Source organism: Paraburkholderia sp. IMGN_8 (assembly GCF_038050405.1).
In the GTDB taxonomy this organism is placed as follows: domain Bacteria; phylum Pseudomonadota; class Gammaproteobacteria; order Burkholderiales; family Burkholderiaceae; genus Paraburkholderia.
In genome coordinates, this window is the sequence record NZ_CP150901.1 from 343,900 (window position 1) to 805,272 (window position 461,373).

Here is a 461,373-nt window from a genome sequence, read left to right on the forward strand (position 1 = left end):
CTGTACACCGTGCCCACCTTTGCCAATCCGACCGGCGCGACCTTGTCGCTGGAACGGCGTTCGGCGTTACTGAAGCTGGCGGCACGCTACCGCTTCCTGATCGTTGAAGACGATCCCTATGGCGACCTGCGTTTCAGCGGCACGGCGTTGCCGTCGCTGCTCGCGCTCTCCGAACAGGTGCCGGGCTCGCGCGACTGGGTGGTGCATTTTTCGAGTTTGTCGAAGATCGTCGCGCCCGGTTTGCGGGTCGGCTGGATGGTCGCGCATGCGGAAATCCTGCGCCGCTGCGTGGTCGCGAAGCAGACCGTCGATCTGTGCAGTTCGCCGTGGACCCAGGCGATCGCCGCTGAATACCTCGCGAGCGGCGCGCTGGAGCGTCATCTGCCACGGATCATCGACGCATACGCCGTGAAATGCCGCACGCTGTGCGACGCGCTCGACACGCACCTGCCGGGCGGCATCGCGTTTCATCGTCCGGATGGCGGCATGTTCGTGTGGGCGCGACTGGCGGGCGGGCAGGATGCGTCCGATTATCTGCGCGCCTGTATCGAGCGCGACGTCATGTTCGTGCCGGGTGTCGCTTTCTATAAAGACAATATCGATGCAGCGGCGCTGCGGCTGTCATTCGCGGCGCCTGGCGTGGCTGATATTGAAACCGGCGCGCAACGAATGAAGCAGGCGCTCGAACTCTTTTGACGGCGGCTAACACGTAACCACTGTAAAGCAGTAACGGAAATACTGGAAATAGCCCGGCGCACGATATCGTGCAGCCGGGCTTTTTTTATGTGTGTGGTTAATTGCACCGATTTAGCATAAGCGCGCTAATCGGTTAATACGTGGTGGCTAATTGGTTAATCCGATGCGTACACAATTCCGCCATCAAACTCCTGAAATATTGCCGACTGTTAAATGCAGATCGCCGCTGGTTTTTAACAAAAAATCTCAGGTATCATCGCTGCCTTCGGCGAATGATCTCTGCGAGTTAATCCCCGCGGCCATCATCGTTAATACCGTCGCATCGAACCAGAAAAAATCAGATGAAGATGTCGCGTAAAAAGATTGCAATCCTGGTAGTCGGTCTTCTGGTCGTGGCCGGCGTGATCATTCAGGCGGTCTGGCGTCCGTTTGCTCATCGCAAGGCCGCCGAAACCGGCGAAGTCGTGCTCGATATTCATCACCCGGATGCGGTGATCGACAGCGAAGCGCTCTCGCGTTTGCCGCGCGACATACTGAGCGTGCCGCTGCTGCACGACGTACTGACGCAAGACTTCGTCGACTATTACGAGTCGAACAACACGCGGCTCTCCGCCGAGGGCGCGCTGCGGCGTCTTGCATTCGAACATCAACTCGACTGGCGCGACGAACTGATCCGCCGCGTGTTCGACGAGCCCGCGCATGTGCTGCTGTGGCGCTCGCCGGATGGGCGCCTCGGCTACTGGGCGATGTCGATGCGCCGTAACGGGCTGGCCAAGCTGCTGCAAGGCTTCGGCAACGTTGCCGCGAGCGATGCGCAGTTGAGTCAGGTCGCCAGGCTGTCCGGCGACGTGCCGGTCTACGCATTGAAGCTGGCGGTCGGCCGCACGATATTGTTCGCAACGAAAGACGATCGCCTCGTCGTGCTGTCCGCCCCCGGTGTGCTGCTCGACGCGAAGGGCGGCCTGCTGAGCGAGCGGGCCGACGCGGTGTCGGACATGCTGTCCTCAGGCCGCGACGATGCGGCGCGCGCCTATCAGCTGGACGCGCCGGGCGATGCACCGAAGGGGCATCGGTTGGTGGTGTCGGCCAATTACCTTTCGTTTGGTTATCAGGCGTTTTTCTCCGGTATCGACGCGTTGCGATTCGACTTTTCGCCGAACGGCAAAGCGGCGGCGAGCTGGCAAACCGCCGCGCTGATCGAGCCGGGCAAGTTGCCGCAGCAGTGGAATAGTGCTGACTTGTGGCGCGCGTTGCCGGCCAATCCGGCGGCATGCGCGAGCTTGCCGGCGGACTGGAAGGAAGCGTCGGGTCTGTTGGCCAAGGTGGCCGACGCGGGCGCGGCAGGCGCCGCTGCGATCGGCGATCAGCTCTCCGGCCCGGCAGCCGTCTGCTGGTATGCGAAGTCCACGCTGGTCGCGCCGGTGTTCGTTGCTCGCGTGAAGACGCAGGACGCGGCGGGCATCGCCGCGCTGAAGATCGCGCTCGGCAAGACCTTCGGCAATGTGATCGGCGCGTATGAGGCGAGGGCCGCCAAATCCGGCCACGCTGACGAAGACTATCGCCGCTTGCCGGTCGCGACGCACGAGCAGGGCGCCGATGTCACCGTGTGGCAACGTCCGGTTAGCGCGCGTGCGGGCACGGCGTTGTCGAGCAAGGCGGCGTTCGCATCGCAACTGTCGGCGGAACGGTATTTCCCGGTGACGCTCGCGCTGGCGCACGGTTATCTGATCTTCTCTCCTGATGCGCGTCTGGTCGACGATACGCTCGCCGTGCTCGGCAAGCGCTATCCAGCGCTCGCCGATACGCTCGCGCCGCAACGGCTGCCGCGCACGATTCTGACGCTGACGCCTTCGTCCGCCGCTGCGCTGATCGAGCGCGAAGCGGGCGCGGCGTTGCCGGCCGATCAGGAGTCGGTGTTCCGCAACGCGTCGCGTACTCACCTCGTGCCGAAACTGCATGCGCTCGCGCACTATCCGCCGGTTTCGTTGACGCTGCCGCAAGAGTTGCCGGGTTCGACGGGCTGGGTGCCGGTCGAGTGGTGGTTCGATCGTGCGAAGGCGGGCGCCGGTCCGGATGCCGGTGCGGCGGCGGGTGCGATAGATTCGCCAGCAGATCAGCCCGGCACCGAGGGCGACTAAGTGCGCCACCTTCACGTCCCCGACGTGGCGTTCGCGACGGATGCGCGCGTAGCGGCGCACGCGCCTGAGCGCGGACCCGCAGCGCATGCAATCGCCCACACGTACGACACGCGTGCCGTCGCGCGACGCACGTGGCTCGCACGCGCAGCCTCGGCGCTCGTCATGGCCAGCCTCGCGCCGTACGCAAACGCGCTGACCAGCACCACCGCATCGCCCGATCCCGACGCGCTTTCACCGCAGCAATCGGCAGCATTTCGCGCGTGGTTCGTGCGCATCGTCGATCAGCAGATGCGGCGCGGCCCGACGCCGCGCTGGACGCAACGCGATTGCGCGGGCCTCGTGCGCTTCGCCGTCGGCGAGACCCTCAAGCCGCACGACAGCAAATGGCTGCGTGCCAACGGTATGACCAGTCTTGCGGACACCAGCAGCATGCCGCCCGAACTGCAGCTATCCGCATCGCAGCGCACGCTCTCGAATCGCTGGACTCAACTCGACGGTTCCACCGGCGCGTACGCGTCGGCAATCGCGCTGATTCAACGCAATAGCCGTTTTGTTTCGAAGGACGTCAACCTGGCACTGCCCGGCGACCTGCTGTTCTTCGACCAGGGCGACGACCAGCATCTGATGATCTGGCTGGATCGCTACATCGCTTATCACACAGGCACCGTTACGCCGACCGATACCGGACTGCGCGCCGTGGCCGTCTCCGACCTGATGCAATGGAAAGATTCCCGCTGGCAGCCGCTCGACGGCAATCCGAATTTCGTTGGCGTGTTTCGTTTGGACTTTTTGACACCATGACCCGAATGATTTCCGTCACCACTTCGAGCGGTTGGCTCGGCAACGCGCGCCGTCGCGCGGCCTTCACTGTGGCGGCGCTGCTCGCGGCCATGACGCTGGCTATCGCGCCGGCTTATGCCGACGACGCCGCGGCGAAGGACGGCGATGCCTCGGGCACCTCGGCCGATAGCAACATCGCCGCGAACCCCACGCTGCAAGCGGCGCCGTCGAGCAATTTCGCTTCGCAGAAGGTCGATGGCCAGCCGTTCTTCCTGCTCTCGGACGCGAGCTTCGGCAGCGATCAGCTGGCGCAGGTGCGGTTGGAGGCGCCCGGCCGCGAATTCAAGGACGCGTTGCAGGCGTACGGCGGTGCGGACATCGTCGTGTATCGCGTGCCGAAGCCGCTGGACTTCCTGAAGGCGCAGAAGAATCTGCATCGGTTGAACGTTGCGCCGAATTATCAGGGCGAAGGACTCGCGAACACGCTGGCTTACCTGTGGGACCGCTGGTTCACCGAAGCACGCCGTGCCTGGCAGCGCGTGCTGTCGTTCGCGACGCGCAGCAAGGCGACCGAAGCCGCGCCGCAATTCAAGCTCGGCGAACAAACCGGCAAGCAGACGCAATTCCAGCAAAACTCGCAGTTCGCGCCGCTCAAGGGCTACGACCTGGTCGCGCGCTTTCGCTATCCGATCTGGGATGCGAAGGTGATCCAGCCGCCGAAGGGCGTGAATCTCGAAGGCAGCAGCAGTAACTTTATCGAAGCGAGTTCGGGCAACGTGATGATTCCGGTCGGCAAGCTGCCGCCGGGGCTGTATATCGTCGAGGCGGTGATCGGCAACTATCGTGCGCACACGCTGCTGTTCGTGTCGGACACGGTCGCGGTCGTGAAGGCGGCGTCGAGCGGGATGCTCGTGTGGACCACGAGGCGCGATAACGGCAAGCCGGTGGCGAACACCGAAGTCAACTGGACCGACGGCGTCGGCGTGTTGCAAAGCGGCATCACCGGCAGCGACGGCGCGCTGATGTTGCAACACGTGAGCCCCGAGCGCAGCTACGTGCTCGGCACCGATCCGCAAGGCGGCGTGTTCGTGTCGGAGAATTTCTATTACGACAGCGAGATCTACAACACGAAGATCTACGCGGTGACCGACCGTCCGATGTATCGTCCGGGCGATGCGGTGCATGTGAAGTTCATCGGCCGCACGTTCCAGAACGCGACGCAATCGTCCTCACCGGCCGACGCCGATATCAAGCTCGACGTGCTCGATCCGAACGGCGCGCCAGTTGCTAACAGCAAGGTGCATTTCGCGTCCGACACCGGCGCGGACACTTCGTTTACGCTCCCTGCCGATGCCACCGCCGGCGGCTATACGCTGCGCTTCGACTACAACGGCGATGTATACGGCAGCGCATTTCGCGTCGCCGAATATGTGAAGCCGCATTTCGACGTCAACCTGTCGATGGACAAAGCCGACTATGCGACGGGCGAGCAACTGAAGGGCAAGATCCAGTTGCGCTATCCGGATGGCAAGCCGGTGCGCGACAGCAAAGTCTCCGTCACGCTGCGCGCGCAGAAAGTCACGATCGTCGATGGCGAACTGCGTTATGCGGGGCTGTTCCCGGTCAAGCTCGAACAGCAGGAACTGACGACGGATAGCGATGGCAACGCGAGCCTCACGCTGCCGGCCGCCAAAGAGCCGAGCCGTTATGCGTTGACGCTGTTCGCGCAGGACGGTGCGGCCTACAAGGTGCGCGTAACGCGTGAAGTACTGATCGCGCGTGGCGCTACGCCTTATCGTTTGTCGGCGGCGAAGTCGTTCTCGCAACCGAAGGAAACGGTCAACTTCGATCTGCAAGCGCTCGGTACGCTCGACCCTGCGTCACGCGCGCCGGCCAAGTGGGAGTGGACGCGACTCGAATCGCAAACGCATCGCGAAGGTGCTTTGAAGGGCGCAACAGCCGGCGGCAAGCTGTCGTTCCCGGTGCAGTTCGACGAACCGGGTTCGTACATGCTGTCGGTCAAGGACGACACGGGCAATCTGCTTGCCGCCGCGAGCCATTGGGTCGCGGGCGACGGCGTGAAGGCGATTCCGGGCAGCGTCGAGATCGTGTTCGATCGCGACAGGTACAAGATCGGCGACACCGCCGAAGCGCTGATCACCTTCCCGATGCCGGTCGACGATGCATTGCTGACCCTGGAGCGCGACAACGTCGAACGCCGTGCCTTGCTGACGGCAGGCGGCGACTGGCTGCAACTGCAACGCGTCGCGCCGTCGCAATGGAAAGCGCGTATCAAGGTGGGCGAAGCATTCGCGCCGAACATGACGTTCTCGGTGCTGTACGTGCATGCCGGCGAATACGTGTTCCAGAATGCGGGCATCGTGGTCGCGCAGCCGCAGATCGAACTGAATGTGAAGAGCGACAAGCCGGTGTACGGTCCGGGCGATACTGTCACGCTGAACTTCGACAGCACGTTGAACGGCAAGCCGGAAGCAGCGAATCTGACGGTCAGCGTGGTCGATGAAATGGTCTACGTGTTGCAGCCGGAAATCGCACCGAACATCGTCGACTTTTTCTATCACCCGCGGCGTAACAACGTGCGGACTTCGTCGAGCCTGTCGTTCATCACGTACGACCTCGCGCGCTCGCCGTTGAAGGGCGCGCCGGGCGGCCCGCAACGCGCCAATTACAACGAACGCGGCGTGAAGGTGCTGGAACGGCCACGCCGCGACGATCAGGACACAGCCGCGTGGGAAGGCAATCTGAAGACCGACGCGAACGGTCACGCGACAATGACCTTCAGGATGCCGGACTCGCTGGCGCGCTGGCGAGTCACCGTGCGCGCGGCGGCGCCCGATGGCATGGTCGGTCAGCGCACTGCGTATGTGCGTTCGGACAAGGCGCTGTATCTGAAGTGGAGCGGGCCGTCGCATTTCCGAGTCAACGATCAGCCGGCCATCGACATGATCGCCTTCAATCAGACCGACGCGGACATGGACGCCGAGTGGGTGGTCGACGGCGGCGGTTTGTCGTTGAATCAGAAGGTCGCGCTCAAGCGCGGCGCGAACTATCTGCGTCTGCCGACCGGCGCGCTGAAGGCCGGCGTGGTCAACGCGACGTTGCGTCGTGCGGGTAAGGACGTCGATCGTTTGCAGACCACGATCCATCTCGATGCGAGCGGCTGGCTCGATCTGCATCAGAATACCGTCGCACTCGACGGTTCGAACAAGCCGCTCAATCTGCCGCAAGATGCGCAGGACGTCAGCGTGCGTTTCATCGGCAGTGCGGCGAGCGAATTCGCGCGCGTTGCCGACGATCTGATCAATTATCCGTACGGTTGCGCCGAGCAGACGTCGAGCCGCCTGATTCCGCTCGCGCTCGCACACGATGCAATCGGCCGCGGCGACAACGTCAGTTCGACGCAAGGGCTCGAAGCGCTGCTGCGCAATCAGCGGCAACGTCTGGCGATGCTTGCGGGCGTCGGCGGCACGTTCGGCTGGTGGGGCGATACGACCGGCGGCAGTGCGTTGATCACCGCCTACGCGTATTACGCGGATTGGCTTGCGAGCCGCAGCCTCGGGATTTCGCTGCCGGCTGACAACTGGCAGCATGCGATGGACGTCTATCGCGATGCGGGCGCGAAAGAGCCGCTGCTGCATCGCGCGCTGGCGCTGTGGTTTATGCAGCAGATGGGCCTGCCGGTCGCGACGCCGGTGTCGGGTGTCGCAGGCGACTTGCTGAGCGATGCGGTGGCATCGGCCAATGCAACGGCGCGTACGGGCACGTACGGCGCGTCGGACAGCATCGTGTTCGCGCAAGCCGATTCGCCGCGCGGCAAGCAGATGGCGACGCTGCTGGTCGCCAATATGGCGCGCAGCGCGAGCGCTCAATTGCCGGATGGTTTCGATGCGGCAGCCGGCGCTGCGCGTACCGCGTTGGTCAACGACCCCGCGCCGCTCGTGCAAAGCCTGCTGTATATGGCGGGTGGCGACGGCGGCGCGGCGGTCGATGCGTCGGCATTGTTCGCGAAAAGCAGCGCCGACTATCCGACGCTCGATCGCGCATTGACCCTGCTGTGGGTGCGCAAGGCGCTCGGCGGCGACACGGCGCCGGCATCGCTGCCGTCGCTGCAAGGCGCGGGCTGGACGCGCGCCGCGACGCCGACCGGCGCGCCGCTCTGGAAGTGGACCGGCGCCGCGCGCCCCGGAGGAAGTCCCCTTGGGGGATTGCCGGCTTCGCTCGATGCCGGTGTTGCCCGCACCGACGTGAACGCGCTGGTCTCGTTCCGCAGTCATACCAGCGAGGACAGCCGGCTGAACATCACGGTGGAGCGCCGTTTCTACAAGCTGGAGCCGCTCGAAGTGAAAGCCGATCCGAAGAAGGGCGGCGCCGAAAGCCAACTGGGCCGCTCGGCGTTCACCGCGCGTCGCGTGAAGCAGGGCGATGCGATCGACAGCAATGCGCTGTACGTCGACGAAGTCACGCTCACGCCGCGCTCGGGCAACGCCTACCATTACGGTCTGCTCGATGTGCCGCTGCCGCCGGGCGGCAATGTCGAGGCGACCAGCTGGGGCGTCTCGATCGACGGTTTGCCAGGTGAGAAGGAGGGCGCCAGCGGTCCGCAACCGTTCCAGCGCGCGGCATCGTATGAGATGGGTGAACTGGCTTATCACCAGCCGGTGCCTTTGCTCGATCGGCCGGTGACGCTGCGGCAACTGGTGCGCTTCGCGTTGCCGGGCACGTTTGCGTTGCCGCCCGCGCGCTACTTCCGCATGTATCAGCCGGACGCGAAGGCGTTCGAAGGCGGCAAGAGCGATCGCGTGACGACCATGCGGATCCAGTAAGCGAGACCGCCATGTTCCCTGTTCTCCGGCGCACGCGCGATCGTCTGGCAGCCACGCTGCGGATTGCGCTCGCCGCGAGCGTAGGCTGTGTGTCGATCGGCGCGGCGGCGCAGGGCGCCCAGGCGCCGGCTGCATCATCTGCGCAGACAGTGAGCTTTGCGTGGCTGCGCGACGGTCAGGCACAACTCTGGCAGGTCAATGCCGATGGCGCGCTCGACGGCAGTTCGCCGCGGTCCGCGCAGCCGTTGCCCGCATCATTGGAGACGCCGCTCGGCAGCGTGTGGAAGCTGTTTGTCTACGGTTATCTCGTGGACCGCAACATCGCCACGCCGGATTACACCTGCAGCGGCGGCGATCCTGAAGAGGTGTACTGCTGTATGACGGGCGGCCACGTCGACCGCGAGCATGCGTTGGTGCAATCGTGTGGCCGTTTCTTTGAGCCCGCGCGTCTGCAACTCGATTCCGCCGACTGGCGCAGATATTGGACGGCCGCGCATGCGCCCGTCTGGCTGCGCGACCTTCACGCGGTGACACCCACGCGCCGCGTGCCTGTCACCGACCTGCTCGCCGCCTTGCAGGCGATGCCCGCACGGCCACGCGAAGCGGCGGCGAGCACGTTAGTGTCCGTTCTGACTAGCGGGCGCGGCGAGGGCACCGTGTCGCTCTACGGCAGCGTGCTGCGAGCGAAGACGTGGACGATGCCGGACCCGGCGCGGCCCGGCGCATCGATCGGCGGCGCGGCAGGCTGGCTTGCCGACGGCACGCCGGTATGGCTCGGCGGTCCCGGCGGCAGCGCGCGCGTGCTGGCAGCTGCCGCGCCGCGTATCGCGCCGCTGCTCACGCAAGTCGCCGTGCCGGACGACACCGCCTGCGTACTGGTCGATTTCTTCCGCCGCTATCCGATTCGCCAGGTGCTTGGCGACAAGGGCCCGGCAGCGGTGCCGGATGGCCCGCTGCGCGGCAACTTCCGGATCGGCTTCGCCAATGGCAACTGGGCACGTGTGGAAAGCCATGGCGAACTCATGCTCGATCGCGACGGCGCAGGTGCGCTGCAAGTGATCGGCCGCTTCGGACTGAACGACTATGTCGCGCGGGTGGTCGAGCGCGAAGGCGACACGAGCCAGCCGGAAGCAGCCAAGGCTTTGGCCGTGGCGGCGCGCACGTATGTCGTGCAGCACGGCGAGCACGATCACGGGTGCTTCCGGATCGACGACAGCAGCAACACGCAGCGCGTTCTGCCGCGCGCGCCGACCGCCGCGGCGCGCCGTGCGGCCGATCTGACCGACGCGCTGGTGCTGACCGGTGTGCCGGTTCAGTATCACCACGACAAGGCCGCGCCGGGCCAGATGAGCTGGCTGGCCGCGAAGGCTTCCGCGCAAACCGGCCTCGCCTTCGACGCAATCCTCGCGCGCACCTGGCCGCAAGCGACACTGACTTCGTTCGAGAGCCCTTTGGCCGGCGATTGCATCGCAGTGGCCGGCGCGCAGGAATGGCTGCAACGCAACGCGCCGTTGTGGGCGCGGCGCATGAACGGCGCCGCGGGCTACGAGACGCCGGATCTGCCGGCCGTGTGCGCGGTGCGCGAAGGGCGGCCGTATGCGGATGCGCAGCGCAATCGCGTGTACGTGTACCGGCTGCAAACCGAAGAGGACCGCATCGCGCTCGCGCATGAGTACATTCACCTCGCGTTTCAGCATCATCCGCGCGGCCTCGATGAGGCGTTTGTAGAACGCACCGCGCGCACGCTGATCCGCACTGACAATTCGATCCAATGAAACACGCCTCGGGTTCGCCTTCATCTTTGTTCTGTATGCCGCTTCCTGTGCGTGCCGTTCGCGCTCGTGCGGCGCTTGGGAGTGCGTTGCCTCTGGCCGCGGCTGCGTTGATGGCGTGCACGGCGACGAACGTGCGGGCCGCCGGTGCGGATGGCGCGGTAGCCGATCTGACCGGCGCCTTCGGCGGCTGGCGCCATAGCGGGTTGACCAACGAAGGCGAGCACTTCGTCGCGGCGTATCCGCGGCCGCCGGTCGATCGCGGCGCGCAGCGCTATCGCACGTTGATCGAAGGCCGCCTGAAACACGTCGACAAACATGCGCGCAAGCCACCGACGCTCGTCGTCAACGGCAATCCAACGCCGCTCTATACCGACGATGAAGGCGCGTTCGCACGCCCATGGGCTTTCGGCGCGGGCTCGAACAGCATCGAGCTGATCACCGCCGACGGCAAACAGCGCCAGCGCATGCAGTTCTACGAGGCTGACCGAAGCAAGCCGCAGGCGAAGCTGCGCGCGATCGTCACGTGGGATGATCCGAAGGCGCAAGTCGATCTGCACGTGATAACGCCGGGTGGTTTGCACGCTTTCTTCGCCAATCCGACGCTGGAAGACGGCAGCGGGTTCGACGTCGATTCAGTGGATGGCGCCGGGCCGGGGATTTTTTCGTCGGCGGCGCCTGAGCACGGCACGTGGCTGTTCTTTCTGAATTACTGGGGCAACTTCGATTCGACCGGCTACAACTTCGACGCCGCCGCGCACGAGCGCGACGTGATTACCGCGACGCTGACGCTGGTGTTCAATGAAAATACGCCGAACGAACGGCGCGAAACGATGGTCGTGCCGCTGCGCAAGATCGGCGACCTGATGCTCGTGAAGAGCGAGCGACTCTGAAGGCGGGATGGGAGCAGTGACGATGAAGGTCAAGACGACGCGGCGGGTGAAGGCTGGCTGGATGTTGCTCGCCGTCGCCTGTTTGCAGGCCGCGCTGCACGTACAGTCGGCGCAGGCGAGCGATATCGACTTCGCCGCGCCGTTGAACGGCTGGCGCAACACCAGCGGCGACAGCGAGCGTTATACGCAGGACGTGCATTACCCGGCGGTGTCCGTATCGACGCCGGAAGGCCAGTCGAAATTCGCGCTGATCGAAGGACAGATCCGCCACGCGCCGAAGAAAAAGGGCACCACGGTGGGCACGCTGGTGGTCGACGGTACGCCGCTGCCGCAGCGTGTGGAGGAGGACGGCAAGTTTTCGCGCCCGTACGCGTTTCCTGCGGGCAGTAACGGCGTTGAATTGCGGGCGCCGGACGGCACTCGGAAGCGCGTGCAGTTCTATGATGCTTATAGCGGCAAGACCCAGCCGAAATTGCGGATTGTGCTCGCTTGGGACACCGACGGCACCGACCTCGATTTGCACGTTGTATCGCCCGATGGCGTGCACACGTGGTACGGAGATCGGGTCGCGCCGAATGGCGGCGCGCTCGATGTGGATGTGACCACCGGGTACGGGCCGGAGATTTATTCGTCGGCTGCGCCGTTGCATGGCACTTATCTGGTTTATGTGAACTACTACGGTAACGGGAATAGCGGCGCCGATATCACCGTCGCGCAGGTCACTATCATCACGAATGAAAATACGCCGAATGAAAAGAGCGAGACGATTCGGGCGCCAATGAGGAAGCCTGGCGAGCTGACGCTCGTGAAGACGTTTGTCATTCCATAAGGTGTTGTCGCTCCGCTGGATTTGATCGACAGACTCACCGCGATTTCGACCTGCAGACTCGCTGCGAGCAGAGGGCGGAATCTGAATGCGGTCAATCACTTGCGTGACTCGTGCGCAGGATATCCACAGGCTTGCGAACAGTTTCTGTGGACAAATCCACAATGGAGATTTTGGTTTTTTTGCCTTTGGCGGCGGCATTTTTCTGTGCGCCTACGGCGTTGGCCTTTCCTTGATTTGTTAGTGGTCTATTAGCGTCGCCCCTGTGCGGGGCAGGCACTTACTTTCTTTGCCGCCGCAAAGAAAGTAAGCAAAGAAAGCGGCTTCACACCGCTAGCTCCTAAGCGGGTCCCCTGGCTTGGAGCTCAGGATTACCCACATCTGTGCCGGGATAGCGCTTGTAAACAGCTTGAGGTGGTGTTAACTTGAGGCACCGCCACAGGAACCAGACGCAATTGCCTTCGACCGAGAATCAGGATGACCAGGACGACTGGGCCGACATCGAATTCGGTGCGGCAAATCTGGGCGATGCCCGTTTGACGAATCGGCTCGTTGCACTGGCACGCCGGCTTGCCAGCACACCGGACTGCTCGTTTCCACGCTCCATGGATGCCGCCGAACTCAAGGCGGCCTATCGCTTCTTCGATAACGACCAGGTCGATACGGACGGTGTGCTTGCACCTCACGTAGACCAGACGCTCAAGCGCATGACCCAGGTGCCAGTCGTGCTCGCGGTGCAGGACACAACCGAATTCAACCTGACGCATCTGGGCGCGACCGAAGGCCTGGGCTACGGCACGGGCAACCAGTCGCGCGGCTTCATGCTGCACAGCCTGCTGGCCGTGACACCGGAAGGCCTGCCGCTCGGCGTGCTGGGCATGAAGACGTGGGTGCGCGATGACGCAGATCTGGGCCGCAGGCGTCAACGCTCAAAGCGCGACTTCAATGACAAGGAAAGCGTTAAATGGGTTGAGGGTCTGAACCATCTGGCAGCCCTTAAGACCCGATGTCCCGATACGCGCATGGTGGGCGTGGGCGACCGCGAAAGCGACGTCTATGAAGTGTTCGTGGCCGAGCGGGGTGGCAACGCCTTCGCTAGGCGAAGTCGTACTGTGGATCGCCAAACTCGGCGGTTATCTGAACCGTAAGCATGATCACCCGCCCGGGCCCACCGTCATGTGGCGAGGGTTCCTGGTCCTTCACGAAATCACCGAGATGTACCGGATCTTTAGCCAGGACGGGTGATTCACATCACGAGATGTGGGTAATCCTGAGGGCTTGGAGGAGGCAGTGGAGCATCTGGAATCGGTGCTCTCGCACACTCCGCGCCGGTGACAAGGCAGTCATACTTCCGGCGGCGCTGCGCGCGCCGTGGCGGTACTTCACAAAACCGACGGGCTTGTTGGACGCTTCCGGCGCCTGCGGTTGTTCAGGCGTAGTGGCTTGCCTTTGCTGCGCTAGCGGCACTAGCGGCTGCGTTTCGTTCGGCACTTTTTCGGTGCCCGCGGCGGCTTGCACTCACGCCCCTGATGCCTCGCCGAGGCGCTAGCTCCTCACCCGGAGTGGGGATCGCCCTCGTACTCGCACACTCGGACGCCTCGCCGAGGCGCAGCCGACGGCCCCCACTGAACCAGAGCGAAGCCTCTGGTTTCCTTGGCAGCCCGTTCCATCGAGCACGCAGTGCAAGGCGGGAAAAATGACGCCGGAGGCGCACACGCCCCATCGGTGTTGAGAAGTACCGCCACGGCGCGCGCAGCGCCGCCGGAAGTATGACTGCCTTGTCACCAGCGCGGAATGTGCGAGAACACTGATTCCAGATGCTCCACTACCTCCTCCAAGCCAGGGGACCCGCTTAAGGGTTAGCGGTGTGAAGCCGCTTTCTTTGCTTACTTTCTTTGCGGCGGCAAAGAAAGTAAGTGCCTGCCCCGCACAGGGGCGAAGCTAATAGACCACTAAGAAATCAAGGAAAGGCCACCACCGCAGGCGCACAGACATAAAGCGCCGCGAAGGCAAAAAAACCAGGCAAAGTCCAACGCCGTAGACACCCGAACGCCGTAGGCAAAAAAAACCAACCACTCATCCAATTTTCAAATACCGCAGCAGCGAAAACCCATGCAGCCAGAAATGCTCGCCGACAAACCAGGCGGCAACCCACGAAGCAGCGACAACAATCAAATCGCAGTGCCCGCTATTCCACAAATTCAACGAATGACGCCCGGCAACCCACGGCACGCCGAGCGGATTCGGCCAATCAGCGAGCAAATGCATCAACCCACCGCAGGCAAACCCAAAAGCCGGCGCAGCATAAACCGAATGCCCGAGCCAGTGATAAGAAAAAGCCAGCAGCGCCAGCCAGCCAACCCCCCAATGCGTCAGCGTGCGATGCGTAATCCACAGCCGCCGTGCCCGCGACCACCAGGCCACTTCGAGCCAGTCCGGCGCCGTGCTCCCCGCCACACCGGCAACGAAACTCAACAGCACGCCGATATGAAACGACCCGCCGCCGCCCGCGCGCGCAACGATAGCCGCCGCGATAACGCCGGCCGCAAAACCAGTCGCGTGATGTGCTTTATTGGATGCCATCGAAGCTCGCGACGCAACGCGCCGCATGAAAGACAAAGGGCGGCTATGTTCGCAGATGCACGCGTAAAAAAATAGCCGAAGCGCGACTTCAAAAAAACACGCGCCGGCGCGAGCGGTGCACGACGAACAGCGCTACAAAACAGCGCGGCAAAAAACTCAGGTCGCGCAACGCGCAATATCGAAGCGCATTTCCGCTTCCGGTGGATCGTCCGGTGCATTCGCCGGGCGCATCACCTTGATGACCGAGCCGGCGTTCAACGGCGTCAGCGTGACGAAATATGAGTTGTTCGAATCCGAGCCGACCGCGATTTCAGTCGCGCCGCCGGCACGCGACATGCGCACGCGCGACAGGCGGTCCTGGAGGCAACCGGCGATATCGGCGGGAGCGCGCTGCGAAGACACATACATCATCGGCTGGGATGCATCGCGGGCGGGGCCGCCGGAAGAACCGCAGGCGGCGAGTAGAACAACGGGAGCAAGCAGGAGGCGTTTTTTCATGGTCCGATCGTCGGCGTCCCCGGTCGTGCACGGGAACTTGGGGCGCGGGCGAAGCGCGACGAGATTCACTGTAACGCCATGCTTCGCGACGAAGCCGCCGTTCAGCCACAACGACGTCGCAGCGAGGAAGGCAGCCGCGCCCAGTATACCCACCACGCGCTTGCGCTGCAGCTACCACTACGTGTCGAAACGTAACGTGTCGACACGTAGGCTCCATGAAAAAACCCGCACGTGATCGTGTCACGCGCGGGTTGGGCTGCAAACCGGATCGGTACATCCGGCCTGCACGTACCACCTGAAGAACTTAGAAACGGTGACGCAGGCCGACAGCCGCAGCAACCTGGTTGCCGGTCGATGACGGCGCGAGCGTGTTGATCGCCGCGACGTTCGAGCCGAAGTTGCCGAGTTGGCCCGATGCGTGCTGGTACACGCCTTCCAGGTATACGTCGGTACGCTTGCTCAGCGAGTAGTCGCCCTGCAGCGACACCGTGTGCCACTTCGGATCACCCGAGCCGTTCGAACCCGACATCTTGCCGTCGGTGAACGTGTACGAAGCTGCGAGGCTCAGGGCCGGTGTCAATGCATAGCGGCCGTTCAGCTCGTAGTTGTCCAGGTGCAGGTTCGTGCCCGCCACGCCAGGCAGCGTCGTGCCGCCGACGTCCACGCCGGTGATGCCGTCCAGCTGTGTATGCGTGTACACGAAGCCAGCGGTTGCCGGGCCATACGAGTAGTTGACGCCAGCGCCGAACGTGCGTTGCAGGTTGGCCGCGACAGCCGCGGTGCCGTCGCCTTGCGACACGGCGCCGCTCAGGTTGGAGCTGCCAGACTTGTTCAGTTGCAGGTAAGCAGCAGCAACGCTCAACGGGCCGTTGTCATACGAAGCACCGGCGCTCCATGCGCGGTTGTTCGAGAACTGGCCGGCCGAGTTGCTGAAGCCGTACAGGCCGCCGAACTTGAGGCCGGCGTAATTCGCGCTCGTGTACTTCACGGCGTTCTTGATCGAGAACGAGTTGTCGAGATTGTCGTTATCGAACGGGTGAGCGGCCAGATTGTTGCCGTAGCCCGCGCCCGCTTCCGACAGCGGCGCGAGGAAGTCGACCACGGAGTCATACTGACGGCCGAGCGTCAGCGCGCCGTACTGGTCGCTCTTCAAACCGACGAAAGCCTGACGATTGAACATCGTGCTGCTTTCCGAGTACTGGCCGTTGTTCAGATTGAAACCATTTTCCAACGTGAAGATCGCATGCAGACCGCCACCGAGGTCTTCACTGCCGCGCAGGCCGAAGTAGGTGTTCGACACCGAACCGCTGCCTTGCTGCCAGTTGCTGTGGCCGCCCTGGTTGTTCGAGTAGACGAGACCGGCGTCCAGCGTGCCGTACAACGTGACGCTGCTTTGCGCGTGAGCGGTAACGGCAAACGCGCCCATGATGCCCGCGACGATGAGGGTTTTTTTCATGTTTGGTAACTCCGAGACAGTGCATTAGAGAATCGCATTTCTGTGCTCACTGCCTATCCCCCGGCAGCCTGGCGATCCGCTGCGAAGTGTATTCCTGCTATTCATATCTTTAAGCGCATATGGCGCAACAATGAATTGGTGGATGCGGAATAGCGAATTTGAATTGTGTAAGTGCGAGTAAATAAAGAAGAAATATGTTTTAACAGACTTTCGCGAGTGGCTTGTCAATCTTTCTGGTGTTGCTCGATCGCGACGGCCTTGCTGTGCTTTGCCCTGCATGGATTGGGGTGTAATATTTCGCAATGCACGATTCCTCCGCTTTTCTGCAATGCACTCTTCCAATTCGTGTGGTCTTTCTCTGCGGCATCCGGTTCTACAATTCACTTCGCCCTTTGACCAAGGGTGTCTTTTTCATCTTTCTATACGCGGCTTTCGAGCCGCGTTTTTTTCGTCTTTTTATAATTGATTTATAATTTCCAGCAAAGAGGTGAAATAGATTATTTCGATTAACGGTGTTCTCTTCTGGACTTGTCCGTTCGTCATAGCGCCGCGTTCGGCGCGTGCGGGGCGGGTAGAATCGCGTGCTTGAGATGTGCTTGAGCCCCGCGACCGTGAGTGAACCTGCAATGACCGATACACCCCTTCCTTCGTCCGACACCGCTGCCGATTCCACGACGGAAGGCTCGTCTGAAATGCCCGAAACCCAGCACGAAGCGCGTCTGTGGCGCGACGATGGCTGGACCGCGCGCGTCATCAAGAACGAGGACGACGACGGCTGGGCCGTCGAAATGATCAAGGACGGCGAGCCGGAACCGGCGCTCGTCGGCCCGTGGACCATGGGCCGCAACAAGAAGGATCCGAAGCCGCTCGACACGTCGGCGTTCAACACGCTCGTGAAAACCGCGTCGGAAGTGCTGCGCCGCCATGAGCAGCAATTGCGCGCGCAGTTACATAAAGAGGTGCGAGTGGCCAGCGCCAACGGCGAAGACGAACTCGACATCACGCTGGATATCGTCCCCGATGAAGACGAGCCGTACGCGCTGCTGACCGCGCTCGACGCCTTCGGCGAACAGCTCGCGCAAGTGCAGGTCGCGCCGAACTTCAAGCTCAGCAAGGCGAGCGCCGCTGCGTGGGTCGAAAACGAGTTTCGCCGGCCGGGCTAATCCGGCGCATCGGTGGGGTACCTGACGGCGGATCCGGTGGGGATCAAGTTGTAGCAGGATAGTGGCGCGGTGCGTGCGGCATAGGTTCGCGGAGCACTCGCCAGAAACAGGTGAGGCCCCACGTGGGGGCCTCATCACTTCGTGGGTGCGCTTGTGTTGTGAATCCTCGCCGGCTTTACAGCCAACCGCCGCTCCTCAACTCCGCTTGCAGAAAATCGCCGTCACGAGCGGCGCCACGCGATGCACGATCGCCGTGCTGCCGGCCCCGGCAATCGCGCTCTGCACCTTGGACTCGCCGCCAAACACCACCACGCCGTAAGCGGATTGGGCTACCGGTTCGCCATCTCCGACGCGAAACATCGGGTCGTCTTTCTCGTAGCCGACCACCGCGAACACGCGAAAGCCGAACGCGGTCAGCTCGGCGCCCTGGGCTGGCGAGAATGCGTTGATCGAATTGCTCTCCACCCGCATCGGCTTCGGATCGATCATCTGCTGCTGGGCGAGGTCGGCGATGAACTGGTGGCCGCTCTCATTGCACGTCAATGGTGCGTCGAGTGCGGCGGCATGGCCGGTGAGCGGCAGCGCCGCAGCAGACAGCGCAAGGAGTACAGAAGAAAAGAAGCGTTTCATAAGCGTGAATGGCGACCCGTATTCGATGTGGTGTGTTCGCAACGGGCGGCTATTGGTCGAGACCCGGAGGACGTTGCGCATCGAAAAATCCGGTGTTACAGGCGCAACTGGACTCGCACTTTATCTCGATTCGGCAAATCTTGCTTTGCCGCTGCCACATTGCGGTAACGAATGGGTCTCCGGGAAACGTGTAGGGAGAAAGCAAGCTTTCAAAATCCCGTATATATTTCCGGATTATGAATTCGCAACAGAAAACTCCTATGAGCGTTCCGCCGCCCAGAACATGGGACGCGCGGCTTGCTCGCCGGCTCGTGACCCCGCTCGTGGACACGTGGGTCACACCGAATCACCTCACCACGCTACGCTTGCTGATCGGCGTTGCCGGTACGCTGTGCCTGGCTCATGGCGGCTTTGCGTGGGCCAATGCGGGTGCTTTCCTGATCGTGCTGTCGAACTTCGTCGATCATACGGACGGCGAACTCGCGCGCATCGGCGGCAAGTCGAGCCGGATCGGTCATTTTTACGACCTCGCGTGCGATGCCATCGTGACGGTAATGTTGTTCGTCGGCATGGGCATGGGCATGGGTGTCGGGGTAGCGCACTCCGGCGCGCTGGCAGTAGCGCCGGGTCTGCTGGGCGCCGTTGCCGGCGTCGCGGTCGCGTTGATTTTCTTCCTGCGCATGCGCATCGAGGAAATGGCGGGCAAAGCGGGCACCAGGCAGGCATCGGTCGGCGGTTTCGAAACCGAAGACGTGCTGTATCTGCTGCCAATTGTCACACTGACAAGTGCCGTGACGCCATTTATCGTGGCAGCGTCGATCGGCGCGCCGCTCTTTGCGATCTGGGTGGTTGTCGACTTCTGGCGCACCACGCGCCGGGCCGCTCGTCTGGCGGCGACTGCCACCGGCGCGTCTGAAGCTTCTAAAACCAGTCAAGTGTGGGCTAGCGAATGAGTACGCACGCCGAAGAAGACGTGATCTCGCCAATTTCTTTAGAACGTTCGCCAGGCTCGTCTCCGAGCATCACCGCACCCGATGCCGACCGTGCGGTCGCAAGCCGCACGCGCACGTTCGACAATCCGCGTCTGCGCAAGGATTTCGCCGATCAGGACGCGTTCCTGTATCTGGAAGACTTCCTCGCGCCTGAAGTCACCGTCCAGCTCGTCCAGAGCGCCCGCAGGCTTCTCGACGAGGTGAACCGCAACTATCTGCCGGGTCACAAGCAGGGCGGGAGCGTGAGCCGTCATACCATCGACCGCCTCGCGCCGTTCATCGCCGAGCTATACCGTTCGAAAGAGTTGATCGGCTGGCTCGAGCAACTGAACGGCGATAAGCTGCAAGTGTCGCCCGCGGACGATCCGCACGCATACGCGCTGTACTACTACACCCGCGCCGGCGATCACATCGGCTGGCACTACGACACGTCGTACTATGACGGCCGCCGCTACACGCTGCTGCTCGGCGTGATCGACGAATCGTCGTGCCGGCTCGACTACGAATTGCATACGCGCAATCCGGATGTGCCGGATCAGCCGGGCTCAGTGCAGATCCCGCCGGGCGGTCTGGTGTTCTTCGACGGCGACAAATTGCGTCATCGGGTCACGCCGGCCGGCGCAAATGAAATGCGCGTGTCGCTGACTTTCGAATACGTCACCGACCCGAACATGCGGCCGTGGCGCCGTTTCATCTCGAACATGAAGGACGCGATCGCGTACTTCGGTTTCCGTCAGGTTTTCCGTCAGATGGCCAGACGCGGCAAGGACCACGCATGACGCGCGTGGCCCTGATTCTGCTGTCGGTCGGGACGGCGCTTTTTGTCGGCTTGCTCGCATGGCAGGGTTTCGGTTCCGTCGCCTCGACGCTGCTCGCAGCGGGCTGGGGTCTCGCGCTTGTCGCGGCGTTCCATCTCGTTCCGCTGGTGCTCGACGCCGGCGCTATCGCGTTCCTGTTCCAGCGCCATCGCGACGACGTGCATCACGATCTGACGCTGCGCGACGCGCTGTTCGCGCGCTGGATCGGCGAATCGGTCAATAGCCTGTTGCCGGCCGGCCAGATCGGCGGTCCGGTCGTGATGGTGCGGCAACTCTCGCAGCGCGGCATGCGCATGCGCGATGCGGCGGCCGCGATCACCGTCAGCACGACCGCACAGGCGCTCGCGCAAATCGTTTTCGCACTGCTAGGGCTGCTGCTGTTCGGCGCCTACGCCGCGCACGGCGCGCTGCACGATCTGCGAACCGCGACGCTGATCGCCACCGGCGTGCTGGCCGCGCTGATCGCGGGCTTCTACTACGCGCAGCGGCGCGGCTTGTTCGGCCGTTTGCTGGGCGTCGTCTCGAAGATGTTCGGCAAGCGCGACTGGTCAGCGCTCATGACGCGCGCCGAGGCCGTCGACGCCGCCGTGCAGGCGATCTACCGCGAACGCCGCAGCGTCGCGATCAGTTTCGCGCTGAGCCTGCTGGGCTGGATCGTCGGCACGGTCGAGGTGTGGCTCGCACTGCGCTTTCTCGGCCATCCGGTCGACTGGGTCGATGCGTTGCTGCTGGAAAGCCTCGGGCAGGCGATCCGCGGCGCGGCGTTCATGATCCCGGGCTCGCTTGGCGTGCAGGAGGGCGGTTATCTGCTGCTCGCGCCGCTGGTCGGTTTGCCGCCGGATGCGGCGCTGGCTTTGTCGCTGGCCAAGCGCGCCCGCGAAATCCTGCTAGGCCTGCCGGGTCTGCTGGTTTTGCACTTCAACGAACGAAGCTGGCAACGGCGACGCGCCACGACGCGCGTGCCGGCTGTCGATTAATCCGTATTTTTTCAAAGGACCGCGCATGCGTGCCATCATCCTCGCAGCGGGCCTCGGCCTGCGTCTCCAGCAACCGCCGCAAGCGCAGTTCCCGAAGTGCCTGCTGCAGTTCGACGGCATGAGCCTGCTCGAACGGCATCTGCAAATGCTTGAAACGGCCGGCGTGACGGATGTCGTGCTGGCGCTCGGTTTCCAGCCGGAGTCGGTGCAAGCGGAACTGCAGCGGATCAACTGGCCGCATCGGGTGGAAACCGTGTTGAATCCGCGTTTCGACCTGGGCAGCGTGCTGACCGTGCATACGGTGGCCGAGGCGTTGACGCGCGGCGGCGACGTGCTGCTGATGGACGCCGACGTGCTGTACGACGAGCGCATTCTCAGCGCACTGGTGGCGGGCGAGACGGTTAACCGTCTGTTGATCGACCGTGATTTCGAAGCCGGCGACGAACCCGTCAAGCTGTGCCTGAAGGACGGCGTGCCCGTCGAATTGCGCAAGCAGCTCGCGGTCAATCTCGAGTACGACACGATCGGCGAATCGGTGGGGTTCTTCCGCTTCCGCGAAGAAACTGCCCGGCGCTTTGCGCAGATCGTTGCCGGTTATGTCGATAGCGGCCGGGCCAACATGCCGCACGAAGAAGCCGTGCGCGACTTGTTGCTGGAGCGCAGCCAGGTGTTCGATACGGCTGACGTGACCGGCGCGCCGTGGATCGAAATCGACTTCCCGAACGACGTCGCACGTGCGGGCACCGAGATTTTGCCGCAGCTCCAACCGCTGGTCAGCGCGTCGCGCTAAGGCTCGTTCCTGAATCATTGCCGCTGTAAGGCACGCTGTCATGCATCGTGATGCCGGCTGTATGCCGGCTCACGAGCGCGTCTGAAGTTCCTGCTTTTCGCTCCCTGAACACGCCGCTCAACAACATCTGTTGTCGATGCGATGCGATAATCGCGGCTTTACGCCGACGGCTTTGCCCTCCGTCGTCATGCCAATGCCTCTCGCTTTAGGCACTTTCATTGTTCCGTTGATCGTCGCGTGTGCGATGTTCATGGAAAACGTGGACGGCACGGTCATCGTGACGTCGCTGCCGGTTCTGGCGCGCGATCTCGGCCAGGATCCCATCACCCTCAAGCTCGCCGTGACGGCTTATGTCATCGGCCTCGGCGTCTTCATTCCAATCTGCGGCTGGGTCGCGGACCGCTTCGGTTCCCGCACGGTGTTTCGCACGGCAATCGGCATCTTCATGGCTGGCTCGCTGATGTGCGCGGCTTCCACGTCGCTCGGCACCTTCGTGGTTGCCCGCTTCGTGCAGGGCATCGGCGGCGCGATGATGGTGCCGGTCGGGCGCATCATCATTTTCCGCTCGGTGCCGAAGTCGGACTTCATTCGCGCGGTCAACTATCTGACGGTGCCCGCGCTGCTCGGGCCGGTGGTCGGACCGCCACTCGGCGGCTTCATCACGACGTATCTGCACTGGCGTCTGATCTTCTTCGTCAACATTCCGATTGGCCTGCTCGGCATCTGGCTCGCGAACAAGCACATCGCGAACGTGCGCGAAGCGCATCCTGGGCGGCTCGACTGGACCGGTTTCGTGCTGTCCGCGAGCGGGGCGTCGCTGTTCATGCTGGGCTTGTCGCTGGTGGGCGGCGAGCTGGTGTCGAACGCGGTTTCGATTTGCATGTGCGTGCTCGGCCTGGTGCTGCTGCTGATTTACGCGTTGTATGCGAGCCGTGTCGAATTGCCGGTGCTCGATTTGCGGCTGCTGCGCATTCCAAGTTTTCACGCGAGCGTGGTGGGCGGTTCGCTGTTTCGTATCGGCCTCGGGGCGGTGCCGTTTCTGTTGCCGCTTGCGTTGCAGGAAGGGCTGGGCATGACTGCGTTCAAGTCCGGGTCGATCACTTGCGCGTCCGCGTTCGGCTCGATCTTCATGAAGGCGGCCGCGTCGCGCATTCTTGGCCGCTTCGGTTTCCGCACGGTGCTGATGTTCAACGCGGGCTGCGCTGGGCTCGCCATTGCGGTCTACGGACTGTTCTTTCCCGGTACGCCGCATTGGCTGATCTGGTGTGTCGTGCTGTTCGGCGGCTTCTTTCCGTCGTTGCAGTTCACGTCGTTGAACACCTTGGCGTATGCGGATATTCCGAGCCGCGATGTCGGCCGCGCGACGAGTGTCGCGAGCGTGATCCAGCAGATTTCGTTGGGGCTCGGCGTGACGATTGCAGGCCTCGTGCTGCAAATCTCACATAACGTACAGGGTCATTCGACCATCGTCTTCTCCGACTTCTGGCCTGCGTTCCTCGTGGTCGGCCTGTTCTCGTTCATGTCGATTCCGGTGACTGCGCGGTTGCCGCAAGGCGCCGGCGATGAAATCGCTCGCGGCAACCGGGGCCGTGCCTGAACGCTCAGCGTGCTGCACCGCTCATGCCGCTGCTGAGCGCTCCGGCCTGACCTTTCCGTGCGTCTCTTTTTGTGTGCCGCAGCATGCGCACTACGGATATTGCGGCTTCGCAAAGGGACGGTTCGCATGTTATAAGCCCAAGACAGCTTTTTATTTGTCGTATGAAAGAGTCGTCATGGGGGATATTCAATGAGGTTGTTCCGCAACGCCAAGTCGTCCGCCAGCGGGTTCGCGCTGGTTGCACTCGTCTCCGTTTCCACCGGTTTTCTCGAGGCCACGCCCGCAGTCGCGAAGCCGCCCGCGAAAACTCAACCGGCCGTTCTCACAGCTTCCGCCATTGCGGTCGCCGACAAATACAGTGCCGACGCTGCTGAGCAGATCTTCAAGGAAGGCGGCAATGCCGTCGATGCGGCGGTCGCGATTGCCTTCACGCTTGCCGTGACGTATCCGGAAGCGGGCAATATCGGCGGCGGCGGTTTCATGACGCTGTATGTCGACGGTAAGCCGTACTTCCTCGATTATCGTGAGCGAGCGCCGCTGGCGGCCACCAAGAACATGTACCTCGACGACAAGGGCGAAGTCATCAAGGGGATGAGCCTGTTCGGCTATCGCGCGGTCGGCGTGCCGGGCACCGTCGACGGAATGTGGCAGGCGCAACGCCGCTTCGGCAAGCTCAAATGGAAGCAGGTGCTCGCGCCGGCGATTCACTATGCACGCGACGGCTTTGAAGTCAGCCAGCAACTGCAGGATCGTCGCGACGAGGCGGCGAAAGACTTCGCCGGCAAGACCAATTTCGACACCTACTTCGGCAATCTGAAGCAGGGCGTCAACTTCAAGCAGCCCGATCTCGCCGCGGTGCTGACGCGCATTTCGGATCAAGGCGCGAAAGACTTCTACAGCGGCAAGACGGCTGATCTGATCGCGGCTTCCATGCGCGGTCACGGTCTGATTACGAAGGCCGATCTGCAGCAGTACAAGGCGGTGTGGCGCCAGCCGATCCAGGCCGACTGGAACGGTTATCGCGTCTACACCGCACCGCCGCCGAGCTCGGGCGGTATCGGTCTCGTGCAACTGCTGAAGATGAAGGCCGACATTGCACCCGACTTCAAGGACGTCACGCTCAATTCTCCGCAATACGTGCATCTGATCGCGGAAATCGAAAAGCGCGTGTTCGCCGATCGCGCGCAGTATCTCGGCGATCCTGACTTCTACAAGGTGCCGATCGCGCAACTGACCGACGACGCGTACATCGCCAAGCGTGCCGGCGAAGTCAATCTGAACGCGCCTTCGGACACGAAGACCATTCAGGCGGGCCTCGGCACGTCGATGCCGGAGAAAGCGGAAACCACGCACTTCTCGGTGGTCGACAAATGGGGTAACGCGGTGTCGAACACGTACACGATCAATGGCTACTTCGGCTCGGGCGTGGTGGCGGACCGTACCGGCATCGTGCTGAACGACGAGATGGACGACTTCTCCGCGAAGCCGGGCGTTGCCAATATGTTCGGCGTGGTGGGTAGCGACGCGAATTCGATCGAACCGAAGAAGCGTCCGTTGTCGTCGATGAGCCCGACCATCCTGACCAAGGACGGCAAGGTGTCGCTCGTGATCGGCACGCCGGGCGGCTCGCGCATCTTCACGTCGATCTTCCAGGTGATCAACAACATTTACGACTTCAACATGCCGTTGGCTGAAGCGGTCGGCGCGATGCGTTTCCATCATCAGCTGTTGCCGCCGAATACGATCTTCTGGGAGCCGTACAAGCCGATCGACGGTGAACTCGCCAAGCAGATCGAAGCCAAGGGCTACACGCTGAAGGGGCAGGATTTCAGCGGCGATATCCAGGCGATCAAAGTCAACGGCGATACGCCGGAAGCCGCTGCCGATCCGCGTGGCCGTGGCGTGACGCGGGTGATCCAGTAAACGACTGATTTAAGCCGGACGGTGCGTCGTGGCGACGTGCCGCGTTTAACAAAAAAGCCTCGCGCTGATTTCGCGCGAGGCTTTTTTATTGCGGCGGAAGCGGTGAATCAGCTGGTCTGCTCGACCGGCGTCAACGTCAATTCGAGCCGCTGCGCACCGCGCAAAACCGTTATGTCGACGGGCTTGTCGATACGCGAGGAATCGAGCGTGCGTTGCAGGCTATCGACGTCTTGCACCGCGAGCGCGTCGATCGCGACGATCGTATCGTCGGTGCGCAGGCCGCCGAGCGCGGCCGGGCTGCCTTTGACGATTTCCATCACCTGCACGCCGCTCCCGGACGTCAAGCCGAAGTAGCGCTGAGTGCGGCGCGACAGTGGCTTCGTCGTCCCCGCCACGCCGATGTACGCGCGCCGCACGCGCCCGTGCGCAAAGATCTGCATGATGACCCACTTGGCGGTGTCGATCGCGGTGGCGAAGCAGATCGCCTGCGCGCCGGGGATGATCGCGGTGTTCACGCCGATGACCTGGCCCGCCGAATTGATCAGCGGACCGCCCGAATTGCCCGGATTGAGCGCGGCATCGGTCTGGATCACGTCGTAGATCATGCGGCCCGAGATCGACCGCAGCGAGCGGCCGAGCGCCGACACCACGCCGGTGGTGACGGTTTGCGCGAGCCCGAGCGGATTACCGACCGCGATCGCAATCTGTCCGACCTTGAGCCTCGACGATTCGCCGAGTTCGACGTGCGGCAAGGGCTCGGGCGAGCCGATGCGCAGCACGGCCAGATCGCTGTCCGGGTCGTCGCCGACCAGATCGGCATCGAATTTCGCGCCGTCGGCGAGCGTGACGCCGATGTGCGTGGCGCCATGCACGACGTGGCTGTTGGTGAGCAGGTAGCCGTCGGGCGTGAACAGGAAGCCGGAGCCGGTGCCGCCGCGCGCGTTGCGGCGACCCGCTTCGCCGGGCAGTTGGCGTTCGACGGAAATGAAGGCGACGGCCTGCCGGACGCGTTCCAGTGCGCTGATGACGGTGCGGGAATAGGCGTCGAGCAGAGCGTCGTCGGATAACGGATTGAGTGTTGGTGGCCCGGGGGCGTCGGACGCGGCGCGCGACAGGTCATCGATGAAGCTAGGGTGGCTTCCCATGGCGATGCTCCGGATGATCGGGAATGGAGATGCAGGGCGTCGCGTGGGTTTTCAAGAGCGGCGCAACCCTCGGTGCGCAGACGCTGCCTGTGAGACACTTTCCCGTGCCAGCCTGCGCCGCCGCGCCTGCGGGAATCTCGGCGCCCGGTGCGTCATGGGTTTGCCATGCCAAGGAGACAGCCATAATGAACTCGCCCGCCACCACGGTCGCAGCGACTGCAGCGACCGTGAAGCCGGAACCGCACATCGAATCGCTCAGCGCCATCACCCTCGCCACCGGCGATATGCCGCGCGCAGTGCGGTTTTATGAAGCGCTCGGTTTCCCGATGAAATTCGGCGGTCCGCAGGAAGCGTTTACGTCGTTTGCGTTCGGCGGGTCGTATCTGAATCTGATCGTCGATGCGCGTGCGCCGGTCAACTGGTGGGGCCGCGTCATCATCTATGTCTCGGATGTCGACGCGCTCTACCGGAAAGCGCTGGCGGCAGGGCTGAAGCCGTCGCTCGAACCGTCCGATGCGCCGTGGGGCGAGCGATATTTTCACATTACCGATCCGGACGGTCACGAGCTGAGCTTCGCGAGGCCGCTGCGCTAGCGCCGGATGGGCGCACAAACTGGCTATCATGGTTGTCAGCAAGGCGTGCAGGCCGCCGGTGCGCGCGGATCGTGCAAACCCGATGCGAACGTGATGCAAACGTCCTGCAAGCGCGCGGTCGCCCGCCCAGTAACACGACTGACACCTCGCGCTTCGATAATCGACGCATTTGTGCGCGCTGCGCTCGCGCCGCGCGCCTACCCATTTCCGTTGACATAAGCGCTATGGGACCAGAGTAAGCGCTAAAGCGCCAACTCTGGTCGACACAGGAGAACCGCGATGAAAGAGCTGGATTCGAGACCCGAGGCCGAATTGTTGGCAGAGCGGCAGCGCCGTTTCGAGGAAGACCTCATCGATGCATACGACGAGGAGCTCGAAATGGAGGTCGACGACCGCATTCTCGACGGCGCGGACGGCTTCACGCCCGAGCATCGCGAGGCGCGCAAGATGTACTTCCGCGAGTTGTTCCGGCTGCAGGGCGAGCTCGTCAAGCTGCAGGACTGGATCGTGCAGACCGGTCATCGGCTCGTGGTGATTTTCGAAGGACGCGATGCGGCCGGCAAGGGCGGCGCGATCAAACGCATCACACAGCGGCTCAACCCGCGCGTGTGCCGCGTTGCAGCACTGCCAGCGCCGAATAACCGCGAACGTACGCAGTGGTATTTCCAGCGCTACGTCTCGCATCTGCCGGCAGGCGGCGAAATGGTGCTGTTCGATCGCAGCTGGTACAACCGCGCAGGCGTCGAGCGCGTGATGAATTTTTGCAGCGACGAAGAGTACGAGGAATTTTTCCGCTCGGTGCCGGAATTCGAAAAGATGCTCGTGAGAAGCGGTGTGCAGATACTCAAATACTGGTTTTCGATCACCGACGAAGAGCAGGAAATCCGCTTTCAGAACCGCATCCACGATCCGCTCAAGCAGTGGAAACTGAGCCCGATGGATCTGGAAAGCCGGCGCCGTTGGGAAGCCTATACGCAGGCCAAGGAAGTCATGCTGCAACGCTCGCACATTCCCGAAGCGCCGTGGTGGATCGTGCAGGCGGTCGACAAGAAGCGTGCACGGCTGAACTGCATTCATCATCTGCTGAGCCAGGTGCCGTATCACGAGATCGAGCACCCGACTATCGAGCTGCCGGCACGGGTGTACAACGACGAATACAGCCGCCAGCCGGTGCCGCAATCGATGATCGTGCCGGAAGTGTATTGATTGCCGGAGCGGCGAAAACGGAAAAAGCTCCTGCGCGCCAATTTTGTAGGGGCGCGTCACGACTTCGAGCAGGTGGCCGTCGGGATCGTCGAAATACACGCCGCGGCCACCGTTGTACGGATAAGTTTCGCCCGCACCGTCGCTGATCAGGAACGCGTAATGCTGCATGGCGATTTCGCCATCGCGTCCGAGGGTCGAGCGCCTGACCGGCACCGGCGGCTTAGAACACCATGCGGAACAACCAGTACAAGCCCGCGGCCAGGGCGATAGAAACCGGCAGCGTCAGCACCCACGCGAGGATCAGGCTGCGCACGGTGGCCCACTGCAAGCCGGAGCCGTTGGCCGCCATGGTTCCGGCCACGCCCGACGACAGCACGTGCGTTGTCGAAACCGGCAAGCCGTACACATCGGCCGCGCCGATCGTCAGCATGGCCACCAGTTCAGCCGATGCCCCCTGGCCATAGGTCAGATGCTGCTTGCCGATTTTCTCGCCGACCGTTACGACGATGCGTTTCCAGCCCACCATCGTGCCCAGACCAAGCGCGATTGCGACCGCAACCTTGACCCACGTCGGGATGAACTTCGTGGCGTGATCGGTTTGGACCTTGAAGTTCTTGACGGCCTTGGCGTCGTCCGCGGAGAAGGCGGGTTGTTTGGCCTTGTCCATCAGACGGATCGCTTCGGATGCGACATACATATTGTTGCGCACGTTATCGACGATGCTTTGCGGCACGGCCGCCATCGATCCCGATGCGCCGACTTGCTGGCCAATCAGACCGACCAGTTGCTGCAAGGCCGGCAACGTCGCGGGCGTCAATTGGCGGGTGCGTACATAGGCTTCCACATCGGCGCGCGGATTCGCGGAAGGCGCCGCGCCGTTGGTGTACTTGCCGAGCGTCGCCGAGACTTGCTGCGAGACCGCGAGGAAGGTCTGCGTTTCGGCTGGCGTAACCGCCTTGTTCAACGCGTACGCCGTCGGCACCGTGCCGATCAGGATCAGCATGATGAGGCCCATGCCTTTCTGGCCGTCGTTCGAACCGTGCGCGAATGAAACGCCCGTGCAGGTCAGAATCAGCAGGCAGCGAATCCAGAACGGTGGGGGTTCCTTGCCCTTCGGCTCGGTATACAAGGCCGGAATGCGCACCACAGCCTTCAGGATCAGCAGCAGCAAACCGGACGCCAGAAAGCCGACCAGCGGCGAAAACAGCAACGACTTGCCGACGCCGAGCGCCTGGTTCCAATCGACGCCGCTGGTGCCGGACGCGCCATGCACCAGTTGATTCATCAGGCCCACGCCGATAATCGAGCCGATTAGCGTATGCGAGCTCGACGACGGCAGTCCGAAATACCAGGTGCCGAGATTCCAGATGATCGCGGCGATCAGCAGCGCGAAGACCATCGCAAAGCCGGCGCTGCTGCCCACTTGCAAGATCAACTCGACAGGCAGCAGTTGCAGGATGCCGAACGCCACCGCACCGGTTGAAGTCAGCACGCCGAGGAAATTCCATGCGCCTGACCAGACCACCGCAATGTTGGGTGCGAGCGAGTGTGTGTAAATCACAGTGGCGACTGCATTCGCGGTGTCATGAAAGCCGTTGACGAACTCGAAACCGAGTGCGATCAGGAGTGCGATGGCGAGCAGGAAATAAGGCAGAACGGAGACTTCGTGAACCGACTGCAAGTCGTCCAGCAAATGCGTGGCGCAATAAATGGCACCCACAGCGATCACAACCAGGAAAATGATGAGGCCGAGATTGCGCCCCTTTCCACTTGCAGCGTCCTGTTGCGGGTACGAAAGTTCCGGCATGGCCTGTGCCCTCAAAGTTTGTCGCGGAGCGTTCGATCCTGAGCGGGCCGTGTGTCGAAATGATGACACCAGGTGCGACGCCTATGCGGGACGGGGCATGGAGGGAAGTTGGCGGAGATTTTCCGCGCACTGTGGAGATGCTTGGCCAGAGACGTGGCGGCTTTTAACGCTTAGTGGTCCGAAAAACACCGGCTGCTCAGCCGGAAAGGTTTCTCTTATCGAACGGCCACTAACTCCTCAAAAATCGTTCCTGGCGACGCCTTGTCGCTGAGTTCTGCGTATTGCGTGCATACCCACCGGCCCCTTTTTTTACTACGCTGCCAAGAGGGTGTTTTGAAGGATGTTCGATAAAACGCGCAAGCCGGAAGGTCGAAAAAAGCGTCGACAAACGCGCCGCGGATAACCAGCCGGCCGGCGAACAGCTCTCCGCGGAGGCGGCGTTCGCGTCGTATGCGGCGCCGCTGGTCGCTCACGCCATCGAATACGCAGCCGCAGTGCGCGAGGAAGCGTCGCCTGAAGCGCAGCACCAACTGCGCGTGTCTCACGCAAAGCGCTCCAATTACACATCGTTTCATGACGTCAGAAAGGCCGGGAAAAAACTGCGCTATCTGCTCGAATTTTTCGGGCTGGTTCTGCACGGGGGCCACAAACGTACTCTTAAACTGCTTAAGCAGATTCAGAAACGTTTCGGTACGCTGAACGATGTTGTCGCGAGCGAGATGTTGCTGCGTGACAACGCAGCCTTGCTGGCTGGCTCGGGCGATACCGATGCGGTGCTTCATTGGTTCGAGAGGGAACGCAAGCGCCGGCTGCGGCCGGCTGCGGGGCTGCTGCGCAAGTTGTGAGGCAACGGGTTGGCGCCGCGCGCGCTTGAGCAAAAGGGCTGGAAGAACAATATCTCGCGATGCGCCCGGACCTGATTCGCCAGGCGATTCATTTGCGAAGGAGGCGATGTGCACGTGCCACGTCAAACGCTTTCGCTGCATCGAAGGTTGCGCAAGGTATTGCGCGGCTATGGAGGCTGCGTGTCGCGTTACGTGGGTAACTCCCCGTTTTTCACCGGCGTGGCCGGTACGCTCGTCGCCGTATCGATGGCGCAGGACTCGCCGTCGTGAGCGGCGGCGCCGGATTCGATGGCCCGGCGTTGCTGCGTCGCGTGTTCAGGCGCTTTCGTTGCGCCGTGGAGCGAGTCCGCGCAGCGTGACTGCGCCGCGCGTGTCGCCGGGTAGCTTCGCGACGCGTGTGCCGGTCGTCGGATCGCCAACGGGCGATAGCGGCTCGACGGGAAAGCCGCGCCGTTGCCACGCGTCCAGGCCGCCTTTTAGTGCGCGAATCCGCGTGTAGCCGTTGCGGCGCATCCGTTCCGTGACGTCGACGGCGGTCGCGCTGTCCGGGCAGATGCAGTAAATGACGGTGTCATAGACGAGCAGCGCGCCGTCGATTTGTTCGGGCGAGTGCGGATCGAGCGCCAGCGCGCCGGGGATGCGGCACGGCGCTTCATGCGTCGGCGCCTCCGGACGCGCATCCAGGACCATGGGCGGTGCGATGCGGCGCCATCCGGCGGGTGTTGCTTCCAAATCTGCATCGGGTGTGGCGGGTACGAACCGCCGACGCTCGCGGCGCCGTTGCAGCAGACGAAACGCAAGGTACGCCAACGCTGCTGCCAGCAGGATATCGATGACCGTGCCGTCGCGTGCTCTGACGAACGCCAGCAGCATATGCAACTGCCGTTCTGCCGCGGCGCCGCCGAGTAGCCAGAAGGTGGCCCACGCCGTCACTCCGGCGATGTCCCACGCTGCGTAGATGCGTGCATCGACTGCTGTCGTGCCCATCAACGGCGGGGTGATGAGCCCGAGCCCGGGGACGAACTTCGAGATCGACACGAGCGGAACGCCGAAGCGCTCGAATAGCGAGCGTGCTTTGCCGAGCTTCGAATCGATGGCGGGCGACAGCCGGCTAAGCGCGAAGATCAATTTGCGGCCGTAGATGCGGCCCGCCGTGAACCATGCGCCATCGCCGATGAGCGCACCGAGGACGGCGGCGACGAAGACTGGCCAGAAAGGCAGCGAGCCGGCGGCGATCGCCGAGCCCGCGAACAATAGCATTGGGACCGCGGGGATCGGCACGCCGAGGCGTGTCAACAGGACGTTCAGGAATACGACTGCGGCGCCCCAGGTTGAAACCGCCGAAGACGGAAACTCTACCAATTCGGATGCTCCTATTGGTTGGGGATTTTGGTTTTACCGTGGTGCGTGTGTTCCCGTTAGACGGCTTTGTTGATGAGAATACGCGAAGAAAGGGAGGTTGATTCTTTTTGCCCTTCCGGTGGTTGTTGTCTGTGTGCCGTAGGCACACAGACACCTTGGCAAGCGGCCGGACCGTGTCGACAATCACTGTCGACACGGTCGGTGTGAGATATGGGTGTGAAATGCGGCTCGCGAATGAGATTCGTGGCCTGCGCTTGCCGTGCATGGCGCACGACAAACGCAATTGCCTGCTTAGCGGTCGAGGAACGACTTCAGGCGATCGGCGCGGCTCGGATGCATCAGCTTACGCATTGCCTTGCTTTCGATCTGGCGAATCCGCTCGCGCGTGACGTCGAACTGTTTGCCGACTTCTTCGAGCGTATGGTCCGATTTCGTGTTGATGCCGTAGCGCATGCGCAGCACCTTCGCTTCGCGCGGCGACAGCGAGTCGAGCGCGTCGTCGATCGCGGCACGCAAGTCGGCCTGCATCGCCGCGTCGGCCGGCGAGGATGCCGCCGAATCTTCGATCATGTCGCCGAGCGTAGCGTCACCGTCGTCACCCACCGGCGTCTCCATCGAAACCGGCTGCTTGGCAATCTTCAGAATGCCGCGCACTTTCTCTTCCGACAGTTCCATGCGTTCAGCCAGCACGGAAGGATGCGCTTCCTGACCGGTCTGCTGCAAAATCTCGCGCGAAATGCGGTTGAGCTTGTTGATCGTTTCGATCATGTGCACCGGCACGCGAATCGTGCGCGCCTGATCGGCGAGCGAACGCGTCACGGCCTGGCGAACCCACCACGTCGCATACGTCGAAAACTTCCAGCCGCGCCGATATTCAAACTTGTCGACCGCCTTCATCAAACCGATGTTGCCTTCCTGGATCAAGTCGAGGAAGAGCATGCCGCGATTCACGTACTTCTTCGCGATCGAGATCACGAGGCGCAGATTCGCCTCGATCATCTCGCTCTTGGCTTTGCGCATCTTCGATTCAGCCGCGACCATCTGACGATTGATCTCTTTCAGATGCTTGAGCGGCAGCGAAACCGTTGCTTCGATGTCGATCAGTTTTTGCTGTTCCGACTGAATGGCCGGCAGATTGCGCTCGAGTGCTGCACCGAACGACGACGACCCGCGCGCTGCGCGCTCTGTCCAGCCGAGGTCGGCTTCGTGACCCTTGAACGATTCGATGAACTGCTCGCGCGGCATGCCGCTCTTCGTCACGACGATTTGCAGAATGCGGCGCTCGATTTCGCGCACCTGCGCGACCTGGTGCTGCACGTCGCCGCACAGTCGGTCGATGGTGCGCGCAGTGAAGCGAATCTTTGCGAGGTTCTGCTGAATCTCCTCGCGGGCACGCAGATAAGCTTTCGAGGTGACATCGCCACGCGTGTGCGACGCGTTCATCTGGTCATACAGGATGCCAACCCGCGTGAAGATCTCGAGGCAATCGCTAGTCAGTTGCTTCAGACGCGCTTCGTCCGCCGCCGAGGAATCGGCCGGGGCAATGTCGTCGTCGCTATCGCTGTCTTCGTCATCGCTGGTTTCAGTGTCGACGTCGGCCACTGCGTCCGCGCTCGTGTCTACTTCCGCTGCCGCCGTATCTTCATTCAAACCGTCGACCAGTTCGTCGATGCGAAGCTCGCCGTCCACGACCTGTTGGGCGCTGGCCAGAATTGCGGAGATCGCGAGCGGGCAAGCGGCGATCGCCTGCACCATTTCGTGCAGGCCGTCTTCGATGCGCTTTGCAATCGCGATCTCGCCCGCACGGGTCAGCAGCTCGGTCGCGCCCATCTCGCGCATGTACATGCGCACCGGATCGGTCGTACGGCCGAATTCGGAGTCGACCGTCGACAACGCGACTTCGGTTTCCTCGTCTGCCTGATCGTCCGACACCACGGCGGGGGTGTTCGAGTTCAGCAGCAGGGTTTCCGCATCAGGGGCCTGCTCGTAGACCTGCACGCCCATGTCGTTGAAGGCGCTGACGATGCTGTCGATCGCCGCGGTTTGCGCGAAGTTGTCGGGCAGGTGATCGTTGATCTGAGCGTGGGTCAGGTAGCCTTGCTCCTTGCCCAACTGGATCAGCGCGCGCATCTGCCGCTGGCGTTCTTCGGCTTGTTGCGGCGGCAACTCGGCCGCGACGGGGATCGCCTTGCCCGCGCTCTTGCCTTTGCCGGTACGGCCTGCAGGTGCCTTGGCGGCGTATCCGCCCGTTTCGTGTTGCGAATCTTCGCGATCAAAAGGGTTCACGTATTCTCCTCTAGAGGCTTCGCTATGAGACGCAAGACGCGACCGTCAGGCGTTTCGAGCATGGCTCAACATCACCTGAGTGACTCAACGCGGTTGTTTGGCTGTGCTCTGGGGAGCAAAAAAGATGAGCCCGCGCGAAGCGGGCCGATAGAAATGCGCGAAATTCGCGCGGCTCGCATTATATACGAGCTTGCGCCATTGCGCGCATTGTGAGCACATCAATTCGTGCACGCGCCTATGGTGGACTCGTTTGCGGTCTGTGCAAGTGTCGGGCAGGTGCTTGTCTGAGGGCCGCATCATCAGTACGTCACGTGCAAGGACTGGTCCCTCACTATAGATGAACTCGTTCGTCCTCACAGGATGCGATCGCTGTAGACAGTCCTGCTATATGTAGGGGACGCAACTTTTAGCGTCGATTCGCACTTACCCAAAAGAAAATTCACAAAAGGGGGTTGACGACATGTCGGTCATTCTCCATAATCTCGTTTCTCTGCTGCTGATGCAGCGACGCAGAACGAAGCGGTGCCGGGTGGTTGTGAGGTTGACGACGCGCGGTGGCGGTTTGGTGGTGAATGCGCACTCGATCTTTAAAAATTAACAGCCGATAAGTGTGGGCGCTTGATGCGCGACGCGCTGATGGATTCTTCGGGGTCTGTCGACAAGCGAAAGTATCAAGTCTCACACTAGTATCAAGGAAAGGTTTTCCTGCTGGGGTGGATTCACGCCGGCAGGAGGATCATTCGTCAGTACGTTGAGTGAGCGACCGGTTGGTAAAACAACCGAAAAACAGTAACAGGTTTGAACTGAAGAGTTTGATCCTGGCTCAGATTGAACGCTGGCGGCATGCCTTACACATGCAAGTCGAACGGCAGCACGGGAGCAATCCTGGTGGCGAGTGGCGAACGGGTGAGTAATACATCGGAACGTGTCCTGTAGTGGGGGATAGCCCGGCGAAAGCCGGATTAATACCGCATACGCTCTACGGAGGAAAGGGGGGGATCTTCGGACCTCCCGCTACAGGGGCGGCCGATGGCAGATTAGCTAGTTGGTGGGGTAAAGGCCTACCAAGGCGACGATCTGTAGCTGGTCTGAGAGGACGACCAGCCACACTGGGACTGAGACACGGCCCAGACTCCTACGGGAGGCAGCAGTGGGGAATTTTGGACAATGGGCGCAAGCCTGATCCAGCAATGCCGCGTGTGTGAAGAAGGCCTTCGGGTTGTAAAGCACTTTTGTCCGGAAAGAAAACCTCTGGGTTAATACCCCGGGGGGATGACGGTACCGGAAGAATAAGCACCGGCTAACTACGTGCCAGCAGCCGCGGTAATACGTAGGGTGCAAGCGTTAATCGGAATTACTGGGCGTAAAGCGTGCGCAGGCGGTCCGCTAAGACAGATGTGAAATCCCCGGGCTTAACCTGGGAACTGCATTTGTGACTGGCGGGCTAGAGTATGGCAGAGGGGGGTAGAATTCCACGTGTAGCAGTGAAATGCGTAGAGATGTGGAGGAATACCGATGGCGAAGGCAGCCCCCTGGGCCAATACTGACGCTCATGCACGAAAGCGTGGGGAGCAAACAGGATTAGATACCCTGGTAGTCCACGCCCTAAACGATGTCAACTAGTTGTCGGGTCTTCATTGACTTGGTAACGTAGCTAACGCGTGAAGTTGACCGCCTGGGGAGTACGGTCGCAAGATTAAAACTCAAAGGAATTGACGGGGACCCGCACAAGCGGTGGATGATGTGGATTAATTCGATGCAACGCGAAAAACCTTACCTACCCTTGACATGTATGGAATCCTGCCGAGAGGTGGGAGTGCCCGAAAGGGAGCCATAACACAGGTGCTGCATGGCTGTCGTCAGCTCGTGTCGTGAGATGTTGGGTTAAGTCCCGCAACGAGCGCAACCCTTGTCCCTAGTTGCTACGCAAGAGCACTCCAGGGAGACTGCCGGTGACAAACCGGAGGAAGGTGGGGATGACGTCAAGTCCTCATGGCCCTTATGGGTAGGGCTTCACACGTCATACAATGGTCGGAACAGAGGGTCGCCAACCCGTGAGGGGGAGCCAATCCCAGAAAACCGATCGTAGTCCGGATCGCACTCTGCAACTCGAGTGCGTGAAGCTGGAATCGCTAGTAATCGCGGATCAGCATGCCGCGGTGAATACGTTCCCGGGTCTTGTACACACCGCCCGTCACACCATGGGAGTGGGTTTTACCAGAAGTGGCTAGTCTAACCGCAAGGAGGACGGTCACCACGGTAGGATTCATGACTGGGGTGAAGTCGTAACAAGGTAGCCGTATCGGAAGGTGCGGCTGGATCACCTCCTTTCTCGAGCTAACGTGTCAAACGTTGAGCGCTCACGCTTATCGGCTGTGAAAAAGACAGACTCAGGGGTCTGTAGCTCAGTCGGTTAGAGCACCGTCTTGATAAGGCGGGGGTCGATGGTTCGAATCCATCCAGACCCACCACTGTTTCTGCGGTGGCTGCGCTAATCGCTAAAACCCCTGGGGTATCAGGTACAGATAGCGATGTCTGTGTATGACTGGGGGATTAGCTCAGCTGGGAGAGCACCTGCTTTGCAAGCAGGGGGTCGTCGGTTCGATCCCGTCATCCTCCACCAATCCTCAATGCCTAGCGTTCGGTGCTAACCGAGCTTTATGCATTGGCGATTGAGCCAGTCAGAGTGATATGAAGCAGAGCTTTATATCGGCTGTCGTTCTTTAACAATCAGGAAGAAGTAGTAAAGAGATTCACGAAAGCATACTTAGAGATGGGTGTGTGAGTAGGTGAATCAGGGTTGTGATTGTATCAATGTATGAAAAGGTAATCGAAAGATTGCTTTGGAATACGGCGCAACACGAATACTCAACCTGTAACGATGTGATGAAGTCATGCGCAAGCGTGGCAGAGACACACCCGTTATAGGGTCAAGCGAACAAGTGCATGTGGTGGATGCCTTGGCGATCACAGGCGATGAAGGACGCGGTAGCCTGCGAAAAGCGGTGGGGAGCTGGCAAACGAGCTTTGATCCACCGATATCCGAATGGGGAAACCCACTCCGTATGGAGTATCCGTAGCTGAATACATAGGCTATGCGAAGCGAACGCGGTGAACTGAAACATCTAAGTAACCGCAGGAAAAGAAATCAACCGAGATTCCCAGAGTAGTGGCGAGCGAAATGGGACCAGCCTGTACTCTTTATCTTCATTGTTAGTCGAAGGCTCTGGAAAGTGCCGCCATAGCAGGTGATAGCCCTGTAGACGAAAACAGCGAGGAAGAACTGGGTGTACGACAAGTAGGGCGGGACACGTGAAATCCTGTCTGAAGATGGGGGGACCATCCTCCAAGGCTAAATACTCGTGATCGACCGATAGTGAACCAGTACCGTGAGGGAAAGGCGAAAAGAACCCCGGGAGGGGAGTGAAACAGATCCTGAAACCGCATGCATACAAACAGTCGGAGCCTCGCAAGGGGTGACGGCGTACCTTTTGTATAATGGGTCAGCGACTTACATTCAGTGGCAAGCTTAACCGATTAGGGCAGGCGTAGCGAAAGCGAGTCCGAACAGGGCGTTCAGTCGCTGGGTGTAGACCCGAAACCAGGTGATCTATCCATGGCCAGGATGAAGGTGCGGTAACACGTACTGGAGGTCCGAACCCACTAACGTTGAAAAGTTAGGGGATGAGCTGTGGATAGGGGTGAAAGGCTAAACAAACCTGGAAATAGCTGGTTCTCTCCGAAAACTATTTAGGTAGTGCCTCGTGTATCACCTTCGGGGGTAGAGCACTGTCATGGTTGTGGGGTCCATTGCGGATTACTACGCCATAGCAAACTCCGAATACCGAAGAGTGCAATCACGGGAGACAGACATCGGGTGCTAACGTCCGGTGTCAAGAGGGAAACAACCCAGACCGCCAGCTAAGGTCCCCAAATATTGCTAAGTGGGAAACGAAGTGGGAAGGCTAAAACAGTCAGGAGGTTGGCTTAGAAGCAGCCATCCTTTAAAGAAAGCGTAATAGCTCACTGATCGAGTCGTCCTGCGCGGAAGATGTAACGGGGCTAAGCAATATACCGAAGCTGCGGATGCACAGTAATGTGCATGGTAGGAGAGCGTTCCGTAAGCCTGCGAAGGTGCATTGAAAAGTGCGCTGGAGGTATCGGAAGTGCGAATGCTGACATGAGTAGCGATAAAGGGGGTGAAAGGCCCCCTCGCCGTAAGCCCAAGGTTTCCTACGCAACGTTCATCGGCGTAGGGTGAGTCGGCCCCTAAGGCGAGGCAGAAATGCGTAGCTGATGGGAAGCAGGTTAATATTCCTGCACCATTGTTAAATGCGATGGGGGGACGGATCGCGGAAGGTTGTCCGGGTGTTGGAAGTCCCGGTTCCTGTGTTGGAGAAGGCGCTTTGGCAAATCCGGGCGCGCAATTCAAGGGCATGGGACGAGTGATCCAGGTCACGAAGCAACTGGAAGTGGTTCCAAGAAAAGCCTCTAAGCTTCAGTTTAACAAGACCGTACCGCAAACCGACACAGGTGGGCGAGATGAGTATTCTAAGGCGCTTGAGAGAACTCGGGAGAAGGAACTCGGCAAATTGGTACCGTAACTTCGGGATAAGGTACGCCCCTGTAGCTTGACTGGCCTGCGCCAGAAGGGCGAAGGGGTTGCAATAAACTGGTGGCTGCGACTGTTTAATAAAAACACAGCACTCTGCAAACACGAAAGTGGACGTATAGGGTGTGACGCCTGCCCGGTGCCGGAAGATTAAATGATGGGGTGCAAGCTCTTGATTGAAGTCCCGGTAAACGGCGGCCGTAACTATAACGGTCCTAAGGTAGCGAAATTCCTTGTCGGGTAAGTTCCGACCTGCACGAATGGCGTAACGATGGCCACACTGTCTCCTCCCGAGACTCAGCGAAGTTGAAGTGTTTGTGATGATGCAATCTCCCCGCGGCTAGACGGAAAGACCCCATGAACCTTTACTGTAGCTTTGCATTGGACTTTGAACCGGTCTGTGTAGGATAGGTGGGAGGCTGTGAAGCGTGGACGCCAGTCTGCGTGGAGCCGTCCTTGAAATACCACCCTGGTTTGTTTGAGGTTCTAACCTTGGCCCGTGATCCGGGTCGGGGACAGTGCATGGTAGGCAGTTTGACTGGGGCGGTCTCCTCCCAAAGTGTAACGGAGGAGTACGAAGGTACGCTAGGTACGGTCGGAAATCGTGCTGATAGTGCAATGGCATAAGCGTGCTTAACTGCGAGACCGACAAGTCGAGCAGGTGCGAAAGCAGGTCATAGTGATCCGGTGGTTCTGTATGGAAGGGCCATCGCTCAACGGATAAAAGGTACTCTGGGGATAACAGGCTGATACCGCCCAAGAGTTCATATCGACGGCGGTGTTTGGCACCTCGATGTCGGCTCATCTCATCCTGGGGCTGTAGCCGGTCCCAAGGGTATGGCTGTTCGCCATTTAAAGAGGTACGTGAGCTGGGTTTAAAACGTCGTGAGACAGTTTGGTCCCTATCTGCCGTGGGCGCTGGATATTTGAAGGGGGCTGCTCCTAGTACGAGAGGACCGGAGTGGACGAACCTCTGGTGTACCGGTTGTCACGCCAGTGGCATCGCCGGGTAGCTATGTTCGGAAGAGATAACCGCTGAAAGCATCTAAGCGGGAAACTCGCCTTAAGATGAGATATCCCCGGGGCTTCGAGCCCCTTGAAGGGTCGTTCAAGACCAGGACGTTGATAGGTCAGGTGTGGAAGCGCAGTAATGCGTTAAGCTAACTGATACTAATTGCCCGTAAGGCTTGATCCTATAACAGGTGTGTGTCGGCAGCCGTTAGTGCTTTGGCACTTATGGATGCCCCACCCTGCGCCACGCGCAGGGTCTCCAGAACACACAGGTTGAGATCAGTGTTGTGCCGGAAACAACACAGCCCAACGCATTACCGAGAGACATCCTCTCAGCTACTTCTTCCAGATTGGCGGTATTGCCCCAGGGCAGTACGGCAACAAGTCATGCCTGATGACCATAGCGAGTCGGTCCCACCCCTTCCCATCCCGAACAGGACCGTGAAACGACTCCACGCCGATGATAGTGCGGATTCCCGTGTGAAAGTAGGTAATCGTCAGGCTCCCCTGCAGCACCAGAAACCCCACCCCGAAAAGGTGGGGTTTCTGCGTTTACGGCGAAAAAAACCATCAGCTCGTGGCCGTCAAACCGGTCAACCCGCTCGCCCCAGGTAACCCCCGCATCGGTAGCGCGGCAGGAAAGCATACATACATCGTCGCCTTACATCTCTTTCACGTAAATTAAGCCCGTCTCCGTACCGGCATCTGGTGCGACATACCCGCGGTAAAGCGATCGAGCCGTTCACTGGCATCGGTGATCGCCCAAAGCGGCGCACGGTGCAGTTGCTGGTCATAATTCGTCGCGATTGCTGCGAACAGTTCGAATGCTGCGCTATCCAGTCGCCACTCGCCAGTCTCGCGGCCGATATCGAAAACCGCCGACACCGCACGCTCGGCCGCCCCGAGTTGCTCGCTGGTCGCGGAGCCGAAGCCAGATTCAGCCAGAAAACCGGTTAGCAGCATGACTTGCGTGAGCGTCTGCGCATCGGTCACGCCGCCGACGCCGCGCCGCAACGCGTCGAGCGCCAGATGGACACGCAGCGCGAGCTCATCGGCGGTCTGCCGGGCGATCGGCAACAGCATCACCTTTGCATGCCGCGCACGCGCAGCACCGGTGTGACGGGAAAACGGAATAGCTTGTGCCATGAAGGTCCACTGTTTGTGCCTTTGCAGATGCAATAACGGCGCGCGCGGTAAAAGGTTGAGCCCTTCGGCGTACGTCGCCCGGCGATAGCTCGATTCTCCTGCCCAACTGCCCTCTCGCCCCGCCCCAGCTCAAACAGACGCCCGCGTTTCGTCAATCCACATGCTCGACAACCTTCGCTTTGCGCACGGCTTGGCGCGGCGTTTCGTTAGCAAGCCCTCTGAACCATCGGTGTCCTGCATCGTTGTGATACCGGGCTCTGCCAGAGCTGCTGGATAGTCAAATCGGGTAATTTGACTATCAGCGGAAACACGTCGGCGTTCGCGAGCCGCGCCAACAGATCCGTGTGCGTACGTGGTTACTCCTCACCCGTCTCATCCACTGGCGCAACGCTGCGCGCTCGCACACGCCGGCGAATCTCCGAATCGAGGATCAGCCGGCCGCGCAGTTTTCCCTTCATCCGCTTCACATAGCGTGGCGCTTCAGTCATGTGAACGACCATCAACTCACGCACTTTCTCCACATCGCGTTCTCGTGCCGCTTTCGTGATTGCCTTGTGGATCTTCACGTTGGCCTGACCGAAACGCTCGTGTTCTGCTTGCGGCGTATCGTTACGAAACTCGATCAGTTGCCGGATCATCTCGTTGATCAACTCGCAACTGAAGCGCAGGAACGGGTTCGGATTCGCCGCAGCGAGGATGTCGTGGAAATTTACGTCCTCCTGACGTTGCCGCATGATGTGCTGCTCACCATGCGCCGAAGCCGGCCGGTCGCAACACGCAATGCTCGCTTCGAGAGCGTTAAAATCCTGTTCCGTCAGATGCGGCACCGCGCCCGCAGTGCGGACGCGCTCGGTTTTTCGTCGATGGACGTCATCAGCGGTGCAGGTCATGATGCCGTTTATCTCGCGCGAGTCGCGCCGGCGGCGATGATTTTCGTGCCGTGCAAAGACGGGATCAGTCACAACGAAATCGAGGATGCGCGTGCCGACCATCTGGAAGCCGGTTGCAACGTGTTGCTGAGAGCAATGCTGAATGCCGCGCAAACGGCAGGGAGCGCAAAGGTATGAAAATCCTGATCGCAAGGATGAACCACGAGACCAACACGTTCTCGCCGGTCGATACGCCGCTCACAGCATTCGGACGCAACGGCCCGAGATACGGCGAAGACGCGTTCAAAGAGAACAAGGGCATGCAGACGGCAATGGCTGCGTTCATCGACGCAGCCGAGCGTGAGAAAGCGGAAATCGTGACGCCGATTTCCGCATCGGCGAATCCGAGCGGTCCGGTCGCCGCCGCCGCATACGACACGATCTGCAACGCGATCGTTGTTGCAGCCACGGGCTGCGACGCAGTAATGCTCGATCTGCACGGTGCGATGGTCGCGGAGAATTCGAACGACGGCGAGGGCGATCTTCTCGAGCGCGTGCGCGCCGCGTTGCCCAACGCACCGATCGCAGTCGCGCTCGATCTGCACGGCAACGTCACGCAGAAAATGATCGACAACGCCGATGTGATCGTCAGCTTCAAGACCTATCCGCACGTCGATATGTATGAAACCGGCGCGCATGCGGCGTGTCTGATGTTCGATCTGGTTCATGGCAAGGCGAAGCCGGTGATCGCATGGCGTCAGCCGCCGCTGCTCACGCATACGCTGCGCAGTGCGACAGCCGAAGGCGCGATGAAACGCGCCGTCGACGCCGCGCGTGCGGCCGAGGCCGATGGCATGCTCGCGGTGTCGGTGCTGTCCGGTTTCTCGCTCGCCGATATCGAGGCGCCGTGCATCAGTGTCGTCGTCGTGGGAAATGGTGATCGCGCGAAGGCGGAAGCGGTGGCCGAGCGCATCGCGCGGCAGATCTGGAACGAACGCGAAGATTTCGTTTACCGCAGCGCACCGCTCGCGGAGTCGGTCGCGCAGGCGGCAGCGCTCGCGCGGGGGGCGGACAAGCCGGTGTTGATGCTCGATCACGGCGACAACTGCATGTCGGGCGGCACGTGCGACACGATGGACCTGCTCGAGGAAGCGCTGAAGCAGAATCTCGAAGGCGTCGTAAGTGGACCGTTGTGCGACCCGCAAGCGGTCGCGGCACTGATGGCGGCGGGTGTCGGCAGCACGGTGACGGTGACGATCGGCAACAAGGTCTCCGGCAAAGCGGTGACGCCAAAGCTGCCGGTCGCCGTGACCGGCGTAGTGCGCGCGCTGACCGACGGCGAATACGTGATCAGCGGTCCGACCTACACAGGCCAGCGCGCATTCATGGGACGCGCGGCGGTGCTCGACACCGGCACGGTGAAACTCGTGATGACCGAACGTACGCACGAACCGTGGGATCTCGGTGTGTTCGAGAGCGTCGGTATCGATCCGCGCCGCGCGCGTTTTCTCTTGCTCAAGTCGCGTATGTATTGCCGGCCGGTTTTCGTGCCGATCGCCGCGGCGCTGGTGGAGTGCGATAGCCGCGGCGTGACGAGTTCAGACTTCGGACTCTTCGCGTTCGAGCATGTGAAGCGGCCGGTCTATCCGTTGGATGCGCGGACCGAATGGTCGCAACCGCGTTGAACAAGACACACGTCAGCGAGTAAGAACGAAGGCTTGTGCTGCGCGTGCAGAGTCTCTATAATTCGCGCCTCTAAAGGCTCGTAGCTCAGTTGGTTAGAGCACCACCTTGACATGGTGGGGGTCGTTGGTTCGAATCCAATCGAGCCTACCAACGCATATGTGACGTAGACGGAAGCAGCCCAGCTTTCGTCTACTGTCATGTTCTCGCATCGCACCGGCGCACGTCTTCATCGCGCGGCCGTCTTGTCTGGTTTCCCCTCTGCCGTCATTTCGTCCCAGCACGTCTCGCTTGCATAAGCACGGTCGTCACGTCGCTTTACGTTGCGTTATGCCAATGCGCTGTACAGTCAAGCTTCCATCTATCGACTAACGACGGGAGACGAGACAATGGACCTGAATCTGCGCGGCAAGGTGGCGGTCTTGACGGGAGCGAGCATCGGCATTGGACTGGCGGTCGCGGAGGCATTCGCTGCGGAAGGCGCCAACCTGCTGCTCGCCGCGCGCACCGAGGACCGGCTGGCGAAAGCCGCGGCCGGTATTGCCCAGACCTTCGGCGTGCAGGCGCTACCGGTTGCCTGCGATGTCGCCACCGTCGAGGGCGTCGACACGCTCGTGGCGGCGGCACGCACGCATTTCGGTGGCGCGGACATCCTCTTCAACAACGCGGGCACGGGCAGCAACGAGACCATCATGGACGCGCCCGACGCCAAATGGCAGGCCTACTGGGATTTGCACGTGATGGCCGCCGTGCGTCTCGCGCGCGGTCTCGTGCCGTTGATGAAAGCGCGCGGCGGTGGGGCGATTCTGAACAACGCGTCGATTTGCGCAACGCAGCCGCTGGGTTACGAGCCGATCTACAACGTTACGAAAGCGGCCCTGATGATGTTGTCGAAGAATCTGGCCAATGAACTCATCAAGGACAACATCCGCGTCAACACGATCAACCCGGGCCTTGTGCTGACGCCCGACTGGATCAAAACGGCGAAGGAATTGACGCAAGGCTCGGGCGGCGATTGGGAGGGGCACCTGCAACAGGTCGCCGACGAGCACGCGCCGATCCGCCGCTTCGCCACGCCGGCCGAACTCGCGAGCTTCATTGTGTTTCTATGTTCGGAGCGCGCGAGTTACAGCGTCGGTTCGACCTATTTTGTCGATGGCGGCATGCTGAAGACTGTGTGAATGGGACGGGCGAGCCTGCGCTTACAAACAGCACTCGCCGTCGAAATACGCATTGCGCCAGCGCGTGATCGTCACCCGTTCGAAGAGATCGACCAGTGAAAACGGATCGCCGGCAATGAAGCGCTCGGCTTCTTCACGCGTTTCCAGATCGACGATGTAGACGCCACCGCCCGCGCCGCTGTCGTCTTCGTTCAGCTTCGCGCCGCAGGCTAGCAGCAGTGCCTTGTTCTTTTCCAGAAATGCCAGATGCGCGTCGCGCTCGCGCGTGCGGACGTCGGCGTGACCGGGTTTGTCGAACGTTTCGATGATGTAGGGCATGCGTGTTCCTGTTCAGTTCGGTGCGGTGATAGTCGAACCGCCCCGCTATGTGCACCACAACATAGCGGGGCGGCGACGCAAAACTAGCCGGCTGTCTTAAGCAGTCTGCTGACCGATTTCGTGATTGGCGAGTATTTCGAGCGCGCGCACCATCGCGGAGTGGTCCCATGCCTTGCCGCCGTGCGCGACGCATGCGTTAAAGAGCGCCTGGCAGGTGGCGGTGTTGGGCAAGGAAACGCCGAGCGCTTGCGCCGTGGAGAGCGCGAGATTCAGATCCTTCTGGTGGAGTTCGATCCGGAACCCCGGGTCGAACGTGCGTTTCGTCATCCGCTCGCCGTGCACTTCGAGGATGCGCGAGGATGCAAAACCACCCATCAGCGCTTCGCGCACGCGCGCCGGATCGACACCTGCCTTGGAGGCGAGCAGCAGGGCCTCGCCGACCGCCTCGATCGTCGCCGCGACGATGACCTGGTTGGCCACTTTACACACCTGTCCGGCGCCGACATCGCCGATCAGCGTGACGTTCTTGCCCATCATGTCGAACAGCGGCTTGACGTTGTCGAAGGCAGTTGTCGTGCCGCCGACCATGATCGTCAACGAACCGGCTTTTGCACCGACCTCGCCGCCTGAAACCGGCGCGTCCAGATACTCCGCGCCGCGTTCGCGCACACGTGCGGCGAAGTCCCGGGTGGCCATCGGCGAAATCGAACTCATGTCGACGACGGTCTGCCCCGCGTGCAACGCGCCGGCGAGTCCCTGTTCGCCGAACAGAACACGCTCGACGTCCGGCGTGTCGGGCACCATGATGAAGATCACGTCGGCTTGCTCTGCAACCGCTGCCGGGCTATCGCATGCAATTGCGCCTGCCTGCTTGAGATCATCCGGTATGCCGCTGCGCGTAAACGCGGCGAGAGTGACGCCGTTCTTAAGGAGGTTGGCGGCCATGGGCTTGCCCATAATGCCGAGTCCGATAAAGCCTGCTTTTTGCATGATGTTCTCCGGGGATGTCATGGCGGCGTTGGTAGTCGGCCCGCTCATTTCTGCATGAAGTGTTTTTGAACCGCCTGCGCCGCGCCTTTCAGCAGTCCCATGTCCGCGCAGACCGCGACTACGCGGCAGCCCATCGAGATATAGCGCTCCGCATCCGCCTGAACGGGCGCGAGGATTCCGCTTGCCTTGCCGGCGGCCTGCGCACGTTCGAACACGCGCGCGATCGCCTGTTGCACGTCGGGATGGCTGGCATTGCCGATGTGGCCGTAAGCGGCGGCGAGATCGGATGGTCCGACGAAAACGGCATCGACTCCGTCGACGGCAAGGATCTCGTCGATCGCCTCGACCGCTTTGCGGCTTTCAATCTGGACGATGACGCAGACGTTGTCGTTAGCGATGTCGAAGTAGTTCGGCACGCTCGCGTAGCGATTGCCCCGTTGGCTCACCGAGACGCCGCGAATTCCCTGCGGTGGGTAGCGGGTCGCCGAGACGGCGCGGGCCGCGTCCTCGGCGCTGTCGACAAACGGCACGAGGAAGTTCGAAAAACCGCTGTCGAGCAGTCGCTTGATGAAGACGCTGTCATTGGCAGGCGGCCGGACGACGGGCGCGCTCGGGCTGTCCTTGAGCGCCATCAGTTGGGGGATCAAAGTCAGCACGTCGTTTGGCGCATGCTCGGCATCTAGCAGCAACCAGTCGAAGCCGATGATGCCGAGCAGTTCAGTGGTGATCGGACTCGCTAGCGAGGCCCAGCAACCAATCAGGGTTTCGCCGCCGCAGACTGCGCGGCGAAAGGTATTGGGTAAGGGCTGATACGGCGTTGCGGCTGTCATGGCTGTGTTCCTCAAACTGCGATTGATGGGGACAAGCACCGACGTCTGTTGCGATTATATGTTATAGGTCGTCGTACGTCTTTATCAAGATTAGCACTCTGCGGGATTTGCGCGGCAGGCGCGTAAACCCGAATCTACTCAAAGTGCGCGCGAGACAGGTTGCGGCGTGTGTTGCTTATGTTATAGGATGACAGATATCAAGCGCAGTCATCCAAGGAAGCGAAATGTCTATCACCGGCGAAATGCTGATTGGCCGCAAGGCGGTACGTGGCGACGAAAAACCTTTGCGTGCGTTCAATCCCACCACGGGCGCCGAGATCGCCGAGCCGGTCTTCGGTTCGGGCACGGTAGCGAATGTGGATCTCGCCTGCGACCTCGCGCAGAAAGCGTTCGACCCTTACCGGCAACTGCCGCTCACGGTGCGCGCCGAGTTTCTCGAGCGCATCGCCGACGGCATCACGGCGCTCGGTGACACATTGATCCAGCGCGCGCACGAAGAGTCCGGTTTGCCGAAGGCGCGTCTCGAAGGCGAGCGTGGTCGTACGACCGGGCAACTCAAGCTGTTTGCGCAAGTCGTACGGGCGGGGCAATGGCTCGCTGCAACGCTCGATTCGCCGTTGCCGGAGCGCAAGCCACTACCGCGCTCGGACCTGCGTATGCAAAAGATTCCGCTGGGCCCGGTCGCAGTGTTCGGGGCCAGCAATTTTCCGCTCGCGTGTTCGGTGGCGGGTGGCGATACGGCCGCGGCACTTGCCGCCGGTTGCCCGGTGGTGGTGAAGGCGCATCGGGCTCACCTCGGCACGTCGGAGATGGTCGGCCGTGTGATTCAGCGCGTCGCGCTGGAAATGAGCTTGCCGGAGGGCGTCTTCTCGATGATCGTCGGCGCCGGCAATTCGGTCGGCGAAGCGCTGGTCGCGCATCCGGCGATCAAGGCGGTGGGCTTTACGGGTTCGCGCGCCGGTGGCACCTCCTTGATGCGCGTTGCAGCCGCTCGTGCCGAGCCGATTCCGGTCTACGCCGAAATGAGCAGCATCAATCCGGTTTTCCTTCTGCCGAACGCACTTTCCTCGCGTGGCGAGAGTATCGCGCGTGGCTTTGTCGATTCGCTCGTGCTTGGCGCAGGACAGTTCTGTACCAACCCGGGCCTCGCGATTGCCGTCGACAGCGATGCGCTTAAAGGCTTCGTTGCAACGGCGTCCGACGCACTGAATGCCAAGCCTGCGCAAACCATGCTCACCGCCGGCATTCATGCCGCCTATGAAGAGGGTGAAGGCAAGCTGGCGGCTACCATGGGCGTCGAGGCGGTTGCGCGCGGCATTGACACTACGGGCCCGACGCAAGCGCGCGCCGCACTGTTCGTGGCCGACGCTCAAACGTTCCTCGAGACGCCCGAGCTGGAAGACGAAGTCTTCGGCCCCGCGTCGACCATCGTGCGCTGTAAGGACGAACAGGACATGCTGGCGGTGGCCGAGCATTTTGCCGGCCAGCTCACCGCCACGGTGCAGATGGACAGCGGCGATCTGTCGACGGCGAAAAAGCTGGTCCCGATCCTCGAGCGCAAAGCCGGGCGGATTCTGGTCAACGGTTTCCCGACGGGTGTCGAGGTTTCGCACGCGATGGTGCATGGCGGTCCGTTCCCGGCCACATCCGATAGCCGTGCCACGTCGGTCGGTACGACATCCATCGAACGCTTCCTGCGTCCGGTGTGTTATCAGGATTTCCCGGCCGACCTGTTGCCCGAGCCGTTGGCAGACAGCAATCCGCTGGACTTGTGGCGTCGCCGCGATGGCGAGATGACGCGCAGCTAAGCAGCGAGTTGGATAAAAAAATGGCCGGGGATTCCGGCCATTTTTCTTGAGCGGCGACAGTTCGAATCAGCTGTTCGCTTCAGCCGCTTCGTTGGCGCGCCTCAGCCGCTCGCGGCTATTGGACAGGTGCATGCGCATCGCCGCGCGTGCGCCTTCCGCATCGTGTCGTGTGATTGCCTCGAGGATGCTTTCGTGTTCGAGGTTCACGAGCGACAGGTAAGAGTCCGGGTCCGCATGCGCGATTCCCGCCGAGTCGAGCCGGTTACGCGGAATGAGCGCGCTGCCCATCTGCGTGAGGATGTCGACGAAATACCGGTTACCGGTTGCGCGAGCCACGGAGATATGGAACTGGAGGTCGGCATCGACGCTGTCGCGCCCATTGCGGCGGGTCGCCTCAATGGCGTCGAGTGCGGCGCGCATGCGTGCGAGGTCATCTGGTTTGGCGCGTTGCGCTGCCAGACCCGCGCATTCCGTTTCGAGGCTGATGCGCAGTTCGAGTATCGACAGGACGTCGCGCAAGGTGGTGGCCGGCACCATGTCGATACCCAGTTTTTCGCGCGGCGGTTCCAGCACGAAACTGCCGATGCCGTGCCGCGTCTCGATGATCTTGCCCGCCTGCAAGCGCGAAATGGCCTCGCGGATGACGGTGCGGCTCACGCTCAGCGTGACCATCAACTGCGATTCCGTCGGTAGTTTGTCGCCTGGCTTCAAGGCGTTGGACGCAATCTGTTCGGTCACGTAGCTGACGACAAACTCGGCGAGATTACGAGCGCGTCGCGGCGGTGCTGCGGAAGCCATTGGTGTAGCCATCGAAAACGCCCCTCAAATCAAATAGTTGCAGACACTCTCTGCGTTTCATTATAGCGTTGTCTGACGACTGATTATACAAGCGCGCGATCATTTTCGACGCCGGCGCCTGGCATCGCACGCGCCGGCTGCGTGCTACTGCCGGCGCAACTCGACCCGTTTGATGTCTTTCACGATCACGAGGTAACTGAACACGGTGAGCAATGCATTCACACCCACGAAAACCAGCGCGCCATTGAACGATCCGGTCTTCGCGACGAGATAGCCGATCACGATGGGCGTCACGATGCCGGCAACGTTGCCGAACATGTTGAAGATGGCGCCCGAAAGACCGAGGGCTTCTTTGGGCGACGTATCGGCGACGACAGCCCAGCCGAGCGCTCCGAGCCCTTTGCCGAAGAATGCGAGTGACATGAGCGCGACGACGAGCCAGTCGGCGGTCACGTAGTTGCAGCCGATGATGCTCACCGACAGCAGCATGCCGCCGACAATCGGCGCCTTGCGCGCGATCGTGAGCGAATGGCCGCGCCGGATCAGCGCGTCGGACAGGATGCCGCCTAGTACGCCGCCGGAGAATCCGCAGATGGCGGGCAGCGATGCCACAAGGCCTGCCTGCAGAATCGTCATGCCGCGAGCCTGCACGAGGTAGATCGGAAACCAGGTCAGGAAGAAGTAGGTCAGCACGTTGATGCAGTACTGGGCGAGATAGACACCGAGCAGCATGCGATTGGTCAGCAACTGACGTACGAGAAACCAGCCCCCGGCATTGGCGGCGTCGGCGGGTTGCGCCCTCTTGTGTCCATTGACCACGCCGCCGCCCTGTTCGATGTGGTCCAGTTCGGCGCGCGAGACGCGTGGGTGGTCGGCGGGATTTTTCATCACCTTCAGCCAGGTGAGGGCAAGTATGAACCCGGCCACACCCATCACGATGTAGACCTGATGCCAGCCGAATGCGTGAGTGAGCCAGGCCATCAGCGGCGTGAAAATAACCGCTGCGAAGTATTGGGCCGAATTGAAAATGGCTGATGCCGTTCCGCGTTCGGTCGTCGGGAACCAGCTGGCGACGACCTTGGCATTGGCGGGAAACGCCGGCGATTCGGCGGCGCCCATGGCGAAGCGCAGCACGAACAGCGCCGTGACAGCGGCGGCGGCACTTCCCAGCAAACCGATCGAGCTTTGCAGCAGCGTAAACAACGACCACAGGAAAATGCTCGCTGCGTAGACGCGCCGCGCGCCGAACCGGTCGAGCAGCAAGCCGGCCGGCAGTTGCGACAGAACGTACGCCCAACTGAACGCGGAGAAGATGTATCCCATCCTGATCGCGTCGAAGCCGAACTCGGCGCGCATCGCGGAGCCGGTCACGGAGAGCGTTGCGCGGTCCGCGTAATTGAACGTCGTGATGATAAAGACCAGCAGTAGAACCGTGTAGCGGACTCTGGTGCGCTTCGCGGCGCGGGCGGGACTCGCCGTGCGGCTCATTTCCATGATCATCTCCTGATTCTTATGCAAGGGAGAAGGCTCCCAGGCTCTGTGGCGCAGTCGGCTGCGACGGTTCTTGCCGCTCAACCTGATCGGCCGGCGCTTTAAAAGACGCCCGGCGACGTTGCCGTCCCGGGCGCTATGTGCGGTGCCATATACACGGCCAGGCTCACACGGCAGCAGGGCGCTTACTGCGCGCCGAGTTTTTTGATAAGTGCGGCGAGCTGGCTCATTTCTTCGTCGGTCAGATCGGTCAGCGGGGCGCGCACCGGGCCCGCGCTATGGCCGACCAGCTTTGCGCCGGCCTTCACGATGCTGACCGCGTAGCCTGCGCGACGATTGCGGATCGCCAGATACGGCAGGAAGAATTCGTCGATCAGCTTGCCCACCGTGGCGTGATCGTCCGTGGCGATTGCGCGGTAGAAGTCCATCGCTGTCTTCGGGATGAAGTTGAATACCGCCGACGAATACACCGGCACGCCCAGCGCCTTGTAAGCCGCGGCATAGACTTCCGCGGTCGGCAGGCCGCCGAGATAGGAGAAGCGGTCGCCGAGGCGGCGGCGGATCGACACCATGTTCTCGATCTCGCCTACGCCGTCCTTGAAGCCGATCAGGTTGGGACAGCGTTCGGCCAGGCCCTCGAGCATGTCGGCGTTAAGCTTGGAATTCGCGCGGTTGTAGATGATCACGCCCATGTTCGGCACGGACTTGCACACCTCTTCGGCGTGCGCGGCGATGCCCTCCTGGCAGGCCTCGGTCAGGTAGTGCGGCATCAGCAGGATGCCGTTCGCGCCGTGACGCTCGGCTTCCTGCGCGTAGGCAATCGCCACGCGCGTCGGACCGCCCGCACCGGCGAGGATCGGCACCTTGCCCTTGCAGACTTCGGTTGCTGTGCGCACAACGTTCGAATAGTCGTTGTGTGTCAGCGAAAAGAATTCGCCCGTGCCGCCCGCGACGAACAGCGCCGAGGCGCCGTAAGGGGCGAGCCATTCGAGGCGCTCGGCGTAGGTGTCGGCGCGAAAGTCGCCCTGTTCGTCGAAGTCGGTAACGGGGAAAGAGAGAAGGCCTTCCGAAACGATCTGCTTCAGTTCCTGCGGTGTTGTCATGATGAGTATCCTGGGCGTTAAGTCTTAGAAATGGAGATTTCTTATATGTCATCGTACAACAAGAAATCGGCTAACTCAACGATGATTTCGCAGCATAATGCGGGATATAGGGTAAATACGGAACATCCATGCAAGCTTTCATGTTGTAGGATGACGTATGAATTTGGCATGGCAGGCGTGAAATCGCCATAAGGATCGATGCAATGGAACATTCCCCGCTCTACATTCGCGTTCATCCCAACGACAACGTCGCGATCGTCGTCAACGACGGCGGCCTGGGTGAGGGCGCAGTATTTCCCGATGGGCTGGTGCTGTGCGAACGTGTGCCGCAAGGGCACAAAGTGGCGCTTGCCGATCTCTCGGAAGGCGACGAAGTCATTCGCTATAACGTGGTGATCGGCTACGCGCTCAAGTCTTTGCCGAAGGGAAGCTGGATCAACGAACATGTGATCCGGATGCCGAGTCCCCCTGGGCTCGAAGATCTGCCGATCGCGACCATCAAGGCGCCGGACATGCCGCCGCTCGAGGGTTTCACGTTCGAGGGCTACCGCAATGCTGACGGCTCGGTCGGCTCGCGCAACATTCTGGCGATTACGACCACGGTGCAATGCGTGGCCGACGTGGTAGCGCACGCAGTGACGCGGATCAAGGCTGAGTTGTTGCCGAAGTACCCCAATGTCGACGATGTCGTCGGCCTCGGCCACACCTATGGTTGTGGCGTCGCAATCGACGCGCCTGACGCGATGGTGCCGATCCGCACCGTGCGCAACATCAGTCTGAACCCGAATTTCGGCGGCGAAGTGATGATGGTCAGCCTTGGCTGCGAGAAATTGCAGCCGGAACGTTTGATGCCGCCTGGCACGATCCCCATTGCTGCAGCCGCCAATGTCGCCGACATTGGCGACGTTGAGGCCGACCTGAATGGCGACGTCGTCGTGCTTCAGGACGAAGCACACGTCGGCTTCCAGTCGATGATCGAGTCGATCATGAGAATGGCCGAAGGGCATCTGAAGCGGCTGAACAATCACCGTCGCGAGACCTGCCGGGCCTCCGACCTCGTGATCGGCGTGCAGTGCGGCGGCAGCGACGCATTCTCCGGGTTGACCGCGAATCCCGCGGTGGGCTTCGCGACGGACTTGCTGGTGCGCGCCGGTGCGACGGTGATGTTCTCCGAAGTCACCGAAGTGCGTGACGGTGTCGATCAACTGACCGCGCGCGCGGCCAATGCGGATGTCGCCGCGGCCATCATCCGCGAGATGCAGTGGTACGACGATTACCTGAAGCGCGGCGGTGCCGATCGCAGCGCCAACACGACGCCGGGCAACAAGAAGGGCGGCTTGTCGAACATCGTTGAAAAAGCGATGGGCTCGATCATCAAGTCGGGTAACTCGGCCATTTCGGGCGTGCTGTCGCCGGGCGAAAAGGTCCGGCAAAAGGGCCTGATTTACGCGGCAACGCCGGCGAGCGATTTCATTTGCGGCACACTGCAAGTCGCCGCGGGGATCAACCTGCACGTGTTCACGACGGGCCGCGGCACGCCCTACAGTCTCGCTGAAGTACCCGTCATCAAGGTGGCGACGCGCTCGGATCTCGCCCGCCGCTGGCACGACCTGATGGATATCAACGCCGGCACCATCGCAACCGGCGATGCAACCATCGAAGACGTGGGTTGGGAGCTGTTCCGCCTGATGCTCGACGTGGCGAGCGGCCGCAAGCAAACCTGCGCGGAGAAACTCAAGCTTCACAACGCGTTGACGTTGTTCAATCCGGCACCGGTGACCTGATTGCCGTATCGGTGTACGCGCAGCTGGCATTGGCCACTTGAAGCGCGTACGGAATCAAACATGCAGGCTGTGCCGGTAGCCAGGCAGCCAGCAAAAAGTAATCACGAAACAGACAGAGACATGACCGACTCGACCCTTGAACGCCCCGTGACATCAAAGCCCTTCCGGCGTCTTCTGCTAACCGGCGCTGCCGGAAATCTGGGGCAGCAGTTGCGCGGCGCGCTCGCCGCGTGGGCCGACATTGTGCGTGTGACCGACATCGCGCCGCTTGGCGATGTGGCCGCGCATGAAGAAGCATCGATCGTCGACCTCGCAGACGAACAGGCCGTTCACGCGCTGCTGGAAGGCGTCGACGCAGTCGTTCATCTTGGCGGCATATCCGTCGAGGCGCCGTTCGAAGATCTGCTCGAAGCGAACATACGTGGTCTGTACAACCTCTATTCGGCCGCGCAGAAGCAGGGCGTGAAGCGCATCGTGTATGCCAGTTCGAACCACGCGGTGGGTTTTCATCCGGTGACGTCGGTGGTCGATATCGACGCGCCGCTGCGCCCCGACAGCCTGTATGGCGTGACCAAGTGCTTCGGCGAATCGCTGTCGCGCTATTACTTCGACCGCTTCGGTCTCGAGACGGTATGTCTGCGGATCGGCTCGTCGTTCGAGCAGCCGAAAAATCCCCGCATGCTCGTGACCTATCTGAGCTATCGCGACCTGATCGAACTGGTGCGCTGCTCGCTGTTCACCAACCGGGTGGGGCACGCGATCGTCTATGGCGTGTCGGACAACCGGACCAAGTGGGTCGATAACACCAAGGCAGCGTTCCTCGGCTTTCGTCCGCAGGACAGTTCGGTCGAGTTCGAGCATCTCTTTCCGGCCAGTGCGCCCACAACGGACCTGGATGACCCGACGCAGCGTTTTCAGGGCGGCCCGTTCGTGCTTGCTGGCCCGATGGAACCGAAACGGTGAGCGCGATGGAAAACGCGCGAGTTGAGAGGGTCGAGGCAGCAGGGCTGTCGCCGGCATTGGTCGGCGAGAGCCCGGTGTGGCGCGCGGCGGAACAGGCGCTGTACTGGGTGGATATCCCGGCGCAGAAGATCGTGCGGTTGCGTCTCGACACGGGTGAGCGGTCCGAATGGGTATTGCCGGAGAAGGTGGCGTGTCTCGCGTTCGATCATCGCGGTACGGTGCTGGCCGGCTGCGAGACAGGGCTCTTTGCGATCAGGTTGATTGAAGGCGTAGCCGGCGGTGAGCCGGTCGCGGTGACGGGAAGCAAGCTTGCCGCACCGGTCTTTCCGTTTGCCGGCATGCGCTTTAACGACGGCCGTTGTGATCGCCAAGGGCGCTTCTGGTCCGGCACGATGGTGCAGGACATGGCGGCGGCCAACCCTGCCGGTGCGCTGTATCGTTTCGATGCGCGCGGGGTGCTGTCGGCGCCAGTCGTCGACGCGCTGATCGTGCAGAACGGTCTTGCGTGGTCTCCCGAGGGCGCGACGATGTACCTGTCCGACTCGCACACTTCGCGCCGGCTGATCTGGGCCTTTGATTACGACATCGAAGCGGGCGAGCCGCGTAACCGGCGCGTGTTTGCTGATCTGAATCACCACGCCGGCCGTCCCGACGGCGCAGCGGTGGATGCCGACGGTTGCTACTGGATTTGCGCGAACGACGCCGGCCTGTTGTTGCGCTTCACGCCGCAAGGCAAGCTGGACCGGCAGATTGTCGTGCCGGCCGCGAAACCGTCGATGTGCGCATTCGGTGGCCGCGATCTGGATACGCTGTTCGTGACGTCGATCCGTCCCGCTGCGGGCGCGACCGAGCACGACGGGCATCTGTTTGCGGTTCGTCCTGGCGTGACCGGAATGATCGAGCCCGAATACGCAGGCGAACTATAAAACGGTGAGTGAACAGCGCGTCGGGCGTTGCCGCATTAAAGTATTCGCGGCAGGCCAGGTCGGATATCAAGAAAACTCAAATTGGCCCGGCGCGATTTTCGAATTTCTTTTAGATCGCTATTCCGAGCGCTTTTAGCGTCGCATTCTCAATAAATGGAATTGCCGACCGGCAGGCAGGGTTGATTTGTTTGCTCGGGCAATCTCGCGACGCCTTTCTCGACGGTCGTTCAAGCCTTCCGTTTCGCCGAATAACTAATAATTCATCGCTTGTCGTACAACTTAACGGAAGCCGGCGCCACCGTGTGGTCTCGATTGGATCTACGAAAAATAGCGTGTCCAGCACATCTTGGCGGGCTCGACGATTGACGCAACGCGCTTGTTGCCTCATGAAGCATGCCGCACAGTTCGTCTTGCAGAACGCTTACCGTGCGGGTAAATACCGTCTGTACAACGACAACCTGGTTTTATAGACTTCATACGTCGTCGTACAACAAGCCGGTTTAGCGCTTCTTATCTCGAAAGTATTTGGACTGCCGGGCAGGTGGGGTGGTGCACGTGTGCCTGCGATGTCGAACACGTCAACACGGCAAAGACCTCGTCACCCGAGAGGGTGGCGATCGTATGGCTGATAAAACAAAAAGCGGATTTTTCTGAGACCGAAATACGCGTTAAAAACCATCCCGCAGCATACGCAATCGATCGGATGGTCTATTTTTCAAGGAATGTCACAATGAAAAAGAAGTTTGCCTCTTCCCATGTTCCGATGATCATCGCGGCCTCTGTGCTGGCATTCAGCACCGGCGCGGCACAAGCGCGGGATTTCGCGTGGCGGATGTGCACGGCGACACGTATCCGACCAACATGGCCGTGAAGTACATGGGCGAAGAGATCAACAAGGCTACCGGTGGTAAAGATTCGGTGAAGGTCTTCGGCAACAGCTCGCTGGGTTCCGAAAACGACACGATCGATCAGGTGCGCATTGGCGCACTGGACATGGCCCGCTGCAATGGTGCTGCGTTCAACGAGATCGTTCCCGAGTCGATGATTCCGTCGCTCCCCTTCCTGTTTCGCGACATCGACCATTTCCGCAAGGTGATGTACGGCCCGGAAGGGCAGAAGATTCTCGACGCCTTCAAGGCGAAGGGCATGATCGCGCTGACGTTCTACGAGAGCGGCGCGCGTTCGATCTACACCAAAAGAGCCATCCACTCGCCTGCCGACATGAAGGGTCTCAAGGTGCGCGTTCAGCCGTCTGATCTGATGGTCGATGAGATCAAGGCGATGGGCGGCACGCCGACGCCGATGCCGTTCGCCGAGGTTTATACGGGGTTGAAGACGGGGCTGGTCGATGCCGCGGAAAACAATCTCCCGTCTTACGAAGAGACCAAGCACTTCGAAGTCGCCCCCGTATATTCCGAGACCCAGCATTCGATGACGCCGGAAGTGCTGGTGTTCTCCAAAAAGGTCTGGGATACGTTGACGCCTCAGGAGCAGGACGTCATCAAAAAAGCCGCGGCTGACTCCGTGCCTTACTACGTCAAGCTGTGGACTGCTCGCGAAAGTGACGCGAGCAAGACGGTCACCAAGGGCGGTGCGACGATCCTCGCGTCGTCGCAGATAGATCGTGCTGCTTTCGTCAAGGTCATGCAGCCGGTATGGGCCAAGTACGAAAAGACGCCGCAGATGAAGCAGCTTGTCGACGAAATCCAGGCGGTCAAATAAGGTTCGGAAATCAGACGGGGGGAAAGCCGGCAGATCATTCCGCCGGCTTTTCCACGCGCGGTTTCATGAATCGGTGACGTCGAACAGGATTCCTGAGGATTAAAGATAAATCCATTGTGTGCAAGGATGGGGTCAATGAGATTCATGAAACGCCCAAACGATTTTCTCGTCCGCGTGCTGGTTATCGTCGCGTCGGTAAGCCTGGCCGCGCTATGCCTGCTTGTCATCTACAGCGTCGTGATGCGCTATGTCTTCAGCGATGCACCGGATTTCGTCGAACCCATTGCCTTGCTGTTGGTGATCGTCATCGCCATGTTCGGCGCCGCGCTCAAAGTTCGCGAGAGTGGCCATATCGGGCTCGACTCACTTGTCAAGAAATTGCCACCGAAAGGTCAGATAATCGCGGAGGCATTCCAGCAAATTTGCCTGATCGCATTGTCCGTGGCGATTTTCCTGGGCTGTTTGCAGATGGCGGAAACCACGATGGAAGACCGGATCCCGATTCTGGGCTTGCCCGAAGCCCTGCGGTACTTGATTCCGGTCATTGCCAGCGGCTGTATCGCTCTGTTCTCGTTCGAGCACCTGCTGGCGCTTTTCGCACAGAAACAAAAATAGACCATCATGGAACTTGCCATCCTCTCCGTTAGCTTCCTCGTTTTCCTCGTTTTCGGGGTTCCTGTTTCTTTCGCGTTGGGACTGTCGTGTGTTCTGACCTATCTGTATGAAGGCCTGCCGGCTGCCACGGCGATGCAGTCGATGATTTCGGGCATGAACGCGTTTTCGTTCCTCGCCGTCCCGTTCTTCATTTTCTCCGGCGAGTTGATGCTGCATGGTGGCATCGCCGATCGCATCCTGCGTTTCGCGCAGGCCACGGTGGGGCACTTCCGCGGTGGCCTCGGCATGGCCAATGTAGTCGCGTGCACGCTGTTCGGCGGCGTGTCCGGTTCGCCTACCGCGGATACGTCGGCGATGGGCGGCGTGGTGATTCCGTTGATGAAACGCGAAGGCTATAGCGCGGCCTATGCGGTCAATGTCACCACGCACTCGTCGCTGGCCGGCGCGCTGATGCCGACGTCGACGAACATGATCATTTATGCGTTCGCCGCCCAAGGGATCACGGGAACCCTGAATGGGCACCAGATGAGCGGCGTCTCGATCGGCGATCTACTGTTCTCCGGCCTGCTGCCGGTGCTGTGGGTGATGGGTTTCGTACTGATTGCCGCTTACTGGCAAGCGGTTCGCTACGGCTATCCGCGACGCCCCGACGGCTCGACCGAATTGCAACGGTTTCCGGGCTGGTTCGCGGTGGCCCGCACGTTCCTCGGCGCATTGCCCGGCCTGATGGTGATCGCGATCATCCTCGTCTGCGTGGCCAGAGGTATTGCGACCGCGACGGAGGCGGCGGCGATTGCCGTGGCTTACTCGCTGGTATTGACCATCATCGTTTATCGCACGATGACGCTGAAAAAGCTGTTCGTCGCGCTCTCCAAGGCGGCTAAAACCACCGGCGTGGTGCTGCTGCTGATCGGCGTCTCGAATATGCTGCGCTACCAGATGGCGTATCTGGAGATTCCCGACGCCATCGAACGTCTGCTCGATGGCGCAACGACCATCCCCTGGCTGATGCTGTTGTACATCAACATCATTCAGATTTTTCTCGGCACGTTTGTCGACATGGCGGCGCACATCCTGATCACCACGCCATTGTTCCTGCCGATGGCGATGCATAGCGGCGTAGGCCCCGTGCAGTTCGGCATCATGATCCTGCTGAACTGTGCGTTGGGGCTCGTTCATCCGCCCATCGGGTCGGTGCAGTTTATTGGGTGTGCAATTGGCAATGTGTCGATTGGGGAAACTACCAAGGTGGCTTGGCCTTATTACCTGGCTATCTTCAGCGCGATCAACATCGTGACCTATGTTCCGATGTTTTCGACGTGGTTGCCTAGCCTGATCAATGGACATCCGGTGTTTTGATGCGCGGATCTGGAATCCGCGATGTCGAGACAACGCCAGAGATCAACAATAAGTTTTTTAAAGAGGAGCAGAAATGAAAAAGGCATTGGCAACGTCCGCCCTAGGGTTGGTCGCCCTCGGCGCGCACGCTCAGAGCAGCGTGACGCTGTACGGGATCGTTGACGCGGGCATTGGCTACCAGAGCAGCCAGACGTCGCTCGGTTCGACCTCGGGCGGCCGCTCGGTCGTCAAGATGGTCAACGGCATCTGGGCCGGCAGCCGCTTCGGCCTGAAGGGCGGCGAGGACCTGGGCGGCGGCACGAAAGCGATTTTCCAGTTGGAAGAGGGCTTTAACAGCGCAACCGGCGCACAGGCCGTCTCCGGGCTGGCGTTCAACCGTCAAGCGTACGTCGGTGTGGCCAATACCACGTACGGTACGCTGACGGCAGGCCGCCAGTACACGTCGTACTACACGCTGCTGTCGCCGTATAGCCCGACCACGTGGCTGACCGGCGCCTACGGCGCACACCCGGGCGATATCGATTCGCTCGATACGCTGTACCGCGTGAACAACTCGCTGGTGTACACGTCCCCGAGCCTGCATGGACTGACCGTGAGCGGATCGTATGCGCTTGGCGGCGTGGCGGGCAGTACGAATGCCGGTTCGACGTGGAGCGCGGCAGTGCAGTACCTGAACGGTCCGTTCGGTATCGCGGCAGGCTTCCAGCGCATCAATAACTCGACGCCGGGCGGCGGCGCGTGGGGCGCGGACTCCACCGCGTCGAATGCGGGCGCGCAGCCGGGTGTGTCGGGGATTAACAACGGCTACCAGACCGCGCAGGCGCAACAACGCGTCGCGGTGACGGGTGGTTATGCATTCTCTTCGCAATGGGACGTCTCGTTCTCGTATTCGAACGTGCAATACATCCCGGGCATCAACTCGAAGTTCCATAACGAGGCGATTTTCAACACCGCCGGCGCAGTGCTGCACTTCAAGCCGCTCACGGTGCTGGATCTCGCCGCGGGCTATAGCTACACGCGCGCAACGCAGGCGAACGGCATCTCGAGCTCGGCTCGGTATCAGCAGTTCAATCTCTCGCAGTACTACAGTCTCTCCAAGCGTACCGGCCTGTATGCGCTGGAGGCCTATCAACGTGCGAGCGGCCAGACCCTGGGAACGAACGGTGCGAGCATCATCAACGCAACGGCGGATATCGGCGATGGCCAGAACAGCGCGCCGTCGTCGTCACGCAGTCAGTTTGCTGCGGGCGTAGGTATCATTCACCGGTTCTAACCGGGTAGTGTGGTGGCGGCGTCTATTGACGCCGCCAAGCTGGCGATACGTTTCACATAGGCGTCGCTGATCAGCACCCACCTGATTTGACCGGCGGGGTCACGTTCAGGCGAACCGCTACCTGCGGTTACATTAGGGGCGGAATAGATCAAAACCGGCCAGCACGACGACCCCGCTTACGACGATCATCGACACCGAGTGCTGCCCGAAGTAAAGAATGGCCGCGGCCGACCAGGTCGCGATAGAGAATCCTGCGATGTGTTTCATGAGGTGAACCCCAAGGCTATCGCCAATAATCCACTCACGATCCCGCAAGCCACTACCGCTAAAGCCACCACCGTCAACACGCGCCTGGGAAACGAACGCCCGAGCATGGCCATAGACGGCACGCTGATCAAAGGCAGCGTCATGAGCAATGCGCCAGCCGGGCCGGCCGCCATGCCGAAGGCAAGCATTGCCTGAATGATCGGTACTTCGCCCGCGGTCGGAATCACAAACAATGTCCCTGCGATGGCGAGCCCGACGATCCACAGCAGACTGTTATCGATGTCCGGTCCGATGTGCGGAAAGAGCCACGTCCGCGCCGCGCCCAGAATCAACACCAGCACGATGTATTCAGGAATCAGCCGGATTGTCATTCTTCCGAGGATTCTCACCCAGCGTGTGAAAGCGGTACCGGGATCGTCGTTCGCAACGAGTTGCGCCATGGCTTCGCGCGATGCCTGGGCCTCCTTCGGCGTGACCATTTTGTTCACGAGGTAGCCGAGGCCGAACACCATCACGAGGCCCAGCGCCAGCCGCAAGCCCATCCATTGCCAGCCGAGCACGAAGCCCATGAAGATCAGCGTGGCCGGATTGAGCGCCGTATTGCCAAGCCAGAATGCGATCGCAGCGCCCGGTGCGGCCTGACGGGCGCGCAAGCCCGCTACAACCGGTGCCGCGCAGCACGTGCACATCATGCCGGGCAGGGACATCAGCCCGCCGTTGACCACGCTGCTGAAATCGGTCCGGCCGAGCGCACGCGCAACCCACTGCGGCGGAATCAGCGCCTGCACGGCCGAGCCCAGCAGAAGCCCCAGCACCATCGCCTGCCAGATCGCCTTGCCGTAGGCCAGCGCGTAATCGATGGCTGCCTGCCATGATGCCGCCGGCGCGCTCGAAGACGTTCCCATCAGGATCGACTTGCCGATGGAGTGCTGGCTCGCGGCGACGAAAGCGCGGTTGTAGTAAGGGAACCACTTCACATAGAAGAGGCCGATCACAGCGATCAACAGGAACACGATCCAGCCGAGCGCGACACGGGGTTGCCGAAGTGTTGTTTGCATAGGGGCGTTCACTATAGATTTGAATCAGATCGAGGCGAGTGTGCTGCTGTCCAGCCGGGCAAGGAGTGCCTTTGCCTGTTCAACGACATCGGCGTCATTGGGCCGAAAATTCATTTGCATCGCGTGCGGCAGTTGCACGAAATGTTCGTGGCTGCTGCGCGCGTACGCCGGATCGTAATGCCGTTCGATCAACTCGCTAGCGAGTTCGGCGCGCCTGTTTTCGTCGACGAGCTGTTGCCAGCTTGTCACACGCTCACGGCTGTGCAGCCCAATCAGTTTTTGAAGCTGTCTTTTCAGCGATTCGGGATTGTCGAACAGATGCGCATAGTCGTGCAGCAGAAACGCCGCACGATCTTCGCGGTTCGACAACACTTCGATGCATGCACCCTGATGAAACGTCTCAAGGAGCGCGAGCGGCAACGTAATTGAACCGATCCGCCGGCTCTCCGATTCGACGAACACCGGCCGCTCGGGATCGAACGCGCGCAGCGCAGTCACCAGCAGCGTATCGAAGCGCTTTTGCGAAGGCTGTGGGACGCCCGCCAGGGCGCCGAGCAGGGACCCACGGTGCGAAGCCAGCGCTTCGAGGTCCAGCGTTTGAGCGCCAGCCCGGCTCAACGCGTCGAGCAGCCGGGTCTTGCCACTGCCGGTCGGGCCCACCAGCGCGATATATTTGAACGTCTTCGGCAATGAGCTGAGCGTGTCGAGCGTCGCCCGACGATAGGCCTTATAGCCGCCGTCGAGCTGCCGCGCCTGCCAGCCGATCATATTGAGCACCGTTGTGACCGAACCGGAGCGTTTGCCGCCGCGCCAGCAATAGATCAGCGGGCGCCACTGACGCGGTCGGTCCGCAAAGGTTGTCTCCAGATGTCGCGCGATGTTGCGCGCCACCAGCGCCGCGCCCACCCGCGAGGCTTCGAAAGGCGACACTTGTTTATACATGGTGCCGATCAGCACACGCTCTTCGTTGCTCAGCACAGGCGCGTTCAGCGCGCCTGGAATGTGGTCTTCAGCAAATTCAAGCGGCGTGCGCACATCGATGATTTCATCGAAATCACCTGATTTATCGAGGCTGACGAGAAGATTTTTCAAGGGGGATACGGTCGAAGCAGGCCGGCGGGCGGAGTGAAATTATCGCACGCGGCGTCATTGCCGCCTGCGAACCGCGTAGGAGCACGGCCGGACCGCATCGCGCAGCGCCCATCACAGGCGCTTGCTCAGATCACTTCGACGCGGTTTGCGCCGTCGACCATCTCGCCGATGACACACGCTTGACTGAATCCATCGGCGCGGAAAATAGCGAGAACGTCGTCGACCGCTTCAGGCGCGCACGAAACCAGCAGGCCGCCGGAGGTTTGCGGATCGGTGAGCAGGGTGCGGGCCGTCGGCGGCAATGACGATGTCAAGGCTATATCGTCTCCGTACGCGGCCCAGTTGCGCCCCGAAGCGCCGGTGAAAATCCCGGCCTCTGCAAACCCGACCACGTCCGGCAGCCAGGGTAAATCTGCATAGCGCACGCGCGCGGTCAGATTCGATCCGCGGGCCAGCTCCAGCGTGTGGCCCAGCAGGCCAAAACCGGTGATGTCGGTGAGGGCATGGACGCCGTCTAGCGTTGCCAGCTCGGCGCCTGGCCGGTTGAGTTTGGTCGTGGCCGCGATCATGGCGGCGTAGCCGTTTGAATCGAGCCGGTCTTTTTTCAACGCGGCCGACAGGACGCCCACACCCAGCGGCTTGCCGAGAATCAGCACATCGCCCGCCTGAGCAGCTGCGTTGCGTTTGACGCGCTGGGGATGAACCACGCCGAGCGCAACCAGGCCATAGATGGGTTCCACCGAATCGATGGAATGGCCGCCCGCGAGCGGAATGCCGGCTTCGGCGCACACGGATTCACCGCCTTTCAGCACGGCCGCGATCACGTCGTGGGGCAAGACGTTGATCGGCATGCCGACGATCGCCAGCGCCATGATGGGCTTGCCGCCCATGGCGTAAACGTCGGACAGGGCATTAGTCGCGGCGATACGGCCGAAATCGAACGGGTCGTCGACGATCGGCATGAAAAAGTCGGTCGTCGCGACGATCGCCTGCTCGTCGTTGAGCTTGTAGACGGCGGCGTCGTCGGCGGTATCGTTGCCGACCAGCAAGTCGGGGAAGAAGGGCAGTGGCGCGCTGCGCTTGAGCAGGTCGGCGAGCAGGCCGGGGGCGATCTTGCAGCCGCACCCTCCGCCATGCGAAAGGCTGGTCAGGCGCGGGGAATGGGTCGCGTTTGCGGTGGTATCGGTCATTGGTGCGGATTTCGGGCGTGGTATGACCACATTATGATGGTTGTTTCGACCCGGCGCAGGAATGGCGGACATACGCCGCTGGGTCGTTGTGGACGCAATCACTTTCACAAAGCCCCGGCTCCCGCTCGCGCAGCGTTCGGCCGGCATGCGGCGGGTCGAGCCCTTACGGTGTTATTGCTGCCCGCCCTCGCCAGCCTTGCGCCGCCGCGTCGCAGCAATGCAGCAAAACAGCAATTCAGAAAAATACAGCAATACAGTAATGCGGCAATGCGGCTTCAAATGCCCGCGAGCTTCGCTGCAGGACTTGATATGGGACTCTATAATCAATCTCAGTACCCTAAAAAAGCCGAGGCCATCAATGCCCCACATGTCCCGGCGACAGTTCCTGAAGGTCTCCACCACCACGCTCGCCGGATCGAGTTTAGCCCTGATGGGCTTCTCACCGGCACCCGCGTTGGCAGAAGTCCGTCAATACAAACTGTCGCGCACCACTGAAACCCGCAATACTTGCCCGTACTGTTCGGTCGGTTGCGGCATCCTGATGTATGGACTCGGCGACAACGCCAAGAACGCCAAGTCCAGCATAATCCACATCGAGGGCGATCCCGATCATCCGGTGAATCGCGGCACGTTGTGCCCAAAAGGCGCAAGCCTCATCGACTTCATTCACAGCCCGAGCCGCCTGAAGTATCCGGAATATCGCGCGGCCGGCTCGAACGAATGGAAGCGGATTTCGTGGGACGACGCGCTCGATCGTATCGCCAAACTGATGAAAGAAGACCGCGACGCCAATTTCGTCGAGACGACGGAAGACGGCAAGAAGGTCAACCGCTGGCTGACCACCGGCATGCTCGCCGCATCGGCCGGTAGCAACGAAGTCGGCTATCTGACGCACAAGACTGTCCGTAGTCTTGGCATGCTCGCATTCGACAATCAGGCGCGTGTCTGACATGGTCCGACGGTGGCAGGTCTTGCCCCGACGTTTGGCCGTGGAGCGATGACGAACCATTGGGTCGACATCAAGAACGCGGACGTGATTCTGGTGATGGGCGGCAATGCGGCCGAGGCGCACCCGTGCGGTTTCAAGTGGGTCACGGAAGCGAAGGCGCATCGCAAGGCAAGGTTGATCGTGGTCGATCCGCGCTTTACGCGTACGGCATCGGTTGCGGATTATTACGCGCAGATCCGGACCGGCTCGGACATCGTCTTCCTGGGCGGGGTGATCAACTATCTGCTCACCAACGACAAGATCCAGCACGAGTACGTGAAGAACTACACGGACATGCCGTTCATCGTTCGTGAAGACTTCTCGTTCACGGACGGTCTGTATTCCGGCTACAACGCCGACAAGCGCAGCTATGACAAGAGCTCGTGGGACTACGAACGCGGTGACGACGGCTTCGCGAAGGTCGATCTCACGCTTGAACACCCGCGCTGCGTCTATCAGTTGATGAAGCAGCACTACTCGCGCTATACGCCCGAGCAGGTTGAAAAGATCTGCGGCACGCCTGAGGACAAGTTCCTGAAGGTCTGCGAGATGCTCGCATCGACGGCCGTCCCTGGACGCGCCGGCACAATCCTGTACGCGCTCGGCTGGACGCACCACTCGGTTGGCTCGCAGATCATCCGCACCGGCGCGATGGTGCAGTTGCTGCTCGGCAATATCGGCATTGCGGGCGGCGGCATGAATGCGCTGCGCGGTCACTCGAACATCCAGGGCTTGACCGACCTCGGCTTGATGTCGAACCTGCTGCCGGGCTATATGACCTTGCCGCTCGAGGCAGAGCAGGACTTCGACGCCTTCATCAAGAAGCGCGCGAGCCAGCCGCTGCGGCCGAACCAGCTCAGCTACTGGCGCAACTACCGCGCTTTCCATGTCAGCTTCATGAAGTCATGGTGGGGCGATAACGCGACCGCCGAGAACAACTTCGGTTTCGACTATCTGCCGAAGCTCGACAAATCGTACGACATGCTGCAGGTCTTCGAGCTGATGAACCAGGGCAAGATGACCGGCTACATCGCGCAGGGCTTCAACCCGCTTGCCGCGGCGCCGAACAAGGCGAAGATCGGCGCGAGTCTGGCCAAGCTGAAGTGGCTCGTCATCATGGATCCGCTCGCCACCGAAACGTCCGAGTTCTGGAAGAATTTCGGCGAGTTCAACGACGTCGATTCATCGTCGATCCAGACGGAGGTCTTCCGTCTGCCGACCACGTGTTTCGCGGAAGAGCGCGGTTCGCTGGTCAGTTCGAGCCGGGTGCTGCAGTGGCACTGGCAGGGCGCGAACGGCCCGGGCGAATCGAAGAGCGATCTGGAAATCATGTCGGGGCTGTGGCTGCGCATCCGCAAGGCTTATAAGGAGAACGGCGGCAAGTATCCCGATCCGATTCTCAACATGAGCTGGCCTTACGCGGACCCGGAAAGCCCGACGCCTGAAGAAATCGCCATGGAGTTCAACGGCAAGGCGCTCGCCGACGTGACCGATGCTGTCGATAAATCCAAAGTGCTCGCCAAGAAGGGCGAGCAGTTGTCGGGCTTCGCGCAATTACGAGACGACGGCAGCACGGCGAGCGGTTGCTGGATCTTCTGCGGATCGTGGACTCAGGCGGGCAACCAGATGGGCCGGCGCGACAACTCCGATCCGACCGGCATCGGCAACACGCTGAACTGGGCGTGGGCATGGCCCGCGAATCGGCGGATCCTGTACAACCGCGCTTCGTGCGACGTCAGCGGCAAGCCGTTCGATCCCACCCGCAAGCTGATCGCATGGAACGGCACGACGTGGACGGGGGCGGACATTGCCGACTTCAAGGCCGACGAACCGCCGGAAAATGGCATGAATCCGTTCATCATGAATCCGGAGGGTGTGGCGCGCTTCTTCTCGCGCGACGGTCTGGTGGAAGGACCGTTTCCCGAGCACTACGAACCGTTTGAAACGCCGCTCGGCTACAACCCGCTGCATCCGGACAACAAGGCGGTCGTCAGCAATCCGGCGGCGCGCGTGTTTCCGGACGATCGCGCCGCGTTCGGCACGCACGAGAACTTCCCGCATACGGCGACCACCTATCGTCTGACCGAACATTTCCACTACTGGACCAAGCACGCGCGCCTGAACGCGATCGTGCAGCCGCAGCAGTTCGTGGAAATCGGCGAGGATCTGGCGAAGGACATCGGCGTGGTCGCGGGGGATCGCATCAAGGTGTCGTCCAATCGCGGGCACATCGTGGCCGTCGCGCTGGTGACCAAGCGCATCAAACCGCTGATGATCGAGGGGAAAAAAGTCCAGACAGTCGGGTTGCCGTTGCATTGGGGCTTCAAGGGACTCACGAAGCCGGGCTATCTCGTCAATACGCTGACGCCTTCCGTAGGCGACGGGAATTCGCAGACACCGGAATTCAAGTCGTTCCTCGTCAAGGTCGAAAAGGCTTAAGGAGCTGAGATGGCACTGCAATCACTGGATATCAAACGCCTCTCAGCCACGACCTTGCCGGAGCCGCAAGTCCGCGAGCCGGTCACGGGGACAGTCGCCAAGCTCATCGATGTGTCGAAGTGCATCGGCTGCAAGGCGTGTCAGACGGCCTGCATGGAATGGAACGATCTCCGCGATGAAGTCGGCGACACGATCGGTATTTACGACAACCCGCGCGATCTGAGCGAGCATTCGTGGACCGTCATGCGCTTCTCGGAGTACGAGAATACGGAAGGCGATCTCGAATGGCTGATCCGCAAGGACGGCTGTATGCATTGCGAGGATCCGGGCTGTCTGAAGGCCTGTCCTTCGCCGGGCGCGATCGTGCAGTACACCAACGGCATCGTGGATTTTCACGAGGAAAACTGCATCGGCTGCGGCTATTGCGTGACCGGTTGCCCGTTCAACGTGCCGCGCATTTCGAAGAAGGACAACCGCGCGTACAAGTGCACGCTGTGTTCGGACCGTGTGGCTGTCGGTCAGGAACCGGCGTGCGTGAAGACCTGCCCGACCGGCGCGATCATGTTCGGCACCAAGGAAGACATGAAGCAGCAAGCGGAGGATCGGATTGTCGATCTGAAGGAACGGGGTTTCCAGAACGCGGGCCTGTACGACCCCGCCGGGGTGGGCGGCACGCATGTGATGTACGTGCTGCATCACGCCGATAAAGCTAACCTCTATCACGGCTTGCCACAGAATCCGAAGATCAGTCCGATGGTTACGCTCTGGAAGGGGCTCGCGAAACCGCTGGCGCTGGCAGGCATCGCGTTCGCGGCCGTGGCGGGTTTCTTTCACTACACCCGCGTGGGTCCGAACGAGGTGACGGAGGCGGAAGAAGCCGAAGCGCAGCACGAAGCCGACGAAGCGCGCCGTTCCCGGGAGTTGTCTGATGAAACACACTGACCTGAAAGACGTGAAGGGCAACAGCCTGATCGTGCGCTACACGCCGAATGAGCGTACGAATCACTGGATCACCGCCATCACGTTCATTTTGCTGGCGCTCTCCGGACTCGCCATGTTTCATCCGGCGATGTCCTGGCTTTACGCGATCTTCGGTGGCGGGCAATGGACGCGGATCTTGCATCCGTTCGTCGGCTGCGTGATGTTCATCTCGTTCCTGATTCTTGCGCTGCGCTTCTGGCATCACAATTATCTCGACAAGGCCGACATCCAGTGGATGAAGCAGATCGACGACGTACTCAACAATCGCGAGGAAAAACGCCCGGCGATCGGAAAGTACAATGCCGGTCAAAAGCTGCTATTTTTCACAATGGTGGTCTGTTTGCTGCTGTTGCTGGCAAGCGGCATTGTGACCTGGCGGCGGTATTTCTCGATCTATTTTCCGATCGATATCATCCGCCTCGCGGCGGTTGTGCACGCGGCAGCTGCGTTCGTGCTGATTGTGGGCATCGTTGTGCATATTTACGCGGCCTTGTGGGTCAAGGGATCGATCGGCGCGATGACACGCGGTACCGTGACGTATGGCTGGGCGAGAAAGCATCATCCGAACTGGTTCAAGGAGATGATCGGCAAGTAGCGCTGCGCGACTCTTTTTGCCGCGCTGCACCCGGGCCGCCGTCTTTGTTCGATGAACTGCGGCGGCTCTTCAGTTTTCAGAGGTCGATACTTTGGTTCAACGCATTCTTGAAGCCGGCGATATCGAGTCGCTCGATCACTCGGCCATTCCTCGCATTCGTACGCCGGAGCGCCTGGCGGTATTTTCGGCTCGCGCCGCGCGGCTGCGCCAACTTGCGGCGCTCAGCAATCCGATCGCCGGCTACTTGCGGCTGATGGCCGCGCTTGCCGACGCGCAGCAAGCAGTCATGACAGGCTTCAAGGCAAAGCCGCCCAGCGCTGAATTGATCGCGAGCGCGCAACAGCATTCGATGCCGCTGATACCGGCGCTGTCCGGCGTGCGCGATCCGGCGTGGCACGAGGTTCTGATTCAGTTGCTCGACAAGCTGCAAGCCGCCGGCCTGCTCACGCCGCCGCTCGAAGCGCTCATCGCGAAGCTCAGAACGCTCGATGCCGCCACGCTCGAATCCCAGGCCGACGCGATCTTCGCGCAGCGTTTCGCTGAAGTCGATCCGGCGAGTGCGCCGTTCATCATGGCCGCGCTCCAGGTGGTCTGGACCGACCTCGCTGCCGATATCGACAAACGCGACGTCCCGTACCTCGAAACGCTCGGCCTGTGTCCCGTTTGCGGCTCTCATCCGGTGGCGAGCACCGTTCGGATAGGCGGCGTTCACGACAACTACCGCTACCTGCAATGCGGCCTGTGTGCCACCGAGTGGCATATGGTCCGGTCGAAATGTTCGAATTGCGACTCGACCAAGGGCATTGCGTATCACACGCTCGGATCGCCGGACGCCGATGCCGCCACGAAAGAAGCCGAATCCAGCAAAGCGGCTTTGAAGGCGGAATCGTGTGACGAATGCCATACTTACCGGAAGATTGGTTATCAGTCGAAGGACTACGATTTCGATCCGTTCGCGGACGATCTCGCCAGCCTCACGCTGGACTTGCTGATGGGAGAGGAAGGTTACAGGCGGGCGTCGCCGCACCCGTGGCTCTGGCCGGAACAGACCGACACCGCTACTGACCCTTCCAGCGAGTCCGATTAAAAGAGGATTGTCTCGTGAGCGATGTGACGAGCGCTGAATTGCAGGCGCTAATGGGACGTGTGCCATCGGTGGAGAAGGTGATGGCGTCGGCTGAGTTTGCGCCGCTCGTGGTTGAGTTCGGCCGCACGCAGGTTTTGAACGCGTTGCGTCACGCGCTCGACGGCTGGCGCGCTAGCGTGCAGTCGGGCGAAGCGTCCAGGGCGAACGTACGTGCGCTCGATGCGGCGCAACTCGCGGCATCGGTCGAGGCGGCGCTGCGCAAGCACAACCAGGCCCGCTTGCGCAGCGTCTTCAATCTGACCGGCACGGTGTTGCATACCAATCTCGGCCGCGCGTTGCTGCCTGACGAAGCGGTGCGCGCCGTCGTGAAGGCGCTTACGCAACCCGCCAACCTCGAGTTCGATCTTGCGACAGGCAAGCGCGGCGATCGCGACGATCTGATCGACGAACTCATCTGCGAACTGACCGGCGCGGAAGCGGCGACCGTGGTCAACAACAACGCCGCGGCTGTGTTGCTCACGCTGTCAGCGCTCGCGTCGAAGAAAGAAGTGATCGTGTCGCGTGGCGAGCTGGTTGAAATCGGCGGCGCGTTTCGCATTCCCGACATCATGAGCCGCGCGGGCGCGAAGCTGCGCGAAGTCGGTACGACGAATCGCACGCATCTCAAGGACTACGAGGAAGCAATCGGCCCGCGCACCGCGCTGCTGATGAAAGTCCACACGAGCAACTACGCGATCAGCGGCTTCACCAAAGAGGTCGGTGTCGGTGAAATTGCGCCGCTCGCCCATTCGCGAGATCTTGCCGTTGCCGTGGATCTCGGCAGCGGCACGCTGGTCGATCTGACGCAATGGGGCTTGCCGCGCGAGACCACGGTACGGGAAACCATCGAAGCCGGCGCCGACCTCGTTACGTTCAGCGGCGACAAATTGCTCGGCGGCCCGCAAGCCGGTTTGATCGTCGGCCGACGCGACCTGATCGCGCGAATCAAGAAGCATCCTCTCAAACGTGCGCTGCGGGTCGGCAAACTAACGCTTGCAGCGTTGGAGCCGGTGCTGCAACTCTATCGGGCGCCGGAGCATCTCGCCGGGCGGCTGACGACGCTGCGCTTGCTCACGCGTCCCGCCGACGACATTCGACTCGCCGCGCAACGGGTGCAGCCCGCGTTGCAGCGTGCGATTGGCGAGCGTTATGCGGTCGCGGCGGAGCCGATGTTCAGCCAGATCGGCAGCGGCGCGTTGCCTGTAGACGTGCTGGCGAGCTATGGCCTTGTCGTCAGGATGGCTGATGGAAAGCGCGGCGGCCGTCAGTTGCTCGCGCTGGAGAAGGTGCTGTGCGACATGGCGCGACCCATCATCGGCCGTATCGCGGACGACGCGTTGCGCCTCGATCTGCGTTGTCTCGAAGCCGCCGATGAAGCGCAACTGCTCGAGCAACTGCTTGAGCAACCGAAGGGCGCGCGCGCATGATCGTCGGTACGGCGGGGCATATCGATCACGGCAAGACAAGTCTGGTAAAAGCGCTATCCGGCGTCGATACCGACCGGCTGAAGGAAGAAAAGGCACGCGGCATTTCGATCGAACTGGGCTATGCCTACGTGCCGCTAGAGAACGGCGACGTGCTCGGCCTGATTGACGTTCCGGGTCACGAAAAACTCGTCCACACGATGACCGCCGGTGCGAGCGGTATCGATTTCGCGCTGCTCGTGATCGCCGCCGACGACGGCGTGATGCCGCAAACGCGCGAACATCTGGCCATTGTGCAACTGCTCGGCATCAAGCGTGGCGCGATAGCGTTGACAAAGGTCGATTGCGTGGACGCGCAGCGGTTGCAGGAGGTGCGTCAGGAAATTGCGTCGTTTCTGCGCGGTAGCGTGCTGCAGGACGCGCCTGTCTTCGACACCTGCGCGATGCGTGCCGATGATCCCGGCGTCGCTTCGTTGAAGGCGCATCTGCTCGCTGCAGCCGTGGACTGGCGGATGAAACGCGACGATGGCCTGTTCCGTCTCGCCGTTGACCGGGTCTTCACGCTCGCAGGGCAAGGGACGATTGTGACGGGGACTGTGGTGGCGGGGCGCGTCAATGTCGGCGATACGATGCTGCTCGCGCCGAAAAATCAGCCTGTGCGTGTACGCAGTATTCATTCGCAGAATCGTCAGGCCACAGCCGGGCGAGCAGGGGAGCGCTGCGCGCTGAATCTTGCGGGCATCGACAAGAGCGCGATCGATCGCGGCGACTGGATCGTCGATCCGCGTCTGTCGCAGGCGTCGGAACGTATCGACGTGAGGTTGACGCTGCTTGCCGATGCGCCGCTCACGCTGGAGCATTGGGCGCCGTTGCACGTGCATCTGGGCACGCAGCATCAGGTCGCGCATGTCGCGCTGCTCGACAGTGCGACGCTTGCTGCCGGTCAGCGCGGGCGTGTGCAACTCGTGTTCGAACGCCCGGTATGCGCGCTTCCCGGCGACCGCTTCGTCGTGAGGAATGCGCAGGCTAATCGCACCATCGGCGGCGGTCATGTGCTCGATCCGTTTGCGCCGGCGCGCAAGCGTCGTTCCGCTGAACGTCTCGCATGGCTCGATGCGATGCAGACCATGCTGGAGACTGGAACGCTCGACGCCATGCTCGCTCGCGCGCCTCATGGCCTGTCACGCTCTTTGCTGGAGCGTTTGACGGGCATGCCGGCCGCGGCGCTTAAGTTGCCGCTCGACACACGCGTGGTCGAGCATCCCGGCGACGACGCGTTGCTCGTCGCAAACGCCGCATGGCAATCGCTGGCTGCGCGATTGACTGCGGCGCTGAAGCAATACCACGAACGCGTGCCTGACGAATCAGGTCCGGATGTATCGCGCCTGCGGCGGATTGCGGCACCTCTCGTTGACGAGGCGGTGTGGCGCGCGCTGGTCGATGATGCCGAGGCGCACGGCGAGATCGTCAGACGCGGGCCCTGGTTGCATCTCCCGGACCACGCGGTGACGCTCGACGACGCCGATCGCGCGCTCGCGGCGGTGCTGCTGCCGGCTGTGAAAGAAGGGCGCTTCGATCCTCCCTGGGTCCGCGATCTGGCGAGCGCGCATGGCGTATCAGAGGACCGCGTGCGTCAGTTGATGCGCAAGCTTGCGCGGCAGGGAGAGATTTATCAGGTCGTGCGCGACCTCTTTTACCATTCTGACGCGATTCGCGAACTGGCCTCGATTGCGGCCGCCGAAGCGCATAAGAACGCAGGTACAGTGGCTGCTGCGCCGTTTCGCGATGTCACCGGTCTTGGACGAAAGCGTGCGATTCAGCTCTTAGAGTTTTTCGACCGGGTTGGTTATACTCGCTTCCACCGTGGCCTGCATCTGATGCGCACGGATAGTCGTTGGCTCGATCTGCTCTGATTCGCAACGAATGATTTGATCATCGTAGGAAGGCATCCGTATCCGGTGGTGCGGCTGGGCTTCAAACCCAGTTGAGGGCGTCAGCCGCTCTCAGGTCGGTTCGACTCCGGCTGCCTTCCGCCCGGCAAGGCTTCCAGGGCATTCCAATATCTTTGTAGAGTTCATCAATTAACGTCGTAAACGACACGAATTGGTTGTTTTGCACGGGACGTCTTTCCAAACTTGGACTGATTTTGAAGCCGAGTCTCGGTCATCAAGCTCAGCGCCCGGGCGAAGTGCCGTCTCCTCTAGATGAAGCGCCCGCCTGTGGAACCTAGTACGTTCAAGGTAGCCGACTCCCCTCCCGGTACGCTGATACATCCGTGCTATAACTTTCTGCGCAGTCGGATAGATACTCTCAAGGCGTAGTTCTTGGAACGATTGCCGGAAGGCATCAAAGCGGGCTTCTTCGCGTTGAATCTTTTCTCTGCGCATGGTCTCCCTTCCTCTTTTCACTAGCCTTCGTGCAATATCCGGCGCCAGCTTGCGCAAAAACTTTTCGTCCACGTCGAGAAGCCGCGCAGCCTGACGGAGATTTTGCGCCGATCCTGATTCGAAAATCCTACCCAGCTCCGCGAGCAGTCTTTCGGAGGTTTTAGTTGCCGCCCCCCAACGCTGCCTTACTATTAATGGTCTGGCGACAGAAGCTGGATCTACTTTTCTCAGGATTACCTTGTTTCCAAGGAGGATGTCGGATACACAGCAGCCGCAGCAGTTCGCGATCAGTAACAGTCGAGGAAGACTCGGGTAAGCGGCGAAAATTGGCGCCGCGCGGAACGGTTCGGAGATCGAAGATGCGCTGAAAGCGTACGAGCGTGATCGCATTCCACGCACCAGCCGCGTCCAGCTCGGCGCGCGCGCACGAGGCACGACGCTGCATCTGCGTTCACCGTGGGCGCGCGTGAAGCGCAACCTGGGTTTCAGGCTGGAGGGGCTGCGTAACCCTGAAACGACCATGCATCGCGCGGAATGGATTTACGGGTATGACGCCACGCAGCGATAGCGCGGGCTCGCGCTGGTTCGATTATCCGCGGCTGCGGGGCGTGGGCCGCGCATCCTTGGTCCGTGATTGCGGCGTTGCGTTCTCGGGCTCTTCGAGTCCCGGGAGCACCAGCTCTTCCATCAACGCCAGTACGCGCAAGCAAAAGGCATTTCCGGCGGCGCGCTCTTCCTCGGAAAAATGCGCCATCGCCGGTGCGATCGACGATTCGTCCGCGAGCTTCACGATTGCCTTCTCGACGAGGTCGAGGCCTTTCCTGGTCAGGTGCACGATGAACCCGCCGCCGTGGCTTGGATCAGCCTGCCGTTCCACCATGCCGAGACTGGCCAGTCGGTCGATCTTCTTGGTGATCGCGCCCGAGGTCACGAGCAGCGCCCGATACAGGTCGGTTGGGCGCTTCGCGTACGGATGGCCGCTGCGGCGCAGCGCGAGCAGCACGCGCATGTCGGACCCGCTGATCCCGCCAAGGCGCTGGCACATTTTATCGAAGGCCTGTTCGACCAGCGTGCCGAGACGCATGAAGTAGATCGCGAGCAGGAAGTTCGACAGATCGAGATCGCTACGTTCGAGTTGCCACTGCAAGGAGATGAACTCGATGTGGCTGCTGCCGGGACGATTTGGCTTCTTGCCGGATTCCCCCGGAGCCGCTGGCGCCTTCTTGCTGACTCGGGGACGCGCGGGTTGCTTGGTGGCGGCAGTGCTCATCTTGTTGACTTCCTTGCGATTCATGCGATCTCGGCCGATTGTAGCGGGTGGGCCGCCCATAGGTAGCGGGCGGGCCGCCAACTATTGTACGTAATTCCCCGACGCGCACGCGCCGGGCGGCGCCGGCGCGAACCGCCTCGGGGTATCGGCGAGTCGAACGATCGCGATGGCACCGCGCGTGGCGCCGGTGCTTGATCGGCCTGGTCAGGCTGCCCGCACCGCGGCGCTCAGCATATCGGCCACCTGACGCTGGGCCAGTGCGGCGGCGCGGACCTCACCCCGCATGCCATAAAACGTGTGCAGCATGCCCGAGTACCGCACGCTGGTCGCCGGCACACCCGCTTCGGCCAGTTTTTGCGCGTAGGCTTCACCGTCGTCGCACAGAACGTCGCACTCGGCGGTGATCACGAGGGCCGGCGGCAGGCGCGAATGGTCGTCGGCGAGAAACGGCGAGAGTTTCCACGTCGTCGGCGACACGCCGTGATCGAGCGCATACGTGCGAAACGCGTACGCGACGTCGGCCGTGCGTTGCATGAAGCCTTCCGCGTAAGCTGACATCGATGTGCGTTGCTGTCGGGCGTCCGTTGCGGGATAGACGAGCGCCTGCGCGAGGATGCGCGGTGCCGCGTGCTCGCGCGCCAGCAGGCACACGACGGCGGCGAGATTGCCGCCGGCCGATTCGCCGAACACCGTCAGGCGCGACGACGGAAGCCCATGCTCATGACCGTGCTCGGCGGCCCAGCGGGTCGCCGCCCACACGTCTTCCAGCGCGGCGGGGAACGGATGCTCGGGGGCGAGCCGGTAGTCGACGCTGATCACGGCCAGCCCGGAATCGTTGGCCAGATGCCGGCACACCGCGTCGAAGCTGTCGAGATTGCCCATCAGCCAGCCGCCGCCGTGAATGGCCATCGTCACGCCGGTGGCGCCTGCGGGATGATAGACGCGCACCGGGATGTCGCCGCCAGGGCCTGGAACGGCGAGATCGAACACCTTGTCGATATGAGGGCCGGGCGCCCGGGCGGCCGTGCGCGCGGCGATACCGGCGCGCGCTTCGGCGGGGCTCACCTCTGCCATGCTCGGCCGCGCCGCGGCCGCCGCGGCAAGCGCGCGAAGCGCCGGGTGGATCTGACTTTGAGAGGAAGAAGACATCGTGTATCTCAAGGAGTCGGGGTTGCCGAGGGGGCGAACGTGATGCGCGGAATCGCGGCCAGCACGCTGAGGCCGCCATCGACGGTGACGATTTCGCCGGCCATATGGGCGCTCAGGTCGGAAGCGAGGAACAGCAGGTGGCCCGCGATTTCCGCCGCGGTGGCAGCCCGTCCAAGCGGGATCGCGCTGCCGACTCGCGTCCACGTCTCTTCGTCCAGACGCTGGTTCAGCCGCGGCGTGCGGACAAAACCCGGCGACACTGCGTTGATGCGCACGTTGTACGGCGCATACTCGGCGCCCGCGGCGCGCACGAGGTGATGCAGCGCCGCCTTCGACGCCGCATAGGCGACCTCGTTCGGTATCGCGCGATCGCCGGCAAGCGAGCCGACGAACGCGAAGGTGCCGCCGCCGTCGGCCTTCATCATCTCGCCACCAATCTGAATCGCAAGGTACGCATGGCGCACGACGATGTCGAATTGCTTGTCCCACGACGCATCGTCGACGGCGGCCAGCGGCTTGATGCCCGCGACGCCGATAATGTCGACCACGCCGTGGATGCGCCCGAAGTGCTTGCGCGCCGTGTCGAACACGCGCTGCATGTCCTCGCGGGAGGTGGCGTCCGCCACGCACGGGATCCCGTCCACGGCTTGGGCGATGTTGTGGGCGAGCTGCTCGTCGCGGTCGACGCAGAGCACGCGAGCGCCGGCTTGTGCGAGCGCATGGACCGTTTGCTCGCCGATGCCTTGACCAGCGCCGAGTACCACGAAACCCCGGCCGTCGAGGCGCAACAGAGACAGGTAGTCCGGCGTGTTGCTGGGAGTTTGATTGATCGTCATGAGTCGTCTCCTTAGGCTTCGATTGCCTGGCGATGCGCCGGCAGCAGATCCTGCCAGGCCGCCCCTTCCTCGAGTTCCCGGTCGCAGGCGCTCACGCCGCGCAGATCGAGACCGAGCGCCGGCGGCTGCTGGTTCTCCATGACGCGTTTGATCGATTCCAGCAGCACGCGGCGCACACGCACGACGGCCTGGTCCGCGGGCACCAGATGCTCGCGCGAACGATCGTAGAGGGGGCCTTGGGACAGCCCGATCGTCGCGTCCTCCACCTCGACGCCGCGCAGTCCGGTCCAGTTCTCCTTCATCAACTCGCGGTTCTGGCCGAACGAATCCGCCCAGCTGGCCGTGAAAGTGCAATTCTTGCGGTCATAGTACTTGGGGTCGTTCAGACCGAGCAACTCGACGATTTTCTCTTCGGTCACCGGCACGTCGCCGTGGACGACGATGTAGGTGCTCGTGTGCGTATCGTCTTCGGGCACCTCGAGGACCGTGAACTGGAACGCCGGGGCAGGGATGATGCGGCCGTACGGCACGATGAACGGGACCACGCGGGCGTTGCGGACTTTCGCGTCGGTCGTCTTGCGCAGCGCGACGTAGTGGAAGCCGAACGCCGTATCCTCGATTTTCAGCGCCGGTTCCAGGTCGTTGGAGGCCAGCGCGGCGGGATTGATCACGTCGGGGTTGGGCGTGAACTCGTTCTCTTTCCAGCCGGGGCGTGCCATGTTGGTGTGCAGCACGCCGACGTGCGAGCTGTCCTCGCCGCCTTCGACCAGTTGCAGATAGTTGCACGAGACGTTGATGCGCAGCACGACGCGGTGGTTCGGTTCCGCGTCCATGAACGCGTAACGCGAGAACGCCGGCAGCAGTTCCTTCGGCCCGACGTACGCCCATACGATGCCGCCGGCCTCGCGCGCGGGAAACGACGGCGCCTTCATCCGTGCGGCGTACTTGGGATCCGCATGGTTCGGCGTTTCCATCACGTCGCCCGACGCGCTGAACTTCCAGCCGTGATACAGACAGCGAATGCCGCCTTCCTCGACGCGGCCAAGCGCGAGCGACGCGCCGCGGTGCATGCACAGCTCCTCCAAAAAGCCGACGTTGCCGTCGGTATCCCGGAACGCGACATAGTTCTCGCCGAGCAGACGAACGCGCAACGGCGCGCAGTCTGGATGCGGCAATTGCGCGGAGGTGCACACCGGGTGCCAGAAACGTCGCATCAACGCGCCGCCCGGCGTACCTGGGCCGACGCGGCAAATCATTTCGTTATCTTTATGGGTCAACATATCGGAACTCCTGTCTCAAGCGGGGTTATCAGTTGCGCGGGTTGCGGGCGCCGGCGGACGAAACGATCCGATGGTGCGGAACCAGCTGTCGCCAGTCTTCGCCCAGGCCAATCTCGCCGGAGATGCCGATTGCACGGCCCGCGTCCGCTTGCAGCGCCGGAATGTCCTGCTGATCCCGTTCGGCGCGGGCATAGGCGAGCAGGGTGCGATGCAGGCGGCTGATCGCGAGGTCTGCGCTCGACAGCAGTTCCTGCGACCGGTCGCGGATCGGGCCGCTCGAAATGCTGCATGCGGCGTCTTCCTGCGTGATGCTGTCGAACCCGGTGAAGTGGCCGTCGCGTTGCAGCCGGCGATCCTGGCGGTAGCCGTTGACGAACGCCATGGCCGCCGGCGAGTCGCACGTGTCGAGCGTCATGCCGTATTTGCGCAGCGTCGGCTCGTCGAGGCCGACGAAGGTGAGCTGTGCGCTGCGCAGCGGCTCTTCGCCGACGGGCTTTTCGGCATCCCACCACACGTGAAAGAAGTAGCAGCGCTCGTCGTTGATCGGGACCGCGGCGAGCCACACGTCGCCGTTCGCGTTGGCGATGAAGCACGGCGCGATGAACGACGTGACGCGAGCCATGCGGCTCTCGCCGGTCTGGCGGATCGCCACGTAATGAAAGCCGAAGTCCGTCTCGTCCGCCTCGATCGTCGGAGCGGCATCGAATTGCATGTGCGTGATCTTTCCTGCGTAGTCCAGATCGGAGTTATTGGTCTGGGACAGCGCGGAGCTGTGAAGAACGGTCAGATGCGACGAGTCGACGAGCCCTTCGATCACCTGGACGAAGTTGCAGTTGACGATCGCGCACACGTTGATGCGATGGGAATCCGGCAGGTCCATGAATGGCCGGTGCGGGAACGGGGGCTCCTTGCCCTGCGGGCCCAGATAGGTCCAAATCAGGCCACCCGCCTCGCGCACCGGGTAGGTACGCCCCTTGATGCGGTCCTTGAATTTCGGGTCGGCGACGTTCGGCGTCTCGAGCACGGTCCCGTCCACCGCGAATTTCCAGCCGTGGTAGATGCAGCGCAGGCCGTCGCCGTCTGCGCGTGCCAGCTGCATCGACGCGCCCCGATGCAGGCAGCCCTCGTCGTAGAGCCCGGGACGGCCTTGCTGGTCGCGCCAGACCACGAAGCGCTGCCCGAGCAGTTCGATCGTTTTCGGATCGCCGTCCGGCTGCGGCATGTCCGACGACTGGATCACGGGCAGCCAGAAGCGGCGCATCGCATTGCCCATCGCGGTGCCCGCACCGGTACGGCACATCAGTTCATTGTCCTGCTTGGTCAACATATGAATCCCCTGGTTGCGGATGTCGGCGGAGAGTGAATGGTGGCGTCAGAGGTCGAGCACCAAACGCGACGTCTTCGCGCGCGAACAGCACGGCATGAAGCAATCGTTGCGCGTGCGCTCGTCCTCGGTCAGGTAAAGGTCACGATGGTCGGGCACACCTGCCAGCACCCTGGTCATGCAGGTGCCGCAGACCCCCTGTTCGCACGACAGCGGCAGGTCGAATCCGGCATCCAGAAGCGCATGCGCGACGCTTTGATCGGCCGCCACCTCGATGACTTCGCCGCTGCTGCGAATTTCGATTTCTAACGGACCGTCTTCGTCCGACGGCTCGACCGGCGGGCCCGCGAAATATTCGCGGTGCAGATGTGCTTCATCCCAGCCGAGTTCGCGCGCGGTTTGCAGGATGTGATCCATGAAGCCCGTCGGCCCGCAGACGTACAGGTGCTTGTCGGCCGACGGCGCGCCGATCGCGGCTCGCGCGTTCAACTGCTGCTCGGACGGGCCGTCGTCGGTGTGCACGTGCACCTGTGCATCGTCTCCGAGCGACATCTGCTGCGCACGCTCGACCAGCGCCATGCGCGACAGGGAACGGCCGCAGTAGTGCATCTCGAACGGGCGGCTCTCGCGCGCCAACTGCTGGGCCATGCAGATGATCGGCGTGATGCCGATGCCGCCCGCGAACAGGATCGACCGTTCAGTACCGCTGTGCAGTGCAAAGTGATTGCGCGGGACGCTGATGGTGAGCGTATCGCCCGCATTCACGCTGTCGTGAAGCGCCACGGATCCGCCGCGGGACTGGCGGTCGCGCAGCACACCGATGCGGTAGCACGGGCGTTTTGTCGGCAGGTCGTACAGCGAATATTGGCGTACCAGTCCGCCGGGGAGATGCACGTCGATATGCGCGCCGGCTTCGAAGGTGGGCAAAGGCGTATCCGACAAGGGCTTGAATTCATAGCCGACGATATCGTCGGCCAGCCACGTCCTGACGGAGACGCTGACTTGCAACGTGGCGCTGATAGAGGTCTTTGACGTTTCCATGGTGACATCATGATGAAAGAGGAGCGTGTCAGGCGGCACTGTGCAGACGACGCCGAATGACGACCGGAGCTGCACCCAGTTGCCGCTGAATGAGCCAGCGTGCGAGACCCTGGTCCATGACGCGTACGTGTTCGGGAAACCAGTCAACCAGCGCGCGGGCAAACGAGCGAACGACCTGGGGCCGGCCTTCGGCCAGCGCGATGCGCACCTCGTCGAGCGACTTGAGCACGGCCGCATGCTCGTCGATATGGCAGCCGGCCGAACCATAGGCTGTCTCGCGCATCGAGTCGTCCTCCTCGCCGAAGTGGCGGCGTGCGTGCTCGGCAAAGCCTTCGAGCGCGGCCGCGAGGTTGTCGTCCGTCGTCGTGAGCAACGTGTCGACGCATTCGACGAACTCGCGATGCGTGTCGTCCATCGACAGATGTCCGAGCGCGTAGTCGTCGTCCCAGACAAAAGTTTGTTCCGATGTATTCATTTCCGGCACAGGTCCGATCAGTAAAACACGGTGAATCAATGTCTTCCTAGGAAGATATATAACGAATCAATCGGTGTCGAGGTAGGGAAAACTCTGATCGAATAAAAGTGTGAAGAATGGGTCTATATAGTGCGAAAAGCATGATTAACCTTGAATTTACTGATGTTGGCATGCGAAAAATAAGTTGCACTCAGGGAAACTCCGAAGTTTGAATTCAATTGACGTGGAAGATGATTGTTGTATCTTCCACGGAAGATTCTAATCATTAACACTATCGGAGGAGATCTGTGAGTCCAACGTCGAGGTTGTCCGGACGCGCGTTCCCGTTGCGCAAGGCGGTTTTTTGGGGACTCGCGTCGCTTGCGGCATGCGCATCGGGCGCATTGCACGCACAGAGCTCCGTCACCCTGTACGGGATCATCGATACGGGCGTCGAGTGGGTAAATAACGTGGGCGCTAAAAAGTCCAGCGTCGTGCGCATGCCGACGCTCACGGGATCCATACCGTCGAGGTGGGGGCTGCGCGGCAAAGAGGACCTGGGAGGCGGGCTCAGCGCCGTCTTCGTCTTGGAGTCAGGTTTCGCCCCGTCTCAGGGCACGCTGAACCAGAGTGGCCGTCTGTTCGGCAGACAGGCCTATGTCGGGCTTTCGTCGGGGCAGTGGGGGACGCTGACCCTCGGCCGGCAATATTCGCAGATCTATTGGGCTATGCCGGGCGACACGATGGGGCCGAACGTTTATGCGGCCGCCGATCTGGACCCCTACCTGGCCCAGCCGCGACTCGACAATGCGATCGCGTATTCGTTCACGACATCCGGTCTGACCGTGGGCGCGACGTATTCGCTCGGACGTGACGCAGTGGCTCCGGCGGAGGCCGGAGGGTGCGCCGGCCAGTCGCCAACGGACTGGCGAGCCTGCAAGTCGATGTCTGCAATGGTGAAGTATGACGCGGCGACATGGGGCGTCGCGGCGGCCTTCGATCGCAACTACGGCGGCGGAGGCACCCGCTCGCCGCTGCCCAGCAGCTCGCAAACCGACACGCGCGCCGTCATCGACGGCTACGTCAAGTTCGGTCCCTCGACGATCGGTGCGGGATTCCTCCATCGGATCAATCACGGAGTGCAGACGCCAACTCTTTCCGACGCGGTCAGTAACTACTGGTGGCTTGGCGGAACCTATGTCCCCCTTCCACAAGTTGTCCTTGATGCCCAGTTCGGCCATATATCGGTGAACGGTGGGAGTTCCGCGGGAGCCTCCTTAATTGCAGCGCGCGCGACGTACTTGTTGTCCAAACGCAGTTCCGTATACATCACCGCAGGGCATGTGTTCAACCAGCGCAATGCAGCGTTCACGATTGACGGTGGCGTGATTCCGCCCGCCTCGTCGCCATTGCCCGGCGTGGATCAAACCGGTGTCATGGTGGGTATGCGCCATCAATTCTGAACGGGTAACGATCGCTCGCCTGGCGGGCGCTGTGTTTGGAACGACACCGAGTCCGAGCAATGAACCCTTCCACCCACGTCACACACAAAAGGAAAACCTAAATGAAATCCGTCCGTTTCGAGCGTCATGATTCCGTTGGCCACATCGTGTTGGGGAACCCGCCGCTCAATCTCATCGCCACCGAGTTCTCCGAACGCCTGAGCGAGGCCATCCAGGAGGCCAGCGAATCGGAAATCCGCGCCCTCCTCATCCGGGCAGAAGGCCCGAACTTCAGCCAGGGGGGCGACATCCTCGACTTCATCGACAAGGAATTCAACGCCTGGCGCACGTTCATCAGCGATATGCATCATTCATATCGCAAGATCGAGGCGCTGCAGATTCCGACCGTTTGTGCTGTGCGCGGCCGGGCTTGGGGCGGCGCGTTCGAACTCACCCTCGCGTGTGACTTCATCGTGGCTGCGGATAACGCATCGTTCTGCTGCATCGAGCCGTCAGTCGGCACCGCACCCGTCTGCGGAGGCGTGCAACGGATCGCGGAACGTGCGGGACCGGCGCTCGCGGCACGCTACGTCATGCTAAGCGAGGAGATGTCAGGCACCACCGCTGGCGAGTTGGGTATCGCCGCGTTCGTGGTCCCGGAAGCCGATGTGGAAAGAACTGCATTGGATCTGGCGATACGGCTTTCCCACGGCCCCACGCGCTCGTATGGGGCCATTCGTGCGCTGCTGAAAGCCTGGTCGGCGGGCGGCGTGCCGGGCGCGGACCAGGTTGTGCTCGATCTCACGATGCCCCTGCACAATACGGAAGACGCGCGGCGCGGACGCACGGCGCGCGTCGAGGCAATGAAGCGGGGCGTGGAACCTGAACCCGTTACCTTCTTCGGCCGCTGAGCCGAGGCCGAATTGCCGATAGAGTGCAAGCTTTGAGCAACCGCCCCTCGTATGACGGGGCACTGTCAGGTTGATGGGGAGGCGGCGGTAGAATGAAGTGATGAAGAAAACGAAATCGCTTTATCACGGTCACCGCTTCCCTGCCGTCGTCATCAGCTGCGCGGTTCGGTGGTATTTCCGGTTTAGCCTGAGCCTCCGCGACGTCGAGGAGTTGTTGCTCGAGCGTGATGTCGTGGTCACGTACGAAACGATCCGTTGCTGGTGCGACAAATTCGGCGCTGAATTCGCCCGGTGCGCCAAAGCGGCGCGGCCCAGGCCGGGCAGCATATGGCATCTGGACGAGATGTTCGTGACGCTGCGCGGCGAGCCGTATCTGTTGTGGCGAGCGGTCGACGAGCACGGTGCTGAGCTCGATGTGCTGATGCAAAAGCGGCGCGATAAGGCCGCGGCAAAGCGCTTCTTCCGGCGGGTGCTGCGTTCAAACCCGGTGCCGCGCAAGATCGTGACCGACCAGCTGCGCAGCTATCCTGCGGCGAAGGCTGACATTCTTGAGCTCGCTCATGTGAAGCACGTTTTCGTCAAGGCGGCTGCACGTGTGAACAACCGTGCCGAGAACAGCCACCAGCCGACCCGCAGGCGCGAACGCCAGAAGTGCGGCTTTCGCGATGCGCGTCGCACGCAAGCGTTTCTCTCATGCTTTGGCCCGATCCGGCAGCACTTCGCGCTGCCCAGACATCAGATGAACGCGGCATGTCATCGCGCCGTACTCCAGGAACGCTTCGTCACATGGCATGATTGGACCGTCACTGTCGCATCTCAGAAAGTTATCTAATAAGGATAACTACGCTTTAGCCAAACAGGTAGTCTACAGCCGTCAACTTGACAAAGCCCGCGAAAGACATCGTCTCATCATTACACGCCTGACGAAACGATTCTCCCTCCGACGCGCATCTGTTCTATCAAGCGAAGAGCTACTGCTATTGAATGGAGGTACGGTTATCCGGCGACGGCTATGAGGAGTGTGCACGATGAGGTCCGTCCAGTATGTTTGTGCGTCGAGCAGCAGGAAAATCGATGGAAGGCTCGACGAGAACACAGCCTGGTTCGAATTCCGTCAGATTGCCCATCTGTTCGGCATGAATCTCGAACAGGCAGCTAAGTTACTCCGGCAAGCGTGCGCGACCGGCGACATTGAGCCTGCAAAAGACGTCAGGTCGTCCGACCGCTGCAAATGCCTGTTGAGTCACCGGGCAGTCGTCGCGGTCGGATACCAGGTCAACTACGGTCGGGCGACAGCCTTCCGTCACTGGTGCGCCTCGGGCCTGACTGTCCTGTTCCGTTAAATCTCCTTCTTACTGACAGTTCGATAAATCCCGTTGAACACGTACTCAGTCGCACGGCTGAGATGCGTGGGCTGTGACCGTCAGCACTAGGCAGCGCTTCTATTCGCAGCCGTCGTCGCGTGTCGACGGGAGCGATTGTTGCGGTTTCACGCACATCGCCGATGTTGGAGCAGTGACATTCGCCCCTGCATAGGTTGCCGCGGACTGACGTCAAACAGGTTACTAGCCGTGGTTATCGACCCAGGCGCGTGCCCAGCCTAGTCCCGCGCGCTGAGCCTCTTCTTCCGTATCAAAAATACCGAGTACCCCGGAGGCTTCAACCATCTTTGTGTCGCGGGTGATGGTCCCGCTGCCTGCGTATCGCTCAGGCGAAAGGATGTCCTCCTGCTGAAGTATGGCGTGACCGAAAATGCGGTATCCCTTGTAGCTTCTCGATTCCATCAGCGCACGACCTCAACATGCGAGTCGTGCGCATCAACGCGCAGCACGTTCCCCTCGGGCGTTATCAGACGGGGGGGCCGATACGTCAGGAGTAACGCGTCGCGTACCCGCGCCTCATCAGACTGAGTGACGCCTGATGCGAAGCGCGGGTGCAGTTCACTGTCCGGTTTTCGCCGGACTCATGGCGTCATCGGGCGACATCGGGTGCATATCGGTTTCGTGCGCGTCCATTTTTTTCGTTGCGTGTCCCGGCATCGCATCCAGCGGACTCGTGACGGGGTCCCCGTGGTACGTCTTTCCTGCCGTTGCTGCACCGTGGGCATTGCCCGCACCGATTCCGCCCTGTCCATTTCCTCCACCTTGTGCGAACGCCGTACTACACACAACGACTGAAATAGCAGCGGTACAACCAAGCATGAGATTTAGCGTTAGCTTGCGCATGACGTTTCTCCTGGCGAGCTCGGCAGGAATTGGGGTCGCTGCGAGCTTACGTAAGCCGCTGATGACAGCCTGGCTGCGCAGCGGCAGAGCGCAGCCAGCTGATTGGGCCGGTAGTTGCCGGTCTTGCGTGACATCCGGACTCACGCATGTGGTTTAGTCATGGTTGGGTGCTGAAAATGACAGAGGCGGCACCGGGTGTGTGCTCCTGGTCTTGCCGAAGTTGCGTTCGTTTACATCGCCTGACTGCCTACAGTCACAGTCCCGCCGACGACAAAGGCGTTGGATATTGCCATCGACTACGCTGCAGCCGAAAAAATCATCTTGCGTTTCATAACGGGTCTCATGAAAACGCAGCGCACAATTGCCCTTCCCTAACCGCATATACGGGAGACACGGGCTATTGGATTCAAATTGGGACATGCCGGCGAAAATAACGGGAGCCCGGATGTTCTGCGGTATCGGAGCCCGTTGGGGAGGCCATTGCACGACCACCGGTGCCGATTCCGCGTTTGTCAGGTTCAAAGGGACGTTGTGAAGTCCGTCAACTACCTCTACGAGGTTGATGATGCACCGGCGTGGCCCAGGCAGCCCGCGTTACAGGCTTTATACCCTTCGGTTCAGCATGATTTGAACGGGAATCCTGGTGACAAGGCCGTTCTGGTGGCAACCAATGACGGTTGGATGGACAAGCGGCTGTTCAAAAGCAAAGGCGGTTGAGACAACTATTAATTGACAGCTTAAGACGGCCGAACTGTCGCCAGTCGCGTGCCGGCGAACGGGTCCCGACTCCAATCAATTGTCGGACGTCCACGGCTGGTCGACGTTGACGACTTCTCAACAGCAAAGTGCGCCAGTGATTGCCCGGCGCTCGTGGCTTGCCTCAGCCACTGGGGCATATCGCCCTTGCCATCCCAAGTGTCGCCGAAGGCACTGCGGTATCGTGCCGCCTTTTGGCGCGCCCTTTCTTCGGCAATTGCCGCCGCGACGTCGCCCACCTTGATGCCAACCTTAGCCATCTTGCGGCGTAGGTATGCAATCATACTTTGGCGCTTTTGCTCATCCATATTGGTTTTCCCCTTCGAAATTCCACCCTCGTAGTGGTCTCGTGTCGTCTCGCCGACACGCCCCGCCACCAGATGATTCGGACATGGCAAGTATCCTGTTGAGAGAGGCTCGCGTCGATGTGCGATTCCTGAAAACAGTGTTGCTGCCAGGCTGACATTCTCTCTTCGTCGGTTTCAAACATCAGTTGTGTGGGCTGCGCGATGTACGCGTTAATCGTTGTCATCAGGAAGTCCTCGTTAAGCTTGGTTTCTTTGATGCCGGTTCTGATGCCGGTAGATAGCAAATACCGCGGTGGACGACATTTCGCCGGCCTGGGTTGCCCCGGCGACACGTGATGACCGGTCAATCCATAATCGTGGGAACATGAAACGAAACGCCCCCAATCCAGGAGGGGCAGTGCAACGCAACACCACGGCAGATAGTCCTAAACTGATGCCATGCCCTCCGCCCCTGACCGGACACCGCCACCGCTGTCCCGCTACCGGAAAAAACGTGATTTTCACGTCACACCTGAGCCCGCGCCATCGGCAGGTGACTCGTCAACTGACGAGCAGGGCCGGGTCTTTGTTGTGCAAAAACATTGGTCCGGCCGGCTGCACTACGACTTTCGGCTCGAACTCGACGGAGTCTTGCTGTCGTGGGCCGTTCCAAAGGGACCAAGCTACGACCCCAAGGAAAAACGATTAGCGATTCACGTGGAGGACCATCCGCTCGAGTATGCGAGCTTTGAAGGCACTATCCCGCCCAAGCAGTACGGCGCCGGCACCGTTCTCGTGTGGGACCGTGGAACCTGGAACCCGGTCGGCGACCGGTGCGAGGGGATGAAAGCCGGCAAACTCGTTTTCACGCTCCACGGCGAAAAGCTCGCTGGCATGTGGGAGCTGGTGCGAATTGCAAAGCCGGAAGATAGGCAGGACCCCTGGATGCTGTTCAAGAAACGTGACGCGTGGGCGCAACCGCTTGCACAGTACGATGTAATCAAGGTGCTCCCTGACAGCGTCATCGCGAAACCCTTGGGACTCGCCGAGGAGCGCGAACCCAAAACCTCCCAACTGTCGCCGGACGCTGATTCGAAAATCGACCTCACTTACGCCACGCCGGCCCCCATGCCGGAGCAAATCAAGCCGCAACTCGCCACTTTGGCAACATCCCTGCCGACAGGGGGCGACTGGATAGTCGAGACCAAGTTTGACGGCTACCGAATACTCGCGCGTTTCGACAAGGGGCGCGTGCGACTTTTCACCAGTGGCGGACATGACTGGACGAAAGAACTGAAGAATCTCGCTGTGGAGGTCGAAAAACTCGACCTCGCGAGTGCGTGGCTCGACGGCGAAATCGTTGTGCTCAAGGACGGAATCCCTGACTTCAATGCGTTGCAGAGTGCTATCGACGAAAGTGTCGGCGAAAGCCTCGTCTACTTTGTGTTCGACCTGATTTACCTGGACGGGCAGGACCTGCGCAAGGTGCCGTTGTGGTCCCGGCGTGCGCGGCTCGCGCAGCTCATCGAAAATGCGGGCGAGCGAATACGCTATAGCGAGGATTTTGCCGCGCCGCCGGCAGAGATATTCAAAGCAGCCGGAGAATTGGGGCTTGAAGGTCTCGTGTTCAAACGACGCGACGCGCCGTACGTTTCCGGAAGAACGCAGACATGGTTCAAGGCCAAATGCAGGCTGCGCCAGGAGTTCGTGATTTGCGGCTTTACGAGTCGCAGCGGTGCGTCCGCGGAGGTCGGTAGCTTGCTGCTGGGATACTACGATGCAGGTAGGCTTTGCGATGGTGGCAGCGTAGGCACCGGGTGGGATGCCAAGACTGCCCGAGACCTGTGGACCCGCTTGACCCCGCTTGAAGTGCCCTCTGCGCCGTTTGATGTCAACTTGCCCAAAAGGCGGCGGTGGTCTAGACGCGCGCCGGGCAGCGAGCATTGGGTGCAGCCGGTGCTGGTCGTGGAGGTTGCCTTCGCCGAGTGGACCCCTGACGGTCATGTGCGACAGGCTTCCTTCAAAGGGTTGCGCTTCGACAAGTCTCCTGGCGACATCACCCGCGAAGCCGCCACGACGGTAGCGTCCATGCCTGCGCCACAAATCAAGGTCACCCACCCGGACAGAGTGATTGACCCAACGACCGGCATCACCAAGCTTGACCTGGTCCGCTATTACGCGAGTGTCGCGCAGTGGTTGCTGCCCCACTTGAAGGACCGTCCGTTGGCGATGCTGCGCGCGCCCGCCGGCATCAACGAGGAAATGTTCTTCCAGAAGCATGCGGAGGCGACGAGGATGCCGGGTCTGAAGGAGCACGACCCGAATCTGTGGCCTGGGCACCGGACCTTGCTGACAGTCGACACGCTTGATGCGCTCCTGTCGGCGGCACAGATGAATGTTGTCGAGTTCCACACCTGGAACTCGACGGTGCAAAGGCTCGATAGGCCCGACCGGGTCATCTTCGACCTGGACCCTGGCGAAGAACTGAAGTGGGGGCAGATGCAGGAAGCAGCGCTCCTGGTGCACACGCTCCTATCCGAGCTGGGGCTCAAGGCGTGGCTCAAGACGAGCGGCGGCAAAGGGTTACACATCGCTGTGCCCCTGATGCCCAAGCAGGATTACGACGCCGTGAAGGGGTTCTCGCGCGCATTTGTCCGACATCTCGCCAAGACCATTCCCGAGCGATTTTCGGCAACACCGGGGCCTTCCCATCGCGTCGGCAAGGTATTTGTCGACTACCTGCGAAATGGAATGGGCCAGACAACTGTCGCAGCCTTTTCCTCCCGCGCTCGGCCGGGCATGGGGGTCTCGATGCCGGTGTCGTGGGACCAGCTTTCCGCCATGAAGAGTGGAGCGCAGTGGACCGTGCTGACGGCGCGCGAGTACCTGAGCTTCCAGACCCAAGACCCGTGGGCGGATTACTGGTCAACGAGGCAGGCGTTGGCATCAGCTATGAAGCGTCTACAATGATTCGACTGGTGGCCAGCGTAGGAATGCGCGACGTTCCGAATGCCAGCTGGAAACCCGAAGCCCCGATGGGGGCACATGCATTGATTGGCCGGCTAGCTGAAACCGGCCTTCCGCGAGGAGAAGTCCATGCCCGCTCGTTCCATCGCCTCGTTATCCCTGTCCTTTGGACTCGTTTCCATCCCAGTCAAGCTTTATCCTGCGACGGAAAGTGCCTCCGATGTCAAATTCAACCTGCTTGCTCCCGATGGCTCCCGCCTGAAACAGCAGTACATCTCGGAGTCGACAGGCGCGGTTGTCGAGCGCTCTTCGATGAAGAAGGGCTACGAGTTTGAGAAGGACAAATACGTCGTATTCACCGGTGACGAACTCAAGGCGCTCGAAGAAGCCGCTACTCATGTAGTCGAGATACTGGCTTTCATACCAGAGAAAGCGGTTGACCCGGTCTACTACGAGAAGGCGTACTACATTGCACCTGACAAACGAGGCGGAAAGCCGTACAGCCTGCTCCAGCAGGCGCTGGCCGAGAGCGGTCGATGCGCACTAGCCAAGTGGGCTTTCAAGGGCAAGACACGAATCGTTCAGGTGCGGCCGAACGAAGACGGGCTGGTTTTTCAACAGTTGCTCTTTGCGGACGAGGTGCGGTCACTGAAGGACTTGAACGTCGAACATGTTCAAGTGTCGGCTGCTGAACTCAAGCTGGCGTTGCAAATCATCGCGCAGGGTGCTGAGGATAGCTACGACCCTTCCGCCTACGAGGACGAAGAGAAAAAGCGCATCCTTGCGGCCATCGACAGAAAGATTGAAGGCAAGGAAGTCGTCTCGGCCGAGTCGGAAGAGGTGGCGTCAAGCGGCGAGGTTATTGACCTCATGGAGGCCTTGCGTGCCAGTCTTAAGGGGGGCGCAAAGGCGAAAGCCACGGCCGCGCCCAAGCGCGAGAGCGCAGAGCCCGTCGCGGAAAGTGCCGCAGTGCCGAAAGTTCGGAAGCCTGCGGCTCGTGCTCCCAAGGCGTCCACCGAGACCACGGCAAAGGTCCGAGCTCGCAAGTGACGCGACAAAGCACCGCGCACGAAATTACGCTAACCAAGCTGCAGGCAATGCTGGGCGTGTCCCGGCGCGTTGTCTCCGGTCTGGTTGCGGCGGGGTTCGTGACACCGTCGCGCGGGCCGCGCAACGAACTCCGATTCACCTTCCAGCATGTCGTTCTGCTGCGAACCGCATTGCAGTTACGCTCCGCGAAAATACCTCCGCGCAAGATTGTCCAAGCCCTCTCGCGACTGCGGGATGAGCTGCCGGACGAATTGCCACTCTCAGGTATTCGCGTCTCAGCGGTCGGAAACGAGGTCGTCGTGAAAACCGGGCCATCGCAGTGGGACGCTGCCACGGGGCAGCTCCTGCTTGACTTTGAGGTTGCGGAAATAAAGGGAAATGTCGTTGTCCTCGACACATCACCATGGCGGAAGGATGCTGCTATCCAAGCCGAGGAATGGTACGACCTTGGCGAGCAGTTTAGGAAGTCAGATGTAAAAGGCGCGGAGCGGGCATACCGGCAAGCAATAGAGTTCTCGCCCGAACCGTTCTACGCCGCCTATGTTGACTTGGGCGCTTTACTGTGTGAGGACGAGAAGCGTTGTGAGGACGCGCTGCGTGTGTTCGACGACGCGCTGGCCCATTTTCCAGAAGACGCGGTGCTGCATTTCAACCGAGCGGTCGCGCTCGAGGGGGTTGGTCGATTCGACGAAGCTGAGCGCAGTTACGAACGGTGTCTCGAACTTAACCCCGCCTACGCTGACGCACATCACAACTTGGCGATACTTCTTGAGACGCGTGGCGACAAGCAAGGCCTGGTGCGCCATCTGAGTGCTTATCGTCGGCTGACGACTTGAATGGCGAGTCGTCGCCACGAACATTCTTGTGCGCCTAGGGCGGAATTCGCAACAGCCGGCAAACAAAATGATGGGGACCAGCACCCAGGTCGCACCGCGTCGGACGCTGACTCAGGTGCCGTGCCAGCATGCCATGAATCGTCGTATGAATTTGGACGCACATCTGGAGAACACTCGCAAAAACAACAATTCCAGGCGGGCCTTCGCAGCACGACTGGACATGACCATCAAGCGCGCAAAGGTTACTTCCAGTCGGGTGGCCCGGTCTCTCGGCGTACCGGAAGGTGACGTGAGCCTTTGGCGCGCCGGAGTCACCGTTCCGAAGAGCACGGATTGCGAGCGCCTGTCTGAACTTCTCGACGTAGACGTCGCCTGGCTATGCGCAGGTCAGGCGTAGGCAACAGCGTGTCATGGCAGTTCTCGTCGGACGCGAGTTCGCAAGTGGTTCGGTTTGTCGCTACCCATCGGTGCGTCGGTCGGGTCGCGTGCCGGACCCCCTGCCGTCGACCGGCATCACGGTCGAAATGGCATGTTTGAAAACAAGTTGCACGCCTGGACCAGACTCCAACAGAACTGCAAACTGGTCAAAGCCGGCCAGTTGACCACTCAGTCTGATGCCGTTCACGAGGAACACGTTTACGGTGGTCTGGTCCTTTACGAGCGTCTGCAGAAAGTCGTCTTGTACGCACGGGTGTGTAGTCACGTTCTGAGGTCAATCCGATAGTTCCTTCGATTGTACCGGCGATACCTGAAGCCGCGAGCCAGTCCCCGAGGTGGTGCGTTACAGCGACTCAACGGCTTGGAGTCGTGCTTGCGCAATCTCGCCGGGGTGGTGGCAATGGTATGCGTCGAACAGCTGTGAGCATAGCTGGGCAAGCGAAGCAAGGTCTACGGCCTGGTCTGCATGCTCGACTTCGCGCGCGTTGAGTACGTCATCGAGAACCGGAGCGAGACGGCGCAGTCGCACAAACGTGCTGGCGTCTAGTTTCATGTTGAACCTCCTGTGGCCAGACTGTGCAGTTCACCGAGTCGGCCAGCACCAAGGCGATGCTCACCCTCCGTATGCCTGGCTCGTTAAAAATGTCGTTTGCATGCAACGAGTTTCATGATGTCTCTACCCGGAAGGGGTGGCAATGCAGGACCGGCATAGGTCGGCACCCCCAGTCCACAAGGCAATGTCCTTATATTGACCTTTTAAACTGACCGTGTGCTGACCGGCAGATTACGATTCTGTCATCTGCGCCTCCACGGTCACTCCTCGATGCGACGCGCGGCTACCCGCATCGCTGCGAAAACGTGAATGGTTAGCAAGTGGGCGGTGGAACACCTGTGCTGGTCCAGCGGCCCCGAGTTGTAGCGTACTTCACGGATTGGGCTGCTCCCCGGGCAGCTCAGCACCATGCGCACGAATCGCTGCAATCAACTCTGCGGCAGTAATCTCGTAGCGTATTTCGCGATGAATGCCGGGCTTCCGTTGGTCAACGTCGATGAGCAGGACGGCCTTGCCGTCAGCCGCTGCTTCCAGGCGCAAGACGCGCACGTCTTGGCCGGTCGTGTCGTCTCGCTCAGTCATCAGAATCATCGTGCCTGTCGCACCGTTGATACGCATGAAGCATCTCCCATTGCTTGCATTTCATCGAGGTTCGATTGCCCGGCCGAACATTCGTCGCGGCGTCGGCTGCACCCACCGGCCAAGTTGAGCTACGACGCTGCCTGCTGCGAGACGACGCAAGCAGCGGATGAACCGCTGACGAGCTGCATGCTATAGATGCGTCGCTGTCGGATTTTCGCCTAACGTGCGGGATATGAGGATGTCAAACGCTTCGCGCGCGTCTTTCAGTTCTTGCATCGCGACTTCGAACGCCACGAGCTCCAGCGTCGACGGCTGTCCGTCTCCATCCGAAGCAAAGCGCGGTTTGAGAGCGGTCAGCGCAGCTTGCACTGCGCGAGCCGCATTCACCACTCGTTCCAGCGCAAGTGCTTCATCAGTTGGCTTCCTCACTGTGGGCATATGGCTCCATGTGACAAAGCAGCGCTACCCAAGGCGCGATTCCGGCCGCGTGTACCTCCAGCGCCGAGAAAACGCATACCTGATAAACACCCGGTAGTATAAGCACCGCTGTGGCTGGGCGCGGCCGCTCGGTCCGGGCGGAGCGAGCGGCGACGTCTAACGCAATCAAATGGCACTTGTGTAAGCACGTATTGTTAGCTCCCGGTCTCGGGCGGAAACACGCGCCAGGTACCGTCGTCGTGCTGGAAGAAAAAAAGCGCAACCGGGCCTTCAGGTCGCAGTGCCTCAACGCATACATAACGCCGCCGATTAGAGCCTGTGCGACCGAATCGGGTTACCCGAACCGGCGTCGCCGAAGTTGGCGTCAGCCATTTTTCAACCAGCAAACGCAAAGACTTTGCCGACGTGTTCATCCGCGTCTCCTTCAAGCTCGTTCCCGTTGATTTGGCCGTGCCCTGTTGCACTCGATACGACGCCGCTTCGGCCACAAGTCGTTTGGTTACTTCGTGTGATTGGTACTGGACGCAATCCGCCGATGCAACGGTGGCTACGCGCGCAACTTTGCCGGTGAATTTCCAACTCAGGAACCTGGCCTCATGACGGCGTCCGAGGCGCAGTGGACCTCGGGCCTCAAAAGGCCACTCGAAAAAAAAGCGAGCAAGGGGCTCGCTTGAAGAATTTGACGGCCGTGTCCGACGTCAAAACACTACTACTTCCCATCGGCTTCGACTGGTACAACGGCCTGTCGAGTCCGCTTGGCCGGGGTGGCAGACGCAGCGCTAACATTGCTTTCGGCAATCTCCACCGCTTGCTGCGCGGCTTTCCTGGCAGCTTCATACGTTGTGCTGGCCGCTTCGCTGGCCGTCGTGATGAATTTCTTCCATGCTGCCATGGCGGTTTCGCTTCCAGCCGGTGCGTTCTTCGCGAGCTTGTCGACGAACTCTTGCGTCTCGCGATAGTACTGCTGGACCTGCGCTTCAGCCGCCGCCGCGAGTTCACCTTGCGTGCCGGAGATGATTTCGTACACGCTACGGCCGTATGACTGCACTTTGTCTGTCACGGACTGCGTATAGCTGGCCTGCAGAGCGAACAAGTCCTGCGGGTCTTTGGCCGAAAGCGCCTTGGCCGTGATTTCCTGATTTTCGGTGAGCGTCGATTTGACCACTTGCAGGTTCAGCTCAACCAGCTTTTCGATGCCCTCGAAAGCTTTGGTCAGGAGACCAAATATCGTTTCGAAACCAACCTTCTGCGCGGCGACCAGTTGTTCAGGGGCAAGACTGCTCATCACTAACTCCATAGGGGGTTGAAGTGGCGAATCTCCGGAACACCGGTGAACGGAATCACGAGCGACGCGCCAGAGAGTAGGAACTTTGGTGCGATGCAGCGGAATCCATTCTAGGTCTGAGTGTGCGAATGTCAATCGTTTGCTGCGTTGCGGCGATACGTGGCCTGTGCCAGAGACGCTGAATGCCCCGCTGGTGTTGACGCACGGCGCGGCTCCAGGGAAAACCCGGCCAACGCCTAGGGCTTGCTGGGAGGTCATACATGAACTTTTACTTGGGTGTGTGCAACGCCGCAAAAAAAGTTTCAGTCAGCCGGCCGAAGCCGTTGTGGAGCGTTGTCGAACTCGATGCGCAAAGTCGTTGCTTCGGTGCGCGTAGGCGTGTCCGCCCGGTGGGACGCCATCGTCAACGGTTCAGTCGAACGCTGGCGCACGCGTTGAAAAATGTTCGCGCTTTGCTGATGAGGCAACGGCGAATCTTCCAGTACCCCCGTCCCAGCTTAAACAAGAGGCTGGCCCGTGCGAGAAACGCTATCGACCGCGCCGGGCGGTCCATTTGGAGAAGTCCGGGCAGGCTCTGGCTTTCACCATGTCGTGTAATGATGGCTTTACATCGTCTGTGCGACGGGACACAGTTGCCGACCGAGAAAAGCGAAGCACGGGCCGAATACGGTGCAACGACTTCTGCGAATTGTTTTTTGTTTGACACCAACACGCACGCGGAGGAATAGTTGTGCTAACAACTAACACACGACTTCAGTGCCTTGCAGGTCGACGCGTGCTTGATGCAAACTCCCACCGCCTTTAACGCATACTGCTTCAACTACGCGGTAGTTCAACTCCCGATGCTTTAACTGCCTGCTGCTTCGACTACAACTGCTTGAATTGCTATCAATGGTACGGTTCAAACGACACCGCGGGAGAAGTCAGAAGACCGCGTACATGGGCTCAACGAGTCGCTCCATGGAAACAGGTCTAAAGGTACAGATGGAAATCTGATTGAGCGAAACGAGGGGCATTCTGCAGTTTAGCGAATTGCGGGAGGTTAGGTATCGCGCCGAAGGTAGTGATGCTCTCCGGGCTGAGCGTCGTCGGAAATGGACGATGCCCGGCGAACCGGGCATCGTATGCTGCAGTGACGCAGATTTTCTCTCAGACCGGCGTGATGTTTGCGGCCTGCTTACCTTTCGGGCCCATCTTCACGTCGAAGCTGACCTTCTGGTTTTCCTGCAATGACTTGAATCCCGCCGCCCTGATTTCCGAGAAGTGGGCGAACAAGTCCGCACCGCCATCGTCCGGCGTGATAAAGCCGAAGCCTTTCGCGTCGTTGAACCACTTTACTGTGCCTGTTTCCATCATTCAATCCAACAAAGTGTAAAGAGCGCACCGAATTCCGTAAGCCTGAATCTTGTACACATTGCAACAGCGGAAGTTACTGCCCGGCGCTCAACCACAGTGTTGAAACCGCTATCCAAGACTCCGACACCGAATTTGTAGCCGATTGCGGAGTACGGGTCAATTCGGACGACGGTCTCAAATGTGAGGTGCAACACCTTGTCTCGTATAAAGTGTCGCGATGCAAGAAAAGGCGCACTATCAGCACGCCCGATGATTCAGGACTGCGTTCCCGTTGTTTGCTAAGCCGTGTGGGGTTTGTCCAGACGAAGTATGTTACTGCGGCTCGAGAGCGTCGAGTCGCGCTTGCGCAATCTCGCCCGGGTGTTCGCAATGGTACGCGTCGAACAACTGTGAGCACAGCTCAGCAAGTGAAGCGAGGTCCACGGCCTGGTCTGCGTGCTCGACCTCTCCTGCGTTGAGTACGTCATCGAGAACCGGAGCGAGACGGCGCAGTCGCACAAACATGGCGGCGTCTAGTTTCATGTGGGACCTCCTGTGGCCAGACGGCGGAGCACACCCTGAGTCGACCAGCCCCAAAGCGATGTTTCTCCTTCATTTGCCTGGCTCGTTGAATATGCCGGTTGTCGCTGCAACGAATTTCACGATGCCTTTTACCAGAATGCGGGCACACGATGCAGGACCGGCATGGGCCGGCACCGCGCTAGTCCGCAAGACCGTGTCCCAATCCTACGCTCTATCAGCTTTCCTGGCGCTAACACGCCGGTGACGGTTCCTGCTGCCTGGCGCGCCGATGTGAACTGGCCTCAGCCAACGCCCTCGCACGCACACTTCTAGTGCAGCCAAGAGCCTGTTTCGGGACCGGGCAGGAGGTAGATTTCCGCCGACGAGCGGCGCGTCTCGTCGCGACAGATGTCTTTCGGCGGGGCCGGCTCAGCGGCGGCTTCCTCCGCCGCCAGGCGCATCGTGTTGCGGGTGGCAACCGCCCGGAGCGTCCTGCATTCATGGGCACGCTTGCTATCGGACAGCAACCGTACGAGATGTCGCGTGGCGGTTCGCATCTCTTCCTCCTGCCGCAGCGCACAACAGACTTGAGAAACTACTTGAACCTTAGACTGTGAAGGGCTGCCTCGCAAGGAGATGGACGATTTCACCGCACACGTTCATGAAAATAGCAACGCCACGGCAACACCCATGCCCGGACGGGGGCAACCCAGCGGCAGAGGTCACATTTTGGCTTCATCGAGATGTGGCCGACCCATCAGGCAAAGGCGAGCCGGATTCGTCGCCTGTCCGAAAACGAACGTGGGTCGGTTCGCCGCAATCCCGCATGAACAAAACAGACTGATGCCGGCCTCGGCCGTGAAAGCCGCTTGAATGTTGCAGTGCACACATACATAATTGTTAAATCGGGGCGAGAGGGTATACGCTTAAGCACCTTCCCTGCGAGAAGCTCATGGACGTGCCTACTCTCCTGGACTGCAACGGATTGCTGGCGGTATGGCGTCGCCTGACTGCGAGGGCGGAATTTGGTCAGCGGGAACCGTACGAGTTGGACGAGCGCGGTAAGGTGGTGATGAATTCGCTCCCGTCGGCAAGGCGCCAGATAGTGCTCACTGATATTTTCTGTCATGTGACCGAGCAGATTGGCCATCTTGCTGTCATGTCGGTACCCGTCGCCACTCCCTCCTTTGGCATCAGGGTCCCGGACGTCGTATGGATGCCATGCGACAAGTGGGAAGGTTTCGACCGCGACGACCCCGTGCCTTTCGTGCCCGACCTTTGTGTTGAGGTGCTTCTCGATAGCGACAGAACGCAGGACATAGACCGAAGGGTTAAAAGCTATCTGGAAGGCGGTGCCGCCGAGGTCATTGTTGTCGGCCAGCGCGGGCAGGTTGAATTCTGGGGAGCCACGGGCCGGCGACAAGCTTCAATGTTCGGGATAACGCTATCGCTTGACCGCATGTATTTCGAAGAAGGCGATGTGTCCTCCATTCCCAGCGTTCGTTGTTGAGAACGTATCATTCGCATGAGGTCCACACAGGGCGAACGTCACCAGCATTTCAACACGGCGACTCGTTCGCTTGAATACTAGCGTAACCATCGTTCGACAAAGCCGCAGAGCGGGCTTGAAATTGGCTGCCGGTGGAACCAGCGAACGGGCTGCTTGGGTACTCGCGGAATCGATGCCGCTCAGTTGCCGGGGCTAAGCCGCTTCGTCACTTCCTGCTGCGCCAGGCCACTGCAGCGACGCCAACGCGCCAACGTATCGCCTACCGCGCAGTCTCTGTGGGTAGCGGCGAAAGCCTCCCGCTGTCATCCCCATTTCATTCGGCTCACCATGCGCTCTACGTTCATCAAATGGCTGTTCATTGTCTGCCTGCTCGGCAGCGGGACGTTCTACTCGATAGGGATACTGATGCTATTCCCTTTCGTCGGAAGGTCCGGTCGCTACTGGCTTGCGGCGCAGTGGTGTCGTGCGATGGTTGCCGCGATGCGCTGGCTACCCGGCGTCACATGCTCGGTGGAGGGGCTCGAGCAGCTTCCGGCAGGGCCATCAATAATCTTGTGCCGTCATGAATCCACGTGGGAGACGCTGGCATTCCTCGCACTGTTTCCACGACGCATCAGCTTTGTGTTCAAGGAAGACCTTCTGCGTATTCCGTTCTTCGGATGGGTGCTGCGTGGCCTCGACATGGTCAGCCTGAATCGTGGTTCGCCGCGCCAGGCCCATCTGGCAGTGACACAGGAGTGTGCCGAGCGGCTGGCAAAGGGCGACGTCGTAGTCATATTCCCGGAAGGCACCCGCGTGCCGCACGGGGCACCATTGAAACTGACGTCGGGTGGCATTCGTCTGGCATGCGCGACCGGCGCTCCGGTCGTCCCTGTCGTCCACAACGCCGGAAAAGTTTGGCCCGCGAAGGGATGGCCTGACAGGGTGGGGCACATCCGGGTGGTCGTCGGTCCCGCATTTTCACCCCAAGGCACCTCACAACAGGAATTGAGCCGGGCAGTCCACGACTGGATGAAAGCTGAGTTGCTGAGGCTCTGATGGCCTCCGCGCCAGGTGGCTTCCCCATATGCCGTTGTCAGCTTGGAGACCTTCGCTAATGCGTAGGTCTCCCGTTACCCAGCACCAAAAAATGAACTGATGGGCTCGGCGTGAAAAATGCCTTGGGCATTGGCGGCCCGCGAGCCGTTCGTGCAACACGGAAGACTGCGGCGACTACGAGCTGCAAGCGTCACGACTTCGACCTCGGCTCGGGCCAAGGCCAACCTCTCTTCTCGTTGCGCACATCCGCCTCCACGGGCGGCACGGCCGTGACCGGTGCCTCGACCGGACTCGCCTCATCTGTGGCATCGTGCGACGGTTCAGCCAGAGCGCCCTTTTTAATATTCGAAAGCCCGGTCCCAAACCACTTCACTTTGTTCTGGACGTGGCTGATATACGCGTTCCAGCCGTCAGGGTTACCGTCAAAAAGGTTGTGCTGAACCGTTGACGCCAGTGCGTCCCGGTTGAGCTCCGCCTCTAGCAGCTCCCTTGGCCACAGGAAGAACGCGCTGGTGACGCGTTTGGTGAATTCGGCCACCGTCATTTTTGGCGCAATCGCCCGGAGGAACTCAAAGTCCTGCAATGAATCCTCCTCATGCGCAAGCTGCACCACCAGTGCGCCCGGGCGACTCGTCTTGGCTAAACAGTTCAAAGCGTCAAGAATGTCGCCAAGGTGAAGCAGCAGTTCTCGTCTATCAAACCGGTCGTCCATTGCAGTGTGTCCGTTCATTTTGTCCCTGGCTGGAAACGCCCTGTTTCGGCGCAACGCCTCGTCCAGTCGCCTCATATTCCGGCGCATCTTCGTCGAACAGGTCGACGTATTCTGATTGCAAGATAGCAGCAGCGCTGTCAGCTACCGGCGAGCCGGCGTCGCTGTTCGGGGCGCCGTCCACGCGCCTGAACGCCTCAAACTTGTTGAGTCACGGTCGGTGCGTAATCACTAAGCACGGTATTCGCTCAATGCAACGATGTTTGGCATTCGTCGCTTCTCAATACATCGGCTGCAGGAAGTAGAAATGCGAACCTAAGTTCGCATTTGTCGATACAGAAGGTCTGTGGGAGACGAAGCAGTCTTATTGAACGGCGGATACGGTCGACACGAACTGCTTTGCGGCCTTGTTGGCCGATTCATAGGTGGCATTAGCTGCGGAGAAGGCCGAGTTCCATGCTGCAACGGCCGATTCACTTCCTGCAGGGGCATTCTTCGTGAGGTTTTCGACGAACCCTTGCGCATCTCGTTGGAATTGCTGGACCTGCGTTGTCGCGGCGGCCGAGAATCCGCTCTGAACTCCGGACACGATTTCGTGAACTTGGCGGCCGTACGCTGCCACCTTTTCCGCAACAGGCCGAGACAGGCTTGCTGGCAGCGCGAACAGTTCACTCGGGTTGCTGACTGAAAGTGCCTTGGTCAGGATTTCCTGGTTTTCGGCGAGAGTCGCTTTGCCAATCTGCAAATTTAACACAACCAGCTTTTCGAAGCCTTCAAAGGCCTTGTTCGTCAGGCCGAAAAGCGTTTCGAGGCCGGCTTGCTGGGCGGCAACCAGTTGTTGGGGGGTAAGAGTGCTCATCACTGCTCCGAAGGGGTAAGGCGGCAAGTGCGAGGGGCTCTGAGTGAAAACAAAATCCACGCGCCGCGAGGGCCGAAGGCCAATTGCTGCAATGCAACAAAACTCATTGTACGGGGGAATACCTGGAAGTCAATCAGTTTCGCCACGACATCGACGTGGCAAGTTTGCGGTTGTACCTGGTACCGGCACAACTGGTGCCAGTCAAAGAGCTCGTCCGCGGTCTGATTGCCGCCTCTGCCGACGATGCGGCTTTGTCATGGCCGAGCGCGTCGGCGGCTCCCTTGCCGGCTTCGAGCCGCTCATGAACGAAACGGCGCCGCAGCTCGGAATGAAACATACCCACTACTCGACGCCGTCGGGCGTTACGACTCCGGGAAATTACTCGACCGCTCACGACCTTTCCCCGTTGGCCTTGCGTCTCACCAAGGACTTCCCGGAGTACTACGCCTTCTCATCGGAGCAGCATTTCGCATTCGGCAAGTTCGAGAAGCGAAACAAGAACTGGCTGCTTGGAAAGGACCCTTCGGTCGATGGCATGAAGACGGGCCATACCCAAGCGGCCGGCTACTGCATCGTCGCAACCGCGAAGAGAAAACAGGCGTCTCCCCACGTGACAAGACGAGTCTTTGCTGTGCTGCTGGGTGCACCAACGGCTAGTGACCGGATAACGGGTGCCGGTAGCCTGTTGAACTACGCGTTCTCAGAATACAAGGACTATCCAATCAACGACGGCACCGGACCGCACGTGGTCACCCGCATGTCTGAGCCGAGCCTCGCGCAGTTGAACGGAACCTGAAGGCGTGAATACCTGGAGCGTGTCGGTCCTTCCCTGCTCGATGACATCCGCGTCCTATCGCGTTACCGAGGAAGCGGCCCAGCGTAGAATCTCTCGGTCTCGCAGGCGCTAAGACTTGTCACAGGACCAGATATGGAAATCAAGTGGATTGAAGACTTCATCGCGCTTGCCCGATATCAAAGCTTTTCACGGGCAGCGGAATTTCGGAATGTGACACAGTCTGGTTTTAGCCGGCGAATCCAGTCGCTTGAGCAATGGGTGGGCGCTGACCTCATCGACCGGAGCAGTTTTCCCCCGACGCTAACGCCAGCAGGGCGACTGTTCCAGGAAGCAGCGGAAGACATTCTCGAAAAGCTTTTCGATACGCGGGCCATCATCCGCACCGAGCAACGAATGGCCGGCAAAGGCCTGCAGATTGCGGCCGGCCACACAATCGCGCTGAGCTTTCTGCCTGCATGGTTGAAGACTCTCACCGCACATTTTGGCGAGGTACGCGCTCGGGTTATTCCGACCAACGTGCACGATTCGATTCTGATGCTCGTCAACGGTAACTGCGAACTGATGTTTGCGTATCACCATCCAGAGTTGCCGCTGCATCTGGACTCGGCGCGATACCAGCATCTAACCGTAGGCGTCGACACGTTCATGCCTGTGTGCCGCCCCAATGAACGCTCAGCCCCTGCGTTCCGGTTGCCGGGAACGGCGAACCGTCCGCTCCCACTCATCTCCTATACGGAAACCAGCTATTTCGGCCGCTGCCTCGCGCTACTTCTTGGGCAAGCAACTGCTGCCCCAGTGCTGCAGCTTCATTACGAGTCGGACATGGCGGAAGTGCTGAAGAAGCTCGTGATGGAAGGCGAAGGGGTCGCATGGCTGCCCAAAAGTTCCATCATTAGTGAACTCGAGTCTGGCGAACTGGTCCCCGCTGGGCGCTCCGAATGGCATCTCGAGGTCGAGCTACGCGTGTACCGCGATGCCTCGAATCGTAGCGAGTTTCTGGAAAAGCTCTGGGGGCATATTCGCGCGGCTTCGCAGCCCTCCTGATAGGGTTTTCACGGGTTATGCCAAACTCGCATAGGCACATGCAGTAATAGCATCGACGTATTTTTGAGGTTCCTTAACATCCGTCCATACACAAAAACCGGCTGATTCAGCGACGTTTTTGCCATTCATGCGCACGGCGGTACAGTCGACCGCCGTCCGCCATTCCTGGACGGATTCAAATGAAGAATCGCCTCACACTCTATATTTTTGTCGGCATGCTGCTCGGCGTGGTCGTCGGCTACATCTGTCATCGGTCTGTTGCGGATGCGGCAGAAGCGAAGGCCATCGCCGGCTACTTCTCAATCATCACGGATATCTTTCTTCGTCTCGTGAAGATGATTATCGCGCCGCTGGTCTTTGCGACGTTGGTGTCCGGCCTTGCCGGCATGGCGGGGACAAGCGACGTGCGCCGAATCGGGTTCAGGTCAGTGGGATGGTTCCTTTGCGCGTCTTTGCTGTCCCTCGCCCTCGGTCTTGTCCTGGCGAACCTATTTCAACCAGGCGCAGGGCTACATATGGTGCAGACCAGCGCTGACGTGACGACAGGTTTGAATACCGCCGGCCTGAACTTCAAAGACTTCGTGACCCATGCGTTTCCGACCAGCATCATTGACGCGATGGCCCGAAACGATATCCTGCAAATCCTCGTTTTCTCCGTGCTGTTCGGCGTCGTACTGAGCGTCATCAAGACCGACCCGCGTGTGGCACCTCTGGTCGCTGGCGTAGATGCTCTCGTCCCAGCCATGCTGAAGCTGACAGACTATGTGATGCGTCTCGCGCCGATTGGTGTGTTCGGTGCGCTGGCCTCGGCGATTACTGTACATGGCCTGGATGTGCTGACCACGTACGGCAAACTCATCGGCAGCTTCTATGTGGGTCTCGTGCTTCTTTGGACGCTTCTCATCCTTGTTGGCTATTTCTTTCTCGGGAAGCAGATTTGGACGCTGCTGAAGGCAATTCGCGAACCCGCGATGCTCGCGTTTTCGACAGCGAGTAGCGAGGCGGCTTACCCCCGCTTGACCGAAAAGCTTGAAGAGTTCGGGGTCGACAAAAAGGTTGTTGGGTTCACCTTGCCGCTTGGATACGCGTTCAATCTGGACGGCTCGATGATGTACCAGGCATTCGCTGCGATTTTCATCGCACAGGCTTTCGGCATCGACATGCCGCTGGGCGCACAAATCATGATGTTGCTCGTACTCATGGTTAGCAGCAAGGGGATGGCAGGTGTCGCCCGAGGCTCGGTGGTCGTGGTTGCTGCTGTTGCACCGATGTTCCATCTGCCGCCATCCGGAGTCGTGCTCATCCTCGCCATCGACCAGGTTCTCGACATGGGGCGAACCGCCACAAACGTGATTGGCAACAGCATCGCAACGGCCGTCATCGCGAAGTGGGAGGCCAAGCGCTCAGCCAAGCATGCGAAACGCGCCAGCGACGTTGCCTTCGTTCAACTGCAAGGCGAGACGAAATGAAAGAAGTGAAGGAAAAGAACGTGCGCAAGTTCGGGGTTGTGGGCGGCTTGGGGCCTCTGGCGAGCGCGGACGTATTCTTCAAGCTCGTTAAATCGACTCCCGCAACCAGCGACGCGGAGCACTTCAACGTGGTATTCGAGCAGCATCCTTTCGGCAACTCGGGTACTGGGACTGAGGCTACGACGCAACGGAAGCTGTATATCTTCGACCTGATTAGCCGCTTCGAAAAGCAGGGTGTGACGACGGTTGTGCTTCCTTGCTTCCTCAGTCACACGTTTATCGATGAGCTGAAGGCAAATTCGCCGCTTCAGATTGTCGACATGGTTGAGGCTGTTCGCAGCCACGTTCAGCGGAAATTTCCTGCCGTGCGTCGAATCGGCGTCCTTGCGTCCGACTACACGCGTCGGAAAGGGCTGTTCGAGAAGTATTTTTCGGCGCCTGAATTTGAGATTGTTTATCCCACCCTGAGAGACAACCTCGACCTCGTCACGGAGGCCGTCTATGGGCCTAAGGGCGTAAAGAGCGGAAACTTGAGTGGCCGACCGGTGGAGCTTTTGCGCGAGGCGTGTGAGGACCTCATCTCACAGGGCGTCAACATCATTGTCCCGGCTCTGACCGAAATCGCTCTGGTAGCCGAGGAGATTGGTCCGCTGCAGGTGCCGCTAGTCGATTCGAATCTGGCATATGCACAATACGTCGTATCGGGCCAGTATTCTTCGCCCGAAACGCTGTTCAAGGTCGGTGTGGTCGGCGGGGTAGGACCAGCGGCAACCGTCGATTTCATCCACAAGATAGTGCGCAACACACCCGCTAAACGGGACCAGGACCACATCAAACTGTTGGTCGAGCAGAACCCGCAGATACCGGACCGCACAGAAAGCCTGATTGGCGACGGACCTGACCCGACCATCTCCCTTTACGCGACATGCAAAAAGCTCGAATCGGGAGACGCGGACATCATTGCTATTCCATGTAACACCGCTCACGCGTTCGTCGAGCGTATTCAGCCGTATCTCAGCATACCTATCGTGAACATGCTGACGGTTACTGTCCGCTACCTCCGCGAGACCTTTCCCTCACTGCGTTCCGTCGGCGTGCTGGCGACCTCGGGTACGGTCGAAAGCGGTGTCTACGAAAAGGCGCTCACCTCACAAGGGTTACAGGAGGTCGTTCCGGGCCCGACTTTGCAGGCACGAGTTATGGACGCAATTTACGGCAAGGAAGGCGCGAAAGCAGGGTTCACGACCGGGCAGTGCCAGTCCGATATCGCTGCTGCGATTGACGGACTTATTTCCCAAGGCGTAGAAGTTGTCATCCTTGGCTGCACCGAGCTGCCGCTGCTACTTCCGCAGGCGGATTTCGTCGGGTCGAGTGGCACGTCCGTCCGCCTGGTGGACCCCACAGACGTACTTGCCCGGCAGTGTGTTGCGTACGCAACTGCGGCAGCGGAATCGCAACGCGGCTAAGCGCCCGACCAAATCATTCATCCCCCGACCCCGTGACGTACATGCGCGTCGGGTGTCGAACATCGCCCGTATTTTTTCTATCAAGGAAGCTATGCCCACGGCCATCGAACGCATCGAACACGACCTCCTCGGCGACCTCGCCGTACCTGCGGCAGCCTACTATGGCGTCCACACGCTGCGCGCACTGGAGAATTTCCCCATCACAGGAATTCCTATCTCGGCTTATCCGAATCTCATCAACGCGCTTGCGAATGTTAAAGAGGCGGCTGCGCTAGCGAATCACGACCTTGGGCTTCTCAACGAGCTCAAGATGGCGGCTATTGTGCAAGCCTGCAGGCAGGTCCGTTCCGGTGTCGCACACGAGCACTTTGTCGTAGACGTCATTCAGGGCGGTGCCGGCACCTCAACCAACATGAACGCAAATGAGGTCATTGCCAATCTTGCTCTTGAGCACCTCGGGCACGAACGAGGCGAGTACCACATCCTTCATCCCAATGAGGACGTCAACCTCGGGCAAAGCACGAACGATGTATACCCGACTGCATTGAAAATCGCGACGCACGCGGGAATCATGCAACTGGTAGACGCAATGGCCGTGCTCCGAGCATCGTTCGAACGCAAGGCCGAAGAGTTCAAGGACGACCTGAAGATTGGGCGAACTCAACTGCAGGATGCAGTTCCCATGACGTTGGGACAGGAGTTCAGCACGTTTGCTGTCATGCTCGGCGAAGACGAGGAGCGTCTCAGGGAAGCATCAAAGTTGATTTGTGAGATTAACCTGGGCGCAACAGCCATTGGAACGGGCATCAACACGCATCCCGAGTATGCACAACTCGTATGCCGACACCTGAGCGACGTAACCGGTATTCCGTTGACTACGTCTCCAAACCTGGTCGAAGCGACGCAGGATGTCGGGTCATTTGTGCAACTGTCTGGCGTGTTGAAGCGCGTTGCGGTGAAGCTTTCGAAGACGTGCAACGACCTCCGACTCCTTTCAAGCGGCCCCCGCGCAGGTCTTGGGGAAATCAATCTGCCACCGGTTCAGGCCGGCTCCAGCATCATGCCGGGCAAGGTCAACCCAGTCATACCCGAGGTCGTCAATCAGATAGCGTTTGAGGTCATCGGTAATGACGTGACCGTCAGCTTTGCCGCAGAGGCCGGGCAGCTTCAACTCAACGCGTTCGAGCCAATCATCGCGCACAGCCTCTTCAAGAGTGTCGCCCATCTGCGGGCAGGATGTTTGACGCTGGCGTCCAGATGTGTCGACGGAATCACAGCCAATCGGGATCGGCTGCGCTCAATCGTCGAAAATTCGATTGGAATCGTGACAGCGCTTAACCCATACATTGGGTATGCGCATGCGACGGAGGTTGCACAGGAAGCCCTTGCATCCGGTCGAAGCGTGGCGGAGATAGTGATTAGCAAAGGGCTATTGAGTCAATCTCAGCTCAACGAGATTTTGCAGCCCGCCATGCTGACCCAGCCAAGGAAAGCCGCGTCGGCTGCTTAAAGAATAGTCAACCGGGGCGCGTGGCTCGTTCCGGTCATCGACTTTAAGAATTCCGACCGGGGCGCTGCTGGGAGCAAGTCTCACGGGGCCTTTGTACGCTTCGTCATATTGTCCGCCGGTAACATGCCCGGCAAGGCCTCGACAAAAAAATCTGCTTGCTATGCAGCCCCAGCCTGCACGTCGTACTGTGCAAAGTCGCGCACACCGGCTGCCAGCAGGACTTCGTCGTCGAGGAAGAAGTTTCCCGAACACTCTTTTGATGGGCGCGTAAGGATACCGGTACGCGCCCGTCGCCTTGTCGAAGGCGTCGTTGACTGTCTTGGCCGCAAAGTCGAAGTATTTGGTCTGGACGTGGATGCCATCGGCGACGCGGTCGGCGCCGTTTTTCGCGTTGTCGGTGCCAACCTGGTTGACCGTTACGCCGCGCAGCTTTTCATTGAGCGCATTGGCGTCTTCGGCGGCGAACCCGGTGCCCCCTTTTGTGCCGAACTTGTTGAGCTGGGTCGACTCCAGATAGTCAGAAACTTGGCCGGTCGAGGCATAGTTGTAGAGATTGTCCTCGATGCCGTTGTCTGCCGCCGCACTCTCTTGCAGCCTTTCGTTTTCGTTTTGCCCCATGTTCCCCGTCCGTCAGTTTTTCTTTGTTACGGTCGACGGTGATTATAGCTGGCGAAGAAATTGATGGCGCTCTTCCGATTTAAGTGGGTGACATTTTTGACAAAGAACTGATAGGTAGTCTATGTCCAAGGTTCTCACGATAAATCCGCTCTCGTGAACATCGTGGCTTTCCACATAAGTGAGATGGAACGCTTCCATATCCACGGGCGCACGACACTTTGCGCAGAGCTCAAGGAGGCCGATTCCCGGGTGGCGAATTGGTACACATTCGTTAGTCATCGCTATGTGACAAGGGGCGGTAGCGCAGGCTTGACTGCAGTAGCATTCGAGACCGTAGCAATCTGCTATTTCGACAGAGGGTAGTTCCCGTCGTAATCAACGCGGCCCACTCTCTCGAGATAGAGAACCCCGAGGCATGGAATGTCCGCTTGCACGTGAAGCACTCGTACTCGTCATCGTCGATTTGAGCTGAGTTCACTACGGCGATACCGGTGCAACACCTGCTGAGATATCGAAACTTTCCTGGTGATAGCGCACCGGGTCGTGACCGCCTTCGCGGAGCAGATCCCTTACCGCACCCATGTAGCCGGCCGGACCGCAAGTGAACACCTCGCGGTCTGTGTAATCCGGAAGCCATTCCGACAGGAGCTCGAGGTTCAATCGGCCCGTCGCGCCGGCCCAATCCTCCTCATTGCCAATTCCCTCGCATACGAAGAAGAGGCGAAGCCGAGGAGAGAGTTTTGCGAGTTTTTGCAGTTCCTCGCGAAACACGATATCGGCAGGCGTTCTTGCACTGTGCACGAACGCGATATCACGGTCGAGCCCGAGATCGATGCTCGCGCGTGTCATCGACATCAACGGTGTCACGCCCGACCCCGCTGACAGATACAACGACTTCGGAGCAGGAGCAGCGGTAGGGGTGAACGTGCCGGACGGACCATACGCTTTCAACTGACTTCCTGGCTTCATGTTGTTATGAAGCCAGTTGGACATGATCCCTCCCGGAACCCGTTTTACCGTAATGGAAAGCAGATAAGGACGTGTGGGCGGAGAGGAAATCGTGTAGCAACGTTCGACCGGTCGTCCTTGCACATTCGCCGATACCGTCATGAATTGGCCGGGCTCGAAACGCACAGGCAGACCATCACTCGTGCGAAACGCGAAGCTCCTGACGTCGTGCGTCTCGTCGACGACGCGGCAGCACGTCAGCGTCTGCTGCTCGCTACTCGGCCACGGCCTGCCGCTACTCTCCCACGTGTCGGGGTTAGACAGCCTGTCGGCGGCCTCAGATGCAGCACAGAGTCTTTCAACAGAGTTCATAGCCGTGGTTCTGCTCAGATGCCGTATTCGGTCAATCGGGCTGCATACCAGCGCGAAAACTGGTCCACGTAGGTTTCCGTGAAAGGCGAGAACAAGCCTGGCGAGTATGCCGGGTCCTGAGTGCCTTCGTGCGTAATCTCCACGAGGTGTTTATCCTGCATGTTTGTTGCAACCCATACTTCGGTCAGATCCGAAATCTTGTAATCCACGCCCTCAACGGCATCTGCGTGAACAAGCCACTTCGAGCGCACCAACGTCTTGTCTGGCGCGAGAGGAATGATGTAGCTGATCACCGCATGGTCGCTCATGACATGCGTCCACGAATTGTGTGTCCAGAGGTGCGTATCGCCGAGATCGCGCCGCTGGAGATTTCCAAACAACCTGGTGCTGGCGACCTTGGTGCTGATGGTCTGCGATTCACCGTTACCGGCGATGACGAGTTGCTGGGTTCTGAACTGGGTGACCGCATCTTCGTCCAGCCACTCGACACTGGCGCTGGTAAATCCGTCTTGCTCCCAGCTTGCCTGACATGCCGCGTTGCGCGCCTTGTACTCTTCCAGCGCGCGAAGCGATTCTTCGCTGAGATTCTCAGGACAGAAGCCGAAGTCTTCCGGCAGGAAAGATGCCGTCAATTCCGGATGCGTGGCCTGGCAGTGGTAGCACTCGCGATTGTTTTCCATCACGAGCTTCCAGTTGCCGTTTTCGATGATTTCCTGCTCGAAGGCGATCCTGGTGTTCTTCAGGTTGTACGGCGCAAAACGTGGCGCCATCGTTTCTTCCAGCTTCGCGATGTCCTCCGGCGGGTTCTCACCGAGGCAGACGAAAATGTGCGTTCCGACAATCCTCGTGTGCACCGGAATCAGGCTCCGGCAGGTCGGGTCGAAGTCCTTGCCCATGTGGGTAGCGTGGCGGAGGCTTCCGTCGAGGTCATACGTCCACTGATGGTAAGGACATACCAGCATGCCGACCGTCGACTTCCCAACCTCTTTCAGACGTGCGCCGCGATGGCGGCAGACGTTCCGGTAAGTGCGGACATTCTCATCGTCGTCGCGCACGATGATGACGGACGCCTTGCCGATATCAACGGTCGAAACATCGCCGGGTTCGGGCACATCTGCCGTGACGCCGACCAGGATCCAGTGCTTGTGGAAAAAGACCTCGACGTCCGTTTCGAAAACATCCTGGCGGCCAAAGAGCTCACCGGGCATGCCGTGACCGGGTTGACGGCTTCGGATCAATTCACCATGGGTTTTGCATCGCACTTCGGACATCGTCTTTCTCCAACGTTCAAGGTATGTCGGGACTTCGATTGTTCCCGCTATGACTTGAGTATTGGATTGACCAAAAAGAGCGTCAATGCGCTTTATTTTCGGTCTGGCATTACTTTAAATTATGCGTGAGCCTGCTTCCCCCGACGGGCATGGGCGGCCCTCGCAGGCGCTTCAATTCTCGATGGAATCCTGCCGAAGCCAGTCGATGAGACCGTCAATTTCCGGGGCAATGGTGCGCCCGTGCGGCACCACGATGTAATACGAATCGCTCACTTTGAGCGAGGCGGACGGCAGCCTGACGAGTTCGCCAGTCTCGAGAAGGTCGTGGACCAATCTTCCCCAACCAAGCGCGATGCCCTGACCGTAGCGTGCGGCCTCGATCGCGTCCGTATAAAGACTACAGCGCAGCGCAAAGTTCAATCGCACCGGCCTCACGCCCAAAGCGTGAAACCACTCATCCCATCCCATCCAGCCTTCCGAGGTGGAATCCGACTCGATGAGGGCGGCGTGAGCGACGTCCTGCAGCGATTCTGGCGCGCCTCGCGATTCCACCCAATTCGGCGAGCAGACAGGAAAGACCTCTTCGTCAAAAAGGAAGGTTGCCGTGCCATCTCCCCATCGTCCGTTTCCGAATCGTACGGCGACGTCAATTTCTTTGGGTCGGAGGTCAGCGGTGAACATCTGCGTGGAGATGCGAAGCTGAAGATTCGGCTGAGCCTTCTTGAGGGACCCCAGCCGGGGCAGGAGGCGAAAATGTGAGAATGCAGACGTTGCCGCAAGCACCAGTTCCTGTTGGACCGGGCCGCTGGCTAGCCGGTCGAACACGCCTGCAATTTTCTGCATCGACTCGGCGACGATAAGATACAGGGCCTCACCTTCCTCAGTGAGTTTGATTGAACGATGCAGACGGTCGAAGAGCCGAGTCCCGAGCGTTTCCTCAAGAAATTTGACCTGCCGGCTTACCGCGGCCTGGGTTACCCCTAGCTCATCGGCTGCCAGAGTGAAGCTCCCGTGCCGCGCGACCGCCTCGAACTCGACGAGCGCTGTCAGCGAAGGGATAAGTCGCCGGTATCCCTTAGTCCGTGCGGTTGCCGGTTTCATTTCGCCCCTCCAGTCAAAATACGGCAGCGGTGTCTGAATATTTTCGACAAAGGCATGACGGGCGGCTTTAACAGTTTCTGCTCAGCATGCCGCTCAGCGCTTATGGTCAACACACTTCCCGTGACTCAGGGGCGCGTGGCGTGTGGTTGAGAAACTATCGTCGACCCGGTATGAGCGACGACCAGTACCGTACAGCCCTCTTGCGAGAAGGTGCTATGCCGCGATCCGGCCGGGTAGCACACCGTCTGTCCCGGCAGAAAATCCGTGCCGTCGTCATCCGTGAACACCCCGTCGAGAACAAGAATCAGCTCGGTCGAGTCGTGTTGGTGCTCGAACGACCGCGCCCCTGGTTGCAGACGCATCCAGTAGCTGCTCCAGGCACCGTTCTCATCATCGGCAACAGGAATCCACAGAAAGCCAGGAAGCACTGTTTCGCCGATTTTCATAGGCTGCCAGTCGCGCTCATCAATGGAATAACAGCGTCGCCCATTCTTGACGTTCAATCCAAAAAGAACCATTTCATCGTGCGCGTGCCCGGTAGTCATGATCTGCGGTATCCAGTGTCGGTTAAAGGGGAAGTCCTGCCTGTCGTGCCTCGGCCGCTCGCTGTTCGGGAAGCCGGGCCGCTTGCATGCTATGTTCATGGTCCAGTTGGCCACGCGCTACCCGGCGACCAGCGTTGGTGCGTCGGTCTGCGGTCGAGCCACGCGATAGGCGTTCGGCGATTCGCCAAATTCTTTTCGGAACTCACGGCCAAGATGCGAAGCGTCGGAGAAGCCGCAGGACGTCGCAATATCGGCCACCGTTCGATCAGAACTCGTCAGCAGCCAGGACGCCGTCCGTATCCGAATCTGTCGCCCGTACGCGTGCGGCGACTTTCCCGTTTCTGTGGCAAACAGCCGCTCAATCTGTCGGACGGACATCTCGAGACGTCGGGCAAGTTCTCCCAGGCTCAATGGCTGACCAATGTGCTGTTCCATCAACAGGATCGCTCGCCTTACCTTGGGGTGTGTTGCGGGTTCAAGTCCCGGAGGGTGCGGCTGCGGAGCATTGCCTTTCTGGGCGTCATCTACAAGCATGATACGCAGCGCCTTCTGCACGACTGTGGCCTCGACATGTCGCAGCAGTATAGCCGCCGCCACATCAATCGAGGCCCGCCCGCCTGAACACGTAATCCGGCGTCTGTCGATGACGAACAGCCGGTCCGCAACAAGGTTGCGTTCGTCAACGCCTGGAAAGCGCTCGACGAAATCCCAGTAGTGGAACCAGCTCACGCATATGCGATATCCGTCCATCACTTCGGCCCGCATCAAGGCGAATATCCCTGTGCAAATGCCGACCAAAGTGGCGGACGTTTTCGCTGCGTCACGAATGAACTGGAGCGTGGCTTTGCTGGCGGACGGCCCCGAGTGCAGCAACCCACCGACGATCACGACGTAATCGAAGGTCCTGGCTTCCTCAAAGGCTGTCCATGGCGTGACCTGGATCCCACAGCTTGCCCTGACGGGAGTGAAAGATTCGCCGACGATGGTCCACGAACAGCGAACAGGCCTGCTCATGTCACCTTCGTCGCTTGCCAGCCTGAGAAGGTCGACGAAACCGGAAAATGCGGTCAATGTGAAATTGGGCAACAGCACGATTCCAAAGCGGAGTGGCCGGGCGGTTCCGGGATGAATGGGGTCGCTAAACATGGGACTGCCTGCATTAACGCTCTAGACGTGCTCTAGAAGCCGGCCAGTAGAATCGTCTTTCGACGGGCCTGCTCATGCTGCTCGAACGGGTGTCAGCAAAAGCTACCTGGTAGTCTCCGCTTCGACGCCTCGCCATTCGCGCATCATCGCGCCGACTTCCTCACCAAGCCATTCACGGAACTGCAGAGACTCCGGTCGAAGCTTCGCGTTCTTGTGCGTGATCAGGTAATGGTGACGGTCGTGGAACTCGAGAGCGTCCTGCACCGGCCGAATCAGGCGGCCCTGTTCCACCTGACGATGGACAAGATGATGCCAGCCGAGCAGGGTGCCTTCGCCCGCTTCGGCCTGTGCGACAAGGAGTCGATAGTCGTTACTCTCGAAGTGTTCGTTTTCGGTGAGCCTGTCGGAGCCATCACCTTGCTGAAACCAGTTTCGCCACACGCGCCAGTCGACATGTTCACACACCTGGGCTCGTCCCAGCAGCGAGAGGTTCAACGTGGGCTGCGATAGCAGGTCGAGCGGCTTCAACGACTGTCCGCGAAAATGTTGCTCGAAGAACGGCTGACTACAGACGGGATACACCACGTCGTGGAAGAGAGGCTCGACTTCGTACTCCGGTTCGCGCGGCGGATTCTTGGTAATGATGACGTCAGGTTGCATGAGCTCGTCCAGCTCCATGAAATGCTCGGTCACCATCACGACCAATCTGATATCCGGAAACCTTTTGCGGAACGCGGGCAGCCTTAACGACAGCCACAGAGCCGAGAACGTATGCGAGACGCAAATAGTCAGCGCGCGCTTGTCGGAGCGACGCACCGCCTCGGCCGCTTCCGCGATATTCATGATCGACAGATACGACGCGTTGTACAGAATGCGGCCCGCATCTGTGAGCGCAATGTGCCGCCCGGTGCGCTCAAACAGGGCCACATCGAGTGAATCTTCAAGCTCCTTGATTTGCCTGCTGATTGCGGCCTGGGTTACGCAAAGCACTTCCGCCGCCTGCGTGAAGCTTTCGTAGCGCGCCGCGGTGACGAAGCATCGCAGCGCCCGTAACGACGGCATCTGGGCGAGGAGTCTGTCAGCGAATAAATGCTTCTGTTGCATCGTTGTCACCTTTTCACGCGCAAGCGCGCGGTTCTATCCGAGGACTGCGGATCTACGCCGCCCTATTTGCTTCGGTGCAAGGCGGCTACCCCGTCATGAGACAGGGGCATCTCAACCGGAATAGTTTGCGAGTCTCCTTGCTCGCTGGCAAGAGAGGTCAACCCGGGGGGCAGCGGCTCCCCCTGCGGTGTTTTATGTGGCGTTATACGCGACCTTGAATCCTCATCAAAACCCGGTCGAGGGCGTCGGCGAAATGTGCATACGTTCCGCGTTTCGAGAGCTCGTTGTGAACCTGTTCGTTGATGCCACCTGGCGTCATGCAGTGCTCGATCAGCTCCGTAAGCGATTTCCCGCTTCTGGTCGTGTCGTGCGCGAGGCCAATAGAGTAGCCTGACAGAAATGAGCGGGCGGCATCGTAATCCAGCCCTTGGCGGACCAGCCATGACGCCTGGGCTTCCAGCACTGCATAGAAGCTCGCCATCGTCGCGGTTACGGCCGACAGTGCGTCGAATTTGGCCTCGTTGCCGACTTCAACCGCCTGACCCAGCGCCGCGAACAAGGATGTCGCAACGCGGTCGGCGGGGCAGATTGCCGTGCTTCCTTTGCCCTCGGCAACTGCCGGCAACGGTGTCGCGCGAACGACCTTGCTCTGCGCACGGACAAGCCTGCGCACTTCCTCGATTGAAATTCCGGCGATGAAGCTGATGACATGATGGCGCGAATCAAAATGCAGTTCACTCAACACGCTGGTAGCGATTTGCGGCACGACTGCAAGACAGACAACGTCGGACGTCTCCAGCACTTCATGATTGCTTGCGCATACCTGCACTCGCTTATCAAGAGCGGCAAGCGCCGCGGCAGTTTCCGCGTTGCGGGGCGACAGGGAAATGCGGTCAAACGGAAAGTCAAACCGAAGCAGTCCGGTAACGACTGCCTGCGTAATGGTGCCGGTCCCGATGAATCCAAGTCGCATTTGGTCTCACATAGCGTTGAAGCGCGGCAGCGTCAAACGCAGCCGCGCCCGGAAAGTCAACAACCCGGCGTGACAAGCCGGGCTCCCGATCGAGTCGAATTGTTTCAGTCGAGCTTCAGCCAGGTGGTCTTCAGTTCGCAATACTGGTCGTGCGCGTAGACCGATTTATCACGGCCACCGAAGCCCGATTGCTTGAATCCGCCGAAGGGGGTCGACAGGTCGCCCTCGCCAAAACAGTTCACCGTCACCGTACCTGCCCTGATCCGAGCGGCAATCTTGTGAGCGTTGTTGACGTTGTCGGTCCATAGCGATGCAGCCAGTCCATAACAGGTGTCGTTGGCAATCTGGACAGCCTCGTCGACGTCGGCGTATTCGATAAAGCAGACGACCGGGCCAAAGACTTCCTCGCGGGCGATGCTCATCTGCGGCGTGACGTTGTCGAAGATGGTCGGCTCGACAAACCACCCGCCGGTTTCAGTGCGCGTGGCTTTGCCGCCGCACACGAGGCGCGCTCCTTCCGCCTTCGCTTTCTCGATATGGGCGAGTACTTTTTGAAAATGCTTCTCTTCAATCAGAGAACCGAGCTTGACGTCGGGGTTGAGCGGGTCGCCAGTTTTCCATCCTTCCAGAACGGCCAGGACCTTTTCGAGCAACTCGGCTTTTGTAGTCGAAGGAACCAGAATACGGGAGCCCGCGCTGCAGTTCTCGCCCATGTTCCAGAATGCAGCAGCGACTGCCTGCTCCGCGACGGCATCCAGGTTCGCAACGTCGGGCAGAACCACTTGAGGATTCTTGCCGCCGCATTCCAGCACGACTCGCTTCAGGTTCGTGTCTGCCGAGTAATGAAGGAACCGCTTGCCGGTTTCCGTGGAGCCGGTGAAAGCAACCAGGTCGACATCCGCATGGCGGCCCAAGGCCTGGCCCGCGCTTTCACCAAAGCCGGTCACGACGCTGAGGACACCCGCGGGCACGCCGGCTTCCGTTGCGAGGTCGGCGATGCGCAGTGTGGAGAGCGACGTCTGCTCCGCTGGTTTGACAATGACGCTGTTGCCCACCGACAGCGCCGGGCCGATTTTCCAGGCAAGCATGAGCGCGGGGAAGTTCCACGGCAGCACCGCGCCCACGACGCCAATCGGTTCACGCGTAATCATGCTCACGACGCTCGCGCCCGACGGCGACAGCGCGTCGTACCGCTTGTCGGTCACTTCCGCGTGCCAGCGGATACAGGCTGCGGATTCGGGGATGTCCAGTCCCATGCATTCGCTGATCGGCTTACCCGCCTCGAGCGCTTCGAGAAGCGCCAGTTCCTCGGCGTTTTCCTCGATCAGTTGCGCGAACCGCAGAAGTACCGACTTTCGCTGCGCCGGCGCTGCCTTCCACCACACGCCGGACTCGAACGCATCTCTCGCCGCCACGACCGCGCGGTCGACGTCTTTCGTACCGCACTTTGCGATATCGGCCAGTACTTTTCCCGTCGAAGGGTTGAGCGTCTGGAACGTCTCCTTCGACGCAGCCGGACACCGTAGCCCCGCGATAAACGCTCTTCCATCGAGTGAGAGGGCTTCAGCTTTCTGCTGCCATTCCTGATAAGTCGTCATGTCCTGTTCTCACAAATTTAAAGTTCGGTCCCCGCCGAAATTTCCTTCATCCAGATAGCCGCTGAAACCGCTATGTCCGCAATCGGCCGGACCGGCAGCGAGCGCGGATGCGGCTGATTCAAAAGCTGGCGAATGAGTTCATTGGACTGGCCGAGTGCATATTCGGCGATGAGCTTGCCGGATGCCGACCCTCTGCTCAGACCGAGGCCATTGCATCCGATCGCCTGAAAGACGCCATCGTCTCTGCGCCCAAACAGCGCGCCATTGTTCGCGGACAGACACAACGGACCACCCCACGTGTATTCCAGCTCGACGTCTTTCAGCATCGGAAAGCGCCGGTTGAACGACCGTTGATGCATACTCTTTGCCTTCGCCAGGTCGGCTTGTGAAAGTTCGAGGCTGGGTCGAAAGGCGAAGTGGTTGCGAACGCAGATGCGGTCCGTAATCAGACGGCGAACGGTCGAGCCCATCGGGTCGGCGGGAATCAGTGCCCATGACCGCGCACCGCCGAGCCTCTGGACTTCCTCCTTGTTCATTACCCGTGTCATGGACGCGAACGTATAGACAGGCAGCAGACCATTCGGATGCCCGCCGAAAGTCGCCGCATACGCGTTGGTGCATAGAATCACGCGCTTCGCCACGATCTTGCCGCTGTCGAAGCTCAGGACCTTCCCCTGGCGCTGGTCTTCTATTCCCTTTACCGCGCTAAGTTCGAAGATCTTCACATTCTCCGGCAACGTCGCCGCGAGACCGCGCATAAGCGCGGCGGGTTGCGCCGTACTGCAACCCGGCGTAAAGAGCGCGCCTTGATAGAAATTCGTTCCGGTCACTCTTGCAATTGCTGCCTCGTCCAGCCACTCAAAGGCTTCGTCGATGCGCGCAAGTCCTTCCGCAAAGTGGGTCAGTGCGGCGTGGCCCCTTCTGTTCACCGAAGCGTGAAACTTGCCGTCGTCCCGCCAGTCGCAATCGATGTTGTACTGCTTGACCGCTGAGCGCACATAGTCGATGCCGTGGCGTTGAAACCGAACATCGGCCTTGTCGGCTTCCACACTGCGCGAGTAGCTTTCACTGCTTATGTCGTGTGGCAAATCGACGAAGAATCCGGAATTTCGTCCCGCTGTAGTGCGCCCGATACGGTCCGCTTCGACCAGCGCTATCGTGGCATCAGGCGCAAGCTCCGCCAGACGCCGCGCAGCACACAGCCCCGTAATACCACCGCCGACAACGACCCAGTCATATCGATGCTCGGAAGACACCGTATTGGCAGGCGAGGGCGGTGGCAGACTTTCCCACCAGCCGTTCACACCGTCTGGAGCCGGGAACCGCGCGAATTCCAGTTTCGAGGTCATGCATTTACTGCGCGCTGCGCGACATAGGTTGAACGAGTTGGCCAAACGTGTTGCGCTCGTCTTCGGTCAGCGTGCCGAGCGGCGCGCGGGCAACACCGACAGGCATGCCGGCCAGCTCACATCCGTAGCGAACGTATTGAATGAATTTTCCGCTGCGCTCCAGCAGTTCGAGTATTGGCAGCAGTTGCGCCATCAGCTTGCGGCCAGTTGCGAAGTCGCCTTGCTTGACGCATGCGTCGAAGAGCGCGGTGTGCGCTTCGGGCAGAAAGTTGGAAGCACCCGCAACCCAGCTCTTCGCGCCCCATACGAAGAACTCGAGCGCCTGATCGTCCATACCGCAGCTTAGTACCAGGTTGTCACGGAAATGCGTGGCGAGGTGATGCAGATGCGAAATGTCGCCGGTGCTTTCCTTCATCGCGATGAAGTTCGGCCGCTCGAGCAGCCTGGCCAGCACGCCATCGCTGATGTCCGTGCCGGTGCGAGCCGGGAAGTTGTACAGCATGATGGGCATGTCGAGGCTATCGTCCACCTTCAACATGTGGTTCAGCAGCTCTTCCTGCGTCGGCTGGGCGTAGTACGGAGCGGCGAGCAACAACGCGGACAGGCCGGCGCGCTTCGCTTCCTGACCCAGGCGAATGACTTCTTTCGTCGTGGTGGCATTAATGCCGGCAGTCAGATACGTCTTGCCGCCTGCCGCTTCGGCGACGGTGTTGAACGTCTGCACCCGTTCTTCGAAACTCAGCGCATAGTATTCGCCCGTCGTCCCGCCGACCCCAAGGCCCGAAACGCGGCTCGCGAGATTGGCGGCATGCTTGCCGAGAAGATCATGGTCAATTTCGCCGTCCGGCTTGAACGGCGTGACCAGTGGTGTGTGTACTCCCTCGAAGCTCATTTTGAATTCTCTCTTGAATAAAGGTGCAAAGCGCTGCCGGGATAGCCGGCAAGAATCGTTGGCGAATCGCTGGCGGATTACACGAGTGCCTCAGCATGTGAGTAAATCGGAAACTGGTTGCACAGATCTCTTACGCGGCTGCGGACCGCACGTTCGACCTGCTCATCGCCGTTGGGCTCCCGTTCGAGCGCCGACAGGACCTCCAGAATCATCTGGCCGACCTGCTCGAACTGGTCGGTATCGAAGCCTCGCGTTGTTCCAGCGGGCGTGCCGAGGCGGATTCCTGAGGTAACTGTCGGGCTTTCCGTATCGAACGGAATACCGTTCTTGTTGCAGGTGATGCCCGCACGCTCCAGCGCCTTTTCAGCCTGAGTGCCGGTTAGCCGCTTGCTGCGCAAATCGGCCAGCAACAGATGGTTGTCGGTCCCGCCAGTGACCAGGCTCAGTCCGCCCGACGTCAGGACGTTGCCGAGCGCCTGGGCGTTATGTAGAACCCGGTCGATATATGCCGTGAACTCCGGACGAAGCGCCTCGCCAAATGCGACCGCTTTCCCCGCGATGACGTGCATGAGCGGGCCACCTTGCAGGCCCGGGAATACGGCCGAATTGATTTTCTTGGCAATGTCGCCGTTGTTGGTGAGGATGAATCCGCCTCGTGGCCCACGAAGCGTCTTGTGGGTCGTGGACGTCACGACATCTGCAAACCGGACAGGGTTCTCGTGTTTACCTGTCGCGACAATCCCCGCGATGTGCGCCATGTCGACCATCAACAATGCACCCACGCTATCGGCAACTTCGCGGAATGCGGCAAAGTCCAGAGCACGTGGATAGGCCGAATAGCCCGCGATGATGAGCTTGGGGCAATGGTCCTCGGCAAGCCGACGCACTTGCTCGTAGTCGATGCGATACGTTTCGGGACTCACGCCGTACTGGACCGCGTTGAACCATTTGCCGGAAAGCGCGGGACGCGCGCCATGCGTCAGATGTCCGCCGGCATCGAGCGACATGCCCATCACCGTGTCGCCCGGTTTGACCAGCGCGAGCATCACTGCGCCATTCGCCTGGGCACCCGAATGAGGTTGCACGTTCGCGTATTCGGCATCGAACAGCGCTTTCACGCGGTCAATGGCAAGCGCTTCAATCCTGTCCACGTGCTCACAGCCGCCGTAATACCGCTTTGACGGATACCCTTCCGCGTATTTGTTGGTCAGCACGGTGCCTTGCGCTTCCATCACCGCGGCCGAGACAATGTTCTCGGAAGCGATCAGTTCAATCTGGGTTTGCTGGCGACGCAACTCCAACGCAATCTCTGATGCGATGACGGGGTCACGGCTCTGGAGAGTTTCGGCAAAAAAACGTGAGTTCTCGTTCACGTGGTCACTCCGGAATTAAATCGTGTGAGACATGTCATGCAACGCCGTGAGCGGCAATTACTCCTCCGCCCACGGCGAGAACAACGTGATTTATTGCTGCAACCAGACCTTCAGCTTTTCCGGATGCGCGTCGACGAATTTCTTCGCTGCCGTCGCATAGTCGTTCGTGGCGTTGCCCTCGAACTCGATGGCCTCGACGTCAGCGAGAGTCAGCTTGAAATGCTTGAAGAAAACGTCCGCCTGCGGAAACTTGGTGGCGAACTGTTTGGATGCGAAGGCGTGAACCTGCTCCTCGCCACCCAGCGTACCCTTGGGGTCCTTGAGATAACGCATCTGCCACTTCTGGAAGAGCCAGTGCGGGCTCCAGACCGTGGCCACAATCCATTGCTTCGACTGATAAGCTCGCTGCACGCCTGCGAGCATGCCTGCTTCGCTCGACGATTGCAGGTTGTAGCCGTTCAGGTCGTATGCCTTGATGGTCTTTTCGGACGCCTGCATCAGACCGCCGCCGGGCTCGATACCCTGGACGGTGCCGTTCAGCTTGCTTTTGACGTCCGGTTTTTCCAGGTCGGAAATCGACGAGAGCTGGGACTCGGGTATGTATGCCGGCACTGCCCAACCGTTCTTGCCGCCGGTATAGATGACGCTGACGTCGTCCATATCGTTCTTGTACTTCGCGTAATACGTTGCATGAGTCACCGGCAGCCAGCCACCCACCATGATGTCGAGGTCGCCGCGGGCCACGCCCTGGTACTGGATGCCGATATCGGCCTGAACAAACTGCACCGGCTGCTTGAGGCTCGTCTCCAGAGCGTATTTGGCCACATTGGCCACGGCCAGAACGTCGGCCCAGTTGGTGACCGCCATCTTGACAGGTTCGGCCGCGACCGCCGACCCCACACAGGCAACCATCGTAACGACCGCCGACACCGCCAGTTTCGCAACAAGCGACTTCAACACATTGCTGTTCATACAGTACTCCTACGTGATAATGAAATTTTCTTGAAAATTTGACGGCCGCTGCAATAGCGTGTCTGGTCTCCGAACTCCCTACTACCTACTGCCTGTGGCGATCGCACCGCATTCGCGATGCGATACTGCCGGTCAGGTACGCGCCGCGGCGTTTGTGCCGGCCTTTGCCGTTCCCGCGCCGGGCGTGACTCGTTTGGCCTTCTTTGCCTTCTTCGCCTTCACGCCAAAACTTTCCGTCAGGCGGTCGAGTACGATGGCAAGCAACACGACGCCGAGTCCACCTTCGAAGCCGATCCCGATGTCGAGACGCTGAATGCCGCTCAGCACGTACTCGCCCAGTCCGCCAGCGCCGATCATCGACGCCACCACAACCATCGAAAGCGCCATCATGATGGTCTGATTCACGCCGGCCATGATTGACGGCAGCGCATTCGGCAGCTGGATTTTCCAGAGAAGCTGCATGTCCGTACTGCCGAAGGCGCGGCCTGCTTCCAGCAATTCCTCGCGCACCTGCCGGATACCCAGAGTCGTGAGGCGCACGACTGGCGGCATGGAAAACACGATGGTGGCAATCACCGCCGGGACGCGTCCCAAGCCGAACAGGATGACCGCAGGGATCAGATAGACGAAGGCGGGCATCGTCTGCATGAAATCGAGCAGCGAGCGCAGAATCATTTCCACCCGTTTGTTGCGAGCGCCCCAGATGCCGAGTGGCACGCCCACTACCAGGCTGAAGAAGGTCGCTGCGATAACGAGTGCCAGGGTCGAGACAGTTTGAGCCCACAGACCCATGTATTGAATGGCGAGAAGTGCAAGGCCGACGAAGACCGAAAACACGATACCGCGTCGCCACAGCGCAAATGCCACGAGGATGACGAGCATCGCAACAAACGGAATCGCGGCCAGGCCGTCCTGCAACAGTTTGATTACTGCACCCAGTGAGGCAGAGAAAGCGTCGAAGCCGCCCCGGAAATGCTGAAAGAGAAAGTTGACGCCGTCTTCTGCAAATTTCCCGATGACTGACGAGTTCATGCTGCTCTCCGTTCCATAACCTGCTTGAGTATCGTCCGGCAGGACACCACGCCCGCGAGCTTTCCGGCCGCGTCGGTGACGGGCACGTCGTGATCCTGGCTCAACGCAACGGCGGCCAGTTGATGCAAGTCCGCATCCAGCGAAACCGCATTCACATCCGGGAGCAGGGCGTCGCGTACGGGGCGCGTACCGGTCTTATGCAGAGAGGCTGGCGTGACGCAGCCCTGATATCGGCCTGATTCGTCGCAGACATAGCCACATTCGACGCCGCTATCGATGAGCGGATTGAGGTAACGTTCCGAGGATGTGCCGACGTCGCAGGAAATGAGACCCCGGTCGATCTTTGTCATCAGGCTGGAGGCCTTGAGGAACCGGGAAACGTCGACGTTGCGGAAGAAATCCCGTACGTACGCGTCCGCGGGCGACTGGATAAGCTCCGCAGGCGTGCCGACCTGAATCAGGCAGCCATCCTTCATGATGCCGATCCGGCCGCCAATCTTGATGGCTTCTTCGATGTCGTGTGAAATGAAGACGATTGTCCGCTGCTCTTCTTTCTGAAGCCGCAGAAGTTCGCATTGCATTTCGAACCGGATCAGCGGGTCCAGCGCCGAGAAAGCTTCGTCCATCAGAAGCACGGCGGGATTAACGGCAAGCGCACGTGCGAGGCCTACCCGCTGCTGCATGCCGCCGGATAGCTCGCTGGGAAGCAGCTTTTCGTACGAGCCGAGACCGACTCGCGTGAGCGCGGTACGCGCGATTTCGTAGCGCTGCGCCTTCTTGATGCCGGTAACTTCCAGTCCGTACGCGATGTTGTCGAGGACCGTGCGGTTCGGCAGAAGCGCGAATGACTGGAACACCATCGCCATCTTCTTGCGGCGCACATCACGTAATTCCAACGTAGACATGGGCGCAATGTCGCGGCCTTCGAGAATGACTTGGCCGGACGTCGGCTCGATCAGCCGGTTGAGCAGTCGAACCAGCGTTGACTTGCCGGAACCCGAGAGGCCCATGACAACAAAGATCTCGCCCGCCTTAACGCTGAGGCTGACGTCGTTGACTGCCACCATGTTGCCGGTCTGCTCGAAAATCTCGTTGCGGCCAAGACCTTGCTTTATCAGCTCCGCGGCACGCTCGGGCTTGGGCCCGAAGATTTTCGACAGATTTTTAACCGTAAGAATGCCGGTTCCGGAAACCGCGACACGTTCGGCTGCCGCTGCAACGTCTTTCGCTTCCATTGTGCCCGGGCTCAACATAACTCCCGGCGCAAATGTCAGGTTAGGGTTCATTCTGTCTTCCCAACTGGCGAGTTCAAGAAATCAAGCCCGCGACCTCGTCTTTCAGACTCACCCCACACTTGGGGCCAGGATCGCGTCTGACTGAACATCCCCGGCAAGCTTCAGCACGCAACGGGATACCGCTGTCGAATATGAAAGCTGCAAGGCAGCCGGGCGAACAGCAAAAGATGATTCGTCGCATAAAAGAAGAAATATGTCGACCGAGTGCTGCCCGCCTCCGCTTGATGCATGAGGTGCAGCGTATCAAGCCAATTTGATCGATCCAGCTACATTTTCTGCCAGCTTTTCCCTACTTTTGGTAATGCAAGGCCGAGTGTGTCGTGGTGGACGAAGAGGCGCTTCAGCCAGAAGTTCCGCGCAACGTCAGCTTCATCAGGGGTTTATAGAAAAAAGCGGAGTTTCAGCCAGGTCTTTGAATATTTAACGAGGAACCCTGTTATAGGGAATGTCCTAGGCTCAGTGAAATGCTTCGCATAACCAAAAGTAGGGCAAAGCATGCAGAGAACGTAGCTGGATATGACAATTTGGCTTGATATGCTCCGATCCGCATATGACCGGGTGCGCCTTGACGTTGTCATGACCGGTCGGAGGCTAAGCCGATACGTCCTGCACCTGACTGCGTGAGTCTTGCACGTCCAGGCGCGAGCAACAACGTCTTTTCGCACCAGCGCTTGCGCATTCTTGACACCAATCTTTGGCGTTTGTACCCAGGCCTGATATTCGGAGACCTTTTGACCTGGGTAAAAGATGCGCAACAACCATTTGACGGAAGAAGTGTCTTTGGCGGAGCAATGCCGGATCAACAACTTCGAAGTCAACGCGAAGTACCAGTTCACTCCGGCGTTCTATGTCGGGGCCGAATACAGCTACACGCGAACAAGCTTCAATGCGACGAGCGGATCGCTGCACCCGAACTACCAGTCGGTCGGCCTGATGGCTGACTACAACCTGTCGAAGCGCACGGACATCTATGCTCAGGGTGTGTATCAGCACGTGGGCGGTGACAAGACCGGTACGGTTCTCGACTCCGCCTATGTTCCGGGCGCCGCCGACTTGTCGTCGACAAACTCGCAATTCGTCTTGCGGGTCGCACTGCGCCACAAGTTCTGAGCGGGATGACCAGTCCCTGCTATTAGCGGTCCAGCAATGAAGGGACGGTGCACTCGTGTCGAACGGCACGAGTGCACCTGGGCAGGACCGGTACCGGGATTGCAGCGCATCCGGGATTCGGGCGGCGGCGCGGCTGTGATGAGGTCGATGCCGGAGTCCTTATACGCCCGGCTCAACCACAACCGCTCAGCAAGTCACTCACTCGGTGCTGATAGTCGTCACAGGCTTCCATTTGGCGCCTTTCACCTGATAGAGCGTCGACGTCGGGTGTTTCAGGTCACCGTACGAATCGAATTCAATCTTTCCTGTGATGCCGTCGTACTGCATAGTTCGCAACGCGGCCATGAATACCTCAGGTTTTGCGGAATTTGTCTGTTTCATTGCGTTGATAGCCACCCACGCACAGTCATAGGCGAATGGCGCGTAAGTCAGTGTATCCACGCCAAATCTCTTTTTGAATTTTTCCGCGAACGCCTTGCCTTGAGGAAGGGACTCGACAGGCCGTCCGTACTCCCACGCCATTGCGCCCTCGGCAGCACTGCCCGCAACGCCGAGGAAGATGCTGTCGGCAATACCCCCGCTTCCTACGAACTGCGTCTTCATGCCGAGTTGGCTCATCCGCTTGGTCAGGAGCGCGGCCTGGTTATCAAGGCCGGCAAAGTACAGCAGGTCCGCGTTCGCCGCCTTGATATTAGTGAGCTGCGCATTGAATTCGACGGCCTTGTCGTTGGTGTATTCCGAGGCGACGATATGGCCGCCGGCGACGACGACAGCCTTCTTGAATTCCTCCACGGCTCCCTGGCCGAATGCCGTGCGGTCGTCCATCACTGCAATGCGCTGCGCCTTGGTGACCATTACCGCGTACTTTCCTGCATTGCCGGAGTTCTGTGCGTCGGTGGCGATAATACGAAAGACGTTCTTCAGCCCTTGCCTGGTTATGGCCGGGTTCGTGGCAGCGGGGTCTATCAACGGAATGCCAGCCTTGGCAAATATCGGCGACGAGGGCAACGCGACTCCAGAGTTGTAGTAGCCCACCACGGCTACCACTCCGTCGTCGACGAGTTTCTGGGCTACTTGCACACCAATTCGCGGGTCGCCCTGATCATCGACGGAGTCCAGCTCGAAGCGCACCTCCTGCCCGCCCAGCTTCGTATGCTGGGCGTTGGCTTCTTCGAGAGCGAGGCGAACACCGTTCTCGATGTCCTTTCCGTTGGCGGCTCCGGCGCCGGTCAGCGGAGCCGACACACCGATCTTGACGACCTGCTGTGCAAACGATTGGCTGCTTGCAAGCGACATGGCGACGGCAGCCAGCCCGGCGGCAAAATATTTTCTTGAAGTGTTGAGCATCGGTTCACTCCCAGATGTGACAAGAATCGGCGCGAGCAAGCAAGCACGCGCTGACAAAGCGATTCGATTGGTTATGTTTGGTGCATCCTGCAGCCAGGCAGCGTGCCCTGAATGCGCGACGTTCTCGCTCAAATCCATGACAGGCGAATTGGCATTGCAGCGTAGCAAGCCAAATTGACCCTTCCAGCTACATTTCTGCGTACTTTCCCATACCTTTGGTAATGCAAGGCGCTCGTGTGGTGCCCGCCGAAAAAATCATCGAAGATGGGATGCTCGCGACGCCAGTAATGGCGCGGATTTGCGGCCGCAATGAGGGCGATAGCGGGACATCCCAAAGCCTCCGCCCACTGATCTGTGAGGCTGGCTTTATAGGGAATGTCCCAAGGTTTGTTGTTATTCGACTAGGTAATTCGAATATCCCCGGTACAGCCGGCACGGGCGGTTGCCGTGCGCAGCCGTGACTTCGAGTACCGCTTCGCGGGATTGGATGCACATTGAATCGCAGCGTCTGCGCTGTCGCGCGTCGTCTTATCCCAGACCGTAAGCGCGAGTTTTGCCACGCCTAGCTTATCAGGTCGGCCGGTGTGAGCCGCGCGTGCGCATTACGTCGGCACCGCGGCTGGTTGTACGCGTATCGACGGCGTCTGCGCCAACGCGATAGGGCAGGTCGTACGTCTCGCGGCTCGCTGCGCGCAGTGCGTCGATCATCAGGGCCGCGGCGGGGGAGAGCAGTTTCTCCGCCGGGGTGATGAGCCCAAAGTCGTCCATCCTGCAGTCCATCGGCAGAGGCAGGATCTCCACCATGCCGTGCGCCGCGTAATAACGCGCAACATCTTCAGCGAGCACGGCGATCATGTCGCTCTTCTCGAGCGCCCGCGTAATGAAGAGCAGCGCCGCCGTCTCCACGACGTTCGAGGGCGGAGCGAGGCTTGCACGCTGGAACATGAGCTCGAAGCGATGCCGCAGCACGCTGCCGGCCGGTGGCACGACCCACGCGCCGCGCTGGACATCGGACAGCGCAACTGGCTCCCCGGTCAGCAACGGATGGCCTTGCCGAACCACTGCGCAGACGGGCTCGCCGGCCAGCGGTTCGTAGCGCAACTGGCGCTTGTCGTGCTCCGCCGACAGACGTCCGATCACCACGTCGAGCTTATCTTGCGCCAGCCGCTCGAGCAGCACGTTACTGGTGTCGATTTCGACCGAGACACGCATGTTCGCATACACGCGCTTGACTGCCGCGACAGCCGCCGGAAGCACGCGCACACCCGGCGAGGTGATGGCACCCACCGCAACGTGCCCCAGACGCCCGGCCTTCAATGCGGCCAGTTCGTCCTGTGCTTGTTCGAGACTGCCGAGCACGACGCGCGCATGGCGGATCAACGCATCGCCATAGAGAGTTGGCCGCACGCCACGCGGCATGCGCTCAAATAGAACTGCTCCGAGCATCTCCTCCAACTCGCGCAACAGTTTCGAGGCGGCGGGCTGGGTCATGTTCAAGGCCGCCGCCGCCCGGTGGATGTTGCCTTCTTCGGCCAGCGCAACCACGAGGAGTAACTGGCGGGTTTTCAGGCGGGTACGGACGTACCACGGGTTCGTATCCAGCATGATTTAGGTATTTACACTGATATATGAATGGATATGTGAAGCGTCTAAATCTTCATTGGTAGGTTATCAGTTTGGTCCTTAAACTGCACGCAAATCTAGCCCACCCAAAGACGGACGATGTCGGCAACCAAACCCAAACTGCGCTCCCAACTGTGGTTCGGCACCACGGACAAAAACGGCTTCATGTACCGGAGCTGGATGAAGAATCAGGGCATTCCCGATCACGAATTCGACGGCCGGCCGATCATCGGCATCTGCAACACCTGGTCGGAGCTCACGCCCTGCAATGCGCATTTCCGCAAGCTCGCGGAGCACGTGAAGCGCGGCGTTTACGAGGCGGGCGGCTTCCCGGTCGAGTTTCCGGTGTTCTCGAACGGCGAATCGAACCTGCGTCCTTCGGCGATGCTCACGCGCAATCTCGCCTCGATGGATGTGGAAGAGGCGATTCGCGGCAACCCCATCGACGCCGTCGTGCTGCTGTGCGGCTGCGACAAGACCACGCCCGCGCTGCTTATGGGCGCGGCGAGCTGCGACGTGCCCGCCATCGTGGTGAGCGGCGGCCCAATGCTCAACGGCAAGCTCGAAGGAAAGGACATCGGCTCGGGCACGGCCGTGTGGAAGCTGCACGAGTCGCTCAAGGCGGGCGAGATCGACCTGCATCATTTCCTCTCGGCCGAAGCGGGCATGTCGCGCTCGGCGGGCACCTGCAACACCATGGGCACGGCCTCGACGATGGCGTGCATGGCCGAGGCGCTCGGCGTCTCGCTGCCGCACAACGCCGCGATTCCCGCCGTCGATGCGCGCCGCTACGTGCTCGCGCACATGTCGGGCGTCCGCATCGTGGAGATGGCGCTCGAGGACCTCACGCTCTCCAAGGTGCTCACGCGCGAAGCGTTCGAGAACGCGATCCGCACCAATGCCGCGATCGGTGGCTCGACCAATGCGGTGATCCACCTGAAGGCGATTGCGGGGCGCATCGGCGTGCCGCTCGAGCTCGAGGACTGGATGCGCATCGGCCGCAATACGCCGACCATCGTCGACCTGCAGCCCTCGGGCCGCTTCCTGATGGAAGAGTTCTATTACGCGGGCGGTCTGCCGGCAGTGCTGCGGCGTCTGGGCGAAGCGAACCTGCTGCCGCATCCCAATGCGCTCACGGTCAACGGCAAGTCGATCTGGGACAACATGCGCGAAGCGCCGAACTACAACGACGAAGTAATCCGGCCACTGGACAAGCCGCTGATCGAAGACGGCGGCATCTGCATCCTGCGCGGCAATCTGGCGCCGCGCGGCGCGGTGCTGAAACCGTCGGCGGCGACACCCGAGCTGCTCAAGCATCGCGGCCGCGCCGTGGTGTTCGAGAACTTCGATCACTACAAGGCGACCATCGGCGACGAATCGCTCGACGTCGACAAGGACTCGATCCTCGTGATGAAGAACTGCGGCCCGCGCGGCTATCCGGGCATGGCCGAGGTCGGCAACATGGGCCTGCCGCCCAAGCTGCTGCGCCAGGGCGTGAAGGACATGGTGCGCATTTCGGACGCGCGCATGAGCGGCACGGCCTACGGCACGGTGGTGCTGCACGTAGCGCCGGAAGCGGCGGCGGGCGGCCCGCTCGCGGCGGTGCGCAACGGCGACTGGATCGAGCTCGATTGCGAGGCGGGCCGGTTGCATCTCGACATCAGCGACGAGGAACTGCTGCGGCGTCTCTCCGACGTCGATCCGGTGGCCGCGCCGGGCGTGGCGGAGCAGCAGGGCAAGGGCGGCTATGCGCGTCTCTATGTCGATCACGTGCTGCAGGCCGACGAAGGTTGTGACCTCGATTTCCTCGTGGGCAAGCGCGGCGCCGCCGTGCCGCGCCACTCGCACTGATTGGGAGCACGAAGCATGACAACGCAATTGACGGGCGAACTGCTGATCGCGGGCGCGGCGAGGCGCGGCGCGGGTGCGCCGTTCCAGGCGCTCGACGCCGCGACGAACGAGCCCATCGCGCAGCCGGTTTTCCATAGCGCCTTGACTGCCGATGTCGATGCGGCGTGCGAACTCGCGGACGAAGCGTTCGACCACTATCGCGCACTGCCCGCCGAAAAGCGCGCGCAATTCCTCGACGACTGCGCGGCGCGCATCGAAGCGTTGGGCGAGCCACTGATCGAACGCGCGATGGCCGAAAGCGGCCTGCCGCGTGCGCGCCTCGAAGGCGAGCGCGCGCGCACCGCGAATCAGCTGCGCATGTTCGCGGCGCTCGTTCGCTCCGGTGACGCACTCGACGCGCGCATCGAGCCCGCGCTGCCCGAGCGCCAGCCGCCGCGCACCGATCTGCGCTTCTGGCGCATCGGTGTGGGCCCCGTCGCGGTGTTCGGCGCGAGCAATTTCCCGCTGGCGTTTTCGGTGGCGGGCGGCGATACGGCCTCGGCGCTGGCGGCGGGCTGTCCCGTCGTCGTGAAGGCGCATCCGGCGCATCCGGGCACATCCGAGCTCGTCGGGCGCGCAATCCAGGAGGCCGTCGCGGCGGCCGGGTTGCCCGCGGGCGTCTTTGCACTTCTGTTCGACGCTGGCCACGAAGTCGGCAGTGCGCTCGTGCAGCATCCGGCGATCCGCGCGGTGGGCTTTACCGGTTCGCGCGCGGGCGGCCTCGCGCTCGTGAGGCTCACGGCGGCGCGTGCCGAACCGATTCCGGTCTACGCCGAAATGAGCAGCGTGAATCCGAACCTGCTGCTGCCGGGCGCGCTCGCCGCGCGCGGCGACGCGCTGGCACGCGAGTTCGTTGCGTCGGCGACGCTTGGCTGCGGCCAGTTCTGCACGAATCCGGGCTTGATGCTTGCCCTCGCGGGCGCCGAGTTCGACGCCTTCGCCGCCAACGCCGCGCGCGAATTCAGCGCCGCGCCTGCTGGCGTAATGCTCGCGGCAGGCATCCTGCGCGCATACGAGCACGGCATCGAGCGTCTCATGCAGCATCCGCAAGTGATGACGCTCGCGCGCGGCGCGGCAGCGCCGGGACGCGCCCAAGCGACGCTCCTGCGCGTAAGCGCGAGCGACCTGCTCGCCGATCCCACGCTCGGCGAAGAGGTGTTCGGCCCGAGCAGCGTGCTCGTGGAATGCGCGAACGCGGTCGAGCTGCGCGCGGTACTGCGCAAAATCGAAGGCCAGCTGACGATCACGCTGCACATGGAGGCCGCCGACGCTGAACTCGTGCGCACGCTCTTGCCGCTCATCGAGCGCAAGGCGGGCCGCGTGCTCGCGAACGGCTTTCCGACCGGTGTCGAAGTGTGCGACGCGATGGTCCACGGCGGCCCATTTCCGGCGACCTCGGACGGCCACAGCACGTCGGTCGGCACGGCCGCCATCGAGCGCTTCCTGCGCCCCGTGTGCTACCAGAATCTCGCCGACGGCTTGTTGCCCGACGCGCTGCGCGACGCCAATCCGCTGAACGTGCGGCGCCGTTTTGCAGGCAAACCGGAAACGCCGCGCGCGCCGTAACGCGGCGCCGCGCAAGATCCGCGCGCAACGCGGACAGGTGACATGACCCGCGTCACCCGCTGCCGCCAATGTATCCAGAGACGCGCGCCGAGCTGATCGCGATCGCGAGGCGTCTCAATGCGCTTGTGCTCAGGTGGACGCAATGAGCCGTGGCTGCCTTTGGCGAATCGCTCTGGCTCAGCAAACATTGGGTGGAGAAACACCATGAATTCGACTTTTACGCTGGCCGTGGCCGGCATCGGCAAGATCGCCCGCGACCAGCATCTGCCTGCTATCGCGGCGAACCCAGGCTTCGCGCTGGTCGGGTGCGTGAGCCGCAACGCGCAGGTCGAGCACGTGCGCAACTATGCTGACATCGATGCGCTGCTCGCCGCCGAGCCTGACCTCGACGCCGTCTCGCTGTGCACCCCGCCGCAGGTGCGCTATGCGCAGGCCCGCGCGGCGCTCGAGGCGGGCAAGCATGTGATGCTCGAAAAACCCCCCGGGGCGAGCGTGAGCGAGGTCGAGGCCCTGCGCGAGTTGGCGCGCGCTCGGGGACGCACGCTCTTTGCCACCTGGCACTCGCGCTATGCAAGTGCCGTGGAGCCGGCGCGAGCCTGGCTTCAGGGACGCACAATCCACGCCGTGCACGTGCGCTGGAAAGAGGACGTGCGCCGCTGGCATCCAGGCCAGCAATGGATCTGGGAGCCAGGCGGCCTTGGCGTGTTCGATCCGGGCATCAACGCGCTCTCCATCGTCACGCACATCCTGCCGCGTGAAATCGTGTTGTGCGGCGCGCAACTGCTCGTGCCGCGCGATGTGTCGACGCCGATCGCGGCCGAACTCGACTGCATCGACACAGACGGCGTACCTTTGCGCGCCGAGTTCGACTGGCGCCACGGTCCCGTCGAACAATGGGAGATCGACGTCGAAACCGCCAACGGGTTGCTCTCGATCACGGAAGGCGGGAAGCGTCTTTCGATTGCGGGCGAACCGGTTGTGCTCGAAGGCGAGCGCGAATATGGGGCGCTCTACGAACACTTTCACGGACTGATTGCGCACGGCGCCCACGATGTGGACGTGCGCCCGCTGCGCCTCGTCGCCGATGCGTTCCTGCTCGGACGGCATGTCGAAGTCGAGGCGTTCGGCCGCTAAATCCTTAGTCTGCAAATCAATCGCCACAAATCACCGCAATACCCACGCAACGGTTGACCACAACCACACATCTCGGAGACAGAGTATGACCAGCAAGATCCGCCGGCTGACCCTTCGCGCAACCCTCGCGGCGATGTGCATCGCACCGCTCGGCATGAACCTCGCGGCGCGCGCCGAAGCGCCGCTCAAGATCGGATTTCTCGTGAAGATGCCGGAACAGGCATGGTTCATCAACGAACAGAAAGCGGCCACCGCACTGGGCCAGAAGGACGGCTTCTCGGTGGTCAACATCGGCACGCCTGACGGCGAAAAAGTGCTGGCGGCAATCGACAACCTCGGCGCACAAGGCGCCAAAGGCTTCGTGATCTGCGCGCCCGACGTGCGCCTCGGACCGGCAATTCAGGCGCGCGCGAAGCGCTACAACATGAAGTTCGTCACCGTCGACGATCAACTGGTCGACTCGACCGGCAAGCCGCTGCCGAACGTCCCGCACCTTGGCATGTCCGCGTTCAAGATCGGCAATCAGGTCGGCACGGCCATCTCCGATGAAATCAAGCGCCGCGGCTGGAAACCGGAAGAAGTCGGCGCGCTGCGCATCACGAACTACGAACTGCCGACCGCGAAATTGCGCACCGACGGCGCCACGCAATCGCTGCTCGCCGGTGGCTTCAAGAAGGAAAACATCTTCGACGCGCCGCAAAAGACCACCGACGACGAAGGCGGCTTCAACGCGTCGTCGCCGGTGCTTGCGCAGCATCCGAACATCAAGAAGTGGGTAGTCTTCGCGCTCAATGAGGAGAGCGTGCTGGGCGGCGTGCGCGCCACCGAGCAACTGCATATTCCGGCAGCGGATGTGATCGGCGTCGGCATCAACGGTGCGGGCGAGGCGTTCGCCGAATTCCAGAAGAAGGAACCGACGGGCTTCTACGGCACGATCGCCGTGAGCTCGACGATGCACGGCAAGGAGAGCACGGAGAACCTCGTCGGGTGGATCAAGGACGGCAAGCAGCCGCCCGCCGATACGCAGACCACCGGCAAGCTGATGGTGCGCGGCAACTGGCAGGACGTGCGCAAGGAACTTGGTATCTAAGCACGTCTGTATGAGCTGACAACGTTCTGTGCGGGCCATGACCGTTACCTGATAGCGGTTTCTCAGGCGAGGTATTCGCCGTATGGCCCGCACGCGTGTCCATCTGCAAGAGGCATTCGATGACGGTTTCAGAATACAACCAGGCGCGTGCACCCTTCGCGCCGGCGTCCGCCGATGCTCGGACGTATCTGCAGCTCGACGGCATTACCGTACGCTTTCCGGGCGTGTTGGCGCTCGATCAGGTGTCACTCGATGTGCGGCGCGGCGAAGTACATGGCCTGATGGGTGAAAACGGCGCCGGCAAATCGACGCTGCTTAAAGTGCTGTCCGGTGTGAATCAACCGGTGGCGGGCACCTTGTCGCTCGACGGCGTCGAGCAGCAGTTCGTTACCACCAAGGCGGCCATCGCGGCCGGCGTCGCGATCATCTATCAGGAACTGCATCTGGTGCCGGAACTGACGGTCGCGGAAAACCTGATGCTCGGCGCACTGCCCAATCGTTTCGGCGTGCTGGACGAAAAAACGCTGGTTGCACGCGCCATTCGCGAACTCGAACGACTCGGCGAGAAGATCGATCCGGCGCAGCAGGTCAAGCATCTGTCCATCGGGCAGCGGCAGATGATCGAAATCGGCAAGGCCCTGATGCGCGATGCGCGCGTGATTGCGTTCGACGAGCCGACCAGTTCGCTGTCGGCGCGCGAGACCACGCAACTGTTTCGCATTATTCGCGCATTGAAGGCCGAGGGCCGCGCGATCATCTACGTGACGCACCGCATGGATGAAGTCTACGAGCTGTGCGATCGCGTGACGGTGTTTCGCGATGGCCACCACATCGACACGTTCGAAGCGGGTGAAGGACTCGATCGCGACCGTCTGATCAGTAGCATGGTGGGCCGTTCGATTGAGGACGTGTACGGCTATCGTCCGCGTGCAACCGGCGACGTGCAGCTCGAAGTAAAAGAATTGATGGGACCGGGCCTGAGAGAACCCGCGTCGTTCTCCGCGCGCGCCGGCGAGATTGTCGGCTTCTTCGGACTCGTGGGCGCGGGCCGCTCCGAATTGATGAAGCTGATCTACGGCGCTGTGAAACCGACCGCCGGCGAGATCATGCTCAAAGGCAAGCGCATGCGTTTCGCCACGCCGCGCGACGCGGTGCGCGCGGGCGTCGCGTTGTGTCCTGAGGACCGCAAACAGGAAGGCATCGTGTCGATCGCCTCCGTTTCGGACAACCTCAACATCAGTTGCCGCCGCCACTTCAGCCGCTTCAACGTGCTCAACGGCCGCAAGGAAGCGCAGACCGCGAAAGAGTTCATCGGCAAGCTCGCGATCAAGACGCGCAACGGCGAGACGCCGATCGGCACCCTCTCCGGCGGCAATCAGCAGAAGGTGATCCTGTCACGTTGGCTTGCTGAAGACATCGACGTGTTCCTGATGGACGAGCCCACACGCGGTATCGACGTCGGCGCGCGCAGCGAGATTTACGGCCTGCTATATGGGCTTGCCGAAGCGGGCCGCACGGTGATCGTCGTGTCGAGCGATCTGGCTGAAGTGATCGGCGTAGCGGATCGCGTGATCGTGATGAAGGAAGGCCGCATTGTCGGCGATCTGCTGAAGGCGCAGGCCACGCCCGACGCATTGATCAAGCTCGCTCTGCCGCGCTAATGCGCTACGGTATTTCGCACCGCGTAACTGAATGGGAAGTTGGTTTTGTAAAAGGCCTCATGAAGGAAATAGACAACATGCAAACGCAATCAAGTTCCTCCGATCCGGGCAGTTCGCCGGCCGTCTCCAACGGTATCAGCGCACGCGCCGCGCGCACCTGGGACGTCATCAACAAGTCCGGGATCGTGATGGTGTTCATCATCCTGTTTGCCGTTCTGTCGTTCACGGTGCCGGACTTCATCAGCTCGCGCAATATCCAGGGGCTTCTGCTGTCGGTCACGCTGATCGGCTCCATCTCCGTCACGATGATGTTCGTGCTGGCGCTCGGCGAAGTGGATCTGTCGGTCGCGTCGATCGTCGCTTTCGCGGGCGTGGTCGCCTCCACCCTGATCACCGCGACGCATAGCGTGCTGCTCGGCGTGGCAGCCGGTGTGCTCGCGGGCGGCGCGGTCGGGCTCGTGAACGGCGTACTGGTCGCGCGCTACAAGATTAACTCGCTGATCGTCACGCTCGCGATGATGGAAGTCGTGCGCGGCCTCGCGTTCATCACGTCGAACGGCGACGCGGTGATGATTTCCGAAGAGCGTTTCTTCGACCTCGGCGGCGGTTCGTTCCTCGGTGTCTCGTATCCGATCTGGAGCAACATCGTGGGCTTCGTGCTGTTCGGCTTTCTGCTGAAAAAGACAGTGTTCGGCAAGAACGTGCTGGCCGTCGGCGGCAACAGCGAAGCTGCTCTGCTCGCGGGCCTGCCGGTCACGCGGATCAAGATCACCGTGTTCGTGCTGCAGGGGCTCGTCACCGGTTTTGCCGGCGTCATGCTCGCCTCGCGGATGAGCCTCGGCGATCCGAAAACCTCGGTCGGTCTTGAACTCGGTGTGATCTCCGCCTGCGTGCTCGGCGGCGTCTCGCTGACGGGTGGCGTTGCAACGATTTCCGGCGTGCTGGTCGGCGTGCTGATCATGGGTTCCGTGCAGGACGCAATGAGCCTGCTGAATGTGCCGACCTTTTACCAATACCTGATTCGCGGCGGCATCCTGCTGCTGGCGGTCCTGTTCGATCAGTTCCGTCGGAGCAAGCGAGCAGTCTGACCGGCGGGCTGGCAGCTGAACACGACGATCTTGCTCACGAAGCAGGTGGTTATACGAATAACAAGTGGCTTCCTGGAGGAGGAAATACAAGGATACAAACCCTTGCTCGATTCTAGTCTTGCAGAAAACCGTCCTGCTTCAGGCAGGACGCAAATCAGCCTTGAAGGGGCGCTGTCGGGAATAGTTTCACGCTAAAGCGTGAGCGTTATCACGTGTGGTACGGCGCTACAAAGAAACTAACCAAAACCAAGCAAAAATCGGAGACACAACATGAGACTTATCGGGAAGCTCGCAATCGGCACGCTGATCGGCACGACGCTAACGCTGGCAGCAGGTGTCAACGCATCGGCGCAGGAAAAGCAGGTCACGCTCGGGTTTTCGCAGGTCGGTGCTGAGAGCGCATGGCGCACGGCCGATACTGTGTCGGTGAAGACCGCCGCGAAAGACGCGGGCATCAACCTTAAGTTCTCAGATGCGCAGCAGAAGCAGGAAAACCAGATCAAGGCGATCCGCTCGTTCATCGCGCAGAAGGTTAACGTAATCGCGTTCTCGCCGGTCGTCGAGTCTGGCTGGGAGCCGGTGCTGGCCGAGGCGAAGGCCGCGCACATTCCCGTGATTCTGACTGACCGCGCGGTCGACGTGAAGGACACCTCGCTCTACGTGACGGTGATCGGATCCGACTTCATCGAGGAAGGACGACGCGCTGGCCGCTGGCTCGAAGAACGCTACAAGAGCGATGCGGGACCCGTCAATATCGTCGAGCTGCAGGGCACTGTCGGCTCTGCGCCGGCCAACGACCGTCACGCGGGTCTGATGGAGGTGATCAAAAATGATCCGAAGTTCAAGGTCATCGCGTCGCAGAGCGGCGATTTCACGCTTGCGGGCGGCAAGCAGGTGATGGAAGCGTTCGCCAAGACTTACGGCAAACAGATCAATGTCGTCTACGCGCACAACGACGACATGGCGCTCGGCGCGATCCAGGCAATGGAGGAAGCGGCCATCAAGCCGGGCAAGGACGTGAGCGTCGTCTCCTTCGATGCGACGAAGGGTGGTTTTCAAGCGATGATCGCGGGCAAGATCAATGTGGACGTCGAATGCAGCCCGCTGCTTGGGCCGCAGTTGATGGCTGCGGTGAAGGACGTCGTCGCGGGCAAGCAGGTGCCGAAGCGCATCGTGACAAACGAGACTGTTTTTCCGATGAGCGTTGCGGCGCAGATCCTGCCGACCCGCAAGTATTGACACGGGCCGCCGTCGGTACCCCGTGCTCCGCGGCTCGGCGCGCACCACCCGGGCTGTGTCTTCGACCACTTTGACGGGACGGTCTTCATGTCCCATTCGCCCATGATCCACACACCCATTCTTGAGATTATCGGCATCGACAAGACGTTTCCAGGCGTCAAGGCACTGCAACAGGTGAATTTTCGCCTCTTTCCCGGCGAGATTCATACGCTGATGGGCCAGAACGGCGCGGGAAAGTCAACGCTGATCAACGTGCTGACCGGCGTGTTCGGGCACGATTCCAGCGAGATCCGGCTCGGTGGCGAGACCGTGCGCTTCGCGGCCCCGCTCGAGGCCGAAGCCGCGGGCATCCAGACGCTCTACCAGGAAGTGAACCTGTGTCCGAACCTGTCCGTCGCGGAGAATATCTTCGCCGGCCGGCAGCCGAAGAGGCGTGGTGCGATCGACTGGAAGGCAATCAACGCGCGCGCCCGTGAAGCGCTCGCGGACCTGGACCTTTCCCTCGATGTCACGCGCTCGCTCGACGCCTATCCGATCGCGGTGCAGCAGATGGTCGCGATCGCGCGGGCGGTGTCGGTCGATGCACGCGTGCTGATTCTCGACGAACCGACCTCGAGCCTCGACGACGGTGAGGTTGCGCGGCTCTTTGCCGTGTTGCGGCAACTGAAGGCGTCGGGCATGGCGATCCTGTTCGTGACGCATTTTCTTGAGCAAACCTACGCTGTGTCCGATCGCATCACGGTGATGCGCAACGGCGAGCGCGAAGGTGAATATCTCGCGAAGGACCTACCCGTCGAGTTGCTCGTAGCAAAGATGACGGGCCATGAGCGTATGAGCGAACGGCTGAAGGATGGCGCCTCGGACGTCGCCCGCGAGGACAATCGCGCGGCACCTTTCCTGTCGATGCAGGGCGTGGGCCGGCGCGGTCTGATGAATCCGGTCGATCTCGATGTGCGTCCGGGGCAGATTCTCGGGCTCGCGGGGCTGCTCGGTTCGGGCCGCACCGAGACGGCGCGGCTCGTGTTCGGAGCGGAGCGCCCGGACGCCGGCACGATGCTGGTCGACGGACAGAGCGTGAAGCTTGCTTCGCCACGCGATGCTGTGCGGCACGGCATCGCGTATTGTCCCGAAGATCGCAAGAAGGAGGGCATCGTTGCTGCGCTGTCGATCCGCGAGAACATCATTCTCGCGCTGCAGGCGCGGCGCGGCTGGTGGCGCATGCTGAGCCGGGCGCGGCAACGCGAGATTGCCGACGACTACATCGCGCGCCTCGGCATCAAGGCGCGCGACGCCGAGCAACCGATCGGACTGCTTTCAGGCGGCAATCAGCAGAAGGTGCTGCTCGCGCGCTGGCTCGCGACCGAGCCGAAGCTGCTGATTCTCGATGAACCGACGCGAGGCATCGACGTGGCCGCGAAGTTCGACATCATGGATCGCGTGCTTTCGCTGTGCGCGAAGGGGCTTGCTATCCTGTTCATCTCTTCGGAGATGAGCGAGGTGGTGCGCGTGAGCCACCGGATCGCCGTGCTGCGCGATCGGCGCAAGGTCGCGGAGGTTTCCGGCGAGAGGCTGTCGGAAGATGAGGTGTATCGACTCATCGCCGGAGGCCAGTCATGAGACGGATTCAGGCATTGCTTCGTCATCAGTTGATCTGGCCGGCGCTCACGCTCGTGCTGTTATTCGCGCTCGACCTCGCGCATCGGGCCAGCTTCCTGTCGATCACGATTCTCGACGGCCACCTGTTCGGCGCACCGATCGACATCCTGAATCGGGCGGCGCCGCTCGTGATCGTATCGCTCGGCATGACACTTGTGATCGCGACGCGCGGCATCGACATCTCGGTCGGCGCGACCGTTGCGATTGCTGGCGCGGCGGCTTCCATCGTCCTGGAAGCGGACCCGTCCCACGTCGGCGAGGCGCTGCTCGCGGCAGCCGGCGTGGGGCTGCTGGCGGGCATGTGGAATGGATTGCTGGTGGCGTTCGTCGGCATGCAGCCGATCATCGCGACGCTGATCCTGATGGTCGCCGGGCGCGGCATCGCGCAGTTGCTGACGGGCGGCCAGATTATCCCGATCGACGCGCCGGGCTACCTGAGGCTCGGCGACGGCTATCTCGCGACGGTGCCGTGCGCGGTGTGGATCGCGATCGCCGTGACGGTGGCGAGCGCGCTGCTCGTGAACCGTACCGCGCTCGGGCTCTTCATTCGCTCCATTGGCGTGAATCCCGTTGCGACCCGTTTGGTCGGCTTGCGCTCCGGCGCGATCGTGTTCAGCGTCTACGTGTTCTGCGGGCTGATGGCGGCGATTGCCGGGATCATCGCGAGCTCAAACGTGCGCAGCGCGGACGGCAACAATGCGGGACTGCTGCTCGAGCTCGACGCGATTCTCGCGGTGACGCTCGGCGGCACCTCACTGCTAGGCGGCCGCTTCAGCCTGGCGGGTACGGTGCTCGGCGCGCTGATCATTCAGACGCTGACCTATACGACGTACTCGATCGGCGTGCCGCCGGAGGCGACGCTTGTCGTGAAGGCCATCGTCGTGGTGGTGGTCAGCGTGATCCAGTCCGAGGCAGCTCGCGCGTTGCTCGTCAAGCAGCTAATGCGATTTTTCTCCTTCGCGCGGTCCCGCGCATCCACCGGAATGACTTCATCATGAACAGGCTGATTGGCCGGCTGGCCGACCCCCGTACTCTGCCGATCGTCGTGACGATCGTGCTGTTTGCTGCGCTGTTCGGCTTCGGCTCGGTGATGTACACGGGCTTCTTCTCGATGCAGGTGCTGACCGGTCTGTTCGTCGACAACGCGTTTCTGTTGATCGTCGCCATCGGCATGACGTTCGTGATCGTGTCTGGCGGTATCGACCTGTCGGTTGGAGCAGTGGTCGCACTGACGACGATCCTCTGTGCGGTCGGCGCTGAACGGCTGCATTGGCCCATTTGGGTAATCGTGCCGCTCGTGCTGATGTTCGGTGCGCTTTACGGAGCGGCGATGGGCGTGCTGATCCACTTCTTCCGCCTGCAGCCGTTCATCGTGACGCTTGCCGGCATGTTCCTTGCACGCGGCGCATGCTTCCTGATCACGACGCAATCGATCACGATTAACGAACCGACGTTCCATGCGATTGCCGGCCTGAGCGTGCCGATCGGCAGCGGCTCGCTCAATGCGGGCGCACTGATGGCGCTCGCGACGCTCGCCGCCGCAATCTATGTTGCACACTTCACGCGCTTCGGGCGCAACGTATATGCGGTCGGGGGCAGTGAGCGCTCGGCGCTGCTGATGGGGCTGCCGGTCGCGCGTACGAAGGTCGCCGTGTATGCCCTGAGTGGCCTGTGCTCGGCGCTCGCTGGGGTCGTGTTCACGTTGTACGTGCTGTCTGGCTACGGGCTGCAGGCGCAGGGGATGGAGCTGGACGCGATCGCCGCGACTGTGATCGGCGGCACGTTGTTGACCGGCGGCGTCGGCTATGTGATCGGCTCGTTGTTCGGTGTCGGCATACTCGGCACGATCCAGACGCTGATCACGTTCGATGGCACGCTGAGTTCATGGTGGACGCGCATCGTGATCGGCGCGCTGCTGTGTGTGTTCTGTCTGCTGCAGCGGATTATCGAGCGGCACGCGATGCGGCGGCAGTCAGGTGGCACAGGGCTCGACGCGAGGCTGCAGGCGCCTCCTGGCAAGCGGCGACCGCCAGCGGGCGTTGGTGATGAGGCCGATCTCGTGACGATGACGTGAGCGGCTTGCCCCCGCAGCGGGTGAGCCGGTGGCGTGGGACAACAAACGGGTACTCGTTAGATTGCGGTCTCGACGGAAGTTGCGCTGTCACATGCGCATAACCAGCGAACTGAAAGTCGTCCAGAAGCAGGATGAAACGGACGACTGACAGGCGTTTTGTCTGGAGGGAGTGGGGTATGTACATGGTAGATCCCCGCGAGGTCGATTCGGTTGCTTCAGCCGTCATGGACATCGCACGGAGGAGCGCCGGCAGATCAAACGGGGCTGTGAACGCCGGCCACTGTGTGACACTTGCCAACGCCTATCTGAAGCTTGAAGTCGTACCAGGCGTGGTTGGCGGCGTTACCCGGTTTGACTGGAATGATCTTGGTATGTGGGTGCCTGTGTTTCTCCCGCCTTCGGCGGTTACGTCGGGAGTGGATATCAGGCAAATCGCATGTCATCCGGTATTTTCGACTCCTTCCTGTTTGGACGGGCGGCAGTCGTGTCCTGGAGGGTGTCCGTTTGGAACACCGTGCGATTGCGCCGAAGATCGGGTCCCGGTCGGTGATGCTCGTGTTCGAGAAGATTGGGAAATTGAATGGGCGGACGCAAGGTGCGTGCGGCTGAGAACCGCGGGCACCTTGCGGAAACCGTATCACGCCATTCAGGCGTATCAGATTGACGGACCGACGCTGACGGTGACGGTCGAGATCGAAAACAGGGGACGTAGAACATTACCTTTCGGGATCGGCGTTCGTCCATTTCTGGTACGTGATGCAGACACCGGACTGTGTGCGCCGGCCAGTGGCCTGTGGCTCACCAGGGATGATGGAGAGGCGCCGCGGCACGTTCCGACTCCACCCGCCTGGCAATTCGGTGTGACCTATCCGTTGCCGCGGTCGCTGGTCGATCATGTGTTTACTGGTTGGGGCGGCCGTGCGCTCGTGGAGTGGCCCACGCGCCAGTTCTCGCTGACGATTTCCGCGAACACTGCCCACTACGCGCTCTATACGCCACGTCAGGGGAGCTTCTTCTGCTTCCAGCCAGGTGATGGCCGGGCTAGTGCGGTGTCTCTTCCTGTGGGGAGCGAGGCAAATAGCCTGACCATGCTCGCTGCCGGCGAAAGACTGTCTCGCCGCTTCAGTTTCACTGTCGAACGTCTGGGATTGCCGACAAAAACTGTACGACAGTGATTGGAGTGACGCCTCCTTGGGCGACCTTGCGCGGGCAAGGTTCGCGCGATGCGCACGGCGTGCCACGTGTCACGCAACGAAGGTCGTGCTGGACGGATACTGCTCGTGAAGGCTGTGGGGCGGCGATCGAGGCGGTCGTATTCTCGAATATGTTTTTGCGGAGGTGACGGTCTGTGCTGTCGAACAAGATGAATGGGGCTGAGAGGGTGAGGGTCACCTCCTGGGGTTCGTTGCCCGACGGGAGAAACGTACGGACGTTTACGCTCAGGAACACGAAGGGCGTGAGTATCCGGATTAGCGAACTGGGTGCGGCGCTTGTCTCGTGGATAGCGCCGGACAGGGACGGCCTTCCAGGCGAGATCCTCTTGGGTCATGACACCCCCGGTGAGTACCTGGCGTCCGGCGCGTATATGGGAGCGCTTGTCGGTCGCTGGGCCAACAGGATTGAGGCAGCAAGGTTCAATCTGGGCGGTGTCGAATATCCGCTGATTCCGAACGAAGGTCAGAATCTGCTGCATGGCGGAGTGAACGGATTTCACCGGATCCTGTGGGAGTCCGAACAGGATGGTGACTCGGTCATCATGCGGCAGGATTCACCTGATGGTGACGGTGGGTTTCCAGGTAACCTGCAGGTGCAGGTCCGCTATACATTGAGTGAAGATAATGCACTGGCGATTGAATATCTGGCACTCACGGATCGTACAACGCCAGTTAACCTGACGAGTCATCCCTACTTCAACCTCGCGGCCCGGCCGGGTTGCGACATCCGCGCACACCGGATGAGGATACAGTCGGACGCGTATTTTGAGGTTGATGCAGCGCTTATCCCTCGCCAGTGCACACCCGTGGACGGCGGCCCGTTCGATTTCCGGCGGGAAGCATCCATTGGTTCGAGGCTGGATGTTCGCCATCCTCAGCTGGAGCTCGCTCAGGGTTTCGACCACTGTTACGTGCTGCGTGGCGGGGCAGACATGCCAACGGATACGTCGAGCCCCGGACTCGTGGAATCATCGGGGGTGCGCCCGGTAGCAACAGTGGTCGACCCGGAAAGCGGACGCATGCTGACCGTATCGACCGACCAGGCCGGGTTGCAGTTTTACTGCGGAAACAGGCTCGGCGGAACACAGGGACGAGGTGGTGTGCCCTATCGAAACCACGCCGGCTTCTGTCTGGAGGCAGGCGGGTTTCCGAACCAGATCAACATGCCAGACAGTCGTGCGGTCATAGCGACGCGTGAGATCCCGTATCGTCAGGTGACGGTATACCAGACAGGCGTACTGGCAAGGGAGACAGAGCAGTAGAGAACTCACCGCGGTATTGCAGGTGCGGTAAGCGATTCTAGCCGAGTCGCACGCTTCGTCGCTGGATTCGCCAGGTCGCTACATAAAGGGGAGAGCATGTTCAAAGGTTTGACCATCCGTGCGGGTATGACGCTCGTGATCGCAGTATTCGTCACGATTCTCGCCGTCGTGAGCGTTGCAGGCATCGGGGCGCTAAAGCTAAGCAATGACGCGCTACGTGAAATGTACGAAACGGATACGAGTGCTTTGGTCGCGCTCAAGACTAGCGATGCACTGCTTCAGCGCGCTCGCGTTTCGCTCGACAGCTACCAGGCGCTATACGGGTTAGGGGATCCCGAACCCGCACTGCTCGATGCGGCACGCATGGATATTCGCGAATCTGATCGCCAGTTCTCCAGTTTCCTTTCGTTGCAGTCCCAATATGCGCAATCACAGGCCGCGACGCAGTTGAAAGCGCAACGTCGTGCGGTCCTCGACAAGGCGGTGCTTCCGGAATTGGAGGCACTCGAGCACATGAACTTCGGCGGCTTCAAGGAACTGCAAGGCAAACAAACCCAGGCGTTCGTCAATGCCTACCAGGGCACGATGAGGGAGAATGAAAATTCCGTCATTGACAGCCAGCGCGCGCGCTATGCACAAGCGCAGACGCGCTTCCGGATGATGGTTGCGATGCTTGCAGGAACGGCAATCGCGGCGCTAGCGATCGGCATTTTCGCGCGGGCAATGCTGGTCGGAATTGTGGTCCGTCCGGTTGCGCAGATCATGGAGCACCTGCGGCGCATCGCATCCGGCAACTTGAGCGGAGATGTGCTGATTCAGCACCGCAACGAAATGGGGGCGCTGCTCGCCGACCTGAAGACGATGCAGGAGGCGCTGGTCCAGACCGTGCGAAGCGTGCGCACGAGCACCGAGACAATCAACTGCGGCGCTCAGGAGATTGCCTCCGGTAGTGCGGATCTGTCGCGCCGCACGGAGCAGCAGGCTGCCTCGCTCGAGATTACGGCGGCAAGCATGAAGCAGTTGACCTCCACGGTGAAACAAAACGCGGAGAATGCTGACAAGGCGAGTAGACAGGCGTTGACAGCATCGCAGACGGCGTCCGCTGGCGGACAGGTCGTCGACGACGTTGTCAGAACCATGCAGAGCATTTCGGTTCATTCCAGCAAGATTGCTGAGATCGTGGGCTTGATCGACAGCATCGCCTTCCAGACGAACATTCTTGCCTTGAACGCTGCGGTGGAGGCCGCGCGGGCGGGCGAGCTGGGGCGAGGGTTCGCCGTGGTCGCGAGCGAAGTCAGAAGCCTCGCCCAGCGCAGCGCCCAGGCAGCGAAGGAAATCAAACAGTTAATCGATGACACGGTTGGAAAGATCGCCGAAGGCTCGGCGCTCGCCGAGCGTGCGGGCCACACTATGACCGACGTCTTATCGTCGGTGACGTCAGTGAGCGAACTGATGATCGAGATATACGATGCCGCTCAGGAGCAAAGCCGAGGCATTGAAGAAGTCAGCAAGGCAGTCGTGCAGATGGATACAACGACGCAGCAAAACGCCGCGCTCGTCGAAGAGGCAAGTGCCGCTGCACAGTCGCTCGAACAACAGGCCGTGCTGCTGAGCAGCGCTGTAGCCACGTTCAAACTGGATTCCGATGAGCATCGTTGAGAGCGCGTCCTTGATAGGGGTTGAACCACGCTGAGCGCCGCGATGCGAAGCGGACCGGCGACCCGTTGCGAGCGTTAGTGTAACCGCGGCGCGCGCCGCAGAACGATCGATACCGGAACATGCAGTTCGTGGCGATGCACGATTACCGTGATGACGTCGCGCTCGCGCCACGCACACCGGACCACGTCTTCGACGGCGTGCTCGCGGCTTCGGAACGTATGCTCGCAGCCGTCCTCGGAAAGGAGCCGGAAGCCGTCGAAGTCTCCGAAGCGATCGTAGCCGATTGAAGAGACCTTGCCGGTAAATTCGCGCGTGTGCTCGACGTGGACGTGAGCCGGCTTGGGTGGCACGCCGAGCGGCGAAGGTTCGATCGAGCCCGCGTTCCCGCCCAGTCCGTTCACTCGCCCCGCCAGGTACGAGATATAGCGTTGCAGCACCGGATACCACCGGTCGGATGGCGCCGTCTGGCTGAGGCGCCACTTCATGATCGCGAGCGTGTTCTCTTCAGGCTCGAGCAGCACGTCGTGCGTCGAGACCGGATCGGTGCTCGCCTGAAGTGCACCAATGAAGGCGTTGATCGTGAAGACGCCTTCGGTGGTGGTGCTGGTCGGATCGAAAGTGAAACGGTTGCCGTCGGCAACGATCAATACGTTGATGGCAGACATTTCGCCCCCTTGAAGCGGCCGCGTGATGTGACGGCCGAATGGCCGACCCCGGCGAGCCTCGCGCGACGCAACGCGGATCGCCTGATGGTTTCGGTCCGGGCACGGCTCTTCGGGGTTATTCGTCTGATAGAACGAGGTGTCGCGGCGAATTTTTCAACTTCGGTTTGCGCGCTCGTTCAGGTTCGGGCGTGGAGAAGGGAAACAGGGCGGCTTCGGAAGTTCGCTGTGGGGCTGAGTTCGGCCTTCCGGTCATTCGCACCCACGCTAGAAGTCGGCCAGGAGCAGTCGCCCGACATCCATTGTCACCGATAGTCACCGGGGACCTGGCCGTCCATCTGTTCGCGAATTGCGTCCCGGGACGAGTTGGCTCCTTCGCAGGGGATGCGCAAATGAGCTGTTGGCCAACGGCCAACAAACCACGGACACACGTTGGCGTTTATCCGGCGATTACTCGGCTGAACCGGCTCCAGGCACTTCGGCCTTGATCGCGATCCATCGTGGAATTCTCCGTCGCCACAGGTGGTTACGCTCCGGCTGGGAGAGCGCGCAGGCCACTGGCACGCTGGTTGCGATTACTTGAATGAGGAGGCGGCGTGCGCCTCATTCAAAGCCCACAAACTTTTTAGCGAGGTAAGCAACCATGTCTGACGTCAAAATCAAAGATCTGTCACCGGTCCCGTTTTTTGCGCATTTTCTGGAAGGTCAGTTCTCCAGGGAACTCACTGGGGAGGAGATGAAAGCTCTACGCGGTGGCTCAGCCGTGACGATGGCCGCCCCTTCCGACCAGGAGGGCGTGCCGATCGGGGAGTTGCCCGATATTCAGGCACTGCTCCGGAGTGGGCTTGCTCCCATTCAGAATAACTCTCTCACGCCACACCCGGTGACGATGGCGTATCCCTCAGACGGAGAAGTCGCCCACGTCCCCCGCTAGTCTCTATGAATCCGTGACGAGATAGAACCTGGCGTTAAGTGGCCGGCGCGATGTTCTCGCGTCGGCCACATGATCCAGTCAACTGCTCCGGTGTTAGTTGAGCATCCGAGGCAAAGTGAATCCTTTAGCGGAGGGCCTACAGTATGTCCGATCGGCATCGACGGCCGGTGATTCTGATTATCACCCATAGCAACGACAACGAGAGTATTCCGCTGGTGATGGATGCCGTAGCGGAACAAGGTGGCATCGCCTATCGGTTCGATACCGATGAATTTCCCACCAACGTTCAACTTAGCAACCGGTACAGTGGCGACCAGGAACACCTGGTGCTCACATGCGACCGCTACGAGCTGGACCTCGGCACCGTATCCGCTGTATGGTACCGGCGCGTGGCCATCGGTCAGCGCATCCCTGAGACGATGGACCCGCAACTGAGACGGGCCGCGATCGACGAATCGCGAGCCGTGGTACAGGGTATGATCGCCAGCCTCGACGCCTTTCATCTTGATCCCGTCTACCGTCTGCGCCGCGCCGAAAACAAACAGCTCCAGTTAAAGATCGCCAGAGAGGTCGGACTGGAGATTCCACGCACCGTGATCACCAATGAGCCAGAAGCGGTGCGTCTGTTCGCACGCGAATGCAGCCAGGGAATCGTCATGAAAACCTTGTCCTCGTTTGCCATCTATGAACGAGGCGAACAGAAGGTGGTCTTTACCAACTCTGTCCAAACCAAGGACCTTGAACACCTCACCGATCTCAGTTACTGCCCGGCCACCTTTCAGGAACACGTTCCCAAGGCCCTGGAACTCAGGACCACAATCGTCGCTGACCGGGTGTTTACCGCCGCCATCGATTCCCAGCGTTCGGAAAAATCCCGTATCGATTGGCGCCGTGATGGTTTTGGACTCATCGATCAATGGGAACCGTATGAGCTTCCGGCCAAGGTCGAGGAACGACTTCTGCATCTCATGCGGTTGTTGGGCCTCAACTATGGCGCAGCAGATTTCATCCTCACCCCCGATGGTCATCACGTCTTTCTGGAGGTCAACCCGGTGGGCGAGTTCTTCTGGCTGGAAAAATACCGAGGATTGCCGCTCTCCGGCGCGATCGCCCACCTGCTTGTTTCGAACCAAAGAGGTCGGTGACACACGCGCCTGTTTGCGAGTGTCGCGTCCGCCAGCGACGACATCAGAACCTCCAGAAGAGGAAGTGTCGATGCCGTCGCGTATGGACCGTGCGAGGTGACCGGGTCTCGGGGCCGAACTGCGCATCCGGATCAATGACTCTCGCGCGCAGCGCCATGTCGTAGAACGCGCCCACCATCGGCAAGGCACTGTGCGCGCCCTCGCCCCAATAGTCGTTGCCAAGCGTCACGCGCCCATCGTCGAAACCCACCCATGCGCCCGCGACCAGTTGCGGATGCATCAGGATGAACCAGCTATCCGTGTTGTCCTGCGTCGTGCCCGTCTTGCCAGCCACGTCGGCGCGAATCCCGAAGCGCGTCCGGATGCCCGCGCCGGTGCCCCGGTTAACGACGTCGCGCATTACGTCTACGAGCGTTTGCGCTGCGCCGGCGGGCAGCGCCTGTTCGGGCGACGCGCTCGCGAATTCGGCAAGCACCTTGCCGTCGTGATCCTCGATGCGCGTGACCATGCGCGGTTCGATATAGGCGCCGCGGTTCGCGATCGTGCTGTACGCCGACACCATTTCCTTGAGTGTGACTGGGCTCGTGCCGAGCGCGAGCGACGGCACCGCTTCGAGCGGACTCTCGCGCACGCCCATCGCGCGCGCGAGCTGTGCGACCTTCTCGGGGCGTTCTTTTTGCATGAGCTGAGCGGTGACGCGGTTGCGCGAATACACGAGCGCGTCGCGCAGCGTCATCGGTCGGTCCGTGGGCGGTTCCGCGTCGGTCGGCCGCCAGATCGCATGGCCGGTCAGCGGAATGGCGACGTTCCGGTCGACGATCGTATCGCTCGGCCGCGCGCCGTCCGCAAAGGCTGCGCCGTAGACGAACGGCTTGAACGTCGAACCCGGCTGACGCCGCGCCTGCTGCACGTGATCGAACGGTTCGTCGCTGAAGTCGCGGCTGCCGACCCATGCCTTGATATCTCCGTTGCGCGGATCGATCGCGACAAAACCCGCCTGGATCTGCGTCTTGCTCCGGCAGAGCGCGCGGACGAATGTGGGGTTCGTGCCGAGCTTCCTGAGCGCGGCCTGATCCGATTGACCAGCATCGCGTACGGCGTGGTAGTCGGGCGTCTGCCGGATGAATGTCTGGAACAGGTCGTTACCCGGCCAGCAGCCTGTGCGTTCGTTCCATGCGTCGTTCGCGATCCGTTGCAACTGGTTCGTCTGCCAGTCCATTGCCTGCGTCGCCATCGCCTGCAGACGGGAATCGATGGTCGTGCGCACGACTAGCCCGTCGGTATAGATGTTGTAGCCGTTGCGATCGGCCCACGCGATCAGCCACTTGCGCAACTGCGCCGAGAAATGCGGCGCGGCGCCCGGCGGCGCGGTCTGCAACTCGAAATCGACGTTGAGCGGTTGTCGCTTCAACCAGCTGTAGGCGTCGGGCTTGAGCTTCCCATACTTGTTCATCTGCCCGAGCACTGTGTTTCGCCGCTGCAACGCGCGCTCGGGATTGAGCACAGGGTTGTAGGCACTGTTGGCCTTCAGCATGCCGACGAGCGTCGCGCTTTCGAGGATGTCGAGCTGATCGGCCGATTTGCCAAAGTAGGTGCGTGCGGCCATTTCCACGCCGTAGGCGTTGTACAGGAACGGCACCGTGTTCAGGTACGTCTCGAGGATCTGATCCTTGCTGTACACGGCTTCGATTTTGTACGCCGTGATCGCTTCCCTGAGCTTGCGAGTGAGGGTCGGCGCGCGGCCAATTTCGTCGGGATACAGGTTGCGCGCGAGCTGCTGCGTGATCGTCGAGCCGCCTTGCCGGTCGCCGGAGAACGTATGCAACGCGGCCGATGCGGTGCGCTTCCAGTCGATGCCGTGATGCTCGTAGAAGCGTCGGTCTTCGGTCGCGATCAATGCATCCACCATGTACGGCGAGATCTGCTTGAGCGACACCCACTCGCGATTGACCGGCTTGAACTCCTCGAGCCGTTTGCCGTCGGACGACACAATCAATGCTGGCCGATCGACGCGGGCTCTGCGGATGTCGCCGATGCCCGGCGTAAACGGCACGAGCGCAAGCACGTACAGCAGGAACAGCGCCGGTAACGCGGCGAGCGCCAGCGCGATGCCGCGTCGCGTCGGGTGGCGAAGGCGGCGCAGCGCGCTGCTGAAAACGAGTCTGGCTATCGTGCTGACGGCGGCCCGCGATTGGATGCGGGCGAGCCACCGTGCGCAATGCTCACGAAACAAGGATACATATCGACGATGCACGATGGCGGAGAGCTGGCGGAAAAGGCGGGATCGTACCAAAACGGAAGGGCGCTTCTGTCGTCAAAACAGGGCTGCGGCACGCGGCATTAACAGACGATTACATTTGTTTCGTGTGGACTGTGCTCGCTGCCCGTGGCCCCGGCTTTGCGGCGGCCGGATCCTGCAGCGTTTCCTTCGGCGCCGCGGCCCCGATATTCGCGTTCGTCTCCACAGTGCGGCGGCTCGGCGCGCGTTATCGGCCTTCGTCTAACGGAGGCGTCACGCCGCCTGTTTGCTTGTTCGCGTCATCACCGCCCATTACAACCATATCGCGTTCAACGCTCGGACAGTTGCCGCCGAGCAAAAAACTTAAAGCGTTTGGGCGGCAGCGTTGTACTTGGCGGCGGCTGGCCAGTTTTTTTTACTCGCAGACCAATTCCGCGAGACATCCGGTCGTCGCCTTCGCTTTTAAGTAGCAGGTGCTCGCAAGTCAAGCGCGTTCGTCGTGTAATCGGCCATTCCCGTCATTCGAGTATCGGCGTAGACCAGGCGGGTACGGGTCGCTTTCCTGACATTGGCAGGTCGGCGGTCGTGAATGACTGGTGTCACTGAAGCCGTATTCGTACTTTCGATCCTGAGACGCCGTGCAATGGTTCGAACGCTACCTCGGCAAGACGGCTGGCGAAGCTCGCGGCAACACTTGACGCCAGACGCGCCCTAAGTCACCGCACGCAACACAAACGTATCGTCCGCGTGCCGCTTCACACCAGCGCCTAAAGGTCGGCTCTCCCGATTGAGCGTTTCTTCCAGCCATTGAATGCCTTCTTGAGGCGCCCGGTTGATGCAGAAGCGCCTTGTCTGGATCGGTGTCATCGACAGCTCGACCAGCTTGCCCGTACCAGGATCGAGGGTGGGGAAATACATCAGCGCGAGGTCGCCGCGATACGATTCTTCACCGGTGATGCCTTCATAGTCATTGATGAAGTCGCCTGCGCCGTACAGGATGAGCTTGTCCCGATACACCTCGATGCCCTTCACGTGATGCGATGAATGCCCGTGTACGACATCTGCTGCTGCCGAATCTATGAGGCCGCGCGCGAAATGTCGCTGCGACACGGGTATGTCGAAATCGAAGTTCGCACCCCAATGGATAGAGACGACAACAATATCGGCAGGCTGCCTGACAGTATGGACCTGTGCCGCGATCACGCGCACGCAGTCGGCGGACAGATCCTTGAGCCGGTTCACGCCAGCGCGGCCCCGGACGGCAGCCCAGTCCTCACTCACGCCGCTGCTTTCCGTCGCAAAGGCAAAGATCAGCACTCTCCCGCCGCCCGCCAGGTCGATCAGGGCGGGCGTGGCCGCCTCGACCTCGTCCTGCCCTGCGCCCGCCGTATGAATAGCGGCTGCATGCAGGGTATCCAGGGTTTCGGTCAACCCACGGTAGCCCCAGTCGAGCACGTGATTGTTCGCGAGCGCGCAGCAGTCGATTTTCGCAGCGCTCAGGACAGGTACATTGGCAGGATGCATGCGGTAGTGGATGCCCTTCCTCGGCCATGCGTCCTCGCTACACGTGACGGCCGTCTCCAGATTGATGATGCGTGCGTCAGGACTCACACGCTCCAGTTCGTGCAGCGCATCGCCCCACACATAGTCGAACGGGACACACTGCGGCAAGGGGCCGGATTTCGCCTCGGCAAGGCTCACATAGTCTTTCGCCGAACGCACGCAGGGCTCGAAGAGATGGGGTCGGTTGGGATGCGCCATTATCTGATCGATACCACGCCCCAACATCACGTCCCCGCACAGAAACAGCGTGATGCAGTTCATGCGTCAGACCAAAGCAATTCCCCGTGCCGCCAGTAGCCGGGTATCTCAGCAGCGCCACTCCGGCGCGTGGATGGCATCCGATTACGAACTAGCGTCACGTTCGTCTCGAGATAGCAAGCTCTTTGCGAGGCCATCGCCGGAATGCGCGCCGCCGCGACGATTTCATGCTCGAATGGGGTTGCCGATGTTGCACGTTTTCTTGCCGGAAATCCTTGCTGCGCAGGCATTCCCGAGGGTTGGAACCACTGACACGGCGCGGTTGCTTTTCCGTCGAAAAATCGAAATTTCTGCGCGCGACGCTTTCAGCATAGTTCGCCGACATTTCAGCGTCCAGACAGGAGATCCGCACAGTGGCGCTGCGCATGTCGTTCCCGATCGTCAGACTTCGGTATCGGACGGCGGTCCGCCACCACTTCGCCGTCGCGAAGCGAAGTTTTACAATCGGGACCTGTCCCGCGCAGGGCGATGCGTCGCCAGGCCTTGCCCCGGCCAGAACGGAACAGGAGACATGCGCATCGCGGTTACTCATCACCGCGATGCGAGGAACGCTGACCTGAAAGGCGGTACAGGACTGCAAGGGAGGCTATGCGATGCTCGCACTCTTTACCGATTTCGGGGCCGACGACATCTATGTCGGACAGGTACGTGTCGCCTTGTTGCGACACGCGGCAGCCGGCACCCCCATCATCGACGTGCTGCATACTGCCCCAAACTATAACTCGCAGGCAGGCGCGCATCTGCTCGCGGCACTTGCGCAGTGGTATCCGCCAGATAGTGTCTTTCTGGCCGTGGTAGATCCCGGCGTGGGTAGCGAGCGGGATGCCGTCGTGCTGCAAGCCGACGGGCAGCGGTTCGTCGGGCCGGACAACGGGCTGCTCTCGGTCGTGGCGGCGCGCGCGGCGCGTACCCGGACCTGGCGGATTATCTGGCGTCCCGCCGCGCTCTCCGCCTCATTTCATGGTCGCGACCTGTTCGCCCCGATGGCAGCATGGGTCAGCCGCGGCGCGTCGCCTCACGACAAGCTCGTTGAGACGACAGGCTTGCGTGTACAGTTGGATGCGGGCGATCTCGCCGAGATCATATACATAGATCACTACGGCAATGCGCTGACGGGGCTGCGGGCTGGAGCGGTGCCGAGGACTGCACGGCTGAGCATTGCAGATGCCGACGTCGAATATGCCCGGGTCTTTTCCGACGCAATGGCCGGTCAAGCCTTCTGGTACGAAAACTCGATCGGGCTTGTCGAGATCGCCGTGAATCGCGGCAGCGCCGCGACGCAGCTTGGCGTACGCATCGGAACTCCCGTTCAAGTGAACAGGGGGCCGTGAATCGGCGACATAGCGCCAGGCAAATATCTCGGCGTCTCGCAGGCTGAAATGCTGTTTTTCCTCGAGGTTACCGGTTCGCTTTGCATATGCATCCGGCTGTCCGCGGGTTTGCCGCATGGGAGCCGGCTCCTGGCAGATCCGGTAACGCAAACAAGATGGCGCTGCAGCCCTGTTGCTTCTCTGTTCAGCCGCTGCACGTCGCCACGTGGTTCAAGCGGCAAACGCCGATGCAATCGGCACCGACCGTCAAGCAGCATTTTGCCGCGCTCCGCCACCTGTTCGACCTGCTCGTGCCCAGTCAGATTATCCCGGACAATCCGGCGCGTCGGCGCGCAGACCGACTGCGCCGCATCGACCTATAATATTTTATGGGGGTGTATGAGCGCATGAACGTTCCGGGGTATGGCCATGATCAATGCGGATCTTGGGGAACAGCTTGAGGACTACGTCGCGAAGTTGGTTAAGTCGGGTCGCTACGGCTCGGAGAGCGAGGTGCTGCGCGAAGGCGTGAAGCTCATTCAGGATCGCGAAATGCAACTCAACGCACTGGATGCGGTCATCGATCGCGGCATTGTCGATTCGGAGGCAGGACGGGGCAAGCCCGCCGGAGATGTGTTCGACAGGCTTGAAGCAAAGTATCGTGCGATGGCGAGCACCAGGCAATGATTGTCCAGATTCTTCCTGACGCTGAAGCCGACCTTGAGGCGATCGGCGATTACATGGCCCGCGACAACCCCCGTCGTGCGCTGGGTTTCGTGCGCGAGTTGCGCGAGAAGTGCACGCGGCTTGCCGACATTTGCCTTGCATTCCCGATCGTACCGCGCTACGAAGACCGTGGCGTGCGTCACCGGGTTCATGGCGGTCACCAGATTTTCTACCGTGTCGTTGGCGAGCCTCCCGAGCGCATCGACGTTATTCACGTCCTGCACAGCGCGCGCAACTACGCCGCGATCCTTTTTCCCTGAATTCGCGTGAGCCACCCGACGACGATCCGCCTGCTTCTGCCGGTGTAGTTTCGCCTTTGAGCGGGAGCGCGGCGCTCTGGGTGATCTACGGACCGAAATGGCAGCGAGCGAGGCGCTTCACATCCGGGGCGGTGGCGTTCTGCGCAAAGGCGTGGCTTTGTCGATTGTCCACACTTCACTGTCCGTCTATCGCGCCAGGAAACCGTTTTGTAGCTGTTGAACATCTTATTGGCGGATGTGGCGGTGTTGTTCAAACGCGGTTTGGCATGAAACGCAGCGGGCCGTGTAGGGCGCGGCGGCAAGCCGCTCATAGCCGATTGGGTCGCCGCACTCGACGCAAGTGCCGTAGAGGCCGGCGGCGATGCGTGCCAGCGCGGCGTCGATCTGCTGCAGTTCGTCGCAGTCGTGCCGCGCGAGCGCAGCGCGCAACTCGTCGCCCGCCTTGCGCGATGCGGTCTCGTCGGGATGCGACTCGGGGCCCAGCGCTTCGGGCGGTCGGGTTCCGGCGAGATCTCCGTATTCGCCGTGCAGCGCCGCCAGCAACTCGCGACGGCGCTCGCAGAGCCTGTGCTGTAACAGCGCGAGTTCGGAAGAGGTGAGGGTGATCATGGACAGGCTCGATGTGTTCTGTAACGCCCCGCACAACGGTGACATCGCGAAGGCCTATCGTCAGATGGCACGCGCCCCATTAAGTGTTTAACGCACCCGCCATTTGAGCCAGATCATGTTTGACGGGCGTACGTTAAGTATAGGTTTTGCAAATGATCGGATGGTTCGGGACAGTTCATCCTCCTGAAGGCCGCATTTAGCGCATCGACCATACCTAAGGCGGGTGCGACAGTCGCAACTGTTCTCATGCACGATCGACGACGTAATTGGCGCCGCGAACGTTGCATATCGCTTCGACGCCGAGCTTCTGAACTTGGTTACCTTCTCCGATCGAACTCTGCGGTCTTGGACCGTCGATCGCCTAACCGCCGGCAAGCTTTCGGCCAGTTGCAGCCTTTCGCTATCCCGGTTCGACGGCCATTCAAACGCCAGCTTTACTGTCGAGAGCGGACGCTCGTCGATGATGGGTATCCATGGAATGTGTTGAAGGCACCCCGACTTTTCGTCGGGAGCGGCGCATGTAGTGACGTTGAACGGCCCAGCCAAAATTCGCTGCCAATCGCCTTGTATTGCGAAACACCGTCTGCGTTCAATGCTTTTCGAGTGCATTTAACTCCGGTCCCGAACGCCAATTCGGGACCGGAGAACGATGAGACGAGAGGTACTCAGTTAAAACTGCCTTCGTGGACCTCTTCGAACAGTTTATGGTTATCTGAGTAATCCACGCGCACGCCGATGATGACGGGGCCTTGTGCATCGAATGCCCGCTTCAGCGTCGGGATGAGTCCTGTGAGTCATGGCGATTCGGCGTTCATGACGGCGAACCGAAGTGGCATAGGCAACAAATCACTTCGCGGGAGAATGGCTTTTGCTGGCGATTGCATCGGCGGCAATTGCCGGCCTTGAGGGTCTACCGGCATGCTCGGAAGGAAAGAAGGAATTCTTCAGTAGCAAAGCAGGTGGGCTTTGCAGTGATATGGGACGCGGCGGGACGGACTCGTGCTACGGATCGAGCTCGAATTCCCTAAGTTGACCCATGGACTCGATCTTGACGCGGCCATAGCCGATGGAGATGGCTCCGTGCGCTGCCAGTACCTTGAGTTCGAGCACGAGGGTCTGGCGGCTGATCCCCAGCATCATCGCCAGGTTCTCCTGGGTGATCGGGATAGCGTGACGCTCTGTGGACCGGGGTGTCGCGTCACCGGATGCGAGTCGCCGCAAGCGGCGAGCGACGCGAGCCCGCGTTGACCTGAGCGTCGCATCCTCGAGCATGGCGTACACAGCACGCAGGTGCATGGACTGCAAACGCGCTAAGGCTCGCGCGAACGTACTGTGCCGCAATAATTCTTCGCAGTGTTGCTGCTGGACGTGCAGAACCCTGGACGGTACGAGCGCCATGAAGTCGTGCCCACGTGGCATCCCGTCGATAACGGAGGACTCGCCAAACCAGTTTCCCGCTTCGAGGACGGCAAGGATGGCCTCCTTGCCGTCCTCACGCAGCGTTGAAGCCTTCAGCACGCCATTGACGAGCCCATATATGCCGTCAGGTTGATCGTCTTTCCGAAATACGTACTCGCCCGCGAGCAAATTCATCGGCTCGAAGCTGGACAGAAGAACGCGACGTTCGTGAACGTCGAGCCCTCCGAACCAGAAATCAGAAGACATTTGCCTCAGCAGATCATCGATGGAATCGGTAAGCGACATCGAACCAAACCTTATCGATACAGGGAAATCCCTGAAATTGTAAAGTTCCTGGCAGTTCGGCTGCCACGAGTCATCCTAGACTCCGGCAAGACTTCGAGCTTGCCACCCAAGCTCATCTACTAGCAGAACGGAGACGTTATGAATGCACGCACCGCCTTCACCTGTTTTCAGGAAAGCACCGAACAAGACTGGAAGCTGATCGGAAGGGAGTTTGTGGCCTTCTCCAAGGGGCTGCCGGATCGCGTCATGGCGCACTTGCGGCTATTTGAAGGCGACTACGGCGGTTTTCCCATCGACCGCTATGCCCACTCTCTGCAAACTGCAAGCCGTGCCTTGCGCGATGGGCGCGACGAGGAATACGTCGTCTGTGCCCTGCTGCACGACATCGGTGACACGCTGGGCACTTTCAACCACCCTGACATCGCCGCTTCCATTTTGAAGCCATTTGTCAGCGACGCAAACTTCTGGATGGTCGCGCACCACGGCATCTTTCAAGGGTACTACTTCTTCCATCACCTGGGCATGGACCGTGACATGCGGTTGCAGTTTGTGGACAACCCGCATTTCGAGTACACCGCTGAGTTTTGTGAGCTCTACGATAGTCCGGCGTTCGATCCCAAAGCGGAAATACTGCCGCTGTCCGAATTCGAGCCCATGCTCCGGCGGGTACTGGCAAAGCCGCGAACTACTCTTTACGAGAAGGTAATGGTGGTGGGCAAGCAAGCGCCTGAGGTGTGCTGAGCGCGTTCCTATTGCTCTCGGAGGACGTGGTGAGCCGATATCTTGCCTCGACTTGGCACCGTGCAGCCCCGCTCCCGTTGAAGCGAGTCAATAATCACCGCAGTCTTTTCGCATTAGGCTGCGCAAAAACAGGACTGTCATATGAATATCCCTTCTCTCAAGGAAGCCGTCGGTCAAGAAGAATGGCAGCTTCGCTGTGATTTGGCGGCGTGTTACCGGCTCGTGGCGCTCCATGGTTGGACAGACTTGGTCTTCACTCACATCAGTGCGAAGATCCCGGGCCCCGACCACCGTTTCCTCATCAACCCCTATGGTCTGTTGTTCGAGGAAATCACCGCGTCCTCGTTGATCGCGGTTGACCAGGAGGGCAACAAGCTCAACGAATCCCCATTCAGTGTGAACGGCGCAGGGTTCGTCATCCACAGCGCGATTCATGCCGCCCGCGAAGACGCCCAGTGCGTGCTTCATACCCACACGCATGCGGGGGTCGCGGTCAGCGCCCAGAAACAGGGAGTCCTGCCGATATCGCAGCAGTCTACCTTCGTACTTGGCTCGCTCGCCTATCACGACTACGAAGGCGTGGCCCTTCGGGATGAAGAGAAACCCCGCCTCCAAGCCGATCTCGGCAACGCGAATTTCCTCATGCTGCGTAACCACGGGCTGCTGACGGTCGGGGGCTCGGTCGCCGACGCATTCCTCTCAATGTATTTTTTCGAGGCCACGTGCCAGATTCAGTTGGCCGCGCTGTCGGGCGGCGGAGAGCTGCTCCAGGTGGACCCGCAAATCGTTGAAGGCGCGTCTGCAGCGGCCCGAAGCCAGACGGCGGGTAAAGGTGGGGCGTTCGTGTGGCCCGCTCTGCTGCGCAAGCTCGATCGCATCGATCCGAGCTACTGCACCTGATGCCGGGCGACCGCGCGCACGCGCAGGCTGCCACGCAGCATTGAAACGAGTCTTCGATCGCAAGAAGGACATGATCGTCGTCTCCAGCTTCAACGTCTATTTGAACGAGGTCGAGGCTGTGGCAGCCGCCTGCCCGGGCGTGGCTGAATGTTTTGCGTCAGCGTTTCCGACAACTGTACCGGCGAGGCAGTCCGGCTCTTGGTCGTCCGCAAGCCAGACACAAGTCTGGCGGAGGCCGACTCGGTGGCGCACTGCCGTGCCGCACTGGAGGCCTACGAGGTTCCAAAGACCGTGCGCTTCGTCGACATTTTGCCGAAGTCCGAGGTGGGCAAGATCCTGCGCCGAGATCTGCGATTCGGCCTGAAGTACCATGCACTCGCCGCCATCAAGCCCGGCGACGAGCTTTTTATCGCAACGCTCGATGTTAATTTGGAAGTCGTGTTTATAACAAGGTCGGTGTTTGGTGTCTAAACCATGCAACTTAACCGCAAAGCGAACAATGGCAAAAATTACTAATCGTATTGAAGCAACGCTTCCTCCCGGCGTACGTTCACGCGTTGTGAACAATGTCAATGGCCTTACGATGCATATCTTGGAGGCTGGTTTTGAAACTGAGAGTCGGCCTGCCATTTTGCTGCTACATGGCTTTCCAGAACTTGCATACAGTTGGAGAAAGATTATGTTGCCTCTAGCATCTGCGGGGTTTCATGTGATCGCTCCTGATCAAAGAGGTTACGGACGCACCACGGGTTGGGACGGCAATTACGACGGCGATGTTGGTTCTTTTCGAATACTTAATTTGGTTATAGATGCCGTGGGACTTGTGTCAGCGCTTGGCTATCACTCGGTTTCAGCAGTAGTTGGTCATGACTTTGGATCACCTGTTGCCGCTTTTTGTGCACTTGCGCGACCAGATATTTTTAATTCAGTGGTCTTGATGGGAGCTCCCTTTGGTGGCGCTCCATTGGTGCCTTTTGCTACAGATCGAGAGTCACAGGAAAAAGTATCGATATACACAGGTGCAAGCATTTACGATGAATTAGCAGCGCAGAAACCTCCTCGAAAGCATTACCAGTGGTATTACTCAACACGCGAAGCCGAAAATGATATCCGGAACTGCACGCAGGGACTGCATTCTTTTCTTCGTGCTTATTATCATGTTAAAAGCGCGGATTTCGAAGAAAATAAACCTTTCCCGCTAACGTCGTGGACGGCAGGTGAACTCGCGAAACTGCCAACCTATTATATTATGGACAAAGATAAAGGAATGGCAGAAACCGTGGCATCCGATATGCCAACCGCGGCTGCTATCGCCGCATGCAGATGGCTTCCGGAGGATGAGTTGCGCGTGTATAGCTCAGAATACGAAAGAACAGGCTTCCAAGGTGCGCTTCAATGGTATCGCTGTTTGACCGAAGGAAAATATATGGCAGAGCTTCAGCTATTTTCTGGTCGCACGATCGATGTGCCTTCATGCTTCATAGCTGGCAAGAGCGACTGGGGAATATATCAAAAGCCAGGGGAACTGAAGAAAATGCAGGACACCGCATGCGCACGTATGTTGGGTTGCCATTTAGTCGATAAAGCTGGGCATTGGGTGCAACAAGAACAACCTGAAGTAGTAAGTCAATTGCTTTTAGAGTTTCTGGGGAAATGCACTACTGAATATAGACAAGTCTTTAATTGACTAATGACCTCGCGCCAGAATGTCGGTAGGTTGTTACGTTGGTGGGCAATTGGCCGTTTGGTGAGAATGTGAACGGCCTGGTAGAAGACACCTGCCCTTCCATTGAGCGGACCGTCCTAGTGTGGCCGCCGCTCATGTCGAACGTTGTCGTCTGCCTTATGGAAAAGCCAGCGGCTATGGGTCGGCAGTGATCGTTCAGCGGTATTGAAAGCGGACGCTTACGTCACGGTGCGGGTCAGCCATTGCCAGCGATCCGCGACTGTCCAGTATGGCCGACAGGCGGCGGGCGACCCCGCGTGAGCGAATGGCCGTTGGACTTTAAGAACGGTCGTTGCCGCCGCGGCGACGCGAATGACGGCAACGGGTGTGCGCCGTGAAAGGTGGCGCTTTCCAGCGGGTGTAAGCCCCGCCCGGCAACCGCTCCAGCCGGAAGCAACCTATAAGGACTTTCCCTTTTTGCAAGCTTGGGGTTCATTCGGTCATTGATTGATTCCGATGTTGTGGCGGACGCGATGGCGGATCGGCGGCGGGGCAGACTGCACACCTATAAACGGCCTTGTTGGGGCACTGTCGGTGCTGTGCCCGGGCCCGGATAGTAACCGCGCAGCAGGACTCCATCCGGAGCGCGGCGCCACGCATGAGATGCGTCGCCTGGAGCTTCCGCGAGTTCGCCTGCTGCCGGTCTGACCTGTCGCTATCCATGCCTATTGCGTCCTTGTGTTGGGAGTGGCCCCTTTGGGGTGCCGTACGGTGGTCTCCTGCGTTTCAGGGATCGTGGTGCGGCTCACGAGTCACGACGGACGGATTGGGGTATAGGAGGGATCGAAGCGCTCGCCTTTGGCGAGGATCGCCCAGAGGATTCGCGCGTGTTTGTTGACGATGGCCACCAGCGTTCGATACCAGCCTACCCGTGCATGCAGCTGGACGATCCAGCGCGAGAGCCGATCGGTTCGCCGGTGGGCGCTTGTCAGGGCCGAGCGCGCACCCTGGAACAGCAGGGTGCGCAGATAGGTGTTGCCCTGCTTGGTGATGTGGCCGAGCCGGGTCTTACCGCCACTGCTGGCCTGTTTGGGCACAGAGCCAAGCCAGGCGGAAAATTGCCGTCCGTTCCTGAACACGCGCGCGTCACCGACGGTCGCGACGGCGGCCGACGCGGTGAGCGGCCCGATGCCAACGATGGCCATCAGCCGTTGCGCGTTGGTGTCATGTTTGACCCGCGCGGCAATCTGCGAGTCACACCACGCGATCTGCTCGTCGAGGGCCTGGATGTGATGCCAGCCTGCGAGGAGCGCGGTGCGTGCGATACCGTCCAGCTCCGTGGTCCCGTCCTCCAGTGCCTCGACGAAGTGGCCACGGAACGCGTCGATGCCTTGCGGGAGGAACACGCCGAACTCAAACAGTTCGCCACGCAGGCGGTTGACGAGTGCCGTACGTTCCTCGACAAAGCCGCTGCGCATCCGGTGCAGCACCAGCACGTTCTGCTGGTCAGCGGTCTTCAGCGCGACGAAACGCATATGGGGGCGGCTCGCCGCTTCACAGATGGCTTCTGCGTCCAGCCGGTCGTTCTTCACGTGCTTGCCGCCTTTGCGGTAGGCTGCGGCGAACTGCGGGGCGATCAGGCGGACTTCGTGGCCGAGCGCGCGTAGCTTTCGGCCCCAGTAGTGGGCCGCGCTGCAGGCTTCCATGGCCACCAGGCAGGGCTCGAGATTGGCAAACCATTCGGGAAACTTCTGCCTTGGGATCGCCTTTCTGACTGCCACGTGCTCCATTGAGTCGACTCCATGTACCACGATCAGGTTCTTGGCGAGATCGACGCCGATACGAGTAATCTTGTCCATGACTTTCCCCTTCTCAGATGGATTGCCAGCACCAACCATCGTGGCATATCGCTACGCCACGGGATGGGGAAAGTCCTTTCTAATTCGGAGCAGCTATGGAGGCAACGAAATGGCTGAAGCCTTCGGGTAAAGCGTGTCACGAACTGGTGACAGCGCGAGTGTGCAGGCCGTAACGCGAGTGAACGCCGAGCAAGCCTCGAAAATGTCGATGCGCAGGCCGACCCGAACACCCTATCGGGGAAGGCTGATACGACTGGATGGATGAGCGAAGGAGTGCCACCAGTCGCTGCGCCGGGGTAGTGGCGACAGCATGTACACAAGGAAAGCGTACGCAACACGGGAAGCCCCCTGGCGTGGTCAGGGATGACCAACCGGATGCCCGTGAGGGACAGGCCGGGCGCCTTGGGGTGGCGGAGAGGCCCGTAGTACCGACGAAGCCGGGTAATGCTGGTGGAGGGAAGGGGCCTCAGTTCAGGACGAGCGCAATACGTAGTGAGGGACCTGGAGATTGGGCAACCTATCAACTCCGATTCGTGTTCAGAAGCTGCAGACGGCGTTACACGCGAAAGCGAAGGCAGAAGCCGGGTACCGCTTTTATGCCTTGTACGACAAGATCTATCGCGAGGATGTGCTGGCGCATGCGTACGCCCAGTGTCGCTCGAACAGGGGCGCACCGGGTGTCGATCGGCAGGACTTCGCGGCGGTCGAAGCGTACGGGGTGCAGAAGTGGCTCGGTGAACTGGCGCTTGCGCTCAGGCAGGAGAGCTACCGGCCGGACCCTATCAGAAGAGTGTTTATCCCGAAGGCCAATGGCAAGCTGAGGCCACTGGGCATCACGACGGTGACTTCATAGCGCACACCTTACAGTTTAGCTTCGCAAAGATGGTTCTTGAAGTGCACGGAATTGCGGATTTGATCGTGGAGATTGCTGCGCTGCTGGGCATTAATGGTGATCCACCAAGGGCCGCGGCCGTCGATCTGACGGGCGGCGATCTTCCCCTGCTTGATCCAGTAGTGAACGAAATGGATGCTCACGCCGAGCTCGCCGGCGAGTTGCTTGACGGTGACTTCGTCGAGCCGTTGCAGGCGAGCGGCAGGTATGGCGTAGCGATAACGAATCCACTTGACCATGGTTGCTGTGAACGGCTTGCCCCTGGAGCTCGGAACACCTTGCGTGTTTAACGTCTGGGCAATCTGTTCGTCCGGCAGGGTATGCGACAGCGCTCGAACACGCTCGACAGTTTCGGCAGGATAGCGCAAGCGATCGGCGATGGGGACGCACCGCGTGACCGTGACGTCGCTGCAGGTGCCACCGTGCCAGCGGATATGCAAAACGACCTGCCGCAACGCGCGTAGGTCCTCGACGGTGATGTCGGCGATGAGCAGTCGCAGCATGCGCTTGCGATCCTTCGTCTCGGTGGTGGGTGCGCGCCACAGGCGCGGCAGGTCGCGCGCCAAGGCCAGGACCTTGCTTCGTTGCTCCGCCGTCAGGACGCGAGTCTTCTGTGCCTGGAACTTCGCCGCCTCGGCCCTGACCTCGTCGACGCGAGTCAGAGCCTCGTTCCATCGGCGTTCGAGGCTGGCGGCCACGAGACGGTTGGCGGGATCGACCTCCTCATAGCGGCGCTCGGCCAGGGCACACTCGTATTCGGCGCGCTCGATGCGCATTTGCCACTGGCGCATTACGGCCTGGTCGCGCTGCTCGAGTTCATCGACGGCGGCCAAGGCCAGCTCGAGTTCCGCGGGCTTCAGTGCCTTGAACATCTCCTCGCAGATCGCCTCGTCCAGCGAGTCTGTGCGGACGCTGAAGCAGCTCACGCTGGCCAGCGCCTCACGATGCGCCCAGTTGCACTCGTAGATTGGATAGAGGCCGCCGTTGCCACGATAGCGTACGGTCAGCGCGCGGCCGCAACTGCCGCAGATCAGCAGCCCTTGCAGCAGGGCAAGACCCTCGCGTGCGGCGCCGCTGAGCACGGTGCCCTCGCCGTTTGTACGGTTGCGCGCGAGGCGTTGCTGGTTCTGCTCGAATTCCTCCACGGTGATGTAGCCCTCGTGGTGGTCAGGCAAGTGGACACGCCAGTCCGGCGTGGGCATGGCCCGCATGTTCTTGCGCACCTCGCCGTCGGCGGTGATGCTCTTGGTGTACTGGTAGCGGCCGAAGACATAGGTGCCGGCGTACGAGGGATTCTTCAGCAGCCCAAGTACGCGCGAATGCGTCAGTCGGCCCCAGATGAGCTTGCCGGCCCAGGCGCCGCCGTAGGCACGCCTGGGAAAGCGAAGTCCGGACTGCGCAAAGCGCCTGACTACGGCATAGGCACTACCCGTTTCGCGAAACAACGTGAACACTAGCTGAACAGCCCCGCGAACTTCATCATCGGCATCGGGGACAATGCGGCCCTGGTCATCGTAGCAAAAACCCACGGGCAACGGGAACCGCAGTTCACCCTTGCGTGCCTTGTTCAGCTTGCCGCCCTGGAGGCGCCCGCGCAGGAAATGCAGCTCGGCCTGCGCCATCGTGCCCTTGAGCCCCAGGAGCAACCCATCGTTGAAGTCGCCAGGGTCGTACATGCCATCCGCATCGATGACCAACGTGTGGGTCAACGCGCACAGTTCGAGCAGGCGGTGCCAGTCCAGATTCGAGCGCGCCAGGCGCGACACCTCCAGTGCAAACACCGCGCCCACCTGGCCCATCGCCACATCCGATACCAGGGTCTTGAAGTCCTCGCGCCCGCTCGTCTGCGCACCCGATTGGCCCAGATCCCGGTCCAGCACGCGCACCGATCTCTGCGGCCAGCCCAGGGCCAAGGCCTTGTCCCGCAAGGCGTATTGTCGTTCGGTGCTCTCCTGGTTGTGCCGTACCTGCGCCAGGGTCGACTGGCGCACATAGATGTACGCCGGCTTGTTCAAGTGTGCGTCGGTGATCAGGGTGCTCATCGGTGGTCTCCATGGTCACGAGTGCGGAATCGTTGTCGACCAGGGCGATGAGCATGTTCGCGAGCAAGGTGGCGCCGTCGCGTATGTCGAAGTGGGCAGTGAGCGAAGCGGAGGGCTGGCTCACCGCTGTGCCTCACAGCGGCTGCCGCCGGCGCAACAGCTCGTGGTTGATTTGCGAGATCTCTTCCAGAATCTCGCGCACGCGAGCGTAGTTGGCTAGGTATTCGCTGACCACGGCAAGCTCTGCCTGGGGAACGTACTCCATATGCGGCGACTCGCCAGGGTGGCTGACCGACAGGTAAAACTTGGGCCCATGCCCCGGGCCGTTGGCGCATCGGCAGCGCGGGTTGCCACAGCGTTTGTAGCGCTCGATCAATGAACCGCGCAGCACCGTCTCCAGCGGCGGCAGCTTGCGCAGCAGCTGTTTGCGGCGACGCCTGAGTGAGGCGGGGGAGAGTTCTGTCATCTGGGGCGGACCACACAAATAACTGGTCCGAAGATAGTACATGAAAGGTCACCTGGCAAGTCCTCATCGAGAATGCCCCGAGAGCAGCTCAATCAACTCGATCAGGTCGCACAGCGTATCCAGGTTCAGCCGCCTCGGCGTGCCGAGCCGCTCATAGGCTTCAGGCGTTGCGCGATCGGTCCACTGCACGGGCACAGCAAAGCTCCCGCGGGAGGCTTCGCGCAGGATTAGCGTGTCAATGCCGCCGACACGCCGCTGCTTGAGGACTCGAAAGCGTTGCCCCCTGAGCGGATGGAACGGGTGTCGAATCTCTACCCATCCCGATGCTTCGTTGGGGGACTGTGCTGTTCGGATTGACCGTGACGACCTTGCGGGATCGGGTGTGCATGACAGCAGCGATGCTGGTGCTCGAACCGATCTTCGAAGCTGACCTTCCACCCGAGCAGTACGCGTACCGCCCAGGGCGAAATGCCCAGCAAACGGCGATCGAGGTGGAGGAACGGCTGCACCGAGGGCAAACGGACGTTGTGGACGCCGACCTCGCGGACTACTTCGGAAGCATTCCCCACGCCGAACTGATGCTGTCGCTCGCGCGACGCATCGTTGATCGGCGCATGCTGCATCTGATCCGGATGTGGCTGGAATGTCCCGTTGAAGAAACCGATAACCGGGGCCGGACGAAACGTACGACGGAGGCCAGGGACCGCAGACGTGGCATTCCGCAAGGTTCTCCCATCTCACCACTGCTGGCGAATGTGTACATGCGCCGGTTTGTGCTGGCATGGAAGCAGCTCGGACTTCAGCGCAGTCTTGGCAGTCGCATTGTGACCTACGCGGACGATCTGGTGATCCTGTGCAAGAAGGGCAAGGCGGAAGAGGCCTTGTCGCGAATGCGCGAGATCATGGGCAAACTGAAGCTGACGGTCAACGAGGAGAAGACACGAATCTGCAAGGTGCCGGAAGGCGAATTCGACTTCCTGGGTTTTACGTTTGGGCGGATGTACTCGGCGACGACTGGCAAGGCCCGTATGGGCATGCGCCCGTCTAAGAAGAGTATCCGGCGCATGGTCGAAAAGATTCATGCGATGACTGCCCTCAAGACGGCATGGCAAGAGACCACGGCGATGGTGGGCAAGTTGAACCGCACGTTACGCGGCTGGGCGAACTACTTCAAGGTAGGCAGCGTTAGCCGTGCATATCGCGCGCTCGACAGCTACACCGCGACGCGGTTGCGCCGGTGGCTGCGCAACAAGCACAAGCTCAGACGACGAAGGGACGGGGGCTATCCACTCCCGCATCTTTACAAGCACTTTGGGCTTGTACGGCTGTGCGCCCGCGGGGGCGTAGCCTGGCGTGTGTGAAGGCGTGAAGTCTTGTCCGAGAGCCGGATGCGGGAGATCTGCACGTCCGGTTGTGTGTCCAGCTAAGGCTGGCGTGTTCAGCAGGAGATAGACCTGCCGGGGTAGAAGTCAGAAGCCCCGTAGCTTGGATAGCAGGGTGGCGGGAAACCAAGACTCTGAAGCCTATCGACGACCGTCTCCTCGGGGGACGTGCGAGTCATCGGGCCGTAATGAAGATGAACGTGGAAGTGGCCTCGAAAGTGAAGAGACCCGAAGGCCGAGCCCGCAACCGTGAGGGCGAAGGCAGCATGAGTAGCCGAAATCTGACCGATACGGCTATTCCACTTCGGCGGGGTGGAAGCGACGGCACGATGGCAAGGACATGCTGAGCAACTGGAGAAGCCCTCCTCGCCCCAGCGCGAAATCGCCGGAGCAAGGTAGGCCCTATAACCGGTGAACCCGGGAAGTGGGTCGAAGGCGAGAGGGTGGCGGATGGGTCCGTACTAGCTACGAAACCGGGTAACGCTGGTGGAGCGAAGGGGCCCTGCTGTTTGTAGTTTCCTCGACAACACGGGAGGCAAGGACGAAATGACAAAGGCGTCCAGTAGTTTGCAGGACCTGAGGCGGGGAATATACGTCAAGGCGAAGTCTGAACCGTCCTGGCGTTTCTGGGGTTTGTACGTCCATGTCTGCAAGATGGAAACGCTGCGCGAGGCGTATGCGCTGGCCAGGAAGAACAACGGAGCTCCGGGTATTGACGGGGTGACGTTCGAGGCCATCGAGACGCAAGGCGTGGAAGTGTTCCTTGAGCAGATACGGGACGAACTGATCGGGGGCAGCTACAGACCGCTACGGTCACGGCGGCAGGAAATACCGAAGGACGGGGGCAAGGTCCGAGTCCTGTCGATTCCTGCTATCCGTGACAGAGTGGTTCAGGGTGCGCTCAAGCTCATACTGGAACCGATCTTCGAGGCAGACTTCCAACCGGGGTCGTACGGCTATCGTCCGAAGCGTACCGCGCACGAAGCAGTGCATCGGGTAGCGACGGCGATCGTTCAGTGCAAGACCCGCGTCATAGACTTGGATCTACGCGCCTACTTTGACACAGTTCGGCATCACCTGCTGCTTGAAAAGGTGGCGCGTCGTGTCAATGATGACGAGGTCATGCATTTGCTGAAGTTGATGCTGACGGCATCGGGTAAACAGGGCGTTCCGCAAGGCGGGGTGATTTCGCCCCTGCTCAGTAACGTCTATCTCACCGAGGTAGACCGGATGCTGGAGCGGGTGAAAGGTTCCACGCGGAGCGGGAAGTACACCTACGTCGAGTATGCCCGATTCGCTGACGATCTTGTCGTGCTGATCGATGCTCATCCGCGCAATGCGTGGCTGATGAGGGTGGTGAGCAGGCGCCTTCGGGATGAGTTTGCGAAACTGCAGGTCGAGGTGAATGAAGAGAAAAGTCGCACTGTGGATCTGGAACGCGCGGAGAGCTTCGACTTCCGACGCCTGCGCAGCATCGGGCGACAGGTGTGGCGCGCGCACTATACGCCCAAGTTAAAGAAACGTACGGCGTTATTGCGCAAGCTCAAGGAGGTGTTCCGGCGATTCCAGTCGCAGCCGGTGGATCGGGTGGTGCAACTGATCAATCCGGTCCTGCGGGGCTGGGTGAACTACTTCGCCGTAGGTAACTCCAGCGAGTGCTTCAGCTTCATCAAGGACTGGGTGGAAAAGAAGATCCGACGCCACATGGGTCGATCCCGGAATCGACGGGGCTTCGGCTGGACGAGGTGGAGTAGGCGCTGGCTGTATGACGAACTGAAGCTGTTTAACGGCTATCGGGTTCGTCGTGCTGCCGCACCGAAAGCGTCCCCAGCGTGATAGGTCTCATAACCCTTGACGTGAAGCAAACAGGAGAGCGTAGTGCCGGAAATCGGCAAGCTGCGTTCGACGTGGCGGGAGCTGGAAACGTGACTATGGTAGCCGGACTGAGGTCCACCGCGAAAGCGGTGGGGAGACCACCGGAGCCTACCGTGCGCGCGCCAGTTCTCGACCCTACCGATGAGCGGGGTGTGGAAACGGGGTTAGGGTGAAGTTATTCGGGCACCGCCAGACGAAAGAGGCGGCAACAGGCAAACCGAACCTACTGCTACCGCGCCACATCTCGACTCTACCATTTACTGGACCGTTGAGCGGCGCGACGCACTCTTCTTAACACGGCATGTTGGCGGCACTGTCAAGTTGACAGGTGTAGCCTACAAACGCTTTCAAAGCGTAGCTATCCTTATCAAATGATGTGTGCGACTGCGTGGGTGACACTCCAGTCATACCATTTGGCGAACCGTTCCTGCAATATTGCGCAATGACATGCCGCTGTCATCTGATGCCTGGGCAACGCGAAGTGCTGCCGGATCGGACCGAAGCATGAGAGAAACGCTTGCGTTCGACGCGCATCGCGTCGCTCCAGGCCCCACGCGCCTGGCGTGGGGTGCATCGATTGCTTACGCCCGAGTTCCGGAGTGGCCGCGTTCCACGTTTTCACGATACCCTACGTTCGAACGGCGCATCGATAGCGGTGGAAGCCGTGGCACCGCGGCGTCACCCGAATGCGTTAGAACGAGTGTTGAATGCCGGCATAGACTCCGGATTGCGAGTGACCGGCCAGCGGGTTGTCAGCGTTGCCGGGCAGGTTCGCCTCGAGGCTAAACGTGCCGGTTTTGCTGTTGCGCACGGTCGCCACCTGGACATCGAGCAGGGTACGCTTGGACAGGTTGTAGCTGCCGCCGACCGTATAGATCGTCGCGTTGCCGCCGCCTTTGTTCGCGTTCACGTGGTAGACCGCTCCCGTCAGCGCTGCAGCCGGCGTGGCCTGCCACGTCACGCCACCCCATTCCAGCTGCGTTGTCGAGGGCGCGCCTGCTGTCACGTTGGATGCATGCGACGCCTGGTATGCCGCCTGCAACTTGAACTGACCGAGGAACACGTTGGCGCCGGCGAAATATTCGCGAGAATACTGGAAAACGTCGTTCAGGCCTCCATTGGCCGGATTGCGGATTTCGTCATAAATTCCGCGCACCTGGAAGAGTGCCGACGAATAGGTCAGTTGGACTCCGGCTTCGCGTCCTTGCCCGGTTGTTCCGTTGCCGTTCCAGTTGGTTGCGTTCGATAACGCGTACTGGCCATAGACGTCGAATCCCCCGAACTTCGGCGACTGGTACGAAATGTTGTTGCTCGACTGCGGCCAGTTCCGGCCGCGGACCAACGACCCCGAAGACCACGATGTCTGACCGAACGGGTCGAAATCCCACAACCCGTTCGAGATGAACAGTTCACGGCCAAACAGCAGCGTGCCATACGTGTCGTTCGCAAAACCTACGGTCGCCCAGCGGTTCCAGATCGAGTTCGTCGCGCCGAGTTGCCCGTTCATCGTATTGAAGGATCCTTCAAGCTGGAACACGGCTTTGGTGCCGCCGCCCAGATCTTCCGCACCCTTCAGGCCCCACAGACTCGTGCCCCAGTCGCCGCTTTCGGCGCGCACACGGGACGTGCTGCCGCCACTGCTGGATGGAATGCCGGACATGTACTCGATGCCCGCATCGAGGCGACCATACAGCGTCACACTACTCTGGGCGTGAACTCCGGTTGCAGCGGCAATAAGCAATGATGCAGTTACCAGCTTTTTCATAGTTAATCTCCAAACCTTTTTTACGTTTAACTTCTTTTAATTAGCCGGTATTCACCGGCTTCACAGAAACAGCGAATCAGCCGGGCCATCTCACTGGCCAGCCGCTCGCTCAGGTGCCGGGGTGTCACGACGATTCATGAACTGCACACCCCGGCAAATACGCCACGGCTCCACGGAGCCGGCTCAATTTTCAGTTATTAAATTAGTACTGCTATTTTGGTTTTAGTCGAAACAGCAGAGGCAACGCCTTCAATAACGTCCCGGAACGATTCCTGCGGTCTCGCATCAACAACGCGTTCGCGTCAAACCTGCGAGGACGCGGCCAGAACTGCCGGGGCATGTTCAGTCGGTCACCGCGTCAGAACCTCGAATCGATAGGCGATTTCGACAGGCTGCGCCGGATTGATCCGGACCGCAGTCGGCGTTCCCCGCTCGTTGATCGGATTTGCCGCGAGCCCCGCGCGACAGCCGAGTTCGAAGGCACCTGCAATAGGTTCGACGCCAAGACAGAGGTTGCGGCCATTCCAGGGACTGTAGCTGCGGCCGCGATTGCTGATCCACAGCAGAAGCGATGGGAGCACGGAGGCGTCCCACGTCAGGCGGTAGGCGACGCACGATTCGTCGTCCGTCAGGACCACGGATCCGTCGACGCCGCAAAGCTGGATGATTTCTTCCGTGCAGTGCGCGAATGGGAGGCGATTGAACGCTGCCGTCCCACCAGCGTGCAGAGGAACCTTGTCCAGTGCATGGAAGATCGCGCCCGAGGCAGCACGGGAGACGCCCGGTTCGGGGCCCGCAGGATGCACGATGCCGAAGTCGAACGTACCCGGGTGAATCTGAAAGGCGCCCGCGATCGATGGTAATGCCAGGTTGGGATGCAGTCCGATCGGACGACGTGTGTCTCGCCGCGACTCGACCGTTACGTGGAAGTCGATCGCTGGACCGTCAGGGTCGGCCCGGATCACGCGGGTAACCCGCGCGATCGACGAGCTGGCCGGATATTCGAGCGCGATCTCGATGTCGTGATCGGTTTGTCGTACGAGCGTCCATTCGCCCACGCTGCAGTATCCATGAAGCAGGTCGTCGCTCGCGTCCAGTGACGGGTCGTATTCGGCCACTGGGGTGGCAAGGCTTTTCCGCCAGTTTTCCTCGACTGCTTCCGGCTCATATGGAACGCCAAACGGAACACACGGAAATTCGCTTCTCATGTGGCCGAGTAGCCCCGCAGGTTCGGGACTTCCGTCGGCAAGCCACGGTGCTTCGTAGAACGGCCGGATTTCCCCGTCGCCACGCTTGAGCGTGACGTCCCCGAGCATGCCGCCCATGGCATATACGGCAAGAGAACCATGAGCCCATTCCAGGCGCCAGCGTTTATGCATGTTTTTGTCTTAACGGAAAATATCGGAGCGATCCGCATGCAAGGCATGCGAACCGCGGTCAGTTTTCTTCTTCCAGCCAGCAGGTGTTGTGGCGCGCGAGCAGCGCACTGGCGGCGGCCGGTCCCCACGTGCCGGCGGTGTAGAGTTTCGGGGCGGCGTCGGGTCTGACCCATTCCTCTATGATCGGTGCAACCCAGCGCCATGCGGCTTCCTGTTCGTCGCGCCGCACGAAGAGGGCGAGCCGTCCCGCGATCACGTCGAGCAGCAGACGCTGATACGCTTCCATCCGATCCTGCTGAAAAAACTGGTCGAACGCGAGATCAAGGTAGACACCCCGCAGGTTCATGCCCATGCCCGGTTCCTTGGCGAGGGCACTGAGCCTGATCGATTCGTTCGGCTGCAGGCGGATCGTCAGCCGGTTCGAACCCGGGCGCAAAGCCATCGCTCCCAGGGCCGAATGCGGTACCGCCCGGAAGTTGATGACGATTTCTGCCACGCGGTCCGCAAGGCGCTTGCCGGTGCGCAGGAAAAACGGCACGCCTGCCCAGCGCCAGTTCTCGACTTCCGCTTTTAGCGCGACAAAGGTCTCAGTGGTGCTACCGTGCCGCACGCCGGGCTCAGCGCGATAGGCGGGTACCGCTACCCCTCCGGTTGCGCCGGCGTGATACTGGCCGCGCACCACGTTCTGCCTGATTTCGTGACCTGTCAGCGGTTTGAGAGCGCGCAGCACGCGCAGCTTCTCACCGCGTACCGCATCGGCGTCCATCGATTTCGGGGGCTCCATTGCAACGATGGAAAGCAGCTGGAGCAGGTGGTTCTGCACCATATCCCGCAGCGCGCCTGTCTGGTCGTAGAAGTTACCGCGGCTTTCGACGCCGAGCTCCTCGGCCACGGTGATCTGGACGCTCTCGACCCATTCACGGCGCCACAGCGGCTCGAATAGAGAATTGCCGAAGCGCAATGCGAACAGGTTCTGCACCGCTTCCTTACCGAGGTAGTGATCGATCCGGTAGATCTGATCCTCGGCGAAGATCTCGCCGACCGCGTCGTTGATCGCATTGGACGATGCGAGGTCGTAGCCGAGCGGCTTCTCCAGCACGATGCGCGCGCCTTCGGCGAGTCCGACCGAGGCCAGGGCGCGGCAGATCGGCACGAAGAGCGAAGGTCCAGTCGCCAGGTAGAAGATGCGTTGACCGCGCTGCGCACCAAGCGTATCGCGCAGCGATGAGAACGCTTCAGACTGGCTGGCGTCGAGAGCGACATACGCGATACGCTCGAGAAAGCTTCGCCATGCAGCATCGTTAGCCGGCGCTCCCGATAGGTGCGGTTTGACGTGTTCGTTGACCCATTGCAGATAGCCGCGTGCATCCAGCGCCGTCTGCGCGACAGAGATGATCCTGCCGTCCGGTGCGAGCAAACCCTCGCGGTGCGCAGCATAGAGCGCGGGCAGGATCTTGCGCATCGCAAGATCGCCCGTTCCGCCGAACAGCACGAATGCGAATCCGCCCGCGTCTGACGGGCTGGTGGAGCGTTTCATCATGGCGATCAGTCGTAGTCGTTCATACAAAGGCTTTGCGAACGAAGCAGGGCCGAAACCTCCTCCTTGGTGGGCGCATATGCACCTTGCCGTGCGCACGCTATCGCTGCGCAGGCTGCGGAAAACGCCAGATGCGACGCGAGCGGTGCATCCGGCCGGGTAAGCAGGCTTGTCATCCATCCGCCGACGCAAGCATCGCCGCAACCGACGGTGTCGATCACCTCGGCGGGAAACGCCGGCTGGGACAGCGTCTGTCCCGCCGTGAAGAGCTGCATGCCCGAGGCGCCGCGGGTCACGAGAAGGGCGGCTGACGGTGCCCACGAACGAAGCTGCGCCAGTGCCGACGCTTCATCGAGCTCTGGAAACAGGCCGCGCAGGTCCTCGTCCGACACCTTGATATAGCTGGCCAGTCCGGCCATCCGGCGCAGAGTCGGCTGGTACGCCGGGCCAGCCATAAGATCCCGGTAATTCGGATCGAAGGAGATCCGCTTGCCGGCCGCGTGTGCGGCTTGTGCGATGTCCAGCAGGCGCGCGGCGAGCGGCTGGCGCACGAGGCTCAGGGAGCCGAAGTGGACGATCTCTGTGGCCTCCATCCAACCGGCGGGCAATGCGTCGACATCGAAAGCCAGGTCCGCGCTGTCGTCTCCGACAAAGAAGTATCGCGGCGGGTGCTTCGATACGACCATCGCGAGGAACGGCGAGCGCCCGACCTGGCGTGTAAAGCGCATGTCGAGGCCGGCTTCCGCGCTTTGCGTCATCAGTTCGTCGCCAAAGGTATCGTGGCTCACGGTTCCGGCGAAACCGGTGGGCACGCCGAGCCGCGCGCCGACGCGTGCGACGTTCCAGCACGATCCGCCTGCCGCGCTGCGCCACCGCCCGTCGTCTTCGCGAATAAAGTCGGTCAGCGCTTCGCCGAACACGATCAATCGAGGGGAATTCATGGTCATCGGGATGGGCTCAGTCTGTCGATTCGGCATGTACGTTACGCCGCGCCTTGAAACGGTTGATCAGGCCGTTGGTGGAACTGTCGTGCGCGCTCACTGGCTCCGGCCGGGCGATTTCGTCCTCGATGGTTACCGCGAGCCGCTTGCCGAGCTCCACGCCCCACTGGTCGAACGAGTTGATGTTCCAGATCACGCCTTGCACAAACACCTTGTGCTCGTACAGTGCGAGCAGCGCGCCCAGTGACGCGGGGTCGAGCTTCTCCAGGCAGATCGTGTTGGTCGGACGGTTGCCGTCGAAGCTCCGGTGCGGCGCATCGGGAGCATGCGAGCCGTTCATCAGCGCTTCGGTCTGCGCAAAACAGTTGGCGAGCAGGACCTTGTGGTGAGTGTCCAGCGCATGCTGCGGCTGCATGCAGGCGATGAAGTCGGCCGGAATCAGTGCGCTGCCCTGATGCAGCAACTGGAAGAACGCATGCTGACCGTTGGTTCCGGGTTCGCCCCAGATTACCGGCCCGGTCGCATAGTCGACCCGCTCGCCGCAGAGCGTGACAGACTTGCCGTTGCTTTCCATGTCGAGCTGTTGCAGATACGCGGGCAGGCGGTGTAGATACCGGTCATACGGAGCGATCAGGTGGCTTGCCGCGCCGAAGAAGTTCGTGTGCCAGATCCCGATCAACGCGAGAAGCGCAGGCAGGTTCTGTTCGAGCGGAGCCTCGGCAAAGTGCCGATCCATCGCATGCGCGCCGGCCAGCAGCGTTTCGAACGCGTCCATGCCGACATACAGCGCAATGGGAAGCCCGATCGCGGACCACAGCGAGTATCTGCCGCCGACCCAGTCCCAGAATTCGAACATGTTTCCCGGATCAATGCCGAACGCCGTCACCGCATCCGCGTTGGTCGAGACCGCCACGAAGTGTTTTGCGATTGCGGGTTCGGCCGCGTCGCTGCCGAGGAACCAGGCGCGCGCGGTATGCGCGTTGAGCAGGGTTTCCCGCGTGGTAAAGGTCTTCGAAGAAATCACGAAGAGCGTCGTTTCGGGATCGGCGGCCTGCAGCACCTCGGCAATGTCCGCGCCATCGACATTGGACACGAAGTGCATCGTCAGCGCCTTGCTTCCGTAGGGTTTCAAGGCTTCGCAGACCATCCGGGGACCGAGGTCCGAGCCGCCGATGCCGATATTGACCACGTCGGTAATCGCGCGCCCGGTATATCCACGCCACGCGCCTTCGCGCACGGCATCCGTAAAGCGCCGCATTCTGGCGAGGACCGCCGACACCTTCGGCACGACGTCCTCGCCGTCCACCAGAATCGGCGTACCCGCGCGCTCGCGCAGTGCGACGTGCAGCACGGGGCGGTCCTCAGTGACGTTGATCCGCTCGCCTGCAAACATCGCGCGACGCCGCTCCTCCACTCCGGCCTGGCGGGCGAGCGCGGTGAGGAGAGCGAGCGTGTCGTCAGTGATCAGGTTCCTGGAATAGTCGACATATACGCCGGCTGCTTCCTGAGAGAACCGCTTGACACGTTCGCGATTCCGCGCGAACAGCTCGCGTATCGATGTCCGCGCGATGCTGTCGCGATGCTCGGCGAGCGCACGCCAGGCGGATGAGTGGGTGAGATTTGACATGTTTGCGGAGCGGGTGAGTGGTGGTTGCGCTTTAGCGGGGCGAGGACCAGCCCTTGTAGCTGCCCACGTTGTCGCGCGTGACCAGGGTCGAAGGCAGCAGGGTCATCGGGTTGGCGGGCGTTTTGCCATTCATGATTCCGTAGCCGATGCCCACCGCCGTTTGAGCCATCGCCCAGGGATCCTGGCTCGCGGAAGCCTGGACCAGGGTGTCGCTCTTGAGCGCGGTCTCGATGTCGGGCGCGCCGTCGACGGAGGTGATCACGATGTTCTTGCGTTGCAACTGCTTGGCCGCGAGATCGCTGCCCACGGCCTGCGGGTCGTTGATCGTGAAGACCGCATCGATTTTCGGAAACCGGGTGAGGTAACCCTGCATCGCGTTCATGCCGCCTTCCCGGGAGCCCTTGGCATCCTGATCGTCCGACAGGACCTTGATGCCAGCCTCCTTGGCGAGCACCGATTTGCAGCCCTTCACACGATCGACCACGGCCGAGACCGACGGACCGTTTTCGATAACGACATTGCCGTGCCCGCTGAGTTTTTTGGCGATATAGCCGCACGAGAGTTCGCCAGCCTGGAAGTTGTTGGTCTGCACCGTGGCGTTCGCGCCTGCAGCTGCCACGTCGACTGCGACCACCACGATGCCGGCGGCCTGGGCCTTCTTCACCGCAGGCTCGATCGCTTTCGGGTCTGCTGCGTTGATCAGGATCATGTCGACGTGAGCCGAGATGAAGTTGTCGATCTGCGTAAACTGCTTGTTCAGATCATAGTCGGCAGACACCGACGTGACCTTGGCATTGGGGTTGATCTGCTTTGCCTTGGCCTCCGCACCCTTGACGATCGTGACGAAGTACGGGTTGCCGAGCGAGCCGACGGTAATCCCGATTGACTTGAGGGGCTTGTCGGCTGCCTGCGCCGCCGTCATGGCGAAACCGAGCCCAAGGGCGACGCTGGCCAGAACGGCTTTCTGCTTGAACATTTTCGTTGTCTCCAGGTTGGTCCGTGATGTGATCGGGCGCAAGGGGACCGGCTTGCGCCCGTACGCCGTCGAGGCGAAGGGAGTGCGTGCTTCTGAGGAATGCGGCAGATGCGTGCGTCAGGTACGGGCGGATCCGCGCTGGCGATAGCGGTCGAGGGCCACGGCGCCGATGATCACCAGCCCTTTGATGATGTATTGCCAGATATCCGATACGCCGAGCAGGACGAGCCCGTTGGTCAGTACCGCGATGATCAGCGCGCCGATCAAGGTGCCGACGATCGATCCCACGCCGCCGACAAAGCTGGTGCCGCCGAGAATCACTGCGGCGATCGCGTCGAGTTCGTATGACTGCCCCATCTGCAGGCCATTGGCGGCGTACAGGCGGGCTGCGGACATCACCGCACCGAGTCCGGCCAGCAACCCGGACATCGCGTAGACGAACATCTCGATGCCCCAGACCTTGATACCCGAGAGGCGTGCGGCTTCAGGGTTGCCACCGACCGAATAGATTCTCAATCCGAGTACGGTGCGGCGCAGGATGAACCAGGACAGCGCCACCACCGCGATGGCGATCACCACCAGCCATGGGATGCCGAAAACCGAGCCATTGCCGATGAAGGCAAATGGCAGTTGCGGATTGAAGATGGTCGTATCGCTGCCCATTAGCCGTGCGACGCCACGCACCGCGGTCAGTGCGCCGAGCGTGACGATGAAGGGCGGCAGCCTGAGAAGGGCAATCAGTCCGCCGTTGACGGCACCGAAGCCGAGCCCGACGAGCAGCGCGACCGGGATGCCGAGCCAGCCCCAGTGAGGGATATTCGATGCGAGCATAGCCGCTACTGCCGCAGCGGCCAGTACCGAACCTACCGACAGATCGATGCCACCCGTCAGAATGACGAAGGTCATGCCGGCTGCGAGGACGATGTTGATCGACGCCTGCTGCGTGATGATCGACAGATTCTGCAAGCTGAAAAACGTGTCGGTCATGATGCCGAAGCCGACGCATAGCAGCAGCAGGACCGGCAGCATGCCCGCGGTACGCATCAGCGTCTGCACCCGCTTCCGGCGATCGACCGGCGGTTGCTGCAATACCGGGCGATGTGCCGGATCGACCGGTGCGGTGGCAACGTCTTGTTGTCTGGTTGAGTCAAGCATATCGTTCTCCTAAATTCGTGCAATGCTTTGTTTCGCGAGGCCGCCTGCTGCGGGTTACGCAGCTTCGCCCAGTGCGGTGCGCGAGGCCGTGGCCAGTTCGATGATGGCTTCCTGACTGATGGACTTGCCGGTGTATCCGCCCAGCTCGCCCGCGATCTCGCCTTCGCGCATCACCAGCACGCGGTCGGCTACACCGATGATTTCAGGAAGCTCGCTCGATATGACGATGACACCTACGCCGGACTTCGCCAGCTCGTTGATGATCCGGTAGATCTCCGATTTCGCACCGATGTCGACGCCACGCGTCGGTTCGTCGAGGATGAGCACACGCGGACGCGTTTCCAGCAGCCGGGACAGCAGCACCTTTTGCTGGTTGCCGCCCGACAGCGAGCCCACGTTGACCTTCGGGTGCGCGACGCGGATCGACAGTGCGTGTATGGCATCCCGCGCCCGCTCGGCGCCGCGCGCGAGATTGAGAACGCCAAGCCGGGCATCGCGGCCACATACGGACATATTGATGTTGTCACGCACACTCATGTCGAGAAAGAGGCCTTGCCGCTTGCGATCTTCCGTCAGGTAGACGAGGCCCGCGTCGATCGCATCGCGCGGCGTGCGCAGTGCAAGCGTGCGCCCGTCGATTGCCACTTCGCCGCGCAAGCGCGGCTCGGCACCGAAAATCAGTCTCGCCAGTTCGGTACGGCCGGCGCCGACCAGCCCTGCGATGCCGAGTACTTCGCCCGCGTGAAGCTCGAGGCTGCAGCCGCGCACCCGGCAACCATCGGCCATGTCGCGCACCGACAGCACGGACTTGCCCGGGTCGTACGGCGAGTGCTGCTTCCTGTAGAAGCCGGAAATGTCGCGGCCGACCATCATCTTCACCAGGCTCTCCGCAGAGAGCTCGGCGCGCTCGAGTGTGCCGACATACGAACCGTCGCGCAGCACAGAGACGCGATCTGAGAGCTCGTAGATTTCGGCCATTCGATGGCTGATATAGATGATCGCGAGCCCTTCGGCGCGCAACTGACGGATCAGCTGGAACAGGCGGTCCGTTTCGCGCGACGACAGCGGTGTGGTCGGTTCATCCATCACGAGAATACGTGCGCGGGTATGAACGGCCCGTGCAATTTCCACGAGTTGCTGCTCGGCGATCGACAGTTCTCCCACAAGCGTTTGTGGCCGGAAGCCTGCGCCCAGCCGGGCGAGCACCTCTTCGCAACTGCGTTCCATCGCTGCGCGGTCGACAACGCCCCAACGGCGGCCGCCCTTGCGCAATTCACGACCCGCATGGATGTTTTCGGCGACCGTCAGGTTCGGCGCGAGACTCAGCTCCTGGTAGATCACTGCAATGCCGAGTTCCTTCGCTGCAAGCGGTCCGTCGATGACCACCGCCTTGCCGTCGATGAGGATTTCTCCGCCCGGGTCGGCCTGGTAGGCGCCGGAAAGGATTTTCATCAGCGTGGACTTGCCGGCGCCGTTTTCGCCCATCAGCGCATGCACTTCGCCGGGATAAACGGTGAGACGCACGTTGTCGAGCGCACGGACGCCTGGAAAGGTCTTGCTGATGCCGCGCATCTCCAGCAATGCGGGCGTGGATTCAGAACGGGGCATGGTTCACCTCTTGCATTTCAGCGCCGGCACCCCTGAGAATTCCTGCGCGCGGCGAAAAATTAAAAAACATCGGCAGGGTGGCGGCGCCGATCGCGCCGGCATCGGGCCCGAACGTACCGCGCATGAGTTCCGGAGTGCCACGAGCTTCCGGCGCGCCAAGCGCCAGAGCGGTACGCAGGCGTTTCATCAGTGTGTCGATCAGCCCGGCGTCCACATCGGCGTCGAGGATGACCACCGGAACATCGAGCACGCACAGCATGGAACGCAGGGCAGGGGCGAGCGCTTCAATGCAATCGTCTATCCACTCGTCGACGGCTGCCGGCTGGCGCGCGACGCAGGCTTCGAGATCGGCGCGTGTCTCGATCGATTCGCCGCGATAGCGCAGATGTCGTGCGAGCGCATTGAGCGACGCACGTGCAAGCAGGATGTCCCATTGCCCGGTCGGCTGGGGAGCCGACGGCAGGCGGCTGGGCGGCACCGGCATAACGCCGATATCGCCTGCATTACCGCCTACGCCACGCAGACAGTCGCCGTCGACGGCGATGCCGCCGCCGATTGCCGGCCCGAGAAACAGATAGATGAAGTCGTCAGATTGACGGCCGCGGCCGTAAAACAGTTCGGCAATGGCTGCGGCGTTGCCGTCGTTCTCGCTGAATACCGGCAACGAGAGTGCATGCCCGAGTTCGCTGGCGAAATCCACCTCGTCCCAGGCGCGGAAGGTCTGAGCCGGCAGGCCGAGTTCGCGCAGCCAGCAGCCAAGGTTAAAGGGTTGCGCGACGCCGATGCCAGCCAGTCGTTCGCGCTCACGCGGCGAAAGGCGTTGCAGTATGTCCCGGATGTCGCCCGTCACGATGCTCAGCACCTTGTCAGGATGGGGCAGAACCATATCGTGCCCGCTGCGGGCCAGCACCTCGCCGGCGAAGTTCACCAGCACGGTTTCGATGCTGGTCCGGTCTAGCCGTACGCCGATGCCGAAAGCGCCCCGGGGAGCCAACTGGATCAGGGAGGCGGGCTGGCCGCGCTGGCCCTCGACGCGGCGGCCGGTGAATTCGATCAGGCCGGCCGTGCCGAGTGAGCTGACGATGGTGCCCACCGCCGTGCCTGTCAGGTTGGCCTGACGGGCCAGATCGGCCTTCGATGCCGGCTGCGTGCGCCGCAGCGCCTGCAACAGCAGCCGCTCGTTGTAACGGCGTACGTTAGCCGAGTTGCTGCCGCGGCCGACATGGGGATGCCTCACGAGTCTCCTCCAGACCGGGTGACGTCCCCGGATGATTAAATAAATCAGGTGGATTTATTTAATCATCCGGCAGGATGCTGGGGAATAAGGGTTTGTACGAGGAGTGGCCGGAAAGAACCGAAGCGGGGCGTTTCTGCGGAGGCTGACAACCGCGTGCGGTGTCGCATGCCTGCTTGACGAAAGCATCCTACATTCGCTATCCAGAACCGAGTGAACGAGAAAGGTTGCCTGTGGCGGAAACGTTCCGATCGACGGCGGACCACTTCTCGGGTTCAGCAACGGGCCGGGTTCGGCCAAAGGAGACGTTCGACGTTGCGCTGAAGATCGTCGACCTGATACAGCGCTCGAATGTCAGATGCCGATAGACGGTCCGCCGATCTGCTGCATCACTGTGCGCAACGCGACATGGGCGCTATCGAGCGGTCGGCTTCCCTTGCGGGCGAGGTTGACCGCAGGTGCCATCCAGGGGTGGGCGAACGCGACAACGGTTGCGCCTGCTTCATACGCTTCATCCGCCGATGCTGCGATAGCAGCGAAGCATTTGTCGATGTCGTTATCTTTGAATAGCGCCCACACCCGCGCAACGTGGATGACGTCTACTGACGTAGCAATGCCGCTCGCGTGCTGCGCGAAAAGTCGTCTGGTCGACTCGATGGCAGACTCAACAGCACACAACACGGCGATTTTGCCGCCAACTTTCCCTGCCGCAGCGGCCAACGCGGCATCTGCTCTCACAATAGGAATTGGCGGACTTTCAATTTCTTCGACAGCAGGCCCAAGCGTAGCGCAAGTCAGGATGACGGCGTCTGAGTCGGCCGCCAGACCCAGAAGGCAACGATTTGTCTGCGCCCTCAAGTCGGCTGAAAACGTCTCCGCATGTTGGACGGCCTCACGGAGATCCGACCGTACTTCGTGGCGGAGATCGTCGACCCGCAAGCCAAGGTTTTTGGCCGCGTCCTCGAATATACGTCTGTTGCCATCGATCGTGTGCAAAAGCGATATGCGCATCACCAGTTACCTTCGTTAGATTGCTCATCTCAGTTTCGTCGCTTCCGCGACCGCGGTCGAGCCCGTTGACTCACAGGTATTGTTTCAACGTCGCGCCCGCCTAACAAGGCAACTTCTCCTACCGGTATGTTTGGTACCTCCCTTGACTCATAGCTATCCAAAACCCGCCGACAATGGGAGTGTAAATGGCCGTTTCCGGGCGCGTGAGTGTGCGCTCCAGGTCGGTTTATAGCGGTCGCGCGTTAAGTCGATCGGGCGGTCCGCGTGACACTGGAGTAGGCCGAGTGCGGCAAGATACGGACTCTGGAATCTGGTCCGTGGATCGTTGACAATATGACGCAACTTTGAAAAACAATGGATCCGGGGAACGCTGAAATCAGCATGAAATCTACCTTCGAACAAAAGTCTACGCTTCCGGTAAGCGCTGCCGAAGTGTGGCGCCGCGTGACGACACCGGAAGGTATTAACGACGAGTTGTTTCCGTGGTTGCGGATGACGATTCCAGGTGGATTGCGGGGCAAGGCAATCGACCAATTGCCGTGTGGACAGTACCTTGGCCGAAGCTGGTTCCTCGCGCTAGGTGTGCTCCCAGTGGATTTTGACGACATAACCCTGGCTGAGGTGGGACCGGATTACAGGTTTAAGGAAACGTCGCGCATGCTTGGGATACGAGTGTGGGTGCATGAACGGACGATCCGTGACATAAGCGGCGGAAGCGAGGTGCATGATCGACTGACGTTCGAATTGCGCCGGCCGGGTGCATGGATACCGGGGTGGCGGCACGCTACGATGGGTATGTTGAAGTTTCTTTTTCGACATCGCCATGCGCGATTGATCCGATGGGCGGCGATTGGCGATCGCTAGAATGTTTCTCTTGGCCGTTGGGATAGCGGATGGTGAACCCTGCAGACGGATGCCGGCCAACAGGAAAACTTTAAGACCGCATCGGATCGGTCTGATGCGATCGTCATTCGTCTCAGTGCGGCCATGAAGCGACGATCCCGAAGTTAGTTCGATTGTCTGCTTATTGATCTCTTAGGAACACTCCCGTCTTAGCCAACAAGCGCTTCTGCGTTACGTCCCTGAGCCGCATGCGCTCCGCTGGCGTAAGAAACGCCGCGCCGGCCCAGGCAAATTGCTCGACCGGCAGCATCGGGATCCACTAATGCTCAACACCCACACTTCCACTGCGGCTGCGTCAACGTCATCCCGTGCAGCCCCTTGTACGCGGCGACCGGGGGTGAGGTCCATCCCTCCAGCATCTGCGGAGCGAGCCGGTAGATCTCGATGCCGAGCGGACGGCATACCTCCAGCGGATCGCGCGCGTCCGGCCCCCACATCGGCAACGACAGATCGCCGCCCGGGCAGGTAGACAGCGCACACAGCAGGTCGATTTCCGCGAAGAACTCGAGGTAATCACCCTTCTTCGCGGGGCATGCCTTCATGAAGTACTTGTCTTCGAGATTCAGCCCGGTGCACTGGAACACGTTCAGCACGTCGTGCACGTCGTATTCGGTCAAGCCATACGGAGCGATTGCGCGCGTCAGGTTCGAGTGGCAGTGGAAATGGAAATCCTCGCCAGTCAGCATGCGGTTCACGTACGGATCGCAACGCGTGCCGAGCAGGTCGTGAACGCGGCCGCCATGCTCGTCGACGCCGTAGTCGGCCAGGCTGTCGTCCGTGATGGTCACCATCGGACGCAGGAACGGCAGGGTCGACCACAGACGGTCGTAGGTGCTGACGTGCGCCTGTTGCAACTGGCGGGTGCGCGAGGCCCACATGCGCTCGCGCGGGTTGTGCTGGTTCCACATGTTCAGGTCGGCGACTTGCGGGCCTTCGATCGTCACAATCCGGAACACGTGACCGGCCGGCACGGTCCACGCCTGACCCGAACGGATCGGCACGACGATGGATTCGACTAGGGTGCGCGTATCGTGCTCAGAGGCAATGCGCTGATAAAACGCTTTGTCAGGGTCGAGGGCGGATCCCTTGGTGGACTGATAGGCGGCGGGGTAGTTCAACATGAGGGAGACTCCTTCATAAGACATGCGGACGGGCTACGCCTGCGACGCGCTGTAGCCCGTTTGGGCAGTGGCCGTTATCGGTGAATGAAATTGGAATGAGGGTGTAACGAATTAGAGGTAATCGAGCAGCGCGTGTTCCGATTGCTTCAGGTAATCAGCGAGTGCGACGCTGGCTTCTGCGGTGCGGCCGCTCGCGATCAACTCCAGAATCTGCTGATCCTTCGCTATCCAGGGACGCTGGAAGCGCCGCTCGTCAGGGGCGGAGGCGAACACGAGACGCAGTTGCGCCAGAATCGTTGTGAAGAACGTGTCGAACAGCGGGCTGCCGAGCAGTTGCACGATGCGCCGGTGAAACAGCAGGCTGTAGGTGCCGACGCTGCGCCAGTCGCCTTCGTCCGCCGCCGCTTGCGCGTGCACGACTGCGTCGCGCATTGCTGCGATTTCATCTTCCTCGATCGGATCCTCGCGCAAGAGGGCTTGCAGTTCGAGCGTGCGTCGTACCCGGTAGATGTCACGCACATCGTGGCGCGTCAGGGTACGCACAATCACGCCGCGATGCCGGTAATGCACCGCGAGCCCTTCGCGGCACAAAAGACGCAGCGCTTCCCGCAGCGTGTTGCGCGAGACGTCGTGCGCCTGGGTGAGATCGTTCTCGATGAGTGCGGTGCCCGGCGGCAATTTGCCTTCGATGATCTGGTCGCGGATCGCCGACAGGATCCTGTCCGTGACTGATTGCTCGGGCTCTTGGCCAGTGAGGGCGGTAACAGTTGAGTGCGAGGTGGGCATACGGTGTTTTATGCAAGATGGACGTCTTTGAGGAAGCTGGCGATCCGCGAAGTCTTGTCGAGGGTCGCCAGTTCGTGCGGCGGCGCGTCGCTCACGATCGTGCCCGCTTCCATGAACACGATACGGTCTGAAATACGGAACGCAAAGTTGATTTCGTGTGTGACGATGATCATGGTCATGCCTTCCCGGGCGAGTTCCTCAATGACCTTCAGTACTTCGTTGACCAGTTCCGGATCGAGCGCCGAGGTCGGTTCGTCGAACAGGACAATCGACGGCTGCATCGCCAGTGCCCGCGCAATCGCGACGCGCTGCTGCTGACCGCCGGACAACTGATGCGGATACTTGTTCGCGTGCGCGGCCATGCCTACCTTCGCCAGCAAGCGCATGCCGGATTCGTCGAGCGGGGCTCCGTTCAGACGCCCGTGATAGCGGGGCGCGAGCGTCACATTCTGCAGCACCGTCTTATGCGGAAACAGGTTGAAGCTCTGAAACACCATGCCGATATCGAGGATGCCGCGCATGTACTGCGCATGCGGCACCTTGCCATGCCTCGCGCGTGGCGGCCACAGGAACGCCTCGTCATGCAGGCGCACTTCGCCGCCGTCGAGCGTCTCGAGGCCATTCAGCGTGCGGATCAGCGAAGTCTTGCCCGAACCCGACGGGCCGATGATCGACACCACTTCTCCTGCGCGCACGGTCAAGTCGATCCCCTTGAGCACTTCATGATCGCCGTAGCGCTTGTGGATGCCGAGGGCTTCCAGCGCACGCGCCGCGCTGCTGGCTCGCGTCGTGCGAACGCCGTTCGCTGCGTGCACGGGCCGTGGTGTTTCCACAGGAATGAAGGCGGCCGCAGCCTGCGTGCGGCGCGTGACATCGAGGTGCTTCTCGAGCATCTTCAACGCATGGCCGAATACGGTGACGATCAGCACATAGTAGAACGAGACGGCCAGCATCGTCTCGAGCACCTTGAAGTTCTGCGTGTACAGGCGTTCGCCGACCAGCAGGATTTCTGCCAGCGAAATGACGGACACGAGCGACGTCAGCTTGACGATCGTAATGTACTCATTGATGAGTGCGGGCAACGCGATGCGAAACGCCTGCGGCAGCACGATCAGCCGTTGCAGGCCGACGAAGCGGATGCCGAGCGCCTTGCCCGCTTCGAGCTGGCCCTTCTGGAGCGACAGCAGGCCGCCACGATGAATCTCGGCGATGTAGGCCGCTTCGCTGATCGAGAGCGCCAGCAGGCCGGCCCAGAACGGGTCGGACAACACGCCGCCCGTGCTGGGCAGCACCTGCGGCAGGTTATAGACGAAGATCAGCAGTACCAGCAGCGGCAGGCTGCGAAAGAGCCAGATGTAGGTGCTGCATGCCACGCGTAGCGGCATGAACGCAGACTGTTTACCGAGTGCAAGTGCGAAACCCGCGACAATGCCGATCAGCCAGGTCGCGGCGCTCAGTTCGACCACGAGCCAGGTGGCTTTCCAGAAGGCGGCGTCGAACAAAAGCGAAGCTGTGTAGTGCCAGTCGAATACCATGTGCTTCCCCTCACGGCGCGCAGCCACGAGGGCACGGGAGAGTGCCCGGCCTCAGGCTGCGCGCGCTACGTGCAGTTAGTTCAATGCCGTACCGAGCGCCTGGGCGATGTCATTGCCGGTTGGCTCGGCGACGTTGTACTGCTTGAGTAGTGCCTGGTATTCGCCCGCCTGCTTCATCGACGCAAACGCGGTCTTCAACTGGGCGAGCAGCGCGTCATTGCCTTTCTTGACGCCGAGGCCGATGACGACCGGATAGAGCGGGGTCGCTGACGTAATCGTCACGCGTCCGCCGAGCTTGTTGACGGTCATCTGCGCGACGGCCGAGTCTTCGAATTGCGCGTCGACGGCGCGCGACAGGACGGCCTGGGCCGCTTCCGGCGAAGTCTCGAACTCGCGCACGTCGATCGCGCCGCGGCCGGCAGGAGCACAGACCTGCTTCGACACATTGTTGAGTTTCGGAATCCACGATGCGCCCTTGATCGAGCTAACGCGCTTGCCGCACAGATCCTCTGGCGTCTTCGGTGCGAAACCGGAGTGGCTCATGGCGAGCAGCGAGCCGCCGGTCTTCAGGTAGGGCACGAAGTCGATCTGTTTCGCGCGCTCCGGCGTCACATAGAGCGCCGACGCGATCACGTCGAAGCGGTTCGCGTTGACGCCGAGGATCAGGTTGGCGAAGCGCGTATCGACGAAGCCGGGCTGGAGCTTCAGGTGCCCGGCGAGCTTCGTCATGAACGCGGGATCGAAGCCGGCAGGATCCGCGTCCTGCATGTAGTCGTAGGGCGGATACGTCAGATCCGCGCCGATCGTCAGCTTGCCGGGCGCGACGGTCGGCGCGCCGCTCGAGGCGAACACATGAGACGCGGCGCACAGCGCGAGCGCGGCGACGCACTTCGCGACGCGCGGTAGGGAGGACAGGACAGGTTTCAGATCAAGGTGGGCTTTCATGGAGTTCTCACTCGTCCGGGTGGTGACAATATACATTGTTGAACAATTAAAAAAATATTGTTCAACAATAATTCCATGCTTAAGCATTACGCGTGCCAAGGGGGTAGCGAGATTGGTGAGCCTCCTGTGATGCGGGTCTGGCGCGGCTGCGCGGGAGACGCAGCCTGGTCTTCGAGGGAGGCGCGGCCATCGTCGACGCACCAGTTCCGGGCACCTACATGCGCGTGCAACTGGCGAACGCGTTCAGGAACGGTGCATTTCGTTGCGAAGAAACGGAGCGTGCGCCTGAACGCTTGCGACCACGGTTCTCAAAGGATCGCGCCGGGATGCGGGCGCGCGAGCCGTTGGAAGACCAGTGCTTTGCGCAAGTCGCGACAGGGCGCTGTCCAATGGCCGCCAGAACGATATCGAATGACTGAACACCGTTCGCCAACGTCGGGTTTGTGGGTCTCAGCGGACATGTTTCCCCACAGCGTGACTGGCGGGTTTGGGTCGACTTCAGTCCTCCGCTTTTTCCGAGAGCAGTCATTCGACGGGCTGCAATCGGATGTGACGCCATTGACCGCGATGGCCGATGACCGGCCGGACATGATCCGAGCACGAAGATCCGTTGTCTGGACGAAACCAAAGTTCGAATGTCCGTGTCGTCGGTAGATGACTGGTCTGCGCCTGTTGGCGATAAGTAACATTCGATCCGTGCCCATCGTTTGACTGACTGGGGCGGCTGCCCCGCAGGGGCGGTGCCTCCTTACTGCTGGTGGGCCGCCGGGACAGGCACTTTCACCACATGGGTAGGATTATGGGTGCCGCGCCGCACGCCGTCGCAATTGGAGCAATTGCAGTTCCGTTGTGAAAAGCCGCCGCCTGCCGATGAGCCGAGTACCGTGATCTTCATGTTGCCCGGCGCGCGTGGCGCATGCCCACATACAAAAGCCCTTGCGTAGTGCACGCGGCGTAAAGCGTAACCCGCCTCAAGGCACATGCACGCGACGCGGAGCTAAACGAGATGAAGGAAGCCGGTCGCCTGGCGCTGCCGCGATGGCGGTTCGGTCGTTGAGCGACGAAACCGGCGGTGTTCGCAGCGCCGGCCAGGCAGGCAAACCGGATTGGCGAAAAGTATTCGCAAAGCCGCCATTCGCGGCTCAAGCGGGCTTAACGCGTGGCGATATACATCGTGATTTCGAAACCGAAACGCATATCGGTGTAGCCAGGCGTTGTCCATTAAGCGGACGATGTCGCATTCGCATGACGAATACCATGGCGAACCGGTTCGGCATCCTCATCGAGTGCAAGAGACCGACGCGGAATCTGGCGTGCCAAGTGAGGGTTTATCCGCTGGCGCCTATGACGGAATATTCAGGAATCACTATCTATACTGATGGTTGATGTGCAACACCACGTCCGAGGGCCGCCACCATGGTCAATTTGACAAGGCGCCAGTTCCTGACGCTCACCGCCACATCGCTGGCCGGATCGAGTATCGCCCTGATGGGGTTCTCGCCGGAACCAGCGCTCGCGGAGGTTCGGCAGTACAAGCTGGCGCGTACCACTGAAACCCGCAACACCTGCCCGTATTGTTCAGTGGGTTGCGGCATCCTGATGTACGGGCTGGGCGACGGCGCGAAAAACGCCACGGCCAGCATTATTCATATCGAAGGCGACCCGGATCACCCGGTGAATCGCGGCACGTTGTGCCCGAAGGGCGCAAGCCTCATCGACTTCATTCACAGCCCGAGCCGCCTGACGCATCCGGAGTATCGCGCGGCTGGCTCGAACGAATGGAAGCGGATTTCGTGGGATGACGCGCTCGACCGTGTCGCGAAGCTGATGAAAGAAGACCGCGACGCCAACTTCGTCGAAACTACCGAAGACGGCAAGAAGGTCAACCGCTGGCTGACGACCGGCATGCTGGCCGCGTCGGCGAGCAGCAACGAGGTCGGTTACCTGACGCACAAGGTGGCCCGCAGCATGGGGCTACTGGGTTTCGACAACCAGGCGCGTGTCTGACACGGCCCGACGGTGGCAGGTCTTGCCCCGACGTTTGGCCGTGGAGCGATGACGAACCATTGGGTCGACATCAAGAACGCGGACGTGATTCTGGTGATGGGCGGCAATGCCGCCGAGGCACACCCGTGCGGTTTCAAATGGGTCACCGAAGCAAAGGCTCACCGCAAGGCGCGCCTGATCGTGGTCGATCCGCGCTTTACGCGTACCGCGTCGGTTGCCGACTATTACGCGCCGATTCGCACCGGGACGGACATCGTCTTTCTGGGCGGGGTGATCAACTATCTGCTCACCAACGACAAGATCCAGCACGAGTACGTGAAGAACTACACGGACATGCCGTTCATCGTTCGTGAAGACTTCTCGTTCACGGACGGTCTGTATTCCGGCTACAACGCCGACAAGCGCAGCTACGACAAGAGCTCGTGGGACTATGAGCGTGGCGACGATGGCTTCGTGAAGGTGGACGCGACACTGCAACATCCACGTTGCGTGTACAACCTGATGAAGCAGCACTACGCGCGCTATACGCCGGAAATGGTCGAAAAGACCTGCGGTACACCTAAGGATCAATTCGTGAAGGTGTGCGAGATGCTCGCGACCACGGCCGTGCCGGGCCGCGCCGGAACGATCCTGTATGCACTTGGCTGGACCCAGCATTCGGTCGGATCGCAGATGATCCGTACGGGTGCGATGGTGCAACTCCTGCTCGGCAACATCGGCATTGCGGGCGGCGGGATGAACGCGCTGCGCGGGCACTCGAACATCCAGGGGCTGACGGACCTCGGACTGTTGTCGAACCTGCTGCCGGGGTACATGACGCTGCCGTCGCAAGCTGAACAGGACTACGACGCATATATAACGAAGCGCACGACGCAGCCATTGCGGCCGAACCAGTTGAGCTACTGGAAGAACTATCGAAGCTTCTTCGTTAGTCTGATGAAAGCATGGTGGGGCGACACGGCGACAGCTGGGAACAACTGGTGCTTCGACTACCTGCCGAAACTCGACAAGCCATACGATATGTTGCAGGTGTATGAGCTGATGAACCAGGGCAAGATGACCGGCTACATCGCGCAGGGCTTCAACCCGCTTGCCGCGGCGCCGAACAAGGCGAAGATGACCGCCGCTTTTTCGAAGCTGAAGTGGCTCGTGATCATGGATCCGCTCGCCACCGAGACATCGGAGTTCTGGAAGAACCATGGCGAGTTCAACGACGTCGATGCGTCGAAGATCCAGACCGAAGTGTTCCGGCTGCCTACCAGTTGCTTTGCCGAAGAACGCGGCTCGCTCGTCAACTCGGGGCGCGTGCTGCAGTGGCACTGGCAGGGCACCGTGCCGCCCGGCGAAGCGAAGAGCGATCTGGAAATCATGTCGGGTCTGTTCCTGCGCGTCCGCAAGATGTACCAAGGGCAGGGCGGCAAGTTTCCGGACCCGATCGTCAATCTGAGCTGGCCGTATGCGAACCCCGCAAGCCCCATGCCTGAAGAACTGGCGATGGAATATAGCGGCAAGGCGTTGGCCGACGTGGCTGACCCGAAGGACCCGGCCAAGGTGCTCGTGAAACGAGGCGATCAGCTAGCGGGTTTTGCGCAACTCAAGGATGACGGCAGCACATCGAGCGGCTGCTGGATCTTTTGCGGTGCGTGGACGCAGGCGGGCAACCAGATGGCGCGGCGCGACAACGCCGACCCGACGGGCATCGGGCAGACGCTCGGCTGGGCATGGGCGTGGCCGGCAAACCGACGCATTCTGTACAACCGGGCGTCATGCGACATAAGCGGCAAGCCGTTCGATCCGACTCGCAAGCTGATCGCGTGGAACGGCAAGACCTGGGGCGGAGCTGACATACCGGACTACAAGGTGGACGAACCACCGGAAGCCGGCATGGGGCCGTTCATCATGAACCCGGAAGGGGTCGCGCGTTTCTTTGCGCGCGATGGGATGGCCGAAGGCCCGTTCCCTGAACATTACGAGCCGTTCGAGACGCCGCTCGGCTACAACCCGCTCCATCCGCAAAACGCGCAAGTAACGAGCAACCCGGCGGCCCGCGTGTTTCCGGGCGACCGTGCGGCGTTCGGCAAGGCAGCGGAATTCCCGCATGTCGCGACGAGCTACCGGCTCACCGAACACTTCCATTACTGGACGAAGCACGCGCGGCTCAACGCGATCACTCAGCCGGAGCAGTTCGTCGAGATCGGAGAAGATCTCGCGAAGGAAGTCGGCGTGGCGGCCGGAGACCGGGTGAAGGTGTCGTCGAATCGCGGGCACATGGTTGCGGTGGCGGTGGTGACCAAACGCATCAAACCTCTGATGATTGACGGCAAGAAGGTGCAGACCGTCGGTATTCCATTGCATTGGGGCTTCAAGGGCCTCGCGAAACCGGGCTATCTGATCAATACGCTTACGCCAGTGGTCGGCGACGGCAATACGCAGACGCCGGAATTCAAGTCCTTCCTCGTGAAAGTCGAGAAAGCCTGACCACGTGAGAGGAGAACACGATGGCACTGCAATCGCTCGATATCAAGCGCGTGTCGGCCACTACGGTGCAGCCGCCGTCAGCGCGCGAGCCGGCTACGGGCAGCGTCGCGAAGCTGATCGACGTCACCAAGTGCATCGGCTGTAAGGCGTGTCAGACCGCGTGCATGGAGTGGAACGACCTGCGCGACGAAATCGGCACGAACGTCGGCGTCTACGATAACCCGCCCGACCTGACCGAGCACTCGTGGACGGTGATGCGATTTGCCGAATACGAGAACCCGGATGGCAACCTCGAATGGCTGATCCGCAAAGACGGTTGCATGCATTGCGAAGATCCCGGCTGCCTGAAGGCGTGTCCTTCACCTGGCGCGATCGTCCAGTACACGAACGGCATCGTCGATTTTCATGAGGAAAACTGCATCGGCTGCGGCTATTGCATCACCGGCTGTCCATTTAACATTCCGCGCATCTCGAAGCGGGATCATCGTGTGTATAAATGCACGCTATGCTCGGATCGCGTCGCGGTGGGCCAGGAGCCGGCGTGCGTGAAGACGTGCCCAACCGGAGCGATCGTGTTCGGCACCAAGGACGACATGAAGCAGCACGCGGCGGAACGCATCGAGGACCTGAAGGAGCGCGGCTTCGAGCATGCGGGCTTGTACGATCCACCGGGCGTCGGCGGCACGCATGTGATGTACGTGCTACACCATGCGGACAAACCATCGCTGTACCACGGGCTGCCGGACAATCCGAGGATCAGCCCATTGGTCGGTTTGTGGAAGGGCGTGGCGAAGCCGCTTGCATTGGGTGCGATGGCGCTGGCGGCGCTCGCAGGGTTTTTCCACTATACGCGCGTCGGCCCGAACGAAGTCACGCAAGAAGAGGAGGCTGCTGCCCGCGACGAGGCGCGCCGCCCGAAGGAGGGTTCCGATGAAAGTTGACCAGAATGCGGCAGACGCGAACCGGATTGTTCGCTATACCGCTGACGAGCGCACCAACCACTGGATTACCGCGATCAGTTTCGTGCTGCTCGCGTTGTCCGGGCTCGCGCTGTTTCATCCGTCGATGTTCTGGCTCACCGCGCTTTTCGGCGGCGGACAGTGGACGCGCATTCTGCATCCGTTCGTCGGCATAGTGATGTTCGTGTCGTTCCTGATTCTTGCGCTGCGCTTCTGGCATCACAACCTGCTCGACAGGGGCGACCTCCAGTGGCTCAGGCAGATCGACGATGTGCTTGCGAATCGCGAAGACAAGCTGCCCGAGGTCGGTCGCTACAACGCCGGACAGAAGCTGCTCTTCTTTCTGATGGTCGCATGCCTGATCTTGCTGCTGCTAAGCGGCATCGTGATCTGGCGACGCTATTTCTCGGACTACTACCCGGTCTCGGTGATACGGCTGGCGGCGGTGATTCATGCGGCAACGGCGTTCGTGCTGATCGTGGGGATCATCGTGCATATCTACGCGGCGCTGTGGATCAAAGGCTCGATCGGCGCGATGACGCGCGGCACCGTGACGCTCGGCTGGGCGAAGAAGCACCATCCACGCTGGTTCCGTGAGAGCATCAAATAGGGCGCTGTCGAATAAAGCATAACGCGGAGAAATTTAAATAAGAAACTGAACGGTAAGTTGTGGCTAAATTTCGGTGCTCGCACCGGTATTTAAACCAGAAATCGATCGAATTTCACGGAAGTTAACCAAAAAGCGAATTTATTTTCAACGTGCTCTAAGTGTTTGATTATGTGGGGGGCGATGTGCGAGAGATTGGTGGGATAAAACGAAACCTGAACGTCTAGTCGCGAGAATCCCTCTCGAAATGTCGCGTGAAGTAGGGTTAAGCAGAATTTGGAACGAGAGGCCGGCGCCTGTTGAACGGACGATCGGTTAGGCGTCTAATGTTCGGCCATTGCTGCCGCTGGGACCGGGTGGCCTCTGCGTCAGCAATGTGGCTGATTGCTGACGCAGGTGGTATTGAGCAGCCGAACGACAGCTTTCTCGATCAGCGAACTCACCCTCCCGACCCGATTCGGCCCTTCGGTCCCGCAGGAGTTCAACGGCAGCTATCAAGGTACAACAGCCACTCGTGCCGTCTTGTCGGCCGGCAAGTGATCGTCGAGTACGGACCTGCGCGCACCCGAACACCGTGCCTGCCGTGATCGCCGGTTCATGCGATCATCAGCAATAGCCTGACGGACCGTTCGCATGCGATTTTCATTCTCCTCACCGAGGATCCGAAGCCGCGCTTCGCGGTTGTGGGGTGGGTACTGCGAGCCGCTCGTCCGATCACCAACCGCCCTGGCTCGAATTGTCCTTACCCGTGAAACCAGACACCCGTGAGCCCGAGCGGCCATCGAGTCCCGCCGGGCGTATCCAGTCGCGTTGGGTCAACGGGCTTACTGTGGCACGCAACTACCGGCTTGCATGGCTGCCCCACGACGCGATGGCTGGCCTCAGCCTGAGCGCCGTCCTCGTGCCCGCGGGGATGGCCTACGCGGAGGCCGCCGGTTTGCCCGCCGTATCCGGGCTCTATGCGTCGTTCGCGGCGCTGCTTGCCTACGCCCTTTTCGGCCCGAGCCGGATCCTCGTGCTGGGTCCGGACTCCGCGCTAGTCGCGCTGATCGCGGCGAGCGTCGCGCCGCTTGCGCATGGCAACGCGGAGAGCGCGCTCGCCTTCGCGGGCGGGCTCGCTTTACTGTCCGGTGCGATCTGCGTGGTGGTCGGCACGCTGAGGCTGGGCTTCGTCGCCGAACTGCTTTCGCTGCCGATCCGCTACGGCTATCTCAACGGAATGGCGCTGACAATCGTCGTCGGGCAAACACCCAGGCTGCTTGGCTTCCAGGTGCACGGCGAATCATTCCTGCAGCAGGTGCGCGAACTCGCGAGCGGCGTCGTTGCGGGCCAGACCAATGTGCTGGCCGTTACGATCGGCGTTACGGCGCTCGTCGCGATCCTCGGTTGCAGGCGCTGGTTGCCGAAGGTGCCCGGCGTGCTCATCGCGGTCGCGGGCGCGACCATTGCGGTCGCCGCGCTGGATCTCGCACAGCGCTTCGGGCTGGCGGTGGTGGGCAACGTGCCGCAAGTGCTGCCGGCGCCACGCATTCCGGCGCTCGCACTCAACGAGTGGACGGCGCTTCTCGGCGGCGCTGCCGCCGTTGCGCTCGTCTCATTCACCGACATCAGCATCCTGTCGCGCACCTATGAGGCGCGCAGCGGGGAAGCAGTCGATCGCAACCGGGAGTTCGTCGCGCTCGGGCTCGCGAACATCGCGGCGGGCGTCGCGCATGGGTTCGCCGTGAGCGCGAGCGCTTCGCGCACGCCGGTCGCTGAAGCGGCAGGGGCGAAGACGCAGGCGACCGGCGTCTTCGCGGCCCTGATTGTCGCGGGGCTGTTGCTATTCGCGCCACAGGCGCTGCGCAACACACCGCAGGCAGCGCTTGCGGCGGTCGTTATCGCCGCCTGTCTCGGGATGCTCGAAGTGCGCGGAGTATTGCGGCTTTATCGGCTGAGACCGAGCGAGTTCGCGCAATCGATCGTCTGTCTGCTCGGTGTCGCGATGATCGGGGTCGTGAACGGTATCGGCATTGCGCTTGCGCTCGCGGTTCTCGGGTTCCTGTGGCGGGGGTGGCGTCCGCATTCCGCTGTGCTCGGTCGCGTCGATCAGATTAAGGGCTATCACGACGTCGCCCGCCATCCGGAGGCCCACCGCATTCCCGGGCTCGTCCTGCTGCGATGGGATGCGCCGCTCTTCTTCGCCAACGCGGAGATTTTTCGCGAGCGCGTGCGGCAGGCAGTGCGCGAGGCGCCGACAAAAACTGTGTGGATCGTCATCGCAGCTGAACCGGTGACAGACGTCGACCTCACCGCCGCCGACACGCTCGCGCGGCTTCATGACGAACTGCTCGCGTTGAACGTCACGCTATGCTTCGCGGAGCTGAAGGGGCCCGTGAAGGACAGCCTGAAGCACTACGGCCTGTTCGAGATGATCGACGAGCAAAACTTCTTCCCTACCATCGGACAGGCGGTGAACCGCTATCTGGAGTCGCATGCGGTCGAATGGCACGATTGGGACGATGAGGCGTAGGCGCGTCGCGCTGACCCCTACAGGCGGTAAGGAGGACAACCGAGCCAGATAGCGCGAGTGTCCGGTGTCGGGGTGGATAGGACATTCAAATGTCTGTACGAACGCGCGTGCCAGCGGCGGTAAATGGCCGATACTGTTGCCTGTCGTTGCCACAGCATCCGGTCCCTTTCAAGTGCGGGCACAAGCGCCCTGCTACTACGGCTTTCATGGTTGCAATGGGGCTACACTGAAAGAGCAATCGAAGCAGGAGAAAGCCATGACAAACTCTGACCCTACAAGCACCTTCCGAGGGCTGCCGCTTACCGCGGAACAGGACGCGGAAGTAAGACACTACATAAAGGTCCGAACGCAGCGTGGCCTGCCGTGGGATACGTCTGAACTGAACGCGATGCTCAAAGACATGCTGCAGCCCCCAGGTGACGGCAACGACGAATTCGATGCCCCGGCAGACGGAACGAAAGCTGCCGCCGAGCGCGCAATGGCGTCGGTTGACGAAGCGATGGAACCCATCGAGGCGAGCGAGGAACGGAATGCGGCCATGGAGTCGGAAAGCATGAAAGGGCCCAGGCGATAGAACGGCAAGCAATAGTGACGTTTGCTTCCTGGCAGCACCGATACGGGGGCGATTACGACGCGTACCTCATGGGTGCGGTGCGCAGATTTCCACACTTGAGCGGGTGTCGTCGGTCCCCATAACGATAGGGCTCCACGACGTCTCCGTTGAACACAAGGGGGCCGAACATGCGGCTGATCGAACCGGATGAACACAAAGAATTTCTAGCGACCCTGGAGCGCAGTGGTTTGGCAGAAGGCGATTTCGCTCTTCTGGAAACAGATACGACGGACCCGAAAGGTGACGAGAACCTTGGTCTACAGGGCTACGTCACCATAGCCCGGCTATCGACGCAGGTTACGAAGGAATACGTGATCGGCGACGAAAGCGATTGGCTACAGCATTTCACGAAGGATCTCGAAGCGGGCGTCTTCAACGGGCCGGAATGAGAGTTCGAATGCTATCGAAGTGCAGGTGAAAGATGCCTGGCCACGCGGATATCGTTGTGGGCTTCGAGCACGAAGCCGACGCGCGGCGCTTCTGGGATGCGATGCGATCGGGGCTGGAAGAGTTCTCGCTTGAGCTACATCCGGACAAGACGAGGCTGCTGGAGTTCGGCCGCTATGCAGCGGTCAACCGCCAGAGCCGGGGTCGTGGCCGACCGGAGACCTTCACCTTCCTGGGTTTCATTTTTATCTGCGGCAGGTCTCGTCGCGCGGCTTTCCAGTTACAGCGGAAGACTCGAGGGGATCGCATGCAGGCGAAACTCAGGCAGATCAAGGAGGCGCTACGGAAGCGCATGCACGAACCGATTCCAGTGCAAGGGCATTGGCTCCGGCAGGTGGTTCGCGGATACTTTGCGTATCACGCGGTGCCCACCAACTCGCGGGCACTCGGCGCCTTTCGACATCACGTCACCGATCTATGGCGGCGCACGCTCCGGCGGCGTAGTCAGAAGGACGCCATGACGTGGGAGCGAACGAGACGAGTCGCCAATGCCTGGCTTCCGCCCCCTCGAATCCTTCATCCGTGGCCTGATCGGCGCTTCGCCGTCAAACACCCGAGGTAGGAGCCCGGTGCCCGAATTGGGCACGCCGGGATCTGTGCGGGGGGGCTCAGTAATGGGCATCCCTACCGCAATCCTTATATGGACACCGCCCGGTTTGCCAAGTTGATTTTGATGTGACGTCTAACGAGATGTCGGTTGCGGTCTTATATTCGGCTTACCGCAAGCCGAAGCCGCGAGCCCTGATGGAATTTTCCAGGAACGTCCTCATCTCGACCACGCGCTTTCAAGTGCAAGGCCGTGTTCAGGTTTGCGTTCCTACGGTCCGACCTGTTTTGCCATCACGTTTGAATCAACCTCAGCAACCTATCGATAAATCCATGTTCATTCGAATTCGCACTTGCTAGACCGGTCTCACGCTTACGTGACTCTTCTCGTATCTGCTGTCGTGAGCGAGAATTGCCCATGCCGTGCGTGCCATCTTGTTAGCCAGCGCTATCGTTGCAGAACATACAGGTTTACGCTGTCTGCTAAGAGTGGGAAGCGTCAAATTGTGCAATTATCCGCGACCTGTCGTCGGGGTCCTGCATCTTTAAGCTGCACCTAATCCCTGCTTTCGCACAATCAAATTCCAGCCAGTTTTTGGTGTCGGCAACCTTCGGTCTACCTCGCGATTAAACACGAGGCAATACCCAGGAACGATAGCTGAGACCTGTTCGTTCCTGCATCGAAGCATGCTCTTGGAGATGGTGATGAACGGCCGGAAACGATTGGTTAAATTGGGTGCAGCGCTCAGCATGGGCGGGATGGCTCTGGCATGCTCGACCACAGCGGACGCGAGCGTTGTGGTGGGAGTGGCGGGTCCTATGACGGGGGAGTACGCGTCGGGGGGTGACCAGTTTCGCAAGGGCGCAGAACAGGCAGTGAAGGACCTCAACGCGTCAGGCGGTTTGCTTGGACAGCAACTCGACCTGGTCGTCGGTGACGACGTTTGCGATCCCAAGCAGGCAGTCTCTGTTGCAAACAGCTTCGTCAACAAGAAGGTGGCGTTCGTCGACGGTCACTGGTGCTCGAGTTCCACGCTGCCGGCGTCCGATGTCTACAACGATGCGCAGATCCCGCAGGTCACCGTGTCGACCAATCCCAAGATCACGGAGCGCGGAATCAAGGGGATCTTCCGTATCACCGGCAGAGACGATCAGCAGGGACAGGTCGCGGCCGACTATATCGCCGCAAACTTCAAGGGTAAAAAAATCGCCGTCATTGACGACAAGACGGCGTATGGCGGCGGTCTGGCGGACGAGATTGCAAAAGATCTGGCGGCGAAGCAGACCCCCGTGGCGCTGCGCCAGTCGATCACAGCCGGTGAGAAGGACTACTCCGGCCTGATCAGCAAGCTGAAGGCGAACGGCATTCAGATCCTTGCCTACGGCGGCTATTACCAGGAAGTGGCGCTGATCCTTCGCCAGGCGGCGCAGGCCGGACTGGATATGACCGTCCTCGGCGGCGACACGCTGACGAACAATGAACTGGTTACCGCGGCTGGACCGGAGATCAACAAGGTTCTGTTTACCTTCCCGCCCGACCCGCGCAAGAGTGCGGCAGCTGCAAAGGTCGTGGCGGCGTTTCGTGCGCAGAAGATCGAGCCGGAAGGCTACATGCTGTACTCGTACGCCGCCATGCAGGTTTTTGCAGAGGCTGCGAAGAAAGCCAACTCCACGGACTATGCGGCGATCGTGAAGCAGCTTCACAACGGATCGTTCAGCACGGTAGTCGGCCAGGTGGACTTCGACGCGAAAGGCGATCTGAAGAGCCCGGGCTATGTGGTCTACCGGTGGAAGGGCAACAACTACGACTATGTGAAGTGACACGTCCTGTCCAGTCTACGTAGCACGGAAAGAGGCGGTGCGTCAGTCCACTGCGTCGCCTCTGCAGCGGATTCACCGGAGAGGACATGAGCCAGGCATTGCAACAACTGATTAACGGGCTGACCTTGGGCGCCGTCTACGGCCTGATCGCGATCGGCTACACGATGGTCTACGGCATTATCGGCATGATCAATTTCGCTCATGGCGATATTTACATGGTGAGCGCGTTCATCGCCGTGACCTGCTTCACGCTGCTTGCAGGCAGCGGGATCTCGTCGGTCGTGGCGAGCATTGCAATTACGCTGATCGTATCGATCGCACTGACGTCCGTATTCGGATGGACCGTCGAACGTGTCGGTTATCGGCCGCTCCGCGGGTCCAATCGACTCGCGCCACTGATCTCGTCGATCGGGATTTCCATCTTCCTGCAGAACATGGTTCAGCTTACTCAAGGCGCGCGAGTCAAGTCTATTCAGCCGCTCGTGACGGGAGGCGTGAACCTTTTCTCCGGTCAACAATTTCATGGGGCATACGTCTCGTATGTGCAAATCCTCATTGTTTCGGTCACGATCCTGTTGATGTGCGCCTTCACGTTGTTCATCAATAAAACACCTTTCGGCAGACAGCAGCGAGCCTGTGAGCAGGATCAGCGGATGATGCAGTTCCTCGGCTACAACGTCGATCGGATCATCGCACTGACGTTCATGATCGGCGCCGCACTGGCGGCCGTCGCAGGCGTCATGGTGACGCTCTACTACGGCGTGATCGATTTCTCGATCGGATTCGAGGCGGGTATCAAGGCGTTTACCGCAGCCGTGCTCGGCGGCATCGGCTCGATTCCTGGGGCAATGCTGGGCGGTGTGATCATCGGGTTGATCGAAGCATTCTGGGCTGCCTACCTCTCGCCCGAATACAAGGATGTGGCCACGTTCGTAATCCTGATTGTGGTCTTGATGTTTCGTCCATCCGGGCTTCTGGGCCGACCCGAAGTGGAGAAGGTGTGATGAGTTCGACAGTCATGCAAGAAACGAATCTACGTTTTCGCGTCAAGGATGCACTTGGCGCGGCGCTGGTCGCGGGTCTCGTCGGTTTGCCTATTCTGGGTTTGACGACGCGAGATGGCACCAATGGTCTCGAGGTTCAGACACGATGGGCGCTACTGGCGGCTTTCATTGCGATCGCATTTGCAGGGCGCATCGTCATGCAGCTTTTGCTGCAGCGTTTTAGTCTTTTTTCAAAGCGCCGGTCACGCGCCAGACCCGCTCCTCAAGTCGCGGGTAACGGCTCGCTTGCCTGGGCCGGCGCCGGATGCGTGGCTTTCGCGGTGCTGTTACCCGCGTTGTTTGCTGGAAACCGCTACGTCGTCGATACAGCGACGACCGTACTGATCTACGTCATGCTTGGCTGGGGCCTGAATGTCGTTGTCGGTCTGGCGGGGCTGCTGGACCTTGGCTATGTCGCGTTCTATGCGGTAGGTGCGTACACATACGGCCTGTTGTCGACGCATTTCGGCTTTGGTTTCTGGCAGTGTTTGCCGATCGCCGGTGGCCTCGCTGCGGCGTTCGGCATGCTGCTTGGTTACCCAACGCTCCGGCTCAGAGGCGACTATCTGGCCATCGTCACGCTCGGATTCGGGGAAATCATACGGTTGATACTCGTGAATTGGGGCGACGTGACAGGCGGACCCAACGGCGTCTCGTCCATTCCGAAGCCGACCTTCTTCGGGCTCCCCATGCAGGCGTCTGGCGATGGTCCGACCTTCTCGACCGTATTTGGCCTTGATTACTCGCCCGGCCAGCGAGTCGTCTTTCTGTACTACCTCATCCTCGCACTCGCGCTGCTGACGAACCTCCTCGTCTCGCGGCTCAGGCGGTTGCCCGTTGGGCGCGCGTGGGAAGCGGTGCGCGAAGACGAGATCGCCTGCAAGGCGATGGGCATCAATGTGACGAACGTGAAGCTCTCGGCTTTTGCGACTGGCGCAATGCTGGCCGGATTCGCCGGCGTGTTCTTCGCCGCACGGCAGGGGTTCATTTCGCCGGAGAGCTTCACATTTTCGGAGTCGGCCACGATTCTCGCGATCGTGGTGCTCGGCGGCATGGGAAGCCAGCTCGGCGTCGTCCTTGCGGCAGCCTTGCTGGTGATTTTGCCCGAGTTAGGGCGCGATTTCTCCGAGTACAGAATGCTTCTTTTCGGTGTCGCAATGGTGTTTATCATGGTCGTGCGGCCCGGCGGGCTGATCAGCCATCGCCGTGCGACTGTCAGCGCGCCTGGCGTGGAGGCAAAGCCATGAACGCCTCCACTTCGCTGCTCAGCGTTGAGAATCTCACAATGCAGTTTGGCGGGCTTCGCGCGATCGAAGACCTGTCCATGACGGCGCGCGCAGGAGAGGTGACGTCGGTGATCGGGCCGAACGGAGCCGGAAAGACGACATTTTTTAACTGCCTGACGGGCTTTTACAAGCCGACCGAAGGCGCCATTACGTTGGGGCATCCCCGTCATGGGACGCTTCGGCTGGATGCGATGAAGAATGTCGACGTGGCGAGGATTGGCCAGGTCGTGCGGACGTTCCAGAACATACGACTGTTCCCGCGCATGACCGTGCTCGAAAACCTGTTGATCGCCCAGCACAATGTGTTGCAGGACGCGTCCAGGTTCTCGATTGCTGGCGCACTCAACGCGCGGTCGTTTCGACGCGCGAACGACAAGGCGATAGACAACGCTTTGACGTGGCTCGAGCGCTTAAGCGTTCGGGATATGGCCAACAAACCTGCTGGCGACATGCCATACGGGGTGCAGCGTCGCGTCGAGATCGCGCGCGCGATGTGCGCAGGCCCCATTCTGCTCTGCCTGGACGAGCCGGCCGCCGGCCTCAATCCGCGCGAGTCGGCAGAACTCACCACTCTGTTGACCTCGCTCGCCAGGGAGCAGGGTATTGGCATATTGTTGATCGAGCACGATATGAGCGTCGTCATGAAGGTTTCAGACCATATTGTCGTGCTCAATCACGGGAAGAAAATTGCAGAAGGCTTGCCTTCCAACATCAAGGTGAATCCCGAGGTGATCAGCGCATACCTCGGCGAGGACGACGAGACGTCGTCACACGATGAAGCATCGCAGGAGAAATCAGCTCATGCTTAAGATTACCGAACTCAGTGCCCACTATGGCAGCGTCCAGGCACTACGCGGGGTCAGTCTGAGTGTGAAGACCGGCGAGATCGTCACGTTGATCGGCGCGAACGGCGCAGGCAAGTCGACACTGATGAATACCATTTTCGGCCATCCACGGGCCAGCGGCGGCACGGTCGAATTCGACGGACAGAATATTTCGAAACTGCCATCGCATGCGATCGGCAAACTCGATATTGCGGTTGTGCCCGAAGGGCGCCGTATCTTTCAGCGGATGACCGTGCTCGAGAATCTCCTGATGGGCGATACATCGGGCAACCGCCGGACCGCGGATGATCTCGAACGCATGTACGAGATGTTCCCGATCCTGAGAAGCAGAGCCTCGCAGCGTGCCGGCACGCTGTCAGGAGGGGAGCAACAGATGCTCGCGATAGGACGCGCATTGATGTCACAGCCGAGATTGCTCCTGCTCGATGAGCCGTCGCTCGGTCTCGCGCCGATCTTCATCAAGAAGATTTTTTCGGTCATCAAGGAGTTGAACGAGCAGCTCGGGATGACGATTCTGCTTGTCGAACAGAACGCTCATCACGCTTTGCGCGTCGCGCATCGAGGGTACGTGCTCCAGCACGGACAGATCGCCCTCGACGGGAGCGGTGCTGAGTTGCTGGCCAACCCTGCTGTGCGGGCGGCGTATCTGGAGGGCAATACCGCTCAATTGGATGCGGCCTGAACGGTGATCTGGAGGGCGCGGGGTGCTCGCCCCCACTTTTCGACGTTCGAGGCAGGGGAGTTGCGGCAATTCTCCGCAGAGCTATGGTGCCCCGTAGGTGAGTTGATCGCCGTTGCGGGAAGGGGTTCTCCAGCCTGCGTAGGGGCGCCTATCCTCAAGAAATGTGCAGAATTCCGCGAAAATTAGCCGAGCCCCCTCAAGACCGGAATTTCACAAAGATCCAGAATGCTGTAAACCGAATCGATCGCCGCCACGGGGATTGCGTTCCAGAATGAGGGCCGATCCATGAGCCTGCCTGCTGGGACGGCACGGGACGATTGCGGCATATACGGAACGAATTCAAGTGTAGGCCACCGGCCCGCACGCTCAATGAACTGGTTTTTTGTGGAGTTTTCGCATGAAAGTGCTCATCGTGTTCGCTCACCCCGAACCCAAGTCGTTCAACGGTGCGCTGAAAGATACGGCTGTCTCGAACCTGAAAGCGCAGGGGCACGAGGTTCAGGTAACCGACCTGTATCAATTGAAGTGGCGGCCCGAGCTCGGCGTCGAAGACTTCGTGGGTGAGCGTTTCAATCCTGACTTCCTCGATCTTTCGGCGGAACAGGAACATATGTTCGGGACGTCCACGAAACCGACGCCGGATGTTTACGCCGAGCAGCAGAAGGTGCTCTGGTCCGATCTGATCATCTTCCAGTATCCGATGTGGTGGTTCGGGATGCCGGCGATTCTGAAGGGCTGGGTGGATCGCGTGATGACCCGCGGATTCGCCTATGCGACCGGGCGAAAATACGAGACCGGTATGTTCAAGGGCCGCAAGGCGATGGTCTCGACCACGACGGGAACGGCCGCGAGCCTTTACGAGCCGGACGGTGTCGACGGTGATATCAATCACATTCTCTGGCCGATCCACAACGGGATCTTCAATTACCTTGGCTTCGATGTGCTGCCGCCGCATGTGTCGTGGATGCCTGGCCGCGTGAGCGCCGAGGAGCGGCAAGCGTACCTCGACTCCTACGCAGCGCGGTTGCGCTCGCTCGAGAGCACGGAGCCCTTGTTCTTTCATCCGTTTGCGGACTTTGGTCCCGACCAACGTTTGAAGCCAGGTGTCGTGGCACGTTCCGGCTTCCAATGGAACCCGGTCGTCGGCCAGTCGCATGATGATGCGGCAGAAACGTACACGCCGAAGAAGATTGCGAAGGCGGGATGATCCGGTGTGACGTCGGGCCGCAGCTGCTTTCGAAAGCTTCTGTGGCCCAGCATCAAAACTGACCAGGAGTGAAACACACGATGGAAAAGCTGCCCATGTTTCAGAAGCTGCACCACATCTGCATCGTGGTTCGTGACATTGAGAAGGCCGTGAAGTATTACGAGTCGATTGGCGTCGGACCGTGGACTAATTTTCCGCCGATGGATGCGTACGAACTGGACGGCTACGATCGTCCGGCCTTTCTGAAGATGCGTTATAAGTTCGCGAACATCGACAACGCCCAGTTGCAGCTTTGCCAGCCGGGAGATGGAGACACGCCGCAACGACGGTTCCTGGACTCGCGCGGCGAGGGCGTTTTTCATCTCGGCTTCTCCGTCGAGAGTTGTGACAAGGCGGAGGAACAGGCAGCGAGCGCCGGACTGGATGTCCTGGCACGCGGGCGTCTCGATGATCGAAGCGGCTTCACGTACTTCAAGACGGTCAACGAAGGCGCTGGAGTCACGTTGGAGGTTCGGGCACCGAGTACCAAGGCAGTTCAATGTATCAAGTCCTGATACACACTTGCAAAGCACTTCCCAGAATTCTTCTTTGCACTCGACAAGACAGTTCTTACAGCGTCGGGCAGTCATTGCCCGGCGAGCGGTTCCAGTGAGTCACCATCGAGGTGATCCCCCGGAAGCAAGTCGGCGGCGGGGCAATGCCACGGCCGTGAATGCGAAGCGTTGTGCAAGGCAACGCGTGATCCTTTCGTTATCCCAGTCACCCTAATCGAATTCGAAACTGCCCCGCGGTACGCCGCGGGGCATCGTCACACTTATCTCATGACGAACGGGTTTGCAGTCTTGACCCCCGTATTGATCCAGACGCTCTTCGTTTGCAGATACTCGCGGATCGCGTCGATACCATTCTCGCGGCCAAGCCCAGAATCCTTGTAGCCACCGAACGGCGACATGTAGCTCACCGCGCGATAGCTGTTCACCCAGACCATGCCGGCTTGCAGCTTCTCAGCGACGCGAATGGACCGGCCAATATCCTTAGTCCAGACGCCTGAGCCAAGTCCGAAGCGCACGTCGTTCGCAAGTGCGACCGCCTCGTCTTCGTCCTTGAACTTGATGATCGACAGGATGGGGCCAAAGACTTCTTCCTGCGCGATCCGCATCTGGTTGTTGACGTCACCGAAAATGGTCGGCTCGACGAACCAGCCGTTACCACATTCGGGTGCGCTGCCGGGCTTTCCGCCGAGCAGCAACGTCGCGCCTTCCTGCTTCGCGGTTTCAATGTAGGACAGGACCTTCTGGTATTGCGGACGTGTTGTTACCGGCCCGACCTGTGTATCCATACTAGATGGATCACCCATTTTTGCGGTCCGTGCCAGCGTCAGAAGTTTTTCGACGAAGGTGTCGTAGATGCTCTCCTGCAACAACAGCCGCGAACCGGCAATACAGGTCTGTCCGGTCGCGGCGAAGATGCCGGAAACCGCGCCATTCACTGCGTCTTCCAGGTCGGCATCCTGGAACACGATGTTGGGCGACTTGCCGCCGAGTTCGAGACTAACGTGTTTGAACTGACGTGCTGCCGCCTCGTTGATCGCGCGGCCAGTGGAATCCGCCCCGGTGAACGTGATCTTCTTGACGAGGGGATGTTCAACTAAAGGCGAGCCTACGTCCCTACCGAATCCGGTCACAACGTTCACTACGCCCGGCGGAAAGCCGGCTTCGGTGAAGAGCTTCGCAAACTCGATCGTGGACGCCGACGTGAACTCGGACGGTTTGATCACAACCGTGCAACCTGCGGCCAACGCGGGTGCAATCTTCCATGTGGCTAGCAAAAGCGGCGAATTCCACGGCGTGATTGCGGCGACGACACCCAGCGGCTCATTGCGCGTGAAATTGAAATATCCTTTCTTGTCGAGCGGAATGACGGCGCCCTGAATCTTGTCCGCCAGGCCGCCAAAATAGTAATACCACTGGGGCAGATACTGGCACTGGCCAAGCATTTCCGCCATGAGCTTGCCGTTGTCCCGAACTTCGAGCTCGGCAAGCCGCCTGGCGTCCCGCGCGATCAGGTCGCCGACCCGATGAAGCAGCAGGCCTCGCTGGCTCGGAGACATCTGTGACCATGGTCCTGTACTGAATGCGGCGTGCGCCGCTTGCACAGCTCGATCGACGTCGGTCCCGCTGCCTTTTGCAATCTGCGCCCAGGTTTCTCCCGTGAACGGATTTTCCGTATCGAACCATTCGCCCGAAGTTGACTGGCGTGATTCGCCGTTGATGTACATCTCAAATCGTTGCATGACTTTCGTCTCCTATTGAATCAGGCGCCAACGGGCACACGTCGCTGGGACTCTGCGAGGATTTCCTGGGCCTTTAAAATGACCGGCCGGTCGACCATGCGGCCGTCCACCGCAACGGCCGCGCCGTGGGATGCGGCTGCGCCTTCGACAACCCGGTGCGCCCATTCGACATCCTTCTCGCTGGGGACGAACGCAGCATTGACCGCAGCCACCTGCCGGGGATGAATACAAAGCTTGGCGCCGAAGCCGAGCCGCTTTGCACGAATCGTGTCGCGCGTGATCTGCTCGGGATCGTCGAGCGTGGTACTGACCCCGTCCACCGGTGGAAGCAGATTGCCGATGCGAGAGGCGAAGACGATCTGTGAGCGGAAGTACAGGAGCTGCTCATCGTCGCCGTCAATGCCGAGGTCGAGCTGGAAATCCACATTGCCGAATACGAGCCGGGTGGTCAGCCGGTGCTGGGCGATAGCGACCACATTCCGAAAGCCCTGGGCAGTTTCGATCATAGGCAGGATGTCGGTCGGCTTGCCGGCGAACTCGCACAGGAAGATATCGTCGATGCGTTCCGTCTTGGGCAGCATGACGGCGGAGACGGATGGCGCTCGGCATACTGCGATGTCGTCGCGAAACCACTCGCTGTTCACGTCATTTACCCGCACGGCGACTGGCGCGCTGTTTGTCGACAGCCACTCGGCGAGGGCCGCCCGAGCGATCTTCTTCTCGGTGGGAGGCACTGCATCCTCCAGATCGATAACGACCACATCGACGCCCGACGCAGCCGCCTTGGCAAATCTGTCCGGTCGATTGCCGGGCACGAAGAGATAGGAGCGGGGTGCAAGGTCAGCCATGTTGAGCCTCCAGTTTCGATTCGGTGAGCAGTTTGGGTACGACAGTTGCATCGGTAACCGCCCATACCGACGCGATGGAGCGCTTGAGTTCGTCTTCAGTGGCCGCATTGCCATACAAACCCAACGTGATCGTTTTGTGCTCGAGTTCAGCGCGCGTGAGCGTGTTGCCTGGATCACCCTTGGGGTCATCCACGCGGCCCTCAAACCTGCGGCCGTCTTTCGTCTGAACGATGACCTTTCCGATCCAGCGTGACGGATAAGCCGTATCGACCTCAGGGTCGAGCACCATCGAAACTTTGTTGCAGAAGTGCGCGATCCTGCTTTCCTTGTAATGGCCGTCGAACTCACGTACGCCCGCATGGCCGAATTCCGCGACCAGAGCGAGGACGGTGCCCATGGAGAACTTCGCCTGATGGACTGTCCTCGGATCGGTTACCGGTCCAAGGACATCAATCGCAGCCTGGTGAACATGAGTCACCACCGTCTCGATGTCATTCGGCACGAGCTTCTCGCGCTGAATAACCTGCAGCAGAGCATCGGCTGCCGGATGAGTGTGCCGGCAGGAAGCGTGATACTTGAAGGACGTTTCGATCAACGCCCATCGCCTGCCGAGCGCGTCGGCGAGTTTGTCCGGATGCGTTAGCGTGGACATGCCGGCCCCCATGCCTTTTGCGCCCTCGAAGATGTCCTTCGCGCCGGTGAAGCCGTCGGCCGCCAGGTAGGCTGCGAGAAGACCGTTCGCCGCAGCCTTGGCCGTATGCAGTTGCTTGGAATCCGCGGCGTCTTTCAAAAATTCCCAGAGTCCGGCTGCCTGGGTGCCGGCGGAGCCAAACGCGTTCACCATCTGCTTGTCGTTCAATCGCAGAAGATTACCGACCGCTGCTGCGGCTGCGATCGTACCGACCGTACCGGTGGTATGAAAAATCTTGTAGTGCGACCGGCCGAGGAATTCACCGACACGGATTCCTACTTCATAGCCTGCGACTGATGCAGCGATGAACTCTTTGCCACTTCGGCCAAGCGCTTGCGCGGCGGCCCATGCTGCGGGGAAGACGACGGTTGCCGGGTGCAGGACCGAACTGTTGTGGAGATCGTCCTGTTCAGCGAAGTGCGATGCGGCGGCGTTGATCATCGCCGCGAAGAGCGGGCTGGTCGTTCGGCGGGAGATCAGTACTTCACAGGGACCGGACTGCGGCCCGAAAGCGAATGCGTGCTTCTGGATCGTCTCGACGGGGCGCGCTTCGCGGCCAGCCAGTGCTGATCCGAACCAGTCAAGGAAGAGGTCTTCCGTGCGTGCCACCACGTCTTTGGGGATCTGTTCAAACTTGAGATTGGCCGCAAACGAAGCAAGAATCTGGGTGTTGCTCATAACAGGCTTACCTTAACTGGGGCGTTAGATTACGGCCGCTTCACGAAGCTCGCGGATGGCATCTGTCGAAAAACCCAATTCATTCAAAAGGGCTTCGGTGTGTTGACCTAACGCGGGCACGGCGTCCAGTCGAACATCGGATGCTGTACTGACGCCTGGCGGCAGCAAGGTGGGAATGACGCCGGCAGGGGAATCGATGTTCACCCAGCGATTGCGTTCTTTAAGCTGGGGATGCGACCACACGTCGGGCATATCATTCATCCGTGCGTTGGCGATCTGCGCGGCATCCAGCCGACTGATGACTTCTTCCGAAGTCAGTTTGCTGAATGCGGCGACAATGATCTCGCGCAATACCTCGCGTGCCGCTACCCGCTTCGAGTTGGAACTGAAACGAGGATCGATGGCGAGTTCAGGTTCCAGCAGAACCTGCGCGCAGAAGACACCCCATTCACGCTCGTTCTGCAATCCCAGCATGACTGTCTTTGCATCGCCGGCAGGGAAGGGGCCGTAGGGGTAGATGGTCGCGTGAGCAGCGCCGGCGCGAGGTGGCGGGGATGCACCATCGAACGCGTAGTAAAGGGGATACGTCATCCACTCCACCATGCTCTCGAGCATCGAGACATCGATTTCCCGTCCCAACCCGGTTTTCGATCGTTGCAGAAGCGCGGAGAGGATGTTCGTATAGGCGTACATCCCTGCAGCGATGTCAGCAATGGAACAGCCGGCTTTTGCCGGTGAGTCCGGACCGCCGGTAATCGACAGGAACCCGGATTCACTCTGGATCAGCAGGTCGTAGGCTTTCTTGTCGCGATAGGGACCATCGGATCCGTAACCGGAGATGTCGCAGACAATCAGGCGGGGATACTTGTCATGCAACGCTTCATACGACAGACCCAGTCGCGCCGCGGCGCCGGGTGCCAGGTTCTGCACCAGCACGTCGGTGTCCTCAAGCAGGCGCTCGAAAATCCCCTGCGCTTGCGGGGCCTTGACGTCTAGCGTGAGGCTCTCCTTCGATCGGTTGCACCATACAAAGTGCGAGGCCATGCCGTGCACGCGCTCATCGTAGGCACGCGCAAAGTCCCCGACACCTGGGCGTTCGATCTTGATCACGCGTGCGCCAAGATCCGCAAGTTGACGGGTACAAAACGGTGCTGCAATCGCGTGTTCGAGGGTGATGACCTTCACGCCGTCCAGCGGTTTCATGTCCGTATCCTCAGAAAGAGCGCGGCAGCCCGAGCAGATGCTCGGCTACGTACGAGAGAATGAGATTGGTCGAGATCGGCGCGACCTGATAGAGCCGTGTCTCACGGAATTTGCGTTCGACGTCATATTCGTTCGCAAAACCGAAGCCGCCGTGGAACTGCAGGCATGCATTCGCGGCCTCCCACGAAGCGTCCGCGGCGAGCAGCTTTGCCATGTTGGCTTGTGCGCCGGCTGGCTGTTTGGCGTCGAAAAGCTCGCAGGCCTTATATCGCATCAAGCTCGCCGCCTCGACGTTGACGTGCGCGCGGGCGATGGGAAACTGCACGCCCTGGTTTTGTCCGATCGGGCGGCCGAAGACGACGCGTTCCTTGACGTACTTACAAACCTTGTCGAGGAACCAGTACCCGTCACCGATACACTCAGCCGCAATCAATGTCCGCTCGGCATTCAGGCCATCGAGGATGTACTTGAAGCCTTTACCCTCTTCGCCGATGAGGTTTTCGACGGGAATCTCGAGGTTGTCGAAAAAGAGTTCGTTGGTCTCGTGATTCACCATGTTCGGGATGGGGCGAACGGTCATGCCTTTGCCGATCGCCTGATGCAGGTCGACCAGAAATATCGACATGCCTTCGGATTTCTTCGCGACCTGATCGATCGGAGTGGTCCGCGCCAGCAGAATCATGAGATCGGAATGCTGGATCCGGGAGATCCACACCTTCTGACCGTTGACGACGTATCTGTCGCCTTTGCGAACCGCGGTTGTCTTGAGCTTGGTGGTGTCGCTTCCGGTCGTCGGCTCGGTCACGCCCATCGACTGAAGCCGCAACTTTCCGCTGGCGATTTCCGGAAGGTACCTGGCCTTTTGCTCTGCCGAGCCGTGCCTGAGCAGTGTCCCCATGTTGTACATCTGTCCGTGACACGCGCCGGAATTGCCACCGCTGCGGTTGATCTCTTCCATGATCACCGAAGCTTCGGTCAGTCCGAGCCCCGAGCCGCCATATTCCTGTGGAATAAGGGCAGCCAGCCAACCGGCGTCGGTTAGGGCTTGCACAAAGGTCTCGGGGTAGGCTCGTTCCTCGTCGATCTTGCGGAAATACTCGGCGGGGAAGTTGGAACACAAATCGCGAACCGCTTCGCGAATGTCCTGATAGGGGTCAACGTTAGCCAGCACTTGTCTCTACTCCTCAGAGTTCATTTTTGAAAAACATACGCAGGTGCCGTTAGCGTCGCCTCGGCATCGACGCACAACACGCCATCGGAATTGGCTGCCCAGAGCTTCACTTCGGTCGATCCGGGGGCGCGGGCCGCGTAGAGATGAAACGGGGCCAGGTCAAACAGCGGGTTGACCGCTTTGAAGGAGAAAGACGCGATCGATTCGCCGGGAAGGCTGCGCCGGACGAGATCAATCAGCAACGTCGCAGTCAGCGGCCCGTGGACGACCAGCGCCGGATAGCCTTCCTGCTCCTGGGCATAGGTGCGGTCATAGTGAATGCGGTGTCCGTTGAAGGTATCGGCGGAGTAGCGAAAGAGCAGGACCGGGTCGGGCACGATCTCTTGCTTCCAGGTGAACTCCGCCGGCGCGATCGGGCCGGTTGCCGCGGTGTACGCCGTCGTCGCGGACTCGCGGTACACAACGTCCTGTTCTTCTGAAATCAGTGGACCTTCGAGGTCTTCCAGTTCGTGACGCAGACGCACAAACACCAGCTTTCCGGTGCGTCCTTCCTTGGCGGCTACGTCGAGAATCTGCGACGTCCTGGTGACTTCGCTGCCGACCACGGGTGGGCGCTCGAACCAGATGCGGCTGCCCGCCCACATACGTCTGGGCAGTGGCACTGGCGGCAGGAATCCACCGCGTTTCGGATGTCCGTCCGCGCCGACCTGCGATTGCGAAACAATGTGAGGAAAAAGCGCCCAGTGCCACAGCGGAGGCAACGGACCGCCGGCACGCGGGACGTCCTCATAGTCCAGCGTAGCGGCGAGTTGTTGCGCGAGACGTGGGGAGACGAATTCGCGTTCGGCCTGTGTACGGCCGATCCAGGAGCGCAGGTAGTTGAGTTCAGCAGTCATGGGGTCGTCGGGTAGCCTCGTTCACGCTAGATTGACGCACCCGCCTGCTGACTACAATTTGTGTGTGGAGAAGAGGGCTTTAAACGCAGACTAACTGCTGACGCTCAGGCCGACTGGGACTCGCGATCGGATTTGCACTTCTGCGTGAGAAGGTCGACCAGTTCCCGCGCGAAAGACGGCAGCAGGTCGAGATTGCGCACGCAGATCAGCAGATTGCGCGTCGCCCAGTCGTTCTCGATTTCAACGAGCCGGATGTTCATGGTTTTGACGTAGCGCACCGCTGACGAGCAGGGCAACACGCCGATCCCGACGTTGGCCTCGATCATTCGGCACAGCGCTTCGAAGTTACCTACTTCAATTCGCACCTGAAGTTTCTTGTGCATGTCGCTTGCTACGCGGTTCAGAAAGGTATGAATCGCGCTGGCTTCGGGCATTCCGACGAAGTCAAACCCGCTTGCCTCTTCAAATGGAATGGAGGTCTTTCCGGCGAGGGGGTGCGAATTCGAGACCGCCAATATGAGCCGGTCTGAGCGGTACGGCAGGACTTGCAGGGATTCAGGCCTGACATTGCCGGCGACTATGCCGACGTCCGCAGTGCCTTCACTGACCGCACGCACCACGTCATGGCTCAGCCGTTCGCGAAGCTCGACGTTCACGTCGGGATGATTGGCGAGAAAGTCACGCAGGTCGTTAGGCAGGAATTCAGTCGTAGCGGTGGTGTTCGCAAAGATCCGCACATGACCTTTGATGCCGCGCGCGTACTCCTGCATGTCGCCACGCAACTGCTCGAGCTGCGACAGGACGAGCCGTGCGTGGTGTAGGAATGCCTGGCCCGGTGGCGTGAGGGTAACCCCCTGGCTGGTCCGATACAGCAGTTTGGCCCCCATGCTTTCTTCCAGATTCTTGATCCGGGTGCTCGCTGCGGGTACAGACATATGAAATCGCTCGGCACCACGCGTCAAGCTATCCGTCTCAGCAATACATGTGATAAGACGAAGATCAACTAGATCGAAATGCATGGCCATGATACGTGCTCCGAATGAAGAGATGCCCCGTGGATAAAGTGTAGCAAATAGCAGAAATCCGCAAATCAGTATTTACGATGTTTTCCATCATATTTTCTAGAATCTATATAGTGGCGGGCTATTAGAGATGATTTGCGTGATTGGCATTTTTATAATTATGCAAAACTCCGCAAAATTAAAGGCGACTAGATCAAGACCGAAACAATTTCGCGCTGGACAATCGGTTCACGGTAGCGTGCCGCGTTCGTCAGAGCGGCAGAGCAGCCCAAACCATTCAATCTGGAGAAAGCGATGTTGATTGCGTCGTTCAAGAACGAGCCGCTCGATTTGTTCGACACCGAAAGTGCCAAAGCAGACATGCAGCAGGCGCTGAAAAAGGTGCGTGCCGAGTTTGGCAAGACCTATCCCCTGGTTATCAATGGCGAGCGCGTGCAGACCGAAGCGACACTCGTCTCGACGAATCCGTCGAATCCGGACGAGATCGTCGGCTATACCGCCAAGGCGACGACGCGGCACGCGGACGCTGCGCTGGAAGCAGCCTGGGCGGCCTTCGAATCGTGGAAGCGTTGGAGCCAGGAGGATCGATCGCGCGTCATGTTGAAGGCCGCGGCAATCATGCGCAGGCGCAAGCGCGAGCTCGAGGCGTGGCTGGTCTATGAAATCGGCAAGAACTATGTCGAAGCAAGTGCCGAAGTCGCGGAAATGATCGACTTCACCGAGTACTACGCACGTCAGGCGATCAAGCACATCGGCGGCCTCGGTTCGCTGATTGATTATTCGGGTGAGGAGAACGAGAGCTTCTACATCCCCCTGGGCGTGGGTGTGACGATTTCGCCGTGGAATTTCCCGATGGCGTTGATGACCGGCATGACGGTCGGCGCGATCGTGGTGGGTAATACGGTTGTTTGCAAGCCTGCGGAAGATACGGTGGTGTCACTGGCCAAGATCTTCGACATCTTCGCCGAAGCAGGTCTGCCGCCCGGCGTGGTGAATTATCTGCCGGGTACCGGACGCGAGATCGGTTCGTATCTGGTCGCCCATCCGAAGGCGCGCTTCATCAACTTCACGGGCTCGCTCGCAACCGGTGCCCAGATCAACGAGTCCGCTGCGAAGCTTGCCGAAGGCCAGAAATGGTTCAAGCGGGTCTTTCTTGAACTCGGTGGCAAGGACGCGATTCTTGTCGATGAAACGGCCAATCTCGATGACGCAGCGACTGCAGTGATCCAGGCAGCGTTCGGCTATTCCGGCCAGAAGTGTTCGGCCTGCTCGCGTCTGATCGTGGTGGATTCGGTCTACGACGCATTGCTCGAGAAGGTCGTTGCGAAGACGAAGGAACTCATTGTCAGCGAGGCGAAGGACAATCCCAGTTTTGGTCCGGTGTGCAATGAACTGCAGTACAAGAAGGTGCTGTCGTACATCGATATCGGCCACACCGAGGGCAAGCTTCTGACGGGTGGCAAGGCCGTGGAAAATGCAGCGGGCTATCTGATAGAGCCGACCATCTTCGGCGACGTCTCGCCTCGCGCGCGCATTGCACAAGAGGAAGTGTTCGGACCGTTCGTCGCTGCGATCCGCGTCAAGGATTTCGACGAAGGTCTGGCGGTGGTCAATGACACGGTCTACGGGCTGACCGGCGCGCTCTTCTCGAACGACCGCAGTCGCATCGAACGAGCACGCCGTGATTTCCACGTGGGCAATCTGTACTTCAATCGCAAGTGTACGGGCGCGCTGGTCGGTGTTCAGCCGTTCGGCGGCTTCAACCTCACGGGTACCGATACCAAGACGGGCGGTCCTGACTACCTTTTGCAGTTCCTGCAAATGAAGGCAGTGGCTGAACGTCTGTAAGCGTGCGTGTTCCGGGGCGCCGTCAACAGGCAGCCCCGGTTCACACGGTGGGCTTTTAAAACGAACGGAATGAACACAATGGGCTTCATTGCAGACCGCATTGGCCAGATCGCCCCTGCGCAAACGATGGCAATGGCAGCAAAAGCGGCAGAACTGCGTCGTGCCGGGAAGAACGTCATATCCCTGTCGCAAGGCGAACCAGACTTTCACACGCCCGAGAACATCCAGGCAGCAGCGATTCGTGCGATGCGCGAAGGCAAGACGCGCTACACGGAGGCCGCAGGTATTCGGGAGTTACGCGAGGCGATCGTCGCGAAACTGAAGCGCGACAACGGCGTCGACTACCCAGTGGATGGCGTCAGCGTGTCGGTTGGTGCGAAACAGGCGATTTTCGCGGCCTTTTTCGCTACCCTCAATCCGGGCGATGAAGTGATCGTCCCGGCACCGTGTTGGGTGTCCTATCCGGAGATCGTCAAAATGGCGAACGGCACGCCCATCGTTGTGGCGTGCGATGAAGCGGCAGGGTTCAAATTGATGGCTGCCCAGCTGGAGGCGTCGATCACGCCGCGTACCAAGTGGCTGATGCTGAATTCGCCGTCGAACCCAACCGGGGCGGTTTACTCGGTTGAAGAACTCTGCACCATCGCGGAAGTACTGCGTCGACATCCCCATGTCTGGGTGCTGTCGGACGACATCTACGAAAAGCTCATCTATACCGGAAGCCCGTTCGTCAATATCCTGAACGTGGCGCCAGAGTTGCAGGAGCGCACGCTCATCATCAATGGCGTTTCCAAGGTGTACTCCATGACAGGCTGGCGGATTGGCTATTCCGCTGGACCGGCTGCGCTCATCAGGGCCATGAACCTGGTGCAAGGTCAGATCGTCACCAGTGCGTCGTCGGTATCGCAGCACGCTGCGATCGAAGCGCTCAATGGTGATCAGTCTTTCGTAGAGACATCGCGATCGGCTTTCGACGAACGCCGGAAGCTTGTGGTCAAAACGCTGAGCGACATACCGGGGCTCCACAGTAACGAGCCCGAAGGCGCCTTTTATGCATTTGTCGGCTGCCATGGTGTCATTGGAAGCCGTACGCCGAGCGGCAGGCTTCTGGAGAACGACCAGGACTTCGTCATGTACCTGTTGGAAGAAGCGAACGTGGCGGTGGTTTCAGGTTCCGGTTTTCTGCTCTCGCCGTACTTCAGACTCTCTTACGCCGTGTCACTCGACGACTTGAACGAAGCGCTTAGCCGGATACGCGTCGCGTGTCAAAGCCTTGAAACAGTGGCGGTCTGATCGTCCGTTATCCACACATTGCTCGGCTCTCAGGAGCCCAACGAGCCTTCGAAGGTAAATCATGAGCGAAAGGATTGTCATCACTGGTGGTGGTGCAATTGGTTGTTCAATCGCGTATTTCCTGAGCCTCCAGAAGACGCCAGGACGTGAGATCTGGGTGATCGAAAAAGATCCGACCTATCAGATCGCGTCATCGTCGCTCTCGGCCAGTTCGATCCGGCAGCAGTTTTCAACGCCCATCTGCATTCAGCTATCGCAGTTCGGCTACGAATTCTTTTCCTCGTGCGAGCGGGAGAAGGCGCGGTACGGTGCCGGTGTCGATCTGGTGGATTGCGGCTATCTGTTCGTGGGCAATGCGCAGCAGGAGAGCGTGCTACGTCGGCGGAGCTCACTAGCCAGATCGTTAGGGGTCGAGTTGCAGGAACACTCCGCCGAAGCGTTGCAGCAGCGCTACCCGTGGATGAACGTCAGCGATCTGACTTATGCTGTTGAAGGCCTTGCAGGCGAAGGCTGGTTCGATGGCTATAGCGTCATGCAGTGGTTCAGAAACCGTGCGCGCGAGGCGGGCGTTCATTTCGCCACGGGTGAAGCGGCGGACTACCGTACAAGCGGAAACCGGATTACCCATGTCGAACTGACTGATGGGCGGGAAATCTCCGGGGACACGTTCGTGAATGCAAGCGGAGCGTGGTGCGCGCCTCTTGCAAAGAGCGTCGGTGTCGATCTGCCGGTACGGCCGAGACGGCGCTCTGCGTTTGTCGTGTCATCTCCGACGCCGATCCCGGATATGCCGATCCTGATCGATACGTCCGGCGTGTACCTGCGTAGGGAGCAGAACCATTTCCTGTGCATCGTCTCGCCTTCGCCGGAGATGGATCTGGATAACTTGCCACTCGACGTGCAGTTTTCCGAGTTTGACGAGATCATCTGGCCGACGCTGGCAGAACGGATCCCCGCGTTTGAAGCGCTACGCGTGGAACACGCATGGGCTGGATACTACGAATACAACATCCTCGACCAGAACGGCATCGTCGGTCAGTCGGGCCCGGAAAACTCGTTCGTTGCGGCCGGCTTCAGCGGTCACGGCATGATGCACAGTCCGGGCATCGGTCGTGCAATGGCTGAACTGCTGACCTTCGGCGAGTTCAGAACTTTGGACCTCTCGCCGCTATCGCCGGCGCGACTCACTTCGGGCCAACTTGTGATCGAAGAGGGTGTTTACTAGCGCCCGGCTGGCGGTAGATCAGTGTGGATGCAGGCCACGTCCTCGCGCGTTTCGATACTGTCGGGGCGTGAGGTGCGTAGCGGACTTGAATTGCCGCGCAAAAGCGCTGTGGTCCGCGTAGCCGCAGTCCGTCGCGATATCCGTAATGCTGTTGTCAGTCGTTTCGAGCAGCTTACACGCATGGTCGATCCGCAATTTCATCAGCAGTTGCTTGGGCGTCAGATGAAACACTTCACGGGTCAGACGTTCCAACGTGTCGACAGAGATGGATGCGCGTTCCGCCGCTTCAGTGACCAGGATGTTCTGTCCGAGGTTCTGTTCCAGATAATCCAGATATTCCAGTAAGCGGCGGTAGCCGTGGTGCCGTTCGTCGGGGCGAGGCAGATCGCGCGAGATGCCGATCAGTCCGATCGCTTGCCCGTCTTCGTTGAGTACCGGGAACTTGGAGCTCAGGCACCAGTATCGATGCCCCGATCTGGACGAGTAGAGGCGCAGGCGATCGACAATCGGAGACTGGGTTTCGATAACGTTCAGATCTTGTGCGTTGGTGCTTGCACCGGTCACGGGAAATAGCTGGTCGGCCGTCTGGCCAATCACATCGTCGCGCGCCATCCCACTTCGGTTGATGAGCGTTTGATTGACGGAAAGATAGCGCGCCTGGGCATCCTTGATGTAGTACAGCACGTCCGGAAAACAATCGAAGACGCGCTCGAGCATCTCGGGCTGCCGGTCCAGCTGTCGAAAGACCTCCACCAACATATCGGAATAGGCCTTGGCGGGCATAAGGGGATCAGCGTGAAGTCACAGTGATCCCGATTGTACAGGGGGTGCAAAGTGGGGCGAGAGCGAAGAAAGCGGCGGGGCGGCAGCTAGCCGCTCCACCGCCTTCCCGCAGGAATCCGCGCCTTGATGCTTATTGGCTGGCGTGGGCCTTGGCGCCAAGCAGTGCTTCACGGAAACGGCTTCGCAGGTACGGACCGTCCCGTGGCGGAAGGGAGGTGGGCTCGGGATCGGTTCCGACCTTTACCGTGGCGAGCACAGGCCCCTTGGCCTTGAGAATGACATCGACATACTCCTCGAGCTCGCCCTCGGCGTAAATAGTTGTCGCTTTCTCGAATCCAGCCGCCTTGGCGATTGCCGTGATGTCGACACCTCGGCCTGCGTGGGCCAACTGCATGCCCGTTTCCGCGTAGTGTTCGTTGTCGATAACGACGATGGAGAGATTGGCCGGCCGATCGACGCCTACGGTTGCCAGCGATCCCAGTCCCATCATCATTTCGCCGTCGCCAACGAACACGATCACGCGCTTCTCCGGTTGTGCAAGCGCAATGCCAAGGCCGAAGGTAACGGCACCGCCCATCGCACCCCACAGGTAGAAGTTCTGTGGCGTATCGCCGGCGGCGGCCACATCGAAGGTCGGATTTCCAAGACTGGTCACTGCCAGAACGTCCTGTTGCCGATCGCGGAGAATCCGCTTCACCGTCAGTCGACGGTTCAGGGGCGTCGTCTGCTGTGTCATATTCGTACTCACTTGTTAAAGTTTTTGGTGCCGATAACCCGCTGTCCGATCAGGACAGCGACCATCCGGGAGGTGTTGTAGCCAAAATTCAACGCGGCGCGCACGGTCTCAGGGACTTCGGCGGGATCATCCGCGCGGTAGACGTAGACACCCGCCGATTCGAGGGCTTCTTGAGTGGACTTGCCCATGGCAACCTGCCAGGGATTGAATTCACCCCACTCTCCGCGCATCGTGACCAGCATCACGATGGGCATGCGGCATTCGTGTTGCAGCGAGAGCATGTTGATGCAGTTGCCTACGCCGCTGGACTGCAGCAGCAGTACGCCGCGCTGGCCGCCGACCCATGCGCCGCCCATCATGGCCACCCCTTCTTCTTCCGTGGTCAGGGAAACGGCGTGAATCTCGGCGTCTGCTTCGCAGAGTTCGATAAGACGTTTGTGCCCTGCATCAGGCACGTATGCCACTTGCCGCACATCTGCGGCTTTGAAGTGCTCGAAGATTGTTTCCGGCCAGTTGACTGACATGATGACGAGTTTTGAGTCGATAAGTTGATGAAAACGGATAGCCGTCGCGTTAAGCATGGCTGATTGATTGCCGTGCTTTGATGACTGACAGCGTGCATCAGCAGAAGTCATCGCTCAATTACTGATTGCGGAAGACAAGTTTAGGCTGCGGTTAACGGCACTCGCCGACTGGATTCAGGCGCACTGTTTTCCGTCTTGGCTCGCGGTTGCATTCGAGTGTCTGAAATGCAGCGTTCCAGAATGCCGAATTCCAACTGTTGTTTTGACTAAGCACACTAGCGTGCAAACCGATTGGAGAAGGAACTATGAAGATTGTTGTGCCAGTCAAAAGAGTGGTCGACTACAACGTGAAAGTCCGGGTGAAGTCGGACGGCACGGGCGTCGACATCGCGAACGTGAAGATGTCGATGAATCCGTTCGACGAAATCGCGGTTGAAGAAGCCGTGCGTCTGAAGGAAGCGGGCGTGGCTAGTGAGGTGATTGCCGTTTCGTGCGGGGTCACGCAATCGCAGGAAACGCTGCGCACGGCGCTGGCTATCGGCGCGGACCGCGCGATCCTGATCGAGTCGAACGAGGAGCTGCAGCCGCTGGCCGTGGCCACGCTGCTGAAGGCGCTGGTCGACAGGGAACAGCCTTCGCTCGTGATTCTCGGCAAGCAGGCCATCGACGACGATTCGAACCAGACCGGCCAGATGCTCGCCGCGCTGGCTAACCTGCCGCAAGCCACCTTCGCCTCGAAGGTTGTCGTGGCGGACGGCAAGGCGACCGTGTCGCGTGAAGTGGATGGCGGCGCCGAAACGCTGTCGCTGACGCTGCCCGCTGTGGTCACGACCGACCTGCGCCTGAACGAGCCGCGCTACGTGACGCTGCCGAACATCATGAAGGCGAAGAAGAAGCCGCTGGACACGATCAGGCCCGAAGACCTCGGCGTTGAGGTGACGCCGCGCCTGAAGACGCTGAAAGTCGCCGAGCCGCCGAAGCGCTCCGCCGGTGTGATGGTGCCGGATGTGAAGACGCTGGTCGAGAAGCTGAAGACTGAAGCCAGGGTGCTTTAAGTAACACGCGGAGACGGAACAAATGACGAATCTGGTTAATCTTGTAATAGCAGAACATGACAGTGTGTCGATCAAGGCCGCGACGCTGAACACGATTGCAGCGGCGCAGAAGATCGGCGGTGACATTCACGTGCTGGTGGCCGGTCACAACGCGCAGGCCGCGGCGGATGCGGCCGCGAAGATCGCGGGCGTCAGCAAGGTGCTGCTGGCCGACGCGCCGCAACTCGAAGCGGGTCTCGCGGAAAACGTCGAGGCGACGGTGCTGACGCTTGTGCAAGACCCGGCGACGGACTACTCGCACATCCTCGCGTCGGCCACCGCCTACGGCAAGAACATCGCCCCGCGTATCGCCGCGAAGCTCGACGTCGCACAGATCAGCGACATCACCGCAGTGGACAGCGCCGACACGTTCGAACGCCCGATCTACGCGGGCAACGCGATTGCTACGGTGCAATCGGCTGATCCGATCAAGGTCATCACGGTGCGCACGACGGGCTTCGACGCGGTCGCAGCCGTTGGTGGCAGCGCCACGGTCGAGAAGATCGCAGCCGCGGCAGACACAGGCATCTCGCAGTTCGTCAGCCGTGAAGTGACGAAGCTGGACCGTCCGGAGCTGACGTCGGCGAAGATCATCGTCTCGGGTGGCCGCGGTCTCGGCAACGGCGAGAACTACACCAAGGTGCTGGAGCCGCTGGCCGACAAGCTGAACGCAGCGCTGGGCGCATCGCGTGCGGCGGTCGATGCGGGCTTCGTGCCGAACGACTATCAGGTCGGCCAGACCGGCAAGATCGTCGCGCCGCAACTGTACATGGCCGTCGGCATTTCGGGGGCGATCCAGCATCTGGCCGGGATGAAAGACTCGAAGGTGATCGTCGCGATCAACAAGGACCCGGAAGCGCCGATTTTCAGCGTCGCCGACTACGGGCTCGTTGGCGACCTGTTCGCCGTTGTACCTGAATTTGTGGCCATGCTGTCTTGAGCGTAGTCCGAGGAGCGTTCAAGGTCCGACGGGGTGACAGTTGAGCAATCTGAATGATATGGAGCATGTCAGAGCGGCGGCGGCCCTGGCCGCTAATGCCGAGGACGCCTCCATCTGGCGGTGGTTCGCGCTGCTGCTTGAGGAGCGGAGAATTCGGTGGTGCTGCAGCGGTGACCGTTGGCTCGTCAGTGTGGACAATAGGCACGTCGCCACGGATAGCAGCTTCGATAAAGCCATCCGGAGTGCGCGAGAAACCGTGGATGGACTGAAGCAGACGAAATCGCGGCAGCCGGCGCGCAGCAAGCGGGCGGCCTGAACCGATTGGCCGTCGTAGTTCTGAAAGGTTGGGGGCCGCTTAAGGCGACAGAATGTGTGGGCCGATCTTTTGAATGAGTGCGTTCACGCTGAGCCCTTTGGGTGGGCGTGGGTAGCTCGATCAGGACGCCGCGTCTGGCGAGGCGATCACACGGTTGCGCAGCACACCGATCCCTTCGATCTCGACCTCGATCGTGTCTCCGGGCTTGATCGGGCCGACCCCCGCCGGTGTTCCCGTCATGATGTGATCGCCGGGAAGGAGCGTCATATACTTGCTGAGGTAGGCGATCAGCGTGGGCACGCCATAGACGAGGTCGGCGGTGTTGCCGCTCTGGCGCACCTCGCCGTTGACGCGGGTGATCAGATGAAGGTTCGACGGATCGATGTCCGTCTCGACCACGGGACCAATCGGCGCGAACGTGTCGTAGCCTTTACCCATGAGGAGGCAGCCGTACTCGCTCTCGCGACGCTGCAACACCCGGTCGCTGACGTCGTTGCCGCACGTGTAACCGAACACGTAACGCAGTGCATCGCTTTCGGAAACATGGCGCGCTTCCTTGCCGATGATCACCGTCAGCTCCCCTTCGAAATGAATGTTCTCGCCGTCGGGCGGATAGACGATGGCCGCGTCCGGGCCGATCACCGTGGTGCTGGGTTTCATGAACAGCACGGGCAGCGTGGGCGTGTTCTTCCCAACTTCCTGCGAATGCGCGCGGTAGTTGTATCCGAGACCGAAAACGCGAGGGCGGTGAAACGGGCTCAACACGCGAACTGATTCGAGTGTGTCGACATGGCCGGAAGGATGCAGTGCTTCCAGCGGCGAGCACTTCAGTCGCTGGATATTTCCGTCGCTGCCGAGAATGCCGTAATGCTCGTTGCCATCAATCGAATATCGCACGATTTTCATGGGTTTTTACCGGTAAGAAGCGGACCGAAACTTGCGCGAGCGGGCGTGCAACTGCGGCGCAGTTGCACTTGCGCTCACGCAGCGAAGCTAATCAGGGAAGGACGACATAGTTGCTGAAGCCTCCGTCGCGATCCTTCAGGCCGGAGATGGCTTCATTGACGCGTTCGAGCGGGAATCTGCGATGTTCGAGATACGACAGGTCGATTGCGCCAGTGCTCACCATGTCGGCCATTTCCTGGCCCTGTGCCGTCGTGAACCAGTTCGATCCAATGATCTGCACCTGTTCATCCATCAGCCACTTCACGTCGATAGGCAGGTCTTCCGCCACGCCGCCGACATTCACCACTCTGCCGCCGCGTCGAACGCCCTTCATCGAATCGAGCATGGTGGCCGCGGGCGCCTTCGCGCCAAGCGCACTGATAACAAAGTCCGCGCCTTCACCGCCCGTCAGCGACTTCGCCCATTCGCCCGTCGAGCCTTCGCCGAGCTGCATCACTTCGATGCGGTCCGGCGCGAGCGCCTTGACACGTTTGAGCAGCGCTTCGTCGCGCCCCGTGCCGAGAATGCGCGACAGTCCCATGGCGAGGCCGAGCACCGTTGCAGCCACACCTAACGTGCCCGTGATGCCGTCTATGAGCGCAACCTGGCCTGGACCCGCGGCGGCGTTTTTCAGCGCACCGTACGACGTGCCCATATACCCGAACCGGCCGGCCTGTTCGAAGCTCATGTTATCGGGGAGATTGACGATCGCATACTCGGGAGCGGTCATGTATTCGCTGAAGCCGCCATACGGGTAAAGATCGAAGATGCGTTGCCCGTCGCGGCTCGTGCTGAAGTACCCGTTCAGCGTGTAGTAGCGGCATTCACTGCGCCGGCCGGCCCGGCATGCCTTGCACGATCCGCAGGAACGCAACGGGCTCACATAGACGCGATCGCCCGGCTTGACGTTGAGGACCGCTTCACCGACTTCTTCGACGACCCCGGCGGGGTCCAGACCGAAGATGGCGGGAAATTTTGGCAGCGGCTGATGCGGAAACCAAGTCGGCCAGTTATTGATGACGTTCGCCATGTTCGGCACAATTCCGCATGCCTTGACTCGGACGAGAACATCGTTGGGTCTCGGTTTCGGCACCGGGATGGTATCGAGCGTCATCGGGGTGTGGAGAGCATGCAGCCGTGCTGCAACCATTGTTCGTTCCATACATTCCTCTTTCTCTGTGAAGACTTCCGCAGTACCCGCCATTCCGTGCGGAAGTACTACGTATTGCTTTTAGCAGTGGCCGGTTCAGCGATAACTCTCCTCGAGTTCGATCGCGAGTGCGCCCATGATGCGCACGCCGGAGTTGTACCAGGCGATGTTCAATGCGAGCTCGACCCGTTGCTGTTCGTTCAGGAACGGGACAATCCTGTTCCAGGTCTTGTCGCTGACGTCGACCTTCAGCGTCGACTCTTTTGCGACTGCCATCACCGCACGTTCCTCTTCGTTGAAGAGAGGCGATGTTTCGAAGTCGGGGATCGCCTTCAGTTGCTCGGCACTGATGCCCGCCTTCAGTCCATGCGACTGGTGATGCGCGATTTCGTATTCAGAGCCGGTGCAGTGTCCCACCGTCAGAATCGCGAGTTCACGCAGCTTCGGGCTGATCGACGACGCGCGGATTGCATTCGCGTAGGACAGGAACCGGTCGAGAATCTGCGGTGCGTGCACAAGCGCGCGGAAGATGTTCGCGGTAGGTACTTTGCGTTCACGTTCGAGCCGGTCGAAGAGGGCGTCGTTGACGCCTGCGAGGTCCGAACGCTGAAGATATTTGACGCGTGCCATAGTGGTTATTCCTTGCTCTATCAGCTTTTTGCAAGCCGGTTCTGAATGTAGGTTTCGAGCGTCGTGGGACGCGGTTTGTTGGCCGTCTCGATCAGATCGGCTCCTTCGAACCGCGAGGCCTCGAAGTACCAGCGGTGCTCTGCCGGCAGACCCCAGCGCACGCTGGTACTCAGCGAAGCGGCATCCCAACGGACCGGTTCGATTTCGATGTCGATGGTCTGGTAATGACCGTCGCACAGTTCGACGCGATGACCATCTGGGTCGCGCAGATAGACGAACAGCATGCCGCCTGGGCCGTGGCGGCCCGGCCCGCGTTCTACTTCGTGTGCATAGCCGTAGATGCCCGCGAGGTCGCACGCAGTGAAGATGTTGTGCGATTCGGGCACGATGTACGCAAAGTGATGCATGCACGGTCCGTCGTTCTCGACGATAGCCAGATCGAGGCACGTGCCTTTGCGATACATGAAGGCGCCGAGCAGCCGCTCGCCGTGCGCGAGATACTCGGAGTTGCGAAAGCCAAGCCTGCTGTAAAACGCGCAGGATTCGTATGTGTCCGGAGAGAAGATCTGGAAGTGATCGATCCGCTGCGCGTGTGCGCCCTTGAACAGGTTGCGGTCGAGATAGAGGCGCGGACGCGTTTCCATCTGCGCACACAATTCGATTTTTGTGCCGAACGGATCGGACACATGCAAGGTTCTCCCTTGATGCGCGACTTCGACCCATTCGGCGGGAAGCCCTTCTTCGTTGAAGAACTGCCAGGCAAGGTCCAGGTCTTCTTCGAGGAAAACCCGAAAGCCAATCCGCTTGCAGATGGGTGCATTCCTGTCGGCCTGCACGAGAACCAGACTATGGTGGCACGCTTCGGACAGACCGCGCAGATAGCACGTGTCAGCGGTTTGTTCCGTCATGACCAGGCCGACGATGTCGACATAGAAGTCCCGGCTTTTCGCCAGGTCGGCGACGTTCAGTACGATGTGGCTGGCGCGCGTGATATTGAAGGGCGGCCGGTGATTGACAGCAGGCAGCATGATGACCTCTTGATTGTTGATGGCGAGCTTTCGGCGACGGTATGACGATTCAGATCGGGCGGTCCATGAAAGGCAGCGCGGACCATCCGCTGAATTGCGCCTGCCGTCCCAACGCTTCCTCGATTCGCAATACCTCGTTCCACTTGGCCATGCGTTCCGAACGCGAGAACGAACCGACCTTGAACTGACCCGCGTCCCAGCCGACCGACAAATGCGCGATGGTGACGTCTTCGGTCTCGCCGGATCGCGCCGACACGATCGTGCCGAATCCAGCCGCCTTGCCTGCCTGCAGCGCCTCGTAGGCTTCGGTCACGGTGCCCGCCTGATTCGGCTTGATAAGCACGGCATTCAGCGTGCCGTCCATCGCGGCTGTTCTGACACGGGCCGCGTTGGTGACAAGAAAGTCGTCGCCGATGATCTGGCAACGCGAGCCGTACGATTGCGTAAAGAGCCTGAAGCCTTCCACGTCGTCTTCGGCAAGCGGATCTTCGATCGACAGGATCGGGTAGGTGTCCAGCCAGCGCCCCAGCATGTCGATCATCTGCGCGGTGTCGAGCGTCCTGCCGTCGAGCGCGAGCGTGTACTGTCCGTTGCGGCCGAATTCGGATGCGGCGATGTCGAGCGAGATGCCGACCTGCTTGCCGGGTTGCAGACCCGTGTCGACAATGGCGCGCACCAGCGTGTCGAGGGCGTCTTCGTTGCAGTCGAAGGCCGGCCAGTAGCCGCCTTCGTCCGCCACCCCCTGAAGCTTGCCCGCCTGCTTCATCAGCGAGCCGGCGGCGCGGTACACCTCCGCCGTCCACTCCAGCGCCTCGGTGAAGCTGCGCGCGGCGGGGCACATGATCATGAAGTCCTGCACGTCGACGCGGCGCGCAGCATGTGCTCCGCCTCCGAATATCTGGATCTCGGGCAGCGGCAGGCGCACCGCACGTTCTCCGGCGAGATAGCGCCACAACGGCTGGCTGCTTGCGGCAGCCGCGGCGTGCAGGACCGCCATCGAAGTCGCGACGATCGCATTGCCGCCCAGACGGCTGCGGTTGGGCGTTCCATCCAGGGCGACCAGACGGGCGTCGATAGCAGCCTGATCGCGGGCATCGGCGCCTTCGAGCGCACTCGCAATCTCGCCGTTTACCTTCGATAGCGCATTGGATACGCCGAGGCCGCCGAAGGCGGCGCCGCCGTCGCGCAAGTCCAGCGCTTCTCCGCTGCCGGTCGAAGCGCCCGCGGGCGCAATCGCGCGACCGCTCATGCCGCCGTGCAGCGTGACCTCGACTTCCACCGTCGGACGGCCGCGCGAGTCCCAGACGCGTCGGCCGCGTACATGGGCGATCGTTGATTCAGTCATAAGGATTGTCTACCTCGTTAATGTGGGTGATTTGTGCGGTTGCAGCGCGGAGCGTTTGGATAATCGAGCCGCGGTCATTCGCTTCTGCGCGCTCCGATCAGGACGAAGGCCAGCGTCGCGGGCCGGTCGCTTTTGTTTCGCCACGCATGGCGGGTTCCGTTCTGCACGACGACTTCATGCTTGCGCATCAGCTCCGCGCGTCCCTCGTCAAGCTCGAGCCAGATTTCGCCGTCGAGAACGATGCCGTAATCGACGGTCGGGGTCGCGTGCATGCCGTCCTCCTCGAAAAGCTCCGCAAGTCCCGGACTGATTGCGAGGTTTTCAGTGGCCGCGGCCTGCGGATCGAAGCCAGGTGCAAAGAACACGCTATCCGGAGGAAACGTCACGATGAGAAAGCGCGTGCCCGACACCGCGGGGACGAAGCTGGCGACAGCCGGAGTGGGGTCCGTGCCGTCAAAAGGAATGGCTTGCGCCGGTTCCGTTGCCCAGACAAGACGGGACACCAAGCCGGGGATATGCTGGTACGCGTCGGAGCGGGGAGGCGGCGAATCGAGTGCGACTGTCGATGCGCCGCTTGCGTTGTGGCCGGTGACGACGCGACGAATTGCTAGCGGCACGTCGCCCGTGCTCGGGGTATCGAACTGGAGAGGAGCGGCATTGGCGTCTTTCACGATGTCTCCTGTTTTTGCTAACGTTCGCACAAATTGTGGCAAACGCTGCGGTGCGTTGTCAATAGCGGATTTAGGAGCAAATTTTCTTGAGAATGGCTCAGTACGGTGCCGACGGAAAGGCTTCCTGCGGCACGGAAAAAGCAAACGTTAGCAAACGCGCAAGTCCCGTTTTCCGCTGCGGTCGCATACGAGTCAACACGCACCGCCAGGCAGGGTTTGAAAGGCAAAATGACCCGACGAGCTCCGCAAACTTGAGCGCCTGAGCGCGCATCAGACGCGATTCATTTTCCGCCTGCTCGACGGACGCTCCGATGCCTCCTGCTACATCTCAAGACGGTCGGGACTCGATCTCTTCCAGCCATGCTTGCGCCACCTGATAGAGATATTCGACCGGCCCCAGCAGCAGCCGAGTGGCGACCGCGCGGACGTGATCGCGTTGCACATCATTGGTCAGATACTCGACCGGCGACTTGCCGTCGACGCGCGCGAGGAGTAACGCAGGCAACAACTCAGCCGTGCGCGCTTCGAGCGCCGCGCGCAGTTCCCAGTCCGCTTCTTCGAAATAGGCTTCGGTCAGTGCCTTGAACGAAGCGATCAGCGCTTCCCGCCGATCCGGACGAACCAGGCACTTGAGCAGCAGATGGTTCAGGCAGAACGCAAGATCGAAGGCCGGGTCGCCAAACCACGCGCATTCGGCGTCGAGCAATACCGGTCCCTTGGGGCCCACAAGAATGTTCTTCGGGCTCACGTCGCCGTGCACGAGCGCGGTGCGTATGCTCGCCGTGCGCTCGGCCAGATAGCGCAGCCTCGATTCGAGTTCCGGATGATGCTTCGACGTGGCGATCAGGTAAGGATCGAGCCGCAGCGCCTGAAAATTTTCCAGCGTGTCGAACCTGTCGCGCAACTCGATATCGTCGGCGCTGACCGCGTGTAGATGCCCGACCAGCCGTCCGACGGCGCGGGCCGTGTCGGGATCGACTTCGCCGTGCAGCAGTTGCTGCTTCCACATGGGATGCGCCGACGGCGCAAGAAACGACATGGCGAACACGCCGAGCCTGGCGTCGTGCGCGAGAGGAGTCGGCACATTGTCGGGGCAGTGCCGTGCAGCGAATTGCATCCAGGCCCATTCATCGGCGTTGCGCGATACGGGGGCTTGCCAGCTTGCCGATACCTTCAGCGTGGAGAGAGCGCGCTTCACGCACAGCGATCCCGTGGCTAGATCGACACGCCATATGTCGGACGAGACTCCGCCGGTGAGCGGGTGCCAGGTGGCTGCTTCATCCTCGCGCGCGAGCTCGTGTTCAACGAGAAATGCATCGAGCTGCGGGTCGGGGCTATTGGGTTGCATCATCACGAGTTCGTTGAAGTGAAACGGTTGAAGCGGTCAGGCCGCCGGCAGATTGCATGGATTGCGTGGCGCCTCGCCACGCAGTACCCGCACGACTTCTTCGGCCCCCCGTCTGCGAAGCTCCAGCAAGGAAGCGTCTGACGAAAACGCAACGTGGGGCGTCAACATGGCGCCGCGTTGGCGCAGCAGTTCGTCCGGAACGAGCGGCTCGGACTCGAGCACGTCGAGCGCTGCCGCGGACAGTTGTCCGCTTTGCAGCGCTTCGATAACGGCATCTGTATCGACGATGCCGCCACGGCTCACGTTGATCAACAGGCTGCCGCGGCGCATCCTCGAAATTCTCTCGCGATTGATGAGGTGGCGCGTCCCGTCGGTGAGCGGCGCATGCACGATCACAATGTCGCTGCTGGCTAGAAGTTCGTCGAGGTCCACGGCTTCCACGCCTGCCACTGGCTCGCGCAGGAAAGGATCATGCGTGAGGAGCCGGCAGCCGAATGCACCGAGCTTGCGGGCCGTGGCGCGGGCAATCCGGCCGAAGCCGACCAGTCCGCAAGTGAGCGCGCCCAGCCGGCGAAGGCGGGCATCGGCGGGAGACCAGCGCCCGGCGTGCACTTCGCGATCGAAAAACACCAGCCCGCGCGTCCACGCAAGCGCGAACCCGACAGCATGATCGGAGACTTCCTCGACGCAATAGTCCGGCACATTCGTGACGAGGATGCAGCGGGCGGTGGCTGCATCCACGGCAATGTTGTCGAGCCCCACGCCAAGCCTCGCAACGATCTTCAGCCGCGAAGAAGCCGCGACGGCTTCCGTCGACACCGGTGCCCAGCACGTAAGGATCGCGGAGGGAAGATGCTCGCGGACCATGGCTTCAATGCCGGACGCGGGCAAAGGAGCGGCCGGTCCGCTTACCAGCCGCATGCCGGCGGATTCGACGATCTGACGCTCGACGCTGTCGTCGGGCCACGCATAGTCGGTGAGGAAAACTGTATCGATCATGGAATTGCGCCTGGTGGGGAATGGAATGACAGCGTGGTTAGCGTTGCTCTGCGAACGGTGCCCTATTGCACTAACGTTAGCATAACAATCGAACAGTGCCAAGCCGGTGATTCGCCTGGGCGGCTTCGTCGAGGGCGCTATGATTCGGTAAAAACCCTTGATTCATGCGGTCAAATACCGGATTGACATGCCCAGAAGCGGCAACTAGACTCAATTCGTCGATGCTAACGTTCGCGCTAAAGTGGCACGGATTGCAAACGACTCGAATGGCCCGGTGGCCTTCCAGTGGCCCGGCAGCGATCGTGTGGTACGACAAAGAGGCAAGGAGGCGGTGTGCGCGCCATAAAAAGACCTGTTCGAAATCAGGCGACGCCTTGCACGGCGTTCGGTGCCACTCCTTGAAAACGCAGCGCCCGCAGAAAAACCTAAATATCACGACTGGCAGGAGACAACGAATGAAGAGGCTTCTTGTACCCGCAATTTGCGGCTGCATAGGTGTGGCAGCACATGCACAGAGTTCGGTCACGCTCTATGGGCTGATCGACAATGGCGTGTCGTACGTCAGCAATCAGCGCACAACGAGCGGTGCGGGTCACAGCAACGTTTTTGCATCTCAGGGAAACATCGTCGGCAACCGGTGGGGGCTGACCGGCAGCGAGGATCTGGGCGGCGGCCTGCAAGCGATCTTCAAACTCGAAAACGGCTTTACGGGAACCAACGGCGGTCTCCAGCAGGGCGGACGCCTGTTTGGCCGGCAAGCTTGGGTCGGCATGTCCAGTTCGTATGGCGCGCTCACGCTTGGCCGTCAGTATGATTCGGTGGTGGACTATCTTGCTCCACGAAGTCTCGCGCAGAGCTTCGTGGGTGGGCTCGAATTCATGCACCCGATGGACAACGACAACTTCGGAGACTTCTTCCGGCTCGATAACACCGTCAAATATGCGAGCCCCGACATCAATGGTCTGAAGTTCGGCGGCTTGTATGCCTTCTCGAACAAGGCGGGCGATTTCGCGGACAATCGTGCGTTCAGTGCCGGCGCGACCTACAACCACGGTCCATTCACGGTGAGCGCGGCATATATGCGCATCGACAATCCGGGGGACGCAGCGGCGGGCGCGCTCGATGGTTCATCCACTTCGGGTGACGCCACGTTTCATGCGGGACGCCAGCAGGTGTGGGGCATCGGCGGCGCTTATGTCATCGGCCCGGCAACGCTGGGGCTGGTATGGAGCCACTCGCATTACGACAATACGGCGGCCGTGTACCGCGGCAGCACGCTTGCGCCGGCTGCCACCGGATCGCCCACGGATCTTAGCTTCGACAACTTCGAAGCCAACATCCGCTATCTGATCAACCCGGCATGGGTGGTTGCGGCGTCTTACACTTTCACTGACGGTTCATATTCCAACGCGTCCCTGCATGCGAAGCCGCGCTGGAACCAGTTCAATCTGATGACTTCGTATTCGCTTTCAAAGCGCACCGACATCTATCTGATGGCTGAATATCAGCATGTGACGGGCGCGGCGGGGACGATTTTCAGTGGTGCGTTCATTGGGGGGAGTGGCGGCCCTTCGTCGACGAACCGGCAGTTCCTCACGAGTGCCGGGTTGCGCGTCAAGTTCTGACCATCATCGCGAACGGATGGATGTCGCCGCTTGCGCGACCCATTCGTCCGGCACACACCGGGACTGAATCGCCGGACTTCAATCCAGTCCCATGGTTTGCCGATATTGCTTCGCCTGGTCGGTGATCCATTCCCGAAATACGATCAAGGCCGAATTGTCGGCTTTGCGCTCGGGATAGATCAGGTGGTAGGAACGGCCACTCGAGTACTCGTGCTTCGCCACCTGGATGAGGACGCCGCGTGTCAGTTCGTCTTCGATGAGAAGGCGCGGGATCAGAGCGATGCCGATACCATGAATCGCCGCCTCCGCGAGCATCGAAAACAATTCCAGTTTCGGCCCCGACATATCGCCTTCAACCTGCATGCCGCGCGATGCAAACCAGTCGCGCCATGCATACGGACGCGTGCTCTGCTGCAGAAGCGGGTAACGCCGCCAGTCTGCCGCGGTTAATCGCGTGCGCGGCGCGATCAGCGTTGGACTGCACACAGCGATCAGACTTTCGCGCATCAGAAAGAGTCCTTCGGATCCCGGCCAGATCGTGGCGCCTGCGTGAATTGCCGCATCGAACTCGGTGTCGTCGAATAGGAACGGACGAGTACGTGTCGTGAGATTGACGGTAATGTCCGGGCGCTCGGCGATAAAGCGCGGCAATCTGGGTAGCAACCATTTGGTCGCGAACGTGGGCACCACAGCGAGTTCGAGCGTGCCGCCGTGGCCGCCCTTGGCCATGAGTTCGAGCGTGTCCTGTTCCACTTCATTCAGACGCGACGCCACTTTCCTGCTGTAGATCAGCCCGGCCTCGGTCAGGCTCACGCCACGGCGGTCGCGGCGAAAGAGCTTCACGCCGAGAAAATCTTCCAGCGAACCAATCTGCCGACAAATCGCGCTTTGCGTGACCGCGAGTTCGTCCGCGGCCTTCGTAAAGCTTTGATGGCGCGCGGCCGTTTCGAATGCGGATAGTGCTGTTGTAGAAGGGATTTTTCTGCGCATGCTCGTGACTCGCCGGGTTATCGCTCACCTGTGCGATTTTCGCACAGGTTAGTGCGAACAAATCGTTTGTGGTGCCGCTAATGTGCCGATAAATTTGCGGCATGACAGTTCTTCTAGCGAGTATGAAATGAGCTCACAGCACAAGTCGTCGTTTCAATGGGATGATCCGTTGCTGCTCGACCAGCAATTGACGGAAGAAGAGCGCCTCGTGCGCGAATCGGCGTATGTGTATTGCCAGGAACGTCTTGCACCGCGCGTGCTCGAAGCCTTTCGTCGCGAGTCCACCGACCCGGCGATCTTTCGCGAGATGGGCGAGCTCGGATTGCTCGGCGCGACGATCCCTGAAACCTACGGCGGCGCCGGTCTCAACTACGTCTGCTACGGCCTGGTCGCGCGCGAAGTGGAGCGCGTCGATTCCGGTTACCGCTCGATGATGAGCGTGCAATCGTCGCTCGTCATGGTGCCGATCAACGAGTTCGGCAATGAAACGACGCGGCAGAAATATCTGCCCAAACTCGCGAGAGGCGAATGGATCGGTTGCTTCGGCTTGACCGAGCCGAATCACGGGTCCGATCCGGGCAGCATGATGACTCGCGCGAAAAAGGTCGACGGCGGATATCTGCTGACGGGCAGCAAGATGTGGATCACGAACAGCCCGATCGCCGATGTGTTCGTCGTCTGGGCGAAAGACGATGAAGGCGCGATCCGCGGCTTCGTGCTCGAGAAAGGCTGGAAGGGACTGTCGGCGCCGGCTATTCACGGCAAGGTCGGTCTGCGCGCGTCGATCACGGGCGAGATCGTGATGGATGAAGTGTTCTGCCCGGAAGAGAACGCGTTTCCTGAAGTGCGGGGTCTCAAGGGGCCGTTCACTTGCCTGAACAGCGCGCGCTACGGTATTGCATGGGGCGCGTTGGGCGCGGCGGAAGACTGCTGGCATCGTGCGCGTCAGTATGTTCTCGATCGCAAGCAGTTCGGCAGGCCGCTCGCGGCGAACCAGTTGGTCCAGAAGAAGCTCGCCGACATGCAGACGGAAATCACGCTGGGTTTGCAGGGGTGTTTGCGCCTCGGCCGCATAAAGGACGAAGGCACTGCCGCAGTCGAGATCACCTCCATCATGAAGCGCAACTCTTGCGGCAAGGCACTCGATATCGCCCGTGTCGCGCGTGACATGCTCGGTGGCAATGGCATCAGCGACGAGTTCGGCATTGCGCGTCATCTCGTGAATCTGGAGGTGGTCAACACCTATGAAGGCACGCACGATATTCATGCGCTGATTCTTGGTCGCGCCATCACCGGCATTGCAGCTTTCTGACCGCTCATGAACGAGACTTTCCAACAAGGAGCGCTCGAGGGTCTGCGAGTACTCGATCTTTCACGCGTGCTGGCCGGTCCATGGGCGAGCCAACTGCTGGCCGACCTCGGCGCGGATGTGGTCAAGGTCGAACGGCCGGGCAAGGGTGATGATACGCGCGCCTGGGGGCCGCCGTGGCTGAACGATGCCGACGATGAGTCGACGGGCGAGTCCGCTTATTACCTGTGCGCGAATCGCAACAAGCGCTCTATCACGATCGATCTGAGCCAGCCGGATGGGCAGCGTCTTGTGAAGCAACTGGCCAGCAAGGCGGATGTGCTGATCGAGAACTTCAAGGTCGGCGGACTTGGTCAATACGGTCTGGATTACGCGAGCCTGAAGGAAGTGAATCCTCGCCTGATCTACTGCTCGATCACGGGATTCGGGCAGACCGGACCGTATGCGGAGCGTGCCGGTTACGACTTCCTGATCCAGGGCATGGGCGGGCTCATGAGCCTCACCGGGCGCGCGGATGGCACGGAAGGCGAAGGGCCGCTCAAGGTCGGCGTCGCGCTGACGGACGTCATGACGGGGCTGTATGCGACCGTGGCGATTCTCGCTGCACTCGCCCGGCGCGAGCGGTCCGGCGAAGGACAGCACATCGACCTTGCGCTGCTGGACGTGCAGATCGCCTGTCTTGCGAATCAGGCGGCGAATTACCTTGTCGGCGGCGTGATACCTCGACGTATTGGGAATGCGCATCCGAACATTGTCCCGTATCAGGAATTCCCGACGGCGGACGGCTACATGATTCTCGCGGTCGGCAACGACAGTCAGTTCGCTAGTCTGTGCGCTGCACTTGGCAAACCGGAATGGAGCAGGGACGAACGTTACTCGACCAATCCGCAGCGGGTGAAGAACAGGGACGAACTCGTCGCAATGATCCACGCTGCCACGGTGTGCCGTCCGACGAAGGAATGGATTGCCGTGATGGAAGCGGCAGGCGTGCCATGCGGTCCGATCAACGATCTCGAAGATGTGTTCTCGGACCCGCATATTCAGGCCCGCAATGTGCGCATTGAAATGCCGCATCCGTTGGCGAAGCAGGTGGCGCTGGTCGCGAATCCCATCCGCATGTCGGAATCGCCCGTGCAATACCGTCAATCTCCGCCGACGTTGGGGCAGCACACCGGCGAAGTGCTTCGCGACTGGCTCGAGATGGGCGAAGCGGAGATCGATGATTTACGCCGCACGAAGCTTCTGTAGTTGCGGGCGCGTTCTGCTACTTAGTACGGCGGTGGCGTAGTCAGATTGGAACATTGATAAATGAATCTCCCCGAAATCAGCGGCCCGCGCGAATCGATGGAATACGACGTCGTGATCGTCGGCGGCGGCCCGGCCGGGCTGTCCGCAGCGATCCGCCTGAAGCAGCGCGCGGCTGAAAAAGGCGTGGAAACTGGTGTCTGCGTACTGGAAAAAGGCTCGGAGATCGGGGCTCACATCCTCTCGGGCGCGGTGATGGATCTGCGCGCGATTACCGAACTGATCCCGGACTGGAAGGAAAAAGGCGCGCCGCTGACCGTGGACGTGACCGAAGACCGCTTCCTGTTCCTCACCGAGACCGGTTCGAAGAGCGTGCCGGTCTGGGCGTTGCCGGACAACTTCAAGAATCACGGCAATTACGTGATCAGCCTCGCGAACGTGACGCGCTGGCTCGGTCAGCAGGCCGAAGCCGCGGGGGTGGAGATTTTCCCGGGCTTTCCGGCCGCCGAAGTGCTCTACCACGACGACGGCTCGGTCAAGGGCGTGGCGACCGGCAATCTGGGCATCGGCAAGGACGGCCAGCCGACTGAGAACTTCCAGCTCGGCATGGAGCTGCACGCGAAATACACGCTGTTCTGCGAAGGCGCGCGTGGGCACCTGGGCCGCCAGCTGAACGACCGGTTCAGGCTGCGCGAAGGCGTCGATCCGCAGGTCTACGGGATCGGCATCAAAGAACTGTGGGAAATCGATCCGTCGAAGCACAAGCCGGGTCTGGTGATGCACACGGCCGGCTGGCCGCTGGAGAACGATACGTACGGCGGCTCGTTCCTGTACCACATGGACAACAACCAGGTGGTGGTGGGTTTTGTCGTGGGTCTCGGCTACACCAATCCGTATCTGTCGCCATTCGAGGAATTCCAGCGCTACAAGACGCATCCGGCGATCCGCGCGATTCTGGAAGGCGGCAAGCGGGTGTCGTATGGCGCGCGGGCGATCACCGCGGGCGGCCTGATGTCGCTGCCGAAGCTGGTGTTCCCGGGCGGTGCGCTGGTCGGCGACGACGCGGGCTTCCTGAACGCGTCGCGGATCAAGGGTTCGCACGCGGCCATCAAGACGGGGATGCTGGCGGCTGAAGCGGCGTTCGATGCGGTGCAGGCCGGGCGTCAGGCGGATGAACTGGTGGCGTATCCGGAAGCGTTCAGGGCGTCGTGGCTGCACAGCGAGCTGCATCGGGCGCGCAACTTCAAGCAGTGGATGAGCAAGGGCCTGTACCTCGGTACGCTGATGGTCGGCATCGAGCAGAAGGTGCTCGGCGGCAATGTGCCATGGACGCTGCATCACCAGCATTCCGATCACGAGATGCTGAAGCCCGCGTCGCAGTGCAAGCCGATTGTTTATCCGAAGCCCGATGGCAAGCTGACGTTTGACCGGTTGTCGTCGGTGTTCATCTCGAACACGAATCATGAGGAAAACCAGCCGGCGCACCTGACGCTCAAAGATCCTTCGGTGCCGGTGAACGTGAACTGGCAGACCTATGCCGGTCCGGAAGCGCGGTATTGCCCCGCGGCGGTGTATGAGTTCGTCAGGAACGACGACGGCAGCGAGCGGTTGGTCATCAACGCGCAGAACTGCGTGCACTGCAAGACCTGTGATATCAAGGATCCCACCCAGAATATCGTTTGGGTCACGCCTGAGGGCGGCGGTGGGCCTAATTATCCGAACATGTGATTGAAGAGCGACATGCAAACAATTGGAATCATAGGCGCGGGGCAAATGGGAAGCGGCATCGCGCTGGTATGTGCAATAGCCGGCCTCGACGTGATCGTCACGGATCTCGATGAACATGCAGTGAAACGCAGCATCGAAAGCATCGCGGCGAATCTCGGGCGGATGGTATCGAAGGGGAAAACGACTTCAGCCGAAGCAGCGTCGGCGTTGGAACGAATCAAGGGAAGCACTCTGTTGACTGTGCTTGCCGAATGCGACTTCGTGATCGAGGCGGCGACGGAAAATGTTCAGATCAAAGAGCAGATTCTGAGGAAGCTGGATGCCATCGTGCGGCCGAATGCAATCATCGCGACCAATACTTCATCGGTGTCCGTCACGAGGCTCGGTGCGACGCTCAATGACCCGAGCCGCTTCACGGGGATGCACTTTTTCAACCCCGTTCCGTTGATGGCGCTCGTCGAAGTGATTCGCGGGCTTCAAACTAGCGACGTCACGTTCGATGCGACCGTCGGCCTTGCAAAACGTATCGGGAAGACCGCGATTTGCGTGAAGAATTCCCCAGGCTTCGTGGTCAATCGCATTCTGATACCGATGATTAATGAAGCGATTTTCGTGCTTCACGAAGGCCACGCGAGCGCCGCAGAGATCGACGAGGGCATGAAGCTGGGCGCCAATCATCCGATCGGACCGCTGGCGCTGGCGGACCTCATCGGACTCGATACGATGCTCGCGATCATGGACGTGTTGTACCGCGACTTCAACGATTCGAAATATCGTCCGGCGCCTTTGCTCAAGGAAATGGTGGACGCGGGCTATCTTGGACGAAAGAGTGGACAGGGTTTTTATACCTATCCTTAACGCTGAGGCAAAACATCTTGAAGATCATTGTCGCTGTGAAGAGAGTAGTTGATTACAACGTGAAGGTGCGCGTGAGGTCGGACAACACGGGCGTCGACATCGCGAATGTGAAGATGTCGATGAATCCGTTCGACGAAATCGCGGTGGAAGAAGCGGTGCGTCTGAAGGAAGCGGGCGTGGCGACCGAGGTGATCGCTGTTTCTTGTGGGGTCACGCAATCGCAGGAAACGCTGCGCACGGCGCTGGCGATCGGCGCGGACCGCGCGATCCTGATCGAATCGAACGAAGAGCTGCAGCCGCTGGCCGTGGCCAAGCTGCTGAAGGCGCTGGTCGACAGGGAACAGCCGCAGCTGATCATCCTCGGCAAGCAGGCCATCGACGACGATTCGAACCAGACCGGCCAGATGCTCGCCGCGCTGGCTAACCTGCCGCAAGCCACCTTCGCCTCGAAGGTTGTCGTGGCGGACGGCAAGGCGACCGTGTCGCGTGAAGTGGATGGCGGCGCCGAAACGCTGTCGCTGACGCTGCCCGCTGTGGTCACGACCGACCTGCGCCTGAACGAGCCGCGCTACGTGACGCTGCCGAACATCATGAAGGCGAAGAAGAAGCCGCTGGACACGATCAGGCCCGAAGACCTCGGCGTTGAGGTGACGCCGCGCCTGAAGACGCTGAAAGTCGCCGAGCCGCCGAAGCGCTCCGCCGGTGTGATGGTGCCGGATGTGAAGACGCTGGTCGAGAAGCTGAAGACTGAAGCCAGGGTGCTTTAAGTAACACGCGGAGACGGAACAAATGACGAATCTGGTTAATCTTGTAATAGCAGAACATGACAGTGTGTCGATCAAGGCCGCGACGCTGAACACGATTGCAGCGGCGCAGAAGATCGGCGGTGACATTCACGTGCTGGTGGCCGGTCACAACGCGCAGGCCGCGGCGGATGCGGCCGCGAAGATCGCGGGCGTCAGCAAGGTGCTGCTGGCCGACGCGCCGCAACTCGAAGCGGGTCTCGCGGAAAACGTCGAGGCGACGGTGCTGACGCTTGTGCAAGACCCGGCGACGGACTACTCGCACATCCTCGCGTCGGCCACCGCCTACGGCAAGAACATCGCCCCGCGTATCGCCGCGAAGCTCGACGTCGCACAGATCAGCGACATCACCGCAGTGGACAGCGCCGACACGTTCGAACGCCCGATCTACGCGGGCAACGCGATTGCTACGGTGCAATCGGCTGATCCGATCAAGGTCATCACGGTGCGCACGACGGGCTTCGACGCGGTCGCAGCCGTTGGTGGCAGCGCCACGGTCGAGAAGATCGCAGCCGCGGCAGACACAGGCATCTCGCAGTTCGTCAGCCGTGAAGTGACGAAGCTGGACCGTCCGGAGCTGACGTCGGCGAAGATCATCGTCTCGGGTGGCCGCGGTCTCGGCAACGGCGAGAACTACACCAAGGTGCTGGAGCCGCTGGCCGACAAGCTGAACGCAGCGCTGGGCGCATCGCGTGCGGCGGTCGATGCGGGCTTCGTGCCGAACGACTATCAGGTCGGCCAGACCGGCAAGATCGTCGCGCCGCAACTGTACGTGGCCGTCGGCATTTCGGGGGCAATCCAGCACCTCGCAGGCATGAAGGACTCGAAGGTGATCGTGGCGATCAACAAGGACCCGGAAGCGCCGATTTTCAGCGTCGCCGACTACGGCCTGGTCGACGATCTGTTCACGTCAGTGCCCGAGCTTATCGAGCGAATTTCCGAACATCAACGTTAGGCGCAACCGTAATGCCGCTCCGTCAAGCCGTGGCCCCGCGCATCGAAGCACGTACCGATGTCTTCGTCGGCGGACCCGGTTTGCGTGTGCTGCCTCGCATAATAAGTGTCGCCGGCGAGATCGACGTGTACGGCGAAACGGTGCCCGAATTCTGCCGGACGTGATGGACGAACCACAGCCCGCACGCGGTGGCGAGATCGTGTACGGGAAGTCCCACGGTGGTCAATCCAGGTCCCCACCACCGGAAGCCGAGTTCGTCGCCGAATCCAACGACCGACAGGTCGTCCGGAGCGCGCACTCCCTGAGCCAGCAGTTCTTCCAGGATGCCCTGGGTCATCTGGACCGAACCCGCGACGATTGCCGTCGGAGGCTTGGGCAACGACAGCAGCCGGCGGGTTGCGTTAGCGCCGAAATCGACCTCGCTCGGCGCGCCCAGTTGCACAAGGGCGGGTTCGCCTGATGCAACGCCGGTCAGTGCCTTGTGATAACCCTTCAGGCGCGCGGAACCCGTAGGCAGATCGTCGGTGCCGCCGATATAGCCGATTCGGCGATGGCCGAGCTGCACGAGGTGACTGGTCGCCTCGAAGATGGCCTGCGTATCGTCAATTCCGAACCACTGATCCCCGATCGCCGCATGCTTGCGCAGCAGTTGCACGTGTGGCGACAATTTGAGCAACCGGACTGTTTCCCGATGAGGCTTCGCGGTCGGCACGATGATGATCCCCGCGACATTCGCGCTCGCCAGTTCACGAACGCTCTGCAACTCGACCATCCGGTCATCGTCGGTTTCCGACAGGGCCAGTTGATAACCGGCTGCCTGCAGGCATTTCGACAGAGCATGGGCGATGGTCGCGTAGAAGCCGTTCCTGATGTCCGGCAGGACGAGGCCCACGAGGTTGCTCGAAACGCCTCGCATCATGCGTGCCGCGAGATTGGCCACATAACCCATTTCATCTGCGACCTGAGCCACCTTCTGTTTGGTGGCTGCGCTGATGCGCGGGTCGTCGGCAAGCGCCCGTCCTACCGTCGACGGAGAGACTTGCAGGCGAGCGGCGATGTCTTTGATGGTGACCATTGAGTGTTATCCGTGAACAGGATTTTTTATAACGATAGCACAACGGCGTAGCTCGTATAGGCCGAGCCGTGCTCCAAGGATCAGCGCGTTTTCCCTCTGAAGTTACCGGTTGTAAATGCTAACGTGAGCTCGTTTGCATAGCCAGATTTATTTGACGCCCGGAAAAACGCCCATTATCATTATGCTAACGTTAGCGCATCAGAAGAACCGGGCGCGTCGGTAATCGCGGCGGCCAGCGTCGAAGTCGATTCGCCATTGGCCGGCTAGGCGGGGAGAGGAGGCGGAAGCCATGTTTGAAGAGGGATCCTTGCGGTTCCATGTCGAAAAGTGGTTTGGGCGAACAGCCATTTCGTCATTGGAGGTGAGCCGCGTCAGGCCCGCGAAGCTGGGAAGAAATAGATGTGTCCAGGTCGTGTCGTCGCAATCGGAGAACCGCGTGACGATATTTTTCTTCCAGCACGGCGACGGTCGATGGAGCGTCTTTCCGCCGCCGACCCGTCGCGCCACGCTGACGTTCTCAAACCGCTAACAACACGCAGCATCGAATTTCGCTTCAGTATCGCGGCCTGCATCGACAGGACCGGCGACTTAATAAACGCAATACAAAGGAGACACCACGATGAATGCCCCTCGGCATGACGTTCGCTATGAACGCGGGACACTTGCGCTGCTCGGCATTGGGTTTGGACTGGTCGGCTTCGACCGCTGGCTGCTCGCTCCGCTGTTTCCGCACATCATGCACGACCTGGGGCTGAACTATTCGCAACTGGGCAGCCTCGTGGGAATACTGGGCGTCGCGTGGGGCCTTTGGTCAATCGCCATGGGACCGCTTGCAGACCGCATCGGCCGGAAGAAGATTCTTGTGACGACGATGATCGCCTTCTCGGTGTTGTCGAGTCTTTCCGGATTGGCGACAGGCTTTCTCAGCCTGCTGCTGTTGCGCGCCGCAATGGGCGTCGCCGAGGGCGCATTCACGCCGGCGAGCATCGCCGCGAATAGCGAGGCTTCGCTGCCGGCGCGCCGCGGACTCAATCAGGGCATACAGATCAGCATGATCCCTTTAATGGGTCTCGGCTTCGCGCCTATCGTCGCCACGCAATTGCTTGAGATCGTCCCAAACTGGCATTGGGTGTTCACGCTGTCGGCCGTGCCCGGCTTCATCGTTGCAGCGCTGATCTGGCGCTGCGTGCGTGATCGCGATACGCCCACGGTCCACACGTCGCGGGAACCGGTCGATCGGCCGCGCTGGACTGAGCTCTTTGCAAGCCGCAACGTCGCGGTCGCCACCCTCGCCATTCTTTGCGCAATGAGCGGGATATTCGTGATTGGCGCGATGGTGCCGACGTACCTGGTTTCAGTTGTTCATCTCGACATGCGGAGCATGGGATTCGTCGCGTCGGCAGTGGGATTCGGCGGCTTTATTGGGTGTTTTGCGCTTGCCGGTCTCTCGGACTTCATCGGACGCCGTCCGACTGCCTTGATCGGGTTTGTCTGTGCGGCCGCTCTTTTGTATCTGTTTTCGTGCACGGGTCCCAATCCGACGATGCTGTTCATTCTGCTGTTCGGTGTCGCGATGTTCTCGATGGGTCTGTTGAGCCTGCTCAGTGGTCCGATCGCGACAGAGGCCGCACCCGTCGGACTCATTGCATCGACGATCGGTTTCGTGTCGGGCGTGGGCGAGACGTTTGGCGGCGGGGTTGCGCCGGTCATCGCAGGTTTCATCGCCCAGCATTTCGGCCTTGCACGTACGCTCGATTTCGCGCTTTACAGCCTGGCCACCGGAGCAGTGGTCGCGTTCTTCCTCATCGAAACCGCGCCGCGCAAGCGCCGTGATGGAGCGGCACAGGCGCAGCCGGCCGCGGACGGCATCGGCGGTGTCATCGCGCGTAACGGCGACGCATGAGCTCGCGTTCGAGAAACACACACGCTCGCTAACACCAATACGACTACTGCCATGCTTCCAGTACTTGTCAACGTTTCATTCGCCCATTGCACGCCGTTTCCAGCGTTGTCTACCGATACGCATGCACTTGCGTTGGCCTATTGGGCGCCTGTGGGCTTGCGCGGGGCGGACTGCATCGGGACCTTCTTGCATGAGTGGGACGCAAACGCGGCTTTGCTAAAGCAGATCTCCGACGATCCCGCGACTGCTGACGGAATCACAAAGCATGGCATGCCGCTTTCGAGCTTTCGCATGCATGCTCCAGTCGCACCACGCCAAGTCTATTGCACGATCGGCAATTACCGCAGCCAACTCCTGCAAGCCGCTCTCGATGCGGACGACGGACCGGATGGTCCCGGCGCCGCCGGACGCCGCACTGCCTTGCTGAATTCCGTTGAAACGCGGCGCCGCGATGGCGCTCCATACATCTGTCTAAAAGGTCCTGCCTACGTTTCAGGACCGAATGATTTGCTGCCTGTTTCGCGCGATCTCAAGACGCTCGACTGGGAAGTGGAGATTGGTGTCGTGATCGGCAAAAGCGCAGTACATGTCCGCGCCGAAGATGCGCTCGACTGCATTGCCGGCTATTGTGTCGTCAATGACATCACGTTGCGCGAGCGGGTATTTCGTCAGGACGCACCCGCGTTGGGCACGGACTGGCTGCAATCGAAATCGCGGCCGGGCTGGCTTCCTGCCGGACCGTGGATGGTTCCCGCATGGAATATCGCCGATGCACAACAGCTCAGGTTATGGCTTCGTCTGAACGGATCCTTGATGCAGGACGGAGTAGCCAGCGACATGATCTTCAGCATTAGCGAGCAGATTGCCTATCTTTCGAACTTCACGCGGCTCGAGCCCGGCGACCTGATTTGCACCGGTGCGCCAGCCGGCCTCGGCACCCACTATGGACGCTACTTGCGCCCCGGCGATGTCGTCGAAGCGGGCATTGATGGTCTCGGTTCGCAGCGATTGACGTGTACCGAGGTTTAAGTACTTCTTAACCTGAAACTTCGTAGTTTGCAGAAACCAACAACATGGATTTCAAAGAGGAGATCATCGTGCATAAATGTTCACGACAATGGGTCGCAGCGTTGCTCATATCGGCCATGCCGCTTGCGGCGCAAGCACAGGGGGTGGCGGCGAGCGCCCCCGTACAGTCGCAGCCCGACATGACGCCGGCTTCGGCGAGCAAGGCTGACAGCAAGGCACAGAAGCAGGCGCTCAAGGCGCAATGCAAGGCCGAGAGAAAACAGGCGCGTCAGGTGAGGAATGCGGAATTGCAGAACCTTCAGCGCAACGGCTATGGACCGCAGGCAGCGCCTGACCAGTATCCCGAGAACCTGTTGAATGCCGAGCGCAAGTCCGCGCCTCAGAAGACAGCGCCGGCAGTGCCCGCATCTTCGAATTGATCGACTCGGTTGGACGAACCATAAAGGAGTTGAAATGGAAAGGAGACAATACACGTCCATCGCGAAGATCCTCCACTGGACGATGGCGCTGGCGATCATTTGCGCATGGATTGCGGGGTACTACTCCAGCACGCTGAGCCTTGCGCAGAAGATTCAAACTGACAGCATCATGCTGCACAAGTCGATCGCGACGATTACGCTGTTCCTGCTGGCGGCGCGGATTCCATGGCGGCTCACGCACGGGGCGCCCGCGGCGTCATGCGGAGTGCCATCGCTGGAGCGCGCCGCAGCGCGCGTTGGGCACTTGCTTCTCTACTTATGCATGCTTGCGCTGCCATTGTCGGGATGGCTCTGGAGTTCGGCGGCGGGATTCAAGATTCCGGTGGCCGGCCTGTTTTTCTTGCCGCCATTGATGGATAAGACGCCTGCGCTTGTACCCATCTTCAAACAGGTGCACATCTACCTCGCGTATGCCATCGCTATTCTGGTTTGCGGACATGTATTGATGGCGTTGAAGCACTACTTTGTGGATCGCAGCGATTCTCTCGAGTCGATGTTGCCGTCCTGCTTTGTCCGCCGGCGCGATGGCAGCGAGCAGAAAGAGCGTATCTGGCCGGTATGAAAGACTCGAAGGTGATCGTCGCGATCAACGAGGACCCGGAAGCGCCGATTTTTAGCGTCGCCGATTATGGTCTGGTGGGCGACCTGTTCACGGTCGTGCCGGAGTTCGAGGCAATTCTGTCTTAAGTATACGTCGAGGGGAAAGTCCAAGTCGGATGAGGTGACACGTGAGCAATTTGGATGATATGAGGCATGTCAGAGCGGCGGCGGCTTTAGCCGCTAACGCCGAAGATGCCTCCATTTGGCGGTGGTTACGTCGCCACGGATAGCAGCTTCGATAAAGCCATCCGGATCGCGAGGGAAACCGTAAAATCAAAGAAGACCATATCGCAGCGCCCAGCGCGGAGCAGACGCGCCGCTTGATCCAGATGGTCGTTTCAGCCGCAGGAAAGCTCTGAGGCCGTTTCCGAGCTTAGGCTACATTTGGACGTGCCGCGGTTAATCTCTTCGGCGGATGTCATCCGTACCGTGGCAGATACCGCCACTGGACTGCCAGCGTCCGGTCTGCGAACGGCGGATTCAAGCAGCCGTTGAGCTTAATTTCTCGACGGGCGGCTCCGGCCAGACAGCGGACCGTCGCACGACGACGGTCGCCGGCGCAGAAGCGGTGCGCGGCCCTACGCGATATAAAGACGAAATCGCTTGACGTAGCGCTGCTTAAAAGCAGTGTTCCGGCGCAGGGAAGCGATTGTCCTTCACTGCCTTGATATAGGCGCGGATCGCTCCTTCGATGCTCGACTGCCCGTCCATGAAGTTACGCACGAAGCGAGCGGTCTTGCCGGGGAACACGCCCAACATGTCGTGCATCACAAGCACTTGCCCCGAACAGTCCGGACCGGCGCCAATACCGATGGTCGGGATGTCTAGCATCTCCGTCACCTCCTTGCCCAGTGAGGTCGGGATGGCCTCAAGAAGGAGGAGAGATGCGCCTGCCGCCTGCAGTGCCATAGCATCGGCTTTCAATTGCTCTGCGTCTTCCGTTTTTTTGCCCTGTACCTTGAACCCGCCGAGTCGATGCACGGATTGCGGCGTCAGGCCCAGATGAGCGAAAACTGGTACGCCACGCTCGGTGAGAAATTTCACGGTATCGACCAGCCAGGCGCCTCCTTCGAGTTTGACCATATGCGCACCTGCCTGCATGAGTTTCACTGCATTGTCGAATGCGGACTGCGGAGTTGCATAGGTACCGAATGGCATGTCAGCGGCCACCAATGCAGATCGGTTCCCTCGGGTGACGGACGCTGTGTGATAAGCAATATCCGCAAGCGTGACCGGCAATGTCGTGCTGTGCCCCTGCAACACATTGCCGAGCGAATCCCCCACTAGCAGCACATCAACACCGCAGCGGTCCATCAGCGATGCGAAGCTGGCGTCGTAACAGGTCAGCATCACAATCTTTTCGCCCGCACTTTTCATGTTCAATAGTGAAGGCGCAGTGACCGCTTTGCTGCGCACGGTGCTCTCGCCTTCTTGAAGATATCCCGACATATTCACTACCCGATGTTAAAAAAGTTCACACTTGTCGCGTGTTGGCCGAGCTTCCAAAGAGCAGGTCGGGCTCATGCCACGTTCGACTGGGTTCAAGTTGCCATCGCCTGACGCTCGAGCGCGGAGGGACATGATAAAAGACTATGTCGCGCTCCCCGGATACGAAGCAACACTTTGTGTTCGCTCCTGAGACGTCGACTGAGTGCTTCGGGCCGGTATTGCACCTATCCCAACGGGCCGAGTGCGGCTCCATACCGGAGCTCATCGGAACCACCGAACTCGTCTCGCCAGGCTGCGCCGGCTGCCGTCAACCTGGTCCTACTTCTCCACCTTGTCGTGCATCACCATAATCGTTTGTTGCATCAGTGCACAAAGCACTTCATGGCCGTCCTTGACGGCGAATACCTCTGCCTGAGTGACGATTAGCGTACGACCAGGACGGACAACCTGGCCGCGGGCGATCAGGGTTTCGCCGTCGGCCGGAGCGACCAGATTCATCTTGTACTCGACGGTCAATACAGAGGCACTGGCCGGCACCGTGGTCATCGCAGCGTAGCCGCCTGCCGAATCGGCAATCATGCCCACCACACCGCCATGTACAAAGCCGTGCTGCTGCTCGACGCCGCTCCAAACAGGTAGGTGAATTTCAGTGCGGCCGTGCTCGATCACGGGCAAGGTCGCCTGGATCAGCGCCATAGCATTCTGGCGCGTGAAGCTGGCGCGGACGCGCTCGGCGAAGAGGGGGTCGGGAGTATGTGCCATAAAGAGCGATTGTATTGGTAAATTCCCCGCCATGGCGCGACGCGAGCGGCTGCGTCGCCGATGACGCGACCGACAGCACTACGGACGCATGTGGCGATTGCTTTTGTTTGGCGCACTCGCGTGAGTCATTCTTCTTGCGCCAGCCGCACGAGTATGTCGGCTAGGGCACGAATCTTCGGCTGAGCCGCGCGTTGAGATGGATATACCAGAAAGTACGACGCACTGTTTTGCACCACCTCGCGAAACGGCGTCACCAGGGAACCTGCAGCGAGTCGTTCTTTTGCCATGCGTGGATCGCCGATTGCAACCCCATGACCTTCTGCCGCGGCAGTGAGCGTCAATTCAAGCGTATCGAATACAAGTCCACGCCGGGCATTGATGTGCGTCGCCCCGACACCATCAAGCCAACCACGCCATTCCGCATAACCAGGTCCAGGATGAAGCAGCGTGGCGTCCGCTAGATCGGCGACCGATTTCAGAGACGCAGCTAATGCGGGTGTGCACATTGGCGCGAGCGTCTCGGCAAACAGCGGTACCGCTTCTACGCCCACCCACTGTCCGGTGCCACGCACGACAATGGCGTCGACATCCGGCGCGCTGAAATCCGGCATGTCGTCAGCAGATGTCGAGATGCGCAGTTCAGTGCCGCCCAGCGCATTGTTGATATCTGCCAGCCGTGGAAGCAACCAGCGAATCGCAAACGTGGACGGTAACCGCACCGTGATCACCGACGCCGCGCCATGCTGAATTGCAGAATGCTGAACGAGCTGCGTCAGCACGTGGACTGCCACCGTAAGCAGCGTGTCCCCCTCTGCGGTCAATGCCAGCCCCGACGCGTGGCGCACGAACAGCGCACATTGATAGTGCGCTTCCAGTTGCTGGATCTGCCGACTGACCGCTCCCTGCGTGCGGCACAGATGATCCGCGGCCTTACTCACGCTGCCGAGAGACGCCGCAGCGACGAACGCCTGAAACCCAGCTAGCGACGGCAGCGGGCGGGTCAGATCAGCCAGCGGGTATGTTCCGGTTGCATACCCGCCTTGCGAATATTTCGATTGTTCGGTCATTAGCGCGTCGCTATCGTGTTTCAACTAGGGGCGTGCTCGTTCGACCGGGCCGCATCTTTAACGAATTATCGGAGGTTACTGTGGTGTCGTCGCCGGAATTACTCTATACGCAGCAGGTTCGCACCTACCTCAAAGAGCTGGAGCGCGGCGACGTCGCCGCGATCTGCGCACTGTTTGCGCCGGATGCACAGATTTTCTCGCCGTTTCTCGGTTGGATGCAAGCGGCGCCGTTCTTTGCCAAGGTCAGCGAAGCGTCCGGAGAGAGCACGATTACGCCTATCGATATCTGCGTCAGCACAACGGGCGCCAGGCGTGCGACGGGTTACTTCATCTACGATTGGGTGCTGAAAGACGGTTCCGCCGTGCGCTTCGAGTGCGTCGATGTGTTCGAGTTCGACGCCAACGGGCTGGTCGAGCGCATGATAATTGTGTACGACACTTATCCGATCCGCAGCACCGTCGGCGATAAGTACGCGTAGTGTGGACCGCACATGCTCGCGCTGCATGTGCCTGAAACACATGCACAGAGGTGATTGAACCGTGACGCAGTGCCGCGCTGGGTGGACATGTGTTGCGCTGTTCCGGCTGTGCACAGGTCGAGGTCGCCTACAACTCGTGCCGCAACCGCCATTGCCCCCAGGTGCCAGGCGAGCGCCGCACGCCGCCGATCCGGGGCGTGTGGGCGCACAGACCGGTGCCACGCTCGTGCTGCATAAGTGGGGCTCGGCACTGACGCATCATCCACACTTGCATGGCATTGTCCCGGCGGGGGCCTGTCGCACTATACCTACCGCGTCGCCATCTCCAACCAGCGGCTCCTCGCGCTCGTGCACGACGCGGCTAACATACGTTGGGGTGAATCCTGAGTCCACCCCGATTCAAGCAGCGATCGAACGCGGGATAACCCCTAAGGCGCACGCCGATGACCGTCTTGCCCGTCCTGTCACGGCTTCTTCATTCACCTTAACAAGATCGTTAGCTCGGAGATAACGAATTCCCGCCGGGCGTAATTGAACCGATGCCGCTCGCACCATAGACTCGATTCAAGTTTCCAGCGAGAGTGGTATGTCCAATCAAAGTCCGTCCCATTCCGGCTCTGCCACCCGCCTTGCGGAAAAACATCGCCGACTGCCGCCCGTCGGTTCGATCACGGATGACGTGGTATTGCCGATCGACTGAATCGTGGGCGTCGTTCGAAACCTGATTTCGCCGGGCGATATGGGAGTTCGCCAGATCACAAAATGCCAGCGAATTCTTGCTACGTCAGCCTACCTGGCCTTCTCTAACGCCGCCTCGTCAGTGTCTGCTTCGGGTCACCCGTAGCGGACATATGGAAGTTGAAATTTGTCGCCGAAAAGCGGACACGTGTCGACAGCTTCGGCCATTGTCGCGGACGCCGACCGAGGAAAGCGACAGTAGTGAGCACATGGATACGTTGCATATCTCGTATCCGTAGGCAAGGTTCCGCGCTTGCTCCGGACGCGCACCGCGCGTGCGGCCATCCAGTGAGTAACGAGAATATATAGGAGATATAAGATGCACAGGTCAGCTTGGGTAAAGGCTTCGGTCGTATGCGCGGTGTTTGCGCTGGCCGGTTGTGGCGGCAACGATAAGGTGGGAACGGGACCACACTTTGTCGCCGACATTGCGGTGCCGAACGTGAAAGCGGGGGTCAATTTTTCGTTCGATATCGGCATCACGAACGGCAACCGCTACTATTTCACCGATCGCAATAACGCGGCTCTGGACGTGATAGACATTCCGACCAAGACCTTTGTCAAGGCGATCCAGGGCAGCGGGAATCTCGCATTCGCAGGTCTTGGGTCGGCGAATTCGACGTCCGGGCCCGATGGCGCAACGCCGGTCGGCAGCCTCATCTATACCGGTGACGTCAACTCCGTGAAAATCGTCGACCCTGCTGCGGGCGCCGTGCTCACCAACATCCCTGTCAGCGCCACCGGCGTGCGGGCGGACGAAGGTTGCCTCGACTCGACGCACGGCGTTTTCATGATCTCCAGTCCCGAAGAGCCGACGCCATTCGCGACTTTCATCAGCACCACTACGCAAAGTGTGATCGCGAAAGTCACCTTCACGGACGCGGCCGGTCAACCCACCGCGGGGCTGGAGGCGTGCGTGTACGACGCGGCGAGCGACAACTTCTATGTCAACGTCGATGGAAGTACTGCAAATCCGCATGGCGAACTGGTCAAGCTGCCCGGCGCGGCGATTCGCGCGATACCGTCTGGGACGACGCAGAATTACGCGGCCCTTTCGGGTGTAGCGATGTACCCGGAAGGCAATTGCGATCCGACCGGTCTCGCGCTGGGGCCGGGCACCGACATCGCCGTTGGGTGCCGCGAGGCGACTACAGGCTCACCACTGTTGATGCAAATCTTCAATCGGGCAAGCGGCGCGCTCGTCGCTTCACTTAACGCGGGCGGCGGCGATCAACTCGAATACGACGCCGCGACGAACCGATACTACAACGCGACAAGCCGGTGGACTGCATCGGGCAACGCTTCGACGAACGGAACGTGCAGCGCGGCCTCGCCGTGCACACCGATGCTCACGATCGTCGACGCTGGCTCGCGCAGCGTTGCGGCGCGGCTTAACACCGGCAACAATGCGCATTCGGTCGCGATTGATCCCGCAACTGGGCTCGTCTTTGTTCCCTACTCTTCTGCCACCGCGCCGGCTGGTTGTCCGGGCTGTGCATCGAACGGGTTTGTCAACGGAGGGGTATCTGTGTTTGCCGCCCGATAGCAGCACGGCAAGCGGGCGATCGATATAGCCGGGGCTGGCGTGCTATCAAGCGTCCAGATCCCGGCCACCTGAGGTTGCCCGGAACGCAATGTGTGTCGGCGGCTCAAGCCAGGCTGCAGCGGCGGGAGTCGGAGCCCTTTTTGTCGAGGAAACACCCACATGAAGCCATTCGGAGGAGAGAACTTGCCCGACATCGAATCAATGACGCGAGAGAGCCGCGTTTTCAACGTACCCGATGCGTTTTCAAAGGGGGCGACAATCCCAGGTATGGAACATTACGATGCGCTCTGCGCCGAAGCCGAACGGGATTATGAAGGATTCTGGGCCCGCCTCGCCCGGACCAATCTGTTGTGGTCGAAGCCGTTCACCGAAGTTCTTGATGAAAGCAACGCGCCGTTATATCGATGGTTTGGCGACGGCCAGCTCAATGCGTCATACAACTGTCTGGATCGCAACCTCGACAACGGGAACGGCGACAAGTTGGCCATCCTGTTCGAGGCCGATGACGGCACCCTGACGAGCGTCACGTACCGTGAGTTGCATGCCAGAGTCTGCCGCTTCGCGAACGCGCTCAAGGACCTTGGCGTCGCCAGGGGCGATCGTGTCGTCATCTATCTGCCGATGTCCATCGAAGGTGTAGTGGCGATGCAGGCTTGCGCGCGTATCGGAGCGACGCATTCGGTGGTATTCGGTGGCTTTTCCGCGAAGGCGCTACAGGAGCGTGTCTCGGATCTCGGTGCAGTAGTGCTTGTCACGGCAGATGAACAGATGCGGGCGGGGAAAGCGCTCCCGCTTAAAGCGATTGCGGATGAGGCGATCGAACTGGGAGGTTGCGAATCCGTGCGTCACATGGTCGTTTACCGGCGAACGGGCGGCAGGATCAGGTGGACAGAAAATCGTGACCGCTGGATGCACGAAATTTCGGCAGACCAGTCCGATATCTGCGACGCCGAACCGGTAGACGCCGAGCACCCTCTCTTTGTGCTGTACACCTCCGGATCCACAGGGCGGCCCAAGGGTGTGCAGCACAGCACGGCCGGCTACCTTCTGTGGGCTATGCTCACGATGAAATGGACCTTCGACATCAAGGCCGACGACGTGTTCTGGTGTACCGCCGATATCGGCTGGATCACAGGGCATACCTATATCGCGTACGGGCCGCTCGCAGCGGGCGCGACGCAAGTGATGTTCGAAGGCGTGCCAACTTACCCGGACGCGGGTCGCTTCTGGGAAATGATCGCGCGCCACAAGGTAAGTGTTTTTTATACCGCGCCCACAGCTATCCGGTCACTGATCAAGGCGGCGGAAGCGGATGCCGAAGTCCATCCTGCGGGCTATAACCTCGCGAGCTTGAGACTACTGGGCACCGTCGGCGAACCGATCAGCCCTGATACGTGGATGTGGTACTACCATCACGTCGGTGGGGACCGCTGCCCGATAGTCGATACATTCTGGCAGACCGAAACGGGGGGGCACATGATTGCGCCTTTGCCGGGCGCCACCCCGCTCGTTCCAGGTTCGTGCACGCTTCCGTTGCCGGGCATCATGGCGTCGGTTGTCGATGAAACCGGGCAGGTGTTGCCCAACGGCAGCGGCGGCCTCCTCGCCATCAAGCGCCCATGGCCGTCGATGATCCGTACGATCTGGGCTGATACCGAACGGTTCAGGCAGAGTTATTTCCCGGCGGAACTTGGAGGGGACGTGTATCTCGCCGGGGATGGGGCGATCCGCGACAAGGACAGCGGATATTTCACCATCACAGGACGCATCGACGATGTGCTCAACGTCTCCGGCCACCGGATGGGTACGATGGAGATCGAGTCCGCGCTGGTCGCTCATCCCATGGTCGCCGAGGCGGCTGTGGTGGGGCGCTCTGACGAAGTGACCGGGGAAGCCATCTGCGCCTTCGTGGTACTCAAGCTTGAATGCCCGTCCGGCTCGGAAGCGCGGCAACTCGCCACGGAATTGCGTAAGTGGGTTGGCACGGAGATCGGACCCATTGCCAAACCGAAGGACATCCGGTTCGGCGACAATTTGCCGAAGACGCGCTCGGGAAAGATCATGAGACGATTACTGCGTTCCCTGGCAAAAGGCGAAAAGATCACGCAGGATGTCTCGACCCTCGAGAATCCGTCCATTCTGGACCAACTGGGCGAGGCGTTCTAGTGGATGTGTTGGAGAAGAAAATGTGATTCCCGCCTCGAAGACCTGTCATTGTCTTCATGGGTGGACACAAGGTCTCACTGAAGCATGCGGGATTAACGCTATATGTCAGAAGCGGAGACGAGCCGATAATCGTCGAATCAGATCATTTAACAGTTCAAGATGCGCGACCGAATCGACGACGAAATCACCTTTCGCAAGCTGGAAGTGCTGCTCGCATTCATGGACACCGGCAATCTGTCGAAGGCAGCGGAGGCTCTGAATGTGAGCACGGTCAGCGTGCACCGGGCGCTGCATTCGCTCGAACAAGGCGTGCGGTGTGCGCTGTTCCGGCACGAGGGCCGCAACCTGAAGTCGACGGAAGCCGCTCAAATGCTTGCCGATGTAGCACAGGAGGTGATCACGCTGATGTCCGATGGCATTCGCGCGACGCGTGAGGCCGCGGGTTACTCGTCGCATCGTCTGAAGATTGGCTCCCTGTATTCGCTGACCATCAAGACAGTGCCCGGCATCGTCATCGATATCAAGGTGCGGCGGCCGACGCTTCAGGTCGAGCTCGTGCTTGGGCCGAATGCCGAACTGTTGGAGAAGTTGAAGCTGGGCGTCATCGATGCCGCCCTGATGGCGGTGCCCGACGCCGAGCCTGAAGTGGAATCCATTCCGCTGTTCGAAGATGACATCTTTTTCGCAGCGCCCGCCGGATCGCCCTACGCTAATCAAGAAGCAGTCGATTTGAGGGACTGTCGCAACGAGACATTCGTTTCGCTAGGCGAGGGCTTCGCGACGTATCACGGCTTTCTGGAGGCGTTTCGCGTCGCGGACTTCACTCCGAACGTCACCATGAGAGTCGGCGATATATTTTCGCTGATGAACCTTGTGAGCGGCGGGGTCGGTTATACGCTTTTGCCGGGGCGTGTACGCGGTGTATTCGGCGACAAGGTGCAATTCATTCCGCTGCAGCCGCGATACCTGATGCGCCAGACCATTGGCGTGAGCTTCCTGCGTGCACGCGAACGGGATCCGAACCTGCTCGCGCTCATGGCCGTCTGCCGCCTTCGCACGAGAAGCGTCGACTGACCGCCACTCCTCAGGCTGCCATTACTGGCGTACCTGTTCCCGCTCAATGAGCGTGCCAAGGTCCGGAAGTGAAGTTGCGCTGCATACCGCGATCCCCTCCGTGAAAATCGCGCTGTTCAGCCGGGTCAGCATGCTGGATGGCGGCATCTCGATCGCGAGGCGCGCGCCTCGTTCCCACGCGAGCCTCACTGTATCGTCCCAGCGCACCTGCCGCGCCATGTTGCCTGCAAGATCGGCCGCGATGCGCGGGCCATCGAAAAGCGGGCGTGCAATGCTGCTGCTCAGGTACACAAGGCGAGGCGCGCTCACGGAGACCTGGCCGAAGGCATCGGCGAGCGCAGTCGCGGACGCGTCGAGCAAGGTGCAATGCGAAGGGACCGCCACGTCGAGACGCTCACAGCGTTGCGCCCCGTGCTCACCCGCGAGTGTTGCGAGGCGTTGCATGGCGGCATCGCTGCCCGCGACCACCATCTGCGTCCGGGCGTTGATGTTTGCCAGAAAGACCGGCATGGCCGGGCTGTTCACTTCCGCGATCAATCGTTCGAGCGCGCGCTGCGTCATGCCGACGATCGCGGTCATGCCGTAGCCGTGCGGGAAAGCTTGTTCCATCAACTGGCCGCGCAACGCGACGAGCCTGACGGCATCGGCGTAGGGCAGAGCGCCCGCGACCACGGCGGCTGGATAGGCGCCGATCGAAAGGCCCGTGACCATATCGGGTGTATGGCCGAAGGCGCTGATGACGCGCGCCTGGGCGACGCCCGCGATCAGCAGGCAAAGCTGGACCGCGACGGTGGAGCGCAGCGAGTTCGTGTCGTCGAGCGACAGGGCGTCGTAGCCCAGCGCGTCGCTGGCTTCTTCCAGTGCATGAGCAACCTCGGCGTGATCCGGCAACGCGTGCAGCATGCCGCTGCGCTGCGCGCCCTGGCCGGGGAACGTGAATAGCACGCTCACGATGCGCCGGCGGCCCACGGGCCCGCTGCCTGCAGGGAGTCGTGCGGCTGGAGCAGGCCGTCGACGGTTTCGGGGATAGACAAGCGATTCTCCTTCACGCCGCACATGCGAGGCTCCGCGTTTCAGGTACCCATCAGCGCTTTCGTCGCGAAGAACAGTACCGACGGTCCGAGCAGGCAGCCGACGCCCGTGTGAAACGTTGCGATCAGCGCGCCGTAGGGGACGAGGCGCCGGTCGGTCGCGGCGAGCCCTGCGCTCACGCCGCTGACGGTGCCCGCCAGTCCGCCAAAAATCATCGCGGAGCGCGGCGTCTTCAGTCCCATGAAGCCTGCTGCGAGCGGCGTGCCGATCATCACGATAATTGCCTTGATCAGCCCTGCGGCGATGCTGAGCGCCATCACATCGGAACTGGCGCCGATCGCGGCTCCCGTCACCGGTCCCACGATGTAGGTGACCGCTCCCGCACCGATGGTGGTCATACTGACCGCGTCGGTGTAGCCGAATGCGTGAGCGATGCTCGCACCGACGATGAACGGCAATACGGTTCCGAGCAGCAGTGACACTACGCCGATAAGCCCGGCCTTGCGCGCCTCGGTGGCCTGCACCTCGAACGCTGTCGCGACGATGGCGAAGTCCCGCAGCATCGCTCCACCCATCAGGCCGACGCCTGTGAAGAGCGGCAGGTCGGCGAGACCTTTTTGTCCTCCGGTGAATACACCGCCAACATAGGCCAGCGCGAGGCCTATCACGATAGCGATGGCCGAGCCGTGCACGCGCCCGAACGTCAGCTTGCGCGAAATAAGCGACGACACCCACATGATGAGACCGACCAGCGCAAACGAGGCAACAAGGCCGTTCTGGATCAATACTTTATCGAGCATATGGAACATGACGCACTCCTGCTTCAGATTTCTTCAAGTTGCGGAGCGTTCACGAACGACGTGCTGTCGTGACCGGTGCGGGAAAGAATGGCGATGCAGCATGCGCAGAGGGCTGCGGCGCCCAATGCCGAAAGGAGCGCGACCGGACCGCCCTTGAGTGCGGCAACGACGTTCTGGTTGGCGGCCATGGCGACCACCACGGGGATATACATCGCGCCCCAGAAGCCCACGCCCGCTTCGGTTTCCTGCGGCAGCAGCGCCTTCTTGTGCAGATAGAGACGCAGGAAAATCAGCAGCAGCATGGCGATGCCGACGCCGCCGACATTCGTCTTCACGCCGATCGCGACCCCGAGCAGGTCGCCGAGAAAGAGTCCCGCCAGATGGCAGAACGCGAGCAGTGCAGTTCCATAGATGATCATGTTGCGTCTCCTGTAGTAGCTTTATCGGCTCGATGTCGGCCGGATTTGTTTGCGCCGGGGGCGGCGCTTCAACACTGGTATCGCTGCGTGTTCAGCGCCATTGCTCGCGCAGCTTCTGACGCACCTTCACCGAGGCCGCGCGGTGTACGCTGCCGAGCCGGCCGCCCAGGCCGCGCGACGGGTCGGCGCGGATGTCGTCGAGTGCGGCTTGCAGCGTCTGTTCCACGATGGATTGATCGGCGAGCGTCGGTGCATCGGCGTTGCTCACGCTGAGCAGTTTCCACAGCAATCCGAGCGAGGCGTAACTGTCGATGTCATAGGCCATCGGCGGCACGCGGGCCGTGAATGCTTCGAGATCGGCAACCGAGCGCAGCGTGACCCGCGCGGCGGATTCCTTGCCCATCGCGTGAACCATGACCTGCGAATCCGCAAGTGCTACCAGGCGGTTCGCCTGATAGCCGTGCGCGAGAAAGGCACCGGACATCGCACGCCCCACGATCAGACCGATCACCGGATGGCCGGCGAGGCGCGCGCTCGCGTAGGCATCGGCGGCGCCGGCCAGGGCCTGATGGATGCCATAGGCTTCCTCCCGTCGGCCATACGCCTGGCTCGCGACGTCAATGACCGCGACAATCGCGCGCTTCTCGCGGCGCTTGTCGTCCTGTTGAGCATCGGCATCGACAACTTCGCGCACCGCCCGGGCGATCTCCCATGCTTCGACGAGACCGATCTCGCCGCTGCGTGCACGCGGGAAGGGATTATCGGGGTCCGGCACCACGGCAATGAAGCGCGCCGGATGGTCGCCCAGCCGTGCGTCGGCGACACGCACCGAGGGCCGGTAGTTCGGTTGCAACGGCGTGCTGAAAGTAAGCGCATCCAGCCAGACGGCGCCGCGCTTCGAAAACTCGCCCGTGTTCATGACTGGAACCCCTTGCCGTAGATGGCGACCACATTTTCCGGGCTGCTCTGCTCGCTCGGATCGATTTCGGAAAGCCGTTGCAGAAAACCCGCGACACGTTCGCTGCGGCACGCTTCGGGACGCCCCGCGCGGAAGCGTTCGATTACAGCGGTCCGGACCGCATCGGCGTCGTCGCCGACGTACACATCGACCAGACCCGTGCGATACCGTTGTTCGCCACCCGTGAAGCTCCAGATCATCGGACGGTCGCGTGAGTCGAATTCCGTGATCCCCGCTTCCTGCTCGATGACGGCCGGTCCGTTAAGACCGAGGCGTGCTTCGCGGGTCGCAATCAGATAGCTGCACAGGCCGGCTGCGATCGACATGCCGCCATAGCAGCCGATCGGGCCCGCCGTGATTCCGATTACCGGCTGATAGCGCCGCAAATCGACGATGGCCGCGTGGATCTCCGCGATCGCCGCGAGCCCGAGGTTCGCCTCCTGCAACCGGACGCCGCCGGTTTCGAAGAGAATGACGGCGCGCGTCGGGATGCCGTTGCGGTTATCTTCGGCAGCGAGTTCGAGGCTGCCGGCGATCTTCGCCGCCGATACTTCGCCCATGCTGCCGCCCTGGAAGCCGCCATCGATGCCGAGCACGACGGCGGGCAGTCCGTCGATGGATCCTCTGGCGACTACGGTGCCGTCGTCGGCCTGGGTCACGATGCCCTGGCGCGCAAGCCATGGTGAGCTCACGCGCTCGAACGAATCAAGCAGTTCGCTGAAGGTACCTTCGTCGAGCAGCTTCTTCGCGCGGCTGCGCGCATTGAGTTCAATGAAGCTTTCACGCGCGAGCAGTTCCTGTGCATCCATGTTCTTCACGCTCCACCGGTTTGAGTCAGTGCTTCGAACACCTGCCCGACACGCATGCGCACGACGCCTGGCGTCGCGCCGAAATCGTTGATTTCGAGCTTTGCGGCAGGCAACGAGCCGTCACTAAAGATGCGCTCGAGCACGGCTTCCCAGACGCGGCTCATGCCATCCACCGAAGTGGTGATGTTCACGACAGTGCGGTTCCCGTCATTCGTTTCGAGCAGTACTTCGAGGTCCCCGGACGCGACGACCCCTGCAAGTGCGCGGCCTCGGGCGGGGGAGCCCGCAGGGAAATCAAGGACGATGGTTTCCATTTGCTTTCCTATGCCTTCGTCGTGTGAGGGGCTTCGTTTTGAAGCCTGTCGAGAAAGAGTGCGGCGGCGAGCAGATCGGCCGCACCGCCGGGTGACACATGAAGTTCGACGAGCCGCCGGTCCAGTGCCTTCAGCTGACGGCGGCCCGCAAGCACGGCGGCTCCTCCGTGCTCCAGTACGCGTCGTGCTCCGCCTTGCGTCTCGGCGAGGGCGCTGCGTCCGCCTCGTGCGAGCACACAGGTGTCGTCGAGACTCGCCATAACGGCGAGCAGTGCGTTCAGCCGGGCTGCCGTTTCACTGTCGCCTCGGAGGCGCGAACTGGCGAGTTCCGGCAGGGCAACCTCAACCACGTGCGGAAAGCCTGACTGCGCCTGACCACGTGCGCCGCCGACGTCATAGTCGAAACACGCCTGCTCGCCCTTGTGACCGGTCGCCGTGGGCGCGTGGCGGTCGGGCAGACGCGCGATCGATCCGGCGCGCGAGGCAACGCCATGGGGCGTGAGATCCGTGGGCTCGCGCGCCGCTGCGGTCACGAGCAGCCCGAGCGCCCAGATCGCGCCGCGATGGGTATTGACGCCACCCGTCGCGTGCAGCATCCGGATTTCGCCGACGCGTCCGATCGCACCGATGCGCTCGCGAAGCGCCAGCATCGGCCGGGTTTCGATGGCTGCGCGCGCCAGGTCCACAAAGGTCGGCTCCAACGCATGGGCCGACGTGCACATCAGGTTCCAGTCGAGGTCGTCGTGCGCGCCGCGGCTGCGAATATCGACGAGACCGGGCTTCGGCGCGAGCGTAACTTCCTCGATGAGTGCCGCGACCACGTGCCCACCCAGGCGTTCGGCGAGCGGGTCCAGGCCGGCGGTTTGCAGCTGCGGAAGGGGGCTCGGAGCCGAAGCCGTTGCAAGACTGTCGCGCATCACCAGCTCCTGAAGCGAGCGGGTGGGGCGTACAGCCCATCGGACCAGTCGACGAGATCCGCCATGCTCTTTGCGGCCAGCAGCGAGCGATTGGCTTCGTTGCGGTGAATGCCGAGATCCTCGGGCAGTGCGACAAAACCATCGCGACGCAGCGCCGCGAGCCTGTCTGCGCTGCTCGTCAGGCCAACCGGCGTGACACCGGCGACGGCGGCGATCATCTCCTTGCGGTGTTCAATGGAACGGGCCTTGTAGAGGTGGGCGATGCCTTCTTCCGTCAGCACATGGGTGACGTCGTCGCCATAGATCATGACCGGCGCGAGTGGCATGCCGGCTTCGCGACCCACTTCGACCGCGTCGATTGATTCGACGATGGTCGGCTGCCCACCCGCCTGGAACGTCTCGACCATCTGGACGACCAGCTTGCGGCCACGTTCGAGCGGGCTGTCGGTTTGCAGCAGATCGAGCCAGGCGGGCGACGCGTGGCGGCGGCCGTGCGGATCGTGTCCCATGTTCGGTGCGCCGCCGAAGCCGGTCAGCCGACCGTGCGTCACCGTCGAAGAGTTGCCGAGACCATCCATCTGCAGGGTTGAGCCGATGAACATGTCGACTGCGTATTGCCCCGCGAGCTGGCACAGCGCGCGATTGGAACGCATCGACCCGTCCCGGCCCGTGAAGAAGATGTCCGGGCGTTCCGCGACATAGGCTTCCATGCCCAGTTCGCCGCCGAAGCAGTGCACGCTCTCGACCCAGCCGGTTTCGATTGCCGGAATCAAGGTCGGGTGTGGGTTCAAGGTCCAGTGTTTGCAGATCTTGCCCTTGAGGCCGAGCTTTTCGCCGTAGGTCGGAAGGATCAGTTCGATTGCCGCTGTGTTGAAACCGATGCCGTGATTGAGTGACTGCACCTGATGCCGCTCGTAGATGCCGCGAATCGCCATCATTGCCATCAGCACTTGGATCGGCGTGATGAGACGCGGATCGCGTGTGAAAAGCGGTTCGATGAAAAACGGCTTGTCGGACTGAACCACGAAGTCGATCCACGAACCGGGGATATCCACACGCGGCAGGTCCTTCGGATCGTCGACGATTTCATTGACCTGCGCGATCACGATGCCGTCACGAAACGCAGCGGCTTCGACGAGCGCGGGCGTATCTTCGGTGCTCGGGCCGGTGTAGAGATTGCCTTGTCGGTCGGCCTTGTAGCCGGCCACGAGTACGACGTTGGGCGTCAGATCAACATAGAGCCGCGCGTACAGTTCGATGTAGGTATGGATCGCGCCGATTTCGAGAATGCCGTCTTGAAGGAACTGCGAGATGCGCAGGCTTTGCGTGCCGGCATAGGCGAAGTCGAGCTTTCTGGCAATGCCGCGCTCGAAGAGATCCAGATGTTCGGCGCGGCTCACGCTCGGGATGATCAGGTGCAGGCCGTTGACGATGCCCGGATCGACCCTGGCGAGCGAGCGTGACAGGAAATCAGCCTGTTTCTGGTTGTTGCCCTCGACGACAATCCGGTCGCCCGGCGCGATCAGGTTTTGAAGGACGTCGACGATGCGCTCGGTGGGCAATACCACGCCATCCGCAATCGATGCGACGCGCGCGAGGCGGCGATGTTTTTCCGCGCGCCGCGTGGCCCAATGGGACGGACTTTGACTGGACATGTGTGCTCTCGCTCTGGACATGAGATGAGTCTATGGAGCGAGGGGTATCGGTTCAATCACGTTCGGGGCAAGTCCGTTATCCCAAGGGTAATGATCTTGCGGGCGGAGCGCTAAAACCGTGAAAGGACTGGACGCGAGGGCTTGACCTCGTCACTTAGGGGTTTTCCCGTTCAACGTGAAAGCGCATCGTTCAGCGTATTCAGGCTGGGCATCGAATGCCCGGCACCACGCAGCGTCTCGACGAAGCGTTCGTCACGCTACGCGGCGAACTCGGCAGACAAGATCCTGATCGCGGTTCAGTCAATCTTCAGCCACGTCGATCGAGATCACAGTGCCTGTGTGCCGAGCACTTTCGATGTGCAGCTTCGCGTCGATCAACCTGGCACGTTCGACCATCCCTTGCAGGCCATACGAATATCCAGCACTGGCCTCAACCGTATCGAAGCCCCGGCCGTCATCACTGATCCTCAGTTCAACACCACTTTTGGTTCTGGATATCGTAATTTTCACCCGCGACGCGCCAGCATGGCGGGCGACGTTGGTCAACGACTCCTGCGCGATACGAAAAATTGCCGTCGCACGCGCGTCCGAAAACCGCGGTTCTGCACCCCGAACGTGGAGGTGACAGGGAATCCGGGTGTGACGCCTGAAATCATCGACGAGCCATTCGAGCGCTGACGCGAGACCAAAATTCAGCGCGACCGGCCTCAGATGGCTGGCAACGTTACGCACGATCTGGATGGTCTTGTCAACCAGCGCCCGCATCTCGTCGACCTTGTGCATCGCAGCCGAATCATTGGCAAGCTGCATCTCGAGCAAGGATACGTTCATTTTCAATGCTGTCAGCATTTGACCGAGTTCATCGTGAACTTCCATCGCGATGTGCTTTCTTTCCGCCTCGCGCACCGCCTCCATATGCGCGGACAACTGGCGCAACTGTTCGCGCGACTCCAGCAGTTCGAGTTCGGTGTGTTTGCGCTCGTCGGCCTTCAGTTCGAACTGGTTTCGATGGCCTCGCAGCTTGGCCACTACATGCTTGCGGACAGTCACATCGGTCAGCAAGCCTACGCGATCGTCGGGCGCGAGGCGGTGATGTTTTTGCTCGCTACGGGTGGCCCAGCGAGACTGAGACGGACTTTGGCTGGACATGTTTGCTCACCCTCAGGACATGGGGCGAGTCTATGGAGCGAAGGGTATCGGTTCAATCACGTTCGAGGGGGATTCGTTATCTCAAGGGTAATGTTCTTTTGATCTGATCTCTAACAGGCTGTTGAACTTGGGTCCCGTGTAAACGGGGTTTGAGCGACAGTCGTTATGGATATCGTGTTCATGATCTTTGGCAGTAGATGCGATGCGCGGAATGGATGAGATGCAGGGACCCCTGTTTACAACAGTCAAGCTGGAGGATTTCGTCCCGGCGGATCACCCGCTGCGGCCGATCCGGCTGCTGGTGAATGACGCGCTGAAACGGCTCAACGGACTGTTCAGCGTGATCTATGCTGACACCGGCCGGCCCTCGATTGCACCCGAGAAACTGCTGCGTGCGCTGCTGTTGCAGTGTTTTACTCGTTGCGCAGCGAGCGCATGCCGATGGAGCAGATACGCTACAACCTGCTGTTCCGCTGTCTAAAGCGACAGCTGATTTTTTGCGTCAACTTATGCTTCATTCGTCAAGGGCGCACACACCTGAACCCCGCATAAACATACTGATAGTGCGGCTGAAACCAGTTCCGGAATGCCGGCCGCAGCATGCATCGCGCAGTGCGCGCCGAGCCGCCTTTGAGCACGTAATGCTGCCCGTCGAAGAAATTGGCGGAATAGCCGGGATAAAACGGAAACGCTTCGAAGCCCGGCAGCGCGTCGAATATCGTCGAGGTCCACTCCCAGCCATTGCCGAACTGTCCCTCGACGCCGAACGCGCTGACGTTATCCGGATACGCGTCGACCGGCTGCGGGTCCCAGCTTCGGAAATCGAAATTGCCCGACGCGGCGTGCGGCGCGCCGCACGCCGCGCGTTGCCATTGCGCCTCCGTGGGGAGTGTCTTGCCGGCCCAGCGTGCATAGGCGCTGGCTTCGGCGTGGCTGACGTACACGGGCCAATCGAGCGGCAGGGGCACCTCGTCGAACATCGTGCGTAATGTCCATGCGCCGTCCTTGCCGCGCTCGCGGTCTTCACTGCGCTGCGACCAGGAGGCGGGGTGTTCGATCTGCTCGGCTTCCTTCCACGCCCAATCCTTGTCCGACCACCACTTCGGCTCACGATAGCCTCCCGCCTCGATGAACTGGCGAAACGCGCCGTTCGTCACCATGTGGCGATCGATCTCGAAGGCGGGCATATCGACGCGCAATTCACCGAACTCGTTGTCCCAACCGAAGCGGCCACTTTCGCGCGCCATGCCGAGCACCGTCGATCCTGCCGGTACGCGGACCATCGACGCGTTGATCGCGCCGCGCTCAACGCGCGTTGTCACCGGTTCGCGCAAGTCGGCGATCTTTTGCGCGAGCGGCAACTGATGCAGCATGTACGCGAGCGTTTCGGCATGCATCAGCCGATGCTCGATCGCAACGTTCAGCAACTGCTCGGCCGCACCGCCTTGCGTACTATCGTGGCCGATACGAGCCGAGTCGCTCAGCGCACCGAGCGCACGGTCGATCTGCTCACGGGCGCGAACCCCATAGCCGCGCACGACGTCGAGCGACGGCCAGTCGCCTGGTTGATCGGTGGGAAAGCCGCCGTCGACGGGATCGATACCGAATGCGAAGAGCTGGTCGAGGTGAGGATCGAACGCCGGCAGGTCGCACAGACGCTGATCCAGCAGGTTGCGGTCGAAGGCTTCCAGATGGCCGATGTAAAACACGATCCGGTGACGCTCGCGGATCGGCCGGTCATACAGAAACTCGGGTTTGACGATGGAGAACAGTGCGTCGGTGACGTGACGCGCGTCGATCAGACGCTGGACGAGCGGGTGATGCGGGGCGGGGTCGCGATTCATTTCGCCAAGCCTCCTTGCGGGGGGACGGACTAAAGACTGTACCCGCTCGCAGGAGCCATGCCAAGGCGAAAGCGCACCGAAAAGATGTAGACGGGGACGTGGCGGCGCGGGCCAGGTCCTTCGCGCCAGGCTTAAACCTGCCGCAAGCCTTCGAGATCGACGATCCGGATGTGCTTGCCTTGCGTGTCGATCAGTCCGCGCTTTTGAAATCTTGACAGGGTGCGGCTGACGGTTTCGAGCGTCATGCCGAGGTAGCTGCCCATGTCCTCGCGCGTCATACGCAGGTTGAATTCCGCCGACGAATAGCCGCGTTGCACGTTGCGCTCCGACACGTCGAGCAGGAATGCCGCGACGCGTTCGTCCGCCGACAACGAGCCGAGCACCATCATTTGCGCGGCTTCGCGGACGATCTGTTCGCCCAGCAGTTTGTGCAGCCGTTCCTGCATCGAACTGATTTCGCGGCACAACGTTTTGAGCGCCGTGTAGGGGACGATACAAACGGTGCTGTCTTCGAGCGCCAGGGCGCTGCATGCGTGCGCGTCTTCGCTGATGCCGTCGAGGCCGAGCGCTTCGCCGGCGAGGCGCAGGCCGATAACCTGTTCCCGGCCGTCACGGTGCGCCATGACGGTTTTCATCGAACCGGAACGCACGGCGTAAAGATTGTCGAACGGGTCGCCGATCCGATACAACGCTTCGCCGCGCTGCACGGAACGCGCTGTGCAAATCAACGCTTCGAGTTTCGGCAGTTCGTCTGGAGACAAGCCTTGCGGCATGCAGAGCTGCCGCATCGAACAGCCCGAACAACGCGCGGCGCTGCGCCCGCTCGCTCGCAGCGGCGCAGCACGACGGCGGCCGCGCGCGGATGGAGTAACAGCGGAATCGACGGTAACAGCGGTAGGAGTAAGCATGTTCAGCAGCCATTTGTCGGGGTAATGACTGATTGTCCCACCGCGTACGGCCCGCGTTTCGCGGCAAAATGACGCGTTCGCGCAGCGAGGCTGCTTGCGCGATGTCACGCTCGCCCTTCCGCTTGCGGTTATGTACTGCTATGCGTCCGGTTGAGCGCCGGCTTCGCTGCTCTTGCCGGCAGCGGAGGGGATCAGCAGCACCGGCAAGCTGGCCTGGCGCACGCAGCGCTCGGCGACGCTGCCGAGAATCAGGCGCTGAAAACCGCGCCGGCCGTGCGTGCCCATCACCAGCAGGTCGGCGTTGAAAGCCGCGGCGGCTTTCAGCACCACGGTGGACACGTCGTCGAGCGACGATGCTTCACCCACCGCGAGCTCGCCTTTTACGCCTTGATCGCGCATGGCCTGCGCGAATTCCGCGCCGAGTTCCTTGCCTTGCTCGACCAGCCGGTTGCGAAGAATCGAAGGGTCATAGCCGGGCGCTTCGAAATACATCGGCGTATTTTCGACGACGTAGAACGGTTGCAGAACAGCGCCCGTGGATTTGGCGAGCGCCAGCGCTGCTTCGAACGCGCGGCGCGAGGTATGGCTGCCGTCGACCGCTACGAGGATGCGTGTGTACATATCAACTCCGCGTCTGAAGGATTCGGGTGCCGCGGCCATTGCGCACGACCGCGTCCATTGACGATCTATTACCCATGCGAGCTTAAATGATTGCTGAAAAAGGTGCATCCTGGGCAGGATGTCAATCAAACACTTGTCAAATTGTGTTGCTTCGATTGATTGCTCGACAAGTACCGCGCAGCAAGCGTTTCCGGCCCTGCGCATCAGTCTGAAACGCTTGCGCGAAATCAAGATAGCTCTGGGTTTGCCTTACAATCAAAGCCTATTCAGACAAGCTGGCTCAGCACCGCTGATGAACGAGCGCAAAACGACAGCCTTGCCCGACAAGATCTACGGCGACATCCTCAATCGGATTCTCGAAGGCGAGTACAAGGAAGGCGACCGGCTGCCTACCGAGCACGCGCTAGCCGAGCGCTTCGAGACCTCGCGGCCGACCGTACGCGAGGCGCTCGCGCGGCTGCGGGCGGACGGCATCATCATGACCCGGCACGGTTCCGGCACCACGGTCGCGCGACGGCCCGATCCGGACGTGCGCCGCTTCGCGCCGCTCGAAACGCTGTCCGACATCCGCCGCTGCTATGAATTTCGCATCGTGACCGAAGCGGGCGCCGCCGAACAGGCCGCGCTCAAAGCCGACACCGGCGACATCGCCTCGATCGAGCGCGCGTGGGACGAGCTGGAACGCATCATCGAAACCAAGGGCATCGGTGCAAAAGACGATTTCATGTTCCATCTGGCGGTGGCGCGCGCGTCGAAGAATCCGTTTTTCATCACGGTGATGTCGTTCATCGAAGAACAGATTCTGTTCAGCATGAATTTGTCGCGCAATCTGTCGCTCGTGAAGACTGTGGAGCGGCAGCGGCTCGTGCAGGCCGAGCATCTGGCGGTGCTCGAGGCGATCCGTCGCAAGGACGGTCCGGCCGCCGGTCAGGCGATGCGAGCGCACCTCGAAAATGCGCTCGACCGGATGTTCGGTTCCTGAACTTCGCCACACGCCGATACCGGGCCGCCGCATTCGCGATCCGGTATCGGCCCGGGTTTCTTGTGGCTACGCCGCCACGGCCATCGGCCCGAACAGGGCAGTGCGGGTTTTCGGGCTGACCGCGATATCCAGCGCTACTGCGCGCTCCACGCCGATCTGCAACGGCGAGCCGAGCCGGCTGATCTCGATGCCGGTTTTGCGCAGCAACCGCTCGATCGGGGTGGTGGTGACCGTGACGTAGCGCGTGATGCCCATCCGGTCGGCGAACGTCACGAGCTCGTGAATCGCCTGCATCGTGAGGTCGGCAAAACCGAACGACTGTTCTTCACCGCCGGTTTCGATCGCAAACCGGCTCAATTCCCAGATATGCCGCCCGACCGGCGCCGCCGCGCCGTGCAGCAACTGCGGGAAAGTGTCCTTCAGCATGTTCGGGCCCTCGGTAGGCATCAGGCGCCAACAGCCGCGCACTTGGTGGTCGCCGCCCTGAATCAGCATGTAGTGCGGCCCGAGCGCGTCGTAGCCGTCGATTTCCATGCCCGCGATGGTCGGGATGTCCCACCCGAGCCGTCCGTGAAATACCCGAGCCCGCAGGCGGTACATCTCGTTGATGTCTGCGTTGTCGAATTCCTGCCGCATTCCAATCCGGATTGCTGTTTGCATGACGTTCTCCTGAACGTGTTGGGTTACCCAATACGCAAGAAAACTTATGCATTTTGAATCGTTCTGCCACCTACCTACCTGGATAGGTGTGCATGCTTATCGGGTAAAGCAGAATTGAGATAAGCATCAGCAATCAACCGACAGGACACGACATGGAACTTCTCGAAAATCACTGGCAACCGCAAACCGGCATCCAGCCCCGCCCTGCGGAACCGTCGTCAGCGGTGGATCGCGTTCTGATCATTGCCTACCGCAAGAAGAAAAAAGAGAGCCAGCGCCGCTTCTGGGCGCGCTTCGGCGTAACGCAGTCGCGCGGCAGCCGGTTCGAATCGGGCGCCGAAATCCCGGCGCCGGTGTCGATCCTGCTGGGCCTTTATTTCACCAAGACCGTTTCCGACGCCGATCTCGGCCGGGCCGAGCGGGTGCTGCACAGCCGCGACGCCGCCGCCTTGTTCAACCCGGGTCAATAAGTCCAAGCTGCGCGGCGATGACGGCCGCCGCGCGCCGCGAATTCACACCGAATTTCGTCCTGATGTTTTTCATGTGGAAGTTCACGACAGCTTCCGAACAGCTCAGGATATGGGAAATTTCCCAGGTGGATTTGCCGCGCGCGGTCCATTTCAGGCATTCGCGTTCGCGCGGCGTGAGCTTGGGCAACAAGGTCTGGGTGTGCGTATTCAAATGGCGCTGGCTGGTGTCGATCACCAGATCGCGCAGTAGCACGAGATTCGGCAGGGCTACGTCGACATGGCGCCAGAATGCCTCGGTCGGATTGCTGTCATTGACAAAGCACATCATGCCGGCCTCCTGGTTCGGCCCATGGATCGGCAACGTCACCCCGGCACGCAAGCCGTGCGAGCGGGCTTCCTCATACATCGATTGCTGCGGGGCGGTCGTAAAAATATCCGGCGACCAGATCAGCGGCGTTGCGCGCGTCGCGCAATGCGCGACAGTCGGGTCGATGTGCACGAGCCCCTGCTCGTCATACGTGCGGCGCCACGTCGGCGCATAGGTGCTGCGCACATAGGCGTCTTCGAGGCGAATGGTCGGGCGCGGCAGCATGGCGATCAAGATCCGATCGAAACCCCATGTCTCGGCAAGCCCCGCGATGACGCCGAACCATTCCGCCTCGTCCGCGGCGTTCAGTAACGGAGCCATCTGCTCGATAAAGTGTAGCGGCAATTTAACTCTCTCAGATCGCAAACTACCCGTTGCGGTTAATTGCGGGACGGCCTTCCGTCCAGCTGTTTTATCGCCACAATCTATCACTAAAAATTACTTTGCAAATCCGGCCTGGATTTCGAAAGAAACGGCAGCAGCGCGGGTTGCGCGAAGGAGCGCACGATTTGCTCTTTATATCGGATTTTTTCGGTTCCGTTGCTATAAACACAGGAATATAACGGTTAATTTTTCGCGGCTTGGCGCTCAGTCGATTTCGATTGGCAAGATACATTTTCAATCACACGGGCAATCACAGCACTTACGGGAATTCGGAAAAAAAGACTTAATTTGGTTTGGTCAGGAAATTAATGCTGGATTCTAAGCAGGTCGCAAACGTTTTCAAAGTTGTTTGATGCCTATCCGGGCCAGGTGCTACCTTAAACGTCGAACCCCGTTCCCGTTTGAGGCGTCATGAACGATTCTCCGATCCTCGACAGCGAGTTCGCCGCTTCGGTCATGGCGGTGCCGCCGCTCGCACGCCGCGCCGATTACACGCTGGATGCAGTTGAGAATCGCACACTGATCCGCCACATCGAGGCTGGTGGCGTGCACACCCTGTTGTACGGCGGCAACGCGAATCTTTATCACACCGCCGTCAGCGAATATCGGGACTTGCTGGACCAACTGGCCGACAGCGCCGGCCCTGCCACACGCGTGATCCCGGCAATCGGCCCGGACTACGGGAAGATGCTCGATCAGGCGCGCATTCTCGCGCAAACCCGTTATCGAACCGCGATGGTGTTGCCGCTCGGCGGCTTTACGACATCCGAAGGCGTCGCGGCGGGACTGACGCGCATCGTCGACGCGGCGGGCATGCCGCTCACGCTGTACATTAAGAGCGAAAGCTATGTTGAGGTGGAGACGCTGGCGCGTCTGATCGAGCGCGGCACGCTGCTGGCCGTGAAATACGCGATCGTTCGCGAAAATCCGGCGGACGATCCCTATCTGCACCGTTTGCTGCAAAGCGTGCCGGCTACCAAAGTGGTGTCGGGCATGGGCGAGCGGCCGGCGCTCGTCCATTTGCGCGAGTTCGGTCTTGCCGCCTGGACCACGGGCTCCGGATGTATCGCGCCGCACATGGTCATGGCTCTTCTGCACGCTGTCAAAACCGGAAATCATGTCGAGGCCCAGCGTCTTTACGACGCGTTCATGCCGCTCGAAACCCTGCGCGGCGAAATCTCGCTGATTCGCGTGTTGCACGACGCGGTCACGTTCTCGAAGATCGCCGACATGGGGCCGATCCTGCCGCTGCTCAGTTCGACGCCGCCCGAACATCATGCGAAGATCGGCCATGCGGCGCAGGCATTGCTCGCGTTGGAGCGTCAGTTCGCGGGGCCGTCCGCGGCGCGTTGACGGCGCATTCGCCTCGCTCAACGAGCAGAGCTTCAACCCGCTTCCGCCTGCAACCTTCAATCACCCAAAGCACAAGCATGAGCGATAACAGCCGACGCTATCCCGATCCCGCCATCCATATTCTCGATCCGCGCTTCAAGGCGCTGACCCTCGCGTCCGCTTCGGTCGAATGTCTGTATCAGGGCGCGCGCTGGTCGGAAGGGCCGGTCTGGTTCGGCGATGGCCGCTATCTGCTGTGGAGCGACATTCCCAACGACCGCATCCTGCGCTGGGATGAGCCGAGCGGCACGGTCACGACGTTTCGTCAGTCGTCGAACAATGCGAACGGCAACACGCGCGATCGCACGGGGCGCCTCGTCACATGCGAGCACTTGACGCGGCGTGTGACGCGCACTGAATACGACGGCTCGATTACCGTGCTCGCCGATCGTTATCGCGGCAAGCGCTTCAATTCGCCGAATGACGTGATCGTGAAATCGGACGGCTCGATCTGGTTCAGCGATCCGACCTTCGGCATCGACAGCTTCTATGAGGGCGAGCGGCAGGAGTCGGAACTGACCGCGTGCGTTTATCGTATCGACGGGCAAACCGGCGAAGTCACGGTGGTCGCCGATGACGTGCTCGGACCGAACGGGCTCGCGTTTTCGCCGGACGAGTCCGTGCTGTACGTGGTTGAATCGCGAGGCGAGCCGCGCAAGATTCGCGCGTTCGATGTCGGCGGCAATGGCAGCGCGCTCTCGAACAACCGCGTGCTGATCGACGCCGGGCCGGGCACGCCGGACGGCTTTCGCGTCGATATCCACGGCAATCTGTGGTGCGGCTGGGGCATGGGCCACGATGATCTCGACGGTGTGCGCGTGTTCACGCCGCAAGGCGAGTTGATCGGCCACATCGCCTTGCCGGAGCGCTGCGCGAACGTCTGTTTCGGCGGGCGGCATCGCAACCGGCTGTTCATGGCGGCAAGCCATGGGTTGTATTCGCTTTATGTGAACACGCAGGGGATGCAGGGCGGGTGAACACCCAGTCGAGTTTGAAGTTGCCTAACAACTGCTAATTCAAGTCGCCATCCGGCCTCGGGTTTGCCCTTGGTTAGACCAAAAAAATCATTGAAAGATAAAGACTTGCGGCATAAGTAGCGGATTTTCCGAGCAGCACCGTACGACCATTAATTTGCTTGACATCGGCAGTTGGGCTTCGCTATGTTGCATTGATAGAAAGACACCGCCAGCACCGCATTCGACCGGCGGACTTCCATACGAAGAAGCGAGGAGACGCAATGACTGTTTCTGGCAGATTGGCGCTCAGGCTGGTGTCCGTATATCTCGCGGCGAGCGCCGCCTTTGCATCCGCAGCGCACGCGGCCGATCCGGTAACGCTCAACATCGTCGACGTGGCCGGCGATCTTCAGCTCACGCAAAAGGGCTTCGAGGCGTTCAAGGCGAAGTATCCAAACCTTATCGCCAACTTCACGTTCACGAACGCGCCGGCGCCGCAACTGCCCGGCAAGATCAAGGCGATGCAGGCCGCGGGCCGCTCCGACATCGACCTCGTGCTGACCGGCACCGACGCATTAGCCGCCGGCATCGAACAGAACCTGTGGATGAAGTTGCTTCCCGGCAATGCGGCGGCATTCCCCGGTGTGCTCGACAGATACGCGCCGGGTCCGCGCAAGATGCAGGATCTCGCGCAAGGCTTCGGCCTCGAAGTCGCGTATATGCCGGCCGGCCCGCTGATCGAATACAACCCCGCCAAAGTCAGCGATCCGCCAAAGACGCCCGAGCAATTGCTGCAATGGTGCAAGGCGCATCCGGACAAGCTGATCTACGCACGCCCGGCGAATTCGGGTCCGGGCCGCACGTTCCTGATGGGGCTGCCGTACGTGCTCGGCGATAAAGATCCGCAAGACCCGATTCACGGTTGGGACAAGACGTGGGCTTTCCTCAAGCAACTGAACGATTGCATTCCTTACTATCCGGGTGGCACCTCGGCGGTGATGAAAGAACTCGGCGAGGGCACGCGCGACATGACCGTGACGGTGACCGGCTGGGACATCAATCCGCGCGCGCTCGGCATCGTGCCGGAGGAATTCCGCGTACAGGCATTCGACAACATGACGTGGGTGAACGACGCGCACTACATGGTGATTCCAAAGGGCGTGCCAAAGGAAAAGCTCGACGTGCTCTACAAGCTGATGAACTTCATGCTCGAACCGGCACAGCAGGCGATGACCTATGACGATGGTTACTTCTATCCCGGTCCCGCGATCAAGGGCGTGAGCGTCGAACAGGCGCCGGCGCACAGCCAGGATGTGCTGAAGAAGTACGGGCGGCCCGAGTACGCGAAGCTGCTGGCCGAGCGTCCGCATGTATTGCCGCTGAACGCCACTGCGATGGTCGCGGCTTTCAGGAAGTGGGACAGCGAGGTCGGCGCGCAGAAGACCAAGTAGTCGGCCACGTAGTCCGATGAGGCTGTCGCGATTCGCGCGCTATCCGTATCAGGAAACCGCCATGAACCATCACTTTGAGCAGTTGCGGCTCGACTCGGTGAGCCGCAGTTTCACGAATGCGGAAGGCCATGCGATCGCGGCGTTGCAAGGGCTCGACCTGAACATCCGGCGCGGCGAGTTCATCGCGTTGCTGGGACCGTCGGGCTGCGGCAAATCGACGGCACTCAATTGCATCGCCGGTTTGCAGCCGTTAAGCGGCGGCGGCATCTGGCTCGACGACAAACGCATCGACGTGCTGCCGCCGGAAAAGCGCGGTTTCGGCATGGTGTTCCAGAACTATGCGCTGTTTCCGCACATGACGGTGCTCGACAACGTCGGCTTCGGTTTGAAGATGCGCGGGGTCGGCAGGAGCGAAGCCGTGCGGCGTGTGCGTGAGGCGTTGCAGCTCGTACAACTGGTCGGTCATGAACGCAAGCTGCCCGGACAACTTTCGGGTGGTCAGCAGCAGCGTGTCGCGATCGCGCGGGCTATCGTGATCGAACCGCCGCTGATCCTGATGGACGAACCGCTGTCGAATCTCGATACGAAACTGCGCATCGAAATGCGCGCCGAGATTCGCCGCATCCATAGCCAGCTTGAACGCGCGACCCTCTACGTGACGCACGATCAGGACGAAGCGTTGTCGATGGCGGACCGCATCGTCGTGATGAAAGAGGGCGTGGTGCAGCAGATCGCGACGCCGAAAGAGGTCTATACGCGGCCCCAGAACTTGCATGTCGCACGCTTCATGGGTTATCGCAATGTCGTCGAATTCACGCTCGAAGGCATGCAGGGCGAAGGCGTTGTGGTAAGCGCGAACGGCGTGCGTCTGATCGGCACCCCGATGGCCGGTTTCAACAGCAAGCGCGTGAGCGTCGCGCTGCGTCCCGAGGATATGGAACGTGCCGGGCCGGGCGCGGAAAACGCGTTCGACGCGTTGGTGACCACGGTCGAATACGGCGGGCACGATTCGCTATTGCGCGTGAAGACGGCATTCGGCGAGTTGTGGGCGCGTATCGCGGGCGAGTTCGCCCAAGGCGAGCGAATCAGCTTGCGCGTGGCGCCGTCATGCACGCTCGTCTATGACGAAGACGCGCCATGAACACGGGCACGCTGTCGCCTCCACTTGCTCCGCGCGACACCAAAGCGTGGCTCGTCGCGCCAGCTTTGATCTTCATCGTCGCGTTGTTCATCTATCCGTTTGCGTATGGTCTGGTGCTGTCGTTCCGGCCGATGAACGGCGGTGGCCTGTGGGCCAACTATCTGACGTTCTTCACCGATACGTCGATGTGGCCGACCATCATCGTCACGTTGAAGCTCGCGGTGCCCGCGACGCTCATCAATGTCGGCGTGTCGGTCCCGGTGGCGTTCGCGCTGCGCCGCAGTTCGCCCTATCAGAAGTTCGTCACGACGCTGCTGGTGATTCCGGTCACGCTCGGCACCGTGCTGATCGCCGACGGCATGCTCACGTACTTCGGTCCGAACGGCTGGTTTCCGCAGGCCTTGCAGGGCCTGCATCTCTATTCGGATGAAGTGCGTCTCACGCATAACTTCTGGGGCGTGCTGATCTCGCTGATCGTGTCGGGCTTTCCGTTTGCGTTTCTGTTGACGCTGTCGTACGTAACGGGCATCGATCCGACGCTGGCAAGCGCCGCGGCAACATTGGGCGCGAGTCCGTGGCAGCAGTTTCGCCGCATCTATCTGCCGCTGCTGGTGCCGGGTTTGACGATGGCCGCGTGCCTGTCGTTCGTGCAGGCATTCTCGGTGTTTCCATCGGCGGTGCTGCTCGGTGCGCCCGCCGGCCCGACGCGCGTGATGTCGATCGCCGCGGCTGAAGCCGCGTTCGAGAGCTACGACTATTCGCTTGCGTCCGCGATCGCGATGGTGATGGGCTTCGTGCAATTGGTGGTGGTCGCCGCGATGCTCGGCGCGCGCCGCTTTTTCTACAGCGGCCCGGTGACGGGAGGCAAAGGCTGATGGCAACCGATCACCATGCGACACATCCTTCGTGGGCCGCGTCATCATCAAACGGCGACGACGGCGCCCGGCAACCCAGCAAGCGCATCAAACAACGCGGCAGTTTGCCGGGCCGCGCGTGGCAGGTGCTGGTGTGGGGCGCGATGGTGTTTTTCCTCGTCAACGTGGTGCTGCTGATCGCGACGGTCGCGGTCAACTCGGTGGCGACGCGCTGGTTCGGCACCTTGTTGCCGCAAGGCTTCACGCTGCATTGGTATGCGCAGGCGTGGCGCGACTTCCAGTTGGCGAGCGTGTTGTGGGTCACCGTTGAAGTGGTCGGCGCGGTGGTGCTGTTGTCGGTCCTGCTCGGCGTACCTGCGGCCTATGCGCTTGCGCGCGTGCAATTTCCGGGCAAGCGCATGGCAATGCTGATTTTCCTGCTGCCGTTGATGGTGCCGCCCGTCACCTACGGCATTCCAATGGCGACCGTGATGTACAAGATCGGTCTGGCGGGCACCCTCGGCGGCGTGATTCTCGCGAATCTCGTGCCCGCACTGCCGTTCGTCATTCTGGTGATGACACCGTTCATTGAACAGATCGATCCGAATCTCGAAGCGGCGGCGCGCATTTTCGGCGCCAACACCTTCCGCTATTTCCGCTACGTGCTGCTGCCTTTGCTGGTGCCCGGCATGCTGGCGGCCGGCCTGCTCGTGCTGGTGCGCACCATCGGCCTGTTCGAGCTGACATTTTTTACTGCCGGCCCCGCGACGCAAACATTGGTGGTCGCGTTGTACTACGCTGTATTTTCAACCGGCGTGCGCGCACCGCAGTCGATCGACGCGATGGCGATGGTCTACATGGCGATCACGCTGATCTGGGTGCTGATCGCGCTGCAATTCGTCAGCCCGACGCAGATCGTGTCGCGTGTGAAGGAACAGAAGCGCTGACGAAAAATGAAAGGACATGGTGGAGCAGACGTTGACGAAGAGAAAAACGCCAGAAGAGTTGCGCAGCCATCGCTGGTATGGGGTGAACGATATGCGTTCGTTCGGCCATCGCTCGCGTACCGCGCAAATGGGCTATAGCCGCGAGGAATATGCGGGTAAGCCGGTGATCGCGATCCTCAACACGTGGAGCGAGATCAATTCTTGCCACACGCATTTCAGGCAGCGTGTCGAGGAAGTGAAGCGCGGCATCTGGCAGGCCGGCGGCTTTCCGGTCGAGCTGCCGGTGCAGACACTCGCCGAGCCGTTCCAGAAGCCCACCACGATGCTCTACCGCAACTTCCTCGCGATGGAAGCCGAGGAGACGCTGCGTTCGTATCCTGCCGATGGCGCAGTGCTGATGGGCGGTTGCGACAAGACCACGCCCGCCTTGCTGATGGGTGCGATCTCGATGGATCTGCCGGCCATCTTCCTGCCCGCCGGGCCGATGCTGCGCGGTAACTGGAACGGCGCGACGCTCGGTTCCGGATCGGACACCTGGAAGTACTGGGCCGATCTGCGCGCGGGCAAGATCACCGAGGAAGACTGGCAAGGCGTCGAAGGCGGCATTGCGCGCTCGCCCGGCCACTGCATGACGATGGGCACCGCGTCGACGATGACGAGTGCCGCCGAAGCGCTCGGCTTCACGCTGCCCGGCTTCGCGTCGATTCCCGCGGTGGATTCGCGGCATGCGCAGATGGCGGCGAAAACCGGCATGCGGATTGTCGAGATGGTATGGGAGGACCTGAAGCCATCGGACCTGATCACCGCCGGTTCGATCGACAACGCGGTGACCACCTGCCTCGCGCTATCCGGCTCGACCAACGCGATCGTCCACATGATCGCACTCGCGCGCCGCGCGGGAGTCGATCTGACGCTCGATCGCTACGACGAGCTCGCGCGCCGCACACCGGTGCTCGCGAACATCCGTCCGACCGGCGCGTACCTGATGGAAGACTTTTTCTACGCAGGCGGTTTGCCGGCGATGCTCGCCGAACTGGGCGACCTGATCGACCGCTCGCAGAAAACCGTCAATGGCCGAACGCTCGGCGAAAACCTCGAAGGCGCGAAGATTTTCAACGACGACGTGATTCGCCGGCGCAGCGCACCGCTGCTGCCGGATAACGGCCTCGCGGTGCTCCACGGCAACATCGCGCCCGACGGCGCCGTCATCAAACCGGGCGCCGCCGAGCCCAGGCTGCTGGTGCACACCGGGCGCGCGGTGGTGTTCAAGGATTACAACGACATGGCCGCACGCATCGACGACGACGCGCTCGACATCGACGAAAACAGCGTGATCGTGCTCCAGCACGCCGGGCCGGTGGGGGCTCCGGGCATGCCCGAATGGGGGCAACTACCGATCCCGCGGAAATTGCTGCAAAAAGGCGTACGCGATATGTTGCGCATATCGGATGCACGGATGAGCGGGACGAGTTACGGCGCCTGCGTGTTGCACGTCGCGCCGGAGTCGTTCATCGGCGGGCCGTTTGCGTTGGTGCGGAACGGCGACCTGATCGAACTCGACGTGCCGCGACGCAAGCTCAATCTGCTGATATCCGACGACGAACTGGCGCGCCGCAAGGCCGCCTGGGTCGAGCCCGCGCCGCGCTTTACACGTGGCTACGGGGCGCTGCATCAGGTACATGTGATGCAGGCGAATAAAGGATGCGACTTCGATTTCTTGCAGCGCGGCGGCGCGAACGCGGAGGCGGACGCAGCCGGCGAGCCGGAGATTCACTGAGTTTGCCGAGGGCCGTCGAGAGCAGTCGAGAGCCATGAAAGGGCCATAGAGCCACTACACGCTGAGAGGGGGCGCGATGCGGCTGGGCCGCATCGCGTGACCTAAGCCTGAGCCTGGGGCTGCACCTGCGCCTCGTGACCGAGGCCGTTCAAAACCGCAATCGGTGACCCAATCAATAACCCACGCGATATACGCGGCCCGTTTGCGCGCCTTCGACGCTGCGCACGTAGGCCAATGCGGCGCGCTGAGCCGTCACGGGCTCGAAGCCACGGAAGTAGGGTGCAAAAGCGTCGAGCGATTCGGTCAGCACCGTCGGGCTCACCACATTGATGCGGATGCCGCGCGGCAGTTCGATCGCGGCGGCCCGCACGAAACCTTCCAATGCCAGATTCACCGTGGTTGCATTCGCGCCTTCGCGAATCGGCTCGTCGCCGACGATGCCGCTCGTCAGCGTAAACGAGCCGCCGTCATTCACGTATTGCTGGGCGGCCAGCACCACGTTGATCTGGCCCATCAGCTTGTCGCGCAGTCCAACCCAGAACTGTTCGATGCTCATCTCCGGCAGCGGGCCGAAATGCAGCTTGCCGGTGGCCGTCACAACGCCGTCCACTTTGCCGATCTCGCGAAAGAGCCGCTCGATGCTCGCCGGGTCGGTGCTGTCGACGCGATACTGGCCGCGCGTCGCGCCCACTTCGATGACTTCATGGCGCGCCTTCAATTCCGCTGTCACTGCCTGGCCGAGGGTGCCGGTTGCGCCGATCACCACGATTTTTTTCATCTGCTGCTCCGTTGAGGGTTAAATGTGCAGGCCATTGTGTCGGCATTGGATGAGTGGAAAAAGCCACTATGGCGTGCAGGTCCTGCAACCAGGGGTTTCTAATCCAGACACAAAGCGCACACCGCCATTCAAACGGTATGCGCTTAATAGATCCTTTATTAATAGGTGTCTGCGGCCAGATTCAAACGTCTGAGTAAGCCACGTGCAAAGCGGGAACGATTTATGTCGCCCGATGTAATTCAATCACGCGCGTGGGCCGGAGATGATTCAGGGCGTAATGGCTGCGGCCGCGTTCGCTGTGGCTGCCGACCGGGAGCGGGTCGTCGAACTGATGATCGGCTGAATGTGCCGCTTGCGGTTCGATCATGCCTTTGTCGATCACCGTGTAGCCCGGTTCGAGCGCCAGCAGCAGATGATTGCCTCCGACGCGGCTGTCGAAGCCGGCCATGCCGTCGTGCGACTCCGGCACGCTGTTGCAGAGGGTCGCATTGCTGGTGATGATCTCGTCGACGGCAATCGGGCTGTGGCTCGCGATTCGTGCAGCCTCGCGGTTTTTGCCGTCGGTGTCGACGGTGCTGTCGTGCGTGCGATCGTTGTGCAGTTCCGCCGTGCTCGGGCGAGCGGCGCCCGGAAGCCTGGCCGCGTCTGCTCGCTTGTTGATATCGGTGCTGTTCATCATGTTTTCTCCGGTGAAGAGGACATGGTTGAAGTACAGCAAAACCCGTTCCGTAAAGCGCGACGCCTGTGCGCGTCCGAGTTGCGCCGCGACTGCGTCGCGGCCTAGGCGGAAGGGGGCTTTCACCTGGCGATTGCGCCCGAGATTCTTTTCGTTTTTTTTAATGGACGCTTATTTTCTACAGAGTATGATCTTACTCCGGCGAGCGGAGCGCAGTTAAATCGACGACATTTGCCTGGCTGTTTCGGCATGGCGGGCATGGAACGGCGGCGCGCTAACTCAAAACATTTTACGGGGCCGTCAGGGCGGGTGACACATGCATTTCGATGCTGCATTCACACATCGCGGCTACTTGCTGAATTGCGCGCCGGCGCGCGCGGGCGATGGCAGTTGGCAACCTTATGTGGTCATTTCTCGCTCGAGCGACGGCGAGCTGGTCGCCAACCGTTTTTTCCCCACCGATCTGCGCTTTCCCGACGAAGCAGCCGCCATCGCGCACGCGCGCGACTGGGCGGTGCGCTGGATTGACGCGAGCAGCGTCACCATCTGAATCGCATCCGGCGGCGGCGGGCTGCGGAAAAACGCGGTAATCTCTCAGGACAATCACTCTGAACCGTGCCCACGGCACGGCGCCGTCCTTTCATGCCTAACGTGCCTTCCCCCAACTGGGGTCTCGAACAGATCGTCGCGGACCTGCGTGCGTCGCGCGAAGAATTGCATCGCACGCGCCATCCGCGCGGCATTCGCGAGTTGCCGTCGCGCGAAGCCGTGGCCGGCATTGTCGCCGGCCTGCGGGCGGCGCTGTTTCCTACGCATTACGGCGCCCCCGATCTGACCGACGAAACCGTCGATTACTACGTCGGCCATACGCTCGAAAGCACCTTGCGATTGCTCGCCGAACAGATCCGCCGCGCACTGCGCTTTCTGCCTGAATTCGGCGAAACACCCGAGGCGGAACTGAAGGAGCGCGCCTTCAATGTCGCGCGCGAGTTCGGCACGCAGTTGCCGGGCATTCGCGCGTTGCTGGTCAGCGATATTCAGGCCGCTTTTACCGGTGATCCGGCCGCGCAGCACATCACCGAAATTCTGCTTTGCTATCCGGGCGTGTGGGCGATGACGCACCACCGTCTCGCGCACGCGCTGCATCGGCTCGGTGTGCCGTTGCTGGCGCGCTTCATCAACGAGATCGCGCATTCTGCGACCGGCATCGATATTCACCCGGGCGCGGCCATCGGGCCGAGCTTTTTTATCGACCACGGCACGGGCGTCGTGATCGGCGAGACCGCGATCATCGGCGAGCGCGTGCGTCTTTATCAGGCCGTGACGCTCGGCGCGAAGAGCTTTGCCGCCGATATCGACGGCACGCTGCTCAAGGGCAACGCGCGCCATCCGATCGTCGAGGACGACGTGGTGATCTACGCCGGCGCGACGATTCTCGGCCGCGTGACGATCGGGCGCGGCTCGGTGATCGGCGGCAATGTGTGGCTCACGCATAGCGTGCCGCCTGGCAGTAGCGTCTCGCAAGGCAAGATTCGCGAAGGCGACCGTAATGATGAGGTGCGCCGTTGATGTGCGCGTTGGCTTGCACGTTGGTGCGCAGTTTGCCGTTTCCCGGTTGAGGAGCGAGTCCATGTCGCGCGGCCGTGTTCATATGCCTCGTTGCGCGATTGCCGGCGTCGAAGCGACGGTGGCAGAAACCGCGCACTCGTTTCCACGTCATTCGCATGATCGCTTCGGAGTGGGGGTGATCGTCAGCGGTGGACATCGATCGGCGAGCGGACGCGGTGTGGTCGAAGCGCGCGCGAACGACGCGATCATGGTCAATCCCGGTGAAGTGCACGATGGCAGTCCGCTCGATGAGCGTGGCCGTGCATGGCGCATGCTGTACTTCGAGCCGTCGATGTTGGGCGGCGTCGTCTGTGAGCTGGGCGGTGTCGCCGCGGAGGAGATCGAGCTTACGCAGCCCGTCGCGCGGGATCCATTGCTGAAAGTGCTGTTTGAGCGGCTCTTTGCAGTTTCTGTTGAAGCGCAATTCGTGCCCGACGATCTGGTGCGCGAAGAAGCGTTGCTTGGGTTGCTGGGGTATCTTGTGAGGCGTCACGCGACTATGCATACGCGTGCGTCTTCGGTGGATGCGTTGGGGCCTATTGCACGTGCTAAGGCTCGTATTGACGATGATCCTTCTTCAGCGCTTACGCTTGCTGATCTTGCTGCGGATTCTGGCTTGAGCCGATTTCAATTGCTGCGAGGCTTCGCTCATGAGATGGGGCTGCCGCCTCACGCTTATCGGATGCAGCGGCGGGTTGGGCTCGCGAGGCAACTCATCGCGCGTGGTGTACCGCTTGTGGATGCTGCTGCCGCTGCTGGGTTTTCTGATCAGAGTCATATGACGCGGGCTTTTGTGCGGTTGCTTGGGGTTACGCCGGCTAGTTATGCCGCAGCAGTGCGGTGAGGTTTTTCTGGTTGCCTACGGCGTTGGCCTTTTCTTGTTCTGTTTGCCTGCGCGGCGCTTCGTTCTCTGTGCCTACGGCGTTGCCTTTCCTTGCTTTGATATTGGTTTATTAGCGTTGCCCCTGTGCGGGGCGGCACCTACTTTTCTTTGTCCACCAAGTGGACTTCCTTCGGGGCGCCGGCCGCAAAGAAAAGTAGGCAAAAGAAAGCGGCTAGAACCGCAAATTCTTAAGCGGGTTCCTCGCGCAGTCGCGGTAGTGGAGCATCTGGAATCTGTGTTCTCGCACATTCCACCGTGGTGACAAGGCAGTCATACTTCCGGCGGCGCTGCGCGCGCCGACAGGTACTTCTCAATCCGTACGCCCGGTTCGAGCCCGCAGGTACTTTCTGAATCGGTATGCCTGGCTCGCGCCTGCAGGCACTTCCTAAAACCGTAATCCAGCTTTGCGCCGACGGGTACTTCTTAAACCATACGCCAAGCTCGCGTCGCTGCAATTTCGTTCAAGACCTTTCGGCTGCCCCGCCTCTAATCTGCTTGCTCACTCCAACGAATGAGGATGGCAGCATGAATTCGCGCTATGCGGGATACCTGTTCTGTGCGCTGGCGATGATCGGCGTCGGCAGCACGGTGGTCGTCAGCAAATCGATTGCGACAGGATTGCCGCCGTTCAGCGCGACCGCGTTGCGTTTTGCGATTGCGCTTCCGGTGTTCGTGCTAGTGATGCGCTGGCGCGGTGTGCGCTGGCCGCGCCTCGATCGGCGTGACACGCTGCTGGTGATCGCGCAGGCCGGCGCGGGTAGCGTCGGTTATACGGTGTTGCTGATCAGCGGCATGAAGCTTGCGTCGGCGGCCGATGCGGGTGTGATCGCAGGTACCTTGCCGGCTGTCTCCGCGCTGGTCGCGATGCTCGCGCTCGGCGAGCGGCCCGCACCCGCGTTGATCGGCGCGATCGTCCTCGCGACTTTGGGCGTGCTGGTGTGTACCGTGCATATCGACGATTTTGCCGCGCCGCATGCGGCCAGTTCACTGACGGGTAATGCGCTGGTGTTCGCGGCGATCGTCTGCGAGGCACTGTTCATCCTGCTCAATCGCAAATTGCGCACGCCCGTTGCGGCGTTGCCGTTGTCTGCCTTGATGTGCGGTATCGGCTTCGCGGTCGCGATCGTGCCGGCATGTTTAGAAAAACCCTGGAGCGTGCCGTTCGATGCGAACGCGCTGAGCGGCGTGGTGTACTACGCGCTTGTGCCGACCGTGGCGGGCTTCGTTCTCTGGTATGCGGGCGCCGCGCGTATCAGCGGCGCGGAAGCGGGGCTGATGACCGCGCTCGTGCCGGTGAGCGCGGTCGCATTGGCCGCTGTCGTGTTGCGCGAGCCGGTCAGTGCGGCGCAACTCGCGGGCGTCGCGTGCGTGCTCGGTGCAGTGCTGCTCGCCACTTTCGGCCAGATGCGTACGGCGCGCAGCACAGCGTGAGGCGCGGCTCGAGCGACATCAGGAATCGAGCAGCGGTTCGAGACTGCGGCACGAAGCGTGGCCGCATTGCTCGCCGCGTTGGCCGGATACGGGCGACGCGCGGCAACGCCAGAGGGGCACTAAGTGGCATTCGATGCCGCAGCGCTACCGGTCTCGCCGCTTACGTATTAGCGACCGAGACCACGCCCGGATTGCCGACGATCGCCAGAAACTCGCGACGCGTCGATGGATCAGTTCGGAACGTGCCGAGCATGCGCGAGGTGACCATCGTGACGCCGGCCTTATGTACGCCACGTGTCGACATGCATTGATGCGCGGCTTCGAGAATCACGCCGACGCCTTCCGGTTGCAGCACGTCGTTCAACGTGTCGGCGATCTGCACCGTCATCTTTTCCTGAATCTGCAGACGCTTGGCGAACGCATCGACGAGACGCGCCAGCTTCGAGATGCCTACCACCCGATGCCCCGGTATATAGGCGACGTGTGCGCGGCCGATGATCGGCACCATGTGATGTTCGCAATAGCTTTCGAAGCGGATGTCTTTCAGCACGATCATTTCGTCGTAGCCGTCCACTTCGGAGAAGGTGCGGACGAGGAGTTCGCGCGGATCGATCTGATAGCCCGCGAAGAACTCCTCATAGGAACGCACCACGCGCGCCGGTGTATCGCGGAGACCCTCGCGCTGCGGATCGTCGCCGGCCCAACGCAGCAGCACGCGTACCGCTGCTTCAGCTTCCTCGCGGCTTGGGCGTTCCGGTGCGGCTGCGGGTTTGGTTTTCTTTGCCTTGCTGCTGGTCATCCGTCGCTCCTCTGGGATCGCGCGTCGACGCTAAATGGAGCGCGCGGGTTCAATGAGTGAGGCCATTGTTCCATGTTTTGTGCCGGGTCGTGCTGATGTCCCCGTTCGCTGTCGGGGCGCGCGGCTATTTCGGCCACTCGTCCTTAGCGTCGTTGAAGAGTTCGGCGACGACGCCGCGCAGCCAGCTCGCGCGCGGATCGTTATGAAACTTGCGATGCCAGTGCTGCCGCAGATCGAAGCGCGGCAACGGCAACGGTGGTTCGACGAGCGTGATCGACGCGTGCTCCGAGACGTACGCGAAGCCGATCGCGTGCGGCACTGTCGCGAGCAGATCGGTGCGCGCGAGGATGAACGGCAGGCTCATGAAGTGAGGTGTTTCGAGCACGGCGCGGCGCTTGATGCGTTTCTTTTCGAGGTATAGCTCGAGCACTTCCTGGCTGCGTCCTTCGGCGCGGACCACGGCGTGGCCTGACGCCACGTACTGGGGCAGTGTGAGCGGCGCTTTTGAGAGTGGGTGACCCGTGCGCATCAGGCAGATGAATCGATGGGTAAAGAGACGCTGCTGGAAGAAGTTGTTGCCGGAGAGGTCGGGGAAATAACCGACGGCCAGATCGACGTCACCCGATTCGAGTCCGCGTTCGACATGCGAGGGCGACAGCGACACCGAGCGCAGATTCGCGTTGGGTGCGCGTTCGGCGAAGAGCTGCAGCAGACGTGGCAAGAAGACGATTTCGCCGACGTCGGATAGCGCGATGGAGAACGTGTGGGTGCTGGTTGCGGGGTCGAAGTCTTGCACGTCGAGCATGCCTTTTTCGATACGCAGGAGCGCGTCACGGGCAGCGGGGAGGATCGCTAGCGCTCGCGGTGTGGGTTCCATGCCGCGGGATGTGCGCACGAAGAGCGGATCGTCGAAGTATTCCCGCAAACGGCCTAGTGCGGTGCTGACGCGTGGTTGGCTTACTCCTAGCTGCTCGGCAGCGCGGCTGACATTGCGGGTGTCTTCCATTGCTACCAGGTAGGGGATCAGGTTTAGGTCTAGAGCTAGGTCTGGCATTTTTTTGCCTGCGGCGCTATGGAGGGGTATTCGCTATCTGGATAGAGGGTAGGGGGTTAATTGGTGGGTTGGATAGTGGGGTAAGCCTAGGGTTTGGTCTTTTTGCCTTTGGCGGCGCTATTTGTCTATGTGCCTGCGGGGTTGGCCTTTCCTTGATTTCTTAGTGGTTTATTAGCGTCGCCCCTGTGCGGGGCAGGCACTTACTTTCTTTGCCCACCAAGTGGACTTCCTTCGGGGCGCCGCCGCAAAGAAAGTAAGCAAAGAAAGCGGCTTCACCCCGCTAATTCTTAAGCGGGTCCCCTGGCTTGGAGGAGGTAGTGGAGCATCTGGAATCGGTGTTCTCGCACACTCCGCGCCGGTGACAAGGCAGTCATACTTCCGGCGGCGCTGCGCGCGCCGACGCGGTACTTCATCAAACCGCTCGCCAATTTCGCATCTACGTTTTGCCCGGCGCGGTGGCTCACCGTCCGTTCCCCATGCCTCGCCGCGGCGCTCGCGTTTTGTCCGGCGCGGTGGCCCGCCGTTGCATTGCCAATCTTCACTGTAGTACCGGCTCTTCGCTCCGCGTGATGGCCCGCACTCGCACATTCGGGCGCTTCGCCGAGGCGGAGCCGATGGCCCCCGCCGCGCGCAAACGAAGTCACTGGTTTCCCTCGCTGACCGTTCCGGCGAGCACGTAGTGCGAGGCGGGAAGAATGATGCCGGATGCGCCAATCTGCGATCGGTGTTGGGAAGTACCGCTGCGGCGCGCGCAGCGCCGCCGGAAGTATGACTGCCTTGTCACCGGCGCGGAGTGTGCGAGAACACTGATTCCAGATGCTCCACTGCCTCCTCCAAGCCAGGGGACCCGCTTAAGAGCTAGCGGTGTGAAGCCGCTTTCTTTGCTTACTTTCTTTGCGGCGGCAAAGAAAGTAAGTGCCTGCCCCGCACAGGGGCGACGCGAATAGACCACTAACAAATCAAGGAAAGGCCAACACACCAGGCACACAGACAAAACCCGCCGGAAGGGCAAAAAACCCACAAAACCCTACCCCAATCCGGTAGGCAAAAACCTATGATTAAGGATTCCCCTGCCTTGACAACCCGCCCGAAGGGCAACCATAATCCGCCGGAACGTTCGCTAATAGAATCACTGTTCACATAACGAACAAACCCACGGCGATGAACCAGCGCTTCCGCCCGGCAAGCACAGCCGGGCAAAACGGCCCGGAGACCGTCCCGCATCAAGCCCGCCTGCAAAGGCGAAAGCCAAAGCGGTACGCAGCGCCCTAAAAGGAAATTCGACATGATCAACAAGATTTTCGAGTCACTTCAATCGGCGGTCGCCGACGTCCATGACGGTGCCACCGTCATGATCGGCGGCTTCGGCACGGCAGGCATGCCGTCCGAACTGATCGACGCGCTCATCGAACAAGGCGCGCGTAATCTCACCATCGTCAACAACAACGCAGGCAACGGCGACATCGGCCTCGCGGCGCTGCTCAAAGCCAAACGCGTGAGCAAAATCATCTGCTCGTTCCCGCGCCAAACCGATTCGTATGTGTTCGACGCGCTCTATCGCGCAGGCGAAATCGAACTCGAACTGGTGCCGCAAGGCAACCTCGCCGAACGCATCCGCGCCGCAGGCGCCGGCATTGGCGGATTCTTCACGCCGACCGGCTACGGCACCGAACTCGCCGAAGGCAAGGAAACCCGTCTGATCGACGGCAAGCACTACGTGCTCGAAGCGCCGCTGCACGCTGACTTCGCGCTGATCAAGGCGTACAAGGGCGATCGCTGGGGCAACCTCGTCTATCGCAAGACAGCCCGCAATTTCGGACCGATCATGGCAAGCGCGGCCAAAACCGCGATCGTTCAGGTGTCGGAAGTGGTGCCGCTCGGCGCACTCGATCCGGAAGTGATCGTCACGCCCGGCATTTTCGTGCAGCGCGTGATCGAGGTGCCGCAAGCGGCACATGAAAACGCAGCCGCCACTGCCGCCTGACCCGGAGACCGACATGAAAAAATTGACCCGCGATGAAATGGCCCGGCGCGTTGCGCTGGATATCCCCGAAGGCGCCTACGTGAACCTCGGCATCGGCGTGCCGACGCTGGTAGCCAACCACCTCGCCGCCGACAAGGAAATCTTCCTGCACAGCGAAAATGGTCTGCTCGGCATGGGCCCCGCACCGGCGCCGGGCGAGGAAGACGACGAACTGATCAACGCCGGCAAGCAGCACGTCACGCTGCTCACGGGCGGTGCCTACTTCCATCACGCGGATTCGTTCGCGATGATGCGCGGCGGCCATCTGGATTTCTGCGTGCTCGGCGCTTTCCAGGTGTCGGCGAAGGGCGACCTCGCGAACTGGCATACCGGCGCGCCCGACGCCATTCCAGCCGTCGGCGGTGCAATGGACCTGGCGATCGGCGCGAAGCAGGTCTACGTGATGATGGAGCACCTGACCAAGCAGGGCGAAAGCAAGATCGCCGCCGAATGCACATATCCGGTAACGGGCATCGCCTGCGTCAATCGCATCTACACCGATCTGGCGATGATCGACGTCACCGATCAAGGCCTCGTCGTGCGCGAGATCTTCTCGGACATCGACTTCGATGCACTGCACAAACTGACCGGCGTGCCGCTGATCGACGGCACCCAATCGGCTCGCGCGGCGTAACCGTAAAGCGCGGCTAAAAGCGGCGCAGAAAGGCGACCCGAACATCATACCGCCACACAAACGCGCGTGAGGCATGCTTCACGCGCGTCACGCGATAGCGCAAATGACGTTCAGGCCGCGTTCGGCGCACAATACGCCGCAACGCCGTGTGCGGTACGCTGTCTACTGTCCAAACGGACTGTGCTTAAGGCGCGTCTCGCAGCATCCCGAGCGCCGCGACAAAACCTTCACCTTCGATTCCCGCGATCATCGTCCATCATGCTCGACTCCAGCGCCCGTCTGACCGGCTTCCTTTGCGGCACGCAGCCGATGAACGACATCTGGGCGCCGCGTGCCACCCTGCAACGGATGCTCGATGTCGAAGCGGCGCTCGCCCGGGCAACGGCTGCGCATAACGTGATTCCGCAAGCAGCGGTAGCCGCGATCGAAGCAGCCTGCCAGGCCGATCAACTCGACGCCGACGCGCTGGCGCGCGACGCGGCGCTCGGCGGCAACCTCGCGATTCCGCTCGTCAAGCAACTCACCGCGCGTGTGAAAGCCGCCGATGCCGAAGCGTCGAAATACGTCCATTGGGGCGCGACGAGCCAGGACATCATCGATACGGCGACGGTGCTGCAACTGCGCGACACGTTCGATTTGCTGGACCGTGGCTTGCAATCCACCTGCGACGCGGTGGCGAAACTTGCCGCTACGCATCGCGCGACGCCGATGATCGGCCGCACGTGGTTGCAGCAGGCACTGCCGATCACCCTCGGTCTGAAATTCGCGCAATGGCTCGATGCGCTGCTGCGCCATCGCGAACGGCTCGATGCGCTGCGCGCGCGCGTGCTGGTGCTGCAATTCGGCGGCGCGGCGGGCACGCTGGCCAGCTTGCGTGACGCTGCACCTCAAGTCACGCAGACACTCGCGCAAGAACTCGAACTCACTGTGCCCACTTTGCCGTGGCACACGCAACGCGATCGCATCGCGGAGACGGCCTCGCTGTTCGGCATGCTGATCGGCACGCTCGGCAAGATCGCGCGCGATATCTCGTTGCAGATGCAAACCGAAATCGACGAACTGGCCGAACCTGCTGCGGCAGGCAAGGGCGGGTCGTCGACGATGCCGCATAAGCGCAACCCGGTCGGCTGCGCGGCGGTGCTGACCGCCGCGACCCGTGCCCCCGGGCTGGTCGCCACGGTGTTCGCCGGCATGGTGCAGGAACACGAACGCGCGCTCGGCGGCTGGCAAGCCGAATGGGACGCGCTGCCCGATCTCGCGCGCCTGGCAGGCGGCGCGCTCGCCAACATCGAACAGATCGCCGCGGGCCTGAACGTCAACGTGCCGCGCCTTGCCGCGAATCTCGACGTCACGCACGGATTGATTCTCGGCGAAGCGGTGATGCTCGCGCTCGGCGACAGCATTGGCCGGCTCGATGCGCATCATCTGGTCGAGCGCGCATCGAAGGCGGCGATCCGCGACGGTCGGACGCTCTTCGAGGTACTCTCGGCGGACCCCGCCGTCACCGGACATCTTCCGCTCGAGCGCTTGCAGAAGCTGCTCGACCCCGCTCAATACGTCGGCCAGGCACACGCTTATGTGGACGCCGCGCTGGCGCTTCATACCATGCGCGCCAAGCGCGCCACCTCCAAGGAGTAACCGGCATGCCCTACGCCGCAGTCAACGGCACCGAGCTTCATTATCGAATCGACGGTGACCGCCACGGCAACGCGCCGTGGATCGTATTGTCGAATTCGCTCGGCAGCGATCTGTCGATGTGGACGCCGCAAGTCGCGGCGCTGTCAAAACACTTCCGCGTGCTGCGCTACGACACGCGCGGTCATGGTCACTCGGAAGCGCCGAAGGGCCCGTATACGATCGACCAGCTGACCGGCGACGTGCTCGGCCTGATGGATACGCTGAAGATCGCACGCGCGAATTTCTGCGGCGTGTCGATGGGCGGCCTGACCGGCGTCGCATTGGCCGCGCGTCACGCGAATCGTCTTGAGCGTGTCGTGCTGAGCAACACCGCCGCTCGCATCGGTTCGCCCGAAGTCTGGGTGCCGCGCGCCGCGAGGGCCCGCACGGAAGGCATGCTCGCGCTGGCGGATGCGGTATTGCCGCGCTGGTTCACCGCTGACTTTATCGAGCGCGAGCCGGTCGTCCTGGCGATGATCCGCGACGTGTTCGTGCATACGGACAAGGAAGGCTACGCGTCGAATTGCGACGCAATCGACGCTACCGATCTGCGCCCTGAAGCGCCCGGCATCAAGGTGCCGGCGCTGGTGATCAGCGGCACGCACGATCTGGCCGCAACGCCGGAACAAGGCCGCGCACTGGCGGCGGCGATTCCGGGCGCGCGTTACGTGGAGCTGGACGCCGCGCATATTTCCAACATCGAGCAAGTGGATGCCTTCACGAAGACCGTGCTCGACTTCCTGACGGGGCCGCGATGAACGACGAAGACCGTTACGAAGCCGGACTCGGCGTGCGCCGCGCGGTGCTGGGCGACGCGCACGTCGACCGGTCGCTGGCGAATCGCACGGAGCTGACTGAAGAATTCCAGAACCTGATCACCCGCTATGCATGGGGCGAAATCTGGACGCGCGAAGGCTTGCCGCGTCATACGCGCAGCCTTCTGACGATCGCGATGATGGTCGCGCTCAACCGCGGCGAAGAGCTTGCTTTGCATTTGCGCGCCGCGAAGAACAACGGCGTCACGCGCGAGCAGATCAAGGAAGTGCTGCTGCAAACCGCAATCTATTGCGGCGTGCCGGCAGCCAATTCGGCGTTTCACCTCGCCGACAAGCTGTTTCGCGAAGACGACGCCGCAGCGAAGCCGTAACGATGACCGCACGAAGCGCGCGCAAGCAACACAGAGCGCGCTTCAAGCAGTTCTGCTTTCGTTCCCAACCGCCGCATCCGCCGGCAACTGCAGGCGCACCGCGCGCAACACCGTATCCTTGATGACCTCGCGCCAATGCGCGAGCGCCGCCTTGTCCATCAGCGGCTCGCCGAGAAACGCGCCCAACGTGTATTGATTGGCGTTATAAAAATAGCCGAGCGACGCAATCATGATGTACACATCGCGCGCCTCAATGTCAGCGCGAAACACGCGCTGCGCCTTGCCTGCATCCAATAGTTTCTGCACGACCGAAATCGCATAGCCCGAAATCTCCTTCAGCTTCAGCGATTTCTTCGCGTGCTTGCCTTGATGCAGATTCTCGCTCGACAGCAGCGTGACGAACTCGGGATGATCGAGGTAGTACTGCCAGACGAATTCGACCATCTGCTGCAAGCCGTTCGCGGGATCGTCGAGATCGAGATCGAGTTTGCTTTCGGCTTCGTTGAACTGCGTGTAGATCGTCTCCAGTACTTCGACGAACAACTGTTCCTTGCTGCCGAAGTAGTAATAGATCATGCGGTCGTGCGAACGCGCGGCCTTCGAAATACTTTCGACGCGGCCGCTTGCATAGCCTTGCTTCGCAAAGACCTTGATTGCCGCTTTCAGAATCTTGGCGCGTGTGTCCTGCGCCTGTTTCGCACGGATACCGGTGGCGCCCGGCTTGCGGGCGGCAGTGGGACTCATGGCGGTCTCGGTTCCCTTTGTTAGCGTCTGATTAAACGACATGCGCCACGGGCGGAGTGGGCAGTGGCGCGCTTTTATCATACAGCCCGCATCGCACGCTGCGGAACGCGCTGCACGAACATGTGCTTCGGCGTAGATTGGCTTGTGATCCACGCGAGGATGCCGCGCCGCAGCATCCGGGGCAGCCTGGGAACACGTTTAGACGCAGGCCGGGAAACACATTGCACAGTCTATTTTGATCAGTTAGATTTCAGGCAAGTTTGGTGTAGTGGATACTACACGAACGGTGAGTGACCGCAACATTCAAAAAAACGGGCTACGCGAAAATGCCTTTAAACGAGGGCTATTCGTCAGCCGGGCAGGACCGATTGTAATGTCGTCGTATGGGAACCCCACCATGACAGAACATACGAAGGTCGATTTCGGTGCGGAGAGCGTCGACGGCGAAACAGCCTCGACGCCGGGTCCCACTGTGCTCGAAAAGGCGGCGCCGCGCAGCGAGCGGATGGCGTCGAACAAGATCGAATGCAATGCCTGTCCGGTGTTGTGCCAGATATCGGAAGGTCGCACCGGCGCATGCGATCGTTATGCGAATGCCGATGGCCGGCTGATTCGCGTCGATCCGGTGGTGTTTCTTTCGCGTGCGGTTTCATCGTCCGAAGCGAGTGCAAGCAGTATGGATGCCGCGATTGAATTTGGTGCATCTCCCGAAGCGCCTGGTCCCGCTGCGGAACCGGCGCTGTTTGTCACCGGTGTCGGCGCATCGTCCACTTATCCTGACTACAAGCCCGCGCCGTTTATCGTTTCTTCGAAGCTCGACGACGTCGATATGATTACCGTCGTCACCGAGGGCATTTTCAGCTATTGCAGTTTCAAGGTGAAGATCGATACCGATCGCTTTCTCGGGCCTGAGCAATCGAACGTGCGTTGCCATGGCGAGATCGTGGGCCATGTGACCACCGCGGAATATGGCTCGCAAATGCTAAGCCTCGGCGGCGTCCATCACCTGACCGGCGGCAGCAAGAAAGAAGGCCGCGTTACCTGCGACATGATGCTCGCACTCGGCAACAAGGAAGCGGTGGAGTTGGCCATCGACGGCGGTTCGAGTCTGGTGATTCGCGCGGGCGCGGCGCCGATTGTCGACGGCATCGAAGAGCAGCGTATGCGCGTGGGTTGCGGCTCTGCCACCATCGGCATCTTCGCGAAACAATGGTTCGGTCATGCCGATGAAGTGGTCGTGGTCGATGATCACATTACCGGCGTGCTGACCGAACATCAGGCGGGCCGATGCCTCGGCATGACGCGTTCAGGTGTGAAGATTCGCGGGCGCAAGTCGACGCCGGGCCGCTATTTCCAGGTGGCGAATCCCGGCACCGGCTGGGGCGGCACCGATATTCAGGACCCGCTGGCGATTGTCGAAGGTTTCGACCCGGCGGTGGCGAAACCCGGTATGCGTTTGCTGATGGTGTCGACTACCGGCGAACACGCGCAGTGGTACGAACTCGATCGCGATCTGGTGCCGCGCGTTGCGTCGATGCCTGACCCGGTGCGCAGTACGGTCGATCGGATTGGCGAAAACTGCGAACCGTCGCTGGCGACCGTGCTGTTTCTCGGCGGCGCGGGCGGCAGTCTGCGAGCGGGTGCAACGGAGAATCCGGTGCTGCTGACGCGCGCCATCAAGCAGAAACGGGTGAACGTGACCTGTGGCGGCGCGCCTGCCTATGTGTGGCCTGGCGGCGGCATTACGGTGATGGTCGATGTTTCGCGCATGCCTGACCGATCGTTCGGCAGCGTGCCGACGCCCGCGATCGTCGCGCCGATCGAATTCAGCATGACCTATGACGCATATCGCGATCTCGGCGGCCATCTCGGCGCCGTGCGTTCATTGACCAGTGTGCTGGCAAACGGGCCGGAACATACGGAAGGTGCGCCGCTTGGGCGGCGGACGTTGTCGCGCAATCCCGACAACCCGTGGCCGCTAGCCACGCCGCCGATGCCCGGATGAAGGCGATAAACGCGATGAACGCAACCCGCATTCGACTCGACGCGACACGCTGGCATTGGCAGCATGGACCGATCGATCTGATCCTTGGCGCCGATGGCGAGCCCGCAGCCGTGCAGGCCGCGTATGAGGCCTGCTGGACGCGTTTTGTTGACGTGTTGCCCGAGTTGGTCAGCGAGCTTAAGCTACTTCGACAAGCGCTGCCGAATGAGGCCGTGCTCAACGAATGTGAGTTGAAAGGCGAGGTAGCCCGCCGCATGTGGAGCGCGTGTTTTCCTCACCGCGCACGCTATATCACACCCATGGCGGCCGTGGCAGGCAGCGTCGCCGATGAACTGATCGCGGCGTTCGAGCGGCCCGGCGTATCGCGCGCTTTCATCAATAATGGCGGCGATATTGCATTGCATTTGACGGAGGGGCAGCAGTACCGCGTCGGCGTATTGGCGAATCTCGCCGAACTCGCCGAACTTTCAGGCGCCAGGCTCGCGGGCGAGCAAGCGCTCAATGCAAACCTCACGCTCGACGCCGGCATGCCGATCCGCGGTATCGCGACCAGCGGCTGGCGTGGCCGCAGTTTCAGCCTCGGTATCGCCGACAGCGTGACGGTGCTCGCGTGCAACGCCGCCACTGCCGACGCCGCCGCGACGATGATCGCCAATGCCGTCGATTGCGATCACGCAGGCATCGTGCGCCGCCCGGCGTCGTCGTTGAAAGACGATAGCGATCTCGGCGACATGCTGGTGACGGTCGACGTGCCGCCCTTGCCGCAGCCACTGATCGATTTCGCGCTGGCCCGTGGTGCCGAAACGGCTCAGCGTCTGCGTGAACGAGGCTTGATCGAAAGCGCCGCGCTGTTCCTGCAAGGGCAGGTGCGCGTCGTCGGCATGATTCAGCAAGGCGCGGCGCTTCTAACGCATCGCGCTCGAAAACCAACGGAGGCTCCGTGTTCGAAATACGCCGCGTGCTGACGCACGTCGAAGACATCTTTCACGAGTTCGGCCCCGCGCCCGCGCAGCCGTTGCGGCGCGGCGCGATTGCCGCGGTGATGACGAACCCGTTCGCCGGACGCTACGAGGCGCACATCGAGTCCGCAATGGAAGCGCTCAAGCCGATCGGCTTCGACATGGCGCAGCGGCTGCTCGCGGCGATGGCCGTGCCGCACGCTTCGATCGAAGGCTATGGCAAAGGCGCGATCGTCGGCTCGCGCGGCGAACTCGAACACGGCGCGCTGTGGCATGTGCCGGGCGGCTATGCGATGCGTGAGTTGCTGGAGAAAAACGGCGTGCCGACCAACGCGATCGTGCCGTCGACCAAGAAGGTCGGCGCGCCTTCCACCGCGCTCGACGTGCCGCTCACGCACGTCAATGCGAGCTACGTGCGCAGTCATTTCGATGCGATCGAAGTGCGCGTGCCCGGCGCGCCCGCCGCGGACGAACTGGTGTATATCCTCGTGATGAGCACCGGGCAGCGCGTGCATGCGCGGGTCGGCGGCCTTGCGAAAGAGGCGATAGTCGGCAAGGACGGCTTGCGTTGAACGCTTCCCGAACGCTTCCTGAATCACGAACCGAACATAAGCGCTGAACGTAAGCAACACGCGCACCCAAACACGGAGAGCGAAATGGCAATCAAGCTTCGCAAGCTGGTCGTGCAGGTCGATGAAGTACGCATTGAAATGGGGCAGACCGTCAACCCGCCGGCCCGCCGTGCGGTAGCGATTGCGGTGATCGAGAATCCGTATGCGGGCCGCTATGAGGCCAGGCTCGACGCGCTGATCGAAGCCGGCGAGGAACTCGGCGGCTTGCTCGGCAACAAGTGCGTCGAAGCACTCGGCATCAAGCCGGCCGAAGCGCAAAGCTACGGCAAGGCGGCTATCGTCGGCGAGGCGGGTGAACTGGAACACGCTGCGGCGATCCTGCATCCGAAGCTCGGCGCGCCGCTGCGGGTTGCGGTCGAGAAGGGCGCGGCGCTGGTGCCGTCGGCGAAGAAAATGGGCACGCTGGGCACCGCAATCGACGTGCCGCTCGGCCACAAGGACGCTGCCTTCGTGCGCAGCCATTTCGACGCGATCGAAGCGCGCGTGTCGGACGCGCCGCGTGCGAATGAAATCGTCGTGGCGGTCGCGGTGACGGCGTCGGGACGGCCGCTGCCGCGCGTCGGCGGCTTGCAGGTGAGTGAGATCAAGGGCGAAGACGGTTTGCGTTGAGTCGTTTCGCTGGCCCCCAAGGGGACTTCCTCCGGGGCGCCCCCCAAGGGGACTTCCTCCGGGGCGTATTGTCCTGCCGTTGACGCGTGCGCGCATGGTGCCGCACGCGCTGCAATGTCTGCTGCCGGTCCGTCGCAGGTAGAGTGCGACTTTGCCGGATAGCAAGCTGCCGAGGGTCGCGATGTTTTCGAATTTGCTGGTACAGCTGGTCAATGGACTCGCCGACGCGTCGACGCTGTTTCTCGTCGCCGCCGGTCTGTCGCTGATCTTCGGCGTGACGCGCATCGTCAACTTTGCGCACGGCTCGTTCTATATGTTCGGCATCTATGTCGCGTATAGCATCGCAAGTCGCTTCGGCCATACGGCGGGCGGGTTCTGGTTGTCGGTGCTGGTGGCCGCGCTGGTCGTGGCTGTGCTTGGCGCGCTGGTCGAAATGATCGTGTTGAGGCGTATTTACCAGGCACCCGAATTGTTTCATTTGCTGGCGACGTTTGCGCTCGTGCTGATCTTTCGCGACGCCGCATTGTGGCTGTGGGGCCCGGAAGACCTGTTCGGACCGCGTGCGCCGCATCTGGCGGGCGCGGTCGATTTCCTCGGTCACCCGCTGCCCACTTACGATATCGCGCTGATCGTGATCGGACCGGTCGTGTTGCTGCTGCTGTGGTACGCGTTGACGCGCACGCGCTGGGGCACGCTGGTGCGCGCGGCGACGCAGGATCGCGAGATGCTCGGCGCGCTCGGCATCAATCAGGCGTGGTTGTTCACCGGCGTGTTTTTCGTCGGCGCGTTTCTCGCCGGTTTGGGCGGCGCGCTGCAAGGGCCGCGGATGTCGGCGAATCTGTCGCTGGATCTGGAGACCATCGGCAATGCGTTTGTCGTGGTGGTGGTCGGCGGGATGGGGTCGATTCCGGGCGCGTTTGTCGCCGCGCTGCTGATCGCGGAAATCAAGGCGCTGTGCATCGGCATCGGACATGTATCGGTGTTCGGTATCGATCTGTCGTTGAGCCGCTTCACGCTGGTCGCCGAGTTTGTCGTGATGGCGGTGGTGCTGGTGGTGCGGCCCTGGGGCTTGCTCGGCCGGGCGAGTGCTGCCGTGCGGGGCATGGCGGCGCCGGAAGCGCCTTTGAGGCCCGCGGGCAAGCGTCTGAAGTGGCTGGCGGGGATCGCGCTGATGGTGCTGGTATTGGCGCCGCTTGCGGCGAACGCGTTTCCGTACATGCCGGTACTGCTTGTTGAAATCCTCATCGCCGTACTGTTCGCAACGAGTCTGCATTTCATCATGGGCCCAGGCGGCATGCATTCGTTCGGTCATGCCGCTTACTTCGGCCTCGGCGCATACGGCGCGGCGCTGTTCCTCAAAGTTTTGAATCTGCCGATGGAAGCCGCGTTGTTGCTCGGACCCGTGCTCGCGGTGGCCGGCGCGCTGGTATTCGGCTGGTTTTGCGTGCGCCTCTCCGGCGTCTATCTCGCGATGCTGACGCTCGCGTTCGCGCAGATCGTCTGGTCGGTGGTGTTTCAGTGGGACGCCGTGACGGGCGGCAGCAACGGCATTCTCGGTTTGTGGCCGTCGAACTGGCTGGCGTCGCCGGTGGCTTTTTACTATGTGACGCTGGTCTGCGCGGTGATCGGCGTGTGGCTTTTGCGCAAGATGCTGTTCTCGCCGCTTGGCTACGCGATGCGGGCGTCGCGCGATTCGGTTTTACGGGCAGAGGCGATCGGCATCGACGTGAAGCGCGTGCAGTGGGCGGCGTTCGTGATTGCGTCGCTATTCTGCGGATTGGCTGGATCGCTGTACGCGTTTTCCAAGGGCACGATTTCGCCGGAAGTGATCAGCGTGAGCCGCTCTGTCGACGGCCTTGTGATGGTGCTGCTCGGCGGCTTGCAGACACTGACCGGCCCCATTGTCGGCGCAGCGGTATTCACGTGGCTGCAGGACGCCGTCGCACGGCAGACCGATTATTGGCAGGCGCTGCTCGGCCTCGCGATCCTGCTGCTGGTGATCGCGTTTCCGCAAGGGATTGTAGGCTTCATCCGCGAGCGTTTTGGCGATGACGATACCGCTGAAGAAAGCGTCAAGTCGCCACCGCAAGCTACCGCGATCAAGGAGGGGCTATGAGCTTGCTGCGCGTCTTAGGCCTGTCCAAATCGTTCGGCGGGCTGAAAGCCGTCGACGATGTTTCCTTCGATCTCGAAGCCGGTCAACTGCTCGCTTTGCTCGGCCCGAACGGCGCGGGCAAGTCGACCTGCTTCAACATGGTCAACGGTCAGTTGCAGCCGTCGTCCGGATCGATTCGACTCGACGATCAGGAACTCGTCGGCATGCGGCCGCGCGATATCTGGCGGCTGGGCGTCGGTCGCACGTTCCAGATCGCCGCGACCTTCAACTCGATGACCGTGCTCGAGAACGTGCAGATGGCCCTGGTGTCGCGTGAACGCAAGATATTCGGCCTGTGGAAATCCGCAGGCTCGCGCTACGCCGACGAAGCGCTCGCGTTGCTCGAACAGGTCGGCATGGCTGCCGATGCGCATCGCGCATGCGGCGTGCTCGCTTATGGCGATGTCAAACGCGTCGAACTCGCCATCGCGCTGGCGAATCGCCCAAAGCTGCTGCTGATGGACGAGCCCACTGCCGGCATGGCGCCGAAGGAGCGCAACGAATTGATGGCACTGACCAAACGTCTCGTGACGGAACACCGAATCGGCGTGCTGTTCACCGAACACAGCATGGACGTTGTATTCGCGTACGCCGATCGCATGATTGTGCTCGCTCGCGGCAAGCTGATCGCCGAGGGTGACGCGGAAACGATCCGTAACGACGCACGTGTGCAGGAAGTCTATTTCGGCACCGGAAAAACCTTCCGGCCGCACGCGCCGCTGCATGAAGCGGCAGGCGGTCATCAAGGCCAGGGAGCGCTGCAATGAGCGAGCCGACGCTGAAAGTGTCCGGCCTCAACGCGTTCTATGGCCGCGCGCACATTCTGTTCGACGTCGGCCTTGAGGTCGGCCGCGGCGAGGTCGTGGCGCTGATGGGCCGCAACGGCGCGGGCAAATCGACGACGATGAAAGCGGTCATGGGTCTGCTGCCGCGTCGTCACGGCGAAGTGCGTTTTCGCGGCCAGAACATTACGACGTTGCCGCCGTATCGAATCGCCCGCATGGGCATGGGCTTCGTGCCGGAAGACCGCCGCGTGTTTGCCGATCTGACCGTGATGGAAAACCTCGACACAGGCCGTCAGCCGCCCCGCGAAGGCACGCCGCAATGGACGCCCGAAAAACTGTTTCGCCTGTTTCCCAATCTCGGCGAAATGCCGAAACGTCCGGGCGGCCAGATGAGCGGCGGCGAGCAGCAGATGCTGACCGTGTCGCGCACGCTGATGGGCAATCCGTATCTGGTGCTGCTCGACGAACCGTCCGAGGGCGTGGCGCCCGTGATCGTCGAACAGATGGCGAACATGATTCTCGAACTCAAGCGCGAAGGGTTGTCGATTCTGTTATCCGAACAGAACCTGCACTTCGCCGAGCTGGTCAGCGACCGCGCGTATGTGCTCGAAAAAGGGCAGATCCGTTTCAGCGGCACGATCGGCGAACTCGCAAAGAACGAAACAGTCAGGCGCGCTTACCTGAGCGTGTGATTCCATCGGCGGGCAAGCGTGCACGATGGACACGCTTGCCGCGCGGGGCAGTCGTTGCGAAAGGAGAAGCAGATGGCAGCAGAGACGTTGACAGGCTTGTCGGGCAAGGTCGCGGTAACGAACATCGGCCTGCTGTTATCCGGCGACATCGACCAGCCGATTCTCGATGCGGACACGCTGGTGATCGACGACGGCGTGATCGTCGCAGTCGGCTACGAAAAGGATTGCGACCTCGAAGGCGCGCGCACGACCGTCGATTGCAAAGGCACCACCGTCGCGCCCGGCCTGATCGATTCGCACGTGCATCCGGTGTTCGGCGACTGGACGCCGCGTCAGAATCAGATGGGCTGGATCGAATCGAATCTGAACGGCGGCGTCACCACGATGATCTCCGCCGGCGAGGTGCATTTGCCCGGCCGCCCGAAAGACGTGCTCGGCGTGAAGGCGCTCGCGATCACTGCGCAACGTTCGTTCGAAGGAATGCGCGGCGCGGGCGTCGGCGGCGGCGTGAAAGTGATGGCCGGTGCGCCGGTGATCGAAAAGGGCATGGTCGAGGAAGACTTCAAGGAGCTTTCGGAGGCGGGCGTGAAGCTGCTCGGCGAAGTCGGGCTCGGCAGCGTGAAGGGCGGCGAGGAAGCGGCGCAGATGGTCGCATGGGCGCGCAAGTACGGGATTCAAAGCACGATTCACACGGGCGGTCCGTCGATTCCGGGCTCGGGCCTGATCGACCGGGATGTGGTGCTTGCCGCGGACGCCGACGTGATCGGCCATATCAACGGCGGCCATACGTCACTGTCGTACCGGCATGTATGCGATCTGTGCGAGCAATCGAGCCGCGCGCTGGAGATCGTCCACAACGGCAACGAGCGGATCGCGTTGCTCACCGCGCGCCACGCGATCGAACTCAAATGTCCGCACCGCATCATTCTCGGCACCGATAGCCCTGCCGGTTCCGGTGTGCAACCGCTCGGCATTCTGCGGATGATCGCGCTGATCTCGAGCCTCGCCGATGTGCCTGCTGAAATCGCCTTCTGCTTCGCGACCGGCAATACGGCGCGGCAACGCAATCTGCGGCAAGGTTTGATCGAAGTGAGCCGTCCCGCCGACCTCGTGTTCATGGACCGCGCGCAGCACACGGCCGCCGATACGCTGCTCGAAAGCGTGCAGCTCGGCGACATTCCGGGCGTCGGCATGGTGATGATCGACGGATTGATCCGCTGCCGCCGCAGCCGCAACACCCCGCCGGCGACTGAAGTGCCGGTGGTGATCTGAACGCCCGCCGCACGGCGTGACCTGCACCTTCATGAACCGCCCCGCGACCCTCACGCTGAAGGTGAACGGCGCGACGCATCTCGTCAGCGCCGCTGCCGACACGCCGCTGCTTTATTTGCTGCGCAACGATCTCGCGCTGAACGGCCCGAAATTCGGCTGCGGCCTCGGCGAATGCGGCGCGTGCACGGTGCTGCTCGACGGCATGCCGACGCGTTCCTGCGTAACGACCGCGAAGGTCGCATTGGGCCGCGAGATCACCACGCTCGAAGGACTGGGCACGCGTGCCGCACTGCATCCGGTGCAGCAGGCGTTCATCGAAGAACAGGCCGCGCAGTGCGGCTATTGCCTGAACGGCATGATCATGACTGCCAAAGCGCTGCTCGATCGCGATCCGCATCCGAGCGTCGACACGATCCGGCGCGAGTTGTCGCGCAACCTGTGCCGCTGCGGCACGCACGTCGAGATCGTGCGCGCGGTGCAGCGTGCTGCTGAATTGCTCGCCGCGCACACGGCGGCGCAAACGGTCGCACAAGAAGGAGCGCGCGCATGACCGGGCCGGATTTCAGCGTCGATCGGCGGTCTGTGCTGCCGTCGCGGCAGCAGCTTTATGACGCACAGAACGTGCTGATCGTCACGCGGCCGCCGCAAGCGCCTGTGAAGCCGGCCATCGGTCAGCCGGGGTCGCGTTCGTCTTTTGTGCCCACTGAAGCGGACCTGTTCCTCGTCGTGCGCGACGACGGCAGCGTGGTCGCGTTCAACGGTCATGTCGATCTCGGCACGGGCATCGGCACCGCGCTCGCGCAAATCGTGGCGGAAGAACTGGACGTGCCGTTGACGCGCGTGTCGCTTGTGCTTGGGCACACCAGCGACGTGCCCAATCAGGGGCCGACGATTGCGAGCGCCACGATCCAGATTTCGGCGGTGCCGTTGCGCCAGGCGGCGGCACAGGCAAGGCAGTTTCTGTTGGCGGAAGCGGCTTCACGCTTCAACGTGAGTGCAGACAAGCTCGACGTGCGAGACGGTGTGGTTTTTCACCGCGACGACGACGCAGAAAAAAGCATCGCCTACGGCGAATTGATCGCGGGACGACGCATCGAACTGACGTTGGCCGGCGACGCCCCTTTGAAATCGCCGGACACGTACAAGATCGTCGGCAAGAGCACGCCGCGCGTCGATATTCCCGCCAAGGCCACTGGCGAATTAAGCTTTGTCCACGACGTGCGCGTGCCGGGTATGTTGCATGGCCGGGTGGTGCGGCCGCCCTATGCAGGCGTCGCGCAGGGCGATTTCGTGGGCAACAGCTTGCTGCATGTCGATGAGGATTCGCTCAGCGATTTGCTTGGCATCGTCAAAGTGGTGGTGATTCGTGACTTTGTCGGCATCGTGGCCGAGCGAGAGGAGGTCGCGCAGCAGGCGGTGAAGCGGCTGAACGTGCAATGGAAAGCGGCGGAAGGTTTACCGCCGCTCGAAACCAGCGAAGAAGTGGAGGCTGCGTTACGCGCGAATCCGTCTACGCGGCGCGATCTGGTGATTGACGGCGATGTCGACGCAGCGCTCGGTGATACCCACGCGCGCTCGCTGGAACGAACGTACGTGTGGCCGTTCCAGATGCATGCGTCGATCGGGCCGTCGTGCGCGGTGGCCGACTATCGCGACGGCACGTTGAAGGTCTGGTCGGGCACGCAGAATCCGCATTCGCTGCGCGCCGATCTTGCGTTGCTGATGGCGCTCGACGAAGCCCGTATCGAGATCGTGCGCATGGATGCGGCAGGCTGCTACGGCCGCAATTGCGCGGACGATGTCGCCGCCGACGCTGCGCTATTGTCGCGCGCGACTGGTGCTCCGGTGCGCGTGCAACTGTCGCGTGAAGACGAGCATGCGTGGGAACCGAAGGGCGCCGCGCAATTGATGGACGTGCGCGGCGCTTTAAGTGCTGAAGGCGAGCTGGCAGCGTACGATTTCGCGACACGCTATCCATCGAACGATGCGCCCACGTTGGCGTTGCTGCTGACCGGCACGGTCTCCGCGCAGCCACAGGTGTTCGAAATGGGCGACCGCACGGCCGTGCCGCCGTACGACTACCGCACGATGCGCATTGTCTGCGACGACACGCCGCCGATCGTGCGAGCGTCGTGGTTGCGTGGCGTCTCCGCGTTGCCGAATACGTTCGCGCACGAATCGTTCATTGACGAACTTGCGGCGGAGGCGGGCGTCGATCCGGTCGAATTTCGCCTGAAGCATCTGACCGATCCGCGTGCGATCGAGTTGGTCAAAGCGGTGGCCGGAAAGGCGGGCTGGGAACCGCGCAACGTCGCGTTGAAAGACGCGGACGAAGGCGACATCGCGCGCGGCAGAGGTTTCGCCTATGCCCGCTACGTGCACAGCAAATTTCCCGGCTTCGGCGCGGCCTGGTCCGCGTGGGTCGCCGATGTCGAAGTCAATCGCAAGAGCGGTGAACTCGCGGTGACGCGCGTGGTGGTCGGCCAGGACACCGGCACGATGGTCAATCCGGACGGCGTGCGCCATCAGATTCACGGCAACGTGATCCAGGCGACCAGCCGCGCGTTGAAGGAGCGCGTGACCTTCGGTGAGAACGCCGTCACGAGCCAGGAGTGGGGCGCGTATCCGATCCTGACATTCCGTGAAATGCCGGTTATCGACGTCGTGATGATGCCGCGCCACGGCGAGCCGCCGATGGGCACCGGCGAATCGGCGTCGCTGCCTGGCGCGGCAGCGATTGCCAACGCACTGTATGACGCAACCGGCGTGCGTTTTCGCCGGCCGCCGTTCACACCGGAAACGATTCGCGCCGCGCTTGCCGATGCGCAGGCCGACGAAGCGGCAGCGCGCAAAAAGAAGCGCTGGCGGTTGGGCTTTCTCGGCGCGCTGGCGACTGGCGCGGCGGGCTGGCTCGGTGCGCTGGCTTTAGCGCCACAGGCCATTGCGCCGATCACGCCGCCGCTTGCGAGCGCGTTCGCACCGGAGCTGGTCGCGCGCGGCAAACTGCTTGCTTCTCTGGGGAATTGCGCCGTTTGCCATACCGCGCACAACGGCGTGCCGAACGCCGGCGGCAAGCCGCTCGATACGCCGTTCGGTACCGTCTACAGCACCAACATCACGCCCGATGGGCAGACCGGCATCGGCACATGGTCGCTGGAAGCGTTCGTGCGCGCGATGCGCCAGGGCATCAGCCGTGACGGACATCATCTGTATCCCGCGTTTCCGTATACATCGTTCAGGAACACCTCCGACGACGATCTGCAAGCGCTCTATGCGTACCTGATGACACAAACGCCGGTGCGCTCACGGCCGCCCGAAACGAAGCTGGCGTTTCCGTTTAGCGTGCGTCCGCTGATGACCGCATGGAATGGGCTGTTTCTCGGCCGCAATACGTTTACCGCCCGCGCAACGCAAAGTGCGCAATGGAATCGCGGCGCCTATCTGGTGAACGGCCTCGGCCATTGCAGCGCATGCCATACGCCGCGCAACGCATTCGGCGCCGAGCAAACCGGCGCGGCCTTTATGGGGGGCGGCATGGCGGAAGGCTGGGAAGCGCCCGCGCTGACGACGCTTTCGAATGCACCCGTGCCTTGGAGCGAGGACGAACTGTTCAGCTATTTGCGCTTCGGTCACGCGCCGCTGCATGGCGTGGCGGCGGGTCCGATGGCGCCGGTCGTCGGCGATCTGGCGGCGCTGCCCGACAGCGATATTCGCGCGATGACCACTTATCTGGCGTCGCTCAATCCGCTCGAACCCAATGCCGATCCGCAGACGTTGGCGCGTCAGTATGAGCAGGCCAGTGCAATCATAGGCACCGCCTCCGGCCTCGGCGCACGGCTCTTTGACGGCGCCTGCGCCGCCTGTCATCACACCGGCAGCGGGCCACAGTTGTTCGGCGCGCATCCGTCGCTGGCGCTCAACACGAATCTGCACAGCGCGACGCCTGACAATCTGATTCGCGTGATTCTCGAGGGTATCGGCTCGCCTGCGCGGCCCGAACTCGGTACGATGCCGGCTTACCGCGACAGTTTCAACGACGCCCAGGTAGCCGAGCTCGTTTCGTATTTGCGTCAGCAATTTGCCGGCGGCAAACCCGCATGGCAGGACGTCACGGCGAGCGTCGCCAGAATTCGCGCGACGCCACGAGCCGAATGAATCGCTAAACGCTTCAACGCTTGAGAAAAACTACCGGCATTCCCGCAATTCTTTTGATAACGGAGAAACGCATGATCACGCGCGCAGGATGGATCTCTCGCCTCACGGTTTCGCTTTCGGTCTCGACGGCACTGTCGCTGACAGCCTTCGGCGCGAGCGCACAAACGATCAAGATTGGCGAAATCAACAGCTACAAGGCGCAGCCCGCCTTTCTCGGGCCTTACAAGAACGGCTGGAATCTCGCGCTCGAACAGGTGAATGCGGCGGGCGGCGTGCTGGGCAAACAGCTCGAAGTCGTGTCGCGCGACGACAACGGCAATCCGGGCGACGCGATCCGCGTCGCGCAGGAGTTGATTGCACGCGAGCAGGTGCAACTGCTGTTTGGCGGCTTCCTGTCGAACACCGGCCTTGCGTTGACCGACTTCGCGAAGCAGAAGAAGATTTTCTTCCTCGCCGCCGAACCGTTGACCGACAAGATAGTCTGGGCTGATGGCAACAAATACACATACCGTTTGCGTCCTTCGACGTACATGCAGGTCGCGATGCTGGTGCCTGAAGCCGCGAAGCTGAAGAAGAAGCGTTGGGCGCTGGTGTATCCGAATTACGAGTATGGGCAGTCGGCGGTGGCGACGTTCAAGAAGCTGCTGACGGCCGCGCAGCCTGATGTGCAGTTTGTCGCCGAACAGGCGACGCCGCTCGGTAATGTCGACGCGGGCGCGGTCACGCAGGCGATTGCCGATGCGAAGCCTGATGCGATTTTTAACGTGCTGTTTGGTGCCGATCTTGGCAAGTTTGTCCGTGAGGGCAATACGCGTGGTTTGTTCAAGGACAGGAGTGTAGTGTCGTTGCTGACTGGCGAGCCGGATTATCTTGACCCGCTGGGGGCTGAAGCGCCTGGCGGCTGGATCGTTACTGGCTACCCTTGGTATTCGATCGATACCGCGGCCAACAAGAAGTTCGTCGATGCGTATCAGGCGAGGTACCACGATTATCCGCGACTGGGGTCTGTTGTTGGCTATTCTGCTTTGATGTCGATTGCTACTGGTATCAAGAAGGCTGGGTCCACTGATCCTGACAAACTTGCTGCCGCGTTTAAGGGGCTCGGGGTTGAGACGCCTTTTGGGCCGATTACTTATCGGGCGCAGGATAATCAGTCGACTATGGGGGCATATGTGGGTGTGACGGCCGTCAAGGATGGTAAGGGGGTGATGAGTTCTTATCGGTATATTGATGGTGCTAGTGTGCAGCCTTCCGATGCTGAGGTTAGGAAGTTGCGGGGCGCTGAGTAAAGGGGTTTTTTGCGCGTAGCGCCTGATTGGGTTTTTGCCTGCGCGGCGCTTTGGGTGTGTGCCTGCGGCGTTGGCCTTTCCTTGTTTTCTTAGTGGTCTATTAGCGTCGCCCCTGTGCGGGGCAGGCACTTACTTTCTTTGCCGCCGCAAAGAAAGTAAGCAAAGAAAGCGGCTTCACACCGCTAACCCTTAAGCGGGTCCCCTGGCTTGGAGGAGGTAGTGGAGCATCTGGAATCGGTGTTCTCGCGCATTCCGCGCTGGTGACAAGGCAGTCATACTTCCGGCGGCGCTGCGCGCGCCGTGGCGGTACTTCATAAAACCGTCGGGCACTTTTCGCGCCTGCGGTTGCTCAGGTGCAACGGCTTGTGTTTGCTGCGTTAGCGTAACTCGCGGCCGCGTTTCGTTCAGCGAAGTGGCCGATACTCCGACGATTCAGCGCCTCGCCGAGGCGAAGCCGATGACTCCCACCGCGCGTAAACGAAGCCGCTGGTTTCCTTGCAGACCCGTTCGCGATGCACGAGTGCGGAGTGGGACGAAGGATGCCGGATGCACGTATCTGCTGTTGGTGTTGAGAAGTACCATTCGGCGCGAGCAGCGCTGCCGGGAGTGTCAAGCGAAACGTTGACGCCAAAATGGAGGGCGGTTTTGTGAAGTACCGCGACGGCGCGCGCAGCGCCGCCGGAAGTATGACTGCCTTGTCACTCACGCGGAATGCGCGAGAACACCGATTCCAGATGCTCCACTACCTCCTCCAAGCCAGGGGACCCGCTTAAGAATTAGCGGTGTGAAGCCGCTTTCTTTGCTTACTTTCTTTGCGGCGGCAAAGAAAGTAAGTGCCTGCCCCGCACAGGGGCGACGCTAATAGACCACTAACAAATCAAGGAAAGGCCACCGCCGCAGGCACACACCCAAAGCGCCGAGCAGGCAAAAAAAACTACTCCTCCGCATCATGCTCAATAACAAACCGCTTTAAATAGGCAAGCACAGCGGCCTCCATAGCCCGATGATCAGCCGTGCTCTTAGACCCGGCATTTTCCTCATCGCCGAACAGCGTGGAAGGCGCATTATGCACATCCACCTCCTGGCCTTCGCGAAACACGCGAATCTCATGAACATCTTCGGCGTATTCGGCGATCCAATGCACCCCTTCGATGTGCACGCCTGCGCGAACAGTAGGTATCTTCATGGGCGTCTCCCGACGGGTCGGACCACGGCGCCAACCCTCGCTATCACCATACGCCGTCCAGGTAGCTGGCGCGAGCCTTGTCCGGCAATTTCCTGAGGTTTTGCCGTGTAACCGGGCCGCTTCACAGCAGTCGCGCGGGCATCACTGGCGCAGCGCCTTACTGCACCGTCGCCAGCACGTCGCGCACGGTCTTGAAGATGTGCGCGATCTGCTCTTCGTTGATGATGAGCGGCGGCGAAAACGCGAGGATGTCGCCGGTAAAGCGCACCAGCACGCCCGCTTCGAAGCACTTCACGAACGCTTCGTAAGCCCGCGCGCCCGGCGCGCCGTCGCGCGGTTCCAGTTCCACACCGGCAATCATGCCGAGATTGCGGATGTCCTTCACATGCTTCGCGTCGCGCAGCGTGTGAGCCGCCGCTTCGAACGTCGGCGCGAGCGTTGCAGCACGCTCGAACAGGCCTTCGCGGCGATACAGATCGAGCGTCGCCACCGCTGCCGCGGCCGCGGCCGGGTGCGCCGAATACGTATAACCGTGGAACAGTTCGATCGCGCCTTGCGCGCCGCTGTTGACGATCGTGTCGTGGATCGTGCGGCTCGCCGCCACCGCGCCCATGGGGATCGCGGCATTATTGATCGCCTTCGCCATCGTCAGCAGGTCCGGCGTCACGCCGAAGTATTCGCTCGCCGTGGCTTTGCCGACGCGGCCGAAACCGGTAATCACTTCGTCGAAAATCAGCAGGATGCCGTGCTTCGTGCAGATCTCACGCAGCTTCTGCAAATAGCCTTGCGGCGGAATCAGCACGCCCGTGGAGCCCGCCACCGGTTCGACGATCACGGCGGCAATCGTCGATGCATCGTGCAGCGTGACGATGCGCTCGAGTTCGTCGGCGAGATGCGCGCCCCACGCCGGCTGGCCCTTCGAAAACGCGTTGTGTTCGAGGTTGTGCGTGTGCGGCAAATGATCGACCGCCGGCAGCAGCGCGCCCGAGAACGTCTTGCGGTTCGGTGCGATCCCGCCGACTGAAATGCCGCCGAAGCCCACGCCGTGATAGCCGCGCTCGCGGCCGATCAGTCGCGTGCGCTGGCCTTCGCCGCGCGCACGGTGGTATGCGAGCGCGATTTTCAGCGCGGTATCGACCGATTCGGAACCGGAATTCGTGAAGAAAATCCGATCGAGGCCGTTCGGCATCAATTCGGCGACTTTCGACGCCGCTTCGAACCCGAGTGGATGGCCCATCTGGAAGGTCGGTGCGAAGTCGAGCGTCGACAGTTGCTGGGTGATCGCGGCGATGATTTCGTCGCGGCCATGGCCGGCATTCACACACCAGAGACCCGCGCAGCCGTCGAGCACTTCACGCCCGTCCGTCGTGCGGTAATACATGCCCTTGGCCGATTCCAGCAGGCGCGGCGCAGCCTTGAACTGGCGATTGGCGGTGAAGGGCATCCAGAAAGACGACAGGTCGTCGATGACGGGGCGCGAAGTCATGATTTTCTCCTCGAAGTGGTAGCGAAACTGTAGCGTCCGCGGTTTAATGGCGGCATAAACAGTTGCAGCAGTGTGGCGCTAACTGTGTTGGTGAAATTGCGATAACTGTGTCGATTGCTTGGGCATCGCGGCCGCCTGAACCTCGCCGGCAGAACCTCGTGGGTAGTACTTGATCGGCCGCACAAACCTCCGTCCTTACATGATCGAACTGGAACTTGAGCGCGACCGCCGCGCCGCCCCGACGCTCGTCGAGCAGGTAGTTCAAGGCTTCGCGCGCGCCATCGAGGCGCAATCGCTGCGCGCCGGCGCGCTGTTGCCGTCGGTGCGTCAATTGGCGCAAAGCCATGCATTGAGCACCTTCACGGTCACGGAGGCATACAACCGTCTGGTTTCGATGGGGCTGGTGGTCGCCCGGCGCGGTTCGGGTTATCGCGTGGCGGCGCGCGCGCCATCCGCGCGAGTCGCGGCGACCGATTGGCAACCGCCGAGCCTGACCGCGACATGGCTCTTGTCCGACGTGTTCGCCGACCATTCGGTGCCGATCAAGGCGGGCGGCGGCTGGCTGCCGAACGAGTGGATCAACGAGACCGGTTTGCAGCACGCGCTACGTGCCATGAGCCGGGTGCCGGCGGCGCGGCTTGGCGATTACGGGCATCCGTACGGCTTCGCGCCGCTGCGTGAGCGGATCGCTGAGCAACTGGACCGGCGCGGCTTGCCGGTCGACGTTTCCAACGTGTTGCTCACGCAGGGCGCCACGCAGGGGCTGGATCTGATCGTGCGCACGCTGCTGCGGGCGGGCGACGCCGTGATCGTCGAAGATCCCGGTTACTGCAATCTGCTGCAGATTCTCAAGCTGGCCGGGCTGGTCGTGCATGGCGTGCCGCGCACGCCGGCCGGCGTCGATACGGACGTGCTCGAAGCGCTGGTCGCGCAGCACAAGCCGAAGGCGATTTTCGTCAACACCACCCTGCAGAATCCGACTGGTGCGACCTTCGGCATGTCGGCCGCATTCCGTCTGTTGCAGATCGCGGAGCGCCAGCGTATGTGGGTGATCGAGGACGACGTCAGCCGTGAACTGGCGCCGCCCGGCGCGCCGCTGTTCGCCGCGATGGAAGGCTTGCAGCGGGTGCTGTACGTTGGCGGTTTTTCGAAGACGGTGACGCCGGGGCTGCGTTGCGGCTACGTGGTCGCCGAGCGCGCGGTGCTGCGCGAACTGGCGCGCACGAAGATGGCGGTGGGGTTGACGTCGTCGGAAGCGATCGAGCGGATCGTCGACAAGGTGCTGCTCGAAGGGCGCTATGCGCGTCACGTCGAAGCCGTGAACGAGCGGCTCAAAGCGGCGCATGCGACTGTCGAAGAGCGGCTCGATTCGCTCGGCCTCGAACTGTTTCACCGGCCGCGGGCCGGGTTGTTTCTGTGGGCGCGCCTGCCGATCGAGGCGGAGCGGGCCGGCGAGGTGGCGACGGCCGCGCTCGCGCACGGCATCTGGCTCGCGCCCGGCTCCTATTTCCGCCCCGACGATGCGCCGAGCGCCTGGTTCCGTTTCAACGCGCCGTACTCGACCGACGACGCGTTGTGGCGCTTCATCGAGCGAGTCGGCCAGGATTCAGGGCGGGGTTCGGTTTAGACCGTGCGCTGCGAGCGCCGCCTAGCCGAGCAGCTTCAGCGCGATCGGATATAGCGTCAGCACCAGCAGCAGCGCCATCGCCACGTTGAAGATACGTAGCCGCTTCGGGTCCGACAGCACGCGCCGCATGGCAGTGCCGAAGCCCGCCCACAGGCAGATGCACGGAAAACCGACCACATAGAAAATGAGGGCCATCGCCAGTGCGTTGAGGCTGTAGCTCTCGCTGAGGTGAATAGTGGTGGCGGCGGTCAGCACCATCATCCATGCCTTCGGATTGACCCACTGAAAGGCGATGGCTTCGTGAAACTTCATGGGCCGGCGCTCGCCTTTCTTCACCTTCAGTTCGCCCGACGTGCCGATTTTCCACGCGAGATACAGCAGGTACGCGACGCTCGCGACTTCGAGCACCGTGTACAGCACCGGGAAGTGCACGAACGCTTCGCCGAGACCGATGCCCACCGACAGCATCAACAGCACGACGCCTGCACTGATGCCCGACAAATGCGGCAGCGTGCGGCGAAAGCCGAAGTTGACACCCGAGGCCAGCAGCATGGTGTTGTTCGGGCCGGGCGTGATGGTGGTGACGAGCGCGAACAGAATGCCGGCGGGCAGCGCGCTGAGGCTGAGGAAAGACATGGGGCGGCTCCGGTGTCGATAGAACTTTTAGGCATTCTAGCGACACTGGCCGGTACAGTACCGGTACGGATTGTGAGATGGTGTCCGGTACGGACGGGGGTTGCGAGCGGTGTAGATGTGGCGTCTTTTAACATTGCATAACTGGATCGCCAAAAGTGGGGAATTAGCTATCCGTAAGCATCCGTTAGCGGAACCCGTGTTGACGGTATCGCGCGGTTAGATGTCGACAATCTTTCGCAATAGAGCGTACGAGACCCGCCAATGACCTTCCGAATCATTGACGGCGATAGACGCAGTTTTCGCGTTGAGCCGGACGATGATGCCGACACGCTCGCTCAGATGTTTGTCGGTGAAGCCAACGGTGTCGCCAATGAAGAATTCCTCTCGTTGTGCTCGCGGTGGCGGCGACGCAGGAGCGTGAGTTGGGCCGCTCGCAGTGTCAGAGATAACCGCCGCGTATAGTACCGACCAACGCTGAAGGCTCTGGTTGTCCTGGATCACCGCCTGGGTTTGCCGCAGCTCCACCACCGTTCCGTGCGAAGGTGGTGCGAGCGGATCGCCCCCGATATAACTGACCTCCATTCCCAGGTGCAAGCGTTGACGTACTTCGAGAATACGTCGCGGGTCGTCCAGCATTTTGCCGATGGCGAGATAGAGGCGATACAACTCGGCGCTGGGCGCCTGCCGAAGCGAGTCGAGAATGTCCATGGGCGGCAAGGGGTCAACTGCGGCTGTGCGTGGCCACGACACCCAGTTTAAGCCGTGCGCGCGCGGTTTTTGAGGAGGGGTAGTAGACATCGAGGCAGGCTCGTTCGGACCTGAATTAGGGATAAACGGCCGCCGCCGCGACATATAGCAGGAGCGCTATCACTACCACGACGGTAAACCCAAGATGGATCGCCAACACCGTTGCCAGAACCGCGGCCACTACGGAAGCACAAGCGTTGACGCCCCACGCCCAGGGAACGAGCGCCTCGGTGCGGGTGGCAACGCGCCTGAGTCCCAGTGGGAAGGGCATTCCCATCGCAAACGCGAGTGGTGCGACGAGCAGCGCGGAGATGGCGATCCTGGCTGGATCGGGTAGGGACATCAGTGACCGGAACAGGATGGGGAGGATGGCCAGGTAGATCAGGGCGATAAGGGAGATCGCGAAGACGGCTCGTGCCAGCAGGGACCGGCGACCTCTATTCCAGCGCGACCCTGGCGCGCGGCTGAGGAGATTCGCTTCGCCCCCTTGCAGGCGCTGTGAATATCGGCTTCCCAGTCCGGCAAACGAAAGGAACGCACATAGCACCACCGCGACAGCATAGAGCGGGTGACTCAAGAAGAGAATGAACTTTTGGATGAACGCGATTTCGACGAACATGAAGGCGAAGCCAATCGCGAGGAAATAGATGGCAATTCTCCGCCCGGATAAGGCTGCTGATGCAGTGGCGTCACCGACAAGGGTTGTCGTCGACGGTGTCGGGCTGTTAGCCACGCGTTGGCGGCGCCTTATCATCCAGAGCGGAAAGAGGATCAATATCACAGCCGCCAATGTGGCCTGAAGCAGGGTCGCGATCAGCACCGGGTAGCCCCATTCCAGCAAAGGCAGGCCGCCTTGCTCCTTCAAGGCGAGGAGCTCGGGCAGCGAACGCCATTTGAAGAAGTGAGAGAAGTACGGTCTGTCGTCCGTGGCGGGTCGAACATCGAACTTGTAGCGGGCCCAGAACTTGTCGCGATCGGGGCCCAGCAAGGCTTGCGCGGCTTCGAAGAAGTATGGCTTTTCAAGCACGTTGTAGCGGTTCGCTTCCGAGGCCTGCATGCCGGGGTAGTATCCGACGTCGAACGAGCGTGCACGGCAGAAACTCCGCAGCGCGACGATTTCCGCACCAGTGAAATCCCCGTTCTTGACCAGCAGCGTCGTCGTCTTCCAGCCGCGGATCAACACGAGCCGGCGGGAGGGTTGCGCCACGCCGACGTCCTCCATGGCCAGCATTCCTGTCGCAAACAATTTCAGGATGTCGCGTGGCGGCAGCGTGACCCAGCGCGTAATCGCCAGCATGCCGCCAGGGCTGAGATGGCGAAGATAGTCCTGGAACGCTTGCACCGTGTACAAATAGCTCTCGGAAAGCGCGTGAAGACCGGCCGACGAGGTGCTGAACGAATCCAGCAGTGCGACCTGGATGAGGTCGTAACGCACGCCACGCCCAGCAACGAAGCTGCGCGCTTCGCCGGTAAAGACGCGAACGTTGGGCGCGCTGTAAGGCTTGCCGGAGAAGTCGGCAAAGCGGCCTTGCACCGCGTCGATCACCTGCGGATTCAGCTCTACCGCGTCGATTGCGCTCGCCTGGTGGTAAAGCGCCTGCAACACATCGGCCCCGGCGCCGCTGCCAAGTACCAGGACTCTGGGGCGCTCCAGCAAGTGGTAGGGAAGCGCGGAGGTGAGGTAGTCCAGATAACCGAGCGGCTCGCGCCGCCCGTCATAGCGATTGATCACAGAGAACCCGTCACCATCGGTAAACACGCCTAGCTGAGGTGGCGGCTCCATGGTCGCGTTGAGGCTTAGCCCCGGTGCGTAGCGGAAAGGAATTAAAGGGCTTTCCACTACTGTGATAAGACCCAATGGGCTCGAGCTTTCAGCGACCACGCGTGCGCCCTTGACACGCAGGGTCTGGCTCAGTTCCTTGTACTCGGAGGGCCGTAGCGCGAGCCAGTCGCGTGGCAAGCTGGCCGCACCCATGGCTGCGGCTCCCAGCAACAGCACCGGCAACCAGTGTCGATGCCAGCGGCACTCGATGCATGCCAGCGCCGCTGCCGCCAGGCCCGCACCGCCCACAAGCCGGAGTGCATCCGGCGGAGCAAGGGCAAATAGCGCAACGATAATGGCGAGACTGCCCGATCCGGCTCCCACAATATCGAAGCTGTAAATGCGGGGAATCTGATCAGTGAACCGCGTGAAGGTGAGACAGACGCTGGTCGCAGCACAAAAGAAAGGGACGAACAGGAGCAGATAAATCAGGAGCAGGCGCAGCGGCTGCTGCGGATCCCACAGAATCTCCAAGGGGTCGAATGCGACGCGCTGGGCGAGCGCGAAAGAGACGACTGCAGAAACGCCGAACAGAACGGCGCCGCCAGCGAACACGGCTGCAAACCTGGGCGCCAGCCAACGCTGCGCCAATGCCACCATCGCACCGGCTGCACCGTATCCCAGCAGGGCGACACTGATCGTCATATAGGCGAAGTGGTGCCATTGGATGATGGAAAACAGGCGCATCATCAGGATCTCGTAGCCGAGCGCGGTGGCCGAGAGCAGGGAGAGGGCGAGTAAAGGCGCAGCGGGCATGATCGCGTGAATGGAAAACGATGCGGGATGACGGATGCGCTCGGCCACTGCAAGTCAGGTACGCCGGATCGCCATGTCCCCTTGCCCTTTTCTCACCTCGTCCCTAAATCAATGCCCGACCAGCGGCACAAATCTGACGGGTAAGATCTGTCTGGTGGAAACCGTTCCGTCATCCGATTTTTCGATCAGCAGCAGGTACTGGGTCAGAAACTGCGCGCCCACCGGAATAACCATCCTGCCGCCCGGCCTCAATTGCCGCACGAGGGGGGGAGGGACATGGCTGACAGCGGCGGTGACGACAATGGCGTCGTAGGGCGCGTGGGCTTCCCACCCGTAATAGCCGTCGCCAATCCTGGTTTCCACTCGCTTGTACGCGAGCCGCTGCAGACGCTCCTGCGCCTGCATTCCCAAGGGTTCGACGATCTCGATCGTATATACCGCTCGTGCCAGACTGGCCAGGATCGCCGCCTGGTAGCCGGAGCCGGTGCCGACCTCGAGCACGACATCAGTGGGCTTGACCCTCAACAGGTCGGTCATCAGGGCAACAATGTAAGGCTGCGAGATCGTCTGGCCATAGCCGATGGGAAGCGGCCTGTTCTCGTATGCGTTGTGCTCCTGCTCAGGCGGAACAAACTTATGGCGAGGCACTTGTTCCATGGCCGCCATGACACGCGCATCGATGGCATGCCTGCCGATTTCGGTGCCGGTGTCAGCAGTCAGTGCAGCGATATCCTTGACCATGCTCGCGCGCCGTGGCGCAAAATCGTCGTCGGCGTGAACAGCGGAATACAGCCACGCCAACGCGATTGCCGGAATCAGGATGCGCAGCCAGAGCGTAATTGGCTTCACAATGCGGCCCCTGTTACCTGACCTACCGCAATTCTACGCTCGTGCGCAGCCGGGCCTTGCGTCGGGCGCGTTCGGCCGCCCGCCATGCGTCAGGCCGGCCCCCGCTTCGTTTGCGAGCTGCCTGACGTCCACATCCTGTGCTAAGTGATTGAAGTACCCATGGACAGCGGACGGCCATCGGTCGCCGTGCGGCCAGTTGGAGACGTTCGACGGCAACGCTTGAATCGCTGACAATCTTGACCTCACCTTAAGAGGAACCCGGGCGGAATCGCAGATCATTGAACCAGGCAACGGACTGGAAGAATAAAAATAGCGCGTGAAGATGCAAGGCGCATAGCGAGCTAATTACTTTTTTTCGACAGTGTTGTTGGCCGAACAATCTGGCGAAAATTTAAGAGTCCAGGAGGAAGCAATGCTCGCCGAAGTATCTAAGCATACCTTATCGCTTTTGATTCCCACTGCATTGATCTTCTTCGTCATTCAGTATCATGAAACAGGCAGGGTGACTGCCTTCGGAATAGCAGCGTACCTCATTACATTCTTGGTTACGGGCATGGCCTTTGAGGGGCTGAATGTGTGGTGGAGATGGCGCTTCGGGACGGGCAAGGGCTCGGGCATTGCGCAGGCCGTGCTTTGGTCCGCTGCGGCAGTCTGCTTGTATTTATTCTTTCGCCACTTAGACCGCGGCTGATTAGAGGCTGCCTCGTCCAAAGGTGAACGGCGTGCCAGCAAGACCACGCCGTATCTCCGCTGGAATTACAAATTAGCTCTGTACAAGTGGGAGGGGGTTGCACCTCGGAAGCGGTCATTGCCGTCGTTTGATTCCGAACGCCGGTTCAGAGTCGCGTCCTGCCGATCGCGGCTTGGGGTGCCGTTGGGTCGCGTATATCAATCGCACCCACTCCTCGGAGGGAGAGTCGGGAAGATGCGCTTGCAAAATTGTCCTGGTCGCTAACGATAAATCGCGCAGCGGGATTTGATCTGATTTTTAATCCGGCGGATTTTTTTTGATTTTTTTTCCCGTTCACTAGTGTCAGGATCAGCGAGACAAAAATCTGCTCGACATTAGTCCGTTGGCACTCGACGCGACTGGCGCAGCAATCCAGCGCAACTACAAATGGCCAGATTCGATGCCGCTGCCGAACGAGGATTTATATTTTCGGGCGACTACTGTCAGGAGAGCATCACATGGTCAGGAAACGAATTCATGCTGCATGCCTTGGTGTACTGATCGCGATAATTGCGCCGGCCTGTCAGGCGCAAAACACCACCGACTGGCTGGCGAACTCCTATGGCACCCTCGCCACCCACGTGGGTAACACCGCGCGTTCCATGTGGGTCGCGCCCGAAGGCGTCATCTATACGGCCTCCATGTGGGACGAGTACGAGGGCGGCGTCGCAATCTACCAGAACGGCCGCAGCGCCGGCTCCATCGGCATTCACGGCGAGTTTCAGGGCAGCGCCATTACAGGTAACGCCACTTCGATTTTCGCGGCGCTACAGTCCAGCAGGTCGTACGGAAGCGGCGCGGTGGGGCGATACAACCGCACCACCAGGACCCGCGATCTTTTCATTCAGGTCAGCGCGTTAAGCAACCAGCCTCGGGTCGACGTCATCACCGGACTCGCCACGGCGGGCTCGCTCCTTTATGCGAGCGACTTCTATGGCGATCGCGTCCGGATCTTCACCACCGACGGTGTCTGGAAGCGGGACATCAACATCTCGGACCCGGGCGCGCTCGCCCTGGATGGCGCAGGCAACGTCTGGGTCGCACAGAAGAGTGCGGGCACGATCGTCGAATTCAGCCCAACCGGCGCCCTGCTGAACACCATCCGAATGCCCAGCGGGTCGCAGCCGTCGGCGCTCTATTTCGATGCGTCGTCGGCGCAGCTCATGGTCGGGGACGAGGGCCCCGACATGAACATCAAGCGCTACAAGCTCTCGGGCACGCCGACGCCGGCCGGCACATTCGGCATTCAGGGCGGTTATCTCGACACCACGACGGGAATCAAAGGCCAGGTCGGCGCGAAGCGCTTTACCCGCATCACTGGCATCGGCAAGGACACCGCCGGCAACCTCTATGTGCTCAACAACCCGTGGGGCGGAAGCTGGGACCTCGGCCGCGACGGCGGCACCGACATTCACTCCTACGACAACTCCGGCCATCTGCGATGGACGCTTCAGTCCCTCAACTTCGAGGGCGTCGCTGCCCCGGACCCGGCCACGGATGGCGCCTTGTTCTATGGCGGCACCAACATCTACACCGGCAGCGCTGGAGGCACCTTCGTCGCGAACACCGTCGATCCGTTCACCTACCCGTCGGATCCGCGCGTCAACATCAACGATCGCGCGCGTGATGAGCACTTCGGTCAACTTGTCACCGTCGGCGCCAACCGAATCCTCGTGGCGTCCAGCCAGGATCCCGATACCTTCTACTTCTTCCACTTCAATGCTGCGAATGGCTACATCGCAATACCGGACGCCGCGCTTCCCGGTACGGCGTTCAATACGTCCGCACCGGTCAGGGACGGATTCTGCATCGACAGCAAGGGGGGCGTGTGGGCCGGTCTGGCCAGGACCGGTTACATCTACCACTACCCGCTGACCGGCTTCGACGCCAGCGGCAAGCCGACATGGGGACCCGGTATCCCCATCCGCGTTCCCAACAGCATCCAGCCGCTGACGCGCATCGTCTACCTCGCGGACAGCGACACCATGATTCTCGGCCAGGGCATCGTCGGGAGTACGGACTGGACGTCGATCGGCACGCGGATCGAGGTGTATCACGGCTGGAGCGCGGGCAACACCACGTCACCCAATCCGGTGATCAACCTCACCCACGCCGGCGCCAAGTCGATTGACGCGGCCGGCAACTATCTCTTCGTCGGCTACTGGTTCAGCAGCAGCGGGCAAGCCAGGCCGAACATCGACGCCTTCAACCTCGTTACAGGCAATCTCGACGCCACGCTGGTCAACACCAGTAACGGTACCGTGGACGCCAGCAGCGCCCTTGATTCGATGTACGGCATCAGGGCATACCTTCGATCGACGGGCGAGTATGTGGTCACGAAGAACAACGTCAAGGGCTCCAGCATCACCGTTTATCGCTGGACGCCCTGATCGGGCGTTTCGTCCATGACAGAGGCTTGGCACTCCCGCGGCGTGGGCCGGCGCAGAAAGCTCCGGTAGCTTTGACCGACTGGGGCGTTCAGATCAGTGGTCTGACGTCCTGTGCCAAGTCGATCGGAACGCTATTCTGCTAAAGAGATCGCTTCACCTGCCGTTAAACATGTCATCGTACAACATGGGGTTGGTAAAGCGGCATGCGAAACGTATCGGTTCGAAATAGTCTCCTGGCTGTTTTCCTGATCTTTGCCGCGATGATTTTGCTGGGCGGGGTGATCGGCATCACCACGCTCAGTCGTGCGAACAGCAATCTCGCGCGCATCCATCAGATTGCGACGCAGGAAATTCTCGTCAATGACGGATACAAGGATTCCACACGTACCCGCGCCGCGCTGACGCGAGCCTACTCCGCCCTGAAAGAGCGCAACGACGAGGCGACGCGCGACTCGGCGTTGAAAAGCGCCGAGACTACACTGAACCGCGCGGCCACGGAAACGGAGTCGTTTCGTAACGCGGTCGCATTTCGCGGTCAGGACGACGAGTTGAAGCGGCAGTTGATCGAAGCGTCGCTCAATCTCGCGGCGATCCTGAAGAAAGCCGCCGACGCCCTGCGTGCCGGCGATACGAACGCCTACGCCACGATCAACGATCGCGACATTACGGCGGCGGGCGTAGCGTATTCGGCGAACGTCGAGAAATTCCAGACCATGGCGAACACGCTGTCGAACGACGCCATCGCGCAGGTCGATCGCGAATACACGTGGGTCGTCAGTCTCGTCGTTTTTGGGGTGGGCGGCGCGCTTGCGCTGATCGTCGCCACGCATTTCGCGCTGCGGCGCATCGTGACGGCTCCGCTGAAGGACGCCGCAGACCTGCTCGATCGAATTGCGGCGAACGATCTGACGGCGCGCATTCCCGCGGCGAGCGGCAATGAGATCGGTCAGCTATTCGCGGCGATGCAGCGGATGCAGCGTGGTTTGTCTCAGACCGTGGCGAACGTGCGCAATAGTTGCGAGGCGATTTACAGCGGGGCGCGGGAGATCGCTGCGGGCAACCTCGATCTGTCGAGCCGCACGGAGCAGCAGTCTGCAGCGCTGGAAGAAACCGCGGCCAGCATGGAACAACTGACGTCGACCGTCAAACAGAATGCGGACAACGCACAGCAGGCAAGTAGACAGGCTTCGAACGCGGCGGATGTCGCGCAGGGTGGCGGCGAAGTCGTGGAGCGCGCCATCCAGACGATGAATGCAATCAGCCAAAGCTCTCGCAGGATCGCCGAGATCACCGGGATGATCGACAGTATCGCGTTTCAGACCAATATCCTCGCGTTGAATGCAGCGGTCGAGTCGGCGCGGGCGGGCGAGCAGGGACGTGGCTTCGCCGTGGTCGCAAACGAGGTGCGCAGTCTCGCGCTGCGCAGCGCGGATGCCGCGCGCGAGATCAAGGCCTTGATCGGCGCGTCGGTCGAGGACGTCGCGAACGGTAATAGTCTTGTCGCCCAGGCGGGGCAGTCGATGAAGGACATTGTCGGTGCGGTGCGCAGCGTGGCCACCATCATGAATGAAATCAAGGCAGCGACGATCGAGCAGAGCGCCGGCATCGAACAGGTCGGGCAGGCGGTGACGCAAATGGACCAGGTCACCCAGCAGAATGCCGCGCTCGTCGAACAGGCCGCCGCTGCCGCGAGCGCGCTTGAGCAGCAGGCGCAGTCAATGACGGATGCTGTCTCGGCATTTCGTCTCACCAGTGAGTAGGTACTACGAATGCTCGAGGCATAGCACTGGTCGAACAATCGTTTCTCAAGCAAATCCGTTAGCGTCGTTCCAGTTATCAATCGCGTGCGCTTACGTCAGGCGATTTCAATCATTTTCAAGCGGAGTATGAGCATGAACGTTAAAGGCATCCTGGGTGCAGGCGCAATCATGTTGGCTGGAGCCGCCGTGTCTTGCATCTCGCAGGCCGCAACGTACGCATACGTATCGAATGCAGATAGCCAGGATATCTCGGTTTTCAGCCTCGACAAATCGAATGGCTCGCTTGCGGCAGTGGAGACTGTGGCTGTTGGCGGGACGGTGATGCCGATGACGTTTTCGCCCGACCATCTCCGGCTTTACGCCGGGCTGCGCTCGAAGCCGTATCGCGTTGTGAGCTTCGCGGTCAATCCGCTCGACGGCCGGCTGATCGAACTCGGCAAGGCGCCGCTCGCAGAGAGCATGGCGTATGTCTCGACTGACGCGACCGGCCGCTACCTGTTTTCCGCGTCATACGGTGGCAACCTTCTGGCGGTGAACCGGATCGGCGCTGATGGTGTGGTCGGCGAAGTGCGGCAGACTGTCAACACCGGCCCCATGGCGCACGCGATCCGGAGTGCCCCCGATAACCGCTACGTGTTCGCGTCGGTACTCGGCTCAGATGCCTGGCTGCGTCTCAAGTTCGACGCATCGAACGGGCAGTTGACCGAGGACGCTACGCCTGCGTATTCGTTGCCGCCAAAATCGGGGCCGCGCCATTTCCTCTTCTCTGCGGATCATCGCTTTACCTACCTGATCGATGAGCTTGACGGCAAGCTCCACGTGCTTGCCTTCGATGGCGCCCGCGACACCGTCAAGCCGGTTCAGACGGTCTCCATCCTGCCGCCCAATTTCTCGGGCGACAAGCCATGGGGTGCGGATATCCACCTGACCCCGGACGGGCGTTTCCTGTATGCATCAGAGCGCACGTCGAGCACGCTCGCGGCGTACAAGGTCAACGCGGCATCGGGTGAGCTGACGCGCATCGGGACGTACCAGACTGAAAAACAACCGCGTGGATTCAATATCGATCCGACGGGCAAGTATTTGCTGGCAGTGGGCCAGTTGTCGACGAACCTGAGCGCTTACCGCATCGACCATATGACGGGCGCATTGAGTGCGATTGGGCAGTATCCGGTAGGTAAGGGGGCGAACTGGGTCGAAATCGTCGAGTTTGACGGAACAAACACCCATTGAGGTTTGGGTTTCGGATGACTGTGCCGCGGGCACTGAGTCCGAGACTCGACAGCCTAAAACCTTTTTTATATCACAATGAAATATAATCATGACAACACGTTCTTTCGTTTCGCGAGGGTTTGACCGTAAGGTGTGCTCCCGTCTCGCGCGATGTCGTCCATCCACATTCCCGGTCCAATCTTGTCCCGATCCGCTCTCATCCGCTGGTTTTCCAGCTTTGCCCCCGGCCCCCTCGCTGTCCGATGGCCGGAACGCCTGAGATCGTGTCTCGGCGCGTTGCTTGGAATTGCGTTCACCGGCGGGACAATGCACGTCCTTCTCGGACCGGCAGCAAACATTCCGCTCCTCGTTGCTCCAATGGGCGCTTCGGCCGTGCTGCTGTTCGCGGTTCCTGCCAGTCCGCTTGCGCAACCGTGGTCCATCATCGGCGGCAATATCGTCTCTGCTACGGTCGGCGTTGCCTGTGCAGGCTGGATCGCCGATCCGGTGGGCGCCTCCGCTTTGGCCGTCGCGCTGGCGATATGTGCGATGTTTGCGCTGCGCTGTGTTCACCCCCCGTCGGGTGCGGTCGCCCTGACCGCGGTCCTTGGCGGTCCGGCCGTTCACGCTCTGGGCTATCGCTTTGTGGCCGAACCGATTGCGATCCAGTCGGCGACGCTTCTGTGCGCTGCCATCGTCTATCACGCTGCTACCGGGCATCGATACCCGCACGTCGCCCACCAGAGTTCTGGCAAAGGAGCGGCAGCGTCGGCTACGGCGTCGAACGAAGGTTTCACACGCGCGGACCTCGAGGCGGTGCTGAGCCGGCGCGGGGAATTGCTCGATATTGACACGGACGATCTGGAATTCCTGTTGCGCGATGTTCAGTTGCAGGCCTACGCCCGCACGTTCAATGAACTAACCTGCGCGGACATCATGTCGCGCTCCCTGGTCGCTGTGTCGGCAGTCACAAGAGCTTCCGCCGCATGGAGTCTGCTGAAACAGCGCCGAATCAAGGCACTCCCGGTCACTGACGAGAAGCAGCACGTTATCGGCATCGTGACCCGCGCCGACCTTGTCGACAAACGGGCGTTCAGCAAAGGGGCCGGTCTGTCGTCCCCCATGCAACGCTGGCTCCGGCGCAGTATCACCCCGGCGCCGCTTGTCGGCGCCCTGATGAACGTCGACGTTCGTACAGTCGACGCGACGACGCCGATCGTCGAGCTGGTGCCGGTGTTCGCGACCTACGGGCACCACCATATCCCGGTTCTGGACTCGAATCGGCGGCTTGCCGGAATGATCACGCAGGCCGACCTCATCGCGGGGCTGTATCGCCAGGCTTACGCCCAGCAGCAGCGCGCGGCATAGCCACAGTCACCCGTCAGCGTCACCGGTGTTGAATACAGGCACAAATATCACGATATGATATAATTTGCGTCTTACCGATTTCTCCACGGAACTCCGATGAAAACACTCGCTCGCGGCTTGACCAAGGCGGACTTTGAGCAGCTATCCGAGTTCCGCTATCAGATGCGGCGCTTTGAGCGCTTTTCCGAACAGGCCGCTCAGGGCGAAGGCATTACGCCGTTGCAGTATCTGCTGCTTCTGCACATCAAAGGCTATCCGGAGCGCGACTGGGCGACCGTCGGCGAACTTGCCGAGCGGCTCCAGTCGCAGCACCACGGCGTGGTCGCGCTCGTGTCGCGCTGCGAGGCACTCGATCTCGTCCGGCGCAAGATCAGTGATACGGATCGCCGCCAGGTCGAGGTTCATTTGCTGAAAGCGGGCGAACAGGTACTCGCGCGCCTCGCCGAGATGCATCGCGCCGAATTGAAGTCGCTCGAAGGCGCCTTTAATGTTCCACGGATTGATTTTTGAGTCCCCATGAGTCTCGACACCCATAAGCGCGACTTTTCCGTCAACGCGCGGCTTCCCGGCATTTCGGCGCTTGCCGCCGGCATCGGCGCGCTCAGCACGCTCGCAGCTTTTGTGCTGCTAAGCCTGATTCATTTCTTCACCAACCTTTTCTTCTTTGGCGCGCTTTCCTTCGCGGACCGGTCGCCGGCACAGAACACACTCGGCGGCTGGGTGATTCTGGTACCGGTGGCTGGCGGTCTGATCGTGGGCCTCATGGCCCGCTTCGGGTCGGAAAAAATCCGCGGACATGGCATTCCGGAAGCGATCGAAGCCATCCTGTTCGGCAAGAGCCGAATGTCGCCGAAGGTCGCGATCCTCAAACCGCTGTCGTCCGGCATTGTGATCGGCAGTGGCGGGCCATTCGGCGCCGAAGGCCCGATTATCATGACGGGTGGCGCCCTCGGTTCGCTGATCGCGCAGTGCGTGAAACTGACTTCCGCGGAGCGCAAGACGTTGCTTGTCGCCGGCGCGGCAGCGGGGATGACAGCGGTCTTCGGCACCCCTGTGGCCGCCGTGCTGCTGGCGGTTGAACTGCTGTTGTTCGAATGGCGGCCTCGCAGCTTTTTGCCGGTCGCATTGGCCTGTGCGGTCGCCGGGTTTGCACGGGCTGCATTCTTCGGTACGGGACCTCTGTTTCCGCTCGAAACGGCGCCGCCCGATGCGTTGTCGCTCGTGTCCTGCGTCATTGCCGGCCTGATGAGCGGGGCGCTGGCTTCAGGTCTGTCAGCTGCGCTGTACAAGACGGAGGATCTGTTCGGCAAGCTGCCGATTCACTGGATGTGGTGGCCCGCGCTTGGCGGTCTCGTGGTCGGGATCGGCGGATTGATCGAACCTCGTGCGCTCGGCGTCGGTTATGACGTGATCGGCGACTTGCTGCATCAGCACATCGTATTGCAAGCCGCTGCTGCCATTCTGATCGTGAAGGCGGTCATCTGGGTGGTCGCGCTGGGCTCCGGGACGTCGGGCGGGGTTCTCGCTCCGCTGCTCATGCTGGGGGCAGGGCTTGGAACCGTACTCGGTCACGTGCTGCCGGGCGGCGAGCCCGCGCTGTGGCCGCTCGTCTGCATGGCGGCAACGCTTGGCGCCACGCTTGGGGCGCCGCTGACGGCGATCGTATTCGCATTCGGACTGACGCACGACAGCAATGCGTTGTTGCCCTTGCTGGCCGCCACGCTGGTCGCGCACGGCTTTGCGACGGTGGTCATGCGACGCTCGATCATGACGGAAAAGATCGCCCGCCGCGGATATCACATTTACCGCGAATATGGGGTCGATCCGCTCGAGCGTCATCATGTCGACGAGGTGATGTCGCGTTCAGTCGAGACCATCGATGCCGACATGTCCGTACGTGACGTGCTCGCGCTGTTCTTCGGTACGACACAAACACACCGAGCCTATCCGGTTATGAACCAAGGCGCCGTGGCCGGCATCGTCGATCGCGCCGCTCTCGAACGTTTCCGTAGCGACGGAACCGGCCCGGTGCTCGACGCACGTGTTGCCGACGTGTTACGCGGCAGGACCCCGGTCGTGGCGTTGCCCGGCGAGACGTGCCGGCTTGTCGCAACCCGGCTCGCTGTACATGGTCTTGAACGGTTGCCCGTGGTCGCCGACCGGGAGACCATGCATCTGATCGGCATCGTCTCGCGAAGCGATCTGGTCAAGCCGTCACTCGCGCACTTTGAAGAAGAGCACAAGAAAGAGCGATTCCGGCGCGTGAAGTTCAGCCGGAGCACAAAGCGCTTCCCTCCGGTGCGACGCGCGGGATAAAGCAGTCGATTTTTTCGGTGCCGCCGCGAGATGGGTCCGCGACACGGCCCGGGAACGCGGGTGGCAGAGGCGACATCTATCTCCACATCGAAAGTCCAATCGAACCCGCCCTCCGGGCGGGGGATGACTTGCGATGATCACTGGGGAGAAGCCTCATGAAACTAATTCATGCCGGATGGGCCGGCGTGCTGGCGTCTGTCAGCCTGTTAGTCAGCCTGGCTGCGTGGGCGCAATCTGCCGGCCCGACGGACCCGCAGATTGCGGCGATTGTGGTGACGGCCAATCAGGTCGATATCGACGCAGCGAAACTCGCGGAGTCGAAGACCGGAAAGAAAGACGTCAAAGCGTTCGCGCAACTCATGGTTACCGACCACAGTGCCGTCAACAAGGCGGCCACTGATCTCGTTCACCGGCTGAAGGTCACGCCGGAGGAGAATCCGACGAGCCAGAGCCTCGCGCAAGGCGGTCTCGCCAATGTTGCGACGCTGAAGAAGCTCGATGGCGCAGCATTCGACCGGGCGTATATTGACCATGAAGTGACATATCACGAGGCGGTTCTTGACGCGATCGACAAGACCTTGATCCCGAATGCGCAAAATGCGGAGTTGAAAGCGCTGCTGGTCAAAGTCCGGCCGGCCTTTGTCGCCCATCTTGAGCATGCCAGGATGATCCAGGCGTCGCTGGGGAAAAGCGGTGGCTAACTGTTCGGTTGCCGTTCCAGGCAGATGCCGGGGCACGACTCGACGAGGCCTTGTGCTCGCTTGCACTATCGTAGCCGGTAGCCTGCTTGTAACAGGGCGCGATACGGATGCGGCGCCGGGGACATACCTCGTCACTATCGAGGGGATGCGATTCAATCCGCAGACGCTGACTGTGCAGCACGGAGACCGTGTGGTGTGGACCAACAAAGATCTGATTCCGCACACGGCAAGCGCAAACTCCATGGCCTTCGATTCGCGCAGCATCGCGCCGAATGCCTCCTGGAGCTACGTACCGCGCGAGGCTGGCAGCTATCCGTACGGGTGCAGTTTCCACCCCACGATGCAAGCGCTGCTGATTGTGCGTTAAAACGGGACGGCGAGGCACGCATGACAAACCTGGTTGCGGCATATACGACACCCTCCGTGGACGACGAGCAGGCAATCGTGCGCCGTATTGCCGCCGGCGACCAGAGCGCGTTCGAGCTGCTGATGCGCCGACACAATCGGCGCTTGTACCGGCTCGCACGTGCCACGCTGCGCAATGATGCGGAAGCCGAGGACGCGCTACAGGAGGCGTATCTATCAGCCTACCGGTCGATAGGGCAGTTTCGAGGCGAGTGCGCGCTGTTCACCTGGCTCTCGCGACTGGTGCTCAATGAATGCCTTGGGCGGCTGCGCCGATACGCACGTCGTCAGAACGTGATTCCAATTGTGAATATGGACACTGACGTGAATGTTGATGCGATGGCCGCACCTGATGCAGGGCCGCCAGAGGCGGAGGTTGCGCGTGCGGAAATGCGTGCTTTGCTCGAGCGCAAGCTGGACGAACTCCCCGATGCTTTCCGCACGGTTTTCGTACTTCGCTCCGTTGAGGAAATGAGTGTGGAGGAAACCGCCACGTGTCTGGGCATTCCCGAGGCTACCGTACGTAGCCGCCATTTCCGCGCGAGAAGCCTGCTACGCGAATCGCTGGCGCGCGAGATCGATCTCGCGGAGCGCGATCTGTTCGAGTTCGGAGGCGCTCATTGTGACCGGGTGGTCGCAGCAGTGTTGTCACGTGTGACGAAGGACCCGAACGAAGGCGGCTAGCGTCAGACGGAAGAGGCACGTGTCGCCTCTCCCGCCGCCAGGCCTTTAGAACGTCTGCCGGATACCTACTCGCACCAGTGTCTGCGCATTGTTCGCTGACGAAATGCCGTTGCCGACGTCGCCGACCGAAGCCGTCGCGTTGACAACGTTGCCGAATGCATCGAGCGTCTTGCCGCTTGCCTTCTGATAACCGACCAGCCCATAGAGGGCAGTGCGCTTGGACAGGAAGTAATACGACGCGAAGTTGAACTGGTTGTACTTCGGAGCGGATCCGCCGTTGATCGAACTGCCCTGCGTGTAGTCGTAGCCGGCGGCGAGGCGCAACGCAGACGTCGCCTGATACGCGACGGTCAGGCCCGCCGAGTTGAAGGTTTCCTTGGCCGTGAACAGCGAGAAGCTGCCGGGCGTGTACTGCGTATTGCTGTATGACACACCCAGCGTCACTGGGCCGATCTGGTACGTGCTCGCGGCAGCGATGATCTGCTGATTCCTGGCCGACGCAAAGCCTTCGTTGATCGACGACGCGAACGTGCCATCATACGCGCCCGTCCACGCACCGCCGTTGGCCCCATAGGCGTTGTTCGCCTGCATGTAGGCCGCGCCGATCGCGAACGGACCATTCGTGTACTGGCCGCCCAGGCTCCACGTGCTCTGGTTCTTGACGCTGCCCGCCTGATTGCCGAATCCGTACAGCGCGCCGAACTGGAACCCTGAGAATGACGGGCTCGTGTACTTGATCGAGTTGTTCTCGCGCGCCTGATTGTCGATGTTGTCCAGATCGCCAGGGTGCGCGCCCATGCCGGTGAGGAACGACCCGGCGCCGATCGTGCCGACGAAATCGACGATCGGATCGTATTGCCGGCCCAGTGTGAGCTTGCCGAATTTCTCGCTCGACAATCCCATCCATGCCAGGCGGCCGAACTCGCGGCCGCCCTGGCCCATCTGTCCGGTGCCGATGTTAAAACCGTTCTCCAACTGGAACACCGCCGCCAGGCCACCGCCCAGGTCTTCCTTGCCCTTCAGGCCCCAACGGTCGCCTGACCAGGTGCCGCTCGCAAACCCATAGTTCGACGCGTTGCTATAGACAACCGGTTTGCCCAGCGCGCCCTTGGTCTGCGCGACACGTTGGCCGCTCGTATAACCCAGGCCGGCGTCTACGATCCCGTACAGGGTCACGCTGCTCTGCGCGTGTGCGGCGAGCGACATGCCGCTCAATGCGAAACATGCAAGTGTGGTCTTTTTCATCATGATAAGTACACCTATTTATAGAATAAAAAACATCGGATTGGTTCAGTTACACGTTCCGTCAGGACTTCATACGTGTGCGTCTACGGCGTCTACGACTTTCGCCCGCATCATGGTTCAGCCAGCGGCAGCTTGCGTCTGCTGCGCGGATACCAGCCAGTTCGCCACGCGGATGGCGAGCGCATCGACGTCTTCGAACACCTCGGCGCCACTTACCTGCGGTGCGTCGAGCAGGGTAAAGACAGGCTTGTTCCACTGCAGCCCAAGCGCCATTTCGGACAGCGTGCCCAGCCCGCCTCCTATCGCGATGAGACAGAGCGAGGCGCGCGCAATCAACGCATTGCGCGTAATGCCCATGCCGGTCGGTAGCGCCACGGTAAGAAACGGGTTGGCCTCGTTGGCATCGTCCTCGGGCAACAGCCCGATCACGATGCCGCCTGCGCGCGCCGCACCGAACGCGGCTGCCTCCATCACACCGCCTTTGCCACCGCAGAGAATGGTCATGCCGGCGTCGGCCAATGCATAACCGAGGCTTCTTGCTGCCTGCAACTGTCCCGCCGTGGCCTCCCGCGGGCCGATCAGTCCGATCGGCATCGCATGCCGCGTCGGGCCTGTCTGGCGGAGCGCCAGTCTCTGCAGCGCCAGGTTGGCGGCGTTGGACCATTCAGTGTTGTCGTTGCCTTGCAAGGCATTCCCCCAGTGCCAGAACACTCGTACAAACGGCCATCAGCACCAGCGAAAGCGCGGCGGCCTGCGGAAAATCCGTCTGTCCATCGGAAAGTTTCAGGTACATCAGTAGCGGCAGGATATTGATCTGCGTCCCGGCGAGCGCGAGTGCGGTACCGTAGGTTCCCAGTGCAATCGATGTGACGAGGCACCAGGCCGAGGCGATCGAAGGCCACAGTTCCCGCAACGCCACGTCGAAGAGCGCCCGCAGCGGCGATGCGCCCAGCGTCAGCGCCGCTTCAATGGGACGGCGGTCCAGGTTGGCAATCGCCGGATAAAGCATCAGCGCGACGCGTGGAATCAGGTAGTACGCGTAGGCTGCGACCAGACCCGCGGTCGTATAGATCAGCGCGCCGACCGTGGCCGGGTCGGCGCCCATGCGGGCGAAGACACTCGTCACGAAGCCGGCGCGGCCGAAGGCGAGAATGAACCCGTACGCAATCACCAGTCCGGAAAACGCCAACGGCACGCCGAGCAACGCGAGCAACCAGCCGCGCCGCTGCGGCGGCTGTCCGGCCAGCACCATCGCAAGCGGCAGCCCCACCGCCAGCGACACGGTGCCGGCGGCGAGCGCCAGCGCCAGCGAGTGACCGAGCGCACTGACTACCAGCGGATCATGGGCCAACCGCACGAAGGCCGCGCCGTTCCCCTCGGCCGCCGATACCAGCAATGCGCCGAGCGGCAACGCAAAGAACAGGGCGAGGAGGAGGCCCGCCGGGACGGCGCCGAAGCGGCGCGCAAGCCCTTCGTTCATCGAGGAAGATCCCATCTGCCGCCCCTCATTTCGCGAGCGCGGCCTGCGCCCACAACTGGTCGACTTCCGCCTTCTTCGCCGCGGCCTTGACCACGTCGAGCGGATGCACCTGCGGCACGTCGGGCATCTTCGCGCGGATGTCCGCGGACAATTGCACGTCAGGCACAGCCGGACGCACGTAGCCTTGCGCGAACAGCGCCTGGCCGACGTCGCTCATGACCAGATTCAGCCAGAGCCGTGCCGCGTTCGGATTCGGGCCGTCCTTCACGAGACTGATGGCGTATGGTGCGGAAACCGTCGCTTCCTTCGGGATCACCACCTCGACCGCGTCGCCCATGCCGTCGGCGTACTTCGCTTTGAGGCCGTCGTTTTCGTAGCCGATCAGAATCGGAATCTCGCCCTTGACGAACTTCGCATAGGGGGTGGTGCCTTCGACGCGCATCACGTTGCCCGCTTCGCGCAACTTGCCGAAAAAGTCGGCGCCCGGCTTCGGATTGTCGACGCTGCCACCGAACGCATAAGCCGCGGCGAAGACCGCGACCTGTCCCTGTCCGGTCGAACGCGGATCCAGATAGACCACCGAGTTCCGGTACTCGGGCTTGAGCAGATCAGCCCAGCCGTGCGGGACGTCCTTGACGAGCTTCCGGTTGACCAGCAAGGCGATGTTCAACGAATGGACCGTGAACCAGCGGCCATCGCGCTCGCGAAACACCGGCGGCAGTTTGTCGAAATTGAGCGGCTTGAACGGCGCCACCACGTCCTTGTTGACGGCGTCCAGCGCGGACGCGGCAAAGTAGTACGCGGTGTCGGCCTGCGGACGCCGCCGCGACTTGTCCAGCGCCACCACGGTCGCGGCCGAGCCGATATCGTTGTACGTAATCTCGACTTTCGGATAGCGCTTTCTGAACTCGGCGAACAGCGCCTTCCAGTTAGCCCATTCGGGACCGGTGTCGAACGACACGACGAGCCCCTCGTCCGCCGCCTTCGCGTACAACGCGTCTTCTCCGGGGTAAAGGGGCGCGGCCGGCGCGGCATGGGCGCCAGACGCGGCAGTCAATACCGACAACGCACAAACGACTCCGGCGATACGGCGGACTCGCGACAAAAGACTAAACCCTGCAAGCATTCTGGTTCTCCGTCAAACAAGGTGAATTAGCGAAATTGACTGGCCTGCGCGGGCAGCACGCGCAGATGTTCGGGGGCGATGGCGATGGCGTGTTCGGCAAGACGGCGCCCTTCGCACAGCAGCGGTTTCTGAGTGGAATCCGGAACGAAGTCGTAGCGGCATGTCGCGCCGAAGTAGCGCACCTCGGCGCGGCGGCCGCCGAGCCGGTTGACCGCGCTCGCCGGCGGATCGGGCTGCACGTGTTCGGGACGAACCAGTACCTCGACCTGGTCGCCGGGGCGGAAAGCACTGGTATCGGCGGACAGCAGCGCAAAGGAAACGTCGACCGTGCCGTTCGCTATCACGCGTCCCGGCATCACGCTCGAATGACCGACGAAGCGCGCGACCTGGGTCGATACCGGCCGGTCGTAGAGACGCTCCGGCGTATCCACCTGCAAGACCCGCCCGCCGTCGACTACGGCCACGCGGTCCGCAAGGCTCAACGCTTCGTCCTGATCGTGCGTGACCAGCAGGGTGGTGGCGCCGCATGCGCGTTGCAGCGTGCGAATCTCGTCGCGTAGCTGCTGGCGGATGCCTGCGTCGAGCGCGGCAAGCGGTTCGTCGAGCAGCAGCACCTTTGGTTCGAACGCCAGCGCGCGAGCCAGCGCGACGCGCTGCTGTTGCCCGCCCGACAGCAAGGTCGTACGCCGCCCGGCGTGTTCGGCAAGACCGACCCGTTCGAGCATCTCGAGCGCGCGAGCCCGGCGTTTCGCGGCATCGATGCCGCGCATCCGCAGCCCGTACGCCACGTTGTCCACCACGTTCAGATGCGGGAACAGCGCATATTGCTGGAACACCATGCCGACCTCGCGGCGCCACACCGGAACGCCCGCCACGTCGCGCCTATCGATTGCAATCCGTCCTCGATAGCCGTCCAGCAGACCCGCGGTCAGCCGCAGGATCGTCGACTTGCCGGAACCGCTGCGGCCCATCACGGCCAGCAGTTCGCCCGGCGTGACCGACAGCGTGACGGCTTCGATACCGTGTTGCGCGCCGGGATAAGTAAAGCTCACGTTTTCGAAATGGAGGCTCATCGTTTCACTTCAGTCGTTGAACAGTGTTGATCGATACAAGGGTCGCGATCACCGCCAGGCACAGCAGCACCACGGTGGCGGCGCACGCCATGCCGGTCGCGCCGTAGAACGCCTGCAGCAGCACCACCGGATAGTTCCGGTAGCGAAAGCCGGCGATCAGGTTGGACACCTGGAATTCGCCGATCGACAGCGCGGCCACCATGACGAGTCCCGAGAACAGGCTCTGCCGGAGGTTGGGCAAGACGACCGTGAAGAACTGCCGCAGCGGCGTTGCGCCGAGCGTCGCAGCACACGCTTCAAGGCGCTCGATATCGAGGTGGCGCAGGTCGGCGAGCAGCGTCTGCGTGAGGTACGGCAAGGTCAGCACCGTATGGGCGGCAATCAGCAACGGCAACGATCCGAGCCACGGCAGCGTGTCGCCGCTGAAGATGGCGATGTAACCGAAACCCAGCGTGAGCGCAGGCACGCCCACCGGCAGCAGCGCGACCAGCCGCGCCGTCATGCCGCGCCCGGAGAGCGAGCGATAGTGCAGCGCATACGCGAGCGGCAAGCCGATCACGGCAGCCGCGCAGCAACAGGCCAGTGCGACCATCAGGCTCACGCCGAAAGCGCGCCGGAAGCTCATGTTGGTGGCGAGGTCCGCGAACCAGTGTCCGGTGACGCCGGTCGGCAGCAACGTGTTGGTCCACGTTTCGCCGAACGCGCCGATCAGCAGCAAAGCGATCGGCAGCAGCATGTAGATCGCAAAGAGCACCACCACGGCATGAAGCGCGACGCGCCTGATCGACGCGAAGCGCCTGCTGCTGTGATGAGCAGGAATACGAGGCTGAATGGCCGGTGCGGCGGGGGTTTGCATGCAGGCATTCCTTGGGAAACGGACTGAGTCTCCACGCCATGACCGGACTCAGTGAAAGGTTTCGAATTGCTTGCAAGTGTGGGGATACGACATGGCGTCGTCATGAAAAAAACGTACAAAACACGCATTGCGCTGTGCGCATCCGGAACACTTCAACGCCGAACCGCTGATGAAACACCTTTACCCGAACGTCACCGAATTACTCTCCTTCACCAGCTCTGCCAAACATCTGAACTTTTCCCGCGCGGCGCGTGAACTGGGTCTCACGCCGAGCGCCGTCAGCCGGCAGATCGCCAGCCTGGAGACTTCATTCGGAGTGCAGTTGTTTATTCGCGACGGCCGCAACCTGGTGCTCACCCGGGCGGGCAGCCTCTACCTCGCTCGGGTCGCCAACCCGTTGCGCGACATCGGCAACGCGTCGCTTGAACTGATGAGCGCCGGCGGACAGAGCGACCTGCTGACGATCGCAAGCGTGCCGACCTTCACGACGAAATGGCTGATTCCCCGGCTACCAGACTTCTTGTCCAGTACGCCAGGGGTCACGATCAGTTTCAGCCGGCACCTTGCGCACGGCGATCCGTTCCCGCTGGATCTGGATGCAGCCATCCGCTACGGCGACGGCAATTGGGAGGGGGTCCAATGCGATTACATCGACGGCCGCACTTTTCTGCTGGTCTGCGCACCCGATTTTCAGCAGACGCACACGTTGCGCCGGCCCCAGGACGCAGTGGGCGTCCCCCGGCTATTGCATGGCCAGGCTGAGCGGGTATGGGGCCAGTGGGCCGGGTTCTATGGCGTGTACGACATGCAAGTGCTCGCGGGCCCGCGTTTCGAGCAATACGCCGTGCTGATCCAGGCGGCTCAGGCTGGCCTCGGGCTTGCGCTCATCCCTGCCTTTCTGGTGCGCGACAATCTCGCCGCCGGCACCCTCGTGGAACCCCTGACGGCCCCGATCGACGTCGACCATGGACACTATCTCTGCTATTTCACGGAACGCATCGAGACACGACCGGGTTTGAAGCGCTTTCGGGAATGGATGTTGTCCCGAGTCTGATGTGAACGACGCCCGAAGGCTCGTTTCGCGACTACCAGCCGGCCTGCGCCGGGATCGAGTCGACTGAGCCCGTCGCGAGCGCCGCCGCCGGTCCCAATGTGCAAACAGACCTGTGAGTAAGTAACGAGTAAGTCCAAGCGTTCTAGAGTCGATACCGCTTCATCCATCTACCCTGGGGTCTGTTCACATATGTGAACAGACCCCAGGACAAGAGATTCACTCCGCAAGCTAGAATCGGTTACCTTGACGAATTCAATTGAGTACCGTCGCATGTCGCGCGTCGCATTGATCGAAGACCACGAACGCCTCGCCGGGATGATTCGCCACGCCTTGTCTGCGGCGGGGATCGAGACCGATGTGTTCGGCAACGTTTCGGAGGCTCGCTATGGCGTGAGCCGGGCCGACTACGCGGTGCTGATCATCGATCGCGGTCTGCCGGACGGCGATGGCCTGGCTTTTTTGCGGACCTTGCGTGCGGCGGGCCAGACGACGCCGTCTCTGATGCTGACCGCGCGCGACGCGCTGCACGACCGCGTCGACGGACTGGAAAGCGGCGCGGACGACTATGTGACCAAGCCGTTTGCGATGAGCGAGCTGGTCGCGCGGGTGCGTACGTTGATGCGCCGTCCGGCGGCGCTGACCGAACTGGTGGCATCGTTTGCCGACCTCACCGTCGATCCGCAGCAGCGCGCGCTGCGCTGCGGCAGCCATTCGGTGCTGCTTGCGCCTGCCGAACTGCAGATCGCGCTGTGCCTCGTGAAGGCGGCGGGCGCAACCGTACGGCATGCGGCGCTCGAGCATGCCGCCTGGGGACTCGGCGAAGCCGTGACGCCCAATGCGCTGGAAGTGACGCTGCACCGTCTGCGCAAGAAGTTGACCGCGATCGGTGCGACGACACGGCTCGCGAATATCCGCGGCGCGGGCTTCGCGCTGCAGGCTGCCGCGGGCTCTGCTGAGCAGCGCTAACCTCAACTGCGACCGGTCCGCCATGCTCGATCACTGGATTCGAAGTTTGTCCGCGCGGCTTTGGGTGACCAGCATTGTCGCGCTGGCGATCTGCCTCACGGTGCTGGCGACGGTCACCGTCTATGCGTTCAATCATTTCCCGCAGCGCACGCTGGGGCGGCACGAGGAGATGGAAAGCGCCATGGACGTCACCGCAGGCTTGCGTTTCGATGACGCCGGCCGGCCGGTCTCCGTGCAGCTTTCGGAGGAGGGCGCATGGATCTACGAGGTGCTGCCCACGGAGCGGAAGTACCGGATACTCGATGAACACGGCAACCTGCTGCTCGCATCGAGCAGCGCCCAAGACGGCGGAGCATGGATTGCAGGCAATCTTTCAGATGCGGTCGGCAAGATTCGGCGCGTGGAGATCGGGACAAAGCCGTTCGAGGTCCTGACGTTGAAGGTCCAGCATGGGGCGGCGACCTTCTACGCCCAGACTGCAGCTTCGGAGCGTTTTGTCGACGCGCTCGTCGGCGCGAAGGTCAAGCAGATTCCTGCGATCGTCAAGACGACCATTTTCGTCGCCACGATCATTTTCGGCCTGACGCTGACGTTTACCGTGCGTCGGATACTCAGGCCGCTCAGGGAGGCATCGCGTGCTGCCGCAGGTATCACGCCGCGCAACCTCACCACGCGACTTTCGACCAAGGGCGTTCCGAGCGAAATCAAACCGCTGATCAACGCCTTCAACGCAGCACTCGACCGGCTCGAAAACGGTTTCTCCGTTCAGCAGCAGTTTCTCGCGTCAGCCGCGCATGAGCTCCAGACACCGCTGACCTTGATCCGAGGCCAGATCGAGTTGCAACCGGAGATCGAGGACAAGGAATTGCTGCTTCGCGAAATCGATCTGATGGCTCGACAGGTTCGGCAGTTGTTGCACCTTGCGGAAGTCAGCGAGTCGCAGAACTTCAGTTTCGGCGAGGTGAGCATTGTCGACGTCGCACAGGACGTCGTGGCCTATCTCGCGCGCAAGGCCGACAGAAAGGAGGTCAAGCTGCAGCTCGAAACACGGGTGGCGCCGCCGTCGATCTGGGCGGACAGGAGCGCGTTGTTCATTCTGCTAAAGAACATTGTCGAGAATGCGATCAATGCGTCGCCTCTTAATGGCACGGTATTGCTGGTCGTCGACGGCGTTTCGGTGCAGGTCCAGGACGAAGGGCAGGGGATCAAGCAGGAGTATCTGCCATTTCTCTTCAAGCGGTTCTGGCGTGCGTCTGATGCCGGACACGAAGGCGCCGGACTCGGACTCGCAATCTGCAAGGAGATTGCCACGGCTCATGAATGGCGGTTGACCGTGAGCAGCCTGGTTTCGGGGACGCGGTTCGTTGTCTGGTTTTCGTAGCGCTGTGCAGGCGGTGTATTCCATGCAGATGCCGCGCTGATCGAGTTCTGCCGTCCTACGATGCTCAGGTTTCGGCTTGTGTGCGGTCTTTCCTCGTCTGGCGCGCAGATCAGTCCGTCCCCGGAAAATCCGTCCCCGACAACACTTCCACGATCGCGTCGAACACCAGCCGGACACGTGGCGGAACGGGTCCCCGTTGCGGCCGGTACACGCAGATGGGCCAAGGCTCGGGTGCCAGCGCGTCGAGCACGCTCACCAGTTTGCCGGTGCGCAGATAAGGCTGTGCGAGATAGCTGGCAAGTTGCCCGTAGCCGAGACCGGCCAGCACGGCCTGGCATTCGGCTTGAGGATCGTCGGTCACGAAGGCTGACGGCCCCGGTGTGAACTGCTCGCCTTGCGCGAACTGCCACGGCCATTTGCGGCCGGTATTGCGGTCCAGCAGCGCGGTGGTCGGCACCTCGCCGAGTTGCTGCACGGTGTCCGGCCGTCCGGTGCGGCGTATTAGCTTCGGCGTCGCCACGACAAAAAAACTGGCCTTGGAGACGGAGCGGACCACGAACCGGCTGTCCCGCATGAAGCCGACTCGAACGCCGATATCGATCCGCTCTTCGATCACATCGCTAATCTGATCCGACAAGCGCACGTCGAGGGTGATACCTGGATGCTGCTGCGCGACTCGCGTCAACACGGGCATCAGATGAGTTTCGCCAATCGCCTTGGGCGCTGTGATCCGCACGAGGCCGCTCAAACCGGCCTCGGCATCCGGGCGGCCCGGTTGCAGGAGATCGTCGGCCTGCCGTACGAGTTCGCGGGCGCGCGCGGCCAGCACCTCGCCTGCTTCGGTTGCGCGTACGCGCCGGGTATTGCGGTGAAACAGCACTTCGCCGACCAGCGATTCGAGCTCCTGCACGGCTCGCGTGACCGACTGCGGCGATGCACCCAGGCGCGTGGCGGCGTCTTTGAAACTGTTCGCTTCGACAGCGGCGCAATAGAGTCTCAGCAATTCCAGACGGTTCTGCATCACGCCTCCTGCAGGTTCGATGATACGTTTGACGATTCCAGATTATGGAATTGTCAAATCGTATCATTTCCATTGAGCGGTGCCGTCGCGGCTCCCATAATCAGCTCACACCAAGGCATTTCGCCTTTTCAAGGGAGCGGATCATGAGTCACGGTATCGAAGGAAAAGTAGTTGTTATCACGGGTGCAAGCAGTGGTTTGGGTGAAGCGACGGCGCGTCTGTTGTCGTCGAAGGGCGCGGCGCTGGTGCTGGGTGCGCGGCGTCTCGACCGCCTCGAAAAGATTGCCGGGGAACTTCGCGCGAGGGGCGGCAAAGTCGAGGTGCTTGCCACCGATGTCACACGCCGTGCCGATGTGGACGCGTTGGTCGCGCTGGCAGTTGAACGCTTCGGCAAGGCCGACGTGATCGTCAACAACGCTGGCCTGATGGCGATCGCGCCGCTGGCGGAGACCAAGGTCGACGAGTGGGAGCGAATGATCGACATCAATATCAAAGGCGTGCTGTACGGCATCGCTGCTGCGCTGCCGGTGTTTCAGAAGCAGGGCAGCGGGCACTTCATCAATGTCGCGTCGGTGGGCGGGATCAAAGTGTTCAGCCCTGGCGGCACCGTATACAGCAGCACCAAGTTCGCAGTGCGGGCGATATCCGAAGGATTGCGGCACGAAGTCGGCGGCGCGATTCGCACGACCATCGTGTCGCCAGGCGTAATCGATTCGGAGCTGAAGTTGGGCAGTTCGCACGAAGCCAGCGCGAAGATGCTCGACGAGTTCTATCAGCAGGCTATCCCTGCGGACTCGGTGGCGCGGGCAGTGGCGTATGCGATCGAGCAGCCGGCGAACGTCGATATCAACGAGATCGTGCTGCGCCCAACTGTGCAGGAGTTTTGAAGCGGAACGGCGGTTGCTGAAGGGGCCGTTTCACGGACCCCTCCTCTGCGCTCGCGGATGCTTACTGAGCGCCGAGCTTCTTGATGAGGACGTCGAGTTGCGCCATCTTGTCGTCGGTCAGGTCGGTCAGGTCGGTCAGCGGCGCGCGCACCGGACCTGCGCGTCGAAGTCGGTGACGCGGAAGGACAGCAGGCCTTCGGAGATGATGGTTTTGAGTTCTTGAGGCGTCGTCATGGCGTAGTCACGTTATTTTTTTGTAAGAAGCAGCGGCCATCGAGACCGCCGCCGAAGGAATGTTCTGACTTAGCGTACGAGACACGGACGCTTGTTATCGAACTTCCAGTTCGGAATCAGGAACTGCATGGCGATGCCGTCGTCGCGAGCGCCCAGGCCGTGTTGTTGATACAGCGCGTGGGCCTTGTCCAGTTCGTCCAGATCGAGCTCGACGCCAAGGCCGCCCTTTTCCGGCACCTTCACTTTGCCGCCCACGATTTGCAACGGATTGCGGGTCAGGCGCTGACCGTCCTGCCAGATCCAGTGGGTATCGATGGCGGTGATCTTGCCGGGCGCGGCGGCGGCGACCTGGGTGAACATCGCGAGAGAAATATCGAAGTGGTTGTTCGAATGCGAGCCCCACGTCAAACCCCACTCATTGCACATCTGCGCGACCCGGACAGAGCCTTGCATCGTCCAGAAGTGCGGGTCGGCGAGCGGAATGTCCACCGATTGCAGCTGGATGGCGTGGCCCATCTGGCGCCAGTCAGTCGCGATCATGTTGGTGGCGGTCGGCAAGCCGGTGGCGCGGCGGAATTCAGCCATCACTTCGCGGCCGGAATAACCATTCTCGGCGCCGCATGGGTCTTCCGCGTAGGCCAGTACGTGGTGTTTGTCGCGGCACAGACGAACTGCTTCGGAAAGCGACCACGCGCCATTCGGGTCAAGCGTCACGCGCGCCTTCGGGAATCGTTCGGCAAGTGCCGTCACCGCTTCGATTTCGGCGTCGCCGGGCAGCACGCCGCCCTTGAGCTTGAAATCGTTGAAGCCATAGCGTGCTTGAGCGGCCTCAGCGAGGCGCACCACCGCTTCGGGCGTCATGGCTTCTTCGGTGCGAAGACGTTCCCAATCGTCGCGGCCGTCTGCTCCGTTTGCGTACGGCAGATCGGTTTTGTTCCGGTCGCCGATGTAGAACAGGTAGCCGAGCATTTCGACTTCGTCGCGCTGCTGGCCTTCGCCGAGGAGTGCGGCAACCGGTACGCCCAGATGCTGCCCGAGCAAATCGAGCAACGCTGCTTCGAGCGCGGTCACTGCATGGATGGTCGTGCGCAGGTCGAAAGTCTGCAAGCCGCGTCCGCCGGCGTCGCGGTCGGCGAACTGCGTGCGCGCTTTGTTGAGCACGGCCTGAAGGTTGCCGATCGACTGACCCACGACGAGCGGACGCGCATCGTCGATGGTCTTGCGAATGCTCTCGCCGCCGGGGACTTCACCGACACCGGTGTTGCCGGCGCTGTCGCGCAGAATCACGATGTTGCGCGTGAAGAACGGGCCATGTGCGCCGCTCAGGTTCATCAACATGCTGTCACGACCGGCGACTGGAACAACGCGCAATTCGGTGACCGTCGGCGTGGCGTTCGATTGGGAAGTAGGTGTGGACATGAGAGTTGGACCAGGTAAGTTAGGAATCCGACCAGCAGGGGCCGTCTTGGCGTGCGGCGCCAGGCGCGGATGCAAGCGCCGATACAAGTATCGAAAAGAAAGCTGGAAGCGCGTTGCTCATGATGTGCTGTTCGTTGCGGTCAGTGGGCGTTGCTTTGGACGGCCGGCGCCAGCGCGTCACGCTTCGCGAAACGATTGCGGGTGAGGAAGCCGGCTGCCGCAGCGATGAGCGATGCCACGCCCAGCGCGTACAGGCCGCCGGAAATCGAGCCGGTGTGCTGCTGCAGATAGCCGAAAGCGGCAGGCGCGAAGAAGCCGCCGAGGTTGCCGACCGAGTTGATCAGCGCAATCACGCCGGCTGCGACGCGTGCGTCCAGATAGCCCTGCGGAATGGGCCAGAACAGTGATGAAGCAGCCTTGAACCCGATCGCGGAGAAGCAAATCGCCACGAACGACAGAACAGGATTGCCGGACGTCGAAGCAAACAGCCCGCAAGCCGCGATGACGAGCGCTGCCGCGAGCCATGCCTGCTGGAAGCGCCACTTCGCTGACAGCACCGCAAAACAGTACATCGCAACCATGGCAATGAGCCACGGTATCGCGTTGAACATCCCGACTTCGAAGTCCGAGAGTCCGCCCATCTTTCTGATGATCGTCGGAAGCCAGAAGGTGGCCGCGTAGATCGTCAGTTGAATCGCGAAGTAGAGGAAGCAGAACAGAAGGATTTGCGGGTCCTTCAGCAGTTTCGCCGTCGGCAGGTGCGCAGCGCCGAGCGCGTCGCGCTCGGCCTGCTCAGCAGCGATGGCCTTGGCGAGAATCTCCTGTTCGTCGGCCGTCAGCCACGTGGCGTCGCGAATACGTGACTTCAACAACATCCAGCTCACGGCGCACAGGACGACCGAAAAACCGCCTTCGACGAGAAACATCCACTGCCAGCCGTGCAGTCCTAAACCGCGGATCGAAAGAAGGGCACCCGTAATCGGCCCGGAAAGCACCGATGCCAGCGCAGAGCCGGCGAGGAAAACCGCGACGGCCTTGCCGCGCTCTTTCTGTGGCAGCCATTGCGTGAAATAGAAAACAACGCCGGGGAAGAAGCCGGCCTCAGCAATGCCCAGCAGAAAGCGCAGCACGTAAAACGACGTGTCGTTCCAGACGAAAGCCATGGCCGCGGCCACGAGACCCCACGTGCCCATAATGCGCGTGAGCCAGGCGCGAGCTCCGTACTTCTGCATCAGAACGTTCGAAGGCACTTCGAACAACGCGTACCCGATGAAGAACAAACCGCTTCCGAGTCCATACGCAGCGGCCCCGATGCCCAGATCCGCCTGCATATGCGAATTGACAAAGCCAATGTTCACGCGGTCGATGTAGTTCGCGATAAACATGATCAGGAAGAGCGGCAGCACGTGCCGCTTGACCTTGGAAACCGCGGATTCGAGCGAGCCGGCCGCGGTGGCGAGAGCAGATGTCAAGGTTGTCTCCAGTGTCGGCCGCTTCGACGGCCTGATCGAACGCAACGCGCCGCGTCCGGCAGCAGCGGGATATACCTCGCCATCAAATGCGAGATACGTTGTCAGACGACAGTCTACTTTCCTGGCCTGTGCTTTCCAACGGAGTGTTTACCCTGCCATCGTAGGCCTTGTATGTTGCTGGTAAGGAGAACGTGCTGTTCCGGTGCTGAATCTCATACAGGTCAACTAAGACGTCTGATGACTAGGATTTTGCCTGCCGCCGATTTGGACTGCGCTATGATGACCCTGTCGAGACGTCAGACGACGTTACGCGCACACGCAACGTGTGCTTTTCCAGCTGATGAGTCCACAAGCCACAAAATGAGCAGCCTAACCGAGAAGGTGGTGGCCACCCTTTCCGACGAAATCCGCCGCGGCACCCTGAGGCCGGGCGACCGGATTCCGACCGAGGTCGAGATGATGAAGCAGCTCTCCGTGAGCCGCTCCGTTGTTCGCGAGGCGATTTCGCGCCTGCAGGCGGCGAAAGTTGTCGAGACACGTCACGGCATCGGCACATTTGTATTGGCGCCGGCCGCGGAAGAGCCGATGCAGCTGCCTGCCGCCGATCTTTCCAACATGCTCGACGTGATGGCCATCATCGAGTTCCGTATCGACGTCGAGGCCGCATCCGCCGCTCTGGCGGCGGCGAGGCGCACCGAGCAGAATCTCAAGCAGATTCGCAGCGCGCTGGAGCGTTTCGAGTCCGAACTGGAGCGAAAGAATACCGACGTGCTGGCGCACGACATCGAGTTTCATTTGCAGATCGCGCGAGCCAGCGGGAATCGCTACTTCTTCGACGTTCTCAGTCAGCTCGGCCGCGCGGTGAGCCCGCGCACGCGGCTCGGCTCCGCCGAGATCGCGGAGCTCGACCATATCGAGCACCTGCGCAACGTGCTGAGCGAGCATCAGATGATCTACCGGGCAATCGAACGTCAGGACCCGGACGACGCGCGTGCCGCCATGCGGATGCACCTGAGCAACAGCCGCGAACGACTTCGGCGCGCACATGAGTTGAGCAAGGCGGGCGTGTAGAGGGCGGGGGACCACGATCCCTTGCTGCGCTCCGTCGACAGCCAGCCTTCACTCACGCCAATCTGCGCCACCTGTTTCGCGACTGCATCGGCCAGCCGCCTGGCGTCCGCCGACACGCATGAACGTCATCTCACGACGAGTTGCATGCCGCAGCAAAGGATGAAGACAAGAAGGGCAGCGGCGACTGCCATATTCAGCGGGTAGCGCATGGTTCACCCGACGCTAGCATTGCAGAGCCTTTATCCTAATCAACTGATGGAAGATGAAAAGTGGGCAGTGGGCGGCTATGTGCGAAAGCCAACGTAACCAGCCGGCTTAAACGGCTGTTTTTGTGCGGGAGCGCTTCCAACCGCGCAAGCGTTGCGCCGGGTTGCAATGCGTCGTTGTGGCTGCATTGCAACCCGCAAGCGCGCAACTTAAGCGCCGCGCCCAGAGCGTGACGGTGACTTGTTACTGCGACACGGCAGGCTGCTGCATGCCCGCCGGCGCGCCGCGTGGCAGCTTGTTCGCCGCGGCCAGGTCTTCCGTGAGACTGGTGCGCAGCGTCGCGATCGCCTGGTCCGGGTTGGCCGGCTTCAACTGCTCACGAGCAAGCGAGTCGTACACGTAATGGCGCAGCATCGGATCCTGCGTCTTGTTCAACACCTCGTGATATATCGCGACGATGTCGCCTTCGCGTCCGCTCATCGCATACAGACGGCGCAGCTGTTCCAGATCGTTGACCACCGCGAAGTCCGGACCCATCGGCCCGTGAGGCGGCAGCGCGTCGCCGCGATGCGGCTCGCCGCGCGCATGGTCCGCTGCGGGCTGCGGCGGTGGCGTTTCCTGCGCAAGCGCGGCGCCTGCGGCAACGGTCAATACAGCGGCCAACGCCGCGCTCACCAATCTTTTATTCATGATGTCGCTCCCATTGAGACAACGCCGGCGCTACAGTGCGCCAGCGCATCAGCAACGATAGTCGACATGGCGTTTCGCCGGGTTACTGACGCCTCGTTGTAACTTACAAAGCCTTGCAGGCAGCCCAGCCGAACCGGTCAAACGAGCCGGCATGGCACGGCCGACGCCAGGGTGTGCCCGCTGGCGCAATAACGCCGGATAGCGCATGATGGCAATGATGTGCCGTCCGACCCCACAAGCAGCAAGCGTTCGCGGGACGCGCGGCACACGCGAGGCCACCGGTCATATGTCGAGAGAAGTGCAGCGCGGCGATGCCCGGTCGGCAAGTATCCAATACGTTAAGGAGGATTTCGCATGGACCGACCTGACGCCGCCAATCCGTTTGGCGATTTCACCAAAATGCTGGAACAGTTCAAGCTCCCCGGCTTCGACGTGCCCGCCATCATGGAAGCGCGACGCAAAGACGTCGAAGCGCTGGTTCAAGCCAATCAAACCGCTTTTCAAGGCATGCAGTCGCTCGCGCAGAAACAGGCGGACATGCTGCGCTCCACGCTGGGCGAATTGCAATCGCTGACGGGGCAGTTGTCGACGGGCGGCGCCGCGCCTTCAGCTAAAACCGCCGAGCTGATCCAGCAAAGTTTGCATAAGTCGCTCGCCGATATGCAGCAGCTCGCGCAGGCCGCGTATCAAACACAAGCCGAGTCGTATGCGGTGATCGCAAAACGTGTGGAAGAAAACGTGCAGGAGCTTAAATCGCTTTTACAGCAACAGAAGAAATAAGGGCGCGTCGCATGGCTCGATTCGAGCACGACGTGGCCTGACGAAGTATCGATGCCGCGGGGCGACCATCGGGTCACCCGCGGTATTTTTTTGCCTGAGTAACGCGGGTTCAAACAGGTCTTTTCTATTCATACAAAAGCCGTCCGATCCGACTGTTATCGTCAGATGAAAACGGCAATTTAAGGCCAATTTCTCAGCGCTTGCTTACATACGCGCTGACATGCGCGACGCTTCGATATTTTTCTGCGTCCGCGCGAGTTTTTCGCACACCTGTTCGCTTTAAACGGCATATAGCGCAAATATATGCGCCGATGCGCCGCCCCTTGTGAATTCCGTCCCAAAAAGTCAAACACGCGCGAACGGCGCCGAGGCGGCGGAAGGTTTGAATCGCCTCGCAAACGATTGCAATGTCATGCCGCGATGCCTAAAGTTTCGCGTCGCCACTCCGTAGACGCATTCACGCAACCCCACTGGTGTGAATGCAGAACCGGCACCGCCGGTCGGGGAGTGCGCCCCTAGTTCGTCGTTTGCGGTCGGTTTTGCGCCGGCCACGAGCGTTTTACCTCGAAGGAATTCTCGTGAAACCGATGCTCTCTACAGGCATTGCTCGCGCAATGCTCGGGGCAAGCTGCGTGCTGTCGTTTGCCGCACATGCCACGCTCGGCCAGAACGCCAGCACTGTCGACAGCGATCAAACGCGCATGCGTGCAGTCGCTCATACGGCCACCACGCAAAGCGCGTATTCAGTACACGTGATGACGATGCCGTCCGGCACGCTGGTGCGCGAGTACGTTGCACCCAACGGTATCGTCTTCGGCGTCGCGTGGGAAGGTCCGACGCTGCCGGATCTGAAGTCCATGCTGGGCGCCGCATTCGACCAATACGTCGCGGCCACCGCGACGCGCCGGGGAACGCCGCTCGCGGTCTCCAACAGCGATCTGGTGGTCTACTCCGGCGGCCATCTGCGCGCGTTCTCCGGCCATGCCTATCTGCCGCAAGCGGTGCCCGCGGGCGTCGATGTCGGCGTCATTCAATAACGGAGCGCGTCATGCGTCATACGTCTTCGTTCATCACCTTGTTGTGCGCGACGCTGCTCGCGTTGCTGGTCAGTGCCTGCGGCGGCGGGGGCGGCGGCTCCAGCGGCGCGACCACGTCGAGCAACTCCGCGACGTCGTCCGGTTCCTCCACCTCGACCAGCACGTCGGCTGGCCCGACCGTCACCAATACGTCGCCTTCGCCGCAAGTGGTGGCGGCCAATGCGGTGCGCGTCAGTGCCGATTCCGGCGTGAGCGGCGTGCCGAACATGCCGTTCGTCAGCGTGACGATTTGTGCGCCCGGCACCAGCCAGTGCCAAACCATCGATCATGTGCTGGTGGATACCGGTTCGTGGGGCTTGCGCGTGTTCGCGGCGCAATTGCCTGCATCGATGACATTGCCGCAGCAAAAGGACGGCTCGGGCAAACTGGTCGCCGAATGCATGCAGTTCTTCGACGGCTACACGTGGGGTCCGGTGAAGCTTGCCGACGTGCAGATCGCCGGTGAAAAAGCCGCCTCGTTGCCGATCCAGGTGATCGACCCGAGCTACGCTTCGGTGCCGGGCGACTGCTCGGGAGTCGGTTCGCCGCGCAATACGCCGGCTGCCTTGCAGGCCAACGGCGTGCTCGGCATCGGCGTGTTCAAGCACGACTGCGGCGCGAATTGCGTGCTGCAGGCGGTGCCCGCCACTTACTACGGCTGTAACGGCTCGGCGTGCACGGGGATTGCGCTGGTCGAAGCGTTGCAGGTGGCCAATCCGATTCCGTACTTCACCACCGACAACAACGGATCGATCCTGAGCCTGCCGACGGTGTCGGGCGGCGCGCCGGCGATTACCGGGCAACTGGTGTTCGGCATCGGCACGCAGGCCAACAATGCGCTAGGCAATGCGCAGGTGATCGGCGTAAGTCCGTCCACCGGCACCTTCACGACGGTGCAGAACGGCACGACGTATTCGCGCAGTATTCTGGACAGCGGCTCGACCGGTCTGTTCTTCCAGACCAGTGCGTTGCCGGTGTGCGCGAGTCCGAATAACGCGTACTACTGCCCGAGCTCGACCCAGCAGTTGAGTGCGATGATCGAAGGCGTTAACGGCATCACGAGCGCGGTCACGTTCAGTGTCGGCAACGCCACGTCGATCTCGCAGACGTACAGCGGCGATGCGGCGCTGCCGTTGCTGGCTGGCCCGGCCTTCGTGACGTCGGCGATCTTCGACTGGGGGCTGCCGTTCTTCTACGGCCGTAATGTGTACGCCGCCGTCGAGCAGCAGACGACGCCGGGCGGCACCGGTCCTTACGTCGCGTATTGAGCGCTATCGGCGCCGCGCAGCGCGCTTGTGCGGCGCCGTCGTTGCGATGGGCCCGGCTTGTAGCGGCGGTAACGGCGGTTCTGACGGTGCCACTACCTGAGCCACGGGCGCTTGCGCGGGCTCCTGTGACATCACGGCTTGAGCAACCGGTTGAGCGGGCGGCGGTGGCGGCGCGCCTTGATCTACAGGCTGCGTCGGCGCTTGGGACACAACGGTTTGCGCAAGCGGTTGTGTGGCAGGTTGCGCCGCCGGCGGCGCAACCGCCCGCGCGGTCCGCCTGACCTTTTTCATTGCACCAGCGCCGGCGGCCGCCGGCGCTACCGCTTCCCGCGTCTGCGACTTATCGCCTGCCGCCGCAATCACCCGATGCACGAAGCGCAGCTTGTCCACCACCGGCGAGGCCAGCGCGAACGGATAGCCATCGGGCATCCCGAGGCTGCGGTTCAAACTGTTCAGCGCGTACGTGAGCGGAAACCAGCGCTTTATCAGATTCTCGAAGCTGGCGTCTTCGACCGGCGTGCGGTCGGTCAGCGTCGGCTCGCTCGGGTCGTCGGGCAACAGCGCGACGCCGTACGAGGTCGCCGTATCCAGTACGTCGACGATCATCAAGTAGTGCGCCCACGTCTCGGCCCAATCTTCCCAGGGATGCATCGTGGCATATGCGCTGATGAAGGACGCCTGCCAGTCGGCCGGCGCGCCGTCGCGATAGTAGGCCGTCAGCGCCTTGCCGTAGTCGGCGCGTTCGTTGCCGAACAGCTTGCGATACGGCCTGAGCCAGCGCGGGTTGTGCTCCACCAGCTGGCTGAAGTAGTAGTGGCCCGTCTCATGGCGGAAGTGGCCGAGCAGGGTGCGATACGGCTCGCCCATCGCGGTGCGGACCTTTTCGCGGTAGGCGTCGTCGGCTTCGGCGATGTTCAGCGTAATGAGGCCGTTGTCGTGGCCGGTCATCACCCGTTCGCCGTCGTCGCCGTCTTCGAGGAATTCGAAGGCGAGGCCACGCTCCGGGTCGTCCTGGCGCGATTGAACCTCGAGGCCGAGCGCGGCCAGCGTGTACAGCAGGCGCCGTTTCGCCACTTCCAGCCGGTACCAGTAGAGCCGGTTGTCCGGCGCGCCCAGATTCGGAATCGTGCGGGTCAGCTGACAGGCGCGGCACAGCGTGTCGGGCGACCCGGCGGGGATCATCCAGTTGCAGACGTTTTCGACGGCGTAGTTGTGACACTGCCGGAACAGCGCGCCCTCGGCACGCGGATGCAGGCTGCGCCAGCGCGCTTCGCCGGCTTCTTCGAAGGCACTGATTTCGGCCAGTTCCGGCACATAGCCGAGCAACGCTTCGCAACGTTCGCAACGCACGTTTTCATAGAACACAAGGTGCGAGCAGCGATTGCAGTGGAAGGTTTTCATCGATCGGAGGCTCCGCAATCTTCATGCCTTATTTGCCAGACGTCACTGGTTTAACGCACATTACGTGCATGATCGTGCATCGGCGCTGCGCCGCTTTGGTGCGCCGGGTCAGAAAAGGCAGTGGAAAGACGCGCTGTTCGATCGACCGGACGGTCGGCAGAGGCGGCAAACTTCGAAGAAGGCTGTAATCCGGGCAGTGCAGACAGTTCACCCGGTTTTTCGATCCACGGCATGAAGCTTGCTTTTTGGCGGGCTGCCATCCCTTGTCCAGGAGTCCAGTGTGTCCATACGCGTCGCGTTGAATCATGTCACACATTATCGCTACGACAGGCTGGTTGCACTGTCGCCTCAGGTCGTGCGTCTCAGGCCGGCGCCTCACTGCCGGACGCCGATTCTGTCGTATTCGATGCGGGTCGAGCCGGCCCAGCATTTCATCAACTGGCAGCAGGACGCGTTCGCCAACTATCAGGCGCGTCTGGTGTTCCCCGAGAAAACGCGCGAGTTCAAGGTGACCGTGGATCTGGTCGCCGAGATGGCCGTCTACAACCCGTTCGATTTCTTTCTCGAACCGTCCGCAGAGGAGTTCCCCTTCGAGTATGCGCCGGGCCTCGCGCAGGAACTCGCGCCGTACCTCGTCAAACGCACCCCGACGCCGCGCTTCGCCGAATTTGTCGCGAGTATCGACCGGACGCCGAAACGCACCGCCGACTTCCTCGTCGAACTGAATCAACGGCTGCAGCATGACATCCGCTATCTGATCCGCATGGAGCCGGGCGTGCAGACGCCCGAGGAAACGCTGACCAATGCGTCGGGTTCGTGCCGCGATTCGGGCTGGCTGCTGGTCGAGACTTTGCGGCAACTGGGTCTGGCGGCGCGCTTCGTGTCCGGCTACCTGCTGCAACTCGCGCCCGATACCAAAGCCATCGATGGCCCGAGCGGCACCGAAGTCGACTTCACCGATCTGCACGCCTGGTGCGAGGTGTACTTGCCGGGCGCCGGCTGGATCGGCCTCGATCCGACTTCCGGCCTGCTCGCGGGTGAAGGACACATTCCGGTTGCCTGCACGCCGGAACCCGGCAGCGCGGCGCCGATTTCCGGCGCGGTCGACGAATCCGAAGTCGAGTTCGAGCACGCGATGTCGATCGAGCGCGTGCTGGAAACACCGCGTGTCACCAAGCCGTACAGCGAAGAGGTGTGGAGCGACGTGCTGCAAATGGGCGCGCAGGTCGACGAGCGCCTGACCGACATGGACGTGCGCCTGACGATGGGCGGCGAGCCGACCTTCGTGTCGGTACGCGATCGCGACGCCGCCGAATGGAACACCGACGCGCTCGGACCCACCAAGCGCGGCTATGCGGTCGCGCTGATGGCCAAGCTGCGCGCGCGTTACGGCGCGAACGGCTTTTTGCATATCGGCCAGGGCAAGTGGTATCCGGGCGAGCAGTTGCCGCGCTGGGCGATGTCGCTCTACTGGCGCGCCGACGGCGAGCCGTGCTGGCAAGACCCGTCGCTCTTTGCTGACGAACGGGAGCCGGGCACCTACACCGCCGAGGACGCGCAACGTTTCCTCGCGCATCTGGCGGGCAAGCTGTCGGTCGACAAGACGTGCATCCACGCCGGTTTCGAGGACGTCTGGTACTACCTGTGGCGCGAGCGCCGTCTGCCGGTCAACGTGGATCCATTCGATGCACGCCTCGACGACGAACTCGAGCGCGTGCGTCTGCGGCGCGTGTTCGACGCCGGCCTGGTTGCCGCCACCGGCTACGTGCTGCCGCTCGCGCGCGAACGCGACGTGCCGCATCAGCCGCCGACGTGGGTCACGGGCCGCTGGTTCCTGCGTGACGAACGCATGTACCTGATCCCCGGCGACTCGCCAATGGGTTATCGCTTGCCGCTCGACTCGCTGCCGTGGGTGTCGAAGACCGACTATCCGTATCAGCACGCCCACGATCCATTTGCGCCGCCGGTGCCATTGCGCTCGGCCGCGCAATTGCGGATGCAGTACGAAGGCGAGTCCCGCAACATGACCGCCGCCGATGCGCGCAGTGCGGCTGCGTTGTCTTCGTCGGCGGCGGATTTGCTGAGCGGCATGCCGGGTAGCGGCGCATTGGCCTATGCGCCGGACCAGCAACGAGCGCCTGCACGCGGCGAATCATCGAAGGAAACGATCCGCACGGCGATCTGCGTCGAAGCGCGCGACCCGAAGCGCGCGGCCGGTCCGAAGGCCGAAACCGAGGCGTTCGGCAGCGGCCACAAGCTGCTGCATGTGTTCATGCCGCCGCTCACCGAACTCGACGACTTTCTCGACCTGCTCGCCGCGGTCGAAGCGACGGCCGCCGAGTTGCAGATGAAGGTGATCGTCGAAGGCTATCCGCCGCCGCGCGACGCCCGCCTCAAAGTGTTGCAGGTGACGCCGGACCCGGGCGTGATCGAGGTGAACATTCACCCGGCGTCGAGCTGGGAGCAGTTGGTCAGTCACACCGAGTATCTGTATCAGTCGGCGCATGAAACCTATCTGAGCACCGAGAAGTTCATGACCGACGGCCGGCATACCGGCACCGGCGGCGGCAATCACTTCGTACTCGGCGGCGCGACGCCCGCCGACAGTCCGTTCCTGCGCCGTCCCGATCTGCTGGCCAGTTTGATCGCGTACTGGCACAACCATCCGTCGCTGTCTTATCTGTTCTCCGGGCTGTTCATCGGGCCGACCAGCCAGGCGCCGCGCGTCGATGAAGCGCGCAACGATCAGGTGTATGAACTGGAGGTGGCGTTCCGCGAATTGCAGCGGCAGATCGACCTGCTCGGCGGACGTGAAAGCGCGAATTTGCCGGCATGGATGATCGACCGGTCGCTGCGCAACATCCTGATCGATGTGACCGGCAACACGCACCGCGCCGAGTTCTGCATCGACAAGCTCTATTCGCCGGATGGCCCGACCGGCCGGCTTGGCCTGCTGGAATTGCGCGGCTTCGAAATGCCGCCGCACGCGCGCATGAGCCTGGTGCAGCAGTTGTTGCTGCGCGCGCTGGTGGCGCGGTTCTGGCACACGCCGTACACGCAGCGGCTCACGCGCTGGGGCACCGAACTGCACGACCGCTTCATGCTCGGCACCTTCGTGAAGATGGATTTCGACGACGTGCTGGGCGAACTGAACGAGGCCGGTTTTGCGTTCGACAGCAGCTGGTTCGCGCCGCACTTCGAGTTTCGCTTCCCGCTGGTCGGCCAGACCACGGTGAACGGCGTCTCGCTGACCATCCGCAATGCGCTCGAACCGTGGCACGTCATGGGCGAAGAGGGCTCGGTGGGCGGCACGGTGCGGTACGTGGATTCGTCGGTGGAAAGGCTCGAAGTGCGCGCGCTCGGCTTGAACGGCAACCGCCATGTGCTGGCCGTCAACGGCGTGCCGGTGCCGTTGCAGCCCACCGGCCGCGTCAGCGAATATGTGGCCGGCGTGCGTTTTCGCGCGTGGTCGCAGCCATCGGCGCTGCATCCCACCATCGGCGTGGATGCGCCGCTCACTTTCGACCTGGTCGATACATGGAGTGGCCGTTCGGTGGGCGGATGCCAGTATCATGTCGCTCATCCGGGTGGACGTAGTTACGAGACGTTCCCGGTCAACTCCTACGAAGCGGAAAGCCGGCGGCGCGCGCGCTTCTTCGCGTCCGGGCATACGCCGGGGCCGCTCGCGGTGGACACGCCGCAGCGTAGTCTGGAGTTTCCGTTCACGCTGGACCTGCGCTACTGGTAAAACGCAGCACACCTTTAAAACGACACGACCTTGGCCTTTCAATCGACTTTTCCCTTCGAAGCGTCCGCGGCTCGCGCGGACGCTTCATCCCTGCTGCGGCTGTTGCCGGCCTACGAAGGACATTGGGACGAGTTGCGTGACGCGTCGGGAGCACTGCGCGAACCATGGCGGCAATTCTTCGAGCGCCTCGGCGAAGACGGCATCGCGCGGCTGGAGCACAACTGCGAGTCGGTTGCGCAGCAGATCCGCGATAACGACATCAGCTACAACGTCTACTCGGACAACGGCGAGCCGCGGCCATGGGCGCTCGACCTGCTGCCGTTCCTGATCAGCGAGGCCGAGTGGGCGCATATCGAGCGAGGCGTGACGCAGCGCGCGCATCTGCTCAATGCGATCGTCGCCGATATCTACGGCCCGCAGACCCTGCTCCACCGCGGGCAGTTGCCGCCCGCACTGGTGTACGGGCATCCGGGGTATCTGCGCTCCGTGAGGGGCTTCACGCCGCCGGGCGGCCAGTATCTGCAAGTGGTCGCGCTCGATCTTGCGCGCACGCCGAGCGGCGATTGGACCGTGATGGCGCACCGCACCGAGGCGCCATCCGGCCTCGGCTACGCGCTGGAAAACCGGCTGATCGTGTCGAGCCTGTTCGCCGATCCGTTCCGCACGATGCGCGTGAGCCGCCTCGCGCCGACCTATTCGCAGTTGATCGCGACGCTCGTGCAAGCGGCGCAGGCAACCATGCGTCACGACACGGCCGCCAAAGACCACTCGCCGCATATCGCGTTGCTCACACCGGGGCCGTTTAGCGAAACCTACTTCGAGCACGTGTTTCTCGCGCGTTATCTGGGCGTCACGCTGGTCGAAGGCAAAGACCTGACGGTGCGCGACGACATGCTGTATCTGAAGACACTCGCCGGTCTCGAGCGCGTGCACGTCGTGCTGCGCCGTCTGGACGATGCGTTCTGCGATCCCGTCGAACTGCGCGCCGACTCGACCATCGGCGTGCCCGGTCTGTTGCAGGTGATGCGCGCGGGCAACGTGATCGTGTCGAACGTGCCGGGTTCGGGCTTCGTCGAATCGCCGGCGTTGCATGGTTTTCTGCCGGGCATCGCCGAAGTCCTGCTCGACGAAGATCTCGTGTTGCCGAGCGTGCCGACCTGGTGGTGCGGTGAAGAGGCGGCGCGCGAGCACGCCTTCAGGCGTCTGGACGAAGCGCTCCTCGTGCCGACGTGGCCGGTCGCGCCACGCGATGCGCCACCCGGCATCCAGCAGGGCAGGCAGCGGCTCGCATCATGGCGCGAACGCATCGAAGCCATGCCCGACACCTTCACGATCCAGCAGCTGCTGCGCTTTTCGTGCACGCCGCGCTACGAAGACGGCACGCTTGGCCGCCGCCCCTCGGTGCTGCGCGTCTATGCGATCGCGGATTTCAACGGCGGCTGGCATGTGATGCCAGGCGGCTTCACCCGGATGGCCGCCGAACGCCAGGCGACCGTCTCGATGCAGTTCGGTGGCAGCAGCGTCGATACGTGGGTGCTGTCGAGCCAGCCGACTTCGACCTTCACGCTGCTGCCTTCGCCGATGCAACCCGCCGATCTCGCGCGCAAGCATCGGACCGTGTCGAGCCGCGCGGCGGAAAATCTCTTCTGGGCCGGACGCTACGGCGAACGCTCCGAAAACAATGTGCGGCTGTTGCGGCTGATTCTCGACTCGCTGGAAGGCAACGATGCCGACGCGATGTTTCCCACGCTCGTCGAGCTCGCCGTGTACTGCGGCCTCGTGCAGGCCGGTGACATGTTTTCGCCGCATTCGCCGCAAGCGTTCGAGCGCGCGCTGGTCGCGAATCTGAGCGAGACCACCGGCGCGGCGAGCATCGGCCAGAACCTTACCAGCCAGGCGCGTTCGAACGGTGAAGTGCGTGGGCGCTTGTCGAACGATCATTGGCGCACGATTCTCGCGGCGCGTAACGACTTCCGCGATGCGTTGCAAACGCTGATGCCGGCTACCGGCTCGAACGGCGGGGCATCGCAAGGCAACGGCCGCGGTGAGCGCATCGAGCGCATCGATCGTTATGACCGCGTGACGCTGATGAACGCGCTCGAACATCTGTCGGTGCAGTTGTCGGCGATCAGCGGCGCGCAAGGCGACCGCATGACGCGCGACGAAGCCTGGCGCCTGCTGTTCGCGGGGCGGCATATCGAACGTGTGTCGGCGATGACCTCGATTTTGCGCGTGGTCGCCGACAAGGGCCAGCTCGCGACGCCCGCCGGCTTCGATCTGCTGCTGCAACTGTTCGACAGCACGCTGACGTATCGCTCGCTCTATCCAGGCCGCTTCGAGGTACCTGCGTTGCTCGATCTGCTGGTCATCGAGCCGACCAATCCGCGTGGCCTGTACGGCGTCTATGAGCGTCTGCGCAATAAGCTCGACGAGATTTCCGCGGCGGCGGGCAGCATGCGGCATCGTCCGTTCGCGGAGCTGATGCCGCCCGCTGCGTCGCTGCCGACGCTCGAACGCCTGTGCGCGACCGATGACGACGGCGCCTACGTCGACCTGATCGCGGTATGCGATCAGATTGGCGGCTTCGTCGGCGCGGCGGCGCACGAGATCAGCGCGCGCTATTTCAGTCACGCGAGTACGGTTGCATCGCAGGTATGGTCATGAAGAGTCCACAAACCGTGTTGTCCGTATCGCATCGCACCACCTATCACTACTCGACGTACGTCGAGACCGCGCAGCATCTCGCGACGATCCGGCCGATCGTGTGCTCGTGGCAGCGCGTGGTATCGCATAGCGAACGTATCGAGCCGGAACCGTCGTATATGCATAGCCGTATCGATGCATTCGGCAACGACGTACTGTACTTCGCGTTGGACGCACCGCACGAGCGCCTGCAACTGGTCAGCGAAACGACGGTGGCGCTCACGCCGCGCTGGACCGACCTCGACCACGACGCGACGCCCGAATGGGAAGATGTGGCGGACGCGCTGCGTTTTCGCGTCGGCGGCCGGTTCCGGCGTGAGGTCGAATTCTGTTTCGCATCGCCGAATATCGTGCCGCGGCCGTCGCTGCGCGAATATGCATTGCCCAGCTTTCCACCGGGCACGCCGATCGCGGCGGGCGCGATCGATCTGATGCACCGGATTCATGAAGACTTCGAGTACAAACCGTCCGCGACCATGTTCGATACGCCCGCCGAACGCGCGTTCGAGTTGAAGAGCGGCGTATGCCAGGACTTCGCGCAAGTGATGATCGGCTGCTTGCGCTCGCTGGGTTTGCCGGCGCGGTATGTGAGCGGTTATCTGCGTAACGATCCGCCGCCGGGGCAACCGCGTCTGATCGGCGCGGATGCGTCGCATGCGTGGGTGTCGGTATATTGCCCGGGCAGCGGCTGGATCGATCTCGATCCGACCAATGACGTGCTCGCCGATATGGATCACGTGACGCTCGCGATCGGGCGCGATTACAGCGATGTGTCGTTGCTGCGCGGGACGATTCTGGGGGGCGGGGCGCATCGGGTGGAGGTGGGGGTCACGGTGTTGGCGCTTTGATCCTCCAGCAGGCTCGTCTTCTGATCAGACGACCGGCGACTTTTTAACACTTCGTCACCAACACGCCTGAAAGAACAAAAACTTGACTCTGTGCGTATGCACATATAGACTGCGCAGCATGAACCGTCCTCTCTCTTACGACGAATGCAACTGTTTCGCGCTGCGCCAGGCGGCGCGGCACGTCACGCAGATCTACGAACGCCATCTCGGGCAGGTCGGCCTGACGGCCGCGCAATTCACGATTCTCGCCAAACTGGCGCGCACGCCTAATTCGTCGATGGCGGACCTCGCCGACGCGATGGTGATGGAGCGCACCACGCTGGTCCGCGCGATGAAACCCTTGCAGCGCGACGGCTTGGTGACCGCGGAATCGGCTGAGCATGACGGCCGCACCTATCTGTTCAGTCTCACGGAGAAGGGTGAAACGACCTTCGACCAGGCCGCCATCGCCTGGCGGGCCGCGCAGGACGAGTTCGAAGAAAAGTTCGGCCACGCGCGCGCGAAAGCGCTGCGCTCCGAATTGTTCAGCATCACAGGCTAGAAAGCGCACAGCACAAGCTCGTTCCGACGGGCTTCAGTACGTCTGATTGTGTGCATACGCACTCACAGGAAAGGAGGTGCAGCGATGGAAGGACTACTCGACGACGACTGCTTTGCGATCCGCCAGGCCGCGCGCTACGTATCGCAGCTTTACGACCGCCATCTGGCGCATGTCGGTCTCACCATCACGCAGTTTTCGCTAATGGGGCGCTTAAGGCGTGAGGGCTCGATGACGATGAAGCAACTGGCTGAAGCCATGCGCATGCAGCGCACCACGCTGGTCCGCACGATCCAGCCACTGCGGCGTGACGGACTGGTGTCGAGCGAGGCGCTCGGTGCGGACCCGCGGGTATTGTCGATCGCACTGACCGCCGCGGGTGAAGAGCGGCTCAAGGCAGGGCGTGAGCATTGGTACGCGGCACAAGCCGAATTCGAGCACCGTTTCGGCGAGCAACGCGCGGCGGCATTGCGCGGCGAACTGTTCGCAATGACACGAGATTCCATCTGAAGCCCGCTGCTAGCGGAGCAAGGCCGGCGCAGTGAAAACGCGCTTTTTTTTCAGCCCAACCAGTGCATACGCACATTTAACCATGTCCACTACACCTTCGACTCTTGCACCGCCCAGCGCGGCAAACGCCGCCAAAGCCGCACGGCGTATTCCGTGGATGCGGCTCGCGATTATCTCGGTCCTCGCCGTGCTGGCGATCGCCGCGTCGTACTGGTTTATCGCCGGCCGCTTTGTGGAAACGACCGACGATGCATATGTCGGTGGCGACGTGACCGTAATGGCGCCGAAGGTGAACGGTTTCGTGACCGACGTGCTGGTGCGCGACAACCAGTTCGTGCATGCGAACCAGGTGCTGATCCGGCTCGACGCGCGCGATTACGACGCCCGCCTCGCGCAAGCCACCGCCGAAGTGCAGAGCGCGCAAGCCGCAGTCACCGAATTGCAGGCGAAGAAATCCTTGCAGCTCGCGACCATCAACGAGCAGGCCGCCGAGGTCCGCGCGTCAAGCGCCGAGTTGACGCGCAGCGCGGCCGATCAGACGCGCTATCGCGAACTGGTGAAGGACGATGCGGTATCGAATCAGGTCGTCGAACGCGCCGAGGCCGATCTGACCAAGGCGCACGCCGCGGTCGACCGCAGCAGCGCGGCGCTGACCGCGGCGCAACGCCAGATCGCCGTGCTCGACGCGCAGATCGGCGACGCCGAGGCGCGCATCGCGACCGCGCAAGCGGCGCAGCGGGTCGCGGCATTGAACGTCGAGTACACGACGATCCGCTCGCCGATCGACGGCTATGTCGGCAATCGCACCGCGCGCGTCGGACTGCTGGCGAATACCGGCGTTTCGCTGCTCACCGTGGTGCCGTCGAGCGGACTGTGGATCGACGCCAACTTCAAGGAAGACCAGTTGAAGAAGATGCACGTCGGCGACAGCGTCGATGTCGATCTCGATGCATCGAGCAAACGGATTCACGGCGTGGTCGAAAGCCTGGCGCCCGCGACCGGCGCGACCTTCAGCGTGCTGCCGGCGGAAAACGCCACCGGCAACTTCACGAAGATCGTGCAGCGCGTGCCGGTGCGGGTCCGCCTGAACGTACCCAAAGAGATGCAAGGCGTGCTGCGTCCCGGCTTGTCGGCGACGGTGAAGGTCCATGTCGACGCCAATAACGCGCCGGTCCGCGGATAAAGCCGATCATGAGCCCCGTCCACACCCACTTCGCTAATCCCGCCGACCAGCCGACGCGCACCAAAGTCTTCGCGTTCGCGCTGATGTGTCTCGGCTTTTTCATGGCGACGCTCGATATCCAGATCGTTGCGTCGTCGCTCAAAGATATCGGCGGCGGTTTGTCCGCGAGTCAGGATGAACTCTCGTGGGTCCAGACCTCGTATCTGATCGCTGAAATTCTGGTGATTCCGATGTCCGGTTGGCTTACGCGCGTGTTCTCGACGCGCTGGCTGTTCGCGTTCTCCGCGCTCGGCTTCACGATCACCAGCATGCTGTGCGGCCTCGCATGGGACATCAACTCGATGATCCTGTTTCGCGGCCTGCAAGGCGCGCTCGGCGCGGCGATGATCCCGACCGTGTTCACCACTGCGTTCGTGCTGTTTCCCGGCAAACAACGGCTGATCGCGTCCACCACCATCGGCGCGCTGGCGTCGCTCGCGCCGACCATCGGTCCGGTGATCGGCGGCTGGATCACGTCGCAATGGTCCTGGCACTGGCTGTTCTATCTGAATCTGGTGCCGGGCATCGCCGTCACGCTGATGGTGCCGAAGTATGTTCACATCGACGAGGTCGATCTTTCGCTGCTGAAAAAAGGCGATTACCTCGGCATTCTGCTGATGTCCGGTTTCCTCGGCTGCCTCGAATACGTGCTCGAAGAGGGGCCGCGCAAGAACTGGTTCGGCGACGACGTGATCGTCCTGTGCACATGGATCTCGGCGATCTGTGGCTTTCTGTTCATCGTGCACGCGTTTACGGCGAAAGAACCGATCGTCGATTTGCGCGCGCTGGCGATTCGCAACTTCGGCATCGGCAGCTTGCTCTCGTTCATCACCGGGATCGGGATTTTCTGCGCGGTGTTCCTGACGCCGGTGTTTCTGTCGCGCGTGCGGGGCTTCGATTCGTTGCAGATCGGTTTGGCGTTGCTGTCGGTCGGGTGCTTTCAACTGCTGGCGCTGGCCGCCTATTCGACGCTGGCCCGTTTTATCGACATGCGCTTGCTGATGATAGTCGGGCTCGTCCTGTTCGGCGTCGGCTGTTATCTGTATGTGCCGTTGACGAATCAGTGGGGCTGGCAAGAACTGCTGATTCCACAGGCGCTGCGCGGCATCGGCCAGCAGTTCTGCATTCCGCCGATCGTCACGATGGCGCTCGGCTCGCTGCCACCGTCGCGGCTGCGTTCGGCAAGCGGGCTGTTCAACCTGATGCGCAATCTCGGCGGCGCCATCGGCATCGCCGTCAGCAGCACGATGCTCAACGATCGCTTGAACCTGCATTACGAGCGGCTCGATGAGCATGTGAGTGCCGGCCGTCCAGTCATCGAATCGATTTTGCAGCAGCAGAGCGCGCATTTCGCGGCAGTCGGCGGCGATGCGCTCAATGCGGCGAACGCGGGCCTCGGTGCATTGCATGCGGTGTTGATGCGCGAAGCGCTCGTTCTGACCTTCTCCGACACTTTTCTCGCGTTGTCGCTGTGTTTTGTGGTCGGCCTGCTCAGCGTGGCGTTTTCCCGCCCGTTCGGCAACACCGCGCCGCCGCCCGACGCTCACTGAGGAACCAGCATGAAATCGATCGTTATGAAAGCGCTGGCGAGCGCGGCGCTGCTCAGCCTCGCGGCGTGCGCGGTGCAACCCGCAACGCACGCGGACCTGCCGCATTCGGTGCAGACGGTCGCGCCGAGTGCGTGGAACGTCGACGCGCCGCAAGACAGCGTGAACGCGCATACCTGGTGGACCCAATTCGGCGACCCGGTGATGCATCAACTGGTCGAATCGGTGCTGACCAGCAATCTCGACGTGCAGGCGGCTGTGGAGCGCGTGAAGCAGGCTCAGGACCTGACGACGCAAACTCGCGCCGCACTGTTGCCGGAACTGAACGCCAGCGCGAACGCTTCCGACTCACGCCAGAACACGCCGCCGCCGCTCGGTTACGTGCGTCAGGCGGGCGTCGGCCTGACCGCGAGCTGGACGCCGGACGTATTCGGCGGCGAACGTCTCGCGGTGCTCGCGGCGCAGGCGCAAGTATCGGGACGTCAGGCGGCATTGAATCAACTGCGCCTCGCGCTCGCGGCGAACACCGCGGCGGCTTATATCGATCTGCGCTGGGCGCAATCGCAATTGCAGATTCTCAGCGACAACGAGCAGATCCGCGCCCGCGCGTTGAAGCTCACGCAGGAGCGTCTGCGTTACGGGCTGTCGACGCAACTCGACGTCGCCCGCGCGCAGAATCAGTTGCAGGATTTGCAGGCGCAGATTCCGCGCGTGCAGTCGATCGTGCAGCATCAGCTGAGTTTGATCGCGGTGTATTCGGGGCGCACGCCGGAGAGCGTCGATAACTTGCTGCTCGCGAACGCGCGCGATATTCCGGTGCCCGCGCAAAGCGTGCCGCTGACGTTGCCGTCCGAAGCGCTGCTTCAGCGTCCCGACGTCCGCAATGCGTATGCGACGGTCGAACAGCGTGCGGCGGAAGTCGGCGTGTCGAAAGCGCAGCGCTATCCGCAGTTCAAGCTCAATCTCGCCGACGGCCTGCTGGCATCGTCGTATCTAGGTTTGCCGACGCTCACCGACAACCTCTTCAGCGCCGCATTGAACGCGATGAGCCCGATCTTCAACGCCGGGCGCATCACCGCGAACATCGATGCGAGCGAGAGCCGGATGCGCGAATCGCAACTCGGCTTGCAGCAAACCATGCTGCAAGCGCTCAAGGAGATCGAAGACAACCGCAGCGATCTGGTGAATGGCGCAGTGCAGGTGGAACGCCTGGGCGGCGCGCTCGATGCATCGGATCACGCGCTGCGGCTGTCGAGCGAACTGTACAAGGGCGGCGCGTCGAGTTTCCTCGACGTGCTGGCCGCGCAGGAAGCGTATCTGCGTGACGCGGAATCGCTGAATCAGGCCAAACGTGAGCATGCGCTTGCGGCGGTCGCGTTGTACCGGTCGCTCGGTGGCGGCTGGGATGTGCCTGACACGGTCACGGCGGCATCGGCGAACTGATGTGCGGGTGTGAAATGCTGCGGTAGAGGCACGGGTAAAACGCAGTCGTAGTCCAACTGGAGAGAAACAATGAGTACGAGAGAAGTGGTGATCTGCAATCCGGTGAGAACGCCGATCGGCGCATTCGGCGGATCGCTTAAGGATGTTCCCGCAACCGAACTCGGCGCGATCGCGGTGCGCGAGACGCTGCATCGCAGCGGTCTCGATGCGGCTGCGTTGGCGTCGGTCGTGCTGGGTAACGTGATTCAGGCCGGCAATAAAATGAATCCGGCGCGCCAGGCGTCGATCGGCGGTGGCGTGCCGGTGGCTGTGCCGGCGCTGACGGTCAACCGTGTGTGCGGCTCGGGCGCGCAGGCGATCGCATCGGCCGCGCAAGAAATCTGGCTAGGTTTCGGCGATGCGGCCGTGGCGGGCGGCATGGAAAATATGGACCGCGCGCCGTATCTGCTCGACGGCGGCCGCTGGGGCTACCGGATGGGCAACGCGCAAATCCATGACAGCCTGCTGCGCGACGGTCTGAACGACGCGTTTTCCGGCGAACATTCCGGCTGGCATACCGAAGACCTCGTCACGCAATTCGACATCACGCGCGAAGCACAGGACCGCTGGGCCGCGCGCTCGCAACAGCGCTTTGCCGCGGCGCAGGCGCGCGGCGATTTCGACGCTGAACTGGTCACGGTAGAAACGCAGGGACGCAAAGGTCCTCAGCGTTTTACGAGCGATGAACAACCGCGCCCGGACACGACCGTCGAAACGCTGGCCAAACTGCGTCCCGCATTTCGTCCCGATGGCACGATCACCGCGGGCAATGCACCGGGATTGAACAGCGGCGCGGCGGCGATGCTGGTCGCCGAGCGTGGCTTCGCCGAAGCGCGCGGTATCGAACCGTTCGCGCGGCTGGTGGCATATGGCGTCGCAGCAGTCGAGCCGGGCATGTTCGGCCTCGGTCCTGTGCCGGCCGTGCAGATGGCGCTGGCGCGCGCCGGCTGGCAGTTGCAGGATGTCGAGCGCTTCGAGATCAACGAAGCCTTCGCCGCCGTGCCGATTGCTGTGGCGCACAAACTCGGTATCACGGAAGAGTTGATCAACGTGCAAGGCGGCGCGATCGCGCACGGTCATCCGATCGGCGCAACCGGTGCGGTACTGACTACACGCCTGCTTCATTCGATGCGCCGCGACGGCCTGAAACGGGGCATCGTCACGCTGTGCATCGGCGGCGGGCAGGGGATAGCGCTGGCGTTGGAACTGATCTGAACCTGGCAACGCGCCGTGTCGCGTTGCTTCGTCTTGCGCGGAGTCCGCCAACATATTGGCTCCGCGCAAGCCACGGCTTTGCCGGTCAGATGCCCATTGCATGACTCGCGAGGTTTCATAGGCGAATCGACCTCCGGCTTCTATTAAAAATTATTGTCCAGCAGCAGTTTCGTTTAGCATCGTTGCCACTTTCGCAAGAACACAGAGAGACATGGCCCTGATCGCACGAAACCTGCTCGGCATCGCCGTTCTACTGCTCATCGCATTGATCTTTTCGACCAATCGCCGCGCGATCCGCTTACGGACTGTAATCACGGCACTGCTCACGCAAATTGGTATCGGTGCGTTCATTCTCTTCCTTCCGGTCGGCAAGACGATCCTCGCGGCCGCCGCGTCGGGCGTCAATCACGTGCTCGGATACGGCAATGCGGGCATCGAATTCCTGTTCGGCGGCCTGGTGCAATCGAAAATGTTCCAGGTCTTCGGCGACGGTGGATTCGTGTTTGCCGTACGCGTGTTGCCGGCCATCATCTTCGTGACCGCGCTGATCTCCGTGCTGTACTACATCGGCGTGATGCGCTGGATCGTGATCGTACTCGGCACACTGTTCCAGAAGTTGCTCGGCGTATCGAAGCTCGAATCGTTCTCGGCGGTCACCACGATCTTTCTTGGCCAAAGCGAAATGCCCGCCGTGGTCAAGCCGTTCACGCGCGACATGACCGCTGCTGAATTGTTCGCCGTGATGTCGAGCGGCATGGCGGCCATTGCCGGTTCGGTGCTCGCGGGCTATGCCGGCCTCGGCGTGCGAGTCGACTATCTGCTTGCCGCGTCGTTCATGGCCGTGCCGGGCGGTTTGCTGTTCGCAAAGATCATCCACCCGTCGACCGAACCGAGCCGCGTGCATCTCGACAACCTCCACTTCGACGAGAAGCGTCCCGCCAATGTCATCGAAGCGGCGAGTTCCGGCGCCGCGGTCGGTCTGAAAATCGCGGTTATGGTCGGCGCGATGCTGATCGCATTCGTGGGGCTGATCGCATTGCTGAACGGCGTTGTGAGCGGGGTCGGCGGCTGGTTCGGCCACCCGCAACTGTCGATGCAATCGGTTCTCGGCACCGTCTTCGCGCCACTCGCCTATCTGATCGGCGTGCCATGGAACGAGGCCGCCCTGGCGGGCAATTTTCTCGGCCAGAAGATCATTCTCAATGAGTTCGTCGCTTATGCGTCGCTGTCGCCGTATCTGAAAGACGCCGCGAGCGTGAGCGCAGCCGGCCTGCAGGCGCTCGATCCGCGTACCATTGCAATTCTGTCGTTTGCGTTGTGCGGCTTCGCGAACTTCGCGTCGATCGCGGTGCTGACCGGCGGCTTTAGCGCCGTCGCGCCGGAGCGCCGTTCGGAAGTCGCGCGCTACGGCCTGCGTGTCGTGCTCGCCGCGACGCTCTCGAATCTGATGAGCGCCACGATTGCGGGCATGTTCGTTACGCTCAATTGAACCGAGGACCGCTGCATGAACATGGAACAACTGCTGGAGCGCGCGGGCGTCGCGCGAGAAAAGGCCTACGCGCCGTATTCGAAATTCAAGGTCGGCGCTGCGCTCCTGACCCAGGACGGCCGCGTATTCGATGGCTGCAACGTCGAGAATGCTTCGTATGGACTGTGCAATTGCGCGGAACGTACGGCGTTTTTCAGCGCCATCGCCGCGGGCTATCAGCGCGACCAGTTCGCCGCGCTCGCGGTAATCGGCGATACGGATGGACCCATTGCACCTTGCGGCGCGTGCCGCCAGGTGATCATCGAACTGGGCGGCCCTGAGTTGCCGATCCGCCTCGGCAATCTGCGCGGCGCCACGTGCGACACCACCGCGCGCGAACAACTGCCGGACGCGTTCTATCTATGAGCAAGCACAAGGTTATCTACGACACCGATCCCGGTGTGGACGATGCGATGGCGCTCGTTTTTCAGGCGCTGCATCCGGACATCGAACTGCTCGGTCTCACGAGCGTATTCGGCAACGCCACGATCGAGACCACGACACGCAATGCGCGGTTTCTGACCGCGCGTTTTGCGCCGCACGTGCCGGTCGCACAGGGCGCCGCGGCGCCGCTCAAGCGCGCGGCGCCCGAGCCGCTGGCCTGGATTCACGGCGACAACGGGCTCGGCAACATCGCGCTGGACACGCCTGACCTGGCCGCTGTCGACGCGCGCCCCGCGCACCGTTTCATCATCGACACAGTGCGCGCCCATCCCGGCGAAGTCACGCTGATTGCGGTCGGCCCGCTGACGAACCTCGCCTTGGCGCTCGGCGACGATCCGCAAATCGCTCCGCTCGTCAAGCAGGTGGTCATCATGGGCGGCGCATTCGGCACGGACGGTGTGCTGGGCAACGTGACGCCCGCGGCGGAGGCGAATATTCTCGGCGACCCTGACGCCGCCGACATCGTGTTCGGTGCGCCATGGCCGGTTGCGATCGTAGGGCTCGACGTCACGCAGCGGACCATCATGAGCCACGACTATCTCGCGTCGATCCGCGATCGCGGTGGCGAGGCGGGGCGTTTCGTGTGGGACGTGTCGCGGCACTACGAGGCCTTTCACGAGCAAAGCGCGCAACTCGCGGGTATTTACGTGCACGATTCGTCGGCCGTCGCCTATGTGCTTGCGCCGCATCTTTATACGACGCGCAGCGGTCCCGTGCGCGTGCTGACGGACGGCATTGCGGTGGGCCAGACCATCCAGAAGCCGTCGGCGATGCCGGTGCCCGCACCCGCCTGGGACAGCCGGCCCGAATGCAAGGTCTGTGTGGCCGTGGATGTGCCCGGGATGCTCGCGCTTTACCAAGACACTGTCTGCGGCATGCTCAATGCGCGTTCTGCACAGCCGGCGCCTGGATCGTTCTTTGCGTAAGGCGAGACATCGCACGGGCGCTGGAATTGATCTGAAGTAGTAAGCGATGCAAGAAGCGATGCACGGCCGCGCGCCGGTCATGCATGCGCGCCGGTGCGGATCGGCAAACTTTGCTACATTCTTCACACGCACTGCGTACGCGGCGCGCGAGGCGCGCCCATCGGCGCAGGACGCGTGACCCAATCTATCGAGAGGCGAAAGATGCGAATTCTAGTAGTGGGTGCGGGCGCCGTGGGCGGCTACTTCGGCGGACGGCTTGCCGCAGCCGGCCAGGACGTGACCTTCCTGGTGCGCGCCGGCCGCGCGGAAAGACTCCAGCGTGACGGTCTCGTCATCAACAGCCCGCGCGGCAATCTCACGCTGCGCGAGCCCAAAACGATCCTCGCCGGCGTCAGCGCGGAGCCGTTCGATCTGGTTCTGCTGAGCTGCAAAGCCTTCAGTCTCGACGACGCAATCGATTCATTCGCGCCGCTGGTCGGCGAGTCGACGCTGATTTTGCCGATGCTCAACGGCATGCGCCATATCGACGTGCTGACGGAAAAATTCGGCGCGTCGCGCGTACTGGGCGGTCAATGCGTGATCGCCGCCACGCTCAACCCCGAGCAGCAGGTCGTGCATCTGAACGAGATGCACGCGATCACTTTGGGCGAACTGGAGGGCGGCGTGTCGGCTCGCGTACAGGAGATCGCCGACGCGATGGCCGATGCGAATTTCGATGTGTCGGTCAGCGACAACATCCTGCTGCGCATGTGGGAAAAGTGGGTGTTCCTCGCGACCCTGGCTTCCGGCACGTGCTTGATGCGCGGCTCGGTCGGCGATATTCTGGCGGCGCCGGACGGCAAGCGCATCATCGAAAATCTGCTTGGCGAGTGCCGGGCAGTCGCTGAACAGAACGGCTTCACGATGGACCCGGACTTCGACGGGCGTGCAACCCAGACGCTCTTCACGCCTTCGCCGCTGACGGCCTCGATGCTGCGCGACGTCGAAAACCATTCGCATACCGAGGCGGATCATATTCTCGGCGATCTGATCTCGCGCGGCGGCGATGCGCAAAAGGGCGAGCACGGGTTGTCGCTGTTGCGCATCGCCTATAGTCATCTGAAGACTTATGAGGCGCGCCAGACCCGCACGTCGTAGACAACGCGCGCGCCTTGCAGCAAACAAGGCGCGCGCGTCGTTACCGCAAAAAAGGCTTAGTGCTCGATCTGCCGGTTCCAGCGCGTATCCCACTGCGCGCGGTGCGCATTGATCGTGTCCCAATCCACCACCGTCACCTTGTGCACCAGATCCTCGACGTTGCCGAGGCTTTGCTGCATCGGCGGCGTCATCCTCGCGAGACGGTTGGTCGGAATCTGCTTGCCGGCCTCGGCGGCTTTTGTCTGAGCCGGCGCGGACAGCAGGAACTGCGCGAGTTTTTGCGCCAGCTGCGGGTCCGGGTTGTTGTTCACCACGCACAGATCGACCAGCAGCAACACCGGACCTTCCTTCGGATTCACATACCCGACCGGAATGCCCTTGTCCTGCAAATCGCCGACGGCGGTCGGCGTCAGCGGGAAGAGGCCGGCTTCGCCGGTTTGAACCATTTCGGAAATCTTCGCCGAATTCGGCACGTACTCGACGACGTTCGGGCCGACCGTGCTCGCCCATTTCGTGAAGCCGGGTTCGACGTTCTGCTCGCTGCCGCCCATCAAGCGGTTGATCGCGAGAAAGCCATGCAGGCCGAAGGTGCTGCTCGATGCGGACTGAAACACCACTTTGCCCTTGTATTTCGGATCGGCGAAATCCATCCACGAGGTCGGCGGCGCCCAGCCTTTTTCAGCGAACAGTTTCTTGTTGTACGCAATACCGGTCATGCCGAGTTGCACGCCCGCGCCCATGTCGTCCTTCATGCGCGCGAACGGATAAAGTTCTTTGAGCACCGGCGAATCGTCGAGCTTCTTGCATACGCCCATGCTGACCGCGCGCGCCATCACGCCGTCGTCGAGAAATACCACGTGAATCTGCGGATTGGCCTTATTGGCGAGCAGCTTGGCGAGAATGTCCGACGAAGTGCCCGGCACCACGACCACTTTCACGTTGTTGGCTTTCTCGAAGTCGGGCAGCACCTGGCTTGTGTAAGCCTTTTCCATCGGGCCGCCGTTCATGCCGATGTAAATCGTTTTGGTCTCCGACCACGCCGGCGCGGCCGCGCCGAACGCACACAATGCGGCTAGCGCCGCGATCGTTCTGAACAGTTTCATTGTGGGGCTCCTGAGTTTCACTAAAGAATGACTAAGCGACGGATGAGGTAGAAACAGCGGCAAAGCGGTCGATCGAGAATGCGTCGAGCGGCGTGGCGGTCGAACCATCGATGACAAGGTCGGCAAGTATTTCGCCGACGCCCGGCGCGAGCAGAAAGCCGCCGCCCGAAAAACCGAACGCATGCAACAGACGCGGCACCGTGCGGCTCGCGCCGATGATCGGATTACTGTCGGGCGTATTGCCTTCGACGCCGCTCCACGTGCGGATCAGCAGCGCATCGCGCAGCGCGGGCAGCAGCGCGCACGCGTCGCGCATCACGGCGCGGGTCGTTTCCGTCGACGGCTGACCGTATTCGCCGTCGCCATGTCCGCGTCCGCCGCCGATCACGCAATTGCCGCGCGCCACTTGCCGTGCGTAGATACCGCCGCCATACACGCCCAGGTTGTGCGTGATGAAGAGCGGCAGCGGCTCGGTGACCCACATGTTCGGATAGATCGGTTTCATCGGCACCGTTTCGCCGAAGTAACCCGCCACCGTGTTGGCCCATGCGCCGGCCGAGTTGATCAGCCAATCGGCGCTGATGCGCGCATCGCCGGCGCGCAATTGAAAGCGCGTGCCGTCGTGATGGATGCCCGTCAATTCGGTTTGCTCGCGCACGTCGGCGCCCGCGGCTCGCGCGGCACGCGCAAATGCGGGCGACACGAGACGCGGATTCGCATGGCCATCGCTTGCACATAACGAGCCACCGATCGCTGCTGCGCCCAGCCACGGATAACGTTGGCGGAACGCCGCGCCGCTGATCAACTGCGCTTGCAGTCCGTGATCGCGCGCCATGTCGGCCCACGCTTCGAGCGCGGCAAGATCGGACTCGCTGCGTGCGAGCCGCAAATGTCCCGACACGACAAATTCGCCGTCGATGCCGATCAGTTCCGGCAAGCGATCCCAGACGCGCCGCGCACGCATCGCGAGCGGCATCTGCTCGACCGGACGTCCCTGGCAGCGCACGCCGCCGTAGTTCACGCCGCTCGCTTGCGCGCCGCAATAGCGGCGCTCGAACAGGCCGACGCGCAACCCGCGCCGCGCCAGCGCCAGTGCCGCCGATGCGCCGACCAGACCGCCGCCCGCAATCGCGACGTCGTAATGCAGGGTGTCACTCATCGCGCGCCTCCTCGGGAATCTCGGCGACGTCATCGGCATACAGCGCGGGCGACAGCGGAATCGGTTTGACCGGCGGCTGGCTGCGCAAGCGGCCGACAGCTTCGAGCGGGCGGCCGGTTTCATCGCTCAGAAGCGTCAACGCCGCTTCACCGCACATGCGTCCCTGGCAGCGGCCCATGCCGACGCGCGTGAGCGCTTTGAGCCGGTTGATCTCGTTCGCCTCGCCGGCGCGGATGCAGCGCCGCAACGTGCCCGCATCGACTTCTTCGCAGCGGCACACGATCATGTCGTCCGGCCATTGCGAGGCGCAATCCGCTGGGGGCGCGAACGCGGCTTCGATGCCCGCGCGAAACACGGCGATACGTTGCAGGCCGCGATCGAGCGAAGCTGCATCACGCATGCCAAGGCCGCGCGGATGCGCGATGCCGAGGTCGTCGAGCAAAGCCAGCGCGGTACGGCGGCCGGCGAATTCGGCGGCGTCAGCGCCCGCGATACCCGCGCCGTCGCCGGCGAGATAGATGCCGCGCACGGAACTGCGGCCGGCAGCGTCGAGTTCGGGCAACCAGCAACGGTTCTGTGCGTCGAAGCGGAAGCGGCAACCGGCCAGATCGGCGAGCTGCGTTTCAGGCTTCAGGCCGAAGCTAATGCCGGCCGCGTCGCACGCGATGGTTTCGGTTTTTGCGCTACTACCGCTACCGCCTGTAAAGCGCCATTCGATCGCACTCACGCCTTGCTCGCCGTGAATGCCCACCAACGTCACATCGCGTTCGATCCGCACGCCGCGCATTGTCAGCCAGCCGACGTAATACAGGCCTTTGGCGAACGTCGACGGCAGCCGTGCGAGTTTCGGCGCCGCTGCGATCTGCCGCGACAGCGGGCTCGTGTCGAGCACGGCCACCACCTGTGCGCCCGCTTTCACGTACTGATACGCCACCAGATACAACAGCGGCCCTGTGCCCGCGAGCACGACGCGTCGACCGATCGCACAGCCCTGCGCCTTCAACGCGACCTGCGCCGCGCCGAGCGTGTAGACGCCGGGCAACGTCCAGCCCGGCACCGGCAACACGCGATCGGTCGCGCCGCTCGCGATGATCAGATGCGAGAACGGCACACTGACCTCGCGTCCCGCGTGCAATGTATCCAGGCGGCCCGGTTCGCACGCCCAGGCCAGCGTGTCGGGGCGATAGTCGAGATGCGGCAGCAGCGCGGCCATTGTCGTGTGCAATGCGTCGGCTTTGTGCGCTTCGAAACCGTAGAGGGTTTTCTTCGAACGCTTGAAGTCGCCGTTCAATGGCGGCTGTCGATAGATCTGTCCGCCCCAGCGCGCGTTTTCGTCGAGTACGATCGGCTTCACGCCGGCCGCAACGAGCGTCTCGGCGGCGCGCACGCCTGCCGGTCCCGCGCCGACGATCACCACGCGGCGTTCGTCGCTCATTGCGGGTCTCCGTTTGCGGCAGTAGAGGGAGTGGCAACGGCAGCGGCAACCTCAGCAAGCCGCGTGACAACACGCATACCGGCGCTGACCAGCGTGGAGCAGGCGCGCAAACGCGTGCCGTCTTCGGTACGCATCCAGCAGTCCTGGCACGCGCCGATCAGGCAGAAGCCCGCGCGCGGCGCGCCGCTGAATTCGCTTTCGCGCACGCGCCGTTGATGCATCAACACAGCGGTTAGCACCGTATCGCCTTGCAGCGCGGTGACTTCGTGGCCGTCGATAAAGAAGCTCAGCGGTTCACGCTGCATCTCGGCGAGGCGAACGAATTGCGCATCGCGCCTGGGCGCGGCAGCATCGGAAAACGGCAAGTTCGGCGGCATGAGAGAGAGGGCGGTAGAAGACATCAGTGCTGGCCGATCAGAATCCGGTTGAGCCCGTAGGCGCGATCGAGCAGCAGCATCGCGCCGGCGGTGATGAAGATCACCAGCGCGGACACCGAGGCCATCATCGGATCGATCGATTCGGTCGCGTACATGTACATGCGGACCGGTAGCGTGACGGTTTGCGGCGATGTGACGAAGATCGACATCGTCAGCTCGTCGAAGCTGTTGATGAACGCGAGCAGCCAGCCGCCGGTAATGCCCGGCAGAATCATCGGGAACGTGACGCGGCGAAACGTGGTCCATGCATCGGCGCCGAGCGAGTGCGCCGCATGCTCGACACTGCGGTCCAGACCGCTGACCGAGGCCAGCACCAGCCGCATCACGAACGGCGTGATGATGATCATGTGCGCGAGCACCAGCCAGGCAAATGAACCGGTAGCGCCGATCAGCGCAAAGAAGCGCAGCAGTGCGATGCCGAGTACGAGGCCGGGAATCACCAGCGGCGACAGCAGCAGGCCGTTCAGGAAAGCGCGGCCCGGAAAGCGCGCGCGTCCGATCGCGAGAGCCGCGGGCAATGCGACGAGCAACGACAGCGTCGCCGATGCGAACGCCAGCTTCAAACTGTTGAAGAACGCCGAGATGAAATCGGGGTAATTGAGGATCGCGCGGAACCAGCGCAGCGATACGCCGTGCGTGGGAAGCGTGAGTGTTTCGTCGGGCGTGAAAGCGACCAGCACGACGATCACGAGCGGCGCGAGCACGAACGCAATGACGAGCGTGTGGAAAATCAGCGCAATAGGGCCATTTTTTCTCATGATGATCTCGCGGGGTTATCCCATGCTTCTGGCATATCTGCGTTCCAGAACCCGGTAGTAAGTGAGCATCACGATCAGATTCGCGACCAGCAACAGGAGCGCGATGGTCGCGCCGAGCGGCCAGTTCAGCGAGCCGAGGAATTCGTCGTAGACGGCGGTGGCGGCAACTTTCAGACGTCGTCCGCCGAGCAGGCCGGGGATGGCGAACGCGCTCGCCGACAGGCCGAACACCATCAAACTGCCCGACAGAATGCCCGGCGTGAGTTGCGGCAGCACGATGCGGCGCAAGGTGGTGGCGGGCGAGGCCATCAGCGAAAGCGCGGCGTTTTCGGTTTGCGGATCGAGCTTCTGCAATGCCGTCCACACCGGAATCACCATGAACGGCAGCATCACGTGCACCAGTGCGATGACGATCGCGAAGTTGGTGTACTCGAGCTTGTACGGCCCGAGTCCGACGAGACCGAACGCCTGATTCACGAGGCCGTTGGTATTGAGCAGCATGCTCCAGCCGAACGCGCGCACCACGACCGACACCAGTAGCGGCGCGAGAATCACCAGCAGAAACATCGAGCGATACGGATCGCGCATGCGCGACAGCACGTACGCTTCGGGCGTGCCGATCACGACGCACAACAAGGTGGTCAGGAAGGCGATGCCGAAGGTGCGCGCAAAAATCGTGTGGAAATACGACGACGTCAGCACTTCCGCGTAATTGCCGAACTGGAACGCCGCAAGCGGGCCGCTCGCCGGATCGAAGCGGTAGAAGGTCAGCACCAGCGTCATGACGAGCGGCACCAGCACGAGCGCCGCGAACAGCAGGAAAGCGGGCGCGCACATCAGCCACAACGGCAGAAAAGCTTGCCACGGCGCGCGGCGCGCGTTTCCGGGTTTCGCGCTGCTGTTGTTCGAGGCGGGCAACGTACTAGCCATGATGCGCATCCCGTTGAATGAAGCGGATCGCCTCGCTGTTCCAGTCGACGCCAACCGCCGCGCCTTCCGGCAGCGGATCGATGCCTTCGTTCTGGCAGCACACCAGCACTTCGCCGAGCCGGCTATCCACGCGATACAGCCACTGGCTGCCCAGGAAGAAGCGGCTCGTCACGGTGGCCGGCATGCGTCCCGCGTTCGGCGCGCATAGCCGCAGCTTTTCCGGGCGGATGCACAACATCACCGCGTCGCCGACATCGACGACACGCTCGCGGACCGGCAGTTGTGCGGTGTGGCCGGTCTCGGCGAGGTCGTGTCCCAGGTCGATGCGGATCGCGTCGCCGTCGCGCGCCACCACCGTGCCCGGCAGCATATTGGCCTTGCCGATGAACTGCGAAACGAACTTGTTCTCGGGACGTTCGTAGGCCTCGTACGGCGTGTCGATTTGCGTGATGCGGCCGGCTTCCATCACCACGACGCGATCGCTGATCGACAGCGCTTCCGACTGGTCGTGCGTGACCATGATGGTGGTGGTGCCGATCTTGCGTTGTATGGAGCGCAGTTCGAACTGCATGTCTTCGCGCAGCTTGGCGTCGAGATTCGACATCGGCTCGTCGAGCAGCAGCACCGGCGGGGCGATCACGATCGCGCGGGCAATCGCCACGCGTTGCCGCTGGCCGCCTGACAGTTCGCGCGGAAAGCGATGCGCGAGCGTGTCGAGCCGCACCAGCGCCAGCGCCTCGCGCACGCGCTCCTTGCGCTCGGCCTTGTCGATGTTGCGCATTTCCAGACCGAAGCCGACGTTATCGGCGACGCTCATGTGCGGAAACAGCGCGTAGCTCTGGAACACGATGCCCAAGCCGCGCTTGTTCGGCTTCATGTGCGTGATATCGCGGCCGTCGAGCGTGATCCGACCGCGCGTTGTCTCGACGAAACCCGCGATCATCTGCAACGTGGTGGTCTTGCCGCAGCCGGAGGGCCCAAGCAGCGAAACGAACTCGCCTTTTTCCACCGACAGGTTCACGTCGGCGACTGCCTGCAAATCGCCGAACGATTTCGCTACGTCCGTGAGCGTGAGGAACGACATGATCTGGCCTTTTGATGGTTCGACACCGAGTGAATCGACAACTGTTCCGATTGAGCCGACTCTAGCTAGCCAAATTACATCGCGTCAATTTCAAATTCCGTTTGGCGGTATAAGATTTGAAAAAATTCCGATGAATGGAATCTAATTACCCCGATGAGTGCTATCTGTTCCGCTGCGTGACGTCCGGAAAATCCCTATGAAGAATGCAAGGCACGCAGCAGTAAAGCGGCGTGGCGAATATTCCATTCAAAGATAAAACACTTTATAGTGTTCCGGTCAGTGAAATAAATTGGAAAAACCGACATGAATCCTGCCGCCAAACGAGATGCGGATGCCGAGTTGACTCAAACGGGCGGCGCGCCCGGCCCCGGCATGCTGGAGCGCGCGTTCGCGGTCATCCGCGCGTTGTCCGAAGCGCAGCCCGACGGCGGCCGTGTCACGCGTCTGGCGAAAGCGGTGGGTCTCACGCAAGGCACCGTGCATCGCATCCTTCACGCGTTGATCGCCGAAGGCATCGTCGAACAGGACGAAAGCTCGAAGCTTTATCGGCTAAGCGTCGATTTCTTCGCGCTCGCCGCGCAGGCCGGCAATCCGAGCGGCATGCGCACGCTCTGCCGTCCCGCCTTGCTGCGGCTCTGCGCGAGCCTGGGCGACACGATTTTCCTGTTGGTCAAAAGCAGTTTCGACGCGGTGTGTCTCGACATCTGCGAAGGGCCGTTTCCGATTCGCTCGTTCACCGGCGATATCGGCGGGCGCGTGGCGCTGGGTGTCGGGCAGGGGAGTCTGGCGATTCTTGCGTTCCTGCCGGAAGCGGAGCGTGAAGAGATCATTCGTTTCAACGTGCCGCGTATTCGCGGCTACGGTGTGCTCGACGAAGTGTATTTGCGCACCGAGATCGAACGCGTGCGCCAGCTGGGTTACGCGGGGCGCAATAGCGGCGTGCTCGACGGCATGGCGGGTGTGGCGGTGCCGATTCTGGACCGCACCGGGGTCGCGGTGGCGGCGTTGAGCGTCGGCACGCTCGCGGCGCGTCTGGGCGACGATCGTCTGCCGATGGTGGTCGAATTGCTGCGGCGCCAGGCGGAGGCGATCGGCCCGCAAACCAATCCGTTCGATGTCGCATTGCGCCGGCCGATGCACGGTCTGTCGCGCGCCATGACCACCGAGCGGATCACGGGGTAGGCTCTTTGCTTTAGTGGTCCCCCAAGGGGACTTCCTTCGGGGCGCCCCCCAAGGGGACTTCCTTCGGGGCGTCGCTCACGCGAATGCACGCGACGCGCGTCGCGCTCGCTCCTTGCGTGACAGGCTGCGGAATCTCCTGCGCACAGGCTTCGATCGCGTCCGGGCAGCGCGTGCGAAACGCGCAACCCGAGGGCGGGCTGAGCGGCGACGCAATCTCGCCGCGCAGCAGCAGATGACGGCGCGCGCGTTCGACGGCCGGATCGGGCACCGGCACCGCCGACAACAACGCGCGCGTATACGGATGGCGCGGCGTGCCATACACCTCGCGCTTGTCGCCGAACTCCATCACGCGTCCCAGATACATCACCAGCACGCGATGGCTGATCGCCTTGACGACCGCGAGATCGTGCGCGACGAACAGCAGCGACAGCGACAACTCGCGTTGCAGATCGCGCAGCAGGTTGACGATCTGCGCCTGAATCGACACGTCGAGCGCCGACACCGGCTCATCGCAGATCACCAGTTGCGGCTCGCCGATCAACGCGCGCGCAATGCCGACGCGCTGACACTGGCCACCCGAAAACTCATGCGGATAGCGGCGCAGATGCTGCGCGTTGAGGCCGACGCGTTCGAGCATCGTCAGCACGCGCCGCTGCACGTCGGTGCGGGAGACGTCCTGCCCGTACGTGGTGAGCGGCTCGGCGACGATCTGTTCGATCGTCATGCGCGGATCGAGCGAGGCGAGCGGGTCCTGGAAAATCATCTGTACGTCGCGGCGCAAATGCGAGGTGTCGCGGCGCGCATCCGGCAGCACGGTTTCGTTACCGAGCCAGCGCACGCTGCCGCTTGCCACCGGCGCGAGTCCGATGATCGCGCGCGCCAGCGTGGACTTGCCGCAACCCGATTCGCCGACGAGGCCCACAGTTTCGCCGCGCCGCACGTTGAACGACACGCCGTCCACCGCGCGCAGCGTCGCTTTGCCGGACCACGGAAAGCCGCCGCGCGGCACGCCGAATTGCACCTTGAGATTGTCGACCGACAGCAACGTTGCCGGATCCTGACTTGCAGTTGAAGTGGCGCTCATGCGTGTTGTGCCTCAATGATTTCCAACGCGGGCCGATGACATGCGCGCAGCGCGCCGCCGCCCGGGCCATCGGCGCTGGTCTGCGATGCTGTTAGCGCTGGGCGCGATTCGCGGCACCGCTCGCTGCAATACGCGCAGCGCGGCGCGAACGCGCAACCCGCGCCGACTTCGCCGGGCAGCGGCGGATTGCCGGGAATGGTTTGCAGCGGACGGTCGTCGTCGTCGGTCAGGCGCGGCAATGCGTTCAGGAGGCCGATCGTGTACGGATGGGTCGGCGCGGCGAACAGCGCGGCGGCGCTCGCCTGCTCGACGGTCTGGCCGGCGTACATCACCATCACGTCGTCGCACAAACCGGCTACCACGCCCATGTCGTGCGTGATCAGAATGATCGCGGTGCCGCGTTCGCGATTCAGCTCGCGCAGCAACTCGATGATTTGCGCCTGCACGGTCACGTCGAGCGCGGTGGTCGGCTCGTCGGCGATCAGGATTTCCGGCTCGGAGAGCAGCGCCATCGCGATCATCACGCGCTGACGCATGCCGCCGGAGAACTCGTGCGGATACATGTTGATGCGCCGTGCGGCGTCGGGAATACGCACCGTCTCGAGCGTTTCGATCGCACGGCGGCGCGCTTCGCGGCGCGACATCTTGCGGTGCAGTTGCAGCGTCTCGGTCATCTGCCGTTCGATCGTCAGGAACGGATTGAGCGAGGTCATCGGGTCCTGGAAGATCATACCGACGCGGTCGCCGCGAATCTTGTTCAGCGCGGCTTCGTTCATCGTCAGCAGGTTCTCGCCGCGATAGCGCGCCTCGCCGGACACCTTGCCGTTGCCGGCCAGGAGGCCCAGCAACGCCATCACCGTCTGGCTCTTGCCGGAGCCCGATTCGCCGACGATGCCGAGCGTGCGGCCGGCTTCCAGCGAAAACGACACGCCTTGCACCGCGTCGACGGGTGCGCCTTCGCGGCGCGTGAAGCGCACGCTCAGGTCTTTGACTTCGAGTAGCGGCATGTCAGCGGTCCTTCGGATCGAATGCGTCGCGCAGACCGTCGCCGACAAAATTCACGCAATACAGCGTCACGCACAACATCACGGCCGGGCACAGCAGCAGCCACGGCATCGATTCGAGCTTCTGCGCGCCGTCCTGAATCAGCACACCCCAGCTCGTCATCGGTTCCTGCACGCCGAGACCGAGAAACGACAGCACCGATTCCGTCAGCACGATATTGGGCACCGTCACGCTCGCGTACACCACCACCACGCCGAACAGATTCGGCACGATGTGGCGCGCGATGATCGAGCGGGAACTCACGCCGATCGCGCGGGCGGCATCGATGAATTCGCGCGAGCGCAGCGACAGCGTCTGGCCGCGCACCACGCGCGCCATGTCGAGCCACGAGAATGCACTGATGGTCAGCACGACCAGATAGAACGCGCGGCCGAACATCGTCATCATCAGGATGGCGATCAGCATGTAGGGGATCGCGTACATCATGTCGACGATGCGCATCATCACCGCGTCGACGCGTCCGCCCAGATAACCGGCGGTCGCGCCGTACGCGACGCCGATCAGCCCCGACACCAGCGTGCCGAGCAGACCGACTTCCAGCGACACCAGCCCGCCTTGCAGCGTGCGCGCGAGCAGGTCGCGGCCGAGTTCGTCGGTGCCGAACCAGTGCATGTTCAGCCACGTCGGCGGCAGACTGATCGCGCTCCAGTCGCTGTCGATCGGGTTATTCGGCAACAGCCACGGACCGGCGACGCAAGCGATCACGATCAGCAGCAACACGACGAAACCGGCAAACGCCGCGCGATTGCGCACGAAGCGCATGGCGGCGGTGGCGAGCGGGCCGCGCGAACGCGGCGCCTTCGCGATGGCCGCGAGCGGATCGAGCGCCGCGGCAGTCGTTTGAAGAGAGCGGGGCATGGGATCAGTACCGGATGCGCGGATCGAGCCATGCATACGCGAGGTCGACCAGCAGATTGAACAGCACGGCCACGGCGGTCGTCAGCACGACGAGGCCGAGCACGAGGGTGTAGTCGCGGTTGATCGCGCCGTTGACGACCAGTTGGCCGAGGCCGGGCAGCGCGAACACCGATTCGGTGACCACCGCCGCGGTGATCGACGAGATGCAGATCGAGCCAAGCAGCGACACCACCGGCATCAGCGCGGGCTTGAGCGCATGGCGCAACACGATCGTGCGGCCCGGCAGGCCTTTGGCGCGCGCGGTGCGGATGAAATTGCCCGTCAGCACTTCGATCATGCTGCCGCGCATCACGCGGGCGATCGCAGCGACGTTGATGATGGTGAGCAGCACGATCGGCAGCACGCGATAACGCCACTCGCCTTCGCCCCAGCCGCCGGCCGGCAGCCAGCCGTGGCCTTCGGAGGTCTTCAGCAGGATCGCGAAGATCCACACCAGCACCGGGCCCAGCACGAACGGCGGCACCACGTTGCCGATATTGCCGAGCACCATCACCGCGTGGTCGACGAAACGGTCACGCCGCACCGCGGCCAGCGTGCCGAGCGTGACGCCGATCACGACCGCGATCGGCACCGATACGCCACCTACGCCGAGACTCACCGGCAACGCCTTCCACACCAGATCGTTGACCGACCAGTCGGCGTAGCGGAACGACGGACCCAGGTCGCCGTGCAGCAACGAGCCCAGGTAGTGGAGATACTGCAGCCACAACGGTTCGTCGAGGTGGTACTTGGCGTTGAGGTTCGCGAGCACGGCCGCCGACAGGTGCTTCTCGGTGTCGAACGGCCCGCCCGGGGTGAGGTGCAGCAGCAGATAGCACGCGGTGATCACGGCGAGAATCGTCGGGATCGCCCAGAGCGTGCGGCGCAGCGTATAGGCCAGCATGACGGGGCTCCCGCGCTTAGTGCTTGATCAGATACATGTCTTGCGTGGCGCGCTGGTCGACGTAATTGGTCGACGTGTAGCCGCCCACATACGGTTTGACCAGCCGGTCCGCCGAGTACTGGAAGAGCGAAACCAGCGGGTAGTCGTTCATCGCCAGATCGTGCGCCTGCGTGAGCAGGGCGGTGCGCTTCGCTTCGTCGAGCTGCTGGTTGCCTTCATCGACCAGCTTGTCGACTTGCGGATTGCAGTAGCGCTGATCGTTCTGCACGCTGTTGCAGCGTATCAGATCGAAAAACGAGTTGGCGTCGTTGTAGTCGACGAACCAGCCGTCGCGCGAGGCTTGCACCTTGCCGTCGTGGCGTTGCTTGAGCAGTACCTTGTATTCGACGTTTTCGAGCTTGGCGGTCACGCCGAGCTTGGTACGCCATTCCGACGTGGCAAACAGCGCGACCTTCTTGTGCAGGTCGTTGGTGTTGTAGGTGAGCGTGAACGTCAGCGGTTTCGCGTCCGAATAGCCTGCGGCCTTCAGCAGGTTGCGCGCGTAATCGACGCGCCTGGCCATCGGCCAGCTTGCCCAGTCAGGCGTGAAGACGTTCGCGCCTTCCGTGCCCTTGGCGATCAGGCCGTACATCGGCACCTCGCCGTCGGCCGTTAGACGCTTGGTCAGCAGGTCGCGGTCCAGCACCATCGCCAGCGCCTGGCGCACGCGCTTGTCTTTGAATGCAGGGTCTTCGTTGTTCAGGCTGTAGTAGTAAGTGGCGATCTGCAGGCCGGTTTTCAGTTCGGGGCCGAACTGCTTACTGACCTGTGTATAGATGCCCGACGGAATCGAATACGTGTAGTCGAACTGGCCGGCCTGATACATGCGCATTGCCGTTTCGTCGTTTTCGATCGGCAGATAGGTCACTTTCGTGATCACGACCTTGCTGGCATTCCAGTACGTACTGCTTTTGGTCGCCACCAGCCGGTTGCTCGGTTGCCAGTCGGTCAGCGCATACGGGCCGTTACCGACGAAGTTGCCCGGGCGGGTCCAGTCGCCGCCGAATTTGGTGATTGTCGCGCGATTGACCGGGGCCATGGCCGGCATGGCGACCAGTTGCGGGAAGAAGGCAGCGGGCACTTCGGTGGTGACTTCCAGTGTGTACGGATCGACGGCGCGCGCGGCGAGACTTGTCAGCGGCGCCTTGCCGGCGATGATCGCCTTGGCGTTCTTCACGAATTCGACCAGCACCGTGTACTTCGAACCCGTCTTCGGATCGAGCACGCGTTGCCATGCGTAGAGGAAATCAGCTGCCGTGACCGGCTGGCCGTTGCTCCAGCGCGCATCGTGGCGCAGCTTGAAAACCCACGTATCCGGCCCGGTGCGCGTCCACGATTGCGCGACGCCCGGCACTATTGCGCCGGCCGCATCGATGCGCGTCAGACCTTCGAACAGGTCGAGCGCGATCGTATCGCCGGTCCAGGATTCGATATGCGCGGGATCGAGCGATTCGGTTTCGGACGGCACCTGGCGGGTGAGCTCCTGGCTGGCAGCAAGCGTGACGCCCGCAGGCACCGTGACGGCGAAGGCGGAAGGCTGAAACGTAAGGACGAGCGCGGTCAGCGCCGTCGCGGAGACGAACGGGGTTTTCATCGATTGAGATCGCAGGGAAAGGTCGAAAGAGGAACGCGCTGACGCCAGGGCGCCCGGTTATCCGCGTTGCTCGGGCCGGGGCGGCCCTTGTTGTTTGTCCGACATGCAGGATTCCTTACATTTCGTAATGCAGGCAATCCCTGCCCGGATCAACCGGAAAAGGTGCCTGCTTTTTAAAACAGTCTCGGTGTGCCCACCCAGACGACCACCGATTCGATATGAGCGGTATTCGCCCAGCTATGGGGCACCGTCGATTCGTAATGCGCACTGTCTCCCGCGTGCAACACGAACGTCTTGCCTTCCAGCGTCAACGACACTTCGCCGCTGATCACATACATAAACTCTTCACCGGCATGCGTGGTGACTTCCGAGCGCTTCTGCCCGGGCGGCATCCTCACGAGGATCGCTTCGAGCTGACGGCCGCCCGTCAGGTTGGTCAACCGCGCGAACAGATTGGCCGAGTCCGCAAAACCGAAAAACTTTAACTGATCGCCGCGGCACATCGTGCGCTCTTCGCTTGGCGTGTCGACGAAATACTGCACCGTCACCCCGAGCGCGCTGGCAATCCCGGCCAGCGAAGTGATGGACGGTGACGCCAGGCCGCGCTCGACTTGCGACAAAAACGGCTTGGAAATACCGGCCGCAGTTGCTGTGTCGTCGAGCGTGCGCTTTAGCCGTTGCCGCAGCGCGCGGATCTTGCTGCCGAGTTCGAGAGCCGGATTGTTCTTTTGAATTGTCGTGACCATAGCAGGAGGAAATTAGCCCGTCAAAATTTGTTTGATATAAGTAAATATGGTTTGATTGCGGTCCAGACCGGGTGACGGGCATTCAGTAGCCGGTCGTGCAAGGGACCGCATTTTCGAGGCAACACTCTATGTTGCCAGAAGCGAAAAGGGCTCCCGCCGATTTGGCTGGCTCGTGATGGTAATTCGAAAGGCATTTGGGCAAGAACCTCGATATGCGCAGCGCGCGTTCTGCTATGCAGATTGAGTATCAGAGGCCATTAAAGGCATGACGTCAAAGACTATTTTTCTCCGCGGCGTGATCGCGAAACGAACGCCGGATGGCGTGTAAGGGCAGGTAATTGAGCAGGATCAGTGAATTCCCTGAGTGACGAAGAATGCTTCTATTTGCAGAATCTCCCCCGCTTGGCGGAGGGCGCACGTGCTCACATCACACGCCGACCCCGCTGCTGTTTGTCATTCCGCGTGCAGCGATCCTGCGCGGCGGAGCTTGGTCCGGCACGTTCCATCCGAACGGTTGCCGGCGTAAGGATACGACCATCACTGCTGATTCTTTCCGTTTTGGCCTGCGTGCAGGCTGCCCGGCGCGGCTGCCGTCTGCCGTCCGCCAGATTCCCGTTACGCGCGATGCCTTATCATTGAGCCCGCTCCGCTTGACAGAGTTCTGGCCCCATGTGGCGCAGCGTTCCCCTATCCCCCAATCTCCCAATCCCCCAAGGGGACTTCCTTCGGGGCGTACCGCGTGGCGGGCTTCTATCTCTTCCGCTGTTTTTTCTGCCTGTAGTGGCGATTGCGTGCACTGACGAGCGCACAGATGAGCGCGAGTGCGCCGATGCCGCCATCGCCACTTTCCGCCCCATCGACGCCCGGCCAGCCACGCTCCGCCGGTCAATTTCCAGAAGCAGTTTTTCCGCGCCGCGCGGCAAGTCCACGCGCCGCCGCAACCGTATGAACAAGAGGTAAACGATGAATTCATCCAATCCGCCCACTGCACGCGTCTCGCAGACCCGTTCGTTTTCGACGGTCTTTCTGATCGAGATGTGGGAGCGCTTTGGTTACTACGGGATGGCCGCGCTGCTGGTCCTGTTCATGATCGACAAGCTGCACTTTACCGACAGCCACGCCACCCTCACGTGGGGCGCGTTTACGGCGCTGGTGTACGCATCGCCGTCGATCGGCGGCTGGATCGGCGACAAGATTCTCGGCGCGCGCCGCACCATGATCTTCGGCGCGGGTGTGCTCGCCGCCGGTTACCTGATGCTGGCGTTGCCCAACGAGCAGCTCGCCTACATGTACGCGTCGCTCGGCGTGATCGTGGTGGGCAACGGACTCTTCAAGGCGAACGCGGCAAACCTCGTGCGCCGCATTTATGAAGGCGACGATGCGCGTATCGACAGCGCGTTCACGATCTATTACATGGCGGTCAACATCGGCTCGACAGTGTCGATGCTCGCTACGCCGTGGATCAAGGACCACTGGGGCTGGCATACGGCGTTCGCAGTCTGCTGCGCGGGCATGCTGCTGTCGGTGCTGAACTACTTCATCATGTTCCGCACCCTCGCGCATATCGGCTCCGCGCCGGACGCCGAACCGATCCGCTGGAAACGCGTCGGCGCGGTCGCGCTGGGCGGCCTCGTGCTCGGTACGGCGACAATGTTCGTGCTGCAACACAAGGCGATCGCGGTGGCCTGCGTGTACACGGCGGGCGTTGCGATTCTGGCGATCTTCGCCTACATGCTGGTCAGGTGCGAACGCTCGGAACGCTCGGGTCTGCTTGCCGCGCTGATTTTGACTGCGCAGGTGATTCTGTTCTTCGTGTTCTATGTGCAAATGTCGACGTCGTTGACGCTGTTCGCGCTGCGCAACGTCGATCCGCATTTTTCGCTGTTCGGCGTGACGCTGTTCTCATGGAGCGCCGCGCAATTCCAGGCGCTCAATCCGATCTGGATCATGCTGCTGAGCCCGGTGCTCGCGCTGCTGTATACGAAGCTCGCGAAGAGCGGCAAGGACGTGCCGGTGGCGGTGAAGTACGCGATCGGCTTCGCGGTGGTGGCGGCCGGCTTTTTCGTGTATGCGGCCAGCGGCAATTACGCGGTGAATGGCCGTGTGTCGTCGTGGTTCATGGTGGGCGGCTACGGCTTGTACTCGCTGGGCGAGTTGCTGGTCAGCGGGCTGGGCCTCGCGATGATCGCGCGCTACGTGCCGGCGCGCATGAGCGGCTTCATGATGGGCGCTTACTTTGTGGCGACCGGCGTATCGCAGTATCTCGGCAGCGTGGTCGCGAATTTCGCGCAGATGCCGGCGCGCAATCTGGATCCGCTCGAATCGTTGCCGCTGTACACCAGGTTGTTTGACGGCTTGGGCTGGCTCGCGGCAGTGGGCGCGCTGATCGCCGTGCTGCTGTTGCCGCTGATGCGCAAGCTCTCGCGTGAGCATCAGCGTTGCGGCGACGAAGCGCGTGAGAACGCGCGGCAAACGGCTGCGCTGGGCGTGGTGACGGAGTAATCTGCTTCGGCTTCAGAAGCGGCGTGCGGGCCGCTATCCGGCTATAAAACCGCTCGCTTGCACCGCAGACGGAAGCATAAAAAATGGCGCGCCACGCATGACGTGGCACGCCATTTTTGCGTCTATGGGCGCTTGTCGAAGCGGGTTTCGCTTACTCCGGCATCTTCCGGAACGACACCGCAATCCGGTTCCAGCCGTTGATCGCGATCAACAGCAGCGTCAGGTCGGCGATCTCCTGCTCGGTGAAATGCGGCTTCACCGCGTCCCACACCGCATCCGGCACATGCGTTTGGGCGACCAGCGTGACCGCTTCGGTCCATTCGAGCGCCGCGCGCTCGCGCGCGGTGAAGAAGGGGGCTTCGCGCCATGCCGCCACTGTCGCCAGACGCCGCTCGGTTTCCCCGCCCTGGCGCGCGTCCGTCACGTGCATATCGAGGCAGAACGCGCAGCCGTTCAGTTGCGACGCACGGATTCGCACCAGTTCAGCGAGCGGCTTGTCGATGGTGCTCTTGCCGATGGTTTCTTCGAGCGCGATCATCGCGCGGGTGCCGCTCGGGCTGGCCTTATAGAAATCGAGACGCGGTTGCATGAGCTGTTCCTTATCGAAAGTGTCCGCTTCAAGCGGGCGACGGAGGTAAGCTTACGATCTGTATTGGTCGTTCGAAATGACCATTTCTGGATTATTTGAGGTAACCACTCGGATGGACATCCATATCGCGGTCGAAGGGCGTCACGATCTGTCCGGACAGATCTACCGGCAACTGCGCGCCGGGATTCTCGAAGGCCGGCTCGGCGGTGGCACGCGGTTGCCGTCCACGCGCGATCTCGCCACGCAACTGGGCGTGTCGCGCAAGACCACGCTCGAGGTATTCGAGCGGCTCCTCGCCGAAGGCTATCTGAACGCTCGCGCCGGTTCAGGCACCTTCGTCGCCGATGGGCTGGAGCGCTTGCCGGTGGAGCGCTCGTCGCACGCGCGAGCAGCGGTCTCCGCGCGCGAGCAGGCGAGGGCCAAAGGCAACGCCCGCGCTCGCGCCCAGCCGCTTTGGGAGCAGATGCCCGACACCTTGCCGTTGCCGCGGCCTACGGTGCCGTCACCGCAAGACTTTGTCGGCGGCACGACCGACAAATCGCTGTTCCCCTTCGACGTCTGGCGCCGCTGCGTGAACCACGCATTGCGCGTACAAGCGCGTGGCCGAGGCGTCTATCACGATGCGGCCGGCGAACAGGAGTTGCGTCTCGCGATCTCGCGCTACCTCGCGTTCAACCGCGCGGTGGCGAGCAATTGGGAGGACGTGATCGTCACGCAAGGCGCGCAACACGCGCTCGATCTGCTGGCGCGCATCACGCTGCGGCCAGGCGATGTCGCGGCGATCGAGGACCCCGGCTACACGCCGGCCCATGCATGCTTCACGGCCACCGGCGCGCGCGTCGTGCCGGTGCCGGTGGATAACGAAGGTCTGATCGTGCGTAAGCTGCCGGACAAGGCGCGGCTCGTCTACGTCACGCCGTCGCATCAGTTTCCGCTCGGCATGCCGATGAGTCTCGAACGGCGCGTCGAGTTGCTCGAATGGGCGCAGAAACGCGGCGCCGTGATCATCGAGGACGATTACGACTGCGAGTACCGCTTCGAAGGCCGGTCGATGGAGCCGTTGAAGAGTCTCGACCGCGCCGGGCTGGTGGCGTACGTGGGCACCTTCTCGAAGACGATATTTCCGGAGTTGCGGATCGGCTATGTGGTACCGCCGGCGTCGCTTTTTGGGCCGCTTTTCAAGGCCCGCCAGATCGCCGACTGGCACGGCTGCACGCTCACGCAAACCGCGCTCGCGACCTTCATGCTCAACGGCGACTTCGCCAGGCATCTGCGGCGCATGCATAAGGTCTACGCGGCGCGCCGCGCGATGCTGCTGGATCACTTGCGCGGCGACCTTGCGCCGTGGTTCGAGCCGATCATGCCGACCGCGGGCATCCATATGGCCGCACGTCTGAAAGCGCCTTTGACCGAAGCAGCGATTGTGAGCGCCGCGCGTGAAGCATCGATCGGTCTGTACGGACTCGCGCCGTTCCATCTGCGCGCGAAGCCGCAGCCCGGCTTGATCTTCGGCTACGGCGGCATCGCCGTCGAGCATATCGACGCGGCGCTCACCACGCTTGCCGGCATGTTGCCGCGCCTCGCCGGCTAAATGCGCGCGGCCAATGCGGCGTTACCCGAAGCCAACCCGGCGCTGGCGATCGCCTACCGCAACGGCGAACTCGGCATGCCGCGCGACGAGGGCGAATACTGGGCCTACGTGAAGGAGCGCGAGCGCGAGCACGATCTGAAGCACGTCAGCCGGCCTTGAGCGCGCGCTGAAAACGCCCGGTGATTTTCTGTCGCAGAGGAAGGAACGCCGCCCCTTGCAGAGATTTTCGCTGCAGGGGGCGTGTTTTTTCTGCCGCGCCACTGACTGCGATCGCGCTGCCGATGGATACGAAAGTGCCTGTTTCCACGCATCGAAACGAGCTGTAACGCGCGTTACGTGTTCGTATTGCAGCGCTCTTCGAAGCGCGCTTACCCGCGAAATACCCGCTAAAACAAGCATCAAAATGTGTTGCGCAGTCTGCGCCGCGCAACAAACCTTGGCTGTTATGCACAAAAGAGTCGCGCAAATCGTATTAGCGCTTGTAGAATCCGGCGTTGAAGCGTGCACATACCGTGCGCGCTTCGTGCAATTCACTGACCACAACAGGTAGGAGAAACATGCCGACTTCCGCAAAAAAGGTGGCCAAGAAGGCTGCTGCCCCGGTACCGACCAAGAAGGTTGCTGCAAAGAAAGTTCCTGCGAAGAAAGCCGTCGCAGCTAAGAAGGTCGCCGTGAAGGCGTCCAGCGCACCGTCGCCGATCAAGGACACCTTCACGAAGGCCTCGCTGGCTGCACACGTCGCTGAACGCGCTGCTGTGGAACCGAAGACCGCCAAGGCCGTGCTGGCCGCGCTCGAAGACACGATCCTCGGCGCCGTGCACAAGAAGGGCGCTGGCGAATTCACGCTGTCGGGTCTTCTGAAGATCGTCGTGCAAGCTGTGCCGGCGAAGAAGAAGCGCTTCGGCAAAGACCCGTTCTCGGGTGAAGAGCGTTGGTTCCCGGCCAAGCCGGCTAGCGTGCGCATCAAGGCACGTCCGCTGAAGAAGCTGAAAGACGCAGCAGCAGGCTGATCGCGCTTCATGCGTTGCCGCGGGTTTTTAACTGCGGCGAACGCGTGAGCCGACCGGCAATGCAGGTTGTCTGAATCCCCGCGGGTGCGAATCCGCGGGGATTTTTTTATGCACGTTCCCGGTGGTTTTGCGAGTCGCCCGGAAACGCGCCGTCAACGTGCCGCGAACCTGATGCGAGTTCGGTGCGAGTTCGGTGTCGCGGCGGCGCAGGTTCGGGTCTAATTTTGAGATGGCCGCCGCGGTGCCGAACATGCACCGTACTAGCGCATCATGGGCCGCCGCAGTACGATGGCAGCGAGGCTATGCCGGTCGGGATGCTCCGTTCGCGTGCATGTGCGGCGTTTTACACGCGAAAAAGCTCAATGGCATAGCGCTTGCTTCAACGATTGTCGAACACCGAATGCGCAGCGCATTCGCCTTCTATCCGACAACAAGAGCGGGGCGTGACATGCGATGCTATGACGAGATGCGTCATCACGACGATGCCGTGCGGCCACACTACGCACGCTTCGAACGATGGTTGGTGAAGCAGGGTAATGAAGCGATCGCGCGCAAACGCGCCGAAGCGGACCTGCTATTCCGCCGGGTCGGCATCACCTTCGCGGTAAACGGCGATTTGTCGGGTACCGAGCGGTTGATTCCCTTCGACCTGATTCCGCGCATCATTCCGCGCAGCGAATGGCAGACGCTGGAAGCGGGTTTGCGACAGCGCGTGCAGGCGCTCAACCTGTTCATTCACGACGTTTATCACGAGCGCAATATCGTGCGCGCCGGGATCGTGCCGGCCGAGCAGGTCTATACGAACGCGCAGTACCGGCCCGAAATGCAGGGCGTGAATGTGCCGCTCGGTGTTTACGCGCATATCGCCGGAGTCGACGTGGTGCGCGCCGGCGACGAGGGCGCGTTCTACGTGCTCGAAGACAACCTGCGGGTGCCGTCCGGTGTGTCCTACATGCTGGAAAATCGCAAGATGATGATGCGGCTGTTCCCGGAACTGTTCGTGCAGAACCGCATTGCGCCTGTCGCGCACTATCCCGATCTGCTGCTCGATACGTTGCGTTCGGTGGCGCCCGAAGGCGTCGACGATCCGGTTGTCGTGGTGCTCACGCCGGGCATGTACAACTCCGCGTATTTCGAGCACACGTTCCTCGCGCAGCAGATGGGCGTCGAACTGGTGGAAGGCAAGGATCTGTTCGTCGACGACAACTACGTGTTCATGCGTACCACGCAGGGGCCGAAGCGCGTCGATGTGATCTACCGCCGCGTCGACGACGACTTCCTCGATCCGCTCGCATTCCGTAACGATTCGGCGCTCGGCGTGCCGGGCCTGTTGACCGCGTATCGCGCCGGGCGCGTCGCGCTCGCAAATGCGATGGGCACCGGCATCGCCGACGACAAATCGATCTACCCGTACGTGCCGGAGATGATCGAGTTCTACCTCGGCGAAAAGCCGATCCTCAACAACGTGCCGACCTACCAGTGCCGCAAGCCCGACGATCTCGCGTACACGCTGGCACATCTGCCCGAGCTCGTCGTGAAGGAAGTGCACGGTGCGGGCGGCTACGGGATGCTGGTGGGACCGGCCTCGACGAAAGCCGAAATCGAATCGTTCCGCGAACGCCTGATCGCGCGCCCGGCTGGCTATATCGCGCAGCCGACGCTGGCGTTGTCGGCGTGTCCGACTTTTGTCGAAGCAGGCATCGCGCCGCGCCATATCGACTTGCGACCCTTCGTGCTGTCCGGCAAGACCGTCACGATGGTGGCGGGCGGGCTGACGCGCGTGGCGTTGCAGGAAGGCTCGCTAGTCGTCAATTCGTCGCAAGGGGGCGGCACCAAGGACACCTGGATGGTCGACTGACGGGCTTGCCGAGGGTGTTGCTCATGCAATGCACCGGCAACCCAACAAGCCGGCGACGCACCTCAAACGCCGCCGGCGCACACGGATAACCAGCGCGAGCCTTTTTCAAAGGCTTCGCGCCATCAGATACGGAACGCCGTCATGCTAAGCCGCACCGCCGATCACCTCTTCTGGATGGCCCGCTACATGGAGCGCGCGGAGAACACCGCCCGCATGCTCGACATCAACCTGAAGGCGCAGTTGTTGCCGCAGACGCCCGAGCAGGAAGCGCGCGCGCAACGCTCGGTGCTGCGCATCTCCGAGCTCGAAACCGCGTTCGCGCAGCGCTACGACGAACCGACCCGCGAAAACGTGCTCGATTTCATGGTGGCCGATTCGACCAATCCGTCGAGCATTCATTCGTGTTTGCAGGCCGCGCGCGAAAACGCCCGCGCGGTACGCGGCACGTTGACGACCGAATGGTGGGAAACCATCAACGACACCTGGCTGGAATTCAACGAGCGCACCGCGTCCGGTCAGGCCGCGGGCAACCCGGGCGCGCTGTTCGAGTGGGTGAAGTTCCGCTCGCATCTGTCGCGCGGCGTGACGATCGGCACCGCGCTGCAAGACGACGCGTTCTTCTTCACGCAGCTCGGCACGTTCCTCGAACGGGCCGACAACACCGCGCGGATTCTCGACGTGCGTTTTGCCGACGTCGAACCGAATTCACGCGACGCCGCGCGCCAGCTCGAAGATTTCTACTACTGGACCTCGATTCTCAGCTCGGTGTCGGCGCTCGAAATCTATCGCAAGGTGTATCGCGATGTCGTGACGCCGGCGCGGGTGGTCGAACTGATGATCCTGAACCAGCAGATGCCGCGCTCGCTGCTGGCGTCGCTCGAAGGCGTCTGCGCGAATCTGGCGATGCTGCGCACGCAGGGCTCGAACCAGTGCGAACGCTTCGCCGGCAAGCTGCGCGCCGAGCTGGTGTACTCCGACATCCGGCAGATTTTCGAAACCGGCCTGCACGCCTATCTCACGCAGTTCCTTGCACGCGTGTTCGAACTCGGCAATCTGGTCGCCCGCACCTATCTGATGCTGCCAGTCGCCTGACGGAGTTTTTTATATGTACCTGACGATCCGCCACGACACCGCCTATCGCTACGAAGCGACTGTCCATTATTCGATCCAGCAACTGCGTCTGACGCCGGCAAGCGGCGCCTCGCAGGTGGTGCGGCGCTGGAGCATCGATGCGCCCGGCAAGCTCGACGCTACCTTCGACGCTTACGGCAACGTGCTGCACACGCTGGTCATCAACAAGCCGCATAGCGAGATCCGTCTGCATGTGGCCGGAGAAGTGGACACGATTCCGCTCATCGACGGTCACCTGCCCGACAGCGTCGGGCCGATTCCGCTCGAGCACTTCACCTGTGCGACGCGTCTCACCGAAGCCGACGCCGCAGTCCGTGAACTGGCCGAATCGGTGCCGGTCCTGACGACCTCGAGCGGCCTGATCGAACTGTCCGAACAGATCATGCAGCGCGTGAAATACCGCTCGGGCATCACCGAGGTGACCAGCACCGCTGCGCAAGCGCTCGCGCTCGGCAACGGCGTGTGCCAGGACCACGCGCATCTGATGCTGGCCTGCTGCCGGGCGCGCGGCATTCCAGCGCGGTACGTGAGCGGCTACATCGAACCGGGCGACGTGCCGCACGGGGCGAGCCATGCATGGGTCGACGTGTGGCTCGACGGCCGCGGCTGGATTTCCATCGACGTGACGCATGCCGCGTTTGCCAGCGAAAGCTACTGCCGGCTCGCCGTCGCGCGCGATTACGAAGCCGCCGCGCCGGTGCGCGGCCGGCGTATCGGCGGGCTGGAAGAGGAGTTGAAGGTGTCCGTGACGGTCAGTGCACAGCAGTCGCAATAGCGGCTAAGAACGGCTTCAGAGGTCCGGGAGGGTTGGCGCGAACACGCGTCAGCCCGCACAGCTTGCAGAAAAGGCCCGCAAAGACCCTAATACGCAATAAAGGCGCACGCGCGCCGCATTACAATAGCGGCGTTATGTCGTTTTTTTGCGGGTACTTTTTCTTATGACCTACTGTGTAGCGATGTCCGTCGACGATGGGCTCGTGTTCCTCTCGGACACACGCACCAACGCGGGCGTCGATCACATCAGCACGGCGCGCAAGATGTCGGTGTTCGAGATGCCGGGCGAACGCATGCTCGTGCTGCTCGGCGCCGGCAATCTGTCGCTGACGCAAGCAGTGCTGCACGAACTCACCGAACCGGCCGATGCGGCCCAGCCAACGCTCTGGACCGCGCCGACCATGGCCGACGCGGCGCGCGTGATCGGGCGCGCGGTGCGTCGCGTGCACCAGCGTGAGGCTGAGGCGTTGCAGGAATTCGGCGTCGACTTCAATTGCAGCTTCATTCTGGGTGGGCAGATCGCGGGCAACCGGCCGCACCTGTTCATGATCTACTCGGCAGGCAATTTCATCGAAGCGTCGGCCGTGAATCCATATTTCCAGATAGGCGAGGCCAAGTACGGCAAGCCGATCATCGATCGTGTGCTGACGCCTTCCACACCGCTCGACGAAGCCGCCAAGTGCGCACTGATCTCGATGGATTCGACGTTGCGCTCGAATCTGTCGGTGGGTTTGCCGCTCGATCTGCTGGTGTACCAGAAGGATTCGCTGCGCGTCACGCGGTTCGTCTCGATCGATCACGACAATGCATACTTCGAGATGATTCACCGCACGTGGGGCGAGCGGCTGCGCCAGGTGTTCGGCGAGATTCCCGATCCGGACTGGCAGGAGTCGCCCGATGTGCCGCTGCAGCAGCGCGAGCGCACGCTGGTGCTGCATCGCGCGCCGGTAGGCGCCGACGGCATCGAGCATGAACTCGAAGTGAAGCCGGCGCAGACGCTGGCGCAGTCGGACAAGGCGAAGGTTCAGCGGCGTTAGTCAGGTCGCCGGATCGTCAGATCGGGGCGGACGAGGCTTCTATCTAAACTGCGAGCGTCACGCCAAGGTCGTCACGAGCCTGCTAAAGGCTTCGCTGGCGGCCTTTTTATTCTCTGTTGAGATCGTCCTGGGCGCGTCACGGTATGCGAACGTGAGCATGCGTCCGTCCACGTCTTGCGCATGCCGGCAGGCTGCGCTGCGCCAAACTACGAACTACAAATCACGGACGAAAAAAACCAGCCACAGGTTTATCACCCGTGGCTGGTTTTCAACTGCGTATTGCTTCAGCAGTCCGTCAAGCTCGATTAGAACTTGTGGCGGATGCCCAGGCTGAGGATTTCTTGCGAGCTCGTAGCCGAGTTGTAGCCGTACGAACCGATTGCTGCGCCTGCGGTCACAACGCCGGCCGAACCTGCCGCAATGCGTTGGTTGCCGCTGGCGTGTTGATACGCACCAACCAGGTAGATGTCCGTGCGCTTCGACAGGTTGTAGTCGCCGCCAAGCGAAACCTGGTGATACGTTGCGCTCGTATCGCCGCTAGCCTTCGTGTAGATGTAGCCCACGCCCACCAGCATAGCCGGCGTAGCCTGGTAACCCAGGTAAGCGCCACCGACGTTGTACTTCTCCGTCGAACCGAAGCCCGACGCTGCGTCCGGCTTGTATTGAGCGTTGCTGTAGCGCACGCTAGCCGTAAACGGGCCTGTCACGTACTGCAGTGCCACCGAAGCGATGCCGATCGACTTGGCTGTCGCGTAGATGCCGCTGACCTGATTGTTGAACGTACCGTCCGACGTGCCACCCCAGCCCGCACGGGCAGTCGCCGAGCTCGCGTTGTCGGCGCGGAAGTAGCCTGCAGCAACGCTGAACGGACCCGTTGCGTACGTTGCAGCGCCCGACCACGTTTGACCCGAACCCGTCTGGCCAGCCACGCCGCCGAATGCGTACATGCCTTCGAACTGGAGGCCGCCCCACACCGGCGAGGTGTACTTGATGGCGCTGTTCGTGCGCGAGGAGTTGTCGTTGTTGTCGACGTCGCCCGGCGTGGTGAAGGTGGAACCGAAGTAGTTGTCTGCCGTCAGCGGTTGAACCAGGTCAACCACCGGATCGTACTGACGACCGGCCGTGACTGTACCCCACTGGTCGCCCGTCAGGCCGACGTAGGCTTGACGACCGAACATCTTGCCGCCTTGACCCAGCTTGCCGTTGTTCACGTCAAAGCCGTTTTCCAACTGGAAGATTGCCTTCAGGCCACCGCCCAGGTCTTCCGTGCCCTTCAAGCCAAAACGCGGGCCTTGCAGGTTGCCACCGGCCAGGCCGACTTGATTGGCGTTGTGGCCTTTGCTGTCGACGGTGTTGTGAGCGTACTGGATCGATTCATCGATCAAGCCGTACAGGGTAACGCTGCTTTGAGCATGTGCCACGCCAGTGACGCCCAGGAGCGCCAGCGAGAGGGTAGACAGTGCGATTCGTTTCATCCATTTCTCCACGCAGATGATTGGTTTCTTTGTTGCGGATTGGAGAATAGCTCACCGCTTCTATCGACAAGAACAGGAAAAAAAAGAGTGTCTCCAAAAAGTGACAAAAGCTGCAAGGTCTTGTATTTAAAGCCCGTTAACGATTGTTGCTGTTTTGACAATATTGATTCGTTGACTGAGCATTATTGTTGTTTTGTTGACAGTGAAGGTTGCAGTGCATGCAATTCAGACACTTGTTTGAAGGTTTTTTGTAACCTAGTCGTCTAAGTTTTGTGTCAGATCCGTAGCGTTCGCATAAAAGTTGGAATGCTTATCAGTTGACGAACGCGCTGGACAGAGCTTTCAGATTGTGAGCATGCACCACGAACGAGCATCGTATGAGTTTGCGATCTTCGGGGGCTCGCATGTCGCCTCGCAGCGTTGACATGAGGCTTTCGCCTCATGTATCGCTTTCGTCGTTATCAGCGCCAAGGCGCGCCACTGTGGCGACGGCAATCCCGGCGGCCGCTGCCAACAGGACCGAGCCCCATGGATGCCGCCTGACATAGCGATCCGCCGCGACGGCTTTGCGCCTCGCCTCCACCAGCGTGACGGCCGCGGCGCGGGTGGCTTGCGCTTCGGCGTGCACGACGCCGCGGCCGATCCTGACTGCCGTAGTGCGCGCCGACGCTTTCTGCCGTGGTTGGTCCGTCGAGGAAGCCGTGCCTCGAGCGGAAGCGGGACCCGCCGCGGCAGCAGCACCGGCCACGGGAGCGACGCCGGTGCCGCTGGTCGCGCGCTCGTTCGCGTGTGGCACCGCATCCGCCGATACCGTCGACGCGGCCAGCACCGAAGCAAGCTTCGCGCGGCTGCCCGGGGGCGGATTGTCCTGCATGCCCCATCCGCCGCGCGGGTCGTGCAGGCGGCCGCGCGCCGCCGAGAATTCCGCGCCGAGCAGCAGCACGGCTGCCGAGAAGTACAGCCACATCAACAGCACCGCGAGCGAGCCGGCCGCGCCGAACGCGCTCGCCATCCCCGCATGAGCGATATACAAGGCGAACAGCTTCTTACCCGTCGAGAACAGCACGGCCGCAACGATCCCGCCGACAAACGCATCGCGCCACTGCACCCGGGTATCGGGCAAGAACTTCAGCAAGCCGGCAAACGCGAACACCAGCACCAACAAACCGACCCCGAGTTGCAGCAGGTTGCCGATCACGACATACGGAGAGTCGCCCCAGAGCCATTTGCCGATGAACGTGATGACCGTATCGAGCACCAGCGAGACGATCAGCAGGAACGCGACGCCCAGTACGAGACCGAACGAAATCAGCCGGACCCGGACCATCGCGATCACGCTCGACGAGCGCGGCCCGGTGTTGGGCCACACTATATTGAGTGCGCTGTTGAGCGACGAGAAGGTGGCTGATGCGCCAATGGCCAGCATCGTGAACGAAATGATCGCTGCGACGCCGCCTGCATTGCCGCTGTGATGCGCGTTCTCGACGATGGTTTGCACGCCGGCGGCGGCCTGATCGCCGAGCAGGCCATGAATGTGGTCGAACAGTTCGCCGCGCGCGGCTTGCGCGCCGAAGAACCAGCCGGCCACGGCAATCACCATCACCAGCGTCGGCGCTAGCGAGAAGGCTGCGTAGAACGCGATGCTGGCGGCCATGGCTGCGCAGCGGTCGTCGGAAAACTGTTTGAATGCGCCGATTGCCCAGTTGGCCTGCTTGCGGGCCACCATCTGGAGGTTGTCGACGGAAAGCGTGTCCATGTCCATGGTCGTCTTCTCAGTGGGGTACTGGCGCCGGATGCGGCGTTGCGCCGTTGAGGCGGCTTCGAAGCAGCCTTTGCATCGGGGCCTTTTGCAAACCTTGTGCCTGTCACTATAACAAGGCGGCATGCGGGTTTCGTTGACGCGCGCGAGTCAGGTGTGCCGTTAGAATGCCGGTGGGCCCTCACATTCTTGTCGCTATGCACTCACACGAACTCGTACAACAGCTGGACCTGATCCCAGCGGAACAACTGGGCGCGCATCTGCCCGCGCATGTCGTCGCGCAGTTGCCGGCCCGGGGCGTCACAGTGTTCGCCGTCAGCGACGACGCCTCCGACACCGCCGAATTCAGCGCACGTTATGGCTTCGGCCTGGAAGACTGCGCGAACACCATCGTGATCCGCTATAAGAAGGAGGGCGCCGAGCATTATGCGGCGCTGGTCTCGCTGGGGTCGTTGCGTCTGGATATCAACGGAGCGGTGAAGGCTGCGCTTGGCGCGCAGCGGCTTTCGTTTGCTAAGCGGGAAGCTGCTGTTGAGCATAGTGGAATGGAGTTTGGGGGGATTACTGCTTTTGGTTTACCGGAGGATTGGCGCATTCTCGTCGATGCTGCTGTTATGGAGCGTGCACAGATTGTGATGGGGGCAGGGGTTAGGGCAGCTAAGTTGCTGCTGGCGCCTGATGTTTTGCGGCAGTGGGGTCGATGTGAGGTTGTGGGGTTGACCTTGCCGGTAGCTTGAGGTTTTGCTTTTTTGCCTGCGCGGCGCTTTAGCTGTGTGCCTGCGGCGGTGGCCTTTCCTTGATTTGATATTGGTTTATTAGCGTTCCCCCTGTGCGGGGGGCACCTACTTTTCTTTGCCTGCCGCAAAGAAAAGTAGGCAAAAGAAAGCGGCTCAAACCGCTAATTTTTAAGCGGGTCCCCTGGCTTGGAGGGGATAGTGGAGCATCTGGAATCGGTGTTCTCGCACATTCAGCGGGAGTGACAAGGCAGTCATCCTTCCGGCGGCGCTGCGCGCGCCGTGGCGGTACTTCATCAAACCGCCTGGCGGTTTGGGCGCCGGCGCCTGGTTCGGCGCGGTGGCTCGCCCTCGCGTTCCAAATGCCTGACCCTCGTGTCCCCTATGCTTCACCGAGGCGCTAGCGTCTCACTCGGAGTGGTAGCTCGCACTCCAAAACTTCGGTGCTTCGCCGAGTCAAAGTGGCCCGCACTTCCACCATTCAGCCCCTCGCCGAGGCGAAGCCGATGGCACCCACCAAACCAAAACAAAGTCCCTGGTTTCCCTGGCAGACCGTTCCGGCGACCACGCAGTGCGAGGCGGGAAGAATGATGCCGGAGGCGCCAATCTGCTATCGGTGTTGGGAAGTACCGCTACGGCGCGCGCAGCGCCGCCGGAAGTATGACTGCCTTGTCACAAACGCTGAATGTGCGAGGGCACAGATTCCAGATGCTCCACTGCCTCCTCCAAGCCAGGGGACCCGCTTAGCATTAGCGGTGTGAGCCGCTTTCTTTGCTTACTTTCTTTGCGGCGGCAAAGAAAGTAAGTGCCTGCCCCGCACAGGGGCGACGCTAATAGACCACTAAGAAATCAAGGAAAGGCCAACACCGCAGGCACACAACCCATGCCGCCGCCAAAGGCAAAAAAACAAAATCAAATAATCAGACGTGAAATCTTGGTCCCTTCCAGCGACACGCCTGCCATCAACCCACCATTAGTCAGCACAAAAGCTTCAACCGGACCAGTAGCGGTCGAGGTATCGATCGCGCCATTCGCGCCAACCTTCAACACGGCGACCGTCGCATCAGCGCCCGCCGCCCACCCTTGGCTGCCGAGGAATTTGTCGAGCGCTTCCTGTGTCATGAAGAGAAAAATGAGCGCCTTGGATTGCGCGCCAATCTGCAAACCAAACGAGCCCGCGACAGTGCTGTAGTACCCCGCCGTGCTTCCGCCAACTCGCAACGCGCCTTCGCCATATTGCGCGCCGACCCAGAAGCCCGCCGAGATGACGGACGGAAACACCAGCACGCCGCGCGCCTTCGCGACGAGTTCACGCGAGCCGTCGACGTTCGCGTAGAGCCGCTCGAGGGTTGAGTCGACGCCGGCATTGATCGTATCGCGCTTGCCCGCGTTCGCCGAAGCAGACGCGCTCGAAGACGGAGACGTGGTCGTGCAGCCGGCGAGGCCGAGACCCGCAGTTGCCAGAACGGCACTGGTGGTCGTGATGAATTGTCGTCTGCGCATGATGTTCTCCCTATGCGTTCGTTATAAGAGGTCCGGCTGATTGCTGTCCTGTTTTACCCCGCCGGGATCGTCCGGCATCAGGCATGTGACGCAATTCTGGTTCAGCAGTTCCCGTGCCTGACCGCCAACGCCATCTCCTGGTCCGCGCTCAGCGCCCGGCGCGCCGTTTACAACCTCTTTCGGCTCTGCAAATGAAAATGCCGTTCAGCGTTAACTGAACGGCATTAGCGCTTTGCGCCCGCTTTGCCGGTTACTGCACGGCTGGCTTGATATTCTGATTGTGACGGAACAGGTTGTGCGGATCGTAGCGGCTCTTCACCGCGACGAGGCGTTCGTAATTCGGTCCATACGCCTCCGCCACCCGGCCGCCTTCCTCCTCGGTCATGAAATTGACGTAGACGCTGCCCAGCGCAAACGGCGCGGACGCGTCGAAGAACGCGCGCGCCCAGGCGACGCAGCGCTCATCCTCGCTCGCATCGTCCCAGCGGCCATGCACGTTCATCACGTATTGCGTGTCGCGATTCGGATAGGCGGTGGCCTCGACCGGCGCGCGGGCGGTCTGGCCGCCGATCTGCCCGAAGAAGATTTCGCATTGTGTCGACGGCAGCTTGCCGATGGCATCGAGCAGCGCGTCGATCAAACCGTCCGACACGCTGGCCAGATTGTGCGACTTCCAGTAATTGCGCGCGCCTGGAGCCAGCAACGGGTCGAACGCTTTTTGCCACATCGCATACGGCATCGCGCCGAGATGTTCGCCATACGGTGTGCCGAAGCCGCGTATGGCCTCCACGGCGGACGGTCCATTTTCAATGGGTCCGGTGTAGCACATCGCGAACACGATCACCGGCTTGCCGTGCACTTCAGGCGGCAGGAACGGCAGCGGCGGCGCCAGCCGTAGAACGGCCCATGCGCTCAGGTCCTCCGGCATGTCTTCCGCGGCAGTGCGGTATTGGATGAGGGCGTTCTTCGCCTGATCGAGGGGTAGTACGACGAGGCCGCCGTACACCAGCGGTCCCACCGGATGCAGTGCGAACTCGAATAACGTGACGACGCCGAAATTGCCGCCGCCGCCGCGAATCGCCCAGAACAGATCTTCGTGCGAGTCGGCGCTCGCGTGACGCAATTCGCCGTCGGCGGTCACCACATCCGCCGAAACCAGATTGTCCACCGACATGCCGTATTTGCGGCTCAGCCAGCCGAATCCGCCGCCGAGCGTGAGCCCCGCCACGCCGGTAGTCGAGTTGATGCCGAGCGGGGTGGCGAGCCCGAATGCTTGCGCTTCATGGTCGACATCGCCGAGCGTCGCGCCCGGCTCGACATACGCGCGCCGTGCCAGCGGATCGATGCGCACCGATTTCATCGGCGACAGGTCGATCACGAGGCCGTCATCGCAAAGCGCGCTGCCGGCGATGTTATGGCCGCCGCCGCGCACCGCCAGCGGTAGGTCGTTGTCGCGCGCGAACGCCACGCCGCGGCGGACGTCGGCCACGCCGGCACAGCGCAGAATCATCGCCGGATGCCGGTCGATCATCGCGTTCCAGATGCTGCGCGCTTCGTTGAAACCAGCGTCCTGGGGCAGCAATAGCTGGCCCCGCGTCGCGGACTTTAATTCTTCAATGGCATTGCTGGACACACTCACCATGGCACACCTCCAGACACAATAGGACACTCTTCGGAACACTATTCAGCCAACCAAAGCAAAATAAACCGTTCTGAAAAGGCTTTGTTTGCGTCCAGTAAACGGGCCTGTTTTCTTAAGTCAAACATAGGTAAACCCGCGTTTGCGCTGCATGCCGCGCAAAAGCTGCAGCGATGGGCTTCTGCGCGTGACGGCGGCGATGGTGGCTCAAGCGCGCGCACGCGATGGTGGGAACGCTTCGGGAAAAGACGGGGTGGGGAAGTGTTGGGTGAGCGTCGTCGTGATGGCTGCGCGACGACACTCCGGTGCCGGAAGCCGCAATCTTTGCGGCCTGCTTGGGGCGTGTTTGCGTCTGCGTTTGCGTCTTATACATCCATCGCCGAGTCGCATCGCACGCGTATGTCGAACAGCAGCGCGATATCGGTGAGGGCGTACAGCAGTGAGAACGAGTTCAGTTCGGAGTAAGGCAAGTCGAGGTTGAAGCCGGTGGAAAACGAGTTATACGTAGAAGACACTTTGAGCGCCGACGGCTTGCGCGGCAGGTCGAAGACGAGATCGACCGTATAGCCGCCACCGCCTCGCGCGGGCACCCACACCATGAAACGGATGCCGACCAGATGGCCGAGCGGGAAGCGAAAGCTCTCGCTGTCGTGGCGCAGTCCGCCCCACACCGCGTCGCGCGAGCGGAACGCCGCGGTCAGCAGCGCGCGCGAGCCGTTCTTGAAGTGCGCGAAGGTGGGAGCCGTCAGCAGTTCATCGAGGCTGACCATCGCGGCCGCTGTGCCGTCCTCGCCGACCTCGATGTTCAGATACGAGCCGATTGCATCCTTGAAACCCTCATACAACTGCTTATGCAAACGAGCCGGGACGTTGGGTTCGCGCGTGGCGTCGCTCCGCGCAAACCAGACGCGTTCGACGCAGGCCGCCTCGCCGATATAGCCGGGCAGCAATTGCTCGTTGTCGCGGTCATCGAAGGAACGGCAGCCAATCGGATAAGGTAATTCGTCGACCGGCAGGTAGCGGTCGGTCGGCTGCCATGCCCGCACGCTAGTGTCGACGGTGGCCGGCGCGGCCGGTGTGGCGAGCGATGCCGCCAGCGCGAGGGTGTCCGCCGACGGCTCCGTGCTCGCAGCCGGGCCGGTTGCCGCAACAGCGGCTTGCTGGCGCATCGCTCTTGCGCCGAGCGAGGAGACGAGCACGTATTCGGCGACCAGTGTCCCCACGCCGCAGAGCAGTCCGATCAATAGTCCAAAGTGGGCTTTGACCAGAAAGATGACAATTACAGGAATCGCAAGAAAGTAAAACACGGTATTCCCCGTTTGAAAAATCCGGCCGCGTTCGTGACGCGCCAGTTTCTCCCCTGATGAATCATGCAGCCCCAGGATGCTACTGCGAGCAATTGCTTCAAGACAGGCTTCGACGAAACCGCGCTGCGCTGTACTACACGTTGCCGACGGCCTCGATTGTCATATCGAGCAGCGCCCGCAGCCGTCCCAGCGCTCGCAGGTCGCGGTGATAGCCGAACCAGACGTCGCGGCCCGGCGGCGTTTCGTCCAGTTCGATGCGCGCAAGTCCGGGCGTGCTGTCGCCGAGCGGGCATGGCAGCACCGCGAGGCCTGCGCCTTCCGCGCACATGCGTGCCTGCGCGCCGCGATTGTTGCTGCCGAAGGCGACGCGCGCTTGCGGCAGCATCCGCTTGACCCAGACGACGTCGGGCAGTGAGCCGAACGCGCTGTCCATGCTGATGAGCGTCTGACCGGCGCCGTCGCCTTCACGCGTGTATGCCGCCGCCAGATCGGCGCGGCCGTACAGCGCGTAGTCGATGTGCATCAGCTTGCGCTGGATGACATCCGCCTCGTCGAAAGGCGTGATCCGAAACACCAGATCGGCCTCGCGACGCGCCAGATTGTAGCGGCGCGAATCGGTGACGAGTTCGATCGACACCTCGCGATGTCTTTCGAGAAACCGCGCGAACACCGGTGTCAGCACATGGACACCGAACCAGTCCGACGACGAAATCCGTAGCGCTCCGGTGAGTTGCTGTTCCTTGCCGCTCAGCGCGCGGCTGAAACCCAGCGCTTCTTCTTCCATGCGCTCGGCGTAAAGCATGACTGCGCTGCCCTCGTCGGTCAGCACGAAGCCGTCGCGGGTGCGTTGAAACAGCGTGTGGCCGACAGCCGACTCCAGCGCGCGCAGGCGCCGTCCCATGGTCGGTTGGGTCTGTCCGGCGAGCCTGGCGGCCGCGCCGAGCGTGCCGCCGCGAGCGATTGCCAGAAAGATGCGGACATCGCCCCAGTCCAGTTTCGGGTCATTCATTTTCGTTTGCGCGCTGTGCAGAAGTGTCGATTTACGTGCCTTTTCGCATGGACGATTATGCACGTATCGACTCGTTCACGTGCCAACATCCCAGGAAGCCATCATGTCCATGCAAGCCCTCGTTCTGAAGCAATACAACGGTCCGCTTGAACTCACCGAACTGCCGCGACCCGAGCCGGCGCGCGGCGAAGTGCTGGTGCGCATCGCCGCGAGCGGCCTGAATCCGCTCGACACCAAGATTCGCGCCGGCGCCGCCGGGCACGCCAGACATCCGCTGCCGCTGGTGCTGGGTATCGACATGGCGGGCGTCGTCGAGGCGGTAGGCGCCGGTGTCAGCGTGTTCAAAGCAGGCGATCAGGTATACGGAATGACCGGTGGCGTCGGCGGTATGCAGGGTTCGCTCGCGCAATATGCAGCCGTCGATGCAGACCTGCTGGCGTTGAAGCCGTCGAATCTGTCGATGCGCGAGACCGCTGCGCTGCCGCTCGCTTTCATCACGGCGTACTCGGGCATCGTCGATCGGGCCCACTTGCAGGCCGGGCAAACCGTGCTCGTGCACGGCGGCGCGGGCGGCGTCGGATATGTGTCGGTGCAATTGGCGAGCGCGCTCGGCGCGACTGTCTTCGCGACGGTCAGCGAACGCGACCGCAGCGTGGTCGAGGCACTCGGCGCTACGCCGATCGATTACCGCGCGCAGTCGGTCGAGCAGTATGTCGCGTCAACGACGCAGGGCGCGGGCTTCGATCTGGTCGTCGATACGGTGGGCGGCGCGACGCTGGATGCCTCGTTTGCCGCCGTGAAGCACTTCGGCCATGTGGTGAGCGCGCTCGGCTGGGGCACGCATGCACTAGCGCCGCTGTCGTTTCGGGAAGCCACTTATTCGGGCGTGTTCACACTTCATGCGCTGCTGTCCGGCGAAGGCCGCGCGCATCACGGCGAGATGCTGCGCACGGCGACGCGGCTCGCGGAAGAAGGCAAGCTCGCGCCACGCCTCGACGCGCGCCGCTTCGATCTAGGTTCGGCGCAGCAGGCTTATGACGCGCTGACCGACGGCAGCGCGCGAGGCAAGATCGTGGTCGAGGTGGCTTGAGCAGGGCGGGACTGTTTGAGCTGAGCTGAGCGGCGCGCAGTCCCGCTGACGCTTAATCGGCCCTCGCCGCGTCGAACCCCAGTTCTCGCGACACGCCTTCGAACGTGTTGTTCGAAGTGCCAGGCAATCTGCTGTCACTTCATTTCGACGCGCGCCTAACCTTCGCCGACACCTTGCTCTTATAGAGCGCCGTGCCGGTAGCGCGTCGATCGCGTTGTTGCTGCCGACGACGCACTTGAACAGTCCCGCGGTGATGTTCGGTTTTCTGTCGCTGGCGGCGCTGCTGATTTTCTCGGCGCACCCGGCTCCGACGGTCCGGTTCTGACCGGTTACCGCGTGCCGATTGGTTCCCACGCGCCGCGGTCTTTCTATTCAGCGATGCATCGAATTTCGTCAGTGGACATATTTTGTATGTCGGGGGCGGCGTAATTGCGGCGCTTTGATTCGAGTGCCGTATTCAGCGTAATACTGATAAGCAAAGGGCAATTGGATGGCAGAGTAAACCCGCTCGGTTTGCACTGTCTGTGTGATTGCCCTCACTCCCGCCCTTCTAATCTCTCCCCTATGTTCGGATAAACGCTTATATGAAGCGTTCGAACGCTTCATCGTCGTTTTGCCGCCTGTTTCCCACCTCGAAAACACACCTCGGTTGCGCCTTCATGCGGCTTCTGCGCCACGGCTCGGCCTCGAAGCACAACCGCTTGATTCCTATGCCGAGGCGGGCTGAATGTTAAATAAAAAGAATCATTCGGACTGCATGATCAAAAAAATGTAGCGGTTTTTAAGATCGAGAATTGACGATATTTGACGATTCGACTACGAATTTAATTGAAAAAAGGCTGGCGATATCGCTTTGCGTGGGGTAGCGCACGGTCGGTGAGTCGAGCTCTGCATAACGTGAACTTCCATCAAGTCCTGCTGTGATCTTTCCACGACTTTGTTCGCGCACAGCCAACGGTTTCTCTCGGGGCATATCAAATCGGACCGGGATTTTCCAAGAGAAAGATGCTGGGTGCTACGCGATTTTCGAGTGGCGCGAAGCACTGGTGAACAGGTTCTGACGTTTCATTTTCGACGGTGAACAGAGATTCGCTGGCTATATGAACCTGACTTTGAAATATGGTTAGGAGACAGAAATGAAAAAGTACAACGGGGAAACAAGGGCATTGGGGACACGCAAGGCGGTCCTGGCAGTTACCGTGAGTCTCTATGCTTCGATGGCTGGTGCTCAAACCAATTCGGCGACACCTGTCGCGCCGTCGACCGACTCGGCGAGGCTGACGCTGGCGCAAGCTTCGCCGACCGATTGTCCGATAGTCGATACGATTGGTTGCAAGCGCGAATACGACGGTTTGGTGGCGACCGGCGGCACAGGGATGACTGTGGCTATTGGCTCGACATCGGCGCCCGGTTCGCAGAACGGCAACGGGAGCGGAAAGGGGAACGGGACTTCGTCGGATAGCGCGGGCGATAGCGGTGTCGGGAATGGGACCGCGTCGGGGGCGGGAGGGTTTGGGGCTGGGAGTTCTGGTAGTGGCCACAGTGGCAATGGGGGGGCGGGGTCGGCTGGTGGTGGTACTGCTACTGGCGGCGGTGGCGCTGGTACCGGTGGGGCGGGCGCCGGTGGTGCAGGCGGAACAGGTACGGGTGGGAAGGGCGCCGGTGGCACAGGCGGAACAGGTGCGGGTGGGACGGGCGTCGGTGGCGCAGGCGGGACAGGTACGGGCGGGACGGGTGCCGGTGGCACAGGCGGAACAGGTGCGGGCGGGACGGGCGCCGGTGGCGCAGGCGGAACAGGTACGGGTGGGAAGGGCGCCGGTGGCACAGGCGGAACAGGTGCGGGTGGGACGGGCACCGGTGGCGCAGGCGGAACAGGTACGGGCGGAACGGGCACCGGTGGCGCAGGCGGGACAGGTGCGGGCGGAACGGGTGCCGGTGGCGCAGGCGGAACAGGTGCGGGCGGAACGGGCGCCGGTGGCGCAGGCGGAACAGGTGCGGGTGGGACGGGCGCCGGTGGCACAGGCGGAACAGGTGCGGGCGGAAAGGGCGCCGGTGGCGCAGGCGGGACAGGTACGGGTGGGAAGGGCGCCGGTGGCGCAGGCGGAACAGGTACGGGCGGAACGGGCGCCGGTGGCGCAGGCGGGACAGGTACGGGCGGAACGGGCGCCGGTGGCACAGGCGGAACAGGTGCGGGCGGGACGGGCGCCGGTGGCGCAGGCGGAACAGGTACGGGTGGGAAGGGCGCCGGTGGCACAGGCGGAACAGGTACGGGCGGAACGGGCGGAACGGGCGCCGGTGGCGCAGGCGGAACAGGTGCGGGTGGGACGGGCACCGGTGGCGCAGGCGGAACAGGTACGGGCGGGACGGGCGCCGGTGGCACAGGCGGAACAGGTACGGGTGGGACGGGCGCCGGTGGAACGGGTACCGGAGGCCATGGCAGCACAGGAGGTAACGGCGGCGAGGGGCATGGAGGTCATGGCAACGGTGGTCAGGGAAGTTCAGGTCATGGCGGCGGTCAGGGCAACGGAGGTCAGGGCAGCGGCGGCCAGGGCAACGGCGGCCAGGGCAACGGCGGTCAAGGTAGCGGCGGCCAGGGCAACGGCGGTCAGGGCAGCGGAGGCCAGGGCAGTGGCGGTCAGGGAAGCGGGGGCCAGGGTAACGGTGGTCACGGCAACGGAGGTCAGGGCAGCGGCGGCCAGGGCAACGGTGGTCACGGCAACGGTGGTCACGGCAACGGAGGTCAGGGCAGCGGAGGTCAGGGCAGCGGAGGTCAGGGCAGCGGAGGTCAGGGCAGCGGAGGCCAGGGCAACGGCGGTCACGGCAATGGAGGTCAGGGCAGCGGCGGCCAGGGCAGCGGCGGCGAGGGCAACGGCGGTCACGGCAACGGAGGCCAAGGCAATGGAGGCCAAGGCAATGGAGGCCAGGGCAGCGGAGGCCAGGGTAACGGCGGTCACGGCAACGGAGGCCAGGGCAACGGAGGCCAGGGCAACGGAGGCCAGGGCAACGGAGGCCAAGGCAACGGAGGCCAAGGCAACGGAGGCCAAGGCAACGGAGGCCAAGGCAACGGAGGTGGTCACGGCCACTGACGCGGCGAATTTCGTTCAGCGCGCGGTAGTCGGCGGAACGGCCTCTCGCGCAGACGCCCTCGCCTTGGAGACGTGAGTGGACACCAGGACGGCCGTTCTTTGTCACGCTCACGTATCCAACACAAAAGCACAAAAGCACAAAAGCACAAAAAACAAGCCGCAAAAAAATCCCATCGACGGATATGCCTTCGAACCAAAGGCAATCTCGTCGAGGGGATGACTCAAGATCTCTCACATCCCAACCACTACCCGGCAAAGCACTCAGGCAACCCTCGCCGCTCAACCTGGATTCCCCGCTCCTGCTCCACCAAAAAACTTTCTCCCCAACAGCATTGTCATCCTCACGCGCGCCACCGCTAAAACGCGTTCGCATCTTCGCAGTGGCACATATAGCACCGGCCGTGTTTAAAATGTCATGGCTTTGCGCGCGCTGATGTTCGACAAACGCTCGCTCGCATACCGCAACGGTCCATTCATAACGGAGTTCGCGTTGAATCACAAACAGGCGTCGTTCCCACAAACGTCATTGCGAATCGCGGCGGCACAGGCGCAGCCGGTATCCGGCGACGTATCGGCAAACATAGCCAGAACGGTCGAACTAACCGGTCTCGCCGCTGATCGCGGCGCGAAACTGGTGGTGTTTCCGGAGAAATTCCTGAGTGGCTACGAGCCCGACCTGATTGTCGGCGATCCCACGAAATATGCGTTCGACGCACACGATGCGCGGCTCGATCCGGTCCGTGAAGTCTGCCGCCAGCGCGAGATCGCGGTAGTGGTCGGCGCGGCGACACGTAGCGTTGACGGCCTTTATATTTCTTCGCTGGTGTTCAGCCGTTCCGGTGAGCTCATCGAGCCGTATCACAAGCAATATCTCTACAGCGGCGAGACGCGGATTTATCGGCCGGGAACGCAAGGCGCCATGCTGGAGATCAACGGCTGGCGGCTCGCTCTTGGCGTCTGCTACGACTCTGGTTTTCCGGAACACGCGCGCCTTGCGGCAACAAACGGCGCCCACGCTTATCTGGTGAGCGCGCTTTTCAGCGTGAAGACCGGCTACCACCAGTCGCGCATCTGGTTTCCCGCGCGTGCTTTCGACAACACCATGTATGTGCTGATGTCGAATCACGTCGGCACGACGGGCGGCTGGGAGACGTGCGGCGCAAGCGCAATTTGGAGCCCATATGGCGACGTGGTGGCGGAGGCAAGCCGTGACCGCGCAGAGGTGATTACGGCGCTACTCGATCCAGCGGTTCTAGCCGACGTCCGCGAGCGTGAGACGGTGCTCGCGGATTTCAACGCGCGTGGTGACGAGAGGCCGGGTGCCTACGTGGTGCGTCGTCTGGACTAGATTCACGGGCGCGTTTCTATTTCGACGCTGCTTGCCGCACCGCGCCCACCGTATCGCGTCGCGGCGCGGGCACGGCCCACAGCAACGCCACCATGCCCGCGATCAGGCGCGTGGCGATCACCGCGAGCCCGCATAGATGCCATGGTCACCGCTGCCAGATTTAACGCGCTGGTCGCGAGCCGATCTGCAGCATGCTATCCGCTACAATGATGCGCACTACCCACCTGGAGACTCGCTTTGAAATCTATTGTCGCTCTGCTCGCCGCGGCTGTTCTTTCTTCAACGGCGATGGCCGCTGCACCCGCTACCGAAACGCTCCCGTCCGGCGTGGTCGTTCAGCATATTACGCAGGGCACGGGTGCCCAGCCGACGGCTGACGATGTCGTGAAGGTCAACTACCGCGGCACGCTCGCCAACGGCACGGAGTTCGACAGCTCCGCAAAGCACGGCGGTCCGGCCACCTTTCCGCTCGGACAAGTGATTCCTTGCTGGACGCAAGGCGTGCAAAAAATGAAGGTCGGCGGCAAGGCCAAGCTGACCTGCCCGGCGGCCACCGCCTACGGTGAGCGCGGCGTCGGGCCGATTCCGCCGAACAGCGACCTGACGTTTGAAGTCGAACTGGTCGGCATCGTCAAGTAATGCCGCGTCAGCGTCGTTAAGATCAAGCCCTTCTTCGGACACCGAAGCGGGGCTTTTTCTTTTGGGGGCATTGGATGTGCCCACAGCAGTTTATCTGCGATGAAAGTTGAGGAGGCGGGGTGTCACTCACTCATACCGATCGTGGTCAATAGCACATGTATTTTGCTGCGAATAAGCTTGCGCCGCTCCGGACTTGCACCTTCTTTCCAGCGGCCGAGTTTCATAGAGTTATCCTTTCCGCTGGCGCGCGCTGGCAGTGAAGATCGGAATGAGAGAGTAATGCGATAAAAGGACGCACGCTTGCATTGCGAGTGGCTTGCCGATTAAACAAAACATACGTGACTCGCCAAACAGTAATAACAACAACCGGATTTAGCTTCTGCGTCTCCAGATGCGCGAAGCGGGCGGCGCGAACTATGTCGATAGTGACGAAAAGCTCCCGCGCGCGCCGCGACACGGCAGGTCTTCAAGGAACAAGTGGACGAGGTCTTTTTTAAGTCCGGCTGTTCTCGGTCGTTTACTTTCTACTCATGTGCGAACGTGGCTAGAACCGCTTCGCGCACTCGAGAAGACCCGCCGCCATTCGCCGTACGTCAGGAGACCCTGTCATGAACATCGACTTTCACTATGGGGTCGTCTATATCGTCGCCCGCATTGGGGGGATGACGGCCTGCGAAGCGCTCACGGTGGCGCACGCGTGCCAGTATGTCGACGACGCGACGACCCACGGAATACTGCGCTTCTCAGGCGGCGAGACCTTTGAACGTTTTGCCACCGCGCACAAGCTTTTCGACTATTCCAACACCGAGAACGACCAGAATAGGCTGGTGTGGACGCCATTCCATTTTCTGCCTGCCGGCGAAGGGGAAACCCTGGAAGATAGGGCGGTGTGCCGGGCGGATAGTGCGATCGCGCGCGAGATCGTTCGGCGGGCAATCCGGCAGAAAGGATCCGATACGGCGTTGCATCGGTTGGGAGTGACGCTTCACACCTACGTCGATACCTGGGCGCATCAAGGGTTCGCCGGTATCGAAAGCAGGATGAACCGGATCCATCTGCTGGAGGCCGAGGATTGCACGCCGGAAAACTGGCTTGCGCACCTTACCCGCGCCACGCGCCATCTGATGGACCGAATCGAGTCCGATGTTTTGACGGTTGCGCTGCCGGTCGGCCACGGCGCCGCATTGCACTTTCCCGACCAGCCGTGGGCGATATGGAATTACATTGATGGCAGAGGCGTGCGTGTCGAAAGGCACAATCTGCCGGAGTTCGTGCAAGCGGCGGAGATGACTTGCCGCGCGGTTCGCGCTTATGTTGCGGAACGGGAAGATTTCGAATTTCAGCCCGGCATGCCGGATAACGTGAAAGAGGCGCTCGCCGAACTTCTCGCTACCAATCGGAACATGGACGACAACAAGCGCTTGCAAGCCATTTGCGAAGCGGTAAAAGCCGGCGTCATTCCCGGCTTGCGCGAGTCCATTCCGGGTTATGTGGCCAAAGGTTTTGGTTCCTGGAAGTACAAGGCGACGGGTTTGCAGTCCGACGATGATGGTGTAGACCGCCCGCCGTGGACTGAAGCTTTCGAGAGAAGCGACTACCGGCGCTTTCACGATGCCGTCAAAGAGCACCGATTCGTGACGACGCAGGAAATCCTGCCGGCTCATGGACTGCGGATCGCGTAGATGAGCCGACTCCAGGTTGGGAATAAGCCGGCAATAAGCCGGTAATAAGCGCCGGCCTGCCTGGTTATTGCGCCCGGACTGCCTGACGCTGGGCAGCCTGTTCTTCCGCATGTTTCTTGGCCATGTGTCTTCCCACCAGGCACCCGCCTACCGCGCCCACTACCGCGTGATGCCCGGCATAGTGCCCCGCGACCCCGCCCACGACGGCGCCCTTGACGCAGCCGGCAGCATTCGCCGTGCCGATGGTCCCCAAGGTGGCCGAGGTGAGTGCGACCGTCGTGAGGGCGGCCTTGATAAAGCTAGCTTTCATCTGAATGTACCGTGTTGTCGAATTTTTCGAAGATGGCGCATTTGGGCGTCATTTCAATAGCCGCCCCAGCGGCCGCGTTCATGCCATTCATGCTCGCGCCATTGTTCGCGACGCCATTCGTGTTCGCGCCATTCGCGACGCTCGCGCCACTCGCGGGCTCTCCAATCGCCGTCGCCATAGCCGCCGTACGCGACCGTTACGGGAGCCGCTCCGTAAGCAACCGGCGGTGCAACATAAACGGGCGGGGGCGGTGCATAAACAGCGACCGGAATGCCGACTCCGATGCCCACATTCACGTGCGCCGACGCCACCGACGATGCCGCCAGGACTGCCAGACCAAGTGCCGCGCCAACGATCTTCTTGTTCATTTCCCTTCTCCTTGCACATTCGCCGGCTACTGCGCCGGTTACGGGTTTGCCGCCGATTTGCTGCTGGGTACGGTTCGGAGTGTAGGAGGGCGATGCGGACACAGGTGAAACAGCTCTGCGAGACTGGTAACTCGTCGTTACCAGGATTTTGGCCAGGATTAAAGCCGTGTCTGGCCGGCAACGGCAAAGCCCGGTTATCAGGTTCGCCTTTTTAACACCGACTGGCGCGCAATTCCACTCGCGCGACAAAAAAATAGCCGGACAGGCTTTGAATCTTCGGATGCTTGCCTATAGTAGAAGCGACTATTGCCGCAATGCACAGTGGCCGGGCTTCTCTTGATAGGTACGACGGGGAAACAAACATGACGCCGACGAACGCTGCGATTTATCGAACCCAGACTTGCACGCCGGAGTCGTTACGAACGCTTGCCGGCTACCTCGAACTGGCGCTCGATGAAGGCGAAAGTGTGGTTCTGATGCGCATCGGCACAAACGTGCGCAGCGTTTATGTCGGCAATCCGTCCGGTGCATTTGAAGATATGACGGATCACGGCGTAGTGGCCGCCTTTCAGGCAGACGAGATGCTGGCGTTGACGCAGTTGGGTCTGAACCGGATAACCGCCGACGACCAGCAGTACCGGTTCATGCGCAGCGTGAGGTACATTGCCGACCGCCAGGTCGTCGTTTTTACGCCGACGTAAGCGGCTGGCCAGTACATGGAGAGGCAAAAGAATGCGGCTTTTTGAGCAGTGGCCCTGAAAGGTTCGTACTCCACTGGAAGCATCATTACATCAAACCGCTCTCTTTGGAGTTGAATGGATCTGCCTTTCTCACGCCAATCGTGGCATAGTTCGGTCGATTACCACATAAGGAGCAATCAAATGCCCACGTTAGAGCAAATCCAGGCCAAGCTTAAGAAGCTCCAGGCGCAAGCTGACGTCCTTATCGCCAGGAAAGCACAACTCGCGGTCGACCAGATTCGCGAACTGATGATCAAGCATGGTCTGACTACTGCGGATATCGAGGCAAAGGCCAAGGCGAAACGCGCGGCGAATGTCTTGCATGCCCGTGCTGCGAATGGCAAGGCAAAAGCCGGCGCCAGTGCAAACGTCAAGAAGCTGGCCAAGTATCGCGACGACAAAACCGGCGCGACGTGGACCGGTCACGGGCGAGCACCGGGCTGGATTGCCGGCGTGAAAGACCGGACTCAATTTCTGATCGCGGGCGCGAGCGAACAGAAATCCGTGGCCAAGGCTGCGGTAACGCACGCCGCCGCCGGTCGCAAAGGGCAACCTAAAGGCGCACAGCCGCCGAAGTACCTCGACCCGAAAACCGGCGCCACCTGGAGTGGACGTGGCCCCGCGCCGGCATGGCTCGCGGCAGTCAAAGACCGCAGCAAGTTCCTGATCGACAGCGCGGTAGCGGCGACCGGTGGCGCGGTCAGCGGGAAGGCGGCGGCCAAAAAAGTAGTGGCGGCGAAAAAGACCGCGGCTTCCAAAACGGCGCCGAAGAAAACCAGTGCGGCGGCCAAAAAAGTAGCGGCAAAAAAAGGCGCTGCAAAACCTGCTGCAAAGAAGACCGCAACGAACCGGACGGCAGCAAAAAAAGCACCGGGCCGCAAGGCAGGCAGTAAAGGCAAAGCTGGCGTAACGGCCACGACGGCGGCGCCGGCAACGTCGGCGGTGCAAGCGAGCGCGTGAGTGCAACGGAGTAGCGAAGTAGATGACTAGCACGCTCGACTCAAACCAGCAGGAAGACCAGGTCGTCCTGCTGGACGCTGTTCCTCATCCGGCAGCCGATGCCGCCGAGCCCTTCATTGTCGCCGGCGACCGGCGGGTGATTGTGTCGTATCCGATTGCGGAATCCGACTTCGAACGGTTCGGCCCATTCGATTCCGACGACGACCCGTTCTGCGCGGTTCTATTTCCGGACGCGGTCTTTCATCGGCTGGGGCCACCCGGCGGCGACGATCTCGACATTCATCCGCTTGCGTCCCAAGGTTTGAATGCGTATTCGGTTCACGAAGTGACGAATTCGTCGCTGGCCGCGGAGATTTCGGCCGTCATCTCTCCGGAGCACACGCGGCGCCATTTCGTGATCACGTTTCAGGACTCGACGTTCGAATGCGTGGCCTCGGACTACACGGTGGTCGGCGTATTTGGCGCGGCTGAAATTGCCCGCCGGGAAGCGTTCTCGCTGGTCCGGTAGCGCCATTCATCGTTACCGTACCTTTCTCGCGTGATTACATCGCCCGAAAGCTTTTGCATTGTTTCGGGCGAACTATGCAACCCGCGCGCAATGACCGCGCAACTCAATGTGGATTGCACAGAATGACGAATTTCCAAATCGATGCTGAATGAATGCTCAAGTATTTTTTTGGGAATTGTTTTTGAAATGTGTTAAAAAATGTTCTGTGGCCGTATATTGACATCTAGTCTTCACGCAGTGATGACAGACTGCGGTCAACGAATGGCGTGCAACAGCGCTTCAAACAACGCCGTCGAATACATATATAAGAAATATCACGAGGCATCGAACGCTCGACTGCGGCGGGTCTGAATTCAGGCGCGCGGCATGAAGAGCCGGCACGCATCACATCGAGTGACGCGTGCCTCGGTGTAGCAGCGGTCGTCGCGGATCGGATTTGCCGGCGCATAGGCAAATCGCATGGGCCTGATCCCCGGTAGTACGGCCGCAAGGCGTCCGCATTGGCGGGCGCGGTATCGGTACGCATTTGCTTCGCGCAAGTGCATGCGAATACGCCATGCCCATCGAAAAACTCCTTGTTCCGCTACCGGCGGGCCTGAAAGTCTACGTTGAACGTCACGTATTCGATCCGGCCTTCGAGAGTGTCATTCTGATCAACGGCGCGCTTGCTACCACTGCGTCGTTCGGACAGACAATCAAATACCTCGGCGAACGCTATAACCCAATTTGTTTCGATTTACCTTATGCAGGGCAATCGAAAGCGCATAACGTTTGCGACTTCGTTCTTACAAAAGACGATGAAGTCGACATTCTTCTGCATCTAATAGGCGTATTCGAACCGGCTTTCCTGTTGTCGGTGTCGTGGGGCGGGGTGGCGTCGCTGCTGGCGTTGTCACGGGCGCGCACCAGCGTCAGGAGCGCGGTGATTGCATCGTTCTCGCCGCGGCTCAATGAAGCGATGACCGCCTACGTGACTGCCGCGCGCGACCACATTGCCGCCGGCGAAAATCTGAAGGCCGCGCAACTGCTCAACGATACCGTGGGCCGTCATTTGCCGCGCATCATGAAGCTCTATAACTATCGCTACCTGTCGACGCTGCCGCGCGAAGAGCAGGACCAGGTGGCGTTCCACGTCGATCAGATTCTCGCGATTCGCCCTGAGCATTATCTGCACGAATTCCGCAACATCGACTGCGGGCTGAAATTCATCAACGGCGAACTCGACGAATACACCACGCCGGAGGACGTCCGCTCGCTCAGTTCGCATCTTAAGCGCGCGGAGTTCACCACGATCGAGCAAGCGGGTCACTTTCTGGATCTCGAAGGCCGGCCCGCGCTGCGTCAGGTTCGCACGGCGATTCTCGATTACTTCGGCGCTGCCACGGTGCAGCCGTCAGGCCGCGTGCTCGGCTGCTTCGACACGCTGACCTCGCGCTCGCCGATGTTGCCTGTGCCGCAGCCCGCCATCATGGACGTCGCGTTGCAGTCCACTGCCGATCACTCGTTCCAACAGGTCGAACTACCGTGAATATCGCTCAGAGCATTGCCATCGTCGTACCCTGGACGCTGTGGCTGGTGTATTGGATCGCCACGTCGAACCAGGTCAAGCAGACCGCGCGTAAAGAGGAATCGATGTCGCGCACGTTGCAGTCGATTCCGTTGATCGTCGGCGGCGCGCTGATCATATTGCCGGACCTCAACACAGCGGCATGGTCCATCGATCTGCACACGATTGGGCCGCTGCAGCTCGCCGGCCTGGCCGTGCTGCTGGCCGGCCTCGCGTTTTCCGTGTGGGCGCGGCTGCATCTCGGCACCAACTGGAGTGTGTCGGTCACGCTGAAGGAAGGGCACGAACTGGTGCGCAGCGGGCCATACGGACTCGTGCGGCATCCGATCTATACCGGTTGCCTGCTGGCGCTGGCGGGTGCCGTGCTGATCGGCGCGCAATGGCGCGGCGCGGCCGGACTGCTGCTGATTTTCGCGTCGCTGGCGTACAAGGTGCGAGTCGAGGAAAGCTGGTTGACCGGACACTTCGGCGGCGCGTATGCGCAGTATCGCCGCGACGTCGCAGCGCTGATTCCCGGCGTTTTCTGAGCCGCCGGCATGACCAGAGTCATCATCACCGCGATCGGCTCGGCGGGCGACGTGCATCCGTTGCTCGGCATCGGCGCGGCGCTGGCTGCGCGCGGGCACGAGATCGTGTTCTGCAGCCATGCGCCGTTCGCGGACGCGGCCACGCGTCAGCGGTTTGAATTTGTGCCGATCGGCACCGCGGCGGACTATGCCACGGCGATGGCGAACCCGGCGCTATGGCATCCGCGCACGTCGTTTCGCACGCTGTGGGCTGTGATTGCGCCGACGTTGCGTCCGCATTTCCACACGCTCGCCGAATTGACCCGCGACGACACCGTGCTGGTGGGCACGCTGTGGGCCTTTTCCGCACGGCTGATGCAGGAGATGTATCGCGTGCCGCTGGTGTCGGTGCAGGTATCGCCGTCTACGTTGCTCTCCGCTCATGCTCCTCCGACCCACCCGCGGCTGACCATTCCGCACCGCTTGCCGCTCGGCGTAAAGGCGGCGCTGCTGCGGCTGATCGAACGGCACGCACTCGACAAGGTGTGCGGACCGGCGCTCAACGCACTGCGCACGCAACTCGGACTTGCACCGGCCACGCGCATTTTCGGCGAGTGGCTGCATTCGACCGATGGCGTGCTCTGCCTCTTCCCCGAATGGTTCGCGCAACCTCAGCCGGATTGGCCGGCGCCGCGTCTGATGAGCGGCTTTCCGCTATTCAACGACACGACCGCGCACGCGCCCGATCCGCAACTCGACGCTTTCATCGCGGCGGGCGAACGGCCGGTGGTGTTCACGGCAGGGTCGACGCTGATCGATCACGCGCGCTATACGGCCGCGGTCCGCGCGGCGCTTAAGGAAAGCGGTTTGCGCGGCATCCTTCTGACGCCGGATGCGCCGCCTGCTGAAGCGCGCGCCGGTCAGGACGATACGCAGTCCGTGCTGCTCAAGCGCCGCTATGTACCGCTACAGACGCTGTTACCGCGCTGCCGCGCGCTGGTGCATCACGGGGGCATCGGCACCGCGGCGCTAGCGTATGCCGCAGGTATTCCGCAAATCGTGACGCCGTTTGCGCATGACCAGTTCGATAACGCGCAGCGCGTCGTCGCCAGCGGTTGCGGCCTTCGGCTCGACGCGCCGGTGCAGGCGCCCGCGTTGGCGCGCGCGCTGGATCATGTGCTCGACAGTCCGTCGATCGCGCTCCAGTGTGGGCACATGCAGGACCAACTGGCGGCGTCGCCCGAGGGCTGCGATGCCGCTGCGCGCTACATCGAAGGTTTCATGCAGAGCGGCACACGGCCGCAAGACGTGCCTCGCACGCGTGCACCCGCATTCGCGGATAGCGGGCAGAGCGCATGAGCGCGGCAACGTCATTGCCGGACGGCGCCGCGCTGGGGCCGGGGACGCATAAAGGCACACCCGGCGCACATGACATGTGGAGCATGCGCGGCGCGCGGCTCGCGTTGCTGACGTTCGCGCTATCGCTGGCCACGTTTATCGAAGTGCTGGATTCGACGGTGACCAACGTCGCGGTGCCGGCTATCTCCGGCGGCCTCGGCGTCTCCAACAGCCAGGGCACGTGGGTGATCAGCTCGTATTCCGTGGCCGCGGCCATCGCCGTGCCGTTGACGGGCTGGCTATCGCTGCGGCTCGGCGAAACTCGCCTGTTCCTCGGCGCGGTGATTCTGTTCACGTTGACGTCGCTGCTATGCGGCGTGGCCGGCGATTTTCATGTGCTGGTGGTATGCCGTGCGTTGCAGGGGCTCTTTTCCGGGCCGATGGTGCCGCTTTCGCAGACCATTCTGCTGCGCACCTTTGCGCCGGACAAGCGCGTGGTGGCGCTCGCGTTGTGGGCGATGACCGTGCTGCTCGCGCCGATCTTCGGTCCGGTGGTCGGCGGGTGGATCATCGACAATTTTTCGTGGCCGTGGATCTTCCTGATCAATTTGCCGATCGGCATTTTTTCGTTCGCAGTGTGCATGACGCTGTTGCGTCCCGACGCACGCGAGGCGCACGGCGCCAAGGCCGCGCCGATCGATCTGCCCGGCATTGCGCTGCTGGTGGTGGGTGTCGGTTCGCTGCAAGTGGTGCTCGACCTCGGTCACGATCGCGGCTGGTTCGATTCGCCGTTGATCCTGACGCTAGCGATCGTCGCCGCGTTGGCGATCGTGTCGCTGCTGATCTGGGAGGCGGGCGAACGCCATCCGGTGATCGATTTGAGCCTGTTCCGCGACCGCACGTTTTCATTCTGCGTCTTGATCATTTCACTCGGCATGATGAGCTTCTCGGTAGTGGGTGTGATTTTTCCACTCTGGTTGCAGGCGGTGATGGGCTACACCGCGTATCAGGCCGGACTCGCGACGGCGCCGCTCGGCGTGCTCGCGCTGGTGTTTTCGATTCTGGTCGGCATCCATGCGGCGCGTTTCGATGCACGCGTGCTCGCGACTTTCGGTTTTCTCGTGTTCGCGGCCGTGCTGTGGTGGGACGCGCACTTTACGTTGACGATGACCTTCACGCAGATCATCACGCCGGGCCTGATCCAGGGGATCGGCTTGCCATGCTTCTTTATTCCGTTGACCGCGGCGACGCTGTCGCGCGTGTCCGACGACAAGCTCGCGGCGGCGTCCAGCCTGTCGAACTTCTTGCGCACGTTGTCGGCGGCATTCGGCACCGCGATGAGTGTGACGCTCTGGGACAACCGCGCGCTGTATCACTACGACGTCGTCGCGCAGTCGGTGACGAAATCGTCCGGCAATACGCAGCGTTTCGTGCAGAGCTTGCACGGCATGGGGATCGACGGCGTACGTGAGATCGGCGCCTTGCATCACATCGTGCAGCAACAGGCATACATGATGGCGACCGGCGACATGTTCTACATGGCAAGCATCACGTGCCTCGTGCTCGCCGCGATGATGTGGTTGACCCGACCGAAACGCGGCGCGGCGATGACCTTAGGCCACTGAGGAGAAACCGATGGCGATCCTGGGCGCATTGATCATCCTGTTTCATCCGAGCGAAGAGCAGATCGCGCGAGCCGTGGCGATAAGTTCGGCGTGCGACCGCCTGCTGGTGGTCGACAACTCGCCGCTGCCGGATGGGCGTGCCGCGACGATGCTGGGCGACGCGGGCGTCGCGCTGCTGCATCACGGCAACCGCAACGGCATTGCCGGCGCATTCAATAGCGGCTTGAGCGCGCTGTTCGAAGCGGGCGTGGACGCGGTGGCGCTATTCGACCAGGATTCGGAGATGCCTGCCGGCTACTTCGCGGTCATGCGCGAACGGTGCGAGGCAATGAGCGGGCAGGCGTTCATGGCCGGGCCGCGTATCTTCGATGAAAACGATCAACGCTTTCTGCCGGAACTGGCTACCAGTGGTCTGGCGGTTGAGCGGCTGTATCTCCGGGCGGACGCGGCACTGCAGCGCTGCGCCTTTCTGATCTCGTCCGGCTGCGTGATTTCTCGCGAAGCGTTCGCGCGGCTGGGCCGTTTCGACGAAGCGCTTTTCATCGATCACGTCGATACCGAGTACTGCCTGCGCGCGCTGCTGAGCAATGTGCCGCTGTATGTGGTGCCGTCGCTGACCCTGTTGCATCGGATCGGCACGCGGCGCCGTCACAAATTGGGCTCCATCGAATTGACCACTATGAATCATCCCGGCTTCCGGCGCTATTACAGTGCGCGCAACGCGATGCAGCTGGCGCTGCAATATGGACTGCGCTTGCCGGTCGCCGTCGTGCCGAATGTGCTGACGCTCTGGCAGATCGTCCAGATCGTGTTGCTGGAGAAGGACAAGCTGACCAAGCTCATGGCGATTGCGCTGGGCGTTTGGGATGGCCTGTTCGGGCGCATGGGCCCACTTGCGCTGACGCGTCCGCGGCTCGCTGCCAAAGCGGCCAGGCTGAGCGCCGCGACCGCGGCGGTGGCTGCGGAAAACGCCATGCAGCGCACGCGGCACTCATGAGGCGGCGTATGCGATTCATCACGCGACGCACCTGGCCGTTGCTGCTGATTGCAGCGGCGTTGACCGGCTGCGTCAGCGATGTCGGTCTGCACGCGAACGTCCAACCGATCAAGCCGCTCGCCGATGCGCTCTCGCAAACCATCGGGCCAGGTGCGAACGGCGCGTGGCCCGCGCCCGACTGGGTCAAGCGCTATCGCGATCCGCAACTGGACGAACTGGTCGCCGAGGCGTTGCAGAACAATCCCGACTTGCAGATCGCCAGGGCGAGAGTAGGCGCGGCCCAGGCGCAACTCGAACAGTTCGCGTCGCTGACCGGTCTCACCGGTACGGCGGCGGCGACCGTCAGCAAGACCCGCTTGCCGCAGCCCGCCGATGTCGCCAACGTGTCGGTGGGCGGCCAGCAGATTCCAGTGCAGTTGTTCAACGATCCAGTGGTGTCGCCGGCCGCATTGTTTGCGGGTTTGAGCTACCAGCTCGACCTGTGGGGCAAAAACGCCGCGCTGACGCGCGGCCTGCTGTCCACGCGCGACGCGACACGGATCGATGCGGAGCAGGCGCGGCTCACGTTGACGGTCGCGCTGGTGACGCTTTACTGCGAGCTCGACCGTGCCTTTGCGATGCAGGACATTCTGCGGCAGAAGCAGCAGGCCGCGGACATGGTGGATGCCGTGCTGCGTGAGCGCGGCGCGCGCGGCCTCGACAACGCCTACGACGCGGCCGACGCCACGCTCAAGCAAAGCCGACTGGCATCGCAGCAGGCGCTCAACGACGAGCGCATCAAGCTGACCGAACTGCAACTCGGCGTGCTGACAGGACGTGGACCGGAGCGCGGGTTGTCGCTTCGTCGTCCGCAGCTTGCCGCGGCGGCGGACGCGCCGATGCCCGCGCAACTGCCGGTCGACCTGCTGGGCCGCCGCCCGGACATCGTGGCGGCGCGCTTGCGGGCCGAAGCGGCGCTCGCCAACATCGACGCGACGCGTGCGCAGTTCTATCCGGACGTGAATCTGGTGGCCTTTGCGGGCCTGACCGCATTGACGCCCGCCGCGCTGTTCTCGCGCGCCGCGATGACCGGCTCGATCGGACCGGCGATCTCGTTGCCGGTGTTCGACCGGGCCCGCTTGCGCGCGCAGCTGGGCGGCGATTACGCCAACGTCGACGCGGCGGTGAGCCTGTACAACAAGACGATCGACGAAGCGCTCGGCGAGGTCGCGCGTCAGCTCACCTCGTTGCGCACGGTCGATACGCTCGCCGTCGAGCAGACTCGCGCGGTGCAGGCGGCTTCACGCATTGTCGCGATTGCTGAAGAGCGCCATCGGCGTGGCATCGGCATGCAGAAGGACGTGACGCTCGCCGATTTGTCGTTGCTCGATGAACGCGCGCAACAAGTCGATTTGCAGGGCCGCCGCCGGATGTTGCAGGTCGCGCTGGTCGGCGCGCTGGGCGGCGGCTTCGACGAGCGCAAGGTGGCCGGCGCGCCGATCTCTCATTATCAGACCGCTTTTCCCTCTCACGCACGCATCACGGACACGCACTTCGATTGAATGCACAACGATAAACAGGCACAGCATGCCGCCGGCTGGACGCAAGAACAGGCCAGCGCGGCGAGCGTAGCGGGCGGCGCGCACGACCTTAATGACCTTAAGCGGGTGACGCGCCGGCGCCGTTTCGCGCTCTTCTTCGGCGTGGTCGCGCTTGCCGGCGTGACGTGGCGGGCGTACTGGAGCCTGAGCGCGCGCTTCTACGAGGAGACCGACGACGCGTACGTCGCGGGAAATATCGTGCAGATCGCCGCGCAGATTCCCGGCACCGTCACCGATATTCTGGTGGACAACACGCGGCAGGTGCGCGCGGGCCAACCGCTCGTCAAACTCGATGACGCCGAGGCTGCCGCCGCGTTCGCGCAGGCGAGGGCGCAACTGACGCTGGCCGTGCGCCAGGTCGCGAACGCGACGATCTCGCGCAAGCTCTACGTGCAATCGATCGACGCGCGCCGCGCGGAACTCGCGCTCGCGCAGCGCGCGCTGGCGGCGCGCGACCATGCGCCGGTGGAAGTCGTGTCGCCGGAAGAATTGGCGCGCGCCCGTGAAGCGGTGGCGGTAGCACAGGCGAACCTCGCCTCGGCGCAGGTCCAGCTCGACGCCGCGCGCGCGCTCGGCGGCAAGTTCCCAATCGAGGCCAGTCCTCCGGTGCTGCAAGCTGCCGCGCAACTGCGGCTTGCTTATCGAAATCTGCAGCGTACGACCATTGTTTCTCCCGTCGACGGCACGGTCGGGCAACGGTCGGTGCAGATCGGTCAGCAGGTCGGCCCGGGGCTCGCGCTGATGTCGATCATTCCGCTCGAACGTCTGTGGGTCGAAGCCAACTTCAAGGAAGGGCAGATTCGCAGCATGCGCGTGGGGCAGCCGGTGCGCATCGTGTCGGACGTGTACGGCTCGCAGGTGGCGTATCGCGGCCGCGTCGAGGGATTCTCGGCGGGCACCGGCAGTGCGTTTTCGATGCTGCCGTCGCAGAACGCGGCCGGTAACTGGATCAAGGTCGTGCAGCGCGTGCCGATCGTGATTTCGCTCGACCCCGCCGAACTCGCCGCACATCCGCTGCGGCTCGGCCTGTCGATGCAGGTGTCTGTCGATACGCACGTGCGCAGCGGTCATCTGATCGGCAACGAGACGTTGGCAGCCGCGCAAAGTACTCGCGTGCACGACAATGTCTCGCGCGATGCCGATGTGTTGATTGCCAGGATCATCCGGGAAAACGGTGACCGTGGCGGTGACAATTAAAAGTTTGCGCCGCCTGGAGAGGTGCTGATTCCCCAGCAGTCGTTGCCGGCATTAATTGCCGGGATCGATCACCGGTTTGTTCGGATCCGCCAGGGTTTTATAGGGTAATTGCGCTGCATGCGGGTTGTTCGTCGTGTCGTCGATGACGCGCTCGACGTCCGCGGTTTTTGCGAGTTCGGCCAGGAAGGTTTTCTTGTCGAATCCGGGTGCAACGCAACCCTGCACGTAGATGAAGCGACGTTGCAGCATGAGCCACAGCGTCGACTGTTCGCGCCAATGAGTCGCGAAGTTGATGTTGGCGAGACGCCGCTGGACTGCCTCGGCGATTTCGACGTCGTAGAGGTACGCGTTCGATAAACGGCAACGGCCTTCCACCCAGCAGCTGTTGCCGCGCTCGATCCGGTAATGACTGTCGTCCAACCATTCCTGTTCGGTTTCGAGCGGACCCAAAGGCACCGGGCATCCGCTGATCGCTTTGGAAATCTGGAAGAAAGGATCGTGGCCGCGGTTGACGCGTTCATCTTCGGCGTGGGCCTGGCAAGTGAGCACGCCGATCAGCAGACTTGCCAGAGTGCGACGGATCGGATGTTTCATTCTTTCGTCTCCGGTTCCTGGGCGCGCTTGCTCCACGGGCGAAAGCGGTGCAGCCGCCTTCGATCATGACCTTACCGGCCCTTGCGTCGATTCTCGACGGCGAACTTGATCAACTCGGCCTGGCCTTCGATATCGAGCTTGCGCTTCAGATTCAGCCGGTGTGTCTCCACGGTGCGCACGGACAGGTCGTTGCGTTGAGCGATCTGTTTGCTCGATAGGCCTTCCGCGAGTGCATCGAGGATATCGCGTTCGCGTGGGGTGAGCCGTTCAATCGGCGATTGCGTCGCCGACGCCTGAATCAGGCGCGCGCCCAGCCCCGCGCTGAAAAACGTCTTGCCTTCGAGCACCGCGCCGATCGCCTGGATGATCTCGGTTGCGGGCGAGTCCTTCAGCACGTAGCCGCTGGCGCCCGCGCGTACCGCCTGGGTCACGTATTCGAGATTGTCGTGCATCGACAGCATCAGCACGCGAATCGCAGGGAAGCGCTCATGAAACATGCCGGCTAGCGCGATGCCGTTCATGCCGTTCATCCCGACATCCATCAGCACCAGATGAGGTTCGTGGCTAGCCGCGAGCACGAGCGCTTCCTGCGCATTGCCCGCTTCGCCGACGATCTCGATGTTGCGCACCGCTTCGAGCCGGGCCCGCAAGCCGTCGCGCACGAGCGGATGATCGTCGATCAAAACCAGACGTGCGATGGCGGATGAGGTGTCGTTCATATTCAGTTTTCCTGCAAGGCCGGCAAATGAGGCGCGTGTGTTCCCAACGGCACGCGCGCGGTCACGATCGTATGGCCGGTTTGCGAGCTGAGCGACAGCTTGCCGCCCAGCGCGTCTAGCCGCTCGCGCATGTTGCGCAGTCCGACACCGGCGCGTGGACCGACGAACGCATGCGCCACGTCGAAACCGCGCCCGTTGTCGGAGATCGATAGCGTGACGGCATCGTTCGATACTTCGAGCGACAGCGCCGCGCTCGATGCTTGTGCGTGCCGCACGATATTTGTCAGCGCTTCCTGCGCAATGCGGAACAGCGCGGTGTTGACCGCTTCCGGCAAAGCCGCGGCGTTCGTGTGCATGATCTGCGTGAAGCCGATCGCGATACCCGACTCGTCGCTCAATTCTCGCGTGAGTTGTTCCAGCGCGGCTGCTACGCCGAGGTCGTCGAGCATCGACGGACGCAGCGCGTGGGAAATGCGGCGTACTTCGCGCAGCGTGTCGCCGAGCCGCGCGAGACTGGTCGAGAGCGCGGCTTCCGCCGCGGGCACGCGCGTCTCGCTGCGTTCGAAGCGCGCCAGCGCCGATTCGAGCAGCAGCTTGGCCGACACCATCATCTGACTGATACCGTCGTGCAGTTCGCGCGAGAGCCGCGCGCGTTCGTGTTCCTGCGACTCGACCACCTGCTGCGCGAGCCGTTTCAATTTCGCGTCGGCGCTGCGGTATTCGGTGACGTTGAGCACCAGCGCACACAACGCGATCACGGCGAGTCCGGCCAGTGCGATCGCGTCGATCCACTTCATCGTGCGATCGATGTTCGCCGCCGCGCCCTGGTCGATGTGCGCGAGCGTCGTATCCACGTCGTCCAGATAGATGCCGGTGCCGATCATCCAGCCCCATCGTTCGAGCGGCACCACATAGCCGAGTTTCGAGGCGAGCTTGCCCGTCGACGGACGATGCCAGACGTAACGCACATAGCCGCCGCCGCGCGAGGCGGCGGCGAGCAGTTGTTGAATCGTCGGCGCGCCTTGCGGATCGCGCAGCGCCCACAGATCGCGTCCGACCAGATCCGGCTCACGCGGATGCATCAGCGAACGGCCATGCATGTCGTAGACGAAGAAGTAGCCGTCCTGGCCGAAATCCATTTTCTCCAGGATGTCGAGCGCGCGGGTGCGCAGCATTGCATCGTCGCGCGCATTGTCGCGTCCAGCGTTGTAGAGCGGCGCGATCGCTGTGGTCGCGAGCTCGACGTAGTGCTTGAGTTCGATTTCCTTGCTGGCCATGTACGCAGCCTGCGTCGTGGCGTGCTGAGTTTCGGCGAGCGCCGTGGCTTCGTGGCGCACGCCGATTTCGATGCTCGCGATGGCGGCCAGAAAGGGCACGATAGCCAGCAGGAAGATCTTCGCTTTGAGTTTCATCGTTGAAAAGACGGCCGTCGGGCTACGTAGTATTGCGTAGCCGCCTTACGTAGTTGCGCGCTTGTGAGGACGCTCATGAAGGCGAATACTACATCCCCACGGCGTGCCGCGCCTTGCGGACGGGCGCGTCTTCTGGCGCACTGTCGCGGATCCGGGCCGGCCCGGCATATTTATAAAATCAGCAGGAGACACATGAACCTCGTTTCAAGCTCAGTCCGTGCACCGTCGCAAGGGGACGGCGTTCGCCGTCGCTACGCCGGTGGCCATGACCTGCGGTGTTTTTCCGCATTCGTCTGAATGTTCGATCGACGAATTGGATAAGCCGTCGCGCCAATCCATTCTCGCTTGGGCAACAAGCAAACTCCGGTTTTTGCGCCTGATAGCAGGTAACCGGTTGTCCGCGTGCCGGACCACAAGTCATGTCACGCGGTTTCGATAATAGACTTAGGAGAAGTTCGTGGAGACCTCCCAACCGGCCGGCCGTTCATGGCTATGGCTTATCTTGCTGATTCCGTACATCGCACTGTTGTGGCTGCCGTTCTATAACGACACGCGTCCCTCGTTTGCCGGCTTTCCGTTCTTCTACTGGTATCAGTTCTTGTGGGTGCCGTTGACCTCGCTACTGATTTACGCCGTGTATCGAGGTGTCAAATGAGCGATCTGAATCCTGTGAATCCGGTTGCGATGACCGTCTTTATCGCGTTCTTTGTTCTCGTCACCGTGATCGGTTTTTTTGCCGCGCGCTGGAAGCGGGGCGACCTCACGCAGTTGCATGAATGGGGACTTGGCGGCCGCCAGTTCGGCACGGTGATTTCGTGGTTCCTCGTGGGCGGCGACTTCTATACCGCCTATACCGTGATCGCGGTGCCCGCGCTGGTGTACTCGGTGGGTGCGTATGGTTTCTTCGCATTGCCGTACACGATCATCGTCTACCCGTTCGTGTTCGCGGTGATGCCGAGGCTGTGGAAAGTCGCGAAGGAGAAGGACCACATCACGGCAGCCGACTACGTGCAGGGCGAATATGGCGGCAAGTGGTTTCCGGCTGCGGTTGCGCTGACCGGCATTGTCGCGACGATGCCGTATATCGCGCTGCAACTGGTGGGCATGCAGGTCGTGATCAAGGGCTTGGGCGTGAGTGGCGAAATGCCGTTGATCGTCGCCTTCGTGATTCTTGCGTTGTACACGTACGCCAGCGGCTTGCGGGCGCCGGCGATGATCGCGTTCGTGAAGGACATCATGATCTACATCGTCGTGATCGCGGCGGTGTGGCTGATTCCGTCGAAGCTCGGCGGTTACGCGCATGTGTTCGATGCGGCCGATACGTATTTCAAGGCCAAGGGTGGCGCGACGGGCATCATCCTGAAGCCGGCGCAATTTACCGCGTATGCATCGCTTGCCTTGGGTTCGGCGCTGGCCGCGTTTATGTATCCGCACACGATGACGGCGGTGTTGTCGTCCTCGTCCGTGAGCACGGTGCGTAAGAATGCGATTTTCTTGCCGGCTTATACGTTGTTGCTGGGGCTGATTGCGTTGCTTGGGTATATGGCGATTGCGGCCGGCGTGCATGTGAAGTCGGCGTCCGACATGGTGCCCGCGCTGTTCAACACGCTGTTTCCTTCGTGGTTCGTCGGCTTTGCAGCCGCGGCGATCGCGATTAGCGCGTTGGTGCCCGCCGCGATCATGTCGATTGGGGCGGCCAATCTGTTTACGCGGAATTTGTGGCGTCCTCTCGTCTCGCCGGATATCACGCCTGCGGCGGAAGCTTCTACTGCGAAGATTGTTTCTCTGGTCGTCAAGTTTGGCGCGCTGTTGTTTATTGTGTTTTTGCCGACGCAGTATGCGATTGATTTGCAGTTGCTGGGTGGGGTTTGGATTTTGCAGATCTTTCCGGCTATTGTTTTTTCTCTTTATACGCGGCGGTTGAACACGCCGGGGTTGTTCATGGGGTGGCTTGTTGGGATTGTCATTGGGACTGGGATGGCCGTTTCGCAAGGGCTCAAGCCGGTGTTTGCCATGCATTTTGGCGACGCTGTCTATCCGGTTTATATCGGGTTGATTGCTCTTGTGGGTAATGTTGTTGTTAGTTTTGTTGTTTCGGTTTTGTCTCCTCGGAGAGTTGTTGTGGTTGTTTGAGGTTTTTTTGCCTGGCCGGCGTCTTGGGTGGTGTGCCTACGGCGTTGGCCTTTCCTTGATTTGTTAGTGGTCTATTAGCGTCGCCCCTGTGCGGGGCAGGCACTTACTTTCTTTGCCGCCGCAAAGAAAGTAAGCAAAGAAAGCGGCTTCACCCCGCTAATTCTTAAGCGGGCCCCCTGGCTTGGAGCTCAGGATTACCCACATCTCGTGATGTGAATCACCCGTCCTGGCTAAAGATCCGGTACATCTCGGTGATTTCGTGAAGGACCAGGAACCCTCGCCACATGACGGTGGGCCCGGGCGGGTGATCATGCTTACGGTTCAGATAACCGCCGAGTTTGGCGATCCACAGTACGACTTCGCCTAGCGAAGGCGTTGCCACCGGTGGTTTTGAGGTGCGGTTGGCGCGGCAGTAAAGCGCGCGCCATTCGTCGGGCTGAAGTAGCACTTCACACGACAGATCCGGGTCGGCCCGACCCAGCAGCGTGGCGTACATGATTCGCCAGCTGATCACTGCAAATAGCGCGGTCGCGCGGACGAACCGTTCAAGATTGCCGAACTGGCGCGCCTCGATCCGACAGCCGCTTTTGAGCACACGATGCCACGATTCGATCGTCCAGCGACGTGCATACCATTCGAGTCGTTCAAGTGCATCGCTCAGCGTGAGCGTGGGCACAGAGCTGAGCAGCATCCACTCGAGCGGCTCGACGCCCGCTGGCGGATCGGTTTCAAGTGCGTGGATTGCAAACACATCCACCGGGGTGAGCCGGGCGCGCCCGGTGCCTTTGGTCGACGGTCTGGGTGGTGCAATCAGGCTGACCTGCGTGCAACGCAGCGTCAGACGCGCAGTGCGCCGGGCCATGTTGCGGTGTGCCGGCAACTCCAGTTCGATCTCGCCTGATGGGGCGCTCGCCGTCACCGTGTCCCAGAGATAACGCTCGGGGTGCGCCGTCCGACGGTCCCATGCCGCACGAATGAGCCAGTCTACGCCAGCAGGCCGCTCGGCCACGAACACTTCATAGACGTCGCTTTCGCGGTCGCCCACGCCCACCATGCGCGTATCGGGACATCGGGTCTTAAGGGCTGCCAGATGGTTCAGACCCTCAACCCATTTAACGCTTTCCTTGTCATTGAAGTCGCGCTTTGAGCGTTGACGCCTGCGGCCCAGATCTGCGTCATCGCGCACCCACGTCTTCATGCCCAGCACGCCGAGCGGCAGGCCTTCCGGTGTCACGGCCAGCAGGCTGTGCAGCATGAAGCCGCGCGACTGGTTGCCCGTGCCGTAGCCCAGGCCTTCGGTCGCGCCCAGATGCGTCAGGTTGAATTCGGTTGTGTCCTGCACCGCGAGCACGACTGGCACCTGGGTCATGCGCTTGAGCGTCTGGTCTACGTGAGGTGCAAGCACACCGTCCGTATCGACCTGGTCGTTATCGAAGAAGCGATAGGCCGCCTTGAGTTCGGCGGCATCCATGGAGCGTGGAAACGAGCAGTCCGGTGTGCTGGCAAGCCGGCGTGCCAGTGCAACGAGCCGATTCGTCAAACGGGCATCGCCCAGATTTGCCGCACCGAATTCGATGTCGGCCCAGTCGTCCTGGTCATCCTGATTCTCGGTCGAAGGCAATTGCGTCTGGTTCCTGTGGCGGTGCCTCAAGTTAACACCACCTCAAGCTGTTTACAAGCGCTATCCCGGCACAGATGTGGGTAATCCTGAGGGCTTGGAGGAGGCAGTGGAGCATCTGGAATCTGTGTCATCGCGCATTCCGCGCTGGTGACAAGGCAGTCATCCTTCCCGCCTCGCACTGCGTGCTCGCCGGAACGGTCCGCAAGGGAAACCCGCGGCTTCGTTTGTGCGTGGTGAGGGCCATCGGCTGCGCTTCGGTGAGGCGCTGCTCTATGCAGGCGCGAACTACCACCCAGAGCGAAATGCCAACACCACGGTTAGCGTTGGCAATGCAACAGCAGACCAACGCGCCGGACGAAACGTGAGCACCAAAAGCAGGAGGTGGTTTGATGAAGTACCGCTACGGCGCGCGCAGCGCCGCCGGAAGTATGACTGCCTTGTCACTCACGCCGAATGTGCGAGAACACAGATTCCAGATGCTCCACTACCTCCTCCAAGCCAGGGGACCCGCTTAAGAATTAGCGGTGTGAAGCCGCTTTCTTTGCTTACTTTCTTTGCGGCGGCAAAGAAAGTAAGTGCCCGCCCCGCACAGGGGCGAAGCTAATAGACCACTAACAAATCAAGAAAAGGCCAACGCCGCAGGCGTACAACCCAAAGCGCCGAGCAGGCAAACAGCACAGGGGGAACGCTAAAAAACCGATACCATTAGGATCGCGCCCCAGAATAGCGAAAAAAAGCAAAGGCGAGCTTAGCTGCAAGCAGTCTTCGAAAACCGATCGTAAAGATCCACAAAAAAACCGGAGAAGAGCATGAAAGCCAGCACCATCGCCGAACGGGAAGCTCTTGGCCGTGCCGCCCGCGAGCACTCGAAGCGTTCGAGCCACCGCACGGTAGGTGAGCTGAAGCGCAACCCGATCGAACTGCTCAAGCAAAGCAACGAGGGCCGTGTCGAAAACCTCGTGCCGTTGCGCTATGGGCGCATGGCCGTCTCGCCGTTCACCTTCTTTCGCGGCACCGCGATTCTGCAAGCCAACGATTTGAGCCAGATTTCCGACACGGGCCTCACCATGCCGATCTGCGGCGACGGCCATCTGATGAATTTCGGCGGTTTCGCCACGCCTGAGCGACAGCTCGTATTCGATTTGAATGACTTCGACGAAGTGGCGGTCGGTCCTTTCGAGTGGGACCTGAAACGCCTGACCGCGAGCCTCGTGGTCGCCGCGCGGCACATGGGTTTGAGTCGCGGCGCGGCTGAGAATCTGGTGATGACGGCCGTCACCGAATATCGCGATCGCATAGCGCAATATGCGCAATGCGGTGCGCTCGAACTCTGGTACGACCGCATCACCTTCGACCGGATGGCGGAAACCGCGCTGACCCCGGAGCGCCGCCGCACCGTGCGGCGCGGCATGGAAAAGGCAGCGAACCGCACTCACGAAAGCTCGCTGGAGAAAATGGCCGAGCACAACGGCGACCACTGGACGATCCGCGATGCACCGCCGGTGCTGTTCCACGTGCTGGGCGCGAACGCGCTATTCACGACGGAAGAGACCGAAGCGTACAAGGGCGCCAACTGGCGCAAGATGCTCGAACGCATGTGGGGCGACTATCTGAAGACGATGTCGCACGACCGGCGTGAGTTGCTGAGTCATTTCACCGTGCAGGATATCGTGTTCAAGGTGGCGGGCGTCGGCAGCGTGGGCACGCGCTGTATGGTGGTGCTGAGCGTCGATCACATGGACAAGCCGCTGTTCCTGCAAATCAAGGAAGCGCGGCCATCGGTGATCGCGCAGCACTACAAGTCGCCGGCCATCAAGCACGAAGGCGAACGCGTCGTGCAAGGGCAACGTATGTTGCAGGCCGCGAGCGACATCTTCCTCGGCTGGGCGAGCGGGCCGATGGGGCGGGATTTTTATTTCCGGCAACTGCGCGACATGAAACTGTCGGCGAACATCGAGTTATTCGACGCTGACCTGCTGGAAGGCTATGCACGGCTGTGCGGCTGGATCATGGCGCGCGCGCATGCGAAGGCGAGCGGCAAGGCCATCGAAGTCAGCTCGTACATTGGCCGCGGCGATCAGTTCGCGGAAGCGCTCGCCGGCTATGCCGCCTCCTATGCAGACCAGGTGGAGAGCGATTACGAAGTGTTCATGAAAGCCTGTCGCAGCGGTGTATTGCAGGCTCGCACCGAGGAAGATATGGCGGCGGATTTTCGCGTGTAGCAGTGGTTTTTGCGCGGCTCGCAGCGTGCCGGGAGGCGAGCCGCAGCCGCTGTGTTCAGGCGTCGATACGCGCTTCTCGCAGCGTGACGAAGCGCAATTTCTGGCGGCGCACCGCGTCGATCACACGCGGCAGAACCGCGAGTATCACCGGTTTGCCCTCGACGGTGAGGGCGGCATTGCCGTCGTGCAGCAGCAGGATATCGCGCGCGGCGAGGCCGTCGAGCAACCGCGCGGCGACGACTTGCGGATCGCGCTCGCGGGTATCGAAGCCGCGCCGCGTCCATGCCGCGAGCCGCAAATCGAGCTTCTGCAACACGGGTTCGAGAAAGAGGTTGCGCAGACCCGCCGGCGCGCGGAAGAACAAGGGCCGCTCGCCGCCCAGTTCTTCGAAGGTGCGCTGCGCGGCGTCGATCTCACGCGTGAGCGCGCCCGGAAACGTCACCGAAAAGGTGTGCACGTGAACCTGCGAATGGTTTTCAAGCGCATGGCCGCGTGCGACGATCTCGCGTGCCAGCGCCGGATAGCGCTGCGCCTTCGCGCCGATGCAGAAGAACGTGGCGCGCACGCCGTAGGCGTCGAGCAGATCGAGTACCTGCGGCGTGACCTCTGGGTCGGGGCCGTCGTCGATGGTCAGCGCGATGGCGTCGGCATTGTGCGCGCCGGCGGGCAGCCGCGTCCAGTTCGGGCCCAGCAGCGAGGTGCGCGGCAACAGGCCCGCCACCGTGAAAATGGCGTGATTCGCAAAGATCGCGGCGAGCCACCACGGCCACGCGGACGGCGCGAGCAGCCAGCCGGCCAGTACGGCGACGTGCCACGCGGCGGTGGCGGTCAGTATTGCGGGATAGCCGGTGCGCGGCCAGCGGCGGCGCGGCGCGGCTTGGGCGCCAGCCGCGTTGCGTGGCGGCGAGGAGAGTTCGGTCATTAGCGGTGCTTCCGGGTGCTTCCAGTTTTCCTTCCTCCGTCCTGGGGAGGAAGGCCTTGCTTCGCGCGCATCGCGCACAACGGCAAACGATACCATTGTTGCGCCGTTCGACGCGGTGCGCATAATGGTTGTATGTTTCGCAAGGAAGATCCGGGCTTCAAAAAACTCGCCGACGGCGTGATCGCGCGGCTGCAAAGCTCGGGTGAGGCGGCCACCATGTATCAGAAGTGGTTCACGCGACCGATTCCGCCGAAGGGCATCAACCTGAACTATCCGCTGTCGGCGGAGATGAAGTCGCCGTTCGCGAACCGGAACGACCGCGCGCTGGATTGATCGATTTCGATCGGTCGCGCGCTTCAGTCCGCGCCGTTGAGTCCGGGATGTTCGCCTGCAGCCAGTCTGCAAAACAAGGAGATGTGCTGTGACAGTAACGGGAATCAAGAAGGTCGCGCTGGTGACGGGTGCGGGCAGCGGCATCGGCCGCGCCTGTGCGCTGAAGCTGCTGGAACACGGCTATAGCGTCGTGCTCGCCGGCCGTCGCCAGGCGGCGCTCGACGACGTCGTCCAGGAAGCGCAGCAGTTGGGCGGCGACGCGCTTGCCGTGGCTTGCGACGTGACGGATGCCGCCAGCGTCGCCGCGCTGTTCGACACGATTCGCGAGCGGCGCGGCCGGCTCGACGTGCTGTTCAACAACGCCGGCCGTAACGGGTCGCCTGTCGATATCGACGAACTCGATATCGACGAATGGCGCTCGGTGGTCGACACTAATCTCACCGGCGTGTTTCTCTGCACGCGCGCCGCGTTCGGTCTGATGAAAACGCAGACGCCGCGCGGCGGGCGCATCATCAACAACGGCTCGATCTCGGCACACGCGCCGCGGCCGAACAGCATCGCCTACACGGCGACCAAGCACGCGATCACCGGTCTCACGAAAGCCGTTTCGCTCGACGGCCGCAAGTACGACATCGTCTGCGGCCAGATCGACATCGGCAATGCCGCAACGGAGATGGCCGAGCGCATGGCGCGGGGCGTGCCTCAGGCGAACGGCGAAATCGCCGTCGAGCCGCTGATGGACGTGCAGTACGTGGCCGACGCGGTGCTGCATATGGCGGACCTGCCGCTGTCGGCGAACGTGCAATTCATGACCATCATGGCGAGCAAAATGCCGTTCGTGGGCCGAGGCTGATCGCTATACAGCTGCAGCGTTGCATGCCAGGCGCCGCCGCACGCGGCGCGGAAGATCAACTTATACTGAACGCTTCCCGTCATCCGGAAGCCATTCGCCGTGCCCCGAGCCACGCCCAAGGACGACCCGAAGCCGGTGCCGCCCGTGCAGCCCGATCTCGACGATTGTTGTCATAGCGGCTGCTTTCCATGTGTCTTCGATCTTTACGACGACGCACTCGATCGCTATCAGGCCGCGCTCGAGCAATGGCAGGCGCGACAGGCGCAACAGGCGCGGCAGAGCAAGCCGCGCACACGCCGCTGAACGGCGCTTACGTTTCACGTCAAGGCCGCAGCCATACCAAACGTCCCCGTCATGACCGACCTTCAGCCCGCTCACATCGAAACCTTCAGCGAATCGCACGTCGACCCGCATACCCTGGATGACCTGCACAGCTTCGTGCAGCGTTATCCGCGTTTGTTCGTGTTGACCGGCGCGGGCATCAGCACCGACTCCGGCATTCCCGGCTATCGCGACGACAACGGCGAATGGAAACGCTCGCCGCCGATCACGTTGCAGGAATTCCTCGGCACCGTGGCGATGCGTCAGCGCTACTGGGCCCGCAGCATGGTCGGCTGGCCGGTGGTCGCCGACGCGCAGCCGAACGCCGCGCATACCGCGCTCGCCCGGCTCGAAGCGGCCGGTCATGTGCCGACGCTGGTCACACAGAACGTCGACGGTTTGCATCAGCGCGCGGGCAGCCGCGAGGTGATCGAATTGCACGGCGGGATCAACGGAGTGACGTGTCTCGACTGCGGGACGCAGCACGCGCGCGCATCGATCCAGCAGACGCTCGAAACCGAGAATCCCGCCTTGCTGAACGTCACCGCCGAAACCGCCGCCGATGGCGACGCGCATCTGGAATGGCACGATCTCGAGGCGTTCCGCATTCCGGCGTGCTCGCACTGCGGCGGCTTGTTGAAGCCGTCGGTGGTGTTCTTCGGCGAAAGCGTGCCGCGCGAGCGCGTCGACGCGGCATCGCATGCGCTCGATGCGGCGGATGCGGTGCTGGTGGTCGGTTCGTCTTTGATGGTCTATTCAGGCTATCGCTTCTGCGTGTGGGCGCAGAAGCAGGGCAAGCCGGTCGTCGCGATCAATCTTGGGCGCACGCGGGCCGATCCGCTGCTGTCGCTGAAAATTGCCGCGCCTTGTGCGGATACGCTGATCGCGTTGGCGGGCCGTTTGGCGCTGGATTGAGCGGGTTTGACCAGGCAGTTCGAACAGCGCCTCGCGCCGCAATCGCCGATAATCACGCTCCCTGCGCCACACTGATCCAACGAAAACAACCGCCACGGTACAAAGGAACGCCGATGTTGACGACGATCGAACAGCTCGAAGCAATCTACGGTCAGCCACACGAGCGCGCGGTGCGCAAAGAGATTCCCTACGTTAACGAAGACTATCGCGCGTTCATCGAAGTCGCACCGTTCGTGGTGCTCGCCACCGCCGGTCCCGATGGCCTCGACTGCTCGCCGCGCGGCGACGCGCCGGGTTTCGTGCGTCTCATCGACGAACGTACGCTCGCGTTGCCGGACCGCATCGGCAACAATCGCATCGACAGTCTGCGCAATATCATCGCCGAGCCGCATCTGGCGCTGTTGTTCATCGTGCCGGGCGTCGGCGAGAGTTTGCGCGTGAACGGCCGCGGCCGCATTTCGAACGATCCGGAATTGCTTGAAAGCTTCGCCGTTGACGGTAAACTGCCGCGCACCGTGCTGTTGATCGACGTCGACGCGGTGTACTTTCATTGCTCGAAGGCGTTGGTGCGCTCGAAACTCTGGGATCCGGCACAACATGTGGAACGCTCACGCTTGCCGAGCGCGGGCGAGATTCATCGGCGCATCAACGGCGCGAGTTTCGACGCCGCTACCTATGACCGTGAACTTGTCGAAAGACTGCGCACGGGTCTGTACTAAAACTGAAGCTGAACATGACTGACTTCCATCCCGCGCTGCGGCAACACTCGCCGTCCGCCGAACGCAATCGCGAACCGATCCTCGCGGTATTGCGCGAGGTGTTGCCGGCCGCCGGCCGCGTGCTGGAAATCGCCAGCGGCACCGGCCAGCACGCAATCTGCTTCGCCGGCGCGTTGCCTGGTCTCGACTGGCAACCGAGCGATCTCGACACCGACGCGCGCGCATCGATTGCCGCGTGGACCGCGCATGCAGGGCTCAAAAACGTGCGCGCGCCGCTCGCGCTCGACGTGCATCAGCCCGATTGGGGCACCGACGCGCTCGGTACGCTCCACGCGGTAGTCTGTATCAACATGATTCACATCTCGCCATGGACCGCGGCGCAAGCGCTGTTTGCCGGCGCGAGCCGCCGGCTCGCCGATGGCGGCGTACTGTATCTGTACGGTCCTTATAAGCGCGGCGGCGCGCATACATCGCCGAGCAACGATGCGTTCGATCAGCAATTGCGCAGCCGCGATCCCGCATGGGGCGTGCGCGATATGGAAGCCGTGGTGGCGTTAGGCGCCTCGGTCGGTTTGCTGTGCGACGAGCCGATCGCAATGCCGGCCAACAATTTCAGCCTGGTATTCAGGAAGCGCGAGGGCGCGGCGCGAGTCTGACAAGCGTTCGGCTGGATGCGAACGATACGGACGCCTGGTGGGCGGCACGCAGTTGAAAGCCCCATTCGCTGCCCGCCACCAAGCGGCAAGCCGGCATTTCTTTTATCCTTTCACCCTCGACGTCCCGCCGACGGTCATTCCGGCGCGACGTCCCGACATTTTTATGGACTCTGGAGAATTCACATGGGCAAACAGGCAATCGGCGTGGTGGGGCTAGCGGTCATGGGCCGCAATCTGGCGCTCAACATCGAGAGCCGCGGCCACGCGGTGTCGGTGTTCAACCGTAGCCGCGAGAAAACCGACGAACTCATCGCCGAATATCCGGACAAGAAGCTGGTGCCGGCATTCACGCTGGAAGAGTTCGTGGAGTCGCTGGAAAAACCGCGCCGCATTCTGCTGATGGTCAAGGCAGGCGAGCCGACCGACGCCACCATCGCGCAGCTCAAGCCTTTGCTGGACAAGGGCGACATCCTGATCGACGGCGGCAATACGCACTTCACCGACACCATCCGCCGCAATCAGGAACTGGCGAAAGCCGGTCTGCACTTCATCGGCACGGGCGTGTCGGGCGGCGAAGAGGGCGCGCTCAAAGGCCCGTCGATCATGCCGGGCGGCCAGCGCGACGCCTATGATCTGGTCGCACCGATCCTCACCGAAATCGCCGCGAAGGCGCCGGATGGCGAGCCGTGCGTTGCCTACATGGGACCGGACGGCGCGGGCCACTTCGTGAAAATGGTGCACAACGGCATCGAATACGGCGACATGCAGCTGATCGCCGAGAGCTATGCGGTGCTCAAGCAGGTGGCGGGTCTGTCGAACGAAGAGCTGGGCAAGGTCTACACGGAATGGAATCAGGGCGAGCTCGACAGCTACCTGATCGAAATCACGTCGAAGATTTTCGGCAAGAAAGACGAGGAAACCGGCAAGGATCTGGTCGACATGATTCTCGATCGCGCCGCACAAAAGGGCACCGGCAAGTGGACCAGCCAGAACGCGCTCGATCTCGGCGCGCCGCTGCCGCTGATTACCGAAGCCGTGTTCGCGCGCGTGCTGTCGTCGTTGAAGACGCAGCGCGTGGCCGCGAGCAAGGTACTCGAAGGGCCGAGGGCGAAGCCGCTCGGCACCGAGCGTGAAGCGTTTATCGAGTCGGTGCGCCGTGCGCTGTACTTCAGCAAGGTGATTTCGTACGCGCAGGGCTTCGCGCAACTGCGGGCGGCATCGGAGGAATATAAGTGGGATCTCGACTTCGGCACGATCGCGAAGATTTTCCGCGCCGGCTGTATCATCCGCGCCCGCTTCCTGCAAAAGATCACGGACGCTTATACGAAAGACAAAGCGATCGCCAATCTGCTGCTCGACCCGTACTTCCGCGACATCGCCGCGAATTACCAGTCGGCGTTGCGCGACGTGGTGGTCGCGGCGATCAATGCGGGCGTGCCGGTGCCGGCGTTTGCTTCGGCCATTGCGTATTTCGACGCTTATCGTTCGGAGCGCCTGCCGGCGAACCTCGTGCAAGCACAGCGCGATTTCTTCGGCGCGCATACGTTCGAGCGCGTCGACAAGCCGGGCAGCTTCCACGCGAACTGGAGCTAAGCGTTTGAACCGCGGCCCGGCGCGCTTGCTATAAGGCGCGGCGGGCTGCGGGGGTGATAGAAGTCGAGGCAGGTAATTATTGCTGAAAGCTATTATTCAGATAGCATGTGGGCATGGCAGGCTACCAACTGTTGCGAAAAGCGAAATAGAGTTTCGTCGTTTTAGGGGTTTCCCCTAGATGCCAGCGCTCCTAAACTTGTTTTTAAGCGCTACGAGACATGGGTCCCGAAGCGAAATCAAAACAAGTTCTGGAGGTTAATCATGAAGACGCTTATTTCCGCAGTTGTCGTTGCCGCCGCTCTGGCTGCTCCTGTTGCTTCGTTTGCCCAATCGAACCAGCCCGTGACGCGCGCTCAAGTTCGCGCTGAACTGGTGCAACTCGAAAAGGCCGGCTACAACCCGGTTGGCGATCACCTCGACTATCCGGCCAACCTTCAGGCCGCACAAGCACGTGTCGACGCACAGAACGGTACCGCTCAAGCCGCGAACAGCGGTTACGGCGCACCGATCGCCGGAAGCTCGCAAGCTGGCCGCCCGATCAGCGGCAACGACCGTCAATCGGTTTACTTCGGCAACTAATTAATTTGCGCCGAAGCTGATGCAGACATCGCCTGGCTAACAGGCGGTGCGCAATAAAAAACGCCGACCGGTTTCCGGACGGCGTTTTGTCGTTTACGGCCCGCCTGAACGCTTTGCTTTGAACTTGGCGCCGGGGTGCGCGGCAGTGCGGATGCGGCCTAATGCAAGGTGCGCTGCCGGCGGCCGATCTCGTCGAACAGCGCGCGGCTCGGTTCGAGCGCGAGCAGCCAGGATTCATCGTAACCGCTCAAATTATCGAGCGCCTCGCGCAGCCGCTCGATCGCCACGGCGGGAATCTCGACGCTAGCCTCGACACCGCTCGACAGGCCCGCGATGCTGGCGAGCTGCACCAGCGCGTCGGCGGCTTCGGCCACGTCCACCGCGAAAACCAGATGAGTGTTCAGCAACTCGACCAACCCGGGCGACGCCGCAACATCGTCGACGTTGAGTTGCACGGCCAGAAAGGTGGCTTTGTTCATCCCCGACTCCTCACAGGACCTGAGCGTTTCGCGTACGGCACATTGCGGCAGCATGACTGAGTATAGGCGAGGCCTCAAAGGATTCAATAAGTCACACGAATAGCGCGGCGCGGGCTTCGGGACGGCCGTGAGACCCGCCGTGAGCCCTATAATGGGGCAGTCGAAACACGCGGCTTCGCTGCCCCGCCTAGCCTGTATGCCGGATGAGTAGGGGGAAGACCGTAACGTGCTCTTCAACCGTCAATTCCCTATGAAGATCATTCGCAGCAAGAGCTTCACCGCGACGCGGCCTTGGGGCGCACTCGATATCGCCAATATGGGCGCCATCACGACGCGCCTGCATTGGACCGATCAGCCGTATGAATGGCACATCAAGTACGGCGAGGAAGTGTTTGCCGTGCTCGATGGCCGCGTCGAGATGCGCTACCGCGAAGCCGGACTCGAACAGTCGACCATTCTGGAAACGGGCGATGTGTTTTACGCGTCGGTCGGCACCGAACATGTTGCGCACCCGATCGGTGCGGCGCGCATTCTGGTGGTCGAGGCGCAAGGCAGCGTCTGAAGTTCGCGGCAGTGCCGGTACGGACGCGCGCGGCGGGCATAATGAGTGTTGCCGCTTCGGTTGAACACTACACTGCGCTTTGCCGCGCACGCTGGCAGATCAATTGAATCAACGTGTCGAGGATCATCACATGACAAGACAATGGCAATTCACGGGGGCGCGGTTTCTGATCGCGGCCACGTTTGGCGTCATGCTCGGCGGCTGTACGACGATGCCGTGGGAGAGCACGCCGTTCTATAGCAGTACGCCGAGCCGGCCGACCACCCTCAGCACGGTCCCCGTGCCGGCAGGTTTCTATCGCGTCAATCCGGGTGACACGCTCGCCGGCATCGCGTCGGCGTTCGGCCGTCGGCCGCAGGACCTCGCTACGTGGAACGGTCTGGCGCCGAACACCGCGGCCGTCAATCCAGGGCAGGTGCTGCGCGTTGCGCCGCCGATGGCCTCCGGCAGTGTGGTGACGCCGCCGGTCAATGTAGCGAACGGGCCCGCCGCCGCTCCGCAGCAGGGCGTGCTGCTGTGGCCGTTGCGCGGGCCGGTGCTCAAAGGCTTCGCGCCGGGCAGGTCGAACGGCATCGTGATCGGCGGGCGCCCCGGCGATCCGGTCAAGGCGGCCGCCACCGGCCGGGTGGTGTACGCGGGCTCCGGTATCGAGGCTTACGGGCCGCTGATCATCATCAAGCACGACGATTCACTGATTACCGCCTACGGGCAAAACAGCACGCTGCTCGTCAAGGAAGGCGACGCCGTCGCGCAAGGCCAGACCATCGGCGAAGTCGGTGTGGATAGCCGGGGTGTGGCGTCGATCCAGTTCGAAGTGCGTCAGAACGGCCAACCGGTCGATCCGCTTGCCTGGTTGCCCAAGTCCGGCGGCTGAGTTCAGTGCACTAGCCGGGAACAAGCGGGGATGGCGCGCGCAGGTTTTTAGCGCGATTCACCGCGCTGCGGTAATTGAAATACACTCTGTGGTTCAACAACCGAAGCCGCACCCGCCAGATGAAGCATCCGAAGCGGCACGCCGGCCGGCCATGACGGGCCGTCAAACAGAGGATTCTCACAATGATCGATTTGCGCAGCGATACCGTAACCCGTCCGACGCCGGCAATGCTCGCCGCCATGTCGGCCGCCGAAGTGGGCGACGACGTCTGGGGCGACGACCCAACCGTACTGCGTCTGCAAGCGAGCGTCGCCGAGCGTACCGGCAAAGAGGCCGGCCTGTTCTTCCCGAGCGGCACGCAAAGCAACCTGGCCGCGCTGATGGCGCACTGCGCACGCGGTGACGAATACATCGTCGGCCAGTTGGCGCATACCTATAAGTACGAAGGCGGCGGCGCCGCGGTGCTCGGCAGCATCCAGCCGCAGCCGCTCGAAAATGCCGCCGACGGTTCGATTCCGCTCGACAAGATCGCCGCCGCGATCAAGCCGATCGACAACCACTTCGCGCGCACGCGGCTGCTTGCGCTGGAAAACACCATCGGCGGCAAGGTGTTGCCGGCGGGTTATGTCGCGGAAGCCGTGCAACTGGCGCGCCAGCACGGGCTCTCCGCTCACCTCGACGGCGCGCGTGTCTACAACGCGGCAGTCGCGTCCGGGCAACCGGTCGCCGCGCTGTGCGGGCCTTTCGATTCGGCATCCATCTGCTTTTCGAAGGGCCTGGGCGCGCCGGTCGGCTCAGTGCTGGTCGGCAGCCGGGCGCTGATCGACGTCGCACATCGCTGGCGCAAGGTGCTGGGCGGCGGCATGCGCCAGGCCGGCGTGCTGGCGGCGGCTTGCCTGTATGCGCTCGATCACAACGTCGAGCGTCTCGCCGACGATCACGCGAACGCCGCGCATCTGGCTTCCGGCCTCGCCGACATCGGGCAGGTCAAGGTGCAGTCCGTGGCGACCAACATGGTGTTCGCGCAGTTTCCGCAGCAGCATTGCGTGCGGCTCGAAGCGTGGCTCAAGGAGCGTGGCATTCTTACGCAGATGCTGTATGCGTCGCGATTCGTCACGCATAAGGACGTGTCGCGTGCCGATATCGATACGTTTATCGCGGCAGTGAAGGGGTATTTCGCCGCGCATTGAGGCACTAGGGCAGCAAAAAGCGGGCGCATTGTCACGGCAGTGCGCCCGCTTTGTTTATTTCGCCGTCGCCTTTGCGTGCACGCCGGCCCGATGAGACGGCGCCAGAAGCCGCAATCCGCTTGCAAGGCTCGCGGCGCCGGCGAAGAAAGCCCCGGCGCCTAGCGCGAGCGTCGGCCCGTGCCGGCCTGCAATGCCGAAGCTCAGCGCGACCAGCGCCGCGCCGGTGGTTTGCCCGAGCAGCCGCGCGGTCGCGACAATGCCGCTGGCGCCGCCGCTGCGCTCGGGCGGCGCGCTCGCCATCAACGCTTTCAGATTCGGCGACTGGAAGAAGCCGAAGCCCGCGCCGCACACCGCCATCCGGATGCCGATATCGAGCACATGCGGATGCACCGGCAACAACGCGAGCGACGTCATCCCCGCCGACATCACCGCGAGACCGATCGCGCCGAGCAAGCCCGGCGGATAGCGGTCGGACAGACTGCCCGCCAGCGGCGCGGCCAACGCCACCACCACCGGCCACGGCGTCATCAGAAAGCCGGTCTCGACCTGGCTGCGATGCAGCACATCCTCGAAATAGAAAGGAAGCGACACGAACGCCAGCCCTTGCGCGGCGAACGAGCACACGGCAGTCACCGCCGACAACGCGAATACCGGCAGCTTGAACAGATCGACGGGCAGCATCGGCGCCGGGTGTCCCGCCTCACGCCGGATCAGCAGCAGCCCGAACACGAGGGCAACCGCCGCGGCACTCAGCACCAGTTGCGCCGGAGCTTGCTGGGCGGCCTCGCCGAGCGCGAAGATCAGTGCCGCGAAGGTGATCACGTTGAGTAGCGCGGCGACCGGGTCGAAGTTGTGCGTGCCGCGCTCGGTGTGCGGCAACGCCGGCCATGCGAAGGCGAGCGCCAGCAGACCCAGCGGCACGTTGATCGCGAACAGCCACGGCCATGCCGCCACCGACAGAATCAACGACGCCACCGTCGGCCCGACCGCGAACGACACGCCGACGATCAGCGCGTTGGTGCCCAGGCCGCGGCCGAGCCGATGCGGCGGATAGAGAAAGCGGATCAGCGCGGTATTCACGCTCATGATCGCGCTCGCGCCGAGCCCTTGCAGCACGCGCGCGGCGGCCAGCTGCGGCAACGTTGAAGCGAGCGAACAGGCCAGCGACGCCAGCGTGAACAGCGCAATGCCGCCGATATAAATGCGCCGATGCCCGACGATGTCGCCAAGCGCGGCGAGCGGCAGCAGCGTCGCGACCATCGCGAGCTGGTACGCGTTGATGATCCATACCGACGCGGCGGGCGCGGCGTGCAGATCGGCGGCGATGGCGGGCAGGGCGGTGTTGGCGATCGCGGTGTCGAGCGTGGCGAGCGCGACGGCCAGCATGATCGCGGCCATCGCGCGACGGTTCGCCGCGGACATCGGGCCGTCCGTCGGGTAGGTGTGAGCGGAAGTGGCGCTGGGTTTGTCGGACAAGGCGTGGCTCGTCGGGTTAAGCATGCCGAAGCGCCGGCCGCGCCAGGAGTGACGCGGTGCGCAAGCGGCAGGGTTGTGTGTGGAGTGAGGCGCGCGTGACCTGAGTGCAGCGGTCAGGGCGGCTTGCGCAGCGAATGTAGCGATTGTTACAGAGACGTGGAAATCGTGCTGGGAACGCAACGGCAGGGGTGGCCGTTTTGGCGATTCAATAACGCAACTAACGGTCAAGCCCGCGCCGCGTCTTCGAACATGGATGGCGACCGCACGATACAAGCTCGCGCGGGAAACATGTTGAGCAGGCGAGGCGGCCTGATTCGACCACATATCGCCGGCATCGAGTCGTTCATCCGCACGTCACACGGTAGAAAAATAATCGCGCTGCATCTCATCGAAGCGCGCACGCATCGCTCGCCAGCGTTTGCCTGATCGTTTGTTTCTTTTGCACGCCGATGCACGCGCGCAGTGCCGTGAATGCGCCGTTTGCACCGCGCGTGTGCGCAAAACCTGCGAAGCGCCGCATGTCGGCGGGCATGGCACGTGCGTGATAGCCGCTCGCGCTCGCCGGTGTCCGCGGGTCGTAAAATGTTCTACTCTGCTTGTTAACCCGCCTGACCGGCACGCGCCTCCCGTCCGTCAACTGTGCGGTTTGCGTATGCCGCGTCGCTTTCTCCCGGAGGCTTCGATGACAGCCGTCGATCTGGAATTCGACCAGCTCAACAGTACCGTCGACGCGCTACGGCGCTCAATTTCCAATCGCATGATGTACGGCGTCGGCAAAGACGCCGTCACGGCTCACCCGCACGACTGGCTGCACGCCGCCGCGCTGGCCGTGCGCGACCGGCTGGTCGCGCGCTGGATGAAGACCACGCGCCTGCAATACGAACAGGACGTGAAGCGCGTTTACTACCTGTCGATGGAATTCCTGATCGGGCGCACCTTCACGAACGCGTTGCTCGCGCTCGGCATCTACGATCAGATGAAGGAAGCGCTCGCGAGTCTGGGCGTCGACATGGAAGCGCTGACCGATCTCGAGCCGGATGCCGCGCTCGGCAACGGCGGCCTCGGGCGGCTGGCCGCCTGCTTCCTCGATTCAATGGCGACGCTCGGCATTCCGGGCTTCGGCTATGGCATCCGTTACGAATACGGCATGTTCCGTCAGGAGATCGTCAACGGCGAGCAGGTCGAGGCGCCGGATTACTGGCTGCGCGCGGGCAATCCGTGGGAGTTTCCGCGGCCGGAGATCAAGTACATGGTGCACTTCGGCGGCCGCACGGTGCAGCGCGGCGAGCATGTCGAGTGGATCGACACCGAGCATGTGAACGCCACGGCCTACGATACCGTCATTCCCGGCTACGCGACCAGCGCGACGAACACGCTGCGCCTATGGTCGGCGCGTGCGACCGAAGAGCTCGACCTCGGCGCGTTCAACCGCGGCGACTATCGCAACGCGGTCGACACGAAGAATATGTCGGAGAACGTGTCGCGCCTGCTGTACCCCGATGATTCGACGCCGGCAGGCCGCGAGTTGCGGCTTCGCCAGGAGTACTTCTTCGTCTCGGCGACGATGCAGGATCTGATCCGCCGCTATCAGCGCACGCATAGCACGTTCGGCCGTTTCGCCGAAAAAGTGGCGGTGCATCTGAACGATACCCACCCAGTGCTGGCGATTCCTGAGCTGATGCGTTTGCTGGTTGACGTGCATCACGTGCCGTGGGACAAGGCGTGGAAGCACATCACGCAGATGTTCTCGTACACGAACCACACCTTGATGCCCGAAGCGCTCGAAACGTGGGACGTCGAGACGCTCGCGCGTCTGCTGCCGCGCCATCTGGAGATCATCTTCGAGATCAACGCGGAGTTTCTCAAGCATGTCAGCGAGCATTCGGGGCATGATGTCGAGATGATCCGCCGCATTTCGCTCGTCGACGAATATGGCCAGCGGCGCGTGCGGATGGCGCACCTGGCGATCGTCGCGAGTCACAAGGTGAACGGCGTGTCGAAGCTGCATTCGCAACTGATGACGCGTGACATTTTCGCCGACTTCGCGCGCATCTTTCCGGAGCGCTTCACCAATGTGACCAACGGCATCACGCCGCGGCGCTGGCTCGCACAGGCGAGTCCGTCGTTGTCGTCGCTGATCGATCAGCAGATCGGCAAGCACTGGCGCCGCAATCTGTTCGAGCTGGAGCAACTGCGCGATTTACGCAACGACTCAGCGTTCATCGACGCCTTCCGTGAAGCGAAGCGGCAAAACAAATTGCGGCTCGTGCAGCGGCTCGCGCATCACACGAAACAGCACTTCGATCCCGACGCGCTGTTCGACCTCCAGGTCAAGCGCATCCACGAATACAAACGGCAGTTGCTGAACGTGCTGCACGTGATCGTGCGCTACAACCAGATTCGCGCGAACCCCGAGCGCGATTGGGTGCCGCGCGTGGTGATGTTCGCCGGCAAGGCGGCGTCCGCGTATCGAATGGCGAAGACGATCATCAAGCTGATCGGCGACGTCGGCGAAAAAGTCAACCACGATCCGCTGATCGGCGACCGGCTGAAGGTGGTGTTCGTGCCGAACTACGGCGTGAGCGTGGCCGAGTTGATCATTCCGGCGGCCGATCTGTCCGAACAGATTTCGATGGCCGGCACCGAGGCGTCGGGCACCGGCAACATGAAGCTCGCGCTCAACGGCGCGTTGACGATCGGCACGATGGACGGCGCGAACATCGAAATCTGCGACGCAGTGGGACGCGAGAACATTTTCATCTTCGGCCACACTGCCGACGAAGTGGACGACTTGCGCGCCACCGGCTACCGGCCACGGCAACTCTATGAGGAGAATCCGGAGCTGCGCATGGCGCTGGACCAGATTCGCTCGGGCTTCTTCTCGCCGGACGATCCGCTACGGTTCTCCGATATCTTCCATACGTTAGTCGATTGGGGCGATCACTACATGGTGCTCGCCGATTTCGCGGCCTTTGCGAAGGCGCAGGACGACGTGGATGCGCGTTTCGTCGACCAGCGCGCGTGGGCCGGGAGTGCGATCGAAAACGTTGCGGGCATGGGGCAGTTTTCGTCGGATCGCACGATCGGCGAATATGCCCGCGACATCTGGCATGTGAAGTCGCTCGATATGGAGTGACGGCGCGCGGTTGTTCGCTTCAAAGAAAAAGGCCGGTTCGAGAGAACCGGCCTTTTTTTAGCGTTCAATGAATCTCACGGCGCGAACTTTTCACTCCCCTTTGCGGCATACAGACCAAGCTGCCCGCGCGGGCAATTGCAAAGATGTCTAAAGGTTTGGCGTGCCGCTAAAGATGCGCCCGTGCAAGCATTGATCTAAATCAATAGTCGCGTGGACGCCGGATCACGGTGGTCTGCGCGCGGCCCAACGTGGCGCGGTCGAGGGCCGTTGTCAGCAGACCGATGACGTCGTCGAGCGTGCGCGAGGTGACCTCGATGCGAAAGGTCATGCGCTCGTGCTGTTTGTCGATGGTGACGACATAGAGACGCAGATCGTCGCCGAGCGCGGCATGCAGTGCGCGCCGTCCGCTCGCGGATGAGGTGCCGGGCACGGTCACTTCGATGATGACGAGCGGAACGATGAGATGCGTGGGACGGGCAACGCGCAGCGCGCGTGGCAGGGAGATTTCAGATGTGGCGGCGGACGTTAGCATCGTGATTGCGCCGCTTTGGCGAGGCGGTGCGCGTTGTTGATACATGTCCACTCTAGCGATGCGCGCCTCAAAGACGCGCAAAAGCTGCTGCGCCGCGAATCAATTTTGTGTTAACGCGTGGCGTCTGAATGTGCCGCTTGAGCGCACCACGCCAGGCGCTTTGCGAACGGCTCAAGCAGTGGGCGCGGCAGCGGCTGCCTTTGCTTCATGCACGGCCGCGGCGACCCGCTCGACGAATTCGCGATCGATGCTCGACAGCGCCTCACGTTCGCCATTGGCGGTCTGCACCATCAGACGATGGGTAATGTCCTGCGTCGCCCAGGTGAGCCAGCCGACCACCGCCAGCATCGTGCCGCACACGATGCCCGCCGGCGAGTGCAATATCGCGCCGGCAATGGCGCCGGCCAGCCCGATCAGCGAGATCGTAGACGGTAAGACTTTGTTCTTCTGCACGGTGACGACCTGCACGTCCAGAATGTCGCGCAGCGGGAACACCTGGCCGGCGGCTGAAAGCGCGTTACGCGTGACCGACACGCCACGATCATTGAAAGGGGTTTCCATCGAGTCGAATGCAAGCGGTGGCAAAGGGCGCAGCGTACCAGACTTCAAATTCCTAAAGTTACGGATTTTTTCGTCGGTCGGGAGGCCTACTCAGCCGGGGTTTCACGTTTAGCTGACTAAAAATTTCAGTTATGGATTTTTCTGACTAAGATTTGGTGTTGTTTCTTCGCCGGTTCTTTGGCGCGGCCTTTATGGCACAGCTAGGATTTTAGCCTCTTGCCGGGAAGCTAGGCGTTACAGGAAATTCAGTAGCTAGGCACCGGGTGTTGCCGGAGGCGCATACCAGTAGACTACGTTGGTTCGCGCGAAAGATGCTATTCCGACCTGAAAGTCCGTCACGTGAGGTGTCCACAGGTCATGCACCTCCACGCGAAAGGCCGTATAGTGCCCCGCAGGCACATCAACTTCTTCGATTGCGGCAACCCGGGCGGACAGGTCATGGTCAATGGCGCGGACGCTCGAGCCGTCGAACGCCTGAAACCGAGCGCTCCACGACTTCCCTACGGCTAGCGGAAAATCGAAAAGCCGCTCGCAGGGCGCGTACCGGACACCGCCGCGCCGGAGAATATTCAGGTCTTGGTCGCGCTGGTAGACGATGGTCGGCCCAGGCGTACTTGCGTACTCGACGGTAGTGGTGCCGTCTTCGGCTCTTGCCGTTACAGTCGCTACCATTACCCCATCCTTTCCAGAGATCGGGTTATGCCATCGATACTCCCACGTGTCGCCTAGCATCCATTTCGGTTTGGACGTCGGGTTGTAAGCTTCTTGCGCAAGCGCACTGTGGAATACCGCGAGACAGAGTACCGTGCACCGTGCGACCGGATGCCGACGACCGAGGTGCTTCATCACGAGCCTCCGGAGGGTGTTGGGTAGACAGACGTCGACGGTGTCAATGGGCGCTACTCGCCATTAGGACCTTAGGATTCTATTTCCCCCGAGTCAAACTCAAAGTACTCAGGTCCATCTTCGGTCCCAGGTTGCATACGCAATAACGGTCACAACGGCTCGACTCCGGTCCGAGGCATAGCTCGCAACCGGTCACTCGCTGGGCGCGGGATACGATGGGTGTGGATGACTGAAAAGGCCGACACCCGCCGACCTACAGTAATGGGCGAACGGCCGTTGTACATTGGAAGCCGCCGTTAAGGTCACGCCGGGTCGAAGGGCCGAGGTGGGTCGGATGCCACCCTTCGCGACAGGCAGCAGGCGGCCAGACGCACACGTCTGGAGGGACTTGGCAGTGAGTCGCGCGCTGATGCACAGTGCAATTGCGTGGAATGAGCTGTGGAACGCGTTTCGCTCGGACCGTGAAGTCCCTTTTTAGACGCAGCCTCGGCCATGAGCGGACGTTCAAATAGCTAGAATTTACAGGAGACGCATCGGCTAGACGCTCGCTGGGTGATGCAGCGCGGCTCTAACGCGGAGCGGGCATCGCGGTTCCGCGCGCGGTCCGACTTGACCGCGATGGTAAACACACCAAGGATACCTTCCTGCGTCACGAACTAAGGGCCGAAATGTTCGCTGCTGGACGGGCGTCGCCGCATCTCGATCGCTGAGGCCCGTTCAACTCGGACGTTACAACTTATGGGAGCAGAGCCATGGTCGCGGTCAAATACGACGATCTTTCTATGGCCTTCGACTTCATTAGCTCCGCATCGCCGATGGAACACAACGCGTATGTCTCGCTCGATACGGGCGAAGTCTATTGGACATCTGATTCCAACGACGCATTCGACGAGGATATTCCTGACGACCTTGAAACCTCGGATCGCTACCTTGCGATACCGCATAAGAACGATCTCGATCTCGGAAGAAGTCTCACCTTGCGCTTTGTCGCACAGGAGTTACCTGCGCGTTACGACCAGGTCGAAGGATTTTTCCGACGACAAGGCGCTTACTCGCGCTTCAAGGATCTGCTGCAGCGCGAAGGCGTTCTCGAAGCCTGGTATACGTTTGAAGCCGACTCTGTCGAAAGCGCGCTGAGGCAATGGTGTGCCGAAAACGGCATCGAGATTCTTGAGACGTGACTGGCCGTTTAGTCAGGCGACAAAATGTCTGGCCGCACGGGTTACTCAGGGAATTCAGGCGCCGCCGTGACAAAGAATCACCGAGCGTATCCGCTCCGAGTCGGATCAGAACTCGCCGGTCCCAATTGCCGGCAATCGGCCAATTACGGCCGTTGACCCGCGCTCTCCGCCCGACATTCGAGCGTCGGCTCCGCTCCAGACAACGGACTTTAGTGCGCGCACCATGTCTGCCGTGCCGTCGACCGCTGCGGACGGTCACGATCCAATTTCTGTCTCGGTACGTTGTTTTATGTGCTCCGTAGCGAGCTTGCCAGCTTTCGAGCCGTATCGAATCGAGGATCTTTGATCATTGACGTTTTATGGCTCGTTCGAATCCGGAGTTAAACAATGCACTTCAGCGAGCATGAGGTTGAAGGCTGAGAAATCCAGTTTGCTGGCGATGAGGAACAGGACGGTGCGCATGGTTTCGAAGCGGGCACATCCAACTCCATAAAGCGGGCTTGACTCGAGCATTTCTATCGTCTAACACGTTACCTACAGAACGCTTCATTGAAAAGCCGTTGTCAGTAAATCCATAGCGAATAACGAGGCCCCCATCAGGGTTAGCAAAGCACTAGGAAATCGTTTGCTTGCACAGTAGTTCAGCTTAGCGAACGAAACGTGCCAAAAATTGCGTTTCGCACCCGCACTGGAGCGGAAGCCGGATTGAAGGAGTTCGATCGCCCATACTTCTACCACCACCTTCTAAATGCTAAGTAATCCTTCTAAATCATATATTTCTTTGTTTACATATCGAAGGGCTGGCATCGGGATATTGAAAATTCTCTGTCGCGACCAAAGCGTGGATTGATTGTCTCGAGGTGTCCGAGGACCCCTTGAATGGAGCGAATCATGTCTTGCTTCTTCGTTGGTATTCGGACCGCCGTTGTGGCCGCTGCTCTAGGATTTATCGCAACACCCTTCTGTCTGGCGCAAGAGCAAAACCAATGTATCGCGGCATGTTTTGATACGCAGCCAAACCAATGCATCGCGCCTCCGCCGCAGGCGGCTAGCGCGCCGCAGCCGTCTAGCGAACCGACCGCTACCCAATGTCCGCAGCAGCCGCCGACGGACACAACTAAACGCCAGGATGCAATACAATCCGCACAATACAACATAGGTGCCGCTGAGCTCGCGACCGCGGCGCCATTTTGCGTATACGCCGCCGCCCCCCCTGCGCAGGCTACTTGTGCCGTAATTCTGGGTGGCGCGTCGGGGCTATATTGGTTGATATCCGCATATTACGGCTATGAGGCCGTCGTCGATCCATCCGACCTCAACTACACCATAATCCCGGTACCTGTGCCCGCTCCCTTCGTTCCCGTCGTTTCAGCACTCCCGCCGAAGACGGCGGCCGCAATGAATGCGCTTCTAGCCAATGAGACGACAATGCTTGGGCTGCTGCAGGCTATGTATATGGCCACGAACCGCGCATCCACCGCTGAAGCCGCCGGCGACGTTATCTGGCCGCAGCGGCAACGTCAGGCGCATGCGGCATTTCAAGTCAGCTTGGGCGGCCTGTTGCTGAAGGAAGTGAAGCGACGGCAGGCGTTGACGGAGGCGTTTCATGCCGAAGGCCTCTCACCGGTTCCGGTCTCCCCGAAGCAGTTCAAGGCGTTCCAATCGTCGATCGCCGGCGGCTGGTCGCCAGAGCAGAGGGCCCAATTGGCCAGTTCGGGTGCAGACGACGCGGCCATCGAGACTGCTCGGCAGCTTGCACTAGCTCTTGACCCGAGGAAGGTGGTCGGGCAATTCCCGGATTTTCTGGTCACTCCGGACTCCCTGACGCAACTGCGTACATCGAGTTCCGTTTTCAAGGGCATTCGGATCGAAATCGGCGGTCCGACGCACCGCGTTAATCCGCGCGAGCGTCACGTGCTCAAGGTGGAGGTGATTTCGACGCCGACCTTCGATGCGTCGACCATCGACCCGTTGAGCGTTCGCTTTGGACCCAACGCAGCCTCCGAAACCTTCGCGGCGTCCTTCGAGCACACGAACAAGGAGGGCTTGGTCGACCTCGTATTTCACTTCAGGAGCAATGAGACCGGCATTACGTGCGGCGACAGGTCGGCCGTCATCACCGGGAAGCTCGTGAATGGGGACCGATTCGTGGGTCGAGGCCCTGTGAGAACCGTGAATTGCAACGATGACGATGATGGGGACCACCACCATGGCGACCATCGGAGTGCCGGCCACCAGCGTTGGAACCTGGAGGATGAATAGTGTCTGTATCAAGCCGGCATGGTCCTCTTGGGACGCCCCCGGCTTGCGAAGCTTCATTGGCGATGGGATCGCCTGCTTGATCCGGTTGAGCAAAAAGGAAAACGTTTTGGATCCGGAAGCGAAAGCCAGGGACGCGCAGTCATGCGCAGCGGCGCGTGATTAGCGCTATCGACCTATGCTGCACGGCGGCGCTAGGCAAGCATGTCGAGCAGTGCGATGCCTGCGGCCATCAACGCATCGCCTCAAACTCGTTGTTCAAATCGAAGCGACAGTCGGAATGGGTCGACCGGCCCTAGACGCCCACCCTGGATGGCGTACCGCTTATGGCAGAGCTTCAGGAACTGGTCGCAGACCTGCCGACTTAGGGTTATTGCGTGCCTGGGCGTTGCTGAGGCGAAGCCGGGACGCTCTGGGTCCAACCTCGTGTTAATGCAAAACGGGTTTATCACGTCAGCGTGCTAACGGCCTGTTGCTTGAACGCCGGCCTCGCCATGCTCGATCTATCCATCACGACGGCAGAGTCGCGATGGATAGGAGGCAATGCCCACCGGTGTCGGACGGATTCTAACTTCGTTGCGACGACGGGGCGCCATTGCGCGTCACCTTTGCACTAGCATTCGAGCCTGGAAGACCGCACGCCGGATGAAGCCCACGTACGTAGCGGATGACCGCTGATGTCCGGTAAGGTGTCTTTGAGATAGCGCAGGTTCGAAGGGCAGGAGTGGGTGTGCGCCGTGAAAAGGTGGCGCTTTCCAGCGGGTGCAAGCCCCGCCCGGCAACCGCTCCAGCCGGAAGCAACGGAGCAGCTATGGAGGCAACGAAATGGCTGAAGCCTTCGGGTAAAGCGTATCACGAACTGGTGACAGCGCGAGTGTGCAGGCCGTAACGCGAGTGAACGCCGAGCAAACCTCGAAAAGGTCGATGCGCAGGCCGACCCGACAACCCTATCGGGGAAGGCTGATACGACTGGGTGAATGAGCAGGCTGGACGCCCAGCCGCTGCGCCGGGGTAGTGGCGACAGCATGTACACAGGGAAAGCGCACGCAACACGGGAAGCCCGTTGGCATGGTCAGGGATGACCAACCGGATGCCCGTGAGGGACAGGCCGGGCGCCTTGGGGTGACGGAGAGGCCCGTATTACCGTTGAAGCCGGTGTAATGCTGGGAGGGAAGGGGCCTCAGTTCAAGACCAACGCAATACGTAGCGAGGACGTGGAGATTGGGCAGCCGCGCGTATCGGGCGCTCGACAGCTACACTGCGACGCGGTTGCGCCGGTGGTTACGTGACGGGTTCGATATCTGCTGCGATCAGCGATCGATCGAGGCCTGCGTCGGACCGGGTGCGGCCACAAGCGGTCCGTCACTTCCAACTCAAGAGCGTCCGTTGTTGTCGGGTAAAGCGCCGTTCACGGGGAAATGGCTTCTATTCATCGATGTGTTGCCTGGCCGGAATCCAGGAGAATGCTTCCGGCAGCCATCTTCTCGACCATCCACGCTTTCAGCGATTTCACGCCTGGTTGAAGTTCGTCCGCATCGGGGTGTACGAGATAGTATCCGTTCGGCAGCGGCAGCGCTTTGCCGAACGGTTCGACAAGCGACCCTTCAGCAAGCTCGGACTCCACGAGGATGGGACTTGTCAGGACCACCCCTTGCGCGCGCACGGCTGCTTCGATTGCCATCAAGGACTGATCGAATTGAATGCCGGCGATCGCTTCGATCTGCGCTTCGCCAAGATTGCTGAAGCGCGTCAACCAGGCCGACCAGTGCGGATGCAACGTGTTGTGGAGCAGCGTCGCCGATCGAAGGTCTTCGGGTCGCTTCAATTTCCACTTCTTCGCGTAAGCCGGGCTGCAGTAGACGTGCCCCTCATCGGGGCAAAGCAGTTGAACTGAAAGCTGCGGATCGGCGCCGTTGAAATATCGGATCGCGAGATCGACGGCATCGAGTTCGAAATCGACGAGCGTGGTGGACGTCGAAAGGCTCAGCGCGATTCCCGGGTGCACCTGCAGCAAGTCCGCCATGCGCGGAGCAAACCACTTTGCGGCAAAGCTCGGCGGCATCGAAAGCCGCAGGCCTTTGTTCTGACGTTCCCGCAAGCGGCGGCTTGCATGGATGATCTCCGCGAGCGCCGGCTGGATCCGCGCGAAATACGCGCGGCCTTCGGCAGTCGGCGTCACCTGCCTTATCTGCCGCACAAACAGGGCGACGCCGAGCCACTCTTCGAGCTTTTGGATTTGCTGGCCGACCGCGCCGGGCGTCACGCTCAGCTCTTCGGCAGCTAGAGTAAAACTGCCGAGCCGCATTGCAGCCTCCAGAGCTACCAAGGCCTTCATGGGCGGGATGGGTCTCATGGCGTAGTTTTCCTATTGCATCGGAAAAATTTAATCATTTGTACCGCATCGGCGGCGTAACGACAATGAAGACTGGAAACATTCTTCGAGTTCGTCGCCATGAACCCCGCCTACCTCGCCTTTGCAGCGCTCGGCCTCATCTGGGGCACCAACTTCATGTTCATGAAATGGGCGAGCGTCGACATATCGGCGTCCCAGATCGTCTTTCTCCGGACGTTGTTTGGCTTCCTGCCTATCCTGGCAATGGCGCTGATCAGGGACGAGCTGAAATGGCGCCATCTGCGCCACGCACCTCATTTCCTCGTAATGTCGCTGCTTGCCACCGTGGTCTACTACTACGCGTTTGCGAAGGGGGCGGCGCTGCTGCTATCCAGCGTGGCGGGCATGCTAAGCGGAGCGATCCCGCTGTTTTCTTTCCTCGCTGCATGGGCGCTATTGCGCCTGGAACGCCCAACTGCGCGGATGATTTTTGGCATCTTGAGCGGCTTCGTGGGCGTGTTGATGATTGCACGGCCATGGAATGCCCATGCAAGCGGTGTGAATTTGCTCGGAGTCTTTTATATGGTCGCCGGTTCACTCAGCGTCGGATGCTCGTTCGTGTACGCGCGGCGCTTTCTCTCCGGCCTCGACCTCTCACCACTGGCGCTTTCGACATGGCAGATCGGCTTCGCGCTTGTCGTACTGAGTTGCGTCACAGACTTCCACGGCATGGCGCGTGTAACCGGCGACACGCGAGCAGCGCTTGGGCTCGTCCTGGGTCTCGGGCTGACAGGAACGGGGATTGCCTACATCCTGTATTACTACATTGTCGGGCGGCTCGGCGCGGTCGCGGCTTCCAGCGTGACGTATATCCCGCCTGTCATTGCCTTGCTGTTGGGATTGTCGATCGGCCACGAACCGATGCGCCCGCTCGATCTGATCGCGATGGCGACCATTCTCGCGGGGGTCTACCTGCTCCAGAGCCGGGCGCGCGAGAAGCCGACTGGCGTGCCGCAGACTCGATCAGCGATGGGTTGGATGCGGTCGCGTTGATCGGAACGATGTCAGTGGCCGTTTGATTCGTTTGGGGACTGGCCGGAAGGAACGATCTGCGTGATCAATTCTGGCCACTTGCATGAAGGTCGCCCCGCTACGGAGGCCGGATGGGACTACCGGATGGTGTACATGCCGACAACAGGCCTCATCGGCCTGCTCAAGGACGACGGCGAGGATTTCTCGGGGACGTTGTACTTCCCCGAGACGGTCATCGACGACCCGCAGACAATGAAGCTGATACGGAAGGCGCATGTCTGTTCGGAGTCGAATGACGCCACGCAACTTGAGAAGACGTCGCGCCTCGCGACTGCGGTCTTCCAACTGGTGCAGCGTCACGGGCAGATGCCCCATCCGATGCCACGCCCGGGGGCGATACCGGGAGCAGTCAAACGCGCCCGCGAATATATCGACGCTCACATCGCCGAAAGCCCGTCGCTCGACATCATTTCGCAGGCCGCGGGAATGAGTTCCTTCCATTTGCTTCGGGCATTCAAAGAGGCGATCGGCGTAGCGCCTCATGCTTACCTCGTCCAACGGCGCGTGGAGATGGCGAAGCATCTTCTCCTGAAAGGCCACCCGTTGCGGCTGGTCGCAATCGCCGTCGGATATTGCGACCAGGGGCATCTGAGCCGGGAGTTCAGCCGATTTTTTGGTGTTCCGCCTGGCGTCGCGCGCCAGTGATTTGCGCAAGATTGTCCAAACCGGCCGGCGTTCGGCTGAACATCCGCCGGGTGGGTGGGGAACGCGAGGCATTGGAACTATGGCCATGGGCCGTTTGCTAGTTCTGTTGAACTATGGAGTTGCCTGATCGTCCTCAAGTTGAGATGGATCAACTTCGCCAGCAACGATGCAACAGCAGAATGGTGGCGGTTCTCCGTGCTGCGATAGAGGCGCGTAGACGCCTGGGCCAATCAAGCGCAGAGTTATCTCCTGGCGCACCTTGCTCGCTTCATCGCGCCTCACGGCTTGACCAGGCGTCGGGCTCCAACCGGCTGCGCCGAGGTTCCGCCGCAACTGTTCCTCGTTGCGTGCGCCGATCAGCACCATCGATACCGTCGGTTGCTGCAGCAGCCAGTTCAGTGCGATCTGCGGAATCGTCACGCCGGCTTACTGTGCTGAACGTGCGCGCGCGGTGCGCCCCTTGAGGTTGCTTGAGCTACATGGGCCACGCGGCAGGTGCGGTGTAGGCGAACGCCTACAGAGCATGACGTTCGACTACGTCTTTCTCAGGCTGCTCTGATTTAACTTCGCGAGCGCGCATCCAATAATAATTTCATGGACCTGTGGAACTGCTTACCGCCGCAGTCCAACCTGAAATTCAGGAGCGCGCCATGAACAGCTACTGCGTTTCCCTGCGATCTCTTGTGGATAAATGGCTTGCGCCTACTCTCTCGATGCCGGCGCGGGTGACACAGGTTGGTCGGGTGCTCGCGACGCACGGTCGCTTTGTGCGGTTGGAAGGTTGTACTTCGACCGGGCCACTGACGATCGTATTCTTCCGGGATGACGACGGTTCGTGGTCTGTGTTTCCACCCGTCCCCGCGTCGCCAGCGATGTGTGGACGTCTCTTTGTGAACTGAGCCAACGTGTCCATCCGGTGTCCGGACACGTTCAGCACATCGTCGATGCGGCCGGTGATCGTGAAGTAGCCGGTGTCGCGAAAAATAAATCTACCGGCACTGCGCGAGCATATCGTCGACGACCGGAACAGCCGCGAGAGTAAGCAGTACGACAGCAAGGGGAATGGTCGACATGAACCCCAAGTGCTTGAAGCCTACGGCGCCTGTGAAACCGCCAGCGAGGAACGACAATAAGAGCGATCCGAGAAGGCCCAGTTTCTGGCGATCTGCACGGACCGCACTCCCGGTCGTCGCTCCAAGGTTCCAGTAAAAGAGCTTGCCGAGCTCGATGCCGATGTCGGTCACAAGACCGGTGACGTGTGTCGTCCGTATCTCCGCTTTGGAAATCTTTGTGATCATGGCGTTCTGCAGGCCCATCACATAGCACAGAAGACAAACAGTCGCCGGCACGAAAAGGACGCGATGCGCCTCGAGATTCGAGCCCAGCAGGCCAAAGCAGAGGAGCAGCGACGCCTCGAGCATCAACGGCACTGCATACAGGCTGTGCCGTTGCCGACGGCGTCCCCAGTTGATCAGGACCGCGGACGTGGCGGCCCCGAAAAGAAACGACAACAGGGAGCTCAATCCCGCTACGACCGCATTGATCTCGCCGAGCGCGAGGTTGTCGGCGAGTGACGAGACAATGCCAGACATGTGGGAGGTGTACTGCCCGACAGCGAGGAATCCGCCGGCGTTGGCTGCACCGGCGACGAAGGCTAGCGAACGTCCGAGGCGGAGATTCGTCGCGTCGCTGCGCTCAGGTTTCGTGAATCCTCGAAGATAGTTGATAGGCATGCTGATATTTATCCGCTTGAGGGGCGCCGCGCTGGTCGCCGCCTGTCTTCAAACACCGCGGAGTCCCTCGGCGACCGTCACGGTCACCTCGATCTCCCTAACGACGGTTCCCACCGGCAGCACCGTGCGCCCATGCGTCTCGTTGATGATCTCCGCCGCCGACAGGTAAAAAGCGAGCAGCGCGGTCACCAGGCCGAGATAACCTCCCGCGTGGCGCAACCACAGGAACCCGGTCCATTCGCTCGCTGCAAGCACGAAGAACGTGATCCATAGAGAGAGAAATACCAGTTGCAGTACACGCGGCGCGCGCCATGTCGCGACCCACATGTAAAGCGTGAATACGCCCCACAGGAACAGATACCAGCCGATGAAGGCTGCGGGCACGGTACCGTGCAGGAACAGCACGAAGAGTGCGAGCGACCACCAGAACGCACCGTAGCTCAGAAAAGCCGTCGCGCCGAACGTGTTGCCGCGCGGCACCTCCATGAGTCCGGCCAGCGCTTGCGCAGTGCCGCCATAGGCAAACGCGACGGCGAGCACCATGCCCATCGAATTGCCGCTGAACCACCCGGCGTTGATCATGCTGAGCAACCAGGTCGTCAATGCAAAGCCGGCAAGGCCGAGCGAGGCGGGATTAGCGGCTTTGAAATTCATGATGAAATCCTTATGCAAACAGAAGCAGGCGCCGATTGCGCGGCTTTCTTGGAGACGGGGGCCGCGCAACGGTCACGGTACGATCTAAAGCCGGAGCGCCGGAGCGCCGGAGCGCCGGAACGCCGGACCGCTCAGACCGCATCGGCGAACTGGGAAATGACGGCGGGATTCTCGACGGTCGACGTGTCCTGCGAAATCGCATCGCCTTTCGCGACTGAACGCAACAGGCGGCGCACGACCTTGCCGGAGCGTGTCTTGGGCATCGCGTCGCCGAAACGGATGTCTTTCGGTTTCGCGATCGGGCCGATTTCCTTGCCGACCCAGGCGCGCAACTCGTCCGCCACGCGCTTCGCTTCCGCGCCGGTAGGCCGTTCCGTTTTCAGAACGATGAAGGCGACGATGGCCTCGCCGATCGTTTCATCCGGACGCCCGACCACCGCGGCCTCCGCGACCAGCGGATTGGCCGCCAGCGCCGACTCGATTTCCATTGTGCCCATCCGGTGCCCGGACACGTTCAGCACGTCGTCGATACGGCCCGTGATCGTGAAGTAGCCTGTGTCCGGGTCGCGAATCGCGCCATCGCCGGCGAGGTACAGATTGCCGCCGAGTTCTTCGGGGTAATAGCCGTGACGGAAGCGCTCAGGATTGCCCCAGATGGTGCGGATCATCGACGGCCACGGCTTGCGGACGACGAGCACGCCACCTTGTCCGTTTGGCACATCCCGGCCCGTTTCATCGACGATCGCCGCGTCGATGCCGGGCATCGGCAGCGTGCACGACCCCGGCACGAGGGGCGTGGCGCCGGGCAGCGGCGAGATCATATGGCCGCCGGTTTCGGTCTGCCAGAACGTGTCGAGCACCGGACAGCGGCCGCCGCCCACCTGTTCGGCGTACCAGGTCCACGCACTTGGATTGATCGGCTCGCCGACCGTACCGAGGATGCGCAGGCTGCTCAGGTCGAAGCTGCGCGGATGTACGGCAGCGTCCGCGTCGGCGGTCTTGATGAGGGACCGGATGGCGGTCGGCGCGGTGTAGAAGATGCTGACCTTATGGCGCTGGATCATGTCCCAGAAACGGCCGGCGTTCGGGTAAGTCGGCACGCCTTCGAAGATCACCTGGGTCGCGCCGACGGCGGTCGGGCCGTAGCAGATGTACGTGTGACCGGTGATCCAGCCGATGTCGGCGGTGCACCAGAAGACATCGGCCGGCTTGATGTCGAAGGTCCATTTCATGGTGACGGCGGCCCACAGCAGATAACCGCCGGTGCTGTGCTGCACACCCTTGGGCGCGCCGGTCGAGCCGGATGTGTAGAGCACGAACAGCGGATGCTCCGCGCCGACCCATTCCGGCTCGCAGGTGTCGGGCTGAGCCTGTTCGAGCTCATGCAGCCACGCGTCACGGCCCGCGATCCAGGGAATCCGGCCGCCGGTACGGCGATAGATGACGACCGTTTTCACCGCTTCGGCGCCGCCCATCGCAAGTGCTTCGTCGACGATCGTCTTCAGCGGCAGTGTCTTGCCGCCGCGCACCTGTTCGTCGGCCGTAATCACGGCCACCGCGCCGACATCGACCATCCGTTCATGCAGCGATTTGGCGGAAAAGCCGCCGAACACGACGGAGTGCGGCGCGCCGATGCGCGCGCACGCCAGCATGGCGGCGACGCCTTCCACCGACATCGGCATGTAGATCACCACCCGGTCGCCTTTTTTCACGCCGCGTGCGCGCAGCGCGTTGGCGAGTCTGCACACGCGGTGATAGAGGGCCTGGTAAGTGATGCGCGTGACCTTGCCGTCGTCCGCCTCGAACACGATGGCGGTTTTGTCGGCATGTCCGTTGATGAGGTTGCGATCCAGGCAATTGTATGAGGCGTTCAGCTCGCCATCTTCAAACCATTGATAGAACGGCGCGTTCGCATCGTTCAGGACCTTCGTGAATGGCCGCCGCCAATCCAGATGTTCTCTGGCAAGACGCGCCCAGAACGCTTCGTGATCGCGTTCGGCCTCGGCAACGAGCGCTCGGTAAGCCTCCATGCCGTCAATGGCCGCGTGCTTGAGCACAGGGATCTGCGGCGCCGTGGCGCTGGGTTCATTAAGTTCGATGGTAGACATGCATAGTCTCCTCACATGAGTCATAGGGGCGACGGTGCATAAAGCGCCTGGTCGCTTGCGGGGCGGCTCTTGATGGCCATGATGCGTGTGCCGGTGCGACCGGGACTCTGGCGCGAGAACGGCGTTGGCTGCAAGGCAGACGCGAGGTTCGTGTCTGCGGTGAGTCAGCGTGGGTGTATGTCAACTATGACAGTCGGGCTGATGATGCACTTGACTCAAATCAAGAGGAGAACTGCGCGGAGCGCTGGTCGGCTTTCTCCTGTTGAATGGACCTTCATTTTGCGAGCCCCTTGCATGTAAAGCAAAGCGTCCAAGCCTTGACGCAAATCAATCGCAATACTTCGGCTGGGGCGATGATCAATGCGTCGTCGACAGCTCGCGGACTGTCACGTCGATGCACAACCACGTGTCTTTGAGACAGGGGGAAATCATGGTCCGGGCAGAACCCAGGATTGTCGTTGCGGCGATTGCCGTTTTTGTCGCACTAGCAGGTTTGGCGGCCTCGATCCACGGCCTGCTGTTCGATAGCACGGACGTCGTTCGCTATGGCGCGGCGGCACTCGTTGCCGGCGTTGCCTGCTTCGTCCTGCTGCTGAACCCTACAGCAGGAGACGACTCCTGACCCATCGTTAGAGTCGGCTATCAGTCCCACAGTAGTACTCGACCCTGGGGGCAGGGTCGACAACGCTTATTCGCTGTCGTTGGCGGCAAAGATGCTGTTTTCCGGCTGCGTGCTTTCATTGTCGACACATTGCACGTGCCAATGGCCGGTCATCGGAGATCTGCTTGCATCGGAGCACCACTGTGCACGTCCGGTCTCGCCCTCGAACGGTCCAGACTCGGCGTTCAGATCGAGTCCTTCGAGTACGCAGCAGGGCGTCGAATCGTGCGGCCCGCAGACGAGCGTGTTGCCACAATCGACATGCAAGCCACCCCACTCGGGCAATTCGAGCCCCATATGCCCCTCGCGTGACCACTGACGCGTTTCCTTGTCGAGCCACAGGATGGCAAATGCCATAGGATTGACACGGTTGAACGTGTCGAGGTGAATGGTGAGGCGCATGATGTTCTCCGTACATGCTACGAACACGAGCAAACGAGCTGGATGGCTACTGGCTCAAAACCCATTGGATCAATGTGTGAGCGTCTTCGGGCGTCAACGGGCCGCCGCGATCCGCGGGCAGTGGCATTGCGGTATCGCCCCAATGGGCCTTGCCGCCGAGTCGCAGCTTGTGTTCAAGCATCACACCAGCGTTTGCCACGCCGCGATAACGATCCGCAATCTGTTGAAACGACGGTGCGAGAAAGGGCGCATCCCGGGTATGGCAGAACATGCAATGCTGCTGATCGACCAGCGCAGTCGGCTCGGACTGCGCGAGCGCTGCGCCGCTTGCTGCCACCAGCAGCGTCAGTGCATTTGCAATGAGATGGCGTAGGGGCGGGGTATTCACGAGGCACACTCGAGGACAGGTTCCGAGTTCAGTGTAGAGTTGGCGCCGCCTTCGCAATTGACTCATATCAAGACAATGTTTCTCCTTCCGTCCGACGATGCATCCATGGCAGCTGCTCGCACGGCGGCGCCATTAGAGCCACGCATATCTTCAGGCTGCGATCATGAATATCCATTTTCCTCAGGAACGTCCGGAATATTGCGCTCGCGATCTGGTTATCGCCTTTCCGGCAGAGATCGACGGCGTGCGGCTTCAGTGCGCGATTACCGCGGAAGCGCTCGAAGATCACTTTGGCGCACAGTCATTGCGTGAAGACGACCTGATCGCCGCGTTCGATACTCACCGGTATGCGATCGAACAGGCTGCGCGGCGTTTGCTGAACGAAGTGGGCGCCACGCCGGTCATGCTGCACAGCGGCTACTTCCGCTTTTGCGATTGATGCGGCTGGCAATAGACATTGGCATGGGCCGCGTCGGCTCTATGACACCACTTCGGCAAGCGGACGCCGCGGCGAGTGTGGGGCCTGCCGGCCGCGGCCGATGCGCAGCAGCAATTGCGGCATGCCGTCCAGATTCAGCGCGGCGCGCAGTTGCTCGCGCAGGGTAGCCACTTCGATCGGCTGATTCAGATAGGAAGCGGTGATGCCTGCGTCCGCTGCGGTAAGCAGCACCCGTTCAAGCGCTTGACCTGCCGCTAGCCAGGCGGCCGCATCGTCCGCTCCGGTGGTGATGCACAGCAGTAACGGCGAGCCGGCGACCAGCGTGTGATGAGCGGCCGCCATGCCGCCGCCCAGGTCGAACGTGCGAATCACCGAGCCTACCAGCGGCACAGCGAGATCGAGCAGGGCGCGCATGCCCGGCGACAACGCAGGCATGCCATCCTGACGGCGCCTCGGGTGGATCCAGCTCGCAAGTTCGCGCCGGAAGCGCGGATCCTTGAATTGCGCATGATCGGCTTCAGCAATCAGCGTGGCCAGACGCTCGCGGATGGCCGCGTTCTCCGCACAGACGATATCCGCGCCCTCGGCGGCGCCGGCTTCCTCGAGACGCTGCCGGAGGTCGGCCGGAATGGTCTCGTCGGCGAAGGTTTCGCGGGTCGTGACGCGCCGCGGTATCGCGTCGAACAGCGGTGCAAGGCTGGTATCGCAATGGCCGTCGCGCAGGACCCGCAAATGAGCTAATACGTCCACGTCGGCCAGCGATGGAAATAGCGTGATCGCGTAGGCAAGACCGAAGCGGCTCAGCGCAACGCGGAGATTGAGCAGCGCCGCGCCACAGCTGATGATCAGCTCGCGATCAAAGGGATCGACCACCGGCAGCGCGCGCAGACGGTCTGCGCACAGCGTGACGCAGTCGCCGTCGACGATGAAATGCCAAGGTTGCGTGTTATGGCTGGATGGCGCCAGCACAGCGTATCGCAGTGCAAACCGCAGTTTTTCCTCGATGCTGGCGTTTGGGTCGAGTTGATGCTCGTCGACGGACCAGGCCGTGTTCTGGGAAAGTGCATTCATTCCGGGCCTCCTGCGTGTTTTCCGGATCGGTGCCGAGCCGTGCATGCGCTGCCCGGACTAGACCCGCGCGAGGCCTTCGAGGTCGAGAATCCTGATCTGCTTGCCATGTGTATCGACCAGGCCGTCTTTCTGAAATTTCGAAAACATGCGGCTGACGGTTTCGAGTTTCATCCCGAGGTAGCTGCCGATCTCCTCGCGCGTCATGCGCAAAATGAATTCCGCCGGCGAATAGCCGCGTGTCTTGAGCCTTCCCGACAGGTTCAGCAGGAAGGCGGCGACCCGCTGGTCGGCGGACATCGTGCCGAGCAGCATCATGAGGGTGGCCTCGCGAACGATCTCGCCGCCCATCAGGCGATGGACGTGCTGCTGCACGACCTTCACTTCGCGACACATGACTTCCAGCAGATGGAACGGGATGATGCAGACTCTGCTGTCCTCGAGGGCGATCGCGTCGCAACTGTGCCGGCCCGAGCAGACGCCGTCGAGACCGATCGAGTCGCCGGCCAGATGAAAGCCGGTGACCTGTTCGCGGCCGTCGCGATGCATGACGACGGTCTTGAACGAGCCGGCGCGAACCGCATAGATGCTCTGGAACGAATCGTTGGCGCGGTATAGCGATTCACCCTGTTTGATCGTGCGGGAAACGCAGATCAGCGACTCCAGGCGCTCCAGTTCGGCCGGCGTCAGGCCTTGCGGCATGCAGATCGAGCGCATCGTGCAGCTTGAACAGCGCGCGGTCCGGCGGGCCGGGACTGACGTTGCGAGCGCGGCATTGCCTGAAGCCGGCCGCGGGACACGCTGGCGCGGCATGATTTCGGAATGTTCGGCGACGTCAGACATGGTGTGCTCCTATGTAATGGAGTAATTGAGGCCACGCGCGCGACGCTCGTGGGCGATCCGCGTAATCGTGCTGCATGCAAGATCGAACTCGCTTGTCTTGTCGAAGAAGTACTGCGCACCGGCCGCAAGGCACGCCTGCCTGAACCACGCACTCGAGTGATTCGTCAGCACGATCGTGATCACCGGCGACCCGCTCCGCGCAAGGCTATGCAGAAGTTCCATACCGGTGCCGCCGGTCAGACGCAAATCCATGACCACGACATCGGCTCTGGCGGCGTCGATGCCGGCGAGCGCGGCGCCGGGTTCCTCGGCTTCGCCGACAATCTCGACAGAATCGATTGCGCCAAAGCGTGCCGCTATCCGTTGTCTGATCGGAATTGCGTCTTCGACGAGAAAGACACGCAGTGCTTGCTGGGACGGGCTTGAGTTCATGACTCGAAGTATCGGCGGCGCTGTCTCAAATTAAAATCGGCGGCGAGCGAACTTCGGGTAGGCGAGCGCGAAGACGTGTAGGGGATTTCCTACACGCGACGAATGGACGGAAACAGGATGGAGAGCGCCGCGCGACCGGCGATCGGGTGTGAGGATCGAATCTCGCCCGGCGGCCGGAACGCCGCCCCGGACCTAGATTTCGTCGTCTTCTCCGAGCAGCTTGTGGCGCAGCGCGTAACGCACCAGCGCGGCTTCGTGCGGCATCTGCATTTTTTCGAGAATGCGTGTTTTATAGGTACTCACCGTTTTGCTGCTGACGCACAATTGCGCGGCGATTTCGGTGATGGTTTGCCCCGCGGCGATGCGGCGGAATACATCGAACTCACGGTCCGACAGGCGTTGATGGGGCAACGTGTCGGCCGGCTCGTTCAGGCTCTGCGCAAAACGCTCGGCCATCGCGAGACTCACATAGACGCCCCCGGATGCGACTTTGGTGAGCGCCGCGACCAGTTCCGCACTGGCGCTTTCCTTGGTCAGATACCCTGAGGCGCCCGCTTTGAAAGCGCGTACCGCATACTGCTGCTCCGCATGCATGGTGAGCACGAGAATCCGCAGCGCCGGTTTCTCGTCCTTGATCTGTTTGATCAGTTCAACGCCGTTTCGTCCCGGCATCGACAGATCCAGCACGAGCACGTCGGCCGCGTTCGAGCGGATCAGCGCAATCGTGCTGACGCCGTCATTGGCCTCGCCGACCACCTCGAAACCGCTTGCACCTTGCAGGATATGCCGCAGGCCATCACGCACCAATGCGTGATCGTCGGCTATCAGCACTCGCATCATGTTTGCATCTCCTGCTGTTGCACCGCCGAGACTGGAAAGGTAACGGTCAGCGCAAAGCCCTCGCCACTGGAAGTGTGGATTTCGACCGTGCCGCCCAGCATGTGCGCCCGCTCGCGGATACCGAGCAAACCAAACGATTTCTCGGCGGAGGGGGCGGTGTGGCTCGCGCCCTGGCCGTTGTCCGCAATTTTCACGACGCACACGCCGCCCTCGACATGCACCGTCAACGTGACGAGCGTCGCTTCCGCATGCCGTGCGACATTGGTCAGCGCTTCCTGCACGATGCGAAATAGCGTCGTCGCGCCCGCCGGCGTAAAGCTGGTGTCGCCGACTTCGATCCGGCGCTCCACATCGATGCCGTAGCGGTTGGTAAAGTCATTGGCGAGCCATTCGATCGCGGGAATCAGGCCGAGATCGTCGAGCATGACCGGACGCAGGTCGGCGGCGATACGGCGCACCGAGGCCACCGTCGCGTCGATCAGCCGGCGCATGCCCCGCAGTTGCTGAAGCAGACGCGGTTCGGCGGTGT

The 461,373-nt window shown here is 61.4% G+C and carries 395 protein-coding genes, 4 tRNA genes, 3 rRNA genes and 21 pseudogenes (2 of these 423 cut by a window edge); 234 read left to right on the forward strand and 189 right to left on the reverse strand.

What is annotated here, in order from left to right; translation table 11 throughout:
• From WN982_RS22800 to WN982_RS22835, 8 genes are all read left to right on the forward strand, one after another.
• Window positions 1-696, forward strand: the 3' portion of a protein-coding gene (locus WN982_RS22800) for a PLP-dependent aminotransferase family protein (protein ID WP_341319381.1). Its footprint begins 501 nt before the window's first position; 696 of the gene's 1,197 nt are visible here — the last part of the coding sequence; the start codon falls outside the window, past its left edge; its stop codon occupies window positions 694-696.
• Between the two features lie 341 nt (window positions 697-1,037).
• A complete protein-coding gene (locus WN982_RS22805; RefSeq protein WP_341317959.1) occupies window positions 1,038-2,834 on the forward strand; it encodes a DUF2138 domain-containing protein in 1,797 nt (598 codons plus the stop codon).
• Window positions 2,835-2,996: 162 nt separating this feature from the next.
• Entirely contained in the window at window positions 2,997-3,635 is a 639-nt protein-coding gene (locus tag WN982_RS22810; protein WP_341319382.1) for a DUF1175 family protein, read from the forward strand.
• Window positions 3,632-8,458: an alpha-2-macroglobulin gene (locus WN982_RS22815; protein WP_341317960.1), complete on the forward strand. Its 4,827-nt coding sequence runs from the start codon at window positions 3,632-3,634 to the stop codon at window positions 8,456-8,458. The genes WN982_RS22810 and WN982_RS22815 overlap by 4 nt, the downstream gene beginning before the upstream one ends.
• An 11-nt stretch (window positions 8,459-8,469) precedes the next feature.
• Window positions 8,470-10,233 carry a DUF2300 domain-containing protein gene (locus WN982_RS22820; protein WP_341317961.1) on the forward strand — a complete coding sequence of 588 codons (1,764 nt, stop codon included), beginning with the start codon at window positions 8,470-8,472 and terminating at the stop codon, window positions 10,231-10,233.
• A 110-nt stretch (window positions 10,234-10,343) separates the two neighbouring features.
• A complete protein-coding gene (locus tag WN982_RS22825; protein ID WP_341319383.1) occupies window positions 10,344-11,123 on the forward strand; it encodes a DUF2135 domain-containing protein in 780 nt (259 codons plus the stop codon).
• A 22-nt stretch (window positions 11,124-11,145) separates the two neighbouring features.
• On the forward strand, window positions 11,146-11,952 hold the full coding sequence (locus WN982_RS22830) for a DUF2135 domain-containing protein (protein WP_341317962.1): 807 nt from the start codon (window positions 11,146-11,148) through the stop codon (window positions 11,950-11,952).
• 452 nt (window positions 11,953-12,404) lie between these two features.
• Complete coding sequence (locus WN982_RS22835; protein ID WP_341317963.1) at window positions 12,405-13,097, forward strand: transposase DNA-binding-containing protein; 693 nt, start codon at window positions 12,405-12,407, stop codon at window positions 13,095-13,097.
• Window positions 13,098-14,025: 928 nt separating this feature from the next.
• On the opposite strand, the gene WN982_RS22840 is transcribed toward WN982_RS22835, so the two are convergent.
• From WN982_RS22840 to WN982_RS22850, 3 genes are all read right to left on the reverse strand, one after another.
• Window positions 14,026-14,532, reverse strand: a complete 507-nt coding sequence (locus WN982_RS22840; protein WP_341317964.1) for a metal-dependent hydrolase — start codon at window positions 14,530-14,532, stop codon at window positions 14,026-14,028.
• 156 nt (window positions 14,533-14,688) lie between these two features.
• Window positions 14,689-15,030 carry a sugar ABC transporter ATPase gene (locus tag WN982_RS22845; RefSeq protein WP_341317965.1) on the reverse strand — a complete coding sequence of 114 codons (342 nt, stop codon included), beginning with the start codon at window positions 15,028-15,030 and terminating at the stop codon, window positions 14,689-14,691.
• Between the two features lie 304 nt (window positions 15,031-15,334).
• Complete coding sequence (locus WN982_RS22850; protein ID WP_341317966.1) at window positions 15,335-16,486, reverse strand: porin; 1,152 nt, start codon at window positions 16,484-16,486, stop codon at window positions 15,335-15,337.
• A gap of 626 nt (window positions 16,487-17,112) precedes the next feature.
• Here WN982_RS22850 and WN982_RS22855 point away from each other — a divergent pair.
• Window positions 17,113-17,649, forward strand: a complete 537-nt coding sequence (locus tag WN982_RS22855) for a hypothetical protein (protein ID WP_341317967.1) — start codon at window positions 17,113-17,115, stop codon at window positions 17,647-17,649.
• A 195-nt stretch (window positions 17,650-17,844) separates the two neighbouring features.
• Here WN982_RS22855 and WN982_RS22860 read toward each other — a convergent pair whose 3' ends face one another.
• Window positions 17,845-18,279 (reverse strand): hypothetical protein, encoded by a 435-nt coding sequence (locus tag WN982_RS22860; protein ID WP_341319384.1) that lies wholly within the window; start codon window positions 18,277-18,279, stop codon window positions 17,845-17,847.
• Between the two features lie 236 nt (window positions 18,280-18,515).
• On the opposite strand from WN982_RS22860, the gene WN982_RS22865 reads away from it, so the two are divergent.
• The 6 genes from WN982_RS22865 to ggt all read left to right on the forward strand — a co-directional run bounded on the left by WN982_RS22865 (window position 18,516) and on the right by ggt (window position 25,376).
• Entirely contained in the window at window positions 18,516-19,232 is a 717-nt protein-coding gene (locus WN982_RS22865; protein WP_341317968.1) for a CDP-alcohol phosphatidyltransferase family protein, read from the forward strand.
• Window positions 19,229-20,050, forward strand: coding sequence for a 2OG-Fe(II) oxygenase (locus tag WN982_RS22870; protein ID WP_341317969.1), 822 nt, complete (start codon window positions 19,229-19,231; stop codon window positions 20,048-20,050). Before WN982_RS22865 ends, WN982_RS22870 begins: the two co-directional genes overlap by 4 nt.
• Window positions 20,047-21,066, forward strand: a complete 1,020-nt coding sequence (locus WN982_RS22875) for a flippase-like domain-containing protein (protein ID WP_341317970.1) — start codon at window positions 20,047-20,049, stop codon at window positions 21,064-21,066. Before WN982_RS22870 ends, WN982_RS22875 begins: the two co-directional genes overlap by 4 nt.
• Before the next feature lie 25 nt (window positions 21,067-21,091).
• Window positions 21,092-21,856, forward strand: coding sequence for a phosphocholine cytidylyltransferase family protein (locus tag WN982_RS22880; RefSeq protein ID WP_341317971.1), 765 nt, complete (start codon window positions 21,092-21,094; stop codon window positions 21,854-21,856).
• A gap of 193 nt (window positions 21,857-22,049) precedes the next feature.
• A complete protein-coding gene (locus tag WN982_RS22885) occupies window positions 22,050-23,453 on the forward strand; it encodes an MFS transporter (RefSeq protein WP_341317972.1) in 1,404 nt (467 codons plus the stop codon).
• Between the two features lie 189 nt (window positions 23,454-23,642).
• Window positions 23,643-25,376 carry a gamma-glutamyltransferase gene (gene ggt, locus WN982_RS22890; RefSeq protein WP_341317973.1) on the forward strand — a complete coding sequence of 578 codons (1,734 nt, stop codon included), beginning with the start codon at window positions 23,643-23,645 and terminating at the stop codon, window positions 25,374-25,376.
• A gap of 107 nt (window positions 25,377-25,483) precedes the next feature.
• Here ggt and WN982_RS22895 read toward each other — a convergent pair whose 3' ends face one another.
• Window positions 25,484-26,521, reverse strand: a complete 1,038-nt coding sequence (locus WN982_RS22895; RefSeq protein ID WP_341317974.1) for a trypsin-like peptidase domain-containing protein — start codon at window positions 26,519-26,521, stop codon at window positions 25,484-25,486.
• A gap of 185 nt (window positions 26,522-26,706) precedes the next feature.
• On the opposite strand from WN982_RS22895, the gene WN982_RS22900 reads away from it, so the two are divergent.
• Window positions 26,707-27,114, forward strand: coding sequence for a VOC family protein (locus WN982_RS22900; RefSeq protein ID WP_341317975.1), 408 nt, complete (start codon window positions 26,707-26,709; stop codon window positions 27,112-27,114).
• Window positions 27,115-27,393: 279 nt separating this feature from the next.
• Complete coding sequence (gene ppk2, locus WN982_RS22905) at window positions 27,394-28,320, forward strand: polyphosphate kinase 2 (protein WP_341317976.1); 927 nt, start codon at window positions 27,394-27,396, stop codon at window positions 28,318-28,320.
• A 33-nt stretch (window positions 28,321-28,353) separates the two neighbouring features.
• On the opposite strand, the pseudogene WN982_RS22910 reads toward ppk2, so the two are convergent.
• Together WN982_RS22910 and WN982_RS22915 are read right to left on the reverse strand one after the other, a co-directional pair.
• Window positions 28,354-28,506 (reverse strand): annotated as a pseudogene (locus WN982_RS22910) (VOC family protein); the annotation flags it as partial.
• A 34-nt stretch (window positions 28,507-28,540) separates the two neighbouring features.
• On the reverse strand, window positions 28,541-30,127 hold the full coding sequence (locus tag WN982_RS22915) for an inorganic phosphate transporter (protein ID WP_341317977.1): 1,587 nt from the start codon (window positions 30,125-30,127) through the stop codon (window positions 28,541-28,543).
• Between the two features lie 494 nt (window positions 30,128-30,621).
• Here WN982_RS22915 and WN982_RS22920 point away from each other — a divergent pair, with 494 nt between their 5' ends.
• Window positions 30,622-30,972: a CHAD domain-containing protein gene (locus WN982_RS22920; RefSeq protein ID WP_341317978.1), complete on the forward strand. Its 351-nt coding sequence runs from the start codon at window positions 30,622-30,624 to the stop codon at window positions 30,970-30,972.
• 114 nt (window positions 30,973-31,086) lie between these two features.
• Window positions 31,087-31,242 (forward strand): hypothetical protein, encoded by a 156-nt coding sequence (locus WN982_RS22925; RefSeq protein ID WP_341317979.1) that lies wholly within the window; start codon window positions 31,087-31,089, stop codon window positions 31,240-31,242.
• Between the two features lie 45 nt (window positions 31,243-31,287).
• On the opposite strand, the gene WN982_RS22930 is transcribed toward WN982_RS22925, so the two are convergent.
• Together WN982_RS22930 and rpoD are read right to left on the reverse strand one after the other, a co-directional pair.
• Entirely contained in the window at window positions 31,288-32,334 is a 1,047-nt protein-coding gene (locus WN982_RS22930; protein WP_341317980.1) for a VTT domain-containing protein, read from the reverse strand.
• A 291-nt stretch (window positions 32,335-32,625) separates the two neighbouring features.
• The gene (gene rpoD / locus WN982_RS22935; RefSeq protein WP_341317981.1) at window positions 32,626-34,620 is read right to left on the reverse strand and encodes an RNA polymerase sigma factor RpoD; all 1,995 of its coding nucleotides are present in this window, start codon (window positions 34,618-34,620) and stop codon (window positions 32,626-32,628) included.
• 800 nt (window positions 34,621-35,420) lie between these two features.
• On the opposite strand from rpoD, the gene WN982_RS22940 reads away from it, so the two are divergent.
• From WN982_RS22940 to rrf, 5 genes are all read left to right on the forward strand, one after another.
• Window positions 35,421-36,951: ribosomal RNA gene (locus WN982_RS22940) — 16S ribosomal RNA — on the forward strand.
• Between the two features lie 63 nt (window positions 36,952-37,014).
• Window positions 37,015-37,091 (forward strand) — tRNA-Ile (locus tag WN982_RS22945).
• Between the two features lie 76 nt (window positions 37,092-37,167).
• Window positions 37,168-37,243: transfer RNA gene (locus WN982_RS22950), tRNA-Ala, on the forward strand.
• 305 nt (window positions 37,244-37,548) lie between these two features.
• Window positions 37,549-40,427 (forward strand): 23S ribosomal RNA (locus tag WN982_RS22955).
• A gap of 206 nt (window positions 40,428-40,633) precedes the next feature.
• Window positions 40,634-40,746, forward strand: a 5S ribosomal RNA gene (gene rrf / locus WN982_RS22960).
• The 16S, 23S and 5S rRNA genes sit together here with 2 tRNA genes alongside, the layout of an rRNA operon.
• A gap of 178 nt (window positions 40,747-40,924) precedes the next feature.
• Here the strand turns inward: rrf and WN982_RS22965 are convergent.
• Together WN982_RS22965 and WN982_RS22970 are read right to left on the reverse strand one after the other, a co-directional pair.
• Window positions 40,925-41,389, reverse strand: a complete 465-nt coding sequence (locus tag WN982_RS22965; protein ID WP_341317982.1) for a hypothetical protein — start codon at window positions 41,387-41,389, stop codon at window positions 40,925-40,927.
• A gap of 356 nt (window positions 41,390-41,745) precedes the next feature.
• Window positions 41,746-42,225: pseudogene (locus WN982_RS22970) on the reverse strand (FCD domain-containing protein); the annotation flags it as partial.
• Between the two features lie 3 nt (window positions 42,226-42,228).
• On the opposite strand from WN982_RS22970, the pseudogene WN982_RS22975 reads away from it, so the two are divergent.
• The 4 genes and pseudogenes from WN982_RS22975 to WN982_RS22990 form a co-directional block, all read left to right on the forward strand.
• A pseudogene (locus WN982_RS22975) lies at window positions 42,229-42,456 on the forward strand (M20/M25/M40 family metallo-hydrolase); the annotation flags it as partial.
• Entirely contained in the window at window positions 42,453-43,943 is a 1,491-nt protein-coding gene (locus WN982_RS22980; protein ID WP_341317983.1) for a M81 family metallopeptidase, read from the forward strand. The pseudogene WN982_RS22975 and the gene WN982_RS22980, both read left to right, overlap by 4 nt.
• Window positions 43,944-44,017: 74 nt before the next feature.
• Window positions 44,018-44,094: transfer RNA gene (locus WN982_RS22985), tRNA-Val, on the forward strand.
• Window positions 44,095-44,330: 236 nt separating this feature from the next.
• Window positions 44,331-45,122 carry an SDR family oxidoreductase gene (locus tag WN982_RS22990; RefSeq protein WP_341317984.1) on the forward strand — a complete coding sequence of 264 codons (792 nt, stop codon included), beginning with the start codon at window positions 44,331-44,333 and terminating at the stop codon, window positions 45,120-45,122.
• Window positions 45,123-45,143: 21 nt separating this feature from the next.
• Here WN982_RS22990 and WN982_RS22995 read toward each other — a convergent pair whose 3' ends face one another.
• From WN982_RS22995 to garL, 3 genes are all read right to left on the reverse strand, one after another.
• A complete protein-coding gene (locus tag WN982_RS22995) occupies window positions 45,144-45,440 on the reverse strand; it encodes a YciI family protein (RefSeq protein ID WP_341317985.1) in 297 nt (98 codons plus the stop codon).
• 96 nt (window positions 45,441-45,536) lie between these two features.
• Entirely contained in the window at window positions 45,537-46,430 is an 894-nt protein-coding gene (locus WN982_RS23000; RefSeq protein WP_341317986.1) for a 2-hydroxy-3-oxopropionate reductase, read from the reverse strand.
• A gap of 44 nt (window positions 46,431-46,474) precedes the next feature.
• On the reverse strand, window positions 46,475-47,260 hold the full coding sequence (gene garL / locus WN982_RS23005; RefSeq protein ID WP_341317987.1) for a 2-dehydro-3-deoxyglucarate aldolase: 786 nt from the start codon (window positions 47,258-47,260) through the stop codon (window positions 46,475-46,477).
• A gap of 224 nt (window positions 47,261-47,484) precedes the next feature.
• On the opposite strand from garL, the gene WN982_RS23010 reads away from it, so the two are divergent.
• Complete coding sequence (locus WN982_RS23010) at window positions 47,485-49,068, forward strand: aldehyde dehydrogenase (NADP(+)) (RefSeq protein ID WP_341317988.1); 1,584 nt, start codon at window positions 47,485-47,487, stop codon at window positions 49,066-49,068.
• 66 nt (window positions 49,069-49,134) lie between these two features.
• Here WN982_RS23010 and WN982_RS23015 read toward each other — a convergent pair whose 3' ends face one another.
• The 3 genes from WN982_RS23015 to kdgD all read right to left on the reverse strand — a co-directional run bounded on the left by WN982_RS23015 (window position 49,135) and on the right by kdgD (window position 52,460).
• Window positions 49,135-49,878 carry a FadR/GntR family transcriptional regulator gene (locus WN982_RS23015; RefSeq protein ID WP_341317989.1) on the reverse strand — a complete coding sequence of 248 codons (744 nt, stop codon included), beginning with the start codon at window positions 49,876-49,878 and terminating at the stop codon, window positions 49,135-49,137.
• A gap of 132 nt (window positions 49,879-50,010) precedes the next feature.
• On the reverse strand, window positions 50,011-51,360 hold the full coding sequence (locus WN982_RS23020) for an MFS transporter (RefSeq protein ID WP_341317990.1): 1,350 nt from the start codon (window positions 51,358-51,360) through the stop codon (window positions 50,011-50,013).
• 182 nt (window positions 51,361-51,542) lie between these two features.
• Window positions 51,543-52,460 (reverse strand): 5-dehydro-4-deoxyglucarate dehydratase, encoded by a 918-nt coding sequence (kdgD, locus tag WN982_RS23025; protein ID WP_341317991.1) that lies wholly within the window; start codon window positions 52,458-52,460, stop codon window positions 51,543-51,545.
• 203 nt (window positions 52,461-52,663) lie between these two features.
• Between kdgD and garD the strand changes: the two genes are divergently transcribed.
• From garD to WN982_RS23060, 7 genes and pseudogenes are all read left to right on the forward strand, one after another.
• Complete coding sequence (gene garD, locus WN982_RS23030) at window positions 52,664-54,244, forward strand: galactarate dehydratase (RefSeq protein WP_341317992.1); 1,581 nt, start codon at window positions 52,664-52,666, stop codon at window positions 54,242-54,244.
• A gap of 120 nt (window positions 54,245-54,364) precedes the next feature.
• A complete protein-coding gene (locus WN982_RS23035) occupies window positions 54,365-55,207 on the forward strand; it encodes an NAD(P)-dependent oxidoreductase (RefSeq protein WP_341317993.1) in 843 nt (280 codons plus the stop codon).
• Between the two features lie 5 nt (window positions 55,208-55,212).
• Window positions 55,213-56,133 (forward strand): SMP-30/gluconolactonase/LRE family protein, encoded by a 921-nt coding sequence (locus tag WN982_RS23040; RefSeq protein WP_341317994.1) that lies wholly within the window; start codon window positions 55,213-55,215, stop codon window positions 56,131-56,133.
• 730 nt (window positions 56,134-56,863) lie between these two features.
• Window positions 56,864-57,855, forward strand: a pseudogene (locus WN982_RS23045) (TRAP transporter substrate-binding protein).
• A gap of 135 nt (window positions 57,856-57,990) precedes the next feature.
• Window positions 57,991-58,470, forward strand: a complete 480-nt coding sequence (locus tag WN982_RS23050; RefSeq protein WP_341317995.1) for a TRAP transporter small permease — start codon at window positions 57,991-57,993, stop codon at window positions 58,468-58,470.
• A 6-nt stretch (window positions 58,471-58,476) separates the two neighbouring features.
• Window positions 58,477-59,829, forward strand: coding sequence for a TRAP transporter large permease (locus WN982_RS23055; RefSeq protein ID WP_341317996.1), 1,353 nt, complete (start codon window positions 58,477-58,479; stop codon window positions 59,827-59,829).
• A gap of 73 nt (window positions 59,830-59,902) precedes the next feature.
• Entirely contained in the window at window positions 59,903-61,102 is a 1,200-nt protein-coding gene (locus WN982_RS23060; protein ID WP_341317997.1) for a porin, read from the forward strand.
• Window positions 61,103-61,234: 132 nt separating this feature from the next.
• On the opposite strand, the gene WN982_RS23065 is transcribed toward WN982_RS23060, so the two are convergent.
• The 4 genes from WN982_RS23065 to selD form a co-directional block, all read right to left on the reverse strand.
• On the reverse strand, window positions 61,235-61,369 hold the full coding sequence (locus tag WN982_RS23065) for a hypothetical protein (RefSeq protein ID WP_341317998.1): 135 nt from the start codon (window positions 61,367-61,369) through the stop codon (window positions 61,235-61,237).
• Window positions 61,366-62,427 (reverse strand): permease, encoded by a 1,062-nt coding sequence (locus WN982_RS23070; protein ID WP_341317999.1) that lies wholly within the window; start codon window positions 62,425-62,427, stop codon window positions 61,366-61,368. The genes WN982_RS23065 and WN982_RS23070 overlap by 4 nt, the downstream gene beginning before the upstream one ends.
• 24 nt (window positions 62,428-62,451) lie before the next feature.
• Window positions 62,452-63,519 carry a tRNA 2-selenouridine(34) synthase MnmH gene (gene mnmH / locus WN982_RS23075; RefSeq protein WP_341318000.1) on the reverse strand — a complete coding sequence of 356 codons (1,068 nt, stop codon included), beginning with the start codon at window positions 63,517-63,519 and terminating at the stop codon, window positions 62,452-62,454.
• 125 nt (window positions 63,520-63,644) lie between these two features.
• Window positions 63,645-64,709, reverse strand: a complete 1,065-nt coding sequence (selD, locus tag WN982_RS23080) for a selenide, water dikinase SelD (RefSeq protein ID WP_341319385.1) — start codon at window positions 64,707-64,709, stop codon at window positions 63,645-63,647.
• Between the two features lie 358 nt (window positions 64,710-65,067).
• On the opposite strand from selD, the gene fdnG (WN982_RS23085) reads away from it, so the two are divergent.
• The 7 genes from fdnG (WN982_RS23085) to WN982_RS23115 all read left to right on the forward strand — a co-directional run bounded on the left by fdnG (WN982_RS23085) (window position 65,068) and on the right by WN982_RS23115 (window position 74,295).
• Window positions 65,068-68,136 carry a formate dehydrogenase-N subunit alpha gene (gene fdnG, locus WN982_RS23085; protein ID WP_341318001.1) on the forward strand — a complete coding sequence of 1,023 codons (3,069 nt, stop codon included), beginning with the start codon at window positions 65,068-65,070 and terminating at the stop codon, window positions 68,134-68,136.
• A 9-nt stretch (window positions 68,137-68,145) separates the two neighbouring features.
• Window positions 68,146-69,078 carry a formate dehydrogenase subunit beta gene (fdxH, locus tag WN982_RS23090; RefSeq protein ID WP_341318002.1) on the forward strand — a complete coding sequence of 311 codons (933 nt, stop codon included), beginning with the start codon at window positions 68,146-68,148 and terminating at the stop codon, window positions 69,076-69,078.
• Entirely contained in the window at window positions 69,065-69,712 is a 648-nt protein-coding gene (locus tag WN982_RS23095; RefSeq protein ID WP_341318003.1) for a formate dehydrogenase subunit gamma, read from the forward strand. Before fdxH (WN982_RS23090) ends, WN982_RS23095 begins: the two co-directional genes overlap by 14 nt.
• 91 nt (window positions 69,713-69,803) lie before the next feature.
• The gene (gene fdhE / locus WN982_RS23100; RefSeq protein WP_341318004.1) at window positions 69,804-70,799 is read left to right on the forward strand and encodes a formate dehydrogenase accessory protein FdhE; all 996 of its coding nucleotides are present in this window, start codon (window positions 69,804-69,806) and stop codon (window positions 70,797-70,799) included.
• A 14-nt stretch (window positions 70,800-70,813) separates the two neighbouring features.
• Window positions 70,814-72,265 carry an L-seryl-tRNA(Sec) selenium transferase gene (selA, locus tag WN982_RS23105; RefSeq protein ID WP_341318005.1) on the forward strand — a complete coding sequence of 484 codons (1,452 nt, stop codon included), beginning with the start codon at window positions 70,814-70,816 and terminating at the stop codon, window positions 72,263-72,265.
• Window positions 72,262-74,175, forward strand: a complete 1,914-nt coding sequence (gene selB / locus WN982_RS23110) for a selenocysteine-specific translation elongation factor (protein WP_341318006.1) — start codon at window positions 72,262-72,264, stop codon at window positions 74,173-74,175. Before selA ends, selB begins: the two co-directional genes overlap by 4 nt.
• A 27-nt stretch (window positions 74,176-74,202) precedes the next feature.
• A tRNA-Sec gene (locus tag WN982_RS23115) sits at window positions 74,203-74,295 on the forward strand.
• Window positions 74,296-74,809: 514 nt separating this feature from the next.
• Here the strand turns inward: WN982_RS23115 and WN982_RS23120 are convergent.
• The 8 genes from WN982_RS23120 to WN982_RS23155 all read right to left on the reverse strand — a co-directional run bounded on the left by WN982_RS23120 (window position 74,810) and on the right by WN982_RS23155 (window position 82,024).
• Window positions 74,810-75,094: a hypothetical protein gene (locus WN982_RS23120; protein WP_341318007.1), complete on the reverse strand. Its 285-nt coding sequence runs from the start codon at window positions 75,092-75,094 to the stop codon at window positions 74,810-74,812.
• A 144-nt stretch (window positions 75,095-75,238) separates the two neighbouring features.
• Entirely contained in the window at window positions 75,239-75,943 is a 705-nt protein-coding gene (locus WN982_RS23125) for a MarR family transcriptional regulator (RefSeq protein ID WP_341318008.1), read from the reverse strand.
• A 180-nt stretch (window positions 75,944-76,123) separates the two neighbouring features.
• Window positions 76,124-77,068: an alpha/beta hydrolase gene (locus tag WN982_RS23130; protein WP_341318009.1), complete on the reverse strand. Its 945-nt coding sequence runs from the start codon at window positions 77,066-77,068 to the stop codon at window positions 76,124-76,126.
• An 8-nt stretch (window positions 77,069-77,076) separates the two neighbouring features.
• Complete coding sequence (locus tag WN982_RS23135; protein WP_341318010.1) at window positions 77,077-77,904, reverse strand: SDR family oxidoreductase; 828 nt, start codon at window positions 77,902-77,904, stop codon at window positions 77,077-77,079.
• Window positions 77,905-77,915: 11 nt separating this feature from the next.
• On the reverse strand, window positions 77,916-79,184 hold the full coding sequence (locus WN982_RS23140; protein WP_341318011.1) for a Rieske 2Fe-2S domain-containing protein: 1,269 nt from the start codon (window positions 79,182-79,184) through the stop codon (window positions 77,916-77,918).
• 28 nt (window positions 79,185-79,212) lie between these two features.
• Window positions 79,213-80,457, reverse strand: coding sequence for a Rieske 2Fe-2S domain-containing protein (locus WN982_RS23145; RefSeq protein ID WP_341318012.1), 1,245 nt, complete (start codon window positions 80,455-80,457; stop codon window positions 79,213-79,215).
• Between the two features lie 99 nt (window positions 80,458-80,556).
• Window positions 80,557-81,549, reverse strand: a complete 993-nt coding sequence (locus tag WN982_RS23150) for a PDR/VanB family oxidoreductase (RefSeq protein WP_341318013.1) — start codon at window positions 81,547-81,549, stop codon at window positions 80,557-80,559.
• 28 nt (window positions 81,550-81,577) lie between these two features.
• Window positions 81,578-82,024 carry a hemerythrin family protein gene (locus tag WN982_RS23155; protein WP_341318014.1) on the reverse strand — a complete coding sequence of 149 codons (447 nt, stop codon included), beginning with the start codon at window positions 82,022-82,024 and terminating at the stop codon, window positions 81,578-81,580.
• A 326-nt stretch (window positions 82,025-82,350) separates the two neighbouring features.
• Here WN982_RS23155 and WN982_RS23160 point away from each other — a divergent pair, with 326 nt between their 5' ends.
• The 4 genes from WN982_RS23160 (at window position 82,351) to WN982_RS23175 (ending at window position 85,699) form a co-directional block, all read left to right on the forward strand.
• Entirely contained in the window at window positions 82,351-83,466 is a 1,116-nt protein-coding gene (locus tag WN982_RS23160) for a porin (protein ID WP_341318015.1), read from the forward strand.
• A gap of 101 nt (window positions 83,467-83,567) precedes the next feature.
• Complete coding sequence (locus tag WN982_RS23165; protein ID WP_341318016.1) at window positions 83,568-84,356, forward strand: enoyl-CoA hydratase/isomerase family protein; 789 nt, start codon at window positions 83,568-83,570, stop codon at window positions 84,354-84,356.
• Between the two features lie 100 nt (window positions 84,357-84,456).
• The gene (locus WN982_RS23170; protein WP_341318017.1) at window positions 84,457-85,188 is read left to right on the forward strand and encodes an IS6 family transposase; all 732 of its coding nucleotides are present in this window, start codon (window positions 84,457-84,459) and stop codon (window positions 85,186-85,188) included.
• Window positions 85,189-85,384: 196 nt separating this feature from the next.
• Window positions 85,385-85,699, forward strand: a complete 315-nt coding sequence (locus WN982_RS23175) for a hypothetical protein (RefSeq protein ID WP_341318018.1) — start codon at window positions 85,385-85,387, stop codon at window positions 85,697-85,699.
• Between the two features lie 222 nt (window positions 85,700-85,921).
• Here WN982_RS23175 and WN982_RS23180 read toward each other — a convergent pair whose 3' ends face one another.
• From WN982_RS23180 to WN982_RS23190, 3 genes are all read right to left on the reverse strand, one after another.
• Window positions 85,922-86,140, reverse strand: a complete 219-nt coding sequence (locus WN982_RS23180; RefSeq protein ID WP_341318019.1) for a hypothetical protein — start codon at window positions 86,138-86,140, stop codon at window positions 85,922-85,924.
• Window positions 86,141-86,296: 156 nt separating this feature from the next.
• Window positions 86,297-86,557, reverse strand: a complete 261-nt coding sequence (locus tag WN982_RS23185) for a hypothetical protein (protein ID WP_341319386.1) — start codon at window positions 86,555-86,557, stop codon at window positions 86,297-86,299.
• A 761-nt stretch (window positions 86,558-87,318) separates the two neighbouring features.
• Window positions 87,319-87,645 (reverse strand): H-NS family nucleoid-associated regulatory protein, encoded by a 327-nt coding sequence (locus tag WN982_RS23190; RefSeq protein WP_341318020.1) that lies wholly within the window; start codon window positions 87,643-87,645, stop codon window positions 87,319-87,321.
• A gap of 438 nt (window positions 87,646-88,083) precedes the next feature.
• Between WN982_RS23190 and ligD the strand changes: the two genes are divergently transcribed.
• The 3 genes from ligD to WN982_RS23205 all read left to right on the forward strand — a co-directional run bounded on the left by ligD (window position 88,084) and on the right by WN982_RS23205 (window position 92,477).
• The gene (ligD, locus tag WN982_RS23195) at window positions 88,084-90,594 is read left to right on the forward strand and encodes a DNA ligase D (RefSeq protein ID WP_341318021.1); all 2,511 of its coding nucleotides are present in this window, start codon (window positions 88,084-88,086) and stop codon (window positions 90,592-90,594) included.
• A gap of 126 nt (window positions 90,595-90,720) precedes the next feature.
• A complete protein-coding gene (locus tag WN982_RS23200) occupies window positions 90,721-91,641 on the forward strand; it encodes a Ku protein (RefSeq protein ID WP_341318022.1) in 921 nt (306 codons plus the stop codon).
• Window positions 91,638-92,477 carry a tetratricopeptide repeat protein gene (locus WN982_RS23205; RefSeq protein ID WP_341318023.1) on the forward strand — a complete coding sequence of 280 codons (840 nt, stop codon included), beginning with the start codon at window positions 91,638-91,640 and terminating at the stop codon, window positions 92,475-92,477. Before WN982_RS23200 ends, WN982_RS23205 begins: the two co-directional genes overlap by 4 nt.
• 457 nt (window positions 92,478-92,934) lie before the next feature.
• On the opposite strand, the gene hfq is transcribed toward WN982_RS23205, so the two are convergent.
• From hfq to WN982_RS23245, 8 genes are all read right to left on the reverse strand, one after another.
• Window positions 92,935-93,180 carry an RNA chaperone Hfq gene (hfq, locus tag WN982_RS23210; protein ID WP_341318024.1) on the reverse strand — a complete coding sequence of 82 codons (246 nt, stop codon included), beginning with the start codon at window positions 93,178-93,180 and terminating at the stop codon, window positions 92,935-92,937.
• Window positions 93,181-93,258: 78 nt separating this feature from the next.
• A complete protein-coding gene (locus WN982_RS23215) occupies window positions 93,259-93,468 on the reverse strand; it encodes a hypothetical protein (protein WP_341318025.1) in 210 nt (69 codons plus the stop codon).
• Between the two features lie 372 nt (window positions 93,469-93,840).
• Window positions 93,841-94,086 carry a hypothetical protein gene (locus tag WN982_RS23220; RefSeq protein ID WP_154560547.1) on the reverse strand — a complete coding sequence of 82 codons (246 nt, stop codon included), beginning with the start codon at window positions 94,084-94,086 and terminating at the stop codon, window positions 93,841-93,843.
• A gap of 153 nt (window positions 94,087-94,239) precedes the next feature.
• Window positions 94,240-94,488, reverse strand: a complete 249-nt coding sequence (locus tag WN982_RS23225) for a hypothetical protein (protein WP_341318026.1) — start codon at window positions 94,486-94,488, stop codon at window positions 94,240-94,242.
• 709 nt (window positions 94,489-95,197) lie between these two features.
• On the reverse strand, window positions 95,198-95,773 hold the full coding sequence (locus tag WN982_RS23230; protein ID WP_341319387.1) for a phasin family protein: 576 nt from the start codon (window positions 95,771-95,773) through the stop codon (window positions 95,198-95,200).
• A gap of 1,149 nt (window positions 95,774-96,922) precedes the next feature.
• The gene (locus WN982_RS23235) at window positions 96,923-97,126 is read right to left on the reverse strand and encodes a cold-shock protein (protein ID WP_154560554.1); all 204 of its coding nucleotides are present in this window, start codon (window positions 97,124-97,126) and stop codon (window positions 96,923-96,925) included.
• Window positions 97,127-97,441: 315 nt separating this feature from the next.
• Window positions 97,442-97,651, reverse strand: coding sequence for a hypothetical protein (locus tag WN982_RS23240; protein WP_341318027.1), 210 nt, complete (start codon window positions 97,649-97,651; stop codon window positions 97,442-97,444).
• A gap of 308 nt (window positions 97,652-97,959) precedes the next feature.
• A complete protein-coding gene (locus WN982_RS23245) occupies window positions 97,960-98,187 on the reverse strand; it encodes a hypothetical protein (RefSeq protein WP_341318028.1) in 228 nt (75 codons plus the stop codon).
• A gap of 395 nt (window positions 98,188-98,582) precedes the next feature.
• Between WN982_RS23245 and WN982_RS23250 the strand changes: the two genes are divergently transcribed.
• Together WN982_RS23250 and WN982_RS23255 are read left to right on the forward strand one after the other, a co-directional pair.
• Window positions 98,583-99,140, forward strand: a complete 558-nt coding sequence (locus WN982_RS23250; protein ID WP_341318029.1) for a Uma2 family endonuclease — start codon at window positions 98,583-98,585, stop codon at window positions 99,138-99,140.
• 327 nt (window positions 99,141-99,467) lie between these two features.
• A complete protein-coding gene (locus WN982_RS23255) occupies window positions 99,468-100,178 on the forward strand; it encodes a lysophospholipid acyltransferase family protein (RefSeq protein WP_341318030.1) in 711 nt (236 codons plus the stop codon).
• A 190-nt stretch (window positions 100,179-100,368) separates the two neighbouring features.
• Here the strand turns inward: WN982_RS23255 and WN982_RS23260 are convergent, their stop codons facing one another.
• Together WN982_RS23260 and phaP are read right to left on the reverse strand one after the other, a co-directional pair.
• Entirely contained in the window at window positions 100,369-100,890 is a 522-nt protein-coding gene (locus WN982_RS23260) for a hypothetical protein (RefSeq protein ID WP_341318031.1), read from the reverse strand.
• A 361-nt stretch (window positions 100,891-101,251) separates the two neighbouring features.
• A complete protein-coding gene (gene phaP, locus WN982_RS23265) occupies window positions 101,252-101,746 on the reverse strand; it encodes a TIGR01841 family phasin (protein ID WP_341318032.1) in 495 nt (164 codons plus the stop codon).
• Window positions 101,747-102,002: 256 nt separating this feature from the next.
• Here phaP and WN982_RS23270 point away from each other — a divergent pair, with 256 nt between their 5' ends.
• From WN982_RS23270 to aspA, 5 genes are all read left to right on the forward strand, one after another.
• Window positions 102,003-102,542: a hypothetical protein gene (locus WN982_RS23270; protein WP_341318033.1), complete on the forward strand. Its 540-nt coding sequence runs from the start codon at window positions 102,003-102,005 to the stop codon at window positions 102,540-102,542.
• A 132-nt stretch (window positions 102,543-102,674) separates the two neighbouring features.
• Complete coding sequence (locus WN982_RS23275) at window positions 102,675-103,586, forward strand: LysR substrate-binding domain-containing protein (RefSeq protein WP_341318034.1); 912 nt, start codon at window positions 102,675-102,677, stop codon at window positions 103,584-103,586.
• 179 nt (window positions 103,587-103,765) lie between these two features.
• A complete protein-coding gene (locus WN982_RS23280; protein ID WP_341318035.1) occupies window positions 103,766-105,055 on the forward strand; it encodes a dicarboxylate/amino acid:cation symporter in 1,290 nt (429 codons plus the stop codon).
• Entirely contained in the window at window positions 105,052-106,521 is a 1,470-nt protein-coding gene (locus WN982_RS23285; RefSeq protein ID WP_341318036.1) for an amino acid racemase, read from the forward strand. The genes WN982_RS23280 and WN982_RS23285 overlap by 4 nt, the downstream gene beginning before the upstream one ends.
• A gap of 91 nt (window positions 106,522-106,612) precedes the next feature.
• Window positions 106,613-108,031, forward strand: a complete 1,419-nt coding sequence (gene aspA, locus WN982_RS23290) for an aspartate ammonia-lyase (protein WP_341319388.1) — start codon at window positions 106,613-106,615, stop codon at window positions 108,029-108,031.
• On the opposite strand, the gene WN982_RS23295 is transcribed toward aspA, so the two are convergent.
• From WN982_RS23295 to WN982_RS23365, 15 genes and pseudogenes are all read right to left on the reverse strand, one after another.
• Window positions 107,951-108,649 (reverse strand): hypothetical protein, encoded by a 699-nt coding sequence (locus tag WN982_RS23295; protein WP_341318037.1) that lies wholly within the window; start codon window positions 108,647-108,649, stop codon window positions 107,951-107,953. The two genes, aspA and WN982_RS23295, sit on opposite strands and share 81 nt — an antisense overlap.
• A gap of 501 nt (window positions 108,650-109,150) precedes the next feature.
• Window positions 109,151-109,969: pseudogene (locus WN982_RS23300) on the reverse strand (FAD-binding oxidoreductase); the annotation flags it as partial.
• Between the two features lie 14 nt (window positions 109,970-109,983).
• The gene (locus tag WN982_RS23305; RefSeq protein ID WP_341318038.1) at window positions 109,984-111,240 is read right to left on the reverse strand and encodes an aromatic ring-hydroxylating dioxygenase subunit alpha; all 1,257 of its coding nucleotides are present in this window, start codon (window positions 111,238-111,240) and stop codon (window positions 109,984-109,986) included.
• A 171-nt stretch (window positions 111,241-111,411) separates the two neighbouring features.
• Window positions 111,412-112,341 carry a LysR substrate-binding domain-containing protein gene (locus WN982_RS23310; protein ID WP_341318039.1) on the reverse strand — a complete coding sequence of 310 codons (930 nt, stop codon included), beginning with the start codon at window positions 112,339-112,341 and terminating at the stop codon, window positions 111,412-111,414.
• A 125-nt stretch (window positions 112,342-112,466) separates the two neighbouring features.
• The gene (locus tag WN982_RS23315) at window positions 112,467-112,886 is read right to left on the reverse strand and encodes a cupin domain-containing protein (RefSeq protein WP_341318040.1); all 420 of its coding nucleotides are present in this window, start codon (window positions 112,884-112,886) and stop codon (window positions 112,467-112,469) included.
• A gap of 117 nt (window positions 112,887-113,003) precedes the next feature.
• Entirely contained in the window at window positions 113,004-114,032 is a 1,029-nt protein-coding gene (locus WN982_RS23320) for a GlxA family transcriptional regulator (protein ID WP_341318041.1), read from the reverse strand.
• A 102-nt stretch (window positions 114,033-114,134) separates the two neighbouring features.
• Window positions 114,135-115,136, reverse strand: a complete 1,002-nt coding sequence (locus WN982_RS23325; protein ID WP_341318042.1) for a LysR substrate-binding domain-containing protein — start codon at window positions 115,134-115,136, stop codon at window positions 114,135-114,137.
• Window positions 115,137-115,338: 202 nt separating this feature from the next.
• Window positions 115,339-116,109, reverse strand: coding sequence for a pyrroline-5-carboxylate reductase (locus WN982_RS23330; RefSeq protein WP_341318043.1), 771 nt, complete (start codon window positions 116,107-116,109; stop codon window positions 115,339-115,341).
• A 104-nt stretch (window positions 116,110-116,213) separates the two neighbouring features.
• On the reverse strand, window positions 116,214-117,707 hold the full coding sequence (locus WN982_RS23335; RefSeq protein ID WP_341318044.1) for an aldehyde dehydrogenase: 1,494 nt from the start codon (window positions 117,705-117,707) through the stop codon (window positions 116,214-116,216).
• Window positions 117,708-117,724: 17 nt separating this feature from the next.
• Window positions 117,725-119,056 (reverse strand): FAD-binding oxidoreductase, encoded by a 1,332-nt coding sequence (locus WN982_RS23340; protein ID WP_341318045.1) that lies wholly within the window; start codon window positions 119,054-119,056, stop codon window positions 117,725-117,727.
• Window positions 119,057-119,060: 4 nt separating this feature from the next.
• Window positions 119,061-119,948 carry a dihydrodipicolinate synthase family protein gene (locus WN982_RS23345; RefSeq protein WP_341318046.1) on the reverse strand — a complete coding sequence of 296 codons (888 nt, stop codon included), beginning with the start codon at window positions 119,946-119,948 and terminating at the stop codon, window positions 119,061-119,063.
• Between the two features lie 77 nt (window positions 119,949-120,025).
• Window positions 120,026-121,321 (reverse strand): serine hydroxymethyltransferase, encoded by a 1,296-nt coding sequence (gene glyA, locus WN982_RS23350; protein WP_341318047.1) that lies wholly within the window; start codon window positions 121,319-121,321, stop codon window positions 120,026-120,028.
• 90 nt (window positions 121,322-121,411) lie between these two features.
• Window positions 121,412-122,293: a glycine betaine ABC transporter substrate-binding protein gene (locus tag WN982_RS23355; RefSeq protein ID WP_341318048.1), complete on the reverse strand. Its 882-nt coding sequence runs from the start codon at window positions 122,291-122,293 to the stop codon at window positions 121,412-121,414.
• A 132-nt stretch (window positions 122,294-122,425) separates the two neighbouring features.
• Complete coding sequence (locus tag WN982_RS23360; protein WP_341318049.1) at window positions 122,426-123,325, reverse strand: proline/glycine betaine ABC transporter permease; 900 nt, start codon at window positions 123,323-123,325, stop codon at window positions 122,426-122,428.
• Entirely contained in the window at window positions 123,322-124,611 is a 1,290-nt protein-coding gene (locus WN982_RS23365; protein WP_341318050.1) for a glycine betaine/L-proline ABC transporter ATP-binding protein, read from the reverse strand. Before WN982_RS23365 ends, WN982_RS23360 begins: the two co-directional genes overlap by 4 nt.
• A gap of 813 nt (window positions 124,612-125,424) precedes the next feature.
• Here WN982_RS23365 and WN982_RS23370 point away from each other — a divergent pair.
• Window positions 125,425-125,730: pseudogene (locus WN982_RS23370) on the forward strand (porin); the annotation flags it as partial.
• A 198-nt stretch (window positions 125,731-125,928) separates the two neighbouring features.
• Here the strand turns inward: WN982_RS23370 and WN982_RS23375 are convergent.
• Window positions 125,929-127,077 (reverse strand): branched-chain amino acid ABC transporter substrate-binding protein, encoded by a 1,149-nt coding sequence (locus WN982_RS23375; protein WP_341318051.1) that lies wholly within the window; start codon window positions 127,075-127,077, stop codon window positions 125,929-125,931.
• Between the two features lie 570 nt (window positions 127,078-127,647).
• Window positions 127,648-128,682 carry a LysR family transcriptional regulator gene (locus tag WN982_RS23380; protein WP_341318052.1) on the reverse strand — a complete coding sequence of 345 codons (1,035 nt, stop codon included), beginning with the start codon at window positions 128,680-128,682 and terminating at the stop codon, window positions 127,648-127,650.
• A 117-nt stretch (window positions 128,683-128,799) separates the two neighbouring features.
• Between WN982_RS23380 and WN982_RS23385 the strand changes: the two genes are divergently transcribed.
• The 14 genes and pseudogenes from WN982_RS23385 to WN982_RS23450 all read left to right on the forward strand — a co-directional run bounded on the left by WN982_RS23385 (window position 128,800) and on the right by WN982_RS23450 (window position 146,233).
• A complete protein-coding gene (locus WN982_RS23385; protein ID WP_341318053.1) occupies window positions 128,800-130,551 on the forward strand; it encodes an IlvD/Edd family dehydratase in 1,752 nt (583 codons plus the stop codon).
• A gap of 15 nt (window positions 130,552-130,566) precedes the next feature.
• Window positions 130,567-132,156 carry an aldehyde dehydrogenase (NADP(+)) gene (locus tag WN982_RS23390; RefSeq protein WP_341318054.1) on the forward strand — a complete coding sequence of 530 codons (1,590 nt, stop codon included), beginning with the start codon at window positions 130,567-130,569 and terminating at the stop codon, window positions 132,154-132,156.
• A gap of 47 nt (window positions 132,157-132,203) precedes the next feature.
• Window positions 132,204-132,302: pseudogene (locus WN982_RS23395) on the forward strand (dihydrodipicolinate synthase family protein); the annotation flags it as partial.
• Window positions 132,303-132,360: 58 nt separating this feature from the next.
• Window positions 132,361-133,290, forward strand: a complete 930-nt coding sequence (locus tag WN982_RS23400; RefSeq protein ID WP_341318055.1) for a Gfo/Idh/MocA family oxidoreductase — start codon at window positions 132,361-132,363, stop codon at window positions 133,288-133,290.
• An 85-nt stretch (window positions 133,291-133,375) separates the two neighbouring features.
• Window positions 133,376-134,380, forward strand: a complete 1,005-nt coding sequence (locus WN982_RS23405) for an arabinose ABC transporter substrate-binding protein (protein ID WP_341318056.1) — start codon at window positions 133,376-133,378, stop codon at window positions 134,378-134,380.
• A gap of 119 nt (window positions 134,381-134,499) precedes the next feature.
• A complete protein-coding gene (gene araG / locus WN982_RS23410; RefSeq protein WP_341318057.1) occupies window positions 134,500-136,041 on the forward strand; it encodes an L-arabinose ABC transporter ATP-binding protein AraG in 1,542 nt (513 codons plus the stop codon).
• A 77-nt stretch (window positions 136,042-136,118) separates the two neighbouring features.
• A complete protein-coding gene (gene araH, locus WN982_RS23415) occupies window positions 136,119-137,129 on the forward strand; it encodes an L-arabinose ABC transporter permease AraH (protein WP_341318058.1) in 1,011 nt (336 codons plus the stop codon).
• A gap of 270 nt (window positions 137,130-137,399) precedes the next feature.
• On the forward strand, window positions 137,400-138,368 hold the full coding sequence (locus tag WN982_RS23420; RefSeq protein ID WP_341318059.1) for an ABC transporter substrate-binding protein: 969 nt from the start codon (window positions 137,400-137,402) through the stop codon (window positions 138,366-138,368).
• A 102-nt stretch (window positions 138,369-138,470) separates the two neighbouring features.
• Complete coding sequence (locus WN982_RS23425) at window positions 138,471-139,985, forward strand: sugar ABC transporter ATP-binding protein (RefSeq protein WP_341319389.1); 1,515 nt, start codon at window positions 138,471-138,473, stop codon at window positions 139,983-139,985.
• Complete coding sequence (locus tag WN982_RS23430) at window positions 139,982-141,022, forward strand: ABC transporter permease (protein WP_341318060.1); 1,041 nt, start codon at window positions 139,982-139,984, stop codon at window positions 141,020-141,022. Before WN982_RS23425 ends, WN982_RS23430 begins: the two co-directional genes overlap by 4 nt.
• A complete protein-coding gene (gene yjfF, locus WN982_RS23435; protein ID WP_341318061.1) occupies window positions 141,019-142,098 on the forward strand; it encodes a galactofuranose ABC transporter, permease protein YjfF in 1,080 nt (359 codons plus the stop codon). The genes WN982_RS23430 and yjfF overlap by 4 nt, the downstream gene beginning before the upstream one ends.
• A 284-nt stretch (window positions 142,099-142,382) precedes the next feature.
• The gene (locus tag WN982_RS23440) at window positions 142,383-143,273 is read left to right on the forward strand and encodes an aldose 1-epimerase (RefSeq protein ID WP_341318062.1); all 891 of its coding nucleotides are present in this window, start codon (window positions 142,383-142,385) and stop codon (window positions 143,271-143,273) included.
• 188 nt (window positions 143,274-143,461) lie between these two features.
• Entirely contained in the window at window positions 143,462-144,574 is a 1,113-nt protein-coding gene (locus tag WN982_RS23445) for an aldose epimerase family protein (RefSeq protein ID WP_341319390.1), read from the forward strand.
• 126 nt (window positions 144,575-144,700) lie between these two features.
• Complete coding sequence (locus WN982_RS23450) at window positions 144,701-146,233, forward strand: methyl-accepting chemotaxis protein (RefSeq protein ID WP_341319391.1); 1,533 nt, start codon at window positions 144,701-144,703, stop codon at window positions 146,231-146,233.
• Between the two features lie 74 nt (window positions 146,234-146,307).
• Here the strand turns inward: WN982_RS23450 and WN982_RS23455 are convergent, their stop codons facing one another.
• Entirely contained in the window at window positions 146,308-146,898 is a 591-nt protein-coding gene (locus WN982_RS23455; protein WP_341318063.1) for a hypothetical protein, read from the reverse strand.
• Between the two features lie 640 nt (window positions 146,899-147,538).
• Between WN982_RS23455 and WN982_RS23460 the strand changes: the two genes are divergently transcribed.
• On the forward strand, window positions 147,539-147,829 hold the full coding sequence (locus WN982_RS23460) for a microviridin/marinostatin family tricyclic proteinase inhibitor (protein ID WP_341318064.1): 291 nt from the start codon (window positions 147,539-147,541) through the stop codon (window positions 147,827-147,829).
• A 143-nt stretch (window positions 147,830-147,972) separates the two neighbouring features.
• Window positions 147,973-148,974, forward strand: coding sequence for an MvdD family ATP-grasp ribosomal peptide maturase (locus tag WN982_RS23465; RefSeq protein ID WP_341318065.1), 1,002 nt, complete (start codon window positions 147,973-147,975; stop codon window positions 148,972-148,974).
• Between the two features lie 43 nt (window positions 148,975-149,017).
• Here WN982_RS23465 and WN982_RS23470 read toward each other — a convergent pair whose 3' ends face one another.
• Together WN982_RS23470 and WN982_RS23475 are read right to left on the reverse strand one after the other, a co-directional pair.
• The gene (locus tag WN982_RS23470; RefSeq protein ID WP_341318066.1) at window positions 149,018-151,207 is read right to left on the reverse strand and encodes a transglycosylase domain-containing protein; all 2,190 of its coding nucleotides are present in this window, start codon (window positions 151,205-151,207) and stop codon (window positions 149,018-149,020) included.
• Window positions 151,208-151,924: 717 nt separating this feature from the next.
• Window positions 151,925-153,037 (reverse strand): CapA family protein, encoded by a 1,113-nt coding sequence (locus WN982_RS23475; protein WP_341318067.1) that lies wholly within the window; start codon window positions 153,035-153,037, stop codon window positions 151,925-151,927.
• 590 nt (window positions 153,038-153,627) lie between these two features.
• On the opposite strand from WN982_RS23475, the gene WN982_RS23480 reads away from it, so the two are divergent.
• From WN982_RS23480 to WN982_RS23495, 4 genes are all read left to right on the forward strand, one after another.
• Window positions 153,628-154,365, forward strand: a complete 738-nt coding sequence (locus WN982_RS23480; protein WP_341318068.1) for an SAM-dependent chlorinase/fluorinase — start codon at window positions 153,628-153,630, stop codon at window positions 154,363-154,365.
• Window positions 154,366-154,520: 155 nt separating this feature from the next.
• On the forward strand, window positions 154,521-154,727 hold the full coding sequence (locus WN982_RS23485) for a hypothetical protein (RefSeq protein WP_341318069.1): 207 nt from the start codon (window positions 154,521-154,523) through the stop codon (window positions 154,725-154,727).
• 46 nt (window positions 154,728-154,773) lie between these two features.
• Window positions 154,774-155,031, forward strand: a complete 258-nt coding sequence (locus tag WN982_RS23490; RefSeq protein ID WP_172178936.1) for a type II toxin-antitoxin system ParD family antitoxin — start codon at window positions 154,774-154,776, stop codon at window positions 155,029-155,031.
• Complete coding sequence (locus WN982_RS23495; protein ID WP_341318070.1) at window positions 155,028-155,330, forward strand: type II toxin-antitoxin system RelE/ParE family toxin; 303 nt, start codon at window positions 155,028-155,030, stop codon at window positions 155,328-155,330. Before WN982_RS23490 ends, WN982_RS23495 begins: the two co-directional genes overlap by 4 nt.
• Window positions 155,331-155,555: 225 nt before the next feature.
• Here the strand turns inward: WN982_RS23495 and WN982_RS23500 are convergent, their stop codons facing one another.
• Window positions 155,556-155,939, reverse strand: a complete 384-nt coding sequence (locus WN982_RS23500) for a TraR/DksA C4-type zinc finger protein (RefSeq protein WP_341318071.1) — start codon at window positions 155,937-155,939, stop codon at window positions 155,556-155,558.
• Between the two features lie 1,002 nt (window positions 155,940-156,941).
• The gene (locus WN982_RS23505) at window positions 156,942-157,643 is read right to left on the reverse strand and encodes a Crp/Fnr family transcriptional regulator (protein WP_341318072.1); all 702 of its coding nucleotides are present in this window, start codon (window positions 157,641-157,643) and stop codon (window positions 156,942-156,944) included.
• 138 nt (window positions 157,644-157,781) lie between these two features.
• Between WN982_RS23505 and WN982_RS23510 the strand changes: the two genes are divergently transcribed.
• The 4 genes and pseudogenes from WN982_RS23510 (at window position 157,782) to WN982_RS23525 (ending at window position 160,971) form a co-directional block, all read left to right on the forward strand.
• Complete coding sequence (locus WN982_RS23510; protein ID WP_341318073.1) at window positions 157,782-158,384, forward strand: HD domain-containing protein; 603 nt, start codon at window positions 157,782-157,784, stop codon at window positions 158,382-158,384.
• Window positions 158,385-158,525: 141 nt separating this feature from the next.
• Entirely contained in the window at window positions 158,526-159,284 is a 759-nt protein-coding gene (locus WN982_RS23515) for a class II aldolase/adducin family protein (RefSeq protein WP_341318074.1), read from the forward strand.
• A 46-nt stretch (window positions 159,285-159,330) separates the two neighbouring features.
• Window positions 159,331-159,635, forward strand: a pseudogene (locus tag WN982_RS23520) (long-chain-fatty-acid--CoA ligase); the annotation flags it as partial.
• 148 nt (window positions 159,636-159,783) lie between these two features.
• On the forward strand, window positions 159,784-160,971 hold the full coding sequence (locus tag WN982_RS23525) for an alpha/beta hydrolase (RefSeq protein WP_341318075.1): 1,188 nt from the start codon (window positions 159,784-159,786) through the stop codon (window positions 160,969-160,971).
• Window positions 160,972-161,762: 791 nt separating this feature from the next.
• Here WN982_RS23525 and WN982_RS23530 read toward each other — a convergent pair.
• Window positions 161,763-162,809: an IS110 family transposase gene (locus WN982_RS23530; protein WP_341318076.1), complete on the reverse strand. Its 1,047-nt coding sequence runs from the start codon at window positions 162,807-162,809 to the stop codon at window positions 161,763-161,765.
• 508 nt (window positions 162,810-163,317) lie between these two features.
• Between WN982_RS23530 and WN982_RS23535 the strand changes: the two genes are divergently transcribed.
• A complete protein-coding gene (locus WN982_RS23535) occupies window positions 163,318-163,662 on the forward strand; it encodes a hypothetical protein (protein ID WP_341318077.1) in 345 nt (114 codons plus the stop codon).
• A gap of 8 nt (window positions 163,663-163,670) precedes the next feature.
• Here the strand turns inward: WN982_RS23535 and WN982_RS23540 are convergent, their stop codons facing one another.
• The 3 genes from WN982_RS23540 to WN982_RS23550 form a co-directional block, all read right to left on the reverse strand.
• Window positions 163,671-165,743, reverse strand: coding sequence for a recombinase family protein (locus tag WN982_RS23540; RefSeq protein WP_341314746.1), 2,073 nt, complete (start codon window positions 165,741-165,743; stop codon window positions 163,671-163,673).
• 133 nt (window positions 165,744-165,876) lie between these two features.
• Window positions 165,877-166,209: a DUF6788 family protein gene (locus WN982_RS23545; protein WP_341314747.1), complete on the reverse strand. Its 333-nt coding sequence runs from the start codon at window positions 166,207-166,209 to the stop codon at window positions 165,877-165,879.
• 63 nt (window positions 166,210-166,272) lie between these two features.
• On the reverse strand, window positions 166,273-166,647 hold the full coding sequence (locus WN982_RS23550) for a DUF5372 family protein (RefSeq protein WP_341318078.1): 375 nt from the start codon (window positions 166,645-166,647) through the stop codon (window positions 166,273-166,275).
• Between WN982_RS23550 and WN982_RS23555 the strand changes: the two genes are divergently transcribed.
• A complete protein-coding gene (locus tag WN982_RS23555; RefSeq protein ID WP_341318079.1) occupies window positions 166,596-167,570 on the forward strand; it encodes a reverse transcriptase domain-containing protein in 975 nt (324 codons plus the stop codon). The two genes, WN982_RS23550 and WN982_RS23555, sit on opposite strands and share 52 nt — an antisense overlap.
• A 567-nt stretch (window positions 167,571-168,137) precedes the next feature.
• Window positions 168,138-169,427, forward strand: coding sequence for a group II intron reverse transcriptase/maturase (gene ltrA / locus WN982_RS23560; protein WP_341318080.1), 1,290 nt, complete (start codon window positions 168,138-168,140; stop codon window positions 169,425-169,427).
• Between the two features lie 406 nt (window positions 169,428-169,833).
• On the opposite strand, the pseudogene WN982_RS23565 reads toward ltrA, so the two are convergent.
• From WN982_RS23565 to WN982_RS23615, 11 genes and pseudogenes are all read right to left on the reverse strand, one after another.
• Window positions 169,834-170,004 (reverse strand): annotated as a pseudogene (locus WN982_RS23565) (IS6 family transposase); the annotation flags it as partial.
• A gap of 153 nt (window positions 170,005-170,157) precedes the next feature.
• The gene (locus tag WN982_RS23570) at window positions 170,158-171,231 is read right to left on the reverse strand and encodes a porin (protein WP_341318081.1); all 1,074 of its coding nucleotides are present in this window, start codon (window positions 171,229-171,231) and stop codon (window positions 170,158-170,160) included.
• A gap of 350 nt (window positions 171,232-171,581) precedes the next feature.
• On the reverse strand, window positions 171,582-172,610 hold the full coding sequence (locus tag WN982_RS23575; RefSeq protein ID WP_341318082.1) for a hypothetical protein: 1,029 nt from the start codon (window positions 172,608-172,610) through the stop codon (window positions 171,582-171,584).
• A 58-nt stretch (window positions 172,611-172,668) separates the two neighbouring features.
• Entirely contained in the window at window positions 172,669-174,147 is a 1,479-nt protein-coding gene (zwf, locus tag WN982_RS23580; protein ID WP_341319392.1) for a glucose-6-phosphate dehydrogenase, read from the reverse strand.
• Window positions 174,148-174,155: 8 nt separating this feature from the next.
• Window positions 174,156-175,094 (reverse strand): carbohydrate kinase, encoded by a 939-nt coding sequence (locus WN982_RS23585; protein ID WP_341318083.1) that lies wholly within the window; start codon window positions 175,092-175,094, stop codon window positions 174,156-174,158.
• A gap of 10 nt (window positions 175,095-175,104) precedes the next feature.
• Window positions 175,105-176,715: a glucose-6-phosphate isomerase gene (pgi, locus tag WN982_RS23590; RefSeq protein WP_341318084.1), complete on the reverse strand. Its 1,611-nt coding sequence runs from the start codon at window positions 176,713-176,715 to the stop codon at window positions 175,105-175,107.
• Between the two features lie 31 nt (window positions 176,716-176,746).
• Window positions 176,747-177,691 (reverse strand): ABC transporter substrate-binding protein, encoded by a 945-nt coding sequence (locus WN982_RS23595; protein WP_341318085.1) that lies wholly within the window; start codon window positions 177,689-177,691, stop codon window positions 176,747-176,749.
• 117 nt (window positions 177,692-177,808) lie between these two features.
• Complete coding sequence (locus tag WN982_RS23600) at window positions 177,809-178,846, reverse strand: ribose ABC transporter permease (RefSeq protein WP_341318086.1); 1,038 nt, start codon at window positions 178,844-178,846, stop codon at window positions 177,809-177,811.
• A gap of 54 nt (window positions 178,847-178,900) precedes the next feature.
• The gene (locus WN982_RS23605; RefSeq protein WP_341318087.1) at window positions 178,901-180,454 is read right to left on the reverse strand and encodes a sugar ABC transporter ATP-binding protein; all 1,554 of its coding nucleotides are present in this window, start codon (window positions 180,452-180,454) and stop codon (window positions 178,901-178,903) included.
• Window positions 180,441-181,691 (reverse strand): ROK family protein, encoded by a 1,251-nt coding sequence (locus tag WN982_RS23610; protein ID WP_341318088.1) that lies wholly within the window; start codon window positions 181,689-181,691, stop codon window positions 180,441-180,443. The genes WN982_RS23605 and WN982_RS23610 overlap by 14 nt, the downstream gene beginning before the upstream one ends.
• A 351-nt stretch (window positions 181,692-182,042) precedes the next feature.
• A complete protein-coding gene (locus tag WN982_RS23615) occupies window positions 182,043-182,699 on the reverse strand; it encodes an arylsulfatase (protein ID WP_341318089.1) in 657 nt (218 codons plus the stop codon).
• A gap of 381 nt (window positions 182,700-183,080) precedes the next feature.
• Here WN982_RS23615 and WN982_RS23620 point away from each other — a divergent pair, with 381 nt between their 5' ends.
• Entirely contained in the window at window positions 183,081-183,563 is a 483-nt protein-coding gene (locus WN982_RS23620) for a hypothetical protein (RefSeq protein ID WP_341318090.1), read from the forward strand.
• Between the two features lie 305 nt (window positions 183,564-183,868).
• Here the strand turns inward: WN982_RS23620 and WN982_RS23625 are convergent, their stop codons facing one another.
• The 6 genes and pseudogenes from WN982_RS23625 to pqqA all read right to left on the reverse strand — a co-directional run.
• On the reverse strand, window positions 183,869-184,723 hold the full coding sequence (locus tag WN982_RS23625) for a DUF1989 domain-containing protein (RefSeq protein ID WP_341318091.1): 855 nt from the start codon (window positions 184,721-184,723) through the stop codon (window positions 183,869-183,871).
• Between the two features lie 111 nt (window positions 184,724-184,834).
• Window positions 184,835-185,509: a GntR family transcriptional regulator gene (locus WN982_RS23630; protein WP_341318092.1), complete on the reverse strand. Its 675-nt coding sequence runs from the start codon at window positions 185,507-185,509 to the stop codon at window positions 184,835-184,837.
• 8 nt (window positions 185,510-185,517) lie between these two features.
• Complete coding sequence (locus WN982_RS23635) at window positions 185,518-187,044, reverse strand: amino acid ABC transporter permease/ATP-binding protein (protein ID WP_341318093.1); 1,527 nt, start codon at window positions 187,042-187,044, stop codon at window positions 185,518-185,520.
• Between the two features lie 75 nt (window positions 187,045-187,119).
• Window positions 187,120-187,989, reverse strand: a complete 870-nt coding sequence (locus WN982_RS23640; protein ID WP_341318094.1) for a transporter substrate-binding domain-containing protein — start codon at window positions 187,987-187,989, stop codon at window positions 187,120-187,122.
• 802 nt (window positions 187,990-188,791) lie between these two features.
• A pseudogene (locus tag WN982_RS23645) lies at window positions 188,792-188,884 on the reverse strand (pyrroloquinoline quinone biosynthesis protein B); the annotation flags it as partial.
• Between the two features lie 257 nt (window positions 188,885-189,141).
• Window positions 189,142-189,210, reverse strand: a pseudogene (pqqA, locus tag WN982_RS23650) (pyrroloquinoline quinone precursor peptide PqqA); the annotation flags it as partial.
• Window positions 189,211-189,405: 195 nt separating this feature from the next.
• On the opposite strand from pqqA, the gene fdnG (WN982_RS23655) reads away from it, so the two are divergent.
• The 14 genes from fdnG (WN982_RS23655) (at window position 189,406) to WN982_RS23720 (ending at window position 205,596) form a co-directional block, all read left to right on the forward strand.
• On the forward strand, window positions 189,406-192,474 hold the full coding sequence (gene fdnG / locus WN982_RS23655) for a formate dehydrogenase-N subunit alpha (protein WP_341318095.1): 3,069 nt from the start codon (window positions 189,406-189,408) through the stop codon (window positions 192,472-192,474).
• Between the two features lie 20 nt (window positions 192,475-192,494).
• Window positions 192,495-193,415: a formate dehydrogenase subunit beta gene (gene fdxH, locus WN982_RS23660; RefSeq protein WP_341318096.1), complete on the forward strand. Its 921-nt coding sequence runs from the start codon at window positions 192,495-192,497 to the stop codon at window positions 193,413-193,415.
• A complete protein-coding gene (locus WN982_RS23665; RefSeq protein WP_341318097.1) occupies window positions 193,405-194,043 on the forward strand; it encodes a formate dehydrogenase subunit gamma in 639 nt (212 codons plus the stop codon). The genes fdxH (WN982_RS23660) and WN982_RS23665 overlap by 11 nt, the downstream gene beginning before the upstream one ends.
• 745 nt (window positions 194,044-194,788) lie before the next feature.
• The gene (locus WN982_RS23670) at window positions 194,789-196,552 is read left to right on the forward strand and encodes a SulP family inorganic anion transporter (protein WP_341318098.1); all 1,764 of its coding nucleotides are present in this window, start codon (window positions 194,789-194,791) and stop codon (window positions 196,550-196,552) included.
• A 256-nt stretch (window positions 196,553-196,808) separates the two neighbouring features.
• Window positions 196,809-197,126 (forward strand): hypothetical protein, encoded by a 318-nt coding sequence (locus tag WN982_RS23675; RefSeq protein WP_341318099.1) that lies wholly within the window; start codon window positions 196,809-196,811, stop codon window positions 197,124-197,126.
• Between the two features lie 167 nt (window positions 197,127-197,293).
• On the forward strand, window positions 197,294-197,554 hold the full coding sequence (locus tag WN982_RS23680; RefSeq protein ID WP_341318100.1) for a transcriptional regulator: 261 nt from the start codon (window positions 197,294-197,296) through the stop codon (window positions 197,552-197,554).
• 56 nt (window positions 197,555-197,610) lie between these two features.
• Complete coding sequence (locus WN982_RS23685; protein ID WP_341318101.1) at window positions 197,611-198,174, forward strand: hypothetical protein; 564 nt, start codon at window positions 197,611-197,613, stop codon at window positions 198,172-198,174.
• 689 nt (window positions 198,175-198,863) lie between these two features.
• Window positions 198,864-199,979 carry a branched-chain amino acid ABC transporter substrate-binding protein gene (locus WN982_RS23690; RefSeq protein WP_341318102.1) on the forward strand — a complete coding sequence of 372 codons (1,116 nt, stop codon included), beginning with the start codon at window positions 198,864-198,866 and terminating at the stop codon, window positions 199,977-199,979.
• An 86-nt stretch (window positions 199,980-200,065) separates the two neighbouring features.
• On the forward strand, window positions 200,066-200,983 hold the full coding sequence (locus WN982_RS23695; protein WP_341318103.1) for a branched-chain amino acid ABC transporter permease LivH: 918 nt from the start codon (window positions 200,066-200,068) through the stop codon (window positions 200,981-200,983).
• A complete protein-coding gene (livM, locus tag WN982_RS23700) occupies window positions 200,983-202,269 on the forward strand; it encodes a high-affinity branched-chain amino acid ABC transporter permease LivM (RefSeq protein WP_341318104.1) in 1,287 nt (428 codons plus the stop codon). Before WN982_RS23695 ends, livM begins: the two co-directional genes overlap by 1 nt.
• Window positions 202,266-203,117 (forward strand): ATP-binding cassette domain-containing protein, encoded by an 852-nt coding sequence (locus tag WN982_RS23705; protein ID WP_341318105.1) that lies wholly within the window; start codon window positions 202,266-202,268, stop codon window positions 203,115-203,117. The genes livM and WN982_RS23705 overlap by 4 nt, the downstream gene beginning before the upstream one ends.
• Entirely contained in the window at window positions 203,110-203,835 is a 726-nt protein-coding gene (locus WN982_RS23710; RefSeq protein WP_341318106.1) for an ABC transporter ATP-binding protein, read from the forward strand. The genes WN982_RS23705 and WN982_RS23710 overlap by 8 nt, the downstream gene beginning before the upstream one ends.
• Window positions 203,836-204,232: 397 nt before the next feature.
• Window positions 204,233-205,042 (forward strand): NAD(P)H-dependent oxidoreductase, encoded by an 810-nt coding sequence (locus tag WN982_RS23715; RefSeq protein WP_341318107.1) that lies wholly within the window; start codon window positions 204,233-204,235, stop codon window positions 205,040-205,042.
• Window positions 205,043-205,122: 80 nt separating this feature from the next.
• Window positions 205,123-205,596, forward strand: coding sequence for a VOC family protein (locus WN982_RS23720; protein WP_341318108.1), 474 nt, complete (start codon window positions 205,123-205,125; stop codon window positions 205,594-205,596).
• 260 nt (window positions 205,597-205,856) lie between these two features.
• Here the strand turns inward: WN982_RS23720 and WN982_RS23725 are convergent, their stop codons facing one another.
• The 7 genes from WN982_RS23725 to WN982_RS23755 form a co-directional block, all read right to left on the reverse strand.
• The gene (locus tag WN982_RS23725) at window positions 205,857-207,335 is read right to left on the reverse strand and encodes an aldehyde dehydrogenase (protein WP_341318109.1); all 1,479 of its coding nucleotides are present in this window, start codon (window positions 207,333-207,335) and stop codon (window positions 205,857-205,859) included.
• Between the two features lie 20 nt (window positions 207,336-207,355).
• Window positions 207,356-208,183 (reverse strand): CoA ester lyase, encoded by an 828-nt coding sequence (locus WN982_RS23730; protein WP_341318110.1) that lies wholly within the window; start codon window positions 208,181-208,183, stop codon window positions 207,356-207,358.
• Window positions 208,176-209,552 (reverse strand): MmgE/PrpD family protein, encoded by a 1,377-nt coding sequence (locus WN982_RS23735; protein ID WP_341318111.1) that lies wholly within the window; start codon window positions 209,550-209,552, stop codon window positions 208,176-208,178. The genes WN982_RS23730 and WN982_RS23735 overlap by 8 nt, the downstream gene beginning before the upstream one ends.
• A 24-nt stretch (window positions 209,553-209,576) precedes the next feature.
• Window positions 209,577-210,755, reverse strand: a complete 1,179-nt coding sequence (locus WN982_RS23740) for a CaiB/BaiF CoA-transferase family protein (protein WP_341318112.1) — start codon at window positions 210,753-210,755, stop codon at window positions 209,577-209,579.
• Between the two features lie 10 nt (window positions 210,756-210,765).
• A complete protein-coding gene (locus tag WN982_RS23745) occupies window positions 210,766-211,926 on the reverse strand; it encodes an acyl-CoA dehydrogenase family protein (RefSeq protein ID WP_341318113.1) in 1,161 nt (386 codons plus the stop codon).
• A gap of 20 nt (window positions 211,927-211,946) precedes the next feature.
• Window positions 211,947-212,822: a MaoC family dehydratase N-terminal domain-containing protein gene (locus WN982_RS23750; protein WP_341318114.1), complete on the reverse strand. Its 876-nt coding sequence runs from the start codon at window positions 212,820-212,822 to the stop codon at window positions 211,947-211,949.
• 104 nt (window positions 212,823-212,926) lie between these two features.
• Window positions 212,927-213,841, reverse strand: a complete 915-nt coding sequence (locus WN982_RS23755) for a LysR substrate-binding domain-containing protein (RefSeq protein ID WP_341319393.1) — start codon at window positions 213,839-213,841, stop codon at window positions 212,927-212,929.
• A 297-nt stretch (window positions 213,842-214,138) separates the two neighbouring features.
• Between WN982_RS23755 and pruA the strand changes: the two genes are divergently transcribed.
• From pruA to WN982_RS23770, 3 genes are all read left to right on the forward strand, one after another.
• Window positions 214,139-215,692 (forward strand): L-glutamate gamma-semialdehyde dehydrogenase, encoded by a 1,554-nt coding sequence (gene pruA, locus WN982_RS23760; protein WP_341318115.1) that lies wholly within the window; start codon window positions 214,139-214,141, stop codon window positions 215,690-215,692.
• A 78-nt stretch (window positions 215,693-215,770) separates the two neighbouring features.
• Window positions 215,771-216,985, forward strand: coding sequence for a pyridoxal phosphate-dependent aminotransferase (locus tag WN982_RS23765; protein ID WP_341318116.1), 1,215 nt, complete (start codon window positions 215,771-215,773; stop codon window positions 216,983-216,985).
• 61 nt (window positions 216,986-217,046) lie between these two features.
• Entirely contained in the window at window positions 217,047-218,210 is a 1,164-nt protein-coding gene (locus tag WN982_RS23770; RefSeq protein ID WP_341318117.1) for an FAD-dependent oxidoreductase, read from the forward strand.
• 18 nt (window positions 218,211-218,228) lie between these two features.
• Here the strand turns inward: WN982_RS23770 and WN982_RS23775 are convergent, their stop codons facing one another.
• The 3 genes from WN982_RS23775 to WN982_RS23785 form a co-directional block, all read right to left on the reverse strand.
• On the reverse strand, window positions 218,229-218,993 hold the full coding sequence (locus WN982_RS23775; protein ID WP_341318118.1) for a helix-turn-helix domain-containing protein: 765 nt from the start codon (window positions 218,991-218,993) through the stop codon (window positions 218,229-218,231).
• A gap of 130 nt (window positions 218,994-219,123) precedes the next feature.
• Window positions 219,124-219,729: a thiamine pyrophosphate-dependent enzyme gene (locus WN982_RS23780; protein WP_341318119.1), complete on the reverse strand. Its 606-nt coding sequence runs from the start codon at window positions 219,727-219,729 to the stop codon at window positions 219,124-219,126.
• A gap of 8 nt (window positions 219,730-219,737) precedes the next feature.
• Window positions 219,738-220,364 (reverse strand): thiamine pyrophosphate-binding protein, encoded by a 627-nt coding sequence (locus WN982_RS23785; RefSeq protein WP_341318120.1) that lies wholly within the window; start codon window positions 220,362-220,364, stop codon window positions 219,738-219,740.
• Between the two features lie 194 nt (window positions 220,365-220,558).
• On the opposite strand from WN982_RS23785, the gene WN982_RS23790 reads away from it, so the two are divergent.
• Genes WN982_RS23790 through WN982_RS23800 form a run of 3 tightly spaced genes read left to right on the forward strand, consistent with a single transcriptional unit; the run spans window position 220,559 to window position 222,603 of the window.
• Complete coding sequence (locus WN982_RS23790) at window positions 220,559-221,308, forward strand: electron transfer flavoprotein subunit beta/FixA family protein (protein ID WP_341318121.1); 750 nt, start codon at window positions 220,559-220,561, stop codon at window positions 221,306-221,308.
• Between the two features lie 31 nt (window positions 221,309-221,339).
• Entirely contained in the window at window positions 221,340-222,287 is a 948-nt protein-coding gene (locus WN982_RS23795) for an FAD-binding protein (RefSeq protein WP_341319394.1), read from the forward strand.
• Between the two features lie 40 nt (window positions 222,288-222,327).
• Window positions 222,328-222,603, forward strand: coding sequence for a hypothetical protein (locus WN982_RS23800; RefSeq protein ID WP_341318122.1), 276 nt, complete (start codon window positions 222,328-222,330; stop codon window positions 222,601-222,603).
• Between the two features lie 120 nt (window positions 222,604-222,723).
• Here the strand turns inward: WN982_RS23800 and WN982_RS23805 are convergent, their stop codons facing one another.
• The 8 genes from WN982_RS23805 to WN982_RS23840 form a co-directional block, all read right to left on the reverse strand.
• Window positions 222,724-223,509, reverse strand: a complete 786-nt coding sequence (locus WN982_RS23805) for a fumarylacetoacetate hydrolase family protein (protein ID WP_341318123.1) — start codon at window positions 223,507-223,509, stop codon at window positions 222,724-222,726.
• Between the two features lie 91 nt (window positions 223,510-223,600).
• A complete protein-coding gene (locus tag WN982_RS23810) occupies window positions 223,601-224,710 on the reverse strand; it encodes an alcohol dehydrogenase catalytic domain-containing protein (RefSeq protein ID WP_341318124.1) in 1,110 nt (369 codons plus the stop codon).
• A gap of 84 nt (window positions 224,711-224,794) precedes the next feature.
• Window positions 224,795-225,328: a carboxymuconolactone decarboxylase family protein gene (locus WN982_RS23815; RefSeq protein WP_115105487.1), complete on the reverse strand. Its 534-nt coding sequence runs from the start codon at window positions 225,326-225,328 to the stop codon at window positions 224,795-224,797.
• Between the two features lie 20 nt (window positions 225,329-225,348).
• The gene (locus WN982_RS23820) at window positions 225,349-226,356 is read right to left on the reverse strand and encodes a VOC family protein (protein ID WP_341318125.1); all 1,008 of its coding nucleotides are present in this window, start codon (window positions 226,354-226,356) and stop codon (window positions 225,349-225,351) included.
• 49 nt (window positions 226,357-226,405) lie between these two features.
• Window positions 226,406-227,701, reverse strand: a complete 1,296-nt coding sequence (gene eno, locus WN982_RS23825) for a phosphopyruvate hydratase (RefSeq protein WP_341318126.1) — start codon at window positions 227,699-227,701, stop codon at window positions 226,406-226,408.
• A 74-nt stretch (window positions 227,702-227,775) separates the two neighbouring features.
• Window positions 227,776-228,372, reverse strand: a complete 597-nt coding sequence (locus tag WN982_RS23830; protein ID WP_341318127.1) for a cupin domain-containing protein — start codon at window positions 228,370-228,372, stop codon at window positions 227,776-227,778.
• A gap of 328 nt (window positions 228,373-228,700) precedes the next feature.
• Complete coding sequence (locus WN982_RS23835) at window positions 228,701-229,723, reverse strand: aminoglycoside phosphotransferase family protein (RefSeq protein WP_341318128.1); 1,023 nt, start codon at window positions 229,721-229,723, stop codon at window positions 228,701-228,703.
• Window positions 229,724-229,756: 33 nt separating this feature from the next.
• Window positions 229,757-230,719: a C-terminal binding protein gene (locus WN982_RS23840; RefSeq protein ID WP_341318129.1), complete on the reverse strand. Its 963-nt coding sequence runs from the start codon at window positions 230,717-230,719 to the stop codon at window positions 229,757-229,759.
• 455 nt (window positions 230,720-231,174) lie between these two features.
• On the opposite strand from WN982_RS23840, the gene WN982_RS23845 reads away from it, so the two are divergent.
• Window positions 231,175-232,344 carry a porin gene (locus WN982_RS23845; RefSeq protein ID WP_341318130.1) on the forward strand — a complete coding sequence of 390 codons (1,170 nt, stop codon included), beginning with the start codon at window positions 231,175-231,177 and terminating at the stop codon, window positions 232,342-232,344.
• Between the two features lie 78 nt (window positions 232,345-232,422).
• On the opposite strand, the gene WN982_RS23850 is transcribed toward WN982_RS23845, so the two are convergent.
• Window positions 232,423-233,334, reverse strand: a complete 912-nt coding sequence (locus WN982_RS23850) for a LysR family transcriptional regulator (RefSeq protein WP_341318131.1) — start codon at window positions 233,332-233,334, stop codon at window positions 232,423-232,425.
• Window positions 233,335-233,461: 127 nt separating this feature from the next.
• Between WN982_RS23850 and WN982_RS23855 the strand changes: the two genes are divergently transcribed.
• The 6 genes from WN982_RS23855 to WN982_RS23880 are packed head-to-tail and all read left to right on the forward strand — an operon-like array spanning window position 233,462 to window position 240,232.
• Window positions 233,462-234,646 (forward strand): acyl-CoA dehydrogenase, encoded by a 1,185-nt coding sequence (locus WN982_RS23855; RefSeq protein WP_341318132.1) that lies wholly within the window; start codon window positions 233,462-233,464, stop codon window positions 234,644-234,646.
• Window positions 234,647-234,652: 6 nt separating this feature from the next.
• Window positions 234,653-235,891, forward strand: a complete 1,239-nt coding sequence (locus WN982_RS23860) for a CaiB/BaiF CoA-transferase family protein (protein WP_341318133.1) — start codon at window positions 234,653-234,655, stop codon at window positions 235,889-235,891.
• A gap of 60 nt (window positions 235,892-235,951) precedes the next feature.
• Complete coding sequence (locus WN982_RS23865; protein ID WP_341318134.1) at window positions 235,952-237,616, forward strand: electron transfer flavoprotein-ubiquinone oxidoreductase; 1,665 nt, start codon at window positions 235,952-235,954, stop codon at window positions 237,614-237,616.
• 12 nt (window positions 237,617-237,628) lie between these two features.
• Window positions 237,629-238,474, forward strand: coding sequence for a 3-hydroxybutyryl-CoA dehydrogenase (locus WN982_RS23870; protein ID WP_341318135.1), 846 nt, complete (start codon window positions 237,629-237,631; stop codon window positions 238,472-238,474).
• A gap of 17 nt (window positions 238,475-238,491) precedes the next feature.
• Complete coding sequence (locus WN982_RS23875; RefSeq protein WP_341318136.1) at window positions 238,492-239,241, forward strand: electron transfer flavoprotein subunit beta/FixA family protein; 750 nt, start codon at window positions 238,492-238,494, stop codon at window positions 239,239-239,241.
• A gap of 31 nt (window positions 239,242-239,272) precedes the next feature.
• Window positions 239,273-240,232: an FAD-binding protein gene (locus tag WN982_RS23880; protein WP_341319395.1), complete on the forward strand. Its 960-nt coding sequence runs from the start codon at window positions 239,273-239,275 to the stop codon at window positions 240,230-240,232.
• Between the two features lie 22 nt (window positions 240,233-240,254).
• On the opposite strand, the gene WN982_RS23885 is transcribed toward WN982_RS23880, so the two are convergent.
• Window positions 240,255-241,307, reverse strand: a complete 1,053-nt coding sequence (locus tag WN982_RS23885; protein ID WP_341318137.1) for a LacI family DNA-binding transcriptional regulator — start codon at window positions 241,305-241,307, stop codon at window positions 240,255-240,257.
• 619 nt (window positions 241,308-241,926) lie between these two features.
• Between WN982_RS23885 and WN982_RS23890 the strand changes: the two genes are divergently transcribed.
• The 5 genes and pseudogenes from WN982_RS23890 to WN982_RS23910 form a co-directional block, all read left to right on the forward strand.
• Entirely contained in the window at window positions 241,927-243,210 is a 1,284-nt protein-coding gene (locus tag WN982_RS23890; protein ID WP_341318138.1) for an MFS transporter, read from the forward strand.
• A 291-nt stretch (window positions 243,211-243,501) separates the two neighbouring features.
• Complete coding sequence (locus WN982_RS23895; RefSeq protein ID WP_341318139.1) at window positions 243,502-244,239, forward strand: fumarylacetoacetate hydrolase family protein; 738 nt, start codon at window positions 243,502-243,504, stop codon at window positions 244,237-244,239.
• A gap of 68 nt (window positions 244,240-244,307) precedes the next feature.
• On the forward strand, window positions 244,308-244,658 hold the full coding sequence (locus WN982_RS23900) for a hypothetical protein (protein WP_341318140.1): 351 nt from the start codon (window positions 244,308-244,310) through the stop codon (window positions 244,656-244,658).
• 34 nt (window positions 244,659-244,692) lie between these two features.
• Window positions 244,693-245,280 carry a cytochrome b gene (locus WN982_RS23905; RefSeq protein ID WP_341318141.1) on the forward strand — a complete coding sequence of 196 codons (588 nt, stop codon included), beginning with the start codon at window positions 244,693-244,695 and terminating at the stop codon, window positions 245,278-245,280.
• Window positions 245,265-245,405, forward strand: a pseudogene (locus WN982_RS23910) (electron transfer flavoprotein subunit alpha/FixB family protein); the annotation flags it as partial. The gene WN982_RS23905 and the pseudogene WN982_RS23910, both read left to right, overlap by 16 nt.
• A gap of 531 nt (window positions 245,406-245,936) precedes the next feature.
• Here the strand turns inward: WN982_RS23910 and panB are convergent.
• From panB to WN982_RS23925, 3 genes are all read right to left on the reverse strand, one after another.
• Window positions 245,937-246,767: a 3-methyl-2-oxobutanoate hydroxymethyltransferase gene (panB, locus tag WN982_RS23915; protein ID WP_341318142.1), complete on the reverse strand. Its 831-nt coding sequence runs from the start codon at window positions 246,765-246,767 to the stop codon at window positions 245,937-245,939.
• Window positions 246,768-247,085: 318 nt separating this feature from the next.
• Window positions 247,086-247,529, reverse strand: a complete 444-nt coding sequence (locus WN982_RS23920; protein WP_341318143.1) for a PaaI family thioesterase — start codon at window positions 247,527-247,529, stop codon at window positions 247,086-247,088.
• Between the two features lie 125 nt (window positions 247,530-247,654).
• Window positions 247,655-248,596, reverse strand: a complete 942-nt coding sequence (locus tag WN982_RS23925) for a LysR substrate-binding domain-containing protein (RefSeq protein ID WP_341319396.1) — start codon at window positions 248,594-248,596, stop codon at window positions 247,655-247,657.
• Between the two features lie 80 nt (window positions 248,597-248,676).
• On the opposite strand from WN982_RS23925, the gene WN982_RS23930 reads away from it, so the two are divergent.
• The 5 genes and pseudogenes from WN982_RS23930 to WN982_RS23950 all read left to right on the forward strand — a co-directional run bounded on the left by WN982_RS23930 (window position 248,677) and on the right by WN982_RS23950 (window position 254,599).
• Window positions 248,677-249,075 (forward strand): nuclear transport factor 2 family protein, encoded by a 399-nt coding sequence (locus WN982_RS23930; protein ID WP_115105462.1) that lies wholly within the window; start codon window positions 248,677-248,679, stop codon window positions 249,073-249,075.
• Between the two features lie 65 nt (window positions 249,076-249,140).
• Window positions 249,141-249,367 (forward strand): annotated as a pseudogene (locus tag WN982_RS23935) (transposase zinc-binding domain-containing protein); the annotation flags it as partial.
• 765 nt (window positions 249,368-250,132) lie between these two features.
• Window positions 250,133-251,359 (forward strand): hypothetical protein, encoded by a 1,227-nt coding sequence (locus tag WN982_RS23940; protein WP_341318144.1) that lies wholly within the window; start codon window positions 250,133-250,135, stop codon window positions 251,357-251,359.
• Between the two features lie 183 nt (window positions 251,360-251,542).
• Complete coding sequence (acs, locus tag WN982_RS23945) at window positions 251,543-253,525, forward strand: acetate--CoA ligase (RefSeq protein ID WP_341318145.1); 1,983 nt, start codon at window positions 251,543-251,545, stop codon at window positions 253,523-253,525.
• Between the two features lie 159 nt (window positions 253,526-253,684).
• The gene (locus tag WN982_RS23950; protein WP_341318146.1) at window positions 253,685-254,599 is read left to right on the forward strand and encodes a LysR family transcriptional regulator; all 915 of its coding nucleotides are present in this window, start codon (window positions 253,685-253,687) and stop codon (window positions 254,597-254,599) included.
• Between the two features lie 21 nt (window positions 254,600-254,620).
• On the opposite strand, the gene mdcH is transcribed toward WN982_RS23950, so the two are convergent.
• From mdcH to WN982_RS23995, 9 genes are all read right to left on the reverse strand, one after another.
• Window positions 254,621-255,550, reverse strand: coding sequence for a malonate decarboxylase subunit epsilon (gene mdcH, locus WN982_RS23955; RefSeq protein ID WP_341318147.1), 930 nt, complete (start codon window positions 255,548-255,550; stop codon window positions 254,621-254,623).
• 122 nt (window positions 255,551-255,672) lie between these two features.
• Window positions 255,673-256,440, reverse strand: coding sequence for a malonate transporter subunit MadM (gene madM, locus WN982_RS23960; protein ID WP_341318148.1), 768 nt, complete (start codon window positions 256,438-256,440; stop codon window positions 255,673-255,675).
• 14 nt (window positions 256,441-256,454) lie between these two features.
• Window positions 256,455-256,850, reverse strand: coding sequence for a malonate transporter subunit MadL (madL, locus tag WN982_RS23965; protein WP_341318149.1), 396 nt, complete (start codon window positions 256,848-256,850; stop codon window positions 256,455-256,457).
• Window positions 256,851-256,941: 91 nt separating this feature from the next.
• Complete coding sequence (gene mdcE, locus WN982_RS23970) at window positions 256,942-257,769, reverse strand: biotin-independent malonate decarboxylase subunit gamma (RefSeq protein ID WP_341318150.1); 828 nt, start codon at window positions 257,767-257,769, stop codon at window positions 256,942-256,944.
• Window positions 257,766-258,617, reverse strand: a complete 852-nt coding sequence (locus WN982_RS23975; protein ID WP_341318151.1) for a biotin-independent malonate decarboxylase subunit beta — start codon at window positions 258,615-258,617, stop codon at window positions 257,766-257,768. The genes mdcE and WN982_RS23975 overlap by 4 nt, the downstream gene beginning before the upstream one ends.
• 5 nt (window positions 258,618-258,622) lie before the next feature.
• Window positions 258,623-258,931, reverse strand: coding sequence for a malonate decarboxylase subunit delta (locus WN982_RS23980; protein WP_341318152.1), 309 nt, complete (start codon window positions 258,929-258,931; stop codon window positions 258,623-258,625).
• Window positions 258,932-258,939: 8 nt separating this feature from the next.
• Window positions 258,940-259,848, reverse strand: a complete 909-nt coding sequence (locus WN982_RS23985) for a triphosphoribosyl-dephospho-CoA synthase (protein ID WP_341318153.1) — start codon at window positions 259,846-259,848, stop codon at window positions 258,940-258,942.
• Window positions 259,848-261,503, reverse strand: a complete 1,656-nt coding sequence (gene mdcA, locus WN982_RS23990; RefSeq protein ID WP_341318154.1) for a malonate decarboxylase subunit alpha — start codon at window positions 261,501-261,503, stop codon at window positions 259,848-259,850. The genes WN982_RS23985 and mdcA overlap by 1 nt, the downstream gene beginning before the upstream one ends.
• Before the next feature lie 300 nt (window positions 261,504-261,803).
• Entirely contained in the window at window positions 261,804-262,565 is a 762-nt protein-coding gene (locus WN982_RS23995) for a sensor histidine kinase (RefSeq protein WP_341318155.1), read from the reverse strand.
• Window positions 262,566-262,863: 298 nt separating this feature from the next.
• Between WN982_RS23995 and WN982_RS24000 the strand changes: the two are divergent.
• Window positions 262,864-263,126: pseudogene (locus WN982_RS24000) on the forward strand (transposase); the annotation flags it as partial.
• Window positions 263,127-263,173: 47 nt separating this feature from the next.
• Here the strand turns inward: WN982_RS24000 and WN982_RS24005 are convergent.
• From WN982_RS24005 to WN982_RS24015, 3 genes are all read right to left on the reverse strand, one after another.
• Window positions 263,174-264,496 carry an SUMF1/EgtB/PvdO family nonheme iron enzyme gene (locus WN982_RS24005; protein WP_341318156.1) on the reverse strand — a complete coding sequence of 441 codons (1,323 nt, stop codon included), beginning with the start codon at window positions 264,494-264,496 and terminating at the stop codon, window positions 263,174-263,176.
• Window positions 264,497-264,627: 131 nt separating this feature from the next.
• The gene (locus WN982_RS24010) at window positions 264,628-265,284 is read right to left on the reverse strand and encodes a helix-turn-helix domain-containing protein (protein ID WP_341319397.1); all 657 of its coding nucleotides are present in this window, start codon (window positions 265,282-265,284) and stop codon (window positions 264,628-264,630) included.
• A 258-nt stretch (window positions 265,285-265,542) separates the two neighbouring features.
• Complete coding sequence (locus tag WN982_RS24015) at window positions 265,543-266,025, reverse strand: universal stress protein (RefSeq protein WP_341318157.1); 483 nt, start codon at window positions 266,023-266,025, stop codon at window positions 265,543-265,545.
• Window positions 266,026-266,317: 292 nt separating this feature from the next.
• Between WN982_RS24015 and WN982_RS24020 the strand changes: the two genes are divergently transcribed.
• A complete protein-coding gene (locus WN982_RS24020; protein ID WP_341318158.1) occupies window positions 266,318-267,007 on the forward strand; it encodes a FadR/GntR family transcriptional regulator in 690 nt (229 codons plus the stop codon).
• A 66-nt stretch (window positions 267,008-267,073) separates the two neighbouring features.
• On the opposite strand, the gene WN982_RS24025 is transcribed toward WN982_RS24020, so the two are convergent.
• Window positions 267,074-267,667 (reverse strand): acyl-homoserine-lactone synthase, encoded by a 594-nt coding sequence (locus WN982_RS24025; protein WP_341318159.1) that lies wholly within the window; start codon window positions 267,665-267,667, stop codon window positions 267,074-267,076.
• Between the two features lie 152 nt (window positions 267,668-267,819).
• Here WN982_RS24025 and WN982_RS24030 point away from each other — a divergent pair, with 152 nt between their 5' ends.
• Window positions 267,820-268,137 carry an XRE family transcriptional regulator gene (locus WN982_RS24030; RefSeq protein WP_341318160.1) on the forward strand — a complete coding sequence of 106 codons (318 nt, stop codon included), beginning with the start codon at window positions 267,820-267,822 and terminating at the stop codon, window positions 268,135-268,137.
• On the opposite strand, the gene WN982_RS24035 is transcribed toward WN982_RS24030, so the two are convergent.
• Window positions 268,121-268,825: a LuxR family transcriptional regulator gene (locus tag WN982_RS24035; RefSeq protein ID WP_341319398.1), complete on the reverse strand. Its 705-nt coding sequence runs from the start codon at window positions 268,823-268,825 to the stop codon at window positions 268,121-268,123. The two genes, WN982_RS24030 and WN982_RS24035, sit on opposite strands and share 17 nt — an antisense overlap.
• 474 nt (window positions 268,826-269,299) lie before the next feature.
• Between WN982_RS24035 and WN982_RS24040 the strand changes: the two genes are divergently transcribed.
• From WN982_RS24040 to araD, 7 genes are all read left to right on the forward strand, one after another.
• A complete protein-coding gene (locus tag WN982_RS24040) occupies window positions 269,300-270,241 on the forward strand; it encodes a dihydrodipicolinate synthase family protein (RefSeq protein ID WP_341318161.1) in 942 nt (313 codons plus the stop codon).
• A gap of 77 nt (window positions 270,242-270,318) precedes the next feature.
• Window positions 270,319-271,257: an SMP-30/gluconolactonase/LRE family protein gene (locus WN982_RS24045; RefSeq protein ID WP_341318162.1), complete on the forward strand. Its 939-nt coding sequence runs from the start codon at window positions 270,319-270,321 to the stop codon at window positions 271,255-271,257.
• Window positions 271,258-271,517: 260 nt separating this feature from the next.
• Window positions 271,518-272,687: an extracellular solute-binding protein gene (locus tag WN982_RS24050; protein WP_341318163.1), complete on the forward strand. Its 1,170-nt coding sequence runs from the start codon at window positions 271,518-271,520 to the stop codon at window positions 272,685-272,687.
• A 61-nt stretch (window positions 272,688-272,748) separates the two neighbouring features.
• Entirely contained in the window at window positions 272,749-273,828 is a 1,080-nt protein-coding gene (locus WN982_RS24055) for an ABC transporter ATP-binding protein (protein WP_341318164.1), read from the forward strand.
• Window positions 273,825-274,703: a sugar ABC transporter permease gene (locus tag WN982_RS24060; protein WP_341318165.1), complete on the forward strand. Its 879-nt coding sequence runs from the start codon at window positions 273,825-273,827 to the stop codon at window positions 274,701-274,703. The genes WN982_RS24055 and WN982_RS24060 overlap by 4 nt, the downstream gene beginning before the upstream one ends.
• Window positions 274,703-275,629, forward strand: coding sequence for an ABC transporter permease (locus WN982_RS24065; RefSeq protein WP_341318166.1), 927 nt, complete (start codon window positions 274,703-274,705; stop codon window positions 275,627-275,629). The genes WN982_RS24060 and WN982_RS24065 overlap by 1 nt, the downstream gene beginning before the upstream one ends.
• A gap of 16 nt (window positions 275,630-275,645) precedes the next feature.
• Complete coding sequence (gene araD / locus WN982_RS24070) at window positions 275,646-277,406, forward strand: L-arabinonate dehydratase (RefSeq protein WP_341318167.1); 1,761 nt, start codon at window positions 275,646-275,648, stop codon at window positions 277,404-277,406.
• A 172-nt stretch (window positions 277,407-277,578) separates the two neighbouring features.
• On the opposite strand, the gene WN982_RS24075 is transcribed toward araD, so the two are convergent.
• Complete coding sequence (locus tag WN982_RS24075) at window positions 277,579-278,184, reverse strand: short chain dehydrogenase (protein WP_341318168.1); 606 nt, start codon at window positions 278,182-278,184, stop codon at window positions 277,579-277,581.
• A 220-nt stretch (window positions 278,185-278,404) separates the two neighbouring features.
• Window positions 278,405-278,860 (reverse strand): DUF3005 domain-containing protein, encoded by a 456-nt coding sequence (locus WN982_RS24080; RefSeq protein ID WP_341319399.1) that lies wholly within the window; start codon window positions 278,858-278,860, stop codon window positions 278,405-278,407.
• Window positions 278,861-279,176: 316 nt separating this feature from the next.
• Here WN982_RS24080 and WN982_RS24085 point away from each other — a divergent pair, with 316 nt between their 5' ends.
• From WN982_RS24085 to WN982_RS24100, 4 genes are all read left to right on the forward strand, one after another.
• Entirely contained in the window at window positions 279,177-279,410 is a 234-nt protein-coding gene (locus WN982_RS24085) for a hypothetical protein (RefSeq protein WP_013342515.1), read from the forward strand.
• Window positions 279,411-279,502: 92 nt separating this feature from the next.
• Entirely contained in the window at window positions 279,503-280,429 is a 927-nt protein-coding gene (gene epsC, locus WN982_RS24090) for a serine O-acetyltransferase EpsC (protein ID WP_341318169.1), read from the forward strand.
• Window positions 280,430-280,490: 61 nt separating this feature from the next.
• The gene (locus WN982_RS24095; RefSeq protein ID WP_341318170.1) at window positions 280,491-281,312 is read left to right on the forward strand and encodes an AraC family transcriptional regulator; all 822 of its coding nucleotides are present in this window, start codon (window positions 280,491-280,493) and stop codon (window positions 281,310-281,312) included.
• Between the two features lie 564 nt (window positions 281,313-281,876).
• Window positions 281,877-282,782, forward strand: coding sequence for a DMT family transporter (locus WN982_RS24100; RefSeq protein ID WP_341318171.1), 906 nt, complete (start codon window positions 281,877-281,879; stop codon window positions 282,780-282,782).
• Between the two features lie 160 nt (window positions 282,783-282,942).
• Here the strand turns inward: WN982_RS24100 and folE are convergent, their stop codons facing one another.
• Window positions 282,943-283,581, reverse strand: a complete 639-nt coding sequence (gene folE / locus WN982_RS24105; RefSeq protein WP_341318172.1) for a GTP cyclohydrolase I FolE — start codon at window positions 283,579-283,581, stop codon at window positions 282,943-282,945.
• Between the two features lie 124 nt (window positions 283,582-283,705).
• A complete protein-coding gene (locus tag WN982_RS24110; RefSeq protein WP_341318173.1) occupies window positions 283,706-284,635 on the reverse strand; it encodes a LysR family transcriptional regulator in 930 nt (309 codons plus the stop codon).
• Between the two features lie 1,285 nt (window positions 284,636-285,920).
• On the opposite strand from WN982_RS24110, the gene WN982_RS24115 reads away from it, so the two are divergent.
• The 5 genes from WN982_RS24115 to pcaC all read left to right on the forward strand — a co-directional run bounded on the left by WN982_RS24115 (window position 285,921) and on the right by pcaC (window position 290,116).
• Window positions 285,921-286,619, forward strand: a complete 699-nt coding sequence (locus WN982_RS24115; RefSeq protein ID WP_341318174.1) for a 3-oxoacid CoA-transferase subunit A — start codon at window positions 285,921-285,923, stop codon at window positions 286,617-286,619.
• 13 nt (window positions 286,620-286,632) lie between these two features.
• A complete protein-coding gene (locus WN982_RS24120) occupies window positions 286,633-287,292 on the forward strand; it encodes a 3-oxoacid CoA-transferase subunit B (RefSeq protein WP_341318175.1) in 660 nt (219 codons plus the stop codon).
• Between the two features lie 258 nt (window positions 287,293-287,550).
• Window positions 287,551-288,930 (forward strand): 3-carboxy-cis,cis-muconate cycloisomerase, encoded by a 1,380-nt coding sequence (locus tag WN982_RS24125; RefSeq protein ID WP_341318176.1) that lies wholly within the window; start codon window positions 287,551-287,553, stop codon window positions 288,928-288,930.
• 5 nt (window positions 288,931-288,935) lie between these two features.
• A complete protein-coding gene (gene pcaD, locus WN982_RS24130) occupies window positions 288,936-289,727 on the forward strand; it encodes a 3-oxoadipate enol-lactonase (RefSeq protein ID WP_341318177.1) in 792 nt (263 codons plus the stop codon).
• The gene (pcaC, locus tag WN982_RS24135) at window positions 289,724-290,116 is read left to right on the forward strand and encodes a 4-carboxymuconolactone decarboxylase (RefSeq protein WP_341318178.1); all 393 of its coding nucleotides are present in this window, start codon (window positions 289,724-289,726) and stop codon (window positions 290,114-290,116) included. The genes pcaD and pcaC overlap by 4 nt, the downstream gene beginning before the upstream one ends.
• Window positions 290,117-290,158: 42 nt before the next feature.
• On the opposite strand, the gene WN982_RS24140 is transcribed toward pcaC, so the two are convergent.
• The gene (locus tag WN982_RS24140; RefSeq protein ID WP_341318179.1) at window positions 290,159-290,860 is read right to left on the reverse strand and encodes a TetR family transcriptional regulator; all 702 of its coding nucleotides are present in this window, start codon (window positions 290,858-290,860) and stop codon (window positions 290,159-290,161) included.
• A gap of 397 nt (window positions 290,861-291,257) precedes the next feature.
• On the opposite strand from WN982_RS24140, the gene WN982_RS24145 reads away from it, so the two are divergent.
• The 11 genes from WN982_RS24145 (at window position 291,258) to WN982_RS24195 (ending at window position 305,413) form a co-directional block, all read left to right on the forward strand.
• Window positions 291,258-292,865 (forward strand): 6-hydroxynicotinate reductase, encoded by a 1,608-nt coding sequence (locus tag WN982_RS24145; protein WP_341318180.1) that lies wholly within the window; start codon window positions 291,258-291,260, stop codon window positions 292,863-292,865.
• 14 nt (window positions 292,866-292,879) lie between these two features.
• Window positions 292,880-293,830, forward strand: a complete 951-nt coding sequence (locus WN982_RS24150) for a UPF0280 family protein (RefSeq protein ID WP_341318181.1) — start codon at window positions 292,880-292,882, stop codon at window positions 293,828-293,830.
• Entirely contained in the window at window positions 293,806-294,396 is a 591-nt protein-coding gene (locus WN982_RS24155) for an amino acid synthesis family protein (protein ID WP_341318182.1), read from the forward strand. Before WN982_RS24150 ends, WN982_RS24155 begins: the two co-directional genes overlap by 25 nt.
• 84 nt (window positions 294,397-294,480) lie before the next feature.
• Window positions 294,481-295,065, forward strand: a complete 585-nt coding sequence (locus WN982_RS24160) for an amino acid synthesis family protein (protein WP_341318183.1) — start codon at window positions 294,481-294,483, stop codon at window positions 295,063-295,065.
• Window positions 295,066-295,246: 181 nt separating this feature from the next.
• Window positions 295,247-297,181 (forward strand): ABC transporter permease, encoded by a 1,935-nt coding sequence (locus tag WN982_RS24165; RefSeq protein WP_341318184.1) that lies wholly within the window; start codon window positions 295,247-295,249, stop codon window positions 297,179-297,181.
• Window positions 297,178-297,987 (forward strand): ABC transporter ATP-binding protein, encoded by an 810-nt coding sequence (locus tag WN982_RS24170; RefSeq protein ID WP_341318185.1) that lies wholly within the window; start codon window positions 297,178-297,180, stop codon window positions 297,985-297,987. Before WN982_RS24165 ends, WN982_RS24170 begins: the two co-directional genes overlap by 4 nt.
• Window positions 297,984-298,697: an ABC transporter ATP-binding protein gene (locus WN982_RS24175; protein ID WP_341318186.1), complete on the forward strand. Its 714-nt coding sequence runs from the start codon at window positions 297,984-297,986 to the stop codon at window positions 298,695-298,697. Before WN982_RS24170 ends, WN982_RS24175 begins: the two co-directional genes overlap by 4 nt.
• A gap of 72 nt (window positions 298,698-298,769) precedes the next feature.
• Window positions 298,770-299,969: an amidohydrolase family protein gene (locus WN982_RS24180; RefSeq protein WP_341318187.1), complete on the forward strand. Its 1,200-nt coding sequence runs from the start codon at window positions 298,770-298,772 to the stop codon at window positions 299,967-299,969.
• 31 nt (window positions 299,970-300,000) lie between these two features.
• A complete protein-coding gene (locus WN982_RS24185; RefSeq protein ID WP_341318188.1) occupies window positions 300,001-300,519 on the forward strand; it encodes a (2Fe-2S)-binding protein in 519 nt (172 codons plus the stop codon).
• The gene (locus WN982_RS24190; RefSeq protein WP_341318189.1) at window positions 300,516-304,124 is read left to right on the forward strand and encodes a molybdopterin cofactor-binding domain-containing protein; all 3,609 of its coding nucleotides are present in this window, start codon (window positions 300,516-300,518) and stop codon (window positions 304,122-304,124) included. The genes WN982_RS24185 and WN982_RS24190 overlap by 4 nt, the downstream gene beginning before the upstream one ends.
• A 71-nt stretch (window positions 304,125-304,195) precedes the next feature.
• Window positions 304,196-305,413: an ABC transporter substrate-binding protein gene (locus WN982_RS24195; protein ID WP_341318190.1), complete on the forward strand. Its 1,218-nt coding sequence runs from the start codon at window positions 304,196-304,198 to the stop codon at window positions 305,411-305,413.
• A gap of 934 nt (window positions 305,414-306,347) precedes the next feature.
• On the opposite strand, the gene WN982_RS24200 is transcribed toward WN982_RS24195, so the two are convergent.
• Both WN982_RS24200 and WN982_RS24205 read right to left on the reverse strand, forming a co-directional pair.
• Window positions 306,348-306,599 carry a hypothetical protein gene (locus tag WN982_RS24200; protein WP_341318191.1) on the reverse strand — a complete coding sequence of 84 codons (252 nt, stop codon included), beginning with the start codon at window positions 306,597-306,599 and terminating at the stop codon, window positions 306,348-306,350.
• Window positions 306,600-306,756: 157 nt separating this feature from the next.
• Window positions 306,757-308,085: an aspartate aminotransferase family protein gene (locus WN982_RS24205; RefSeq protein ID WP_341318192.1), complete on the reverse strand. Its 1,329-nt coding sequence runs from the start codon at window positions 308,083-308,085 to the stop codon at window positions 306,757-306,759.
• Between the two features lie 199 nt (window positions 308,086-308,284).
• On the opposite strand from WN982_RS24205, the gene WN982_RS24210 reads away from it, so the two are divergent.
• Entirely contained in the window at window positions 308,285-309,712 is a 1,428-nt protein-coding gene (locus tag WN982_RS24210) for a PLP-dependent aminotransferase family protein (RefSeq protein WP_341318193.1), read from the forward strand.
• Between the two features lie 21 nt (window positions 309,713-309,733).
• Here the strand turns inward: WN982_RS24210 and WN982_RS24215 are convergent, their stop codons facing one another.
• The 4 genes from WN982_RS24215 to WN982_RS24230 form a co-directional block, all read right to left on the reverse strand.
• On the reverse strand, window positions 309,734-310,348 hold the full coding sequence (locus WN982_RS24215) for a LysE family translocator (RefSeq protein ID WP_341318194.1): 615 nt from the start codon (window positions 310,346-310,348) through the stop codon (window positions 309,734-309,736).
• A 216-nt stretch (window positions 310,349-310,564) separates the two neighbouring features.
• On the reverse strand, window positions 310,565-311,056 hold the full coding sequence (locus WN982_RS24220; RefSeq protein ID WP_341318195.1) for a hypothetical protein: 492 nt from the start codon (window positions 311,054-311,056) through the stop codon (window positions 310,565-310,567).
• Between the two features lie 115 nt (window positions 311,057-311,171).
• A complete protein-coding gene (locus WN982_RS24225) occupies window positions 311,172-313,673 on the reverse strand; it encodes an SAM-dependent methyltransferase (protein ID WP_341319400.1) in 2,502 nt (833 codons plus the stop codon).
• Window positions 313,674-313,781: 108 nt separating this feature from the next.
• Window positions 313,782-314,525 (reverse strand): protein-L-isoaspartate(D-aspartate) O-methyltransferase, encoded by a 744-nt coding sequence (locus WN982_RS24230; RefSeq protein ID WP_341319401.1) that lies wholly within the window; start codon window positions 314,523-314,525, stop codon window positions 313,782-313,784.
• A 409-nt stretch (window positions 314,526-314,934) separates the two neighbouring features.
• Between WN982_RS24230 and WN982_RS24235 the strand changes: the two genes are divergently transcribed.
• The 10 genes from WN982_RS24235 to WN982_RS24280 all read left to right on the forward strand — a co-directional run bounded on the left by WN982_RS24235 (window position 314,935) and on the right by WN982_RS24280 (window position 326,088).
• The gene (locus WN982_RS24235) at window positions 314,935-315,213 is read left to right on the forward strand and encodes a hypothetical protein (protein WP_341318196.1); all 279 of its coding nucleotides are present in this window, start codon (window positions 314,935-314,937) and stop codon (window positions 315,211-315,213) included.
• A 497-nt stretch (window positions 315,214-315,710) separates the two neighbouring features.
• Window positions 315,711-317,642, forward strand: coding sequence for an SMP-30/gluconolactonase/LRE family protein (locus WN982_RS24240; RefSeq protein ID WP_341318197.1), 1,932 nt, complete (start codon window positions 315,711-315,713; stop codon window positions 317,640-317,642).
• Between the two features lie 203 nt (window positions 317,643-317,845).
• On the forward strand, window positions 317,846-319,402 hold the full coding sequence (locus WN982_RS24245) for a methyl-accepting chemotaxis protein (RefSeq protein WP_341318198.1): 1,557 nt from the start codon (window positions 317,846-317,848) through the stop codon (window positions 319,400-319,402).
• Window positions 319,403-319,570: 168 nt separating this feature from the next.
• A complete protein-coding gene (locus tag WN982_RS24250; protein WP_341319402.1) occupies window positions 319,571-320,635 on the forward strand; it encodes a beta-propeller fold lactonase family protein in 1,065 nt (354 codons plus the stop codon).
• A gap of 180 nt (window positions 320,636-320,815) precedes the next feature.
• The gene (locus WN982_RS24255; protein WP_341318199.1) at window positions 320,816-321,982 is read left to right on the forward strand and encodes an HPP family protein; all 1,167 of its coding nucleotides are present in this window, start codon (window positions 320,816-320,818) and stop codon (window positions 321,980-321,982) included.
• Window positions 321,983-322,078: 96 nt separating this feature from the next.
• Window positions 322,079-322,492, forward strand: coding sequence for a MarR family transcriptional regulator (locus WN982_RS24260; RefSeq protein WP_341318200.1), 414 nt, complete (start codon window positions 322,079-322,081; stop codon window positions 322,490-322,492).
• A gap of 6 nt (window positions 322,493-322,498) precedes the next feature.
• Entirely contained in the window at window positions 322,499-324,298 is a 1,800-nt protein-coding gene (locus WN982_RS24265; protein WP_341318201.1) for a chloride channel protein, read from the forward strand.
• Window positions 324,299-324,453: 155 nt separating this feature from the next.
• Complete coding sequence (locus WN982_RS24270) at window positions 324,454-324,999, forward strand: DUF4142 domain-containing protein (RefSeq protein ID WP_341318202.1); 546 nt, start codon at window positions 324,454-324,456, stop codon at window positions 324,997-324,999.
• Between the two features lie 52 nt (window positions 325,000-325,051).
• Window positions 325,052-325,366 (forward strand): cupredoxin family copper-binding protein, encoded by a 315-nt coding sequence (locus tag WN982_RS24275; protein WP_341318203.1) that lies wholly within the window; start codon window positions 325,052-325,054, stop codon window positions 325,364-325,366.
• 20 nt (window positions 325,367-325,386) lie between these two features.
• A complete protein-coding gene (locus tag WN982_RS24280) occupies window positions 325,387-326,088 on the forward strand; it encodes an RNA polymerase sigma factor (RefSeq protein WP_341318204.1) in 702 nt (233 codons plus the stop codon).
• 45 nt (window positions 326,089-326,133) lie between these two features.
• Here WN982_RS24280 and WN982_RS24285 read toward each other — a convergent pair whose 3' ends face one another.
• From WN982_RS24285 to WN982_RS24310, 6 genes are all read right to left on the reverse strand, one after another.
• On the reverse strand, window positions 326,134-327,333 hold the full coding sequence (locus tag WN982_RS24285) for a porin (RefSeq protein ID WP_341319403.1): 1,200 nt from the start codon (window positions 327,331-327,333) through the stop codon (window positions 326,134-326,136).
• Between the two features lie 117 nt (window positions 327,334-327,450).
• Window positions 327,451-327,927: a TIGR00725 family protein gene (locus WN982_RS24290; protein ID WP_341319404.1), complete on the reverse strand. Its 477-nt coding sequence runs from the start codon at window positions 327,925-327,927 to the stop codon at window positions 327,451-327,453.
• 70 nt (window positions 327,928-327,997) lie between these two features.
• Window positions 327,998-328,828, reverse strand: coding sequence for an ABC transporter permease subunit (locus tag WN982_RS24295; protein WP_341318205.1), 831 nt, complete (start codon window positions 328,826-328,828; stop codon window positions 327,998-328,000).
• Window positions 328,829-328,838: 10 nt separating this feature from the next.
• The gene (locus WN982_RS24300; protein ID WP_341318206.1) at window positions 328,839-329,939 is read right to left on the reverse strand and encodes an extracellular solute-binding protein; all 1,101 of its coding nucleotides are present in this window, start codon (window positions 329,937-329,939) and stop codon (window positions 328,839-328,841) included.
• 26 nt (window positions 329,940-329,965) lie between these two features.
• Window positions 329,966-331,012 carry an ABC transporter ATP-binding protein gene (locus WN982_RS24305; protein WP_341318207.1) on the reverse strand — a complete coding sequence of 349 codons (1,047 nt, stop codon included), beginning with the start codon at window positions 331,010-331,012 and terminating at the stop codon, window positions 329,966-329,968.
• Window positions 331,013-331,016: 4 nt separating this feature from the next.
• Window positions 331,017-331,748, reverse strand: coding sequence for an ABC transporter permease subunit (locus WN982_RS24310; RefSeq protein ID WP_341319405.1), 732 nt, complete (start codon window positions 331,746-331,748; stop codon window positions 331,017-331,019).
• A 289-nt stretch (window positions 331,749-332,037) separates the two neighbouring features.
• Between WN982_RS24310 and WN982_RS24315 the strand changes: the two genes are divergently transcribed.
• The 3 genes from WN982_RS24315 to WN982_RS24325 all read left to right on the forward strand — a co-directional run bounded on the left by WN982_RS24315 (window position 332,038) and on the right by WN982_RS24325 (window position 335,269).
• Entirely contained in the window at window positions 332,038-332,922 is an 885-nt protein-coding gene (locus tag WN982_RS24315) for a LysR substrate-binding domain-containing protein (RefSeq protein WP_341318208.1), read from the forward strand.
• A 270-nt stretch (window positions 332,923-333,192) separates the two neighbouring features.
• Complete coding sequence (locus tag WN982_RS24320; RefSeq protein ID WP_341319406.1) at window positions 333,193-333,888, forward strand: response regulator transcription factor; 696 nt, start codon at window positions 333,193-333,195, stop codon at window positions 333,886-333,888.
• Window positions 333,889-333,934: 46 nt separating this feature from the next.
• Entirely contained in the window at window positions 333,935-335,269 is a 1,335-nt protein-coding gene (locus WN982_RS24325) for an ATP-binding protein (RefSeq protein ID WP_341318209.1), read from the forward strand.
• A gap of 109 nt (window positions 335,270-335,378) precedes the next feature.
• Here WN982_RS24325 and WN982_RS24330 read toward each other — a convergent pair whose 3' ends face one another.
• Complete coding sequence (locus WN982_RS24330) at window positions 335,379-336,290, reverse strand: LysR family transcriptional regulator (RefSeq protein WP_341318210.1); 912 nt, start codon at window positions 336,288-336,290, stop codon at window positions 335,379-335,381.
• Between the two features lie 143 nt (window positions 336,291-336,433).
• Between WN982_RS24330 and WN982_RS24335 the strand changes: the two genes are divergently transcribed.
• Window positions 336,434-337,177, forward strand: coding sequence for an SDR family oxidoreductase (locus WN982_RS24335; protein ID WP_341318211.1), 744 nt, complete (start codon window positions 336,434-336,436; stop codon window positions 337,175-337,177).
• 303 nt (window positions 337,178-337,480) lie between these two features.
• Here WN982_RS24335 and gudD read toward each other — a convergent pair whose 3' ends face one another.
• Window positions 337,481-338,830 (reverse strand): glucarate dehydratase, encoded by a 1,350-nt coding sequence (gudD, locus tag WN982_RS24340; RefSeq protein WP_341318212.1) that lies wholly within the window; start codon window positions 338,828-338,830, stop codon window positions 337,481-337,483.
• Window positions 338,831-338,970: 140 nt separating this feature from the next.
• Window positions 338,971-340,302, reverse strand: coding sequence for an MFS transporter (locus WN982_RS24345; protein ID WP_341318213.1), 1,332 nt, complete (start codon window positions 340,300-340,302; stop codon window positions 338,971-338,973).
• Between the two features lie 360 nt (window positions 340,303-340,662).
• Here WN982_RS24345 and WN982_RS24350 point away from each other — a divergent pair, with 360 nt between their 5' ends.
• Window positions 340,663-341,373 carry a FadR/GntR family transcriptional regulator gene (locus WN982_RS24350; protein WP_341319407.1) on the forward strand — a complete coding sequence of 237 codons (711 nt, stop codon included), beginning with the start codon at window positions 340,663-340,665 and terminating at the stop codon, window positions 341,371-341,373.
• Window positions 341,374-341,823: 450 nt separating this feature from the next.
• Here the strand turns inward: WN982_RS24350 and WN982_RS24355 are convergent, their stop codons facing one another.
• On the reverse strand, window positions 341,824-342,270 hold the full coding sequence (locus WN982_RS24355; RefSeq protein WP_341318214.1) for a hypothetical protein: 447 nt from the start codon (window positions 342,268-342,270) through the stop codon (window positions 341,824-341,826).
• A gap of 354 nt (window positions 342,271-342,624) precedes the next feature.
• On the opposite strand from WN982_RS24355, the gene WN982_RS24360 reads away from it, so the two are divergent.
• From WN982_RS24360 to WN982_RS24370, 3 genes are all read left to right on the forward strand, one after another.
• A complete protein-coding gene (locus WN982_RS24360) occupies window positions 342,625-343,050 on the forward strand; it encodes a phasin family protein (protein ID WP_341318215.1) in 426 nt (141 codons plus the stop codon).
• 587 nt (window positions 343,051-343,637) lie between these two features.
• Entirely contained in the window at window positions 343,638-344,087 is a 450-nt protein-coding gene (locus WN982_RS24365; protein ID WP_341319408.1) for a DUF2844 domain-containing protein, read from the forward strand.
• Between the two features lie 11 nt (window positions 344,088-344,098).
• Window positions 344,099-345,394: a DUF3443 domain-containing protein gene (locus WN982_RS24370; RefSeq protein WP_341318216.1), complete on the forward strand. Its 1,296-nt coding sequence runs from the start codon at window positions 344,099-344,101 to the stop codon at window positions 345,392-345,394.
• 336 nt (window positions 345,395-345,730) lie between these two features.
• Here the strand turns inward: WN982_RS24370 and WN982_RS24375 are convergent.
• Window positions 345,731-346,795 (reverse strand): annotated as a pseudogene (locus WN982_RS24375) (putative zinc-binding metallopeptidase); the annotation flags it as partial.
• A 50-nt stretch (window positions 346,796-346,845) separates the two neighbouring features.
• Window positions 346,846-347,055, reverse strand: coding sequence for a hypothetical protein (locus WN982_RS24380; protein ID WP_341318217.1), 210 nt, complete (start codon window positions 347,053-347,055; stop codon window positions 346,846-346,848).
• A gap of 20 nt (window positions 347,056-347,075) precedes the next feature.
• Here WN982_RS24380 and WN982_RS24385 point away from each other — a divergent pair, with 20 nt between their 5' ends.
• From WN982_RS24385 to panE, 13 genes are all read left to right on the forward strand, one after another.
• Window positions 347,076-350,543, forward strand: a complete 3,468-nt coding sequence (locus WN982_RS24385) for a transglutaminase family protein (protein ID WP_341318218.1) — start codon at window positions 347,076-347,078, stop codon at window positions 350,541-350,543.
• A 30-nt stretch (window positions 350,544-350,573) separates the two neighbouring features.
• Window positions 350,574-353,207, forward strand: coding sequence for a circularly permuted type 2 ATP-grasp protein (locus tag WN982_RS24390; RefSeq protein ID WP_341318219.1), 2,634 nt, complete (start codon window positions 350,574-350,576; stop codon window positions 353,205-353,207).
• Window positions 353,204-354,094 carry a transglutaminase family protein gene (locus tag WN982_RS24395; protein WP_341318220.1) on the forward strand — a complete coding sequence of 297 codons (891 nt, stop codon included), beginning with the start codon at window positions 353,204-353,206 and terminating at the stop codon, window positions 354,092-354,094. The genes WN982_RS24390 and WN982_RS24395 overlap by 4 nt, the downstream gene beginning before the upstream one ends.
• Before the next feature lie 118 nt (window positions 354,095-354,212).
• Complete coding sequence (locus WN982_RS24400) at window positions 354,213-354,635, forward strand: MarR family winged helix-turn-helix transcriptional regulator (RefSeq protein ID WP_341318221.1); 423 nt, start codon at window positions 354,213-354,215, stop codon at window positions 354,633-354,635.
• An 84-nt stretch (window positions 354,636-354,719) separates the two neighbouring features.
• On the forward strand, window positions 354,720-355,142 hold the full coding sequence (locus WN982_RS24405; protein WP_341318222.1) for a MarR family transcriptional regulator: 423 nt from the start codon (window positions 354,720-354,722) through the stop codon (window positions 355,140-355,142).
• An 82-nt stretch (window positions 355,143-355,224) separates the two neighbouring features.
• Window positions 355,225-356,325, forward strand: a complete 1,101-nt coding sequence (locus WN982_RS24410) for an HlyD family secretion protein (protein ID WP_341318223.1) — start codon at window positions 355,225-355,227, stop codon at window positions 356,323-356,325.
• An 8-nt stretch (window positions 356,326-356,333) separates the two neighbouring features.
• Entirely contained in the window at window positions 356,334-357,914 is a 1,581-nt protein-coding gene (locus WN982_RS24415) for a DHA2 family efflux MFS transporter permease subunit (protein ID WP_341318224.1), read from the forward strand.
• A 9-nt stretch (window positions 357,915-357,923) separates the two neighbouring features.
• Complete coding sequence (locus tag WN982_RS24420) at window positions 357,924-359,354, forward strand: efflux transporter outer membrane subunit (RefSeq protein ID WP_341318225.1); 1,431 nt, start codon at window positions 357,924-357,926, stop codon at window positions 359,352-359,354.
• 69 nt (window positions 359,355-359,423) lie between these two features.
• Entirely contained in the window at window positions 359,424-360,608 is a 1,185-nt protein-coding gene (locus WN982_RS24425) for a thiolase family protein (RefSeq protein WP_341318226.1), read from the forward strand.
• 211 nt (window positions 360,609-360,819) lie between these two features.
• On the forward strand, window positions 360,820-362,097 hold the full coding sequence (locus WN982_RS24430; protein WP_341318227.1) for a NupC/NupG family nucleoside CNT transporter: 1,278 nt from the start codon (window positions 360,820-360,822) through the stop codon (window positions 362,095-362,097).
• A 15-nt stretch (window positions 362,098-362,112) separates the two neighbouring features.
• On the forward strand, window positions 362,113-362,502 hold the full coding sequence (locus WN982_RS24435; protein ID WP_341318228.1) for a cytidine deaminase: 390 nt from the start codon (window positions 362,113-362,115) through the stop codon (window positions 362,500-362,502).
• A complete protein-coding gene (locus tag WN982_RS24440) occupies window positions 362,499-363,506 on the forward strand; it encodes a nucleoside hydrolase (RefSeq protein WP_341318229.1) in 1,008 nt (335 codons plus the stop codon). The genes WN982_RS24435 and WN982_RS24440 overlap by 4 nt, the downstream gene beginning before the upstream one ends.
• 201 nt (window positions 363,507-363,707) lie before the next feature.
• Window positions 363,708-364,643 carry a 2-dehydropantoate 2-reductase gene (gene panE / locus WN982_RS24445; protein ID WP_341318230.1) on the forward strand — a complete coding sequence of 312 codons (936 nt, stop codon included), beginning with the start codon at window positions 363,708-363,710 and terminating at the stop codon, window positions 364,641-364,643.
• A 56-nt stretch (window positions 364,644-364,699) separates the two neighbouring features.
• On the opposite strand, the gene WN982_RS24450 is transcribed toward panE, so the two are convergent.
• Genes WN982_RS24450 through WN982_RS24480 form a run of 7 tightly spaced genes read right to left on the reverse strand, consistent with a single transcriptional unit; the run spans window position 364,700 to window position 371,549 of the window.
• Complete coding sequence (locus tag WN982_RS24450; protein WP_341318231.1) at window positions 364,700-365,746, reverse strand: ABC transporter substrate-binding protein; 1,047 nt, start codon at window positions 365,744-365,746, stop codon at window positions 364,700-364,702.
• A 31-nt stretch (window positions 365,747-365,777) separates the two neighbouring features.
• A complete protein-coding gene (locus WN982_RS24455) occupies window positions 365,778-366,905 on the reverse strand; it encodes an FAD-binding oxidoreductase (RefSeq protein ID WP_341318232.1) in 1,128 nt (375 codons plus the stop codon).
• Window positions 366,898-368,340 carry an NAD(P)/FAD-dependent oxidoreductase gene (locus tag WN982_RS24460; protein WP_341318233.1) on the reverse strand — a complete coding sequence of 481 codons (1,443 nt, stop codon included), beginning with the start codon at window positions 368,338-368,340 and terminating at the stop codon, window positions 366,898-366,900. Before WN982_RS24460 ends, WN982_RS24455 begins: the two co-directional genes overlap by 8 nt.
• Window positions 368,337-368,717: a (2Fe-2S)-binding protein gene (locus WN982_RS24465; RefSeq protein ID WP_341319409.1), complete on the reverse strand. Its 381-nt coding sequence runs from the start codon at window positions 368,715-368,717 to the stop codon at window positions 368,337-368,339. Before WN982_RS24465 ends, WN982_RS24460 begins: the two co-directional genes overlap by 4 nt.
• Window positions 368,718-368,740: 23 nt before the next feature.
• A complete protein-coding gene (locus WN982_RS24470; protein WP_341318234.1) occupies window positions 368,741-369,535 on the reverse strand; it encodes an ABC transporter permease in 795 nt (264 codons plus the stop codon).
• A 15-nt stretch (window positions 369,536-369,550) separates the two neighbouring features.
• Complete coding sequence (locus WN982_RS24475) at window positions 369,551-370,465, reverse strand: ABC transporter permease (RefSeq protein ID WP_341318235.1); 915 nt, start codon at window positions 370,463-370,465, stop codon at window positions 369,551-369,553.
• A complete protein-coding gene (locus WN982_RS24480; protein ID WP_341318236.1) occupies window positions 370,458-371,549 on the reverse strand; it encodes an ABC transporter ATP-binding protein in 1,092 nt (363 codons plus the stop codon). The genes WN982_RS24475 and WN982_RS24480 overlap by 8 nt, the downstream gene beginning before the upstream one ends.
• 303 nt (window positions 371,550-371,852) lie before the next feature.
• Between WN982_RS24480 and WN982_RS24485 the strand changes: the two genes are divergently transcribed.
• Window positions 371,853-372,731 carry an IclR family transcriptional regulator gene (locus WN982_RS24485; RefSeq protein ID WP_341318237.1) on the forward strand — a complete coding sequence of 293 codons (879 nt, stop codon included), beginning with the start codon at window positions 371,853-371,855 and terminating at the stop codon, window positions 372,729-372,731.
• Between the two features lie 10 nt (window positions 372,732-372,741).
• On the opposite strand, the gene WN982_RS24490 is transcribed toward WN982_RS24485, so the two are convergent.
• The 6 genes from WN982_RS24490 to WN982_RS24515 form a co-directional block, all read right to left on the reverse strand.
• On the reverse strand, window positions 372,742-373,815 hold the full coding sequence (locus tag WN982_RS24490) for an oligopeptide/dipeptide ABC transporter ATP-binding protein (protein ID WP_341318238.1): 1,074 nt from the start codon (window positions 373,813-373,815) through the stop codon (window positions 372,742-372,744).
• Window positions 373,812-374,822 carry an oligopeptide/dipeptide ABC transporter ATP-binding protein gene (locus tag WN982_RS24495; protein WP_341318239.1) on the reverse strand — a complete coding sequence of 337 codons (1,011 nt, stop codon included), beginning with the start codon at window positions 374,820-374,822 and terminating at the stop codon, window positions 373,812-373,814. The genes WN982_RS24490 and WN982_RS24495 overlap by 4 nt, the downstream gene beginning before the upstream one ends.
• 1 nt (window position 374,823) lies before the next feature.
• A complete protein-coding gene (locus tag WN982_RS24500) occupies window positions 374,824-375,738 on the reverse strand; it encodes an ABC transporter permease subunit (protein WP_341318240.1) in 915 nt (304 codons plus the stop codon).
• A gap of 4 nt (window positions 375,739-375,742) precedes the next feature.
• Window positions 375,743-376,681, reverse strand: coding sequence for an ABC transporter permease subunit (locus WN982_RS24505; protein WP_341318241.1), 939 nt, complete (start codon window positions 376,679-376,681; stop codon window positions 375,743-375,745).
• Between the two features lie 16 nt (window positions 376,682-376,697).
• On the reverse strand, window positions 376,698-378,314 hold the full coding sequence (locus WN982_RS24510) for a peptide ABC transporter substrate-binding protein (protein WP_341318242.1): 1,617 nt from the start codon (window positions 378,312-378,314) through the stop codon (window positions 376,698-376,700).
• A gap of 173 nt (window positions 378,315-378,487) precedes the next feature.
• Window positions 378,488-379,060 carry a cupin domain-containing protein gene (locus WN982_RS24515; protein ID WP_341318243.1) on the reverse strand — a complete coding sequence of 191 codons (573 nt, stop codon included), beginning with the start codon at window positions 379,058-379,060 and terminating at the stop codon, window positions 378,488-378,490.
• Window positions 379,061-380,023: 963 nt separating this feature from the next.
• Between WN982_RS24515 and WN982_RS24520 the strand changes: the two genes are divergently transcribed.
• On the forward strand, window positions 380,024-381,562 hold the full coding sequence (locus WN982_RS24520) for an oligopeptide:H+ symporter (RefSeq protein ID WP_341318244.1): 1,539 nt from the start codon (window positions 380,024-380,026) through the stop codon (window positions 381,560-381,562).
• 151 nt (window positions 381,563-381,713) lie between these two features.
• On the opposite strand, the gene WN982_RS24525 is transcribed toward WN982_RS24520, so the two are convergent.
• A complete protein-coding gene (locus WN982_RS24525; RefSeq protein ID WP_341318245.1) occupies window positions 381,714-382,151 on the reverse strand; it encodes a carboxymuconolactone decarboxylase family protein in 438 nt (145 codons plus the stop codon).
• Window positions 382,152-382,263: 112 nt separating this feature from the next.
• On the opposite strand from WN982_RS24525, the gene WN982_RS24530 reads away from it, so the two are divergent.
• From WN982_RS24530 to WN982_RS24560, 7 genes and pseudogenes are all read left to right on the forward strand, one after another.
• Window positions 382,264-383,742: a PLP-dependent aminotransferase family protein gene (locus WN982_RS24530; protein WP_341318246.1), complete on the forward strand. Its 1,479-nt coding sequence runs from the start codon at window positions 382,264-382,266 to the stop codon at window positions 383,740-383,742.
• 6 nt (window positions 383,743-383,748) lie between these two features.
• Window positions 383,749-383,829: pseudogene (locus WN982_RS24535) on the forward strand (sel1 repeat family protein); the annotation flags it as partial.
• Window positions 383,830-384,299: 470 nt separating this feature from the next.
• Window positions 384,300-384,752, forward strand: a complete 453-nt coding sequence (locus tag WN982_RS24540) for an HU family DNA-binding protein (protein WP_007177969.1) — start codon at window positions 384,300-384,302, stop codon at window positions 384,750-384,752.
• 448 nt (window positions 384,753-385,200) lie between these two features.
• The gene (locus WN982_RS24545; protein WP_341318247.1) at window positions 385,201-386,610 is read left to right on the forward strand and encodes a circularly permuted type 2 ATP-grasp protein; all 1,410 of its coding nucleotides are present in this window, start codon (window positions 385,201-385,203) and stop codon (window positions 386,608-386,610) included.
• Between the two features lie 141 nt (window positions 386,611-386,751).
• Complete coding sequence (locus WN982_RS24550; RefSeq protein WP_341318248.1) at window positions 386,752-387,702, forward strand: alpha-E domain-containing protein; 951 nt, start codon at window positions 386,752-386,754, stop codon at window positions 387,700-387,702.
• 13 nt (window positions 387,703-387,715) lie between these two features.
• Window positions 387,716-388,516 (forward strand): transglutaminase family protein, encoded by an 801-nt coding sequence (locus WN982_RS24555; protein WP_341318249.1) that lies wholly within the window; start codon window positions 387,716-387,718, stop codon window positions 388,514-388,516.
• A 163-nt stretch (window positions 388,517-388,679) separates the two neighbouring features.
• Window positions 388,680-389,552: a proteasome-type protease gene (locus tag WN982_RS24560; protein WP_341318250.1), complete on the forward strand. Its 873-nt coding sequence runs from the start codon at window positions 388,680-388,682 to the stop codon at window positions 389,550-389,552.
• Window positions 389,553-389,857: 305 nt separating this feature from the next.
• Here WN982_RS24560 and WN982_RS24565 read toward each other — a convergent pair whose 3' ends face one another.
• Window positions 389,858-391,027, reverse strand: a complete 1,170-nt coding sequence (locus WN982_RS24565) for a porin (RefSeq protein ID WP_341318251.1) — start codon at window positions 391,025-391,027, stop codon at window positions 389,858-389,860.
• Between the two features lie 439 nt (window positions 391,028-391,466).
• On the reverse strand, window positions 391,467-392,789 hold the full coding sequence (locus tag WN982_RS24570; RefSeq protein WP_341318252.1) for a YihY/virulence factor BrkB family protein: 1,323 nt from the start codon (window positions 392,787-392,789) through the stop codon (window positions 391,467-391,469).
• Window positions 392,790-392,983: 194 nt separating this feature from the next.
• Here WN982_RS24570 and WN982_RS24575 point away from each other — a divergent pair, with 194 nt between their 5' ends.
• Window positions 392,984-393,523: a YbaK/EbsC family protein gene (locus WN982_RS24575; RefSeq protein ID WP_341318253.1), complete on the forward strand. Its 540-nt coding sequence runs from the start codon at window positions 392,984-392,986 to the stop codon at window positions 393,521-393,523.
• 909 nt (window positions 393,524-394,432) lie between these two features.
• Here the strand turns inward: WN982_RS24575 and WN982_RS24580 are convergent.
• The 4 genes from WN982_RS24580 to WN982_RS24595 form a co-directional block, all read right to left on the reverse strand.
• Window positions 394,433-395,023 (reverse strand): YSC84-related protein, encoded by a 591-nt coding sequence (locus WN982_RS24580; protein WP_341318254.1) that lies wholly within the window; start codon window positions 395,021-395,023, stop codon window positions 394,433-394,435.
• A gap of 250 nt (window positions 395,024-395,273) precedes the next feature.
• Window positions 395,274-396,665, reverse strand: coding sequence for an FAD-binding oxidoreductase (locus tag WN982_RS24585; RefSeq protein WP_341318255.1), 1,392 nt, complete (start codon window positions 396,663-396,665; stop codon window positions 395,274-395,276).
• A gap of 362 nt (window positions 396,666-397,027) precedes the next feature.
• Window positions 397,028-397,969 carry a hypothetical protein gene (locus WN982_RS24590; RefSeq protein ID WP_341318256.1) on the reverse strand — a complete coding sequence of 314 codons (942 nt, stop codon included), beginning with the start codon at window positions 397,967-397,969 and terminating at the stop codon, window positions 397,028-397,030.
• A 133-nt stretch (window positions 397,970-398,102) separates the two neighbouring features.
• Window positions 398,103-398,978 (reverse strand): LysR family transcriptional regulator, encoded by an 876-nt coding sequence (locus tag WN982_RS24595; protein ID WP_341318257.1) that lies wholly within the window; start codon window positions 398,976-398,978, stop codon window positions 398,103-398,105.
• A gap of 103 nt (window positions 398,979-399,081) precedes the next feature.
• Here WN982_RS24595 and WN982_RS24600 point away from each other — a divergent pair, with 103 nt between their 5' ends.
• From WN982_RS24600 to WN982_RS24625, 6 genes and pseudogenes are all read left to right on the forward strand, one after another.
• On the forward strand, window positions 399,082-400,068 hold the full coding sequence (locus tag WN982_RS24600; protein WP_341318258.1) for a zinc-dependent alcohol dehydrogenase family protein: 987 nt from the start codon (window positions 399,082-399,084) through the stop codon (window positions 400,066-400,068).
• A 356-nt stretch (window positions 400,069-400,424) separates the two neighbouring features.
• Window positions 400,425-400,511: pseudogene (locus tag WN982_RS24605) on the forward strand (gluconate 5-dehydrogenase); the annotation flags it as partial.
• Window positions 400,512-401,637: 1,126 nt separating this feature from the next.
• Complete coding sequence (locus WN982_RS24610; RefSeq protein WP_341318259.1) at window positions 401,638-403,230, forward strand: hypothetical protein; 1,593 nt, start codon at window positions 401,638-401,640, stop codon at window positions 403,228-403,230.
• A 414-nt stretch (window positions 403,231-403,644) separates the two neighbouring features.
• Window positions 403,645-404,502 (forward strand): carbon-nitrogen hydrolase family protein, encoded by an 858-nt coding sequence (locus WN982_RS24615; RefSeq protein ID WP_341318260.1) that lies wholly within the window; start codon window positions 403,645-403,647, stop codon window positions 404,500-404,502.
• A gap of 288 nt (window positions 404,503-404,790) precedes the next feature.
• Entirely contained in the window at window positions 404,791-405,141 is a 351-nt protein-coding gene (locus WN982_RS24620) for an FKBP-type peptidyl-prolyl cis-trans isomerase (RefSeq protein WP_341319410.1), read from the forward strand.
• 608 nt (window positions 405,142-405,749) lie between these two features.
• Window positions 405,750-406,823, forward strand: coding sequence for a DUF6765 family protein (locus WN982_RS24625; protein ID WP_341318261.1), 1,074 nt, complete (start codon window positions 405,750-405,752; stop codon window positions 406,821-406,823).
• A gap of 64 nt (window positions 406,824-406,887) precedes the next feature.
• On the opposite strand, the gene WN982_RS24630 is transcribed toward WN982_RS24625, so the two are convergent.
• Together WN982_RS24630 and WN982_RS24635 are read right to left on the reverse strand one after the other, a co-directional pair.
• Window positions 406,888-407,133, reverse strand: coding sequence for a hypothetical protein (locus WN982_RS24630; RefSeq protein WP_341318262.1), 246 nt, complete (start codon window positions 407,131-407,133; stop codon window positions 406,888-406,890).
• Window positions 407,134-407,186: 53 nt separating this feature from the next.
• Window positions 407,187-407,501 (reverse strand): hypothetical protein, encoded by a 315-nt coding sequence (locus WN982_RS24635; RefSeq protein ID WP_341318263.1) that lies wholly within the window; start codon window positions 407,499-407,501, stop codon window positions 407,187-407,189.
• Window positions 407,502-407,863: 362 nt separating this feature from the next.
• Between WN982_RS24635 and WN982_RS24640 the strand changes: the two genes are divergently transcribed.
• The 10 genes and pseudogenes from WN982_RS24640 (at window position 407,864) to WN982_RS24685 (ending at window position 418,519) form a co-directional block, all read left to right on the forward strand.
• Window positions 407,864-408,202 (forward strand): hypothetical protein, encoded by a 339-nt coding sequence (locus tag WN982_RS24640; protein WP_341318264.1) that lies wholly within the window; start codon window positions 407,864-407,866, stop codon window positions 408,200-408,202.
• A 180-nt stretch (window positions 408,203-408,382) separates the two neighbouring features.
• Window positions 408,383-409,201 (forward strand): H-NS family nucleoid-associated regulatory protein, encoded by an 819-nt coding sequence (locus WN982_RS24645; protein WP_341318265.1) that lies wholly within the window; start codon window positions 408,383-408,385, stop codon window positions 409,199-409,201.
• Window positions 409,202-409,223: 22 nt separating this feature from the next.
• Window positions 409,224-409,709 (forward strand): hypothetical protein, encoded by a 486-nt coding sequence (locus WN982_RS24650; protein WP_341318266.1) that lies wholly within the window; start codon window positions 409,224-409,226, stop codon window positions 409,707-409,709.
• 556 nt (window positions 409,710-410,265) lie between these two features.
• Window positions 410,266-411,084, forward strand: a pseudogene (locus WN982_RS24655) (alpha/beta hydrolase); the annotation flags it as partial.
• Window positions 411,085-411,233: 149 nt separating this feature from the next.
• Window positions 411,234-411,803 (forward strand): isoprenylcysteine carboxylmethyltransferase family protein, encoded by a 570-nt coding sequence (locus WN982_RS24660; RefSeq protein WP_341318267.1) that lies wholly within the window; start codon window positions 411,234-411,236, stop codon window positions 411,801-411,803.
• Window positions 411,804-411,812: 9 nt separating this feature from the next.
• Window positions 411,813-413,141: a nucleotide disphospho-sugar-binding domain-containing protein gene (locus tag WN982_RS24665; RefSeq protein WP_341318268.1), complete on the forward strand. Its 1,329-nt coding sequence runs from the start codon at window positions 411,813-411,815 to the stop codon at window positions 413,139-413,141.
• 83 nt (window positions 413,142-413,224) lie between these two features.
• On the forward strand, window positions 413,225-414,745 hold the full coding sequence (locus WN982_RS24670; protein WP_341319411.1) for a DHA2 family efflux MFS transporter permease subunit: 1,521 nt from the start codon (window positions 413,225-413,227) through the stop codon (window positions 414,743-414,745).
• A 10-nt stretch (window positions 414,746-414,755) separates the two neighbouring features.
• Entirely contained in the window at window positions 414,756-415,742 is a 987-nt protein-coding gene (locus WN982_RS24675) for a glycosyltransferase family 2 protein (RefSeq protein WP_341318269.1), read from the forward strand.
• 8 nt (window positions 415,743-415,750) lie between these two features.
• Entirely contained in the window at window positions 415,751-417,283 is a 1,533-nt protein-coding gene (locus WN982_RS24680; RefSeq protein ID WP_341318270.1) for an efflux transporter outer membrane subunit, read from the forward strand.
• Window positions 417,284-418,519, forward strand: a complete 1,236-nt coding sequence (locus WN982_RS24685; RefSeq protein ID WP_341318271.1) for an HlyD family efflux transporter periplasmic adaptor subunit — start codon at window positions 417,284-417,286, stop codon at window positions 418,517-418,519. It begins immediately after the preceding gene.
• 51 nt (window positions 418,520-418,570) lie between these two features.
• Here WN982_RS24685 and WN982_RS24690 read toward each other — a convergent pair whose 3' ends face one another.
• The 3 genes from WN982_RS24690 to WN982_RS24700 all read right to left on the reverse strand — a co-directional run bounded on the left by WN982_RS24690 (window position 418,571) and on the right by WN982_RS24700 (window position 421,244).
• On the reverse strand, window positions 418,571-419,113 hold the full coding sequence (locus tag WN982_RS24690; protein ID WP_341318272.1) for a hypothetical protein: 543 nt from the start codon (window positions 419,111-419,113) through the stop codon (window positions 418,571-418,573).
• A 71-nt stretch (window positions 419,114-419,184) separates the two neighbouring features.
• Window positions 419,185-419,832, reverse strand: a complete 648-nt coding sequence (locus WN982_RS24695) for a response regulator transcription factor (protein ID WP_341318273.1) — start codon at window positions 419,830-419,832, stop codon at window positions 419,185-419,187.
• 2 nt (window positions 419,833-419,834) lie between these two features.
• Window positions 419,835-421,244 carry a cache domain-containing protein gene (locus tag WN982_RS24700; protein WP_341318274.1) on the reverse strand — a complete coding sequence of 470 codons (1,410 nt, stop codon included), beginning with the start codon at window positions 421,242-421,244 and terminating at the stop codon, window positions 419,835-419,837.
• Window positions 421,245-421,701: 457 nt separating this feature from the next.
• On the opposite strand from WN982_RS24700, the gene WN982_RS24705 reads away from it, so the two are divergent.
• Window positions 421,702-421,899: a DUF3311 domain-containing protein gene (locus WN982_RS24705; RefSeq protein ID WP_310817902.1), complete on the forward strand. Its 198-nt coding sequence runs from the start codon at window positions 421,702-421,704 to the stop codon at window positions 421,897-421,899.
• On the forward strand, window positions 421,896-423,377 hold the full coding sequence (locus tag WN982_RS24710) for a sodium:solute symporter (protein ID WP_341318275.1): 1,482 nt from the start codon (window positions 421,896-421,898) through the stop codon (window positions 423,375-423,377). Before WN982_RS24705 ends, WN982_RS24710 begins: the two co-directional genes overlap by 4 nt.
• 217 nt (window positions 423,378-423,594) lie before the next feature.
• Here the strand turns inward: WN982_RS24710 and WN982_RS24715 are convergent, their stop codons facing one another.
• Window positions 423,595-424,998 (reverse strand): IS4 family transposase, encoded by a 1,404-nt coding sequence (locus WN982_RS24715; protein WP_341316138.1) that lies wholly within the window; start codon window positions 424,996-424,998, stop codon window positions 423,595-423,597.
• Between the two features lie 809 nt (window positions 424,999-425,807).
• On the opposite strand from WN982_RS24715, the gene WN982_RS24720 reads away from it, so the two are divergent.
• On the forward strand, window positions 425,808-427,220 hold the full coding sequence (locus tag WN982_RS24720) for a DUF2252 domain-containing protein (RefSeq protein WP_341318276.1): 1,413 nt from the start codon (window positions 425,808-425,810) through the stop codon (window positions 427,218-427,220).
• Between the two features lie 55 nt (window positions 427,221-427,275).
• On the opposite strand, the gene WN982_RS24725 is transcribed toward WN982_RS24720, so the two are convergent.
• Entirely contained in the window at window positions 427,276-428,142 is an 867-nt protein-coding gene (locus tag WN982_RS24725; RefSeq protein ID WP_341318277.1) for a polysaccharide deacetylase family protein, read from the reverse strand.
• Between the two features lie 126 nt (window positions 428,143-428,268).
• Here WN982_RS24725 and WN982_RS24730 point away from each other — a divergent pair.
• The 8 genes and pseudogenes from WN982_RS24730 to WN982_RS24765 all read left to right on the forward strand — a co-directional run.
• Window positions 428,269-428,475, forward strand: a pseudogene (locus WN982_RS24730) (amino acid ABC transporter substrate-binding protein); the annotation flags it as partial.
• An 88-nt stretch (window positions 428,476-428,563) separates the two neighbouring features.
• Complete coding sequence (locus WN982_RS24735) at window positions 428,564-429,328, forward strand: SDR family oxidoreductase (RefSeq protein WP_341318278.1); 765 nt, start codon at window positions 428,564-428,566, stop codon at window positions 429,326-429,328.
• Window positions 429,329-429,427: 99 nt separating this feature from the next.
• Entirely contained in the window at window positions 429,428-429,631 is a 204-nt protein-coding gene (locus WN982_RS24740; protein ID WP_341318279.1) for an oxidoreductase-like domain-containing protein, read from the forward strand.
• A 51-nt stretch (window positions 429,632-429,682) separates the two neighbouring features.
• Entirely contained in the window at window positions 429,683-430,564 is an 882-nt protein-coding gene (locus tag WN982_RS24745; protein ID WP_341318280.1) for an NAD-dependent protein deacetylase, read from the forward strand.
• 113 nt (window positions 430,565-430,677) lie between these two features.
• A complete protein-coding gene (locus WN982_RS24750) occupies window positions 430,678-431,283 on the forward strand; it encodes a pyridoxamine 5'-phosphate oxidase family protein (RefSeq protein ID WP_341318281.1) in 606 nt (201 codons plus the stop codon).
• A 14-nt stretch (window positions 431,284-431,297) separates the two neighbouring features.
• Complete coding sequence (locus WN982_RS24755; protein WP_341318282.1) at window positions 431,298-431,939, forward strand: DUF938 domain-containing protein; 642 nt, start codon at window positions 431,298-431,300, stop codon at window positions 431,937-431,939.
• 183 nt (window positions 431,940-432,122) lie between these two features.
• Window positions 432,123-433,532, forward strand: coding sequence for an NADP-dependent phosphogluconate dehydrogenase (gndA, locus tag WN982_RS24760; protein WP_341318283.1), 1,410 nt, complete (start codon window positions 432,123-432,125; stop codon window positions 433,530-433,532).
• Between the two features lie 261 nt (window positions 433,533-433,793).
• Window positions 433,794-434,111, forward strand: a complete 318-nt coding sequence (locus tag WN982_RS24765) for a DUF4148 domain-containing protein (RefSeq protein ID WP_341318284.1) — start codon at window positions 433,794-433,796, stop codon at window positions 434,109-434,111.
• A 158-nt stretch (window positions 434,112-434,269) separates the two neighbouring features.
• On the opposite strand, the gene WN982_RS24770 is transcribed toward WN982_RS24765, so the two are convergent.
• Window positions 434,270-434,590, reverse strand: a complete 321-nt coding sequence (locus tag WN982_RS24770) for a hypothetical protein (RefSeq protein WP_341318285.1) — start codon at window positions 434,588-434,590, stop codon at window positions 434,270-434,272.
• A gap of 250 nt (window positions 434,591-434,840) precedes the next feature.
• On the opposite strand from WN982_RS24770, the gene WN982_RS24775 reads away from it, so the two are divergent.
• The 3 genes from WN982_RS24775 (at window position 434,841) to ltaE (ending at window position 437,216) form a co-directional block, all read left to right on the forward strand.
• Window positions 434,841-435,152, forward strand: a complete 312-nt coding sequence (locus WN982_RS24775; RefSeq protein ID WP_341318286.1) for a cupin — start codon at window positions 434,841-434,843, stop codon at window positions 435,150-435,152.
• Between the two features lie 130 nt (window positions 435,153-435,282).
• Window positions 435,283-436,026, forward strand: a complete 744-nt coding sequence (locus tag WN982_RS24780) for a peptidoglycan DD-metalloendopeptidase family protein (RefSeq protein WP_341318287.1) — start codon at window positions 435,283-435,285, stop codon at window positions 436,024-436,026.
• Window positions 436,027-436,208: 182 nt separating this feature from the next.
• Window positions 436,209-437,216, forward strand: coding sequence for a low-specificity L-threonine aldolase (gene ltaE, locus WN982_RS24785; protein ID WP_341318288.1), 1,008 nt, complete (start codon window positions 436,209-436,211; stop codon window positions 437,214-437,216).
• A 54-nt stretch (window positions 437,217-437,270) separates the two neighbouring features.
• Here ltaE and WN982_RS24790 read toward each other — a convergent pair whose 3' ends face one another.
• Window positions 437,271-438,638: an MFS transporter gene (locus WN982_RS24790; RefSeq protein ID WP_341319412.1), complete on the reverse strand. Its 1,368-nt coding sequence runs from the start codon at window positions 438,636-438,638 to the stop codon at window positions 437,271-437,273.
• A gap of 736 nt (window positions 438,639-439,374) precedes the next feature.
• Between WN982_RS24790 and WN982_RS24795 the strand changes: the two genes are divergently transcribed.
• Entirely contained in the window at window positions 439,375-441,828 is a 2,454-nt protein-coding gene (locus WN982_RS24795) for a glycogen/starch/alpha-glucan phosphorylase (protein WP_341318289.1), read from the forward strand.
• A gap of 199 nt (window positions 441,829-442,027) precedes the next feature.
• Here the strand turns inward: WN982_RS24795 and WN982_RS24800 are convergent, their stop codons facing one another.
• The 3 genes from WN982_RS24800 to WN982_RS24810 all read right to left on the reverse strand — a co-directional run bounded on the left by WN982_RS24800 (window position 442,028) and on the right by WN982_RS24810 (window position 443,593).
• A complete protein-coding gene (locus WN982_RS24800) occupies window positions 442,028-442,360 on the reverse strand; it encodes a hypothetical protein (protein WP_341318290.1) in 333 nt (110 codons plus the stop codon).
• 171 nt (window positions 442,361-442,531) lie between these two features.
• Entirely contained in the window at window positions 442,532-442,921 is a 390-nt protein-coding gene (locus WN982_RS24805; protein ID WP_341318291.1) for a DUF6232 family protein, read from the reverse strand.
• A gap of 252 nt (window positions 442,922-443,173) precedes the next feature.
• Window positions 443,174-443,593: a hypothetical protein gene (locus WN982_RS24810; RefSeq protein ID WP_341318292.1), complete on the reverse strand. Its 420-nt coding sequence runs from the start codon at window positions 443,591-443,593 to the stop codon at window positions 443,174-443,176.
• 926 nt (window positions 443,594-444,519) lie between these two features.
• Here WN982_RS24810 and WN982_RS24815 point away from each other — a divergent pair.
• From WN982_RS24815 to WN982_RS24825, 3 genes and pseudogenes are all read left to right on the forward strand, one after another.
• Complete coding sequence (locus tag WN982_RS24815) at window positions 444,520-444,948, forward strand: hypothetical protein (RefSeq protein ID WP_341318293.1); 429 nt, start codon at window positions 444,520-444,522, stop codon at window positions 444,946-444,948.
• A 1,398-nt stretch (window positions 444,949-446,346) separates the two neighbouring features.
• Entirely contained in the window at window positions 446,347-447,210 is an 864-nt protein-coding gene (locus WN982_RS24820) for a hypothetical protein (RefSeq protein ID WP_341318294.1), read from the forward strand.
• Window positions 447,211-447,356: 146 nt separating this feature from the next.
• Window positions 447,357-447,461, forward strand: a pseudogene (locus WN982_RS24825) (transposase zinc-binding domain-containing protein); the annotation flags it as partial.
• A gap of 1,175 nt (window positions 447,462-448,636) precedes the next feature.
• On the opposite strand, the gene WN982_RS24830 reads toward WN982_RS24825, so the two are convergent.
• Entirely contained in the window at window positions 448,637-449,560 is a 924-nt protein-coding gene (locus WN982_RS24830) for a LysR substrate-binding domain-containing protein (protein WP_341318295.1), read from the reverse strand.
• 99 nt (window positions 449,561-449,659) lie between these two features.
• Between WN982_RS24830 and WN982_RS24835 the strand changes: the two genes are divergently transcribed.
• Window positions 449,660-450,592 carry a DMT family transporter gene (locus WN982_RS24835; protein WP_341318296.1) on the forward strand — a complete coding sequence of 311 codons (933 nt, stop codon included), beginning with the start codon at window positions 449,660-449,662 and terminating at the stop codon, window positions 450,590-450,592.
• A 60-nt stretch (window positions 450,593-450,652) separates the two neighbouring features.
• On the forward strand, window positions 450,653-451,276 hold the full coding sequence (locus WN982_RS24840; RefSeq protein WP_341318297.1) for an AraC family transcriptional regulator: 624 nt from the start codon (window positions 450,653-450,655) through the stop codon (window positions 451,274-451,276).
• 255 nt (window positions 451,277-451,531) lie between these two features.
• Here the strand turns inward: WN982_RS24840 and WN982_RS24845 are convergent.
• Window positions 451,532-451,711 (reverse strand): annotated as a pseudogene (locus tag WN982_RS24845) (aldo/keto reductase); the annotation flags it as partial.
• Between the two features lie 215 nt (window positions 451,712-451,926).
• Between WN982_RS24845 and WN982_RS24850 the strand changes: the two are divergent.
• Window positions 451,927-452,175 carry a hypothetical protein gene (locus WN982_RS24850; protein ID WP_341318298.1) on the forward strand — a complete coding sequence of 83 codons (249 nt, stop codon included), beginning with the start codon at window positions 451,927-451,929 and terminating at the stop codon, window positions 452,173-452,175.
• Between the two features lie 90 nt (window positions 452,176-452,265).
• Here WN982_RS24850 and WN982_RS24855 read toward each other — a convergent pair whose 3' ends face one another.
• From WN982_RS24855 to acs (WN982_RS24865), 3 genes are all read right to left on the reverse strand, one after another.
• Window positions 452,266-453,009 (reverse strand): YoaK family protein, encoded by a 744-nt coding sequence (locus tag WN982_RS24855; protein WP_341318299.1) that lies wholly within the window; start codon window positions 453,007-453,009, stop codon window positions 452,266-452,268.
• Between the two features lie 48 nt (window positions 453,010-453,057).
• Window positions 453,058-453,663, reverse strand: a complete 606-nt coding sequence (locus WN982_RS24860; RefSeq protein ID WP_341318300.1) for an acetate uptake transporter — start codon at window positions 453,661-453,663, stop codon at window positions 453,058-453,060.
• 131 nt (window positions 453,664-453,794) lie between these two features.
• Window positions 453,795-455,771, reverse strand: coding sequence for an acetate--CoA ligase (gene acs, locus WN982_RS24865; protein WP_341318301.1), 1,977 nt, complete (start codon window positions 455,769-455,771; stop codon window positions 453,795-453,797).
• A gap of 430 nt (window positions 455,772-456,201) precedes the next feature.
• Here acs (WN982_RS24865) and WN982_RS24870 point away from each other — a divergent pair, with 430 nt between their 5' ends.
• Window positions 456,202-456,393 carry a DUF2964 family protein gene (locus WN982_RS24870; protein ID WP_341318302.1) on the forward strand — a complete coding sequence of 64 codons (192 nt, stop codon included), beginning with the start codon at window positions 456,202-456,204 and terminating at the stop codon, window positions 456,391-456,393.
• Between the two features lie 66 nt (window positions 456,394-456,459).
• On the opposite strand, the gene WN982_RS24875 is transcribed toward WN982_RS24870, so the two are convergent.
• A complete protein-coding gene (locus tag WN982_RS24875; protein WP_341318303.1) occupies window positions 456,460-456,834 on the reverse strand; it encodes a DUF3564 domain-containing protein in 375 nt (124 codons plus the stop codon).
• Window positions 456,835-456,880: 46 nt separating this feature from the next.
• Complete coding sequence (locus WN982_RS24880) at window positions 456,881-457,195, reverse strand: cytochrome C (protein WP_341319413.1); 315 nt, start codon at window positions 457,193-457,195, stop codon at window positions 456,881-456,883.
• Window positions 457,196-457,385: 190 nt separating this feature from the next.
• On the opposite strand from WN982_RS24880, the gene WN982_RS24885 reads away from it, so the two are divergent.
• Window positions 457,386-457,661, forward strand: coding sequence for a DUF1488 domain-containing protein (locus WN982_RS24885; protein ID WP_341318304.1), 276 nt, complete (start codon window positions 457,386-457,388; stop codon window positions 457,659-457,661).
• A gap of 39 nt (window positions 457,662-457,700) precedes the next feature.
• Here WN982_RS24885 and WN982_RS24890 read toward each other — a convergent pair whose 3' ends face one another.
• From WN982_RS24890 to WN982_RS24910, 5 genes are all read right to left on the reverse strand, one after another.
• Window positions 457,701-458,732 carry a nitroreductase family protein gene (locus WN982_RS24890; protein WP_341318305.1) on the reverse strand — a complete coding sequence of 344 codons (1,032 nt, stop codon included), beginning with the start codon at window positions 458,730-458,732 and terminating at the stop codon, window positions 457,701-457,703.
• Between the two features lie 57 nt (window positions 458,733-458,789).
• Window positions 458,790-459,572, reverse strand: a complete 783-nt coding sequence (fnr, locus tag WN982_RS24895; protein WP_341318306.1) for a fumarate/nitrate reduction transcriptional regulator Fnr — start codon at window positions 459,570-459,572, stop codon at window positions 458,790-458,792.
• A gap of 9 nt (window positions 459,573-459,581) precedes the next feature.
• Window positions 459,582-460,004, reverse strand: a complete 423-nt coding sequence (locus WN982_RS24900) for a response regulator transcription factor (protein ID WP_341318307.1) — start codon at window positions 460,002-460,004, stop codon at window positions 459,582-459,584.
• Between the two features lie 192 nt (window positions 460,005-460,196).
• Window positions 460,197-460,844, reverse strand: a complete 648-nt coding sequence (locus WN982_RS24905; protein WP_115105423.1) for a response regulator transcription factor — start codon at window positions 460,842-460,844, stop codon at window positions 460,197-460,199.
• Window positions 460,841-461,373 carry the final stretch of a CHASE domain-containing protein gene (locus tag WN982_RS24910; protein ID WP_341318308.1) on the reverse strand. The gene runs 1,546 nt beyond the window's last position, so only the last 533 of its 2,079 coding nucleotides appear in the window; the start codon falls outside the window, past its right edge; it ends in the stop codon at window positions 460,841-460,843. The genes WN982_RS24905 and WN982_RS24910 overlap by 4 nt, the downstream gene beginning before the upstream one ends.

Coding starts and splice junctions, on each gene's coding strand:
- WN982_RS22805 (WP_341317959.1), top strand. CDS start 1,038: ATGAAGATGTCGCGTAAAAAGATTGCAATCCTGGTAGTCGGTCTTCTG.
- WN982_RS22810 (WP_341319382.1), top strand. CDS start 2,997: ATGGCCAGCCTCGCGCCGTACGCAAACGCGCTGACCAGCACCACCGCA.
- WN982_RS22815 (WP_341317960.1), top strand. CDS start 3,632: ATGACCCGAATGATTTCCGTCACCACTTCGAGCGGTTGGCTCGGCAAC.
- WN982_RS22820 (WP_341317961.1), top strand. CDS start 8,470: ATGTTCCCTGTTCTCCGGCGCACGCGCGATCGTCTGGCAGCCACGCTG.
- WN982_RS22825 (WP_341319383.1), top strand. CDS start 10,344: ATGGCGTGCACGGCGACGAACGTGCGGGCCGCCGGTGCGGATGGCGCG.
- WN982_RS22830 (WP_341317962.1), top strand. CDS start 11,146: ATGAAGGTCAAGACGACGCGGCGGGTGAAGGCTGGCTGGATGTTGCTC.
- WN982_RS22840 (WP_341317964.1), bottom strand. CDS start 14,532: ATGGCATCCAATAAAGCACATCACGCGACTGGTTTTGCGGCCGGCGTT.
- WN982_RS22845 (WP_341317965.1), bottom strand. CDS start 15,030: ATGAAAAAACGCCTCCTGCTTGCTCCCGTTGTTCTACTCGCCGCCTGC.
- WN982_RS22850 (WP_341317966.1), bottom strand. CDS start 16,486: ATGAAAAAAACCCTCATCGTCGCGGGCATCATGGGCGCGTTTGCCGTT.
- WN982_RS22855 (WP_341317967.1), top strand. CDS start 17,113: ATGACCGATACACCCCTTCCTTCGTCCGACACCGCTGCCGATTCCACG.
- WN982_RS22860 (WP_341319384.1), bottom strand. CDS start 18,279: ATGAAACGCTTCTTTTCTTCTGTACTCCTTGCGCTGTCTGCTGCGGCG.
- WN982_RS22865 (WP_341317968.1), top strand. CDS start 18,516: ATGAATTCGCAACAGAAAACTCCTATGAGCGTTCCGCCGCCCAGAACA.
- WN982_RS22870 (WP_341317969.1), top strand. CDS start 19,229: ATGAGTACGCACGCCGAAGAAGACGTGATCTCGCCAATTTCTTTAGAA.
- WN982_RS22875 (WP_341317970.1), top strand. CDS start 20,047: ATGACGCGCGTGGCCCTGATTCTGCTGTCGGTCGGGACGGCGCTTTTT.
- WN982_RS22880 (WP_341317971.1), top strand. CDS start 21,092: ATGCGTGCCATCATCCTCGCAGCGGGCCTCGGCCTGCGTCTCCAGCAA.
- WN982_RS22885 (WP_341317972.1), top strand. CDS start 22,050: ATGCCTCTCGCTTTAGGCACTTTCATTGTTCCGTTGATCGTCGCGTGT.
- ggt (WP_341317973.1), top strand. CDS start 23,643: ATGAGGTTGTTCCGCAACGCCAAGTCGTCCGCCAGCGGGTTCGCGCTG.
- WN982_RS22895 (WP_341317974.1), bottom strand. CDS start 26,521: ATGGGAAGCCACCCTAGCTTCATCGATGACCTGTCGCGCGCCGCGTCC.
- WN982_RS22900 (WP_341317975.1), top strand. CDS start 26,707: ATGAACTCGCCCGCCACCACGGTCGCAGCGACTGCAGCGACCGTGAAG.
- ppk2 (WP_341317976.1), top strand. CDS start 27,394: ATGAAAGAGCTGGATTCGAGACCCGAGGCCGAATTGTTGGCAGAGCGG.
- WN982_RS22915 (WP_341317977.1), bottom strand. CDS start 30,127: ATGCCGGAACTTTCGTACCCGCAACAGGACGCTGCAAGTGGAAAGGGG.
- WN982_RS22965 (WP_341317982.1), bottom strand. CDS start 41,389: ATGGCACAAGCTATTCCGTTTTCCCGTCACACCGGTGCTGCGCGTGCG.
- WN982_RS22980 (WP_341317983.1), top strand. CDS start 42,453: ATGAAAATCCTGATCGCAAGGATGAACCACGAGACCAACACGTTCTCG.
- WN982_RS22990 (WP_341317984.1), top strand. CDS start 44,331: ATGGACCTGAATCTGCGCGGCAAGGTGGCGGTCTTGACGGGAGCGAGC.
- WN982_RS22995 (WP_341317985.1), bottom strand. CDS start 45,440: ATGCCCTACATCATCGAAACGTTCGACAAACCCGGTCACGCCGACGTC.
- WN982_RS23000 (WP_341317986.1), bottom strand. CDS start 46,430: ATGCAAAAAGCAGGCTTTATCGGACTCGGCATTATGGGCAAGCCCATG.
- garL (WP_341317987.1), bottom strand. CDS start 47,260: ATGACAGCCGCAACGCCGTATCAGCCCTTACCCAATACCTTTCGCCGC.
- WN982_RS23010 (WP_341317988.1), top strand. CDS start 47,485: ATGTCTATCACCGGCGAAATGCTGATTGGCCGCAAGGCGGTACGTGGC.
- WN982_RS23015 (WP_341317989.1), bottom strand. CDS start 49,878: ATGGCTACACCAATGGCTTCCGCAGCACCGCCGCGACGCGCTCGTAAT.
- WN982_RS23020 (WP_341317990.1), bottom strand. CDS start 51,360: ATGGAAATGAGCCGCACGGCGAGTCCCGCCCGCGCCGCGAAGCGCACC.
- kdgD (WP_341317991.1), bottom strand. CDS start 52,460: ATGACAACACCGCAGGAACTGAAGCAGATCGTTTCGGAAGGCCTTCTC.
- garD (WP_341317992.1), top strand. CDS start 52,664: ATGGAACATTCCCCGCTCTACATTCGCGTTCATCCCAACGACAACGTC.
- WN982_RS23035 (WP_341317993.1), top strand. CDS start 54,365: ATGACCGACTCGACCCTTGAACGCCCCGTGACATCAAAGCCCTTCCGG.
- WN982_RS23040 (WP_341317994.1), top strand. CDS start 55,213: ATGGAAAACGCGCGAGTTGAGAGGGTCGAGGCAGCAGGGCTGTCGCCG.
- WN982_RS23050 (WP_341317995.1), top strand. CDS start 57,991: ATGAGATTCATGAAACGCCCAAACGATTTTCTCGTCCGCGTGCTGGTT.
- WN982_RS23055 (WP_341317996.1), top strand. CDS start 58,477: ATGGAACTTGCCATCCTCTCCGTTAGCTTCCTCGTTTTCCTCGTTTTC.
- WN982_RS23060 (WP_341317997.1), top strand. CDS start 59,903: ATGAAAAAGGCATTGGCAACGTCCGCCCTAGGGTTGGTCGCCCTCGGC.
- WN982_RS23065 (WP_341317998.1), bottom strand. CDS start 61,369: ATGAAACACATCGCAGGATTCTCTATCGCGACCTGGTCGGCCGCGGCC.
- WN982_RS23070 (WP_341317999.1), bottom strand. CDS start 62,427: ATGCAAACAACACTTCGGCAACCCCGTGTCGCGCTCGGCTGGATCGTG.
- selD (WP_341319385.1), bottom strand. CDS start 64,709: ATGACCGATACCACCGCAAACGCGACCCATTCCCCGCGCCTGACCAGC.
- fdxH (WP_341318002.1), top strand. CDS start 68,146: ATGGCACTGCAATCACTGGATATCAAACGCCTCTCAGCCACGACCTTG.
- WN982_RS23095 (WP_341318003.1), top strand. CDS start 69,065: ATGAAACACACTGACCTGAAAGACGTGAAGGGCAACAGCCTGATCGTG.
- selB (WP_341318006.1), top strand. CDS start 72,262: ATGATCGTCGGTACGGCGGGGCATATCGATCACGGCAAGACAAGTCTG.
- WN982_RS23120 (WP_341318007.1), bottom strand. CDS start 75,094: ATGCAGCGTCGTGCCTCGTGCGCGCGCGCCGAGCTGGACGCGGCTGGT.
- WN982_RS23125 (WP_341318008.1), bottom strand. CDS start 75,943: ATGAATCGCAAGGAAGTCAACAAGATGAGCACTGCCGCCACCAAGCAA.
- WN982_RS23130 (WP_341318009.1), bottom strand. CDS start 77,068: ATGTCTTCTTCCTCTCAAAGTCAGATCCACCCGGCGCTTCGCGCGCTT.
- WN982_RS23135 (WP_341318010.1), bottom strand. CDS start 77,904: ATGACGATCAATCAAACTCCCAGCAACACGCCGGACTACCTGTCTCTG.
- WN982_RS23140 (WP_341318011.1), bottom strand. CDS start 79,184: ATGTTGACCCATAAAGATAACGAAATGATTTGCCGCGTCGGCCCAGGT.
- WN982_RS23145 (WP_341318012.1), bottom strand. CDS start 80,457: ATGGGCAATGCGATGCGCCGCTTCTGGCTGCCCGTGATCCAGTCGTCG.
- WN982_RS23150 (WP_341318013.1), bottom strand. CDS start 81,549: ATGGAAACGTCAAAGACCTCTATCAGCGCCACGTTGCAAGTCAGCGTC.
- WN982_RS23155 (WP_341318014.1), bottom strand. CDS start 82,024: ATGAATACATCGGAACAAACTTTTGTCTGGGACGACGACTACGCGCTC.
- WN982_RS23165 (WP_341318016.1), top strand. CDS start 83,568: ATGAAATCCGTCCGTTTCGAGCGTCATGATTCCGTTGGCCACATCGTG.
- WN982_RS23170 (WP_341318017.1), top strand. CDS start 84,457: ATGAAGAAAACGAAATCGCTTTATCACGGTCACCGCTTCCCTGCCGTC.
- WN982_RS23175 (WP_341318018.1), top strand. CDS start 85,385: ATGAGGTCCGTCCAGTATGTTTGTGCGTCGAGCAGCAGGAAAATCGAT.
- WN982_RS23180 (WP_341318019.1), bottom strand. CDS start 86,140: ATGGAATCGAGAAGCTACAAGGGATACCGCATTTTCGGTCACGCCATA.
- WN982_RS23185 (WP_341319386.1), bottom strand. CDS start 86,557: ATGCTTGGTTGTACCGCTGCTATTTCAGTCGTTGTGTGTAGTACGGCG.
- WN982_RS23190 (WP_341318020.1), bottom strand. CDS start 87,645: ATGGATGAGCAAAAGCGCCAAAGTATGATTGCATACCTACGCCGCAAG.
- ligD (WP_341318021.1), top strand. CDS start 88,084: ATGCCCTCCGCCCCTGACCGGACACCGCCACCGCTGTCCCGCTACCGG.
- WN982_RS23200 (WP_341318022.1), top strand. CDS start 90,721: ATGCCCGCTCGTTCCATCGCCTCGTTATCCCTGTCCTTTGGACTCGTT.
- WN982_RS23215 (WP_341318025.1), bottom strand. CDS start 93,468: ATGAAACTAGACGCCAGCACGTTTGTGCGACTGCGCCGTCTCGCTCCG.
- WN982_RS23220 (WP_154560547.1), bottom strand. CDS start 94,086: ATGCGTATCAACGGTGCGACAGGCACGATGATTCTGATGACTGAGCGA.
- WN982_RS23225 (WP_341318026.1), bottom strand. CDS start 94,488: ATGCCCACAGTGAGGAAGCCAACTGATGAAGCACTTGCGCTGGAACGA.
- WN982_RS23230 (WP_341319387.1), bottom strand. CDS start 95,773: ATGAGCAGTCTTGCCCCTGAACAACTGGTCGCCGCGCAGAAGGTTGGT.
- WN982_RS23235 (WP_154560554.1), bottom strand. CDS start 97,126: ATGGAAACAGGCACAGTAAAGTGGTTCAACGACGCGAAAGGCTTCGGC.
- WN982_RS23240 (WP_341318027.1), bottom strand. CDS start 97,651: ATGAAACTAGACGCCGCCATGTTTGTGCGACTGCGCCGTCTCGCTCCG.
- WN982_RS23245 (WP_341318028.1), bottom strand. CDS start 98,187: ATGCGAACCGCCACGCGACATCTCGTACGGTTGCTGTCCGATAGCAAG.
- WN982_RS23250 (WP_341318029.1), top strand. CDS start 98,583: ATGGACGTGCCTACTCTCCTGGACTGCAACGGATTGCTGGCGGTATGG.
- WN982_RS23255 (WP_341318030.1), top strand. CDS start 99,468: ATGCGCTCTACGTTCATCAAATGGCTGTTCATTGTCTGCCTGCTCGGC.
- WN982_RS23260 (WP_341318031.1), bottom strand. CDS start 100,890: ATGGACGACCGGTTTGATAGACGAGAACTGCTGCTTCACCTTGGCGAC.
- phaP (WP_341318032.1), bottom strand. CDS start 101,746: ATGAGCACTCTTACCCCCCAACAACTGGTTGCCGCCCAGCAAGCCGGC.
- WN982_RS23270 (WP_341318033.1), top strand. CDS start 102,003: ATGGCCGAGCGCGTCGGCGGCTCCCTTGCCGGCTTCGAGCCGCTCATG.
- WN982_RS23275 (WP_341318034.1), top strand. CDS start 102,675: ATGGAAATCAAGTGGATTGAAGACTTCATCGCGCTTGCCCGATATCAA.
- WN982_RS23280 (WP_341318035.1), top strand. CDS start 103,766: ATGAAGAATCGCCTCACACTCTATATTTTTGTCGGCATGCTGCTCGGC.
- WN982_RS23285 (WP_341318036.1), top strand. CDS start 105,052: ATGAAAGAAGTGAAGGAAAAGAACGTGCGCAAGTTCGGGGTTGTGGGC.
- aspA (WP_341319388.1), top strand. CDS start 106,613: ATGCCCACGGCCATCGAACGCATCGAACACGACCTCCTCGGCGACCTC.
- WN982_RS23295 (WP_341318037.1), bottom strand. CDS start 108,649: ATGGGGCAAAACGAAAACGAAAGGCTGCAAGAGAGTGCGGCGGCAGAC.
- WN982_RS23305 (WP_341318038.1), bottom strand. CDS start 111,240: ATGTCCGAAGTGCGATGCAAAACCCATGGTGAATTGATCCGAAGCCGT.
- WN982_RS23310 (WP_341318039.1), bottom strand. CDS start 112,341: ATGAAACCGGCAACCGCACGGACTAAGGGATACCGGCGACTTATCCCT.
- WN982_RS23315 (WP_341318040.1), bottom strand. CDS start 112,886: ATGACTACCGGGCACGCGCACGATGAAATGGTTCTTTTTGGATTGAAC.
- WN982_RS23320 (WP_341318041.1), bottom strand. CDS start 114,032: ATGTTTAGCGACCCCATTCATCCCGGAACCGCCCGGCCACTCCGCTTT.
- WN982_RS23325 (WP_341318042.1), bottom strand. CDS start 115,136: ATGCAACAGAAGCATTTATTCGCTGACAGACTCCTCGCCCAGATGCCG.
- WN982_RS23330 (WP_341318043.1), bottom strand. CDS start 116,109: ATGCGACTTGGATTCATCGGGACCGGCACCATTACGCAGGCAGTCGTT.
- WN982_RS23335 (WP_341318044.1), bottom strand. CDS start 117,707: ATGACGACTTATCAGGAATGGCAGCAGAAAGCTGAAGCCCTCTCACTC.
- WN982_RS23340 (WP_341318045.1), bottom strand. CDS start 119,056: ATGACCTCGAAACTGGAATTCGCGCGGTTCCCGGCTCCAGACGGTGTG.
- WN982_RS23345 (WP_341318046.1), bottom strand. CDS start 119,948: ATGAGCTTCGAGGGAGTACACACACCACTGGTCACGCCGTTCAAGCCG.
- WN982_RS23355 (WP_341318048.1), bottom strand. CDS start 122,293: ATGAACAGCAATGTGTTGAAGTCGCTTGTTGCGAAACTGGCGGTGTCG.
- WN982_RS23360 (WP_341318049.1), bottom strand. CDS start 123,325: ATGAACTCGTCAGTCATCGGGAAATTTGCAGAAGACGGCGTCAACTTT.
- WN982_RS23365 (WP_341318050.1), bottom strand. CDS start 124,611: ATGAACCCTAACCTGACATTTGCGCCGGGAGTTATGTTGAGCCCGGGC.
- WN982_RS23375 (WP_341318051.1), bottom strand. CDS start 127,077: ATGCTCAACACTTCAAGAAAATATTTTGCCGCCGGGCTGGCTGCCGTC.
- WN982_RS23380 (WP_341318052.1), bottom strand. CDS start 128,682: ATGCTGGATACGAACCCGTGGTACGTCCGTACCCGCCTGAAAACCCGC.
- WN982_RS23385 (WP_341318053.1), top strand. CDS start 128,800: ATGTCGGCAACCAAACCCAAACTGCGCTCCCAACTGTGGTTCGGCACC.
- WN982_RS23390 (WP_341318054.1), top strand. CDS start 130,567: ATGACAACGCAATTGACGGGCGAACTGCTGATCGCGGGCGCGGCGAGG.
- WN982_RS23400 (WP_341318055.1), top strand. CDS start 132,361: ATGAATTCGACTTTTACGCTGGCCGTGGCCGGCATCGGCAAGATCGCC.
- WN982_RS23405 (WP_341318056.1), top strand. CDS start 133,376: ATGACCAGCAAGATCCGCCGGCTGACCCTTCGCGCAACCCTCGCGGCG.
- araG (WP_341318057.1), top strand. CDS start 134,500: ATGACGGTTTCAGAATACAACCAGGCGCGTGCACCCTTCGCGCCGGCG.
- araH (WP_341318058.1), top strand. CDS start 136,119: ATGCAAACGCAATCAAGTTCCTCCGATCCGGGCAGTTCGCCGGCCGTC.
- WN982_RS23420 (WP_341318059.1), top strand. CDS start 137,400: ATGAGACTTATCGGGAAGCTCGCAATCGGCACGCTGATCGGCACGACG.
- WN982_RS23425 (WP_341319389.1), top strand. CDS start 138,471: ATGATCCACACACCCATTCTTGAGATTATCGGCATCGACAAGACGTTT.
- WN982_RS23430 (WP_341318060.1), top strand. CDS start 139,982: ATGAGACGGATTCAGGCATTGCTTCGTCATCAGTTGATCTGGCCGGCG.
- yjfF (WP_341318061.1), top strand. CDS start 141,019: ATGAACAGGCTGATTGGCCGGCTGGCCGACCCCCGTACTCTGCCGATC.
- WN982_RS23445 (WP_341319390.1), top strand. CDS start 143,462: ATGAATGGGGCTGAGAGGGTGAGGGTCACCTCCTGGGGTTCGTTGCCC.
- WN982_RS23450 (WP_341319391.1), top strand. CDS start 144,701: ATGACGCTCGTGATCGCAGTATTCGTCACGATTCTCGCCGTCGTGAGC.
- WN982_RS23455 (WP_341318063.1), bottom strand. CDS start 146,898: ATGTCTGCCATCAACGTATTGATCGTTGCCGACGGCAACCGTTTCACT.
- WN982_RS23460 (WP_341318064.1), top strand. CDS start 147,539: ATGTCTGACGTCAAAATCAAAGATCTGTCACCGGTCCCGTTTTTTGCG.
- WN982_RS23465 (WP_341318065.1), top strand. CDS start 147,973: ATGTCCGATCGGCATCGACGGCCGGTGATTCTGATTATCACCCATAGC.
- WN982_RS23475 (WP_341318067.1), bottom strand. CDS start 153,037: ATGAACTGCATCACGCTGTTTCTGTGCGGGGACGTGATGTTGGGGCGT.
- WN982_RS23480 (WP_341318068.1), top strand. CDS start 153,628: ATGCTCGCACTCTTTACCGATTTCGGGGCCGACGACATCTATGTCGGA.
- WN982_RS23485 (WP_341318069.1), top strand. CDS start 154,521: ATGGCGCTGCAGCCCTGTTGCTTCTCTGTTCAGCCGCTGCACGTCGCC.
- WN982_RS23490 (WP_172178936.1), top strand. CDS start 154,774: ATGATCAATGCGGATCTTGGGGAACAGCTTGAGGACTACGTCGCGAAG.
- WN982_RS23495 (WP_341318070.1), top strand. CDS start 155,028: ATGATTGTCCAGATTCTTCCTGACGCTGAAGCCGACCTTGAGGCGATC.
- WN982_RS23500 (WP_341318071.1), bottom strand. CDS start 155,939: ATGATCACCCTCACCTCTTCCGAACTCGCGCTGTTACAGCACAGGCTC.
- WN982_RS23505 (WP_341318072.1), bottom strand. CDS start 157,643: ATGTCGCTTACCGATTCCATCGATGATCTGCTGAGGCAAATGTCTTCT.
- WN982_RS23510 (WP_341318073.1), top strand. CDS start 157,782: ATGAATGCACGCACCGCCTTCACCTGTTTTCAGGAAAGCACCGAACAA.
- WN982_RS23515 (WP_341318074.1), top strand. CDS start 158,526: ATGAATATCCCTTCTCTCAAGGAAGCCGTCGGTCAAGAAGAATGGCAG.
- WN982_RS23525 (WP_341318075.1), top strand. CDS start 159,784: ATGGCAAAAATTACTAATCGTATTGAAGCAACGCTTCCTCCCGGCGTA.
- WN982_RS23530 (WP_341318076.1), bottom strand. CDS start 162,809: ATGGACAAGATTACTCGTATCGGCGTCGATCTCGCCAAGAACCTGATC.
- WN982_RS23540 (WP_341314746.1), bottom strand. CDS start 165,743: ATGAGCACCCTGATCACCGACGCACACTTGAACAAGCCGGCGTACATC.
- WN982_RS23545 (WP_341314747.1), bottom strand. CDS start 166,209: ATGACAGAACTCTCCCCCGCCTCACTCAGGCGTCGCCGCAAACAGCTG.
- WN982_RS23555 (WP_341318079.1), top strand. CDS start 166,596: ATGACAGCAGCGATGCTGGTGCTCGAACCGATCTTCGAAGCTGACCTT.
- ltrA (WP_341318080.1), top strand. CDS start 168,138: ATGACAAAGGCGTCCAGTAGTTTGCAGGACCTGAGGCGGGGAATATAC.
- WN982_RS23570 (WP_341318081.1), bottom strand. CDS start 171,231: ATGAAAAAGCTGGTAACTGCATCATTGCTTATTGCCGCTGCAACCGGA.
- WN982_RS23575 (WP_341318082.1), bottom strand. CDS start 172,610: ATGCATAAACGCTGGCGCCTGGAATGGGCTCATGGTTCTCTTGCCGTA.
- zwf (WP_341319392.1), bottom strand. CDS start 174,147: ATGAAACGCTCCACCAGCCCGTCAGACGCGGGCGGATTCGCATTCGTG.
- WN982_RS23585 (WP_341318083.1), bottom strand. CDS start 175,094: ATGACCATGAATTCCCCTCGATTGATCGTGTTCGGCGAAGCGCTGACC.
- pgi (WP_341318084.1), bottom strand. CDS start 176,715: ATGTCAAATCTCACCCACTCATCCGCCTGGCGTGCGCTCGCCGAGCAT.
- WN982_RS23595 (WP_341318085.1), bottom strand. CDS start 177,691: ATGTTCAAGCAGAAAGCCGTTCTGGCCAGCGTCGCCCTTGGGCTCGGT.
- WN982_RS23600 (WP_341318086.1), bottom strand. CDS start 178,846: ATGCTTGACTCAACCAGACAACAAGACGTTGCCACCGCACCGGTCGAT.
- WN982_RS23605 (WP_341318087.1), bottom strand. CDS start 180,454: ATGCCCCGTTCTGAATCCACGCCCGCATTGCTGGAGATGCGCGGCATC.
- WN982_RS23615 (WP_341318089.1), bottom strand. CDS start 182,699: ATGCGCATATCGCTTTTGCACACGATCGATGGCAACAGACGTATATTC.
- WN982_RS23620 (WP_341318090.1), top strand. CDS start 183,081: ATGAAATCTACCTTCGAACAAAAGTCTACGCTTCCGGTAAGCGCTGCC.
- WN982_RS23625 (WP_341318091.1), bottom strand. CDS start 184,723: ATGTTGAACTACCCCGCCGCCTATCAGTCCACCAAGGGATCCGCCCTC.
- WN982_RS23630 (WP_341318092.1), bottom strand. CDS start 185,509: ATGCCCACCTCGCACTCAACTGTTACCGCCCTCACTGGCCAAGAGCCC.
- WN982_RS23635 (WP_341318093.1), bottom strand. CDS start 187,044: ATGGTATTCGACTGGCACTACACAGCTTCGCTTTTGTTCGACGCCGCC.
- WN982_RS23640 (WP_341318094.1), bottom strand. CDS start 187,989: ATGAAAGCCCACCTTGATCTGAAACCTGTCCTGTCCTCCCTACCGCGC.
- fdxH (WP_341318096.1), top strand. CDS start 192,495: ATGGCACTGCAATCGCTCGATATCAAGCGCGTGTCGGCCACTACGGTG.
- WN982_RS23665 (WP_341318097.1), top strand. CDS start 193,405: ATGAAAGTTGACCAGAATGCGGCAGACGCGAACCGGATTGTTCGCTAT.
- WN982_RS23675 (WP_341318099.1), top strand. CDS start 196,809: ATGACAAACTCTGACCCTACAAGCACCTTCCGAGGGCTGCCGCTTACC.
- WN982_RS23680 (WP_341318100.1), top strand. CDS start 197,294: ATGCGGCTGATCGAACCGGATGAACACAAAGAATTTCTAGCGACCCTG.
- WN982_RS23690 (WP_341318102.1), top strand. CDS start 198,864: ATGAACGGCCGGAAACGATTGGTTAAATTGGGTGCAGCGCTCAGCATG.
- WN982_RS23695 (WP_341318103.1), top strand. CDS start 200,066: ATGAGCCAGGCATTGCAACAACTGATTAACGGGCTGACCTTGGGCGCC.
- livM (WP_341318104.1), top strand. CDS start 200,983: ATGAGTTCGACAGTCATGCAAGAAACGAATCTACGTTTTCGCGTCAAG.
- WN982_RS23705 (WP_341318105.1), top strand. CDS start 202,266: ATGAACGCCTCCACTTCGCTGCTCAGCGTTGAGAATCTCACAATGCAG.
- WN982_RS23710 (WP_341318106.1), top strand. CDS start 203,110: ATGCTTAAGATTACCGAACTCAGTGCCCACTATGGCAGCGTCCAGGCA.
- WN982_RS23715 (WP_341318107.1), top strand. CDS start 204,233: ATGAAAGTGCTCATCGTGTTCGCTCACCCCGAACCCAAGTCGTTCAAC.
- WN982_RS23720 (WP_341318108.1), top strand. CDS start 205,123: ATGGAAAAGCTGCCCATGTTTCAGAAGCTGCACCACATCTGCATCGTG.
- WN982_RS23725 (WP_341318109.1), bottom strand. CDS start 207,335: ATGCAACGATTTGAGATGTACATCAACGGCGAATCACGCCAGTCAACT.
- WN982_RS23730 (WP_341318110.1), bottom strand. CDS start 208,183: ATGGCTGACCTTGCACCCCGCTCCTATCTCTTCGTGCCCGGCAATCGA.
- WN982_RS23735 (WP_341318111.1), bottom strand. CDS start 209,552: ATGAGCAACACCCAGATTCTTGCTTCGTTTGCGGCCAATCTCAAGTTT.
- WN982_RS23740 (WP_341318112.1), bottom strand. CDS start 210,755: ATGAAACCGCTGGACGGCGTGAAGGTCATCACCCTCGAACACGCGATT.
- WN982_RS23750 (WP_341318114.1), bottom strand. CDS start 212,822: ATGACTGCTGAACTCAACTACCTGCGCTCCTGGATCGGCCGTACACAG.
- WN982_RS23755 (WP_341319393.1), bottom strand. CDS start 213,841: ATGCATTTCGATCTAGTTGATCTTCGTCTTATCACATGTATTGCTGAG.
- pruA (WP_341318115.1), top strand. CDS start 214,139: ATGTTGATTGCGTCGTTCAAGAACGAGCCGCTCGATTTGTTCGACACC.
- WN982_RS23765 (WP_341318116.1), top strand. CDS start 215,771: ATGGGCTTCATTGCAGACCGCATTGGCCAGATCGCCCCTGCGCAAACG.
- WN982_RS23770 (WP_341318117.1), top strand. CDS start 217,047: ATGAGCGAAAGGATTGTCATCACTGGTGGTGGTGCAATTGGTTGTTCA.
- WN982_RS23775 (WP_341318118.1), bottom strand. CDS start 218,993: ATGCCCGCCAAGGCCTATTCCGATATGTTGGTGGAGGTCTTTCGACAG.
- WN982_RS23780 (WP_341318119.1), bottom strand. CDS start 219,729: ATGACACAGCAGACGACGCCCCTGAACCGTCGACTGACGGTGAAGCGG.
- WN982_RS23785 (WP_341318120.1), bottom strand. CDS start 220,364: ATGACTTCTGCTGATGCACGCTGTCAGTCATCAAAGCACGGCAATCAA.
- WN982_RS23790 (WP_341318121.1), top strand. CDS start 220,559: ATGAAGATTGTTGTGCCAGTCAAAAGAGTGGTCGACTACAACGTGAAA.
- WN982_RS23805 (WP_341318123.1), bottom strand. CDS start 223,509: ATGAAAATCGTGCGATATTCGATTGATGGCAACGAGCATTACGGCATT.
- WN982_RS23810 (WP_341318124.1), bottom strand. CDS start 224,710: ATGGAACGAACAATGGTTGCAGCACGGCTGCATGCTCTCCACACCCCG.
- WN982_RS23815 (WP_115105487.1), bottom strand. CDS start 225,328: ATGGCACGCGTCAAATATCTTCAGCGTTCGGACCTCGCAGGCGTCAAC.
- WN982_RS23820 (WP_341318125.1), bottom strand. CDS start 226,356: ATGCTGCCTGCTGTCAATCACCGGCCGCCCTTCAATATCACGCGCGCC.
- eno (WP_341318126.1), bottom strand. CDS start 227,701: ATGACTGAATCAACGATCGCCCATGTACGCGGCCGACGCGTCTGGGAC.
- WN982_RS23835 (WP_341318128.1), bottom strand. CDS start 229,723: ATGATGCAACCCAATAGCCCCGACCCGCAGCTCGATGCATTTCTCGTT.
- WN982_RS23840 (WP_341318129.1), bottom strand. CDS start 230,719: ATGATCGATACAGTTTTCCTCACCGACTATGCGTGGCCCGACGACAGC.
- WN982_RS23845 (WP_341318130.1), top strand. CDS start 231,175: ATGAAGAGGCTTCTTGTACCCGCAATTTGCGGCTGCATAGGTGTGGCA.
- WN982_RS23850 (WP_341318131.1), bottom strand. CDS start 233,334: ATGCGCAGAAAAATCCCTTCTACAACAGCACTATCCGCATTCGAAACG.
- WN982_RS23855 (WP_341318132.1), top strand. CDS start 233,462: ATGAGCTCACAGCACAAGTCGTCGTTTCAATGGGATGATCCGTTGCTG.
- WN982_RS23860 (WP_341318133.1), top strand. CDS start 234,653: ATGAACGAGACTTTCCAACAAGGAGCGCTCGAGGGTCTGCGAGTACTC.
- WN982_RS23865 (WP_341318134.1), top strand. CDS start 235,952: ATGAATCTCCCCGAAATCAGCGGCCCGCGCGAATCGATGGAATACGAC.
- WN982_RS23870 (WP_341318135.1), top strand. CDS start 237,629: ATGCAAACAATTGGAATCATAGGCGCGGGGCAAATGGGAAGCGGCATC.
- WN982_RS23885 (WP_341318137.1), bottom strand. CDS start 241,307: ATGGTCACCATCAAAGACATCGCCGCTCGCCTGCAAGTCTCTCCGTCG.
- WN982_RS23890 (WP_341318138.1), top strand. CDS start 241,927: ATGAATGCCCCTCGGCATGACGTTCGCTATGAACGCGGGACACTTGCG.
- WN982_RS23895 (WP_341318139.1), top strand. CDS start 243,502: ATGCATGCTCCAGTCGCACCACGCCAAGTCTATTGCACGATCGGCAAT.
- WN982_RS23905 (WP_341318141.1), top strand. CDS start 244,693: ATGGAAAGGAGACAATACACGTCCATCGCGAAGATCCTCCACTGGACG.
- panB (WP_341318142.1), bottom strand. CDS start 246,767: ATGTCGGGATATCTTCAAGAAGGCGAGAGCACCGTGCGCAGCAAAGCG.
- WN982_RS23920 (WP_341318143.1), bottom strand. CDS start 247,529: ATGGCACATACTCCCGACCCCCTCTTCGCCGAGCGCGTCCGCGCCAGC.
- WN982_RS23925 (WP_341319396.1), bottom strand. CDS start 248,596: ATGACCGAACAATCGAAATATTCGCAAGGCGGGTATGCAACCGGAACA.
- WN982_RS23940 (WP_341318144.1), top strand. CDS start 250,133: ATGCACAGGTCAGCTTGGGTAAAGGCTTCGGTCGTATGCGCGGTGTTT.
- WN982_RS23950 (WP_341318146.1), top strand. CDS start 253,685: ATGCGCGACCGAATCGACGACGAAATCACCTTTCGCAAGCTGGAAGTG.
- madM (WP_341318148.1), bottom strand. CDS start 256,440: ATGTTCCATATGCTCGATAAAGTATTGATCCAGAACGGCCTTGTTGCC.
- madL (WP_341318149.1), bottom strand. CDS start 256,850: ATGATCATCTATGGAACTGCACTGCTCGCGTTCTGCCATCTGGCGGGA.
- mdcE (WP_341318150.1), bottom strand. CDS start 257,769: ATGAACACGGGCGAGTTTTCGAAGCGCGGCGCCGTCTGGCTGGATGCG.
- WN982_RS23975 (WP_341318151.1), bottom strand. CDS start 258,617: ATGGATGCACAGGAACTGCTCGCGCGTGAAAGCTTCATTGAACTCAAT.
- WN982_RS23980 (WP_341318152.1), bottom strand. CDS start 258,931: ATGGAAACCATCGTCCTTGATTTCCCTGCGGGCTCCCCCGCCCGAGGC.
- WN982_RS23985 (WP_341318153.1), bottom strand. CDS start 259,848: ATGCGCGACAGTCTTGCAACGGCTTCGGCTCCGAGCCCCCTTCCGCAG.
- mdcA (WP_341318154.1), bottom strand. CDS start 261,503: ATGTCCAGTCAAAGTCCGTCCCATTGGGCCACGCGGCGCGCGGAAAAA.
- WN982_RS24005 (WP_341318156.1), bottom strand. CDS start 264,496: ATGAATCGCGACCCCGCCCCGCATCACCCGCTCGTCCAGCGTCTGATC.
- WN982_RS24010 (WP_341319397.1), bottom strand. CDS start 265,284: ATGCGGCAGCTCTGCATGCCGCAAGGCTTGTCTCCAGACGAACTGCCG.
- WN982_RS24015 (WP_341318157.1), bottom strand. CDS start 266,025: ATGTACACACGCATCCTCGTAGCGGTCGACGGCAGCCATACCTCGCGC.
- WN982_RS24020 (WP_341318158.1), top strand. CDS start 266,318: ATGAACGAGCGCAAAACGACAGCCTTGCCCGACAAGATCTACGGCGAC.
- WN982_RS24025 (WP_341318159.1), bottom strand. CDS start 267,667: ATGCAAACAGCAATCCGGATTGGAATGCGGCAGGAATTCGACAACGCA.
- WN982_RS24030 (WP_341318160.1), top strand. CDS start 267,820: ATGGAACTTCTCGAAAATCACTGGCAACCGCAAACCGGCATCCAGCCC.
- WN982_RS24035 (WP_341319398.1), bottom strand. CDS start 268,825: ATGGCTCCGTTACTGAACGCCGCGGACGAGGCGGAATGGTTCGGCGTC.
- WN982_RS24040 (WP_341318161.1), top strand. CDS start 269,300: ATGAACGATTCTCCGATCCTCGACAGCGAGTTCGCCGCTTCGGTCATG.
- WN982_RS24045 (WP_341318162.1), top strand. CDS start 270,319: ATGAGCGATAACAGCCGACGCTATCCCGATCCCGCCATCCATATTCTC.
- WN982_RS24050 (WP_341318163.1), top strand. CDS start 271,518: ATGACTGTTTCTGGCAGATTGGCGCTCAGGCTGGTGTCCGTATATCTC.
- WN982_RS24055 (WP_341318164.1), top strand. CDS start 272,749: ATGAACCATCACTTTGAGCAGTTGCGGCTCGACTCGGTGAGCCGCAGT.
- WN982_RS24060 (WP_341318165.1), top strand. CDS start 273,825: ATGAACACGGGCACGCTGTCGCCTCCACTTGCTCCGCGCGACACCAAA.
- WN982_RS24065 (WP_341318166.1), top strand. CDS start 274,703: ATGGCAACCGATCACCATGCGACACATCCTTCGTGGGCCGCGTCATCA.
- araD (WP_341318167.1), top strand. CDS start 275,646: ATGGTGGAGCAGACGTTGACGAAGAGAAAAACGCCAGAAGAGTTGCGC.
- WN982_RS24075 (WP_341318168.1), bottom strand. CDS start 278,184: ATGAAAAAAATCGTGGTGATCGGCGCAACCGGCACCCTCGGCCAGGCA.
- WN982_RS24080 (WP_341319399.1), bottom strand. CDS start 278,860: ATGAACAGCACCGATATCAACAAGCGAGCAGACGCGGCCAGGCTTCCG.
- WN982_RS24085 (WP_013342515.1), top strand. CDS start 279,177: ATGCATTTCGATGCTGCATTCACACATCGCGGCTACTTGCTGAATTGC.
- epsC (WP_341318169.1), top strand. CDS start 279,503: ATGCCTAACGTGCCTTCCCCCAACTGGGGTCTCGAACAGATCGTCGCG.
- WN982_RS24095 (WP_341318170.1), top strand. CDS start 280,491: ATGTCGCGCGGCCGTGTTCATATGCCTCGTTGCGCGATTGCCGGCGTC.
- WN982_RS24100 (WP_341318171.1), top strand. CDS start 281,877: ATGAATTCGCGCTATGCGGGATACCTGTTCTGTGCGCTGGCGATGATC.
- folE (WP_341318172.1), bottom strand. CDS start 283,581: ATGACCAGCAGCAAGGCAAAGAAAACCAAACCCGCAGCCGCACCGGAA.
- WN982_RS24110 (WP_341318173.1), bottom strand. CDS start 284,635: ATGCCAGACCTAGCTCTAGACCTAAACCTGATCCCCTACCTGGTAGCA.
- WN982_RS24115 (WP_341318174.1), top strand. CDS start 285,921: ATGATCAACAAGATTTTCGAGTCACTTCAATCGGCGGTCGCCGACGTC.
- WN982_RS24120 (WP_341318175.1), top strand. CDS start 286,633: ATGAAAAAATTGACCCGCGATGAAATGGCCCGGCGCGTTGCGCTGGAT.
- WN982_RS24125 (WP_341318176.1), top strand. CDS start 287,551: ATGCTCGACTCCAGCGCCCGTCTGACCGGCTTCCTTTGCGGCACGCAG.
- pcaD (WP_341318177.1), top strand. CDS start 288,936: ATGCCCTACGCCGCAGTCAACGGCACCGAGCTTCATTATCGAATCGAC.
- pcaC (WP_341318178.1), top strand. CDS start 289,724: ATGAACGACGAAGACCGTTACGAAGCCGGACTCGGCGTGCGCCGCGCG.
- WN982_RS24140 (WP_341318179.1), bottom strand. CDS start 290,860: ATGAGTCCCACTGCCGCCCGCAAGCCGGGCGCCACCGGTATCCGTGCG.
- WN982_RS24145 (WP_341318180.1), top strand. CDS start 291,258: ATGACAGAACATACGAAGGTCGATTTCGGTGCGGAGAGCGTCGACGGC.
- WN982_RS24150 (WP_341318181.1), top strand. CDS start 292,880: ATGAACGCAACCCGCATTCGACTCGACGCGACACGCTGGCATTGGCAG.
- WN982_RS24160 (WP_341318183.1), top strand. CDS start 294,481: ATGGCAATCAAGCTTCGCAAGCTGGTCGTGCAGGTCGATGAAGTACGC.
- WN982_RS24165 (WP_341318184.1), top strand. CDS start 295,247: ATGTTTTCGAATTTGCTGGTACAGCTGGTCAATGGACTCGCCGACGCG.
- WN982_RS24170 (WP_341318185.1), top strand. CDS start 297,178: ATGAGCTTGCTGCGCGTCTTAGGCCTGTCCAAATCGTTCGGCGGGCTG.
- WN982_RS24175 (WP_341318186.1), top strand. CDS start 297,984: ATGAGCGAGCCGACGCTGAAAGTGTCCGGCCTCAACGCGTTCTATGGC.
- WN982_RS24180 (WP_341318187.1), top strand. CDS start 298,770: ATGGCAGCAGAGACGTTGACAGGCTTGTCGGGCAAGGTCGCGGTAACG.
- WN982_RS24185 (WP_341318188.1), top strand. CDS start 300,001: ATGAACCGCCCCGCGACCCTCACGCTGAAGGTGAACGGCGCGACGCAT.
- WN982_RS24190 (WP_341318189.1), top strand. CDS start 300,516: ATGACCGGGCCGGATTTCAGCGTCGATCGGCGGTCTGTGCTGCCGTCG.
- WN982_RS24195 (WP_341318190.1), top strand. CDS start 304,196: ATGATCACGCGCGCAGGATGGATCTCTCGCCTCACGGTTTCGCTTTCG.
- WN982_RS24200 (WP_341318191.1), bottom strand. CDS start 306,599: ATGAAGATACCTACTGTTCGCGCAGGCGTGCACATCGAAGGGGTGCAT.
- WN982_RS24205 (WP_341318192.1), bottom strand. CDS start 308,085: ATGACTTCGCGCCCCGTCATCGACGACCTGTCGTCTTTCTGGATGCCC.
- WN982_RS24210 (WP_341318193.1), top strand. CDS start 308,285: ATGATCGAACTGGAACTTGAGCGCGACCGCCGCGCCGCCCCGACGCTC.
- WN982_RS24215 (WP_341318194.1), bottom strand. CDS start 310,348: ATGTCTTTCCTCAGCCTCAGCGCGCTGCCCGCCGGCATTCTGTTCGCG.
- WN982_RS24220 (WP_341318195.1), bottom strand. CDS start 311,056: ATGGACATTCTCGACTCGCTTCGGCAGGCGCCCAGCGCCGAGTTGTAT.
- WN982_RS24225 (WP_341319400.1), bottom strand. CDS start 313,673: ATGCCCGCTGCGCCTTTACTCGCCCTCTCCCTGCTCTCGGCCACCGCG.
- WN982_RS24235 (WP_341318196.1), top strand. CDS start 314,935: ATGCTCGCCGAAGTATCTAAGCATACCTTATCGCTTTTGATTCCCACT.
- WN982_RS24240 (WP_341318197.1), top strand. CDS start 315,711: ATGGTCAGGAAACGAATTCATGCTGCATGCCTTGGTGTACTGATCGCG.
- WN982_RS24245 (WP_341318198.1), top strand. CDS start 317,846: ATGCGAAACGTATCGGTTCGAAATAGTCTCCTGGCTGTTTTCCTGATC.
- WN982_RS24250 (WP_341319402.1), top strand. CDS start 319,571: ATGTTGGCTGGAGCCGCCGTGTCTTGCATCTCGCAGGCCGCAACGTAC.
- WN982_RS24260 (WP_341318200.1), top strand. CDS start 322,079: ATGAAAACACTCGCTCGCGGCTTGACCAAGGCGGACTTTGAGCAGCTA.
- WN982_RS24265 (WP_341318201.1), top strand. CDS start 322,499: ATGAGTCTCGACACCCATAAGCGCGACTTTTCCGTCAACGCGCGGCTT.
- WN982_RS24270 (WP_341318202.1), top strand. CDS start 324,454: ATGAAACTAATTCATGCCGGATGGGCCGGCGTGCTGGCGTCTGTCAGC.
- WN982_RS24280 (WP_341318204.1), top strand. CDS start 325,387: ATGACAAACCTGGTTGCGGCATATACGACACCCTCCGTGGACGACGAG.
- WN982_RS24285 (WP_341319403.1), bottom strand. CDS start 327,333: ATGAAAAAGACCACACTTGCATGTTTCGCATTGAGCGGCATGTCGCTC.
- WN982_RS24290 (WP_341319404.1), bottom strand. CDS start 327,927: ATGCCGATCGGACTGATCGGCCCGCGGGAGGCCACGGCGGGACAGTTG.
- WN982_RS24295 (WP_341318205.1), bottom strand. CDS start 328,828: ATGGGATCTTCCTCGATGAACGAAGGGCTTGCGCGCCGCTTCGGCGCC.
- WN982_RS24300 (WP_341318206.1), bottom strand. CDS start 329,939: ATGCTTGCAGGGTTTAGTCTTTTGTCGCGAGTCCGCCGTATCGCCGGA.
- WN982_RS24305 (WP_341318207.1), bottom strand. CDS start 331,012: ATGAGCCTCCATTTCGAAAACGTGAGCTTTACTTATCCCGGCGCGCAA.
- WN982_RS24310 (WP_341319405.1), bottom strand. CDS start 331,748: ATGCTGCTGCCGATCGCTTTGCTGCTGATCGGCGCGTTCGGCGAAACG.
- WN982_RS24315 (WP_341318208.1), top strand. CDS start 332,038: ATGAAACACCTTTACCCGAACGTCACCGAATTACTCTCCTTCACCAGC.
- WN982_RS24320 (WP_341319406.1), top strand. CDS start 333,193: ATGTCGCGCGTCGCATTGATCGAAGACCACGAACGCCTCGCCGGGATG.
- WN982_RS24330 (WP_341318210.1), bottom strand. CDS start 336,290: ATGCAGAACCGTCTGGAATTGCTGAGACTCTATTGCGCCGCTGTCGAA.
- WN982_RS24335 (WP_341318211.1), top strand. CDS start 336,434: ATGAGTCACGGTATCGAAGGAAAAGTAGTTGTTATCACGGGTGCAAGC.
- gudD (WP_341318212.1), bottom strand. CDS start 338,830: ATGTCCACACCTACTTCCCAATCGAACGCCACGCCGACGGTCACCGAA.
- WN982_RS24350 (WP_341319407.1), top strand. CDS start 340,663: ATGAGCAGCCTAACCGAGAAGGTGGTGGCCACCCTTTCCGACGAAATC.
- WN982_RS24355 (WP_341318214.1), bottom strand. CDS start 342,270: ATGAATAAAAGATTGGTGAGCGCGGCGTTGGCCGCTGTATTGACCGTT.
- WN982_RS24360 (WP_341318215.1), top strand. CDS start 342,625: ATGGACCGACCTGACGCCGCCAATCCGTTTGGCGATTTCACCAAAATG.
- WN982_RS24365 (WP_341319408.1), top strand. CDS start 343,638: ATGCTCTCTACAGGCATTGCTCGCGCAATGCTCGGGGCAAGCTGCGTG.
- WN982_RS24370 (WP_341318216.1), top strand. CDS start 344,099: ATGCGTCATACGTCTTCGTTCATCACCTTGTTGTGCGCGACGCTGCTC.
- WN982_RS24380 (WP_341318217.1), bottom strand. CDS start 347,055: ATGGCAGCCCGCCAAAAAGCAAGCTTCATGCCGTGGATCGAAAAACCG.
- WN982_RS24395 (WP_341318220.1), top strand. CDS start 353,204: ATGAAGAGTCCACAAACCGTGTTGTCCGTATCGCATCGCACCACCTAT.
- WN982_RS24400 (WP_341318221.1), top strand. CDS start 354,213: ATGAACCGTCCTCTCTCTTACGACGAATGCAACTGTTTCGCGCTGCGC.
- WN982_RS24405 (WP_341318222.1), top strand. CDS start 354,720: ATGGAAGGACTACTCGACGACGACTGCTTTGCGATCCGCCAGGCCGCG.
- WN982_RS24410 (WP_341318223.1), top strand. CDS start 355,225: ATGTCCACTACACCTTCGACTCTTGCACCGCCCAGCGCGGCAAACGCC.
- WN982_RS24415 (WP_341318224.1), top strand. CDS start 356,334: ATGAGCCCCGTCCACACCCACTTCGCTAATCCCGCCGACCAGCCGACG.
- WN982_RS24420 (WP_341318225.1), top strand. CDS start 357,924: ATGAAATCGATCGTTATGAAAGCGCTGGCGAGCGCGGCGCTGCTCAGC.
- WN982_RS24425 (WP_341318226.1), top strand. CDS start 359,424: ATGAGTACGAGAGAAGTGGTGATCTGCAATCCGGTGAGAACGCCGATC.
- WN982_RS24430 (WP_341318227.1), top strand. CDS start 360,820: ATGGCCCTGATCGCACGAAACCTGCTCGGCATCGCCGTTCTACTGCTC.
- WN982_RS24435 (WP_341318228.1), top strand. CDS start 362,113: ATGAACATGGAACAACTGCTGGAGCGCGCGGGCGTCGCGCGAGAAAAG.
- WN982_RS24440 (WP_341318229.1), top strand. CDS start 362,499: ATGAGCAAGCACAAGGTTATCTACGACACCGATCCCGGTGTGGACGAT.
- panE (WP_341318230.1), top strand. CDS start 363,708: ATGCGAATTCTAGTAGTGGGTGCGGGCGCCGTGGGCGGCTACTTCGGC.
- WN982_RS24450 (WP_341318231.1), bottom strand. CDS start 365,746: ATGAAACTGTTCAGAACGATCGCGGCGCTAGCCGCATTGTGTGCGTTC.
- WN982_RS24455 (WP_341318232.1), bottom strand. CDS start 366,905: ATGAGTGACACCCTGCATTACGACGTCGCGATTGCGGGCGGCGGTCTG.
- WN982_RS24460 (WP_341318233.1), bottom strand. CDS start 368,340: ATGAGCGACGAACGCCGCGTGGTGATCGTCGGCGCGGGACCGGCAGGC.
- WN982_RS24465 (WP_341319409.1), bottom strand. CDS start 368,717: ATGCCGCCGAACTTGCCGTTTTCCGATGCTGCCGCGCCCAGGCGCGAT.
- WN982_RS24470 (WP_341318234.1), bottom strand. CDS start 369,535: ATGAGAAAAAATGGCCCTATTGCGCTGATTTTCCACACGCTCGTCATT.
- WN982_RS24475 (WP_341318235.1), bottom strand. CDS start 370,465: ATGGCTAGTACGTTGCCCGCCTCGAACAACAGCAGCGCGAAACCCGGA.
- WN982_RS24480 (WP_341318236.1), bottom strand. CDS start 371,549: ATGTCGTTCCTCACGCTCACGGACGTAGCGAAATCGTTCGGCGATTTG.
- WN982_RS24485 (WP_341318237.1), top strand. CDS start 371,853: ATGAATCCTGCCGCCAAACGAGATGCGGATGCCGAGTTGACTCAAACG.
- WN982_RS24490 (WP_341318238.1), bottom strand. CDS start 373,815: ATGAGCGCCACTTCAACTGCAAGTCAGGATCCGGCAACGTTGCTGTCG.
- WN982_RS24495 (WP_341318239.1), bottom strand. CDS start 374,822: ATGCCGCTACTCGAAGTCAAAGACCTGAGCGTGCGCTTCACGCGCCGC.
- WN982_RS24500 (WP_341318240.1), bottom strand. CDS start 375,738: ATGCCCCGCTCTCTTCAAACGACTGCCGCGGCGCTCGATCCGCTCGCG.
- WN982_RS24505 (WP_341318241.1), bottom strand. CDS start 376,681: ATGCTGGCCTATACGCTGCGCCGCACGCTCTGGGCGATCCCGACGATT.
- WN982_RS24510 (WP_341318242.1), bottom strand. CDS start 378,314: ATGAAAACCCCGTTCGTCTCCGCGACGGCGCTGACCGCGCTCGTCCTT.
- WN982_RS24515 (WP_341318243.1), bottom strand. CDS start 379,060: ATGGTCACGACAATTCAAAAGAACAATCCGGCTCTCGAACTCGGCAGC.
- WN982_RS24520 (WP_341318244.1), top strand. CDS start 380,024: ATGAATTCATCCAATCCGCCCACTGCACGCGTCTCGCAGACCCGTTCG.
- WN982_RS24525 (WP_341318245.1), bottom strand. CDS start 382,151: ATGCAACCGCGTCTCGATTTCTATAAGGCCAGCCCGAGCGGCACCCGC.
- WN982_RS24530 (WP_341318246.1), top strand. CDS start 382,264: ATGGACATCCATATCGCGGTCGAAGGGCGTCACGATCTGTCCGGACAG.
- WN982_RS24540 (WP_007177969.1), top strand. CDS start 384,300: ATGCCGACTTCCGCAAAAAAGGTGGCCAAGAAGGCTGCTGCCCCGGTA.
- WN982_RS24545 (WP_341318247.1), top strand. CDS start 385,201: ATGCGATGCTATGACGAGATGCGTCATCACGACGATGCCGTGCGGCCA.
- WN982_RS24550 (WP_341318248.1), top strand. CDS start 386,752: ATGCTAAGCCGCACCGCCGATCACCTCTTCTGGATGGCCCGCTACATG.
- WN982_RS24555 (WP_341318249.1), top strand. CDS start 387,716: ATGTACCTGACGATCCGCCACGACACCGCCTATCGCTACGAAGCGACT.
- WN982_RS24560 (WP_341318250.1), top strand. CDS start 388,680: ATGACCTACTGTGTAGCGATGTCCGTCGACGATGGGCTCGTGTTCCTC.
- WN982_RS24565 (WP_341318251.1), bottom strand. CDS start 391,027: ATGAAACGAATCGCACTGTCTACCCTCTCGCTGGCGCTCCTGGGCGTC.
- WN982_RS24570 (WP_341318252.1), bottom strand. CDS start 392,789: ATGGACATGGACACGCTTTCCGTCGACAACCTCCAGATGGTGGCCCGC.
- WN982_RS24575 (WP_341318253.1), top strand. CDS start 392,984: ATGCACTCACACGAACTCGTACAACAGCTGGACCTGATCCCAGCGGAA.
- WN982_RS24580 (WP_341318254.1), bottom strand. CDS start 395,023: ATGCGCAGACGACAATTCATCACGACCACCAGTGCCGTTCTGGCAACT.
- WN982_RS24585 (WP_341318255.1), bottom strand. CDS start 396,665: ATGGTGAGTGTGTCCAGCAATGCCATTGAAGAATTAAAGTCCGCGACG.
- WN982_RS24595 (WP_341318257.1), bottom strand. CDS start 398,978: ATGAATGACCCGAAACTGGACTGGGGCGATGTCCGCATCTTTCTGGCA.
- WN982_RS24600 (WP_341318258.1), top strand. CDS start 399,082: ATGTCCATGCAAGCCCTCGTTCTGAAGCAATACAACGGTCCGCTTGAA.
- WN982_RS24620 (WP_341319410.1), top strand. CDS start 404,791: ATGGCCGCTGCACCCGCTACCGAAACGCTCCCGTCCGGCGTGGTCGTT.
- WN982_RS24625 (WP_341318261.1), top strand. CDS start 405,750: ATGAACATCGACTTTCACTATGGGGTCGTCTATATCGTCGCCCGCATT.
- WN982_RS24630 (WP_341318262.1), bottom strand. CDS start 407,133: ATGAAAGCTAGCTTTATCAAGGCCGCCCTCACGACGGTCGCACTCACC.
- WN982_RS24635 (WP_341318263.1), bottom strand. CDS start 407,501: ATGAACAAGAAGATCGTTGGCGCGGCACTTGGTCTGGCAGTCCTGGCG.
- WN982_RS24640 (WP_341318264.1), top strand. CDS start 407,864: ATGACGCCGACGAACGCTGCGATTTATCGAACCCAGACTTGCACGCCG.
- WN982_RS24645 (WP_341318265.1), top strand. CDS start 408,383: ATGCCCACGTTAGAGCAAATCCAGGCCAAGCTTAAGAAGCTCCAGGCG.
- WN982_RS24650 (WP_341318266.1), top strand. CDS start 409,224: ATGACTAGCACGCTCGACTCAAACCAGCAGGAAGACCAGGTCGTCCTG.
- WN982_RS24665 (WP_341318268.1), top strand. CDS start 411,813: ATGACCAGAGTCATCATCACCGCGATCGGCTCGGCGGGCGACGTGCAT.
- WN982_RS24670 (WP_341319411.1), top strand. CDS start 413,225: ATGCGCGGCGCGCGGCTCGCGTTGCTGACGTTCGCGCTATCGCTGGCC.
- WN982_RS24675 (WP_341318269.1), top strand. CDS start 414,756: ATGGCGATCCTGGGCGCATTGATCATCCTGTTTCATCCGAGCGAAGAG.
- WN982_RS24680 (WP_341318270.1), top strand. CDS start 415,751: ATGCGATTCATCACGCGACGCACCTGGCCGTTGCTGCTGATTGCAGCG.
- WN982_RS24685 (WP_341318271.1), top strand. CDS start 417,284: ATGCACAACGATAAACAGGCACAGCATGCCGCCGGCTGGACGCAAGAA.
- WN982_RS24690 (WP_341318272.1), bottom strand. CDS start 419,113: ATGAAACATCCGATCCGTCGCACTCTGGCAAGTCTGCTGATCGGCGTG.
- WN982_RS24695 (WP_341318273.1), bottom strand. CDS start 419,832: ATGAACGACACCTCATCCGCCATCGCACGTCTGGTTTTGATCGACGAT.
- WN982_RS24700 (WP_341318274.1), bottom strand. CDS start 421,244: ATGAAACTCAAAGCGAAGATCTTCCTGCTGGCTATCGTGCCCTTTCTG.
- WN982_RS24710 (WP_341318275.1), top strand. CDS start 421,896: ATGAGCGATCTGAATCCTGTGAATCCGGTTGCGATGACCGTCTTTATC.
- WN982_RS24720 (WP_341318276.1), top strand. CDS start 425,808: ATGAAAGCCAGCACCATCGCCGAACGGGAAGCTCTTGGCCGTGCCGCC.
- WN982_RS24725 (WP_341318277.1), bottom strand. CDS start 428,142: ATGACCGAACTCTCCTCGCCGCCACGCAACGCGGCTGGCGCCCAAGCC.
- WN982_RS24745 (WP_341318280.1), top strand. CDS start 429,683: ATGACCGACCTTCAGCCCGCTCACATCGAAACCTTCAGCGAATCGCAC.
- WN982_RS24750 (WP_341318281.1), top strand. CDS start 430,678: ATGTTGACGACGATCGAACAGCTCGAAGCAATCTACGGTCAGCCACAC.
- WN982_RS24755 (WP_341318282.1), top strand. CDS start 431,298: ATGACTGACTTCCATCCCGCGCTGCGGCAACACTCGCCGTCCGCCGAA.
- gndA (WP_341318283.1), top strand. CDS start 432,123: ATGGGCAAACAGGCAATCGGCGTGGTGGGGCTAGCGGTCATGGGCCGC.
- WN982_RS24765 (WP_341318284.1), top strand. CDS start 433,794: ATGAAGACGCTTATTTCCGCAGTTGTCGTTGCCGCCGCTCTGGCTGCT.
- WN982_RS24770 (WP_341318285.1), bottom strand. CDS start 434,590: ATGAACAAAGCCACCTTTCTGGCCGTGCAACTCAACGTCGACGATGTT.
- WN982_RS24775 (WP_341318286.1), top strand. CDS start 434,841: ATGAAGATCATTCGCAGCAAGAGCTTCACCGCGACGCGGCCTTGGGGC.
- WN982_RS24780 (WP_341318287.1), top strand. CDS start 435,283: ATGACAAGACAATGGCAATTCACGGGGGCGCGGTTTCTGATCGCGGCC.
- ltaE (WP_341318288.1), top strand. CDS start 436,209: ATGATCGATTTGCGCAGCGATACCGTAACCCGTCCGACGCCGGCAATG.
- WN982_RS24790 (WP_341319412.1), bottom strand. CDS start 438,638: ATGTCCGCGGCGAACCGTCGCGCGATGGCCGCGATCATGCTGGCCGTC.
- WN982_RS24795 (WP_341318289.1), top strand. CDS start 439,375: ATGACAGCCGTCGATCTGGAATTCGACCAGCTCAACAGTACCGTCGAC.
- WN982_RS24800 (WP_341318290.1), bottom strand. CDS start 442,360: ATGCTAACGTCCGCCGCCACATCTGAAATCTCCCTGCCACGCGCGCTG.
- WN982_RS24805 (WP_341318291.1), bottom strand. CDS start 442,921: ATGGAAACCCCTTTCAATGATCGTGGCGTGTCGGTCACGCGTAACGCG.
- WN982_RS24810 (WP_341318292.1), bottom strand. CDS start 443,593: ATGGTAGCGACTGTAACGGCAAGAGCCGAAGACGGCACCACTACCGTC.
- WN982_RS24815 (WP_341318293.1), top strand. CDS start 444,520: ATGGTCGCGGTCAAATACGACGATCTTTCTATGGCCTTCGACTTCATT.
- WN982_RS24820 (WP_341318294.1), top strand. CDS start 446,347: ATGAATGCGCTTCTAGCCAATGAGACGACAATGCTTGGGCTGCTGCAG.
- WN982_RS24830 (WP_341318295.1), bottom strand. CDS start 449,560: ATGAGACCCATCCCGCCCATGAAGGCCTTGGTAGCTCTGGAGGCTGCA.
- WN982_RS24835 (WP_341318296.1), top strand. CDS start 449,660: ATGAACCCCGCCTACCTCGCCTTTGCAGCGCTCGGCCTCATCTGGGGC.
- WN982_RS24850 (WP_341318298.1), top strand. CDS start 451,927: ATGAACAGCTACTGCGTTTCCCTGCGATCTCTTGTGGATAAATGGCTT.
- WN982_RS24855 (WP_341318299.1), bottom strand. CDS start 453,009: ATGCCTATCAACTATCTTCGAGGATTCACGAAACCTGAGCGCAGCGAC.
- WN982_RS24860 (WP_341318300.1), bottom strand. CDS start 453,663: ATGAATTTCAAAGCCGCTAATCCCGCCTCGCTCGGCCTTGCCGGCTTT.
- acs (WP_341318301.1), bottom strand. CDS start 455,771: ATGTCTACCATCGAACTTAATGAACCCAGCGCCACGGCGCCGCAGATC.
- WN982_RS24870 (WP_341318302.1), top strand. CDS start 456,202: ATGGTCCGGGCAGAACCCAGGATTGTCGTTGCGGCGATTGCCGTTTTT.
- WN982_RS24875 (WP_341318303.1), bottom strand. CDS start 456,834: ATGCGCCTCACCATTCACCTCGACACGTTCAACCGTGTCAATCCTATG.
- WN982_RS24885 (WP_341318304.1), top strand. CDS start 457,386: ATGAATATCCATTTTCCTCAGGAACGTCCGGAATATTGCGCTCGCGAT.
- WN982_RS24890 (WP_341318305.1), bottom strand. CDS start 458,732: ATGAATGCACTTTCCCAGAACACGGCCTGGTCCGTCGACGAGCATCAA.
- fnr (WP_341318306.1), bottom strand. CDS start 459,572: ATGTCTGACGTCGCCGAACATTCCGAAATCATGCCGCGCCAGCGTGTC.
- WN982_RS24900 (WP_341318307.1), bottom strand. CDS start 460,004: ATGAACTCAAGCCCGTCCCAGCAAGCACTGCGTGTCTTTCTCGTCGAA.
- WN982_RS24905 (WP_115105423.1), bottom strand. CDS start 460,844: ATGATGCGAGTGCTGATAGCCGACGATCACGCATTGGTGCGTGATGGC.